The following is a 457,201-nucleotide window of genomic DNA, read 5'->3' as shown; positions in this document are numbered from 1 at the left end:
CGCCTGCACGGTCTTCCCAACGAATGGCCGCGGGGATTGTCTCCCGGGCATCCGAAAATGCCCGGGAGAACAACAGCTACGAGATCCGGTCGATGATGAGCCGTTGCGCCGGCCGTGAGCCTTCCGGCGCGATGAGCACGGCACCTTCCAGGGCTTCCTTTGCCCTTTCGAACTTTTCCGGAGTGTCGGTCAGGAGGGTCATGAGTGGCTCCCCTGCGCGGACCAAGGCACCTGGTTTGGCGTGCATCCGTACCCCCGCACCGGCCTGGACGATGTCTTCCTTCCGCGCACGACCGGCGCCGAGGCGCCACGCGGCCACGCCCACGGACAACGCATCGAGCTCCACCAGGACTCCGTCTGCCGGAGCCGCGATGACCTCGGATTCCTTCGCAACGGGCAGGGCGGCGCGCGGATCCCCGCCCTGGGCTTCAATCATCCGGTTCCAGACGTCCATAGCGCGGCCGTCCTTCAGGGCGGCCGCGGGGTCGGCATCGGGCACTCCGGCGCAGGCGAGCATTTCTTCGGCGAGCCTGACGGTCAGTTCCACGACGTCTTCCGGACCGCCGCCCGCAAGCACCTCCACCGATTCCTCCACCTCGATGGCGTTGCCCGCAGTCAAGCCCAGCGGGGTGCCCATGTTGGTCAGGAGGGCCACGGTGTTGACGCCCGCGTCCTTGCCTAGGGCCACCATGGTTTCGGCCAGCTCGCGGGCACGGGCTTCGTCCTTCATGAACGCCCCGGACCCGACCTTCACATCGAGCACGAGGGAGCCCGTGCCTTCGGCGATCTTCTTGCTCATGATGGACGACGCAATCAAGGGAATGGCTTCCACTGTGCCCGTCACGTCGCGCAAGGCGTAGAGCTTCTTGTCCGCCGGAGCCAAGCCCGTGCCGGCGGCGCAGATGACCGCACCCACGTCCTGCAGCTGGGCAAGGATTTCCTCGTTGCTCAGGTTCGCCCGCCACCCGGGAATGGCTTCGAGCTTGTCAAGCGTGCCGCCCGTGTGGCCCAGTCCCCTGCCGGAAAGCTGGGGAACGGCCACCCCGAAGACTGCGACCAACGGCGCCAGCGGAAGCGTGATCTTGTCCCCGACACCCCCGGTGGAGTGTTTGTCGGTGGTGGCCTTCACGCCGCCGTCGGGACGCCGAAGGCTGGAGAAGTCCATCCGCTCGCCCGAGGCGATCATCGCCTCGGTCCAGCGGGAGATCTCGGCACGATCCATCCCGTTGAGCAGGATGGCCATGTTCAGGGCCGCCATCTGCTCGTCGGCGATGACGCCACGGGTGTAGGCATCGATGGTCCAGTCAATCTGCTCCGGGCTCAGTGTGCCCTTGTCCCGCTTGATGCTGATGATCTGGACGGCATCAAACGCTTCAGTCTGTGTCACAGGTTCTCCTCCAGGTTGTCGGGACCGAATGCATCCGGCAGCACTTGGTCCATGGTCTTGATGCCCTGCGTGGTCATGAGTTGCATGCCGGGTGCCCGGAATTCATAGAGCAATTGCCTGCAACGGCCACACGGCATGAGGACATTGCCCTTCGCGTCGACGCAATAGAACGCCCGCAACCTGCCGCCGCCACCCATGTGGAGGTCTCCCACGAGGGCACACTCGGCGCACAGGGTGAGTCCGTAGCTGGCGTTCTCCACGTTGCAGCCGCTCACGATCCGTCCGTCCTCGGTGAGGGCAGCGGCCCCCACCGGGAACTTCGAATAGGGAGCGTACGCCTTCCCCATGGCGGCGACCGCGGCGGCCTCGAGGACCGCCCAGTCCACTTCGGTATCCGCCACGGTCAGCCCTTGACGTACGGTATGCCGCTTGCCGCCGGCGGTCGGGACCTGCCCACCAGTCCAGCGACGGCGAAGACCGTGAGGGCGTAAGGCAGCATGGCCATGAACTGGCTCGGCACGGGCGATCCGATGATGGTGATGACGCTCTGGAGGTTGTCCGCGAAGCCGAACAGCAACGCAGCCAAGAAGGCGCCGATCGGGTTCCAGCGCCCGAAGATCAGCGCCGCCAGGGCGATGTACCCGCGGCCACCCGACATGTCCTTGCTGAAGGCATCCACGGATACGAGCGTGAAGAACGAGCCGCCAATGCCCGCGATCGCACCACCCATGAGCACGTTCCAGAAACGGGTCCGGTTGACGTTGATGCCCACGGTGTCGGCCGCCTGCGGGTGCTCCCCGACGGCCCTCACGCGCAGTCCCCACTTGGTGTGGAAGAGGCCGAGGTAAACCACGATCACGGCGATGTACATCAAATAGCCCACGAGGGACTGGTGGAACAGGATGGGGCCGATGATGGGGATATCGGACAGGAAGGGAATGTCCACGGGAGGCAAGCGCCCCGGCTTGTTGAGCCCATCCGGGTCAGCCGTCAGCAGCGTGGAAAAGAGGAAGCTCGTCAGGCCACTGATGAGGACGTTGAGCACGACGCCGACGATGATCTGGTTGACGAGGTACTTGATGCTGACCACGGCCAGGACCAAGGAAACAAGCGCCCCGGCTACGGCAGCCGCGACCAGCCCGGCGTAGACATTGTGCGTCACCGTGGCAACAACGGCCGCGGAAAACGCTCCCAGCAGGAGCTGCCCTTCGATGGCGATGTTGACCACGCCGACGCGTTCGCACAGGACGCCGGACAGGGATCCGAAGACCAGCGGCACGGCCAGGGTGACGGATCCTGCGATCAGTCCGGCGAGCGAGATGGACGGCTCATCGCCGTTTCCGCCAGCCACGATCCAGACCATGAACCCGATGAGGAACACTGCGGCAAACGTACCGCCTACCCAGCGGGGGGTGGCCTTCTTCGCCTGTGTCAGGTACACCGTGTAGCCGGCCAGGCCCAGGAGAATCACCGAGGCGATCCAGCCGATGGCCGCGGAAGGAAGCGTGATCTTGGAAACCTTCGCCACTCCCAGCGCGGCGAGTCCAAGGACCACCACGGCGGCGACGGTGGATGGCGGCAACCAACCCGGAACTGAAGCCGAGCCCGAGGCGCGGCCTGAACGACGGCGGGCGAACCACATATATCCGAGGCCGACCGAAAGCAGCAGCGCCAGGATGAACGTGACCAACGCGGCAACACTGGAGGCTGCTTCATTGGCCGCCTCGGCAATGCCGAAGCCCGCCGACTTCGAATCGGACATGAACCCGAACAGCACGGTGCCCAGGATTGCGAGCAGGGACAGTCCGATTCCGGCCTTCCAGCTCACCAGCTCCGTGGCACCCGTCTTCCCCGGGCGCGCAGGGGCGTTACCGGCGGGTGTGCCACCGCCGGACTGAGTTGTTGTGGTGCTCATGCTGTTGCAGCTCCGCTCTCGATTTTTCCGGAGGGCATGGTTCCGGAGCCGGGGCCGCCAGTGGCCTTCTTCTTTTTCCGCGGGTTCAGTCCGAAGATCGCGCGCACCAGCGGCGGTGCCGCGATGAACAGGACGATCAGGGACTGGATGACCAAGACAATGTCGATGGGGGTCTGGGTCTCAGCCTGCATCGCGACGCCTCCCGCACGGAAGGCGCCGAACAGGAGCCCCGCGAAGAAGGTTCCCCACGGCGTCGAACGGCCCAGCAACGCGACCGTGATGGCGTCGAATCCGATGGAAGCGGCGACGCCTCCGCTGAGGTATTTCTCCGTTCCGGATACCTGCGCAATGCCGGCCAGGCCCGCAAGCGCGCCCGCGATCGCCATCACGAGGATCACGGCGCGGGGAACGTTGATTCCGGCCGTGCGTGCCGCGCTCTGGTTGGCGCCCACGGCCCGGAATTCAAAGCCGAGCGTGGAACGCTTCAGGAGCCACCACACGAAAACCGTCGCGAGCACGGCCAGGAGGAAGCCTGCGTGGAGCCTGAACTGGGGCCCAAGCAACTCCGGAAACAGTGCCGACTGGTCCAGGAAGGGCGAGATCGGGTTGGTTGAACCCTTTCGCTGGAAGGCCGGAGTTGTGAGGAGGAACAGGAGCAGGAAGTTGGCGATGTAGTTCAGCATGATGGTCACGATGACCTCATGCGCCCCGGTCCGGGCTTTGAGGAGGCCGACGACGCCGCCCCACACCGCGCCGCCGACGAATCCGGCAACGATGACGAGCAGCAGGTGAACCAGGAAAGGCAAATGCCAGGTGAATCCCACGTAGGCGCCGAACAGTGCGCCAAAAATGATCTGGCCTTGCGCGCCGATGTTGAACAGTCCCGCACGGAAGGCCAAGGCCACGCCGAGTCCTGCCAGGATCAGGGGCGTTGAGACCGTCAGGGTTTCAGTGATCGGGTACAGCTGGGCTGCGGTGTCGGCACCGGCCCAGTTGAAGATCGACCCCTGGACGAGCGCCACGTAGGGCCTGAAGACTTCGGTGAGCATGTCCCCCGGCCGCGCGAAGAAATAGCCCGCCGTTTCGGCCACTTTGGGGTTGGTCACGGCCATCAGGATTCCGCCGAGCACAATCGCGAGGACCACGGACAACACCGAGACCATGGCGTTTCCGGTCACGATCTGCCGGAAGACCGAACCACCGGCGGCGTGCGGGATCTGCCCGCCCTGGCTGGTGGCCGGAATGACCGACGGCGCCATGGCACCGTCGGCCGTGTCAAGCGCGAGATCCAGGACGACCTCGTCGTCCAATGTCTCCGGGCGCTCCGGCTCGACGTCGTTTTCCTGTCGAGGGGCGTTGGACTCAGACATGTGTTCCTCCCTCGAGGGTCTTGTGTGCAGTCAGTTCTGCCTCATGTTCCGGAACGCCTGCCATCATCAAGCCCAGCACATCGCGCGAGGTGCCGGCGGGAACGATCCCGACGAGCTTTCCCCGGTAGAGAACGGCGATCCGGTCAGCGAGTTCGAGTACTTCGTCGAGTTCCGTGGAAACGATCATCACGGGAGTTCCGTTGTCCCGTTCGGCGATGACCCGTTTGTGCACGAATTCGATGGAGCCGACGTCGAGGCCCCGGGTGGGTTGCGATGCGATGAAGAGCCTCAAGGGCCTGGACAGCTCCCTGGCCAGAACCACCTTTTGCTGGTTGCCGCCGGAGAGCGTGCCCACGGCGACGTCGATCGACGGCGTCCGGACATCGAACTCTTCGACCTTCTTCTCCGCGTGGGAAGCAATCAATGCCGGCTTCATGCCGATGCCTTGGGCAAACGGAGGCTTGTCGTAAAGGTCCAGGACCATGTTCTCGGAAATGGAGAACGTTCCCACCAGTCCGTCGATCTTGCGGTCCTCGGGGACAAACCCGACGCCGGCGGAAAGGACCTGCTTGACGCTCTTGCCGAGCAGTTCGACGCCGTCCAGGACGATGGACCCGGTGACGTGCGGCTGGACGCCGAGGATGGCTTCCGTGAGCTCCGTCTGGCCGTTGCCTTGGACACCGGCGATGGCCAGCACTTCACCCTTGGCGATGTCGAAACTCAGGCCGTCCACGACGTGCTGGCCATTGTGGTCGACAACGGTCAGGTCGCGGACCTTGAACGTCGCCTCGCCCGGTTGGGCAGGCTTCTTTTCCAGGGTCAGGCTGACTGCCCGGCCCACCATCGCCGAGGCGAGTTCGGTCGGGGAGGCGGAGGGGTCAGCCGAGCCCACCACTTTCCCTCGCCGGATCACCGTGATGATGTCCGAAATTTCCTTGACCTCACGCAGCTTGTGCGAAATGAAGACAATTGATTTTCCGGCGGCCTTGAGCTGCCGGATGATGTCCAGAAGCTCATCGGTTTCCTGCGGAGTCAGAACCGCGGTCGGTTCATCGAGAATCAGGACTTCGGCGTCGCGCACCAGCGCCTTGATGATCTCGACCCGCTGCTGCACGCCCACGGGCAGGTCTTCCACGAGGGCATCGGGATCGACGTGGAATCCGTACTGCTTGGAAATCTCGGAGATCTTGCGGCGGGTTTCATCCAGGTTCAGGAAGCCGGCTGCCTTGGTGGCTTCGTTTCCCAACGCGACATTCTCGGCCACGGTGAACACCGGAATCAGCATGAAGTGCTGGTGGACCATTCCAATCCCGGCCGCCATGGCATCGCCGGGGCCCTTGAAGACCACCGGCTTGCCGTCAACCAGGATTTCGCCCTCGCTGGGATCGTAGAGTCCGTAAAGGACATTCATCAGGGTGGATTTACCGGCACCGTTTTCGCCCAGGAGGCAATGGACTTGGCCGGGTTCAACCACCAGATCGATGTGGTCATTGGCTACGAGGGATCCGAAGCGCTTCGTGATCCCTTTCAGTTCGAGTTTCAAAACTCCAACCCATCTATAAAGGATGGCTCCTCGTCATCACCGTGCTCCCAGCATAGTGCTCGGCCACGGGGTGTCGAAGAGCAAATTGAGGGCAACGCAGAACGCGCTGCCCTTCCGCCAAAACTCGGCTGAAGGGCAGCGCGACGCGGTTTAGCCCGGATTATTACTTGGGGCTGGACTTCGATTCGACCTTGACAGCGCCGGAGATGATGTCCTTCTTCAACTGGTCAAGATCGCTTTTCATGTCAGCCGGAACTGCGGAGTCGAGATCATGGAACGGGGCGAGTGCCACGCCTCCATTATCGAGCGTGCCGACGTACGGGCTGGGATCGAACTTGCCGTCCTTGTCGGACTTGATGACGGTTTCGACGGCAGTCGCCATGGTCTTCTGGACCGAGGTCAGGATGACCGACTTGTAGGCGGGCGCGGTCAGGTAGCCGTCCGAGTCGACCCAGATCAGCTTTGCGTCCGTGCCCTTTGCCTTGGCATCAAGGATCGCGCTTCCGGCGCCCGCTCCCACCGGACCGGCGACGGGAAGGATGACGTCTGCGCCCTGGTCCAGGAATCCCTGGGTAAGGACCTTGCCCTTGTCGACCTGCTTGAAGTCGCCGACGAAGGTTCCGTCCTGCTTGTCCTTGTCCCAGCCGAGCAGCTGGACGGACTTGCCCTTCTTCTGGTTGTAGTACTTCACGCCGTCGGAGAATCCGTCCATGAAGATGCTGACGGTGGGGATGTTGAGGCCACCGAACGTGGCAACCTTGCCCGTCTTGGAGGTGCCGGCGGCGAGGTACCCGGCGAGGAAAGCGGCCTGGGCCGTGTCATAGACAATCGGCTTGACGTTCTTCGGGAAGGTGGGGTCCGAGTAGTCGATGATGGCGAAGTGGCTGTTCGGGTTCGCCGTCGCGATGTTCTTCGTGGCATCGCCCAGGAGGAAGCCGACCGTGACCGTCAGCTTGCACCCTTGCTGGACCATGGAACGGAGGTTGGGGTCGTAGTCCGTGTCAGCCTTGGACTGGACGTGCTTCTCCTGGATGTTCAGGTCCTTGGCCGCAGCCTGAAGGCCTTCGTAGCCCGACTGGTTGAACGACTTGTCATCGAAGCCGCCCGAGTCGGACACCATGCATGCGGTGTAGTCCGACTTGGTGGCGCTGCCCGAGCTTGACGCAGACGGTGCGCTACCGCAGCCTGCCAGCAAAAGTGCAGCGGCGCCCGCAGTTGCGACGCCTGCAAATGAACCGCGCTTTAGGGTGGCACGCAGTGATTGCTTCAATTTTCCTCCAGGAAGAAAGTTATTGATGCTACGACAGTCGGTCAATGAGTGTCCGTTTCGAAAACTCGAGTCTGAAATTCTGTTTTCACTGATGCTTCGCAGCACTGCGCCTGGGGCGCACTGATGGCTCAACTTTAGTGGGATTGAACACACCCGGCTAACACAAAAGCCCAACAACCCGAAGATTGTTGGGCTTTTGTTACCAAGCAGTAGTGGAACTCCCAGCCAACGGTCCTAGGATGCCCGCTCACCAAGGCGTACGAGCATCTTGCCTGTGTTGGCTCCGTCCAGGAGGTCGATGAAAGCCTGTGGCGCGTTTTCCAGTCCGTCAATGATCGTCTCGTCGTAGCGGACCGTCCCGTCGGCCAGCCATCCGGCCATCTTCCCGCCGAACTCCGCCGCGTGCTGGCGCTGGCCGCTGACGAGGAAGCCGCGAAGGGTCAATTGCTTCCCGATGGCCACGGCCAGGTTCCGCGGGCCCGGCGTGGGCTCGGTGGAGTTGTACTGCGAAATGGCGCCGCACATTGCGACACGTCCACCCACAGTGAGGACTGCGAGGGCGGCCTCCAAGTGTTCGCCGCCTACGTTGTCAAAATAGACATCGATGCCCCGCTCCCCCGCGGCCTCACGAAGCTGCTCCACCACGGGACCATCGTGATAGTCGAAGGCCGCATCGAAGCCGAGTTCCAGCAGGCGCGCCACCTTCTCCGGAGAGCCGGCGCTGCCGATCACCTTGGAGGCGCCCATCGCCTTGGCGACCTGGCCGACAATCGAACCTACCGCGCCTGCGGCACCGGAAACGAAGACGACGTCACCGGCCTTGAACTCGGCCACCTTAAGCAGCCCGGCATACGCCGTCAGGCCCGTCATGCCAAGCGCTCCGAGGAACGCCGACGTCGGCGCCAGGCCGCCCGGAACCGGCATCGCGCTTGCCGCATCCACAACGGAATATTCGCGCCAGCCGAGCTGGTGCACGACGACGTCGCCCACCTTGAGCGCCTCGGAACGGGACGCGATCACCTCACCCACCGCACCGCCGTCGAGCGCTGCGTCGAGCTGGAAAGGCGCCGAATAGGACTTCGCGTCATTCATTCGGCCGCGCATGTAGGGATCGACGGACATGAACTCGTTGCGTACCAGGATCTGGCCGTCCTGAAGCTCCGGCAGATCGGACTCGGCCAAGCGGAAGTCCGCGGTGGCCGGGCGTCCCTGCGGACGGGACGCCAGCTGGATTTCGCGGGTGCGTGTGGGAAGTGCGGCGCTCATGCAGCCACCTCCACGAGCTTGATGTCGACGGCGATGTTCCCGCGGGTCGCGTTGGAGTAGGGGCAGATCTGGTGGGCCTTGGCCACGAGCTGCTCGGCGGTTTCCCGGTCGAGCGCGGGCAGTGCGATCTCGAGTTCGGCGGCGAGTCCGTAGCCTTCACGATCTTCCAGGGCACCGAAGTGGATCTTGGCGGCGACGGCGGAATCGCTGAGATCCACGCGGGCCTTCCGTCCTACCAACCGCAGCGCAGAGTGGAAGCATGCGGCGTATCCGGCGGCGAAGAGCTGCTCGGGGTTGGTGCCCTGGCCGTTCCCGCCCAGTTCCACCGGGCTGGCGAGTGTCACGTCCAGCTTGCCGTCATTGGTGCGTGCGCTGCCTTCGCGGCCTTCACCGGAGGCAAGCGCCTCCGCTATGTACAAAGTCTTCACTGTGGTTCCTTTTCCTTCGATGGGATGGATGATCAGATGGCTGACTGGAGGGCGGCGGTAAGCCGGCCCAGGGTGTCGTGAAGCTGCGCAAGCTCGGCAGCGCTCAGGCCTGCGGCGTCGGCGAGCCGTTGCGGTACCGCCCCGGCCCGTGCGCTGAGGGCCCGCCCGGCATCGCTCAAGTGGATCTCGACGCGACGCTCGTCCTCGGTTGAACGCAGGCGCTCCACGAGGCCCAGGGCTTCAAGCCTCTTGAGGAGCGGCGACAAGGTGCCCGAATCGAGTCCCAGCTCGATACCCAGTTCGCGGACGCTTCGGGGCTCGTTCTCCCAGAGCACCAGCATCACGAGGTACTGCGGATACGTCAGTCCAAGCTCGTCCAGCACCGGGCGGTAGACGGCCGTAGCCGCCTTCGAGGCGGAATAGAGCGCGAAACAGACCTGGCGGTCGAGGCGGGGAGCTTCACTCATGGGAATAACGATAGCCCACAATTAAATTGTGCACAACTCAATTGGCCCAACGACGCCCGCTCACAAACAAGCCCCACCCCACAAACGCCCGCTCACAAACAAGCCCCGACGGCGGGATCCTCCCGCAGATGAGCTGAGCGGGCGTCGGCCTGAACGGCGGCAAAGGTGAGCGGGCGTCCGCCGTTTTAGAGATCCCGGATGGTTCGCAACGCAGCGGCGGCCAGGACTTGGATCGCGAAGCCGAGGGCACGCTCGTCCACGATGAAGTCGCCTCGGTGGAGATCGTATTCTTCGCCACCGGGCGTGTGGGTTCCGAGCCGCATCATGGCACCCGGCAGGTCGGCGAGGAACCAGGCAAAGTCCTCACCGCCCATGGACTGCGGCGTCAGGACGACGGCGTGCTCGCCGAGTTCCGCACGGGCCGCGGCCTCGATGATGGCAGTCTCGTGTTCCGAGTTGACCACGGGAGGGACGCCGCGCGTGTGCTCAAGGTGTACGTCCACTCCGTACGGCGCAGCGACTTGCTGGACGACGTCGTCGAGCAGTTCCCCGGCGCTATGCCAGGCGTCACGGTCCAGGCAGCGCATGGTGCCTGCCATATAGCCGCTGGCGGGGATGGCGTTGGGCGCGGAACCTGCCGTGATCTGCCCCCACACCACCGACACACCGCTGCGTACGTCCACGCGCCGGGACAGGACAGCCGGGACGTTGACGGCGATCTGGGCCAGCGCGAAGACCAGGTCTTCAGTCAGATGCGGACGGGATGTATGGCCGCCGCGTCCGGTCAGTTCGATTTTGATGGTGTCCGAGGCGGAGGTGATGGCGCCGATGCGGGTACCGATCTTGCCGACGTTGATGCGCGGATCGCAGTGCAGTGCCAGAATCCGCGGGACACCCTGGAGCACGCCTTGCTCGATGCAGGACAACGCCCCGCCCGGCATGGTTTCCTCGGCCGGCTGGAAGATGATGCGGACCGTGCCGCCCAAGGGGGATTCCTGGTGCATGGCGTGCAGCACCAAAGCGATGCCGAGCATGCTGGTGGTGTGGACGTCATGCCCGCACGCGTGGGTGACGCCGTGGTTCTTCGATGCGAACGGAAGCCCGGTCTCTTCGATGATGGGGAGAGCGTCGATATCTCCGCGCAGGGCCGTGGCGATGGGCCCCTCGCCGACGTCGACCGTCAGCCCGGAGCCCTCCAGCCGACGGGGCTCAAGGCCTGCCGCCTCGAGCCGTTCAACCAGCTTGTCCGTGGTACGAAATTCCTTGAAGGAAAGTTCGGGGTGCGCATGCAGGTCCCTCCGGAATTCGATGAGTTCCGGCAAGAGATCATCAAGCCACGGTTTCACCACGGGGGTCGGCTCGGTTTCGGTAGTGAAATTGCGCACCTCACAACTCTAGCCATCCGCACCCTCCGAATAGCGAAAGGGGTCTCTTGGTTACGGCCTGCGCCACCGGAGTGCGCTAGAGAACGTCGGTGTCCCCGCTGGCCTTGAGCGCGTCCACCGCTCCCTTGACCCGCTGGGCATGCTCCTTCGTGGTGACAAGCAACGCGTCCGGCGTATCAACGATCACGACGTCCTTGATGCCGATCAGCGCAATCACACGCTTCGTATCGGAAACAACCACGCCGCTGGCGTTCTCGGTGAAGACACGGGCGCCTTCACCGAGGACCGTCACCTCATCGACGTCGCCGGCATTGTTGAGGCGACCGATCGCGGCGAAGTCTCCGACGTCGTCCCAGCGGAAGGTACCGGGCACGACTGCGACATCGCCCGCCGCCGCGGCGGGTTCGGCCACGGCGTAGTCAATGGCGATCTTCGGCAGTGTCGGCCAGACCCGGGCGGTCACTTCATCGCGGTCCGGGGTGTCCCAAGCGTCCGCAATTTCCTGCAGTCCGGCAAACAGTACCGGCTGGTTGGCTTCGAGGTGCTTGAGCATGAGTGCAACGGGAGCGACGAACATGCCGGCGTTCCAGACATAGTCGCCGGTCTCGAGGTACTTCTTGGCAATGTCTTCGCTCGGCTTCTCGACGAATTCGACCACCGCATGCGCGTTCGGCGCATTGTCGATATTGAGCAAGTCGCCGGTACGGATATAGCCGAATCCGGTTGACGGGTGCGTCGGCTTGATGCCGATGGTGACGATTTTTCCAGCGGCGGCAGTGTGGATGGCCTCGCGGACGGTTTCCCGGAAGAGATCGTCAGGGCTGATGACGTGGTCGGCGGCGAAGGAACCCATGATGGTGTCCGGGTCACGGCGGTGCAGGATGGCGGCGGCGAGTCCGATGGCCGCCCCCGAGTCCTTAGGCTCGCTTTCGAGGACCAGCTCGTCCTCGCCCACTTCGGGAAGCTGGCGGCAAACAGCAATGCGGTGCGCCACGCCCGTCACTACCAGCACGCGGTTGCCGGCCAACGGTTCGAGGCGGTCGTACGTTGCCCGCAGCAGCGTGCTCCCCGAACCCGTGAGGTCGTGCAGGAATTTGGGCGCGGCAGCGCGCGAAAGCGGCCACAGGCGCGTGCCCACTCCACCGGCCGGAATAACCGCGTGGAAGTGGCGCAATGGCGATTCGAGGCTTGCAGCGTTTTCTATACTCACCGCAACACCTTATCCGACACGCACGCAAGTCCCACTTTGTGGTCTTCGTCTCACCCTCGCCGCGGAAAGGCCGGAATTCAGGCGAACACCCGCACTCTCGTTACAACAAGGGGCACCTAAATTGAATAAGCTGTGAGCGAAGCCTAGATTTAGGCTGAGCTACGAGTGCTCTCGCGGCTGGCGTTCCCCCCGCATGGATCCCGTGCAAGCGCCGCTGTGTTGCAGGAAGGTTTATTCAGTGCCGACAAAACCAGCTGGCACCTTGTACCGCGGCCGTGAAGGCATGTGGTCCTGGGTTGGACACCGCATTACCGGTGTTGTGATCTTTTTCTTCTTGTTGGTCCATGTGCTGGACACCTCATTGGTGCGTGTGTCCCCGGAGGCCTACACGGCCGTTATCGGCGCCTACAAGAACCCCCTCATGGCCCTGGGCGAGACGGGCCTCGTCGCAGCGATCGTATTCCACGCCTTCAATGGCCTGCGCGTGATCGCCATTGACTTCTGGAAGAAGGGCGCCAAGTACCAGCGCCAGATGCTGTGGACCGTCCTGGTCTTGTGGCTGGTCGTTTTCGGCGCCTTCGCCATCCGCCACTTGTCCCTCGCACTGGGAGGCCACTAAGCCATGAGCACTGACATTCAAAGCCCGCGCAGCGGAAAAGTGAGCGGCGGGAAGATTGCTCCGCAGTACCGTCGCGGCGCCGGTTCCAAGGGTAACTTCGAGATGTTCGCTTGGCTGTTCATGCGGCTCTCCGGCGTCGTGCTCGTGGTTCTGATCTTCGGCCACCTCTTCGTGAACCTCATGGTGGGCGAGGGCATCCACGGCATCGACTTCGGCTTCGTGGCCGGCAAGTGGGCCGACCCGTTCTGGCAGTTCTGGGACCTGGCCATGCTGTGGCTCGCCATGCTGCACGGCACCAACGGCGTCCGCACCATCATCAACGACTACGCCGAGAAAGACGCCACCCGCCTCTGGCTCAAGGTGGTCCTTTACGCGGCTACAGTCGTCATCGTGGTTCTTGGCACACTGGTGATCTTCACGTTCAACCCGTGCCCTGTCGCCAACGGCGTTCAGCTGCCGGGCGGGTTTTGCCCGGCGCCGTAGCTGCTCCGCTGCACCACCGGCTCGTCCGGCTGTGCACAACACGCGCGGAGCAGGCTCCGCCGACCATCTGACTTAGAGAGAAAGAGCATCTGGTATGCAGGTCCATAAGTACGACGTCGTTATTGTCGGTGCCGGCGGCGCCGGCATGCGCGCCGCGATCGAATCCGGTCAGCGCGCACGCACCGCAGTACTGACCAAGCTCTACCCCACCCGTTCCCACACCGGCGCGGCCCAGGGCGGCATGTGTGCAGCCCTCGCCAACGTCGAAGAGGACAACTGGGAGTGGCACACATTCGACACCATCAAGGGCGGCGACTACCTGGTTGACCAGGATGCAGCCGAAGTCATGGCGAAGGAAGCCATCGACGCCGTGCTGGACCTGGAAAAGATGGGCCTTCCGTTCAACCGCACGCCCGAAGGCCGCATTGACCAGCGCCGTTTCGGTGGCCACACCCGTGACCACGGCAAGGCTCCCGTCCGCCGCGCCTGCTACGCAGCAGACCGCACGGGCCACATGATCCTGCAGACCCTGTACCAAAACTGCGTCAAGCACAATGTTGAGTTCTACAACGAGTACTACGTCCTGGACCTGCTGACCGTCGAGGAAGACGCAGTCCGCGAAGACGGAACGCCGTACAAGCAGAAGCGTGTTGCCGGCGTCGTGTCCTACGACCTCGCCTCCGGCGAATTGCACGTCTTCCAGGCGAAGTCCGTGGTGTTCGCCTCCGGCGGCGCGGGCAAGGTCTTCAAGACCACCTCCAACGCCCACACCCTGACCGGTGACGGCATGGGCATCGCCTTCCGCCGCGGAATCCCGCTCGAGGACATGGAGTTCTTCCAGTTCCACCCGACCGGTCTAGCCGGCTTGGGCATCCTCCTCTCGGAAGCTGCCCGCGGCGAGGGCGCGATCCTTCGCAACTCGGAGGGTGAGCGCTTCATGGAACGCTACGCACCCACCATCAAGGACCTCGCGCCCCGTGACATCGTGGCCCGGTCCATGGCCAACGAAGTCCGTGAGGGACGCGGCTGTGGCCCGAACAAGGACTACGTCCTCCTGGACCTGACCCACCTGGAGCCGGCGCACATTGACGCCAAGCTTCCGGACATCACCGAGTTCGCGCGTACTTACCTCGGCGTCGAGCCCTACACGGAACCCGTTCCCGTGTTCCCGACGGCGCACTACGCCATGGGCGGCATCCCCACCAACATCACCACCGAGGTCCTGCAGGACAACGACACCATCGTGCCGGGCCTGTACGCGGCCGGCGAAGTTGCTTGTGTTTCCGTGCACGGCTCCAACCGATTGGGGACCAACTCGCTGCTGGACATCAACGTCTTCGGCAAGCGAGCGGGCATCGCCGCAGCCGAATACGCCAAGACGGCGGAGTTCGTGGAGCTCCCGGAAGACCCGGAGGCCTACACGCTGGATCTGCTGAACCACGTCCGCACGGCAGATGGTGGCGAAAGGGTTGCCGCGATCCGCAAGGAACTGCAGGACACCATGGATGCCAACATGCAGGTCTTCCGTACCGCGGATACCCTGAACCAGGTGCTCACGGACATCGCGTCCCTCGAAGAGCGCTACCAGCGCATCAGCGTCCAGGACAAGGGAAAGCGCTTCAACCTTGACTTGCTCGAAGCAGTGGAGCTGGGCTTCCTGCTGGAACTGGCCAAGGTCATGACAGTTGCTGCCCTGCACCGCGAAGAGTCTCGCGGAGGCCACTTCCGGGAGGACTTCCCGGAGCGCGACGACGAAAAATTCATGAAGCACTCCATGGCGTATAAGGATGAGCACGCCCCAGCGGACGGATCTGCGGAAGCAATCGCGGGCATCCGACTCGGCACCAAGCCTGTTGTCTTTACGCGCTACGAGCCGATGGTGAGGAAATACTAAGATGTCTGCCGAACTTGCTGAGCCAGCATCCAAGATCGAGCTGCCCGCGCACATTGGTGGAGGCGGGGAAATTCCCACCTTCAACATCACCCTGCGAGTGCGACGCTACAACCCCGAGGTCTCGGAAGAGCCCGTATGGGAAGACCACCAGCTGACGATGTACGGCACCGACCGCGTGCTGGACGCCCTGCACAAGATCAAGTGGGAGATCGATGGCTCGCTGTCCTTCCGCCGTTCCTGCGCACACGGCGTGTGTGGCTCCGACGCCATGCGCATCAACGGCCGCAACCGCCTCGCGTGCAAGACCCTGCTGAAGGACCTGGACACCTCCAAGCCCATCACCGTTGAACCGATCAAGGGCCTCCCGGTGGAGAAGGACCTGATCGTGGACATGGAGCCGTTCTTCCAGTCCTTCCGCGAAGTGATGCCGTTCCTGATCAACAAGGGCCACGAGCCCACCAAGGAACGACTGCAGTCGGTCGAGGACCGTGAACGGTTCGACGACACCACCAAGTGCATCCTGTGCGCTGCGTGCACCTCGTCCTGCCCGGTGTTCTGGACTGACGGCCAGTACTTCGGCCCGGCCGCGATTGTGAACGCGCACCGTTTCATCTTCGACTCCCGTGACGATGCCGGTGACATGCGCTTGGAGATCCTCAACGACAAGGAAGGCGTGTGGCGTTGCCGCACCACCTTCAACTGCTCAGAGGCTTGCCCGCGTGGCATCCAGGTGACCCAGGCGATCGCCGAGGTCAAGCAGGCTATCCTGGCACGCAAGATCTAGTTTCCGAAGTTAGAGTACGACGACGGTGTCCCCCATGGCGGGGTACGCCGTCGTCGTTCTTTAAGAGTCGCCCGCGAAAGCCGGGCAAGCCGCACAACGAAAGGCGGACAGGTGTCCAAATCCATGAAGATCAGCTTCGAAGGCAGCACCGGAGATCTCCTGGCAGGTATCGTGGATGTTCCCGAGGGCCCGGTCCGGGGCTGGGGCGTGTTCTCCCATGGGTTGACCCTCGGCAAGGACAGCCCCTCTGCTTCGCGTATCTGCAAGGGCTTGGCGGACCTTGGGGTCGGCATGCTTCGCTTCGACAACCTCGGGCTGGGCGACTCTGCGGGCGAATGGTCCGCCGGATCGTTCAGCGTGAAAGTGGCGGACACTATCCGCGCGGCGGAGTTCATGCGTGCGGATGACAAGGAAATCTCCCTGCTGGTAGGCCACTCTTTCGGCGGGGCGGCTGTCCTGGCGGCGGCTCTAGGTCTTCCCGAGGTTCGGGCTGTTGCCACTGTGGGCGCTCCCTTCGAGCCCAAGCACGTGGAGCACATGTTCGACGCCGAAGTAAGCACGATCCTCAGTGAAGGCAGCGCAGAAGTCAATCTGGGCGGCAGGCGGATGGAGGTTCGCCGCCACTTTGTGGAGGACGTGGAGCAGGCCGACCTCAGGGACTGCATCCGCACTTTGCACCGGCCCCTCATGGTCCTGCACTCCCCCACGGACAATACCGTGGGCATCGACAACGCCAGCGAGATCTTCCAAACGGCGCGGCACCCGCGGAGCTTCGTTTCGCTCGAAGGCAGCGACCACCTGTTGACCGGCAAGGGACAGGCCGCCCGGGTTGCCCGGATCATCTCAGCGTGGGCCGGTCAATACCTCGGCGACTAACGCGAGCCCCAGCCCAACTGACTAGCAGTTGTTGTCGTTAAGAGGGCTCATAACGACAACAACTGCTAGTCAGTTGGGCCTCTGCTAGCCTTCAGGCGCCCTTGCGTGGGAACGTGCGCGGCGAAGGGTGCCGCGATCCGAGGGCAGGCCTGGGGTGCTCGCTGGCACCTGTATCCGCTTCCCTGACGGCCGCCCACGCTGCGGAGAGCAAATAGACCTGACTGACCAGATTGAACCAGATGAGAAGCCCGATGATGATGGCGAATGAGGCCAGAATGGGGTTCCGTCCGGCGTTCGCCAGCAGTTCCGTGCTGAAGATCTGGAGGATGGTGGTTCCGATGCCGGCAAGCACCGTTCCTTCCACGAACGCCTGGCGGCGAAGTTTCAGGCGGCCCGCGAAACGGAACATGATGACCGCCGTCGCCCAGTTGAGGACCAGCGGAACGGCCGTGCGAACGAGCCAAGTGACAGGGCCGGCCACTGCGTCAGCCATTCCGAGCCGGTCGATGATCCATCCGGCCGCCGTCCCGAACACAAGCGAAACACCGGCACTGACCACCAGGGCCGCGCCAAGCAGCAGGAGGGTACCGGCGTCGCGCGCCTTCATCAGCAGCGGGTTCTCCTGCAAGGGGTCCAGCCCGATGACTCCGCGAAGTCCCTCCCGGATTCCGGCGATCCAGCCGAGTGCGGTAAATACGGTGACGACGGCGGCTATGGCGGCAGTCCAGCCAAGGCCCGTGGGATTCAAGAGATCATGCGGATCCACCAGGCCGTTGCCGCCTCTGGTTTTCAAAAGTCCCGGGGCCGCCGTGGCGACGCTGGAGACAATTGAATCAACCAGTTGGGGCTGTCCGTTGAGGACCAAGCCGGTCACGGCGAAACCCGTTGCCAGCAAGCCCGTCACGGAGAAGAACATGGTGAAGCCAATGCCGGCGCTCAAGAGCGGACCATGGCGCAGGTTGTAGAGATTGAAGGCGCGCATGGGCCGGAAGTTGCCCAGCCGCGCGAGGGCAAGGTTGATGAACGCCGGTATCGTGGCGCCCCGATTGCCCGAGCGCCGGGCTTTGCCCCATTCGACCTGCCGGTGAATGAGCTGCAGCTTCAGCTGCGCGCCTTCAGTCGGCAGAGGTGGCCTCTCGGCCTGCTGCCGGTCGTTGTGCTGTGCGTTTCCGTGATTGATCTGCGTCGCCGCCAAAGTCGAGCTCTTCCCGTAGCTGCCAGATGCCATTGTCATCGTGCTCGTAAAGTCCCATGCTAACCACCGGGAAGGTGGCGGTGTAGTTCTTGAGCACCGTTTCGGCCTCGTCCAGGCTTTCCGGGGCGACATCGTGGGCCACCGTCACGTGCGGGTGGTACGGGAAAGGAAGATCGCGTTCCAGCGGCCCTGTCTGCAGCTGTTCGTGAAGGCCCACGCACTCCTCGAAACCGTCTTCCACCTTCAGGAACACCACTGGTGAGACCGGCCGGAAGGAGCCTGTGCCGGAAATCGTGATCTTGAAGGGTGCCTGGCGGCGGGCTACATCGCGAACATGCTCGCGGGTGGCCTCCCAGTCCTGGGCGGGCGTAGTGGTGACGAGGGTGATGTGGGCCGGAATGACCTCTGCCATGGGATCACCGAAGGAAGCACGCCATTGCTGGAGTTCCTGGGCGACCTCCCTGGGGAAGCCCAGGATGACTCCTACGCACAGGCTGTCCCCGCAGGCGCTGGCAGACTGCCGCGTAGCCTCGTCCCGGCGGGCATCAGTGGCCTGGCCGGCTCCCCTTGAACGGGAGCCGACCTGGACGCTGAGCTTGCCAGCTGCGCACATGGCTTTAGCGGATTCCTTGTGCTCCGCCGTAAGGCAGGAAGCCCACCTTGGCGTAGACGTCGGCGAGGGTGGCCGAGGCGATTTCGCGCGCTTTGTCCGCTCCGTGGGCCAGGAGCCGGTCGAGCTCGGCCGGATCGGCCAGCAACTCGTTGGCGCGGTCCCGGATCGGCCCAAGGTGGGCCGCAACGAGTTCCGCGAGGTCGACCTTCAGGTGGCCGTACATCTTGCCTTCGTAGTCCGCTACGATCTTCTCCACCGGCTGGCCGCTGATGGACGAGTAGATGCTCAGCAGGTTGGACACCCCGGGCTTGGCTTCGCGGTCGAAGCGGATTTCCGTCTCGGTGTCCGTGACTGCCGACTTGATGCGCTTGGCCGTGATCTTCGGGTCATCGAGCAGGTTGATCAGGCCGGCCGGCGACTCCGCGGACTTGGACATCTTGGCCGTCGGGTTCTGGAGATCGTAGATCTTGGCCGTTTCCTTCTGGATGAAGGCCTGCGGCACCTGGAACGTCTCGCCGTAGCGGCTGTTGAAACGCTGGGCGAGGTCGCGGCTGAGCTCAATGTGCTGCCGCTGGTCTTCGCCTACGGGCACCCCGTGTGGCTGGTACAACAGGATGTCGGCGGCCTGCAGGATCGGGTACGTAAAGAGCCCGACGCTTGCATGGTCCGAACCGTGCTGAAGCGACTTGTCCTTGAACTGGATCATGCGCGAGGCCTCGCCGAAGCCTGTGATGCAGCCGAGGACCCACGCCAGCTGGGCGTGTTCAGGAACCTGCGACTGGACGAACAGCGTGCACTTGTTCACGTCGACGCCGCCGGCGATGTACTGCGCGGCGGTAACGCGCGTACGGCGGGCCAGCTCAGCCGGATCCTGAGGCACCGTGATGGCATGCAGGTCCGGGATGAAGAAGATGGCGTCGTATTCGTCCTGCATGCGGACCCAGTTGACCAGGGCACCGAGGTAGTTGCCCAGGTGGAGGGAATCAGCGGAGGGCTGCATGCCGGACAGCACGCGGTGCTTGGCCCCGGCGGCCAGTTTGGTTGATGTTGCCTTGGCTGCGGCTGCAGCGGGTTCAGTCGTGGTGGAACTGGTCATGAGGAAACTTTCGAAAGCTTAGAGCTGGTAGTCGACTACCAGCGGTGCGTGGTCGGAGAAACGGGTGTCCCACGACGGCGCCCGGTCAACGACGGCCGAAAGTGCGGCTGCCGCGAGTCCGGGAGTGGCCATGTGGTAGTCGATGCGCCAGCCAGTGTCAGTGTCAAAGGCCTTACCGCGCTGGGACCACCAGGTGTAGGGGCCTTCGACATTTCCTGCCAGGCCCCTGTGGACATCCCTCCATCCGATCTCGTCGCCGAAGAAGCGGTCGAAGTACGCGCGCTCCTCAGGAAGGAAACCGGCACGCTTGGTGTTGCCCTTCCAATTCTTGATGTCGAGTTCGGTGTGGCCCACGTTGAGGTCGCCGACCACCAGGGCGTGCTCGCTGTGCTTGGCAAGTTCCGGAAGCCTTGTGGTCATGACGTCCAGGAAGCGGTACTTGTCCACCTGCTTGGGCGTGTCCGCTTCCCCGGAGTGCACATAAGCGCTGACGACCGTCAGCGTAGTGTCCTTGCCGCCGCGGTCCCGCACGACGTAGTCCGCTTCGACCCAGCGTCCAGTCGTGGCGAAGTAGTCGTCGCCGATACCGACGCGGGTGGCAACGGGTTCCTGCCGGGAGGCAATAGCGACGCCGGCGCGGCCCTTCGCCTCGGCTTCGGCGTGGAGGATGTACCAGCCTTCGCCGATGAGCTGGTTGACCACCTCGTCAGGCGCGCGGACTTCCTGCAGACACAGGATGTCGACGTCGCGGGGTTCCAGCCACTCCGCCATGCCCTTCTTGTAGGCGGCGCGAATGCCGTTGACGTTGACCGTTGCGATGCGAAGGAAGTCCTTCTTCAATGCCGAGCTCACCCCGCCTACTCTAGTCGATGATGGTGCCCGAAACGGGCTCGTCGCCGCCGCTGGAGGTCTTGATCATGTCCCGGGCATTGCTTGATGTAATGGCGATGGTTTCCAAGGCGCGGTTGATGGTGTCCTGATCGGCGGCGTCGCCCTTGGCGCGTTCGTCCTCCACCACGCGTACCTGCACCTGGACGATCTTGAAAGAGTGGTCCAGTTTGAGGTCCCGCATTTCGTCCGCTTCGTTCCGTTCCGAGACCACCCGGGTGCCACCGTGATCGGCGCTCGACGACGACGGCGCCCGGCCGGTTGCCGCGTTGAAGGCGTTCTGGGCTTCGGTGAGTTTTTCACCGGCCCGCCGGGCGGCCTTCTGGATGCTGAAGACCACGAAAGCGGCGAGCGCGAGCCAGCCGAAGGAGATAACGGCAACGATCCAGCCGACGACGTCGTTGTGGTTGGCGGCGAAGATGACGGCCACCAGGAAGGCGATGAGCACCACCGTCATGCCCAGTCCACCGATGCGGAAGCCTTTGAAGGGGCTCCGGGCGGAAGCGGACGAGGGAACAGATGACGGGGAGTCGCCGAGGGATCGCATGCACCCATTGTCGCAAACTCCGGGCGACGAACCCCTCGCTTCCACCCCCGGCGAACAGCCCGCGCCGCTATTTCAGGAAGAGCTTGCGCAACCTTCCGGTCGTGAGGGTGATGCCGAGCGCGATCATCACGAGGTAGTAGGCGATATGGACTGCCGTTGCCGGGCTGAAGGAACCAATGCTGATCTGCCGCAGGAGTTCCACGCCGTGCCACAGGGGCATCGCCTGGATGAGCCACTGGATGTATTGCGGGTAGACGGTCAGCGGGTAGAAGGTGGCGCTGAAAAGGAACATGGGCAGCATGAAGAAGTTGATCCAGTCCATCTGTTGGAAAGTCTTCATGAAGCTGGTGATGCCCATGCCGAAACTCGCAAAGCCGAAAGCGATCAGCACCGAGGCCGGAATGACGAGGATGGCCCATGGCGTGGTGATGAGTGCCATGACGGCCATGACGGCGGTGAACCCCGTGGCATACAGGAGTCCGCGCAGCAGGGCCAGGAAGATCTCCCCGATGGCTACGTCCAATGGTCCGAGCGAGGTGTAGAGCATTCCCTGGTACAGCTTGGCGAAGTTCATCTTGAAGAACACGTTCCACGTGGAGTCGTAGACGGCTCCGTTCATGGCGGACACGGCCAGGAGCGCGGGCGCGATATAGGCCGCATAGCTGATTTCCTGGCCTCCCGGGCCCGCCACAGTACCCACGATGGGGCCGAGTCCCACGCCCATGGAGACCAAGTAAAGCACCGGCTCGAAGAACCCGGACACCAGGATCAACCAGGTGCTGCTTTTCGCGGCCATGAGGCCCCGGGACACCACGGCAAGCGCGTTGCGGGAGTACAGCGGACCGAAGGTGCGTTCACGGGCAGCGTCAGTGGCACTGTGGCCGCCGGTCAGTACGCTCATGCGCCCATCCTCCTGGCGAACTGTCGTCGTGTCAGCGTCCAACCCGCAGCGGCAGCTCCCACGAGGAACAGGACGTGGACCAGCGTCAACAAGGGATTCTCCTCGAGTCCATAAGTGAAGACGCGGCCCAGCTGCGTGCCGTGCCACACCGGGGAAATCCAACCGATCCAGCGCACTCCCAGTGGCAGCGAATCCAGCGGGAAGAACGTGCCCGAAAACAGGAACAGCGGCACCACGATGAATCGCTGCACCAGCGCGAACTGGCCGGAGTCCTTGGTGATGGTCGAGGCATAGGCCATGAGCGGCAGCCCGAAGGACAGCCCGGCCACCGTGGCAACTATCGCCGACACCCAGCCCCACGGACTCGGCGACGCACCAAACATGGCCACGATGGCGAAGTACACCACCGATTGCACCAGGAACTTCAAGGCGCTGGCCATGATGTGGCCCGCGGCGATCTGCTGCGGCACCAGCGGGGAGGCATGCGGGCCGTAGAACACGCGGCGCCATTTGAAGCCGTCCATGATCGGGTAGGAAAAGTCCCCCGACGCCGTCATGACCGCGGATGAGACCAACAGCGCCGGCGCGATGAAGGTCAAGTAGTTCACGCCACCAAACACCGCCCCGCTGTTCGCATCCACGAGGCTCGCGAGCCCGATGCCCATCGCGAACAGGTAGGCGACCGGCTGCCCCACGCTGTACAGGAACACCGACCAGCCGTAGCCACGCATCACTCGCAGGACCTGCTCGGCGTAGACGAAGGATCCCCAGCGCTTCGCCCGGCTGGCCGAGACAGCCGGGGAGTGGGCGCTAATCAACGAGGCTCCGTCCGGTCAGCCGGAGGAAGACGTCCTCCAGCGAAGAACGCCGCACCAGTGAGGTCAAGGGTCGGAGCCGGCGTGCGGAGACTTGTTCGAGCACCGCTTCGCCGTCGTTCGCGTAGATGAGCACCCGGTCCGGTAGCGTCTCGACGCGTTCGCCGATGCCCGCGAGTTCGACGCCGATGGAGGAGTTGCGTTCCGAACCGAAGCGGAGTTCCAGCACCTCGCGCGTGGAATGCTCCCGGATCAGGCTCGCCGGCGAACCTTCGGCCATGATCCGGCCCTTGTCCACCACAATCAGCCGGTCGCAAAGTTGTTCGGCCTCGTCCATGTAGTGCGTGGTGAGGATCAGCGTGACACCTTGTTCCTTGAGCCTGAACAGCCGGTCCCAGAGGATGTGGCGGGCCTGCGGGTCCAGTCCCGTGGTGGGCTCGTCCAGGAGCAGGATCTTCGGCTCGTTGATCAGCGAGCGGGCAATCGTGAGGCGCCGTTTCATGCCGCCGGAGAGGGCATCGACCCTGGACTTGGCCTTGTCCGTCAGCTGGGCGAACTCGAGCAGTTCATCTGCCTTGGGGCGCAGGTAGCTCAAGGGCAGGCCGAAGTAGCGGCCATAGACAATCAGGTTTTCGCGGACCTTCAGTTCCTCGTCCAGGTTGTCCTGTTGCGGTACCACTCCGAGGTGCGCACGGACTTCCGGCCCATGGGTTTCCGGGTCCAGGCCCATGATGCTGAGCTTCCCGGACGTGCGCTGGGAGACCCCGCCGATCATTTTCATGGTGGTCGATTTGCCGGCGCCGTTGGGGCCAAGCAGGCCGAAGGACTCCCCTGCCGGGACCTCGAACGAGATACCGTCGACGGCGGTGAGCTCGCCGTAGCTCTTGGTGAGGTTTTCGGCTGTGATGACTGCGGCTGGGTTCATCTGGAAGCTGGCTGACGTGGAGAAAGAGCGGGTGGCTTCATTGTGCACCCCAGCAGACTAGTAGAGCCAAGGAATGCGTGAAAGAGGTATTCCGCAATTTTCTGGATTAACCTGCTGGACCCTGCGCGACATTCTGCTGGATCACACCGCACCTCAGGCCCTGGAACCGGGTGATTCCAAGGCCTGATGGTTCATCCAGGCGAGTGATCCAGCAGAGTCCGCCGGTTCCTCATTTCGTGGGATGTGCCCGCAGCACTTCCAGGCGTTGGCGGTACTCCGTCTCGTCGATTTCCCCGCGTGCGTAGCGCTCCCTCAGCACGCTTTCGGCGCCCTGGGTTGCTGCCCAGTAGTGGTTACGGCGCCACATCCGGCGCCCGAAGAAGATGAAGAATCCAATCACGAGGATCCAAAACAGCGGGATCAGGAGGAAAAACGGCCAGAAGACGAATCCGCCCCCGGGTCCATGGACGACGTCGGCGGGCAGCTGGGCGGCCGCGACGCCGAGGGTGGTGCTCAGTGATGTCAACATGTCCAGTCCAAACTCTCAACAGGCCGTATCTCGGCTCTGGTTCCAGTCTGGTTTTCGGCCCATCGAATCGCGTCGGCCACCGGGAGTCACTTGCGGCCTGCCGCCTACTCCCCCGGGAGACTGCGTGCCCTGGCTAGCTGCTCCAGCCGGGCCGGACCAGGCCGGATTCGTACGCCAGCACCACCAATTGCGCACGGTCCCGGACCAGCAGTTTGGTCATGATCCGTGAAACGTGCGTCTTCGCCGTCAGTGGGGTGATGAAGAGCCGCTCGGCGATCTCTGCGTTGTTCAGGCCCTCCCCTACCAATGCAAGGACTTCCCGCTCGCGCTCAGTGATTTGGTCGAGGGGCACGGTCTTCGACGCCGCTTTGCTGTGCAGGGCGAGCTCGGCCATGATGCGGCGTGTCACGGACGGCGAAAGGAGGGCGTCGCCGTCGTGCACTACCCGCACGGCGCGGATCAGTTCCTCCGGTTCGGTGTCCTTGACGAGGAAGCCTGCGGCACCCGCGCGCACGGCTTCGGCGATGTATTCGTCCAGCTCGAACGTGGTGAGGATGATGATGCGGGTGTGCGCGAGGCCGGGGTTGGCCAGGATGTCCCTGGTGGCGGCCAGTCCGTCACCGTCGGGCATGCGGATGTCCATGAGGACGACGTCGGGCGCCTCGCGCTCGGCCAGCCTGACGGCATCCCGGCCGGTACCGGCTTCGGCCACCACTTCCATGTCCGGTTCGGCGTCCAGGAGGGCCCGGAATCCGGCCCGGATCAGGTTCTGGTCGTCGACGAGCAGCAAACGGATCATGCCTGGTGTCCTTGCACGGGGTTCAACGGGAGATTCGCTTCCACGCGCAACCCGGGCTCCAGCGACGTGAGGCCGAGAATGCCGCCGAGGGCCTCGACGCGCTCGCGCATGCCCCTCAATCCGTTCCCCGCCGGCGCTCCCCGGAGGCCTGCGCCGTCGTCGTCGATCCTGACGGTCAGCGCGTTCCCTGCCACGTCCAGATGCACGACGGCGGACGCCGCGCCTGAGTGCCTGCGGACGTTGCTCAGCCCTTCCTGGACGATCCGGTAGGCAGCTTCCTGCTGTGCAGCACCTACTCTGTCCCCGTCTAGGGAGTTCTCGAACCGCACCTCCAGCCCGCCGCGCCGCGCGTCTTCCACGAGTTCCAGGATCCGTCCCAGATTCGGCGGTGCCGCGGGACTGAGCGGGGCGTCGTCGCGCAGCACCCCGAGGAGTTGACGGACCTCGGCCAGGGATTCCTTGCTCGCGGCCTTGATGGCTTCCAGCGCCGGGCGGAGCTTCTCGGGATCGTTCGTGCCCAGGTGGAGCGCCACGGAGGCCTGGACGTTGATCATCGACAGGGAGTGAGCCACCACGTCGTGGATGTCACGGGCGAGGGTGAGGCGGTATTCGTCCCGTTCGGCCTGTTTCGCGGCCTCCCGCCGTCGCCGGTATTCGGCCATCCGTTCGCCCCGCCGTCGGAAGCCTTCACCGATCAGGACGAGGATCGCCGCCCAGGCAACGCCGGCGGAGGCCCGGACAAGCCCTGTCTCATCCCCGGCGAGGACAGCCGTCAGAACGACGGCCGCGGCCGAAATCCCGGCCCCAAGCCACGCCAGCCAGCGCAACCCCGCGGCGGCGGTCAGGATGATCGAGAGCGCCAGGGACAGCGCGATGGGACCCCAGGCATAACCAAGGAGGAGGTAGATGGCCGTGGCCGCCAGGGTGGTCGGCAGCATGACGGCGGGCCTGCGGGTCCGGAAAGCCAGGGCCGCGGGGCCCGCCAGCAACAGCAGGAACGCGAGCGGGTCCAAGGGGCGGGGGCCGGCTTGGTGGCTCGCCGAGAAGACGGTCCCGAGGACCTGGATCAGGGCCGCCGCGATCACGATGAAACTCGTGGGAGGGCCCTGGAATCGCCGCTGCATGCTCCGAGCCTAGCCGCGGACGGCGCCCGCGTCGTCGGGTTAACGGCGTAGGGCGCCTACTCCTGCGGGAGTAGGCGCCCTACGCGCTGGTGGGAAGCAATATCAGGCGACGCCGGAGACGCTTCCCGCTGCCAATTGGCGTTCCGCTGCTTCGACCACGTTGGTCATGAGCAGCGCCACGGTCATGGGACCCACGCCGCCGGGGTTCGGCGAAATCCAGCCGGCCACCTCGGCAACGGCGGGATCGATGTCGCCGTGGACCTTGCTCTTGCCCGTCTCGGGGTCGGTTTCACGGGTGACGCCGACGTCGAGCACGGCCGCGCCCGGCTTCACGTCCCCAGGCTTGACGATGTGCTTGGCACCCGCCGCGCCCACAATCACGTCTGCCTGCCGCAGCAACTCCGGGAGGTTCTTGGTGCCGGTGTGCGTCAGGGTCACGGTGGCGTTCACGGCCCGCCGGGTGAGCAGCAGGCCGATCGAGCGGCCGATCGTGACGCCACGGCCGACCACCACAACGTGCTTGCCGGCGAGGCTGTAGCCGTTGCGCTCCAGGAGCTCGATGACACCGCGGGGCGTGCACGGCAGCGGCGAGGTGATCTCTCCGTTGACGTTGAGCACCAGCCGGCCCAGGTTGGTCGGGTGCAGGCCGTCTGCATCCTTGGCGGGGTCGATCCGCTCGAGGATGGCGTCGGTGTCCAGGTGCTTGGGCAGCGGCAGCTGCACAATATAGCCGTGACAGGCGGGGTCCGCATTGAGTTCGTCGATGAGGGCCTCAACCTGGGCCTGGGTGGCGTCCGCCGGAAGCTCTCGCTGGATCGAGTTCATCCCGATCTCCACAGACTGCTTGTGCTTCATGGACACGTAAAGCTGCGAGGCAGGGTCAGCACCAATGAGCACAGTGGCAATGCCCGGAGTGATGCCGTGGGCCCTCAGCGCGGCGACACGCTCGGTCAGCTCAGACTTGATGGCGGCGGCAGCGGCCTTGCCGTCAAGGATCTTCGCGGTCTGCGTCATGGAAGGGTTCACCACTGCTCGTGCTGCGGGTACAGCGGGAAGTCGGCGGCGAGCTTGTCGACGCGGGCTTGGAGGGCTTCAACATCGGTGGCGGAGCCGGCCTTCAGCGCGGAAGCGATGATCTCGGCAACCTCGGTGAATTCGGTGGCACCGAAGCCGCGGGTAGCCAGGGCCGGGGTACCGATGCGCAGGCCGGAGGTGACCATCGGCGGACGGGGGTCGAACGGAACGGCGTTGCGGTTGACGGTGATGCCCACCGAGTGCAGGAGGTCTTCGGCCTGCTGGCCGTCCAGCTGCGAGTTGCGCAGGTCCACGAGGACCAAGTGCACGTCGGTTCCTCCGGTCAACACGGAAACGCCGGCTTCGGCGACGTCGGCCTGGTTGAGGCGATCGGCGATGATCTTGGCACCTTCGAGGACGCGCTCCTGGCGCTCCTTGAATTCCTCGCCGGCAGCGATCTTGAAGGCAACAGCCTTCGCGGCGATCACGTGCATGAGCGGGCCGCCCTGCTGGCCCGGGAACACGTTGGAGTTGAGCTTCTTCGCCCATTCCTGCTTGGCGAGGATCACGCCGGAGCGGGGGCCGGAGAGCGTCTTGTGCACCGTGGAGGTAACGACGTCGGAGTGCGGCACCGGGCTCGGGTGCAGCCCTGCTGCGACGAGGCCCGCGAAATGGGCCATGTCCGTCCAGAGGAGCGCACCGACCTCGTCGGCGATGGAACGGAAGGCAGCGAAGTCGAGGTGGCGCGGGTAAGCGGACCAGCCGGCGATGATGACCTGGGGCTTCTCGGCAATGGCCTGTTCGCGGAGCTTGTCCATGTCCACGCGGAAGGTGTCTTCTTCAACCTGGTAGGCAGCTACGTTGTAGAGCTTTCCGGAGAAGTTGAGCTTCATGCCGTGGGTCAGGTGGCCGCCGTGGGCGAGCGAAAGGCCGAGGATCTTGTCGCCGGGAGTGATCATGGCCGACAGGGCTGCTGCGTTGGCCTGCGCGCCGGAGTGCGGCTGCACGTTGGCATACTCTGCGCCGAAGAGGGCCTTCACGCGGTCGATGGCCAGCTGCTCGGCGATGTCCACGTATTCGCAGCCACCGTAGTAGCGGCGGCCCGGGTAGCCTTCAGCGTACTTGTTGGTCAGGACGGAACCCTGGGCCTCCATGACGGCGCGGGGCGCAAAGTTCTCGGAAGCGATCATTTCCAGGGTGCCGCGCTGGCGGCCGAGTTCCTGTTCCAGAACCGCGGCGATCTCGGGGTCGAGCTCGGCGAGCGGCTGGTTGCTGATGGTCGCGGAGGTGATGGTGGAGGTGGTCACGAAGATCTCCTGGATAGGCAACGGGTATTTCTACAGGTCAGGCTACCGGCTGGGTTTTTTCCATGCCTTTGATTACGGGGCGTGGCAGAGCGACGGTAAAACGTGACCCTCGGCCCAGGCGTACGATCCGTGGTCTTCATCAGTGCCGCTCCCTGGTGGTACACCACCCAACGCCAGTCGCGACGACTTAAACAGTACAACAGGTGCGCAACGGTAGGCTTGATCGTGTGACTGAATCCACCCTGCCTACGTCTTTTGTTGTAACCCTGTCCTGCCCGGACCGGCCCGGAATTGTGCACGCCGTTGCAGGCGCCTTGTTGGAGGCAGGCTGCAACATCGCCGATTCCCAGCAATACGGCAGCCCCAGCACGGGAAACTTTTTCATGCGGGTGGAAGCCACCACGTCCTCGACCGAGGCCGAGCTGAGTTCGGCGCTGGCCCCGGTGGCCCAAGCATTCGGCATGAAGTGGCAGATCAACCCGGTGGGCCAGAAAGTCCGTACCCTGATCCTGGGTTCGAAGGACGCACACTGCCTCAACGACCTGCTCTTCCAGCAACGCACCGGAACCCTCCCCATCGAGGTACCGGCCATCGTGTCGAACCACCGGGACCTCGAAGGCCTGGCGGAGTTCTACGGGATCCCCTTCCACCACATCCCGGTCACCCCGGACACCAAACCCCGGGCCGAGGCGAAGCTGCTCGAACTCATCCACGAGCACGGCATCGAGCTGACCGTCCTGGCGCGGTACATGCAGGTCCTCTCCAACGAGCTCTGCACCGAGCTCAACGGCAAGGCCATCAACATCCATCACTCCTTCCTGCCGTCCTTCAAGGGCGCCAAGCCCTACCACCAGGCGCATGCCCGGGGAGTGAAGATCATCGGCGCAACTGCGCATTACGTCACGGCGGACCTCGACGAGGGTCCGATCATCGAGCAGGAAGTCATCCGGGTGGACCACGCCCGCACGGCCGAGCAATTCGTGCAGATGGGCCGCGACGTCGAAGGCCGCACGCTCGCCCAGGCCGTGCAGTGGCACGCCGAACACCGCGTCCTGCTCGACGGCACCCGCACGGTGGTGTTCAACTAACACTCTCCCCACCCAACTGACTCGCAGTTAATGTCGTTTTGACGCCTCATAACGACACCTACTGCGAGCTGATATGTGTTCTACGCTGGGACCATGGACGGGACCGGGCCTATGACCCCGCATCGGACGGAATGCCGCGATTGGTTCATTCGCCTGCTCAAGGACGAACACCGGCACTCTCTGTTCGAACTTGGCTGCGGCACAGGCGTCGAAGGTTTGGATTTCGTGCGGGCGGGACTGCATTACACGGGCGTTGACCTGTCCGAGGAGAGCATCCAGGCCGCCCGCGCCAAAGGGCTCGACGCCAGCGTTGCCAGCGGCCGGTCCCTGCCGTTCGCCGATGCCACTTTCCCGGCTGTGTGGACCATGGGCACCCTCCTGCACGTCCCCAACGCGGTAATCCACGACGTCGTCCGTGAACTCGTGCGGGTCAGCGCGGCTGGTGCGCCAATCGCCGTCGGGCTCTGGTCCGGTGACGATGAAGAAGTCCTCAACCCCGAGGACCACGACGAGCCGCGGCGGTTCCTCAGCCGGCGGAGCGACGACGCCGTGCGACGCATCTTTGGTGCAAACGGCGACGTCGAGCACTTCGAGACCTGGCCCGAGGGCACGGGAGCCGAGTCCGGACCTGGTGCGGGCCAGAGGACGCAGCACTACCAGTTCCTCGTCCTCCGGACTCCTTCCGGCCCACCCAACTGACTCGCATTTGTTGTCGTTTTCAGGGCTCATAACGACAACAAATGCGACCCAGTTGGGATGGGTGGACCGGACGCCGTCATCTAGGCTTGCCACATGGCTCCCATTTATACGTTTGCCGGGGATACCCCGGCCATCCATGACACTGCCTTCGTGGCACCCACGGCTTCGATCATCGGCAAGGCCACCCTCGGCGCGGACTCGAGCGCCTTCTATGGCGTGTCGGTCCGTGCCGACACCGCCGCCATCAGCGTCGGCGCCGGCTCGAACCTCCAGGACAATGTGGTCCTGCACGCCGACCCGGGTTTCCCCTGCACCGTCGGCGAGCGCGTCAGCGTCGGCCACAGCGCCGTCGTCCACGGATGCACCGTGGAGGACGACTGCCTCATCGGCATGAGCGCCACCATCCTGAACGGCGCCGTCATCGGTACCGGCTCGCTGGTGGCCGCCGGCGCCGTCGTGCTTGAGGGAACCGTCATCCCGCCCCGCTCCTTGGTTGCCGGAGTGCCCGCCAAAGTGCGCCGCGAACTGAGCGAAGAAGAGCTCGACGGCGTGAAGCACAACGCGGCGCACTACCGGGAGCTGGCGGCGGCGCACCGCGGGATGCACGCACAGGGCTAGTCCAGGCTGATTGGCCCCAGCTCGTCCAACACGTCGCCGGGACCGGGGTTGCCTGCCACGGACGAACCGCCGAGGTGGTTCACCACGCCCCACACCGCGTTCAGTCCCGTGGTGACGGCGCCTTCGGCCCAGCCTGCGGTGAACGAGACGTCGTCGCCCGCCAGGAAGATGCCCCGCTGGCTTTCCGGCAGCTTGTCCTGCTTGAAGTGCGTGAACAAGCGCTGCTGGTAGCGGTAATGGCCGGGCAGGTTGGCCTTGAAGGCGCCCATGAAGTTGGGGTCGGCTTCCCAGGAAACGGTGATGGGCTGGCCAATGATGTGGCTCGCAATGTCCACACCCGGGTAGATCTGCTCAAGCGAGTGCAGCATGAGCTTGACGCGTTCTTCGGCGCTGAGCGAGAGCCACTTCAGGGCGTCGTCGTTCCACGTGTAGGACAGGAGGATGACGGCAGGCTTGTCCGGACCGTCGTCGAGCAGGTACGTTGCCCGGTTGAGCCGGTCGGTCAACGTCATGGACAACACCTCGCGGCCCGTTTCGGGGTCGATGTCCTTCCAGAACGGCCGGTCCACCATAACGAAGGTCTTGGACGACTGCATGTAGTGCGAGCGCTCGATCGCTGTCCATAATTCCGCGGGGAACAACGCTTCCTGGGTGTGGATGCGCGTGGACAGCAGCCAGGACTGGCACGTGGTCACAACGGCGGGGTACCCGGTTTCGCGGCCCCAACGTTCGCGCACCATGAGGTCGCCGTTCTCTCCTCGTTCGATGCGGTCCACGGCTCCGCGTGGGGAGCCGGAATGCAGCGAGGCGAGCGAGGTGCCCTCGGGCCAGTGGGCCATGCCCGACGGCGCGTGGTGCCAGAGTGCCTCGGGGAGCCGTTGCGCTCCACCGGTGATGAGGCGGTGCTGGTCATCGGCGTCGGTGTAGACGACGCGCAGGATCTCAAGGATTGAGTTGGGGAAGTCCGTGTCCCAGCCGCCTGTGCCGAAACCTACCTGGCCGAACGCCTCGCGGTGCGCGAATCCGGCCTCCTTGAAGGACGTGCTCGCGGCGATGAAGCCGTAGAAGGTCTGTTCGTCGAGGAGCGGGAGCAGCTCATTCCATAGCTCCTTGATTCGCGTGGTGTCGCGGGCCCGGATCGCCTCCTGCATTTCCTGGAACGCGGCGCCGTCATTCACGGCTGCCTTCCAGGCTGCGGCAACCTCGTGGAAGAACTCCGGAAGGTCAGCGGAGGTGGCGGCGTAATGCTTCTGTCCTGCCAGCTCGATCACGGTGCTCGATGTTGCGGGAGCGAGCGGGTTGGGGAATTCCTGGGTGTCCAGGCCGAGGAGATCCACGTAGTGATAGAACGCCTTTCCGGACACCGGGAAGCGCATGCCGCCGAGGTCTGCCACCACGCCGGGGGCGGAGGGGAAGCTCGCGGTGCGCAACCGTCCGCCGATCTGGTCGGCTTCATAGACAACAGGGCGCAGCCCGAGCTTCATGAGCTCGTAGGCCGTGACCAGTCCCGACAAGCCGGCACCGATCACCGCGACCTCCGTGCCGTACAGCTCCGGCGGAACAACCGCCAGGCCGTCGGGGTGGGCCAGGTAGTGGTCGTAGCTGAACGGAAAGTCCGGGTTCAGCATCGTGATGGGAGCGTCGGCCGGCGTTGCTTGGGGAATTCCGGTGTCACCGCGGGGCGTGGGTTCCGTGGGCAATTCGGTGGCGATGGTCATGAAAGTTCTGCCTTCACAGTTTCCGGGTCGGCGACCCTTGCGGATAGTTCACGGTATTCCTCTTCGCTGAGCGCCGCTACCTTGGAGTTCCGGCGTCCGTAGCCGAAGTAGAGGGCAATGCCTACCAGCATCCAGCCACCGAACACCACCCAGGTGTCAGCACCCAGGTTGGCCATGAGGTAGGCGCACATCAGCGTGCCGAGGACGGGGGTGATTGGGTAGAGCGGGACGCGGAAGCTGCGCGTGAGCTCCGGGCGGTTGCGACGCAGGTAGATGACGGCGACGTTGACGAGCGCGAACGCGAAGAGGGTGCCGATGCTGGTGGCGTCGGCCAGCGCACCGAGCGGGACGAGTCCCGCGGTGAGTGCGACGGCGGTGCCCACGATGAGCGTTCCAGCCACCGGGGTGCCGGTGCGCGGGGAGATCCGGCCGAAGACCTCCGGGACCAGTCCGTCGCGGGACATGGAGAGCAGGATGCGGGTCTGGCCGTAGAGCACGGTCAGAACGATGCTGGCGATGGCGAGCACGGCTCCGATGGAGAAGACGAGCGCGATCCAGGGCTGGTGGGTGGTTTCCTCGAGGATCTGGACGAGTGCTGCCTCGGTGCCGCCGAACCATTCCCAGGGACGGGCGCCGATGGCGGCCACGGCTACCAGGACGTAGATGCTGGTCACGATCACCATGGAGAGCAGGATGGCCCGGGGCAGGTCACGCTTGGGGTTGCGTGCCTCTTCGCCAGCGGTGGAGGCTGCGTCGAAGCCGATGTAGGAGAAGAATACCCGGGAGGCGGCGGCAGAGACGCCTGCGGCACCCATGGGCATGAGGGGTTCGAAGTTGCCGGCGTTGAATGCGGTGAAGGCAACGGCACAGAAGAACAACAGGATGACGATCTTGATGGTCACGATCGCGGTGTTGATCCAGGCGCTTTCCTTGGCCCCGCGCACCAGCAGGATCATCGCGAGGACGACGATCAGCATGGCCGGTATGTTGACCACTCCGCCGCTGCCCGGTGGTTGCGACATCGCATCCGGCAGGACTTGCCCGAACGCGGAGAGGGTTTCGTTCACGTATTGCCCCGCACCGACGGCGACGGCTGCGACGGAGACCGCGTATTCGAGGACGAGGCACCAACCACAGATCCAGGCCATGCCCTCGCCCATCGTGGCGTAGGAGTAGGAGTAGCTGGATCCGGCAACGGGCACGAGGCCCGCCATCTCCGCGTAGGACACGGCTGAGAACAAGGCGGCAAGGCCTGCCACCACGAAGGAGATCCAGACTGCGGGCCCGGCCAGCGGCACGGATTCACCCAGGATCACCAGGATGCCGGTGCCGAGGGTCGCGCCGACACTGATCATCGTGAGCTGGAGGACGCCGAAGCTGCGGACCAACGGCGTACCGCTCTTGCTGCTTCCGGCCTCGCTGACCATCTGCCCGATCGGCTTGCGGCGCAGCAGCTGCGAACCGAGCCCCGGGCGGAGGGCGGCGTGGCCGGCGTCCGTATTCGTGGCGTGCGTTGGCTTCGTCTGGGTGGAGGTAGGCACAGTCACCGTTGACGTCCCTTCAGAGTAGTTGGCGGATTCCCCTGACAACCGTAAGCCTGTGAGCCAGCTCTCACGGCGGTGCAAAATGACCTATAGTGATCAACCATGAGACGTATTGCACAATCAGAAACGACGCCGGAAGCGGCGCTCTCCGGGCAGGTCAGCGTTGATCTGTCTGCGATTTCAGACAACATCAACGCCCTCAAAGAGCGCACTGCCGCGCCGCATTTCATGGCCGTCGTCAAGGGGAACGGCTACGGTCACGGCCTCGTGGAGGTGGCCCGCACGGCGGTGGCGGCAGGAGCTGATTGGTTGGGAACCGCCCAATTGAGCGAAGCGATCACCTTGCGCAAGGCGGGCATCACGGTGCCGGTCCTGTCCTGGCTATATCTGGCATCCCAGACCAGCGCGACCATCCGGGAAGCACTGGAGTACGACGTCGACGTTTCTCTTGGGAGCGTCGCTCAACTTGAGGTCCTGGCCGGGATCGCGAGGCAATTGGGCCGCCCCGCCGTCGTGCACCTGGAACTGGACAGCGGCCTCAGCCGCGGCGGCGCTCGCAAGGAAGACTGGTCCGAACTCGTGGCCCAGGCTCGCAAGTCCGAAGAGGACGGCACGGTTCTGGTTCGCGGCATCTGGACCCACCTGGCCTGGGCCGACGTTCCCGCCCATCCGGGAAACGCTGCAGCCGTGGCGGAGTTCGAAGACGCCGTTGACGAAGCCCGCGCCGCCGGACTGGACCCGCAGCTGCGGCACGTGTCGAGCTCGGCAAACATCCTGGACCGGCCCGAATTCCATTTCGACATGGTCCGCGCTGGACTGGCGATCTACGGCTTGGCCCCCGCCGACCACCTGGATCCCGCCGACTTCGGGCTGCGCCCCGCTTTGAGCGTGACGGCGCCGCTCGTCATGGTCAAGAAGGTCCCGGCGGGGACCGGCGTCAGCTACGAACATCAGGCCATCACGCACGAGCCGCGTTATCTCGGCCTCATCCCCCTCGGTTACGCCGACGGCATCCCCAAGGGCGTCAGCGGCCGGAGCCTGGTCCAGATCGCCGGACGGAAAGTCCCCGTGATCGGCAAGGTATGCATGGACCAGTTCATGGTGGACCTCGGCCCGGATGCTTCCGGGATCGAGGTCGGTGACACGGCGGTCCTGTTCGGCGATCCGGCCGGAGGGGCTGCGAGCGCCGACGATTGGGGCGCCGCCATCGGAAGCCACGGTGACGAGATCATCAACCGGATCGCACCGCGACTCCCGCGTGTGTATGAGTCCAGCGCCTACGAGTGCCCCGATTACCAGGAGGCAGCGAGCGATGCCTCCTGAGCCAAGCCCCAGCCGCCTGAGTTTCGTCACGCTTGAACAGTTCCTGAAGCAGCTGCCGCCCGAGTTGGAGATACTCCACGACGGCGGCAGCGGCGGGGAGCTGCTGCGCTGGGTCGAACCCAGCGAACTGGACGATCCCACACCCTACCTGCCGGACGGGGAGTTCCTGCTGACTGCGGGACTCCCCTTCCTGGGGGACGGCGGGTCCACCGACAATGTCGACGCGTACGTGAAGCGGCTGGTGGGGGCCAAGGTGGCGGCGCTGGGGTTCGGGATCAGGCCGTATTTCGACGCCGTCCCGGCCGAGCTGCTCAAGGCGTGCCGGCGGCATAAGCTCACTTTGATCGAGATCCCGGAGTCCATCCCGTTCGCCGCGATCGGCCTTGAGTTCTCCCAGCTCCTGGAGTCCGATAACGCGAAGGTCTTCCGCCAGCTCGCGGACACCAACCGGCAACTCATGCGGGCGGTCCTCTCCCCCAGACCGGAACACGAGCTGCTTGCCGCGTTGGTCCAGAAAGTACCCGTCTGGGCACTTCTCGTCGGAGCGGACGGGCGGGTGCGTGCGCGTGCCCACGCTGCCGGCGGCAGCACCGGCGTCGAGCATTCATTGCTGGAGCCCATGCTCGAACGGCTCCTTTCCGGCAGCGGCCCGCGGGTAGAGGTGGACGGCTTTGAGCAGCCGGGATCGGAGATGGTTTTCGGCCATCCGCTCCGGAGCACCAAGGACGCCAATCTGGGCGCCCTGATCCTGGGCTCGGACGCCGCGCTGACTCCCGCCCAGAACAGCGTGGTGCAGTCCGTCGTGGGGTTGCTGGAGTTGCTCGTCCGCCAACGGACCAGCGGCTCGCTGGCACCGAGCCAATTGGCGACGGCGTTGCTTTTGCACCCTGAAACCCTTGCCACCGGCGGGACCCGGCACGTCAACGGGCTCAAGGACCTCCTCGCCCAGAGCTTGTCCTCTACGCGATCCGCTCCCCTGCGCGTAATCCAAGGCATCAAGGTGGACTCGCCTGAGTGGCCTGCCGGCGACAGCCCGGTGCGTGAGCTACTGCAGTGGCGGCGCCTTTTCGACACCAAACTGGTGGAAATCACCGATTACGGATTCGCTGCCATCACTCGTTTGAAGGTGGACGACGCGCTCCTGGCGGACGTCGAAAAGCTCGGCTGGCGTCTCGTCATCGGAGAGCCGACGGAACTGACCGGCCTCGCCGCAGCGCACCAACGCGTAACGTCGCTGCGTTCCCGGGTCCAGTCCAGCGGACGGAGCGCCCGCGTCGACGAGGTGACCTGGTCCGTTACGGGACTCCTGGGACGCGAGGCCGGGTCCATGCTTGCCGCGAGGCTTCTCGAGCCGGTGCTTGCCTTGGAGGCCGATCGGCGCGATCCCCTCTTAGCGGTGCTCCGGGGCTGGCTGAGCGAAAACGGCAGCTGGGACGCCTCCGCCAAGCTGCTGGGGCTGCACCGCAACAGCGTGCGCCGCCAGATCGGACTGCTCGCCGAACTGCTCGACACCGACCTGAACCTTGCCCAGGTGCGGGCGGAGCTTTGGATCGCGCTTCAGTACACGGACGGCTTGGTGGGCGGAGGGGACGCCTAGTCTTCGCGACTTCCTGGCTGTCTCCGTGCCGTGCTGCTCAAAACACGTAGACAGGACTGCAGGCACACTGAGAAACGTCGATTTTGCACGTATTTTGCCCCGTTCCACCACTTAATTTCGCCGTTTGACCACTGAGACGCGGTTTTCGCGGCCTACCATTCGGGTGCCGGCTACACGGGATCCGCCAGTAGCTCAAATCGAAATGGAGGAACGAAATGCTCACGACGACCGCATTGAACGCAAGCAGCACGATTGCATCTGCACGAACCAAGATTGACGAAATGATTGTTCGCTACGACGGCTGGTTTCTAGTCGTTCTCGCCGTCCTGATGGTGCTTGCTTTTGCATTGCTCGCAGCGATGGCCATCTGGTGCCTGACGCAGGGCCGAGGCCGCTTCACCGGCAACTGGAGTTGGAGCCAATGGGGTGTCTCTGTGTTCGTTGAATGCAGGTAGCTCGCTACAAGCCAGCCGTCGTGGTGGCACTGACAACGTGCCACCACGACCAGAGCATCGGAATCAAGCCTCATGACTCTCAGTGTTGCCAACGTCAACTACGCCTACAACCCCAGAACCCAAGTGCTTCACGATGTCTCGTTCACGATCGCAGAGGACCGGGTCATGGGCCTCATTGGTCCCAACGGGTCTGGAAAGTCCACGCTGATAAAGGTCATCCTGGATCTGCTCCAACTTCAAAGCGGCCGCGTCTGCATCGGGTCTGACAGTAGTCAGAGCCGCAGCGCCAAGATGTCGTCGATCTACTTGTCGAGCAATGATTACCTCCCTGAGTTCCTTACAGGGGAGGAATACGTGCGTTTCATGCACGGGCTGTATGGAGAACCCATGGATCACGCGGCACTGAGGACGCAATTCGCCAGGTACTCCATGCGCGACAGGCACCGCGACTTGATCGAAGACTACTCACACGGCATGAGGAAGAAGCTGCAACTCATCGCCGCGTTCATGCTCCGGCGAAGGTTTACCGTAATCGATGAGACCCTCAATGGCGTCGACATCGATGCGATCAACCTCTTCGAGCGCGATATCCGGAATCTTGCTAAAGAAGGCCGCTCAGTTCTGCTGTGCAGCCATGACTTCACCATGTTGGAGCACGTCGCTGACGAGTTGGCACTCCTCGTCCAAGGGGCCCTGGTGGTTCAGGCTCCGGTCCGGAAAATTATCCAAGATCACGGCACGATAGCTGACCTTGCCAACGAGTTCATTCAGGCAATGGAGCCATCTTAGATGCGCATCAAGAGCGTAGTTCTGCTGTTTCGATTGTTCTGGCTCTTCATCGTGAGACGCGTCTTGGGGCGAGGTCTGTTGGCAAGCCCGGCCGCTCGGCTTTCAGCCGGTATCCTGCTCGTTGCCGCGTTCGCCGGCTTCAACGTGTTGAGCTACGTGGTCATCCGCCAGTATCTCGGTGGTACCGGCCTGCTTGAGCCCGTTCTTCAAGTCGCCAACGCATCGGTCGGATTCTGGGTACTTATCGCCTACACACTAATTCGGGTGCTGTTCATGAAGGCAGATGAGCTTCTGAAGCTCTCCTTTAATCTGCCGGTGACCAATAAGGAAAGGACGATGGCATTTGCGCTCTTTGAGTCGTCCCTCGTTCTCCTGATGACCGTGTTCGTTTTCGGTGCATTTTCCATTTCAACCGTGCTGATCGAGGGAACTGATTACATTCCGAGGGTTCTGGTGTCCATCTGGTTCCCCGCTATTTCAACCTACCTACTCCTGAGCCTCGGCTACTACCTCCTTGAACGTGCTCTACAGGCTCTCAGGATTGCCCGACTTCGCGGCCTGGTAGTCCCGATGGTGCTGGCTCTCGGGCTGGTCGTGGCCTTTCCTCAAACCAACGAGCAGAGTAGCAAAATCGCCGAAAGCTACGTATTCGGGCGTGAATACAATGCACCGGTATTGCTCTACGCGAAGCTGCAGGGAGACGTCGGGATCTGGTTTTCCATTTTAGTGCTGCTTGCGACATCAGCAGCAATTATTCCAGCAATAGTGGCGATCGCGCCCAGGAACTACGTTCCGATGCGTCGCTTCTTCGCATTTCTGCCTTCACGCTTGGCAGGGAGCAAGTTCGGCGTTTACCTTCTGGTCTTGTTTCGAAGTTTCGAAACAATGGTGGCCGTTTCATTTATCACCATCTATTCGGTCTTCGCCTGGCTCGAGCATCTGGAGTTGCCACCCTACGCCCTTGCTCTCATAACGTTTCAGGGAGTCTACGCATTTTCAAACTCGGAGCCTCTCCGACGCATGGTCACCTATCCGGGCCGCACCGTTGCGAACTACTTGCGCCTCGTGGGCTCGCAAGGCATCCTCCTGACGGTTGCGGGCATCCCAGTCATCACGATTTCCGTGGCCCAGGGAGTTTCCTTTGAAGCCTGTCTGCCAGTGCTCGGATTCTGCTTGAGCAACATACTCATATCAACCCTGGTTGGCATCGCTTTCCCTCCCGAGAAGGGAAACCCATTCACCGTCATCATCGGAGTCCTGCTGACGGTGATAGTCGTCATGATTGTGGCGCTTGGTTTGAACGTCTTCAACTTTGATCCAATTATCAGTGCGGCAATTTTTGCCGCCCTTAACATACTGGTCGTCTTTTACAGCATCTTGGGTATGCGAAGAATGGAGAGGATTGCGCGCCATGAAGTGGCTGCTTAGATTCATCGCCGGGCTGACAGTCTCTTTTGTTGTCACCATGATCGTCGTTGTCACGAGTTTCATCACCACGATGTTCTCGGCGTCAGAAATAGGAGTCAGGAAGTATGGCCTGTTCGGCGCGCTCTTCTTCGAGCCTCATGAACAGCCCGACGGGGCGACCGCATTGGAAATCGGGGTGTCGAACAGCGCGCCCATCGCTTTGGTCTTCGCGGCATGCTTGGTTTTCTATGTTGCCGTTGCTGCAGTCCTGGAACGACTGAAGCTCCACAAGAAGCGACTTCTACGAGCAGACCAGGGTTGACCGTTCGCACGATCACACTCCCGGATGCGACCGTCGGCCTGATAGCCAAGCAACTCATATGGTCATGCAGATGGCCATTCGCCGCCGTCGTTCTCAGCTTCATTGCGTGCACCTTCCTGGCCGCCGTGACGACTGACCCAATCCTTTTCCAGGCCGGCCTGTGGCTCCTTGTGCATGCACTTTTCCTGCTGGGCGGTTTTCTGGTGCATGAGTGGTCCCATGTTGCGGGCATGAGGCTGTTTCGCGGGGTTTCAGACATCGTGATATCTGCCGGAGTCCTTCGCTTTTCCGTCATTCCCGTCGGGCGTCTCTACGGGTGGCAGATCGCAATCGTGGCGACACTAGGTCCGAGTGCATCCTGCTTGGTCGGGGCGCTGATTGCCCTGCTCGCACCCGGCTCATTCCTGCAGTACTGGTTCCTGTTGCATGCAGTCTTCCTTCTGCCATTCTTTGGCGACGGACGCGGCCTCATTCTCGGAATCCGTGTGTGGGCTCGGCCGGTTGGCTTACGAGCGCCCGGGATCAACTGCTGAGCCACGGTTCCGTCCCATGCATTCAGACCCTCAACCTTGTGGAGCGGAGTCTTCCCACTCGCGGTACAGCTGCGGGCGGCGTTCCTTCAGGTACGGCACCTGTTCACGGGCCGACGTGACGCTTTCCGTGGAGATCTCGGCGAACAGCAATGCCGCACCATCCCCGGCGGCAGCGAGCAATGAACCGTCCGGACCGGCCACCACGCTTCCGCCAAGGAAGTCACAGCCGTCCTCGTGGCCGCTATGGTTCGCGTAGGCCACGTTGAGTTGGCTCTCCAGCGCCCGGGCCCGGATCAGGACCTGCGGCACGGCGTCGAAGCCCGCGGACAGTGCGGTGGGAACCAGCAGAAGCTCAGCGCCCCGCATGGCCGCAGCGCGGACAGTTTCGGGAAACTCGACGTCGTAGCAAATCAGCAGCGACGTCTTGACCCCGTTGAAGTCCACGACGCCGGGAGCTGCTTGGGCGGCGGCGAACGCCTTTCGCTCCTCCTCGCCGAAGAGGTGCACCTTGTCGTAGTCCAGGAGCACGGCTCCGCGCGCGTCCAGAAGGGTGGCGGAGATATGCCAGCTGCCGTCGGCAGCTGGTGCCGGCAGGCTGTAGACCAGTCCGATTCCGTGCGTGCGGGCGATGTCCGCCAGACGCCCTCGGATGCCCGGGATAACCGCTGGATCGAGCTCCGCGTGGAGCCTCAGCGGCGCATACCCGACTGGGAAGAGCTCGGGCGTCAGCAACAACGAGGCCCCGGCCGCGGCAGCACGCTGTGCCGCCGCATCGACTGTCTTCAGATTGGCGTCGACGTCCAGGACAACAGCGTTGGCCTGCAGAACGGACAGCAGCATCATTACCACCTCGATAGCACCTTGCATCCCCGTCGGGCGTTCTTGGGAGACATGACCGGGATTACTCGTGATTCCAGCCTAGCCAGCCGCAGGCCGGTCCCACAGGACAAATGGACCTGCGGGCTACCCTGCGGGGATGGTTCGTACAAATCCGCGGCATAGTTCATGATGCCGACGCAAGTTCACCCCATTGCGTTAACTTCTTGACTGCAACTGTGATTTGAGGCACGCTTCATGTCATGCCTGCAACATCCAGCTCGACGAAGAGCCACCGCAAAAACCCCGGCTCGCAATCAGCGCTGCGCCACTTGAACCAGCAACGGCTCATCGAATGCCTGCTGAGCGGCCCTTCCACACAAGCCGAGCTGGCCAGGCAGACCGGCTTATCCACGGCAACAGTGTCCAACATCGTCAAGATCATGCAGGACGCCGGCCTCGTCTCCACCGAACCGATCACCAGCTCCGGACGCCGGGCACTGAACGTCAGGCTCAACAGCAACGGCGCGGTCGCCGTCGGGATCGATTTCGGCCGGCGCCACCTGCGGGTAGTCCTGGCCTCCCTGGGCTATCACATCATCGTCGAGGAAACGGTCACCCTCCCCCTTGGCCATCATGCCGAACAGGGGATCAGCGCCGCCGTCGCCCTCCTCGACAAACTACTGCTCGAAAGCGGAGTGGACCGCAGCGCGGTGGTTGGCGCGGGCGCTGGCATAGCCGGCCCCATCGACCGCCGTTCCGGGACTGTGGCACAAGGTGCCATCCTGCCCGAATGGGTGGGGATCCAGATTCTCGAACGGCTGGAGGAAGCCCTCGATCTTCCCGTATACGTTGACAACGACGCCAATCTCGGCGCGCTCTCCGAGGTCACGTGGGGGCCACACAGCGGGATCGGCAACCTCATGTTCCTCAAGATCGGTTCCGGCATCGGAGCGGGCCTCATCATCAATGGCGCACCGTACTACGGGGCGGTGGGAATCACGGGAGAGATCGGCCATGCGACCATCCACGAATACGGTGCAATCTGCCGCTGCGGCAACCGGGGCTGCCTGGAAACGATGGCTTCCACCTCCACCATGATCGAGCTGCTCGGAAAGGGCTCGGGGCTGCACCTCGAACCCGAGGACATTGTCCGCAACGCTATGGCGAGGGATCCGGCGACCCTTCGCGTGGTGGACGACGCGGGACTCGCGGTGGGACGCGCGTTGGGCAATGTGGCGAATCTCATAAACCCGGAAGTCATCGTGGTGGGAGGCCCTTTGGCCGGCCTCGGCGACATCCTCCTGGACCCGATCCGGCGCGGCCTCGTGCGCCATGCGGTGCCCGTTATCGGCGAGACCACGCACCTGGCGATGTCTTCGCTGGGCGCCCGGGCGGAGGCCCTCGGGGCGGCCGCCTTGGTGTTCCAGCACGCCGGAATCAAGCAGTCCTGAACATTTCGTTATCACGCTGTTACCGCCGTCTTGCGTTCAAGTCTTGACGACAAGCGGTGTGATCCAGTTTACTTTCTCATCAGATAGGCTCGCCATCCCCGAGCCGACAACGACGTCAAACATTGGAGGCGCGAGGGTATGTCGAACCCCATAACGCACCAGGATCCGGTTCTCCTCGAGATGCGGTCCATCACCAAGGAATTCCCCGGCGTGAAGGCGCTCTCGGACGTTAGCCTCCGGGTCAAGGTGGGCGAAATCCACGCGATCTGCGGCGAGAACGGCGCAGGAAAGTCCACGTTGATGAAGGTGCTCTCCGGGGTTTACCCCTACGGCAGCTACGACGGCGACATCGTGTACCAGGCGGAAGTCCAGCAGTTCAAGGACATCCGGGCCAGCGAACATGCGGGAATCGTGATCATCCACCAGGAACTGGCGCTGATCCCCGAGCTGTCCATCATGGAAAACATCTTCCTCGGCAACGAACCCGTCCGTCGCGGCATCATCGACTGGGCAGAGGCGCGCAAGCGGTCCATCGAATTGCTCGCACGGGTCGGCCTGCGCGAGGACCCGGACACCCCCATCAAGGAAATCGGTGTCGGCAAGCAGCAATTGGTGGAAATCGCCAAGGCCCTGAACAAGTCCGTCAAGCTGCTCATCCTCGACGAGCCCACGGCCGCCCTCAACGAATCGGACTCCCAGCACTTGCTGGACCTGATCCTCGGCCTCAAGGGCCGGGGCATCACATCCATCATCATTTCCCACAAGCTCAATGAGATCGAGCAGATCGCGGACGAAATCACCATCATCCGCGATGGCAAGTCCATCGAGACGCTCAACGTGGTGGAAGACGGCGTGGACGAGGACCGGATCATCAAGGGCATGGTCGGGCGGACGCTCGAGTCCCGCTTCCCGGACCACACGCCGAAGATCGGTGAGGTGTTCTTCGAAGTCAAAGACTGGAACGTCGGGCATCCGCAGATCCAGGACCGCCTGGTCTGCAAGAACTCCAATTTCCACGTGCGCCGCGGCGAAATCGTCGGCTTTGCCGGCCTGATGGGCGCCGGCCGCACCGAGCTTGCCCGGTCCGTCTTCGGCCACTCCTACGGCCGGTTTATCTCCGGGCAGGTGTACAAAGACGGCAAGCCGATCACCATGCGCAGCGTCCGCCAGGCGATCGACGCCGGTCTCGGCTACGTCACGGAAGACCGCAAGAGCCTGGGACTGAACCTCCTGGACGACATCAAGACCACCACGGTGTCTGCCAACCTGAAGAAGATCAGCCGGGGAATCGTTGTGGACACCAACAAGGAATTCATGGTGGCCGAGCAATACCGGAAGTCCCTGCGCACCAAGACGCCGTCCGTGGAGGAAGGCGTCTCGAAGCTCTCGGGCGGAAACCAGCAAAAGGTTGTTCTCGCCAAATGGATGTTCACCGATCCGGACCTTCTCATCCTGGATGAACCCACGCGTGGAATCGACGTGGGGGCCAAGTACGAGATCTACGGAATCATCCAGCAGCTGGCCAACCAAGGGAAGGGCGTGATTGTGATTTCCTCCGAGCTTCCCGAACTGCTGGGCCTCTCCGACCGCATCTACACCATCTTCGAGGGCTCCATCACTGGCGTACTCAACAAGGACGAAGCCAGCCAGGAGAGCCTCATGAAGCTCATGACATCCAGCCGCAAAGCCGCCTGATCCCGGTCATCCCCAGAACCACACGGACACAAGGACCCAAAACAATGAACGCGCTCAAGAAGCTATTCGGTGGCAACACCCGCCAATTCGGCATGATCTTCGCCCTGGTTGCACTCGTCATCTTCTTCCAGATCTTCACCTCGGGCCGCACCCTCACCCCGGGCAACGTCATCAACCTCTTCAACGGCAACTCCTACATCCTGATCCTGGCCATCGGCATGGTCCTGGTCATCATCGCGGGGCACATCGACCTTTCAGTAGGTTCGGTGGCCGCCTTCGTCGGTATCTCGGTGGCCTTGGCCATCAGGGACTGGCATCTGAGCTGGTATGTGGCAGTCCTGTTCGGGCTCCTGCTCGGCGCCTTGATCGGGGCCTGGCAAGGATTCTGGACTGCATACGTCGGCATCCCGGCCTTCATCGTGACCCTCGCGGGCATGCTGTTGTTCCGCGGATTCAACCAGTTCGTCGGCAAGTCCAACACTGTTCCGGTGCCCGAAGACTTCCAGTACCTGGGCTCCGGCTACCTGCCCGAGGTCGGGCCGAAAACCGGGTATAACAACCTGACGCTCCTGCTCGGCCTGATCGCCGTCGCCTTCGTGATTTTCAGTGCGATTCGTTCCCGCCGCACCGCCCAGGCACTGGGCGCCGAGGTACAAGAAGGCTGGGTGATGATCACCAAGCTCGTCCTGGTGAGCGCCGCCATCCTCTACGCGACCTACCTCTTCGCCACGGGCCGCCCCGGCACCTCGTTCCCCATCCCCGGCCTCATCCTGGCCGTCCTGGTCCTGATCTACGGTTTCATTTCCGCCAAGACGGTCATCGGCCGCCACATCTACGCAGTCGGCGGCAACCGCCACGCGGCCGAGCTTTCCGGAGTCCAGTCCAAGAAGGTCAACTTCATGGTCATGATGAACATGTCCATCCTTGCCGGCCTCGCCGGCATGATCTTCGTGGGCCGCTCCACCGCTTCGGGTCCGTTCGACGGCGTCGGCTGGGAACTGGATGCGATCGCGGCCGTCTTCATCGGCGGCGCCGCGGTCACCGGCGGCGTGGGAACCGTGATCGGTTCGATCGTCGGTGGCCTCGTGATGGCTGTGCTCAACAACGGCCTGCAACTCCTCGGCGTCGGCGCAGACCTCACCCAGATCATCAAGGGCCTCGTGCTGCTCGCAGCGGTCGCCTTCGATGTCTACAACAAGACCCAGGGGAAGAAATCGATCATCGGAATGATGATGAAGAACTTCGGCCGGAGCAGCGAAAACGCTCCGGACGAGACCTCCTCAACCAGGGAAGCCATCTCCAAGGAAGCCTGACCGGCTTCGGGACGACTTGTTCCATCCACAACAAAGAAAGCGAACCAAGATATGCGAATGTTTGGTAAAGCAGGAAAGGCAGCAGCGGTTGCTGCGATCGCGGCACTGGCGCTGACGGCCTGCGGCCGTGCGGACAGCGGCAGCTCCGGCGGTTCATCAAGCGGCAGCGAGGCATTCCCCAAGGGATCCTCGATCGGCGTCGCGCTCCCCCAGAAGACCAGTGAAAACTGGGTCCTCGCAGAGAAGCTCTTCAACGACGGGCTCACGAGCGCAGGGTACAAGCCGGACGTGCAGTTCGCCAACGGTGGCGTTTCGGAGCAGCAGAACCAGATCAGCGCCATGATCACCAAGGGTGACAAGCTCATCATCGTCGGTGCCATCGACGGCGCCCAGCTGGGTACGCAGCTCAAGCAGGCCAAGGACGCCGGCGCAACGGTCATTGCATACGACCGCCTGCTCCTGAACACCTCCAACGTGGACTACTACGTGGCCTACGACAACTTCAAGGTCGGCGTGCTGCAGGGCCAGGCCCTGCTGGACGGACTCAAGGCCAAGAAGCCGAACGGCCCGTACAACGTCGAGCTGTTTGCAGGTTCCCCGGATGACGCCAACGCGAAGGTCTTCTTCGACGGCGCCATGAGCATCCTGCAGCCGAAGATCGATGACGGAACCCTCAAGGTGGTTTCCGGACAGAAGTCGTTCGAGCAGGCAGTCACCCAGGGCTGGAAGGCAGAGAACGCCCAGAAGCGCATGGACACCCTCCTCGCGGGCACCTACACCAGCGCTTCGCTGGACGGCGTACTGTCCCCGAACGACACCCTGGCCCGCGCCATCATCACCTCGGTCAAGGCGGCTGGCAAGCCGATTCCGGTCGTGACCGGCCAGGACTCCGAAGTTGAGTCGGTCAAGTCCATCCTTGCCGGTGAGCAGTACTCCACCATCAACAAGGACACCCGCAAGCTCGTTGAGCACGCCATCACCATGGTCAACGACATCCAGTCCGGGAAGACCCCGGAAATCAACGACACCAAGTCCTACAACAACGGTGTCAAGACCGTACCGGCATACCTGCTGCCGCCGGTCATCGTGACCCTGGCCAACGTGAAGACGGCCTACGTGGACGATCCGATCCTCGGCCCGATCACGAAGTAGTACCTGTTATCCAGGCACCAACAACGGCGGCCATCCCCACTCACGGGGGTGGCCGCCGTCGTCGTGTCCGGCTCCATCCGCCGTCGCGCATCGCTTCACAGGCCCCGCATAGGAACAGCAGCACAACCGCACAGCCGCGGTGAGCACTGTTAGGTGAGCAGGCGCGCCGCTGGGGCGGGCCGGGTCCCTAAGGAGAATCGTGAGCGTCCTCGCCCGGAGTGTAGGCAATGCCTTCCGCAACAAGATAAGAACCGCGGCCGTCGTGGCAGTGCTGGCCGTCGCGATCGGGCTGGCGCTGGCTATGCTCGTGGCCAACCAGGCCGTTGGCGGCAAAGTCCAGGAGCTCAACGCCTCCGTGGGGACGGTCCTGACAGTCAACCCCGCCGGCGCGCAGGGCTTCGACGGCGGCGGCGAGCCGCTCACCACGGCCCAGACCGCGACGGCGGCTGCCGTACCGAACGTCGTCTCCGTGGTGGGCACCAAGGCATTGCGGCTCGAGACCGCAACCGCGGCATCCACCTCAACCACCGGCACGACCACGCAGCAGGCCGGACCGGGTGGAGGCGGTCCCGGCGGGGGCACGAGCGTCACCACGAACCTCCAGGCAGCCATCGACGCCGGAACACTCGGCACCCGAAACAACGCCAGCAGCAGCACCGGGTCGGGCAGCACAGGCACGGGAAACACCGGAACCGCGCCGGCGTTCTCCCTGCCCATCACGGCTACCGGTATCGGCGCCGAGGTGGACACCTCCGGCAAGGCCCTGAACATCACGAGCGGGACCGGCCTGGGCGACTACACCGTGGCAAGCACCAAGGCCCTCGTCGGAACCACGCTCGCGACCAAGAACAACCTGAAGGCCGGCTCAACGTTCACCATCGCCGGTAGGACGTTCACCGTGGCCGGCATCTTCGACGCAGGAACCACATTCGGCAACAATGCCGTGTACACGACACTCGCCGAGGCGCAGGCCCTCGCGGCGACTCCGGGCGAGCTCTCCAGCATGGTGGTCACCGTCAACAGCATGGACAACGTCGACGCAGCCAAGACCGCCCTTCAAAACGCCCTGGGCACCAGCAAGGCCGACGTCACCCAGGGGCAGCGAAACCTCCAAACCGCCGTCAGTTCACTGGACAGCGTCAAGAACATTTCACTCGTGGCCTTCATCGCGGCACTGGGCACGGCCGGCCTGATCATCTTGCTCATCATGGTCATGCTGGTCCGGGAGCGCCGCCGTGAGATCGGAGTCTTGAAGGCCATCGGCGCACGCAACCGGACCATCGGCTTGCAGTTCGTGCTCGAAGCCCTCGTCCTCGTCGCGCTCGGCAGCGTCGTCGGCGCGGCCATTGCTTCCTTCGCCAGCGGCGGCATCGCATCGGCTTTGATCAGTTCCAACAGCTCGACGTCGACTGCGAGCCAGCGCGGCCCCGGCGGCGGCGGCTTCGGCGGACCAGGCGGGAACCCCTTCGGTGGAGCCTCCCAGCTGCTGACCTCCGTGACGGCGAGCGCCTCCCCCGGCGTCATTGCAGCCGGCGTCGCCGCAGTGTTCGGCGTCGCCGTCGTGGGTGCCTTGGTACCAGCGCTGCTCACAGCCCGCATCCGTCCCATCGAAGTCCTCCGAGGAGAATAGCCATGATTGAAGTCAAAGACCTGGTCCGCCAGTTCAAGTCCGGCGACCGCACCATCAAGCCCGTCAACGGTGTGAGCTTCGAGCTCGAAAAAGGCACCCTCGCCTCGATCGTGGGGAAGAGCGGCAGCGGCAAGAGCACCCTGCTCTCCCTGCTCGGTGCCCTCGACAAGCCCACCAGCGGGGACGTCGTCGTGGATGGCGTAAGCCTGGCCGGGCTGCCTGCCGGCAAACTCACCGAATACCGGCGCCGGGACATCGGCTTCGTTTTCCAGCAGTTCAACCTCATCCCCAATCTCTCGGCAGTGGACAATGTGATGCTGCCGATGGAGTTCGCGGGAATGCGGAAGACCGCCCGCTTGGAGCGGGCGCGGTCCCTCCTGGAGCAAGTGCAGCTGGATCCGGAGAAACAGTCCCGGCGGATCAACAGGCTCTCGGGCGGCGAGCAGCAACGGGTTGCGATTGCCCGGGCGCTGGCCAACAAGCCCAAGCTCATCCTGGCCGACGAGCCCACCGGCAACCTGGACGAGCAGACCGGTGAGCACATCATCGAATTGCTGAGTTCGCTGAGCCGGGACCACAACACCACCATTCTGGTGGTCACGCACGACCGGAGCCTGGCGCAGAAGACCGAACGCCGCTTCAGGCTTCAGCAAGGCAAATTGAGCGAGGAAACGGTGCGCCCACGAGTGGCTGCGGGGACCTGACCGGCTCCTCGGACAACCGCAGCGGACGGGAGGACCGGGAACCGCATGGTTCCCGGTCCTCCCGTCTTGAGCGTGAGCTGTATAACGCCTGCGGCGGAGTGAGAGGATAGGCCGCATGAGTCTGCATATCGCCAAGCCGTGGTTGTTCAGCCAGCCGAACCAGGATCCCCGCGCGGCCACCGGCAAGGCCCTCAACTGGGGCATCATCGCCACAGGAGGGATCGCCAAGACCGTGAGCGGCGACCTCGCCCAACTCGAGGACGCAAAGTTGTATGCCGTGAGCTCTCGGCGCCAGGAATCCGCGGATGCCTTTGCCGCCACGCATGGGGTCACGAAGTCCTACGGGGACGACGGCGGTGTGCCCGGCTACCAGCGGCTGCTCGCCGATGACGCCGTCGATGTGGTCTATGTGGCCACTCCGCACGCCCAACATTTCGAGATCGTCAGGGACGCCCTCAACGCGGGCAAGCACGTTCTGTGCGAGAAATCCATAACCATCAATGGCCGTGAGGCTGCGGAGCTCGTGGCTTTGGCCCGGGAACGGAAATTGTTCCTGATGGAGGCCGTCTGGAGTCGGTTCCTGCCCAGCATGCAGAGGGCGTTCGCCATTGCCGCGTCGGGCGAACTGGGCGACATCAAGTGGGTCAGCGCCGACCTTGGTTTCCCCGCCCCCTATGACCCCGCCGCCCGCATCTGGGCACCGGCGGACGGTGGCGGAGCCCTCCTGGACCTCACGGTGTACGCCCTGCTGTGGCCCTTGGGCACCCTCGGTTTCCCGCAGTCCGTCAGCGCGATCGGCACTTTGACCGAAGACGGCGTCGACTCCCAGAATGCGCTCACGCTGGCTTACGACGACGGCGCCGTCGCCCAGCTGACGTCTTCATTGCTGGCCCACGGGCCGCGCTCGGCGTCCGTAGCAGGCTCCAAGGGCTTCCTTCAGACGCAAGGATCCATCAACAATCCGCGCGAGCTTCTGATTCGGACCGGCTGGGACGAACCGCGGGTCGAACGCTTTGACGCGGTCGGGATCGGCTACACCTACGAGCTCCGTGAGGTGACCCGCTGTGTCCAGCAGGGACTGACGGAAAGTCCCGTGATGCCCTTGGACGATTCGCTGAACACCATGCGTCTGTTCGACGGGGTCCGCTCCCAGTTGGGAATCCGGTACGCCAGCGACGCCCGCTGAGCTTGTTGACGAATCCTTACGTCCAACGTCTGGACTAGTTAACTAGTGAGGCCTAGGATGGGAGCGATCGTCGATCCAAGCTGACGCTGGGGGGTGTCGAGATGGAAGCTGAGCAAAGTAAGTCGCGCGTTCTTCACGTTCTCCGCTCCGTCATGCTCGCCGGCGCCGGCGCCGTCGTTTGGATCGCCCTCTCTTCCACGGCGGCAAACGCTGATTCCGGAAGCACGAACAACCACACCCTTCTAGGCGGAGCGGGCTCCACAGTTTCCAACGCCGTGCACGACGCTGGAAGGGGGCTTCCCGGAGTCGTCGGCGATGCCGTTCCGGTAAGTGTCGCGTCCATGCCGGCGCGGGCTGTGGAGCCCGTTCCAGTGCCCGCAGTCCAGCTACCAGCGGTCCAGGTGCCCGAAGTTGTTCTGAACGAGCTTCCGCAGCTGGCTCGGAACGTCGACCAGCTTGTGGCAAGCACTCCCGTGATCAGCGCCGTCGTGCCTCAGGGGACCGTTGGTGCCGTGACTGCAGGCGTTATATCGCCTGCGGCCAGCGCGGTTGACCGCGCTGGTTCCTTGCTTGACCACGTCGTCGCCCCTGTCGTGGGAGCGGTCGGATCCACGGTGGAGACGCTTCCGGGTGGCGGTCTTCCGGTTGTTGTCCCCGCGAACCCCATCATGGCCCCTCCCCTCCACTTCCCCGATGGCGTCGTAATGGGCGATGCTCTTGCGGGCGGTCCCACTGTTCTTGATCCCGTTGCCGAGACCCCCTCAACGCTCGCCCAGAATGCCGCGGCTTCGTTGCCCGGTCTCGCAGGCCACGGCGGTCCGCTGGGCCTGAACCGGGGACCTTCGAAGGCAACGGTCAGGGCTAGCGGTTCCGACCATCCGCCCGCGCCCTCACCAGGCGGGACGTTCCCGCCCGGTACACCGGGCGGCAGCGATACTGCTAGCGGATCTGCAGTCCTTTCCGGCAATCCTTCGGGGGCTGCAGCTGCATGGCTCGAAGGCACAAAGATGTCTTGCCCCTTGGCCGGGACACTCGTGTCCACGGCTTCTGCCGGCAGAGTTCCGGCTCCGGTGTCGTTTGACCCCGGTTCTTCCCCTGATTAGTTCCGAGCTCTGCCGCCTCCCCGGACAGGCGTTCCGGGCCGCGGCAAACGGCCGATCCGGGCGTTCCCGCAGTTTCCTGCGGACCGATGCGCCTTTGGGAACTAATCATTCAGGAGAAAAACACAATGCACAGCATGATTCGCAAGGGGCTGCTTGGCACCCTCTTTGCCGGCGGGTTGATAGCCCTCGGCGCAACTGCCGCGAACGCGGCAGACGCCACGACAAGCGCGCAAGGCAGTGCCTCGGGCACTCAAGTCGTTGCACCGGTATCCATTCCGGTGAACCTCGGGTCGACGTCGCTCTCGATACTTTCGGGCGCCGCGACTACTACCCCTGTTCCCGCCCAGGCTCCGGCCCCGGCGACCAATTCCGGCGGAGCAGCCGTCCCGTCCGGAACCCAGGTGGTGGCTCCGATATCGGTCCCTGTTAATATCGGAGCCACCTCACTGGCAGTTCTGAGCAATTCCGGCCCTGGAACAGCCTCCGGCACCCAGGCGACGATTCCCGTCAGCGCGCCGGTCACTGCACCGGTCACTGTGGGCGACACCTCCATCAACGTCCTCAGCACGACGCCGACAGGCACCACCGGCGCCGCGGCACCCACAACCGGTCTGGCCACCGTCGGTGACACCTCGGTCAACGTCCTCAGCACCACGCCGACAGGCACCACCGGAAACACCGGCGCCACGGCACCGGGCACCGGACTGGCCACCGTGGGTGACACCTCCGTCAACGTCCTCAGCACCACGCCGACAGGCACCACGCCGACAGGCACCACGCCGACAGGCACCACCGGAAACACCGGCGCCACGGCACCGGGCACCGGACTGGCCACCGTCGGTGACACCTCCGTCAACGTCCTCAGCACGACGCCGACCGGCACCGCTGGAAGGACCGGAACCACCGGCGCCACGGCACCCGGCACCGGACTCGCCACCGTCGGCGACACCTCCGTCAACGTCCTCAGCACGCCGACCGGCACCACCGGAGGGACCGGAACCACCGGAGCCACGGTACCGGGCACCGGACTCGCCACCGTGGGTGATACCTCCGTCAACGTCCTCAGCACGCCGACCGGCACCACCGGAGGGACCGGAAACACCGGCGCCACAGCACCGGGCACCGGACTCGCCACCGTGGGTGATACCTCGCTGAACCTGCTCGGTTCCGTACCTACAGGTACCGGCATCATCTCGGGCACGGGACTCACAGCAGCTTTGGACCTCCCGCTGACGAGCGGCACGGTTTCGGTTGGCCTAGGGCTGCCGACCGGCGTCGTCAACCGTTCGGCAGTGACACCGCCCGTGGTCAACCCGCCGACGGTCACCCCGGGGGTTGTCGACCCGCCGTTCGTGAACGCGCCGAGCGATGCCCAAGGCTTCGTTGCTCCTGCCGCCTCGGTTCCTTCGACCGGGACTGAAGTGCAGGCCGGCGCTGCCTCAGCTACTGCAGCGATTGCGGTTGGCGCTGAAACGGCTGTTCTCGCTAGCACTGGCTTCAATGGCTTGTGGTTGCTGTTCGGGGCGGCTCTGCTGCTCCTTGGACTCATCGTGATGGTGGGCAGCCGGAAGATCCGGGCAGCCATTCCCGCATAGTCACCGGCTCGGGCTGCGCCACCTCACCGGATGGGGCCCGTTCCCGGCTCCTCCGCAGGGCTAACCGCCCCGCGGAGGAGCTTATGCGTGGCACCCCAAGGAAATCCGGACCGTACGGTGCGTTACGCCGTCGAGTCATGAATCAGGACCGCCGCCGGGGCATAGACCGGGGGAAACAGCTCGGACGCATCGCGACGCCGGTAGTCGCGTTCGCCGTAGGCGTGCACCATCTGTCCGAAAACCCGCTGCCCCTCGGCGCGTAGCTCGCCCAGGTCGATGCCTGGGAGCGAGCCGTCCACAACCACTGGGCGGCCGGCGACGTAGGTGTCGGTGACGTTGCGTGCCGAGCCGTTGAGGATCAGCGTGCGCAGTGGATCTTCCACCACCCCGTCGCGGAAGTCACCCAGTGAGGCGACCATGATGTCCGCTTGGGCGCCCGGACACAGGCGCCCCAGGTCGTCGCGGCCTAACGCCCTGGCGCCGCCCAGCGTGGCAGCATCAAAGAACCCAGACACCGCGCCGGCGGCCCGGCGGCCCTCTGCGATACGGGCCAGGTGCGTGCCGACGTCGATGCCCTTGACCAGGTCCGGCGGGAACGAATCCGTTCCCAGGCACATGTTGACCCCGGCGGCTGCGAACGCGTCAAAGGACTTGAGCATGCCTGAGTAATGGAACGACGTCAGGGGGCAGTGGATGATGCTGACGCCATGCCGGGCCAACACATCCAAGGGCCCTCCCCCTGCGCTGGACGACGGGTCCGTGCCGTCGATGACAACTCCATGCGGGATGAGGAGCCGGGTCTCCAACAAGCCGGAATCCGCAAGCTGCTCCAGGACGGTGCGCGGTGGCGTTCGTCCTCGCCAAGTACGTGCCGGCCGTGCCGTCCAGCGTATGGGTCCTTGCCCTCGCCACCTTGGCGACGGCTCCGATCCTTCCTTTCAGCGGCATGATCGTCTCCTTCACCCACAACCTTGACCCGCTCTACGTGGGCCTCGGCTCGATCGCCCTGCTCGGCATGAACGTTGGACGCGACATCAACGCGCTGAAGACACTCAACTGGCGCACGGTCATTGTGGCGACAATCACGTTCTCCGCAAGTTTCATAGCGGCCGCGGCGCTTGCTCAATTCGTCATCCATGTTTGAGCGCTGACGCCGAGCGACATACCGAGTCAGATGAACGCCGGAAGGACATCAGAACACCTGGGGCTTGCTAAGATCTAAAGGCTCAACCGGTCGCCCCGGAGAGCCTCCCATCAACTGGCCCGGAAACGGACGTGCCCCCACGCGCCCGGTACCGGTCCTTGCCCGACCCCAGGAGATCCCCGCTCTCATGACCGCATTGGCCGAACCTGACTATTTCGACGTCCACGACGAGGATTACCGCACCGAACTGGACTCGCGCTACGAGGAAGGTTTCGGGCGCGGCCCCGAGCTCGACGACGACTACGGAAACGGCTACGACGAGCTCGACAAGCTCTTCGATGGCTTGTTCGACGACGAGGATGACTTCGATGCACCGGCCAAGGCCGAAAAGAAGACCCCGGCCAAGAAAGATGCTCCAAAGGCCACTTCCCTAAAGGCGGCCACGCCGAAGAAGGCGTCGTCGACGTCGTTGCCCAAGGCCAGTCCGGTCATTACCCGCAGGGTGGTACCCGCGGCCGCTCCCGCCGTCGAACCGGCCGCCGTCGTCGAGCCGGGCCTTGTTGTCGAGACGCCGACTGTCGCCGCCGTCGAACCAGCCGCCGTCGAACCAGCCGCCGTCGAGCCGGCAAGCTCCGAAGCGGCTCCCGCGGAACAATCCGTGACGCCCGGGGTTCCGGACAGCCCCTTCTTCGCCCCGCACATCGCCGCGGTCAACCAGCATGTGGAATTCCTCCGCAAGCTCCGCCCGGGCTTCGAGGTCCCCTATGTGGATCCGATGCATTCAGTGGAGGATTGCCGGATTGTCACCCTGTTTTCCAACACGAGCGAGGCCTCCCCACGGGGGGTTGTCTGGGCCGGCGACGACGCCGCTGCCACACGCCTGCTGGGCCTGCAGTTCCAGCTCGGCCTGCGTCCCGAATGGATGATGCCGTGGAACACCCACCCGTGGTTCACTCCCGGCGAGGCGAACGGAAAGCTGACTCCCGAGCAGGTCGCAGCAGGCCTCAAGCCGCTCATCGCTTTCCTCAAACTCGTTCCGCGCGCCTCGGCGATCGTTGCCCATGGAACAGAAGCCAACCGCCTGGCGCAGATGCTTCTCAAGACGGACAACCAGCTGATCTGGCGCCGCGGCTTGAAGGTCTACAAGGCCCGCTCGCTGCACGGTCGCGCTTTCGCCGGTTCCAAGGAACGCCAGACTGAATGGCTGATCGAAATGGGCCGCTCCTACGCGGACGCCATGGCCCGGGCGGGTCTCCAGACGGGTCGGCGCTAAGGGCGCCTAGCGCCGTGGCTTTCGGGCCGGCTTCCCGGCAAACAGTTTCCGGTCCACCGAAAGCGCCCCGGAGCCGATGAAGGCAAACGCCAACGCCAACGCGATATACAGAATCAGCAGCTCGGCGTTGATTCCGGGACTATCGCTCAGCAGCGGCTTGCCTGATTCGGTGACAAACCAGATCCCGGCGTACATGAGCGCTGCCAGGAAGCCAGCCACCCTGGTCAGGGCGCCGAGCACCAAAAGTGCACCCAGCCCGGTTTCACCCCAGATGACCAGCCAGGACATCAGTTCCGCTTTTTGGACACCCATCGCGGCGATGGTTGCCTCGAACGCAGGCTGCCCGGCCAGGAGCTTCTGGACTCCATGCAGCAGCAGAAGGCCGCCGAACACGATCCTCAAAAACGCGATGCCGCGCGAGGACGATGTCTGCGAAGGAAGGAGGAGTTTCACCCGGTCCAATCTTCCATGCGGATGGCGCAGCTCAAAAACGGGCGCTCCGTCCACGGCAGAATGGAAACTGCGGTGGGCCTCGCTGGGAGGCCCGGACGGGATGGGTGAAGCCGGTATGGATGTTGACGTCGTCGTAGTCGGCGGAGGCGCAATGGGATCTGCTGCGGCCAGGCAGCTCGCACTCAGGGGGCGATCGGTGGTTCTCCTAGAGCAGTTTGAAGAGGGGCACCATGTGGGCGCTTCCCACGGTGCAACGCGCAACTTCAACACGGCCTACGCGGAGGACGCCTATCTCGCCCTGGTCAGCGAGGCCAGGGACCTCTGGGACGGGCTCGCAGAGGAGACCGAAATGCAACTGTTGGATCTTGTGGGTCTGGCCAACCACGGAAATATTGCCCGGCTCCGGGAAGTTCGCACCGCGCACGCACAGCGGGGCATCGCAAGCCACTTCATCTCCGCAAAGGAGGCGTCAGACCGCTGGCAGGGCATGGTCTTCCGAAGCGATGTTCTGTTTGTGCCGGACTCGGGCCGGGTCCGTGCGGCCGAGGCCCTCAGGGCGCTGCGCGCATCAGCTGAGGCGCACGGTGCTCGCTTCACGTATTCCACACCGGTTCGCGACATCCGTGTCCTCCGCGACGATTGCGCCGTCGTCGTGACTGATTCGCTGGAGATCACCGCGCGCCGGGTTGTCATCACGGCGGGCGCCTGGACCAGCAAGCTTGTCGGGACGCAGGTGCCCCTCCCCCGCCTGGTAGTCACCCAGGAGCAACCTGCCCATTTCACGCCCATCGATGATTCCCAGTCCTGGCCGAGTTTCAACCACGCACCGGACCCCGGTGATCCCCGCGACGACTATTGGTACAGCCCCGTCTATGGGATGCTCACACCGGACGAAGGGGTCAAGGCGGGGTGGCATGGCGTAGGACCGGTCACCGATCCTGATGCCCGCACGTTCCAACCCGAGCCGGTCCAGCTGGAGGCCCTCCGCCGCTACGCTCGTGAATGGCTGCCAGGGGTCGACGCCGAATCGGCGGTTCCCATCAGCTGCACCTACACGAGCACGGCCAACGAAGACTTCGTGCTCGACCGTTTTGGACCGCTGGTGGTCGGGGCCGGGTTCTCCGGGCACGGATTCAAGTTCACCCCGGCAATTGGCCGCGTACTTGCCGATCTTGTCGACGGGATAGACGCGCCGCGCCGCTTCCGCCGCGCTTAAACGCAACTGACTCGCAGTTGTTGTCGTTCTGAGCTCTCAAAACGACAACAACTGCGAGTCAGTTGGGTGGGGCGGGCGCCTAGTTCAGCGTCGCGACAACCTCGTTGAGCTTTGCGGAGGGACGCATCACGGCCTCTGCCTTGGCGGCGTCGGGGCGGTAGTAGCCGCCGATGTCGGCAGGCGAACCCTGGACTGCGAGCAGCTCGGCGATGATGGTGTCCTCATTGGACGTCAGGGCCCCGGCGACGGCGGAGAACGCCGCTGCGAGCTCGGCGTCGTCGCTCTGCTGGGCCAGTTCCTGCGCCCAGTACTTCGCGAGGTAGTAGTGGCTGCCTCGGTTGTCGAGTTCGCCCACCTTGCGCTTCGGGGACTTGTTATCCAGGAGGAACGTGCCCGTGGCGCGGTCGAGTGTGTCGGCGAGGACCTGGGCCCGCGCGTTCCCGGTGGTAGTGGCGAGGTGCTCGAAGCTAACTGCCAATGCGAGGAACTCACCCAGGCTGTCCCAGCGCAGGTGGTTTTCCTGCAGGAGCTGCTGGACGTGCTTCGGAGCCGATCCGCCGGCACCGGTCTCGAAGAGGCCGCCGCCATTGATCAGCGGGACCACGGAGAGCATCTTGGCGCTGGTGCCGAGTTCCAGGATCGGGAACAGGTCGGTGAGGTAGTCACGCAGCACGTTTCCGGTCACCGAGATGGTGTCTTCGCCCTTGCGGATCCGCTCGAGCGTGAACGCGGTGGCCTTCTCCGGGGACATGATTTCGATCTGAAGGCCCTCGGTGTCGTGGTCCTTCAGGTATTCCTTGACCTTGCCGATCAGCTGGGCGTCGTGGGCGCGGGTTTCGTCGAGCCAGAAGACAGCCGGCATCTTGGAAGCGCGGGCGCGGGTCACAGCGAGCTTGACCCAGTCGCGGATCGGCACGTCCTTGGTCTGGCAGGCGCGCCAGATGTCACCCGGGGAGACCTGGTGTTCGATCAGCACGGTTCCAGAGGAATCCACAACCTGCATGGTTCCCGCGTACTCAACTTCGAAGGTCTTATTGTGGCTGCCGTATTCTTCGGCGGCTTGTGCCATCAGGCCGACGTTCGGAACCGTACCCATGGTGGTGGGATCGAAGGCGCCGTGGGCACGGCAGTCATCGATGACCACTTGGTAGACATCCGCGTAACAGCTGTCCGGGATGACGGCGAGGGTGTCGTGCTCCTTGCCGTCCGGTCCCCACATGTGGCCGGAGCTGCGGATCATTGCCGGCATCGAGGCGTCAACGATGATGTCGCTGGGAACGTGGAGGTTGGTGATGCCCTTGTCGGAGTCGACCATGGCCAGTGCCGGGCCGTCTTCCAGGCCCTTCTTGATGGCCGCCTTGATGCCTTCGCGAACGTCCTCGGGGAGTTCTTCGAGGCCGTTGAGGATGGAAGCCAGGCCGTTGTTGGCACTCAGTCCGGCAGCAGCGATCTGCTTGCCGTAGGTGTTGAAAAGCTCCGAGAAGTACGCCTTGACGACGTGGCCGAAGATGATCGGGTCGGAGACCTTCATCATGGTGGCCTTCAGGTGTGCCGAGAACAGCACGCCCTCTTCCTTGGCACGAACCACCTGGGCGGCCAGGAACTCGTCCAAGGCGGCCGCGCGCAGCACGGTGCCGTCCACTACTTCACCGGCGAGCACGGGGAAAGCCGGCTTGAGGACCTTGACGGTGCCGTCCTCGCGGACAATCTGGATCTTGACGGTGTCATCTGCGGGGATGACCACGGACTTCTCGTTGGAGCGGAAATCGTCCGCCGTCATGTGCGCGACGTTGGTCTTGGAGTCCGCGCTCCAGGCACCCATGGAATGCGGGTTCTGGCGGGCGTAGTTCTTCACCGACAGGGGCGCGCGGCGGTCCGAGTTGCCTTCACGCAGGACCGGGTTCACGGCCGAGCCCTTGATCTTGTCGTAGCGCGATCGGATGTCCGTCTCTTCGTCAGAGGAGGGGTTGTCCGGGTAGTCCGGAAGCGCGTAGCCCTGCCCTTGGAGCTCGGCAATGGCTGCCTTCAGCTGCGGGACGGAGGCGCTGATGTTGGGGAGCTTGATGATGTTCGCTTCGGGTTTCTTTGCCAGTTCACCCAGTTCGGCGAGTGCGTCACTGATCCGCTGCTCTTCAGTCAGGTAGTCACCGAAGACGGCGATGATTCGGCCGGCCAGCGAAATGTCGCGGGTTTCGACCTCCACGCCGGCCGTTGAGGCGAAAGCTTCCACAATCGGCAGGAACGAGTATGTCGCCAGCATCGGCGCTTCGTCAGTGTGGGTATAGATAATCTTTGCCATTGGCGGGGCATCTCCCTGAAAGTCTGCAGATTTCAACATCTCTAACTTACCTGAGGGGGCCGGATTGGCGCGTACCGGGACGGATTCTTGGGACCTTTACCACGTCATACCTCGCCGAACCTTATGTACCTCAGCGACAAATCGGAGTAGGTTCATTGGGTCAAACTGTGGCCGACGTCACGTGGCCGCCAAACGATTGGCAGGACAATCATGACAAAGAAATCACTCCCCATCACTGGTCTCCTGAGCCTCCTTACCTCCGCCGTTTTGACCCTCTGTGCCGCTGGAGGGGCGGCAGCCGCAACGCCTTTCAATGCGGTTTCGAGCTTCGCAGCGCCTGGGACGCAGCAGCTCGTCAGTCTGGCGACAACAAACACCGACCCCACCGGGTACTGGACTCCCGAACGGATGCAAGCAGCAATCCCCGGCGACGTCCTCGCAGGCAAGGCCCTCGCAAGAGCGGGCGCATCGAGCACCGCCGCTGCCGCAGTCGAAACCGGGCCGCCCGTGAAAATCGCGAGCGCCAAGGGCAGCAACGGGAGCCTGCATCAAGACGAAGACCCCATTGACCACGTCGGCAAGGTCTTCTTCACCATGGGTGCCTTCGCATATGTCTGCTCCGGCAACGTCGTCGTGTCGGATAACGACAGCACGGTGGCGACCGCTGGCCACTGTGTCAACGAGGGTCCGGGAGCATTCGTGAAGAACTTCATCTTCGTACCGGCCTATCTCAACGGCAAGGCTCCATTCGGCATCTGGCCGGCCAAAGCCCTGTACACGACACCCCAGTGGCGCACCACGGGCGACATCCGCTATGACACAGGCTTCGCGGTCACTGCCACCGTCAACGGCAAACACCTGGCCGACGTCGTTGGGGCGTCGGGCGTGGAGTTCAACCAGGACCGGGGACTCAGCTATGAAGCCTTCGGCTACCCTGCTGCTCCGCCGTTCGACGGCCAATCGTTGAAGAGCTGTTCCGGCGACGCAACCAAGGATCCCATCAACCCCCAGTTCAAGGCACAGGGCATTCCCTGCGATATGACCGGTGGCTCATCGGGCGGACCTTGGATGGTCGACTCCGAACGGGATTCCTACCAAAACTCCATTACGAGCTACGGTTACCCCGGCGGCCCGGCCGTGATCTACGGTCCTTACTGGGGCTCCGTTATCCGGGATGCCTACGAGCTGGCGTCCGGATCCTAGGCCTTCCGGCCTCCCGGAAATAGGGCAGAATTCGCTTCTTGTCAAAACGAAAGTCAAATCTCACAATCCCTTTACATCCTTGTCACGACTTGGGTAGTTTCGGTTCCGTCAGTCCACGCGGCCACCACAAAACCGGCCGCCTCTCCCCCGATATCTAGGACAACTGTGACGAGAACCAAGACCCTGGCCACAAGCCTGCTCAGCCTGACTGCCGCCGCCCTGCTTTCGCTGGGCGCCGGCAGCGGAGCTTCTGCGGCTCCGTCCACAAGCCACGGCGCCGATGCGTCGACCGTCAGCAGCAATCCGGCGTCGGACGGCAACACTGCTGACTATTGGACTCCTGAGCGGATGAAGAACGCCGTCTCCGGCGACGTCCTGGCGACCAAGGCTCTCACGCGGGCACAAGCCGCACTCGGACTTGCCGACCTCCCGGTTTCTCCCGATCAGGTTTTTCCGGGCCTGGGGAGCGCCCTGACCACCATCGAAGGGCAGCAAGCCGCCAGCCCGGCAACGCCGTCCCCGGCCGTGGACCGCAAAGCCAATGGCGGTGAAGCTCCCGTCCCGCACATCGGGAAGGTGTTCTTCACTCTCGGCGGCGTGAATTATGTCTGCTCCGGAAACTCCATCACCTCGGCCAACCGGAGCACAGTGTCCACGGCCGGCCACTGCCTCAACGAAGGCCCCGGGGCGTTCGCGAGCAACTTCACGTTTGTTCCTGCCTACCAGAACGGCGCGGCGCCCTACGGAAAGTGGACGGCCAAGGCGCTGTACACCACCAGCCAGTGGTCCTCGAGTGGAGCCATGCAGTACGACACCGGATTCGCCGTCATGAACCCCCTCAATGGCCAAAAGCTCGCTGACGTCGTGGGTGCCTCAGGAGTCCAGTTCAATGCCGCCCGCGGACTCGCATACAAGTCGTTCGGTTACCCCGCGGCGGCTCCCTTCACCGGAGAGTCACTCATGAGCTGCTCCGGCACGGCCGTCAACGATCCCTACAACCCCCAGTACAACACTCAGGGAATCCCGTGCAACATGACGGGCGGTTCCTCCGGCGGCCCATGGTTCACGGGAACCAGCTCCGCCGGATACCAGAACTCGGTGAACAGCTACGGCTACGGCAGCAACTCCACCAACATGTACGGCCCGTACTGGGGCTCAGTCATCCAAGGCACCTACCAGACGGCGTCCACCGCCCCGTAACCTCCCCGGCACCCCAACCCCACCCGAGCGCAGGGGACATGCCCCCCGTTCGCTCCCAGGACTGGACATATTGCGAATATGCCCAGTCCTGACCACTAAAAATGGACATGTCCATCCGGGAAGGGAGGACATGTCCATTTTTTGGTAGAACGAGTGGAACGAGCGGAGAGGGCGGATCAGGTGGAGCACCCGGACCCAGGGAATGGACCTAGTGGAAGAAGTGCCTTGCCCCGGTGAAGTACATCGTGATGCCGGCGGCGTTGGCTGCGGCAATCACTTCCTCGTCGCGCACTGAGCCACCAGGCTGGACGACGGCGCGGACACCGGCGTCGATCAGGATCTGCAGGCCATCGGCGAACGGGAAGAACGCGTCGGAAGCGGCCACGGCGCCGCGGGCACGCTCGGGAGCGCTGCTCGTCCCGACGTTGGAGGCACCGCCGGCACCATCGACGTCGGACTCTACCTGGACACCCAGGGTGTTGGCGCGCTCAACGGCCAGTTTGCACGAGTCCAGGCGGTTGACCTGGCCCATGCCGATGCCCACTGCGGCTCCGTTGTTGGCGAGGAGGATCGCGTTGGACTTGGCGGCCCGGCAAGCGGTCCAAGCGAACGCGAGGTCGGCCAGCGTGGCGTCGTCGGCGGCTTGGCCGGCGGCGAGGGTCCAGTTGGCGGGGTTGTCGCCGTCGGCATCCACCTTGTCGGCTTGCTGGACGAGGACGCCGCCCGAGACCTGGCGGATCTCCGTCGGGTAGCGGCCGTAACCGTCCGGCAGGGCCAGCAGGCGGATGTTCTTCTTCTTGGACAGGATTTCAACGGCTTCCGGCTCGAAGCCCGGGGCGATGACAACCTCCGTGAAGATCCCGGCAACGGTCTGCGCCATGCCCGCCGTGACAATGCTGTTTGCCGCGATGACGCCGCCGAAAGCGGACACCGGATCGCAAGCGTGGGCCTTGGCGTGGGCGTCGGCGATGGGGTCGGCCGCATCGACGGAACCAACGGCCACGCCGCACGGGTTGGCGTGCTTGATGATGGCGACGGCCGGCTCGGAGAAGTCGAACGCAGCACGGAGGGCCGCGTCGGCGTCGACGAAGTTGTTGTAGCTCATGGCCTTGCCGTGCAGCTGGTCAGCCTGGGCGATGCCGGCGGGCGCGGCCTTGTCCACGTAGAGGGCAGCCTGCTGGTGCGGGTTTTCGCCGTAGCGCAGCACCTCGGAGCGTTCCAGGGCGAGGCCGGCGTACGCGGGCCAATCGATGATGCCGTCTCCGTCTTCGTCGAGGAACTGGCTGGCAGTCCAGGTGGCGACGGCGGTGTCGTAGGTCGCGGTGTGAGCGAAGGCCTTCGCGGCCAGGCGGCGGCGCGTCTTCAAGTCGAAGCCACCAGCGGCTGCAGCTTCCACCACGGCGCCGTAGAAGTTCGGGTCCACAACGATCGCGACGGCGGCATGGTTCTTGGCGGCCGAACGCACCATGGCGGGGCCTCCGATGTCGATCTGCTCGACGACGTCGTCCTGCGCGGCGCCGGAGCGGACGGTCTCCACGAAGGGGTAGAGGTTGACCACGACGAGGTCGAAGGGCTCGATCTCCATCTTGGCCAGCGTTTCCATGTGCGCGGGAACACGGCGGTCGGCCAGGATGCCGCCGTGCACGCGGGGGTGCAGGGTCTTGACCCGGCCGTCGAGCATCTCCGGGGAACCGGTGACTTCTTCGACTTCCTTGACCGGAATACCGGCTGCGGCGATCTTCTTCGCGGTGGAACCGGTGGAGACGATGGCGACTCCTGCTGCATGCAGGCCCTTCGCGAGTTCCTCCAGTCCCGTCTTGTCGTAAACCGAGATCAGTGCACGGCGGATGGGAACACGGTCAAGCTGCGTCAAGCTCACAAAAGTCTCCGTCTTATATCGCGGGATTCCGCGGTTGCTGGGGATACGGACGAGTTTATCGTGTTGTGGCTCCTCTTCGTCGTTCGAGACGTGGCGGCGCCCGCAACATATGGTTGGGCCATGGAATCCGCGGATGTGATTTTGGTGGCCGACGTCGGCAAGAGCCGATGCAGGATCGAGCTTAGGCAGGGCGACGAGGTGTTGGGCTCGGCGGACCAGCACGGCTTCCCCGGCCTGGGCATGGACAACGGCGCCCGGCTCGCCTTCCAACTGCTCGCGGACACTGCAGGCATGCTGCCGCGAGGGCTTCCGGCAGCATTCCCTGAAGGTTCCTTGTGTGGAATCGGCGCGGCCGTTGCCGGGGTTGAGGCTTCGGCGGAGAACTCCCACGAACTCGCCGTCCTCCTTTCCGAGAGCTTCAAGGTCCCGGCCGCGGTTCTCTCGGATGCCACCGCGGCGCAACTCGGCGCCTTGGACGGCGCACCGGGAACGGTGCTGATTGTGGGCACGGGTGCGGTTGCCTTCCGCTTCGACGACGCCGGGACCCTCCACCGCGCCGACGGTTGGGGACCGCTGTTGGGTGATCGCGGAAGCGGCCGGTGGATCGGCCAGCAGGGTCTCCAGGCCGCACTTCAAGCGCACGACGGCGGCCCTGCCACGTCGTTGCTCGGTGCAGCTGCCGGGCTGATCGGCTCGCCCGCGCAGCTTCCGGCATGGCTCGCCGAATCCGGCAACCCGGCCCGGACGATGGCGCGTTTCGCCCCCGCGGTGCTGGACGAAATGGAGGCGGGAGACGCCGTCGCACGCGGCATTGTGGATGAAGCCTGCCGACTCCTCACGAACACCGTGACCCTTGCCTCAGGCGACACCAAGCAGGTGGCACTCGTTGGCGGCGTCGTGAAATCGGAGTTCTTCGCCCGGCTCTTGCACAACGCCCTCGCTTCGGCTGGGATTGAGGTGGTTGCGGCACTCGGCGATGGCATGGACGGGGCCGCCCTCGCAGCGAACCGCCGCGGGCTCCTCCAGGAAAGGTACATTCACCGTGACGGAACAGCCTGACGCAACAGCTCCTCCCGGCTCCCCGGACCCGCTCGAGGAACTCCGTTCCGAGCTCGCGGGCCTCCAAACCGAAGCGGCATCGCCCGCGCTCAGTGAATTGGACACCATGGGCACGGCCGAGCTCGTCGCCGCCATGAACGGGCAAAACCGCGGCGTCCCGGCCGCCGTCGAGCAAGCCAGCGGGCAGATCGCCGCAGTGGTCGACGCCGTTGCGGAACGCCTCGCCCGCGGAGGCCGGCTGCTCTACGTCGGCGCCGGAACGGCCGGACGGCTCGGGGTATTGGACGCGAGCGAATGCCCGCCCACCTTCGGCACTCCCCCGGGCCTCGTCGTCGGGATCATCGCTGGCGGCACCCAGGCCATCCAGAAACCGGTGGAGTACGCCGAGGACAACGCCACGGCCGGGGCCCGGGACCTGCACGACATCAGCGTGACCGAGGCGGACGCCGTCGTCGGAATATCAGCTTCGGGACGCACGCCGTACGTGATCGGCGCCCTCGAGGAGGCCCGCAGCCGCGGCGCCTTCACGGCATCGCTCGCCTGCAACCACGACTCACCGATCAGCAAACTCGCGGACGTGGCGATCGACGTTGTCGTCGGTCCCGAGTTCGTTGCCGGTTCCACGCGGCTTAAGGCGGGGACCGCCCAAAAGCTCGTCCTCAACATGATCAGCACGCTCGCCATGGTCAAGCTCGGGAAGACCTACGGAAACCTCATGGTCGATCTGCGTGCCACCAACAACAAACTCCTCGCCAGGTCCCAACGGACCATCCAACACGCCACCGGCGTGGACGCTGAGACGGCGATTCGCGCGCTGGATTCGGTGGGTGGATCGGTCAAGGCGGCCATCCTGGTGGTGCTCACGGGGATCGATCCGGCGCAGGCGAAGAGCGCTTTGGATGAGGCCGGCGGCTTCCTGCGGAAGGCGATCCAGAAGCACGGATAGAGTTTCCCCAGAAGGGGAAATGAATACTTATACGACCGTCCCGAGCGGCGAACAAGTTGTCCAGGAGCTGCCGTGGAGGTGGAAGGTCCAGGGCAGGATCTTCCTGATCGGCGGCCTCGGCAACATGTTCGATGCTTGGGACGTCACCCTCAACGGCATCCTTGTTCCGCTGCTTTCCAAGCGTTGGTCCCTCCAACCCGCCCACGCCGGATGGATCGGCACCGCCAGCCTGATCGGCATGGCTTTGGGTGCCTTCGCCTGGGGCACCATCGCGGACACGATCGGCCGGAAGCGGGCCTTCACCGCGACCCTTCTGGTGCTCTCCATCTTCACGGTGCTGGGCGTCCTCGCCCCGGACATCGTCTGGTTCTGCGTCTTCCGCTTCGTGGCCGGTTTCGGACTGGGCGGATGCATTCCGGTGGCAGCTCGAGCTCGACTGATCCCCCCTGCCCGCCCACCCAACTAGTGGTCTGTCTCAGTTTTGCTTGATGGTTTCGAGTGCGACGCGGCCACGGGCTACTTTTTTGAGGATTGAGTCTGCGGTCGCGGTCCAAACCAGTGGTTTGGGTTCGGTGTTGTGAGCGGCGAGGTACTCTTCGATCTTGTTGATCAGGTCCGGGACGGAATGGAAGGCTCCGCGGCGCAGGGCCTTGTCCGTCAATTCCCGGAACCATCGCTCGACGAGGTTCAGCCACGAGGACGAGGTCGGAGTGAAATGCAGCTGGAACCGGGGATTTTTCGCCAGCCAGGCTTTCACGTCCGGGTGTTTATGCGTGGCGTAGTTGTCCAGGATCAGATGGACATCCAGGCCCTGCGGGACTTCCTTGTTGATGGTCTTGAGGAACACCAGGAATTCCTCGTGGCGGTGTTTGGGCAGGCAGGACCCGATGACTTTCCCGGTCGCCACGTCCAGGGCCGCGAACAACGTGGTGGTGCCGTGGCGCTTGTAGTCATGGGTCATCGTTTCCGCCCTGCCCTTCGTCATCGGCAGCGACGGCTGGGTACGGTCCAGCGCCTGGATCGAGGACTTTTCATCCATGCACAGCACGATCGCTTTTTCCGGCGGGTTCAAATACAGCCCGACCACGTCGATGAGTTTTTCCTCAAACTTCGGATCGTTTGAGAGCTTGAACGAGTCCACCAGATGCGGCTTCAGGCCACGGGCGGCCCAGATCCGCTGCACTTGCGCCGGGGACACCCCGACCTTCGCGGCCATCGTCCGCACCGACCAATGAGTCTGCCCTTCCGGCTTGGAATTGCGCGTCAGGTCAACGATCTCATCGATCTTTGCCTGCGGAATGACCGGCTTACGGCCCCGCCCCGGACGAACCTCACCCAAATGGGTGAGACCATCTTCGGCGAAGCGGGCACGCCAAGAACGCACCGTCGCCGGGCTCACACCAACAATCCCCGCGATCCACTCACTCGCCAGCCCCTCCGCGGCCATCAACAAAACCTGCGCCCGCTGCACCTCACGGTAGGACGCCGTCTGCGACTTGGAAAGCCTCTCAAGAAGCACACGCTGGGCATCAGAAACCACCAAAGCAGGAGCACGATTCGACATGCACCAATATTAACAGCCCACCTCTAGCTATTTTGGAGACACACCACTAGCTCGCATTAGATGTCGTTTTCGAGCCTCAAAACGACACCTACTGCGAGTTAGCGGATGAGCGCCGCTGGTGCGCCGTGGGCCGGGAAAGTATGCGTCTGGCTCACCAAGACTCTGGCTCTCTCCGGGCGGCTCGGTGATCATGGAGGTGTTCGTCTCGGTGAACGCCGACCCAACTTGGTGCCTTGAGTCCGTGAGTTAGCGTGGCGTGGAGGACTTCCACGGGAACCGTGGATTGTTGCTTTGAAGCACGGGTATTAGATTCCTGAATATTTTCCCTGTCCTCCCCGAGACGGACACAGTAGATGGCCGTCTGAGGGTGTTGGAGGGAAGTCGTTATGGACATTGTTCACGAGCGGGCCGCGGGGTTGGATATCTCCAAACGCGACGCGAAAGTCTGCGTGCGGGTCCCGGGCCCGCGGGCCGGGACCTACACATCAACGGTTACGACCTGGGCCGCGAACACGCATCAGATCCTGGAGCTGCGTGAGTTCCTGGAACGCGAACATGTGAGCACGGTGGTGATGGAAGCGACCAGTGATTACTGGAAGCCCTTCTACTACCTGATGGAGGAGACGCTGCCGGTGATGCTCGTCAACGCCAAGGCGGCCCGGAACATCCCCGGCCGCAAGACGGACGTCTCCGACGCGGCCTGGCTGGCGCAGTTGGCCGCTTTCGGGTTGTTGCGGGCCTCGTTCGTGCCGCCGGAACCGATCCGTGAGCTCAGGGACCTGACCCGGGCCCGTGCGATCGCCACCCGCGACCGGGCCCGGGAGATCCAGCGGCTGGAGAAGTTCCTGGAGAGTTCCGGGATCAAGCTCTCCTCGGTGGTCTCGGATCTGACAGGGGTCTCCTCCCGGAACATCCTCGAGGCCCTCATCAACGGAGAACGCAACCCAGAGGTGCTGGCCGGGATGGCCCGGGGCATGCTGCGCTCGAAGATCCCGGCCCTCGTCGACGCGCTCACCGGCCGGTTCAAACCCCACCACGCGTTCATGGCCCGCCTGCACCTGGACCAGATCGACACCCACACCCGGGTCATCGAGGCCCTCACGGCACGGATCGAGGAGGCGATGGAACCCTTTCGCGACGCCAGGGAAGCCCTGGCCGCCATCCCCGGAGTCTCCCGCAGGGTCGCCGAGGTGATCATCGCCGAAACCGGAGCGGACATGGCCGTGTTCGAAACCCCCGCCCGGCTCGTGTCTTGGGCCGGCGTCTGTCCCGGCGCGAACGAATCCGCCGGACGGATCAAATCCGCGCACATCCTGCCCGGGAACAAATACCTCAAGGGAGCCCTCGGCATCGCGGCTATGGCGGCCGCACGGTCCAAGAACACCTACCTCGCCGCGAGATACCACCGCATCACGGCCCGAAGCGGACGCAACAAAGCCCTCGTCGCCGTCGAGCATTCCATCCTCACCGCGGCCTGGCACATGCTCGCCAACGGCGAGTGCTACAACGAGCCCGGAGCTGACCACTTCACCCGCATCAACCCGACCCGCGCCAAGAACAACGCCATCAAGCAGCTCAACAGCCTCGGCTACGACGTCACGATCACTCCGGTCACCGCAGCCTGATCCACCCCTACTTTTGTATTAGTTGGGCCAAACGGAGGACTCAGGCGTGCTTTCCCGCCGCGAGCTCTGCGAGCGTCCGGACCAGGAGCCGCCGCTCCACAACCTTGATGCGCTCGTGCAAGGTATCTTCGGTGTCGTCCGGGGCGATGTCGACGGCTTCCTGGGCGATGATCGGGCCGGTGTCCACGCCAGCGTCGGCCCAGTGCACGGTGCAGCCAGTCACCTTCACGCCATAAGCCATGGCATCGCGGACACCGTGGGCACCCGGGAAGGCCGGAAGCAGTGCGGGGTGCGTGTTGAGGTACTTGCCGCCGAAGGCATCGATGAATTCCGGACTCACAATCCGCATGAACCCGGAGGAAACCACCACGTCCGGATCGTACGAGGCAACGGCCTTGGTCAGCGCGGCGTTCCAATCCGCCCGGTCCGCGTAGTCCTTGAAGTCCACCACGAAGGTGTCCAGTCCGGCTTCGGCGGAACGTTCCACGCCGTAGGTACCGGGCCGGTCAGCTCCCACGGCTGCGATCTCAACGTCCAGCTCGCCCGCCTTCACGGCGTCGATAACTGCTTGGAGGTTGGAACCGGTGCCGGAGACGAGGACAACAATGCGCATTGCACTAGCTTATGGCTGGCTCGCGTAGGCTGGAAAACATGAATTCCGGCGTTGGACCCACCCCGCAGCACCAGCCACAGAGCGAGGCTGCCAAATCAGCGCTTGCCGTTACCCGGACGCTGTTCAGGACTTTCCTGCTGACGGTGCTCGGCGCCATCTTCGTCTACATCCTGAACATCAGCTACGTCTGGCTCAGTGGCATCCTCACCGTCGTCGCGGGAGTGCTCGGAGTGGTGGTCCTTGTGCGCACCATCAAGTTCAAGCAACCGCGCATCGTCTTGTTCGGCACCATTTCCGGGCTGGTTGTCACGGCCATCATGTGCCTGCTGGTGCTCACCGCCGTCGTCTTCTTCCAGCAGATCCGCACCCTGGAGGACTGCGCACGAGGCGCGCTGACTCTCCACGCCCAGACCTCGTGCCAGCTCGATTTCCAGAACTCCATTCCCTCCGGATTGCGCTAGCCGGGCACAAGCCGAGGTGAGGCGGGCGCCTTAGCGGCGGTCGCCGTCGTACACGGCATCATCGAGATCCGCTTCGCGGAGCTTCTGCCGCCTCTCGAGCCAAGGCCCCACCCAATAACCGATCACGACGCCGATCCCCACCTCCGCGGCGATCCAGACTGCCGTCCACCGCGGGTCCGGTCCGATCTCGGTGAGGCGCCCGATCCCTGCGGAGCCGCGCGCCAGCCAGGCGAGGCCCCCCGCCAAAGCCCCGGCCACAGCCCCGACGAGCGCGCCGAGGAACAGCGTGGAAACAGGAGCCGTGAACCAGCGCGCCTTGATCTTGATGGAGAGCCATTCGTCGAAGTGGTTCTCCCCCGCACGCAGGAACCACCAGCCGGCCAGCAGACCCGCGATCACCGGAACGGCAAGGGCCGCGGCACCGAAGTCGAGTTGCCCAGTGGGCAGCGCGCCGAAGACGGGAATGGCGGGCAAGGGCCCGACGGCGGTGCCAAGCGGGCCGACGTGCGATCCAACACCGAGGGAGAACCCGGCCCCGGAGGACCAAGCCAAAGCGAAAACCGCCAGATTGGGCAGGTAGCCGAGCTGGGCGATGGTCAGGACGCCTCCGCCGAGGGCACCGGCTTTCAGGCCTTCGTAAACGGCGATGATGTCCGTCCAGTGCATGACAAGGTCGACTGCGAGCAACATCGCCGCGAGCGTCATGGCGGCCATGATCGCGACGAATCCGGCCTTGATGGCGGAACCAAAGTAGGACCCGGCCCAACGTGAATGTTGGCTAGTGCGTGCGAGCCAATCGACGGCGTCGACGCCAATGAGCCTGCTCCAGGAGCCGGACTCGCGGCGGGCGCCCACCACCATGCCCAGGCCGAACGGGATAAGCGGAAGCAAGGCAGCGAACCAGATGTTGATGACGATGTCCTGCGTGCGGCACACGAATCCGGTGGCCGCGCCGAACGCCCCATAAACAAGCAAGGCTCCGAAGAATGCCTGCCACAGTTGGTCCGTGTAGGAGGCCCTGGCCAGCCTGCGGCCGGCGCGCCAGGCCAGCAGGAACGGGACCAGAGTCAGTCCGAGCGGGATAAGGGACAGCATGCCGGAACCCGGTAGGCTCGCGGTTCCCATGTTGACTGTGGCCAGTTGCAGCGGCACGCCGTGGACAAGCAGCCACGTTTGGCCAGCCAAGCGCGCCAGGAAATCGATGGTGTGGTTCTGGAATCCGTCAGTAGCCCAGACGCCGATCAGCGGCAAGACCACCACGAGCGCGGAGATAATGGCGGCCTGGGCCGACTCAAGGGCACCCTGCAGCCACAAGGGCATGGGCAGGCCATGGTTACCGGTCTGATCAGCGCGCAGTTTCATCGTGTTCTATCGTGCCACGGCGCGCCCCGCTCACCCGGCAGGCGCCCGGACGCCCCGCCAATCCTCCAACGCCCGCTCACCTATGGGGCCCTCCGGGCCAACGCCCGCTCACCTCCGCCGGGCCGCCGTCGTACATGTGAGCGAGCGTCCAGGAAAAACCGCACATAAGTGAGCGAGCGTCGGGGGCGGCGGGCCGGGGCGGCGTCGTCGGGGCCGTCGGGGCCCGGGCCGATCCGAGCGCTTTTTGCATATGCCAGACGTAAAATTGGATTGTTCGCAATAGGTGGATGGAGGGCGTAATGACTACCGCAACCCCCCATGCACACGGTGTTCACTTCGGACGGACGGACATCCAGAACATCGGCATGGGTGTAGGTATTCTGATGGCGCTGGTGGGCCTTCTCGGATTCATTCCGGGCATCACCATGCGGTACGGGGAATTGCAGTTCTTCGGGCCGGATTCGCGCGCAATGCTCTTGGGCGTGTTCCAAGTGTCGTTGCTGCTCAACATTGTGCAGTTGCTCATCGGTGGAACCAGCTGGGCGATGTCCCGCTCGGGCGGCCATAGCGCACGCAATACCCTGATGAGCTTCGGTGCCTTGTACATCGTGCTCAGTGTGTATGGACTGAGCGTCGGGGTTGATTCGGCGGCCAATTTCCTGTCGCTGAACACGCTCGACAACTGGACGTTCATGGTCTTGGGCATCCTGATGGTCGCCGCCGGCTGGATGTTTTCACGTCACCTGGCTGACGACGCAAAGTAGCCCTATTCAAAGCCCGGATTAAGTGAGCCCGGGATTATAGGAGCCGCCAATGGGTAGGATCTACAACCAAATCTGAATAGTCATACAAGCGGTTGGTGCAGTTCCTGCGGTGAAGAAGCCGGGGGCTGTGCCAACCTTCTTTGTGCCCGAAGCCGTCAGATCCACTTGGGTGCCGCCGGCGCCGGCCCGGCGCCCGCGGCCACCCTGCCGCTCCCGCGTCCGGTGGCCCATTGCACGACGCCGGCAAGAGGCCCGGCGACCACGACGGCGGCGTCCGGATCGCCGAAGGTGCGGTCCGTGCCACTGACCTTGATCAACAACCCGGCGTCGGACCCGCGGGCCGCCCAGGCCGAGGTGATGTCGGCCAGCAGCCGTTCCAAGACAGCCGCCGGGATGTCAGCAAACGATGCTCCGTTGTCGAGGTCCACGGCATGCACCCAGACTTCGCGGGTGCGCATCCAGACCGTTTCCGACGCCGGGACTTCCCTGCCCTGGATGGTCCGGACTGTGTGGTGCCAGGCGTCGTCGGGCAGGTCGCGCCATTCCACGCTCAGGTGAACGGCGGAGTGGTCAAAGAGGTTACGCAACGCGATGGGAGACAGCGTGGCACCGAAGTTGATCTCCTCATCCCGCACCGCAACGGAGGGATACATCGGAGTCTCCACGCCGGTCGAGGCCCACTCCACCAAGCGCGCAATCGCCCGGGCGTTGTAGCCCACGTGTGCTACAACGTGACGGCGCGTCCAGCCGGGAAGCAGCGAACCGCCGTCGAGCTCGGCATCGCTGAGTTCATTGAGCTTGCGGGCGAAGAACGCGGTCCCGCGCCGGGCCTGCAGGAGTTGTTCCTGCAGGCCCGGATCGGTGGTGAGGTCTTGGCGGGCGACCATCAGGCTTCCTTGACCACGCGGTTGTTCAGCTGGCCCAGGCCCTCGATGGTGGTGACCAGGAGCTGGCCTTCCTGGAGGTAGCGCTTGGGGTCCTGGGCGTGGCCCACACCGCCGGGGGTGCCGGTCGCGATGACGTCGCCAGGGTTCAGGGTGATGATGGTGGAGATGTAGGACACCAGGAATTCGGGGGTGAACACCAGGTCCCCGGTGGGGGTCTGCTGCTGGATCTCCCCGTCAACGGCCGAGGTCATCAAAGGCCCGGCTGTGAACTCGTCCTTGGTGACCAGGGCCGGCCCGAAGGGCGTCGATTTCTCCCAGGTCTTGCCCTGCAGCCACTGGATGGTGCGGAACTGGTAGTCGCGCATGCTGATGTCGTTCAGCACCGAGTACCCGGCGATGTGGTCGGCCGCGTCGGCTTCGCTGATGCGCCGGCCTTTCTTGCCGATCACGACGGCGAGCTCGGCCTCCCAGTCAACGGTGTCCGACTCCTGCGGCAGCGCCAGATCGTCGTTGGGACCAATCAGCGATTCCTGGTACTTCGCGAACAACGTGGGGTACTCGGGGATTTCCCGGCCCATCTCTTTGATGTGGTTGCGGTAGTTGTGCCCGACGCAGATGATTTTCCCCGGTGAGGGCACGACGGCGGCGAGGTCGGCGCCGTCGTACGCGTGCGTTGCGCCGTTGGCCGCCTCCGCGATGGCCGCCCAGGCGGGGTCCTGCAGGAGGGCGCCCACGTCGGAGAACCCGTCGATCTCGGTCAGGGTGTCGCCGTCCTGGCGGACCGCCGTCGTCGTTCCGGCGGAAGTGCGGAGGGTGAGGAGTCTCATTTGTTGCGTCCTTCGATGTACGTGCGGTTGAAGTTCAGTCGTTCGAAAATGGGGGCATCGCTGAAGCGGAACAGATCAAACGACGTTTCGGCCTGCAGGGACCATTCCTGCCAGGACGGCACAACAAAGAGGTCGCCCTTCTCCAGGACCTTCGATTCCCCGTTCAACACCACGGTGCCGGTGCCTTCGAAGACCTGCCACACGCTGGAGCCGACTTCGCGCATGGCCTGGGTGGAGGCCCCGGCGCGCAAGCGGTGGAACTCGGCCCGGATGGTGGGCATCACGTCCCCGCCCGTGGTCGGGTTGGTGTAGCGCACGGCGGCATGGCCCTGGGAGACGGTGGCGGGGTGGCCTTCGTCTTCAAGGAGCAATTGCTCGCGGAGGGCCGCATCGGTGTGTTCCCAGCGGTATGCCGCGATGGGTGAGTTGGTGGTGTCATCCAGCCCGGAGAGCGGGCGCAGGCCCGGGTGGGCCCAGAGCCGCTCGGAACGGGAGATGTCCGGGGTGGCCTCGTCCGTGACGCGCTCGGTGCCGAACTCGAAGAACCCGGCGTCGGCGTAATGCACGAACGGGATGTCGAGCCCGTCGATCCAGGCCATCGGCTGATCAGTGTCGTTGTGGTGGCCATGGAAGTTCCAGCCCGGCGTGAGCAGGAAGTCACCCCGGCGCATCGCCACCGGATCCCCGTTCACCACGGTCCACACGCCTTCGCCCTCGACGACGAAGCGGAAGGCGTTCTGCGAATGGCGGTGCTCCGGGGCAGTCTCGTGCGCACCCAGATACTGGATCGCAGCCCACAGGGTCGGCGTCGCATACGGGGTGCCGGCCAGGCCCGGGTTCGCCAACGCGATGGCCCGGCGTTCCCCGCCACGGCCCACGGGAACCAAGTCCCCGGCGCGGGCGGCCAAGGGGTACAGATCGTTCCAGCGCCACACGTGCGGCACGGCTTTCGGGGACGGCACCATCGGCATCAGGTCCGCGATCTCGGTCCAGAGCGGAATCAGGTTCCCGGCCTCGAAATCCTTATACAGCTGCTCCAGCTGGGCAGCTTCTTCGGGAGTCGGCTCAGGAACCGCATGCGCGGCCGCGACCGATTCATGTGTTGTGCTATCGGCGCTGATGGACACAGGGGCCTCCTCGATGGGTGCGGGACAGTTTTGGCGTACTCCTGACCCTAGGGAGGCCCCCAAGTGATCTCCAGCATATTCTGCTAGCCAGAATCACCTGTCCCACCTTGCTCACGGACTGACCCAACTGACTCGCATTTGTTGTCGTTATGGGCCCTCAAAACGACACCTATTGCGAGCTAGTTGGGTGGGTTATGGCTGGGACTCGGCGGGATTGGCGGCGATGTCGATCTCCAATTGGCGCCGGGTTTCCCGCATGATGCCAACAAGACCAGCATCGAAGAGCCTGCGGAACCGCGCCACGGGAGTCGCGACGCTGAGGGCACCAACTGCAACGCCGCGCCCGTTGTGCAGGGCCACACCCAGGGCGCTGATCCCTTCCTCCGTGCCTTCGAAATTCGCGGCGAATCCGTTGCTCCGGATCGTCTCAAGCTCGCGCAGGAAAGCCGGATATTCGGCGTCGGGAATGTTGTCCCCGCCGATCTCCGCATTATGGCTGCGGAACAACTGCTCAATCATGGCGGGCTCCAGCTCCGCCAACAGCGCCTTGCCTCCCGAGGCCTTGTTCGCGGGCAGCACGGTCCCCTGCCGGTCGCCCACCCGCAGGGCGTTCGTCCCCTCCACCGTCGCCAGGAACCGCACCTTGGTACCCACGCGGACCATGAGGTTGACGGTCTCGTTAATCCGGCCGCTCAGGAGTTCCATGTGCGGTTGCGCCACGGTGCGCAGCAATCGGCTCCAACTCAGTCCCGCCGGACCCACTCCCATGGCCGGCCCGGGCACATAACGGCGGTTCTCGTCCTGGACCGCGAACCCCCGGTAGACCAACATCGCCAACAGCCGGTGGGCTGTAGAAGGTGCAACACCCAGCTCCGCCGCGGCGTCCTTGAGGCGTAGGCTGCCGCCGTCGCGCAGGAGCTGAAGGAGGTGCAGGGCGTTGTCCACGGCTTCAATGGAATAGGCCGGTTTCTTGCGGGCTGGAAGATTCTGCACGACAGAATTCTATTGGGCCACACAAGCAACGGCCACACAGTGGTGGGATGAATCACACCCCATCCGCTGCAGCGCCGGAGCGGACCCAAGACGGCGTTCACCACTCTCCCGGAGCATCAGCCCGGTTCAGCAAGCGTTCCGCCGCTGCCGCGCTGGTCTGCTGGCTGCTCGTGGTATTCGATGGCTACGACCTCATCGTTTACGGAACCGTGCAGTCCTCCCTCATCACCGACACAGGCTGGGGGCTCACCAAAGCCACGGCCGGCACGGTCGGTTCGATGGCGTTCCTCGGCATGATGATCGGAGCCATCTTCGCCGGCAGGATGTCGGACAGCTGGGGGCGGCGACGAACCATCATCGCCTGCGCCGCACTGTTTTCGCTCTTCACCATCCTGTGCGCGTTCTCCCCGAACGCCTTCGTCTTCGGCGGCCTGCGCTTGCTGGCCGGCATTGGCCTGGGCGGACTTGTTCCCTCTGCAAATGCCTTGGTCGCGGAACTGGTTCCCGCCAAGTGGCGGTCCACGATCGCCACACTGATGATGTCCGGAGTGCCGATCGGCGGCTCGATCGCCGCGGTGGCCGGCATTCCGCTGATTCCCGCCTTCGGCTGGCCGGTCATGTTCCTCGTGGCCGCCGTTGCCCTGCTCGTGGTGGTTCCGCTCGGCATCCGCTTCCTCCCGGAGACGCTCCTGGAGGCTCGCCCTGCCGCCAAGAACGCGAATCAAACAGGCGGCTTCAAGTCCCTCCTCCGCGCCCCGTACCTCGGTATGAGTCTCCTGTTCGCGATCTCCACCCTCGTGACGCTCTTTGCTTGGTACGGCCTGGGCACGTGGCTGCCGAACCTGATGCAACTGGCCGGCTACAACCTCGGATCAGCCCTGACGTTCGCCCTGGCACTCAACCTCGGTGCCGTCGTCGGCTCGGTGGCCACCGCTTGGGCAGGAACGCGCTTCGGTCCCATCCCGACGGCGATCGCGGCAGCCGCCGTCGCCGCCGTCGCGCTGGCCGTGCTCGTGGCGGGTCCGCCCGTGGGGCTTGTCTACCTTATGTTGGTGCTGGCCGGGGTGGGCACCCACGGAACCCAGTGCCTGATCATCGCGGCGGTGGCCAGCCATTACCCTGCGCATTTGCGCGGCACAGCGCTCGGCTGGGCCCTCGGCGTCGGCCGCATCGGCGCGGTCGCCGCGCCCCAAGTAGGCGGACTGCTGCTCGCGGCCGGGCTCGGCGTCAACTCGAACTTCCTGGCATTTGCCGGGGCCGCCGCCGTCGCGGCCATCCTGCTCGGCATCATCGGCACGAAACTCAAAACCGCGAAGATCAAAACCGCCAAAACCCAATCCAAAAACACCACCTCCGTAGGAGTCAGCAATGTCTAATCGCAACCCGTCCACTGAAGTCCTCGTCGTCGGCGGAGGGATGGCCGGCCTCGCCGGCGCCCTTGCCCTCCGCGCGAACGGCGCCGAGGTCACCTTGGTTGAGCGGGCCCCCGAATTCGGCGAGGTCGGCGCGGGACTGCAGATGGCACCCAACGCCTCCCGCGTCCTGAAGCGCTGGGGCCTTCTCGAGAAGGCGCTCGAGATCGGCGTCCGGCCCAAACACTTGGTGTTCCGCGACGCCCTGAGCGGTGAGGAACTCACCCGGCAGACCCTCGGAGGCGAGTTCGAAGAGCGTTACGGCGCCCCGTACGTGGTGATCCACCGCAGCGACCTGCACCGGATCCTGTTGGAAGCCTGCCAGGACGCCGGTGTCCGCTTGGTGAACGACGTCGTCGTCGAGAAAGTCGAGACCGTGAACGGCCGCGGGATGGCTCACACGTCGACTGGCGACGTTTACGAGGCCGACGTCGTGATCGGCGCCGACGGCCTCAAGTCCACGCTCCGCCCCTCCGTCGCGCAGGACGGGCCGGTGTCGTCGTCGTACGTCGCCTATCGCGGAACCGTCCCCATCACCGCTGAGACCCCGGCGACGGATCTTGAAGACGTCGTCGTCTACCTTGGACCGGACTGCCACCTCGTGCAATACTCGCTGCGCAAAGGCGAACTGCTCAACACTGTGGCCGTCTTCAAGTCGCCCTCGTTCGAGCGCGGCGAGGAGCAATACGGAGGCCTCGACGAACTCGAGGCGGCTTATAAGGACTGCATCCCGGCAGTACAGCGAGCGCTGCAGAACCTGGCGACCGGCATCCGCTGGCCCATGTACGATCGGGATCCGATCGAGAACTGGATCGACGGCCGCCTGGTTCTGATGGGCGATGCCGCGCATCCCATGCTCCAGTACTTGGCCCAAGGCGCGTGCCAAGCCCTTGAAGACGCCGCGGTCCTCCAAGACTCCACCGTCGGTTCCGTGTTCACCGACGACGGCGTGGACACCGGTGCGTGGGATCGCGCCATCAGCGATTTCAACTCAGCCCGCGCGGCACGCACGGCCCGCGTCCAGCGCACCGCGCGCGTCTGGGGAGAGTCCTGGCATGTGTCCGGCGTCGCGCGCGTCTTGCGGAACCTGCTGTTCAAGAGCCGCAAGGACGGCGACTTCCAGTACAGCGATTGGCTCTACGGCCAAGAAGGCGACGGCGTTCCGGCGGTCCCTACGGAAGGCACGGCGAGGACTGATGCGCTGGCGGGAACGCACGCCTAGGAGCATCCGTTATGTCAATTGTAGCTAAGCAAATTGCTGGACTCCTGGAGCAGACCGAAGCAGACTGACTACACGAGCCACTTGGGTGCTTGCCGTTGAAAGGACAGTCATGTTCGACCTCGTTGCTTATCTCCCCGTTCTTGTCACCGTCGTGGGGGTAGTTGTCGCCGTTGCCGTCATTAGGCTTCTCATTAAATTGATGTGGAAGGTGGCTGAACCAAACGAGGCACTCATCATTTCCGGCCTGACTCGGGGAAGCTTGGACACCAGGGACGGAATGGATTTCAAAATCGTCACCGGGAAAGGCGCCTTGGTGGTTCCCGGGCTCCAAACAGTGAGGACTTTGTCCCTGACGCTGAATGAAACAGAACTCCAGGTGAACTGCGTGACCTCGCAAGGTATCCAGGTGATCGTGGAGGGCGTGGTTATTTACAAAATCGGGGACGCCGCACCTTTCATCGCGAATGCGGCGAGGAGGTTTCTCGGCCAGCAGCCCAAAATGCAAAGCCAGGTCTACAACGTTTTTGAGGGGCATTTGCGCTCGATCATCGGCAGCATGACCATGGAAGAAATCATCCGCGAGCGCGACAAACTTGCATCCTTGGTCCGCAGCGCCAGCGGCATAGAAATGGAAAAGCTTGGCTTGGTGGTTGATTCCCTCCAAATAAAGGATCTCCAGGACCCGACGGGTTACATCCAAAACCTGGCCAAACCGCACATTGCGCAGGTCAAAATGGAGGCGCGCATTGCCGAAGCCACCCGGAACCGCGAGGCCGCGGAGAGGGAAGCCGAGGCAGCTGCCCAGATCGCGGACGCCCAAAGCATCTCGGCGATCAAGCAATCAGCGGCCCAGGCCAATGCCGAAACGGCCCGGGCCAACGCCGCGCAGGCAGGCCCGTTGGCTGATGCCACCGCGCGCCAGCAAGTGGTGGTCCAGGAAACCGAAGTCGCCAAGCTGGAGGCCGACCGCGAAGAGCAGAAGCTTCAGACGTCCATCAGGAAGCCTGCCGATGCCAAGGCGTATGCCCAGCGGACCGAGGCGGAAGCGCAAAAGGCTGCCGACATCAGCGCGTCCGAGGCGCGGGCACGGCGCACGGAACTCGAGGCCCAGGCGAACGCCCGCAGGGTGGAAGTCGAAGCTCAAGCCAATGCCACGGCCGCGGCCGCCATTGCGGGAGCCACCAAGATCACCGGTGAAGCCGAAGCTGCCGCCACCCGGGCCCGGGGCGACGCCGCAGCCTCGGCCATCAAGGCCAAGTCCTTGGCGGAAGCGGACGGCATCAAAGCCCGTGCCGAGGCGCTCGGAACCAACCAAGAGGCAGTTATTTCCCAGCAGCTTGCGGAGAACATGCCCGCCATCGTGGCTGCCGCGGCCGAACCGTTTGCCCACGTGGGGCAGATGACGGTCCTCAACGGTGGCGAGGGCCTCAACAGTATGGTGGGCGGGATCCTCTCCCAGGTGGGCAACTACCTTCCGTCGATCACAGCTGCCCTCAAGAACGGCAAGGAAGCGCCCAAGCGGCCCACCAAAACCCCTGATGCATAGGGACACCGATGCACAAAGAGGTTGATCGGAGCCTGACCGGCAAAATCGGCAGGGTCACGGGTCGAATCGGGCCGGGCACCGTGGGAGAAGTGATGCTGCCGTTCCACGGCGGCACGAGCGCCTTCCACGCGCACCCCTTCGACAAAAACAGTGTCTTCAACGTGGGTGACGAGGTGCTTGTCATCTATTACGAGCCCCCCGGGACGGTATTCGTTGACGAGCTGCCGGATGTTCTGAAGACGGCGCGATAACGCGGCCGGCCCGGCCGCCAGATAGAACAACTGAGGGCGGCTAAGCAGCCGCCCTCAGTTGTCTCAGTGAATCTCTGTTGCTCAGCCCAACGGCGGAGCTCCCACGGAGTCGTACATCGCGTAGTCGTCGGTGGTGACCGATCCGTTGCTGAACAAGCTCAACCCGAAACTGATGGCAGTGGCCCCGGCGGGGAGCGCCGGCGTCGTGAAGCTTGCCTGGGTGTACGTGCTGGCGGCAGCCAGCCACGGTCCGGAAGTCCAATACACCCAGTTGTTGGAGGCGTCACGGTAATACAAAGCGAACTGTGTGACGGCTGTGGAGGTGTACCAGACCCGCACCGAGTAGGTGTGGCCAGCGACGGCCGCGGGTGGGCAGGTGCTGGTGTCCATGGTGGGCAACAGTTTCGCGTCACCGCTCGAGTATCCCGTGATGGTGAGTTTCTCCGCCTTAGTACCGGTGTGCGCGGTAGCTACCGTGCTGAATGTGGCGGTGTTGGTGCCGTATCCGCCGGCCTGCCAGCACTGCGGGAACGAACCCGACCCGGCCGTTTCAAGGCTGGGGTTTTGTACCAGGTTGCCGCCGGCCGGTGGTGGCGGCGGAGGCGGTGGCGGCGTCCCGACGTCGAACATCTCGTAGTCATCCGTGGTCAGGGTGCCGTTGCTGAACAGATTCAGCCCGAAGCTGATGCCGCTGGCCCCGGTGGGCAGCGGAGGCGTTGTCCACGTGGCCTTCTGATAGCTCGTAGCCGCCGAGAACCAAGGACTCGATGTCCAGTACTTCCACGTGCCGAGGCCGGTCCGATAGTAGAGCTCGAACTGGGTATTCGTGGTCGATTTATACCAGGCACCTATCGAATAGGAGTTCCCCGGTGTGGCCGTTGGTGAGCAACCTCCCAGGTCGAGGGTGGGTAGCAGCTTCGCGTCGCCGTCGACATAGTTGGTCACCACGAGTTGTTCGGCGACCTTTCCCGTGTGTCCCGGCTTGACGGTGGAGAACGTTGGAGTGTTCGTTCCATAGCCTCCGGCTGCCCAGCACTGGGGTACGCCGCCTACGAGGGTTTCAAGGCTTGGGTTCTTGATGAGGTTTCCGGTGCCCTCAGGCGGAGCAGGCGGTCCCGAGACGAGCGGCTTGACGGTTCCGCCGATCACTTGCGCCACCGTCTTGACCATGGTGGTTGCAGGGCGGGACTTGAGCCACGTGGCGAACTGGTTGAACAGGGTCGGGGTGACGTTCAGCGGATCGGTGCTGGTCGCTGAAATGTGGTGGAAGGTGAGCTGGACCCACCCGCCTGCCGGCTCCGCCTGGGTGACGGACTTTTGCAGGTCGGCCAGGGTCCAGGTGTTGTCAACCTCGTCGGGAGCAGCGGTGTCGTATGCGTTCACCGGCGGGATGCTCTCCGCGAGCGGGCAACCGGCGCAACTGAACCGCGTCTTGATGTCGCCAAGACCGCGGGCGCTGTTCAACCCGCAATTCTTCACAATGGTTTCGATCGATGCGTTCTCGGCAGCGAAGGGATAGGCGAAGTCAGTGATCGTGAATCCAAGGTTGCTGAGGTTCACCCTGTCGTTGCAGATCTGGCGGGTTGCCTCATCCGACGTCACGGTGGTCAGGTCCGGGTGTGTGACTGTGTGGCCGGCAATCTCATTGCCGTTCGCCACAAGGCCCTGCATGTCGCTTGTTGTCAGGTAATTGGGGTTGTTGATGAATCCTGACGGCGTGAAGAAAGTACCCACCAAGCCCAGGCTCTGCATGGTCTGCGCGGCGGTGAGCTGATCGGCATTTGCATCATCAAAAGTCAGGGTGACGATGGTGGGGTTGGCAGCTTGGGCTGCAGGTGCGGTGACGCCGGTGAAAGCGAGTACAACTACAACGGTGGATAACCAGGTAAACCATCTACCGGGGATCGTCCTCTTGAACGTCCGGTTCTGGTCAACTTGGTTAGTACGATGGAGGATTTTCATAGGGTCTGGCTCGATTCTAGACAACGGCCTGGCCGGACATACGGGCGGCGCGGGGCGAAAACACCCTGCGCTGTTCAGCGCATGAGGGCGCGCCGCCCAGTCAGCGCCCTCCTGCCGAAATACCCCGGTGCCCGGGACAAGCCCCAGTCATGGCCACGAGGTTCACTACGGTGTCACCGTAAGGCGGGCCGATACGGGGGAATAAGAGTAACTTCTACCCGTCTTCCAGCCCGGTAGTTACCCAGATTGGCGAAATCTCCGGCCGCGCGGATCCTCCACTCGGGAAATCAACGTCAATTTGTTAACCAAACCTTCCCCCTACCGTCACGCCCATTCCCCCGCGTCGCCAACCTCCGCGCACACCGTGGAGGGGTGAGGATCGCTATCGTTGCCGAATCATTCCTGCCGCTCATGAACGGGGTCACGCACTCCATCCTGCGGGTGCTGGAGCATCTGCAAGAGCGAGGCGACGAAGTGATGGTGATTGCGCCGTCGACGTCGGACACTGCCGTCTCCGACGTCGTGAACGGCGCTTTCGTCCACCGCCTCCCCTCCGTGCCCTTGGCCGGATACACAAATGTGCGGGTGGCGTTGGGCGGTGTGAGCCGGGTCAAGAGAATCCTTGCCGACTACGCGCCCGACGTTGTCCACCTCGCCTCACCTTTCGTGCTCGGATGGCGGGCCGTGCAGGCCGCGCACCAGCTCGGCATCCCCACGGTTGCGATTTATCAAACCGAGGTGCCGAGCTACGCCGCCCGGTATGGCCTCCCCATGCTGGAGAACTGGGCATGGAACCGGGTGGACAACATCCATCTTCGGGCGGACCGGACGTTGGTCCCGTCCACGTTCGCGCTCAACCAGTTGCGCGGCCGCGGGATCCTAAGGGTGGGCATGTGGCGGCGCGGTGTGGATACCGCGCGGTTCTCCCCCACCAAGCGCTCGACGGCGTGGCGCGCCTCCGTAGCGCCCCACGGCGAGCGCATCATCGGCTATGTCGGCAGGCTCGCGGTGGAGAAGCAGGTGGAGGACCTTGCCGTTCTCGCGGATCTGCCGGGAACCCGGCTTGTGATTGTGGGCGACGGTCCGCAACGCGCCGCCCTCGAAGCAGCACTGCCAAACGCTTTCTTCACCGGGTTCCTGGGCGGCGAGGAATTGGCCCAAGTAGTGGCCGGCCTTGACCTCTTCGTTCATCCTGGCGAGTTCGAAACCTTCTGCCAGACGATCCAGGAGGCCATGGCCTCCGGCGTTCCCGTCGTGGCCACCGGCCGCGGCGGTCCCCTCGACCTCGTGGAAAACTCGCGCACCGGCTGGCTTTACGAGCCGGGAGACCTCGCGCAGTTGCGGGCCTACGTTCAGGACCTGGTGGGCGACGACGCCAAGCGCCGCGCGTTCGGAACGGCGGCACTCGCTTCGGTCCAAGGACGAACATGGCCGGTGCTGAGCGCGCAACTTGTCCAGCATTACGAGGCAGTGATCGCCGGCGAAGCGCTCGTGGAGCCTGCCGCCGCGCCAAGCCCGGTTCAGCCGGCCGGGCTGCACGCGGCCGGGCTCAAACCGGCCGAGCCTGCCACCATTTCCGTGACTTCCAGCAAAGGACTCCCAGCATGAAAATCTCCGTTGTAGGCTGCGGCTACCTCGGCGCGGTGCACGCCGCCACGCTCGCATCGATGGGCCACACCGTGGTGGGCATCGACGTCGACGCCCAGAAGGTCGCCCACCTGAACAAGGGCTTCGCGCCCTTCCACGAACCCGGCCTCGACGAACTTCTCCGGGACGGCTTCGCCACCCAACGCCTCACATTCTCCACCGACTTCGCCGATGCCGCTGACGCCCAGACGCACTTCCTCTGCGTGGGCACCCCGCAGTCCAAGACCTCGGATACCGCGGACCTCTCCTACGTGATCGCCGCCACGAAGAGCCTCCTCCCGCATCTGGCGAGGGGCGCCGCCGTCGTCGGCAAATCCACCGTTCCCGTGGGAACAGTGGACATGCTCCGCGGCATCCTTGCCCGCAGGCCGGATGTCCTGCTCGGCTGGAATCCCGAGTTCCTGCGCCAAGGCACGGCGGTCAAGGATTCCTTGGTACCGGACCGTTTGGTGTACGGCGTGCCGGGCGGCAAGGACTCCGCCGCCGGCGCCCCGGTCACGGCTGCGCTGGACGCCGTCTACGAACCGCTGATTTCAGCCGGGATACCGCGGTTGGTCTGCAACTTCGCGACGGCCGAGCTCATCAAGTCCGCCTCCAATGCATACCTCGCCACGAAGCTCAGCTTCATCAACGCCATCGCCGAACTGTGCGACGCCTCAGGGGCCGACGTCACGGAGCTCAGTGAGGCGATGGGCCTGGATCCACGCATCGGCAACCGGTACCTGCACGCCGGCCTGGGTTTCGGTGGCGGCTGCTTGCCGAAGGACATCCGCTCGTTCCGCGCTCAGGCACAAGCGCTGTCCGTGCCCTCCCTCGATGAGTGGATGGGTGTGGTCGATTCCATCAATCTGGGCCAACGCGCCCGCGCCGTGGAGGTCGCCCGCGAGATGTGCAAGGGCTTTCTGTCCGGACGGACCGTCACCGTGTTGGGCGCGGCCTTCAAGCCGGACACCGACGACATCCGTGACTCCCCCTCCCTCGACGTCGCACTCCAACTGGCCGCGGCGGGCGCCCACGTTACCGTGACCGATCCCAAGGCCATCAACAACGCGTGGATGCGCTACCCGCAGCTCCGCTTCGAAGCGTCCACGACCCGCGCGCTCGACGGCGCCGAGTTGGTGCTGCTGCTCACCGAATGGGACGAATACCGTGCCCTCTCACCCGCCGTCGTCGGCTCGCTCGTACGACGCCGGATGGTACTGGACGCGCGGAACGTCCTGGATGCTCGAGCATGGCAGGCGCAAGGCTGGACGGTTCGCGGGCTCGGAACCGGCTCCAGCGTTGAGCCTTCGGTGCCGATTGCTGAAATCAAGCCTGCTGTCCTTCCCGTCGAACCGCTCAACACACGGCCCTTCATTGTCGGTTCGCCGGCCAAGGCACCCTCGACGCGACGCTGAGCCTTCTTCGCCGGGGTTGGCTGCCGCGGCCGGTCGGGGCAGGCGAGAGGGCCGCGAACGGCTCTCAGTGTTTTAGCCCCGCGAACACGTAGACGAGCCCTCCCGCACACGGAGATCGGGCTTGTTCACACTGAGAAACGGCCTTTGGCACACGGATTTTTCCGTTTTTTACACGTAGACGCCAATTTCACCGAGAGAATCTGAACCGTGGAAGGCCTTCCTTTTTGGAGGGGCACCACTCTTCAGGGCCAGCGAAACCGTTGGCCGTTCTACTCGAGAAATGGGGTTGTAGTGGAATCAACAATGACGAAAAGGACCGGCCTTCAGGCTGCGGCCGCGGCGGCACTGGCTGTGGTTGGCATCTTCGGCGCGAGCTTGGCCGTTTCGTGGATCGCGGGGTCCCTTGGCATTTCTGCCGCGGCGGCGTCCCAGATCATGCACGCCATCGAGGTCGGAGGCTGGGCACTCGTTGTCATCGGCACAATATTCGGGGCAGGAATCACGGGTGCCTTGATCGCCACGGCTCGAACCATCCTTTTCCGCATCGGTCGGGCGCAAGCGGTCGCCTAAATCGATGCTTGCTAAGACAGCACGCGTGCTTGGGGGCATCCCAGGATGGCTGCTCCCAAGCACGGGCCTGGCCATGGCTGCCATAGCCTTCTTCGGCTACTCAGCAGTGGACCTGTCCTGGATCCGGGACGCCAGGGACATGGGCGGAAGCCCCCTCTACGGCAAGGACTTCCTCCAGATCCTTGGGCGGAACGTCGGCGCGGCCTTGGTGCTGTATTCGGGGGTCGCGACCCTCGGGCTGACGACGCTTCTCGGGGCCGGAATCCTGGCGCTGTATATCGGGGCGACAGTGTCCCTCGGGGTGCATTCCGTCGGCAGTGCCGGCCTGGTTGCCGACGTCATATGGTACGTCCCGTTCGAATTCTTCGGCCTGGTGATGGCGGCGACCGCTGGATTCCAGCCCGCCGCGGGCCTGGCCCACCGGCTGCTGATGAAGAACGAGCCCCCAACCCTGAGATCGTTCATCGACGACATGGCCCGGTCCCTCGGCACTTTGCTGATTGCCTTGGCCCTCATCATCCTCGGTGCCGCCATTGAGGCCATCGTGATTCAGCTCAAGTCCTGAGGAGGATTTCATGACCAGCACGGAAGCCGGCCGAGAGTCCGAAACCGTCATCAGCGTCGCGAGGGTCGGAAAGTTGCGGCCCGAGCCGTCATCAGCAAGGGGATGGGTCTCCACGTCCCGGGGTCTATGGATCGCGAGCTACATTCTGCTGATGGTTTTGGTGGCCCTGAGGCTTCCCCTGACCAGAAAGTACCTCAACGCGAACGTTCCGGCGGACGTGCGCTCGGAAATCGGCGACGATCGCTTGCTAAGCCTCTCCATGACGGTCGGCACCGTCATGTTCTTCCTGCTCTACGCCGTAATCATCGCTTTGTATTTCTCCCTTGCCGCGTTCCTGGACAAACGCGTAATCCCCGGAAAGTCGGTACTCGCGGGCCGCGTCAATATCGGTGCCTTCTTTGTGATCGCCATTTTCGCCACGATCCCCGTGAATCTGTTCAGCGTGCTGTTCGGCGTCATCCAACCGCGTGATGTCCCGGGATTCTGGGCCTATTTCCCTTCAACGGCCCTCGTTGCCTTGGCGCTCTTCTACCGGCATTGGCGCGGGTTTTCCACAGGCAGGAAGATCCTCGTTGTGCTCTCAGCCATCGGTCTGTCAACAATAGTTGCCATCGGCTGACCTTCTTCAACTACCTCCCACGGACAGAAATCCTCAATGAATACTCAGCTTTACAGCCTTCTTCTACGAATCGTGGGCCTCATGGTCGCTGCATTCTCCGGCATTTCCCTCGGCCTCGTGTGGGCTTCTCCTTCCCCGGAAGGCCTCAACAATATCGATCCGCTCGCCGTGAAGAACGGGGCAGTCGCAATACTTCTCGTCTTCGGAGTGGGGGCACCCTTGATTGCGGCCTTTAGCCCGGCCGGGAAATGGCTACCGCTCAAGGCGGCTGTTTTCGCCGTCGCCGGTTTTGCCAACGCGGCGGCCCTCAGCCCGCTCATCGTTGTCCCGTTCCAGGGAACGACGTCGGCAATCGCCGTCGTTTGTGCGCTCGGACTAGCGGTCCTCACCATTGTGGCCTTCATGGACTCTGTCCAGAAGAAGAGTCCGAGGAGCAAGTTCTAGGTGCTGATGAGGACCACGGTCTCTCCCGTCGCAGATGCCGGCCGGACGTCGAACGCCAGGGTCCGTGCCGCATCGGTCCGCCGGTCCGATTACAGGATCCTGCGGGACTTCCGGGCGTTCGAAATCGTCAACGCGATGCGTTTGCCGCTCACCCTGGATGGCTTCAGGGCCCTCGCGGTCTTCGGATCGACAGCACTGGCCGTGCTCGCAACTATGGTGTTCGCTTCCACGATGTCTGTTCTCCGCGACGGCCCGCTCCGCCACGACACGGCCGCCGTGCTCAATTGGGGATTCCTCGGGATCCTCTACTCCGCTGTGGCGACGGTTCTCAGCGAGGTGATTTCGAGCCGACGGCTCGCAGTTTCCGGCACTCCACACCTGGAACTCTTCCGGGCGATGGAGCTTCCCCTCCCGCAGGTTGTTGTGAGATACGGCTTGCTCCCGGCACTTCGCCGCACAGGCCTCCTTTGGTATTCGGCTGTGGCATTCCTCCTTGTCTTTTTAGAGGAAACGTCGAGCTACCTCAACGTCGTGCTGGCTTCGGTCTCCGTCCTGGTTTTCGCCTCCTCTGCAGGTGCCTACTGCGTCCTCCATTTCGCTTCAACACCTGCACGACGGATAGGCCTCCATTGGCTGTATTGCCTCTTGGCTCTCATCCTCGGGCTCTTGCCCGGGGCTGTCACCGGGTTCCTCTTGCCTCAGCTCTCCCGGTTCAGCGGCCTCGCCAAGGACCCTTCGCCCTTCCTTCCAGCGTTGTGCTTGCTGGCGGCCGCTGCGTCCGGGACATTGATCCTCCTCAGCATCCGCGCATGGCGCCGCCTCAGCTATCACAGGATTTCCTTCAGTACAGAGCGACGCGGCAAGCAAAGACCGCTGACGAAGTTCGTGGTGTTCGTCGTCACGGATCTGTTGGGCAGCAAACAAGGCTCTGTGATCAGCACCATCGTCCTCGCCTGGATCGCCGTCGTTGGCATCCTCCTGGGCGCCAGGGGGATCCTTCCCGTCCACTCGGCTCTCGGTTCCGGGGAACTGCACAAATCCTTGATCGGTGTTGCCGTGCTCTTGAGCTTGGGAGTTACGGAACCGATGCTGAATCGGATCGGGCCCACCGCGAAGCTGTACCACTACCGCTTTGCCTGGGAGAACGGCTACTCCGCCAACGCGATCGTTGTCCGGCTTGTCGGGATCTACGTTATGGCGGGGGCCGCCGCCGGTGGATTTGTTTTCCTGGGGGCACTTCTCGCCTTGGACATTCCGGTTCCCGGTGCTGTTCTCGCGGGCGTGATCGTCGCCGCCTCCGGAGTCGTCGCCGAATCGCTCTCCCGGCCGCCGGCCGCCACCGACGGCACCAAAGCCAATGATGTGATGGACGCCCTTTTCACGCTCCTCCTCATCTCTCCTTGTTCGCTCATCCTTGTTGTCAGCCCTGAGTTCAGCACCGTGCTGTTGTCGGGCTATTCCATCCTCTTGATCCTGGGAGCCGCCGTATGCCTACGCCAACGTCTTTTGAGACTTCGATCGAGATTGACTCTGTAACCGTCGGCTACCGGCAGGGCTTACCTATCCTTGAGGGACTCAGCCTCAGCATGAGCGGGCCAGGACTCTACCGGGTGGCGGGCAGCAATGGCAGCGGAAAGTCGACCTTCCTTGAGCTCATCAGCGGCTTCCTCCAGCCTTGGGCCGGAAGCGTTCGCCTGTGCGGTATCGACGCTGGCTCTCCCGACGCGCGACACGTACGGAGCGTCTGCCGCACGACGCCGGCCCTCTACCCCTCCATGACTGTTCGCGATCATCTGGCTCTTGCGGCCCGCAGCCGCCAGGTCGGCCCGGAGGCCGGACTCGCCCGACTGGCCAAATATGGACTGCAGGACTGGGCTGAACAGCCCGTCTCCATGCTGTCGACGGGCAACATCCGGAAGCTCTGGTTGCTCATGTGCACCGTTGCCGATACCCCTGTGGTCGCCATCGATGAACCTTTCAATGGCATGGACCTCCAGGGCATCGAGGCCCTGATTTGCGAGCTCGGCGAATGGGCACAGCACAAGGTGGTGGTCCTCATCTCCCACACGGTTCCGGACCAACTGACCGTTAGCCATTCCTTCGTCTTCAAGCCGGAAGGAGCAACGCTGTAGTCAGGAAACCACCATGTCGGCTCACTCGGAGGGCCGTTTCTCCCGGAACGGAGACGAATCCCGGACAAGGTCAAAAAGCGCGGTGCGGGACGGGCTTCCCGTCTTGCGCAACGCGTTGGAGATGTGGCTTTCCACGGTCCGGATACTGATTCCGAGATGCTCGGCGATCTCGGGGTTCGAGCGATGACCGGCCAGGGCGGCTATCTCAATTTCCCGAACGGTCAGGGGCGAGTAGCTCCCCGAACTAAACGCGATGGGCTCATCCTCCGAGGGAAAACGTGTCGCGAACATGGAGTACGCCCGGTCCATAGCGGCCGCCCCGACGGTATTGTCCACGAAGGCATACCGCTTGAAAGCACCGCGGAGCAGCATCCTTACCTGGTAGAAATCGGCGTCGGGCTCATAGTGTTCGAGCAGCACGCCCAGCATTTGATGGTCGTCCTCCACCACCGCGGCAGCAATTGCCACAAGCTGATCATGGGACGTGGAGGGGGCATACTCCTTCAAGGTCTGCCGAAGGATTTCGAGAACCAATCGGCCAGGGAGCAGGCACGTGAAGAACAGCGCGGAATAGATCGCCTCCAGCACATAGCCACGTTCGAGCTGCCGTTGGATGAGTTTCGCGGCTTTGGCGTCGAATACAGCGGGGATGAGGGGCCGCGCGGCGACCAGTTCGTAGACTCCTCGTGCGGTCCCGGGGAGTGGTCCGATGTCTTCAGCTTCGCGCCGTGCCTGGGTGGCCAGGGTTGCTGCTGGCAGGATCGCCGACGTCGCGGTCCTCAGTCCAGCGAGCCTCAGCATGGCGTCGTGAAGGGAAGCCACGAGGAAGCCTGGCCGCCCCATGGCAAAGATGCTGCTCATGAGGTACTCGGCATCGTCGAAATAGCCGCGGTACATGAGGGCTTGGGCAGCAACATAGGTAGTGGAAACCATCCCGAATTGGTCCAGGTTGCGGCGGGCTTCTGAGCGCTGGTCGAGGGCAAAGACAATCGATTCATCAATCCGACCCGAGCTGAAAAGGGCCATGCCGCGGATGAACGCTTCGGCTCCTGGAATGCCCCTTAACCCGTTGGAGGTGTCGATGGCTTTGAGCGCGGCGGAAGGGTTGAAGCGATAGAGTTCCAGAATCCCTCGGATGCTGGAAATGACACCGCTTTCAGGGTGGCGATCGTGCAGCTGCGCGAAGGTTTCGTCGAGATTCTCCGGCATTCGCTCATAGGAAGCCCTGAGGAAAAGTTCCGCCGCTTCGGCTTCGGCGGACCATTCGGGTCGTTCCTTACCGAAGCTCCTGAGTGCGCCGGCTGCAGAATCCAGTCCTTTGCCTTTATGGATCGCCCAAAGTGCTTTGGTGAATGCCAGGAACAGGAGTTCGCACGACTCTCCGCCCGGGGTCAAGGTCTGGGCAAGTACACGCTCAATTCTCGAAGCGTCGATCGGCGAGCCCCAGTAGACGCTCAGAAGCGCCACCGCGTTCGATACCGATCTGTTGGCATCCCACAGCTCGTAGCGTTGGCGCTCCAGGACGGAGATTTGCTCGTGAAAGTGGCGCGCCGTGGCTGCGTCGTCGGAGCTACGTTCAAGGCGCAGCGCGGCCAGGACCCTCACCAGCGAATCAGCTGAGTTGCCGTCAACGAGGGATTCCTGCGGCAATCCACTGAGGGCTCGCGTGATTCGGCTCTTCAAGACCCGCCTACTTGTGAGCACCCTTTGACCACGGAAATAGTCGGCAAGGATCGGTGGTGTGATCGAAGCGCTGACATTGGTGTGGACATCCTCCATGACTGAAATGAGGCCGCGCTGCTCAAGCCTGTCGAGAACGTCTGAATGGACCACTTGTTGCAGCACATCGAGAGGCGCCGTCCCGGCGATGGCCATGGCCTGAAGGCCCGTGAGTTCATCGGATTCAAGTCCTTCGAGGAGGGATTGCACCGTGCCATGGAGGTGCTCATTCCACAGGGAGTCGCCTTTCATGTGCCACTGCCCGTGGCGGAGGACAATCGAGTCACTGAGCGCGGCAGTTTCCGCGATGCGAACCACAAGCCGCGGGTTCCCAGCCGATTTCGTCAGGATGCGGGCGGTGGTGTCAGCGTCCGCCGGAGCTCCCAGGACGTCGGTGATGAGCTCGTTCACCTGCTCGTAGCGGAGCGGATTCAGATGGACCCTGGCTTCGGGGCCGGGGCTGAGCACGGCCGGCTGTGCCATCGAGTAGATGGATGGCTCACTCATGGTGACGATCATGGGCCGTTTCGTCCGACGGCGGACGGCATCCAGAACCGCTATTGTCTCCGCGTCGACGAACTCTAGGTCATCGACGACAAGCACGCGCTCTCCCGGCCGTGAGAGCCGGCTTGCCAGGGTGTCAGCCACACCCAGAACTCCGAACTGACCTATTCGAATATCCAGGCTCAGGCTATGAATTCCACCAAATGGTATTCCGCGGTGTGAGCGGAGTCCCGAAATGGAATAAACCGTTGCTCCGGTCTTTTCCAGGTCAGCAATTGCTTTTTGCACCACGCTTGTACGGCCGCTGCCAGGCGCACCGACAATTCGAACCATCATTCCGCGAGCAACGTAGTCCAGCGTTCGCCGGACTTCTTGATCGAACACTCGCGATCCAACTTTCTCTGCTGCGCTGATCCAACGCTCTCCGGGCCAAAGGTGGTGCAAGGTCCAGACGATTCAACTGTTCCTGCCAACAGCCGGGGCGTTGGCAGGCGGACTTCCCATGCATTCCCGTGAAATCCCCCCCGGTGCGCCGACGAACCTCGCTCCAAGGGCAACCGTAGATTGCGAAACAGCCATCTCAGTGGTGTTTTGGCGAAACTCAGTGTGCCCGGGGATGCGTCTACGTGTGCCGACGTGGGGTTTTACTTCCCATCTACGTGTGCCCCAGTGAAATCTCAGTGTTCCGCCGGCGTCGAAGGGGGTGTGGTTTGGCAGGGGTTTCTCCATGGCTCTCCTGGTGGCGGTCTCATGTTTTTGACGCTACGGGGGTTTCGTGGCCGCCTCCAGACCGAACCTCGCGCATGTGGATATTTATTCGAATCTATCTTTTCATGATCGAACAAATATTCTAATTTGAGCCGTGCAATCTGATCTCGAGGGCCTCGTCAAGAGGCCTTCTTCTCTATGTGGACAACTTCTTCTTTTCCCGCATTTCAGAAGCTAGGATCTGCTGACATTCGCGTCGAAATAAGAATCATGGGGCAATAAATGAATACTCGCGCGCCTGAAAACAACGGGGAAATAGAGCACGCGTCGCACCGCTTCTTGAAATCTCGCAAGTCTATTTTCAAAGTCCTTACCGTCGTCGCGACCACCGCCGCGGCGCTCTCCCTTGCCGCCTGCGGCGGAGCTAGCCCAACAATTTCGCAGGCCGGCGCCACCCAATCGGCTTCGGCTTCGGGTTCGGCGACTCCCACCCCAACACCAACGCCGACGCCGACCGCGCCGAAAACCGCGTCCTGCGTGACGGAGAACGCGACTGAGAGCTATCCACCCAAGCAATTCATCTGCACAAAGTCCGACGCGGGAGTCCTGCTTTGGATGGAAAGCTCAGAGTCCAAGAGGGTAACGGATGCGCGCGCGGCAGCAGCCGCGGCGGCTGCGAAGGCTACGGCAGACAAGGCCGCAGCCGATAAGGCGGCGGCTGATGCCGCAGCAGCCCAGGCAGCGTCAGCTCAGGCTGCGGCCCAGGCGAAGGCTGCGGCCCAGGCGAAGGCTGCCGCCCAGGCGAAGGCTGCCGCCCAGGCGAAGGCTGCCGCCGATGCTGCTGCAGCGAAGGCACAACAAGACCAAGCCCAGGCCAGGCAGGTACAGCCGGTCGCGCCGCCGTCGTCCGTTTACTACGCGAACTGTACGGCCGCCCGGGCAGCCGGCGCCGCACCGATCTATCGGGGGCAGCCAGGCTACAGGCCCGCATTGGACAGGGATGGCGACGGGATAGCCTGCGAATAAGGGTTACACAGGACACACCCCAGGGACATCGCCGGATTCTGCTGGATCACACTGCTACAGCAAAAGCTGGGCGACACGCCAAATCCCTGTCGCTACCCGAATTCAGGTGTCGACAGGGATCTGGCGCATCCCCGGGTAATTTGCGCGTCGAAAGAAACCCCACGCAACCCAAAAAAGAGGGCACAAAAAAGCAGGACCGGTCATTGACCGGTCCTGCTTTTTGAAATCCGAAGCTTAGAGAGCCTGGATGTTTACTGCCTGGGGACCCTTGGGGCCCTGCTCGACATCGAAGGAAACCTTCTGGTTCTCTTCGAGGGAGCGGTAGCCGCCCGAGTTAATTGCAGAGTAGTGAGCGAAAACGTCCTGGCTGCCATCTTCCGGGGAGATGAAGCCGAAGCCCTTTTCGGAGTTGAACCACTTGACGATACCTGTAGCCATTTTTTCAGTTTCCTTACTGAAGGTGGAGGTTGTCCCGACTGTCGGGCCTCCGGTGTGGGGTGTTCTCCACCGTTACTTCAGAAGGTCGCGGTTGATGAACCGCGGGAACTGCCTGAACTACCAAATGCCAAACACAACAACAGCTACAAGCATACAGGCCTTTGGGCGGATGGCTACTATTTGTCAAAATCCTTCATCTGCCGCGCGCCGCACTTCACGCCGGGGTCGCTGTCCTCTCCCCTGGAATATAGCTCGCCTCCCCCTCCCCTGGAGCCTCAAGCGGCGTAGAGTTCCGCCATGGAACCGATTCGGGTCATCCTTCTTCCCGGAAGCGTTCTTCCGGCCCAACCCGCGTACGGGGCGCTGATCGACGCGCTGGGTCCCGACGTCGACGCCGTCGCGAAGGACCTTGAACTGTACGACGGCGATGAGCCGCCGCCTGGCTGGAGCCTGGACACGGAAATCGAGGGTGTCCTGCGCGAAGCCGACGCCCGCGGCTGGGAGACATTCCACTTGCTCGGCTATTCCGGTGGCGGGGCTGCGTCTTTGGCGTTCACCGCCAATCATCCACAGAGACTGCGCAGTCTCACACTCCTGGAGCCTGCGTGGGCGGGAAGCTGGGACTGGAGCCCGGGGCACACCCAGCTCTGGAAGGAGTATGAGGCGCTGGAATTACTGCCGCCTGATCAGTTCATGGCCGCTTTCATGAGGCTGGGCGTGAAGCCCGACGTCGTCCTTCCGCCACCGCCCGAGGGCGGACCGCCGCCGTGGATGGCCAAGCGGCCGGCGGGGATCAGGGCATTCCTGCGGGACTTCAAGATTTACGATCTGGACCGGGAACGGCTTGCGGCGTTCGCTCGGCCGGTGTTCTTCGTCCTCGGCGGCCTCAGCAACCCGGACGACTACGGCGAGGTCGCCGAGCGTTTGTCGACGGTCTTCCCTGACTTCCGCCTCGAAGTGTTCCCCGATCGCCATCACTTCGATCCCCCGCACCGGATCGAACCCGAGCGGCTCGGCGCGTTGCTGCGCGAGCATTGGGAACGCGCGGATCGGGCTGTGTAGGGCGCCGTGTCGGTTCCCATCAAAACATCAGGTTCCCGGATATAGACTCATCGCAACGGCGCCCTGCCATGGGGCCGCTTGGCCACCCTGAGGGGGATGCGGCTCGATGAGTGAAGTGAATGTGCCGGCACAACGGCCGGTTTTGGACATCAGCGACTTGTACGTCGCGTACGGTGCGCGGACCGTCGTCGACGGTGTGAGTTTTCAGATTCACCGGGGTGAGATCTTCGGCCTGCTGGGCCCGAACGGTGCGGGGAAGACGAGCACACTCAGCGCCATCGAAGGGCTGGTTACGCCGAAATCCGGGCGGCTGCTGGTGGACGGAATCGACGTTCAAGAAGAGCCGCTGGACGCGAAAGCGCGGCTCGGGGTGCAACTGCAGTCCTCTAGTTTCCAGGCCGAATTGACTATTCAACAGATCGCGAAGCTCTACGGCGGCCTTTACGGGGTAAAACTCTCGCGCAAGCAAATCGGGATGAGCATGCGTTCCATAGGGCTTGAAGAAGAACTGGGCAAAAGGTTCAAACAGTTGTCGGGTGGGCAGCAGCAGCGGCTTGCACTGTTCATTGCTACGATTCACAACCCCCTCCTGCTCTTGCTGGACGAACCCACCGCCGGGCTGGACCCCCAGTCACGCCGTGGACTATGGCGTCGCATCGAGGAACTCCGTGGCGAAGGCAACAGCATTCTTCTGACCACGCACTCGATGGAGGAGGCTCAGGCGGTGTGTGACCGGGTCGCGATCATCGATCACGGGGTACTGCTCACCATCGGCAAGCCGTCGGAGCTGATCGACAAACACAGGGACGATCCGCGGGTGCTTTCGGTCGCCCACGGCGCACCGACCTTGGAAGACGTGTTCATCGGACTGACTGGAAGTGAGATCCGTGACTAACACCGGCGTCGCCACTGTCCGCCCACCTCGCGGCCTCGCCATGGGTTCGTTGCTTCGTGCGGACTCCATTGTGATGCTCAACAGTAAGACTTCACTTGTTTTGAGCGCCCTGCTGCCGGTCGTCATCCTTGTGGTCACAAGCTTTGGCAAATCACAATCTCGGCTCGGAGGGTCAAACCTCCTCATCGGATTGGCGTTGACCCTTGGCCTACTCACCTCGTGCCTGCTCGGATTCACCTTGGCTCTGGCCCACGACCGTGAGATCGGTGTGCTGCAAAGGCTCCGCGTCACCCCGGCGCCCAACTGGATGATCATGACGAGCCGCCTTGTCGTCCAAATAGCCACGAACCTGCTCGCCTCCATCATTGTCGTCATCGTCGGCGCCATCGTTCACGGGCTCACGCTCAACATCGGCCAATACCTCTTGGTCATCATCATTGCGGTCCTCGGAGCGGCAATGTTCCTGGCCATCGGACAAGCCCTGGTCGGCTTGGTTCAGTCCACCAACGCCGTCAGCGCGATCGGCCGGTTGCTCATGATCTTCCTGTTGCTCCTCGGCCTCCTCGGAGGAAGCGGCATCCTCGGGGACGCGATGCAAACCATCGCGGACTGGTCCCCGGTCGGAGCCCTCCTGGCACTCTTCTCGGACGTCCTGAACCAGTCTGCCTGGAGCGGTCAGGACACCTATTCGCTCTTGGCCTGCGTGGGATACGTCGTCGTGTTCGCCTTCATCGGAATCCGCTGGTTCCGATGGAACTCGCGGTAGCGCGCGGCTACCCGCGACATCCCTCCCAGCTCACGCTGACGCCGGCTCCCACGCAAACCCGTCCGGGTCGGTGAACGGGCCGGCGCCGCCGTAGCCCCGTGATTTCGACTTTAAGCCGAGGCCCCACCGACCGCTTCTCCGATCCTGACCGATGTGTCGTCAGTCCAGGCAGAGGCACAAAGGATGACCGGCCGGGTCAAGAAACACCCGGAATGTCGTTCCCGGCTGATTCTCGTGCTTGGTCGCGCCGAGCTCGAGCACAGCTGCCTCAGCGGCGTCGAGGTCGTCCACCACGACGTCGAGGTGCATCTGCTGCGGAACGTCCTGGCCGGGCCATTGTGGCGGCGTGAAGGAGTCGACTTTCTGGAAGGCCAGCGAATCGCCGTAATCGGCGCGGATGGACCACCAGTCGTCGTCGTTCCGCTCGACTTTCCACTCGAGCAGAGCGCTGTAGAACTCAGCCAGGGCCTTGGGGTCGGGACAGTCGAGTACCACGACCGGGAAGCGTGCGATAGCCATGGCCAACACTCTAGGACCGATTTCGGAGGATCGCATCAACTTTCGTTCGCGGAATATACCCGGAATTACCGATACCGCGTGGCGAGCTCGGGGCTCTGCGCCCCGAAAGCGGCGAGGTCTGCGTGGAAGACGGCGTCGAGAAGGCCGACGTCCTCCACGCCCGGTGCGCAGACGGTTTCGCCTAGTTCCAGGCCGCGCAAGCTTGCCGTGACGACGTCGGCGGCGCTCATCCGCGGCATCCTGCTCAAGTCCATCCCTTGGCGCTCGTGGAACTCGGTGGCCACCACTCCCGGGCACACGACTTGCACCGTGATTCCGGTGCCCTCCAGTTCCGCGCTGAGGGTCTGGGACATCGCGACGAGGTACGCCAGGCTGCCGCCGTAGACGACGCGGCGGGGCATCTGGGCGTGCGGGGCCGGGCCGCCGAAGGCGATCATGCCGGACACGTTGATGATGGTTCCCCCGCCGCGTTCCTGCATGCCCGGGATTGCCGCCCGGCTCAGCATGGTGGGCGCGAGAACCTTGACGTTGACGAGTTCCGTGGCCTTGTCGGCGGGAAGTTCGGCGAAAGGCATGTAGTGCGCGACGCCGGCGTTGTTCACGAGCATTGTTACCGGCTCGGTTGCGCAGATCCCGGCAACCGTGTCGATACCCGCCGGCGTTGACAGGTCGGCGACGACGGTCCGGACCGTAGTCTGAGGGTGCGAATCGGCGAACTGTTCCAAGCGTTCCTGCCGTCGGCCCACGATCACCAGGTCGTAACCGTCGGCGGCCAGGCGTTCGGCGAATGCCTGGCCGATTCCAGAGCTGGCGCCCGTGATAAGTGCTAGCTTGCTCACTGTGGTTCCTCCTGTTGGCGGCAATGACGACCGTTCAACGCAACCACGGAGCTGACGTGCTGTCCACCTCCCGCACGCGAAGAGCCGGGCGACGGCGCGATGCTGCGCTGGCATCCGGAAGCAGCCAACGACGGCGAACTCACCCTCACGGACCACCTCCCCGAACGCTTGGCAACAGTCGAGGCCGCCTTCGGTCAGCGCCTGGACCAGCGCCGATCAACCGGGCCGGTCAGCCTGGCCGCCGGAGAACATCACCTCGGTGCCATGGACCACTGGGGGACAAACTGGACCTTGGCTTCGTGGACATTCCCGTGCTTGAGCCGTGGATGCGGATCACGTTGCGGGGCGTGTGGCAGGGCGGCGAAGAGATGGTTGCAGTAATCCCCCCGTCATCGTGCATTTGATCGTGTGGGTCTTACGTACATGGCGTGGGCCAGCAACTGCGCGGCCCGGGCCGCGGGGTTACCGCGGCACGGTGATCGACCGGCATACGGGCGCAGACTAGGCGGACCCAAGCAGAAGATTTACGGCAGCGAATTCCTCAGATGTGAACAGATCCTTGTTCTCGGACAGCAGGTCGGCGGGTGTGCGACCTGTGTGGTCTCGAGCGCTGCGATCGGCGCCGCCCTGGCAGAGGGCTTCGATAGCTGAGACATTCCCGCGGACAATCGCTTCGTGTAGCGGTGTGGCCCCACCGTCACCGGCGGCGTTTACATCCGAACCGGCCGAGAGAAGAACCTCAACCGCCATGCCACCAGCCCCAACGGCATAGTGCAAGGCAGTCCGTCCGGTGTTGTCGCGCCTCGCTACATCAGCACCGGCCGAGAGGAGAAGCTGTGTCAGACCGAGCCTGGAAGCGTCGTAGTAGGGCTCAGGCTCGTCGACTGACTCCATCAAGGGCGTCACATCGGCAGCTGTGTCAGAACCGTAATTGTCAACAGGGGCACCGGCGTCCAGCAGTTCGCGGACAAGGGCGACGTTGTCGCTCCACACGGCGAACCCCAAGGTGCGTGGGGTGCTCGGCTTCGAGGGCATGTTCTAAGCATCCACCAAGAGTCGCTGCTCGTTCGGAGGTGCGCCCCAATCCCTGCAGACAGATCTTGTTCAGAGCGTCGGGCGCGTCCGGTAAAGGGATCCTTTAGCGGACACGGACAACGCAAATCCCCGCTGCTCTCTAAAGTGCAATGATGACTGCATGCCAGAGCAGAGTTGTGTACCGGGAGATGAATGGGCGGCATGACGCGGGCCGAGCTCCAGCAGCTGCTCGCCCGTGAGCGAGTCCGCCCCGATGCTTACAGCCTGAACGGTGAGGTAATCGACGAGCGCCTGTGCCTCCTGACTGAGCCCGGAGGATGGGTGGTCTTCTATTCTGAGCGTGGCGGACGAACGGCGCCGCGACACTTTGAAACCGAAGTGGAAGCCTGCGACTTCATGGCGATACGGTTGCTGGCCGACTCGGGTAATCGTCTCCGTGAGAACAACCCGAGGGCTGATTAGCTCCCATGGCCCTCGATGAGGGGTGTCCGAAAGCCGATCCACATCCGGGCAGCCGGGCGACACTGTGCTGGCCGATCTGAGTGGTGATCTAGCGCCTATAACTGCAGCGAGAACCCATCGACAGGAGTAAGTAATGCACGACAAGCGCGGCATTGACGCAGCCATCCATGACCTGTCCGTTGCGCACATGGCAGAAGAAGGACTCCTGAACTGGTTCCAGTCGGAATGGCTCATGGATCCGCGCCCGCTGGCGGCCGATGTATGGGTGTTCTCGCCAGATTTCCAACGGATACTCGTTGTTCAGCATCGCTGGCGCGGCCTCGTACCTCCCGGTGGACGAGTGGAACAAGGCGAGACGCCGCGCGAGGGCGCAATTCGCGAACTTGCGGAAGAGACCGGCGCTAAATTCCTTATTTCCGACCGCCCGGCTTTCGCCGCTGCCCGCTCATACCGGTCAGACTGGACAGCGACGCTGAACTTGTCCTATTGGACGATCGCCGACCCCACAACGGAGCTCTTACCGGAGGTTGGCCAACCCGCACGCTGGGTCGACGTTCGCTCTGACTGGCGAACCTTTCACAAACCGGATGCGACTGTGATAGCCCGGTTTGCAGAACAACAGAGCGCCTACTGACGGCTACTGCTGCTTGCCGCAGTGAGTGGAGGCATTGGCACGCTTAGCCGTCCACTCGACGGCCAATCCACAGACAGTGGACATTAGGTGACCGACGGCCCAGTTCCGGTTTGTTTTACTTGGGAGCATGGAACCATCAGATGACAACGGCCGTGCCCTGCAAGCTGACGGGCTTGTCAATGCCCGCGATCTCGGTGGACTCAGGCGCGCGGACGGCACCTTCACACCGCGTGGCGTGTTTTTCCGAAGCGAAAACGTCGACTGGCTCGCCCCGGAGGGATGGCAACACCTATACGATGCCGGGATCCGCACCATCGTCGACCTTCGCCAACAGCGCGAGCGTGACATGGACACCCAGGAGCGCCCCGACTGGCTCACAACCGTCCACGTCGATCTCGACGGCCTTGAGAACACCGAGTTCTGGGCCGACTACTGGGACAACGGACTGGTAGGCACCGCACTCTATTTCCTGCCTCACCTCACGACCATGCCCGAACGAGCAGGCGCCGCACTGTCCTCGATCGTCAACGCTCCGCCAGGCGGCGTCCTTTTCCACTGCATGGGAGGCAGGGACAGGACCGGGATCATGGCCATGCTTCTGCTCTCGGCCGTCAGCGTCCAGGATGAAGCCATCGTCGATGACTACCTTGAAACCGTACGCTTGGGCGATCTACGGGCCGCCAGCAGCAACCGGAACAATATCGAACCCCTGCTCAACGACCTCTGCAAACGCCACGGCACCACCACGGAGGGAGCTTTCCGCGCTGCGTTGGACGGCTTCGACCTGGACGGTTTCATCGAAGCAGCACGGCTTAGTCACGAGGACCGGGCCGCACTTGCTAGCTGGCGCGGTAACGTCGACAACCGAAGCGCAACGGCCAATGGAAGCTGCGAGTAACTGCCCCCGAAGTCACATTCACAAGGGAGATGATTTCCTGGTCTGTTCGGTGGAGGATCCTTATGCGGACGTTGCTAGCTCTGGCAGATCAGGGGAGGCCTTCGAAGTACTGTGCCACATCGTAGTTGCCGATTAATCGGGCCAGTCCCACGGGTGTCTGCCCTGTCCCGTTCGAATGCATTGGATCTGCACCGCGTGAACGCAGCAGTTCGATCATCTCGGGTCGCCCGCGCGAGTTGAACACGGCGACGAACAGCGGTGTGTTGCCGAAGGAATTGATTGCGTCGACCGTCGCGCCAAGGACGAGCAGTGCGGCCGCCGCGTCCATGGCGTGCTCTTGGGACGCAAGGTGAAGCGGGGTGAATCCCTGGCTGTCGGACGAATCGGGCGACTCGCCTTCGGCGATCAGTCGCTTCACCTCGGCGGCATTATTGGTGAGTGCTGCGTAATGGAGCGGAGACCGACCTGCGGCGTCCATGGATACCTCGATTCTTGGTACAAGGGGACGCTGCACCATAACTGATCGCTTAACGGACTTGAGCTACGCCCGATGAGGGATCCCCACCGGACTATCGTCGGGGGGGTGTCCCTATGTTTTTTGTCAAGCATTGGGACGGGTTTTTCTTCGAGATGGTGGCGGATCGTTTTTGGGGCAGGGATGAATGGCCGGCGGGGGTTGCCCCGCCGGCTGATGCCTCTGGCCTCTCAGGCTGTCGCGGGCCTCGGCGCGTCGTAGAGCGTGCCGTCCCGGAGCATCGCGAAGAGGACGTCGCAGCGGCGCCGGGCGAGGGCGATTAGGGCCTGGTTGTGGCGTTTGCCCTCGGCGCGCTTCCGGTCGTAGTACGCCCGTGACAGCGGGTCCTTCAACGCCGCGAATGAGGAGAGGAAGAAGGCCCGTTTGAGGCTTTTGTTGCCCTTCTTGGACGGGTGGTCGCCGCGGATCGAGGTTCCCGACCGCCAGGTCACTGGGGCGAGTCCGGCGTAGGAGGCGAGGTGTCCGGCGGACTTGAATTCCTTGCCCGCAATCTCGGTGAGGATGCGCGCTTCCGTCCTGACCCCGACCGCCGGCATGGAGGTCAGGACGGTGTGAAGAGGGTGGGCCTCCACAAGTGCTTCGACCTGGGTGAGGATCTCGTCTCGGGCGGTGCGCAGCTGCTTGAGCATCGCCGCCAGTTGGGGCAGGACGATGCCTGCGGCGTTGGTGCCGGCGACCACGACGGTCTGCTCTCCCAACGCGGTGAAGACGTCCGCCGCCCAGCCTTTCCCGGCCCGCGGCGCATGGCGGGACAGGAGGGTGGTGACCCGGTTCTGGCCGGCTTTGCGCAGCGTCTCCGGCGTCGGGTATTTGATCAGCAGTTCGGCCATGGCAGGGTGGTCCAGGTGCTTGCCGATGACTCGTTCCAGGGCAGGGTGGACCTGGGTCAGGAGCCCGCGGATCCGGTTGGAGGTGGCCGTGGCCTGCTTGGCCAGATCGTCATCAAAACCGCACAGCATCGACAGCTCCGCGGCCTGCTCGTCGGCGACCACGATGGAGCGTAGGGTGTGCGGCAGGGACCGGGCGGCTTCGGCAATTATTGCTGCGTCTCGGGCGTCCGTTTTGGCCTCGCCTGGGTGCAGGTCCGCGATGCGCCGCATGGCCAGACCGGGCAGGTAGCCGACCATGATGCCTTCCGCCTGAGCCACAGCGACGGGCAGGGCGCCGATGGTGGAGGGCTGGTCAACGACCAACAATACGCGTCCGTTGCCGGCGACGGAGCGGATGATGGCTTGCAGTTTTGCCTCGTCCTGGGGCAGCGCCCGGTCGAGGATCTTCTTGCCCTGGCGGTCGATGCCGACCGCGTGGTGATGGCTCTTGCCGACGTCAACACCGATGAAGATGTCGACGAGTTCATGGTCTTTGATCAACGCAAACCTCCCAGAATTCGTGTCCGTCAAATCTGTGTTGGCATGTCCTGCGGCGGCAAGGCTCGGCATCCACGTTACGGCTGACCTACGCGGTGTTTCATTGCGCTGGTCCGGTCCCCATTAGCGATCCCCTGGCGCCTATCGAATCCCGGTGACAACACCCCCCGGATCATTGATGACTGGGGTGGTTGGGTCCCCGGGTAGGAGTCCAGTGTTTGTGTGAGTTTCGTGTCCGAGAATGGACGCAGGAGGAATTTCACGAATCATGGCACGCAGACACACCCCCGAGCAGGTCATCGCGAAGGTCCGGCAGGGCCAGAAGATGCTCAATGACGGACGCCCGATGGTCGAGGTCATCAAGGAGCTCCAGGTCACCGAGGCGACCTGGTACCGGTGGCTGAAGGAGTACGGTTCCGAGAAGAACGCCGAGGCCTCCAGGCGGACCAGAGAGCTGGAGAAGGAGAACGCCCGGCTCAAGCGGTTGCTGGCGGAGAAGGAACTGGCCATCGACATTCTCAATGAGGTGGCGAAGGGAAAATTCTGAGCCCCGAACCGCGCCGCCGTGCCGTGCGCATGGCGGTGGAGAAGTTCGGGGCGTCCGAACGCTTCGCCTGCGCGCTTCTGGGCCAGAACCGGTCCGCGTTCCGCAAGAAGAAACCCGACATGGGATTCGAGGAGGCGCAGCTGCGTGCGGACCTGAGGGCCGTGGCCGTGAAGCATCCCGCGTGGGGCTGGCGGAAGGCCCGCTGGCATCTGCTGGCCCAGCCGGCATGGGCTGGTGTGGCACTGAACAAGAAGCGGGTGCGCCGGCTCTGGCGTGACGAAGGGCTCACGTGCAAACCCAGGGCGAGGAAGAAGAGGCGCACCGGCCCCGGCGCCGGGGAACAGAAGCGTCTCACGGCCCAGTACCCGATGCACGTGGTCAGCTTCGATTTCCAGTCCGACGTGACCTCCTGCGGCCGACACATCCGGTTCTTCAATGTCATCGACGAATACACGCGCACGGCGCTGGCAGTCATTCCGCGCCGGTCCTTCAAGGCCGCCGACGTCATCGCGGTGCTGGAGGACATCATCGCCGAAACCGGCACCGCCCCGACGTACGTCCGCTGCGACAACGGGCCGGAATTCACCGCCGCAGCGCTGGTCGGCTGGTGCAACACCGCCGGGGTCGATACCGCGTTCATCGACCCCGGATCACCGTGGCAGAACGGCTTTATCGAGTCGTTCAACGCCCAGTTCAGAAGGGAACAACTCACCGGAGAAATCATGGACACCATGGCCGAGGCAAGGTATTTGGCCGAGGAATGGAAAGCTATCTACAATCATGAACGGCCCCACGGATCCCTGGATGGCATGACGCCGAATCGGTACTGGGAGAACTGGACGCAAGAAAACCAATTAGCTATCGCATAGACGCTGGACTGCTAACGGGGACCCAACCAGGGGGACTTAATCATGCCGGGACCGACAGGCCAACAACCCCAATTCTTACTCGTTAAGGGCTGCTAAAAAGGTAACGGGGGGCACAGACCCTGGAGACGCTGGTCGGACTGAGACAAAGTGCCTCTCAGGGCGCCGGAAGTCTGCGATCGGCTGCTACATATCCGCGGTGTCTTCCCACAGGCAGTCTGTGAGGCCGTGGTTGGCTCCGAGTACCTCGCCGAGAGCCCCCAAGTCTCGGACGCGTTCCGGAGGGAGCGCGATTTCGAATTCAAAGATTTGCGTGCAGAGGGTTTCGAATGCCACGAGCCGTTCGCCGGCGTCGATCAGTAATTGGATGTTGGCTATGTCGGTGTCAGGGAGGCCGACGGCTGCGTCCATTGCTCTGTGGAGCCGGACTGCAATCTCTTCTGGCGGCGGATTCGTCATGCGATGCGGAACCTCGAGGTCGTCCATGCCCTCTAGTTAACAGCCTAGGGGTGTCGTCCGGTAGGCGATCCCCTATCGAACGCAAGTAGGCTCGTTCATCTCTGGAATCCATATAGGTACACGCTCGCTAAAACTCAATCAGGTCATCGACGGCGGCGTGTAGCCAGCTGTTGAAGTCTGGGAATTCGCCCCTGGCTTCCCACCCCGGCGCCGCCCAGTCATGTACCAAACCCACTTTCCTTGTGTCCAGGTCGAAGCAGAAGCAGTCATCGTTGTCTTGACGTTTTGCGAACAGCACCAAATGACGCGTTGGGTAGCGCTTGCGTATCCCGTTTTGGAGGTCGCGCAAATGATCGCCTGTGAGTATCCACCACGGCTCCAGTTCGAAAAGTTCCAATTCCACCAGCCGAAGGAGCCCGCGGGGATAAGAGAACCCTTCTGGCAGTTCTTCAGCTGTGAAAAGCAGTTCACTCATTGGTCCTCCGTGGGAAAGCGACATCGGCCTGCACAAACATTAACCCTCGTGCACCAGACCGCTTCAGCCAAAAAGGGGCGCACAATCACCGAACCAACGGCGTCCGCAAGCCGGTGGCCCAACGGACGTCCCAAGCGTCCGGTCAAGGATCCCTCACCGTGCACATGGATACAACCAGTGGAGACGACAGGCCAGGTGAGGGACCCTCAAACGGAACGCACGCATGCGTTACATTCCGCTTTGCTTGCCGGCAATGCAATCGAGATGCTCAGCCTCTTGACCGCGCACCTACCTTCAACGGGCCTCGGCGCATGGCGCCTCCATATGTTCGGCATTGCAGCGGCTGTAGCCCCTATGGCGGTGATGAGTGGATGCGCGACGCCGGTAGGGCTGACAATCGATGCCTCGACAAGTCCGGCATCCACCCCCGTCTCAAGTGTCCCTTTCGCCCTCTTCGCTCATTGCGGTATCTATGAGGCACGGGTGCAGGACGCGTCTCGCTTTCCTTACAGCAAAGCCGCGGGCGACGCTGACGCATTCGGGAAGGATCGTCCTGCGGGCCGGTGTGTGAAAATTTTGGCATGCCCTCTCCGCAGTCACTGAGCGAAGCCGATCGGCGTATCGCCGCAGCGTGGGCGGCGAACTGCGCCGAGCGGGTTCTGGTCCTGTTCGAGACGGAGGCGCCGGGCGACGGCCGACCACGTGATGCCATCGCTCGTACGCGGGCGTTTGCTCGCGGTGAACTTGACGCCGCAGGTGAGATTCGCCGGCGTTTCGTCGCTGGCCGGGCCGCGCACGCGGTGAGCTCTCCTGCGGCCGTGGCCGCCGCCCGTGCTGCTGGACAATCTTCTGGCGTCGCTCACATGGGCGCGCACGCTCTCGGCGCAGCCGCTTACGCCGCGCAAGCGGCCGGGCTGGCCGCCCTGGATCAGTCCACGGCCATCTCCGACGAGATCTCCTGGCAACTCGAGCACATGAATGCTCAAGTACGGGCCGTGCTTCAGCAATTACCGCCAGTTGGTGAGGATTCCGCTGGTCCGCTCGGTCCCGGACTTCTCGCGTCGGGACTTCTTGGGTCAATCATTCGGAAGATTCAGGCCGGTATCGTCAGTAGCTCGCCACATGAGGGTGTCACGTGAGGGACCCCCAGCGTGCGGCTGTGCGGGGGGCGTCTATTCGTGCACGAGGGGTGCTGCGAGTCCGGCGAGCAGGATGCTGATGCCTTGGTCCAGTTCGGCGGCGCCGTCGTAGTCGGCGAGGACCGGGCCGAGGGCGCGGAGGCGGGGGAATTCCTTCGCGGGCAGGCGGTGCAGGCCGAGGCGGAGCAGTGCTTCGTTTTCCTCCGGGTCCACGATGAATTCCTGCAGTTCATTGAGGATGTGGCCGTACAGGAAGCCGTAGTACGCCCGGTAGACGTGCAGTGCGTCGCCTGGGGTGAAGCCGGCGTCGATCAGTAACGAGAGGATTTGCTCGAGCGGGCGCAGCGTGCCCAGCGGGCGCAGGCCCAGGGGTGTCGAGAGCGGGCGGGTGACGAGCAATGGCACGACGTTCGGGTGCCGCAGCGCCAGCAGGCGCAGGTCGTGGGCTATCTGGCGCAGCTGTGCCTGCCAGTCGGGGTTGTCCGGGGAGATGGGAAGCTCTTTCAGGACCCGCTCCGTCACTCCGTCCAGGAGCGCGGCACGGTTGGCGGCGTACCGGTAGAGGCTCATCGGATCCCGGCCTAGTTCCTGGCCCAGGCGGCGCATGGTGAGTGCATCGAGTCCTTCCGCGTCCACCAGTGCCAGGGCGGTGGACAGGACGAGGTCCCGGCTCAGCCTGGGTTTCTGCCCGGCGGGATTCTCGCCGGCACCTGCAGCGGAAGAATTGGCCGGAGACTCTGGGGGAGGCATGGGGGTTCCGTCCTGATCTGATCGTTTCATCGCGGCTCTTGCCGGGAAAATAAGCTTGCTTACTTTGTAGTCTACGCGTAAAGTCTACATTGTAGTGAAGTTCGACAGCAGATTAAACGAGGCGGACTTCAACGCACCGCCGCTGGCCGTGCGCTCCATTTCCCAAGTCCGTGACTGCGCACCACGCACAGACCGCCCGAACCGCAGAATTCCACAGAACCGGGCGACCACTCCCCTGCTAATACGACATGGCAGCACGCAACCTACCCGCAAAGGGACCCCATGGCTAAGACGGCTGACATCCAGTTCGACCAATTCCTTGAAGAATCCACCATCACCACCTATGACAAGTCGGACTCCGCTCTCGGGCGGGACTGCTTTTACGGCCTGTACACGAGCTGGTGCTTGCTCCAGCAATCCTTGCCGCTGCCGGAAAACGTATTTTGGGCAGCGCTGAAAGCCAAAGGCATCCATCCAGCCGGCAACGGGCTGGCCATGACAGGCCCAGCGGCGGCCGACTACATTCTGGCAAGCTACCCGGGTCTGGCCTGAACCGTTGAGCACCATCTCAAGCACTTACATCCCCCGGGACGCCAACCAGCCCCGCGGCACCCAACCCTGGTGCGCGACATGCGACACCGATCTGCACCTCGTCGTGGACTCCATCGCCATCATGGACAACCGCAAAGAAACCCTCGCCGTTGCCGTCACCTGCACCCGATGCGGCGGAGCCCGCGTGCTGTCCACCACCGCGGGCCTCGTCGCCCCCGTATTGGCCCGCTCCCCCGATAAGGATGACGTCCTTCACCTGGGCGCCGAGTACATCCACTGCGGGGAACCCATGTCCCCGAGCAACCCGGACCTGAGAACGCCGCTAACACCGCTCTCGACCCAACCGCTCCAAACGGACCTCCTCGGCGCCTACCTCCGCACCCGGGTCCTTCGGTGCCGGTGCGGCTTCCAAATGGAAAAACCGCACTAACCACCCCCACACACAGCTCATTAGTAAGTATGCTTACCAATGAGGTCCCTGGCCGCCGGCCAGGGCACTCACACAAACAAGGAGACTCACATGTTGCTTTGGATAGCCATCATCATCGCCATTCTCTGGCTTCTCGGTTTTATCGGCGGCATCGGCGGTGGACTCATTCACATCCTTCTGGTTGTCGCCGTGATCGTCCTGATTTTCCACTTCATCAGCGGCAGGTCACGCGTTTAGCGGCGCACCCCCCGCCAACCGAGGCGAGTCGTAATACGCGAACTCCACAGTCCTCCGGCATGTTTACCGGAGGACTGTGAAAGCTTGACCAAATTTCTGACTGAGGCCGGGTTCGCTCCCGCGACCGCTACCGCTTTCCAGTCCGCGCCCCCGAGCTCAAACGCCAAGGTAACCGGAATCTTTCTTCAATTCCCCCTTCGGGGCTCCGTCTTCCTGCGGTCCAGGAAAGTAAGGGTTACCGCATGAAACAACATGCCGACGGCGATGCCCCCCTCGGGGGCCGATACCGCCTGATCGAGCGCATCGGGTCCGGAGCGATGGCCATCGTATATCGGGCCACCGATGTCTTTCTTGGGCGCGACGTAGCAGTCAAAATCATCAAGAAACCAGCCCGCAACGGCGTGGCGGCGGCCATCGATGACGACGAAGTGAAGGTCCTTGTCCGCATGAACCACCACGGACTGGTCACTCTCCTTGATGCAGGCGTTGATAGCAACGGGCCCGGTGAGCCACGTGTCTATCTGGTGATGGAGCTCATCGAGGGCCCGGACTTGAAGCAGCATCTGGCCCGGGGTGTACTTGGGCCGCGCCACACGGCACAGATCGGACACGATGTGGCTGACGCTTTGGCCTATATCCATGGCAACGGTGTGGTGCACCGGGACGTCAAACCGGGCAACATCATGATCTTTGACTACCACCAGGACGCTGCGCGGATACGCGCGAAGCTCACCGATTTCGGCATAGCCCTAATGTCCGAATCGCCGAGGGACACGGACGGCGGAGTCCTGGGGACCGCGGCCTACCTCAGCCCCGAACAAGCCCGGGCCGAGCCCGTTACTTCCGCCAGCGATGTCTACTCCCTAGGGCTCGTCCTGCTTGAGAGCCTTACCGGACAGGTCGCCTTTCCCGGCGATCCGATCCAGAGCGCCGTTGCCCGGCTGATCCGGGATCCACACATCCCTGAAGACATGGATCAGGACTGGAAGACACTCCTGACCGCCATGACTGCCGCCGATCCGCTGGAACGACCCACAGCACGCGAAGCATCCAAGGCACTGTTCGATCAGGTCTCGGCAGGCCGGGCCAGGCACAAAGTGGCCCCCTCCATCATTCCCGACGACGAAATCGCACGTATGGCCGCCGTGCACCAATACCGGATATTGGACACCCCGCCCGACGGCGCCTTCGACAGAATCACCGCCCTGGCAGCCCGGCTATTCAACGTACCGATAGCAATCGTCAGCATCGTCGACCATGACCGAATCTGGTTCAAGTCCCACCATGGCATCACGGCCGAGGAAATTCCCAGGGACCCGGGCCTGTGCGCCTCAGCCATCCTGCAGGGCGACGTCTGGGTCGTGGAGAACGCTCCCGAAGACCCCCGGACACTCACGAATCCCCTCGTCGCCGGGGACTTCGGCCTCGGATTCTACGCCGGGGCTCCACTGAAGACTCGTGAGGGATACAACCTCGGAACCATGTGCATACTCGACACGGTCCCGCGAACAATGTCCGCGACTGACATGGCGACCCTGCAGGACCTGGCGGGGCTTGTTATCAGCGAGTTGGAACTTCGGCTCGAGAGCCGCGAACTGGCACAGTCATCCGCTGATTCATAGTTCGTCTTTGGCGCCGGCCGGTGCGTGCGCGTCCTACGCCTCGAAGTGCGTCTCGATGCTGTTCCCGGACAGTTGCTCGATCAGTTCGGTGGCCACGTCCCGAAGTTTGCGGTTGCGGTTGCTGGAGACCTTGGTAAGGATCGCCATCGCCTCCGACTGCGAGCATCTGTTTTGCGCCATGATGACACCGCAGGCCACGTCGATGGCGGTCCTGCTTTGCATGGCTGATTCCAGGTTCTGTGCCCGGTGATGGGCGGAGTCGATGCGCACGGAAAGATGGAGTATGTTGCGTGCAGCGGCGGCGAAGCCCACGGCCTTGTCGAAGACATCCGGGGTGAATGCGCCTGGCTTGGAGGCGAAAAAGTTCAGCGCGGCGCTGGCCTCCTCACTGATTTCCATGGGAATCCCCAACGAGCTGTGAACACCTATCTCGGCGAATTTCTTGGTGAGCGCCGGCCAGCGCAGATCTGTCGAATCGTCCTCGATGATCACTGGCGACATCTCCCGGAGTGCCGCGATGCAGGGGCCGTCACCGATAGCCTGCTCAAACCGGTCAATCTCGACGGCGCGTGAGCTGCTGCCCGCAGCGGTAAGGGGCCGGCGTCTGACTTTGACGGTGATGGCGCATTCGATCTCATCGTCGGAGGCTTCGGAAATCGAAGCTGCAGCGAGCTTGGTGAGTCCGGTGAGGAATTCAGAGACATTCTCTGAGCCCGCCAGCACAGACTGAAGGTCCAGAATGCCTTGAAGAAGGCCTGCGGCTTCGTTTTCCGGTGAACTCGACATCCCCCTATCCTACTTTCCTTGTTTCACAAGGGGCACGGTGCCGCGACGCTGGCAGCCCGCATCCCGCCGTCGTATGCTGCATGCAGTCCTAGGCTTTCGATCCCCTAACCCGGAGCAGACACATGCAGATGCCCAAGCCGTCCGACGCCGACAAAGACCGCTTCCGCGCGGTGGTGCCGGAAAACCCTGACGTCGTCGTCAAGCCGATGTTCGGCAACCTCGGCGCCTTCGTGAACGGCAATATGTTCGCCGGCCTGTTCGGCCCGATGATCGGCGTCAAGCTTTCCGACGACGACCGCGAGGTTCTGGAGGCCAGCCACCAAACGCTTCCCTTCGGCCCGGAAGGCCGCGCCATGGGCGGCTACGTCGGCCTCCCCGAAGCTTTTGCCGGCGACGACGAACAAACGGCGGAGTGGGTCGAGAAGGCGTTCGCCTACGTTGCGACCCTCCCGCCGAAAGCCGCGAAACCGCGTTCGGCGAAGAAGTAACTGCCCCACCACCGGCCCGGCACCAAACTCAGGGAAGTCCTCCTTGGCGGCGTCCGCGGGAAAGCTTGAGTGGCCCGGGATGCTCGGTAGCAGGGCTACCGTTGAGCGGTTGATGATGTCCCGATTCCCGTCGCCGCTCGAGTTCGCCGGTCACGAGGTCCAGCAGCGCCTGGGCTGGTTCGGAGAGCCGCCGAGTTGCGGACGGATGGGCTATTTCATCACAGTGAAGAAGCACCAGGCGGATGCGTTCCAATTCGCGCGAAGGCACGGATGGCCACCGCCTAAACAGTTGCTGAACCGCGCTTTGCCTGGGGAGGTAGCCCCGCCAGGGTTCGCTCGAGGTCTCCTGCGACCAAACTGCTCCCCGGCGCGCAGCGCGAACATCGAGGTGGCCGGCCCTTTGACCATGAAGATGGGGGTGACTGGGTTGAATGGCTGCCATGACTGACCTCCTCGTCTTGTATCGAGAAAGCCGGCTGCTTGACTTATTCCAGCATATAAAAAGTGACTTACGTCATGTCAACGAATTTGACTTTATTTCGGCCGGCAGCAGGCCTGGCGAACGAGGGCACCTGGGGCTTCGTGTCCAAAGGTCGCACGAGGGCGTAGTGTCGAATTAGGAGATTTCGGGATGGGTCGTTCGGGTCCGGGGATTGAATATCAGGGCTGTGCAGCGCGAGGGCGGGTACGGCTACAGGTCCGGGTTGGGGTTCTCCGGGCACCCTTGGAATCGAGGCCGCATGGCCAGCAACGACGCAGTACCCACTACGGAACAATTGCAGGACCTCCTGCTTGAAAGTCCGGGCTTCACCGAATTTCTCCTGGGCGTGGCCACCATCTCAGCGTCCTTGTTGGATGGCCGGGAATCTCTCTTGTGCGCCATCACCGTCGAGCGGGACGCCGGCCCCTCAACGGTGGCCAGCAGCACCGCTGCGGCGCAGCGCTTGGACGAGAAGCAATACGCGTTCGACGACGGCCCTTGCCTCACTGCCTTGCGTCACCAACATCGCGTGCTGATCGACGATCTGCAGGCCGACGACCGCTGGGGGCATTACGCCCTCCAAGTGGCGGGCGAAGGTATTAGGTCGGTCCTGGCGTTACCGATCCAGGCGGACTCTTCGTCCCGCGCGGCTTTGAATTGCTACGCCTATGCGCCAGGTACTTTTACCCAGGCCATAGTCTCCCGCGTGCAGGAGCATGCCGACAATATTTCGAAGACGCTGAGGCTGGCCCTGAGGCTCCATGTCCCCGAGCCTTACCCGGAGCACTTGCGATCTGCACTGCAATCGCGATCAGTGGTGGACGCGGCACTGTCCTTGATCATGCTCCAGAACCGTTGTGGACGGGACCGCGCCATGGAGCTGCTTCAGCTCGCTGCGCGGAACAGCAGCCGGCGTCTTCATGACATCGCCACCGACATCCTCAACGCATCAGTCCGGCGGGACTGGACTTCCCCCGGTGTACCCCGTGAATCATCGTGAGGGACCGGGCATGGGACTTCCCGAGTGGGCGTCTGCGCAACGGAGAATCGCCGCCAAGTGGTATCTCGAAGGCGTTGGCAATGCAGGAATTGGGCACCGACAAGATGGCAGACTCATGACCAACCCAGAGCCGCGGCCGACCCGCAATGCCTTGGATGGACTGGCCGCTCACCCGAACCAGGACCTTGGCATTACCCTCCAGGAACTTGTCTTGGAAAGCGTCGACCTTGACGATTTTCTTGAAAACTTGGCAACCTTGGCAGCGATTACCCTCTCTTCTTCCTCGAACGCCGTTTCATGCGGTGTCACCGTCATCACGAAGAAGAAGGGCATCACCAGCGCCAGCAGCGATGAAAGAGTGGGCGCGCTCGATGAACTGCAGATTGATTTCGGCGACGGGCCTGGCCTCACGGCCCTTCGGCACAATTCATTAGTTCTGGTAGTCGATAGCCGCCACGAAAGCCGTTGGAGCGACTACATGGAGGCTGTTTGGCGGAACGGTATTGGATCCATCTTGGCAGTCCCCCTTGACCTGGCCGGTGAGGCAGACGCCGTCGTGAACCTCTACTCGACCACTCCGCACGGGTTTTCCGGACCGGACATCACGGCGGCAGATGAATTCGGCAGGAGGGCAGCAAAGTCCGTGCGCCTGGCTTTGAGGATCTCGCAGTTGCGTAGCGCCCGGGACGACCTGACGGCGGCGATACAGTCCCGCTCGACGATCGACACCGCCGTCGGAATTGTCATGGCGCAGAACCGATGCGGTCGCGACGCGGCCTTCAAGGTCCTGACCCGGGCGTCGAACAGTCGAAATGTCAAACTCCGTGAAATAGCCGCGAACGTCATTGCCTCCGTTTCGGGTGAGGCGGACCCGGCACCCTACTTCGACGAATAGCCAAAGGGTGCGGAATGGTGCGGACTAAGCTAGGAACAGCGCACTAACTGCCGTCATGGATTCTCTTTCACAGGAGCGCTTGCGGCTCGATGCACTCGACCTAGATGAATGAGGACTATGGCGCGGAAACTACCGCTGGATGAACTGTCAACCGTTATCGCGCGAATCCAGGGCCTGCTGCTGACGGAAGAGAAGGTGGACCGCGCCGTGCGGTTGCTTGCCCGTGCCATCAAGGACTCCGTGTCCGGGGCAACTGGTGCAGGAGTTTCCATTCTGGATTCGAGGGGCAGGCGGACCAGCAGCGCGTCCACGGACGAAGTTGTCACCCGTGGAGATGCCCTCCAATATGACTTGGGCCAGGGTCCGTGCCTGACAGCCTGGGCCATGGAGGAAACGGTGACTGTCCGGGACGTCGTAACGGATCCGCGCTGGCCGGACTGGACTGACGTCGTGAGGGACATGCCCATCCGTTCCGTGGTCAGCACTCCTTTGATCGCCGAGCAAGAATGCATTGGCGCATTGAAGATCTACTCGGACCGCGCCGACGCTTTCGGCGACGAAGCCGCCCGGGTGCTGGAACTATTCGCCGCGCCAGCTGCCACGCTCCTCGCGAATATCCAGGCCAGCGAAGCACCACACCGCATCAGTGAAGCCTTGGCAGAGTCCCTCCATAGCCGCGACCTCGTCAACCGGGCCTGCGGCATCTTGATGCAGCGCCACTCTTTGACCGTTGACATGGCCCTTGCGGAACTGATGCGCCGGGCCCGGCGGCAGAACAGCACGCTGGGCCAGATCAGTGCCGATATCGTCGCCGGGATTCCGGCAGCCCTGGAATAAGGCCGGCCCCATGGGCTTCGATCCGCACGAACCACAACAGCAGCGCATGTTGGCCGCTGCCCTGAAGTCAGCCCGCGTCAACGTCGGCGAACTCTGGCTCAAGTACTTCAGCCTGGGCGGCGAAGTTGGCGAATACGAGGTGGAAGCCTACCTCCAAGGCCTCCTTTCCCTGCCCGTCCTCCAGCGCGACCTCCTGGCCATGGCCGCCAACGAACTCATCGACAAATTCCCCCAAGGCCACGCGCCCTACTCCGACGAGCTCGGTAGCCCGGATGGCGAGTCCCCCAGGAAGGAACCCGGATCCGGATCGCAGCAGCGGCCGGAGTCTGAGGACTAGGCGCGGCTTGCGTCGCTGGTTGAGGTGCACGACGGCTGCAGGCACCTGTGCGGTGGCATTCGCCTCCTGCGTGGTTCAGTCGCGGAGCACGACGCCCGGGGAGCGCAAGGATTCGAGTGCAATACCGTTAGGTGTGCTTCATGGTCGGAGGTCTCGCTGACGCTCGCAATAATACTCTTGGGTATGGCCATCATTTCCATCAGCCCTGTTCGCGAGTTGCTTGGCTCACTGTGGATCGGATACCCGGCAATAGTATTTGCATTTAGCTTTCTTGGCGCCTCGACAATTCACCGTCACCGGTCGGGAAAAGCCGGCCAAAGCCGCTACCTTTGGGGCTGCCGTTAGCGCAACTCCTGAATCATTAGCTGCTTTCTCGTAATTAGAGATGGTTGAGTGGCTTTTTCACGCCCTCGTACGGCGCGGAATTCGGTGGCGAAGCGCGCACTCTGGCGTTGGAGACCAGCTGTTCGGGAGCCCAGTCACACTGAAGCACGCGGCCCCGGTGACCGGCAGCTACACGGAGGCTTCATTGGGAAGTTGAAAGGGACGACGGCGTGCTCCGCCACACGGTGAGGCCTGCACCGATGAACACGGAGATGGCCGCCTTCGAACACTGAGATTGGCCTTTTTCACACTGATTTTTGGCCAAATGACACTGAGATTCAGCACATCGCACACGGAGAGGCCCTCGCGCGGGCTTATTTTGCTGTTGATGAAATCTCTAACTCTCTCCGCGGCCACAATGCTCCTGATCGTTGCCACCATTTCATTCATCAACAATCAGGCCGCTTGGGTGCTATCTCTGGCGGCGGCGGGGGCGAGTCCTGCGACGCGGTTCGACTACAGGAAGCAAGCAAAGTGACCGCCGAGAACGAGAGTGTGATCCATTGCGAAGCCCATGGTTCGGCAACGACACATTTGTCGCTCGCTCCGGCCCACGTGACAACCTCGAATGCGTCATCACTTATCACCGATGATTATCCCCAGTCCTCGTCGGAAGAGTTGATGCCAAGGCTCGACATCAATTTCCAGTAAGACCAATTACTGTAGCTTCTAAAGAAAGACAGTGAACGTGAAAGAAGTAAATTGTTCTATCATTCGAAGAAACCAGAGCAGCACGAGTCGGCGAAGGATTACTTTTGTTGCTTTGGCTATGGGACTTCTGCTTATCGGAATCACTCCGATGGCCGTCGCGGGTCCACTGGGCGATACAGTGGAAGGGTCAGGTAGCTCGAACAATCTCACTTCCACGGACGAAGCCAGAATCCGGGCATCTTTCAATGAATTCGACGTAAGCTCAGCTCAGCAGGAAAAGTTGATCAAGAAGTTACGGGCCGGGCAGCCTCTCGACGCGTTTACAGGTGTCGCACCTGTCCTTATCGAGGATCGGTCAACTCGCACCAAAGCGATGATTATCGAGCGGTTTGCTGATGGTTCGTTCAAGGCACAGAGCGTGGAAAGGCCCGTGGAAGCGGCCTCCGCATCTGTCACGCTTAGCGCCGTAATTACGAACTGCAACTACGCGGGCGGTAGCGGCTATGCCGTTTACAGCGGGTGCAGCATTGCGGCTAACTGGAGCGGAATAATCAACGTTGCGTTTGTTGCCACGTATCAACATGTCAACGGCGGGCCCAGCAGCATCCTCTCCGTCGGAAACTCCACTCAGAATTGCGCGGGCGTGAGTTGCTCGTCCCCAACAGTGTGGATTGGCCGAGGAACTTCCATCGGAACCACACCGGCATGGGCCCAAGCGCAATCCAGGGTCCAGGCACCATGGGGATCATGGGAAGTATGGGTACAGCTTCAGGTGCGCCCATACACGGCAACAGTGTCACAATCATAGTCATGGCCCTATCCATGATGCTGAACTCAACTGACCCGGTTAACCCAGAGGTCAGCTCGTGGGCTACCCCTGTTTTTGGCATCGTCTATGTGGTGTTGGTTGTCGCCGCGCTTGCAGCGCTTATCGCCTCAAAGGGGATTCCCGCTCCAGTCAAAGTGGCCGTTGGCGTCGCGATCTTCGTATTGCCGTTTGTAGGCTCAGTTGCCTGGATTATCTACTCACAAGTGCGGCACAGAGGGCTCGGAAGGACGTACAAAGGATCGTAGATGCCTTGTTTGAGCGGTAAGTGCAAGTAAGACCTTAGACCTGCCGCTCGTCTTCCTCAATCGTCAAGCGGGGCGTTCATAGCGTTCAAGGTTGTCATACGCTTTTGGTCGACTCCGCTGGGTGGAATGACGAGAGGGATTCACCGCTCCAGGCCAGCTGGGTTCTATCGCTGGCGGGGTGGGGGGCAGCACCCGCAACTTGGGTTGCCCTCAGGAAAGCAACCGAAGTGATTTCGCGCACGAGGAGCCGTGAAATGATCACTGCAGAACAAGCCCGCCGCGTGATGCTCCACGGTTGGAGCGGCTTGCTGACGCTCGCAATAATCCTCCTGGGCGCGGCCATGATTTTCATTAGCCCCCTTCGCGAGTTGCTTAGACCGCTGTGGACCGGATACCCGGCGATAGCGTTTGGGTACATCTTCCTTGGTGTCCCGACGATTCACCGTTACCGGTTAAGAAAAGCCGGTGAAGGCTGCTCTCTAGGGCTATCGGTAGCGCAGAGCCAGAGTCATTGGCTGGCTATTCCCAACCCCATGCTGGCCAGGAGGATCGCGCCGATCTCGGTCGAATTCGTGGCATCGCCCAGGAACAGGGAAAGCCGATCGTGATGGTGAGCATTAAGACGGGTCAGCGAACCGCCGGTCCGATCCCAACGCTTCCCTTCGGCCGGCCAGGCCAGGGCGGCACCGTCAGGACGCTTTTGGTACTTAGGAGTCGGACGTCGGCGGGGAGGATGGCGGCGTCCCACGACCGCCAGACACATTCGGCGCTGTCCAACTGAACGGTCAGCTCGCCGGGACGCTCAGCGGATTGGCGACGCGGAACTGCCCACGTTCGATCAGCCAGGTGATGGACTCCAGGACGGCTTGTTCGGGCTCGTACCGGGGAGCGTAGCCCAACAGGGACGTGGCCTTCTCGATCGTGAAGCAGTGGCTGCGGTAGAGGTGGCCCCAGCTCGACTCTGCGTACTCCGGTGTGGTCGATTCGCGGAAGTGTTCCCACGTGACCGTCTCCAACGTTGCGGACTGGCCGAACCAAGCGGCGGCGATGTCGGCGTATCCGCGGACGGTGAGCGCAGTGGGGGCGACGATGTTGAAGTCCTCGCCGGCTGCCGCGTCGCGATTCTGGATGGCTTTCTCGAACGCCTGCGCGACGTCGTCCGCGTGAACGTGGTGCATCAGTTCGGCGCCGCTTCCGGGGACTTGCAGCGGCCGGCCGGCAGAGAGGGTGTACCAGACGGCGGGGTCGAGGTTCCCGAGCGGACCGATCGGGTGCCAACCGGGCCCGACGATATGGCCAGGGTGCACGGACGTGGTGACCAGGCCGCCGTCGTCGGTCTCCTCTTTCAGCATCCGCGCGATCCGGTCCTTCTGGATTCCGTACTCCCCGAACGGGGCGGCCGCCGACCTGGAGCCCTCGGCGATCGGCAGCTTGAGGCTCTGGCCGTACCGCCACACCGAGCCGCAATGCAGCAGGTGCCCGGCCTCCCCCCGGAGCCGGTTGACGAGCAAGCTCGCCGATTCGAACGTGAAGCAGACCAGATCGACGACGACGTCGGCCTGCAGTGCGGCGACCATGTCACCGAACGTGCCGTCCCGGTCCTCTTGCTGCCGGTCGGCGATGACCTGACGCACCTGCTGCCACTCGGGCGCGTCGCCATAGCTTTTGTGGGTGCCACGGCTGATGTTGATGACTTCATGGCCGGCGCGAACCAGCCGGGGGACGAGGAAGGATCCGATGTGACCGCTGCCGCCGATGACGATGACCTTCATTGCTCTCCAGTGCTTCGTGATGATTTAGCTGTGAGTGTTTGGTTCTGGGCGGGTGTTTGGTTCCGGTTGGGATGACCGGACGACGGCGGCGCTAGCCGTTGGGCGGCGACCTGATCGTTGGTGGCGGCCCAGCTGGCGAGGAGTGCGAACTTCTCCGCAGATTCGCTACACTCCTCGACGCTATAGATCCCGATCCACAACCCCTTCTCCCCCGGCATCTCAAACACGTCGTAGGTAACGTCAACGACCCCCACCACGGGGTGCCTGAACAGCTTCCGGCCGGTGCGGTGCTCGTGCACGTCTCGCTCAGCCCAGTTCGAACGGAACTCGGGGCTGCGGGTGGAGAGCTCCCCGATCAGGGCGGTCAGCTCGGCGTTCAGCGGATCGCGTCCTGCTTCCATGCGGAGCATTGCTGCTGTCATCTGCCTGGCCAGCGGCCAGTCCACGTAATAGTCCTTCGCCCGGGGGTCCAGGAAGATAAACCTCGCGAGGTTGGGACTGTCGGATTCGAACTGCGGCGAGTACAGCGCCCGCCCCATGAGGTTCGAGGCGACGAGGTCATGTTGGCGGTTCCACACCACGGCCGGAACACTCATGCTGTCCAAAATCCGTTGCACCGATTCGCGCACTACCGGCTTCTTCTGCGCGGTCCTGGCGGCGGTGGGCGCCGTGGCGGTGCGTGCGAGTCCAAAAAGATATTCCCGTTCGAGCTCGTTGAGCTGCAAGGCATTGGCGAGGGCATTCAGTACATGCTCTGACACCCCGCGGAGGTTCCCCCGCTCCAGGCGGGTGTAGTAATCGAGGCTAACCCCTGCAAGCATGGCCACCTCTGAGCGTCGGAGGCCGGGTACGCGGCGCTGCCCGCCGAAGTCCTGCAGATCGGTCTGGGCCGGCGTGATGTTGGCACGGCGGGACATCAGAAACGCCCGCACTTCATCTTTCGAACTCATACCTTCCACGGTAGGGCTTGGACCGGCGACAGTGGGAGGCCCTGCCAGGGCCCCTTTTGAGCCTGGGTGAGGGGTACCAAGGGGGCCTCTCAGTGTGCGCTTGGATACCGATACCGTGAATTCGCCCCTCCCCCATCCCCGGCACGCCTCGGGCGTTGCCTTCTGTGTTCCCCTAGAAAGTGGTGCCTCAAAGCATGTCATCAACGGATCTCAAAGCGGCCGGGTTGAAAAGCACTGGGCGTTCACGCGGTGGACTGCCGCCGGTGGTGTTCGTTCTCACCGCCGGGACATTCCTGATGCAGACAACCGAGTTCTTCATCGCCGGTCTGCTGCCCGAACTCGCCAGCGACCTCCGGGTCAGCGTTCCGCACGCGGGCCTCCTCATCACCATCTTCGCGGTCGGGATGATCATCGGATCGCCGACGATGATCATCCTGACCCTGCGCCTCCAGCGCCGGCTCACCCTGATGCTCTCGCTTCTGCTGTTCGCGGCCGGTCATGTCCTGGTCGCCGTCAGCCCAAGCTTCGAAGTCATCTTCGCGGCCCGTTTTGTCACAGCCTGTGCCACGGGCGCCTTCTGGTCCGTCGCCGTCGTGGTGGCGACCCGAGCGGCAGGCCCCGCGGCCGGATCGCGCGCGCTCGGCGTCGTCATGGGTGGAGGAAGCCTGGCGACGGTGGTTGGCGTCCCGCTCGGGGCGTTCGCGGGGCAGACCGCCGGCTGGCGGGCTCCTTTCTGGGCCTTGGCCATCCTCGCGGCCGCTGCCGCGGTGTTTATCGTCCGCTTCGTCCGGCACGAAGAGCCCGCCGGGGCGACGCCGTCCCTGAGCTCGGAGTTCGCGGCGCTCCGGTCCGGTCGATTGTGGCTGGCCCTGGCCTCCTGTGCCTTGATCATGGGAGGCGTCCTGGCGACCTACAGCTATATCGCGCCCTTGCTGACGGACCGTGCCGGCGTCCCGGCTGCGATGCTGCCGTGGGTGCTGTGCTGCTTCGGCGTGGGCGCGCTCCTCGGCAATTACACGGGAGGCAGGCTCGGAGACCACCGGCCGTACGCCACCACCATCACGGCTGCCGTCGCGGCCACGGTTTTCCTGCTCGCGTTGTGCGTGTTTTCGGAGCAGGCCCTGCCGGTCGTCATACTGATCACCCTGGCAGGCTTTGCGGGGTTCGTGGTGAATCCCGTGGCGTTCGCGCTTGCGGTCAAGTTCGCCGGGAAGGCCCCGACGCTTGCGTCCGCGCTGACCACAGCCTCGTTCAACTTCGGCATTGCCGCCGGCTCGTGGGCGGCAGGCCTCGCCCTCAGCTCCGCGGCCGCGGAGACCGGGCCACCGGCAGTCGGAGCGGCGATCACGTCTTTGACCATCGTTTCGCTCGGGGTGCTGGCGGCCAGCCAGCGCCGAGCATCGCGGTCGAGCGGGAACCCTGGCGAGGAGCCGACCGAGGAAACCCGCGAGTGCGTTGGCTCGTCGCTGTAATCCTGGAGCCGTTCAGAAGGTGGACGTGTGGACCTCGATGAGGCCGCTCGCTGCAATTTCCCGGAGTTTGTAGATCCCACGGACTACGGCGTCCTTGTCGTGGAAGGGGCCGGACACCGCGAGCTCCGTGCCGAACTCGTCAACCAGCCTGACCCTGCAGCTGCCTCCGTTGTCAGTGAACACTTCAAAATGTCCGGCCATCAGAGCGAACCTCCCCAATGGTGCGCCGGAAGACGTTGGGGCCGTCCGCGAACTCCGGAACCGGGGCTGTGGCTGAGTACTGGATGTTTTCCCGGTTCGTTGCGCCGCTCCAGTTCGGCCGTCACGAGATCCAGCAGCGCCTGGGCTGGTTCGGACAGGTGGCGGGTTGCGGCCGGATGGCCTAGTTCATCGCAGTGCAGAAGCACTCGGCGGATGCGTTCCAATTCGCGGGTGGGCACAAGCGGCCATCTCCGAAACAGTTCTTGGACCGCACTTTGCCTGGAGAGGGAACCACCCGGACCATGAAGGTGGGTCGGTGTGGGGCGGATCGGTGCCATGGCTGACTCCTCGGACGACGTCGGGGAAGCCAGCTGCTTGACTAAATCCAGCATATAGAAAGTGAGATGCGTCACGCCAATGAATTCCGCTAGATGACGCCGCTCTAGATTACGCCGCTCTGAGGGGGTGTCCCTATGTTTTTGTCAAGCATTGGGACGGGTTTTTCTTCGAGATGGTGGCGGATCGTTTTTGGGGCAGGGATGAATGGCCGGCGGGGGTTTGCCCGGCCGGCTGATGCCTCTGGCCTCTCAGGCTGTCGCGGGGCTCGGCGCGTCGTAGAGCGTGCCGTCCCGGAGCATCGCGAAGAGGACGTCGCAGCGGCGCCGGGCGAGGGCGATTAGCGCCTGGTTGTGGCGTTTGCCCTCGGCGCGCTTCCGGTCGTAGTACGCCCGTGACAGCGGGTCCTTCAACGCCGCGAATGAGGAGAGGAAGAAGGCCCGTTTGAGGCTTTTGTTGCCCTTCTTGGACGGGTGGTCGCCGCGGATCGAGGTTCCCGACCGCCAGGTCACTGGGGCGAGTCCGGCGTAGGAGGCGAGGTGTCCGGCGGACTTGAATTCCTTGCCCGCAATCTCGGTGAGGATGCGCGCTTCCGTCCTGACCCCGACCGCCGGCATGGAGGTCAGGACGGTGTGAAGAGGGTGGGCCTCCACAAGTGCTTCGACCTGGGTGAGGATCTCGTCTCGGGCGGTGCGCAGCTGCTTGAGCATGGCCGCCAGTTGGGGCAGGACGATGCCTGCGGCGTTGGTGCCGGCGACCACGACGGTCTGCTCTCCCAACGCGGTGAAGACGTCCGCCGCCCAGCCTTTCCCGGCCCGCGGCGCATGGCGGGACAGGAGGGTGGTGACCCGGTTCTGGCCGGCTTTGCGCAGCGTCTCCGGCGTCGGGTATTTGATCAGCAGTTCGGCCATGGCAGGGTGGTCCAGGTGCTTGCCGATGACTCGTTCCAGGGCAGGGTGGACCTGGGTCAGGAGCCCGCGGATCCGGTTGGAGGTGGCCGTGGCCTGCTTGGCCAGATCGTCATCAAAACCGCACAGCATCGACAGCTCCGCGGCCTGCTCGTCGGCGACCACGATGGAGCGTAGGGTGTGCGGCAGGGACCGGGCGGCTTCGGCAATTATTGCTGCGTCTCGGGCGTCCGTTTTGGCCTCGCCTGGGTGTAGGTCCGCGATGCGCCGCATGGCCAGACCGGGCAGGTAGCCGACCATGATGCCTTCCGCCTGAGCCACAGCGACGGGCAGGGCGCCGATGGTGGAGGGCTGGTCAACGACCAACAATACGCGTCCGTTGCCGGCGACGGAGCGGATGATGGCTTGCAGTTTTGCCTCGTCCTGGGGCAGCGCCCGGTCGAGGATCTTCTTGCCCTGGCGGTCGATGCCGACCGCGTGGTGATGGCTCTTGCCGACGTCAACACCGATGAAGATGTCGACGAGTTCATGGTCTTTGATCAACGCAAACCTCCCAGAATTCGTGTCCGTCAAATCTGTGTTGGCATGTCCTGCGGCGGCAAGGCTCGGCATCCACGTTACGGCTGACCTACGCGGTGTTTCATTGCGCTGGTCCGGTCCCCATTAGCGGCTCTTCACGGTTCGTGGGGAAATAGATCCCTGGGATGAGCGTCATGCCGCCGTCCGGGCGGCACTTCTCAAGAGAATAACTGATTTGTAGTTGGCGGGGTTGCGATAGCCACGGGCGGTGCGCTTGATATTTTTTATGGCGGTGTTGTTGGCCTCTACCTTGCCTGTGGTGGCGCCGGTAATGATCAAGACCTCGATCTCTTTCCACCACCTGCAGACGGTGCGGTAGAGCCTGTTCGTCTCCGGCCGTGCCGCCTTCTTCACCAGTTCCTCAAGGTCGTTCTTCGCCGCCGTGGCGTCCTCCAGGGAGCCGGTGCGCAGCAAGACCCGCAGCTGTTCCTTGACCTTCCAGACCGCCTGCAGGGTGCCGGTCGGATCGTCGGCGGCGAACACTTCCTCCAGCCGGTGGGCTGCCTTCTGGGTGAGGGTGTCGCCGGCGCGCAGGAGAAGCATCCGGTGCGCCCAGGCCTTGTCCACGGCCCTTCCCCGGCGGCCCTTGACCTGTTGGGAGAGGTTCTGCCGTGTCTCGGTGACGGCCTGGTTGGCCAGGGAGACCAGGTGGAAGTGATCCACGGCGACCGCGGTCCGGGGAAGCCACATCCGCAGCGCCTTGCGGAAGGCCGCGGAAGGGTCGATCGCGACGACCTGCACGGCCAGACGCCATGCCAGGGGCCGGGCGAAGAGCCATTCCCCGACGCCCTTGTGGTCCCGGCCGTCCACGACGCCCAGGACCTGGCCGGTGTCCAGGTCCACGATGGTTGTCATCCACGGCTCGAACCGCGTCCAGGCCTTGGATTCGGGGTCCTGGAAATAGCGCACGGACCGGAAACGGTGCTCATCGATGCCCAGCATTCTCGGGCTCAGCCGGTCCACATCAGGAAGGGTCAGGAAGCAGGCTTCGTTGAGCGCGACACGGACCATCCACCAGGACACCGCGAACGCGGCGGCAGTCTCCGAAACGGCCCGACCCGAACGGATGACCGCCTCCACGAGCTGGTCCCGGAGCCGGCCGGTGGAGCGGGCACGCCGCGGCACCTGGGGCGTGGATTCAAAGAACGAGAGCCGCTCGCACGCGGGTTCCTCGCAGTACCAGCGGTACTTGGACCAGAGGACCTCCACGGGTCCGGCGACGGGAATGTCCCGGATCCGCTGGAAGCGGCGTTCCTTCCGCCGTGACGCAACCACCCCGCACGTGGGGCAGCCCGGTGGCTGGTCGGTTTCGACAATGACTCTGCGGCCGCCATCGGGGCTCAGGCTGGTGGAGATGACGCGGTAGCCGGGCAGGTTGAAGATGCTGGTGGCAGCGTCAGCTGCGACCCCGGTAGGCTCGTTCAAGGCTCGTGGTCCTGTTCCAGGTTGAATGCTTAGACACACTCATCCCAGCAGGGCCACGGGCCCCCTTGTCTTCAACGACACGAACTCATTTCCCCACCAACCACGAAGAGCCCCATTAGCGATCCCCTGGCGCCTATCGAATCCCGGTGACAACACCCCCCGGATCATTGATGACTGGGGGACTTAATCATGCCGGGACCGACAGGCCAACAACCCCAATTCTTACTCGTTAAGGGCTGCTAAAAAGGTAACGAGGGGAGGGAGCAGATCGCCGCCCGCATCGTGCGCGCGTCTCGCGCCGCAGGACGGGAGGCCGTAAAGGTTCGTCCGGTTAAAAATCGCAGTGACGCTTCGCGCTTTCAAACCGACCCTCACGCGCTCCTGAAAGCCTTGTAGGCGTGCTCAAGCAAGTCCTGGTTGGGGTACTCACGACGGTCTTGCGGCAGCTCCATGAGACTCTGACCGTGCCTGGCTTGGATCCCATAGGTCAACATCGGGCCATCGACTTCCGCCAAAATGTCGTCTCGAATTTCCACAATAAAATCAGGACGAATGCCCAGAATGTGCGCATCAAAAGCAGCATGGTGAATCTTGCACAGCGCCATACCGTTTACCACGGAAGCTATACCCAGTTCTGCCGAATCCGGAACGATATGGGCTGCGTCGAGCAATTCCCGGTGAGCCAACGCGCACACCGCGCATCTGGTTCTGTAGGCGCGAAGTATGGTCGAGCGAAATACAGGTTGATGCAAACGTCGTTTGGTTTCCACGGTGAGATAACGACGGAGGTGCTCCTCTATCGGGCTTTCCTTGCTGACGAGGCCTCGGCCAACGTTTGGATCAATGACAAATTGCTTGAGTTCAGGCTCTTCCCAAAGAAGATAAACAGGGAAGACTGGTTGAAAAACGGCAGGCCCCATCCCAACACCGAAGAACCAGATAAGAGGCAATTGCTGCTCCATGGCGCTCCGAAGCGCGCGATTGTCCGGGTGCTCCGAGTTATCTCCACGCCATGCATAACGAAGGAGCCCGTCCTCCCCCATTTCATCGTTGTATGGGCGTTCCCTACCGGGTGCCCTGTAAACGGTTTGGATCGAAAGTGCCGCCCCAAGATCCCGTGGCTTCCAAATCCCCGTCTGCGTGGCCTGAAGTCTTCTTGGCTCCCCATCCAGAGTGAAGTCCTGGATGTCCTCTCGGGTGAGCCATTCCTCGCCATCATTGGTGCGTACCGTCAGCCATGCCATCGCCTCGCGCCGCAACCTCGCGTCAAAATTCTCGGTACCGGTTCCCCTAATTGCGGCCACCTGCCCAGGATAGCCTATGAACCCATTACTGAGGCCGCTGCCGAAGCCCGCAAGCCGAACAACAGTGTTTGCAACCGACCCACTGCGGCGCGCTGACACTGACTTAGCCGAGAACTGGCCGGCGGGAAGGAGTGCCCCTCGGGGCAACTGGCGCTTGCGTGGCTGCTGGCACAGGGCGGACACATCGTCCCGATCCCACCGGCACCAAGAAGCGCGAATGCCTCGGAGAGAGGACCTGGGTGCCCACCCCGCCGGACTCTCTGGAGAAGACTTCAAATGGCCGAGCGAACTCGCCCCGGAAGGGTCAACCGCCAGAGCGCGGTATCTCAACATGTCCGGCATCAACACGTCGGTCCGGACGCTGCTTCTCGCCACCGCCAACTCCCTCTTAGCCCGCTACCCAGGCGCAGCCTCCGCACCCAGCACCACGTTCACCGGCTCCTCGCCAGCCAGCAACGACGAAATCTGCTTCTCGATCAGCCGGACCATCCGGGGGAACATCGCCGAGCTTGCCCCGCCAACATGGGGCGTGATCAGCACACCGGGGGCCGTCCATAAAGGATGGTCGGCCGGCAATGGCTCCGGGTCCGTCACATCCAAAGCAGCGCGTAACCGTCCCGAAGACGTCTCCCGAAGCAAGGCGTTAGTGTCCACCACAGGACCCCGCGCCACGTTCACCAACAACGCTCCGTCCGGCATAGCCGCGAGGAACCGGGCATCAACCAGCCCACGGGTTTGCTCGGACAGAGGTACGCTGACCACCACGATCTCGTTCAACGGCAATTGTTCGTACAGTGAATCGATGCCGTAGATCCGGCCATGTTCATCGTCCCGTTCGCGGCTTGCCATCCGCATCACCAGCGTTTCGAACGGCAACAGCCTGGCTCCAATGGCCTTCCCCACTCCCCCGTAGCCGACCAAAAGAACCTTGCGGTCCGCCAAACTCGGGCGCTGACCGTTGGCCCATGTTCCGGACGCCTGGTTATGCACAAAGTCCGGAATCCCGCGCTGGCTGGCGATCATCATCCCCAAGGCGAGTTCCGCCGTCGACGTCTCATGGACTCCTGCCGCGTTCGCGAAAGCGCAACCCGACGGCAAGACGTCGGCGACGCCGTCGTACCCTATCGACTGGCTTTGCACGAGTCGGACCGTCAACGCCATCCAGCGCCGTGAGCGCGTCTGGACGCCCCATGTAGGGCGGCACCAGCAGGTCGAAGGCGTCCGCCGGCGCTGGGCCAATCAGGTCCCACACCACGAACTCGACGTCGGCGGAAGGTTCCATGGCGTCCAGGAGTTTCTGATCGGGCAGGCACACCCTCAGTCGGGCCGTCATTGCGCCACCATCAGAATGACGTTCGCAGCACGCAGCGCGCTTTCGCTCATTTCCTTTTCCTGCTTCCCTTGGCGGTCGATTTAGCCGGACGGCACGTCGTGTTCCAACACCAATTTACTTTCCGCTGCGGTCCGGCGGCCCGTTCCCGCCCCCACGTTGTCCCTCTTCCCCCAACCTGCCTATAGTGGCCCTACCCGCACCCCTCTCTGAGCACCGTCCTGCCGTCCAGCACGTTCTGCCACCTACAAGGAGAGAACCCCATGGAAAACCGCACGCTTGGTTCACTGACCGTTTCTGCCCTCGGCCTCGGCTGCATGGGCATGAGTGAGTTCTACGGCGAAGGGGACGACCGCGAATCCCTCGCCACCATCAGCGCCTTCCTCGACGCCGGCGGCAGCCTGTTGGATACCGCCGACATGTATGGGCCGTTCACCAACGAAAAGCTGGTGGGCAAGGCCATCGCCGGCCGTCGTGAGGACGTCGTGCTGGCCACGAAGTTCGGGAACGAACGGCGCGAGGATGGCTCCTGGGTGGGCATCAACGGCAGGCCCGAATACGTCCGGTCCGCCTGCGACGCAAGCCTGCAACGCCTCGGCGTCGACCACATCGACCTGTACTACCAGCACCGGGTGGACAAGACAGTCCCCATCGAAGAAACGGTGGGCGCCATGGCCGAACTGGTCCAGGCCGGGAAGGTCAGGCACCTGGGACTCTCCGAGGCCGCGCCGGACACGATTCGCCGCGCCCACGCGGTACATCCCATCACCGCATTGCAGACCGAGTACTCCCTCTGGGAACGGGAGCCGGAAACGAAAGTCTTTCCCGTCCTGGCAGAGCTGGGCATCGGATTCGTTCCCTACAGTCCGCTCGGCCGCGGTTTCCTGACCGGGCAGATCCGCAGCGAGGCCGACTTCGCCGAGAACGACTTCCGCCGGCACTCCCCGAGGTTCCAAGGCGAGAACTTCAAGCGCAACCTGGAACTCGTGGACCGGGTGAAAGAACTCGCCGACGAGAAGCAATGCACCCCGGGGCAGCTGGCCCTCGCGTGGCTGCTGGCTCAGGGCGAGCACATCGTCCCGATCCCCGGCACCAAGAAGCGCGAACGCCTGGCCGAGAACCTGGGGGCCACCGCCGTCGAACTCTCCGAACAGGACCTGAAGCGCCTCGACGAACTGGCCCCGGCAGGGTCCACCGCCGGCGCGCGCTACCCCAACATGGCCAGCATCGACGTCTAGGCATTGGCAAGCGAGGGCGGCCACCCCGAGCGTCTCACTAGAAACAAGACAATCGGCCTGCGTTGGTTACCACGCAGGCCGATTGTTTTGGGGCTAGCTCTTGAAGGAAGAGCTTAGCCGTCATCGCCGGCAGGCGTCGTGGTAGCGGTGTAGCCCTCGAGCTTGAGCGCCGCCTGGGCGTATTCGTTGGTGAAGGTGCCACCGACCGGAATCTTCGCATGATGCAGTCCGGGACGAACTGACCCTCGTCCGTGTTCAGCGCGGAGACGCAGCTGTGGTTCTAGACAAAGCTGTGGGCAGCTTGAACCCAAAGAATAAGCCGATTTGCTGCTATCTGAGGGTTGACTCTCAGATGCTGGAGGTCTAGCCTAAAAAAACCGTTCACCCGGTTTTCATTTGCATCTGTTCGATGGGGAATAGCTATGCGACTAGCAAGGAAATTTGTTCTGGCTCTAGCGGTGGTCCTGGCCTTGTTTGCCATAGCACCGCCATCTCAAGCGTCTACTTCTGTGTCCACTCCGGCACCATCACTGAACCAACCAAGCCCCGCGGGCGACCAAGCGAGTCCGGATGGATTGTGGTGGCCGGAAGTAGATGTGTACGTTGGCTGCGGCGGAAGCTCGTTTTCATACAGTGGCGGAGCCTGGGACCTCCAGGCGGGCGCGTGGTACGAGACGTGGTGGTCAATAAGTTTCCCGGACGGCTCAGGTACGTTCGACCTCCGCCCACGCCAGACGCTCCAAGCGAGCAGGACCGGATTTCTAACGACGTCGACCTTCTACGCCTCAAACCACGGCGCAGGTCGATATGTTGCCACGATGTATCTCAAGAAGGATGGAAATACTGTCGGTCAACACGCAACAGAATGCTACAAGTGAGACACTGGCCCCATGACGAGCTATGAAGTTAGGGCTGGCGACAGCAGCACCATCGGGCCTCTTCAACTGAAGAGCATCTGGCGTGAGCACGAGTTCAGAAACTTCGACCTCATGGTCATACTGCAAGTGTCCGGGTGCGAGCACATAGCCGAGCGAGTGATCAGCGGTGATCCGGTATCATCCGAGGAAAAGTCGGTTCTCGAAATAGCGAATGATTTGGCCAAGCAAAAGGGCTACCTTCCCCTGTTTGACATGACCGATGGCAACGCACGTATCTCCGAGAATGCCGGACCGGAGCTGGCAAAATTCTTCAAATCCAACGAATGGCTAACGAGAAATCGAAGGAGTACGCGGCGGCTCTAACTCCGCGCATCCGCAAGTAAAGAAACAAAAAAAATCGGCCTGCGTGGATTACCACGCAGGCCGATTGTTTAGGAGCTAGTAGAGATTAGCCGTCGTTGCCGGCGGGGGTGGTGGTAGCGGTGTAGCCCTCAAGCTTGAGTGCGGCCTGGGCGTACTTCTGGGTGAAGGTGTCGGGGATGTTGACCTTGGAGGTGTCAACGCCGATGGTCTTCTCTTCGTCGAAGATGGTCTTCGGGCCGCCGGCGGGCATGATGCCGTCCGGGAGGAACTGGCCCTTGTCCTGGTTCAGCGCTGCGACGTACTGGTCCTTGGAGATGGTGCTGTTCTGGACGAAGGTCTGGGGCAGCTTGTCGGCGATGTCCTGGGCGGAGTGGGTGCTGATCCAGTGCATCGTGTCGACGAGGGCGTTGACAACCTTCTGGGCTGCGTCTTCGTGGGTCTTGACCCAGTCCGACTGGGCGAGGAGGCCAGCCGACGGCAAGGTGCCGCCAAGTGCTGCGGTGGCTCCCTCAGTGGTGGCGAGGTCAATCGCGGAAGTGGCGAGGTTCTTGCTCTCGAGGGCACCGACCGTGGGCTGGGTGGTCATGACGCAGTCAGCGGAGCCGCGCTGGATGGCCGCGATGGCGGTTGATCCGGCGCCGACGGCGATCGTGTGGTAGTCAGTCTTGGCGAGGCCGGCCTTCGCGGCGATGAACTGGGTGAGCTCATCGGTTCCCGAGCCGAGGTCGGTAACGCCGACGGTCTTGCCCTTGAGGTCCGCACCCGTCTTCACGTTCGCCTTGGGGCTGCACATGATGCGTTCGCCCGGTGCGCTCGAGAGCTGTACGAGGTTGATGACGTTCTTGCCCTTGGACTGGAAGTCGACGGTGTGGACGTACCAGGCACCGGCCATGTCCACCTGCCCCGATGCCATCGCGTCTTCGGCGCCAACGCCACCCTGCTGCTCGGTAGAGAGCTCCACCTTCACGCCGTACTTCTGGTAGTAGCCAAGCTGCTCTGCGAGCTGGTACGGCAGGTAGATCTGCTTGTCGATGCCGCCAACCATCATCTTCACGGTGGGCATCGAGGCGGCGTCCGCGGAAGCACCGCCGCTCGCAGTGCTGCTGCTGCTTGCGGAGCTGGTGCCGCAAGCAGCGAGGCTCAGTGCGATCACTCCGGCAGCGCCGACGGCGTAGATCTTGTTCTTCATCATGGTTGTGCTTTTCCTTCTATTGTGAGGATTCGAGCGTTGGGTAAGTGGGGTGCAAGACGGCGAGCGTCAGATCGCCTGGGCTTCGGAACGGTTTGGTGGCCGCCACTTGAGCAGGGTGTGCTCTAGCAGGGCGATGAGGTATTCCGCGCCGAGCGTGATGACTGCGATGATCACCATGCAAGCGAAGACCGTGTTGGGATCGAAGGTCCCCTGTGCCTGGCTGATGATCAGGCCGATTCCCTGCTGGGCACCGAGCACTTCAGCAACAAGCGCACCGATGATCGCGAAGCCGAATGCCGTGTGCAAGCTCGCGATGATCCAGGTCATAGCCGAGGGAATGGTCACGTGGATCGCTACCTGAAGCGGCGATGCACCCAGGACTCGGACGTTTCCGACGAGGTTCTGGTCCACTTCACGAACGCCCTGGAAGGCGTTGAAGAAGACGACGAAGAAGACCAGGACCGCTGCGAGCAGCACCTTCGGGAAGACGCCGAGGCCGAACGCCACGATGAAGATCGAGCCGAGCACGATTCTGGGGATGGAGTTCACGATCCGGATATACGGGCCGACAACTTCCGACAGGTACTTGTTCGAGCCCAAAAGGATCCCGAGCACGACGCCGACGAGCGTGCCGAGCAAGAAGCCGTAAATCGCTTCCTGCATGGTGACCCAGAGGTTTTCCCAAATGGTGCCGAATGCCGTGCCCTCGGTGAAGAGCTTGACCAGGCTGTTCCAGATTTCGGTCGGCTGGCCGAAGAAGAACTTGTCCACCCAGCCCTCCGTGGTGAACCACTGCCAGCCACCGATCACAACGAACGCGAGAATGGCACGGCCGGCCCAAACCCACGTGGTGCGACGGTTCATGGCACGCCGGGCGGAAACCTTGAGCTCACTCGCTTGTGCTTTCTCTTGCTCTTGCACGGGAGCACCTCTACTGATTGTGGTTGTCATGCTGCTACACCCGCCGATTGCTTGTAAGCGCGGGTGACTTCGTCCTTCAAGGACTCCCAGATCTGGCCCTGCAGCTCCAGGAATCGCTCCTCGTGCCGGATCTTCTGGACATCTCCACGCGGCCGGGGCAGATCGATGTCGAAGACATCCTTGATGGTGCCCGGGCTGCTGGTCATGATGACCACCTTGTCGGCGAGCGCCACGGCTTCGTCGAGGTCGTGCGTGATGAACAGGACAGAGGGGCGCAGTTCTTCCCAGAGCGCCAGCAGCTCGTTCTGCATGATGGCCTTGGTCTGCACGTCGAGGGCGCCGAACGGCTCATCCATCAAGAGGATCCGCGGGTTGTTGATCAGCGCCGCCGCCATGGCGACGCGCTTGCGCATGCCGCCGGACAACTGGTGCGGATAACGGTCCTCGAAGCCGGCCAGGCCCACGCGGCGCAGCCAGTCCCTTGCGAGCAAGGTGGCTTCCTTCTTCGGCGTCCCGAGCAGGACCGGGCCGATCAAAACGTTTCCGAGAACGGTCTTCCACGGGAAGAGCGCGTCTGCTTGGAACATGTAACTGACGCCATTGGTGATGCCGTCAACCAGCTGGTCGTGGACCCGCACCGAGCCGGCGCTCGGCCGTTCCAGGCCGGAGACCTGGGCCAGGGTGGTCGACTTGCCGCAGCCCGTCGGTCCGACGATCGCGCAGAACTGGCCGGGTTCGACCCTCAACGTCACATCGCGGATGGCAGTGAATGTCTCGTTCTTGGGAGTGAGGTAACGCTTGGTCAACCCGACGATGTCGATGCCCGCGGCGTCCTCAGTCCTCTCGGGGGCCCCGGGCGGCCGGTTGGGGTGGATAGCATTCATAACGCTAAGACCTCTCTGTCTTTGGAATCCCTTCATTGGGATTTCCTTGAATTCGTGATGTGGATCACGGCAACTGTGTCAAGCTTAGGAAGGGAGCATCCGGGCCAGAAGTCTTCAGTAAGTTGTGCGCCTTAGCCGCAAAAATGCACGTTTTGTGCGTTTTCTGCCGTCGCTTCAACTACCGGAACGCCCGTACCGGCGCGGACATGGAAAGGAGTCCAAACCTTGATTAGGACATTGGTCGTCGACGACGATTTCCGGGTCGCCGGAATCCACGCTGCCCGCGTGGCCAGAGTTGATGGTTTCGAATGTGTCGGTCAGGTGTACAGCGCCGCAGCCGCGCGGGAGGCGATAGCGCGCCTCAACCCGGACTTGCTCTTGCTGGATGTACACCTGCCGGACGAGGACGGGATCTCGATGCTGCGGTCCCTGCAGGCGGCCGGAACCGACGTCGACTGCATCGTCATTACCGCGGCCCAGGACCTGGCCACCGTCAAGTCAGCGATGACCAGCGGCGCGGTCTATTACATGGTCAAGCCGTTCAGCTTTGACCGGCTCCGCACGCAATTGGAGGCGTACCGGAGCTGGCGGCAGGAGCTGGATTCCGCTTCAACTGCCGATCAAGCCACCATTGATAGCCTCTACAACGCGCGCTCCGCCGGGGTCAGGCCCGCGGCTCCGGCGCCGCGCCTGCAGCCCACCATGCAGAAAGCGCTCGACGCCGTCCGCGCCGCCGGGGGTCCCGTCAGCGCCGCTGAAATCGCCGGACAGCTTGGGGTCAGCCGCCCGACGGCGCAGCGTTACCTCAGCGTCCTGGAACAAAAAGGCCTTCTCGTCTTGGACCTCACGTATGGCGGCACCGGCCGGCCGCTCAACTCCTACACGGTGAGTTGAGCGGCCGGCCGGCTACCTCTTGCCTACTCGGCCGCTGACTACTCGGCTGCGGCGGGCTCGGCCTGCTTCACGAGGGCAGCCTCGAGGTTGATCTTCACCTTGTCGCTCACCAGGAAACCGCCGGTCTCGAGCGCTGCGTTCCACGTCAGTCCGAAGTCCTTCCGGCTGATCTCGGTTTCGGCGGAGAACCCGGCGCGGGTCGCGCCGAAAGGATCAACCGCGACGCCGGTGAACTCAACTTCCAGCTCCACCGGCTTGGTAATCCCGCGGATGGTGAGGTCGCCCGTCAGAGTGTAGTCATCGCCGTCGCCCTCTACGCTGGTGGCCCGGAAGGTCATCTCCGGGAACTTCTCGACGTCGAAAAAGTCGGCGCCGCGGACGTGGGCGTCACGGTTGGCATCGCCGGAGTCGAAGCTCGCGGTCTTGACCGTTGCGTGGAGCGAAGCGTCGGCCAACGACTCGCGGACGCGGGCCTCGGCGCTCGCGTCAGTGAAGCGTCCGCGGACTTTGCTGATGCCGGCGTGCCGGACGCTAAAGCCGATCTCGCTGTGAGCCATGTCGAGCAGCCAGATGCCGGAAGTCAAACCTTTGGGAAGAGTCATGGTGGATCTCCTGTTTCGCAAGAATGTCGCTTGGATCGATCCCTTCCACCCTTGTTGAGCCCGAACTTGAAGTCAAGGACTCCAGCTCCCTATCTAGCCGACAAGGTCGAGGTCCGGTCTGGTCCCGGCCTGATCAGTGGTGAGCGGGTGGCGTCGACCACCTCGTTGCGCTGCGGCGCCGGCGAGGACCACCAGCGTGATGCCGACAAACTGGATGAGCGAGGGCTGCTGGTGGAGCACGAGCAGTCCGAGGAGAACGCCGAAGGCGGGTTCGAGCGCCATCAGGGTGCCGAAGGCGGCTGAAGTCATCCGGCGCAACGCGAGCAACTCCAAGATGAAAGGCAACACGGGCATCAGGACAGCCACTGCGACTGCGGTAGCGAGGACACCGAAGGTGAGCTGTCCAGCGGCTTGCGGGATACCTACCACCGCTGCCGTGAGGGCAGCCACGGGAACCGTGAGCGAAAGTGTCCCGATGCCAGTGAAACGATCGCCAACGCGTTGGGTGAGCAGAATGTAGGCCGCCCACCCGCCGGCGGCGAGGCAGGCGAACCCGATACCCGCCAGGTCGACTTGCCCTTGCCAGGGGTCGGTGAGCTGGACGACTCCCACCAGTGCGAGCGCAGGCCAGAGAAGGGCCCTCGCGTTGTGACTGCGCACGGAGGCGACGGTCAAGGGGCCAAGGAACTCGATCGCGACGGCGGTGCCGAGCGGGATGCGCTCGATCGCGGCGAGGAAGGCAATGGTCATCAGCCCCGTGGCGACACCCAGTGCCAGGAGCACCGGCACATCGCGACGGCGTACCGCACGCAGCGGAGGCCGGGCCACTGCCAGGAAGATGAGCGCTCCCACGCTGAGCCTCAGCCAAGCGGTGCCGGCCGCACCCACCACAGGGATCAGGTCTACCGAAAGGGCGGACCCCAGCTGTACCGAGAACATCGCGGCAACGGCCAGCCCCCATGGTGGCACTGCGGCGCCGCGGATTGCGCGTTTACTCATGCCGGTGTCCGGACCCTACGCCGGGTTCGAAGACGGCCAGGGAAAACCTCGCCGGCTCCGTGCCCGGATTGGCATAGGAATGCGCCACGTTGCCCGGGAAGCTGACAGCGTCACCGGTATCGAGGGTGATCGCTTGCCCTGCGACCTCGACCACCACTGTGCCTTCCTGAACCTGCAAAAGTTCCTTGGTACCCGGTGTGTGGGCCTCGCTTACGTGACTGTCACGCGGGCTCAAAGTCCAATCCCACAGTTCAACCACGTCCGGCGATTCTGTGCCGGCCACCAGCACCCCTTGGCCACCGGAAGCACTGCTCCACAATGCCGCTCCTTCACCGCGGCGGGTAACCTTTACCGGTTTGGGCTGGGGCGATTCGACCAAGGCCGGCAGCCCGACTCCGAGCGCGTCGCTGATCCTCAGCAGGGTTCCAACGCTTGGATTCGCGGCGCCCTGCTCGACGTTGACCACCATTCGGCGGCTTACACCTGCAGCATCCGCCAACTGATCAAGGGTCCAGCCCCGCGACTGCCGCTCCTGCCTGACCCGGGCGCCGATTGCGGATGCCAGGGCAGTTGTACTCTCATCCATAAGTGCATCATACTGCACTTATAGTGCACTGCGAATTGTCCACTTCTTACCGGTGAAGCGCCGTCCGATTCCACTTTTCACAATCCCTTAGATGCTGATGGGCGAGAATAGCGATCCTGGTTGCAGGTCTAGTTCCGTTTGTGGGTCTTGGTGTGGCGGGGTGAGGTTGAGGACGCAGTCTTCGAAGCGGCGGATGGTCCTTTTGATTTAGGGCGAGATCGTGGCTAGGTCTTCGGGGTCGATGGTGTGGCCTTCGGCGGCGAGCTCGTTGGCGGCGGCGGTGATATCGCAGGCGGTGGAGTAGATGACGATGTTGGCCAGCAGTTCGTTGAACCTGACGATCTTTTCTTGCTGGTCGGGGTCGTCATGACTGCTCATTTCGTTGCCGGAGGCCAGCCCAGTGTAGATTTACGGGTTTCTGTATTTGATGAAAGCTGCTAGGGAGCTGTTTCGTCATTCACTCTTGTCTGGACGATTGGAGATCGATCGCCGTCTTAGGTAAATGATCGCAATCGCTGTCAGGATCGGGAGGCTGAACATCGCCCCGAATGACCTTGGCCCAGGCACGCTCCCGTCGAACCATGGCATCAGGATCGACAGGAAGTTCCACGACCGTGACGACCAATCTATCCCCGTTGGAGTAATGGCTTCGCTGACAAAAACCGCCGGGAAGAAGACCACCACCGGAATAATGCCCACCGTGTAAGGCCCCAACGACGGCGGCTGACGGTGTCGCGCTCTGCAGTCACCCCATCATTCCTCTCAACTGACACGCCTCCCATGAATGTTGCATTCGCTCTTTAATACAACTGGCGGCCATGGACGCCTGCCGTGGCTTCCCGTCCAGGATGTCTCTCTCGATTCCGCTCGGGCGCGGGAGACGATCTCTTTGAACCGGGCTGGTTCCAGGTATGGTTCGCCGGGCTTCCTGATCACTCGTCCCACGTATGGGTCTCGTTGCTCAAGATCTATGTGGTTACTTGGACTGGTCGTGTACCCCGCCTCGACTTCTGCGCTGTCCTTGTTGAATGCAGCCATGATCAGGTACAGCAGCGGTCCAATCGTGATCATTATCAATATGATCAGCGAGGTCATCACCCGTTGGACCCACAAATTCAAAAAACTGAGGACGGCCCCTGTGAGAGGGAGGGGAGGAAAATCTTCGTGTATTTCGTTCTGGTATTTGCCAACCAGTATGCCGAGGGGCCGTCCAGAAGTGTCCCCGGGTCTTCGTGATTCACCAATCTAGGATACCCAGTGGCGTCCCAGGCCAGAATTGTCGACACGTGGTCAAATTCTTTTGGATTTCTTTCCAGCTCTTACCGCCCCCTTGCGCTGCGAATGCCTGGTCTGTGCAGGTGTCGAAGCTGGTGACGCATCCAGTGACTGACGAGAAATCAGTCGGCCCAGATATGTATGAATTGTAGGAATTCGAGGGGGAAGCGCACCCTGTACCACCATCATCCTCCGAGATCTGTGTAGCGGACAGCCCAAGAGGGTCCATCTTGTTCAGCGGATCGCTATTCGCATAGCTGTAGATGGCCTTGGTAAGGGCTGCGAGCGAGTCTGCATTGAGAAATTGGGCTGTTTGCGGGTCGTAGTACCGGTTCCTGACAGACGGGATGTCAGGAAACCTTGACAAGGGCGATGCGCGTTCCGTGAGGCTGCGCAATGGCCGAAGTTTGTATATTTGTAAATGCGTATATTCGAATACTACGAACTTGCGAAGTCCGTAAGTACGCTTGTTTCTGAACCTGTAAGTTCAATCAGGTTAGCTGCGGACCCCTTGGGTGGCCGGTTGAGCAACACAACGAAGAAGCCCTTCCCGGTCATTGACCCGGGGAGGGCTTCTTTGCGGGGCTCTGCCGAGTTGGCCCCCACGTCTTGGACAAGAAGACCCGGGGAACGGTCAACTATGCGTCGTGCCTTGACTCATTGTCTAGTTTCTTTCGGCTTCTGCGCAGCGCTGCCACCGTAATCCAGGCAACGGCGCTGATGAATGCAATCGCCATGACAACGAGGAGAATAACGGTCATCCAGTTCGGTTCTCGCATGTTCCTATCCTAGTCATTACGGTGAAGTGTCCCACCGTGAGCTGTTCTGGACGTAAAAGGTCAACGACGCCGTTGTGGAGTACCAACCCATGTTCACGAGAGCGCTTGCGCGTGCGCGGGCTGCGCCGGAGCAGTTCTGCACTCCTTGGAGGACTTCCTGGGTGATTCCGCCCACAGATCCGACACCGCTGTACCAGGCTCCGTAGATGTTGTAGATCGCTCCGGCAAAGCTGGGCGCGCAGCTGCTGCCGAGGCGGCCGTCAGACTCGAAGGCCATAGTGAACGAGAACTGATCAGTGCGGACCTGGCAGTGCCTGAACTCGAACGTTCCGACACCGGTGTAGTCGGCACAGTTGGAGATGGACATGGGCGTTACCTCAGCCTTGGATCCCCCTGACCTGTGCTCGGTGGGGTTCTGGAAGGTAGTCAGCGAGACGGATCCGTCCCCGAACTCCTTCCTGACCTCCGTCTTATCCGGCTGCTTCTTGGTCTTGGTGCTGACGGGAGATGCACCTGTCATGGATTCGGGCACGACTCCCTTCTCCAGATTGGCAATCAGGCGGTCCCTGACTGGTGGAGCAATCCCTAGCCGCTCACTCGATTCCATCACAAAGGCGCGGTCGGAGCCGCTCAAAGTGTGGCCGTCAGCGGCTTGAGCCGGCGGCGCTAATACCATTGCCGTTGCCGCCAGGGCAGCGGCAACTAAGGCAGATCTGAATTTCATATTTCCCCCCAGTTGAGAAATGACCCGCCGTTTTTAGCGGGCTTGACGTGAAGCCTAGGTGATCGTCGAGGGTTACTCAACCGTTTTTATAAAGCATATTTTGTGGATCCTCGGTAGTGATTCATCCGCCATGGCAGCCACGCTGGGAGGCGCGGAACAACTAAGATGGGGTGTTTCACTAATTCACAAGCCTCCCCTTGACTGGCGGGCACCCTCAGTCGAGAGTGACACTTGTGAGGCGTGATGCCGTTCGGGAGTATCTAGCGAGTGCCCTGTGGGCGATGCCCACCTGCGCCGTCGTCGTCGCAATCATCGCGGGTGCGGGGCTCTCCGCGGTTCAGCTCGACGCCACGTCGCCCCTCGCAGTCCTCCTCTTCCAAGGGACCTCCGACGACGCGCGTAACCTGCTCATCGGGATCGCGAGCACCATGGTGACCGTCATCGCCGTCGTGCTCGGCCTCACCGTCGTGGCACTGCAGCTCGCGTCGACGCAGTTCAGCCCGCGGTTGCTGCGGAACTTCCTGCGCGACATCCCCAACCAGGTAACGCTCAGCGCGTTCGTGGCCACGTTCGCGTACAGCACCGCTGGTCTCTACACGGTGGGCATCGCCGCCGGACAGCGCACCCAGGACTACCCTCGCCTCGCGGTGAGCGGGGCACTCCTGCTGCTGTTCGTGAGCATGGTGATGCTCGTCTTTTTCGCCCACCATCTGTCCCATTCGATCCAGGTGGATCAAGTCATGAAGGGTGTCGAGAAGGCCACGCTCAAGGTGATCGAGCGGTCCTTTGTTCCCGGGGATCCCGGAATCCGCATGCCAAACCCGCCGCCCGGCGCCACGGCCCTGCTGGTACCGCAGTCGGGATATGTCCAAGCGTTCCACGTCGAGGCGTTCGTGGAGGCGCTCGCGAGCCGGGGCCTTGCTGCCCGGATGGTGCCCATGATCGGCCGGCACGTCGTCGCGGGTTCCCCGCTCGCCTGGGTGTGGGAGAGCAAAGGCGAGGGCGCACGTCCTCCCGCCCTCGACGGCGGCGCTGAACTGCGCCGTGCGCTCGCCCAGAGCGTGCGGATCGGTTACGAACGGACCCTCGAGCAGGACGTCGCCTTCGGGATCCGGCAACTCGCCGACGTCGCGTCCAAAGCGCTGTCGCCCGCGATCAACGATCCCTACACTGCGAACCAAGCGGTGGACCATCTCGGCTCGATCCTCGCGGCCCTCTCCATCCGGCAGCACGGGCCGCAGGCCGTGGTGGACGCGCAAGGCACCGTAAGACTTTACGTACCGGCCCGCGATTTCGCCTATCTCGTGGATCTGGCCCTCGGACAGGTGCGACGCTACGGCGCGAACGAGCCTCGCGTCGTCAGGGCCCTGTTGCGCGCGTGCCGTGAGCTCGTGTGGTTCGGCGACGCGGCCCACCACGCCGTCGTGCGTCAGTACGTCGAGACCCTCATGAGCGATGTGACCCGGCTCGTGGCCCAGCCAGCCGATCGCGACCCCCTCCTCGCGGAGGGCGCGGCGCTGCTGGAAGCCTTCGACGACGCCGACGGCGCGAGCGGCGCCGGCAGCTAGGGTTTGCCTGCCTGCGTCATTCGACTTCTGCTTCGGCGGCCACGTTGCGGATGCCGCGGGGGCGTCCTGCTTTAGTCCAGGCCCGGTAAAGGAGGCCTGCGACGGCGAGGCTGACGAGGGGAAACCCGCGGGAAAGATTGGCAACGAGAGTGAAGGCCACAGCGAGGGCTTGAGCTGCCGACCAGACTTCCCGGCTCACCTCCGAATGCCTCCCGCCCGCTTCTCGGAGCGCTGGCGGGTGACTCTATTGCGGAATCGATACTGGGGAACGGCGCCGATCTGCTGCATGAGGCTGAGGGTGTCAGTTGATCCCCAGTGCTCAGCAACTTTGCCGTCCTCGACGCGGATGATGTCGGTCCCGCCGAACTCGACGCTATTGCCTGATGCTGGAACGCCGGCCATGTCACCGCGGTGGGTACCCGTCATCACAACGTGGCACGCCTCGAAGGTTCCGTCCGTCAGCCACGGCTGTAATGTCTTGACCTTGATGTCCGGGAACGCTGTCCGGATGGCCGAGACGAAGAACCGAACGCCGTCCTTCCCAGGCGGTTGTCCGGGAAGTGCCTCTTCGTGGTCCACCAGGTTGTCCATCGCGAGCTCATCAATCAGATCCAGGTTTCCACCCTCGATGATTTCCTTGTAAAAACGCCCGATCAGTCCATTGTCATCAGTCATTTCCGACTCCTGTATGAGTGAGACCGTCCCATTTTTCCCCCGTACTTACATCCCGACGCCGGGCGCCATCCCGGGCGCAACGGCGATCGCCACGGCGATCACGGCCAGCGCGACGGCGACCAATCGGTTGGCGATCCGCCTCCACGGGAGCATCTTCTCCAAGGCAATGAACGCCCCCACCACAGCCATCCAGCCGACGCTCATCACGCCGAGTGCGAAGAGCGCCACCATGAGCGCCCAGCAGCAGGCGACGCACCATGCGCCGTGTTCGAGTCCAAGGCGCAGTGCACCAAAGGTCCCGTAGCGGATTCGGCGCAGGATGAAGTCCATCGGCGTCCGGCATTTCATCAGGGAGACGTTCTTGGCCGGCGTGAGCTGGTACAGGGCCGCCACAAAAATCACTGCGGCTGCAAGGTAGCGACCGCCCGGATCGGAGGAAAACAACCCCGGAACGAGGGCCGCGACCATCGCGTACAGCGTATAGGCGGCGAGGCCGAAGATCGTCCACGAGATCAGGTAGCCGGCCACGAATATGGCCGTGGAACCCGCAGGTGCATAGCGCCCGGTCTCGCGGCGGTGCTGGGTGATCCTGGCGTAAGCGACCACCATGGGCGCCACGGACGGAAACATCATCGCCGCAAGCATCACCACCCAGGTGGTGAGGAAGAAACCGAGCGGCCCGGGATCCGTCCAACGCCCCATGTCCATCCCGGACGTTTGTGCGGCAGAAACGATCCAGCTGACTGCCGCGAGGACGAGCAGAACCGCGACAAGACCGGCCTCGCGTGGATCCATCCTGAACGCTGTGGCGCGCATGGCTCTCATGACATTTCCCAAGACATTGAGGACTCTCCTCGCTAGCACCATCGACTAGCGGAGCTCCCCCAAAGGCAGCGCCGAAATCACTCATTTTGAGACCCACGAACCTCGTAAGGCCGACGATATTCCGGCCTCATGAGGGTGTCAATATGCTCTGCTTGCCGGAGCGCAAGCCTCCCGGCGACGCACTTCAGTTCCCCGTGGCCGGGACTACGTCCCCGTTTCGAGGCGGACCGGGCAACCGGCATGCCGTTGGACGCCTCCGTCGCAGGCAGTCAACGCGCGGCTCTGGGGAGCAGCATCGCAGAGACCACGCCGACAGTGCTTGTCCAACGCACAGCAACCCCAAAGCTACAGCGCCCTCACGAACGATCGAACAAGGAGGTCGTCGGAACTGTAGCTGCCTGCCCACGATGCGAAACTTTCGTTGATCGCCAGCATGTACAGGCTAACGCGGAATGTACCTTCGTGAGTGCCGTTGAGTCCGGACGAAATATGGGGATAGAAGTCCTTATGCTCTTCAAAGCTGGCAAAGATTCCTTCCAGAAGCGCCTTGCGGTCGGGACTAAGGAACCACTCCGACGGCTCATCGGGCTTCGACTCTGCGTATTTTGGGTCCGCTTCCTCCCACGAGTCGAGCCATTCCGCAGGGGCATCGAGTGCAGCTTCAACTTCGATGCTCATCCCCCTTAAAGTGCCACGAATTGTGTGCCACGAGCCCAGTTCACGAGTTTCAAGGCCCGTGACCCTGATTCTGACTGTTGTTGTGTCCATTTGAGCTTGCTCGTGCAGACCGATACGCGGTTCATCCGGGTGCATTCTCGGCCGTACATAGGCATGTCCGTCGGCCCCCATGAACAGCCGACCGCGCGCTTCGACCAAGCTTCCGTCTTGGACAGGAAGTAATAACTGGCGTCTGCTTGGTGCACTATTTCCAGCCATAGGATGTACTGACCTTTCATCTGACGCGGGGCACAGGTTGCACTGCTGCCGCGAGAGGCGAGGTGCGGCTCCTTAGCGCGAAGAACGTCCCTATAGTTGCGATTGAAATAAGCAGCAACGACTCTCGAAGGAGTATGCCCAGGGGTGCGAGCATGATAGGGCCGTTCTGCAGCATGTGTTCACCCAGATCCGTTCCATGGATCAGCAGAACGAGCGCGGCAGCTGCTACGAAGATCCGCGTGCGCGTCCGTCCCAGGAACCAGAGCACGATAAGGGCCGGGATCAGATAGACCCAGTGATGCACCCAACTTACAGGTGAGACAAGATTGGCAGTCATTCCGACAGTCAGAACCGCCGCCAGCGTCTGTCCCGCGCGGAAGATCTCCGCAGCAGCCAACAAGCCGAGAAGGGCCACAACGATAACGATGACCTGGGAGGGCGAGACCGCCCAATGCCCGATCGCTCCGGCCGCCCCCTGTATGGAGTTGTTGCCCGCGCTGGCGAACTGGGTGCCGAGATCAACCTTCGAGCTGAGCTGCCACACGTTTGAGAACCAATAGGTGACTGACATGGCGGGAAACATGATCCCGCCAATAATGACCGTCCCGACGAAACCGACAGTGGCGGAGACCGCCATATGCCATTGTCTTGTCATCAAGAGATAAGGAATGAAGATGGCCGGGGTCAGCTTGATACCGGCAGCGACCCCGATCAACACCCCTTTCGGAACGAACCGGGACCACCTTCTATTGGTGTGACGACAGAAATCCGCGAGACAGAGTCCAGCGAGGAACAAGTTGATCTGACCCCACACCAAGTGCTGGGCGACGATGGTGGTACAACAGCCCAGCAAAAGAAGCGCGAGCCATATCGTCCGGCGCCTGGGCAAAGACTGCGGCAGGCAAACACCAATGATGAACGCCAAAATTGCTACGCAGCCCGTGGTCCACAGCATGAAGGACACCTGGGAAGGAAACAAACTCGTGACAGATAGGAGCGCAGCTGCAAACGGCGTGTAAACGAAAGGCAGACCCTCGGCCGGCAAAAGTTCCCCAAAAATGTTGCGGGAATAGATGTCTCCCCCGGGCCAAGACGCTACCGAAGCGTACCGATAAACCAAGAAGTCCACCGGAGGGTAGACGCCGAGATTGAGCAGATACAGGCTGGCAAAGATGATCCCCAGCGCCGGGACAATTGTCATTAATGGCCACATCCGAACAACGCCGCTCAAAATTTCGGCTAACGTGAAAGGACGTTTCCGGTAGGACTTAGCCACGTAGTCAAGTGCCCGCCGGACTTTCTCTTCGAACACTTCCCAGCTCCTCACGCAGACACCCCAGCTTTGAAATGTGAGCCTGGCTGCCTTCCAAGTCTGAGGAGAGCGCCCCAGAGCCCTAGCCTGACAATCTATCCAACGCTACGGTCGAAAATCATCACTGGGTGTCCATTGCACTGAAATTGAGTGGGCATCGCACCGAAAATGAGTGGTCAAGCTGGGTCGGAGTAGGTATAGGGGTCTATCGAGCCGCAGCGGGTTTCGGAGCGGCGCGATGGGACCTATCCCACGGCCCCCGGCTTCCGCCAAGCCAGCGCCAGCACAAACACCACCGCGCTCAGGCCCAGCATCACGAGCACCATGAGCCCCCAGTTTGCCTGGTTGACCCCGGGCCCGTACAGCACACCAATGAGCACCGTCGCAGTGATGGCCCCGAGGTATCGGCACGTCTGGAAAATCCCGGCTGCCACTCCCCTGTCCTCAGGCCGCGCGGACACATACAAACCTTGGTTCGACGCCGTGCTGACCACGCCATACGGAATACCCATCAGCGCCGTGAGTATGAGCACCAGCGGGGGCCAGAAGGACAGCGTCAGCACCCCGAGCGCACCGGAAGCCACCGCCAAAAGCACGACGCCAGCGATCATCACGGACCGTACGCCGAACCGCTCAATGAACCGCACCGTCACCGGCGTCACGAAAACCGACATGGCAGCAAGGGGCAGCATCAGCAGGCCGACCACGCCGGCGTCGTACCTTCCGGCCTGCTGCAGCAACTGCGGAAGCCCGAAGAAGGCAAAATAGTAGACCGCACTGAACACCGCGAAACCCAAGTACAACAGCAACAGCGGCCGGTTCCGGCCGAGCAGCCGCAAGTCCAGGAACGGCGGACTGAACCGGAACTCGCGCCATGCGAACAGCCCCGCCAAGACAACAGCGACGGCGACGAACCACCAGCGATAAGCCGGCATGACGTTGAGCAGCGCCATCATCGCGAGCGTCAGGGAGGCGATGAACGCCAGGATGCCCGGAATGTCGGAATCGCGCAGGAGGGCGGAGAGCTTGCCGCTTTCGCGTCCGACGTCGGGCGGCGCCACCCGCCGCACCACGATCAGGGCCAGAAGCGAGATCGGCACGTTGATCGCGAACAGCGCCTGCCAGCCGACAAGGCTCACCAAGAGACCGCCGACGACGGGCCCCACCGCTGCTGCCGAGGTGTTCGCCATCTGGATCCGGCCCAGGGGCCGGGTGGAGCTGATGTTCGCCTGCCGGCTGAGCGTCGAGACCATCACGACGGCGCACGGGTACGCCGTCGCGGTCCCCACCGCCATGAGCGCGCGCGCCACGCAGACCAGTGCGAAGTTCGGCGAGAACGGCGCCAGAAGGCAGGAAATGGCAACCACCGCCATGCCGAAGGTGAACAACCTCCGCGGACCGAAACGGTCCGCGAGCCGGCCCATGAGCGGCTGGCCAGCCGCGGAGGCGAGGTAGAAGGACGTGATCACCCAGGTGACCGTGGCGACGTCGAGCGCAAAGTCCTGGCGCAGAACCACGAGCGCAACCGCGATCATCGATGAGTTAAGCGGATTCAGCGCCGTCCCGAGACTCAATGCAGCGATCGCTAGGCCGGGGCGGGGTTTGTTGCTCACGTCCCTAAGTCTGGTCCATCGTTGCCTCAGGTCACGAAACGACGCGTCACGAACGGCGGCACGCCTCTGGGGCGGTTGTCGGATCCAGGTTTCACAGGAGCACAACAGGTTGCCTCTGTATCGTCCTGCGGATGCGTGCAAAACCGAAACCCACCACGGTCACGGATGATGTGCGGGGCAGTCGACCCACCACGAAACGGGCGAAGCCGGAGACTCTGGCCATCTTCGCCGTTTTCGCCCTCTACGCGGCCTTCCTCCTGAAGCTGCTTCTCTTCTCTCGTTCACCGGGTTCGGAGAGATCGATCAATCTCCTCCCGTTCGCAAGCATCGCGCAATACGCGTTCAGCCACTCTCCCGGGACCGCGAGAGTGGCGTTCGCCAACGTCGCCGGGAACATCCTGATCTTCATCCCGCTCGGAGTCTACGCATCGTGGCTCCGACCTCGGGCGGCCGCATGGCTGACCATGCTCAAGGTCGCCTCGGTCAGCGTCGCCGTGGAGATCATCCAGGGCGTGTTTGCGGTTGGAGCATCGGACATCGACGATGTGATTCTGAACTGCGTCGGAGGACTCATCGGAATTCTCGCATTCCGGCTGCTCTCCGCGATCCTGCGCGGGCGATCCCGGGAACGGACCGCGATGGCCGTGTTTTCGCTGCTTTCGATGCCCGTCTGGGTCTACTTCTTGTTCATCATCCGACTACACATGTGAACACATCCCGTCAGCTCTGCGGTATGGACAGAACCGGCTTGCGCTTGCCGTTGGCGTCTTCAGTCAGCGTCGGGACCGGGGGCGCCGGCGGGGCTACTACCGGCGCGGGTGCTGGCGGTGGCGGCGGCGCGGGTGGAATGCAGGAGTAGTTGTAGTCGAAGTCCGTGGTGAATTGGGTGAGCGCAACCACGCCCCCGGCCGTCAGCGGAGGGGCCGAGCAGAGTTCGGCGGCGGACTCGGGTGACGTTGCTCCGGCAAGCCAGCTCTTAAGCCCGTTCAGATTGCTGTTGGGGCGAAGCTGACCAGCGATGACCCCGAACTGGTACGACGTTGAGTAGATGCCCACCGCAACGCCAATGCTTTGCAGGTAGGCGGCCATGCCTTCAAGATCGGCGGCGTTGGCCACAGTGTCCCAGGACCAGGCATTCCCGGTCTCCACGTCCAGCCACCACATGTGCTTGGCGGGGTCGGGTACACCGAACCGGTTGACGTCGTCGGAGGCCATTCCGTAACCGTAGATGTAGGCACAGGCCGCCGAAGCGGTCCCGTCGCAGTTTCCATACGGGTTAGGACCCGTCAGGGTGACGTCCCTGTTGGATGCCGGCCACCACCCGCCAGATCCTGCGGGATTGGCGGTGTTGACGTACAGAGCGGCCGCCGCTTGGCTCGTCCCGCCCGCCGAACCGCTGGCCCAGCCCAGCTGTTCGGCGAAACAGGGATTCACGGTGCCCGGCCGGCCGCCGTTCACTCCGACGATCGCGAACGCCTGGCCGGAAGGCAGTCCGCCCCCGCATTGGGGCCAGGAAATGTCGTTGCCCAACGCGGCGGCCGGGTTCGGAGACGCCATCGGTGCGGCATTCGCGGCGGAGGATGGGATGGCTATCCAAGCAAACAAGAGGCAAGCGACGGCCATGAGTTTTGCAGTTTTCATGATGTGCGTCCTTGGCATGGTTCAGGGCCCTGCCGGGGCTGGTACTGCCGCACATTGCGTTCCAAAAAGCAATGGCAGTGAGCCATCTTCGGCTCACTACGGATCCTACGGACCGGCTTCCAGACAGCCTTGAGTGATCCCTACTCGACTTAGTTAATGGATTTGCGAGTGTGGCCGGGATTGCACCCGGAGAATGGGGCTCAGCCCTCTGAACCGCGTCAGGAAGCAATCAGTCCGTCAGCGACTACCGCGAGCATCGATGCTGCTGCATCGGCCGGAAGTTCGCTGTTGTCCACTACCGCGGCCACGCCACCGACGAGCCGGCTGATCTGCATCGCGTCGACTCCGGGGCGCAAGGCCGAGTCCAACGCCTCGATCACGCGCTGATTGGCCCCCAGGTAGGTCTGGCACTTTGCCGCGAATGGCGAACCGGGGTCGCCCAACGCGGCAGTAATCCGCGCGGCGGCACCCTTGTGCTCTGTCAGCATCGACGCATAGTCGGTCAGCCAATTCAGCAACCGCTCCCGCGCAGGGGCGTCGAGCGTCAGGGCCCGTTCGACGGCGGTGTTGACCTTCTCTGCCCACGCTTCCAGGACCGCGTCGTACAACGACTCTTTGGTAGGGAAGTGCCGGTAGAGCGTACCGGGTCCCACCTCGGCCGTTTTGGCAACTTCATCCATCGAAACGGCTTCGTAGCCTTTGACCCGGAAGAGCGCACGTGCAACCTCCACGATCCGGTCGCGGTTGCGTTGGGCGTCAGCGCGCACAGAAACACCTTTCGATACACCATTGCAAATCGGAGAGTGTCTCCGTATAGTTCTAAGCGGAGCATCTCTCCTCTTAGTGTACGTCAGCCCCCTCGGCTAGAACAGGACACCTCCCATGACACCCACAATCGCCACACGCGCCCCAGCCGGGATCGTTACATCCGGCCGTCGCGCCGGCAGCATTGGCCTCTGGCTGGTCATGCTGGCCCAACTCATGCTTGTCCTCGACGCGACTGTCGTGAACGTCGCGCTCCCCCACATCGCCACCGACCTCCACTTCGACCGGGCCGAGCTCAGCTGGGTCCTGAACGGCTACGCCGTCGCTTTCGGCGGCCTCCTGCTGCTCGGCGGACGGATCGGAGACGTCGTCGGCCGCCGTCGCACCTTCCTGGTGGGCGTCGCGGCCTTCACGCTCTTCTCACTACTCGGCGGCCTGGCCACCTCGCCGCTCCTTCTCGTCATCGCACGCGCGCTTCAGGGCCTCGGCGCCGCATTCGCCGCTCCGAGCGTGCTCGCACTCATCACCACAAGCGCAAAGGACGACGGCGCGCGGAACCGGGCGCTCGCCCTGTTCTCCGCCATTGCCTCCATGGGTGGCGCGCTCGGGCTCATCCTCGGCGGTCTTCTCACCGACACCACCAGCTGGCGGTGGACCCTCTTCATCAACGTGCCGATCGGCGTCGTGGTCCTCATTGCGGTACCGCGCCTCGTCGCGGAAACCCCCCGGCGCCCCGGGCGCTTCGACATCCTCGGAGCGGTCACCGCGACGGGCGGCGCCGTCGCCATCGTGTGGGGCCTCATCCAAGCGGGCGACGTCGGCTGGTCGAGTCCGCGGACGATCGGCGGCCTGGTTGTCGGGGCCGCGCTGATCGCCATTCTTGCCGTCACCGAACGGAGGGTGGCCCACCCGCTGCTCCGACCGCAACTGCTGCGCAGTCCCAGCCGAGTGGCCGCGCTGGCAGCGATGGCGGCCACCTACGGCGGGATGCTGGCGATGTTCTTCCTCATGGTCCAGTACCTCGAAGACGATCTGCACCTCACGCCGATGGTGACGGGGCTGGCGTTCCTGCCGATGCCGCTGAGCATCTTCGCGATGTCGCGGATCGTCCCGCGGCTCCTCGAGCGCTTCGGAGCCGTCAGTCTGGTCATCTTCGGCACGGCCCTTCGCGTCGTCGCTTTCTTGCCGCTCACGCAACTCAACGCTGACACCCCGTTCGCCATTGTTTTGCTCGCGCTTCTGGGCACCGGAATCTCCGCCGGAATGACGTTCATGCCGCTCACGACGCTCGCGCTGCGAAACGTCGAACCCGAGCACGCAGGTTCCGCATCGGGACTCTTCCAGACAATGCAGCAGTTGGGCGGCGCCGTCGGGCTGGCCATCGTCGCTTCGATCTACGCGGCATTCGCTGTCCCCGGCGATTTCCTGACCGGCGGGCGGGCCGGGTTCTGGTCGGCAACCGTCCTTTCCGCACTCGCGCTGGCAGCCGTCCTGGGGTTGGTCTTCAAACCCCGGAACGCCGCATGAGGAGTGCTCTCACAGGCCGCCTAAGCCCCTGGCATAGGCGGCCTGTCCCGCGTGCTGAAGGCAATCGGCAATCGTGCTGACCAACCGCACGCCGAGAGTGACAGGCGGGTCCCAACGGGTGTCGACGACGCGATCAAGGTCCTCATCGCCAAGGGTTTTCACGAACGCCACCGTCTGCCGATGGACGGCGTCGTAGTATTCGAGCAACAGCGCCGGCGGCGCCTGAACTGCGTCGACTTTATCGCTCGAGTGGCCGTAGCCGGTGTCGCGTTCGGGCAGTGGCAGCTTGAAGCGGGCGGCAAACTCCTGCGAGGTCCACGCCTGTTCGACGCCGGCGGCCGACGCGACTTGGACGTCCTCCACCCGGCTGAGGTGCCAAATCAACCAGGCTATAGAGTTCCCGGTGCCGCCGGGCCGCCGGGCCAGGGACTCGCCGTCGACCCCTTCAAGCGTGGCGGCCACTATGTCACGGATCCGGGCAAAAGCATCCAGCAGCAGTTCGTTGGATTTCATCGCGTCCTTTCACTGTGTTCTTCGCCGGGATCCCACGAAGTCCAAGGCCTCGCGTGCCAGGGCCAGCCAGGACTCCTCATCGTCGGAAGTGACGGTGAGCCATTCCCTCATCGCACGGCCCTTTCCGGCGTCAAACGGTGCGCCAGCTCCGGTTCCGATCAACGTCTCGACCCGCTGGTGCGGCAGCTTCACAACGAGCCTGCCTCCGGAGAGCATCGCAAAAATCGAGCCGTGGACCTTGAGAGCATTCGAACCGAATCCGCGTTGCCCCGGTTCTCCCGGCACGCCGACGTCCGGACTGGCCCTGAATTCATCAACCAGCACGTTGAATCGCTCCTCAGGCAGCATGGGAACATCTTCCCGCCCAAGACCTCGTGGAACAACCAGTTCCGATCCGCCGGTTGTTCGGGATCAGGCATTCGGCGGATCAAGCATCGGTGGATCTGCATCGGCGGATCTGCAGGCATAAACTACAAGCAGAACCTCTTCCGACTGCGGGGAGCTCACATGGACACTGAATTCGCCGATGTCATCGGTCATGATGTCACCACGATCACTTGTCTCTGCGGAAACACCGTCAGCAAAGAGGGATTGATTCAGGCCAACTCACAGGGCGTTCCTGTTTACGCCGGAAATGACTCGCCGGTACCCGCCGGACTTGCCGCGTGGCCCGACGACGAGGACCTCTACACCCTGTGTCCGGCATGCGGCCGCGTCTATCACGACACCATCATTGAAGCGACAGGGACCGCGCCCGTTTCGTTCCAAGTCGATGTCACGGCAGGGCCGGTCGCGGAGGCGATCCGGGTTCATTGGGACCTCAACAGCTAGTACTTGGGGCGTGTTTTCCTTGTTTTCGCTTTTCTCGTCGGCGGGTGGCAGCGTGGGGGCTTAATTGTCAGTGCCTCGTGACAGGGTTTAGTCATGGAAGGCACCGGTCACCTCACCGCCCCTCGGGCGGCCGCGCCCGACGGCGGGATCCCGTCGCCGGGGCGCGTGGCCCGCCGCCTGAAGCCTGTCGCCGCCCGCCATGCCCGGCTCCAATACGCAGCTCAGTTCGCAGCCCGGCTTCAAAGCCCTGGCCGGTTTCAACACGCTGCGCAGCACCAAAGCCTGGCCCGGTTCCAAAGCCCTGCGCAGCACCAAAACCCGGTCCGGCTACAAGACCCTGCGCAGTTCGAAAGCCCTGCGCAGTTCGAAAGCCCTGCGCAGCACCCAAACCCGGTCCGGTTCCAAAGCACGGCGGCCGGCGGGCCGCTGCCCGCGGGCGGTCTTGATCAGGCGGTGGCGGTGATGGATGCGCTGCGCTCAACCGCTCCCGCCGACACCCGCCTGTTCGGTTTCCCTGAAGCCGCGGATTTCGCCGGCCGGGTCGAGGAGATCGCCCGGTCGGTGGAGTTCCTGCAGATCCTCGCGGCCCAGGCCGTGGAACGGACACGGCGCGAAGCCCAGGCCGCACGGCACACCTGCCCGGCTCCGGGGTGGAGGACCGGCTGGACCGAACCCACCACAAGCGGCACGGCAGACACGGCCGACGCGGCCGATGCGGCGACTGACGCCGACACGGCAACCGCGGCAGGTGCGCCGGGGTCCGTGGCCGGCCTCGCCGAAGCCGCCGACCCGGTCCATGACGGGTACCGGAACGCCGCCGAATTCCTGCGCGCCAGGCTGCGGATCGGCATCAGCGAAGCACGGCGCCGGCTCACCCTGGCCGAAAGCGTGCTCCCGCAGACAGGAATCACCGGACAAGACCTCCCCGCACGCCACCCGGTCCTCGCCGCGGCCCTGTCCGCCGCGGCCGTGCCGTCCCGCTCGGCCACCCTCATCAGCATCGCCCTGGACCAGGTACGCCACCACGCCGACCCGGACACCATCGGGCAGATGGAACACTCCCTGACCCGGACCGCCCTGGAAAGCGATCCCGACTTCGTGCACCGGATGGCCAAACGCTGGGTCGACGCCATCGACCAGGACGGAACCGAACCCAGCGAGGAAGAACTGCGCCACCGCCAAGGAGCATTCATCCGCACACCCCGCCACGGCCTGCACCACCTGGAAATCTTCGCCACCGCCGAACAAATCGAAACCCTCGCCACCGCCATGAACACCGCCGCCAACCCCCGCCTCCAACACCACACCGGCACCGGCACCGGCACCGGCGGCGAGGGAGCACAGGGCCCGGATTCAGGGGACACCGGCACGGGCGGCGACAGCAACAGCGAAGGCGCGCACCCCGGCCTGGACCGCCGCTCCCGCCCGCAGAAACTCCTCGACGGACTCGTCGGCGCCTGCAGTATCGCCCTGGCCACCGGCGAACTGCCGGCCAACGGCGGCCTCCGCCCCCAGGTCATGGTCACCATCGACTACCAAGACCTGCTCAACCGCCTCCAACACCACACCCCCACCCCAAACCCCGGCACCACAAACCCCGGCGCAGCAAACGCCCGGCCCGGCACCGGGGCCGCCACGTTCCACGGCCCGATCCACCCCACGGCCATCCGCAAAATCGCCTGCGACGCGGACATCATCCCCGTCCTGCTCGGCAGCGAGGGCCGCGTCCTGGACATCGGCCGGACCACCAGGATCTTCCCGCCCCACATCCGCAAAGCCATCATCGCCCGCGACCGAGGCTGCGCCTTCCCCGACTGCACCATCCCCGCACCCTGGTGCGAAGCCCACCACATCACCTACTGGACCAACGAAGGCACCACCTCAACCGACAACGGCACCCTGCTCTGCAGCCACCACCACCACGTCATCCACAAAGAACACTGGACCATCACCACCGAAACCGGCGTGCCATGGTTCACACCCCCACCCCACCTCGACCCCCGCCAAACACCCCGACGCAACCACCACTTCAGACCCACCCGCACATAAAGCCACCCCGGACATGAAACGCCCATCGGGACAAGGCCGCCCGAATTCGTTGACATGTGACTAAATGGTCACCTATCCTGAATCCATGGACGCCGTCTTCAAGGCACTCTCCGACCCCACCCGCAGGGATCTGCTCGACGAGCTCTTCCGCGAGGACGGGCAGACGCTCAGCGCGCTTGAAGCACGGTTCGACATGACCCGTTTCGGGATCATGAAGCACCTCAAGATCCTTGAGGAAGCCGGGCTGGTGGTGACCCGCCGTCGTGGTCGCGAAAAGCTCCATTACCTGAATCCGGTACCCATCAGGCTCGTCCACGACCGCTGGGTGAGCAAATATGCAGAACCATGGGCCGCTGCGTTGAGCGACCTCAAAACCAGATTGGAAAGTCCCGTGGAAAAAATCTTCGAAATCTACATCAAGACCACTCCGGAACGGCTTTGGGAAGCCATCACGGACAGCGACACCCGCAGCAAGTACCAGTTTGGCAACACCCACACTGCGGACTGGACGCCGGGCGGGCACTACGAGATGCACAATCCGAAGGCCAACGGAATGGTCCTCGGCGAAGGCGAGAACGTGGAGGTCGATCCCCCGCGCAGGCTCGTCCAGACCATGCGCGCGCTCTGGGGGGAAGACGTCAAAGCCGAAGGCACATCACGCGTCACCTGGGAGATCGAACCGGTGGGCGACTCCTGCCACCTGACCGTCACCCACAGCGATCTTCGCGAAGGCGGCAACGACCAGATCTACGGCGGTTGGCCGATGATCCTCTCCGGCCTCAAGACCTGGCTGGAGACCGGCGAAGTCCTGACGACTCCCGGTTCATTGATGTATTCGTGAGGCTCGACGGCGGGGCGAACCGCGGCCGTTAGCTCCTGGCGGCGGGAGCGAGGGCCGCGTTGAGGTACTCCAAGTGCGCCAGGGTCGGTGCAGTCGTGTTTGCCGCGTATTCCGGGTGCTTGGTGAGGAATTTCTTGATGAAAGGGCACACCGGCACGATCCCGACTCCCTCGCCCACGGTTTCCTTCAGGGCCACGTCGGCGAGCCTGCCCGCGAGGCCTTGTCCGCTGAACTCGTCGTTGATCACGGTGTGGTAGAAGATCCGCTGCGGGGACCCGGCGTCGTCGTACGCCTTGTACGCGGCCTTGCCGATCACGTGGCCATCAACCAGTACTTCAAAGCGCTCGCGGTCAACGTTGTGGCGGAAAGTGGCATCGGTCATCGCTAGCTCCTCGGTTAGGTCCTGTCGACCTACCCTAACCTTGGAGTCCGGACGCTTTGTTCCCGGTGCGACCTTGTCGACACACGCTGTGCAGCCATCAAAGGATCCCGGCACCGAGGACTCCTAGATTCCTGATTGGTTTGCTCTTTCCAACAATCCGGCATTGGTCCGGGACCACAAGTTGTTCTGAGCGTCCCGGAAGACCAGGCGCGTTACGCGCCAGTTCTCCTTACGGGTGATTGGCCGGGTGAACCCGGCCAGAGCGCCTGTGTGATCGGCCAAGGCCCAACCACTGCGGTCCTTGGGCGACTCCACAAAGTACTCCCCGGGCGATGACGCCGCGCGGACAAACATGCGTCAGGTAATCCAACTCCACGCTTCCCCAAGCCCGCGTTTGGACTTGGAGAAAGCGTGAAAGAAGGACTAGGCCGTGACGATGTCGCGTGTGGCGTGGTCGTACGTGAAGGTGACCTTGCCGCCGTCGTGCTTCAGCTCGTGGTTGGCGCCGTCACGCACGCCGAACGCGCCGTAGTTCTCGTCCCACGAGCGGTTCAGCGCGATCTTGTACGTATAGAAACCGGCAGGCAGCGTAGCGGCGAGGGTCCAGACCTTACGACGGGCATTGAACTTCATTTGCGCCTCGTCGTACTGCGGAGCCCAGTCCTCCGGCGCCCCGAGAATCGTGTTGAAGTCGCCGGCGATCGCGACGGCGGAGGGCTGCTCGAGCTTCTCGACGGCGGCGGCCGCTTTGGGTGCGGCAGCTTTCTTGGGTGCTGCCTTGGCGGCCGGAGCCTTCGTCGCGGCGGCTTCGACGGCAGGCGCCTTGTCCACTGCGGGAACCTTCTTGGCCGCGGGCTTCCTGGCGGGAGCCTTCTTGACGGGGGCCGTCGGAAGCGGAGTATCTGCCGGAACAGGCGTACCCTCAGCCAACGCGCTGGCGAACTCGTCCGGCTTGGCGAAAGCGACCGTGGCACGCAGGCCGTCGTCGGTGATGGTCCAGCCCGAACGGCCCTTGACCAGCCAGCCGGCCTTGACCAGCTTCGCGGTCTCCGTCGTCAGGTTCTTGTGGCCGCGCGGAATGCCTCCGCTGAGCAGTTCACTCTCGCGGGCGTCCAGCGGAACGCGGACAATCGCTTCAGCCAGGATCTCGCCGGCGTTCAACGACTGCTCGGACCACGTTCCCTCTGCCAAGACATCCAGGACGGTCTTGAGGCGGACACTGCTTTTTTCGACGGTGGACTTGGCCACTGGGTCTCCTTCAACGGCGGACATTCCTTCAGCAGTCTGCCAATGTTCTGTAAATTCTGGCGACTGTTCTTGGTAAACACCGTGTGTCGTGACCCACTATTACGCCCAAAAGTCGGCAAGTGATGGAAGGCTCTCGGGTACCGGTCGGTAGCTAGGGCTTGGGGTACCCTCTTGCCCCCTACTCCCCCGCGGCCTTCTCCCACTCGGCAACCTCGGCCAACAAATAGGCCTTTCGGGCCTCGTCAGCGAAGGACGAACGCACCGAGTTTGCGGCCAGAATTGCCCGCTCGCCGACAGTCAAGCCGTGCACGGCGACGAGCTGCTCGAAGTTGTCGTCCACGTACCCGCCAAAGTACGCAGGATCGTCCGAGTTCACGCTGACATTCAGCCCGGCTGCCAACATCGCAGGCAAAGGGTGGTCGGCCAAGGTGTCCACGGCGCGCAACCGGACGTTGGACAAGGGGCACACCGTCAGCGGGATTTGCTCCGACACCAACCGTTGCACCAGGGCCGGATCTTCCATGCAGCGGATGCCGTGGTCGATCCGCTCCGCACCAAGCAGATCGAGGGCCTCGTACACATAGGATGCGGGGCCTTCCTCGCCGGCATGCGCGATCCGTCGCAGTCCGGCCTCCGCCGCGCGGCGGTAGAGCCGTTCGAACTTCGACGGCGGATTGCCCACCTCGGCCGAGTCCAGGCCGATGCCGGCAATGGGCGCCTTCATGGCGAGCAGCTGGTCCAAAACCTCCAGCGCGGATTCCTCGGACATATCCCTCAGGAACGCGGCAATCAGGAGCGTCGAGACGCCGAACTCCTCCACCGACGTCGCGAGTGCGGACGCCACACCGTTGACGCACGTCTCCAGTGCCACTCCGCGAGAGATGTGCGCCTGCGGGTCCATCATGACCTCGACGTGCCGCACGCCGCCGGCCGCGGCGCGTGCCAAATATGCCCTGGTCATGTCCGCAAAGTCCTGCTCGGTGCGCAACACCGCCATGTTGGCGTAGTACAGATCAAGGAATGACTGCAGATCCGTGAACTCGTACCGCGCGCGCAGCTCGTCCAAATCCGCGTACGGAAGCTCGATCCCGTTCCGTTCAGCGAGCGCGAAAATCAGCTCGGGCTGAAGCGTCCCCTCGATGTGTAGGTGCAGCTCGGCAACCGGAGGTGCCGCCGTCGTCGTCGATTCGCCAAAAGTTTCCACCCGACAAGACTAGGACGAATACTCACCGCACCCCATTTGAACGCCCTCGCAAAGTGGGTTCAGGGCAGGTAGCGATTGATTCTGCGCAGGAGCGACCCGAAGACCGGATGGTGCTGCAATCGACGGACCATCACCGCGTTCCGAGCGCGGTCAACCGACCCCAGGCCGGACGATCTTGGCCGCGGGATACTCCGAACCGCAACACCAGCACGCGAAACCGCCTTGCACTTCATCATCGAATTCCGAAGGGGCTTCCATGGGACAAGTATTACTGCAAACCCCACTCTTCAGGGGCCCGATAACACAGGCGAGGGGAAGGCCACACCGTGTCAACTTGGATCTATGCCGTTCGGCCCCCAAACTGAAAGGATGCAGACCTTCCTCCCGTTCCCCGATTTCAAGCAAAGTGCTGCCGTCTTGGACACCGCAAGGCTTGGCAAGCAGCGTGTCGAAGCACTGCAGATCCTTCGCGCACTGGTGATCCCCGAGTTCGGCCGGCCCTCCCACCCCGCTATCCGCATGTGGATGGGCTACGTTCCCGCCCTTACTCTTTACGGCCTGGCCATGGTGGATGAATGGGTCGCCCGAGGCAACCCGGACAACACCCGCGCCAGCATCACCGAGTTCGCGCCCCAGGCGGCCCACCCGGACTACGCCTCCAAGATTCCGATGCCGCCGTGGCTGGGCGACGCCGATTTCCACCTGAGCCACCGCTCCAAGCTGCTCCAAAAGGAGCCCCGCTTCTACGCCGAACTCTTCCCGGACACTCCGAACGACCTTGAGTACCTCTGGCCCGAGCCTAGTCACGAGTTCATCCCCGAAGACCCCTACGACGACTTCATCTGGGTGCTTCGCGCCCCGGTGGGCGACGTCGAACCCGAAAAGATCGACAAGGTGGGGATGCCGGCAGCAGGCAAGGCCAAGGCTGCCAACAGCGACGGCGACGGTTACCAGTTCGTGTACGCATCGGAAACGTCCCGCCGCCCGGGCAAGACCGCCCGCAAGGCTCCGAAGCAACTGGTGAAGAAGCCCACCCGCAACCGCCAACGCCAGGACGAGGCCTTCCGCACGCTCCCCGGCAACACGTCCGTCCTCGTCCCCATCGAGGGTGGAGCCAAGTTTGCCTTGGGCAAGGTCCTCGGCCGGCCGATCACCCTGGAAGACGGCCGTTTCGGACGCAACTTCGAGGTCACCAAGATCATCGACCGTGCGGACTTCGACTACCCGGCCTTGTTGCAGGATCCCCGGGCGTTCTTCCCGATTCCGGCACCGTAACCCGGGCCAAGGGGACTGATGGATTTCCAGCAAATCATCGAGGCTGTCGGCCGGTACATGGACTTTGCGGGTGTCGCCGTGATGGTTGTCGGTGCCATCGCGTCGGTCCCGCTTGCCCTGCGCGGTTACAAGCCCAAACGCCTACCGGCAAGCTCGGCGCCGCTTTCGGTGTACCGCTCCTACAGGCAGCTCCTGGGACGCTCCATCCTGCTTGGCCTCGAATTCCTGGTGGCCGCGGACATCATCCGTACTGTCGCAGTCACCCCCACCTTTGAGAGCGTGGGGGTCCTGGCGGTCATCGTGCTGATCCGGACGTTCTTGAGCTTCTCCATCGAGCTTGAGATCACCGGGCGGTGGCCGTGGCAGAAGGCTCCCGCCCCAGGCTCGGGAGCCCATCCGACATCACCGGCTTCGTGACACACGAGTCGCACGCTCGCCCCCACTGCGCCGATCGCCGTCGTTTTCGTCATTGCGTCTACTTATTCTGCCGACGGACGAGCGCCCGGATAACCAAGATCTCATAGGCCACCAAGGCAACAACCCAAATGTAGTCATACCAGCGGGCGTCGAATCGAACGAGCAACGCCAGCAGACCAAGGGCTGCAACCAACTGGGTCGTGACGATGGCCAACCAAGGCGTGGTCTTCACCTTAGCCACAGGAAATGATCACCCCTCCTGCCGAGAAAAGGACACCCGCACCGTAGGCGGCCCAGCCGATTGCTCCTATCGGTCCCATAAGAGACACGATTACACCAAACCCTGCATACGCACATCCTATTGACACCGGTCCGCCAGGTGCCTTTTTATTTACGAGGACGGCTTCACCCGAAAAGTCGTATCGCCCTTCAAGGCGGATTTTTAGTGCCGCTTGCGTCTCCGAAAATTAAGGACTTTCAAGGAGCAAAGCTAGACGGTTGCTATCACCGTCAAACGCCTCAGAAATTGCGGTTTGAATCTGTTCAGGTGTTTGCAACTGCGACGTTGTTGCGGCGGGCGGTGGCGCTGGAACAGTTACGGCCGTTGCGCCATTAATCCCACCGAGCAACAGAGCTGCACTTGTAACGACAACCGAAATGACGCTTCGTACTTTCTTCCCAATGCCCATTTCTCTCCCCTTTGAGTTGTAGCAAGTGGGCGACCATCATAAGTTGCATTTGTTAGAGGAAAGTTGCGACTAGGTGCTGCTAGTGCAGAATTGAGTGTCGTTTGGCGGAAAAATGAGTGTTCTTGCTTGGGACGAATGAGTATTTTCATCGAAGATGCCCGCTGGGCCCTTTGGTGAATACTCTGGTTCCCGAGGAGTGCCAGCCCAGGCCATCCCTAACGCAACTGACTCGCAGTTAACGTCGTTTTCAGGGCTCAAAACGACACCTGCTGCGAGCTAGTTGGGCCCGGGATTCATCGATGTCTTCGGTCTTCCCCGGCGTTGGAACGCCTCATCCCACTGTGCCCAGTCTTCCGGCCGCACCGACGGACGTCCGAGAAGGTAGCCCTGCCCGGCGGTCATGCCGAGCTCGGCCACCGCGCTGAGCTCGGCTTCGGTTTCGATCCCTTCGGCGACGAGGGATGCCCCGATTTCCTTGGCGAACCCGACCATGGCAGCCCCCAACGCGCGCTGGCCTTGGTCGGTGTCGATGCCGGCGATGATGTCCCTGTCCAGTTTGATCACGTCCGGCTTAAGCAGCAAGACGTGGCGCATGGACGCAAACCCGGATCCAGCGTCATCAACGGCGATCCTCAATCCACGGCCTCGCAACGATGCAAGCGCAGCCGCGAGGGGACCGTAATCAACCACATGTTGGCGTTCTGTCACCTCGAGCACTATCCGCCCCATCGGGATTCCGGCATTCGCAAAAATGTCGGGCAACCGTGGGTCAAGACATGCCCGTGGTGAGAGATTCACGGAAACCGACAACGAGGGTGGCAGCCCGGTCGCGGCGCGCAGCGCGGTTTCGAGGGCAAGAATCTCAAGCTCAACATCGAGTCCCACTGCCGCAGCTTCGACGAACCACACCTCGGGAGAAATGCCCTGCGGACTCAAGAACCGGGTCAACGCTTCAGCCCCGAGGACTGCATCTGTTTCCAAGGATCGGATCGGTTGGAAGGCTGTGAGCAAGGTGCGGCTGGCCAGGATCGCTTCAATGCGGCTCCTGATCTCGCCGGTAGCCAGCGCGTCAAGTGTCAGGGGATCAAGGGCCCTGCTGGTTCCCTCAAAACCGTTCGGCTGTCCAGCGGCGTCGCGAAGCGCCCTTCCGGAAACCTCGACCACAACCCTGCTGCCGTCTTTGTGACGGCACACGGCGTGTAGTCCGGACCACCCGGCGGCGTTCTGGGTGGACGTTTTTGCTTGCAGTGCATTCGCCAGATCGTCGGGGTCGATAACCAGGCGGAAATGCCTTCCCAGGAGCTCGGAGGGCTCGTATCCGATCAAATCCACGCCCGCCGGGCTGGAGAAGGTGAAGCGCCCGTCATGTCCTATGGCCCACAACCACTCCCGGCTGGTGCTCAGCACCGTATCCATCAAGCGGCTGGTCTTTGACGCTTGGTCCCGCTCCCGCCGCTGGTGCCGCACCAAGGAAAATGACGCGAAAACCACAACCGGCACCACGAGCAAGGAAAACCCATCCGAAATCCAGACAGGCCATCCCCATGTTTCCCACGGATCATCGCCGGAGACGTAGGGCAGCCCCACCGCCAAGACAACACCCAACTCCATGGCGATGATGACAAACAGCCACAATCCGGGCCTGAAAGTCCGCGTCTTCGTTCCCAGCCTGCCCATTCCGAACATGGCTCCCCCCTGGCACAAGCTAAGGCTGCTTCTCTTCCACATCATGCCACTCACGGTCCGGGAACCAATAGCATTCCTGTCGAAATCGTCAGGCGTCGGGGGCCGGGTTGTAGGTTTTCGGGTTACTTCCCCAACCCGGCCCGGCGGAGTGCTTCGGCCATGGCCGTGTTGACCGGCGCTTGGGGAGCCGCCTTCGCGGGAACAGCCTTGCGAGCAGGCGCACCCTTAGCAGGAACTGCCTTCGCGCCCTGTCCAGGCTGCGGCGCCGCCGGACGCCGTTCGCCTCGCTCAGCACCGCGCGGACCTCGGTCACGCCCGCCGCCCCGCGAACCGGACCCGCCCGCGGTGCCGGGTTCGTCGTCGAGCCTCAAGGTCAATGAAATCCGTTTCCGCTCCGGATCCGCTTCCAGGACCTTCACGCGCACGACCTGTCCGGATTTCACGATCTCGCGGGGATCTGACACGAACTTGTTGGCTAGCGCGGACACGTGGACCAGGCCGTCCTGGTGCACTCCGACATCCACGAACGCCCCGAACGCCGCCACATTGGTGACGGTGCCTTCCAGGATCATGCCGGGCTTGAGGTCTGAAATCTTCTCGATGCCCTCGGAGAACGTTGCTGCGGCGAATGCCGGGCGGGGGTCGCGGCCCGGCTTTTCGAGCTCAGACATGATGTCGCGCACGGTGGGCAGGCCGAACGTCCCATCCACGAACGCCTGCGGATCGAGCGATGACACCGCAGCCCCATGCGCAGCAGCCACGATCTTTCGGGCCACCGAATACGCTTCCGGGTGCACGCTGGACGCGTCGAGCGGTTCCGCTCCCCCGGTGATGCGCAGGAAGCCCGCGCACTGCTCAAAGGCCTTGGCACCCAGCCGCGGCACCTTTTTGAGGTCGGCCCGCTTGGCGAACGGGCCGTTTTCGTTCCGGTACGCCACAATGTTCTCGCTCAGGAGCGGCCCGACGCCGGCGACGCGGGCCAAAAGCGCTGGCGACGCCGTGTTCACGTCCACGCCCACGGCATTGACACAGTCTTCGACGACGGCGTCCAGCGAGCGGTCGAGCTTCGCGGCCGTGACATCGTGCTGGTACTGCCCCACACCGATCGATTTCGGTTCGATCTTCACCAATTCGGCCAGCGGATCCTGCAAACGCCGGGCAATCGACACGGCTCCGCGCAACGACACATCCATGCCCGGCAGTTCTGCGGCCGCGAGCGCGGACGCCGAATATACGGACGCACCCGCCTCGGACACCACGAGCTTCTGCAACGTGGGGCCGCCGGAGGCTGCCAGCGACTTGATGAGCTGAACGGCGAGCTTGTCCGTTTCGCGCGACGCCGTACCGTTGCCGATCGCGACGAGCTCGACGGTGTGCTGCCGCGCCAAACGCTCCAGCGTCACCAAGGCCTCGTCCCATTTCTTGGCCGGGGCGTGCGGATAGACGGTATCGGTAGCGACGACTTTGCCGGTGCCATCGACGACGGCCACCTTCACGCCCGTCCGCAGTCCCGGGTCCAGACCCAGCGTGGCGCGGTTTCCGGCGGGAGCCGCAAGAAGAACATCGCGCAGGTTGGCGGCGAAAACGCGGACGGCTTCATCCTCGGCCTGGGCGAACATGCGGCTGCGCAGATCGTTGCTCAGGCGGTCCAAAATCCGCGAGCGCCAGGCGATTTGTGCGGTCTGGACAAGCCACGCATCGGCGGGCCGGCCCCGCTCGGCGACCCCGAGGCACTTGGCCACAGCGTTCTCGTAGCGGCCGCGCGCGGCGGCCAGGGCGTCGTCGTCGGCTGGTTCTGCCTCGGCGAGATCGAGCTCCAGGACGCCGTCGTTCTCGCCGCGCAAGAGCGCGAGCACGCGGTGGCCCGGCATGCCGGAAGGCACTTGGGAGAACTCGAAGTAGTCCTTGAACTTCTGCCCCTCGGCTTCCTGGCCCTTCTTCACGCGCGACACCATCCGCCCCTGCGTCCACAGCCGCTCGCGCAGCGTTTCGGCGAGATCGGGGTCCTGGGAGACCCGTTCCACGAGGATCGAGCGCGCGCCGGCGAGCGCCGCGGAGGCATCGTCGATGGAGTGCTCGGCGTTAACGTACTGCGCGGCCTCGCGCTCGGGCTCGAGCTGCGGGTTCGCGAGAAGCGCCTCGGCGAGCGGTTCGAGGCCGGCTTCGCGGGCGATCTGCGCTTTGGTGCGGCGCTTGGACTTGAAGGGAAGGTAGATGTCTTCCAGCCGGGACTTGGTATCGGCGCCGACGACGGCGGCCTCCAGTTCCGGGGTCAGCTTGCCTTGCGCGGCAATCGCCTCGAGAACGGTTCGACGGCGGTCCTCCAGGTCCCGCAGGTACCGGAGCCGTTCCTCGAGTTCACGCAACTGGGTGTCATCGAGAGTCCCGGTGACTTCCTTGCGGTAGCGGGCGATGAACGGGACGGTGGATCCGGCGTCGAGCAATTCAACCGCGGCCTTGACCTGCCAGGACTTCACGCCGAGCTCTTGGGCGATCAGTGCGTGGATGGCGGCGTCTGCTGACTGGGGCTGGGGAAGAAGGGTCACCATGACATTTTGCCTCACGGAGTTTGCCCTGGCTAAAGACGGAGCCGAGTGCTGCACATGGGGAAGCGCCACGGCCGGAGGCCGTGACGCTTGATGGGTGCGAAAGTTGGGGTTAGCCCAGTTGCGCCATGGGGGTCTTGGCGGAGATGTGCTCCACCAATTCGCCTACGCGCTCCTCGGTGTAGTTCCGGGCGATGTCGCCCTGGCTGATGATGCCCACCAACTTGTGGTCGGTGATGACCGGAAGGCGCCGGACCTGGTGCTTTTCCATCAGGTCGATTGCTGCATCGATGCTGGCATCGGCATCGATCCAGATCGGCGTGCCCTGGGCGAGATCTGCCGCGGTCAGGCGGTCAGCATCCAATCCCTCAGCAACGCACTTGACCACAATGTCGCGGTCAGTGATGAATCCTTTGAGTCTTCCATCGTTGCCGCAGATCGGCAGGGAACCGACGTCCAGATCGCGCATCAGGACAGCCGCGTCACGCAGCGACTGCTCTTCCTTGACGCACTGGGCATTGGTGGTCATGAATTCGCGCACAACACTCATGAGTCCTCCTTGATCGATTGGGTATCGACGCGGACCCCCGGCACCGACGCCGATGCTGCCAGCCTACGCTTGGGGTTTGGCCATGGCCAGATGCTGTTCGCTCTGCCTGATTACTTGTTGCTCCCGCCCGATTTACTCGGCGATGTCTTCGGCCCACAGTTCCGGATTCTCTTCCTGGAAGGTGCGCATCATGTCAACGCACCGCTGGTCATCGAGGACCACAACCTCCACGCCCCGCGACCGCAGCAACTCGAATTCGCCGTCGAACGTGCGGGCCTCCCCCACCACGACGCGCGGGATCTTGAACTGGATGATGGTGCCCGTGCACATGGCACACGGCGCGAGGGTCGTATAGAGGGTGGTGTCCCGGTAGCTCTTCTGCCGGCCGGCTGCGCGGAGGGCCGACATTTCCCCGTGTGCGATGGGATCGCCGTTCTGGACGCGTTCGTTGTGCCCGCTCGCGATCACCACCCCACCACGGGCGAGCGCGGCGCCGATGGGAATGCCACCTTCGCCCAGGCTCTTTTGGGCCGCCTGGTACGCGGCTTCGAAGGCGGGATCGTGGGAGGTTGGGGCGTCAGACGGGTTCATTCGGAGCCTGCTTTCCGGAGGTGGGAATCTTCCGCTACTTGTTCTATAACTTATATAATAAAGAGGGAGGTGGGAGCGATGATCCTCAACGTGGACCTGGCCAGCGACGTGCCGATCTACCAGCAGCTTCGGGACCAGATCGTAGAGGCGATCGCGGACGGCGTGCTGGCCGAGGGCAGTTCGTTGCCCGCCACCAGGGCGCTCGCTGCGGACTTCGGGATCAACTTCCACACCGTCAACAAAGCCTATGACCTCTTGCGCCAGCAGGGCCTGATCCAGCTCAACCGTAAGACGGGCGGGGTGGTGACCACGACGGTTGCGGACCCGCTGTTCAGCGCGGACTGGACGGCGAGGGCACGGACCCTGCTCGCCGAAGCCGTCGCCCGGGGACTTTCGCCCGAGGAAGTTCTCGAGTCCTGCCGCTCGATTCTCGATTCATTTGGAACCACGCAGCCGGAGGAAACACCATGACCGTTGCCATTGTCCTGAGCGCCGCGTTGACGGCACTGGTGCTCGCCATCGCGCTGGTCCTGCCAGCGATCAACAGCCCGACCGTGCCCTTCGGGGTCCGGGTACCGGCCCAACGTGCCGACGACCCGACAGTGGTCAGGCAGACCCGCGTCTACCGTTGGCGGGTTCTCCTGAGCGGGATCGTGGCCATCGGGGTCTGCCTTGCCATTTACGGAATGACCGGCGAAACGCTGCTCCTGCCGCTGTCGGTGCTGGTGCTCGTGGGCTTCTGGTACGGCTGCTTCTTCCTGGCCAACCACGAGATCCGGGCCGCAAAGGCCGCCGGGGGTTGGTATGAGGGAGTGCGCCAAGGCATCGCGGTGGATACCGAACTGCGGACCGATCCACCGCGTTTTCCCTGGCTCTGGCTGGCGCCGGCGTTGATCGTCACCATCGCTACTGTAGTGATCGGCGTGATCAGCTACCCATCGATGCCCGATGTGCTCGCGGTGCACTACGGTGCGAAAGGCATACCCAACCGATTGGCCGCCAAATCGATCGGCACCGCCTTTTCACTGGTCTTCGTGCAGATCGGCGTGACAGCGCTGCTCGTGGGCATAGCCGCGGCGATCCTCTTCCGCAGCCGGCCCGACATCGACCCGGCTCACCCGGCAGGCTCCGCACACTGGCACCGCCGGTACATGCTGCTGGGCGCCAGGGCACTGCTCGGATTGCTCGCGATGATCGACCTCGCGATGCTGGGATCGTCGTTGCTGATGTGGACAGGCACAGTCACGCCTTGGGCGCCGCTGGTGGTCGTCCTCCCGATCCTGGCCGCCGTCGCGGTAGCCGTGGTTGTCTTCGCCCGGAACAACCGCGCTCGGGACGAAGGCGAGGAGGACACCGGCCTGACCCACCGCGAGGACGACAAATACTGGCGGAGCGGCTTGTTCTACGTCAACCGCGAAGACCACGCTCTCATGGTTCCGCGGCGCTTCGGCCTGGGATGGACCCTCAATTTCGGCAATCCCAAGGCGGCCATGCTCCTTGCCGGCGTGGTGGCGCTCATCGGCCTGGTGATCACCCTCCGCTTCGCCGGCTGACCCCGCTTTGCACTGGCACTCACGCCGGGGCTGCCTTACTGTCGGACCGCACTGATAGCTTGGCTTCATCAGCTCAACGGTCTGGGGGCACGGTGTTTTTTCTCGATTCGGTAGATGCAGGGCAAGCGCAGGATTTGGTGTTTTCCGCCAGCGACCTCGTGACGGCCTTTACCTGCGAGTACCAGTTGCTGCGCACGTTGGACGAGAAACTGGGCCTCGCGCAGAAGCCGGCCTTCGCCGTCGACGAAATGCTGGAGCGCACCGCCGCGCTCGGCGACGTCCATGAGCACAGGGTGCTGGACCGTTTCGTGGCCGAGTTCGGCACCTGGGATCCGTTGGCACGTAAGGGCGTGTTCGACGTCGTTCCCGCCGAAGCGATGGACCGCGCCACCCTGCAAGCCAAGCATGCGGAGTCGATCGAGGCGCTGCGATCCGGCGCGGATGTGGTCTTCCAGGCCGCGTTCTTCGACGGACAGTTTCATGGACGCTCCGATTTCCTCGTCAAGCAGCCGGATGGCAGCTATGCGGTGTACGACACCAAGCTCGCCCGCCACGCCAAGGTCACCGCGCTGCTACAACTCGCTGCGTATGGCGATCAGCTACTCAAGGCCGGAATCACCCCGGCCCCGGATCTGACCCTTGTCCTCGGGGCTACGATTCAGCGGGACGCTGCTGGTTCGGACGGCCGGGGCGGCTTCGACTACGTGCACAGCAACCACCGGCTCGCCGATGTCCTGCCGGTATTCCGTGAGCGCCGGGACCGCTTCCTCGCTTTGACGGACACGCACCGATCCGGCTTGGAGCCTGTCCAATGGGGCGCGACCGGAGTCACCGCGTGCGGCCGCTGCGACTACTGCAAAGAACAGGTAGGCCTCCACCGGGACCTGCTGATGGTGGCGGGCATGAGGATCACGCGGCGCAAGAAGCTCATGGGAAACGGCATCTGCACCATCGACGCCCTTGCCGACATGCCCGACGCCCCGGATTCCGCCACGCGGCGCCTGCAGGAACAAGCCCGACTCCAAACCGGAACAGCCACCCCCGATGGCACCGTCAGGTACACGGACAAGACCGGCGAGGCAAAGAGCATCAGTTATTCCGTGCTGGAGTCCAATTCCTTGGCCCGGCTCCCCCGCCCCGACGCGGGAGACATCTTCTTCGACTTCGAGGGAGACCCCTTGTGGCAGGACCCTGTCACCGGCCGTTGGGGACTCGAGTACTTGTTCGGCGTCGTCGAAAATCCGACGGAGCCGGGCGGATCTCCCGTGTTCAAGCCGTTCTGGGCACATTCCCGGGCTGAGGAACGGCAGGCGTTCATCGAGTTCCTCGACTACGTGGAGGAACGCCGCATGAAGTACCCGGACATGCGGATCTACCACTACGCCGCCTACGAGAAAACCGCGTTGCGCAACCTGTCTGTCATCCACACCGTCGGCGAAGCCGCCGTGGACAACCTTCTCCGCGAAGGCGTGCTCGTGGACCTCTACGACACCGTCCGGCACAGCATCCGCATCTCCGCCGATTCGTACAGCATCAAGAAACTCGAACCCCTGTACATGGGCGAGCATTTGCGTTCGGGTGACGTGACCGACGCCGGTGCCTCCGTGGTTGCCTACTCCAACTACTGCACCGCCCGGGACGCGGACCACGAAGATGAAGCGGCAACGATCCTGGCGGGTATTTCCGACTACAACGAATACGACTGCCTTTCCACGCTGGAACTGCGCAATTGGCTGCTGGGCTTGGCAGCGGAGCGCTCCATTGAACCCGGTCTTCCAGCCACTTTGGGACCCAAATTGCCCGCGGAGACCCAGCCGGAAAAGTACGAGGCCGCACCCGAGGAAACAGCCCTCCTCGACTACCTGGCGGACTTCCCGGAGGACTCCCTTCGCTCCGATGACAACCGGGCGGTGGCGATGGTGGCGGCCGCGGTCGGCTTTCACCGGCGTGAGGACAAGCAATTCTGGTGGGGACACTTCGACCGCTTGGACCGGCCAGTCTCGGAGTGGGAGGACACGAGGGACTGCTTCATCGTGGAAGGCGGCGAAGTGCTGGAGGACTGGGCCAAGCCGACTCCGCGCAGCAATCCGGCCCGGAAGGTGCGGCTGTTCGGGCACGCCGCGGACGGTTCCGGTTTCGCGCCCGGCAAGAAGTACTTCCGGATGTACGGGCCTCCGCTCCCCGATGCCTTCCTTGGCAAGAACGAAAGCGCCCTCGGGAGATCGGGAATGTCCGGCACGGAGGTCATCGAGGTTGGTGATTCCGACGACCTTGATGAAGGCAGCTCACTCTCGGGGGCAGACGACGGCGCCTCCGATGTCGTGGCCATTTCAGAGCGACTGCCCAAGAGTGCCGAGGAATACGCGCAGCTTCCCATGGCCTTGACGCCCGACGCTCCGGTCAACACAGACGGGCAACGGAAGGCCCTCAGCGAACTGGCCATCAAGGTGCGTTCCCATCTGCCGTCGTGGCCCAAGGACCCAGCGTTGGACTTGTTGCGACGAATCCCGCCTCGGCTGGCCACTCTTGCGGAACTGCCCGCCGTCGGGACCGGCGACGACGCATACGTGGACGCCATCACGGCCGCTGTGTCGGATCTGGACCAGTCATATCTTGCCGTTCAAGGTCCGCCGGGGACGGGTAAGACATACGTCGGCTCGCGCGTCATCGCGCGACTGGTGCGTGCGGGCTGGAAAGTTGGGGTTGTTGCACAGTCCCATGCCGTCGTCGAGAACATGCTCCACGCCGCAGTCAAGGCCGGGGTGGACCCTGCACTCATCGCCAAGGAAATGAAGCACGACGACCCCGTTCCCTGGGACCAGCAAGCCAAGGACGACATCGAGCGGTTGCTTGCCGCGCCCGGAGGCTGCTTGATCGGCGGCACGGCCTGGACCATGACGGGCCGGACCGTTCCTGCGGGTTCCCTGGACTTGCTCGTCATCGACGAAGCCGGTCAGTTCTCGCTCGCCAACACCCTCGCCGTCAGCAGGGCAACGAAGAGACTGCTGCTCCTCGGCGACCCCCAGCAGTTGCCCCAAGTCACCCAGGGCAAGCACCCCGAACCGGTGGATGAGTCTGCGCTCGGCTGGCTGGCCCACGGCATGCACACGCTCCCCGCGGAGCTCGGCTACTTCCTGGCGACGTCGTGGCGCATGCACCCGGATTTGTGCGCTGCAGTGTCAGAGCTGTCCTACGATAATCGGCTGCATTCAGCACCGGCCGCTTCCAGGCGGCGGCTCTCCGGAGTCCGGGCCGGCGTCGAGTGCGTCTACGTCCAGCACCACGGCAACTCCACGCAGTCTCCGGAAGAGGCCGCGGAAGTAGTCCGGCAAGTCCGGGCGCACCTTGGCTTGGCTTGGCTCGACCCGCGCGAATCATCCGGCGAGCGGCCCCTGGCCGAAAAGGACACTCTCGTGGTGGCGGCCTATAACGCCCAGGTCCAGCTCATTCAGCACGAACTAAGGGAGGCCGGTCTACGCGGCGTACGGGTCGGGACCGTGGACAAGTTCCAGGGCCAGGAAGCCCCCGTGGTGATCGTGTCCATGGCTGCGTCCGCTGCCGCCGAGGTACCGCGCGGCATGGAGTTCCTGCTCTCACGCAACCGGATCAATGTGGCGGTGTCGCGCGGTCAGTGGCGCGCCGTCGTCGTGCGCTCACCCGAGCTGACAAACTACCTGCCGACCAGGCCGGAAGGGCTGGAACAGCTGGGTGGTTTTGTGGGCCTGTGCCAGCGCAGCAGCCCAACTGACTCGCACTTAATGTCGTTATGAGGGCTGAAAACGACAACAACTGCGAGTCAGTTGGGTGATGCCTGCCGCTCAGCTGCCTCGGCCCTACCCGGAAGTTCCTTGTACTCATACTTGCCGCCGCGCAGGGCCGAGGCGAAGGCGGCCACCAGGCACGCGGCGATGGCAAAGGCGAACGCGACGGCCAACCCTTCGGCGAACGGGCCTGAAATCAGGCTCGGGAAGAAGGAGCGGCCCGTCAGGAAGGCCGCGTCTTTGGCCGGGAGGGCGTTCAGCACTTTCGGTCCGAGCAGTGTTTGGACCGGGTTGTAGCCCAGCAAAGAGGAGAACAACACAGACACCGGCGGCAATTGGGCGACTTTGGCGGCGTCCGCGGCAGCCACCCCGTGCGCCATCAAGCCTGAGGTCAGCGTCTGCGGCAGCGTCCGGGCCAGCCCGGTGATCATGAGCGAAAAGAAGATGCCGATGGAGAGCACCATGGCCGAGTTTTGGAATGTGGTGCTCATGCCCGCACCCACGCCGCGGCGGTTGGGCGGCAGCGCGTTCATGATGCCGGCCCGGTTGGGTGCGGCGAACAGTCCCATGCCCAAGCCGTTGACCAACAACGCCAGCGAGAACGGCAAATAACCGAAGTTCACCGGCAGCACCAGCAGCCACAGGAAGCTGGCCGCTGCCACCACCATGCCCAAGGTGGCCAGGAGCCTGGCCCCGTGGCGGTCTGAGAGCCAGCCGGATACGGGTCCCGCGATCAGGAACCCCGCAGTGAGGGGCAGCATGTAGATCCCGGCCCAGAGCGGCGTGATTTCGAAGCTGTAACCGTGCTGGGGAAGCCAGATCCCTTGCAACCAGATGATCAGGATGAACATCAGGCCGCCCCTGCCGATGCCGGACATCAGGGAGGCCAGGTTTCCAGCGGTGAAGGCACGGATACGGAACAGTGCCAGATGGAACATGGGCTCCTCTATCCTCATCTCGACCCAGCAGAACACTGCCAGCACCGCGGCTCCTCCTATCAGCGCCGTGAGCACCCATGGGTTGGTCCAGCCCATGGTGTTGCCGCCGTACGGTTGGATGCCGTAGGTGATGCCTACCAACACTGCGATCAGACCCACCGCAAACGTCGCGTTGCCCCACCAGTCCAGTTTGGCCGGCTGCCTGATCCCGGTGTCGTGCAGGCTCAGGTAGGCCCAGACGGTGCCCGCCAACCCCACCGGCACGGAGACAAGAAACACGAGCCTCCAGTCCAGCGGACCCAGGAGCCCGCCGATGATGAGGCCCAGGAAGGAGCCTGCGATGCCGGCAACCTGGTTCAGGCCCAATGCCAGTCCGCGCTGATTGACCTCGAAGACGTCGGTGATGATGGCTGTGGAATTGGCCATCAGCATCGCGCCGCCGATGCCCTGGAGGACACGCATGATGATCAGCCAGAGGACGCCCGAGGTGCCGGAAAGCCACGTGAGGGACAGCAGCACCGAGAACACGGTGAAGATGGCGAAGCCGGCGTTGTACATTTTCACCCTGCCGTACATATCGCCCAGCCGCCCAAAGGTAACGACCAACACCGCTGTGACCACCATGTAGCCCATGACCAGCCACAACAGCATGCTCGTGTTGCCGGGGGCCAGTGGATCGACGTGGATGCCACGGAAAATGTCAGGCAGGGCGATCAGCATGATGGAGGAATTGATGGTCGCCATCAGCACACCCAACGTGGCGTTGACCAGTACGGTCCATTTGTAGTGCGGGCTGGCAATCGCTTGCGCGATACGGGCCTGTCGGCCGCCCCTGACAAACTGGGTCTTCGTTGCCATGACAACCACCCCTTCCCCGGCCGGGGCCGCTTCGGGATTGTTACTTCACTAAAAACCCTAAACCCGAATTCGGCACTGGGAACCGCCCAAGGGCGACTACTTTGTTTCTCCCTGGGCGTCGGGTGCCGGCGGGCGGTGGCCGAGAAGGGTTAAACCGCGACGGCGGCACCTTTCGCAGGTGCCGCCGTCGGGGTCTCGGGTGTCCTAGTTGGCGTAGAACGGGTAGTCGGTGTACCCCTTGGCGCCTTCGCCGTAGAACGTGGACGGATCCGGTTCGTTCAGCGGGAGGCCTTCACGCCACCTGCGCGCAAGGTCCGGGTTGGCGATAGCTGGGCGGCCAACGACCACGGCGTCGGCGTGACCGTCGGCCACGAGTGCCAAGGCTTCATCCCGCGTGGTCACTACGCCGAACCCGGTGTTCACAAGGAACGTGCCGTTGAAGCGCTCGCGCAGGTCCTGGACGAGCTCACCCTTGGGATCATGGTGAAGGATGCTGAGGTAGGCGAGGTTGAGCGAAGCAATGGTGTCGACCAGGACTTCATAGGTGGCGCGGACATCGGCGGGGTCGGTCTCGGCAATCCCCTGGACCGAGTGCTCCGGGGAAATCCGGATGCCGACCCTGTTGGCGCCCAGCGCTTCCACCACCGCGTTGACGGTCTCGATCACGAAGCGTGCACGGTTTTCCGGGGAGCCGCCATAGCTGTCAGTGCGGACATTGCTGTTGGGGGCCAGGAATTCATGCAGCAGGTAGCCATTCGCCGAGTGGAGCTCGACGCCGTCGAATCCTGCCTCGACGGCGTTCCGGGATGCTGTGACGATTTCCTGGATTACCGAGGGAAGTTCATCGGTGCTCAGTTCGCGGGGCACGGGGTACGGCTTCTTGCCGTTCGGGGTGCGGACTTCGCCGTCGATGGCCACGGCACTGGGTGCCACGATCTCGTGGCCGCCGGTGATGTCCGCGTGGGAAACGCGGCCTCCGTGCATGACCTGGGCGAAAATCCGGCCGCCCTCGGCATGGACGGCGTCGGTCACCTTTTTCCAGCCCGCGAGCTGTTCCTCCGTGACGAGCCCGGGCTGCCCGGGGTAGGACTGGCCTGCGGGCGTCGGGTAGGTGCCCTCGCTAACGATCAGCCCGAGGGAAGCACGCTGCCGGTAGTGTTCCACAACCAGCGGGCCGGGAACACCCTCGGCGCCCGAACGGAGGCGGGTCAGCGGCGCCATGACCAAGCGGTTGGGAAGTTCAATCTCGCCAAGAGTCAAAGGGGAAAACAACATGGGCAGTGCCTTTCAAACGGGAACAGGTCCACTGGCGGCAACTGCCACGCGCCTGCAACTATTCCTGTTGAGACTCGGATCACATCACGACGGCGGCACCCCGCCTTCCGCGGACGGGCACCGTGCCGGAGTCGAAGGCGTGTTTCCCAGCTGTCCTACGGAACGCCCGGGCAGCCCTCGCCTCGTGGGTTCACGATGCAATTGTCGGCGTAGTTGCGCGTTATCGACCGCCAGACACTCACCCTCTGCGACGGCGACGCAAACTGTCCGGTGCCTGGGATCCGCATGTTCGGGCCACCATTCACGGAGTACGTGCCGCGGAAGGTGGTGGTCACGGACACCTGAAAGTCACCGGTCTGTTGATACACGTGGCTTGTTCTCGTCTTTTGGCCCCATTCCGCCTCCGGAAGCGGGCCGCCAGCAAACGGTGTTGGCCCGAGACTGTTGCCGTCCCCGTAGCCATAGGTGTACTCCACGGGAGTTGCGACTATGTGGACTCGCTGGCCGAGGATCGTCACATCGAATTGCTGCTCGACGGCGTTCGCGAAGATGTTGGTTTCAGCGCCTTTGAGTGTGTGCGGGCTTGGCTGGGCGGCCAGGTCCGCCGCTTTGACGGGAAGGTTGCGGAAGTCGCTCTCAATTCTCGCCGCGATCCTGGGCAGGACGTCCTCTGGCTTTTGGTCGTACAGGCAAGATGGGCCGTTGTTTCCCGATTTCCAGTCAGTCCACGTGGGATTCGAAACCGCTTTAGGCGCGACCTTCCAGATCACCGGCGTTCCAGGCTTCTCACCGGGCTCGCGGGGCGGGCATCGCACCTGCCCGGGTAGGCACTTCTTGTCCAAGGCATTGTCGTCTACCTGGCATTGAAGCTCTGCTTTGTATTGGTTGGGGTCGTCGCTGACGTGGTTTAGAGGGGCACGGACGATTTCGCCGGATTGGGGGTCACGGATCCAATTCTCAGAACCCAGGCTCACACCGCTCTTCCTGAATCCAATGGTGATCGGCGGCTCTGTGCTCTCGGCATTCGCCGAGGCTGCGGAACCAACCCACGACAAGAAGACTAAGGAGCCTATCAACAGGTCACGTACAGTTCGCATCGCTATCGAATCAATCCGAGATCTGTGACCATCCAACCATCCGAATTGAATGTGGCCACTAGCTGGCTACCACTATTGGAAGCGTCAGTAGCTTCTTGGTAGAGCGTTCCATCCGCCTTGCGGATCTCGATTTGCTGCTGGATTACCTGAACCGTTGCCTGCCGAGATTCTGGTCCGGTTCCGGGCTTTCCGGCCACCACGGGTGTTTCGATACGTCCGCCAACGATCCACTTTCCGTCTGCCCAGGACTGACCAATCGATTCTTGAAGGCCATTACAAAAGACGCAGTTAGGACCAGTGGTCCGCTTGATGGCACTAGTGTCCCCAGTCTCATAGGCATACGAAAGCGCCTGAAACCAGTACCTAGCGAACGCCTCCACGCCTTCCTTGCTGTTCGTCTTCGCGGCCTCCGGCAACACGGGAACCGGCACGTTCTCGGCCTTCCCTTTGGCGTCCGCGGGTCTATAAACAGCCGTCGGGCTCGGAGAGGGCGTAGCCGTGGCACTGGCTGAAACAGAGACTGTCGGTGACGCAGACTGCGGCTGGGTGCTGTTCCCGCACGCAGTCAGCGTCAACACCGTTGCAAGGCTGCCAATAATGAAAGAGCGAGCAGAAACCGAGGTGCGTGGAGTCATGGTTTGCTATCCCCAAATAGTTTTCAAGACTAAACGTTTCCCAAAATGGTAGCTCACTTCCCTATCTTGGCGGGAAAGTTATCCACAGGCCCCGGTTCACTACCCCGCATCGCTTCACCAGCGAGGCGTGACACAACAAGCACAACGAGGACAAACCAAAGGCCCCGACGACGGGACCGCGGCCAGGCCGCCCATCCGTCGTCGAGGCCTATGGGACCTGTCGAACTCCCGCCTACCTTTGAGCCGGCAGGACCAACTCCCCCGACTTATCGGTCGACAAGGCGAGCGAAGAGATGAACTGCGGCTCGCCGTCGGGCCCGTCCTGGGCAGAGCGGACCATGTCCGGACGCTCGAACTCCAGGCCCGTCACGTGGCACAAAAGCTTGACATCGCTCGGGTTGCCGTCGGCGTCGAACATGGGCAGCTCGATACCGTCGTGGCCACGGCGCAGGTAATACTTTCCGCGAGTCAGGAGAGCCAGCACCGGCGGCAGCACGAGAGCCAGCCCGACGGCGAAAATCGGCGAGTATGGCTGGACAGCCGAACCGAAGGCACCGAAGAACACGGCAATCGACACAGTGGCCGAAACCAGCATCGAGATGAAGCCCACCGGGTTCACGGCGTAAAGCATGCCGCGGCGGAACTCCGGAACCTTCGGCGAAATCTTGAGCAAATATTTGTTGATGGCGATATCGGACGCCACCGTAACCACCCATGCCATGGCGCAATTCGCGTAGAAACCAAGAATGGTGTTCAGGAACTCGAACATATTCGCTTCCATCAGCACGAGCGCAATCACCAGGTTCACCACTACGAAAACCATCCGGCCCGGATAGCTCTTGGTGACACGCGTGAAGCTGTTGGTCCACGCGAGCGAACCGGAGTAGGCGTTGGTCACGTTGATCTTGATTTGCGAAATGACCACGAGCACCACGGCCAAGGTCATCGCCAGCCAGGCCGGCATCATTTCCTGGTACACGCCAAGGAATTGGTGCACCGGCTCGTTGGCACGCGCGGAGGCGGCCGGATCCAAGGTCGCGATCAGGTAAATGGCAATGAACATGCCCACGATCTGCTTGATCGCGCCGAAGATCACCCAGCCCGGACCGGCCAGGATCACGGCTCGCCACCACGCGGCCCTATTCTCCGCTGTCTTGGGCGGCATGAAGCGCAAGTAGTCAATCTGTTCCGCGATCTGCGCCATGAGCGACAGGCAGACACCCGCGGCCAGCATCACGGAGGCCAGGTTAGTGCCTTCAGCGCCGGATTTGCCCGTGAACGCGAAGAATTCCCCGATGCTGTCCGGGTGCGAAATCACCAAATACCCCACGGGAACCACCATGAGCAGGAGCCACAACGGGGTGGTCCACACCTGCAGCTTGGACAGGGCCTTCATCCCGTAAATCACCAAGGGAATGACAAGAAGCGTGGACGCCGCATAACCGAGCCACTGCGGAATCCCCAGCCCAAGTTCCAGCCCTTGCGCCATGATGGAACCCTCGAGCGCGAAGAAGATGAACGTGAACGTCGCGAAAATAACGTTGGTGACCACCGAGCCGTAATAGCCGAATCCGGAACCCCTCGTGATGAGGTCAAGATCAATGTTGTACCGGGCAGCGTAGTAAGCCAAAGGAAATCCGGTGGCGAAAATGACCACCGCCGCCACCACAATTCCGAGAATCGCATTAACGGTACCGTAAGAAATACCGATGTTCGCCCCGATGGAGAAATCAGCCAAATAGGCAATTCCGCCCAGGGCACTTGTTGCCACCACGCCCGCACCCCACTTGCGGTAGGACCGTGGCGCGAACCTGAGGGTGTAGTCCTCCAGGCTCTCCTTCGCTGCGCTCATCGCGTCGGCGTTGCCCGCCGCGCGGCTCCCGGCGCCTAGCGCCTCGGAAGGTTCGACGACGGCGGTTCCTCCTGGGGAGCCACCCGCCGTCGGTGGTTCAAGCACTTGTGTTGTCTTCGAATCGTCAGTCATCCCCGCAACTTTCCTCGTCTGGACATCGCCCTTGACGCTATCGGCGGCATGAAACGACCGAGTCTCCACGATGTTTCCGCGCTGTAACTTATCCAGCGAGTCGGCCGCCAAGATTGCAGCTCCGGGTTTGTGGACGTCCAACAAAATCACCTCCCCACAAGCCCGTTACCGTCATGAAGTAACGCACCATCCCCTGCAAGTAGCGGCCGAGGAGCATCATGACCACCCAGCCAAACCCAAGGCTTACGTCCACCTATCCGATTCTGGAAACAGCCCGCGAGCAAGTCCTCGCGGACGGCGAAGGCCTCAGCGAATCCCAGCTGCTCGAGATCCTGGAGCTCCCGGACGAGGCCATCCCTGAGGCCCTGCAGCTTGCCCACGAGGTCCGCTTGGAGCACTGCGGCGAGGACGTCGAAGTGGAGGGAATCATCTCCATCAAGACCGGAGGATGCCCTGAGGACTGTCATTTCTGCAGCCAATCGGGATTGTTCGACAGCCCGGTCCGGGGCGTCTGGCTCGACATCCCGGAGCTCGTGAAGGCCGCCAAGGAAACGGCTGCTACCGGGGCCACCGAGTTCTGCATCGTCGCAGCCGTCCGAGGCCCGGACATCAAGCTCATGAACCAGATCAAGTTCGCGATCGACCGCATCAACGCGGAAGTGGACATCAACATCGCCTGCTCGTTGGGCATGCTCACCCAGCGCCAAGTGGACCAGCTCGCCGAGTGGGGCGTCCACCGCTACAACCACAACCTCGAAACAGCACGCAGCTTCTTCCCCGAAGTCGTCACCACCCACACTTACGAGGAACGCCTCGAGACCTGCAACATGGTCAAGGCGGCCGGTATGGAGCTCTGCTGCGGTGCGCTGATCGGCATGGGCGAAACCACCGCCCAGCGAGCCGAACTCGCCAGCCAGCTAGCAGCCCTCGAACCCCACGAAGTCCCGCTGAACTTCCTCAATCCGCGCCCCGGGACTCCCCTCGAAAACCAAGGAATCATGGACGGCAAGGACGCCCTCCGCGCCATCGCGGCATTCCGCCTCGCCATGCCACGGACCGTGCTGCGTTACGCCGGCGGACGGGAAATGACCCTGGGCGATCTCGGCACGCGCGAAGGCCTCATGGGCGGTATCAACGCGGTGATCGTCGGCAACTACCTGACCACACTCGGCCGTCCCGCCGATGCGGACCTCAACCTCCTCGTCGAGCTGAACATGCCCATCAAGGAACTCCAGAAGTCGCTGTGAGCACCACCGTCACGGATAGTTACTGCGGTCTGTGCGGCGAGCGCCCGACGTCGGACGCTCACCAAAGCTGCCAGCAGCGCCTGGCGATGGAGCCCCCACGCTATTGCGCCCAATGCCGTCGCCGCATGAAAGTCCAGGTCACGCCGCTCGGCTGGACCGCGGAATGCTCGCGCCACGGCCGGGTCACGCCATGAGCGTCATCCAGCGTGACGTCATCCAGCGCGACAGGGCAAGCCTTTGGCATCCGTACGCTCCGGCGTCGGTGACGCTGCCGTTGTGGGAAGTCGAAGACGCCGACGGCGTGACGCTGCGGCTCCGCGACGAAAGCGGCCGACGCCATGAGGTGCTCGACGCCATGTCCTCCTGGTGGGCAGTCATCCACGGCTACCGGAACCCTGTCTTGGACACCGCGGCGAAGCGCCAACTCGAAACATTCAGCCATGTGATGTTCGGCGGCCTCACCCATGAACCCGCAGTCGAACTGGCCGAACGGCTGGTTGCCATGGCTCCTTCCGCGGCGGATCGGCCACGGTTGGAGCGGGTCTTCCTGGCGGATTCGGGCTCGGTGTCCGTCGAGGTGGCGCTCAAACTGGCGGTGCAGTTCCAAACGGCTTCGGGGTTCCCCAAGAGGCAACGGTTCCTCAGCATCCGCGGCGGCTACCACGGCGATACCTTCGCGGCGATGGGCGTCTGCGACCCCGTGGACGGCATGCATTCGGCGTTCCCCGGGCTGCTCGCTGCCAATGTTTTCGCTGCGCGGCCACCCGCCGTGGGCGCGCCACCAGGGGAAATCGCGGAATGGCAGGCGCACGTCGAGCAGCTGGCGGAGGAACACACCAACGAACTGGCCGCGATCATCGTGGAGCCGGTGCTTCAAGGCGCCGGCGGTATGTTCGTTTACGCCGCCCAATGCCTGCGCATCCTCCGCGACATCGCCGACCGGCACGGGATCCTCCTGATCCTCGACGAGATCGCCACGGGCTTCGGCCGCACAGGCGAGCTGTTCGCCGCGGAACACGCCGGGATCGTTCCGGACGTCATGTGCGTCGGCAAAGCCCTCACCGGTGGCTACGTCACGCTCGCCGCGACGCTCTGTACAGGCGAGGTTGCGGCCCGCGTCTCGAGCGGCGGTGCGGGTGCGCTGCTACACGGGCCCACGTTCATGGGCAATCCGCTCGCGTGTTCAGTGGCCAATGCGAGTTTGGGCATTCTCGACGACGGCACGTGGCGCAGGGATGTGGCCCGGATCGGCTCGGGCCTCGCGGCTGGCCTCGAAGCCGCCAATGCGCTCGACGCCGTCAAGGAGGTCCGCACGATCGGCGCCGTCGGCGTCCTCGAGTTGAACACGGACGTGGACGTCGCCGCCGTGACGAGTGCCGCCGTCGGGCGCGGAGTGTGGCTGCGGCCATTCCGGAACCTTGTTTACGCGATGCCGCCCTACATCAGTACCGCCGACGAGGTCCGGCGGATGGGCGAAGGCATGGTGGCGGCCGTGGCCGAGGTGCACGGCCCATGAGCAGGTCCATGACCGCGTGGTTGGAACAGCAGGCCGCGGTCCGCGAGCGCCGGGGCCTCGTCCGGACGCCCATGACGCGCCTCGGTGGGGACCCGGGAGTGGATCTGGCCAGCAACGACTATCTTGGCCTCGCGACGGATCCGAGGCTGGCAGAAGCTGCCCGGGAAGCGATCGGCCGTTGGGGTACCGGTGCCACGTCGTCTCGGCTGGTTGCCGGAACCACTGCGCTGCACCTGGAACTCGAGTCCGGGCTCGCGGACCTGACAGGCATGGAATCAGCGTTGGTCTTCTCGACCGGCTACTTGGCCAATCTGGGAGTCACGACGGCGCTCGGCGGACCCGGGACCCTCATCGTTGCCGACGAACATTGCCACGCTTCGCTCATTGACGGTTTCCGGCTGAGCCGTTCGAGGGTGGAAACGGTTCCGCACAACGATCTCGGCGCAACCGGGCACCAGCTGCGCACCCGCACTGAACCCCGGGCCTTGATCGCGGTCGAGTCCATCTACAGCGTCTTCGGGGACGCCGCCCCGCTCCCCCAGTTGCTGGCATTGGCCGAAGAGCACGACGCGACGCTCCTCGTGGATGAAGCCCACAGCCTCGGGGTGGCGGGCAACGGCGCGTTTCAGGGCCGCGGTTCGGTGGCCGGAACGGAACTTGCCGCCCACCCCAACGTGGTGCTGACCGCGACGCTTTCCAAGTCACTCGGTAGCCAAGGTGGAGCCGTCTTGGGCAGCGCGCTGCTCCGGGAACACCTCGTCAACAGGGCACGCAGCTTCATCTTCGACACAGGACTCGCGCCGTCGTCGGCTGCCGCTGCACTGGCCGCCGTCGGAATCATCCGTGCGGAACCTTGGCGCGCCGCGGCCGTTCACCGGAACGCTTCCAGCCTCACGGCGGGACTGATGCATTTTCTGCAGTGGAGGGGCACCGCCGTCGAACCCTTTCAACAGGCCGGTGCCGTGCAATCCATCCCCATGCGCTCCGCCGCTGCTGCCCAGGAGGCAAGCAAGGCCGCGCACAGGGCCGGGGTCCGCGTCGGCTGCTTCCGCCCGCCATCAGTTCCCGACGGCGTCTCCCGCCTCAGGCTGACGGCCCGCGCCACCCTGACGCCCCACGACATCGACTACGCGTGCGCGACGTTGCGCCGTATTTTGGAGGAAACGCCATGAGACTGCCACCAATAGTGCTGGTCACCGGGACAGACACCGGCGTCGGCAAAACGGTCACGACGGCGGCACTCGCGTCCGCCCTGCAGGCTGAGGGCCGGTCTGTGGCCGTGTACAAGCCGTGCCAGAGCGGAGCTGCTGTTGGCGACTCCGACTGCACCGAAATCGCCCGCTTGGCCGGACCGCTCACGGCTGAGGCCGGCGTCGTGCTTCAAGAACCCCTCGCCCCCGTGCCCGCAGCGGCGCTCGACAGAGTCGCTTTGCCGCCGCTGGCGGCACATGCCACGCGGGTCCGCGAACTCGCGAGCACCCATGACCACGTCCTCGTGGAGGGTTCCGGTGGACTTCTTGTGGAGCTAGACCACGACGGCGGCACGCTGGCGGATCTGGGCAGGCACCTTGGGCCGGATGCGGGCTTTGTTGTGGTTGCCCGTCCAGCCTTGGGAACCCTCAACCACACGGCACTCACCCTCGAAGCCCTGGAACGCAGGGACCTGGCCATCCGGGGCGTCGTTCTGGGGTCGTGGCCGGACGACCCGGGCGTGCTGGAACACGGCAACCGGGCGACACTTGGCGCGTCGCGGCCGCTCCTCGGAGTGATCCCGGAACGCGCCGCGGACCTTCCTCCGGTGACCTTCCGCGAAGCAAGCGCGCACTGGCTGAGCGGCGCCTGGTCATGAGTACCGCTTCTGCCAGCGCCCGGACATGTCCCTATATGGTGCTGCGGGACCCCGCGGCGGTGCGGGAGGTCCTGCACCGACCTGATGACTTCAGCCCGGCGAACGCCCTCATCGCTGTGACACCGTTGTCCGGACCGTCCTTGCGGGTCCTGCAGCGAGCCCGATTCGCATTGCCGCCCGTGCTGGCCAGCAACCATACCGATTCCCATGCCGGTATCCGGAAGGTGGTGGCCGGGTTCTTCACCCCCGCCACCGTAGGCGCTTTCGAGTCACGTATTCGCGGCATCGCGCGGGATGCGGCAGCGACGGCCGCCGGGCTTCTGAAGGCGGACGGGCGCGTGGATCTCGTCCATGCGGTGGCTGCGCACCCGCCGGCAATCGTGATGCTGGAGCTTTTGGGACTCCCGGTGCGGGATCTTGCGAAATTGAAGGCCTGGAGTTTGGACTCCCTGGAACTGTTCTGGGGTTGGCCGGATTCCGAGCGGCAACTGGAACTGGCCCACAGCGCCGCGGAGTTCTACGGCTGGCTCCGGGATCTCGTCCTCGAGGCCGTGGCCTTGCCCGGGCGGAATCTCTTCGGCTCCTTGGCGGAGCACGGTCTGAGCACTCCGGAAATCTGTTCCCTCGGGTACTTCTTGCTCATCGCGGGGCAGGAAACCACCACGCAGCTCATCAGCACGGCGCTATTCCGGCTTGCCGAGGGATCGGTCGGCTTTGCCTGGGACGACGCAGCTTCCGGCTCCACGGCCCGGGACCTCATCCGGCACGTCCTGGCCACGGAATCTTCCGTTCCAACGTGGCGCCGGATTGCCGCACGGGACACGATGTTCGACGGCGGGCACATACCGGCCGGTGCGGAAATCCTGCTGGAACTCACGGGCAACCACTCATTGTCGGAGCATGGCCCTACGTCCTACGGACTGGCCTTCGGCTCTGGCATCCACCGCTGCCTTGGTGCGAAACTCGCGGAGCTGGAGGCCGCCGTCGTCGTGCAGGAAACTGTGGCAGCGCTGCAAGGCGTTCGTTTGGCAGACCCGAACCCTGAGTGGCTACGCTTGCTGTCCTTCCAGGCACCGCGGACGGTCAGCGTCGGTTTTTGAGGAAATCCATAGCTTCGTTCACGGCGGGGGCATCGGGATGGATGCTCCGGGTTTCCGATCGCTGATTCCGGGTGCGAACCCAATCGCCGGGGTGCACTTTCGGCAAGATCTTCGCGATGGCCAGCACGCCATACATCAAAGTATTAATCGCTACGAAGGTCGCCAGAACGGCAAACCAATCGGAGTGCAGGATTCCTTCGGGAAGCAAGATTCCGGTAGGAATGGAAGCAAGAATAGCCATGATTACTGCGCCTTCGAGGTTTCGCCGCTTTGTGAATGGTTGAGGTGTTTCCAGGTGGCTTGCCGGTCAAGGGAAATGTCGATGATTCCCTTGACATAAATCACGTTGAGGAACATATCGAAGAACAATTCCGGAAAGAGCGTGGCTGCCAAAAGGCGTGCCCGCCAGCCACCCTTCCACACAGTGACAACCCGCTCGATCGAAAAGACGATCCCGATTCCCAGCCAGAACGGGAACCAGACCCAGTTATCCAGCGACAAAACCATCAAGAGGATCAGTAGCAGGTAGGCGCTGAGCGCAATCACCCCATATCCAATGCCGAATTGCTGCGCCCAGTATCGAAGCGTCTGGGGTGTTGCTCCGTAGGCCCCCAGGTTTTCCAAGGCACCCCGCTGCCAACGAAGCCGCTGAGCCCACAATGTGCGGAAATTCGGCATCAACTCGGTGACGACGGTGCACTGCATGGGGGAAATCATGAGGCCGCCGAGCGACTTCAAGGCAATCGTGAGCTCATTGTCCTCAGTCAAAGCTGCCGTATCGTAAACGTCTCCCTGAATTCCCGGAATCGACTCACCGCGACTCTGGGCAACAGTGCGCAGGGCCCGGGGGCGAAAGAGCGAGGCCGTGCCGGTCAGTACAAAAACGCGGCCACGCCGTCGTCCGATTTCACGGGAATACCGAATATATTCGTTGCGCTGGAACTGGCCGACAATTCCGTGCCCCTCCTCGCCGTAAAAGAGGCCACCCACGGCCATCAAGGCCCTGTCGTTGGTCATCCGCGAGACTGCGACCTCCAGGAAACCATCGTCAAGGCTGGTGTCCGCATCCATCACCATCACGACGTCGTTATCGCCTTGGCCAGGCAGCAGCCACTTCAGCGCTTGGTTGAGTGCGCCGGCCTTCTTTTTCGTATTGTTCACCGATTCGAACACCTCAACCCCGGCTTCGCGCGCAAGGGCTGCGGTTGCATCGGTGCAATTGTCTGCCACCACGATCACGCGTTCCGGACGATGCGATTGGGTCAAAAGGGAGGCAATGGTGGCCGGCAACGAAGCTTCTTCATTGTGTGCCGGAATCAAGACGGTCACCGTTACCGGACCGGCGTACATACCGCGGGTTTCCGCCATGACGATTTTTGGCGCCAGCGGCGTCCGGGGATTGGCGGATCGGCGGGACCTGTTGGCAATGCGCCGCTCCAGCAAAGCCACGCCAGCGGACAGCAGAAGTGCAAAGGCGATGGCCGTCAAAATGACGCGGGGTTGCGGCGCCACGGAATCGTAGAGGACGCTCCAGACGCCAAGGACAATGCCCTCGGCCCGCGACTCGACTGCAGAATTCCCGGTTGACGCAATAGCGAACCACAAGAGAGCCGCCGCACCGCCAACTGTTACCGCTATAACGATGCCTACTAAACGCTGAAATATCCCTCGACTCACCGGCGAATGCTATCAGTCGTTCACCGCGGGAAGAATTCACGTTCTCGCGGGAGCCTGAAGATCAATCGACCGAGGGTTTCGGATTTGGGCGCGATACGTGAGCGGGCGTTTCGGATTTGGGCGCGATACGTGAGCGGGCGTTTCAGGGGCGCTGCGTAGACTGAGGATATGGGCGAGAGCCGCGACCTGCTGACGCCTGAGCAACGCAGCCTGAACATGTCCAAGATCCGGGGCAAGAACACCAAGCCCGAGCTCTTGGTCCGTCGGCTCCTGCATGCCAAGGGTTACCGGTACCGGCTCCACGGCCGGGCCGCGGGCGGGAAGTTGCCCGGCAGCCCGGATCTCGTGTTTGCCGGCCGTCGCAAGGTGATTTTCGTGAACGGGTGCTTCTGGCACTTCCACGATTGCAAGGCAGGCCTGCACGCTCCGACGGCCAACGCGGACTTTTGGGAAGCCAAGCGCAACCGCACCCGGGAGCGCGACGCCGGGCAGCGCGAACTGCTGAGAGCCTCAGGATGGGAGGTTCTCACCGTGTGGGAATGCGAACTGCGGGACCGTTCGGCCTTGGAGAGTCAGCTCACGCAGTTCCTCGACGGCGGCCGAACAGGAAATAGCTCAGCGGCCCAAAGAAATTGATGAAGCTTGCGGCCCGCCATACGGCTTTGTTTCCCCTGATCTGGGCCGCGGGGGTCTTGGAAATGCTGCGTTGTGCCGCGATGAGCAACGCCATCTGTCCCGCACCCACCACAAGCACGCCTACCCGTTGCCCCGGAGTCATGTCCTTCCAGGACTTTTTCTTTTTCTTGCTGTGCATGGCGCCTCCATCTGCAGTGACTTGCCCTCTCAGGCTAGTCCGCCCGCCGCCTGGACGGAACACGCAGGCACCTCACCGTCGCGCCTGGCGCACCACTTCTCCCCAGGACTGCTGGGCCAGGTCCGTGACGGCGGCAAGGATCTCCACCGGCGGGCGGGACAGGTCCAGGGGGTACTCCACAATGTCGATGTCCGTGTTGAGGATCCGCCGCAGCTTCATCTCCCCCTTGCCCGCGTAGACCAGCCACGCCGTGGGCACTTGCAGGGCCGTGCAGTAGGCCAGGAGTTGGTAGTGGTCCGCGTTCAACGATGCCCCGGAATCGGTAGCCGAGGCGTATTTGGAGTCGTACACCACCACGGGCCTGCCACCCAGGAAATGCACGGCGTCGGGGCGCACTGTGAGCCGGTCCGAATCCCGCACAGCTTCGTTGAGCGTCGCGCCGTATTGAAGCCGCATTTCACCGGGATGTGCCCGCATGGCCGCCCGCAAAGCCACGCCCACGAATTCTTCAAACACAGTGGACATGTCCACCACAAACGAGGCGGTCTGCTGCTTCCCCGCCCCCGCTTCGGCCGAGGCATTGCGCAGGATGAGCTCGGCCAAGCGCAGGACCGGGTGGTATCGGAGGTTCATGCGGTTGGCCTGCCAAGTCGGGAGGGGCGCCCCGGACTGCAGCCGCGTGACGGCGTCGAGCTTTCCCTTGAGCTGCCGCAGGCGGCTCAGGACATCTTGCCGCACCCCGGGAACCTTGCCCATCCGCTCGAGGGCGGCCCGCAGGATGCGGTTTTCGGCGATGTCCTCGGTGAATTCGTCGTAGGAGACTTCAAGCGGAACCAGCATCCCGGGACGGCGCGAAATCTGGTCCGAGATCCGGATGCGGCCCTTGACCGTCCGGAGGGACTCGTCCACGGTGAGATACCCCTGCAGCGGACCGCGGCTGAGGGCGCGCTCCGACAACTGGGCGAGTGACTCGGCGAGGGCGCTCCACAGGTCCTTGTGCTCGACGGCGGCCACCGAATCCTCGCGGAATCCCTGGTCCCCGGCGTAGCTAAGCAAGAAAAGCAGCCGGTTCAGGCCGAGGCGGTCCTTGGGCCGCACCTCGAACTGTACGGTCGGCGTCCGCACGGACCCCACCTTGCCCACCGGCTCGATGCGGTAAAGGCCCATCCCCATGGGCGAGGCCTTCGCGAGCCCACTCGAGTTGAGGAGGGCGGCTGTGTCCGGATCAAGCTTGTCCACGATCCCGCCGGAGAGCTCGTCCATGACGATGTGCCGCACCGTGGAAGCTTTCGGGGACGTGCGGACCGCTGGCTTTCCGGTGCCTGGTGCGCGGGTAGGCCGCGGCGGCGCGGTCTTAGCGGACTGCAAGTCGACCCAACAACTGGTCCAGACCGAAGCGCTCCTCCAGCTGGGCCCGGTTCAATTGACCGTGGTAGTGCTCCTCAAGAAGCGGCATGAGTTCGTATTTCCAGATCCGGCGCAGCCCGGCAGGGTTCTGGGCCGCGTTCTTCATGAAGTAGGAGGGGCCGATCATCAAGTCCCGGTCCCAATCGTCGATGGAGTCGTTCAGGGCGTCCAGCAGGTCCGCGTTGAGGGTGTCCAGGCCGCGGGCCGTGAGGAACCGCCGGAGCGAACCGCGGATCGGTTCCACCTTGGGATGCAACTCGACAAACGCGAAGCGACGGCGGATCGCCGCGTCCATCATGGCGATGGAGCGGTCTGCCGTGTTCATGGTGCCGATGATGTAGAGGTTGTCCGGCAGGCTGAACGGTTCGTTGGGGCTGTACTGAAGGTAGATCCGGTCGTCGCGGTATTCCAGCAGGAAGTACAGCTCACCGAACACTTTCGCCAGGTTGGCGCGGTTCATCTCGTCGATGATGAGGAAGTACGGCTTGTTGGAGTTCCCGGGCTTCGCGGCCTCTTCGGCGAGGCGGCGGAGCGGCCCGGCGACGAGCTTGAACGACACCTGGCCGTCGTCGGTCTTGTCCGGCCGGTACCCCTCGAAGAAGTCCTCGTACGCGTAGGACGGGTGGAACTGGACCAGCTTGACGCGCTCATCGGTGCTGTCGCCAGCGAGTTCGGCCGCCAAATGCTTCGCGAGGTAGGTTTTTCCCGTTCCCGGAGGGCCGTAGAGCACCAGTTGGCGGTTCTCCTCAAGGAGTTCGGCGATCTCCTTGAGCGGCTCGAGCTCCATGTGGAGGGAAGCCGCGAACTCTTCGGTGAGGGGGCGGAACCCTTCAATGACGGGCTCGACGACGGCGTCCGGGGCGGCGGCTTCCTCGCCGTCGGACTCGGCTTCGGCGGGCAGGAGGGACTGCAGCGACTGGATGACCCTGGTGACGTCCACGACGATTCCCGACGTGGAGAGTTGGCGCTGGACGTGCCGCGGAGCCTCGGCGATCGGGTGGGTCTCGTCAAACCAACGCACTTTGCGGCGGAGCCGGCGGTTGTCCTCGTTGTGTTCCGGCTCGCCCAGGACCACGCCGATCCTGATGGCTCCGGAGTTCTGGAAAAGGGCGAGGTCGCCGGGCTTCATCACGGTCAGGAACGCGAAAACAGCGGTCTTGGTGTCCTCCCGCTCCACGTAGCCAAGGTGCTTGTAGTCCTCGTCCACGGCATGCTGCACCAGGCCAGCTGTCACGCCCGGGGTGAGTTCGCGGAGGTGCTCGACGTCGAGTGTCGCCTTTTCCTCGTCCCGCCACGCGGCGAGAAGCTCTGCAGAGTCTTGGTGCGTGCGCAGCAGCCACGCACGCCGGCCGGGATCTCCCACTTTGCGCCACTGGCTCACGAGCTGGCGGTCGTACCAATCGATGCGCTGGCCCGCCTGTTCGTCCAAGTACAGCCGGATGCGGTTGACGTCCGCGGTGATGTCGATTTCCGTTTCGCCGTGCGCGCCGCCAACGAGTGAGGCGAAAGCGTCCCGGATTTCGCGCCGCTCGACGTCGGCAACCACTGGTTCGAAGTAGCTGGGCCACGCCAGGTATTCGATGCTGCGCCGGATGGCCGGCTGGTCCTCGGGGGTCGCCGCGGCGAGTTCGTGGAATTTCAGCGGGTCTTTGAGGGCCTTGGTGATACTCGCGTTGGACTGGCCATCGATGTGGGCCACGAAGCGGCACAGCCAGGTCAGGTGGTCCCAGATGGTCCAGTTGAATTCCGCGGTCCGGTCACGGATGACGCCGTGATCGGTCATGCCCTTGTACAGCTCCTTGGGGAGCTGTAGCTCGGGATCGAGCCAGGACGCGGCTTCGGCCACGCGGGCGCGCTTGACCTTGAGCGATTTGACCTCGTGCGCGAGGGGCAAGGACTGCAGGAAGAGGAGTTCGACGGCGAGCAGCTTGGCCTCGCGTGATGCCCCTTCAAGGTTTTGGCGCAGGTTGGTCATCATGGGTGCCTTGGCATCTCCGACGCCGCGTTCCAAGCGCTCCAGGAGCTCGCTGGCGGCGTCCACTGTCCAAGTGCGGGTGCTGCCGTCGAGCGCCGAGGCTTTGCCTTGCAGCCCCGGGCCCAGCACGAACCACGCCGCATCTTCGATCTCCTTGGAGATACCGGGGGCACGGGTCAGTGGGGTTTTGGTGGAGGGAGTCACCATGCCAACTTACATGGTTTAACTTGGTGCTGGCATCAGCAAAGTCGGCACCCCCGCCACAGGCGCCCCGCCTCTTACGTTCTGCCACATGCGTCCCGCAACTTGCCTCCTGCCGCATGTGCCCCGAGCCTGTGCGCTCCGGAAGTTCAGTGCATTCCGAAGCGGTAATGGGCAGGCACCGGCTCCCCGGGGCACACTTCTTGCCACAGCTCGGCGATCCCGTCCTCGCCTTCCCGGATGTCCGGGATCTCGATGCCCTCGCGGAGCATCCCTGCAGCCTCCTGGCCGTTGCCGACGCCCCAGAGGGCGAGCGCCATCAGGAAACGGACGCGCCCGACGTCGGACATTCCGGCAGGTGCCTCGCTCGCCAAGGCGAGTGCTTGCGCGGGGTTCCCATGCCGGATGCTGAGGGTCATGGCTTCGCTGAGCAGGGGGAGGTTGGACGGCTCCAGCCGGCTCGCGACGGCCAGTTCAGCCAAGCCTTCGTCGACCTTGCCGGTGGCCAGCAGCGCGAGGGCGCGGCCCCGGTGGGCGAGGACCGTGGACCGTGGCGAGAGACCGTCGGAAATCAGCGCGGAACCGTATCCGGCGATCGCACCGTCGAGGTCCTGCCGGGCGTGCGTCATCGTGGCGAGGTGGAACTGCGCCTCCGCACCGCCATCCTTGGCCAACAGTTCTTCCCAATCGGCCCCAGCCACGAAGGTCTCAGCGCCCAGGAAACCAGCCCCATCCAGCAGGCTGTGCCACGGGCCTGTTTCCTCGGTGGCCTCAGGGGTTGCATCGTCGGCGAAGGGCGTGCCGCTTTCGTCCAGCCACGCGCGGCCTGAGTGTCGGCGTCGGGCGCTCTCCAAAGCACCCCAAGCGCTGCCGCGCACGAGCATCTTGTCCGGGTGCAGCGCATAGTTCCGCGCGGCTTCGGCGAGGGCCACTTCAAGCTCCGCGTCCGGGACGAGTTCTTCGAGCCGGGCACTGGCGTGGGTCACGGCCGCAGCCCAATCCTTGCCATGGGAGGTCGCCGGATCCAGCTTGGCGTTGCCGTAGGCCTCCACCCAGCTCCACTCGGCGCCGGCAGGCATGGCCAGGTGCTCGAACTGGGTCTGCGCCAGCCCGGCCTGGATTTCCGCGTAGGGGCCGGCACCGGGGCTGAGCCATTCCTGCCAGCGCTTCCCGCCGTCGCCCTGGCCCCACACGAACAACTTCTTCCCGCGCAGGAGGCTGGTCGACAGCATGGCCAGGCCGTCGCCGTCGTGGTCTACCGCGGTAATCCAGTGCCGGTGCCCGGGCTGGATGTCGAAGAAGAAGTCCGCCGCGTGCGGGCTGTTGACCAGCCAGGTGGCATCGAGGCCCTGGTGTTCCGTGGGCCGGACACGGGCGATGTCGGTGGTGTAATCGCTGCCGAAGGCCTCCGTGGCGGGCGCAATCACGCGAGTTTCCGCCGTCTCGGGAACGGCGGCATTGCTCCACCAGTACATGGGGACCTCGTGGTCATGGGGGTTCCTGATCCGGACCGCAGTCAGCAGCACGTCCGAGTCCTCCGGAAGCCACATGTCCACTTGGAAAACCACTTCGCGGAGGCGTTCGAACTCCCACATGCGCAGGACGTCGTGGCCCTCGGGGGTCTTGACGATCGCGGTGTGCACCGGATCGCATGTGGTGGGCGAGTGCCCGCGGGTGCCGATGTTCCATTCGAGGCCGCCGGCGAACCAGGCCTTGCGCAGGGCGATGTTGGCGAACTGCAGGGTCCCATGGGTGTGCAGGAGATGTTTGCCCGAGGCCGTGTCGAAGAGCTCCCACAGCCGGCCGCCCAAGGTGGGGAGGACAACGGCACGCAGTTTGCTGTTCTCGAGCACGACCGCTGGCACCTCATGGGCGGTCCGCTCGCGCGAGTAGCCGTCCTGCATCAGGTACGGGAACATGTTCGGCACCTGGCCGTAGCGGGCTGCAGCCTGCAGTTCCTGCGGGACCCCGTCGCCGATCCTGTACGGCTGGTCCAGTTCTGCCGCGACAACCGGCAACGGGCTATTGGGGCCCAACTCCGCCATGTTCAGGGTGATGGTGGAGAAGCTCAGGTTTTGCATCTTTGTGACTCCTGGAGGCTATTTTCGATCGCAATGCTTCACCTATCCTTGACCCAAGTCGCCGCCGTGTAAAGGGACCCACCCAACTGACTCGCACTTAATGTCGCTTTGGGCGCCCAGAACGACATTAACTGCTAGCTAGTTGGGGGCGTCAGCGGGAGGCGGCGCGGGCGGCCCTCACCAGGTCCCGGTTGGTGACCATGTACGCCGTCGGGTCTGAATCGCCGGGCGCACCGAAGGAATCCGCACGGTTCTTCCACGTGGAAACCGTGGCCTTGGCTGACAAATGGACCGCGCTTAGTCCCGCGGCATGCAATGCCGGGATATCGTCCAGGGCGAGTCCGCCGCCAGCCATGACCTCAAGCCGCCCCGCTGCCCGCCGGACCATCCGCTCGAGGGTCCCGATCCCGGCCCCCACGGTGGCGGCGCCCCCGGAGCTGAGCACCCGGTGGAATCCAAGCTCCACGAGCTGCTCGACGGCGTCCGCCGGGTCCGGAGTATGGTCGACGGCCCGGTGGAAGGTCAGTTGGGCGTCGGGGTTGGTCTCCAGGGCCGTGTGGGCAAGCTTTCGAGTGGCCTGGACGTCGATATCGCCGGCGGCTGTGAGGACTCCGATCACCACTCCGTGAGCCCCTTGGTTGAGCAGGAACCGGATCTCGCGGTCCATGGTGTCCACATCGGCGTCGGAGTACAGGAAATCTCCTGGCCGGCTGCGGATCAGCGGGTGGATCTCCAGCCGTCCGTCGGCAGCTTCCTGCGCGGCTTCCATCAGCCCTTGGCTCGGGGTCAGTCCCCCGAGCTCCAAGGCGCTGCAAAGTTCAATCCGGTCCGCGCCTTCTTCGGCGGCAACGGCAGCGCCCTGGGCGCCGACGGCGACGATCTCGAGTTTCATGGGGAAACTCTACGGCCACCGGGGCGCCCAGGGCGCTGCTGCAATGCTTCGCTAGGTCCGGTACGGCTCCAGCTGCTGCTTCTGTTCGGGAGTGAGCCTGCGGACGCGGCCCGTGGACTCGTCGACGAACGCCAGATGGGTACTGGCGTTGACGCAGTCCTGGCCGGTCACGGGATCCTTGATGACGTAGTGCACGTCAAAACTCGCCCCCTTCACGGCGCCGACCCAGATCTCAACTAGCGCCGGAATGTTCCGGTATTCCAAGGTCCGGACGTACCGGACCTTGTGCTCCACCACAAGGGTCATGACCCCGTCTTCAACCGAGTCGAAGACGGAGACCGGCGCTTCCACTCCGGGGAGTCCGGCACCGCGGGGCGGACCGAAAGCCGCGATGCGGGCCTCTTCGAGCATGCGCACGATCTGGACGTTGTTGATGTGCCCGTACGCGTCCATGTCTCCCCAACGCATCGGAACTTGGACCGTGATTCGCTGGCTCAGCTGTGCACCGCCGTCGAGTCATCCACCACGGCTTCCCCGGCATCCTCACCGGCAAACTGCGACATGTACAGGCGGTAGTACGCGCCCTGCGATGCGAGCAGTTGGTTGTGGTTGCCCTGCTCTACGATGCTGCCGTTTTCCATCACGAGGATGGTGTCGGCGTCGCGGATGGTGGACAAGCGGTGGGCGATGACGAAGCTGGTGCGATCCGTGCGGAGGGCAGCCATGGCCTTCTGCAACAGCAGCTCGGTACGCGTGTCAACGGAGCTCGTGGCCTCGTCCAGGATCAACAGCGAGGGATCGGAAACGAAGGCCCGCGCGATGGTGATGAGCTGTTTCTCGCCCGCGCTGACGTTGTTGCCTTCCTCGTCGATGATGGTCTGGTAGCCATCCGGCAAGGCACGCACGAAGCGGTCCACGTACGTGGCCTTCGCCGCCTCCATGATCTGTTCCTCGGTGGCGTCGAGGTTGCCGTACTTGATGTTGTCGTAGATGGTCCCGCCGAACAGCCAGGCATCCTGCAGCACCATTCCCACCTTGGAACGAAGCTCGGAACGGCTCAGCTCCTTGATGTCCACCCCGTCCAGGGTGATACGCCCCGAATTGAGTTCGTAGAACCGCATGACAAGGTTGACCAGGGTGGTCTTGCCCGCGCCTGTGGGTCCAACAATCGCCACGGTGTGTCCGGGCTCCGCACTGAGGGAGAGGTTCTCGATGAGCGGCTTGTCTGCGACGTAGCTGAAGGACACGTTCTCGAACTCGACGTGGCCGTCCGTGCGCGGGGGCAGGTGGCGGGCCGCGTTCTCCGGCTCTTCCTCATCGGCATCCAGGAACTCGAAAACGCGCTCAGCCGAAGCCACGCCGGACTGGAGCATGTTCGCCATGCCGGCAATCTGGCCGAGCGGCTGGGTGAATTCACGCGAGTACTGGATGAACGCCGTGGCGTCGCCCAGGCTCATGGAACCGGAGGCCACGCGCAAACCACCGACGACGGCGATGCCCACGTAGCTGAGGTAGGAGACGAAGTTCATCGCCGGGAAGATGATGCCGGAAACGAACTGCGCCCCGAACGAGGCCTTGTACAAGGCTTCGTTGCGTTCGTCGAAACGCTCCAGCATGTCCGCGTCGCGCCCGAAGACTTTGACGAGCTCGTGGCCCGAGAACGATTCCTCGATCTGGCCATTGAGGGAACCGGTGTTCTTCCACTGGGCAGCGAAGAGCTTCTGGCTGCGCGAGCCAATGACGCCGGCAAGGACGCCGGAGAGCGGCAGGGCAACCAGCGCGATGAGGGCGAGCTGCCAGGACACGATGAACATCATGATGGTGATGCCGAAGACTGTCAGCACCGAGCTGACCAGCTGCGCGAACGCCTGCTGCAGCCCTTGCTGGACGTTGTCGACGTCGTTCGTCACGCGGGAGAGGATGTCGCCGCGCTGGCGGGTGTCGAAGTAGTTCAGGGGCAAGCGGTTGAGCTTTGCCTGGACGTCATTGCGGAGCCGGTTGATGACCTTCATGACGATCTTGTTCAGGATGTAGCCCTGGGCCCACAGGAAGATGTTGGCCACGAAGTACATCAAGAGCACGATCGAGATCAGGAACGTGAGCTTGGAGAAGTTGATCCCGTTGGTGAGCTCCATCTTGGAGACCATGTCCGCGAAGTTGTTCTGGCCGGCCTGGCGGAGGCCCTCGGCGAAGGCCGCTTGGCTCACGCCGGGAGGCAATTGCTTGCCCATGACCCCGCCGAAGATGACGTCCATGGCGCTGCCGAGGATCTTCGGGGCGATGACGTTCAGGACCACCGAGACCACCACGAGGCCGATGACGAAGACGACTCCGGCGGCCTCCGGCTTGAGCAGCCCGAGGAGCCGCTTGGCCGACGGTCCAAACGCCTTGGCCTTCTTGGCCGGCAGGTTGCCGAACATTCCGCCGTCGGCTTCGCCCGGGGTGTATTCGGTTTCTTCGATGTCGTCATCGTCCACAGCGGTCACTGCACCGTCAGCGGCTGCGTCCTTCGCATCCGCGGCTTCGCGCGCGGCCTTCGCTGCTTCGGCTTTCGCGGCCCAACCGCGCTTTTGCTGATTCTGTTCGCTCATGCCACTTCCTCCGCGCTCAGCTGGGATTCGACGATCTCCTGGTACGTGGGTGAGGTTTCCAGGAGTTCTTCATGGGTGCCGCGGTCAACGATCCTGCCGTTGTCCAAGACCAGGATCTGGTCCGCGTCCGCGATTGTGGAGACGCGCTGGGCCACGATGATGACCGTGGCATCCTGCGTCTTTTCCTTCAGCGCCCGGCGAAGGCGGGCGTCCGTGGCAACATCCAAGGCCGAGAAGGAGTCATCGAAAAGGTAGACCTTGGGCTGCGTCACCAGGGCCCGTGCGATGCAGAGGCGTTGCCTCTGGCCCCCGGAAACGTTGGTGCCGCCCTGGGCCACCCGTCGGTTCAGGCCGGAGGACTTTTCCATGACGAAGTCCTTGGCCTGCGCGGTTTCCAGGGCATCCCAGAGTTCCTGGTCCGTGGCGTCGGTCTTGCCGAAGCGCAGGTTGTGCTCGATGGTTCCGGAGAACAAGTAGGGCTTCTGCGGCACCGTGGCCACGCGACTGGTGATTTCATCGCGGTCCAGGCTGGTGACCGGGACGCCGTCGAGCAAGACATCGCCGGACGCGACGTCGTACAGGCGCGGCAGCAGCGACACCAAGGTGGTCTTGCCTGCGCCGGTGGAGCCGATGATGGCGAGGGTCTGGCCTGGCTCCGCGGTGAAGGAGATGTTGCTCAACACGGGAGCTTCGGCACCGGGGTATTTGAAGGTGACATCGCGGAATTCGACGCGACCCTTCTTTTCCGCGGGCGCCACCGGCGCCTTCGGATCGTGGATGGAGGGTTCGACGTCGAGGACCTCGCCGATGCGGTCCGCGCACACCGATGCGCGCGGGATCATCATGGCCATGAAGGTACCCATCATGACGGCCATGAGGATCTGCAGCAGGTACTGCAGGAAGGCAGTCAAGGAACCCACCTGCATGTTGCCCGCATCCACCCGTTGGCCGCCGAACCACAGCACTGCCGCCGTGGAAAGGTGCAGGATCATGCCGATGGCCGGGAACATCAGCACAAACAGGTTGCCGATCTTGACCGAAACCAGGGTGAGGTCCTTGTTGGCGTCGCCGAAGCGCTTGGCCTCGTAGGGTTCACGAACGAACGCCCGGACCACGCGGATGCCGATGATCTGTTCGCGCAGGACGCCGTTGATGGCGTCGATCTTCATCTGCATGGAGCGGAAGAGCGGCATGAGCCTCACCACGAGGTAGCCAACCACGGCCACCAGCAGGGGCACGGAGACCCACACGAGCCAGGAGAGGCTGAGGTCCTCGCGCAAGGCCATGATGATGCCGCCAACACACATGATGGGCGTGGAAACCATGAAGTTCAGGCCCATCAGCATGAGCATCTGGACTTGCTGGACGTCGTTGGTGCCGCGGGTGATCAACGTGGGTGCGCCGAAGCTGTTGACGTCCTTGGCAGAGAAGCTGCTGACCTTGCGGAAGACGTCCCTGCGCAAGTCGCGTCCCATGGCCATGGCCACGCGGGATCCGAAGTAGACCCCCGCGATGGCCGCGATGACCTGGCCGAGCGCGACCACGAGCATCAGGGCACCGGTTTGCCAGATGTAGTTGGTGTCCCCCCGGGAAACCCCCTCATCGATGATTTTTGCGTTGAGGCTTGGAAGATAGAGTGTGGCGATCGTAGACGCCAGCTGGAAGATGATGACGGCCAGTATCTGCGGCAAATACGGCTTGGAGTAGCGCCGTATCAGGGTGACAAGCATGCCCACGGATCCTTAGTGAGAGAGTGCGCGAATGATGACTGTGCGAATGACTAAATACTGCAAATGACTAAATACTGCGAATAACTCAATGCATGGATAGCAGCAGGCGCTGACAGAATTAGTCCCTCAACTCTACGAAATCCGTTGCCTCAACGAAATATCGGTAGCCGAATATCATCCTTGCGACGTAGCTGAGCCGCTGCAGCGTCCAAACTCGCTGCAGCGGCTCCGGCCACGCGTCCCGCAGGCGGTTGCCTGCCAGGCTCCCCTAGCCGGCGTGCCGCCCGGTCTCCCCTGCCCGCGAGGCGTCGCCCGCGAGGAGCAGCAAGGCTGCCCTTTCCTGGCGGCGGCGCTCACGCTTGAGTTCCTTGCGCAGCGCGGCCAACTCCTCGGCGATCCGCGACTGCTCGACGGCGGTGGCCTGCTGTTCGTGCACGCGTGCCTGGAGTTCGCGTTGTGCCCTGCTCAGCTGAAGCTGTTGCTCGGCCAGCAAGCGTTGGGTGCGGGCGAGCTGGTCCTGGACTTCGCGCAGGCCGGCGGCGGGGTCCGGCCGTTCCTGGGTGAGGATGCGGGCAAACTCAAGGTCAAGCTCATCGTGCTCCTTCTCGGCCGCCGCCCGGGCGCGGCTGGCACCCAAGGGGGTGCCGCCGTCGTCGGCTGCTTGGGCAAATCCGGCGGATTCGATGACCGGCAATGCAGAGGTGTCCAGCGTCATGGCGGCCTCGCCGGAAGCGTTTGCCAGCAATTCCTTCTCCGGCGAAGCGTCCACGGTCTTCCGCAGCGGAACTTCCTTGATGAACAGCACCGCGAGGAAAGCGACCACGGCGATGACGGCGGAGATCATGAAGATCTGGGCTGTCGCGTCGCCGTAGGCGGCACGCATGATGTCGCGGATCGGGGCGGGCAAGTCCGTCAGGTCCATGCTCGCATCGCCCGAGCCACCGCTCACCGGGATGTGGGCCGCGGCGAAGCCTTGGGTGGCAAGGTCCTTGACGTGCGTGGCCATGATGGCGCCGAGCACGGAAACACCGATCGCACCGCCGACGGAGCGGAAGAATGCCACGGACGCGCTGGCCGTTCCGATGTCCTGGGCGCGGACGGTGTTCTGGACCGCGAGGACCAGGTTCTGCATCAGCAAGCCAAGGCCAAGGCCGAAGATCGCGGTGTAGCAGCACGTGACCCACAGCGCCGTGGTGTGGTCGATGGTGCCGGTGAGGGCAAGGCCGCCGGCCAGGAGCACAGTACCCGCCAGGAGGAAGCGCTTCCATTTGCCGAAGCGGCTGATGAGCTGGCCGGAGACCACCGAGCCCAGGAGGTTGCCCGCAATCATCGGCAGCGTCAGGAGCCCTGCCTCGGTGGGCGTGGCACCACGGGCTACCTGGAAGTACTGGCCGAGGAAGGTGGAGGAGCTGAACATCGCGATACCAACGGCCACAGAGGCCAGGATCGCCAAAGCGGTGGTGCGCTGGGAGATGATCTTCAGCGGGATGATGGGCTGGGCCACCTTGGATTCGACCACCACGAGGAGGGCCAGCAGGAGCACGCCGCCACCTACCATGAGGGCGGACTGCCAGGAGATCCAGTCATAGTAGTCCGGGTTGCCGGCGAAGGAAACCCAGATGAGGAGCAGGCTCACGCCCGAGGTCAGCAGGACGGAACCGAGCCAGTCGATCTTGGCCGGGCGCTTGACGTGCTGGATCTTGAGGGTCACCTGGAGCAGGATGAGCGCGACGACGGCGAGTGGCACGCAGACGAAGAACGTCCAGCGCCAGCCGAGCGGGCTGTCAACGATGAAGCCACCGAGGAGCGGGCCGCCGGCGGTACCGACCGCCATGACGGCGCCCATGTAGCCCGAGTACTTGCCACGGTCCCGCGGCGGGATCATGGTGCCGATGATGGCCTGGGCCAAAGCGGTGAGGCCGCCCAAGGCGATGCCCTGGATGAAGCGGGCCGTCAGCAGGAAGGGAATGCTCTGGGAGAAACCGGCCATGACAGAGCCGGCCACGAAGATCACGATGCTCAGCTGGACCAGGAGCTTCTTGTCGAAGAGGTCGGCGAGCTTGCCCCAGATGGGCGTAGTGGCGGCGTTGGCCAGCAGCGCGGCCGTGATGACCCAGGCGAAGTCCGTTTGGGTGCCGTGGAGGTCGGACATGATGGTCGGCAGGGCGTTGGCCACGATCGTGCTGCTCAGGATGGCGGTAAAGAATGCCGCAAGGAGGCCCGTCAGGGCCTCCATGATCTGGCGGTGCGTCATGGGCGCGGATGACGCCGGCACCGCCGTCGAACGTTCTTGTATTCGGGTTGCCATTGCTGCTGCTCCTAAGCTGTGTGGTTCGAGTGGTGGGAGCCGGCCGCCGTTGCCCGGACTGAATAGTTGAGTGATGTGGTCAATTTCTCCAAGACCTGCCCTGCTTCCAAGGCGTCTTCCTCGCTCCATTCCGCGAGGTAGGCCCGCAGGTTGAGGCTGCGCTGTTCTTCGAAGTCCCGGACCTTCTCAATCCCGGATTCCGAAAGGGCCACCAATTGCGCGCGGCCGTCGGCGGGATCGGGGCGGCGGACCACCAGGCCGAGTTCCTCGAGTTCGGCGATGTGCCTGCTGAGGACCGGGGGGCTGACGCCGAGGCGGGAGGCTAGCTTCGTGGCCCGGGACTCCCCCTCGCCGATGAAGCGCATGACACCCTGCAGCGCGAATCCGACGTCGGCATCTTTCGCGATGTTCGAGGTCACGATGCAACGCAGCACCCGCTGGAGATCGAAGATCTGATGGACGAGTTCGGTTGCTGTGCTGGATGCGACAGCCATGGAAGACACCTCACTTTTGTTTGCCTAAAGCAACTATACGCCAAAATGATTGCTTTGGGAAACTAATGATGTGTGACGCGCGTTAACCACCAAGCGCGAGCCGGCAGCAGATGCCCCCGTCTTTCGACAAAGGGGTCATCAACTGCCAGCTCGCGCTGGGGTTTGAGGCGGGTTTGAGTCAGTCGCCCAAGTGCGTGGGGCCGAACATCTTCAGGAGGGTTTCAACCACGACGACGTTGGGACCGTCCGCGGCGAAGCCTTCCCGGAGCGCGTCCCCGACATCCTCCGGGGCCACTCTGCGGGCAGGGACACCGAAGGCCTCGGCGAGCTTGACGAAGTCGGGACGGGCGAGCTCTGTGGCCGTGGCCTTGCCGAAGGCGCCCACCATGTATTCGCGCAGGATGCCGTAGCCGCCGTCGTCGACAATCAGCCAGGTGACCGGGACGTTGTGCTGCTTGGCGGTGGCCAGCTCGGAGATCGAGTACATGGAGGATCCGTCGCCGGACACAGCCAGCACCCGGCCGGGCTTGCCCACGGTTTCCAGCCCCACGGCACCGCCGATCGCGGCCGGGAAGCCGTAGCCGAGGCCGCCCGCGCCCTGGGCCGAGTGGAACTGGCCCTCGCGGGAATCCCAGCAGCTCCATCCCCAGTAGGCCGAGATGGTCATGTCCCAGAAGGTCTGCATGTCAGCCGGAACCGCTTCGCGGATGTCGGCCATGAACTTCAGTTCCTTGCCGAGGTCCTGCTCTTCAAGTCGCGCCCTGACCTTGGCCAGGGACTCCTTGACAAGAGCCTCGGGCGTAGCGCCGCGCCAGTCCGGTGCCGTCGCAGCCGGAGGCAACGCCTCGTCGAGCGCGGAAAGCGCCTGGCCGGCGTCGGCGCGGATGCCCAGGCCAGGCCGGTTGGACTCGAGGACCCGGGGTTCGGCGTCGATCTGGATGATGCGGCCGCGCGGCTCGAAGGTGAAGTAGTTGGACGTTACCTCACCCAGGGAGGAACCGATGACGATCAGCACGTCGGCGTCCTCGAGGACATCCGTCATGTGGCGGTCTTCGATCCAGGACTGCAAGGACAGCTCGTGGGTCCACGGGAACGCCCCGTTGCCACCGGGAGTGCAGATGACCGGGGCACGGAGTTTCTCGGCGATCGACAGGAGCGACTTCTCGGCCCGGCCACGGCGGGTGCCGCCGCCGGCGATGATCGCCGGCCGCTCCGCCGTCGAGAGCCATTTGACGGCTTCGCGGATCAGCTCCACGCGCGGCGGGTTGTCGGCCGCTTCGGCAAGGGCATCCTCCACGGGCGGGACCATGATCGGATCCAGGAGCACGTTCTGCGGAATCTCGATCCACACGGGCCCTTGCGGGGAGGAGATGGCCTCGGTCCAGGCGTCCTGGATGGCCGAAGGAATCCCGGACGCGTGCTGGATGAGGCGCTGGCTCTTGGTGACGTTCGCGGCCGAGGCCTTCTGGTCATCGAGCTGGTGGAGCATGCCCTTCCGGCGCGCACCCAGACCGTCCAAGGGGATCTGGCTCGCCACGACCACCATCGGCACGCCGGTCGCATACGCTTCCTGCAAGCCGGCCAAGGATGTCAGAGCCCCCGGGCCCGTGGACAGGAACAGGACCCCGACCTCACCCGTGGCACGGGAATATCCGTCAGCGGCGAAGGCCGAGTTGTTCTCCACCCGGGAGGACACGAAGTGCAGATTGCCGCGGCCCATCGCGTCGAACAATCCCAAGGCGTGCTGGCCCGGGATCCCGAAGACCGTCTTCGCGCCGAGCGCCTCGAGGGTCTCGACGACGAGGTCCCCGCCGTTGCGCTGGTCCGTCACTTCGTGACCGCCGGAGCGAAGCCGGCCGGGCGCCGGGATTCCTGGCCCAGGGCCTGGGCGGCATAGCCGTTGAGCGCGCCGTGGCGGTTGCCTTCGACGGCGTTGTCGGCCATGAGGGTGACGAGCTCGTAGGCAACGTGGCTGGCTGCGACGCCGGTGATCTCGGCGTGGTCATAGGCCGGGGCGACCTCAACGATGTCTGCGCCAACGAGGTTCATGCCACGGAATCCGCGGATGATTTCGAGAAGCTCGCGGCTGGTGATGCCGCCGGCTTCAGGCGTGCCTGTGCCCGGAGCGTGGGCCGGATCGAGGACGTCGATGTCCACCGAAATGTACAGCGGGCGGTTGCCGATGCGGTCCCGGATCTTGGCCACGGTTTCCAGGACGCCCTGGTAGTAGACGTCCGCCGAGGTGACGATGCCGAAGCCGAAGCGGTGGTCGTCGTCGAGGTCTTTCTTGCCGTAAAGCGGGCCGCGGGTGCCGACGTGGCTGATGGCCTCGGTGTCCAGGATGCCCTCTTCGACGGCGCGGCGGAACGGGGTGCCGTGCGTGTACTCGGCGCCGAAGTAGGTGTCCCAGGTGTCCAGGTGGGCATCGAAGTGCAGCATGGCAACGGGTTCGCCCGCCCGTTCGGCGGCGGCCCGGAGCAGCGGCAGGGCGATCGTGTGGTCGCCGCCAAGCGTGACGAGCTTGCTTCCATTGGCGGTCAGGTCCAGTGCATTCTGCTGGATGGTCTCGATGGCCTCGTTGATGTTGAACGGGTTCACCGCCATGTCGCCAGCGTCGGCGACCTGGATGTTCTCGAAGGGGCTGACATCCCAGGCCGGGTTGTACGGACGCAGCAAGCGGCTGGCCTCACGCACATGGTTGGCACCGAAGCGGGCGCCGGGGCGGTAGGAAACACCGGAGTCGAAGGGAACGCCGACCACCGTGACATCGGCCTTGGATACCTGGTCCAAGCGGGGCAGTCGGGCATAGGTGGCAGCACCGGCATAGCGCGGGATTCGGGCCGAATCAATGGGACCAAGGTTGCCGTTGGCCTCAATACGAAGCTCTTCCAAAATGCGCCACTCCTTTGTGAATAGGTGGATCGGACAGTGACTGTGACACCAATCATACACTCAAAGTTGCCTTATATGCATCACTTGTTTACGAGCAGAACGGACCCTTCGTTCGACCACAACAAGACCGGGCCGGACTCCCCCGGAGCCCGGCCCAGCTTGTCACCTCATGTCCCCGCCCGGGCTACTTGCTCCCGAAAGGCGTCACTTGGAAGTCTCCGAATGACACTTGATGGCCTTCCGAATCGAGCACGACGAGGCTGTCCATGCCGTTTTTCACGTCGTTGGGCAGGACGAAGGACAGCGTGTTTTGCTGCGACGGGAAGAACCAGCCCAGACGGTAGCTGCGCTTGTTCAGGTAGACGTAGTACCACTGGCCGTACTCCACGTTGTGGACCGTCACGGTCTGGCCGCCGCGGTATTTGTCCGTACCGAGCCCCAAGTCCAGCGGCGGATGGGCACCGATCAACTCCTGGGAAGCCAAGGCAGGTTCCGAACCGGGCATGGCAGGCTTGACCTTCAGGGCGACGGCTTGCCTGTCCAGCTGAAGCGATGCAAGCTTGGCGCCGTTGTTCGCACTGACAGGGATGGTCGTGGCCGGGAGCTGCTTGGCAGCAATGTCGGCCTCGGTCAGTGTGTAGGTGGAGGTGAGGTTGACCGACTCACCCACGGCCAGGGTCGGCTTGGACAATCCAAGGGCCGCAGCCGAAAGGTCCGTCAAGGCCACATTGCCCGTGTTCGTGACGGTGTAGGCGAAGGTCACTGTGTCGCCCGGACCGGCAAACCCGTCCCCGTCCACATCGTTGAACGTGGACACCACCGATCCGCTCAACTGGGGATTGCGGACCAGCAGGTCCACCTCGTCACCCGTGACGGTGTAATTCTGGGTGGCGGCGCCGGCTCCCGTTACCTGCCAGACAGTGATCGGGACAAAGAATCCCTGCGCCGCTTCGTCCGCCGTCACGGTGTGCTGCGGGGTTCCGCAGAGGTAATTGCCCCACACACCGAGGGCACTGAACCGGCAGTTGCCCGAACCCGGCGGCAGGAACGGCTGGAAGTTGCCGGACTGGGGGACAACGGATTCAGTGACGTTGCCCGTGCTGTACACCCGGAACTTGTAGGGCACTGGGCTGCCCGCCGTGTACGGGTGGCTTGCCAGGTCCCTTCCGGCGTCGTTGCGGGCACCGAAAATGTAGGCGCCCACCACGTTGCCTGCAGAACCACCCGCAACGGTCACTGATACCGGCGCTGTCATCGAGGCCCCGCCGACGTTCAACCTGGCCGTCAGGGGTACCGCGCCTGCTTTGGCGTACGACGGCGCCGCGACAGTCAGCTGCACAGTCGCCGAGGCGCCCGGATCGAGGGAGGCGAGGTCCGCCGTCGTCGACGTCCAATCCTGCAACGCGTCGAGGCTGACGGTCGACGCGGGAAGCGGCGAGCTGTCGTTGTTGGTGACGGTCACGCTGAGCTGCGCACTGCCGCCGTTCGTGACGGTGACCGCACCCGGGACAACGACGGCGGCAACCGGGCTCAGCCAGGCGGTGTCGAATTTCCCGAAGGTGATGGTGTTGTTGTCACCTTCGTACAGGACGCCGAAAGTACCGTCCGACAGGGCGCTCAGGGTGGAGTAGGACATGCTTCCGGCCTTGAAGACGCGCGAGGAGCCCCACGTCTTGCCGTCGTCGGCGGAGTAGCGGACCGTGCCGTCTACGCGCGCGCCACCGGCGGTGGGTGTGGGCGAGTTGGAGAACAGCAGCTTCTTGGCGTCCGCCGATCCCGCTGCGGCATCCGGATACATCCGGGTGATGGAACCGTTGTTCCGCGGATCCGGGAGCTGCGTCTCCGCAACAGGCGTGGTGTAGGTGACTCCGCCGTCGGAGGAATACGCCACTTTGCGGAAGTGCGGATTGGCGCCGGTGCTGTCCCTCGAGTTCAACATGACGCGGCCGTCGGAGAGTTCCACCGTCTTGTTCTCGTCCATGCCGGTTCCGGTGGGCGTGCCCATGTTCCAGGACTTGCCATGGTCATCGGAATAGACGCTGTAGGCCTGGATCTGGCGGTTCCCATCGGGCTGGACGATGGTTCCGGCAAACTGCTGGATGAGCCTTCCGGCATGCGCTCCGTACTTGAGCTGAATACCCTCACCCGACGAGGCGAACATGCTGACCACTCCGCCGACGTTGGGAACGCCGTTGATGGTGCTCCCGTTCGGCTTGACGGTGGCGGTGATGAGCGGACCCGCAAACCCGGCGTAGGCCGAACCCGCCGGATAGCTGGACGGAACGGGCAGGGTCGGCTGGTTGCCGGGGTCCGTGGACCATGTGAGTCCGCGGTCGGTGGAAACGGACACTTGGGAGCTGATCACATTGGGGTCGGAATCGTCATTGCCGAGCACGCTGCCCGCGAATCCCTGGTTCTTGGAGTAGACGTGGAAGTTGAATACCGCCCCGGTGACCTTATCCACGACGTAGCTGGGATCGCTGAAACCGTATTTCTGGACGCCTGCTGAACTTAACTGTCCCCGCGCGATGAAGGTAGGACTGCCCCACGTCTTTCCGCCGTCGGTGCTGCGCCGCTGGACGATGGAGTTGGGCGAAGGAGAATCGCCCCCATCGGGACGGCCGTCGTAGGAAGCCAGGAGAACGCCGTCGCCCAAATCCGCGAGCGCGACGATCCTGTAGTACTTGCCCAGGACGGGGTCGATGGCGTTGTCGCCGTTCGAAGCGAGGACCTGCTCGGCGTAGCTTCCCGGAGGGTTGGAGGGGACGTTGGGACTCGGGAACGGATCCAACGCAGCGTAAGCGGGCACAACGGTTGACGTCATGAGAGCTGCGGCAGCCGCCATGGAGACGGCGAGCCTGCTCCACGGCAGCCGCCCCCTGGCCCTGTCACTGAGTAGCGGGTTATTCATGCGTAGCCCTTTCGTATTGTTTTCACATCCAACATAGGACGTTCTATATGCTACGTGATGCTGCTCACATGCCAAATGATGTGAATGTGTCCACCTGGAAGTGACCCCCCTCACAGGCGGCGTAAAGATTCCATAAAGACGGGCATCCCCTCCCTGCCCCGCCCGTACGCTCCATCTGGAGCAGCTTCCAGGCTGCGCGAAAGGACCATGTGACAACGCTGACCAGGCCGCCTGCCGAACCCTCTGACCGGCGCAGACCCGCGGGAGACATCAAGCAGGGGCAATTCAAGCGTTGGCTGCTTGACGGAATGCCTGAAACATCGGGAAAGCGCCAGGGTCCACACGGCAAACCGGACGAGGACCACACGCCCCAGTCCTGGTGGAAAGTCATGTGCCTCACCGGCGTCGACTACTTCTCCACGCTCGGCTACCAGCCCGCGATTGCCGCGCTCGCGGCCGGCATCGTCTCGCCGCTGGCCACGATCGTCCTGGTCGCCGTCACCTTGCTCGGCGCCCTGCCGGTCTACCGCCGGGTCGCTTCCGAAAGCGCGCGTGGCGAAGGCTCCATCGCGATGCTCGAGCGGCTCCTCCCCCGCTGGGGCGGCAAACTCTTCGTGCTCGCCTTGCTGGGATTCGCCGCGACGGACTTCATGATCACCATGACCCTCTCCGCCGCCGACGCGAGCGCCCACGCCATCGAAAACCCCTTTGCCCCGGAATGGCTCCACGGGCAGGAAATCACCATCACCCTGGCGCTCATCGCCGGGCTGGGCGTGGTGTTCCTCCGGGGATTCAAGGAAGCCATCAACGTCGCCGTCGTTCTGGTGGGCATCTACCTGGTGCTGAACGCCGTCGTCGTCGCGGTCGGCTTGGTGCACGTAGTGACCGAGGCACATGTGGTGACCGACTGGTGGGCCGCACTGAACCAACAGCACGGCAACCCGTTGATCATGGTGGGCATCGCGCTCCTGGTTTTCCCGAAGCTTGCGCTCGGCCTCTCAGGATTCGAAACCGGCGTCGCGGTCATGCCACAGATCAAGGGCAGCCCCAGCGACACGGAGGAAAATCCGGCGGGCCGCATCCGCGGCACCCACAAACTGCTCACGACGGCGGCGCTCATCATGAGTGCCTTCCTGGTGGCTTCCAGCTTCATCACCACATTCCTGATTCCGGCCGCCGAATTCCAGCCGGGAGGGAAGGCAGACGGACGAGCCCTCGCCTTCCTTGCGCACCAATTCCTGGGCGACGGCTTCGGCACGGTCTATGACATCAGCACCATCGCCATCCTGTGGTTTGCCGGCGCTTCTGCCATGGCCGGCTTGCTGAACCTCGTGCCGCGCTACCTGCCGCGCTTCGGCATGGCCCCGGCGTGGACCAAAGCGGTCCGCCCACTGGTCCTGGTCTTCACGGCCGTTGGATTCATCATCACCTTGGTCTTCGAGGCGAACGTGGAGGCCCAAGGCGGCGCGTACGCCACCGGCGTCCTGGTGCTCATGACTTCGGCCTCGATAGCGGTCACCCTGTCCGCACGCCGGAAAAAAGAGAGGGGCAAGACCATCGCTTTCGGGGTGGTGGCTGTGGTCTTCGCCTACACCACAGTGGCCAATGTCGTGGAACGCCCGGACGGCATCAGGATCGCGGCACTGTTCATCCTGGGCATTGTCCTGGTCAGCTTCGCGTCGCGGGTACGCCGGTCCTTCGAACTGAGGGCTACCCACATCAAGATGGACCAGATGGCCCTCGAGTTCACGGCCTCCAACGAGGAAGGCCCCATCCGGATCATCGCGCACGAGCCCAAGCGGCTGAGCGCAGACCGGTACCAGCTGAAGCTGCAGCACGCCCAGCAGGCCAACCACTTGCCGGTGGACAGCGACGCGATTTTCATCGAGATCATCGTCGATGACAGCTCCGACTTCGAGCAGGAACTCCTCGTCCAGGGCATACGCCGTCACGGTTTCAAGATCCTCGAGATCCACAGCAACAACGTGCCCAACACGCTGGCCGCAGTGCTCCTCCACATCCGCGACGTGACGGGACTGATGCCGCACATCTATTTCCGCTGGACCGAAGGCAACCCCATCGCCAACCTGAGCAAGTTCCTCTTCTTCGGCGAGGGCGAGATCGCACCGGTGACCCGCGAAGTGCTCCGCGAAGCCGAACCGGACATCACGCGCAGGCCGTGGGTCCACGTGGGCTGAACATGGCAGCGTCGGTGCCGCTCCTCTGGGAGCGGCACCGACGCGTGGAACGGCACCAATACGGTCCTTCTAGCTGATCGCGGAGGCGCCGCGCTCCCCTGTCCGGACGCGCACCGCCTGGGAAACCTCGACGGTCCAGATCTTGCCGTCCCCGAACTGGCCTGTACTGGCGCCGGAGATGATGGCCTCCACTATTCCGTCCACCAGCTCGTCCGTGGCCAGGACCTCCACCCGGATCTTGGGCAGGAGATCGGAATTGTATTCCGCGCCCCGGTACACCTCGGTGTAGCCCCGTTGTTGCCCATATCCGTTCGCCTGGCTGACGGTCATCCCGTTGACTCCAAAGCGTTCCAAGGCTTCCCGGACCTCGTCGATCCGCTCCGGCCTCACGATGGCCGTAACCAGTTTCACGTCGACGCCTTGCTGCGCATCCGATCTGTTTTCCCGTTGGAATTGGCTTCTGGTTCACCGCTGGAACCCAACGGGGTTTTGCCGTTCTGTGGCTCTCCGGGATTGAAGGATCCGCCGACCATGGCCAGCTCGTAGGCGGTTTCCGCGTGCTCCGTGATGTCGATGCCCGCCAGCTCTTCGTGTTCCTTGACGCGCATGCCCACTGTCTTGTGGATGGCCAGCCCGATGAGCGTCGTCATGATGGCCGTCCACGCGGTGACGACGAGTGCAGTCAATATCTGGGGCCAGAATTGGCTCAATCCGCCGCCGTAGAATAGCCCGCCTTCAGTCTTCGCGGAAGGTACAGCGAAGAATCCGAGGGACAGCGTCCCCCACAGGCCGCCGACAAAGTGGACGGCGACGACGTCCAAGGAGTCGTCCAGGCCGATCTTGAACTTCAGCCCGATAGCCAGCGCGCAGACGGCACCGGCGATGATTCCGATGACGATCGCGCCTATGGGATCCACGAATCCACACGCCGGGGTGACTGCTACCAAGCCCGCGACGGCGCCGGATGCGGCACCGAGGGACGTCGCGTGGCCGTCGCGGAGCCTTTCGACGAGCAGCCAGCCGAGGAGCGCGGCGCTCGTGGCCAGGAGGGTGTTCGTCCAAGCGAGAGCGGCGATCCCATCGGCGGCCAGTTCCGAACCGGCGTTGAATCCGAACCAGCCGAACCACAGCAGGCCCGCCCCGAGCATCACGAAGGGGAGGTTGTGCGGCCGGATGTTGGGGTCTTTCATGAATCCGAGCCGTTTGCCGAGCACCACCGCAAGCATCAGCCCGGCCATGCCGGCATTCATGTGGACCACCGTGCCACCGGCAAAGTCGAGCGCCGAGATCTTGCTGCCGATGATCCCGGTGGATCCGAAGAGGCCGCCACCCCACACCCAGTGGGCAATCGGCGCGTAGACGATGGTGACCCACAGGCCGGCAAACAGCAGCCATGGTCCAAACCTGACACGTTCGGCCACCGCGCCACTGATCAGCGCGACCGTGATGATGGCGAACGTCGCTTGGAATCCTATGAAGACCATGTCCGGCAGCCCGGGGGCTTTTCCGCCGATAACGCCGGCCAGGCCACTGAGTCCGAAGTTCGCGAAGGGGTCTCCGATGAAGCCGCCCATCGTATCCGGGCCGAACGCGAGTCCGTAGCCCCACAGGGCCCAGACCACCGCGACCACGCCGATGGCGCCGAAGCTCATCATCATGATGTTGAGGACGGATTTCATCCTGACGAGCCCGCCGTAGAAGAACGCCAAACCTGGCGTCATGAGAAGGACGAGGGCGGAAGCTGCAAGCATCCAGGCTGTTGCGCCGGGATCGAGGGTCTGGGGGTTCACATCCAGCCCTACGCTGAAGAATACTGGGTTCATTTCGGGAGCCTTCCTGCATATACGGCGCTCCATGGCGCCCGCACGGCGAGACCATTTTTAAAACGAACAGGTCCTGGTACCCCACGGGATACCGACCTTGACGAGTTGCCTTGACTCGAAGGTACAGTCGCCCTGTTTCAGCATTCGGCACGGATCATTTCAGGCACGTAACACCCAAGGCCCTAGCGTTAAATCCTGAAGTCAGTCACGTTTCAGGCGTGTTACACACCGCGTGTCGCAACGCCGCGTATCGCAAAGCCTCGTGTCGCAAGCCGCCGGCGTCAGCGGCTGGCTGCCGGCACCAGGATCCAGAGCACCTCAACGGGCTCGTCCGTGGGGTTGACCCAGGTGTGGGGTTCGCGGCCCGGGAAGGACAGCGTGTCTCCCTCTTCGAGCTCGTACTCCTCGTTGGTGAGGATCAAGGTGATGCGGCCCTTGACGACGTGCAGGACGTCGACATCGCAATCGACGGCGTAAAGCTCGGCCTCTCCCCGGCCCCGGGGCTCGATCGAGGCCTGCAGGATCTGCAATCGCCGTTCGGAGCGCGCCGTCAGGAGACGCTCCACGATGCCCTGGCCGCCGAGCGAAATCCGTGGTCCGTCGTCGCGCCGGGTCAGATGCGTCTCCGGTGCGGCGAAAAGGTCTCCGATGGACACCGAAAGAACCTGGCAAAGCGTCACGAGGGAAGCGACCGACGGCGATGTCAGGTCACGCTCCACACGGCTCAGGAACCCTTTGGTCAGGCCGGTGGCGTCGGCAACCTGCTCGATGGTGAGCCGCTGCGATTGGCGGGCGGCACGGATTCTGGAACCGATGGCAACAGGGACGTTGCTCGGTTCAACGGGGAGAGCCTTCATTCACGAACCTTTCAGGCCGTTTATGCGGCCCTGTCATTGCAGCAATAGTAGCCGGATCGCCGGCGTGGCAGGGCCTTTGGCTAGCTGGAGGAGTGCCGATGCGTCCGCTGGGCGAGACGGCATCTTGACTGTTACTCGCATCACTACGTATCCTCATAGGCAACAAGTGTTGTTTGTGAGGCATACATCACAGACTACTCTCCCCAATCACCAGCGCAGAGACCTTCCGCAACCCCGCACGAAACCCCGCGGACCGGCGTCGGAATCCCCCAGAGCTCTGCGCATCACTTTCAGGAGCCAACCGTGGACTCTTCGTTCATCAATATTGCGATCGTGGTGGTGTATTTGCTCGCCATGCTGGCCTTCGGCTGGTGGGGCAAGTCGCGCACCAAGAACAACAGCGACTTCCTGGTGGCAGGGCGCCGCCTCGGTCCGATGCTCTACACCGGTACCATGGCCGCCGTCGTCCTCGGTGGCGCATCGACGGTTGGCGGCGTCGGCCTCGGCTACAAGTTCGGCGTTTCCGGCATGTGGCTGGTGGTCGCGATCGGTTCGGGTGTCCTCCTCCTGAGCCTGCTGTTCGCCGGCACCATCCAGCGGTTGAAGATCTACACGGTTTCCCAGATGCTGAGCCTGCGTTACGGCCAGCGTGCCACGCAGACCTCCGGCATCGTCATGCTGGCCTACACCCTCATGCTGTGCGCCACGTCCACGGGCGCCTACGCCACCATCTTCGTTGTCCTCTTCGGCTGGGAGCGCTGGCTCGCCATCGCCGTCGGCGGCGCCATCGTCCTGGTCTACTCCACCATCGGCGGCATGTGGTCCATCACCCTCGCCGACCAGGTGCAGTTCATCATCAAGACCGTGGGCATCTTCTTCCTCATGCTCCCGTTCGTCCTCAACGCGGCAGGCGGTTTCGAAGGCATCCGTGCCCGTGTTGACGCCAGCTTCTTCCAGTTGGACGGCATCGGGGCTCAGACCATCATCACGTACTTCGTGGTCTACACCCTTGGCCTGCTGATCGGCCAGGACATCTGGCAGCGCGTCTTCACCGCCAAGACCCCCAAGGTGGCCCGATGGGGCGGCGCCACCGCCGGCATCTACTGCGTCCTGTACGGCGTGGCCGGCGCCCTGATCGGCCTGGCTGCCCGGGTGGCCCTGCCGAACATCGATGTCAAGGCCCTTGGCAAGGACGTCGTCTACGCCGAGGTAGCCACGCACATCCTGCCGATCGGCATCGGCGGCCTTGTCATGGCCGCAGCAGTCGCCGCCATGATGTCCACAGCGTCCGGAGCCCTCATCGCCGCGGCCACCGTTGCCCGCGCCGACGTGGTCCCGTTCGTGGCCAGCTGGTTCGGCAAGACGATCAACACCAACGACACCGAAAATCCCGAGCATGACGTCAAGGCCAACCGCTACTGGGTCCTTGGCCTGGGCATCGTTGCAGTGTTGATCTCCATGGCGGCGCAAGACGTCGTGGTGGCCCTGACCATCGCCTACGACATCCTGGTAGGTGGCCTGCTGGTTGCCATCCTGGGCGGCTTGGTCTGGAAGCGCGGCACGGGTATTGCCGCAGCCTGGTCCATGGCAGTCGGGTCTGTACTGACCCTTGCCTTGCTGATCGCCTACGCCACGGGAATCATCCCCAGCGAAGACGGCGTCTACGCAAACGATCCGATCTACTGGGGCCTCGGCGCCTCGTTCGCCGTCTATTTCGTGGTCTCCCTCCTCACGCCGCCCACCGAGCCGGCCGTCCGCGAAGCCTGGGAACGCCGCGTTGCCGGAACGGCCGCGGAGGAACTCCCGCTGGAGGCCCACCCGGTGGCCACCCACTAGGTTTCACAAAACCAGGTACGACGGCGGCGCCGCGCTTTCTCCTTCGAGAGGTGCGGCGCCGCCGTCGCATGTACAGTAGGAACAGCTTCAAGAGATGTGGCGCCAAGCTCCGACTTGCCACACGCCAACCCCATGTTCACGGGTGGTTCGGATGAAGAAGCGGCCCGGTTCGGACCAGAGACAACCGAACGGGCAAGAGCAACTCCATAGGAGAAGGCCATGCCTTTCGAAAACGGCGCCACCGCCACAGCCGACCGCACTATCCAGTCCAGCGCCCTCTTCTTGCCCCGCCCCCGTCGGGTGGACGAGTTCGTCCGGGTGATTCCCGGCGTCGACCTCTCCCAAGGCTCCATCACGTTCGTGGTGGACGGAAACCTGGAACGCTATTGGCATCATGAGCCGCGGCTCATCACCGAAGCACTCTCAAAAGCGGTTCAGCCCGCCCGCTGGTTCCCGGCCACACGGAAACTTACGCTCACGGTTGCGGCAACCGGGCACCGTGCGGGCGTGCAGAAGCACTTCATCCTGAGCGCGTTCTAGCAAGCGCTTTTTAGCGGCCAAGTTCAGCGAGTCGGCGCTATTCGATCTCTTCGGCCTCTCGGTGTTCCTCGGCGTCGAGCGGGACCACCCGTTCGTCGTCGTCCAGGACCTCGGATTCTTCCTCCCAGTCCTCGTCCACCTCCAGGTCTTCGCTGTAGTCATAGGCGGGATCGGCCTCGACCGTGGGACGGTCCGGGTGGCGGGCGTGGGTCTCGGTGCTGTCCATGGTGCAACCTCCGTTCGACGTGCCGCTGAGCCCATCGCACAGGCACGTGAGGCAGCCGATCCAACGCCACCCCGCCAATTCGTGGACCCTGTCCATCCATCCCAGCACTGCCCCCTGCGGCGGTCAAGGCCTCCGGCGAGCCTCCCGGTTTTTGAGGCGCGCCTAAAAAGTCCAGTGAGGATTGCCAGCCGAAAAACCGCGGAAATTGGCGATAAAGTGGAGCTGCAATGAGGCGATGAAGCCCGCCCCAGCAACCCAGGAGTCCCGGTGCACCCCCGCACAAAACCCTCGCATTCAGACAACTCGCATCCAGACAATCCGCAGGACTCAAGCAGTCCCTCCCAAGACGCAGCAGCCCCCAAGACTCCCCCGTCGTCGTCGGACATCAAGCGCTGGCGGCAGTACTTGGCCGACGAACGTGCCGAAGCCGCCGTGTACCGCCAACTGGCTCAGCGACGCGACGGCGAGGAGCGCGATATCCTTTTGGCCCTCGCAGAGGCCGAGGGCCGCCATGAGGCACACTGGCTCAAGCTCCTCGGCCAACACGCCGGCATGCCGAAGGCGGCCTCCGTTCGGAGCCAAATGCTCGGCTTCCTGGCCCGGAATTTCGGATCGGTGTTCGTGCTGGCCCTCGCCCAACGGGCTGAAGGACGCTCGCCGTACGCGAAGGATCCGGCAGCAACCCGCGCCATGGCGGCTGACGAACAGATCCACGAAGAAGTAGTCCGCGGCCTGGCGACCCGCGGCCGCAACAGGTTGTCCGGTACCTTCCGCGCTGCCGTCTTCGGCGCCAACGATGGCCTGGTCAGCAACCTTTCCCTCGTGATGGGCATGGCGGCCACCGGAGTTCCCGCAACCGTGGTCCTGTTCAGCGGCATCGCCGGACTGCTGGCGGGCGCACTGTCCATGGGAGCGGGCGAGTATGTCTCTGTCCGCTCCCAGCTCGAGCTCCTCAAGGCCACCCGCCCCACCCAGGCCACGCTGACCGCAGCCCCGGCCCTGGACATCGAGCACAATGAGCTGGTGCTGGTGTACCTAGCCAGGGGCATGTCCCGCGAATCCGCCGAACACCGGGCCGCCGAGCGCATGGGCCTCTACAGCTGCGACTGCGATCCAAGCCTTTCGCTCCACCCCGAAGTGGAAGAAACCGTCAATGAGCACGAGGCCGTTGGCTCCGCATGGGGCGCCGCGATCTCGAGCTTCTGCTTCTTCGCTTCGGGCGCCATCGTGCCCATCCTGCCGTTCATCTTCGGCATGACGGGCTTCTCGGCACTTGCCGTGGCCGGTACGCTGGTGGGCATCGCGCTTCTGTCGACGGGCGCCGTCGTCGGCTTGCTGTCCGGAACCTCGCCGCTGACCCGTGGTCTCCGGCAGCTCGCCATCGGACTCGGTGCGGCTGCGGCCACGTATGGGCTGGGCCTCGTCTTCGGCGCTGTCATCGGTTAGCAGCGCCGGCCCGCCAGGGCGGCGGGATCAAGGATTTGGGGGAGACTTGCATTCAAACTACGGGTACGACGGCGGCCCGCGGCCCAAGCGCGCCAGTACCGCGCTGGCGCTGTTCCGAAACTTGATGGTGGTGGCGGCGGTTGCTGCCGTGGCCGTGCTTGTCAGTGGCTTCCTTCGCGGCGATCCCGGCTTCACAGGGCTCCTTCCCAAGCTGGCTCCTTCTGTCCAGGCCACGGCAAGCAGCCCCGGGCCGGCGGCCTCCGGGCAGGGGCCACAAAAAGCCGCCCGGGCGCCGGATACCCCGCCCCCTGGCCTGGAAGAAGCCGGGCACCCGCTCGGCTCCCCTGCAAAACCTGCCGTGGCCAGCAGTTCCTACAAGTTTCTGGCCACCAACGCCGACGGCACGCCCGTGGGTTACTCCCCGTGCCGGCCATTGCACTATGTGGTCAACGCAGCCCTTGCCCCGGCGGGATCCGAGGGGCTCATCGCCGACGCGATCGCCAAGATCGCTGCCGCCACGGGCCTGACTTTCGTTGACGACGGCACCAGCAAGGAAATCCCCTCCGAGAAGCGCAAGCCATACCAGCCCGCGCTCTACGGAGATCGTTGGGCTCCCCTGCTGATTTCCTGGACCACTCCCGAGGCGGCTCCGGCGTTGACTGGATCCGTCATCGGCACCGGCGGCAGCACCATGTACAGCTTCGGCACGGGACCCAAGAGCTACGTCACGGGAAGCCTCGACCTGGACGCCCCGCAAATCACGGAACTACTTGATGTCCCCGGCGGCGCCCATTACGTCTCCGCGGTGATCCAACACGAACTGGGCCATGTGGTGGGGCTTGACCACGTCGATGATCCAATCCAGCTCATGTACCCGGAGATCGGCGCCCCGGATGGCCTAGCGGCCGGAGACCTGAACGGACTCTACAAACTCCACACCGCCCCGTGCCGGACGGACTTGTGACCCCGGCCCACCCTTGCGGGACATGCCCCCTGTTCAGCCTCAGCAGTGGACATAGCACTACTATGTCCACTGCTCGAGGCCAGCGCTGAGCATGCTCAACGGACTCTCGGCATTATGCCCACTGCTCGAAGCCAAGGCTGCGCATGCCCAACGGACTCTCGGCATTATGCCCACTGCTTGTGGCCACGGCTGCGCATGCTCCAGGTGTCCAATGCTCCCACCCAAGGCTGAGCCTGCTCCGGACCTGAGCCGCGGGCGACATGCTCACCCTTCAGAGCCGCCCCCTCGCGGGACATGCCCCCTGTTCAGCTCGAGCAGTGGACATGGAACTGCTATGTCCACTGTTCGAAGCAAAGGCGGAGCATGCTCAACAGCCTCCAGAGGTTATGTCCACTGTTCGAGGCCAAGGCAGAGCATGCTCAACAGCTGAGCTATCTCGGGATGGCTTCCAGCAGCCGCGCGGGCTTGAAGCTGGCTCCTGCGCCCGGGTATGAGGGCACCTCAATGCGGGCGTGGCGGTGGATCTCGTTGACGGTGGTCTTGGTGTGTTCAGCGATCCGTTCCAAAGTGGTCACCCACATCCCGTCCATGGCCTTGACCCGTTCGATCAGCTGCTCCAAAGCAACGGCTTTGGATGGTCGACCGGAGATGAACGGGTGGTTGGTCAGGACGAAGCAACTGCCTTGGGCGTGGTGGGCTTCGGCTTCCAGGGTCCACATTTCGAGTACCTTGGCCGGGCTCTCGATGACTCCGCTTCCGGTCACTCCCGGGTAGAACGCGTACTGTTCCCAATCGTCCAAAGCCCAGTCCACCGGGATCTCCACGATGTCCCGTGAATCAGTGTCCCGCGAGTCACCCGAGTCCGTGGCAACCGCCATGCGGTAGGGCGCATCGCCGTCGAGCAGGCTTGAATCGTAGAGGAACCCACGGTCCGCGAGGAGCGCCGGCGAATGCCAGTTCAGTTCCCACCACGGCGCCCTGTAGCCGACCGGCCTGACCCCGGCTACCTTCGCGAGGGCTTCGAGCCCGCGGTCCAGGTAGTTGGCCTCGGTGGCGGCGTCGATTCCCTGCATCGGTTCGTGAAGGTAGCCGTGGTGGGCCACTTCATGGCCGCCGTCGACGATCCGCCGCACCACGTCCGGGTAGCTTTCCGCAGTGAACCCCGGGATGAAAAAGGTTCCCTGGATCTCTTGGCGCTCGAGGATCTTCAAGAGTCGCGGAACGGCGACCCTCGGACCGTAGGACTGGTGGCTCATGAGGGACATGCGCCGGGTGCTCGTGGGGTCGTGCGCTATGGTGCAGGATTCGGCGTCGACATCGAACGTGAACGATGCCGCGGCCTTGAAGTTATCCGGCCAAGCGATCGGGTGTGCCCCGTCAGGAAAAGCATTGGTGGTCATCGGGCGTCCTTTCAGTCGTTGACCAGATTGGCGACGGCGTCTTCCGCAAGGGGCTGCGCCGACCCATCGGCGGAAGGCACTGCGGCAGCGGGAGAAACTGCGGCTTCGGATGGCAGCGGAAGGTACCGGGCATGAACCCGTGGGCCGAGAGCGCCGTAGACAGCCGCGGCGACAAGTCCGCCTGCCAGCCAGGACAAGTCGATCCCGCCCATGGCGGTGGCGATCGGGCCCTGCATGATCGGCAAGACGCCGTACATGAACAGCCACGTGGCAAAGATGCCCACCAGAAGCGCGGTGATCCCGGCCCAGTTGAATGCCGGGAGCCGCCGGGTACCCACGGGGTCGAAGAGCCGGTCGACACCCACGGGGCTGCGCTTGTCCACCCAGAAGTAGTGCACCAGCATGATCCCTCCCCATGCGGCCACCCACGCCACGAGCCCGCCGAGCCAGGTGCTCAGGGTCGAGGCAAAGTCCGACTGCAGGATGAAGAATACGACGCCGACCAGGGCCAGGAGCCCGACGAAGACGTTCAAGGAACGGCGCTTGGCCTTGATGTCCAGTGCCTGGGCAGCCACCGAAAAGGTGTAGATGTTCAGGATGTTCGTCGCGATGGGACCGTGCAGTACCAAGAAGAGCACCGGGATCGCCAGGACGCCGAAGTTGTCGACGATGAGGTGGCCGGGATCGGCCGTGCCGCTCTTCGTTGCCAGGCTGGCGCCCAGGATGCCGAGCCACACCACGGGCAGGAATTGGCCGAAGACGGAGGCCAGGTAGACCTTGTGCCTGGGGACGGACTTGCTGACGAAGCGTGAATAGTCCGCCGCGTAGGTGAACCAGGTGATCCCCCAGCCGATGCCGATCACTGTCATCACGGTAGTCATGGCCGCGATGCGTGCGCCGCCTTCAAGGACAGCACCGGGAGGGCCTGCGTAGCCCCAATCGATGTTCATGCCGAACCACGCCACGGCGGACATGGCGATCAGCACCACGATGGTGGGCGGGACGGTCCACTTCTCGAAAGCCGCAATGGCTTTGTAGCCGAACCAGGCGATAGTGACCTGGGCGGACATGATCAGGAAGGCCACCAGGATCTTGGGTCCCACGTTGGGCTGCTCCGGATCGACCATGCCGAGCTTGCCGAGGAGTGCCATCACCAGGTCCAGGATGATCCAGGTGTTGACGGCGCACCAACCGATTCCCAGGAGGGCTTGGATGGCGCTCGGGAGGTAGTTGCCGCGGCGGCCGAAGACTGCCCGGGCAAGGACCATGCCGGTGGCACCGGTCCGCTGCCCCAAGAGGACAAAGAGACCGAAGAGCGCCATGCCGATCAGGTTTCCCACCACCAGGACGGTGACGGTGTCGGCAAAGCCCAGTCCAAGCTGGACGCCGAGGGCCCCGAGGACCCAGTTGATCGGGGCAAGGTTTGCGCCTGCCCAGATCCAGAATTGGCCCGCTACGCTGCGGGTACGCGCTGATTCGGGGATGGACTGCAGGTTCTGCTCGACGTCGGTCTGCGCCGTTGCAGCCCCAGGCGTCGCAGTGGATAAGTTCTCGTGCATTGGGGGATCCTCCGTGTAGGAAAGGGACTCCTTCAATGTATGTGCCCCAGATCACAGCAACAAGATACGATGTGTACGATAGATTCCGAAAATTAGTTACGGAGTGTCATGTCCCTGCTTCTTGCCGACGCCTTCGAACACGAGAGCCTGAAGGCGGCTGAACCGGTCCTGAGGACGGATGTGCCCGATGCCCTGTCCCGGCAGCTCCGCTGGGTCCATTCGAGCGAAGTGCTGGACATCGCTCCCCTGCTGCGGGGCGGGGAGCTGCTCCTGAGCGGCGGGCAGGCCCTCGCCACTGCCTCGGACGAGCGTCGCGTGGACTATGTCCGCCAACTCGCCGCCCGCGGCATCGCCGCTCTGGCCATCGAGACGGGTCCCGAGCTGCCCGCTATTCCGGACTCAATGCTCGACGCCGGCCAGGCGACCGGGCTGCCCATCATCGAGTTGTGCAAGGTGGCCCCGTTCGTCGGGATCATGCAAGCCATCAACTCGCTGCTGGTCAGCGAATCGGTCGCGCAATTGCAGTTCGGCGATGAAACGAGCCATGCCATGGCGGCGGAACTGGCACACGGAGGCGGACTGGATCAGCTCCTCGCCGTGCTGGCCGGCCGGACAGGTGCCGGCGCGAGGCTCGTCTCGCCGTCGGGCATCACTTTGGGAAGCGCGACGGCGGCCGCGCAGCCCGAATCCGGGATCGTCACCACTGTCGATGTGCCCGTCCGCGGCGTGCTGGCCGCCCGCCTGGAGTTGGAAGTGCCCGACGACGGCGACGCCAACCTCGCGCGGGTAGCGGGCGAACGCTGCGTCGACATCCTCGGCTTGGCCCTGCTGCAACGGATGCCGCCCGGACTCAGGGAACTTGCCGGCATCGAGCTCATGCGGGCCATCAGTTCGGGAACCCAGTCATGGCGACTGCAGCAGCTGGGGCCGGCCTCGGGGTTTCCGGCCAGCGGCTCGGCAGCCGCCGTCGTGGTGCGTTCCTCAGCGGCGGGTCAGCTTCGGACCCAGCTCGACGCCATCCTGCAGCACGCGGTTCCGCAAAGCGCGAGCTATGCGGACAATGCCGAATTGATCGCCCTGGCCGCACTCCCCCACGCCACGGCCGTGGCCGCGCGCATCGCGCTGCTCCACGCGCTTGAGGCCTTGGAGGTCCCCGACGGCTCGATCATCGCGGTGGGTCCGCTGGCGCAGGGAATCGGCGAGGCATCCTGGTCGCTGGCAGAGGCGCGCCGGACGCTTGAGCTCATCCCGGTCGCGGGAACCGGCCCGGGATCCGGAGCCGCGAACGGCGTTGTCGACGCCGAGGACTTCGCGGTCGAGCGTTTGGCGGAAGGAAGCCTCGACGCGGCAACCCGCGAGGGATTCGTGCGGCGGCAGCTCGGCGCCGTCGTCGAGCACGACGAGCAGCGGCGTTCGGAGCTGGTTCGGACCCTGGCGGTATGGCTGGATACGGGATGCAACACGGCCCAGGCCGCACGTGAACTGCACCTGGAAAGGCAATCGATGCACCACCGGCTCCAACGGATTTTCGAGCTGTGCGGCGGCGACCCGCGGGGAACCGGCCGGCTGGCCGCCCTTCACTTGGCAACCCGCCTGGCCCGGCTCTAGTCCGCTTACTCCTACTGGGTTCCCAGGTACCACGCTGTCTGCCAGCGGTAAAGGAACGCGGCCATGGCATCACGGTTGACCGCACTCAACGGCCGGAACGTGCCGTCGCCGTAACCTGTGCTGACCTTGGCCGCGGCGAGCCAGGTGATCTCCTTGTAGAAGGACGAGAGGGGGGTGATGTCACTGAACGGCGACGTCGCCGGGGCATTCCAGCTGGGCGCTCCGCTGAACCGGTAGAGGAAGGCCGCCATGGCATCCCGGCTGATGTTGTCACCAGGGTGGAAGCTTCGTTGGCCGTTTTTGGAGTCCACCCACCCTGTGGTGATGCCGTAGTTCGCCAGCCAGGTCACTTCCTTGTAGAAGGGTGAATTGGGTGTCATGTCCACGAATGGCGAGTTTGCGGGCGGAGTCCAGAAAGGCGAGCCGGCCTGACGGTAGAGGAAGGCCGCCATGGCGTCCCGGTGAACGGCGAGGGTCGCCCCGTAGCTTCCGTCGCCGTAGCCCGTGGTGATGCCTTGGCTCGCGAGCCACTGGATCTCGCGGTAGAACCCGCTGTTGAGGGGGGCGTCGGAGAAACGCTGGGTGCATTGCGGAGACCCCAAAGCAACCCGGGCCAGGGCGTACCGCGCAGCATCGATCGCGCCATCTGCGACGCCCATGACGAAATATTCCGGGTGCGTGGAACACACCTGGGGAATGGAGCCAGTAGGCACCGTCGCGATCGCCTTGCTTCCGTCGGCGCTGTAGTTCACCTGGGCATTAATACTGGTTCCGGGAGAGCCTGACTTCCAGAAGTACCCGTAAGGGAAGGCGTTCGTCCAGGTCTTGTCCGGGCCCGAGGTGAAATACCCCGGCACGCTGCGGAAAATCAGCTTGTCCGTATAGGAAGCCAGCGAGGTGGTGGAGTCCTTCTGGATGAAGAAGGTCAGCGGCAGGGCCTGCGGGAGGCCAAGGTCCATCGAAACGGTCGATGACCCTGCCGGCCCTCCGGCCGTCAGGCCGCTCTGGACGAAAATCTCGCCGTTTCCCGGCGCGATGGGCGTCCCCAGGACCGCTACGACAAACCCGGAATAGGCCTGGGCCGGGACCGAGGTGTTGGCACAGTTCCCCGTGGCGTCATGACAATACTGCATGGACCCCGGTGTCAGGCCCGCCAAGCCCTGCGGGATCGGGATAGACACGTGGAGGGTTGAGGAATCGGCCACGGCGGTGCCGGAAAGAAGCGGCGTTGCCGTGTTGTCCTCAGTGTTGTACACCCGGTACTGGAGTGTGCTGTTCACGCTCTTGCCGAGCACAGCGGAAACGTCCGGCGGGAGTTTCATGTCAAGGCTCGTCGCCGACGACGGAATCTGCACCGGCGGGTTATTGGCATAGATCTGCGCCCACGCAGGCGTTGGATCGATGGTGATGACTGGATCAACGGCATGGGCAGGGACAGCTGCTCCTGCGACTGCTGTGACGGCAAAAAAGCAAGCGGCTATTATGCCGCCTTGTCGACGGACCACGAATGTACGCGCCTTTCAAAATGGCGAGTACCTCGCCCCCCAATGTTTTGCCGGCTGACCGGCAAGTGCAACCATATGCGAGGAAGGCCCGGCCCGCAACGGGTCGGGCCGCCACGCCTTACTTCAGCACCACCGTCCTGTTTCCCTGCAGGATCACCCGGCCTTCGCAATGCCAGCGAACGGCGTTACTGAGTGCTTTGCACTCGGTATCGCGACCTGCCGCCACCAGGTCATCCGGACCAAAAGTGTGGTCCACTTCCACCACTTGCTGGGCGATGATCGGCCCCTCGTCCAACTCGCCGTTGACGTAGTGCGCGGTGGCACCCACGGTCTTGACGCCTCGCGCGTAGGCCTGGTGGTACGGCTTGGCACCTTTGAAGCTGGGCAGGAACGAATGGTGGATGTTGATGGCACGTCCGTCCAGCTTCCGCGCGAGATCGTCGCTGAGGACCTGCATGTAGCGGGCCAGGACCACCAGTTCGACGTCCAGACGGTCGATGAGGTCCAGGAGTTGTCCCTCGGCCGCCGCCTTGGTGTCCGCCGTAACGGGCACATGGAAGAAGGGGATGCCGTGCCACTCGACCGTACGCCTGTGGTCCGGATGGTTGGAGACTACCCCGACAATCTCGACGGGCAGTTCCCCGGTCCGGGCCCGGAACAGAAGGTCATTAAGGCAATGCTCGAACTTCGAAACCATGATCAGCACCCGCCGCTTGGCCCCTTGGCGTTGCAGTTCCCAGCGCATGCCGAACTTCTCGGCAACGGGCGCGAAGGCTTCCCGCAGCGAGTCGATCGTCGACTCGTCGCCTTCCGATGCGAAGTGGACCCGCATGAAGAAGTGGCGATCCAGCTGGGAGTCGAATTGCTTGTTCTCGATGATGTCGCAGCCGTGTTCCAGGAGGAAGCCGGAGACGGCATGCACGATTCCCCGGGTCTCCGGGCAGTCGAGCGTCAGGACATGCTCAACGGTGGTAGCCGGCAGCGCCGAAGTAACGGGTTCATTCTGTGTGACAGTCATGGCTAGCACTCCACTACGTTGACGGCGAGGCCTCCGCGGGAGGTCTCCTTGTACTTGCTTTTCATGTCCGCTCCTGTCTCTCGCATGGTTTTGATGGCTTTATCAAGGGACACTTTGTGGCTGCCGTCGCCGTGCAGGGCTAGGCGGGCGGCGTTGATGGCCTTCACGCTGGCGATGGCGTTGCGTTCGATGCACGGGATCTGCACCAGCCCGCCGACGGGATCGCAGGTGAGGCCGAGGTTGTGTTCGATGCCCACTTCAGCGGCGTTCTCCACTTGCTCGGGAGTGCCTCCGAGGACCTCGCACAAACCGGCGGCGGCCATCGAACAGGCGGAGCCCACTTCACCCTGGCAACCGACTTCGGCACCGGAAATGGACGCGTTGATCTTGAACAGGATCCCGACGGCAGCCGCCGCGAGCAGGAAGCGGACCACGCCGTCGTCGTCGGCTCCCTGCACGAATTTCGTGTAGTAGTGCAGCACCGCCGGCACAATGCCGGCTGCCCCGTTCGTGGGTGCCGTGACGATGCGGCCGCCTGCGGCGTTTTCTTCGTTCACGGCCAGCGCGAACAGGTTGACCCATTCCATGGCCCGGAGCGGGTCGCTCACGGCGGTGTCCGCAGTGAGGGTCTTGAACAACGACGGCGCCCGCCGCTTCACGTTCAAGCCTCCCGGCAGGATCCCTTCCGCGGCGCAGCCGTTGTCCACGCATTCGCGCATGACGGCCCAGATCTGCAGCAGCCGCTCGCGTAGTTCGGCTTCGCTGCGCCACACGAGCTCGTTGGCGAGCATGACATCGGAAATGGACATGTCCTCCCGTGCACAGATAGCCAGGAGCTCGTCCGCGGTAGTGAAGGGGTGGGGCAACTCAGTGCTGTCGGCGACCACTTTGTCGCTTCCCGAGGCGTCGCCGTCCACGACGAAGCCGCCCCCAATTGAATAGAAGCTTCGTTCGCGAAGCACTTCCCCGGCGTGGTCGAGTGCCCGGAACGTCATGCCGTTGGGGTGGGCAGGGAGGGACTTGCGTCGGTGCAGGACCACGTCTTCGTCCCAATTGAAGTCCACGCGGTGATGTCCGGCTATCCGCAATTCGGCGTCGAGGGCGGCCGCGGCAACCTGGTCGTCGGCAGTAGACGTGTCTACGGTTTCCGGCGATTGGCCCTGCAGTCCCAGCACTACGGCCTTATCGGAGCCGTGGCCGCGGCCGGTGGCGCCCAGCGAGCCGAAAAGCTCTGCCTGGACGCGCACCGTTGCCGCGAGTTGCCCGGAGGATTCCAGGCCATCGGTGAACCGCTTTGCCGCCCGCATCGGGCCGACCGTGTGCGAAGACGACGGCCCGATGCCAATGGAAAACAGGTCAAGCACACTCAGTGCCATCAGGGGACCTCGGGAGAGGCGAATTCCCTCATGCCATCGAGCAGCCAGCGGCCCAGGAAGTCGGCGAAGGAAGCCCGTGGGAAGATCCGGAAACTGGTCTCGCCGGTCTTCAACAGCATCGCGGGGATGTTGCCGATTTCCGTGGCCAGGGCCGTCCCGGTGCGGAAAGCCCGGGGATGCAAGTCCAGCGAGCACCCCTTTTCAAGGACGTCCCGGGCACGGACTCCGGAGAGTTCGAAGGTGGTGCGGTTGGCGGACAAGTCCACCACTTGGCCCGGGTCCTCGCCGAGTGCCTCCACTAGTGCCCTGACAAGGTCTCCGCCCAGGGAATCGTGGGCCGATTCCGGTGCGACCACCAGGAATTCGTCCGGCCCAAGCCACAAAGTAGTGGCCCTTTCGTTCCCGCTGATCTCCCCGCAGGCGGCCGGCAAGCCGCCGGTCACGGACGCGAGCCGGGCTCCGGCGTCGGACTCCCTGGCAACCCGGACCCCCACCATGGTCTGGAACGGGATCTCCTTCAAAGCGACGGTTCCGGAAACGGAGCCGGTTTCGAAGCTCGGAGCGAGGTGCGACGCCGGGCTACGGCGGGCCGCACGGAGCGCCTCGGGGTTTACGGGGGTTGCTGTTTCAGCCATCTTTACGGGTCCCTTCAGCGTCGAAAAGTACGGTTTCTCCCACAACGACATCCAGCAACTGGTCGCCGACAGAGGCCGCGAGGGTCTCGCCGATCCGGTTGCGGCCGTTGGTGATCAATGCCAGGCCGAAGGACCGGCCCAAAGCGGCACTGTGGTAGCTCGAGGTCACGAAGCCCTGCATCGGCACCGGGCCGTATGCCGGGTTGACCGGAATTCCCTTTTCCACGAGCTGGGTGCCTTCCGGGAGACGGAACGAACCGTCCGCCGGGAGGACGCTGACCAAGTGCTTGCGGTCGGTGCGGACCGCGTCCTCGCGGCTGTACGAACGTTTGCCGATGAAGTCCTTGGCCTTGGAGACGATCCATTCCATCCCGGCATCCTGCGGGGTGACAGTGCCATCGGTGTCCTGCCCGACGATCGGGTAGCCCTTCTCGGCACGCAGCACGTGCATGGTCTCGGTGCCGTAGGGGGTGATGTTGAACTCGGCACCTGCGGCGGCGACGGATTCCCAGGTGTCGAGCCCGTACCAGGACGGAACGTTGATTTCGTAAGCCAACTCGCCGGAGAAGGAAATCCGGCAAATCCGTGCCTGGACTCCCGAGGCCAGCGTGGTCTCGCGGAACGTCATGAACGGGAACGCTTCGGCGTCCAACCCGCCGTCGGCCGCCAGTTGCGGGGCGACCTTGGCGATCACCGCACGGGATTTGGGCCCGACGACGGCAATCGTCGTCCACTGTTCAGTCACCGATGTGCACACCACGTCGAGCTCCGGCCACTCGGTCTGGTGCCACTCCTCGAGCCAGTCGAGGACCTTGGCGGCACCGCCGGTGGTGGTGGTCATGAAGTAGCGGCCCTCGTCGAGGCGCAGGGTCACGCCGTCGTCGAAGATCATGCCGTCCGGGGTGCACATGACCCCGTAGCGGGCGGAACCGGGGGCAAGCTTCTTGAACGCGTTGGTGTAGATGCGGTTCAGGAATTCACCGGCCTCCTTGCCGCGGATCTCGATCTTGCCGAGGGTGGTGGCGTCCATGAAGCCCACGGATTCGCGGACTGCGGCGCATTCGCGGAGCACGGCGGCGTCCATGTCTTCGCCCGCTTGCGGGTAGTACCACGGGCGCTTCCACTGGCCGACGTCCTCGAAGAGCGCTCCCTGGGCAACATGCCAGGGGTGGATGGAGGTGACGCGGGCGGGATCGAACAGCTCGCCGCGCTGGCGTCCCGCCAAGGCCGCGAAGGCGACCGGCGTGAACGGTGCCCGGTAGGTCGTGGTTCCGATGTCACCGATGCCGCGGGATGCTTCGCCGGCCTGCTTGAGTGCCGCGGCGATCACGCCGATGGCGTTGACGCCGGACGTCTTGCCTTGGTCGTTGGCGGTGCTGATGGAGGTGTACCGCTTGATGTGTTCCACCGAGCGCATGCCGGCCCCGGTGGAACGGAGCACGTCGGCCACAGACTGGTCGCGCTGGAAGTCGACGAAGTGGTGGTGCCACTCCCCCGCGTTTCCGCTCTGCCCCGGCACCAGCCACAACTGGCGGGTGGGGGCGGAGGCAACCGGCGCCTTGATCTCGGCGGGCATCGTCTCGGAGCTGAACCCCGCGGCGATGGCGGCCGCGGCGCCCGCGGATACGCCTTCGCCCAGGCAGTCCGCGAGCCCGTAGCTTCCGCGTCCGGCGCCGATCACGTGTTGGTCCTTGACGACGGAGCTCGGCACGAAGCCGGCCAGGTCATCGTCCCAACGCACCTTGCCCTGGCGCTGGCTGTGGAGGTGGACTACGGGACTCCAGCCACCGGAAACCGCCAGCAGATCGCAAGCGAGCCGTTCGACGCCCGAGGTGACTTCGCCGTCGTCGTTGAGGCTGCGGATGGTGACGCCGTCGATCCGGCCGTCCTCCGCCGCGGCGGAGGTATCTGCGACGGCGCTGCCGACGAGGACGCGGATGCCGCTCTCGACGGCGGCCGCGGCCTTGTCGCTGAGCTTCGGCCGGGCGTCGACGACGGCGGCAACCTTGACGCCAGCGGCGAGCAGATCCGCAGCAAGCAAGTAGGCCGAATCGTTGGTGGTGCCTATGACGACCCGCCGCCCGGCGGCGACTGCGTAGCGGTTGAGGTAGCTGCGGACCGCCGAGGCCAGCATGATGCCGGGCCGGTCGTTGTTCTCGAAGACGAGCGGACGCTCGTGCGCGCCGGGGGCCAGGACCACCTGCTTGGCACGGATGTGCCAAATACGCTGCCGGGAGACGCCGTCCGCGGCCGGGCTGCCGAGGTGGTCCGTACGGTTCTGTGCCGCGATCACATAGTTCGCGTCATAGGAGCCGAACGCCGTGGTGCGGTTGAGGACGGTGCATTCGGCGGCGGAAACGAGTTCGGCCTCGACGTCGGCGATCCATTCCAGGGCCTGCTTGCCTTCGATCACCTCGGCGAGTTCCGGGGCGGTGGAGCCGGAAAGCTGCGAGCCGCCGAGTTCGGGCTGGTCATCGATCAGGATGACCCGGGCGCCGGTCCGGACCGCTTCGCGGGCCGCCGCGAGGCCGGAAACGCCGCCGCCGACCACCAGGACGTCGGTGTGGACGTATTTCTTGTCGTACTCGGCGCGGTCCTCGTTGGGATCGAGCTTGCCGAGGCCGTTAAGGAACTCAACGTTGAGCCCGTCCACGAGGGAGACGGTGGTCGCGGGAAGCATCGACTCGGCGACATGGCCCGGGAAGCGGGCAGCCACCTTGACCAAGGCGTTGGATTCTTCCACGCCGGCGGACATGATGCCCCGGGCCCGGTCCTCGTAGAGCGAGTTGCCTGCGTTGATGCGGCCGTTGGCCAGCAGTGCGGAGGCAACGGTGTCTCCCGGGTGGCCGGTGAATTCCTGGCCATCCACGGTAAAACGCCAGGAGATGCTGCGGTCGATGCGGCCGCCGGTGGCGAGGCGGGCGTTCTGCGGGGTCACTTCGTTGCTCCTTCCGGAGTGGTGGCGGCTGGGTTGTTCACGACGGGGCGTTCCAGGTCAGGGCGCGGTTCGCCCATTCTGTAGATCGCCTGGATGTCGTAACTGACGGTGTCGCGGAGCATGTTGAACCATTGGCGGCAACCGGTGCTGTGCACCCAGCGTTCTGCGAAAGCGCCTTTCGTGTTGTCGCGGTAGAACAAATACTCGGCCCACTGGCGGTCGGTCAGAGCGTCCGGGTTTTCCGGATAGGCGACGTGGGCCTGGCCGCCGTAGTGGAATTCTGTTTCGTCTCGTGGCCCGCAATTGGGGCAGCTGATAAGCAGCATGGTTGGTCTCCTAAAGGGCTGCGGCTAGTGGGCGACGGCGGCGGCGCCGTGTTCGTCGATCAGGGCACCGGTCTCGAAGCGCTCCAGCGAAAAAGGCTTGTTGAGCTCGTGCGGGGTACCCGTGGCGATGGTGTGGGCGAAGGTCAGGCCGGCAGCCGGAGTGCCCTTGAAGCCACCGGTTCCCCAGCCGCAATTGACGAACATGTTCTCCACCGGCGAGAGTCCGACGATCGGCGAGGCGTCCATGGTGGTATCCACGATTCCACCCCAGGTCCGGAGCACGTGGGCCCGGGCGAAGATGGGGAAGAGTTCGACGGCGGCAGCCATCTGGTGCTCGATCACATGGAAGGAGCCGCGCTGGCCGTAGCCGTTGTAGGAGTCGACGCCGGCGCCCATGACCAGTTCGCCCTTGTGTGCCTGGGAAACATAGACATGCACGTGGTTGGACATGACCACTGTGGGGTGGACGGGTTCGTGCAGCTCCGACACCAACGCCTGGAGGGGGTGGGATTGGATCGGGAGGCGGAACCCGGCCATTTCGGCGAGGACGGAACTGTGGCCGGCCGCGGCGAGTCCAACCTTTTCGGTGTGGATGGTTCCCTGGTTGGTCTTGACCCCCACCACGCGGTTGCCATCCTTCAGGAAGCCCGTTACTTCGCAGTTCTGGATGATGTCCACGCCGAGCTCGTCGCACTTGCGGGCGAAGGCCCAGGCGACGTGGTCGTGCTTCGCGATGCCCGCCCGGGGCTGGTACGTGGCGCCCATCACCGGATAGCGGATGTTGTCGCTGATGTTCAGGATGGGGCAGAGTTCCTTGACTTGCTGCGGGTCCAGCCATTCGGCGTCGACCCCGTTGAGCTTGTTCGCACCGACACGGCGGACGCTTTCGCGGACGTCGCCCAAGGTGTGGGCGAGGTTCATGACGCCGCGCTGGCTGAAGAGGAAATCGTACTCAAGTTCCTCGGGCAGGATCTCCCAGAGCTTGAGGGCGTGCTCGTAGATGGCGGCGCTCTCGTCCCACAGGTAATTGGAACGGATGATGGTGGTGTTGCGGGCCATGTTGCCGCCGGCCAGCCAGCCCTTCTCCAGGACGGCGATGTTGGTCATGCCGTGGTTCTTGGCCAGGAAGTACGCGGTGGCGAGGCCGTGGCCGCCACCGCCCACGATCACTGCGTCGTAGGAAGCCTTGGGCTCCGGGTTGCGCCACAGGAAATCCGGGTGTTCGGGAAGTTGGTCTGCGCTCACTGGGCTGCTCCAATCATTTCTGCCTCACGTTCGGTGGCAGCGGCGTCGTTGCTGCCGGTCCGGGAAAGGTGGGGGTATAGCGGGAATTGTTCGGCGAGCGCGGTCACCCTCGCGCGGAGTTCGACGGCGGTGTGGTCACCCAGGGTGCCGCTTGTTGCGGCGGTGATCAGCGCCGTCGCGATGATGTCCGCGACCTCGGCGAATTCCTTGGCGCCGAAGCCGCGGGCGGCGAGTGCCGGGGTGCCGATCCGGAGGCCCGAGGAAACCATCGGCGGCCGGGGGTCGAACGGGACGGCGTTGCGGTTCACGGTGATGCCGATGCGGTGCAAGGTGTCCTCGGCCTGCTGGCCGTCCAGTTCCGAGTGGCGCAGGTCAACCAGGACGAGGTGGACGTCGGTGCCTCCGTTGACCACCGAGATCCCTGCCGCGGCGACGTCGTCCTTCAGGAGCCGTTCGGCAAGGAGCTTGGCGCCTTCCAATACCCGCACCTGGCGTTCCTGGAACTCGGGCTCGGCCGCCATCTTGAACGCGACAGCCTTGGCCGCGATCACGTGTTCCAGCGGACCGCCCTGCTGGCCGGGGAAAACTGCGCTGTTGATCTTGCGTGCGTATTGTTCCTTCGACAGGATCACTCCGCCGCGGGGACCGCCGAGGGTCTTGTGGGTGGTGGTGGTCACGACGTCGGCATACGGCACGGGATTGGGGTGCAGTCCGGCCGCGACGAGTCCGGCAAAGTGGGCCATGTCCACCATGAGGTAGGCGCCCACGAGGTCGGCGATTCGGCGGAATTCGGCGAAATCCAAGTGGCGCGAGTACGCGGACCAGCCGGCCACGATCAGCTTGGGGCGGTGTTCCAGGGCCAGGGCTTCCACTTCCGCCATATCCACCCGGAGATCGGATTCGCTGACGTGGTACGGGATGACGTTGTACAGCTTGCCCGAGAAGTTGATACGCATGCCGTGGGTCAGGTGGCCACCGTGTGCGAGATCCAGGCCCATGATGGTGTCCCCCGGCTCGAGGAGCGCGAACATGGCTGCGGCATTGGCCTGGGCGCCGGAGTGCGGCTGGACATTTGCGGCTTCGGCGCCGAAGAGGGCCTTGACGCGGTCGATAGCCAGTTGCTCGATGACGTCCACGTGCTCGCAGCCACCGTAATAGCGCTTGCCCGGGTAGCCTTCCGCGTACTTGTTGGTCAGGACCGAGCCCTGTGCCTGCATGACGGCTGCAGGGGCGAAGTTTTCGGAGGCGATCATTTCCAGCGTGGATTGCTGGCGGATGAGTTCCTGGGCGATCGCCTGTTCAACCTCCGGGTCCGCCAGGGCGAGCGGGCGGATCAGCGGTTCAACCATCATGTTCTCCTTTTGAGATACTTATATTTACTGACTAATCAGCAACTGATATATTAGAACTGTTGCCATAGTATGTTGAAGATCACACAACCGTCAACAGCCCGGCAGCAACTGATCCGCCAGACTTGGAATTGTGACAACGGGAGAGGACACATGAGCACTGCACTGGAGGCACTGGACACAGGCACGCAAGGAACGTCCTTGGCGGAAAACGCCTACCTGCTCCTGCGCGACCGGCTCATCATGCTGGACATCAAACCCGGAGACCCCATCAACGACGGTCAGATTGCAGCCGAACTCGGCATCGGACGGACCCCGGTGCGCGAGGCCATCAAGCGGCTCGAAAGCGACCACCTCGTGGTGTCGTATCCCCGCCGCGGAACCTTCGCCACGGGCGTCGACATCACCCAACTCGCCGACGTCTCCGAAATCCGGGAGCTGCTTGAGCCCCTGGCCTCACGGCGGGCCGCCCGCATGGCCAGCCCTAAGCTGCGGGAAGAACTGCGCGAGGTCGCCGCAGCCATCAGCGGCTTGGAAGCACACGACGCCGGCCAGCAGGAACTCATGCGCTACGACATCCAGGTGCACCGGCTCATCTACAAGGCCGCGGCCAATCCGCACCTCGAGGACGTGCTGATCCGCTACGACAACCTCGCAACCCGCATTTGGTGCCACATGCTGGACAAGATGCCATCCGTGACTGGCCACGTCGCGGAACACGCCGAGTTGCTCACCGCCATCGCCGACGGCGACGAGGAGCGGGCGGCGGCGCTCGCCTTGCATCACGTGGTGAGTTTCGAACAGACGATCCGCAAGGTGCTCTAGGCCCGCGGGAAACCGCTGCCGCTAGCCGTTCCTCTTCCAGTGTTTGGGCCACTTCACGTTCAGCAGCAGCAAGCCCAGCAGAAGTCCATCAACCGTCATTACTCCGGCCATGAAGTAAGCCCAACCGATGATCATGGCTGGCTCGCCATCACTCGGCGGCCCGAGGTGCGGGGGTGCATCAGAACTCGCATACCAATCTCCTGACCCGGATCCCCCCAGTCACTCGATAGTCCATCAAGTGTGGCACGGCGGGGCCCAAGAAGGAACGGCTTAGGCGATCGCGGCGTCAGCCGGGGGTGAGGACGCAGAACTCGTTGCCCTCCGTGTCGGCGAGGCACACCCATGGCACATCGCCTTGGCCGACGTCGGCGTCCGTGGCGCCCAGTTCCCGCAGCCGGGCCACCTCTGCCGCTTGATCATCGCCGCGGTACGGCCTCAGGTCGAGATGGACACGGCCGGACACGGCATCCGCGGCGGCTGTCCGGACGAACTCCAGGTACGGCCCGACACCCTTCGCCGAGCGCAGCCTCGCAAAATCGTCGGTCACTTCGTGCAGGGTCCAGTCCATCGCGCCGTTCCAGAACCGGGCCATGGCCCGCGGATCCGCGCAATTGACCACCACTGCGGCGATCGGCCCGGTGTCCCCGTAGATCGGCCGAGGCTCCAGCACACAGAACAGGTTGCCCTCCGGGTCGGCCAGGACCGTCCAAGGCACATCGCCCTGACCGATGTCTCCGGGGGTCGCACCTAGCTTCACCAGCCGCGCCACCAGCTCCGACTGATGGGTCGCAGAGGTGGTGGCGAGATCGAGGTGCGCGCGGTACCTTACATTTTCGGGGTCCGGGACGGTGACGACATCGACGCACACGGCTGTGGGGTCCGGCCCGGCGAAGCCCACTGGTTCAACATTGCTCATGCCGGGTCCTTCGCTGGAAACTTCCCAGCCGAGGGCCTCCGCCCAAAACCGCCCGAGGACCGCGTCATCGCGTGCCTTGAAATTCACCTGAACAAGTCGCAGTGCCATATCGACCGATCCTATAACCAGCTATCCATGATGACCGGCACGGCTGGCAACATCCCAGGACACGCAGCCAGGAGAGGCTGCCCATTTGACCGCGTTTGAGACGATGAACCACATGGACGCTGATGCAAGCATTGCCAACGACCCCGATACCGATCCCGCCGCCGGGCAGCACGCAGGTGTGCAGTCCGTGGACCGGGCCATCACTGTGCTTGAGATCATCGCCCGCAACGGAGATGCCGGCGTGAGTGAGATCGCGGAGGAAATGGGCGTCCACAAGTCGACGGCGTCGCGACTGCTGAGCGCCCTGGACGCCCGTGGCATGGTCCAGCAGAATCACGAGCGCGGAAAATACCAACTCGGTTTCAACATCCTGCGTTTGGCCAGCGCCATTCCGGCCCGCCTCAGCTTGGTCAGGGAGGCCCGCGAAGATCTCGAAGCCCTGGCGGAGAAGTTCGCTGAGACTGCCAACCTGGCCGTGCTGCGGTCGAATTTCGCGGTCAATGTGGACCAGGCCATTGGCCCCAACACGCTTGGCACCCAGGACTGGATCGGCGGGCTCACCCCGCTCCACGCCACGTCCAGCGGCAAGGTCATGCTTGCCGCCCTGCCGCCTGCCACCCGGGACCGAGTTCTCAGGGAAGCCGGCCAGGCGCGATACACGCCACAGACCATCACAGACCGCGACGCGCTGGAGCAGCAAATGCCGGTCATTGCGGAGGCCGGATACGCCGCCACGTATGAAGAACTCGAGCGCGGACTCAACGCCGTCGCCGTTCCGATCCGCAACCACAGCGGCACCGTGATCGGAGCCATCAGCCTTTCCGGCCCGGCTTTCCGTTTCGAGCCGGAAAAAATACCCGGCCTGCTCGATGCGCTCAAGCAGGCCGGGTATTCAATCAGCGTCAAGATGGGTTACACCGCAGCCAGCGGCGCGTAGAAACCGCCGAACCCGGCGATCCCGCGCCGCCTAAGCGAGGTTTTCCTTCTCCGCTTTGACGGTGGTGTCCCCGCCATGGCCGGTCCGGACCACGGTTTCCGCCGGAAGCGTCAGGAGGCGCTCCCTGATCGAGGCCAGGATGGTCGGGTGGTCGCTGTGGGACCTGCCGGTGGCTCCCGGGCCGCCGTTGAAGAGGGTGTCGCCCGTGAAGACGGTGCCTTCGCTTTCCAGGTAGAAGCACGTGGAACCCGGCGAATGGCCCGGCGTGTGGATGGCTTGCAGGGCCGTGCCCGCCACCTCGAAGACGTCACCGTCCGCAATGTGACGGTCCGGGCCGGCGTCCGGATACACCTGCTCCCACAGAACCATGTCCGCGGGGTGCAGGTGGATCGGGGCGTTCACGGCGTTCGCCACGTCGAGCGCCGCTCCGATGTGGTCGTTGTGCGCATGGGTGAGCAGGATGGCCCGCACCTTCCGGCCACGGACCTGGTCGATGATTGCCGACGCATCGTGCGGACAGTCGATGATGACGCATTCATCGTCGTTGCCGACGATCCAAACGTTGTTGTCCACGTCCCATGTGCCGCCGTCGAGCGAAAACGTGCCCGAGGTGACGAGGTTTTCGATGGTGACGCTCATGCGATTTCCACGACCGAGCGGAGCACTTTGCCTTCGTGCATCTTGGCGAACGCTTCTTCCACCTGGTCGATGGTGATCCGTTCGGACACGAACGCGTCCAGGTCGAGGTTGCCTTGCTTGTAGTGCGCCACGAGCATCGGGAAATCGCGGGAAGGCAGGCAGTCCCCGTACCAGGAGGACTTCAGCGAACCGCCGCGGCCAAAGACATCCGGCAGGGGCAGTTCGAGCAACATGCCCGGCGTCGGGACGCCGACCAGTACCACGCGGCCGGCAAGGTCGCGCGCGTAGAAGGCCTGCTTGTAGGTCTCCGGGCGTCCGACGGCGTCGATCACCACGTCGGCACCGTTCCCGCCGGTCAGCGCCCGGATAGCCTCGATGGGGTCTTCCTGTCTGGAGTTGACACCGTGCGTGGCTCCCAGGGACTTGGCCATCTCGATTTTGTTGGCGTCGATGTCCACGGCGATGATCGTCGTGGCGCCGGCGAGCCTTGCCCCGGCGATGGCAGCGATGCCGACGCCGCCGCAGCCGATGACGGCCACGGACTCGCCCCGCTTGACCTCCCCGGTGTTGATGGCGGCGCCGATTCCTGCCATCACACCGCAGCCGAGCAGCCCGACGGCGGCGGGATCGACGTCGTCGTCCACTTTGGTGCACTGCCCGGCGGCCACGAGGGTCTTCTCTGCGAAGGCGCCGATCCCCAAGGCCGGTGTAAGTTCAGTGCCGTCCTCCAGGGTCATCTTCTGGGTGGCATTGTGCGTCTTGAAGCAGTACTGCGGCTGGCCCTTGGCGCAGGCCCGGCATTCCCCGCACACGGCACGCCAGTTCAGAATCACGCGGTCCCCCGGCGCTACTTCGGTGACGTCCGGCCCTACGGCGCTGACTACACCCGTGGCCTCGTGGCCGAGCAGGATGGGGAAATCATCGGTAATGCCGCCCTGCTTGTAGTGCAGGTCGGTGTGGCACACGCCGCAGGTGAGGATGTCCACCAGCGCTTCGCCCGGACCGGGCTCCGGCACCAGGATGGTCTCCAGGGAGACCGGAGCGTTCTTTTCCTTGGCGATGACCGCCCTTACTTTGTAAACCATTGGCTGTGTTCCTTTTCCTAGGTTCCGGTAGCTCGTTACATCGACGGACATTCCTCAGGCTAGCTGTCGGCAGGGACGTCAGCGATCTTGCTGGTGACCCAGCTGTGGAACGCCTCAATGTGGTGCTCGCTCGGTACCAGGACGCCACCCTTGGCGTAGATCTTGGAACCCATGGCTGGCTGGCAGCGTTCGCAGGCGTCGAAGTCCTGCTCGTTGACCCGGTGGAAGAGCTCCACCGAAGCGCTCACGTCCTTGCCGGATTCCACCACGCTGGGCAGGTACAGCCAATCGCATTCGACGATCGTGTGATCGGCGGCCAGCGGGAACATGCGGTGGATGATGACATGGTCCGGAACCAGGTTGACGAAGACATTCGGCTTGATGGTCACTGCGTAGTACCGGCGGTCCTGTTCATCGCCCACTCCCGGGATTCGGTCCAGGCCCTCGGAACCGTCAATCGTGAAGCCCTTGATGTCGTCGCCGAACTCGGCGCCGTGGCCCACAAAATACTGCGCCGCCAGGCCATCGGCGAACTCGGGCAGGACTTCGGTGAGTTCGGGGTGGATCGTGGCGCAGTGGTAGCACTCCATGAAGTTTTCGATGATGAGCTTCCAGTTGGCCTTGACGTCATACTTGATGCGCCGGCCAAGGCTCAGGTTCGCGATGTCGTAGTCGTCAACAGCACGCAGGTCACCGAGGCGCTCCTCGATCGCACCCATGACGTCTTCCTCGAACGACGGTGGTTCATCCGCAAGGCAGACCCAGACGTAGCCCATGTACTCGCGGACGTGGACCTTGACCAGTCCGTATTCGTTGCGGTCGATATCCGGCATCTTGGTGAGGTTGGGGGCCGCGATGAGCTTTCCCTCGAGATCGTAGGTCCAGGCGTGGTACGGGCACTGGAACGAGCGGTTGGCTTCACCGGACTCCTCCATGCACAGCTTCACGCCACGGTGCCGGCAGATGTTGTAGAACGCGCGGATTTCCCCTTTGCGGGTTCGGTTGATGAGCACGCTCTCGCGGCCGATCTGCACCGTTTTGAACGAACCGGCCTTTTCCAGGTCCGCGGTCCGCACTGCACAGAACCACATTTGTTCAAAGATGTGCTCTTGCTCGGCGCGGAAGATGTCTTCACTGACATACGTGTGGCCGGGGAGAGTGGGGATCAGGCTGGGGGAAACAACTTCAGTGGTCATTCCGACTCCTATTCAGTGATGAAGCAGTGGGGCTTGGGATGTTCATGGGGTTGTCAGGACGGGCGGGGCGTTGCGGGCGTTGAGTTGCCGGCGCCAACGGGTGAACAGGCGCGGCTGGTTCACACCCAGAACGCCCACCGCTTCCCCGCCCCGGTAGTACACGGCAAGGAAGCTGTGGTCCTCGAGCTGCCCCGCCTCGATCTCGACACGCTCTGCGTCCTGCGCATGGCCGGCGAACTGGAGCGTCACTCCGTATTGGTCAGACCAGAAGTACGGCAAGTTGAGCGGAAGAGGCGCGGCTGAGTGATCCAAGAGTCCGGCCACGGCCAGGGCGGCACGTTCCTGGGCGCCGCTCCAATGCTCCACCCGTTGGTGCCGCCCGCTGCGTGGGTCGAACCAGGCCGCGCAGTCTCCCACGGCAACCACGCCGGGAACGTTGGTCCGTCCCATCGGATCGCATGTGACCCCGTCGTCGAGCTCCACGCCCGAACCGGACAGCCACCCGACGTTGGGCACCGCACCGATACCAAGGAGTACGACATCGGCGGAACGGTACTGTCCATCGCTCAGCCGGACGCCGGTCACATTTCCTTCGTAGCTGTAATACGAGTCGATTCCCGTGTCACAAACCAGCTCCACACCATTCATCCCATGGAGTGTGGCCATGACGGCAGCCATCTCCGGACCGAGCGGAGCGCTCAGAGGCACTTTGCTCTTGCAGATGACAGTTACGTCCATTCCCAGGCCCTTGGCTGTTGACGCGACTTCCGCGCCGATAAAGCCGGCGCCTACAACCAGCAGGCGGCCGCCCGCAACGAGCTCCGGGGCCAGATCCTGTGCGTCTTGGAGAGTCCGCAAGGTAAAGACATTGGCTAGGCCCGCGAGTTCGGGCAGCGTGCGGGCTGAGGCTCCCGTGGCAATCACGACGCCGTCAGCCACCACGGCGCGTCCGTCGCCTAGCGTGATGGTCCTGGTGGCGGCGTCAAAGCTTCGCGCCGGCGAGCCCAGCAGCCATTCGGCCTGGAGCGGGTCATCTGAATCCGCCTCCCCGGCTTCCAACATGACGTGCTTGATACCGATTTTTCCTGCCAGGAACTCCTTGGACAGGGGCGGGCGGTCATAGGGCCGCTGCTGCTCATCGCCAATGATGAGCAGCCGGCCGGAAAAGCCCTGCGCCCGGGCAGCGCGGGCGGCGGAAAGACCCGCCAATGATGCGCCCACGATCGCCAATGTCTCCATGGCTTCCTCCTCGCCGAGCCGTTCGAAAATTTTATTGCGCCATACGCAACACACTTCATTATGCGAAACAGCGTGACCGACTTCACATCGCATGTCAAGGAATCTGCGCAGGAAATTCAACCCCTTGACAAGCCTATGTGAGGTCGATCACTCTGTTGCGTATTGTGATCAGCGTTGATCATGAGACAACCGCCCCACAGGTTTCGACCAGCCCGGTGAAAGAAGGTTCGTGAGATGCACAGTGCTTGCCCGCTTAGCTCGTTGGCTCCGGGGGACGCGATTCGACTCGAAACGTCTCCGCCCATTGCCGTGTTTCACACCGAAGAGGGCGAACTCTTTGCCCTCGACGACACCTGCACCCACCAAGACGCCTCGCTCGCCGACGGCTGGGTGGAGGACTGCTGGGTAGAGTGCCCTCTCCATGCTTCAAAGTTCAACCTGCGCACGGGAGCCGCCGACGCGCCTCCCGCAAAATTGCCCATCAGGGTCCACGAAGTCCTGGTGGTGGATGGCCAGATCATGGTCAAAGAATCCGAGGACGCCCCGAACCTTCCACCTGGGTTGACCATCGACGGCCACGTCTAGGGTCCGGCGAGCCCCAAACTTCCACACCTCTTAATTCAGGAGCTTCCCGCATGTCCACATCACCCCGTGTCGTCATCATCGGAGCCGGCATCGTCGGCGCCAATCTTGCGGATGAACTGTCCACCCGCGGCTGGACCAACATCACAGTTGTCGAGCAGGGCCCGTTGGCGTTGGCGGGCGGCTCAACCTCGCACGCCCCCGGCCTCGTGTTCCAGACCAATGCTTCCAAGGCCATGACCCAATTCGCGTCCTACACCGTGGACAAGCTGCTCTCGCTCAGCGAATCCGGCGTCTCCTGCTTCAACCAGGTGGGCGGCCTTGAGGTGGCCACCACTCCGGAGCGTCTGGAGGACCTCAAACGCAAGCTGGGCTACGCGGCGTCGTGGGGTGTGGAAGGCCGGCTCATCGATCCGGACGAGTGCGCCAAGCACTACCCGCTGCTCGACCAGGAAAAGGTGCTCGGCGGACTCTATGTCCCCTCCGACGGTTTGGCTTCCGCGGCCCGCGCCGTTGGCCTGCTCATCGCCAAGGCGAGCGCCGCAGGGGTCACGTTCCGCGGTTCCACTCCCGTGACCGGCATTGAACAGGCCGGAGGCAAGGTCACCGGCGTCGAAACGCCCGACGGCGTGATCCCGGCAGACATCGTGGTTTCCTGCGCCGGGTTCTGGGGTCCCAGGATCGGCGCCATGGTGGGCATGTCCGTGCCGCTCCTCCCGCTCGCCCACCAGTACGTCAAGACCACCTCCGTGCCCGAGCTCGTGGGCCGGAACGATGCCTCACGGCTGATTGACCCCGCCAACGGCGCATGGATGCCCATCCTTCGCCACCAGGACAAGGACCTCTACTACCGCGAGCACGGGGATCGGATGGGCATCGGCTCCTACGCCCACAGGCCCATGCCCGTGGACCTCCGGGAACTGCCCGAGGTTACTGCGGCTGACATGTCCGAGCACCGGATGCCGTCCCGCCTGCCGTTCACCGAAGAAGACTTCCTGCCGTGCTGGGAAGACTCCAAGGAACTCCTTCCTGCCCTCGCGGGTGCCCGGATTGCCGATGGCTTCAACGGGATCTTCTCGTTCACCCCCGACGGTGGTCCACTCGTCGGCGAGTCTAAGGACGTTGACGGATTCTTCGTGGCCGAGGCCGTCTGGGTGACGCACTCCGCCGGCGTGGCCCGAGCCCTGGCCGAGCGCCTCATCGAGGGCCAGTCCCGCATCCCGCTCCACGAATGCGAGGTCTCCCGCTTCGAAGAAATCCAGACCGCGGAGAGCTACGTCAGCGAAACCTCCCAGCAGAACTTCGTGGAGATCTACGACGTCCTGCACCCGCTGCAACCGAGGGTCTCTCCGCGCGAGCTGCGCTTGAGCCCGTTCAATGCCCGGCAGAAGGAGCTCGGGGCGTTTTTCCTCGAAGCCCACGGCTGGGAGCGCCCGCACTGGTTCGAGGCCAACCGCGGTTTGCTCGAAGTGCTCCCGGAAGAATGGCGTGCGCCTGACCGCGACTCATGGGCCGCCATGTTCCACTCCCCTATTTCCGCCGCCGAAGCGTGGAAGACGCGGACCGCCGTCGCGCTCTATGACATGACGCCGCTCAAGCGGCTGGAGGTTTCCGGGCCGGGCGCCGTCACCCTCTTGCAGCGCCTCAGCGCCGGGAAGGTCGACAAGAAGCCGGGTGCGGTGACGTACTGCCTGCTCCTCAACGACGACGGCGGCATCCGCAGCGACATTACGGTTGCCCGGCTGGATGAGACCACGTTCCAGGTGGGCGCGAACGGCAACATCGACTTCGACTACTTCACCACCGAAGCCCGTAAGCAGACCGCCGAGGACGTCAGCCAGTGGGTCCAGATCCGCGATATCACCGGTTCCACGTGTTGCGTAGGGCTCTGGGGGCCGCTCGCCCGCGACGTCATCGCCAAGGTGAGCGACGACGATTTCAGCAACGACGGACTGAAGTACTTCCGCACCAAGAAGGTCCGGATCGGCGGGATTCCTGTCACAGCGATGCGGCTGTCCTACGTAGGCGAATTGGGCTGGGAGCTGTACACGACGGCGGAAAACGGCCAAAGGCTCTGGGACCTGCTGTTCGCGGCGGGCCAGGAGCAGGGCATCATCGCGGCTGGCCGCGGCGCGTTCAACAGCCTGCGCCTGGAGAAGGGCTACCGGCTGTGGGGTACCGACATGACCCCGGAGCACGAACCCTACCAATCGGGACTTGGCTTCTCCGTGAGCAAGGACAAGGAAGGATACATCGGCGCCGAGGCCCTCAAAGCCCGCCGCGAACTGCCCGTCAACCGCCGCCTGCGCTGCTTGACGGTCGACGACGGCACGTCCGTGGTGTTGGGCAAGGAACCCGTTTACTACCGCGGCGAACCGTCCGGATACGTCACGAGCGCCGCCTACGGCTACACGGTCCGGAAGCCCATCGCCTACGCTTGGCTGCCCGCAGAAGCGGGCGAGGGTGACGCCGTCGAGATCGAATACTTCGGCAAGCGGATCCCGGCCACCATCTCCGCCGATCCCCTCGTGGATCCGACCATGGAAAAACTGCGGGGCTAACGCCCTCCTGGCTACCGGACACAAGCAATGGGGATCACTTCAAAGGAGTTCAACTAATGGCCAACGAAAAGTTCGACTACGTCATTGTGGGTGGGGGCAGCGCCGGATCGGTGCTGGCGGACAGGCTCAGCGCAGACCGCACCAAGACCGTCCTGGTCCTGGAGGCCGGCCGGAGCGACTACCCCTGGGACCTGTTCATCCAGATGCCGGCAGCGCTCACGTTCCCCAGCGGGAACAGGTTCTACGACTGGCGCTACCAATCCGACCCCGAGCCGCACATGCACGGACGCCGGATCGCCCACACCCGCGGCAAGGTGCTGGGGGGATCCAGCTCCATCAACGGCATGATCTTCCAGCGCGGCAACCCGTTGGACTACGAACGCTGGGGAGCCGACGCCGGGATGGAGACCTGGGATTTCGCTCACTGCCTCCCCTACTTCAACCGCATGGAGACCGCCCTCGCCGCGGATCCCGACGATGAACTGCGGGGACACAACGGACCGCTCGTCCTTGAACGCGGCCCTGCGCGCAATCCCCTCTTCCAGGCTTTCTTCCGCGCCGCCCAAGAAGCCGGATTCGCACGGACCAGCGATGTCAACGGGTACCGGCAGGAGGGCTTCGGTCCCTTCGACCGCAATGTGCACAAGGGCCAGCGGCTCTCCGCGTCGCGCGCCTACTTGCGGCCGCACCTGGACCGGCCCAACCTCACGGTAAGGACACGGGCCCTCGTCTCGAAAATCAACTTCGACGGCATTGGAACGTCCGAGGTCAGGGCCACGGGCGTCAGCTACCGACGCAACGGCAAGCAGCACAGCGTGGACGCCCAGGAAGTCGTCCTGTGCGGAGGAGCCATCAACACCCCGCAGCTGCTGCAGTTGTCCGGCGTCGGGGACGCCACGCACCTCAAATCGCTCGGGATCAGGCCCGTGGTTGACCTCCCCGGTGTGGGCGAAAACCTGCAGGACCATCTGGAGGTCTACATCCAGCATGCCTGCACCCAGCCGGTGTCCATGCAGCCAAGCCTGAGCCTGTGGCGTTATCCGTGGATCGGCCTGCAGTGGCTGTTCGGGCGCAAGGGGCCCGCGGCCACCAACCACTTCGAAGGGGGCGGCTTTGTGCGCTCCAACGAGGACGTCGCCTACCCGAACCTGATGTTCCACTTCCTGCCGGTGGCCGTCCGCTACGACGGCCAGAAGGCCGACGCCAAGCATGGCTACCAAGTGCACATCGGGCCCATGTATTCCGACGCCCGTGGCAGCCTGAAGATCACCTCCACGGATCCAACCGTCCACCCGTCCATGAAGTTCAACTACCTTTCCACGGACCAGGACCGGCGCGAGTGGGTCGAAGCCATCCGGATTTCCCGGAACATCCTGGAGCAGTCCGCCATGGCGCCATTCAATGGCGGTGAGCTCTCCCCCGGTCCAGCAGTCCAGACCGACGAGGAAATCCTCGACTGGGTAGCCCGCGACGCAGAAACCGCCTTGCACCCTTCCTGCACAGCCAAGATGGGCCCGGCCACCGATCCCATGGCGGTGGTAGACCCGCTCAGCATGAGGGTGCATGGCATCTCGGGGCTGCGGGTGGCTGACGCTTCGGCAATGCCGTACGTGACCAACGGCAACATCTATGCGCCGGTCATGATGCTGGCCGAGAAAGCCGCGGACTTGATTCAGGGCCGCGAACCCCTCGCGCCGATCGCCGCCGAGTTCTACCGGCACGGCGCGGTTCCGGGGGCGGACGGGCCGGTTCCCGACAGTCTGGAAAGCCTGGAAAGCCAGCCCGAGGCCACTTCGGCAAGGAACTAAGGAGCGGCATGAACAGCCCACAACTTTCACAGATCCAAACAACAGTGCGCGGCAGCTATGTCGACGGCGCTTGGCAGCAGTCCAGCGGAAGCACCCGGAGCATCAGCTGCCCGGCGGACGGCACGCACGTTGCCGACGTCGCGGAGTGCACCGCGGCCGATGCCGAGGCCGCCGTGGCGAGCGCCCGGAAAGCGTTCGACGACGGCCTCTGGCCGGGCATGCCCGAGCTGGAACGCGGCGCGATCCTGCTCCGCGTAGCCGGCCTGCTGCAGCGGGACAAAGCCGGCTACGCCGCGGCCGAAGCCCTCGACACCGGCAAACGGCTGGTCGAAGCCGAATACGACATCGACGACGTCATAGCCTGCTTCCGCTACTACGGCAGCGTGGCAGGCACGGACGCGGGCCGTGTGGTCGATACCGGCCGGCCCGGCGCCATCAGCCGGGTCGTCCATGCACCCGTAGGAGTCTGCGGGCTCATCACGCCGTGGAACTACCCGCTCCTGCAGGCTTCGTGGAAGGTTGCACCTGCGCTCTTGGCCGGCAACACATTTGTCCTCAAGCCCAGTGAGCTGACACCCTCCACGTCCATCCTGCTCATGGACACCCTGCGGGAAGCAGGGGTGCCAGACGGTGTCGCGAACCTCGTGACCGGAACGGGAACTGAAGTGGGGGCGGTACTTAGCTCGGATCCCCGGGTCGATCTGGTCTCGTTCACGGGCGGGCTTGAAACCGGCAAGCGGATCATGGTGGCGGCAGCGCAGACGGTCAAGCGAGTGGCCCTCGAGCTCGGCGGCAAGAACCCGAACATCGTGTTCGCCGACGCCGACCGGGAAGCCGCCATCGACAACGCCTTGACGGCCGTCTTCCTGAATTCCGGCCAGGTCTGCTCGGCAGGGGCCAGGCTCATCGTCGAAGAGTCCATCCACGAGGAATTCGTAGCCGAAGTGGTGCGCCGTGCCCGCCGGATCCGGCTGGGCGGGCCCTTCGACCAGGAAGCCCAGACAGGCCCGCTGATCTCCACCGCCCACCGGGACAAGGTCCACGCCTATGTGCAGGCCGGGCTTGCGGAAGGCGCCCGGCTGCTGTGCGGCGGCTTCATTCCGGACAGCCCGGAGTTGGCCGGTGGCAGCTTCTACCCGCCCACCGTGCTGGACGGGTGCAGCACCTCGATGCGCGTGGTCCAAGAGGAATCCTTTGGCCCCGTCATGACGGTGGAAGCATTCACCACCGAGGAAGAGGCCGTCCGGCTGGCCAACGACACCGTCTACGGACTGGCCGGCGCCGTGTGGACGGCAGACGCATCGAAAGCCCAGCGGGTCTCCGAAGCGTTGCGCCACGGGACGGTCTGGATCAACGACTACCACCCGTACGTTCCGCAGGCCGAATGGGGCGGCTTCGGACAGTCCGGCAATGGCCGTGAATTGGGGCTCGCGGGCTTGGCCGAATACCGAGAAACGAAGCACATCTGGCAAAACATCAGCCCCGGGCCCAGCCATTGGTTCGAGCCGTCACAGGCAGGAGTACAGCAATGAGCAGTCCTGACATATCAGTGCGCAACCTCTGGAAGGTCTTCGGCCCCGGAGGTGAAAAGATCCCCAAGGATCCCGGGCTCTCGGCTTTGAGCTCGGCCGAATTGCTTGAACGCACAGGGTGCAATGCCGCAGTGCGCGACATGAACTTCGACGTCGCGAAGGGCGAAGTGTTCGTCGTCATGGGCCTGTCCGGATCAGGAAAGTCCACCCTGATCCGGTGCCTCACCCGGCTCATCGAACCGACGTCGGGGAGCGTCCTGGTGGACGGCAAGGACGTGATGCAAGCGGGAACCGGCGAGCTTCGGGAGCTGCGTCGGCGAAAAATGTCCATGGTCTTCCAGCATTTCGGCCTCCTGCCGCACCGCACCGTGCTGGACAACGTGTCCTACGGGCTGCAGATCCGTGGCGCCGCCAAGAACGAGCGCTATGCCAGGTCCCGCGAAATCATCGAGCTCGTAGGCCTCAAAGGTTACGAGCAGCATTTCCCCGATCAACTCTCCGGCGGAATGCAACAGCGCGTCGGACTTGGCCGCGCCTTGGCAGGCGATCCGGACACTATCCTCTTCGACGAACCGTTCTCCGCCTTGGACCCGCTCATCCGGCGCGATATGCAGGCGGAGGTCATCCGGCTGCACAAAGAAATGGGAAAGACGATGGTTTTCGTCACCCACGACCTTTCCGAAGCGCTCAAACTCGGGGACCGCATCCTGATCATGCGGAACGGGGAGACGGTCCAATGCGGCACAGGCGACGATCTCGTCGGATCGCCTGCGGACAAATACATCGCCGACTTCGTCTCCGAGGTGCCTCGCGCGGATGTCCTGACACTCAAGTGGATCACCGATCCCGTAGCACTAGGCACTCCCGGGGATGCTCCGGTCCTGAGCGCAGGCACGATCATCCGCGACGCCATTCCCACCGTCATGAACTCATCGTGCCCTGTCCTGGTGGAAGACTCCGGCAAGATCACCGGCCAGATCGACCGCGACAGCATCTTGTCGGTCATCCGCAGCACGGAAGTTGCGGCGTGATGTCCACACTCGTCCGCGATCGCGCCCCGGTTCAGACCGGCCTCGTTTCCGTCCGCGCACCGCGCAAGCGGTTAAGCCGCCGCACCCTGCTTCTGGGCGGGGCCGGCGTCGTCTGGCTCGTCGGATTCCTGTTCCTCCACGGCACGGCGACCCTCACGCTGCCGGCTTCGGAGCTCACCGACCTCCACCGCTCCCTCAACCAATTCAATGCCTGGGTGGCCTCAAACCGGGCCGACAATCCCGTCTTCCAGTACGTTTTCACACCCCTCCGGGCCGCCGTCGACGCCGTCGCAAACCTGTTCATCGGCGTTTTCGCCGCCAGCACCACCGGGCTTCGGCTGCCGGAAATCGGCTGGCTGGGAACCGTCGCGCTGCTCAGCTGGATCGCCTTGGCGGTGGGCAACGCCCGCGTGGCCCTGCTGACAGCAGCCGCCTTCGTCTTCTTCGGCCTTCAGGGGCTGTTTACGGAAGCGGCTTACACCTTCGCCCTCGTCCTCACAGCCGTGCTCTTCACCTTGGCTCTCGGCATCCCCCTCGGAGTCCTCGCAGGAGTCTACGGCCGGGTTGCCAAAGTAATCACCCCCGTCCTCGACTTCATGCAGACCCTTCCCACCTTCGTTTACCTGGCACCGCTGGCCCTCATCTTCCTGATCGGACCCGCCTCCGCCGTGATCGCCACCGTGATCTACGCAGCACCGCCCGTCATCCGACTGACGGCGCATGGCATCCGATGCATCCCGGAAAACACCCGCGAAGCCTCCGACTCCTTGGGAACCACCGGTTGGCAGCGGCTCGTCACCCTGCAGCTCCCGCTCGCTCGGCGCACCATCGTCATGGGGATCAACCAAAGCACCATGGCCGCGCTGTCCATGGTGACCATCGCGGCGCTGATCGCTGCCCCCGGGCTGGGACAGGTGGTTATCCGCGCCCTGCAGTCGCTCGACGTCGGCACGGCGGTCAATGCCGGACTGTCGATCGTCCTGCTGGCCATTGTGCTGGACCGCGTGACCACGGCCGCAAGCCGCCGGGCCGAACCCGGAGCAAACCGCAGACGCCGGATATCGCGGCGAATGAGGTACATTCTGCTGGCCGTCAGTTTTCTTGTGGTGCTCGTCACGGTCCAGTTGTCCCGGACGATGCTCTGGGCCGCTGCCTTCCCGAAGGATCTCAACATTGGACCGGCCTTTGTCAGCGGAGTGAGCTCCGCGAGCGAATGGCTCCAGACCAACCTCTACCTCTTTACGGTGTCCTTCCGTGAGGCAGTCACGAACGGGATCCTCAACCCGTTCCAGTCACTCCTGACAGAGACGCCTTTCTACCTCCTGGTTGCCGTGATCGTCGTGGCGGCGTTTGCCCTCGGCGGCTGGAAGTTGGCAGCGGTCACGGCAACGTGCTTGGCCGTGATCATTTACCTGGGCCTGTGGAGCGATGCCATGGTCACCCTGGCAGGAACCCTCGTTGCCACCGCAGTGGTCATGGTCCTGGGCGTCATCTTCGGCGTGGCCATGGGCAGGTCCGACAAAGTGGACCAGCTCATGCGGCCCATGCTCGACGCCGGACAGACCATGCCGGCTTTCGTCTACCTCGTTCCGTTCCTGGGCCTCTTCGGCGCCACACGGTTCACCGCCATCATTGCCGGCATCATCTACGCGGCGCCGGTGGCCATCAAGATCACGGCCGACGGCATCGCCGCAATTTCGCCCACCGTCATGGAAGCTGCCGTGTCCAGCGGCTCAACTCCCTGGCAGGTCATCACGAAGGTCCAGCTGCCCATGGCTCGGCAATCCCTGGCCCTCGCGGCCAACCAGGGCCTGATCTACGTCCTCGCCATGGTGGTAGTCGGAGCGCTGGTCGGAGCGGGCGGCCTTGGGTACGACGTCGTTGCCGGCTTTGTCCAGAGTTCGCTGTTCGGCAAGGGCCTCGCCGCAGGCCTGGCCATCGTTTTCCTCGGCATCCTGTTGGATCGCATGACCCAGGCTGCCGCAGCCAACCCCGTCCGAAAAGTCCCTTCGGCAAAATCACCCGCCCACTAACGGGCACAGTCTCACGCACTCCCCCAACACACTGCCCCACCCAAGGAGATCCAACCATGAGTAAAGCTGGACTGCTGTTGAAACGAACAATTCCCACGCTCGCCGGAACCGTCGCTGCCGCCCTGTTGCTAGCCGGCTGCGGCGGCGCAACAGTCAATCAGGCGGCCGCAGCCGGTGCTTCGGGCACCCCCTGCGGAACCGTCAACGTGGCCCTCAACGCATGGGTGGGCTACACGGCAAATGCGGCTGTTTACAGCTACATAGCCCAAAACAAACTCGGTTGCACTGTAGTCCAGAAGGACCTGTCGGAACAGATTTCCTGGCAGGGCTTCGGCTCGGGTGAAGTCGACGTCATCCTTGAGAACTGGGGTCACGAGGACCTCGCAAAGCAGTACATCACCGACCAGAAGGTTGCGGTGGATGCTGGTCCCACGGGCAACGAAGGGCATATCGGCTGGTACGTACCACCATGGATGGTCCAGAAATACCCGGACATCCTGGACAGCAAGAACCTGAACAAATACGCGTCCCTGTTTGCCACGTCCGAGTCGGGCGGCAAAGGCCAGGTACTGGATGGCGACCCGGCGTTCGTCACCAACGATGAAGCCCTCGTCAAGAATCTAGGCCTCGACTACAAAGTGGTCTTCTCCGGTTCGGAAGCAGCATTGATCCAGTCGTTCCGTACGGCGGAGAAGAACAAGACGCCGCTGCTGGGGTACTTCTACGAGCCTCAATGGTTCCTTTCCGAGGTCCCCCTCAAGAAGGTCAGCCTGCCCGCCTACACTCCGGGCTGCGATGCCGACGCCGAGAAGGTGGCCTGCGACTACCCCGACTACAAGTTGAACAAAGTGATGGCCAAGAAGTTTGCGGACAGCGGTTCTCCCGCCGCGAAACTGCTCAAGGCCTTCTCATGGACCAACGCGGACCAGAACTCCGTCGCAACGGACATCCAGGGCGGCATGAAGCCCGATGCCGCTGCCAAGAAATGGGTGGATGCCCACCCGGATGTGGTGGCTGCCTGGCTCAAATAGTCCTTTCACGCTTGCTTTGAAGCTCCCCGGATCCCTGGATCCGGGGAGCTTCTTTTTTGCATTCCGGACCGAGATTCCACCCAAAGAAAGCAACCATGTTGCAGTGAGTGCGCCACCCTCCCCAACCAGCTCGCACTTGTTGTCGTTTTGAGCGTCCATGACGACATCTATTGCGAGACAGTTGGATAGTTACCGGAAGCCCTTGACGGTGATGCACGACACATCTATTCTGGTGCAACAGCGTTGCGTTGAATGCAACCCCAAAGTTCTTGGTGGATTCATGAAAAACGAAACATCCTCCGTCGCAGCAATCCCGGGAAGCGCTCATGCCGGATCCAAAGGCGGATCCGGCCTTCCCGATGCGACAGCCGCCCCGGGCGGCACACCAAAGCCAGCCGACAGCCACACAGTCAGTAAAGACACCCGACGCCGAGTCATCACTGCCAGCTTCATCGGCAACTTCGTCGAGTGGTTCGACTACGCCGTCTACGGCTACCTTGCCGGGATTATCTCGACCGTCTTCTTCCCCGCATCGGACCGGCAGACAGCCCTGCTCGCCACGTTCGGCGTCTTCGCCGTCTCGTTCTTCGTCCGTCCACTGGGCGGATTCATCTGGGGCCACATCGGTGACCGCCTCGGACGCAAACAGGCACTCTCCCTGTCGATCGTGCTCATGTCCGTGGCAACGTTCTGCATCGCACTGATCCCCGGCTACAACACCATCGGCGTCATGGCGCCGGTCCTCCTGCTGCTCGTCCGCGTTGTTCAAGGCTTCTCGGCAGCAGGCGAATACGCGGGTGCCTCAGCCTTCCTGGTGGAATACGCACCGGCCAATCGACGCGGACTCTATGCCGCCGTCGTACCCGCCAGTACAGCGGCAGGCCTGCTGCTCGGATCCCTGCTGGCGGCGCTGCTCAGTTCGGTGCTGAGCGCCGACCAGCTCGGCGAGTGGGGCTGGCGCCTGCCCTTCCTCCTGGCAGCCCCGATGGGCCTGATTGGCCGCTACATCCGCACCAAACTCGAGGACACCCCGGCATTCCGCGAAATGGCCGCGAAGGACACCGCGGTCAAGGCTCCGGCCTTCGCCATGTTCAAGACGTACCGCAAGCAGCTGATCATTGCGACGGGCGCCGTGCTGCTCAACGCCGTCGGGTTCTACGTGATCCTCAGCTATATGCCCACGTACCTTTCCGAGGAGCTTCACTTCGGCGCAGCCGAATCGTTCCTGGCCACGACGATTGCCCTCCTCAGCTATATCGGATTCATTTTCCTGACCGGGATCGCATCGGACAGGTTCGGCCGCAAGCGCATGCTCATCACCGCTTCCGTGCTGTTCGTGGTGCTAACCGTTCCGGCGTTCATGCTCCTCGATACCGGCAATTTCCTGGTCATCGTCCTGGTGCAGATCCTGCTGGGCGCGATGCTTACACTCAACGACGGCACGCTGCCCAGCTTCCTCGCCGAGCTCTTCCCCACGAGGGTCCGCTACAGCGGCTTCGCCGTCAGCTTCAATCTCTCCAACGCCCTGTTCGGCGGCACCGCCCCGTTCATGGCAACACTCCTCATCGGCCTGACCCACAACCAACTGGCCCCCGGCTGGTACCTCGTGGCAGCCTCCGTCATTTCCCTCATCGCGGTCCTCTTCGCTGTGGAAACCTCCAAGAAGCCCCTGCAGCAGGACTGAAAACAACCCACCCATTGAAAGGAACACCACCCATGACCATCACCGAGAATGAAGCCGTCAGCGACGTCACCAAGCTTGAGCGCCTCAAGGTCCTCAACAACGGAGAGAAGGTCTGCCTGACCTTCTCTGACGCAGAGTTTGAGCGACGCCTTGCGGGCCTTCGCCGGATCATGGCAGAGAAGGAACTGGACGCCGTTGTCCTGACCAGCTACCACTCCATCAAGTACTACTCCGATTTCCTGTTCACCTACTTCGGCCGCTCCTACGCCATGGTGGTCACGGCCGACGACACCGTCACGGTCACCGCCAACATCGACGCCGGCATGCCGTGGCGCCGCAGCTACGGGGACAACCTGGTCTACACGGACTGGCGCCGGGACAACTACATCTTCGGCATCCAGGAAGTGCTGCGCACCCGCGGGATCAACGTCCGGCGCCTGGGTGTCGAGGACGACTCCCTTCCCCTGGACAACCGCAACAAGATCCAGGCCGCCTTCCCCGGAGCGACCCTTGTGGACGTCGCCCAGGCCGCGATGCGCCAGCGCATGATCAAGTCCGCCGAGGAAATCGAGGTCATCAAGCACGGCGCCCGGATCGGCGACCTCGGCGGCAAAGCGATCCGCAATGCCATCACTGCCGGCATCACCGAGTACGAGGTGGCGTTGATCGGCACCGAGGCCATGGTGCACGAGATCGCCCGCACGTTCCCGGACTCAGAAATCCGCGATACCTGGGTGTGGTTCCAGTCCGGCATCAACACGGACGGCGCCCACAACTGGGCAACCACCCGCAAGATCCAGGAACACGACATCCTGTCGCTGAACTGCTTCCCCATGACCTCGGGCTACTACACGGCCCTGGAAAGGACTCTGTTTTACGGCGAACCCGATGCACGCTCCCTGGAGCTGTGGAACATCAACGTGGACGTGCACAAGCGCGGACTGGAACTCATCAAGCCCGGGGCGGTCTGCAAGGACATCGCCGCGGAGCTCAACGAGATCTATGTTTCGCATGGACTGCTCGCCAACCGCACCTTTGGCTACGGACACTCCTTCGGCGTCCTCTCGCACTACTACGGCCGCGAAGCCGGACTGGAACTGCGCGAAGACATCGACACCGTTCTGGAACCGGGAATGGTGGTCTCCATGGAACCGATGATCACCGTCCTCGATGGCCAGCCGGGTGCCGGCGGGTACCGGGAGCACGACATCCTGGTGGTCGGCGAAGACGGTGCCGAGAACATCACCAAGTTCCCCTTCGGCCCGGAATACAACATCATCGGCGCCTGACCCCCACCCCCATGGACATGCCCAGCCTTGCGCCCGAGCAGTGGACATATGACTCATATGCTCATTGCTCTTGGCCAAGGCTGGGCATGTCCCCATTAAAAGAGCCATATAGTGACCATCATGACCTCAGCAGAACGGCGCGCAGAACCGCGTGCAACCACGAGTGAAACCCCGGCCAACGGCGATTCCAGAGGCGCTTCGGTACTTGAGAACGCCATTGCCGTGCTGCGCAGCTTCACCGCCGAGGAACCCCTCCTGGGTGTCACCGAGATCGCCGGCAGGATCGGCTTGCACAAGAGCACGGTGTCCCGGATCCTCGCGACCTTCGAACAGGAACACTTGGTGGAGCGCGACCCCGAGTCCCGCCGCTTCCGGTTGGGCCTGGGGATGATCGCCCTTGCCGGGCCGCTCCTCGCCGAGCTGGAAGAGCGCCGGGTGGCCTATCCCGTGTTGCGCGAGCTGAGCGAACGGACAGGCGAGACGAGCGCCCTCATGGTGTGGAACGGGAGCGAATCCATGTGCGTGGAGCAAATCGCCAGCCGTCACCAGGTCAAGCACCTCGCACCGTTGGGTGCCCGTTACAACGAGGCGCTCAGCTCATCGGTGCAGGTCTTTCTTGCCGCCGAAGACGCCGACCGCGTCCGCAAGCTCCTCCGCAGCGGCTCCATCAGATTGCCCGGTCTCGACGAGGAGTCCCTCGAGGCCTACCTGATCCGGCTCAAGGAGTCTGTGACCCGGGGATGGGCCTTCAATTTCGGCGAAACGTCGATCGAAGAAGTCGGTGTTGCTTCGCCTGTCTTTGACCACCGCGGAGACATCGTGGCCTCCGTCCTCATACCTGCGCCGAAGTTCCGGGTCTCGCAGGACACCCTCGCCAGCCTCGGCGAGGCATGCCAAGACGCAGCACGCAAAGTCACCATTCGACTGGGCGGGCGGCCCCCACACTAACCCGGCATCCCCACACTAGCCCGGCATCCCCGCATCGCACCGGACATGCCCCGCTCTGAAGTCACGCAATGGACATGTCCACCAACCGGCCAAGGGACATGCCCAGCCCTAGGGCTCAGCAGCGGGCATAATGCTTTCGCCGATAGGGACATGTCCAGCCCTGAAGTCCAAAGACGGGCATATTCGCAATATGCCCAATGTTCCAGGCCAGGGCTGGACATGTCCCTAAGTGCGGGGTCGGGACGCCAAGCCAGGGCTGGACATGTCCCTAAGTGCCGGGGCGGGACGGCGAGCCAAGGCTGGGCATGTCCCGTGTGAGGCGCCTAGCCCGCGACGACGGCGAGTGCTTCCTCGACGCTGTCCACCAGGAAGATCCGGCCCTCCATCACTTTCCCGGCGGCAAGGCTCTGCAACATGGGCCACGCTGGATACTTGCGCTCCCAATGGTCGCGACCTACGAGCACCATGGGCGTGACGGTTTCCGGGGCGCCGTAGAAGTTCTCGCACGCATCCTGGAAGATTTCCTGCACGGTGCCGGCGGAGCCCGGAAGGAAGACGATCCCGCCGTTGCATAGCTCCAGCAGGATCGCCTCCCGCACGGAGTTGGCGAAGTACTTGGCGATGTGTGTGGCGAAGAGGTTGGGCGGCTCGTGCCCGTAAAACCAGGTGGGGATGCCCAGCGACGTCGTTCCGCTCGGATGTTGCCCGACGACGGCGGCCGCCGCCCGCGCCCACGCCGTCACCGAGGGGCGGAAACCCGGCACCGCCGCGAGCGATTGCAGCGCGACGGTGAAGTCGGCGTCGGGCAGGCCGCTCAAGTAGGCGCCCAAATTGGCGGCTTCCATGGCACCCGGTCCTCCCCCCGTGGCTACCGTGAAGCCCGACAGAGCCAGGAGCCGACCCAGCCGCGCGGCGTCGTAAAAGTCCGTGGTTCCGCGTTGTGCGGCGTGCCCGCCCATGACTCCCACGACCTTGGTCCCCGCGAAATCCCCGTTGCCCAGGAGCTCGTCCAGCGCATCCCCGATCGCGTGGTCGTGCAGCGCGGCGGCGAGGGTGGCATCCAGGCTGGTCCGCTGCCCCGGCATGATGCTCCAGTGATAGACCTGCGCGTCCAGGGTTGCTTCGTACTCCGTGGAGTCAATGTCCTCGTACAGTTCGGCGGCGCTATAGAGGCTGCCCCGGTACGGGTTGAAGGGCACTCCGCGGAGTTTCGGAAAGATGAGGGCGCCGCGGCTGCGCAGGGAGTCCTCCACGCCGTCGTCGAAGGTACAGCCCAGGAAGATGGCGCCTTGCGGATCCAGCCTCTCGAGGTCCGCTCGTCGGCCCCGCAGGTCCAGCGACTGGGCGTGCCATCCGTGCATCGTTGCGGCACCCGAGCTCAGCAGTTTGTCGAAATGGGCCACGCTCTCAATGTCGAGCGTGCGGGGACTGGGAGTCAGGGCGCGAGACGGATTCATGGCATCAGCGTAAGCCCGCGGTTCCCGTTGCGCAGGAGTCGACCGGCCAGTGCATCATGGAGGATGCAGACTTCCGAACAGCAAAGAAGCTTAAGGCCCCGGATCGGCATTCCTGTCCGCCTCAGCAGTTCCGAAAGCGCGGATGCCCGCGTGGTCGAGGCGAATGAACTCTTCGACTTCATCGTCGAACTAATGCGCGACGCCGGTGCGGAGCCTGTGCTGCTGGACGCTTCCTTCACCGACGAAGCAGGTCCGCTGGCCGCCGAACTCCGATCCCTCAACGGGGTCCTGCTGCCCGGCGGTGGGGACCTGGATCCGCGACTCTACGGGGAAGAAGCGACCGACGCCTGCTATGACGTGAACCCCGACCAGGATCGCCTGGACTTGGCGGTCGCCCGTGGATCGCTCGACGCCGGTTTGCCCACCCTTGGCATCTGCCGCGGCCATCAGCTCCTCAACGTTGTCTATGGCGGGACGCTGATCCAGGACATGTACCCGTCTGCGGTGGAACACAACGGCGTGACCACGGCGGACGGTGGGCTCAGCGCCTGGGCGTGGCACGACGTCGAACTTTCACCGGATTCCAAGGTGGCCGGGCTCTATGGCTCGCGCGACTCGGTGCGGATCGCTTCGGGACATCACCAGGCCGTGGCACGGGTAGGCGATGGCCTGGTGGTGACGGCGGTCGCAGAGGACGGGACAGTGGAGGCCCTCGAGGATCCGCAGCGCTGGGTGGCATCCGTGCAATGGCATCCCGAGGCCTCGCAGCTGCCTGAGGAGGAACGGCTCGCCCCGTTCAAGGCTTTCGTGGAGGTCTGCAGGACGCTGCGTCCGGTGGGGTGACCGAGCGGGCCGCCTCCGCCGGCGGCAAGCAAAGTACTAGTTCCCGTGAACCTGACCGCTCCGGAATTCGTCTCATCAATGTGGCAAGCACATTCGCGCCACCGGACACGAGGAGCGGGGAACCAATCATGAGGAACAACCCCAAGGCCATGATGGTCATCGTTGGAGCGGCCGCCCTGATCGCCGTGGGCGGTTGCGGGGCATCCGGAACTGGTTACCAGGGCGCATCGTCAAGCCCGCCTTCTGCCGCCTCCTCGACTGCTCCGCCTTCCGGGACCTCCCCATCGCTCACCATTACCATCAAGGACTTCGGCTACCAAGGACCCGTGTCGGTCAGCCCGGGGGCCAAAATCACCGTGAAGGACGAGGACGCCCAGGCCCACACGGTCACCTCGGACGATGGAAAGTCGTTCGACGCTGCCATCGATGGCGGGGGCGGGACAGCGCAGTTCACGGCGCCCACCACACCGGGCAGCTACCCTTACCACTGCGCCTATCACTCGAACATGCACGGAACGCTGGTCGTAAAGTGAGCACCCGTGAAGCGGCCCGCCGCAAGCCGATGAACCGCAGGCCGAGGGACATCCTGCTGCGACTGCTTATAGCGGCAGCCCTGGGCATCGACGCTGTAGTGCACCTCGATCTGGCCTCCGGCTACCAATTGGGTGCGCCTGGTGGAATCGGGGAAGGCAACCTGTTTCGGATCGAGGCCGCTGTTGCAATCCTCGTCGGCCTGTATGTCCTGATCCGCGGCAACCGGCCGGCCTACGCGGCCGCGGTGGTAGTTGCTGGAAGCGCCTTCATAGCCGTCCTCCTCTACCGATATGTCGACATACCGGCCATCGGTCCGCTCCCGTCCATGTACGAGCCCGTATGGTTTTTCGAGAAGACCCTCAGCGCGGCCGCCGAGGGACTGGGCGCGGTGCTTGCCGCCGTCGGCTACGTCCGTCAACGCAGCAGCGCCCGACTCCGCCGCTGAAAGCGCCCGACGCCGGATGGCACCGGACGCAGAAAGGCCCACCCGCGGCTGAGGCAATTGATGCCTCGTCCTGATGTCTGGACATGTCCCTACAAAACCTGTGACAAGGCACGATAAACGCACCTCAGGCACCCTTGACCCGCGCAATGCTCCTGCTATCATCAGTAAAGCAGTATGTCCTATCAAGCGAACATGAGCGGACATGCTTGCAACTTCCGGGACAGTCCCGGAATGCGAGGGAGCATGCAATGGCGAATCAACTTGGCCTCACTATCGACCGTTCTTCCCCTGTGCCTTTGTACCATCAGGTGGTCCAGGGCATCGAGGCCGCCATCCACAGCGGAGTGTTGGAGCCCGGAAGCCGTTTGGACAACGAGATTGACCTCGCCGCCCAGCTGAACCTGTCCCGGCCCACGATGCGCAAGGCGATGGACGAGCTTGTCCGTTCGGGCCTGTTGGTCCGCAAGCGCGGCGTCGGCACGCAGGTGGTGTCGAGCCAGGTCCGCCGGCCCCTGGAACTCTCCAGCCTGTACGACGACCTGACCAACAACGGCAAGAAGCCCACAACGCAGGTCCTCAGCTTCTCGCACATGGAAGCCGACGCAGCCACGCTGACCGCACTCCAGCTTCCGGCCGGTTCCAAGGTCTACCACTTCACCCGCCTGCGCAAAGTGGGCGGTAAGCCGCTGGCGCTCATGGAGAACTGGGTCCGCGACGACATAACCTCCATGGACGAATCCATGCTCCAGGCAGAAGGCCTCTACGCCATCCTCCGCCGCGGCGGGGTCAACTTCCGCCTCGCCTCGCAGCGGATCGGCGCCATGATCGCCAACGACTACCAGGCGCCGCTCTTGGAGGCGGAGGTCGGCTCGGCTTTGGTCACCATGGAGCGCACAGCCGTCGACGACACCGGACGCATGGTCGAGACCGGCCACCACGTCTATCGGGCCGATTCCTACAGCTTTGAAATGACACTCGTACAGCGCTAACGCAAGGACATAACTTCATGGCCAACTGGGTCTATCCACTGGGAACCGCCAACGACGGCGATTGGGACATCTCTCTCGGAACCTCCGATTCCGCGTTGGCCGTGGACGGTTGGGCCCACACCGGGCTTAAGGTCGCCACGCTCGTCGCGGGCGCCGCCGTCGAGCTTCCCGCCGCAGCAGAAGAACGGATCGTTGTGCCGCTCAACGGCGCCTTCACAGTGACGGTCGACGACGTCGACTACCCCCTTGCGGGGCGGGCGTCGGTTTTCCACGGCCCCAGCGATGTCCTGTATTCCGGCACGAACGCCGCTGTCACCATCAGCTCGCCCGACGGCGGCCGCGTCGCCGTCGCGACCGCCCCGGCCAACGCGTCATACCCCACTAGGCTGGTGACCGCCGCGGAGACCCCCGTTGAGCTGCGCGGAGCAGGCAACTGTTCGCGCCAGGTCCATAACTTCGGTACTCCCGCCGCCCTCGAGGCCGACCGTTTCATCGTCTGCGAAGTGCTCACGCCCGCGGGCAACTGGTCTTCCTATCCCCCGCATAAGCATGACGAGGAAAAGGACGGCGAAACGCAGCTTGAGGAGATCTACTACTTCGAGACCCGCGTGGCCGACCCCTCCGGTGCTCCTGCTGACGCCGACGCGATCGGCTACCAGCGCGTCTACGCCTCCGATGAGCGCCCGATCGACGTTGCCGCGGAGGTTCGGACCGGCGACGTCGTTCTTGTTCCCTATGGCTGGCACGGCCCCGCCATGGCCGCTCCCGGCTACGACTTGTACTACCTGAACGTCATGGCCGGCCCGGGGCCCGTGCGCGAATGGCTCATCAGCGACGACCCCCACCACGGGTGGGTACGGCAGAGCTGGGACGGACAGGACATCGACCCCCGCTTGCCGTTCGGCGCCTAAGGAGTTCCCACACCCAACTGACTAGCAGTTGTTGTCGTTCTGGGCCTCCAAAACGACAACAACTGCGAGTCAGTTGGGGCCTGGAACCGCCTAACTGGCCTAGGCCGTCACGAGTGCCACTCTGACCGGGACCCCGCTCGCGAGCGACTCCTGCGCCGCATCCGCCACCCGGGAAGCCGCGACGGCGTCCTCCGGAGTGCACGGGTTCTCCCGTTGGCCCAGGACCAGTTCAACGAAGGCTGCCATTTCAGAACGATAGGCCTGGTCGAAGCGTTCGGCGAAGGTCTTGTGAGGTTCTCCGGACGGGAACGCTACGCCGGTCTCGGCTGATTCCATGGCTGTCTGCTCGTCCAGGCCAACCATGAGGGAATGCTTCGAGCCTTGGATTTCGAGTCGGACGTCGTGTCCAGCCCCGTTGTAACGCGTTGCCGACACGGTGCCAACGGTCCCGTCGTCGAACGTGATCAGAGCCAAGGCGGTGTCCACATCGCCCACTTCGCCGATGGCGGGATCGCCATTGTTGGAACCCTTGGCATAGACCTCCACGATTTCGCGGCCGGTCAACCAGCGCAGGATGTCGAAGTCGTGGACCGAGCAATCACGGAACAGCCCGCCGGACGTCGCCAGGAACTCCACGGGCGGCGGAGCCATATCGCAGGTCACGGCGCGCAGCGAGTGGATCCACCCGAGTTCTCCGGCTTGGTAGGCGCGCTTGGCCTCGAGGTATCCGGCATCGAAGCGACGTTGGTGGCCGATCTGCACCACACCATCGTTGGCACGGATATGCTCCAGGACAGGCAGCGACTCGGCCACATTCATGGCCACGGGCTTCTCGCAGAACACCGGAATACCGGCGTCCACTCCCGCGCGGATCAGTTCCGGGTGGGTGCCCGTTCCGGTCGCGATGACCAGCCCATCCGCTCCGGACGCGATCAAGGCCTCTACGGAGGGCAGGAATTGCGCGCCGAGCCCCGCCGCGATCCGACGGGCATGTTCTTCGGCCACATCCGTGAGCCGCAAGTGCACCTTGATGCCCTGCGCATTCAGTTCCCCGTTGAGGGCTGCAATGTTGTTGGCGTGCATCACGCCGATCCGCCCTACTCCAACCAGCCCGAGAACGACGTCCTTCATAGTGCTACCTCCGTTGAAAAAGCTGAGCTGTCCAGGGACTCTTCGGCCTCAACCGTGAACGCCCGGCGGAACGCCTCAAGCGCCGCCATGTCGTCGCCTCTGGCCCATGCCTCCATGCCGACGGTGCCTTCGTAGCCCGCAGCCGCGAGCGCACGGGCAACAGCCGGATAGTTGATCTCGCCGGTCCCGGGCTCGCAACGGCCCGGGACGTCCGCCACCTGGATCTCGCCGATATGCGGCAGGGCGGTGCGGACCAGCTCAATGAGGTTCCCCTCCCCCAATTGTGCGTGGTACAGGTCCAGCATCATCTTCACATGGGGGTGTCCGGCCGCCTCCACGAGCGTGAGGGTGTCCTTGGCCCGCGCCAGCGGAATTCCGGGGTGGTCCAGCACGGTGTTGAGGTTTTCGAGGCAGAACGTCAGTCCGTGCTTTTCCCCGAGCGCGCCAAGGCGCTCCAAGGTCCGGACACCCGTGATCCACATGCTGCCGTTGGACCGGTAGACGGGACGGGCTGCTTTGCCGTCGATGAGCTGGGCCGAGTGCACCACCATGCGGCTGACGCCGAGTTCCAAGGCGGTCGGAATCAGCGTTTTGGCGGTCCTCACCACATCGTCGGCGGTTTCGGCGTCAACCAGGCTCCCCGAGGTGTATCCGGTCATGGAGGAAAAGACCGCGCCGCTCGACCTGAGTGCTGCAATGTCCTTGTTCCTCGAGTCCCAGAGTTCGACGTCGAATCCCGCCTCGTGGATCCGGCGTACCCGTTCGGTGAACGGCAGCTCCGTAAAGACCATTTCGGCGCACACGGCGAGCCGCATCAGACACCGGCCTTGTTGCTCGAGACGGTAGGTACCTCCACGGGTCCGCCGCGCTGGACCGATTCGATGCACGCCAGCGCCATCGCCAAGGCGCGCCGCGCGTCAGCAGCTCCTGGGGTGAGGGTGAAGGCGCCCGACGGCGGCTGCGTGCCATCGCGGCGCGCGCGGACTGCCGCCGTGAAGTCCACGAGTTCGTCAGTGTAGGCATCGCGGAACAGTTCCACGTTGAGCCTCGGGGTTTCGGCCGAAAGGCCCTCTGCCGTGTATCTCAGGGCAGCCGTTTCAGTGGGCCGTCCTGCCTGGACCATGCCCTTGGAGCCGAAGACTTCGCCCCGGACGTCGTAGCCGTAAAGAGCGCTGAAGTTGGCTTCCGCCACTGCCAAGGCTCCATTGCTGTAGCGGACAGTGACCACGGCGGTGTCCAGGAATCCCTGGTCACGCAAGCCCGGTTCCACCAAAGCATCCGCGACGGCGTAGACCTCCACCGGCTCGGCGCCTTCGTTGAACCAGTTCAGCGTGTCGAAATCGTGGATGAGGGTTTCCAGGAAGATCGTCCAGGCCGGAATCCTGGCTGCGTGTCCGATGCTCCCGGTGCCTGGATCCCTCGTCAACGAGCGCAAGAGCTGCGGCTCCCCCACAATCCCTTCGGCCAGGTCCTTCTTGGCGGCCTGGAAGTCAGTGGCGTAGCGGCGGTTGAAGCCGATCTGGAAATGTACCCCTGCCGTTTCGACGGCGAGGAGCGCGGCGTCGAGCTCTTCGAGGCTCTGCCCCGCGGGCTTTTCGCAGAACACGTGTTTGCCCGCGGCCGCGGCCTGGGCGATCAGGGAAGCATGGAAGCGCGCCGGGCTGGCAATGATCACAGCATCGATCTCCGGATCGGCCATGATGTCGGCTGCGTCTGCGGTGACTTTCGCCGTACCAAGCTGGGCAGCCACGGACGCGGCGGAGTCCACGTTGGGATCGGCGACGGCGGCAAGGACCGCGCCGGGAACCCTGCGGGCTATGCTTTCGCCGTGGAACGCTCCCATCCAGCCGGAGCCTATGAGGCCAAGCCGCACAGGCGTGGGAAGTTCGGCTGAATGCTGTTCGATGTAGGCCATGGGCCGGTCCTTTCGATAGTCAGTACAACAATTGCTCAGGCGGGCGCGTTGCCTTCGCCCGGGAATTCAATGCCTATTTGGCGGCGGATTTCATCGGCGACGTCCATCGTCCGGATGGAGGAGGCCAGGGGCCGTTGTCGGGTTTCCGTGTCACCGGCGGCGATGGCGCGGGCCACCGCGGCGGCTTCGTAGTGCAAGCCTTCCAAATGGCCGCCCGCCGCTTCGTTGTAGCGAAGCCGTGTGCCGTCCGGAAACCGGACCTCGAAACCGCCGGGCATGTTGAAAGGGCCATCGATCGTCAACGTGGCCTCGGAGCCAACGATCGTGGCCATTGTGGGGGTGAAATTATGCAGGTGCGTATTCATCACGGCCTGGCTTCCGCCCGGGAATTGCAGGATGGCGGAGAGCTGGGCGTTGACACCGGATTCGTGGGGCTGTCCGAAAGCGCTCAATCGTTCGGGCGCCCCCAGGACCTCGATGATGAGGGCCAGCGGGTAGGTGCCCAGGTCCAGCAGGGGCCCACCAGCCAGTGCGGGATCGAAGATGCGGTGGCTGCGTTCGAAGTGCTCGCCGTATTCTGCAAGGACCGTTGTCACGGTGCCCAGCGTCCCGCCGTCGAGCACTTGCCGGATCACGTCGAACTTCGGAAGGAAGAAGCTCCACATGGCCTCGGCGGCGAAGACGCCGGCTGCCCTTGCCCGCGCGGCGATATCGCGCGCCTGCACAGCGTTCAGGCCGATCGGCTTCTCGATGAGGACGTGTTTGCCCGCGTCGATGGCGAGTGCTGCAGCCGCGTGGTGGAAGTTGTGTGGAGTGCACACGTAAACGATGTCTATGTCCGGAGCCGTAGCCAGCTCTTCGTAGCTTCCATAAGCGGCGGGTAGGCCGAAAGCGTCCGCGAACGTCTTGGACCGCTCCAAGGAACGGGAGCCGACGGCGGCAATCACTTGCGTTGAATAGGCCTGCACCGACTCGGTGAAGCGTTCGGCAATCCACCCCGGGCCCATGATCCCCCAACGCAGCGCTGGCGCGTCACGGGAATCCGGCACACGGGCCACCGGAAGACCGGACTCCGGAAGGCCGGATGAAACCATCAGTAGGCCACCTTCGTGTAGGCCCCGTCGCTGTGGAGCGAACGGATCATGGCTTGTGCGAGCTGCGACGCGCGCAGCCCGTCCTCACCCGTGGCGAGGGGCGCAGGCTCCCCCTTTTCTAGGGCTGAAATCCAGGCCTGGAGTTGCAGGCGGTAAGCGTCGGCGAAGCGTGGACGCCAATCGGCGGGGATTTCGGTACTGCGCCTCCCCTCGTGCCGGACATCGAGGGCGGCTGGTTCGGGCAGTGCCGTGGTGCCGAACTCAGACACGACCTCGCACCGGGTGGTGTAGCCATACTGCGCGTTGAGGAAAAGTTCGAGCGTGGCCAGGGTGCCGTCGGCCGCGCGCAGGAGCATGAAGGCGGGATCCCGCAGGTCACCGGTGCTGCGCCGGGAACTCCGCCCCGACTGCCAGGACACCTCGGTGATGGGCGAATCCAGCAGCCAAGGGATGATGTCGAGCTCGTGGATGGCCGAGTTGGTGATGGCGGACTCCGAGCTCGCGCCGGGTCCCGCGGAGGCGGTCCGGCTGGTGCAGTGGACCTGCAAAGGCTCGCCGTGCGTGCGTGCCCGGGTCGCTTCGCGCAGCGCCACATAACCGGGATCGAAGCGCCTCATGAAGCCCATCGACAGCAGCCGGGCACCCGTTGCGGCCAGGAGGTCGGCTTCTGCCTCCACGACTTCATGGCTTTCCAGGAGCGTGGGGGCCAACGGCTTTTCGCACAGTACTGGGGTCATTGCCTCAAAGCACTCCAGCACGAGTCCCGCATGGGTTGAGTCATGGGAAGCGACGACGACGGCGTCAACGTCGCTGGAGTAGATCAGTTCGGAAGGATCCGTGGTGATGCGCGCGGATGGCGGCGCTGCGGCTGCCGCACGTCCGGCGTCGAGGTCTGCCACGAAGGTGACTTCGGCACCGCTGATGGTGGTGGAGAGGTTCCTGATGTGGTCTGCGCCCATAACGCCGGCGCCGATAACGCCTACCCGGATTGGCATGTTGTCTTCCCGTCTACTTACGTTGTTCCCGTTCCCGCTGTGGCATGGCGAGCGGGGGCCCATCCGCTCCATCTGGCGGACCCCCGTCTCCATCCGTGCTGCCTCCGCGCTAGGCGTGCCGCGGGCTGCCTTCCCTTGAGGAGTCGGCAACGTCGGTGACTTCTGTTACCCCGGCGACTTCGGCTTGGACTTCCTTGAGGGCTTGGGTGTGTCCGCCGAGTTGTTCGAGTTCGTGGGCGAGTTCTGCCAGTTCCGCGCCGCCGGCCATCTGGGCGGTGAGTTCGTCCAGGGTGATGTCTTTTTTGTCGTAGTAGCCGATGGACTTGCCGCGTTTGAGCAGCAGGAACCGGTCCCCGACGGGGAAGGCGTGGTGCGGGTTGTGCGTGATGAAAATGACGCCCAGGCCCCGGTCGCGGGCCTGCAGGATGTAGCGGAGCACGACGCCGGACTGCTTCACGCCCAGCGCCGCGGTGGGTTCGTCCAGGATCAGCACCTTCGCCCCGAAATACACGGCGCGGGCGATCGCGACGCATTGGCGTTCACCGCCGGAGAGCTGGCCGATGGGCTGTTCCACATCGCGCAGGTCGATGCCCATCTCGGCCAGTTCCTTCAGGGTGATGTCCTTCATTTTCTGCACGTCCATGGACTTGAACGGCCCGAACCCGGTGGTCAGTTCCGAGCCGAGGAAGAAGTTCCGCCAGATCGGCATCAACGGCACCACGGCCAGGTCCTGGTACACGGTCGCGATCCCGGCGTCCAGGGCGTCCCGGGGCGAGTTGAACTTCCGCTCTTCCCCCATGATCTTCAACACCCCGGCGTCGTGCTGGTGCAGGCCGGCGATGATCTTGATCAGCGTGGACTTGCCGGCACCGTTGTCCCCCAGCACGCAGGTGACGCGGCCGTTGTCCACGGCCATCGTCACCTCGCGCAGGGCGATGATGTTCCCGTAGTGCTTGCCCACCGCGTCCAGGGAGAGCAGGTGCACGGGGGTGTGGGTCAGCGGGTCCTTCTCCTCGCGCAGCAGGGTCTGCTGGTCGATCTGTTTGGCATTCATGTTCTTGCGCCCTTCTACTTCAGCTCTGCGCGGCGTTTGACGATGAGGTTCACGATGGTGGCCAGCAGCAGCATCAGGCCCAGGAAGAACTTGAACCAGTCCGGGTTCCACTGCGCGTACACGATGCCCTTGTTCGCCATCCCGAAGATGAACGCACCGATCGCACCGCCCACCGCGGACCCGTACCCGCCGGTGAGCAGGCAGCCGCCGATGACCGCGGCGATGATGTACAGGAACTCGTTGCCCACACCCTCACCGGACTGCACCGCGTCGAACGCGAAGAGGTTGTGCATGCCCAGGATCCAGCCGCAGAACCCGACCGCCATGAACAACCCGATCTTCGTCTTCGTCACCGGCACACCCACGGCGCGGGCCGCGTTCGCGTCCCCGCCCACAGCGAAGATCCAGTTGCCCACCTTCGTGCGCAGCAGCACCCAGGACGCGACCGCGACCAGGAAGATCCAGAAGAACACCGTGATCTTCACCTCGACCCCGCCGATGCTGATCGAGGACGCGAACACCGCATGGGCCGAATCGAAACCATCCAGCTTCGAAATCGACGGCGAGGACACCGACCCCCCGATCAGGCGCGTCAACGCCAGGTTCAGGCCCGTGAGCATCAGGAACGTCGCCAGCGTCACGATGAACGACGGCAGCTTCGTCTTGACCAGGATCCACCCATTGATGAAACCGATGCCGAGCGAGACGACGAGGGCCAGCAGGACACCCACCCATGCGTTCAGGGAAAAGTTCCAGCTGAAAAGCGACGCGGTCAGGGCCGAGGAGATCACGGCGACACCGGTGGAAAGGTCGAATTCGCCGCCGATCATCAACAACGACACCCCCACCGCCATGATCCCGATCGTCGAGGAACCATAAAGGATCGTCGCCAAAGCATTCGGCTGGGTAAACGTCCCGGACACCGAAGCAAAGAAAATGAAGAGGACAACCGCCCCCACGAGGGCACCGACCTCAGGCCTGCCCAAAAACTTCTGGATCGGGCTACGCCTTCCGATCCGCTCATCGCCGGGGGCCGAGGCCGGTGCCGGCGGCAGGGTTGCTGTGTTTGCCATAGGAAGAAACTCCTTGTTGGTCAGGCCGCGCGGCGGTCGCCCGCCGCGCGGCCGGAATCCTGGATCTAGCGGACGCCCTGCTGGGCGAATTTGAGGACGTCGGAAGCGTTCGACTTGTCAACGATGGTGGGACCGGTAAGAACGGGCTGGCCCCCACCGAGCTTGAAGCCTCCGCGCTTGGCCTGCCACAGGGAGTCAACGGACATGTAGCCCTGGAGCCACGGCTGCTGGTCCACGGTGAAGAGCACCGAGCCATCCACGATCTTCTGGGCGAGGTCGGCGTTCAGGTCGAAGCTGGCCACCTTTGCGGAGCTGTTGGCGTCTGTGACCGACTTGAGGAGCGTGAGGGTGATCGGGGCGCCTAGGCCTACAATCACGTCCGCGTCCTTGGCTGCCTGGAGTTTCGCGGTCGCTGTGGACTGGACAGATGTCATGTCCTGGCCGTTGACGTACAGGACCTCGGTTCCCGGGACCTTCGCCTTCACGCCGGCACACCGTGCCTCAAGGCCGACGTGGCCCTGCTGTTGAATCACGCAGATCGGGTGCTTGAAGCCCTGCGACGCGAGCTTGGTTCCCACGGCCTCGCCGGCCAGCTTTTCGTTCGAGCCGAAGTGCGTAAATGCCCCGAGCTGGGCCGAGACGTCCTCGCCCGCATTGAGGCTTACTACCGGAATACCGGCGTCTTCGGCCTTCTTGAGGACGTCCTTGAGTGCATCAGGAGTGGCGAGGGTGACGGCGATGCCGTCGACCTTCTGGTCGATGGCCTGCTGTACCAGCTGGGCCTGGCGGCCGGCTTCGGGGTCGCTGGTGTAGAGGAGGTCAACGTTGTCCTTCGCGGACGCTTCCTCGGCGCCCTTGCGCACGATATCCCAGAACGTGTCGCCTGCTGCGGCGTGGGTGATGAGGGCTACTTTCATCCGGGGAGTGCTGACGGCTTGTCCGCCTCCCGCGGCGTTGGCGGTGTCGGCCGGCTTTCCGCCTTGGCTGGAACAAGCACTGAGAGCCATCATCGGAACGACGGCCGCCACAAGTGCCGCCTTCCGCCAGGAAAACTTCTTCACGATTTATCTCCTTTGATAGGGGTTGCGGCCCTGCCACTCTGCAGGAGCTCAAAGCCCTCTACACAGATCATGGTGACTGGCCTCACATATGTCAATACTTTGTCCTGACATTAGGATGTTTTTACGTGAAGGACTGGATTGATGACGAATCAGAGTGCGGCCCGGGCCGTCGTCGAGCGGACAACCAGGACGGGATCAATCAAGGTGCGCTCGGGCGCGATAGCGGGGTTTTCAATCCTGGCCAACAGCCTGCGCGCAGCGCCAATGCCGACGAGGTCGCTTCGGTTGTCGACGGAAGTGATGTCCAGGTACCTCGATTTGGCCAGGGGGGAATTGTCATAGCCGATCACCGAAATATCTCCGGGCACGCGAAGGCCCCGGGCCTTGAGGACGGCAAAGGCGCCCACGGCCATGGTGTCGTTGGCCGCGAAGATCGCGGTGGTGTCAGGATGGTGGTCCAGGAGCCAGGAGGCTGCCGCATAGCCATCTTCCTCCGAAGTGCCCCGGGATTCGGCGATCAGGAGTTCGACGCCGGCCGCCTGGATCTGCCGCCGGAACCCGGCGCGCCGATGGGCTGACGCGCCGTCGGACCCTGAGAGATGACCGATGCGTTGGTGGCCCAGCTCCAGCAAATGACTCGCGGCCAGGCCGCCCCCGCCGTCGTCGTCGTTGGTGATGAGGTCGGCACCGCTCGGCACCCCCAAGCGCCACCCGGCCACCACCGTGGGTACCCACGTCCGGGCCAGCATGGGCTCGCTCGGTTCCGCCGCGATCACCAGCGCGTCAACGTGCATGGCGAGGAGGCCGTCCGCGGCTTCTTTGATGCGGTTCTCGCCCGGCCGGGAGTCGGCCAGCAGGACGTGGTAACCAAGCTCCGAAAGAACCGACTCCAGGCCCCTCAGCAGATCCACGAACCAGAGGTTCCGGTAGTCGTCGATCACCAGGCCGATGCTCTTGGTGCGGTTGCTCGCCAGGGTGGTCGCGGCCCGGCTGGGCCGGTAGCCCAACTCAGATATCGCTGCCTGGACAGCTTCCCGGCGCTTGTCGCTGACCCTCGCCGGCCCTTGCAGGACCAAGGACACCAACGACGGCGAGACGCCGGCTAGCTTGGCAACGTCGTAGATGGTCGGGCGGCGGGTTTTTGGACTGCTGGAACTCATGGCTCGGAAACCTTTCTCCTTTGGTGTCAAGGGTATTAGCAAGACATTGACAGGACATACTCACATGATTAGGCTGTGAGTTCAGTGCTAAATTGTAGCGCTCCAAAATGCCAAAAGGGGTGTTCGGCACCCGGGCTGAATTTCGAAGGAGAAATCAATGGCTGAGAGCCTAGGGGTCGCCGTCATCGGCGCAGGAATGGCCGGCAAGGCACACGCGGCGGCCTACCGCACGGCGTCTGCCCTTTACAGCCCCGCGCTTCCGCCGGTGCGCCTCGTATCGATCGGCGACGTGAACGCGGAGTTCGGCTCCCTCGCTGCCCGGCGATTCGGCTACGAACGCAATGACACCTCGTGGCAGGCGATCGCGGAAGCGGACGATATCGACGTCGTGAGCGTCGTCATTGCGAATTCCCTCCACCGCGAGGTGGTCGAAGGACTGCTGGCCGCCGGCAAGCACGTCCTCTGCGAGAAGCCGCTGAGCGACTCGCTCGAGGACGCCCGCGCCATGGCGGAAGCAGCCCGCAACGCTTCCAGCATCGCGCGTATCGGCTTCACGTTCCGCCGCACACCGGGCATCGCCTATATCCGCGACTTGATCCGCACCGGTGTCCTCGGCAAGGTGCTGCACTTCAGCGGCCGCTACTGGACGGACTACGGCTTCAGCCCGTCCGCTCCCATGAGTTGGCGCTACAAAGGCGGCCCCGGCTCCGGCGCGTTGGCCGACGTCGGAAGCCACCTCACGTACATCTCCGAGTTCCTGTGCGGCGACATCACGTCCATCAGCGGCGGTCGTCTGAGCACCGTCATCGACAAGCGCCCCGTGCCCCTGGGCGCCGTCATGGGCCACGACCACGCCGCCGTGAGCGACACCTTTGAAGCCGTGGAGAACGACGACTACGCTGCCTTCAACGCAGCATTCGAGAATGGCGCAGGCAGCTTCGAAGTCTCCCGCGTTGCCGCCGGCCACGCCAACAGCCTCAACTTCGAAGTGTTCTGCGAGAACGGTGCGGCAAAGTTCGACCAGCGCCGCCCCTCCGAAATCCAGCTCTTCCTCAACGATGGCTCGGGCAACGAGAACGGCTACCGCCAGGTCATCCTCGGACCAGGCCACCCGTACATCGCCGGCGGCCTCGCCATGGACGCCCCCGAAGTCGGTTTCGGCCAAAACGACGCCTTCGGCTACCAGGCCCGGGCGTTTCTCGAAGAGGTCGCCGGCCTTCCCGAGGCCGATTCCCTCCCCCGCTGCGCCACGTTCGACGAAGGCGTCCGCAACATGGAACTGCTCGGCGCCGTCACCGAATCCGCACTCAACAATGGAAAGACCATCACGCTATGAAACTCGGCGTCTACAACGCGATCCTGCACGACCGCCCACTTCCCGAAGCCTTGAAAGTCATCGCTGATTTGGGCCTGACGGGCATCGAAGTCAACACGGGCGGGTTCCTCCCCGCCGTGCACGTCCCCACCTTCGACGACATCCTGGTCTCGGATGCCGCCCGCGACGACTACCTCGCGATCTTCGAGGGAACCGGCGTCGCGATCGCAGGACTGAACTGCAACGGCAATCCCCTGCACCCCAAGCGCGAAATCGGCGAGAAGCATGCCGAGGACGTCCGCCGCTCCATCCGGCTCGCGGAGCGCCTCGGCCAGGACCGGGTGGTGACCATGTCCGGCCTTCCCGGGGGCGAACCGGGAGCCACCACAGTGAACTGGGTCGTCAACGCCTGGAACTCGGCGGCCTTGGACGTGCTGGATTACCAGTGGGATATCGCGGCGAAGTTCTGGCGCGAGACCGACCGCCTGGCAGCAGACCACGGCGTCAAGGTGGCCCTTGAACTCCACCCGCAGAACATCGTGTTCAACACCGCCGATGTGCACAAGCTCATCGAGCTCACGGGAGCCACCCACGTTGGCGTCGAACTCGATGCTTCGCACCTGTTCTGGCAGCAAATGGATCCGGTAGCCGTGGTCCGGGAACTCGGGCCTTTGGTCTTCCAGGCAGCCGCGAAGGACGTCCGCGTCAACACCGCGAATGCCGCCCTCTACGGGGTTCTCGACAACAGCTTCCGCCGGCTCTCCCCGGAAGAGAACCGCACGAACCTCGGCGGCGACGAATGGGCCAATGAGTGGCCTAGGAATTCCGCGTGGGACTTCGTGGCGCTCGGGCGCGGGCACGACACTGCCTACTGGACCGAGTTCCTGCGCGCCCTGCATGAGGTGGACCCGAACATGCTCGTCAACATCGAGCACGAAGACACCTCGCTCGGCCGGATCGAAGGACTCGAGGTCGCCGCCAAGGTCCTTCGTGACGCCGACGCAGCGCTCTCCGCATCGCTGAACGTGACGGCCTAGCCACTTCACCCGAACCACAGAGGAGGGCCTCATCCGAAAAAAGTCGGATGGGGCCCTCCTTCGTTGGCCCGCAGGGCTCTCTCTTCCCACCCTTGATACACTGAATGATGAATCCATCAAATAGTCAAGCAAGGCTCGTGATGGCGGGCCGGGAGGCAGACATGGAAGAGTTCGCGGATTTCCGGGCACCGCTGTACGAGGTGAAGGCCAATCTGTTCAAGGGGCTGGCCCACCCGGTCAGGATCCGGGTACTGGAGCTGCTGTCGGCGGCGCCCGAAGTATCCGTGACAGACCTTCTGGCCGCAACGGGCCTGGAGGCATCGCACCTGTCCCAGCACCTGTCGGTGCTGCGCCGATATCAGCTCGTCAAGGGAGAGCGACGGGCGCTGCAGATGTTCTACACCCTCGCGTACCCCCAGGTCGCGGAGCTCCTCGCCGTCGCCAGACTGCTGCTCAACGACATGCTGCACACCACCCGGGCGCAGCTTGAGACCTCAGTAGCGACTGCACCCGCGGCAGCCGCAGCGGCCAGCACCCGGTGAAGGCCCTGCTCGCTGTCCGGGCCTTGCTGCCCGGACGGCAGGACTACACGTTGTTGCCGCGCACCTGGAAAGGAGACCTGGTTGCCGGAGTCACGGTCGGCATTGTCGCGCTGCCGCTGGCTCTCGCGTTTGGTGTCAGCTCCGGCGCGGGTGCGGCCAGCGGACTGATCACCGCCGTGATCGCCGGGGTTATCGCGGCCGTCTTCGGTGGTTCCAATATCCAAGTCTCCGGACCCACCGGCGCCATGGTCGTGGTTCTGGGCCCGGTCATCGCCGCCCATGGGCTCGGGGCACTGGCCGCAGTCTCGGTCCTTGCCGGGGTGATAGTGGTGGCCGCCGGGCTGCTCAAGCTCGGGCGGGTCGTGACGCTCCTGCCCTGGCCGGTGATCGAGGGCTTCACCGTCGGAATCGCGGTAATCATCTTCCTGCAGCAGGTCCCTGCCGCATTCGGCGCCAAGCCCGGGCCCAGCAGCAACGCCGCCATCTCGGCCATCCAGGCCATCAGCACCGTATCCCCAGCCTCGGTTCTTGCCCCGGTTGCCGTCGTAGCCCTGGTGGCGCTGATCATGGTTGCCTCGCCGCGGATCCACCCCCGGATCCCGGGCTCGCTCATCGCGATCATCATCGCCACTGTGGCCGCGCAGTTGCTCGATCTGCCCGTGACCCGGATCGGCGCCCTGCCCGGTTCCCTTCCGGCCCCGATGATGCCATCCCTGGACCTGGCGACGATCACCGCGCTGGCCGCCTCCGCGGGCACGATCGCGGCCCTGGCCGCGATCGAGTCGCTGCTCTCGGCACGGGTCGGGGCGTCGATCTCCGATACCGGCCCCTACGACGCGGACCGTGAACTCCTGGGCCAGGGCCTGGCCTCGGTCGCGTCCGGATTCTTCGGCGGCATGCCGGCCACAGGTGCCATCGCCCGCACCGCGGTGAACATTCGCTCGGGCGGCCGGACACGCCTCGCCGCCATCACCCACGCGCTCGTCCTGCTGGCCGTCGTGTACCTGGCCACCGGCCCGGTTTCCCGCATTCCCCTAGCCGCCCTGGCCGGGGTGCTCATGGTCACCGCGACACGCATGGTCTCCCTCAAGACGTTGCGCAGCGTGATCGGATCAACCCGCGCCGACACGGTCGTGTTCTTCGTCACCGCACTGATCACCGTGTCCTTCGACCTGATCGAGGCCGTGGAAATCGGGATCGCAGTTGCCGCCTTCTTCGCCTTGCGTGCCTTGGTCCGGTCCAGCGGGGTGCACCGTGAGGAAATCCCCGGCCCGGTCCGCGAAGGGGACGAGCACATCGCCGTGTTCCGCCTCGACGGGGCGCTGTTCTTCGCCGCCGCCGAGCGCGTCCTGGAGCGGGTCAGCGCCATCCGGAATGTCGACGTCGTGATCATCCGCATGTCACAACTGCAGATCCTGGACGCTACCGGGGCCAGAACAATCACCGACATCGTCCAGGCTCTGGAACGCCGTGGAATCACCGTGCTGATCAAAGGGATCCAGGAACGCCACCTTCGACTCGTCACCCAAGTGGGGGTCCTGGACTCCCTTCGCCACCACAAACACCTCTTCACCGAACTAACCCCCGCCGTGGAGCACGCCCGAAGCCACGTCGCCCGCGCCGCCAGCGCACGCACCGCCCGCAACCCCGGCAAGAAACCGCAACCGGTCCAGACGCAGGCGACCCTACAGGCGCCAACTTTGAAAGAAGACTAATGCCGTCACTGAATGAAGCCAGCGCCCACATCCGGGCCGCCCACCTGCTCGTGCGGTCCGCCGAGGAATGGGACGCGCTCTCCGAAGATTTGCTTCGGAGCTACGATCCCAATGACAACGACAAGGCCGAGATGCTCCGAGAATCCTTCGTTGCCGCTTGGAGGATGGTCATCCGCAACCTGCTCATCGATCCCCTGAACGCCATTGACATCACTGTCACCCCGGCCGTTCACCCCTGGGGCATCGCCACCCTGGAAACCGCCGGACGCGCCTGCGAACCGCTCTTGTGCTCCCCGGAAGGACTCCCCGCATTTCCCAAGACAAGCGACATTCACGGCAGGCCGCGGCTGCTTAGCTTCGAGGAAGTGATGGCCGGCTACAGCACCTGCCTGGCATCCCTGCTTCGGTAGCCGGGACAACAAAGGGAGGCGGCGAAAAATCGCCGCCTCCCTTTGTTGGCCGCCCTACTGGACCTTGGCGATGTACTTGCCCATCGTTTCCAGCTGGTAGCGGGACACCTCGTTGGCGTTGTCGTCCTCGGCGAAGACGCTGGACACCATGACGGTGTTGTCCTTGTCCAGGAAGCCGATTTCCTTAAGTTCGCCGAAGAACTCATCCCAGTTGACGTCGCCGTCGCCGATCTTGAGGTGTTGATGCACGCGCACGGCGTTTCCGGGCGGGTTGGTAATGTAGCGCAGTCCGTGCGAGGCATGGTGGTCCATGGTGTCGGACACGTGGACCAAACGCAGCTTGTCCCCCGCGGCCCGCATGATGTCGAGCGGCTTGTTGCCCATGTGGAACGTGTGGGAGGCAACATAGACCATGCCGATGTTGGGCGAGTTGACGCCCCGGATGACCCGCAGCGCGGCGAGTCCGTCCTCGACGAAGTCATCCGGGTGCGGGTCGATGAGGATGTCCAGGCTTTCGCGCTCGATGATCGGAAGCAGCTCTTCCATCGAGCGGTAGAACGCCCTTTCGGACTCCTCGGCCTTTTCCGGCCGGCCGCTGAATTCGGTGTTCATCGTCTGCACGCCGAGATCTACCGTGATCTGGATGGCACGCTTCCAGTAGCGGACCGCTGCCTCGCGGGCGTCTTCGTCGGGTCCGGACCAGCGCAGCACGGGAAGCACCGAGGCGATCTCTACGTCGGCGTCCTTGCAAGCCTTTTTCAGCTGGCCGACCAATTCGTCGTCGGCCTTGGGGTGGTTGAAAAACGGGATAAAGTCCGCATGCGGGGTCAGCTGGAGGTATTTGTAACCGAGATCGGCAGCAAGCCGCGGAAACTCCAGGAGGCCGTGGCTGTGGTGGAACGGGGTGGGATCGAGGGCAATCTTCATGGCGATTCCTACTTGTACAGCTCGGGCTTGGTGTTGAGTTGTACCGCCACCTTTTCGCCCGACTTCTGGGCCTCGACGCCGGCTTCGCAGCAAGCAGCCGTGGCGTAGCCGTCCCAGGCGGTGGGGCCGCCGATTTCGCCGCGGCGGGCGGCATCAACCCAGGCCTGGACCTCGACGTCGTATGCGGCACCGAAGCGCTCTTCGAAGCCGGGCGTGACCTTGCCGCCCCAGCGGCCGGCGCTGCGGACGTAAGGACCGCCGTCGCCGCCGATGCTCACGATGCCGTCCTCGAAGGACGCCTGGGTGGCGACTTCGTAGCCGAACTTCGCGTTCACGTAGATCTCGACGTCGGCCAGCACGCCGGACTCGGTCTCGATCAGGACGTGCTGCGGGTCGTGCTGGCCGTTCGGGGCGTTGCGCGTCGCCTTGCCCAGGCGGACCTGCACGGAGGTGATCTCCTCGCCGGTGAAGAAGCGGATGGCGTCGAATTCGTGGACCACCGAGTCATTGATGAGCATCTCGTTGGTGAAGCCCGCAGGGGTGTCCGGGTTGCGGTGCTGGTGGTGCAGCATGAGCAGCTCGCCGAGTTCACGATCGCGGATCACGGAACCCAGGGCGGCGTATTCGGCGTCGAAGCGGCGCATGAAGCCCACCTGGATGCGCTTGTGGCCGAGCGCCGTTTCCGCCTGGACAACCTTCCAGGCGCTCTCGGCGTCCGGGGTGAGCGGCTTCTCGCAGAGAATCGGGAAGTCCTTCTCCAGTGCCTTGTACAGGATTTCCTCGTGCAGGAAGCCCGGGGTGGCGATCAGCACTGCGTTGACGTCCCCGTTGTTGAGGGCCTCATCGGCGCTGGCGAGGGCGACGGCGCCGTCGATCCCTGCGATGGCGGCCTGCGCACGGGCGAGGTCGACGTCGACGACGGCGGCCACTTCGGCGCCGTGGATGCGGGTGCTAAGCCGCTTGATGTGGTCGGCGCCCATGCGGCCTGCGCCGATGACGGCCACGCGGAGAATGTCAGTCATTGTTTCTGTCCTTAGGTGTTGGCGCCTGAAAGGCAGCGTTAGTTAACAGTCGTGCGGGAGCCGCACGAGAGCAGGTAGTTCCGGGTGCGCTTGGCGATAGGCATCGGGACGTCGAAGGCCACGGGATACATGTCCTGTTCCACAATGCCAAAGATCGGGCGGTTAAGTCCTTCAACCGCTTCGATGACGGCGCGAAGATCCGGCAGCCCGTTCGGCGGTTCGGTCATGACTCCGGCCAGGTTGGCTGCCGCCCAGGTCATGTTTTCCTCGTTGACCTTTCGCAGGATATCCGGGTTGATCTGCTTCAGGTGCAGGTAGCCGATCCGGTCCGGGTAATTCTTGATGAGTTCCAGGCTGGAGGCTCCGCAGTATTCCGCGTGCCCGGTGTCCAGGCACAGGTTCAGATACTGGGGATCGGTCTCGGCGAGCAGGTGCTCGATATCCGCTTGGGCGCCGACGTGGGAATCTGCGTGGGAGTGGAATTGCTGCTTGAGGCCGAAGTCTTCCAGCAGCACCTTGCCCATGCGGTTGTGGCCGGCGAACAGATCATTCCACTGTTCCTGCGACAGTTCCCCGCTCTCCACGGCCTCGCCGGTGACGTCGTCGCGCCACATCGCGGGAATGACCACGATGTGTTCGCCGCCCATGGCGGCGGTCAGTTCGGCGACCTTGCGTGCCGGTTCCCAGGCTTCCTCATACTGTGCGCCACCGCGGTGGAAGGCCGTGAAGACCGTTCCCGCGGTGACCTTGAGGTCGCGCTGCTTGAGTTCCTCGGCGAGGCGGGCGGGGTCGTTCGGCAAGTAGCCGTAGGGGCCTAGTTCAATCCATTTGTAGCCGGACTCGGCCACCTCATCCAGGAAACGCTCCCACGGGGTCTGCTTGGGGTCATCCGCGAACCAGACACCCCAGGAGTCCGGGGCCGTGCCGATGATGAGTTTGTTCTCTGTCATTGCTCAATCCTTAACGTTGACTGCTCCCCACCGGGGGCCCGGCCCAACTGACTCGCATTTGTTGTCGTTATGAGGGCCCAAAACGACAACTACTGCGAGTCAGTTGGGCCAGAGGAGACTAGTTGGAGGGGAAGTTGTAGGAGGCGCCGGAGGCGTGGGTGGGTTCGGGCCAGCGGGAGGTGATGACCTTGCCGCGGGTGTAGAAGGACACGCCTTCGGGTCCGTAGATGTGTTTGTCGCCGAAGAGCGAGGCTTTCCAGCCGCCGAAGGAGTGGTAGGCCACCGGGACCGGCAGGGGGACGTTGATGCCTACCATGCCCACGGTGACGGAGCGCTGGAACTTCCGGGCGTTGGCGCCGGAGGAGGTGAAGATGGCGGTGCCGTTGCCGTAGGGGTTGGAGTTGATGAGCTTGATGCCTTCCTCCAGGTCCTCGACGCGGACGACGACGAGGACGGGTCCGAAGATTTCCTCGGTGTAGGCGGTCATTTCGGCCGTGACGTGGTCGATCACGGTGGGGCCGACCCAGAAGCCTTCTTCGTGGCCGGGGACCACGAGGTCGCGGCCGTCAACGACCATGGCCGCCCCGGCGGTTTCGGCTTCGGTGACGATCCGCACGATGCGTTCCTTGGAGGCCGGGGTGATGACCGGGCCCATTTCGGCGTCGGGCTCGGTGCCGTTCTTGACCTTCACGGCCAGGGCTCGCTCCTCGACCTTCTTGACCAGCAGCTCCGCGGCATCGCCGACGGCGACCGCGACGGAGATGGCCATGCAGCGTTCGCCGGCGGAACCGAACGCGGCCGCGGCCAGGTGGTCGGCGGCGTTGTCCAGGTCGGCGTCGGGCATGATGATCGCGTGGTTCTTCGCCCCGCCCAGGGCCTGGACCCGCTTGCCGTGTTTGGTGGCGGTTTCGTGGACGTACTGGGCGATCGGGGTGGAGCCGACGAAGGAGATGCCGTCCACGTCCGGGTGCGTCAGGAGCCCGTCGACCGTTTCCTTGTCGCCGTGCAGGACCTGGAACACGCCGTCGGGCAGCCCTGCCTGCTTCCACAGCTTCGCGAGGAGCATCGAGGCGGAAGGGTCCCGTTCGGAAGGCTTGAGGATGAAGGCGTTGCCCGTGGCGATCGCCATCGGTGCCATCCAGAGCGGAACCATGACGGGGAAGTTGAACGGGGTAATGCCGGCGACGACGCCGAGCGGCTCCCGGAAGGAGAACACGTCGATGCCGGTGGAGACCTGGTCCGAATAGTCGCCCTTGAGCAGCTGCGGGATGCCGCAGGCGAACTCGATGACTTCCAGGCCGCGGCCGATTTCGCCCTTGGCGTCGGAGATGACCTTGCCGTGTTCGGCGGTGATCAGGGCCGCGAGTTCGTCCACGTGCGCGGCGACGAGTTCGCGGAACTTGAACAGCACAGCGGTGCGCTTGGCCAGGGAGAAATCGCCCCACTTTTCCGCAGCAGCCTTCGCTGCGGCGACCGTGGCGTCCAGATCGGCCCGGTTCGCGAGCCGCAGCTCCGCTGAGGCTGCGCCGGTGGCCGGGTTGTAGACCGGCTGGCTGCGGTCGCCGGCGCCGGCGGTTTCTACACCGTTGATGAAATGTTGGATGGTGGTCAGGGTGGTCGTCGTCGACATGTGCGGACTTCCTTGTCTGTGGCTTGAAGCGAGCTTGAAGGGGTCTAGCCGAGCAGCTTGCGCTGGCGGTTCTTGTGGTCGGTGTAGGTCCGGTAGGCGTGCTGGGTGGATTCGAGTTCGGAGACCTGCGAGACGGGAACGTCCCACCAGGATTCGGAGCTCGGGGCGTCCAGCAGGGGGTCCGATTCGACGTGGATGACGATCGGTCCGGTCTCTTCGGGCGCCGACTTCGCGTCGCGGATGGCTTGTTCGAGTTCGGCGATGACTTTCTCCCCCGGTTCGATCCGGATGACTTTCGCGCCGAGGGACTCGGCGTTGAGGGCCAGGTCGATGGGCAGGTTCTCGCCGGCGTCGAAGGAGTGCTGTTCCTTGTCCAGGACCCGGTACTGGGTGCCGAAGCGCTGCGAGCCCAGGGACTCGGAGAGCGAACCGATGGAGGCGTAGCCGTGGTTCTGGATGAGGACGACGATCAGTTTGATGCGTTCGGCGACGGCGGTGACCAGTTCGGTGTGCATCATCAGGTAGGAGCCGTCCCCCACCATGACAACCACGTCCCGTACTATTGCATCCTTGCCGCCCGCGGCGGCCTCGGCCAACGCGGCGCGCTTGACGCCCAGGCCGCCGGGGATTTCGTAGCCCATGCAGGAGTAGGCATATTCCACGTGGTAGCCGAACGCGTCACGGACGCGCCACATCTTGTGCAGGTCTCCGGGCAGGGAACCGGCGGCGCAGATGACAACGTCCTGCTCGTCCATGGCCCGGTTGGTGGCGCCGATGATCTCGTTCTGGGCCGGCAGCGGCGTGTGGCGGGTGTCGAAGGCCTCGTCCACGATGGCGTCCCAGCGCTTCTTCTCGGCCGCGATCTTCTGCTCGAGGTCCGCGCCGACACGGTATCCGCCGAGCGCCTGGTTCAGCTTGATCAGGGCCTTGCGGGCGTCGGCGACGATCGGCAGCACGGTTCCGTGCTTGTACGCATCGATGGGGGCCATGTTGATGTTGATGAACTTCACGTCGGGGTTCTGGAACGCGGTCCGCGAGGCGGTGGTGAAGTCCTCGTAGCGCGTGCCGATGCCGATGATCAGGTCAGCCTCGGCAGCGATGGCGTTCGCCGCCGTCGTGCCCGTGGAGCCGATGGCTCCGAGCGAGAACTTGTGGTCCCAGGGCAGGACGCCGACGCCGGCCTGGGTGTTGCCCACCGGGATGCCGGTCAGTTCGGCGAACTTGGCGAGTTCCTCGTTGGCGAAGGCGTAGAGGACGCCGCCGCCGGCGATGATGAGCGGGCGCTTCGCGGCGCGGATCGCTTCGGCGGCGCGGCGGATGTCCTCGTCGTCGGCTTCGGGGCGGCGGATCCGCCACTCACGCTCGGCCAGGAACTCCTCGGGCACGTCGAAGGCCTCGGCCTGGACGTCCTGCGGGAGGGAGATGGTGACGGCGCCGGTCTCCGCCGGGTCCGTGAGGACGCGCAGGCCGTGGTGGAACGCGGAGAACAACTGCTCCGGACGGGACACCCGGTCGAAGAACTTCGAGAGCGGACGGAACGCGTCGTTGACCGTGATGTCGTAGGCGTAGGGCAGCTCAAGCTGCTGCAGCACCGGGTCCGCCGCGCGGGTGGCGAAGGTATCGCTCGGCAGCAGCAGCACCGGCAACCGGTTCGTGGTGGCCAGCGCCGCGCCGGTCAACAGGTTCGAGGAACCCGGGCCGATCGAGGTGCTGATCGCGAAGGTCTGGCGGCGGCGGGTGTGCCGGGCATAGCCGACAGCCTGGTGCGCCTGCGCCTGCTCGTTACGGCCCTGGTAGTACGGCATGATCGCCGGATCGAGCTGCTGGTACTGCTTGAGGGCCTGGCCCACACCGGCGACATTGCCGTGCCCGAAGATCCCGAAGGTGCCCGGGATCAGTCGCTCCCTGTACTCACTCCCGCCGACGGTGTCCACCGTGTACTGCCTGGACAGGAACTCGACAACCGCCTGGGCGACCGTCATTCTGCGCGTTGACATTACTCTTACTCCGATACTTTCGCAGGTGTCTTCAGCAGCTCGGTCGTCTTCAAGAGCGAGGCGGCGGTGGCCACGGCCCCGGCAACGTCTCCGTCGGCCGGATACAAGAGGGTGCGCCCCACAGTCAATCCCTGGACTCCGGGCAGGGCAAGCGCTGCCTGCCAGCTGGCAAAGACCTCGTCCTGCCCCGCATCCGGATCCCCGCCCAACAGGACAGTGGGCAGCGTGGTGGCCGCCATGACGCGTTCCATCTCAGCCACGACCGGCAGTTTCATCCAGGTGTAGGCGCTCGTGGAACCGAGGCCCTCGGCAATCGCGACCGACTTGATCACGGCGTCCGGGGAAAGGTCGTTGCGGACCTTGCCGTTCGCCTCGCGGACGGACAGGAACGGCTCCACCATCGCGATCAGCTTGCGCGCAGCGAGCGAGTCCACTGCCTTGGCGGTGGCCTCCAGGATCGACGCCGTGTCCGGGTCCCCGAGGCAGATCCGGGTGAGCATTTTGCCGCCGTCGGCGCCGAGGGCGTCAAGGGCCGCCGCGGTGTGGCCCGTGAAACGGTCATCGATTTCGTTGACCAGCCCGGCGAGGCCGCCGCGGTTCATCGAACCGAAGACGAGCTTTCCCTCCAACGCACCGAGCAGCAGCAGGTCATCCATGATGTCCGGGCTCGCGAGCACACCGTCGACGGCGGGGTTCGCCAAGGCGATCTGCAGCCGGTCGAGCAGGGTCCGGCGGTCTGCCATGGCTGTCGGGTCGATGCCGACGCTCAGGGCGCCGCGGGCCGGGTGGTCGGCCGCGACGATGAAGTTCTGGGTCCCGTACTTGAGTCCCGGGTGGCGGCGACGGGCGGCGGCGGCGCGGGCAACGGCGTCGGGATCTTCAAGCCGGATGGCACTGAGGTGCTCGTACCGGCGGGGGTCGTCATTGAAGCTCAACGTGTTGCTCCTTCGGAAACGGCTGCGGCGGTGCCGGCGGGTGTCAGGCGGCCGCGTTCAGCGAGCAGCGAAGTGACCTCGTCCGGCGTCGGCATGGCATCTGCGCACGAGAGGCGGGAGGCGACGATCGCGCCGGCGGCGTTCGCGTAGTCCAGGACCTGGGCCAAAGGCCAGCCGGAGAGCAGTCCGTGGCAGAACGCGCCGCCGAAGGAATCGCCCGCGCCCAGTCCGTTGACGGTCTCCACCGGAACCGGCGCGGAAACGACGCGTTCAGTGCGGGTCTTGGCCATCACGCCTTCGGGGCCGAGCTTGACGACGGCGATTTCGACGCCGGCGGCCAGGAGCCGGTCCGCCTGTTCGTCCGGGGTTCCCTCACCCACGGCGACCGCACATTCCTTGTCATTGCCGATGGCCACCGTGACGTGCGGCAGGATCTTGGCAACTTCAGCGCGGGCCTCGTCCTCGGAAGCCCAGAACATCGGCCGGTAGTCCAGGTCCAGGATGGTGTACTGGCCCTCCTTGAGTCCCGTGCGCGGACGTGCCTCGTGGGCTGCGAGGTGGGCTGAGCGGCTGGGCTCCTGGCAAAGCCCGGTCACGGTGGACCAGAAGATCCCGGCGTCCTTGATCGCGTCGAGATCCAGTTCCTCGGCCTTGATCTGAAGGTCCGGCGCCGTCGGGAAACGGCCGTAAAAGTAAAGTGGGAAGTCGTGCGGGGGCTGGATCGCGCAGAACGTGGCCGGGGTCTGCAGCCCCGGCACCGGGGTGACGAATCCGTCGTCGACCTTGAACTTGCGCAACTCGCGGTGCAGGTAGACGCCGAAGGGGTCATCGCCCGTACGCGTAATCACGCCGGAACGGCGGCCGTGGCGGGCTGCGGCAACAGCCACGTTGGAGGGCGAGCCGCCTAGATACTTGCCGAAGGACTGCACGTCCTCCAGTCCCACACCGATGTCGTTCGGGTAGATATCAACGCTGATGCGCCCGATGGTGAGCAGTTCGTGGGTCACGGTGATCGCGGACCTTTCTGTAGTGAACTCTTCTTGCGGGACGGTGAGAGCTCCGGTGCTTTTGCCGGCCCGCAGTGAGCGGGGCCACAACCACTACTTTGCACCAGAATTCATGTCCTGTCAAAGGTTTGTACTGACATATTTACAACGAAACGTAATGGCCGAAGTTACGCGGTGATATGGGTTTGAATCCGCTCCAAAACGCTGAGTTACCGGGCAGGAACGGCAAGTTCGCCGGTGACATACTGGGCCCGGCCGAAGCCGAAGGACCAGTCATCGGCGGTGTTTTCGACGTACCCCAGGAAGACATCCTCGCCGGCGACGCCGATCTCACTGAGTTGCGCGGCAATGGCGGCGAACAGGGACTGTTTGGCTTCGCGACTTCGACCACCCTGGGTGAAGATCTGGATCATGACCACGCCGGAACTTCGCTCGAAGCCGAGCCCGGCGTCCTGCGCAACGATCTGGCCTGAGGGATGCTCGGTGATGATGTGGAAGTAGTCGCGCTCGGGAATGCCGTACTCGGCGAGGATGGCATCGTGGATTCGCCTGCTGAGGTCGCCGAGCTGCTGCGGCGTTCGGCCTTCGTTGACGTCAATGCGGACAAGGGGCATCTGCTCTCCTTCGATTAGTTTGTCCTGACATACTAACAAAGTAGATGATCGCGCCACAAGCCCTCGGCACCCTGATGCGCCGCCATCAGCAACGCCCGCTCACATATATGGCTAAAAGCCGAGACGCCCGCTCACATAAATCGCCTTAACCGCAAACGCCCGCTCACATCATGTGAGCGGGCGTCGGCCCAAAACCCTTCAGATGTGAGCGGGCGTCGGTGACGGGCCGCCCGGGCTTTCAACAGTTAAACCACGACGGCGCCCGTCACCTTCGCGTGGAAGGTGACGGGCGCCGTCGTGCTTCAGTCGCGCGGAAATCTCGCGCGGAGTTGTGCTAGAGGGTTGCGAAGACCTCGCGGAGGAGCTTGGCGGTCTCGGACGGAGTCTTGCCGACCTTCACGCCTGCTGCTTCGAGAGCTTCCTTCTTGGCCTGTGCCGTACCCGCGGAGCCGGAGACGATGGCGCCTGCGTGGCCCATGGTCTTGCCCTCGGGAGCGGTGAAGCCTGCAACATAGCCGACAACCGGCTTCGTCACGTTGGCCTTGATGAAGTCGGCTGCGCGCTCTTCGGCGTCGCCACCGATTTCGCCGATCATGACGATTGCCTTGGTCTCCGGGTCAGCCTCGAACGCAGCCAGGGCGTCGATGTGCGTGGTACCGATGACGGGGTCGCCACCGATGCCGATCGCGGTGGAGAAACCGAGGTCGCGCAGCTCGTACATCATCTGGTAGGTCAAGGTACCGGACTTGGAGACCAAGCCGATGGGGCCCTTGCCCGTGATGTTTGCCGGGGTGATGCCAACCAGGGCTTCGCCCGGAGTGATGATGCCGGGGCAGTTCGGGCCGATGATGCGGGTGATCTGCTTGCCGTCAGCATCAACCGTGGCCTGGGCAAGTGCCCAGAATTCGGCCGAATCCTGAACCGGCACGCCTTCGGTGATGACGACAACCAGGCCGATGCCTGCTTCGATGGCTTCAACGACGGCGGCCTTGGTGAATGCCGGCGGGACGAAGACGATCGAGACGTCGGCGCCGGTTTCGGCGATGGCTTCCTTGACGGTGCCGAAGACAGTGATTTCCTTGTCCCCGTGCAGCACCGTGGTGCCGGCCTTGCGGGCGTTGACGCCACCGACGATGTTGGTGCCGGCCTTGAGCATCAGGGCGGTGTGCTTGGTGCCTTCGCCGCCGGTGATGCCCTGGACGATGACCTTGGAGTCCTTGTTGAGGTAGATAGACATAGTCTTGCGTCCCTTACTTCGCTGCGTTGGCGAGCTCGGCGGCCTTGTCGGCGCCCTCGTCCATGGTGGCTGCCAGGGTAACCAGCGGGTGGTTGGCCTCGGCCAGGATGCGGCGGCCCTCTTCGACGTTGTTGCCATCGAGGCGGACGACCAGCGGCTTGTTGGCGTTGGAGCCAAGCTCGGCCAGTGCACCGACGATGCCCTTTGCCACAGCGTCACACGCGGTGATGCCACCGAAGACGTTCACGAAAACGCTCTTGACCTGCTCGTCGCCGAGGATGACGTCCAGGCCGGCGGCCATGACCTCAGCGGAGGCTCCACCGCCGATGTCCAGGAAGTTGGCCGGCTTGACGTTGCCGTGGTTTTCTCCTGCGTAAGCAACCACGTCCAGGGTGGACATCACAAGACCGGCGCCGTTGCCGATGATGCCAACCGAGCCGTCAAGCTTCACGTAGTTCAGGTCCTGCGCCTTGGCCTTGGCCTCGAGCGGGTCAGCCGCGTCCTTGTCCTCAAGCTCACCGTGGTGGACGTGGCGGAAGCCGGCGTTCTCGTCCAGCGAGACCTTGCCGTCAAGGGCAACGATGTCGCCAGCGCCGGTCTTGACCAAGGGGTTGACCTCAACGAGGGTTGCGTCTTCCTTCTTGAAGACGTCCCAGAGCTTCAGGATGACGGAAGCAACCTTGGCGCGCAGTTCCTCGGAGAAACCGGCAGCGGCAACGATTTCGTCAGCCTTGGCCTGGTCGATTCCGACTGCGGGATCGATGGCTACCTTGGCGAGGGCCTCGGGGCGCTCCACGGCAAGCTGCTCGATTTCCATGCCGCCTTCTACCGAGCACATGGCCAGGTAGTTGCGGTTGGCCCGGTCCAGCAGGACGGAGAAGTAGTATTCCTCAGCAATGTCGGCGCCCTGGGCGATCATGACCTTGTTGACGGTGTGGCCCTTGATGTCCATGCCGAGGATGTTGGTGGCGTGCTCAAGCGCTTCGTCAGCGGACTTTGCGACCTTGACACCGCCGGCCTTGCCACGGCCACCGACCTTTACCTGCGCCTTGACGACGGTCACGCCGCCGATGTTCTCGGCAGCAGCCTTTGCTTCTTCAGGAGTGTGCGCCACGATGCCGGCGAGCACGGGTACACCGTGCGCTTCGAACATATCGCGCGCCTGATATTCAAACAGGTCCACGGTTTAGTGTCCTTCTACGTCGAAGTAGTTTCTGTACAGCCGGAAACCACGGTGACCGCGAAAACCGGCTGCGGATAGGTGCGCATCGAACGGCCGACAAGCAGCCGGTCACATTGCGCAAGTTCCTCTCGAACTTTAGCCCCCCGGGGAGGCCAGCCGGTTCTACAGTACCTGTTAAGTGAGTAAGCACACAGTTCTATGGACCGTAGAAAAACCGCTATATGACGCGGTTTTCCGGCGCTCCGGACGCCGCCATGCCAGGACGACAGGACGCCGGAGCCGTTAGGAATCCAGTTTGGTCAGCGGCGCGTAACGCAACAGCAGCCGTTTCTCGCCGACGTCGAACTTCACCTTCGCCACGGTCTTGTCGCCGGCGCCTTCGACGCCGATCACGGTGCCGTTCCCGAAGCTCGTGTGGTTCACCTTGTCCCCGACGGCGACGGCGACCACTTCCTTCTGCGGCTGGACACGATTGCGTACGACGGCGGCAGGCACGTCGGCGTTGAAGCCCGCCGTCGCACTGGCGGCAGCCCCGCGCGAGGTGCCGGCACCCCAGAAGGATCCGCCGTAACGCCCGGAACCGATCGGGGCGTTGCCCCAGCCGCTCACTTGGCGGGAGGTACCTTCGCGTTTCCACTCCACCAGACCGGTGGGGATCTCCTCAAGGAATTGGCTGGCGGGGTTGTATTGGCTCTGGCCCCACATGCTGCGGACTTCCGAGCGGGTGACATAGAGGCGCTTCCGTGCCCGGGTGAGGCCCACATAGGCCAGGCGACGCTCTTCTGCCAGCTCCTTGGGATCGGTTGCGGACCGCTGATGCGGGAACAGCCCGTGTTCCATGCCGGTCAGGAAAACTACCGGGAACTCCAGGCCCTTGGCCGTGTGGAGGGTCATGAGCGTGACGACGCCCATCCGCTTGGCTTCTGCCACGGCGGCGGCTGCGTCCTCGGAGGATCCTTCCGGAGCGTCCGGGATCTGGTCCGCGTCGGCTACGAGGGAAACCTGCTCCAGGAATTCACCCAACGAACCTTCAGGGTTGTCGCGCTCGTATTCCCGGACCACCGCCACCAGTTCGGCGAGGTTTTCCACGCGGGACTCGTCTTGCGGATCGGTGCTGGCACGGAGCCCTGCAAGGTACCCCGTCTGTTCCAGAACCGCTTCCAACGCTGCCGCAGCCCCGGAACCCGAGGCCACTTCGGCCAGGTCATCCAGGAGTTTCACGAATCCCAAGACGGCGTTCACGGAACGGGTGGCCATGCCGGGAGCCTGGTCCGCCTTGCGTGCCGCAGTCATGAACGACATCCGTTCGCGTTCGGCAAGCGCCGCCACGGCTCCTTCGGCGCGATCGCCGATTCCCCGCTTGGGTTCGTTGAGGACGCGACGCAAATTGACGTCGTCGTCCGGGTTCACCAGGACGCGAAGGTACGCGAGGGCGTCCTTGATTTCCTTGCGCTCGTAGAAGCGGGTGCCGCCCACCACTTTGTACGGCAGGCCGACCCGGACCAGCACGTCTTCAATGGAGCGGGACTGGGCGTTGGTCCGGTAGAAAATGGCGACGTCGCCGGGACGCAGGCCTTCCTCGTCCTGGAGCCGGTCGATTTCCTTGGCGATGAACTGGGCTTCGTCGTGCTCGTTCTCCCCCACGTAGCCGATGATCTTTTCGCCGTCACCCTCGGCCGTCCAGAGCTTCTTGTCCGGGCGGTTGGGGTTGCGCGAAATAACGGAGTTCGCCGCGCTCAGGATGTTCTGGGTGGAGCGGTAGTTCTGCTCCAACTTGATGGTGCGTGCTTCCGGGTAATCCTTCTCGAATTCGACGATGTTGCGGATATCCGCACCGCGGAAGGCATAAATGGATTGGTCGGAGTCGCCGACGACGGTCAGCTCGCTCGCGTGGGGACCCTCGCCGACGATTTCGCGGACCAATGCGTACTGGGCGTGGTTGGTGTCCTGGTATTCGTCAACGAGGACGTGACGGAAACGACGGCGGTAGGACTCTGCGAGCGCGGGGAAGGCCCGGAACATGTAGACGGTCTGTGCGATGAGGTCGTCGAAGTCCATGGCGTTGGCCTGGCGCAGGCGCTGGGTGTAGCCCTTGAAGACCTCGGACACGGCCTGCTCGAAGGGTTCGTTGTAGTTGGCGCTCGACGCGAACGCGTCGTCGTCGATGAGCTCGTTCTTGAGGGCCGAGATCTTGTGCTGGATCGCTTTGGGCGCGAACTTCTTGGGATCAAGGTCCAGGTTCTTCGCGACGAGCGTGATGAGCCGCAGGGAGTCTGCGGAGTCGTAGATGGAGAAGTTGGAGTTCAGCCCCACGTTGGCGGCTTCGCGGCGCAGGATACGCACGCAGGAGGAGTGGAATGTTGAAATCCACATGGACTTGGCGCGGGCACCCACGAGGGCTTCGATGCGTTCCCGCATTTCCGCGGCCGCCTTGTTGGTGAAGGTGATCGCCAGGATCTCACCGTGGTGGGCCCTCCTGGTGGCGATCAGGTACGCAATGCGATTGGACAGCACGCGGGTCTTGCCCGAACCTGCGCCAGCCACGATCAGCAAAGGGCTGCCCGCGTGCTTGACGGCTTCCTCTTGCTGCGGATTCAAGCCTTGGAGCAATGCGTCCGCGGACGGCAAGCCCGAATGGCCCCGCTCCTCGGCACCGCCGGGCGTCCCTCCCCAGGACGCACCAGACGCACCCCCGGGCACGGAACCGCCGGATGCAGAACCCCCTCCGGGCGCAGAGCCGCCGGGTGCAGAGCCGCTTCCGGCGCGCGAAAGCACGGCCGGAGCGGCCTTGGTGGCAGCTGTGCTTGCAGCTTTGAAGGGGCCATCCGCGTACGGGTCAAACAACATATCCATGGTGTTTACAGTCTAGGCGGTGGCCCTGACACTCATTGTCCGGATGCCGCCCAGGATCGGTTCCCCCACGGGACATGCCCCCTCTTCGCCCGAACGAGTGGACATAACACCGCTATGTCCACTCCCCGGACCAAGAAAGGCGCATGCTCAGGCGAATTGCGGCACCGAGGTGAGGGCCGCGCGCAACTCGCGGACCGCCGTCGGGCCTCCCGCGATGAACCAGTCCAGGCCGTTGACGCGCACGACGTCGGTGTCCCCGCCGGCCGCGCGGACGATCGCTTTGCCGGGGAGCCAGTCCCACTCGGGGCAGCTGTGCTGGAACCAGCAGCCCAGTTCGCCGTCGGCAACCCGACCGAGATCGCAGGACCCGGAGCCGAACATGCGCAGTGAAGCGGTGGACACCGCTGCGGCGTGCCACGGCATGGCGGCGCGGGGATCGGCGAGCCAGGTGGGGTGGATGTAGGTCGCGGCGCCGAGTTCGCTGAGGGCAGCTCCGGATGGTCCCGTGACCGGTTCGTCGTTGAGGGTCGCGGGGTGGCCTTCGCCGCCTGTCCAGAGCTTGTCGAGCTCCGGTTGATAGATGGCCCCGAGGATGACGTCGGCGTCCGGGGCACCACCATGCGATGCCGTGCCCTCGTGCTTCAAGGCGATCGCCGAGCACCAATACGTCGAGCCGTGCAGGAAATTGTAGGTGCCGTCCACGGGATCGATCACCCACGTGCGGCCGCTGCTCCCTGCCACCGAGCTTCCTTCTTCACCCAGGATGCCGTCGTGCGGGCGGCAACGGCGCAGTTGCTCAAGGACATAGGCCTCGGCTGCATGGTCCGCGGCCGTCACCACGTCCGAAACCGAGGTCTTCCGTTCCCCCTGCAAGCCGCCCATCCGCATCAGCAGGGCAAGCTGCCCGGCTTCCCGGACCAGGGCTGCAGCGAGTTCGTAGTCGTCGAGCGAAGGATCAAGTTCTGTGGCGGAGTGCCTGCCAGTGGTCATGGGTCCAGCTTATGTGGCGGGATAATGAATGACATGGCCAAGACCCCAGCCCAACGCATCAAGAAGCACGGTGCCAATGCCGCCGTGCCCCAGCACCACTTGCCGTCGGTGATCAATCCCACCGCCCAGCAGGGCCCTGAGAAGGCGCAGAACAACGGCCGCCTCATCGTGATCGCCGGGGTCGTGGCCAGCCTGTTCCTGTTCTGGTATGTGCACCTCCTGACCCTGAACCAGATGACCCAGTTATCCGGCGGCATGGCCATGCCCGATTCACTTGTCGGCGGGTTCTCCACCGACTATGTCCATCAATTGCATGGCGCCATGACCGACGACGCCCGCGGACAGCTCAGCTACATCCACAAGACCGCCGGAACGCTGTTTCCGCTGATCTTCGGTTTCACCTGGCTTCTGCTCATTGGCACCAATGTGGCCGCGAAGGCGATGCGGTGGGCCCTGTGGGCTGCTCCCCTGCTGTTCGCGGTGGTCCGCTTGTGCGGCAACGTGGCGGTCGACGCCGCGCTGGGGACCGCAACGCCCGACGCCGGCCAGGTGGCGTTGGCTTCCACCCTCACCGTTGTGGGCTGGGTACTATTCCTGCTAAGCCTTTTGGCTGGCGTCGCGGCTGTATTCCTGGGGAGGCGGCGTTCCAAGAGCGCCTGACAGGCCGGCCCGTCGAGGCTACTCCTGATCCGAGCCGCTCCCCGGCGCGAGCATCTCCCTGGCTTGGAGAGCACGCTGGTGGGCGCCTGCCTTGTCGAAGCGGTCAGCGGCTTCGACCAGGCTTTCCTTGGCCGCCTGCTTGCTCCCGGTATCGGCTTGGGCACGCGCCATCAAGAGGAATATTTCGCCCGCGATCTGCGAAGGCAGCTGATCTGCGCTGCCGCTGATTTCGCCCAGCAGCTCAAGCGCCGCTCCGGCGTCTCCTGCCAGGTAGTTCCAATGCGCGCGGTTGAGGCGAAGCAGGAGAATTTCCTCTTCGCTCCCCCCGACAACATCCGTGGCAAGTTCGGCACGTTCGATGCACCGCAAGGTGGCGGCGTCAGCCACGTCCGCCGCCAGCCTCATCGCCGCCGATGCCTTGTTGAACTTGGCCCAGACGTCCAGGTTCCGTGACGGGGAAAAAGTCTCCGCGGCGAGTTCATGGTAATGGAGGCCCTCAGCGACCTTGTCGCAGAGGAATGCCACATTGCCGATGACCCAGTACGCCTTGCCGGCCAGTTGGTCATCCATCTCATCGGAGATTCTTTCCGAGAGCGAAAGGCACTCCTCCCAAGCCTCCTCAAGCTTTCCGGATTCGCCATACGTCGCGATCAGAGCCTGCCGTGCATGGACGTCGATTTCCATGTCTGCGTCATCATCGACCAAGCCCACAGCCGACGCCGCGGCCGCCGTCGCCATCTCCAGAAGTCCTTCACTCCGCAGGGAGTTCGCCATCAAAATGAGTGCCCTGGCCCTGTGCTGGGGTGAGGCTGCAGCCAACGATGCCTCGGAAAGGGATCTCGCCAAGGCAGTGCACTCGGCGAAATCACCGGCGTCGAGAAGGTTCTCGGCTTGCAGGAAGGTCATGTTCCACCAGCCCGTGGAATCGCCCTCGTCGCGGGCAATATCGGCGGCCGAACGCGCGCCGTCGGCAGCCTTGGTGAAATCATGGCTGGCGCGGTGCTCCCTCGCCTCAAGCTCCACCGCAGCGTACGCCGGCGCAACCTTTTTTTCTCGCATAGCTCCATTATGTCCCTGAGACACTTCGTCGAGACGCGGAAGGGCAATTAGCACGATTTTGGAAGATGCCGACCAAGCATTGATGACACGGCGTGTCGTTACTCTTATAATGAGCGTGCTTCACTTTGTTCACTTCAGTCGCATCAGTCACAAAAACTATCAGGAGCTTTCGCATGAAAAGAACTTTCGCCGCCCTCCTCGCGGCAGCAGCAATCTTGCTCGCGGGCATTACCGGCTCGGCAGCGGTGTCCGCCAGCGGCCAGGGCCCGTCGCAGGATTCCTCCGTAGCCATTGGCTGGTGGCCCAACGCCGCCACCCAGGGTGCGGCACAGGCAATCGGCTGGTGGCCCAACGCCGCTACCCAGGGTGCGGCACAGGCAATCGGCTGGTGGCCCAACGCCACCACCCAGGTGTCACCCCAGGCAATCGGCTGGTGGCCCAACTCCACTCCGTCCAACTAGTTCCACCTGAAAGGCACCGGACCTTGGGTCCGGTGCCTTTCTGTTGCCGTTCTTCCGTCGCGGGAGTAAGTGCGTTCAGGCGCCCCGCAGCAGTTCCGCAAACTTTTCCGCTGCCATGGGCCGGCCAAAGTAATAGCCCTGGCCACTGGCGCAGCCCAGGCGGGCAAGCTCAGCCGCTTGTTCTGCAGTTTCGATGCCCTCGGCAACGGCCTGCATTCCGCACGCATGAATGAGTTGGAGAACGGCCGCCACAAAGTTCCGTTCCTTCTCGTCCTTGCCCAGGTCCTGGATGAGGGAGCGGTCGATCTTGACCACGTTGACGGGAAGGCTGCGCAGGTAGCTGATCGACGAATAGCCCGTGCCGAAGTCGTCGATTTCCAAGCGGATGCCCAGACGCCGGAGGCCGGTCAGCGAGTATCTGTCGATGTCGCTGCCGTTCACCGCCATTGACTCCGTCAGCTCGATGACCAGCTTGGATGCTTCCACTCCGGTTTCGGCGAGCACTTCCCGGACGTGCTCGATCAATTCCAGGCTTTGAAGTTCCGTTGTTGAAATATTGACCCGCATGCTGAAGTCTTCGGCCACCCCCGGGCCGTCCTGCCATTCGCGCAGTTGCTGCATTGCCCGCCGAAGGACCCAATACCCGAGGTCGAGGATGATTCCGGTTTCCTCGGCCAGCGGGATGAAGGCATCCGGCATCAACAATCCCCTTTCGGGGTGGTTCCATCGCACCAGCGCCTCAGCGCCTTCAATCCTGCCCGAGGCCAACTCGACAACAGGCTGGAAATGGAGGACCAGCTGATCTGTGCGGATGGCTTCACGCAGTTCCGAGATCATGAGTCCTTGGAGCCGGCGCGCGTACAACAAAGCCGGCTCGAAAACCCTGACGCTGCTCCCTTGCTCTGCCTTTGCCGCGTACATGGCTGTATCGGCTTCCATGACGAGGTCGTCCACGGACTGTCCGGGTTCCGCGACCCGGAGCCCGATGCTGGTGCCGCAGATGATCCGGACTTCGCCGATGTCGATGCTCTCACCGACGGCCCGGAGGATCCGCTTGGCGACGCCCCGTGCATGCGCGGCATTGGATTTTGGCAGCATGACGGCAAATTCGTCGCCGCCGAGCCTGGCCACCATGTCAGTGTCGCGGACCGCTGAGATCAGGCGCCTTGCAGTGACCTTCAAGACGGTGTCCCCTGCGCCGTGGCCCAAGGTGTCGTTGATCCCCTTGAATGAGTTCAAGTCCAAAACGAGCAACGCCGGCGGGAGCTCACCCCTCTCGGACTCAACGAGTTCATGGTTCAGCGCCCTTTCGAGTGCCGTGCGGTTGGCCAATTGAGTCAGCGGATCAGTGAGCGCCATCCTTTCGAGTTCGATCTGGGCCTCGCGCAGCATGGCAGTCCGGCTTTCGACCCGTTCCTCGAGCTCCTGGTAGATGGCTTGAAGATCGTCGGCCATGAGGTTGATCCCGGTAATGACGGCAGCCACTTCGTCCCGCGGGCCGGAGACCGGGATCCTCGTGCTGAGGTCGCCGTCGGCAATCCGCACCACCCCTTCAACAAGGGCAAGGAGTCGCGGGTCCTGGGGCTCATGGTTCACGGTGGTGCTCTCTCAACCAGTCACGGGCCTCCGCCTCTGAGGTGAAGAACTGTCCCGGGAGGGAGCCTGGCTTCGCGCGAAGGAGAAAATGTGCAATCACACGGTCCACAGGACTCTCCCCTAAGAGGGCACAGGCTGAAACAGCCACGGAATTCGTGTACGTCAGGCGCGCGTCGTCGGTGACGGACAGTACTCCGGTCACTCTGAGTAGCAGCGGAAGCCTCCGGCCGTCCGCAAACATGCGAACGGCCGCCGCGGCCGCCCGGGCTTCCGGCGAGCGGACGACCGAGTTCGGCGGCAGGGTGACCTCGACAATCCCGTCCGCCGCCAAGTCGACGGTGATCTGATCGGCGAGGGCCGTCACGACTTCGGCTGAAGGCTCCGAAGCGTCATCGGGAAGCGTGCAATCCCGGGCGGGCAGTGTCCGGGCGCTCATCGTCGTGCGGCCTGCCGCCGTCGGGCGATCGGCCCGTGAGCGTTCCAAAGGGCACGACCCGAAAGGCCGGATCCTGCCCCTATGGGGAAAATAACGCCTGCGTGTCCCGGACCACGCCGAACAAGCTGATGAGTCATGGGTCCTATGTTCTGCCGTATCGGTCAATCTAGTCTGCGCCAAAACTGCGTGGAACCCTCAGCCCGGCGCCTTTCCGGTGAGTGCACTCATGATAATGCAAAGACCACCCACTCGCTGACATGAGGCTACCCGCGAAAACTCAGCGTTTTGCAAGCCGCGCCGTTCGCCGTACGTCCCGGACCCTTTGCGCCACCACCAGCCCTGCGGCGGAAAATCCGATCGTGACCGGATAGCCCATCAGGCGTTCCAAGGTTCCGGGTTCGGGGACATCCATCCGCGTCAGCCCACCGACCACGAGGGCGCCCAGGGTCAGCGTTCCGCATACCAGGATGAACCAGCTCATGGGAGTATGCGGCAGCCAGAGCACTCCGAGGAGCACCAGGGCGAATGCACCTCCGATGAAGAACATGAGGGCGCCCACGAAGTGGAAGGGAGACCCCAGGTCCTCCGGCACAAAACCAACAACCACGGTCCCCAGCCCGGAGATCCCCGTCAAGACACGGACCGCGACGGCGGTGGGCCACGCTTTGCGGTAGCCGGCGCCTTGCAGGATCCGCACGCCGGGACGGGCCGCGATGCACAGGAGCGCGGAACTAAGCAGCAACGCCCCGAAGAGCAACGCCAGGCCCTGCACCACGAAGGAGGCATTCATGAGCAAGTGAAGGGGCGAACAGACGTCGCGGTGTTCGTAGATCCCGCATTTGAGCGCGCCAAGATCGCTGATGAAACCGGTCCGGCGATCGTAGGGCTCGGGGCCGCGCCAGGCTTCTATCACCGCCGATTCGGCCACGAAATACTGCACCACGCTCAAATGGGCCCAGCCTCCGATGTTGGAGCGGATGGTCCCCAGGTCCGGGAGGTGGTCGCCGGATGCGGCCGGCACCGTCATCTGCTCTCTCATGCGGGCCAGCCTAGCCTCAGCCCGCCCCTCTGCCGCGCCGCCCCTGTTGCCCGCGGCGGTGTTCGGGGGGCGCCCCGGCAGCTTGTATGCTTGTATGCGTGCCCGGCCAGCGGCTCCCCGGAGCTTCCAGCACGTGCACAGGCCCTCGTAGCTCAGTGGATAGAGCACGGCTCTCCTAAAGCCGGTGTCGTTGGTTCGATTCCAATCGAGGGCACTTGAAAGACCAGCTGCGCGAATCGTCTCCGACGCAAGACCTGCGGGCCTACCTGCTGGGCAGCTGGACCGTGGAACGGTCCCTGTGGGACCGCGCGAGCGGCGCCCGAGGCACGTTCACCGGCGTCGTGCGCTATTCAGGAACCCCCGACGGCGGCCTCGCCCTTCGCGAAGACGGCACCATGACCTGGGCCACCCACACGGGTCCGGCCTTCCGCGAATACCTCCTGCGGCCCGGCGACTCCCCCGCCGCCATGGACGTCTATTTCCCGGACGGGAAGCCCTTCCACCGCATGAGCTTCCGAGACCACGCCAACGAGGACAGCCACTGGTGCGATCCCGATGACTACAAGGTCAATTACCTCTGGGGCGGACTGGACGCTTTCAGCTACGCCTGGGACGTCCAGGGACCGGCCAAGGACTTGCTGCTGGAATCCCGGCTAAGGAGAGAGCAATGACCCGCAACCGCCCAGCAAAGGACCTGATTGTGGTCAGCGCGGTCTGCGTCTACGACGACGCCGGACGGCTGCTGACGGTGCGCAAGCGCGGCACGGACAAGTTCATGCACCCGGGAGGCAAGCCCGAACCAGGTGAAACAGCGGCGGAGGCGGCATCCCGCGAGCTGGCCGAGGAAGTCGGAATCGACGTCGATCCGGCCGGGCTGGAGCCCTTGGGGAGCTGGCTCGCTGCCGCTGCGAACGAGGCCGCCACCGACATCGAAGCCACCGTCTTCACGGCACCGGGAACGTGGGAAGCCCATCCTTCGGCCGAGATCGCAGAGATCCGCTGGTTGGATCTCTCTGCCGAACTTCCGGACGATTTGGCTCCCCTCCTGACCGACCACGTGCTGCCCTTGCTCGCCCAAAGATGAAGAACCAGTAGAGCTTTCAGGCGACTGGTGGCAAAGTTTGGTTTAACCTAATACAGCCCCGCATTGTCAGATCCAGCTGGGGGATCGCATGCAATATCTTGATGAGCGCCGCGACGCTCCGGCCATCGGCATGAGCGGCTACGGGTTGCGAAAGCCCACCCTGCTGTGGGCGGTCATTGCCGCCGGTGCCGCAGTTGCCGTCCTGGCGATGGTTCTCGGAATCAACCACGGGACGTCCGCGGCCCAGTCCGCCGGGGATCTCGCCATCCTGGCGGCGGTGCTGCTCGCCACGGTCAGTTGCGCCCGCGCGGCCCGACGCAAAGACGAAAGCTCCCGCGCATGGTGGGTCATGGCGCTGGCCACGCTGATCTGGACCATCGGTCAATCAATCTGGACCTTCTACGGGCTGACGCTTGACCACAACTATCCCTACCCATCCGCAGCAGATGCCGCATTCGTCGGCTATTCGATCCCGGCCGCGATCGGCCTCTACTTGTTCCCGCGTCCCAGGGTTTCCCGTGTTGCTTTCCTGCGCGGACTCCTTGATGCGGCAGTGATCGCCTCCGCGGTGCTGTTCATCAGCTGGGCCACCGTCCTCGGTTCCATGTACAAGGCCGAGGGGCCGGACCCCCTCGTCCACCTCACCGGCCTTGCCTATCCCGTTGCCGATATCGTGATGGTTTCCCTTGTCCTCATGCTCACCATGCGGACGGCACCCGGCGAGCGCCTCAGGTGGGCCTGCCTGGGTGGCGGCCTCCTGGTCCTGGCGATCACTGACAGCACCTACGTGGACCAGACTTCCGACGGAGTCACTGGGCTCACCGGAACACCCTTGGCAGCAGGGTGGATCGCGGCGTTCCTGCTGATAGCCGTTGCCCCTTTGGTCCCTTACGCCCCGCGTCCCAGGACGGACCGGCGCCTTTACACCCTGGCCCTGGAACTCCTCCCCTATGTCCCCGTTTTCGGTGCCGTCATGGTGGCGCCCATACGCGTCGGGCGCCCCGGCGACCCCTTCCTCCAGACCGTAGGACTTACCGTGCTGGCCCTCGCCGTCACGCGCCAGATCCTCATGATCCTGGAGAACATCAACCTGACCCGGGATCTCGAATCGAAGGTTGCCCAGCGGACGGCGGAGCTTGAAGGCCTCGGCGCGATCGTCAACTCCTCGGCGGACGCCATCGTGGGAAAGACCCTTGACGGTGTCATCACCAGCTGGAACCCCGGCGCGGAACGGATCTACGGGTACAGCGCCGCAGAGGCAATAGGCAGGAATGTTTCCTTCGTCATTCCGGATGAGCTTCAGGATGAGGAGAACCAGCTCATGGCGGCCATCAGGGCCGGCGGCGAAACCCACAGCTACGAAACAACACGGCTCCGCATCGACGGTTCCCCCGTTCCGGTCTCGATCACCATGTCCCCGATCCGCGGCACCGGCGGCATCCGCGGAGTCGCCACGATCGCCCAGGACATCACCGAACGAAGGATCGCCCAGGCCGAGTTGGTGACTGCCAGGGAAGCCGCCGAGGAAGCCAGCCGCTTGAAGTCGGAGTTCCTCGCGACGATGAGCCATGAGATCCGCACGCCGATGAATGGCGTGATCGGGTTGACCGGCTTATTGCTGGACACCCCCTTGGAAGAAGCCCAGCGCCAATATGCCGAGGGCGTCAAGGGGGCGGGCGAAGCCCTGCTCACCCTGATCAATGACATTCTGGACTTCTCGAAACTCGAAGCCGGCAAGGTCGATCTTGACCCTGTGCCCTTCAATCCACGCACCTTGGTGGAGGAACTCGCGGTCCTCCTTGCCGAGCCCGCACAAGCCAAAGGCCTTGAGCTGATTGCCTACTGCCGCCCGGAGGTTCCGGCGATGCTGGTGGGCGACGTCGGCCGCATCCGGCAGATCCTGCTCAACCTGGCCTCAAACGCCGTGAAGTTCACCCCCTCGGGGGAAGTCGTCATCAGCGTGAAGGTCGTGGAGCAGGAATCCACGAACGTGCGGGTGCGCTTCGAAGTCCGGGACACCGGGATCGGGATCGAGGCGGCAGACCATCTCAGGCTCTTCGAGTCGTTCTCGCAGGCCGACGCCTCCACCACCCGGCGATACGGTGGAACCGGCCTGGGGCTGGCGATCTCACGGAGGCTCACCGAAGTGATGGACGGCGAGATCGGGGTCGACAGTTCCTTGGGCAACGGAAGCACCTTCTGGGCCACCCTTCCCTTGGCGGTGAGCGGGCCCGCCGCAGTTCCGCCGTCGGTCTCGCCCGAGCAGCTCACGGGACTGCGGGTCCTGGTGGTGGACGACAACTCGACCAACAGGCTGGTGCTCACAGCGCAATTGGCGGGCTGGCGGATGAATCCTGAGGCTGTCGGCGACGCCCAACAGGGCCTGGACCGCTGCCGTGAAGAAGCCGCCGCCGGACGTCGCTTCGACATTGCGGTGCTGGACATGTGCATGCCGGACATGAACGGCTTGGAACTGGCCCACAAGCTGAGCACCGACGTCGCGCTGGAATCGACGCGGATCATCATGCTGACGTCCACCATGAATGTGGACAAAGCCGAACTTGTGGCCGCCGGGGTCCGGGAATGGCTGACGAAACCCGTCCGCAGCTCCGAATTCTACGACCGGCTCATGCGTCTTGTAGCGGCCCGCCCACTCGCGGCTCCCGCGGTTTCTCCGGCGATCCCTGTAACCATCAGCCAGCCTTCGCACGGCCTGATTCTGGTCGTCGAGGACAACGAGGTCAACCAGCTCGTGGCCCGCAGCATGGTTGCGAAGCTCGGGTACGAGGCCGACGTCGTTGCCGACGGCAGCCAAGCAGTCGCCGCCACCGCGGCCAAGGAGTATGCCGCAGTCCTGATGGATTGCCATATGCCCGTCATGGACGGATTCGAGGCCACCAAGGCTATCCGGGCACGCAACGATGGCCGCAGGCGGCTCCCCGTCATTGCCATGACCGCAGGGGCCCTGGATGAGGATCGTGAGCGCTGCCTCGCGGCCGGCATGGACGACTATCTGACCAAACCGGTGGACGTGGACACCTTGGACCAGGTTCTCTCGCGATGGATCCCGGAAAGTTCCGAGGAAGATGCCGGACCTGCCCTCGACCCCGCAAGGCTGGAAACGTTGCGTGACCTCGGCCCGGCAGACGGATTGGGGTTGCTGCCCGCCGCGGCCCAGGCCTTCAGGCAAGACATTCAACCGAGCCTGCAAGCACTCCGCCAGGCTTTGGACAACGGAAGCGGACAAGCTTTCAGACAGGTGGTCCACAAATTGAAAGGCGCCGCAGCCAACATCGGAGCCGCCCGCGCCGCCCGGATGTGCGAGGAATTGGAACGCAGCTCATCAAGCGGCAAGCCTGTCGATCCGGCGCTCATAGCCGGCCTTGAGGCCGAACTTGCCCTCGTTGACAAAGCCTTGGACCACGCCCTGTCGGTGGCCTCGTGAAGGTCCTGGTGGCGGACGACGACTTCGGTTCGCGCCTCGTGGCGAAGGCCGCGGTGGAGCAGTCCGGCCATGAATGCATCGTGGCAGCGGATGGCAGCTCCGCCTGGGAACTGTACCGGCAACACCGGCCGCAAGTCGTCGTGACTGACCTGATGATGCCCGGGCTCAACGGACTGGAGCTCTGCCGCGCCATCCGGAGCGCGGAAGAAGACTCCTACACCTATCTTGTCCTTGTCACGTCGAAGGATGCCCGCGAGGACGTCGTCGCGGGCATGCACGCCGGTGCTGATGATTACGTGGCCAAGCCGCTTGACCCGTTCGCTTTGCACACCCGGCTGCTGGTGGCGCAACGGGTGACTTCGCTGCACACGGACCTTGCCCGCTACCGTGCCGCGCTCGCGGAGCAAGCGCGGACCGATCCCCTGACGAAGCTCCATAACCGGCTGAAGCTCTCGGAGGACCTGGAACGGCTGCATGACAGAAGCGCCCGCTACGGGACGGACTACAGCCTGGCGATCTGCGACGTGGACAATTTCAAGAGATACAACGATCTCTATGGCCACCAGGCCGGCGACCTCGCCTTGCAGTCGGTAGCGGCCTCCCTTGCCGCCCAAGGGCGCGAAAGCGATGGAATCTACCGGTTCGGCGGGGAGGAATTCCTCTTCCTGCTGCCCGGCCAGACGGCATCCGGCGCAGAGGCAAGGCTCGCCCGCGCACTGGAGGCAGTGCGGGACCTGGGGATTGCCCACTCAGGAAACCCTTCGGGCACCCTCACCTTGAGCGCCGGTCTCTCGGCCTTCGTGCCCGACCACCGGGTCAGCAGCGAACGGCTCCTCAAGGAAGCCGATATGGCCTTGTACACCGCCAAGTCCGCCGGCCGGAACCGCGTGGAGGTCGCGCCCGAAGTCCGTCAACACACCAGGAGCTGACTCTAAGGGCCGGCGCCGGCGCCGCGCCTAAAGCTCCGGAACAGCTTCCTGGGCCACGGCCGTCGCCTCGGCGAACTGCGTGTTGTACAGCTCTGCGTATCGGCCGTCCCCGGCGAGGAGCTCTGCATGCGAGCCGCGCTCGATGATCGATCCGTCCTCCACGACGAGGATGACGTCGGCCGCCCGGATGGTGGAGAGCCGGTGGGCGATCACGACGGCGGTGCGTCCCTCAAGTGCCTCGCCCAAAGCCGCTTGGACGGCCGCTTCACTGGTGGAGTCCAGGGCTGCTGTGGCTTCGTCCAGAATGACGACCTTCGGTTGGGCGATGAGGAGCCGGGCAATGGTGAGCCGCTGGCGTTCCCCGCCGGAAAGCCGGTAACCGCGCTCCCCCACCACGGTCTCCAGGCCGTCCGGCAAGGAGCGGACCATGGCTTCGAGCCGGGCGCGCCGGAGCACGTCCCACATTTCCTCGTCCGTCGCTCCCGGCCGGGCCAGGCGCAAGTTGGAGGCGATGCTTTCGTGGAACAGGTGGCCGTCCTGGGTGACCATGCCCAGGGTCGCCCTGAGGGAATCGAACGTTACGTCCCGGATGTCCAGGCCGGTACCCCACCCGTGCCCGCCCAGGCGCACGGCGCCGGAGTCGACGTCGTACAGGCGGGACAGCAGTTGCGCCACGGTGGACTTGCCCGCGCCGGAGGACCCCACGAGCGCCACGGTCTGCCCGGGCTCCACGCGGAAGCTGATACCGTGCAGGACCTCCTCGCCGCCGCGCGTGTCGAGCGTCGCCACTTCCTCGAGGGAGGCGAGGGAAACCTTTTCCGCGGACGGGTAGCCGAAGCGGACGTCGTCGAACTCCACCGCGACAGGTCCCGAAGGCACCGCGACGGCGTCGGGCTTCTCCTGGATGAGCGGCTTGAGGTCCAGGATCTCGAAGACCCGCTCGAAGCTGACCAACGCGCTCATCACCTCGACGTGGGCGCTCGACAGCGCGGTGAGCGGCGCATAGAGCCGGGTGAGCAGCAGCGCCAGCACGACGACGTCGCCCGCGGCCAGCTGCCCGCTCAGCGCAAGCCAACCGCCCAGTCCATAAACGAGTGCGAGGGCAAGTGCGGAAACGAGGGTCAGCGCGGTGATGAACGTGAACTGCAACATGGCGGTGCGGACGCCGATGTCCCGCACGCGGCCGGCCCGCAGGGCGAACTCGGCGGATTCTTCGTCCGGGCGGCCGAAGAGTTTGACGAGCGTGGCTCCTGGTGCGGAGAAACGCTCCGTCATCTGGGTTCCCATGGCCGCGTTGTGGGACGCGGCCTCACGGCGGAGGTCGGCCAGCTTGGAGCCCATGCGGCGTGCGGGGATCAGGAAGATGGGGAGCAGCACCATCGCCAGGACGGTGACCAGCCAGGAGGTGTTGAGCATGACCACGAGTGTCAGGATCAAGGACACGACGTTGCTGACCACCCCGGAGAGCGTGCCCGCGAAGGCCGACTGGGCTCCGATGACGTCGTTGTTGAGCCGGCTGACGAGGGCGCCGGTCCGGGTCCGTGTGAAGAAAGCGATGGGCATGCGCTGCACGTGGTCGAACACCTGCGTCCGGAGATCAACGATCACGCCTTCGCCGATCACGGAAGACAGCCACCGGGTCAGCAGTCCCACTCCGGCGTCGGCGACGGCCACGGCAGCGATGAGCGCGGCCAGCCCGATCACGACGTCCACGCCTGCTTTGGCGATGAGCGCATTCACCACCTTGCCGGCCAGCACCGGAGTGGCAACCGCAAGGAATGCGCCGGCGATGGAGGCCAGGACGAAGGCAATCAGCTTGTTGCGGTACGGTTTCGCGAAAGCGAGCACGCGCTTGATGGTTTCCCGCGAAAACGGCTGGGAGCCGCTCTTGGCGCGGGTGATGTTGTAGAGCGAGCGCCAGGCGACGCCATCCATGCTCATGGCTTGTGATTCCCCATTCCGGAAGTGTGGTGCAGTTCGGTCACGGTGCCGTTGTCAAGGTGCCAGCGGGAATCGAGCCGGACGTTTTCGAGCAGGCGGCGGTCGTGCGTGACCAGCAGGAGCGCGCCGTCGTAGCCGTCGAGGGCTTCCTCAAGCTGCTCGATCGCCGGCAGGTCGAGGTGGTTGGTGGGTTCGTCCAGGACCAGCAGGTTGACGCCGCGGGCCTGCAGCAGCGCGAGCGCCGCGCGGGTGCGTTCGCCCGGGGACAAGGAATCCACGGTCCGGGAAGTGTGGTCCGCCTTGAGGCCGAACTTGGCCAGGAGGGTGCGGACATCCGCCGAGTTCCATTCGATCAGGACGGACTCGACGGCGTCTGCCAGGGTGAGGTGCCCCGCCAGCAGTCCACGGGCTTGGTCGATCTCGCCGATCGCCACGGACGCACCCATGGAAGCGTCTCCGGCGTCGGGCTCCTGGAGTCCCAGCAGCAGCCGCAGGAGGGTGGATTTTCCTGCTCCGTTGGGTCCGGTGATGCCAATTCGTTCGCCGGCGTTGAGCTGGAGATTGACCGGTCCGAGCGTGAAATCGCCCTGGTGGGCCACGACGTCGCGCAAGGTCGCCACGACGGAACTGGAGCGCGGAGCCTGGCCGATGCTGAACTGCAGCTGCCATTCCTTGCGCGGCTCTTCCACCTCGTCGAGCCGGGCGATGCGCGACTCCATCTGCCGGACTTTCTGTGCCTGCTTTTCCGACGACTCGACGCTCGCCGCCCTGCGGATCTTGTCGTTGTCCGGGCTCTTCTTCATGGCGTTGCGGACACCCTGCGAGCTCCACTCGCGCTGCGTCCGGGCCCGGGATACGAGATCAGCCTTGGTGTTGGCGAATTCCTCGTAGCGTTCCCGGGCGTGCCGCTTTGCCACAGCCCGCTCTTCGAGGAAGGAATCGTAGCCGCCGTCGTAGACCGCCACGCTGCTCTGGGCCAGGTCCAGCTCCAGCACCTTGGTGATGCAGCGCGCCAGGAACTCACGGTCGTGCGAGACGAGCACCGCGCCGCCGCGAAGGCCCTGGACGAACGATTCAAGCCGGGCGAGTCCGTCGAGGTCCAGGTCATTGGTGGGTTCGTCGAGGAGCACGACGTCGAAGCGGCTCAGCAGGAGCGCGGCGAGGGCAACGCGGGCGGCCTGCCCTCCGGAAAGGCCGGTCATGAGCGCGTCCGGACCCGATTCGAGGCCAAGCTCCGCCAACACCGCGGGAATCCGGTCCTCCAGGTCCGCGGCACCCGATGCCATCCAGCGGTCGAAAGCCAAGGAGTATGCGTCGTCGGCGTCAGGGGTCCCGGCCGCGAGTCCCTCGGCGCCGGCTTCCATCTCGGCCGTTGCTTGGGCGCAACCAGTGCGGCGGGCAATGTAGGCCGCGACGGTTTCGCCGGGGGTGCGTTCGTGTTCCTGGGGCAGCCAGCCGACAAAGGCGTCGCTGGGAGCGAGGCTGACCGTGCCCTCCTGGGGGCGGTCGGCTCCCGCAAGGATCCGCAGCAGGGTGGATTTCCCGGCGCCGTTGGCGCCGACGACACCCACGACATCTCCTGGCGCGACTGTGAGGGAGAGCTTCGAGAACAAGGTGCGGTGACCGTGGCCGCCGGAAAGCTCTTTGGCGACAAGCGTTGCAGTCATTGGTCTATCCTCTCACTGCTCCGCTCCTGAGCGGAAAGACCGGCCACGTGGGGCAACCGTTTGAAAACCCTGCCGTGCGAAAAAGCCCGGGGCATGGAAGAACCCGCCGGTCCGTACTTGGGGGGTGTGCGGACCAGCGGGTTCGAGAATCAAGCATAATTCAATGTGCGCTCATCGTAAAATCGACCTCACGCGAGCTGGCAGGAGCCGCCTGCCGGATGCCGCACGCCGGTCCTCGCCTATCAGAAAGTGGTTAATGTCCCTCCCTTCCAAGGCGTTCCAGCGCTGGCTGCACGGTATCGCCCCGGACACCAGCACGGCTGATGTGTGCCGCTTTTCGGGAGTGAAACGCACGACGTTGGCCCAGCAATTGGTCCGCGGCAAGGTGGCCGAGAGTTCGCTCGTGAGCATCAGCCGGGCCTTCGACATGAATCCCTTCGACGCGTTGGCGCAATTCGAGGCCTACGCGGCGCTTCGCGGGACCCCGGTTCCCCCTACTGACGCGGAACTCGTCAGCCAGGTCTCCACCATGGACCTGCTGCGGGCAGTCGTGGAGCGCTCCGGCCCCCGGGACGGCGTCGCGTCTTTGGTCTTGGCAGAGACTCCGCACGCGAGTTCGGTCAGGAACTGGGTGGACGCGATTGACGACGGCGAGCTGCGCCACCGCGTGAGCGAGGCCAGCGGGATTGCGCCGCAGAACTTCTCCGCGCACCTGACGGCCAACAGGCTGCCCCCTGAACTGGCCTTGGCAACGTCGCGAGCCGCCGGCGTCGGACCGGCCGGAGGCCTCGTGGCCAGCGGCCTCGTCACCGAGGCCGAGGCAGGATGGCCCCCCGGGGCGCGGCGCGCCGCCCTGGACAGGATGACCGAGGGCGAACTGGCACTGTTGGCCGGAGAGCGCCTGCAGGCGCTGGGCAAGGCCCTGCGCCGCCATGAACACGAGCTCGACCACAACAACAGAATCTGGGAAAACTTGGGATGATCACCGTATTGGCGTGGGCCACGCTCCTCGTTTGCGTCACCTTGACGGCCATTCGCATTCCGAGCGCCGTGCGGGGTGAAAACCGGATGATGTTCGTCCTGTTCGCCCTGATTTCCCTCGACATCCTCCTCAGCATCGAGGGTCCGTACATGCTGTTTGACGGATGGCTGGGCAACTTCAACCTCTGCAACCTGCTGCTCCGGTTCCTGCTCTACGGAACGTTCCTGCTGATGGGCATCAAGGTTGCCCGGGCGTTTGGCTCACCCGGCGGTGAACGTGCCATCCGCGGGCCGATCGGTTTGGCCGTCTTGGGTGGTACCGCGGTCCTGACTGCCGCCTTCTTCTTCTCGACGGACACCTCGGGCTCCAGCGTGGGCCTGGACGCGCTGACGTGGGGGCCGTCACTCGAGGTCTACGCGGCTTTGGGACGGTTTTACCCGGGCTACGTCGCCGTATGCCTTCTCCCGGGCATGTGGCGGTCCGTTCGAAACCCGGGTCCCGTCCTGCTCCGCGCCGCGTCTGCGACCCTGCTCCTGGGCCTCGGATTGCTCATCGTTTCCCAAGTGTTTCCGCTCATCCCGCTTTCGAACACGTGGCTGCGCCCGCTCATCAATTACTCGGCCGCTTTGGCGGCTGCGCTTGGCTTGGGAGGTATCTGGTTGTCCAAGACCGTTGCCAGCCGGACTCGCCGCGCGGTAACGTAAAAAACATACCGCGTAACCTCTTTCATAAATCCATTATATCGTGGCATAATTATGAATGTGTGAAGGCGACGCAGCCTGACCTTTGAATCAATGAACGGGTTTCCAAGGTTCGTGGCGCGTGCGGAAGCACTTTTGGGGGGATGAGTGGTGGCGGGCTGTTGGGGACCGCCCCCACTCAGCCTATTTAAGCGTCCTTGTGTGTAGGCCCGGGGCAAGCTGGTACGGTCCCGTGACTAAGATGGCTTTCATGAAGAGCTTGTCCAATCGCCGCATAGCCCTGTCCGCAACCCTTGCCGCCGTCGCGCTGGCACTGTCCGCTTGCGGCGGCGGCTCCTCGCCGTCGTCGACGTCGGGTGGAGACACCTCGCTCTCCGACGTCAAGTCCAAAGGCGAGATCGTCATCGCCACCGAAGGCACGTACCGGCCGTTCAGCTTCCACGACAACGGAGCCGGCCCCCTCACAGGCTTCGACGTCGAAATCGCCCAGGCCGTGGCCGGCAAGCTCGGCGTCAAGGCAACCTTCCAGGAAACCCAGTTCGATGGCATCTTCGCGGGACTTGATGCCAAGCGCTTCGACGCTATTGCCAACCAGATCTCCATCAACCCTGAGCGCACGGCCAAGTATGACTTCTCGGTGCCGTACACGATCTCCAACGGCGTCGTGGTGACCAAGTCCGACAACAACTCCATCAACAGCTTCGCCGACCTCAAAGGCAAGACCACCGCCCAGTCGCTGACCAGCAACTTCTACAAGATGGCAGTCGACGCCGGCGCCAACGTCCAGTCCGTCGAAGGTTGGGCGCAAGCCGCCACCTTGGTCCGCCAGGGCCGCGTCGACGCAACGGTCAACGACAAGCTGACCTATCTCGATTACGCCAAGAGCACCCCGGACTCCGGCTTGAAGATCGCGGCGGAGACCACCGACAAGACGCAAAGCGCCATGGTCTTCCGCAAGGGATCCACCGAACTCAAGGCCGCAGTGGACAAAGCCCTCGCGGACCTTCGCACAGACGGAACCCTGGCAAAGATCTCCCAGAAGTACTTCGGCGCAGACGTTACCAAGTAGCCGGCGGCCAAACAGATGACCTTCAACTGGGACCTCGTCTGGAGTTCCTTCGGGCCGATCGTCGGCGGCGCCGTCACGGGTACCATCCCCCTGACACTGGCCTCGTTCGCCCTGGGCCTGGCCTTGGCCCTGCTCGTTGCGCTCTTGCGGCTGAGCCCCAACAAGCTGCTCTCCGGCGTCGCGCGCTTCTACGTTTCCGTGATCCGCGGGACGCCTTTGTTGGTGCAATTGTTCGTGATCTTCTACGGCCTCCCGAGCATTGGCGTGAAGCTGGAGCCGTGGCCTAGTGCCATCATCGCGTTTTCGCTCAATGTGGGCGGTTACGCGGCCGAGGTCATCCGCGCCGCGATCCTGTCCGTGCCCAAGGGCCAATGGGAGGCCGGGCACACCATCGGAATGTCGCGGCCGGAAACGCTTGTGCGGATCATCCTGCCGCAAGCGGCCAGGGTTTCGGTGCCTCCGCTGTCCAACACCTTCATTTCCCTCGTGAAGGACACCTCGCTGGCTTCACTCATCCTGGTCACCGAGCTTTTCCGCAACGCCCAGCAAATTGCCGCGTTCAGCCAGGAATTCATGATCCTGTATCTCGAATCGGCCTTGGTCTATTGGGTCATTTGCCTCGTCCTCTCCACGGGCCAGTCCGCCCTGGAGCGTAGATTGGACCGTTATGTCGCCCACTGAGCCCAGCAACGCCTCCCAGGGAAACTCCGGGCTGGTCTTGTCCGCGCGGGACCTCACCAAAGCCTTCGGCAGCAACGAGGTGCTGCGCGGCATCGACATCGAAGTCCGCCGCGGACAGGTGGTTGCCTTGATCGGGCCTTCCGGTTCGGGAAAGACGACTGTCCTGCGCTCGCTCAACGGCCTCGAAGTGCCCGACGCCGGCACAGTCACCTTCGGGGACGCCGACGCCGGTACGGTACGGGGGTCGGGCGCGGGACTGACGCTCGATTTCGCGGGAACCGTGGGCAAGCGGGAGATCGCCGCCCTCCGGGACCGCAGCGCCATGGTGTTCCAGCACTACAACCTGTTCCCGCACATGACGGTCCTCAAGAACATCATCGAGGGACCGCTGCAGGTCCAGAAGCGCCCCCGCGCGGAAGTTGTTGCCGAAGCCGAGCGGCTCCTGGCCCGGGTGGGCCTCGCTGACAAGCGCGACGCTTACCCCTTCGAACTGTCAGGCGGCCAGCAGCAACGCGTGGGAATCGTGCGGGCCTTGGCCCTCAAGCCCCAATTGCTGCTCTTCGACGAGCCCACCTCGGCCCTGGACCCGGAACTCGTGGGTGAGGTGCTGGGTGTCATCAAGGAACTGGCCGACGAAGGCTGGACCATGGTGATCGTGACGCACGAGCTCGCCTTTGCCCGCCAGGTTGCCGATGAAGTCATCTTCATGGACGGCGGCGTGGTGGTGGAACGCGGTCCTGCCGCGGAGGTCCTCCGGGAACCGCGCGAGGAACGCACCAAGCAATTCGTCAAGCGTCTCCAGCACGACGTCTGACCCAACTAGCTCGCATTTGTTGTCGTTTTGGGCCTCCAGAACGACATTAACTGCGAGTTAGTTGGGCCAGGGTCGCCCGCTCATTGGTGCAGACGGTAGACGGTGCTCCCTCCGACTGTCGTAGCCGGGAACGTTGCTTCGACCCACTGCGTGATGGCCGAGGATGTGCCGTTCCCGGCTGCCCGTCCGAGGCCACGTGCCTCGGTTCCACTATCGCTGCGGGCCGCCGGGCCCTGTCCGGGATTTTCAGGATCCGAGGCACCTGCCTTGCCGGGCGCGCCTTGGCCGCCCGGACCGCCAAAGGGACTGCCCGGAACGAAGTAGGAAATTTGTCCTGCGGCAACCATTTGCCTGAACTGGTCCAGGGTCGGAAATGGATCGGAACCGCTGAAACCGCCAATGGCCATCACCGAAGTATCGGAACCGAGCTCAAGCGCTGCGGCACTGTTCGCGCCAACGGTGGCAGCAGACCACTTCGTCTTCGTCGTCTGCAGAAGGGTGTTCAGCGCGGAATTCCCGAGGGGTTCGGTGAATCCTTCTGCCGCGGCCTGGGGGTTGGCGGCATCGGAACCACGGAAGCGGTCGAATGCCCCGTTACGGGAGGCGGAACCGGCCGGGCTGGTGAGCCCTGCGAGCCCCATCGCTTGGTTGTTCGCTCCTGAGCCCGGTCCCGCGGAAGGCGAGCCTCCGGTATGGCCGGTGGCCGCAGTGGCTACAGTCCATGCGCCCGCGCCGAGGCCTGTTGACAAGAGCGCCAGGATCGCCGCCGCTGCACTGGCTTTCCCAAGCCGGATCGGACCAGCCGCGATCAAGGCTGCGCTCAGGATGCCTGCAGCGAGAACTGTCCATCGGAGCCACGGGAGCCACCCCGGGTCGCTGGAAAGCAGCACGAAGGACCATATCGACGTCAGCAGGACAGCCGACACCAGCACGGCCCGGGACGCAGGCTGGGACCGGTGTTTCCAGAGTTGGACCCCGACGATGCCGAGCAACGCGGCGACGGCAGGGGCAAGTTCGACCGTGTAGTAGGCGTGGATGGTGCCACTCATGAAGGAAAAGACAGCGGCGGTGATGACCAGCCATGTGCCCCACAAGACCAAGGAGGCACGGATCGCATCGGTCCTCGCGGCCCGGCGCGTGAACCACAGTCCGGCTACCAGGAGGAGGAACGCGGCGGGCAGGAGCCACGCCACTTCAGCGCTGAACTCGCCGCCGAACAAGCGGAGGACACCGGGAGGGCCGCCGAACGAGAATCCAGCCCCACCTCCGCCGCCGCCAGGCACAGCACCGGCGCCACCGGAATAGCGGGCAAAGTCCGGTGCCGCGCCTCCCCCGGGGGTCGCGCTGCCCCGGCCTAGGATCCGGCTCAGCCCGTTATAGCCGAAGACAAGTTCCCACAGGGAATTTCCTTGCGACCCCGCCATGTATGGCCGTACGGATACCGGAGTGAGTTGGAAAACAAGCGCGTACGCGCCGGAGACGAGCGTGATGCCTCCCGCGGCGCCGAGCAAGTGCAGAAGCCTCTTCTGGAGCGGAACCGGGGCGGCCAACAGGTAGGCAAGTCCGAGCGCCGGGACGGTCATCAGCCCTTCAAGCATCTTGCTGAGGAAGGCCATGCCCACAAACGTTCCTGCCCAGAAAAGCAACGCCGGGCTGGCCTTCTGGGTGGCGTTCACAGTCATCCAGGCCGCAACCATGAGGCAGAAGACCATCATGGCATCGGGGTTGTTGAAACGGAACATGAGTGCGGCCACTGGAGTCGCGGCGAGGGCAGCTCCTGCGACAAGGCCTGCGGCCGGTCCCGCCGCCCGTTTGACGGCCAAGTAGAGCATCCCGACGGAAGCGATCCCCATCGCTGCCTGGGGCAGCAGCATGGTGAAGGAATTGAACCCGAAGACGCGGCCCAGCAGGGCGGGTATCCAGAAAGCTGCCGGCGGCTTATCGACCGTAATGGCGTTCGATGGGTCCAGGGATGCGAACAGCAATGCCGTCCAGTTCTTTGTCCCCGACTGGATGGCCGCAGCGTAGAAGGAATTGGCGTATCCGGAATTCGTCAGATTCCACACGTAGACCAGCGCGGCAACCAGGAGCAGTGCCGCGGCCGAGGGCCTGACCCACCGCGGTTGATTTTCGCCGTACGCCAGGCGCTCCCATCGATTGGCAAAAGCGGCCTCTCGGGGAGCGGCGGCTTTCTGGTCCCGGGTGGGGGTGGTGACAGTCATGGATTTGGAGCTCATTGTGTCTTTCACTTGAAATGGAGCGTTTGTGGGCTTCCGCACGCCTAGGGCTGGCGCGGTTGCTTGAAGACCCAGACCCTGAACAGGATGAACTTCAGCAGGGTCGCCAGGAGGTTGGCGCCGACGACGCCCGCTACTTCGACCGCCCTGGGGGGCTCACCGCCGGAGGCCAGCCAGAACAGGACCCCGGAAGTCAGCGCCAGGCCAAGGGCGAAGACCACAAGGCCCTGGAACTGGTGCCGTACAGCTCCCGTCGCTCCGGACACCCCGAAGGTCAGCCGCCTGTTGGCCGCGGTGTTTGCAACCGCCGTGATGAGCATTGCCACGAAATTCGCGGTCTGCGCATCGGCGAACGTACGCATGAAGACGAACAGGGCGAGATAGGCCAACGTCGAGACGACACCCACGACGCCGAAACGGAGCATTTGCCCCAGGAGCGCGCCGTTGCCTTTGTCCGGGGCCTTGCGGCCAAGGGCGGTGCGCAGCTCGGCGACCGGTATCCGCCCCGTCATCATGTCCCGCCCGATCCGCACGATCCCTTTCAAGTCATCGATCGAGGTCCGCACGATGTCAACCGACGAGTGCGGGTCATCTGTCCAGTCGACCGGCACCTCGGCCACCCTGAGACCGGCCCGATCGGCGATGACCAGCAATTCGGTGTCGAAAAACCAGGCATCGTCGACGGTGCACGGCAGGAGGGCGCGCGCGATGTCAGAACGGATGGCTTTGAAGCCGCATTGGGCGTCCGAGAAGCGTGCGCCCAGTGAGCCGCGGAGGATGAGGTTGTAGCTTCGGGAGATGAACTCCCGTTTGGCTCCTCGAACGACACGCGAGTTTCGGTTCAGGCGGGTTCCGACCGCCAAATCCGAGTGCCCCGACAAGAGCGGCGCAATGAGTGGACCGAGGGCTGCAAGATCCGTGGACAAATCAACATCCATGTAGGCGACCACCGCCGCCTCGGACGCGAGCCATACGGTCCGAAGCGCCCGCCCGCGCCCCTTCCGGTCCAGGTGCTCGACGCGCACTTCACTGAACTCGGTACTGAGGCGGCGTGCGATCTCCAGGGTCGAGTCTGTGCTGGCATTGTCCGCGATGGTGATCGTGAACAGGTGCGGGAAGCTGTCCTTGAGATAGGAATGCAGGCGACGGACCGCCGGTTCGAGGGCCGCTTCTTCGTTGTAGACCGGTATCGCGACGTCAAGAATCACCCTGCCGTCGGACGTGCTGATCGGAGCCCGTTCGGGCCGGATCGCAGGGATGCGGCGGGCGGTGGACTCCGTCGCTTGCTCTTGTCCCCCGGGCTGCTGCCGTTCCGTTTGTTCGGCAGGCAGCCGTCCGGAGTCGGTCGTCATGGCATTGGACATTGTCCCAAGGTACGCAACGAAGGTTGGGGCTTCCCTGAAGGAGCCTGTGCGTCCGCCGTAAACCGGCCCGGCCCACCGGCCGCGCCGTCGCCACTAACTGAACCGCAAGGTCACCAACTGGAACGGGCGCAGTGCAAGTTCGGCGGCACCCACGCCAGGCTTCACCCCTGGAGCCTCAACCGGGCGCTCCAAGAGGTCAACGGATTGCACCTTGGCGGATTCGAAGTTGGCCGTGATGAGGCCAGTGGAACGCTCCCCCAGTGATTCGTAAAGCCGTACGATCACGTCTCCGGAGCCGTCCTCGGCAAGCTTGACGGCCTCGATGACCAGCGCTTGGTTGAACACCGTGAAGAGCGGTTCCACAGGGTTCGCGCCCGTCAGCAGCCTTGGCTTGAGGTTTGTCCGGTACCCCTCTTCCACGGCGTCGCCGATGCTGGCGCCGGGCCGGATGCTCAGATCCAGGACGTGCACACCGAGGTCGGACTGGGGGTCCGGGAACTTGGGCGCCCGCAGCAGTGATACGCGGACATTGGTGGTGGTTCCGCCGTCGTCGCGGATGGTCCGGGTGACGTCGTGCCCGTAGCTCGATGCGTTGGAAAGCGCGACACCGTAACCCGGCTCCGCCACGTGGATCCAGCGGTGGGCGCAGAATTCGAACTTGGCAGCCTCCCAGGACGTGTTGGTGTGCGTGGCCCGGAATACGTGCCCGAACTGGGTCTCCGAGGCGGAACGATCAGCGCGGACATCCAGCGGGAAACCGATCTTCAGCAGTTTCTCGTGTTCCTGCCAGTCCACCGTGGTGGAAATACCGAGGGATTCCGCGCCGGCCTCAAGTGAAATGCGCTGCGTGATCGTGGAGGAGCCCACCGTCCGCTCCACCACGACGACGGCGTCCCAGCCTGCGCTTTCCAGCGTCACCGATCGCGCGTCGACTACCGAGACGACGTTCCGGCGGTAGAACTCGTCAATGTCCCAGGCATCCCATTCGTTGGGCGTGTCCCGATGGAGCTCAAGGTGGTTTCCGAACATCCCGGGCGCAATGGCTTCCCGGCCCGTTGCGTAATCCGACAGGGAGGTCAGCAATCCGTTGGCGTCCAGCACCGCGCGGATGATTCCGTTGTCCAAAACATACCCGCCGGCGCGTTCCGTGACATTGACTGGATGATCCGAGTGGACCGGCTCGGCAGCGGCGAGCGAGGGTACGCCGCTGCGTTCGTGCGGCGCTGCATTGAGCAGGAACATGGTGTCTCCCTCGCCCAGCAGGGCGGACGCAGCACCCGCAATGATGCCTTCGAGTTCCCGGGCGATTGCGGCGTAGTTCCGCTCCGCATCCTGGTGGACCCACGCGATGGAACTGCCCGGCAGGATGTCGTGGAACTGCTGGAGCAGCACCAGCCGCCACAACCGCTTGAGGTCCGCCGCGGGATAGGTGAACGAACCTGCAGTCCGTACTGCCGCCGTCGAGCACCAAAGCTCGGCCTCGCGCAGCAGGTGTTCCGAGCGGCGATTGCCTTGTTTCGTATTGGCCTGGCTCGTGTAGGTGCCCCTGTGCAGCTCGAGGTACATCTCGCCTACCCAGACCGGGAGGTTGCGGTACTCAGCCTCGGCCTGCTTGAAGAACTCCTCGGCGGTTCCCATGCGCACCCTTGGCGAGCCTTCCAGATCCGCTGTCCTGTGGGCTGCGGCAACCATTTCGCGTGTGGGTCCGCCGCCGCCGTCGCCGTAACCGAACGGGACCAGCGAGATGGTGCCGCGGCCGTGCTCCCGGTAGTTGCGCTGGGCGTGTGCGAGTTCGCGGCCGTGGAGCTCGGAGTTGTAGGTGTCCACGGGCGGGAAGTGGGTGAATAGCCGCGTGCCGTCGATGCCCTCCCAATTGAAGGTGTGGTGCGGCATTTTGTTGACCTGGTTCCAGGAGATCTTCTGGGTCAGGAACCACCGGGACCCAGCGGCTTTGACGATCTGCGGGAGGGCACCGGAATATCCGAAGGAGTCAGGCAGCCACGCTTCCTGGCAGTCGATGCCGAACTCCTCCAGGAAGAAGCTTTTGCCCTCCACGAATTGGCGCGCCATCGCCTCGCCGCCGGGCATGTTGGTGTCCGATTCCACCCACATGCCGCCGACCGGCACGAATTGCCCGGCCTTGACCTTTTCCCGGATCCGGATGAACAGCTCCGGGTAGAACTCTTTCATCCATGCCAATTGCTGCGCAGAGGAGCAGGAGAAGACGAAATCGGGGTTCTCATCCATGAGCGCGACGACGTTGGAGAATGTGCGGGCGCATTTGCGGATGGTTTCACGGACCGGCCACAGCCAGGCCGAGTCAATGTGGGCGTGGCCAGTGGCCAGAAGTTCGTGGGCCGAGGCGTAGGCGGGCCGGCTCAAGACCTCGGCGAGGGCTTCCCTGCCGGCGGCTGCCGTCCCGGCAACATCGTCCGGGTCCATGACGTCGAGCATGCGCTCGAAGGCGCGGAGGATCTCATGCCGCCTGGGCAGTTCGAAGGGCAACTCGTGCATCAGCCCGCTGAGGGTCCAGATGTCCTGGTGGAGTTCCCACACCACCTCGTTGAGTTCGGCTATGGCTATGCGTCCGAGCCGGTAGCGGGGTTCGTCTCCGGAAGTGGTTTTGTCCCCCAAGGGAGTTGCTGCGAAGCTCCACCCCTGGCTGAGGTCCGGGTTGGCGGCGGCTTCCACGTAGAAGTCCACCGAGAGGCCGCCACCGAGCAGCTTCAGCGGGACGTGCTGGTTGCGCGGGGAGATGGCCTTGATGATGGTGCCGTCCGGCCGCCAGGCGATGCCTTCGCACTGGAATCCAGGAGCGTCGATGCTGAACCCGAGATCGACGACGATCTCCACCGCGGTGCCATCCGCGACTCCCCAGCCCTCCGGGACCTCGCCCCGAAGCCGCAACCATTTGGTGCTCCAGGCCTTGCCCCACGCAGCACCGTGTTCCTGGGGTTCAAAGACCTGGCGGACTGCTTCCGACACCGTCACCGGCTCTCCCGGGGCATCCCAGCTGCTCATTTCAAGAGGCAGTGCCCTGCCATAGATGGCGGGCGCTATCCGCTCCCGGACAAAACGTTCGAGCCGCTTCTCGGTGATCCGGCGGTCGTCGTGCAATTGAGGTCCCCTTTGCAGTGGGCTCGGTTGATTGCTTCCTTACCGTTATGAGCAGCCTGAATCGGCAGGGTCATTGTTCGGAAGAAACAGATTCCATTCGATGGATAAAATCTACGTTGTTCCGGAACAATAGCCAAGTGATTGGCGGTCAACCCCGCACATCCGAAGATGCGGCCGGAACACCCACCCGGTCACTGCCTGCATAGACGTTCAGGCTGGTCCCCCGGCTGAATCCCACCAGGGTCAGGCCGGTCTCCTGCGCGAGCTCCACCGCGAGGCTGGAGGGTGCGCTGACGGCGGCCAGAACCGGAATCCCTGCGAGCGCCGCCTTCTGGACCAGTTCGAAGGATGCCCGCCCGGAGACTTGCAGGACGGTGCCGCTCAAGGGCAACAGTCCTTCGCGGAGTGCCCAGCCCACCACCTTGTCCACCGCATTGTGCCTGCCCACGTCTTCCCGCAGGCACAGCAGCTCGGCGGCACCGTCGTCGTGGATCCGGAAGAGTCCGGCGGCATGCACTCCCCCGGTCTTGTCGAAGACCGCTTGTGCTTCGCGGAGACGGTCAGGCAGCGACGCCAGAACCTCGACCGGAATGCTCAGGGAGTCGCCGGCGGGGCTGAAGTGTGAGGATTTGCGCACTGCCTCGATGGAGTCGGTGCCGCAGATCCCGCACGAGCTGGAGGTGTAGACGTTGCGGCCGGTCTCCGGAAGGACGACGTCGGGACGCAACTGCGCCTCCACGACGTTGAAGGTCTGCACGCCGTTCTCGTCCTCGCCGGCGCAGAAACGCAGGGAAATGAGCTGGGCCGGGTCCCAGATGACGCCCTCGGAGACCAGGAAGCCCGCCACGAGGTCAAAGTCGTCGCCAGGGGTCCGCATGGTCACCGAGAAGGACAGGTGCCCCAGGCGCACCTCGAGCGGTTCCTCGACAGCCAGGAAGTCCTCGCGGTACCGGACCGGGTGCTCCAGCGCCTGGGCGGAGCCATCCAGGACATATTTGTGCACCTTGCGGCGCTGGGTTACCCGTCCCATCTCAGATACCCACCGTCCCGGCAGAATCCCGGTTTCCGGCGGCATCCCCATGCTTGACGAACCGCACTGTCATGGCCTTGTAGCCCGGCGTGTTGGATTCACGGGCAACGAGCTCCCGGTGGACCAGGGCGTTGGCCTCCGGGAAGTACGCCGCCGCGCAACCCTTGGCAGTGGGGTAGGCAACCAGCCGGAATTTGTCCGCCCGGCGTTCCGTTCCGCCGAAAGTGGAGATGACGTCCACCATGTCCCTGTCCACGAAGCCGAGCTCGCTGAGATCCTCCTCGTGGACAAGGATGACCCGGCGGCCTTCGGAAATTCCCCGGTAGCGGTCGTCGAGCCCGTAGAACGTGGTGTTGTACTGGTCGTGGCTGCGGACTGTCTGCAGGATCAGGTGGCCGGCCGGGGCTTCCAGGTACTCCAGCGGACTCACGGTGAAGCGTGCCTTGCCGATGTCCGTGGCGAACGTGCGGGTGTCGCGTGGCGGATTGGGCAGCACGAAACCGTTCTTGGTCCGCACCCTTGCGTTGAAGTCCTCGAAGCCGGGGATCACCCTGGAGATGTGGTCCCGGATGACGTCGTAGTCCTCGGCCATGGCACGCCAATCCACAGGGTGTCCATCCCCGAGCACTGCCTGGGCCATGCGTGCGACGATGACGGGTTCGCTGAGCAGGTGCTCCGAGACCGGGGTCAACCGGCCCTGGGTGGAATGGATGACGGACATGGAGTCTTCCACGGAGAGGATCTGCCGCCCGCCCGGGTGTTTGTCGTCCGTGTCCGTTCGGCCCAGGGTAGGCAGGATCAGGGAGGTCTTGCCGTGCACCACGTGGGCACGGTTGGGTTTGGTGGAGATGTGCACCGTCAGCCCGGCCCTTTTGAGCCCTTCTTCCAGCGCGACGGTGTCCGAGCCCGCCGCGGCGAAGTTGCCGCCCATGGAAACGAACACGTCCACATCACCCTTCTCCAGGGCGTGTTGGGTTTCCACGGAGTCGTATCCGTGCGCCCGCGGCATGGTGAATCCAAACTCTTTGTCCAAGGCTGCCAGGAAGCGCTCGGAAGGCTTCTCCCAGATGCCCATGGTGCGGTCGCCCTGCACGTTGGAGTGGCCGCGGACGGGGCAGGCTCCGGCACCCCGCTTGCCGAAGTTTCCCTGCAGGAGCAGCAGGTTGATGATTTCCCGCAAGGTGTCCACCGAGTGGGGCTGCTGGGTCAGGCCCAGCGCCCAGCAAATGATGGTGCCTTTTGAGGCGGCCAGCATGCCGGCCACCTTGGTGATTTCGATGCGGCTCAGGCCCGTGGCGCGTTCGGTCTCGACCCAGTCCAGCGCAGCCCGGGCTTCGGCGTAGGCCTCGAAGCCGTCGGTCTGGGCCTCGACGAAGGCGCGGTCCACCACTGTTCCCGGCTGCCGCTTCTCCTCCTCGAGCAGGAGATGGCCCAGCGCCTGGAACAAGGCAAGGTCGCCACCGACCTTGATCTGCAGGAATTCATCGGCGATGTCCGTGCCGCCTCCCACGACGCCGTTGAGCGACTGGGGATCCTTGAAATTGAGGAGCCCGGCTTCCGGCAATGGATTGACGGCGACAACCTTGCCGCCGTTGTTCTTGCAATCACGCAAGGCGGAGAGCATGCGCGGATGGTTGGTGCCCGGGTTCTGGCCCACAACGAGCACCAGTTGGGCTTCGTGGATGTCTTCCAGGGAGACCGTGCCCTTGCCGATGCCGATGGTCGGGTTGAGGGCGCTCCCGGAAGACTCGTGGCACATGTTCGAGCAGTCGGGCAGGTTGTTGGTGCCCAGGCTGCGTGCGAACAGCTGGTACATGAACGCGGTCTCGTTGGCCGTCCGCCCCGAGGTGTAAAAAACGCAGCGCTCCGGCGTCGTGGCATTCACGTGCTCGCCGATCAGGGCGAAAGCATCCGTCCAGCTGATCGGCGAATAGTGTGTGTCGCCGGGGCGGATCACCACTGGCTCGGCAATGCGGCCTTGGCTGCCGAGCCAGTATTCGGTCTTGTCCTCAAGCTCGGCCAGGGAGTGCCGGGCCCAGAATTCCGCGTCGACCACGCGCGTGGTGCTCTCCTCGGCGATTGCCTTGGCCCCGTTTTCACAGAACTCGGCGGGGCTGCGTTTGCCGGTGATGGACTCCGGCCAGGCGCAGCCGGGACAGTCAAAGCCGTCCCGTTGGTTGACGCGGAGCATTGACTTGACGGTCCGGCTGACGCCCGCTTGGGCCCAACCGCGTTCCAATGCAACGGTGACTGCCTTGACGCCCGCGGCGGAGCGCTTGGGTGGGTGGATCTGGAGGTCATCTTCGTTGATGTCCTGCTCGGGAGCATGCCTGTTCATGTCCCCATCATTGCAAGGCATGACTCTCTAATCCACCCGCGTCCATTCGGCGTCGGAATCTCTCAGCCCGTCAGGGCGCTCCAGTCGACCGGCCCGGACGGCACCTTGCGGGCAGACCGGGAGGGAGACTTCTTGGCCTTGTCCTCCGTGGGCTTTGGCCGGGGAAGGGGCGGCCCCCACGGCAACGGAAAAGCGGGCACCGCCTCTCCCAGTTGCACGCCGTGCGGTGGCACCACCATGACTCCGTCGGCGCTGGCGAGGCCGCGCATCATCCCGGGGCCCGCATGCTGGGCCGGCGAGGCCAAGCCGTACACGAACCTGAAGGGAAGCAAGCGCGTGCGCCCCGGGTCGGCGTCGAGCATGGCACCGCAAGGAACCTCGCCGACCTCCGGCAGCGCCCTGTGCCCCAGCCCCGCGAGGAGCGGTGCACCGATCGTGAAGAGGACCATCATGGCCGCGAGCGGATTCCCGGGGAGACCCAGCACAAAGCGACCGTCCGGCAGTTCGGCCAGCACGCCGGGATGTCCCGGACGCATCGCAATTCCATCAATCAGCAAACGGCCGCCGAGCTCCGCAATGGCCCGCCGGAAGTGGTCCGTCCCCGAACGGCCAGTCCCACCGGTGGTGATGACGACGTCGGCGGGAGGCGCGTCGGGCGACAGCTCGCCTTCTTCAAGGCCCGCGAGCCACTCTTCATAGGAGTCGCCCACCTTGATTTGCTCGCCGCGGATCCCGCCAAGGAGCTCGACGACGGCGCCAAGCTGGGGACCGAAGGTATCCCTCACCCGGCCGGGGACCGGGACACCCGCGGTCACCACTTCGGAGCCGGTCAGGAGCATTTTCACGAGGGGCTTGCCGAGGACGTCCAGCTCGTCGCGCCCGGCCAGTGCGGCCAGGGCGAGGTGGGCAGGGTTCAAGACAACGCCCGATGTGATCAGCAGCTCGCCCGCCGCGGCTTCTTCTCCGGCGTTTCGGATGTGTTGGCCGTTGCGCGGTTCGCCCGGTTTCGCTTTTCCGCCGAGCGCGAGCAGCGGCAGGCCGTCTTCATCGGTGGTCAGGACCCCGCTCTCGCTGCGGAGCACTGCCTTGGCCCCCGGCGGGATCAAGCCACCGGTGACGATCGGGCTCGCTTGGTGCGGGGCCAGCCGATGGCCGGGTTCCGCGAGGATCCAGGGGCCGCTGCCGTTGACCGCCCAACCATCCATCGCCGAGGACGCATAGTGAGGCAGGTCCTGCAGGGCGTGCACATCGGCGGCCAGGGTCCTGCCGATGGCGTCCTTCAGGGCGACGGGAGCGGCGGGAATGGGCGTGGCACTGTCGAAGGCTAGTTGCCGCGCCTCGGCCCACAAGTGGTCGGCGTGCTGGACCTGCTCAACGTCCGGGGCCGGTTCGGTCACGGCGCCGAGCGGCTCGGCGCCTTCTTCGGGGGCTTCCGTCATCCGGCGTCGGTTCCGGGGTTCGTATAGTCCTTCGCGAGCGTGCGGGCCAGGCCCATCGCGGCATCCATCGACGCGGATTCGCTAGCCTGCCCGGACCCCGCTGCGAGTCCGGCTGCGAAGCCCGCGATGAAGGTGGTCAAAGGAGCCGCCGGCCGGACCACTGAATGGGCTGCAACCCCTGCCAGGGACAGGATCTCGTTGATGTCGATCTCGACGTTTTCGAGCTCATATGCTTGCAGCAGGCTCCTGCACCATTCCTCGAGCGTTTCTTCCTGGCTCTTCACGATCCGCCTCCACAGTCCTGTACAGCTGTTGTCACGGCAGGTCGCCGTCCACTCCGAGCGCCGCGGCATCGTCCCAGGTATCCACGTCGTCGGTGGACCCTTCGGGGACGGGCACGGCCAGCAGATCAAGCCTAGCAAGCAGCCGGAAGACCGCTGCGTTGGCCAGGCCCTCCTCTTCCGATACAGCCTGCACTTCCCGTTGCAAGGCAGATACCCGGTAGATCCCGAGCAGGGGCTGCTTCCGTCCATCGGAGGATATGGACAGGGCTCCTTCCGATTCCGCATGGGCGGAAACTTCCTGGAGCAGGACAGGAACAGCGGCGGCGGCCAGGGGCATGTCGCAGGCCATGACGAGCACCCAGGCTGCATGGCCTGGGGAGGGACTCTGGCCGTGCCGCGCTTCGGAATCCTGCCCTTCGCTGTCTTGCCCCTCCAGGGCGAGGAGCCCGGCGGCGATCGCGGCTGCCGGTCCGGCGAAGGGCGGGTCCTCCCGTGCGGTCAACGTGCCGTCCGGCAATGTGCCGGGATCCGGCCCGACGACGACGACTCTCCGGGCTCCGCGCGTGGCCGCCAGGGCACGCTGAAGGAGCGTTGCGCCGTCGTACCTCAGATGGGCTTTGGGCACGCCGCCGAGGCGGGAGGACTTGCCACCCGCCAATACCACCGCATCAAAGTCCACCCGCCCAGATTACCCGGGAAGCGGCTCAATTCCGGTTCAGGCCGCCGATTCAGGGAGGAGGAAGGGATCCCATGCGGGCGCAGGTTTCTCAAGCTCCTTGATCTGCCAGATAGTCCCGGTGGGCGCCGCGGGAGTGAACCTCAGTTTCCAGCCCATCTCGGCTGGAGTGTGGTCACTCTTGGCGTTGTTGCAGCGAAGGCACGCTGCCACCAGGTTTTCCCAGGAATCCGCGCCGCCCCTGGATTTGGGGTGGACGTGGTCAATGGTGTGGGCTGCTTTCCCGCAATAGGCGCAACGGTGGCCGTCGCGGCGCAGGACGCCGCGGCGTGTAACCGCCGTGATGGTGTTGTACCTTGGCCGGATGTAGCGATTGAGCAGAATCACGGACGGACGTCCGAGAATCTCCTGTGGCCCGACGACAGGCTCGTCGCCTTCGGCCACTACGCTCGCTTTCCCGGTGAGCACAAGGACCAGCGCCCGGCGGAAGGTTACTACCGCCAGCGGTTCATATCCAGCATTCAGAACGAGTGTGCGCATGCACGTACCTCTTCACGGCCGCACCCGTCAGGGGCGCGAGGGCCGGCTGCCCTCTGCATGTACGGGCTGTGGATCGACAACCTAAGAGTAAACACCCGGAGGCCAGATCAACGAATCCTAGCGTGAGTTCCAGGACGGTGTCGGTCAAAGTTCATGTGCCGGACACGTTTGCGCATGCTGGTTAAAACGGAACATCCCCGCCGGCGGACCGACGGGGATGTTCCAGTGAAAACTATGTAGCCGGAGCTAATTAGCCACCGACGCGGATGAAGACCGGGCCGGAACCGACGTTGACGCTGTACAGGGCGGTGGTGCCACCGTTCCAGCCGCCGTGGACTGCCATGCCGTTGCCGACGTAAACGGCGATGTGGGCCATGCCCATGCCACCGTTCTGGTAGTAGACGAGGTCACCCGGCTGCGCTTCAGCAGCGCTGACCGTGCGGCCGAGGGAGAGGTAGTCTGCCGGCCAACCGTGGAAGTGGATGCCAACGGCAGCCAAGGAGTTCGAAGCCAGGGCCGTGCAGTCCTGGGCAACGCCAAGCTGTGCGTAAGCTGCGGCAGCAATTGCCGCGCCCTGGCCGCTGGCAACCTTCGTTGCGGGAGAAACAGCAGCAGTCACGGAAAGCGTCGAGACGCCGGTAGCGGCACCCGTTGCAGCCTGCGGAGCAGGAGCAGCTTCCTGGGTAGCGACCGGAGCAGCAACAACCGGAGCAGCCTCGGTGGAAACCGTCGGGCGCTCGTACTTGATGGCGACGGAGGAGTCGGCCGAAATGCTGGCTTGGGCGACGGACTGGACTTCCAGGGCGGAAGTCGAAGTGGACTCGCGGGGGACGTTGGTTTCTGCAGCGTTGGCTGCGATACCGCTAGTAAGCACCAGACCGGAAGCAGCTGCGATAACCGCTGCCTGACGGCCTACGCCACCGGCGTTGCTGCCGACAGTCTTAGCGATAACGGCAAGCGAGTTGGTCTTGGTGACCGCGGCACGGTGGCGCGCGACAGTAGAGCGTGAAGACACGTTAAGAGGCCTCTCCCTATGCCCGCGAGGTAAGCTGTCGGATTCGGATGGGAGTCATCCGGCCACACTTCTCCCTCTCGGAAGTTGTGCGACTTAACCCCAAGGCCATCCGTGAAGATGACCAAAAGTGGGTCCCCCGCCTCTGCCAGACGATGTTTTGCGAACGGAACCTCGAGCAGTGGCAGAGCTAGGCAATCCACTCGAGTGCATCAACTCTCTAAAAGTTGATGCGTCTTAGACGGTACATGAGTTTTGGCTGAATGTCACATTCAGGTCACGGAGCGTGACAAGCATGCGAGAGGCTTCCATCGGATTGGCTACAGCCAGCCCAGGGGGTCGACGACGTCGCCGTTGACCATGACTTCAAAATGGAGGTGGCAGCCGGTGGAGGCGCCGGTAGTGCCGCTCAACGCGATGACGTCGCCGCGGCTGACAGTCTGGCCCACGTGGACGTTGAACGAAGACAAATGGTTGTACGTGGTTTCCAGGCCGTTGCCGTGGTCCACCACAATGCGGTTCCCGCCGCCATACGGATGCCAGCCGGCGAAGGTCACCTTGCCCGCCGCAGCGGCATGGACCTGGGTGCCGCACTGGGCCACGAAGTCCTGGCCCCGGTGGAATTCGCCTAGGCCGCCCGTGATGGGGTTCACGCGGTAACCGAACGGCGAGGCCGTGATCAGGGTATCCAGCGGCGCCCCGAGTGTGCCCTTGGAGGACGACGTCGTGATGGTGCCGACGGACTGCGCGCTCAGGAGCTGTTTGAGCCTGCTGTCCGGATCTGCCGTGGTGGAAACCGCAGCGCGGCTGAAATCGATCGTGGCGCTTGCCGCGGCCGGGATTTCAGGCTGGGTTCCCACTGCCAGGGCCGTCTGGTTCAACTCAGGGGTGGCCGTCATGGCGCCGGCGCCCGGCATGGCGATCGTGAGGATGAGGCCGGTAGCCGCAAGGGCCACGCCGGCCTTCTGCCCCGCTCCGCTCGCTGCGGCGAACTCGGCCATCTGCCGCAAAGGTCCCTTGCGGCGGCGGAGTTCGCGATGGGGATCGCGGGGCCGCTGGTGCTCGACGGCGCTTGCGCTCCGCAGCTCAGCAGCAGGACCGGACGCGCGCCTGCGGCCCCTGGTGTTCTGCGTGGTCAAGGTTTTCCTCTCTGGCAAGCCTGCGAAGTTAGCTGTCGGATTCGGGCCAGAGAGATCGTGGACCCGGTCCGCACGAAGGACGCGAAGCGCAGGGCTACTCCGAGGAGGACCCTGCGCAATGTGTGCTTCTGCTGCGGACTTCACCCCAAGGCCGTCTTTCGACGGCCGATGGTGGTTCCCCCGCTTCTGCCAGTGAATGGACTAATCCACCTGATCCACTGGCAGAACTCGGCTTCGGATCAGGTAACGCTTTGGTATCGGCGCCAGTACCCAACTATAGGGGATTAAGCCCCCGCGGTAATAATTTCGTTATCTTTGCCGCTCGCCTTGCCGGAGAGGCTAGGCGACCGTGACAAACACGTGCGAGGCAACCTCCGGCGGCAGCTCCAGGGCGCCGTCGATATTGGGCACGCGGACTGAGATGTACTCCCCCACCCGTTCCAGGGAAACCCTGGCACCGGGACGGATTCCGCCCTCGTCCAGCTGCACCAGGAGTTCCGGTTCCACCTGGATCGGTTCGGCCAATCGGCTGACGGTGACCCGGTTTTCAGGTGAGTATTCGTTCATCGCGTCAAGGAGGTTGACCACGCCGTCCGTAAACGCGTGGGACGCGGCTCCGCCCAATGCTTCGAGTCCCGGAATGGGGTTGCCGTAGGGCGATTCCGTGGGGTGGTCCAGGAGCTCGTAGAGCCGCCGCTCCACGCGCTCGCTCATGACGTGCTCCCAGCGGCACGCTTCATCGTGGACGTAGGCCCAGTCAAGCCCGATGACATCGGCGAGGAGCCGTTCCGCGAGCCGGTGCTTGCGCATGACTTCCGTGGCGCGTTTCCGGCCCGTTTCGGTCAGCTCAAGGTGCCGGTCGTTGGACACAATCACCAGGCCGTCGCGTTCCATCCGACCGATCGTCTGGGAAACAGTTGGGCCGGAGTGCCGCAAGCGTTCGGCGATGCGTGCGCGAAGAGCCACGATGTTCTCTTCTTCAAGCTCCAAAATGGTCCGAAGATACATCTCAGTGGTATCGATCAGATCCGTCATCCAGCTCAGCTCCTCGAGCGCAGTATCTTGCGTGTTTTCGCCAGCTCCAAGCTTAGCTTATTTGGAATTACTCCGGATAATTACGACGCCGGTCCAGCGCTCTTCCGCCGTCCCATCCGGAGCCGACCAAACAAATGCTTTCCACGTGGCGGACTATGACACCTCCGGTTCTGCCCCCGCCTGCGGCGTCGGGCAGAATTGGGAAGTCGAAGGAGGCAGCTTGCCACCTGCCACGACCCATCTAGGCCGCTACTTCACCATTGGAGCATCCCGTGAGCGACAACAGCATCACTATCCCCGCCGATTTGCTGCCCAAGGACGGCCGCTTCGGCGCCGGGCCCTCCAAGGTCCGCCCGGAGCAGATCGAGGCCCTGTCCGCCGCCTCGACCACGATCCTCGGCACCTCCCACCGCCAGGCACCGGTCAAGAACCTGGTGGGCTCCGTCCGCGAGGGACTGAGCCAGTTCTTCCGTGCGCCCGAGGGCTACGAGGTGATTCTCGGCGTCGGCGGCTCCACCGCGTTCTGGGATGTCGCCGGCTTCGGCCTGGTCGAGAAGAAAGCCCAGCACCTCTCCTTCGGTGAGTTCGGCTCCAAGTTCGCTGCGGCCACCAACAAGGCACCCTTCCTGGAAGCCTCGTCCATCATCACGTCCGAGCCGGGCACCCGGCCGGTTTCCGAGGCCGAAGCGGGCGTGGACGTGTACGCATGGCCGCAGAACGAAACCTCGACGGGTGTGGCCGCTCCGGTCAAGCGCGTTGAGGGCAGCGACGACGGCGCCCTGGTCCTGGTGGATGCGACGTCCGCGGCCGGCGGCCTGGATGTCGATGTTGCCGAGGCCGACGTCTACTACTTCGCTCCGCAAAAGAACTTCGCCTCCGACGGCGGCCTGTGGCTGGGCCTCTTCTCCCCCGCAGCCCTGGAGCGCGCCGCCCGCATCAAGGCAAGCGGCCGGTGGATCCCCGATTTCCTGGACCTTCAGACGGCCATCGACAACTCGAAGCTCAACCAGACCTACAACACGCCGTCCTTGTCCACCTTGGTGACCTTGGATGCCCAGGTGCAGTGGCTCAACAAGAATGGTGGCCTGGACTTCGCTTCGGGACGCACCGCGGACTCCGCAAACCGCATCTACACGTGGGCAGAGGCTTCCGAGTACGCCACCCCGTTCGTCGCGAAGGCAGAGGATCGCTCCAACGTCATCGCCACGATCGATTTCGATGATTCGATCGATGCCGCGGCCATCGCCAAGGTGCTGCGCGCCAACGGGATCGTGGACACGGAGCCGTACCGCAAGCTGGGCCGCAACCAGCTGCGCATCGCTACCTTCGTTGCCATCGAGCCGGACGACGTCTCTGCGTTGCTCGCCAGCATCGACTATGTGGTGGGCGAACTGAAGAAGTAAGCGCCGGCCGCGTTCCTGCGGTCAGGGCTTGTCGGCGTCGTCCGGGTGCGGATCCCGGGCGGCGCTGGCCTCTTTAACGGCGCTGTCCTTATTAAGAGCATCGCCCGCGCCCAAGGACTCAATGCGGAAGAACCGCAGCCCTCGGGCGGTTCGATCGAAACGGAGCCGCAGCTGGCGCGCGCGAATGATCCACACGATGCCGACGACGGCGGTGCCGGCGCCCGCGGCGGCGGCCACACCCACAGCCCATCGGGGTCCGGCGACGTTGGATACCCAGCCGACGAACGGTGCACCGATGGGCGTTCCACCCATGAAGATGGCCATGTAGAGCGCCATGACCCGGCCGCGCATGACAGGTTCAGTGGTGGATTGCACGTAGCCGTTGGCGCTGGTGATCATGGTCAGGGCAAACAAGCCGCAGGGAATCAGCGCCAAGGCAAACATGGTGTAATTCGGTGCCAGCGCCGCCAGTCCGCTCGCGAGGCCGAACCCGCCCGCCGCCGCGAAGATGAGGCGCATCCGTGGCCGGCCGCGCCGGGCGGCAAGGAGCGCCCCTGCGACGGAGCCGATCGCCATGACCGAGTTGAGGAGCCCGAAGGCGCCCGCGTCCATGCCGAATTCCGTGCCGACCATGGCCGCAATGAAGAGGACGAAGTTCAAGCCGAATGTGCCCATGATGAAAATCGCGACGAGGACAACCACAATGTCCGGTCGATTGCGGACGTAGCGAAGCCCCTCCCGGATGCGGCCTTTGCCTGCGGCTGCCCGGGGCTGGACGCGCAGGGAGGCTAGGGGAATGGCCCGGATCGCGCCAAGCATTGCGAGGAAGGTCACGGTGTTGATCATGAACACCCAGCCCGGGCCCACGGCCACTGTCAGGACGCCGGCCACGGCGGGACCGATCATGCGCGCAACGTTGAAGGATGCGCTGTTCAATGCAACGGCATTGGCAAGATAGTCGTCCTTGACCAGTTCCGAGACGAACGTCTGGCGGACCGGTGCGTCAAGTGCCGAGACGACGCCCAGCACCAGCGCGAACACATAGACATGCCACAACTGCGCCGCACCGCTCAGCACCAGCAGTCCCAAGCCAGTGCTCAGGACTGCCATCGCCGATTGCGTCATGACAAGGAGCCTGCGCCGGCTGTAGCGGTCGGCAAGCAGTCCGGCCCACGGAGCAAGGAAAAGCTGCGGGCCGAGTTGGAGGGCCAAGGTCACGCCCATGGCGCCGGCGTCGTGATTGCTCAGATGGGCGAAGACCAACCAATCCTGGGCAGTCCGCTGCATCCACGTGCCGACGTTGGAAATGAGGGCACCGATGAACCAGATGCGGTAGTTAGGGACACCCAGCGATTTGAAAGTGGACATCAGTTTCCACCTTCAAGGAATTCACTCGCCGGGTCCGCCAAAGGTTAGTCAGCCTCGATGTCGTCGACGTCGTCGTTCTCTGGTGCGTCACCGGAAGCGGCGGCCTGCGAACCGGAGGGCTCGCCGTCGTCGTCCACGTCAACGGCGACGACGGCCTCTTCCGCGAGTTCTTCGGCCGCGGTAGCCTCGTCCTCCGGACGGACGCGTTTTGCCCACGGCACCCATTCCGGCGCGAGGATGGAGTCCTCCGACGGCAACAGTCCAAGCTCGCTGACGGTGACAACCTTGGAGCGCGAGTTGCGGGTCACCACCGCGTACCACTGCCAACCGCCATAGCCTGCCAGCCGCGATTCGAACAGGTGGGTGACCACGCGTTCGCCTTCGGAGCGCGCTGCAATGTGCGGGCCGATTTCACCCGGCCGGGCTATGGTCTCCACCGCGTTGCGGGCAACATCGACGGCGGCGGCCAGGAAAGCGTCCGGCTTGCCGACGCGCCACACGGGGATGCCGGTGCGGGGTTTCGCCGTTGCCGGCTTCCGCTCAGCACCGGAACCAGGCGTTCCAGCCGTTCCAGCAGCGGCGCCAGTGCCGTTCTCTTCAGGACTGGCTTCAGCGGATTCCGATGTCATGGCAGCTTTAGGCTTCCAGCTCGTCGGCGACCTTGCGCAGGGCTGCGGCAATGGCCTTGCCCTTGGCGCCTTCAGGGTACTTGCCGGCGGACAACGTGCCGGAGAGGTTGTCCAGGACGGAAACGAGATCCTGGACTACCGGAGCAAGCTCGCGGGCGTTCATGCGCTTGGCCTTGGCGATGGATGGCAACTTGTCCAGCACGCGGAGGCCAAGGGCTTGCGCGCCCCGGCGACCATCGGCGACGCCGAACTCAACCCGGGTGCCCGCTTTGAGATCCGCTACGCCTTCGGGCAGCGCTGATTTGGGCAGAAACACTTCCTGGCCGTCCTCTGCCGCGAGGAATCCGAAGCCTTTGTCCTTGTCATACCACTTGACCTTGCCGGTGGGCACGTAATCAACCTTCTTCGTTCTGACTTGCGAGACACAGCCGGCGCGCCACCGCATCCGCAGGATGCTGCGGGAATAGGGGTAACTGCCTGGACCGTGTTGGTCTATTGCTTCAAGGTTATCCTGCCCGGCCGCGGAATCGCGCTTTGAGGCTCCAGCAGGCCGGTGCCGCCGCCATTTGTCCGCGACCGGACTGCACCCGGGCCGGAACCGGTGATGCGGCCCCGGACTGTTAGCGTTGCATGCATGATTCCCCACGACTTCCGCCGGCCGCTCACGATCGTTGCCGCCGTCGTCGCAGTCCTGTCCCTGGCGGCCGTCGCCGCCGTCATGGTGATCGCTTATGGCAACGGCGTGGCCCCGGTGTGGGTCACGTCCACCGCCCTGTACGGGCTGCCGCTCGCCTTCATTCTGATGGCCGCACTGGTGGTTGACTCCGTGTGGGCACGGCGCCGTCAATGAGCGGCCGGAAAGCCCGACGGCGGGCCCGCCTGGCGGTAACGTTGAACTGATGTCCCTTATTCGCGCGCTCAGCAAGGAACTGGAAGCGCGCAGCGACGATTCGCTGCGGGCCTTGTTTGCCGCGCGGCCGGACCTGATCTCCCCCATCGCACCGGATTTCGCCGCCCTCGCAGCGAGGGCAAGTGCCCGGGTCAGCGTGCAGCGCGCCCTGGAACGGCTGAACAAACCGGAGATGCAGGTGCTGGAGACGCTCCACCTATGCACCAACACGGACACCGGCCACAGCGCATCGGCGGCCGGATTGAAGAGGTGCATCAACGGAGCGACGCTTGCCGCGCTCGAACCGATCCTGAGCAAGCTCCAGGAGCTGGCCCTCATCCACCGGGCCGATCCGCCGGCCACGGTGCACAATCCAGGCAGGCAGCGTTTCTACTTGCCGGTGGGCAGCCTCAAGGACGTCATCGGCATCTACCCGGCGGGCTTGGGCCGCAGCTACACCGAGTTGGTCCGACTGCAGCCTGCCTTCGCGCAGCGGGTGGTGCACCTCGTTGCCGAGCTCCACCAGAGCGGCGCCCATATCCTGGCCGCCACGACGCCCATGGACGCGGCTTTGGCACTGCAACATTGGACATCGACCCCGGAGAACCTTCAGCACATCCTGTCCGAGGCACCTGTCCGGACACGTCCCCTTTTGAACAAGTTCGGCAGTTGGGCCATGGGCGCCGTTCCGCAGGCCCAGCGCAAGGCCTCCGTGCTCCATGAAGGCCGCGACGTCGGCCCCGTGGACTGGCTCCTGGCCCGTGGACTGCTTGTTCCCCTCGACGCGGGCCACGTTGAGCTTCCGCACAGCGTCGGCCTGTCCCTGCGCGGCGGCGCGATCGTGGACCACTTCACCTTGAAGCCTCCCGTGCCGGAGCTGGGCCAGACGAGTGCCGCCCTGCGCCGCAATGCCGCCATGGGTGCCATCGCCGAAGTGCTCCGGCTGGTGGGTGAACTCCTGTACGCGGTCCGCGAGCAGCCGGTGGTCACCCTGCGCAGCGGCGGTGTGGGCGTGCGCGAGCTCAAACGCCTCGCCGACAGCCTCCGCCTCGGTTTATCCGAGACCGCACTCATCCTCGAGCTCGGTGCCTTGTCCGGATTACTGCGCCTCGATGTGGACAGTTCCACGTGGGTGCAACCGCCATCGCTGGAATGGCTCACGCTCCCGCGCCAGGAACAGTGGCTGTGGCTGGTCAACGCCTGGCTTGCCAGCGAGCGCGCTCCTTCCCTCGTGGGCCAGACCCTTCCGGGGCCCGGCACCACGGCACCGCGAACGGGCTCCGCGGCAACCTCCATCAATGCCCTGTCCGCCGAGGCCCAGCGCCCTGACGCCCCGCTGGTCCGCAAACGGATCCTGGAGATCCTCGAAGAACTCACCCTCGAGGTGGAAGCACCGGACGGCAAGGCTCCTGTGCTCAACGCCGAAGCCGTCATGGAACGCGCCGAATGGGCCCAGCCTCGGATGTCGCGGCGGTTCAGTTCCCTTGTCCGCGGCATCCTGCACGAAGCCGAACTCCTGGGGCTCATGGGTTCCGGCGCCCTCACCCAGCTTGGTTCGGCGATCGCCACCGAACAGCCCGAACTGGCCCTCAGCATCCTCGGCGAACACCTCCCCGCCGCGGTGAACCATGTCCTCCTGCAAGCAGACCTGACCGCCGTCGCCCCCGGGTACCTGGCCCCCGAGCTGAGCGAAAAACTGCTTCTGATCGCCGACGCCGAAGGCCAGGGCCCGGCGACGATCTTCCGATTCTCCGGAGATTCGATCCGGCGCGCGTTGGACGCCGGCCAGGACGCCGAAACCATCCTCGGGTTCCTGCGCACCCACTCGGCCACCGATGTCCCCCAGCCGCTCCGGTACTTGATCAAGAACATCGCCTCGCGGCACGGCCGCCTGCGTGTCGCCAGCAGCCCCAGTTTCATCCAGAGCGACGACGAGGCAGCCATCGCCGAACTCGTTCACGAGCCGGGAGCCTCAAGCCTCGGACTTGTCCGGATCGCCCCCACGGTGCTGACCTCCACGGCGAGCCCGCGGGAGGTCGCGAGGGTGCTGCGCGAGCTGGGACTCTCGCCCGCCGTGCAGGAGGCGGAGACCGCCGTCGTGCGCTACAGGAGGACGACGGCGCTGGCCGGCGGGGCCCGCCCCGTGTACACCGCGCCCCGCACCGCACCGCCGGACGACGACGTCGACGCCCAGCTTTCGGTACTGAGGCAACATCATTCTGTCCACGGCGACGCGACCGGCGAGGCGGCAACGCAACTCGGACTCGAAACCCTGCAGAGGGCCATCCGGCTGAAGCAAGCGGTCACCATGAACGTGGTTGACGGCTCGGGGAATTCCAATACAGAAACAGTTGTTCCCGTATCGGTGTCGGGAGGGCGCGTCAGGGTGTTCGACGCGGCCAGGGACACCGAAAGAGTCTTGTCCATCCATCGCATCATCGATGTGGAGCCCGCGGGCGATCCGCGCAAGTGAGGAAGCAATAGTGAGCGACGGTCCGCTGATCGTACAGAGCGACAAAACCATCCTGCTGGAAGTCGACCACGAGCTCGCCACCGAGGCCCGCCATGCGATTGCGGCGTTCGCCGAACTGGAGCGGGCCCCCGAACACGTCCACAGCTACCGGCTCACCCCATTGGGCCTATGGAATGCGCGCGCGGCAGGACTGGACGCCGAAAAAGTCCTCGACACGCTCCTGCGCTACTCCCGGTTCCCGGTGCCGCACTCCTTGCTGATCGACATCGAAGAGACGATGTCGCGTTACGGCCGCTTGCGCCTGGAAAAGGATCCCCAGCACGGATTGGTCATGCGCACCACCGACTACCCCGTGCTCGAGGAAGTCATCCGGGCCAAGAAGATCGCACCGTTGCTGGGGCCGAGGATCGACGGCGAAACCGTGGTGGTGCATTCCTCCCAGCGGGGACAGCTCAAGCAATTGCTGCTCAAGCTCGGATGGCCGGCCGAGGACCTCGCCGGCTACGTGGATGGCACTCCGCACCTCATCGCCCTCAACGAGGACGGCTGGCACCTGCGGCCGTACCAGAAGCTGGCCACGGAGAACTTCTGGGCGGGCGGCAGCGGCGTCGTCGTGCTGCCCTGCGGTGCAGGCAAGACCTTGGTGGGGGCCGCAGCCATGGCTACCAGCTCCACCACCACGCTGATCCTGGTGACCAACACGGTCGCGGCCCGGCAATGGAAGGACGAGCTCCTCAGGCGGACGTCGCTGACGGAGGAGGAAATCGGCGAGTATTCGGGCGCGGTCAAGGAAGTCCGGCCCGTCACGATCGCCACCTACCAGGTCCTGACGACCAAGCGCGGCGGCCTCTACCCGCACCTGGAACTCGTGGACGGGCACGACTGGGGACTCATCATCTACGACGAGGTCCATCTCCTCCCTGCTCCGATCTTCCGGATGACCGCGGACCTGCAGGCCCGGCGGCGGCTTGGACTCACGGCGACGCTTGTGCGCGAGGACGGCCGCGAGGGCGAGGTCTTCAGCCTGATCGGCCCCAAGCGCTACGACGCCCCGTGGAAGGACATCGAAGCCCAGGGCTACATTGCGCCGGCGGACTGCGTGGAGGTCCGGGTGGACCTGCCCCGGGACGAGCGCGTGGCCTACGCGATGGCGGAGGACGCGGACAAGTACCGGCTCTGCGCGACGTCGGAGACCAAGACGCACTTGGTGGAGCAGCTGGTGGCCTTGCACCAAGGCGAGCAACTGCTGGTGATCGGCCAGTACATCGACCAGTTGGATGAGATCGGCGAGCGTTTGGACGCCCCCGTGATCAAGGGCGATACCACGGTGAAGGTGCGGCAGAAACTGTTCGATGCCTTCCGCGCCGGTGACATCAAGACCCTCGTGGTGTCCAAAGTGGCCAACTTCTCGATCGATCTGCCCGAGGCATCCGTCGCGATCCAGGTATCTGGGTCTTTCGGTTCCCGCCAGGAAGAGGCCCAGCGGCTGGGGCGCTTGCTTCGTCCCAAGCAGGACGGCCGTGCGGCACGTTTCTACTCCTTGGTGGCCCGGGACACCCTCGACCAGGACTTTGCCGCCAAACGCCAGCGCTTCCTCGCCGAACAGGGCTACGCCTACCGGATCATGGACGCCAAGGACGTACCCGCCGCCTAGGGGCTTGGCCAACCCAAGCTAGGCAACCAGTTGTTGCGCGCGCTCCTGGCCTTGCGTTGCTCGCAGCACGACGGCGTCGACGACAGCCCACGAGTCCTCGTCCTTGAGCTGGGCAGCGGCGAAGCGTTCAGCGGCCGGGCGGTCGCTGAACGCTTCGTGCTCAACGCGTCCGGAGAGCGTGTCCAGGTAGCTGACATGGAATTCGACGTTGTGGGTTTCACCGCGTGATTCTTGTTTGTTTTCCATGGCTCCAGTGTGAAACGGGGGTCCGACAATTGAAGACTGTGCCCGCGGCGTGTTGGCTTTTGGCCGTTTTGTCAGGGCGCCCGCAGCACTTCCGCGGCGGTGCTGCGGACCGCCTCTGTCACGGCGTCCAGTATCCGCGAGGGTGTCCGCCACCGTTGCCAGTACAAGGGAACGTCCAACGGCCGCCCGGGCGCGAGTTCCACCAAGGATCCATCGGCTATGTCCCGGCCGCATTGCGGTTCAGGCAGCAATCCCCATCCGAGACCCAGGCGAATGGCTTCGGCAAACTCCTGGCTGGATGGAACATAGTGGCGCGGCCCGGCCGGTTCCATTCCACGCCCCGCACCGCCAAGGAGTTCCAGGAAGCGGTGCTGGTATTCATCCTTGCGGTCGAAGTCCACGGCGGGAGCTGCGCGCAGCGAGGCGGCATCGACGCCGTCGGGAAGCCACCTCGCCTTGAACTCCGGGGTGGTGACGGCGCGGTACCGCATGCTCCCCAGCGGCTCCACGCGGCAGCCCTGCACCGGTTCGGGCGTCGCGGTCACGGCTGCCATCACCGTTCCTGCACGCAGCATGGACGTGGAATGCTGTTCGTCATCCCGGTGAAGGTCGAAGACCGCATTCAATTCCGCAGGAACTTTCGTCAGGGCTTTGAGGAACCAGACAGACAGGGAATCCGCGTTGACCACGATCGGCACCGACACCATGGGCGATTCGCCGGGCAACCCCAGTTCAAGTTCGGCGTCGGCCTCCAATTGGGCGAGTTGCCGCGCCAGCCTGAGCACGACGTGCCCCGATTCCGTGGCCTGGACCGGATTGCTGCGCTGAAGCAATACCCTTCCGGATGATTGTTCCAGCGCTTTGAGGCGCTGGGAGACCGCCGACGGCGTGATGTTCAGCGAGCGGGCGGCGGCGTCAAGCGTGCCTTCCGTGAGCACGGCGGCGAAGGTGTGCAACTGTTCAGAGGAGAATCTGGCCATAAGATGATCTTACGATGCCTAAGAATATTTAGCTGGACTAATGTTGACGGCGAAACTTAGCCTCGAAACATGAACTCCCCCGACGTCTTCCACGCTGCCGGCCTGGGCCTTGGCACCGGCCTGGCCCTCATTGTTGCCATTGGCGCCCAAAATGCCTTCGTCCTCCGGCAAGGAATCCGCGGCGAACATATCGGAGCGATCGTTGCCGTGTGCGCCATCTCCGATGCCGTGCTCATCGCGGCCGGGGTATTCGGCACGGGCGCCCTGCTCACCGCGGCACCTGCCGCCGTCGTCGTTCTCCGCTATGTCGGCGCGGCGTTCCTGGTCACGTACGGCGTGATGGCGGCACGGCGGATCCTCAAGCCGCAAGCGCTCGTCTCCGCGGACCCCGGGCCTTCGGGCGCCGGCCGAAGCGGACTGGCTGCAGCGCTGGCAACCGTCCTGGCACTCACATGGCTTAATCCCCACGTCTACCTGGACACTGTATTGCTCCTGGGATCGGTGGCGAATGCCCAAGGGCCCGGCCTGCGGTGGTGGTTCGGCGCCGGAGCCATGCTGGGCAGCATTCTGTGGTTTTGTTCGCTCGGGTTCGGCGCGAAAATGTTGCGCGGCTTCTTTGCGCGCCCGGCGTCCTGGCGGATTCTCGACGGCGGGATTGCCGTCACGATGGTGGGTCTCGGCGTCGGGCTTGCCTTCGGAAGTTAGCCGGGGATGCAGCCTCGACACGCGGATAATTCTCACAACAAGCATCCAGTCAACTCCCAGAAACTGGGAGCATCATGAATGGTATGAAAAAGAACGGCCCCGAAGCCAAGCTGCTCGTCGTCGACGACGAACCCAACATCCGTGAGCTGCTCTCCACCTCGCTGCGCTTTGCTGGCTTTGAGGTCGTTGCGGCGTCGAACGGCCGCGAGGCACTCGCTGCCGCCGATCTTCACGCCCCGGACCTCGCGGTCCTGGACGTCATGCTCCCCGACATGGACGGGTTCACTGTCACCCGCCGCCTTCGGGCCGCCGGAAAGCACTTCCCTGTCCTGTTCCTGACTGCCAAGGACGACACGGAAGACAAGGTCACCGGCCTGACCGTGGGCGGCGACGACTACGTCACCAAGCCTTTCAGCCTGGATGAAGTGGTGGCCCGGATCCGCGCCGTGCTCCGCCGCACGCAGCCGATGGAAGACGACGACGCCGTCATCCGCGTTGATGACTTGGAGCTCGACGACGACGCGCACGAGGTTCGCCGCGGCGGTACCATCATCGAGCTCTCGCCTACCGAGTTCAAGCTGCTGCGCTACCTCATGCTGAACCCGAACCGGGTGCTTTCCAAGGCGCAGATCCTGGACCACGTCTGGGAGTACGACTTCAACGGCGACGCCTCGATCGTGGAGTCCTACATTTCCTACCTCCGGCGCAAGGTGGACATCGACCCGGATGCCACTGCCCTGATCCAGACCAAGCGCGGCGTCGGTTACGTACTGCGGACGGCCGAGAAGCGCTGACCTTGTTCAACCGTTGGAAGTCGGCCTCCCTCAGGTCGCAGCTGGTCGCCATCATCATGGGGCTGCTGCTCCTTGCCCTGGCCGCCACAGGCGCGGGGACGCTGACGCTCGTCAAGAGCTACCTCCAAGGGCAGGTGGATGACAAGCTCAAGGCTGCCGTGCAGACCGCCCAGCAGCAGCAGTCCTTTGCCAACCTGTCCGAGGCGAGCCCTGCCGTTCCCACCGACTATTCCCTGACGCTCTACGTCCAGGGCCAGCCACCGTATCCGTTCGGCGGCAGCAAGACCGATCGTCCGAACATCGCCAGCATCAGCCCGGTTGAAGCCAAGGATCGCAACTACGCGCCCTTCCAGGTTGGTGGCACTACCGGCGCCAATTGGCGCGTGGTGGCGGTCAACGTCGTGGACAACCGTACCGGGCAAAACGCAGTGGTGATCATCGGGCTGCCCCTGTCTCCCGTGGACAAAGTCATGGAACACGCCACCCTGGTGGTGGTCGGCGTCGGACTGTTGACCCTGGTGCTCGCGTTCTTCATCGCCACGTGGACCGTTGCGCGTTCGTTCCGCCCCCTCTCGCGCGTTGAAAAGACTGCTGCCGCCATTGCCGCCGGCGATCTCTCGCGCCGCGTGGACATCGAGAATCCGGTCACCGAGGTCGGCCGCCTGGGTGCCTCCCTCAATGCCATGCTCGCGCATATCGAGTCGTCCTTCGCGGCGCGTGCCGCCTCCGAGGCCAGGATGCGGCGATTCGCCGCTGATGCTTCCCACGAGTTGCGCACCCCCTTGGTCACCATCCGCGGTTTCTCCGAGCTTTACCGCCACGGCGCCCTTTCCACACCGGAAGACGTGGGCACCGCCATGGGCAGGATCGAGAGCGAAGCCAAGCGCATGGGATCCATGGTGGAAGACCTCCTGTTGCTTGCCCGGCTGGACGAACAAAGGCCCTTGCAGCTCAAGCCGGTGGACTTGCAGCTCCTCGCGAACGACGCCGTCGTGGACTCCCTTGCAACGTCCGGCAAGCGGAAGATTACGCTGACGGGGCTCGACGGCGGCCCGGCCGCGCCTGCCCCGGTCCAGGGTGACGAGGCCAAGCTTCGGCAAGTCCTGGGAAACCTGGTGGGCAATGCCCTGCGCTATACGCCCGAAGGAACGCCGATCGAGCTCGCCGTCGGTGTCCGCAACAGTCCGAGCGGTCCACTCTCCGTTCTCGAGGTACGGGACCACGGCAGCGGCATTCCGGCCGAGGAATTGCCCCGGATTTTCGAACGCTTCTACAGGGCTGACACTTCGCGCACGCGGGAGACCGGCGGCAGCGGCCTCGGTCTCGCGATTGTCTCTGCCATTGTGGGATCCCACGGCGGTACCGTCAGGGTCGACGAGACCGACGGCGGCGGGGCCACCTTGGTTGTCAGCCTCCCCTTCCAGGACGACATCTCGGAGATGCCTGAAGACGCGGGCATCGCGGAGGCGGAGATCTCGGACTAAGGCCCGGGCGGGTTGGCCCAGCGAGTTGTCCACATAGGGAGATACGGCTCTGTCCGGGCTATGGGACCGCTTCTAGGCTCGTTGTGTGGACCACACGCCAGCCGCACCTGCGGACCCCGTTAGTTGAAAGGCGACGCCCCATGAGCGTTATCTCCGTCGATACCGAACTGCTCCAGCTCAAATCCGCCAACGTCAAGGCCACCGTGGATCGCGTCGGTGCCGACGTCCAAGCGATGAAACGTGGGCTGGACGAGCTCCAAGCCACGTGGAAGGGATCAGCGGCCAACAATTTCCAGGCCCTCGTCTCCGAGTGGACGTTGACCCAGAACAAAGTGGAGGCTTCGCTGGCATCCATCAACCTGGCACTGTCTTCCGCCGCGGCAAGCTATCTCCAGACCGAACAAGGCAACACCCAGCGGTTCAGCTACTGAGCGCTGAGGCTGCGGGTCCCGGCGGGCGGCCATTCCGCCTTCCCGCCGGGGTGCAGCCTGCATTTGCGCCCTTACTTCTCCGGCGTCGACTGGTGGAAGCGCAACCGCCAGCGGCCGTCGTCGAGCAACCAGATGGAACTCCGCAAGGCCGAGCCGGTTCGTCCGTAACTTCTGTAGTTGAGCAGCATGGTGTTGCTGGAGAGGCGCTCCGCGGAAATGACCTCGATCTCAGCGGTTTCGCCCGGATTTCCCTCCAACGCCATCATGAGTTCGTCCCGGGACCAGACAAGTCCGGAGCTGCCAATCTCGGTAAAGTCGGGGTGGAGCAGTATCCCCGTACGTCCAAGGTCTCCCCTGACGTCGGGCCTCAGGAGCTCCTTCTCAAGAAGAATGACCGTTTCCTCGTCTGAGCGCCCGCCGTCCTGGCCAAGGACCGCTTGTTCGTCGTCACCGGCGAAGAGGGTGGGCTCGATGAACGCCTCCTGCTCCGCGAACGCCACCGTCGCGTTGAGCAAAGGCGACCCGTCCGAAAGGTCTTGGCCGCCGAACAACGTCAGGTCTTCATCCGGCGCATCGGCGTCGTCATGATCGTCGTCGAAAAGCGACGGCGCCTCCACAGGCATCGTGCGGGCTGACTGCATACGAGCTGGTGGCGTGCCCGCTGATGATGTGCGGGCCAAAGACCCTGCAGCTTCGGCTCCGGGATAACCGGGTCCGCCGGGAGCGGCTATACCTTGCTGGTATGCGGTGGCCACCGCGCGGGCGCGATCGTCGGCAGCCTCGTTGAGGTCGTGGCCTGCGTGGCCCTTGACCCACTCGAACGTGTACTTGCGGCCGACAATGGCTTGGTCGATGTCCTTGAGGAGATCGACGTTCAAGACGGGCTTCCCGTCCGCTTTGCGCCAGCCCTTGCGCTTCCACCCTGGCATCCACTTGGTGATGCAATTGATGACGTACTGGCTGTCGCACAGAATCTTCAGCTCTTCGTCGGGAACGTGTGCCGTTGACCGGAAGAGGTCCAGCACCGCCATGAGCTCGCCCTGGTTGTTGGTTCCGTGCGGCCACCCCCCGGCCCTCCAGCAAGAGTCGTTCACGTACCAGGCCCAACCGGCAGGCCCGGGATTGCCGAGGGCAGAACCGTCGGCGGCAGCAATAATCGTCATGCTTTCCATCCTGCCAGACCACCCCGACACTCCCGGACCGCAAAGGTGAGGGGGCGTTCCGCCAAAACCCGACATGCGTGAGCGGGCGTGGTGGTTAAACGGCGACGACGGCCCCCACCTGAGGCGGGAACCGTCGTCGTGCGTGTGGCTGGTGAGCTACAGCGGGGGCTTAGAAGCCGCCCATGCCGCCCATGTCGTCGCCGCCACCCATGGCCGGAGCGTTCTTCTCCGGCTTGTCGGCAACAACGGCCTCGGTGGTCAGGAACAGACCAGCGATGGAGGCTGCGTTCTGGAGAGCCGAGCGGGTGACCTTTACGGGGTCGTTGACGCCGGCAGCCAGCAGGTCCTCGTAAACGCCGGTTGCGGCGTTCAGGCCGTGGCCCGACGGCAGGCCGCGGACCTTGTCGATGACAACGCCCGGCTCGAGGCCGGCGTTGTGGGCGATCTGCTTGAGCGGAGCGTCGATGGCAACGCGGACGATGTTGGCGCCCGTTGCTTCGTCGCCTTCGAGCTGCAGGTTGGCGAATGCCTTGGCACCGGCCTGGATGAGGGCAACGCCACCACCGGCGACGATGCCTTCTTCAACGGCAGCCTTCGCGTTGCGGACTGCGTCCTCAATGCGGTGCTTGCGCTCCTTGAGCTCTACCTCGGTTGCGGCACCGGCCTTGATGACTGCAACGCCGCCGGCCAGCTTGGCCAGGCGCTCCTGCAGCTTCTCACGGTCGTAGTCGGAATCGGAGTTCTCGATCTCGGCACGGATCTGTGCCACGCGGCCGGCGATGGCGTCGGCGTCGCCGGCACCTTCGACGATGGTGGTCTCGTCCTTGGTGACAACAACCTTGCGGGCGTTGCCGAGCAGTTCGAGGGTTGCGTTCTCGAGGCTGAGGCCGACCTCCGAAGAGATGACCTGGCCGCCGGTGAGGATCGCGATGTCGGCGAGCTGTGCCTTACGGCGGTCACCGAAGCCCGGAGCCTTGACGGCAACGGACTTGAAGGTGCCACGGATCTTGTTGACGATCAGGGTGGCCAGGGCCTCGCCCTCGATGTCTTCGGCGATGATCAGCAGCGGCTTGTTGGACTGCATGACCTTCTCCAGGACCGCAACGAGTTCCTTCACGTTGGAGATCTTGGAGTTGACGATCAGGATGTACGGGTCTTCGAGGACCGTTTCCTGGCGCTCTGCGTCGGTGACGAAGTAAGCGGAGATGTAACCCTTGTCGAAGCGCATGCCCTCGGTGAGTTCAAGCTCCAGGCCGAAGGTGTTGGACTCCTCGACCGTGATGACGCCTTCCTTGCCGACCTTGTCCAGGGCTTCAGCAATGAGGTTACCGATTTCGGTGTCGCCGGCAGAGATGGAAGCCGTGGCTGCGATCTCTTCCTTGGTCTCGATCTCCTTGGCCGAGGCCAGCAGTTCGCGGATGACGGCTTCAACAGCCTTCTCGATGCCGCGCTTGAGGGACAGCGGGTCGGCGCCGGCAGCTACGTTGCGCAGGCCTTCCTTGACGAGGGCCTGGGCCAGGACGGTGGCGGTGGTGGTGCCGTCGCCAGCGACGTCGTCAGTCTTCTTGGCAACTTCCTTGACCAGCTCGGCGCCGATCTTCTCGTAGGGATCGTCCAGCTCGATCTCCTTGGCGATGGAAACACCATCGTTGGTGATCGTGGGGGCGCCCCACTTCTTTTCGAGGACGACGTTGCGTCCACGCGGGCCGAGGGTGACCTTGACGGCGTCGGCGAGGATGTTCAGACCCCGCTCGAGACCGCGGCGTGCCTCTTCATCAAATGCAATGATCTTGGCCATAACGGCGGTAGTCCTTTCGGGACAGTCGTTAAGAAGGTGCCTTCACTGCGGTGCCCGCGACGGACGATCCTTCGCGTTCGGCCTCTGTACGCCGCGCGCTCGGGATCTCACCCCAGCAAGGTTTTCTTTGTTCCCCCAAACACCGCCAGTGTTTCCAGACGGCCGGAGCCGTGAAGAATTAGCAGTCAGTGCTTGAGAGTGCTAATCAATAATTAGCACTCACCCGAGGAGAGTGCAAGCAGCAAGCGAGGGAAACTGCTCGCCACGCCAGGGGAATTCGCTACGGGCACAAGCCGATCACGGAGTCCGCGAGGCGGTCTCCTTGCCACTCACCCGCGCAGTGTTGTCTGCACCGTAGGTGAAGACCATGTAATTGGACGATGTAACGTCGCCATTGGCGTCGAACCCGATGGTGCCGGACTCGCCGTCGTAATCCGGAAGCTTGGCCCCCTTCAGCACCTCGAGGCAGTCCTTGTATGACGTACAGGACGTGCGTTCCTTCGTTGCCGCATCACCCGACGTCGGACGTGTCCCGCCGGACACGGTGGTGAGCCAGGCTGCGATCGAACCGCCGGCGTCGTCGCCCGCCGCCGCGGCCGCGAGCGCCGCGAGGGTGACGGCGTCGTACGTTTCGGCCGCGTACGTTGTGTCCTTGAGTTTGGGGTCGATGCCGGTCAGGTCCGCCTGGAACTCCGCACTCGGGAAGACGCCTGGAAGAATTCCCCGCGCGCCGTCGAGGCCACCGGCTCCCAGCGCGGTTCCGTATTGGCGGATGGCACCGTCGCTCAAGATCAGGTTCTTGCCGCTCAACCCCGCGTTCAAGAGCTCGGCCAGGGCGCCTTGGGCGCCATCACGGGCAACCACGACGACGGCGTCAGGAGTGCCGGACTTGATGCCCGCCGCGGCGGGAGCTGCTTTGCCGGCCGCGAATTCCGTGTTGGTCACTGCCTCCATTCCGAGGCTGCGGGCAGCGTCCATGACCGCTCCGGAAACACGAGTGCCGTAGTCCCCGGATTCGTGGAGGACGGAAATCCTCTTGGCGCCGCCGTCGTGGGCAAGCTTCGCCAAGACGCTCCCCTGTGCGGCATCAGCGGCCGAGGTGCGGAAGTAGAAACCGCCGTTCTTGTAGCTGCTCAGCCCCGACGCCGTGTTGGCCGGCGAGATGAGCGGAATCCGGGCAGGAGCCAGCACATCGATGGCGGCGGGTGCATGGCTCGAATCCGTCGGCCCCACAACGACGTCGGCGTGGGCCGAAAGCAAAGCCTTGGCTTGCGTGGCTGTATCGGCCGTGAAGGCCGCCGCGCTGGCCCCTTGGCTGGCGCTGATGCCTTCGCCGGCCGCGGATTCCGGGAGCAACTCGACCGGGCGGTTCTTGTAGCCGCCGGAGTCGTTGATCTGCTTGACGGCCAATTTGGCCGCTGCCAGCTCGGACTCGTTGAGGAAGGCGGAACTACCCGTATTGTCCAGAATCACGCCGACGCGCAGGACGCCGTCGCCGCTCGGAGTGACGGAGCTGAGCCTGGCGTTGCCAACGGGGGCGGAACACCCGGCCAGTCCAACGGCCAAGGCTGCAAAACCTGCAAGGAGAGGTGCTGCCAACGATACCCGGGACCGGCGCACCCCAAGAGGCAGGGACAGCCCTGTTGCCGCAACACCCACTAGATAAGCCGCACGCTTTCTGCCTGGGGGCCCTTCTGGCCCTCGCCCAATTCGAAGTCGACCCTTTGTCCTTCTTCGAGCGCACGGAAGCCATCCATCTGGATGGCGGACCAATGCACAAAGATATCGTCACCGGATTCATCCACGGTGATGAATCCGTAGCCCTTTTCGGCATTGAACCATTTGACGGTTCCCAAAGCCATGATCCCCACACTTTCAACTAGCTGTGGCCGGCTTCCGGGATCTCCGGGCCAGCTCACAACTACTGTAACCACAGTCACGTTGCCGTAGCGCAACCTTGGGTGCGGGTAGCCGCAATGTTATTGAGGCGTAACCGAGTTCCTACTTGTAACCGGGGCCCAGAATGACAACTACGGGCTGCTGGAACTCGGCGCTGTCCACCAGGTTGGAGATACCCAGCAATTTGCCGAGCGCTTCGGCGTTGCCCTTCTGGGCCGCGCCTTTGTAGAAGACCGACGACGTCTGCTGGGGCATGCCGCCCCAGTTGGCGACGGTGGACAACGGCCATCCCCCGCCTTGCACCATGCCGGCCACACGGGCAGCCAGTCCACCGGTGGTGGTGCCGTTGTAGACCGCGACTACCGCGGTCTTGTCCAAGGGCGCCGTGGTGGGGGTCGGCGTGCTGGAGGGAGTATCGCTCGGGCTTGGTTGCCCGGATGCCTGCACAGAGCTACTTGGAGACGGCATGCTGCTCGCAGAGGGCGACGCCGCGGCACTTGGCTTCGAGGCGCCCGCCGTGGCGACGGCTTGCGGCGTCGTCGATGAGGTGAATCCCAGCTTCGGAAGGACGAGGAACGCCACGAGGCCGACAGCCAGCGCAATGCCGCCCAGGAGCAGCACCGGCCACAAGGCTGCGCGGGAAGCGGACGCGACGAGCCTGTGGACACCTTGGCGCGATGAGCTCTGCGGGACACGGTCGAATTCATCCCGGGCAAATTTGGTCATGGTGAAGCCTTGTCCTTGCTGCTTGCTTGCTGGGGTATCAGCGGATGCTTTATGCGTCGGAACCGAGACGGCGCGCTGTGCGGGCCCTCTGACGTGACATACGTAGTCTACGCAATCTCTTGACCAGCATGGGATCGTGCGCCAGTGCTTCCTCGGTGTCGATGAGGGCGTTGAGGAGCTGGTAATAGTGGGTCGCGGACAGATCGAAGAGTTCCCGGACGGCCTGTTCCTTGGCCCCGGCGTACTTCCACCACTGCCTCTCCAGGGCGAGCATCTGCTGTTCACGCTCGCCGAGCGGCGAATCGCTGCGGAGTCCGGCGGACAGGTCTTCGAGCACCAATCCAGTTGCTTCGGACGCCATGGGTTCCCGTGCGGGTTCTGCCACGACACACTCCTTCGACGCATTGACTGAAAAATGTCCCCCACCCATGATACCGGGCGAATAACACGGATGTCATTTGCCCCGCCGCGGGAGGAACTCCCGAGGGCCCGCTTTCCCCAGATGCCCCACGACAGGGAGAATGGCTGGGTGGCAGGCGAAGAAGCGTTATTTGAGCTTGAATCCGAGGACCGCTCCGCCGGGTTCGAAGCACTCCCGGGGATGGCCTTGGAGGACCTGATGGCGCCGGACTGGGCCGACGCGCTCTCCGGCGTCGAGGACGAGTTGCGCTCGGCGCTGGCCTTCGTGGCGGGCGAGGCCAGCCGCGGAACCCAGGTACTGCCTGCCGCGTCGAACATCCTTCGCGCATTCCGGCAGCCACTGGCCGACGTCAAAGTGCTGATCCTCGGCCAGGACCCCTACCCGACGCCGGGACACGCCGTCGGGCTCGCTTTCGCGGTTTCCGGACAAACCCGGCCCATCCCCCGCAGCCTTTCGAACATCTACCGGGAGATGGAGTCCGACCTCGGGCTCCCGCAGCGGGTGCACGGAGATCTTTCGGCCTGGACGGACCAAGGGGTACTTCTCCTGAACAGGGTGCTGAGCGTCGCTGCCGGTGCGGCCGGCTCGCACCGGGGCAAAGGCTGGGAGGCCATCACGACGGCGGCGGTCACCGCCGTCGCCCGCCGCACCAATGCTGCCGGGCTGCAGAGTCCGCTGGTCGCGATCCTGTGGGGCAAGGACGCTGAAGCCGTCCAGCCCCTCCTTGAAGGCGCCCCCGTGATCTCCTCCGCGCACCCCAGCCCGCTCTCCGCGTCGCGGGGCTTCTTCGGTTCGCGCCCGTTCAGCCGGGCCAACGAGCTGCTCCGCAGGCAAGGCGCGGATCCCGTCATCTGGGAACTTCCACCACTGCCTTAGCTTAGGCTTGCCTACATGACATCTTTGCCTGCGACGTCGTCTGCATCCCGGAATACCCGCCCCCAAGTGAACCTGACTGTCCTGCGCACGGAACAGCTTTCGCCCCACATGGTGCGCATCATTGCGGGTGGACCCGGTTTTGCCGGCTACGCGAACAACGGCTTCGTGGACCGGTATGTGAAGATCGTCTTCCCGCAGCCCGGCGTCGACTACGAGCTGCCTCTGGATCTCTGGGCCATCCGCGAGACCATGCCGCGCGAACAGTGGCCTTACACCCGCACCTACACCGTCCGCTGGGTGGACCAGGCCGCGCAGGAATTGGCCATTGATTTTGTGGTCCACGGCGACGAGGGCCTTGCGGGTCCGTGGGCCCTGGCGGCCCAGCCGGGCGACACGCTTGTTTTCACAGGACCCGGCGGCGCCTACAACCCGGCACCCGACGCCGACTGGTACCTTTTCGCGGGCGACGACGCCGCGCTCCCGGCGATCGCCGCAGCAATCGAATCCCTGCCGGCCGACGCCAAGGGCCTGGCTTTCCTCGAAGTCGATAGCGACGCCGACATCCTTGCCATAGCGGCCCCCGACGGCGTGGAGCTGCGTTGGCTCCTTCGCTCCGGAGTCCCGGCCGGATCCAGCTCGATCCTGCTTGATGCCTTGGGCGAAGCGGAGTGGCTGCCCGGCCGCGTCGACGTGTTTGCGCATGGTGAACGCGGTTACATGAAGGGACTGCGGGACATCTTCTTCAAGCAGCGTGGGCTCGAGCGTTCCCAGGTATCGCTCTCTGGATACTGGGCCCAGGGGCGCGTCGAGGACGATTTCCAGGCAGAGAAGAAACTCCCGATCGGGCAGATCTAGGGCGCAGCTTAGCGCCTGCGGACGCGGCGTCGCTCGTTGCTGGCAAGGCCCTTTGTCAGCGGACGGGCAAGGTTGTCGCCCAGGACAATTCCCGCGGCCACGCCCAGCACGATTGCCCCGGCGTTGAGCATGCCGCCCGAACCGAGCAAGACGTCCGCTTCCTGCACGGTCAACACATACATGGAACGGAATATCTTCAGGCCGGGGAGCAAGATGAGGGCGGCCGGGACGGCCACCACCAACTGCGGGGCCCCCAGCCTGAGGGCGACCATGCGGGCGAGCAGACCGATGACGACGGCGGAAATCGCCGGCGAGAGCCGGTCTCCAAAGCCGAGGTTTGAAGCCCCCCACAAGACGAAGTAACCCACCAAGCCCACTGCCGCCGTCGGGAGCAGAAGCTTGAGGAGGGTCTGTTCGGTGATGCCGATGGCAATCACCCCGATGGCGATCAGGATGGCCTGGCCCCACAATGGATACGCTTCGGGGAATGTTTGCGTGACGTCGATCGCGACGCTGCCGATGAGGTCACCCACAACCACTGCGACGGCGATCCCCGCAACGATCGCGCCGAAGGTCAGGATGGTGGACAGGAAACGTCCGGCCGCAGTCACGGGGAATCCGTTGATGGCATCTTGCACCGAGGAGACGAGCCGGCCCGTTGGCAACAGCAAGAGGATGCCACCTGCCACGACGATCGACGGCGGGATGTCCGCCCCGGCCCAGTGGAGCATGAGCGCGATGAACGTGACCAGGAAGGAGCCAGCGGCTGTCACGAAGAAGTCAGGCGTGCGCCACTTGCCCAATTGGCGGGCCACGAGGTTGACGAGCATGTTGGAGACGAAAGCCAGGGCGGACGCTCCCAGTCCCCCGCCGAGGACCCCGACGAAGACAGCGGCGAAGACGCCGAATGCCATGGTGACCATCCACCGCGGGAAGGGCTTGCTGCTGCGGATGATGTCATCCAGCCGCCGCACGGCCTCGGCCCTGCCCACCCCGCCGGCCACGATGTCCGTGACGAGTTGGTGCACCTGGGCCAAACCTGCGTAGTTGTTGGTCCAGGAACGAACGACGCGGAGCAGGGTCAGAGGGGTCTGCTCCTTGGGTGCGTAGTTGATCTGGACTGACTGGTTGGTGATGTCCACTTCGATGTTCTTCAACCCGAGCGCGGCCGTGACTGCGATGATGCTGGTCTCGACTTCGAGGGCCCCGGCTCCGTACCGAAACATGGATTCTGCCATGTGCAGCGCGAAGTCGATGGTCTTGCGGGCCGAAGCGTCAACGCCGCCCACATGGATGATGGGGTTGGCGTAGGGACTGCCTGCCAGTCGATCGACGATGCTCATAGGGGCGGTGGGTGGGTTCTCGCCCTGCACGAGCCTGCGAAGCATGCGCTTTGCGTTGACATTCTGGCGCACCTGGGATGGCTTCAGCGGCTGCGTCTTGGGCAGGCCGTCGGTGTTGGGCCTGTTGTCGGGGCGGTCAGTCAAGCGGGTGTTCCTCCAAAGGGCGTGGTTCCTCCAAATACGATGGCATGCACATGCGGGTAGCCGGGGTGGCGTTGAGATCCTGGTGGAACTGCTGGCCTAGTAGAACTGTTGACCAGTGCGGCGGGTGTAGACCTGCCGCGCTATACGCTCCCCGGCCGCGGTCCAGAGCTTGTACTTCAGCGGGCTGATGACTTGGTCGTAGCAGCCGACAAAGTCGGTGACGGCCTTGCTGAAGCTGGTCTTGAACAAGCCAAGCCCGTGGAACGGATGCGAAGTGTCTTTGAGCCGGTCAGCGGGAGGAGTGCCGCAGAAATCGTACTCCGTGCAACCCAGTTCCTTGACCTGGTTGATGGCGGTCCACTGAACCAGGTGCGAATCGCCGTACTGCGCGCGCTTCTGCAGCGATCCGCCGTCCTTGTAGGTGCCCTTCCGGCCATAGTTGATGACGAAGGCTCCGACCGAGGGGACACCGTTTTCAAAGACAAACAAGAGCCTGCCCTGGCCACGTTCGATGAAGTTGGTCCAGAACTGGCGATAGTACCCGAATTCGCGGACCCGCACTTGGGACTTCGCCTCGACGGTGTTGGTCATCAGCGCATACATGGAGCGGAAGTTCTCTTCCGTGGGTTCCATGGTGTGGACTTCAACCCCTTCGCGGATGGCCCGGCGGACGGCGTTGCGGCCGCGGGAATGCAGGTTGCGCAGTAGCTGGTTCTCCTCGGGAGAGATGTCCAGCAGGGCTGTGGAGTCGTTCGGCTGCAGGTTGGGGGTCTTGACCACTCCGGTGGCTTCGATCGCGTCCCGGGCTTCGCTGCTGAGGACGATGTCCGGCTCGATTTTCACTGCGAAGACGCCGAGCTTGTCCCGCTTCACGAATTCGCGGTTGGCTTTGATGATCCCTGGAATGTCCTCGACGCCGGCAACATCGGGGCCCTTGATGAGGTACCAGAGCTTGCCGAGCAGCGGGAACGACTTCTCCAGGACCAGGTTGTAGCTGCTGTAGTCCTCGGTCTCGTAGACGAGATGCAGGGGCTTCCAGCCGAAGTGTTGCTTCAAGTCCGCGAAGGCCTCGGATTGGAGGAGGTTGCCGCCGTTGGGGTTGGCTGTGACGTGTTTGTCCCAGTGTTCGATTTCCTCGGCGGTGGCAAAGCGTGCGGTAAATTCTCGCAAGGGGGCCGTGTCCAATCAGTTGCGTTCGTGAGGCAGCAGGCACCGGTGTGCGGCGCAGGCGTTCAGCTCCAAGTCTATCGGCCACCACGGAGGGCTAGGGAATGGCCGGCTTCAACGCCTGGCCGTGGATGGCAGATCCGGGCCTCACAGCCGGGGCAAAGGTTCTCCAAAGTCCACAACTAATCCGGCGGCGGAGAGTAGTCATAACAACACCTGAACCAGGAGGATCCGATGATCGTCTACCGCCCCATTCCGCCGCTCTCCGCCGGCCGCAGCAACAGCTTGTGGTCGGTATTCGCCGCTATGGCATCCGCGGCACTGCTGGGCCCGGCCTGGCCGTCCGGTACCCGCCGCGTCGACCATCAGGAAGCGGTCGTCAGCACTCCACGACGTTGACGGCGAGGCCGCCCATGGCGGTTTCCTTGTATTTGGAGGACATGTCCTTGCCGGTTTCGCGCATGGTCACGATGACCTCGTCCAGGGAAACGCGGTGGGTGCCGTCCCCCCAGAGCGCCATCTTCGCGGCGTTGATGGCCTTCGCCGCGGCGATCGCGTTGCGTTCGATGCACGGAATCTGCACGAGTCCGCCGATCGGGTCGCAGGTGAGGCCCAGGTTGTGTTCCATCGCGATCTCGGCCGCGTTCTCCACCTGTCCCGGGGAGCCGCCCATGACTTCGGCCAAGCCGGCGGCGGCCATCGAGGAAGCGGAGCCGACCTCGCCCTGGCAGCCCACTTCGGCGCCGGAGATCGAGGCCTGCTCCTTGTAGAGCACTCCGACGGCGCCCGCGGCAAGCAGGAACTTCACCACGACGTCGTCGCGGTCCTGTTGTGTGGCCTTGTCCATTCCGGGGGCGAAATGCAGGGCGTAGTACAGCACGGCGGGGATGATGCCGGCGGCGCCGTTCGTGGGCGCGGTGACAACGCGGCCGCCCGAGGCGTTTTCCTCGTTCACGGCCAGGGCGATCAGGTTCACCCATTCCTGCCAGTACTTCGGATCCCGGTAGTCAGGGTCCTGGTCTTTTGTTTCCTTCAAGAGCCGCTCGTGCCAGTCGGGGGCCCGACGGCGGACCTTCAGCCCGCCGGGCAGCACGCCTTCGCGCTTGAGGCTGGTTTCGACGCAGCCCTCCATGACGGACCAGATGTGGAGCAGGCCTTCGCGGATTTCCTCTTCGGTCCGGGAAGCCCGTTCGTTGATGAACATGATGTCCGAAATGCCGAGTCCCTTGGAGGAGCAGCGTCCCATCAGCTCGGCGGCAGTGCGGAAGGGCAGCGGAAGTTCCTTCTTGGACTCCTCCAGTTCCTTCTGGGCTGCGTCCTCTTCGCCTTCGCGGACAATGAAGCCACCGCCCACGGAGAAGAACGTCGCCTCGTGCAGGACCTCGCCGTCGGCATCGGACACGGAGAACTTCATACCGTTCGTATGCCGGGGAAGGACCGTGAGGGGGTGCAGGATCATGTCCGCTTCCCCATACGGCAGGGATACCCCGGATTCGGGCTCGACGGCGCCGCCAAGGTTCAGCTGGCCGGTCTCCGCGATCGAAGCAAGCCGTTCCTCCACTTCCTCGGGGAGGATCTGCTCGGGGTGGTAGCCCTCCAAGCCCAGCAGCACCGCGGTCATGGTGCCGTGCCCCCGGCCCGTAGCAGCCAGGGAACCATACAGGTCAACGCGCAGGGACGTCACCCGGTCCAGCTTTCCCGAAGCCTTCAGCTCGCCCGCAAAGACCGCAGCAGCCCGCATCGGCCCCACGGTATGCGAACTCGAAGGACCAATCCCAATAGAGAAAAGATCGAAGACGCCAACAGCCATGTCGGTTTCCTTAGTTAGTTGTGGTCGGGGACGGTGGGGAGGTGAGCAGCGCGGCCCCTTCGGGACCGACATCCGGCAGCGGGCGTCCCCGCCGTCCCCCTAACCTCGCAAGCTCGGTCAGGGAACCCGGACGGCGTGGGCCCATTCGGTCGCGGAAACGTCCGCCCAGCGGGCGTCTTCGCGACCGAGCCCGCAGAGGATGCCGGCCCCGACGGGCTGTTGGTTCCGACAGGTTCGCCGGAACCAACAGCCAAAAGAGAACCTCAGCTGAGGTTCGCGACGCCGGGGTAGAGCGGGTGCGCGGCGGCGAGTGCCTCCACGCGGTGACGCAGGCCGGAGAGGTCGGCGTCGGCGTCGGCGATCAGTGCTTCGGCGATGATGTCCGCAACTTCGCGGAACGCCGCTTCACCGAAGCCGCGGGTTGCCAGTGCCGGGGTGCCGATCCGCAGGCCGGAGGTCACCATCGGCGGGCGCGGGTCGAACGGAACCGCGTTGCGGTTGACGGTGATGTCGATCGCGGCGAGGCGGTCCTCGGCTTCCTGGCCGTTGAGTTCGCAGTTGCGCAGGTCCACGAGCACCAGGTGCACGTCGGTGCCGCCGGAGATCACGTTGATGCCCTTGGCTGTGACGTCGGGCTGGACGAGTCGCTCGGCCAGGATCCGGGCACCGGCCAACACGCGTTCCTGGCGTTCCTTGAACTCTTCCGACCCGGCGATCTTGAAGGCCACGGCCTTGCCGGCGATCACGTGCTCCAACGGTCCGCCCTGCTGGCCCGGGAAGACCGCGGAGTTGATCTTCTTGGCGATGTCGGCGTCGTTGGAGAGGATGATGCCGCCGCGCGGACCGGCGAGGGTCTTGTGCGTCGTGGACGTCGTGACGTGCGCGTGCGGGACCGGGGACGGGTGCAGCCCGGCGGCCACCAGGCCGGCGAAGTGCGCCATGTCCACCATGAGGTACGCGCCCACGAGGTCGGCGATCCGGCGGAACTCGGCGAAGTCCAGCTGGCGCGCGTAGGCGGACCATCCGGCCACGATCAGTGCCGGCTTGTGCTCGAGCGCCAGGCGCTCCACTTCGGCCATGTCGATCCGGTGGTCCTCTTCGCGGACCTGGTAGGGGATGACGTTGTACAGGCGTCCGGAGAAGTTGATCCGCATGCCGTGGGTCAAGTGCCCGCCGTGCGCCAGGTTCAGGCCCATGATGGTGTCGCCCGGCTTGATGAGGGCGTGCATCACCGAGGCGTTGGCCTGGGCGCCGGAGTGCGGCTGCACGTTCGCGTACTCTGCACCGAACAGGGCCTTCACCCGGTCGATAGCCAACTGCTCGATGACATCCACGTGCTCGCAACCACCGTAGTAGCGCTTGCCCGGGTAACCCTCGGCATACTTGTTGGTCAGCACCGAACCCTGCGCCTGCATGACAGCCACGGCGGTGTGGTTCTCCGAGGCAATCATTTCCAGGCCCGAACGCTGACGGTTCAGCTCGTCGTCGATCTTCGCCGCGATCTCCGGATCCAGCTCGGACAACACCGTATCCAGGCTCGGCGAAACAACCTGCTCGAACGCAATGTTCTCGGTGCGCGCGGTTCCGCTCGCGGCGCTCACAGCTCGCCACCGTTCTTGGAAGCGTATTCCTCTGCGGAAAGCAGCGGACCGTCGGACTCGGCGGCCACCTTGAAGAGCCAGCCCGCACCGTACGGATCGTTGTTGATCAGTGCGGGATCGTCGACGACGGCGGGGTTGACTTCCGTGACCTCGCCCGTGACCGGGGAGTACAGGTCCGAAACGGACTTCGTGGACTCCACCTCGCCGCAGGTCTGCCCCGCAGTCACAGCGGAACCGACCTCGGGCAAGTCAACGTACACGATGTCGCCGAGGGCATCGGTGGCCACGGCGGAGATGCCAACAGACACAAGATTGCCGGCTTCGCGGGCAACCCATTCGTGCTCGTCGGAGTACTGGAGTTCAGGTGCAACTTTTGCCATGTTTTTTCCTTTGCGTTGGTCTAAGAAAACAGTTGTGGTCGGGTTGGGTGGCGGATAACGGAATTCCTCGGCGTGCTCGCTCGTTCCTCGCTTGGACGCACGCTGCCGGAATCCCGTCACCCGTTATTCGTCAGTTCAGTTTTCGGGGCCAACCGTACCGGAAAAGAACGCTGGCCCTTTCGGTTTTAGTCGGTGATCCGTGGTTCCCGCGAGCCCAAGCTGCGGCAGGTGGCCTATCATCCAGCACCTTTGGCTTTCGAAAATGAGCCAAAGGCGCCGGATTGAAGCTGAACCCGAGGTGAGCTGCACTGCCCCATCGGGTGCCGGCATCCGGCAGCATGCGTCTAAGGGAGCGACACGTCCGCTCAGCGGGCGTCTTCGCGACCGAGCATGCAGAGGATGTCGGACCCGACGGGCTAACGCAACCACGGTCACCCAACCCGCCGGGACAGCATCCGAAACTTACTTGACTCGCTTGTAGAAAGGCAGTGCGACAACTTCGAACGGCTCGGCCTTGCCGCGCAGGTCGACGTCAAGGGCCGTGCCGGGTTCGGTGTGTTCGACGTCGACATAGGCCAACGCGACGGGGTAGCCGAGGGTGGGGCTGGGCTGGCCGGAGGTGACTTCGCCGACCACGACGCCGTCCTTGAGGACCGGGTAGTGGCTGCGGCCGGCGCGGCGGCCGAGGCCCTTGAGACCGACCAGCTTGCGGCCGCTGGTGGAACCGGCGCCCTCAGCCTTGAGGGCTTCCAGGGCAGCACGGCCCACGAAGTCGCTTTCCTTGGCGAGGGAGACAACGGGGCCCAGGCCTGCCGAGAAGGGGTTGCCTTCGCGGGAGAGTTCGTTGCCGTAGAGCGGCATGCCCGCTTCCAGGCGCAGGGAGTCACGGGAGGCCAGTCCGGCGGGGATCAGCTCGCCGTCCTGGGCAACTGCTGCGATTGCTTGCCAGAGGGCGGCAGCGGCATCATTGTCCACGAAGATTTCGAAGCCGTCCTCGCCGGTGTAGCCGGTGCGGGCGAGCAGCAGTTCCGTCGTGTTCCCGGCGAAGGTGAAGGGCACCTCGACGGCGGCGTAGTACTTGAGCCCGGTGACGAGGGAGTGCTGTGCGGCAGGGACGAGGCGGAGGAGGATTTCTTCCGCTTTGGGGCCCTGGACGGCGATCAGCGAGGTTGCCGCGGAGACGTCCTCCACCACGACGTCGAAGTTGGCTGCCCGCTGTGCCAAAGCCTCGGCAACAACCTTGGCGTTGCCCGCGTTCGGGACCACCAGGAAGGTGGAGTCGCCGCGGCGGTAGGTGATGAGGTCGTCGATGATGCCGCCGTCTTCCTGGCAGATCAGCGAGTACTTGGCCTTGCCGATCGACATGGCGGAGATCTTGCCCACGAGGGCGTAGTCCAGGAAAGCCGCGGCTTCGGGGCCGGTGACCCAGACTTCGCCCATATGGGAAAGGTCGAACAGGCCCGCGGACTCGCGAACGGCGTGGTGCTCGGCCAGTTCGGAGGAGTACTTCAGGGGCATCTGCCAGCCACCGAAATCGGTGAAGGAAGCGCCGAGCTTCTTGTGCTCTTCGTAGAGCGCAGTGTAGTTCTCAGTCATCGTGAGGAGTCCTTTAGTTCTCGAAGGCTTCGATCGGAGGGCAGGAGCAGACCAGGTTGCGGTCGCCTGCGGCGCCGTCGATGCGGCCAACGGGCGGGAAGTACTTGTCCTGCTTGAGGTGATGGACCGGGAAGACGGCCTGCTCGCGGGAGTACTCGCGGTTCCAGTCGGAGGAGACGACGGCGGCCGCCGTGTGCGGTGCGTGGCGCAGCGGGCTACTCTCCACCGTGAAGTCGCCGTGGGCGACCTGGTCGATTTCCTTGCGGATGGTGATCATGGCTTCGATGAAGCGGTCGATCTCCCCGAGGTCCTCGGATTCGGTGGGCTCCACCATCAGCGTGCCCGCGACCGGGAACGCCAGGGTGGGTGCGTGGAAACCGTAGTCGATGAGGCGCTTGGCCACGTCCTCGGCGGTGACGCCGGTCTTGGCGGTCAGTTCGCGCAGGTCCAGGATGCACTCGTGGGCCACGAGTCCGCCTTCGCCGGTGTAGAGGACGGGGAAGTACTCGTTCAGGCGGGAGGCGATGTAGTTCGCGGCAAGCAGCGCGGACTTCGTGGCCTCGGTGAGGCCTTCGCCGCCCATGAGCTTCACGTAGGCCCAGGAAATCGGCAGGACGCCGGCGGAGCCGAAGCGTGAAGCCGAGATGGGCACGTCGTTGCCTTCGGTCCAGGCCGCGGCATTGCCGGGCATGAAGGGGGCCAGGTGCGCCTTGGCCGCGACCGGGCCCACGCCGGGTCCTCCGCCGCCGTGCGGGATGCAGAAGGTCTTGTGCAGGTTCAGGTGGGACACGTCGCCGCCGAACTTGCCCGGCTGGGCCAGGCCGACCAGGGCGTTGAGGTTGGCGCCGTCGATGTACACCTGGCCGCCGGCTGCGTGCACGGAGTCGCAGACCTCGCGCACGTCCGCGTCGTACACGCCGTGCGTGGAGGGGTAGGTGATCATGATGGCCGAGAGGACGTCCTTGTTGGCGTCGATCTTGGCTTGCAGGTCCGCGTGGTCGATGGTGCCATCGGCAGCGGTGGCCACCACCACCACCTTCATGCCGGCCAGCACGGCCGAGGCTGCGTTGGTGCCGTGGGCCGAGGCCGGGATGAGGCAGACGTTGCGCTGGGCCTCGCCGCGGGAGTGGTGGTAGCCGCGGATCGCCAGCAGGCCAGCGAGCTCGCCCTGGGAACCGGCGTTGGGCTGGATGGAGACCTGGTCGTACCCGGTGATCTCGCTCAGCTGGGATTCCAGGTCCGTGATGAGTTCACGCCAGCCCGTGGTCTGGGAATCCGGGGCGAAGGGGTGGATCGAGGCGAATTCAGGCCAGGAGATCGCTTCCATCTCGGCAGTGGCGTTCAGCTTCATCGTGCACGAACCCAGCGGGATCATGGTGCGGTCCAGCGCCAGGTCCCGGTCCGAGAGCTTGCGGATGTAGCGCAGCAACTGGGTTTCGGAACGGTGCGTGTTGAACACCGGGTGCTGCAGGTAGTCCGAAGACCGCTCGACCGCGGCCTCCAGGACGAAGCCCTCATTGGCTTCGGTGAGTGAAGCACCAAACGCATCAAGGACACCGCCGACAACCGCCGTCGTTGTGGTCTCGTCAACCGAGACGCCCACAGTGTCGGCGTCGATGCCGCGCAGGTTGATGCCCTTGGCCTCCGCGGCTGCGACGATCCCGGCAGCCTTGCCCGGGACGCGGACGGTGACGGTGTCGAAGAAGCTGCCGTGCAGGACCTCAAGGCCCGCGGCCTTCAAGGAAGCAGCCAGGGTGCGGGCGTGGTGGTGGGCGGTCTCGGCGATCGCCTTCAGGCCCTCGGGGCCGTGGTACACGGCGTACATCGAGGAGACGATGGCCAGCAGTGCCTGCGCGGTGCAGATGTTGGACGTGGCCTTCTCGCGGCGGATGTGCTGCTCACGGGTCTGCAGCGCCAGGCGGTAGGCGGGAGTGCCGGCGTCGTCCTTGGAAACGCCCACCAAGCGGCCCGGCATCGAGCGCTCCAGGCCCTTCTGGACGGCCATGTACGCGGCGTGCGGGCCGCCGAAGAACAACGGCACGCCGAAGCGCTGGGTGGAGCCGACGGCGATGTCGGCGCCCTGCTCGCCCGGAGGCGTGATCAAGGTCAGGGCCAGCAGGTCCGCAGCAACCGTGACCAGGGCGCCGCGTTCCTTGGCGGCGGCGATCACGCCCGAGTGGTCGAACACCCGGCCGGAAGCGCCCGGCTGCTGCAGCACGATGCCGTTGATCTCGCCCTCGGGCAGGCCCTGGGACAGGTCAGCGATCTCCACCTCGAAGCCCAGCGCCTCGGCGCGGCCCTTCACGATGGCGATGGTCTGCGGGAGGCAGTCGGCATCCAGCACCGTCTTGCCGTCGTGGGCCGTCTTGTTCTTGTTCGCCCGGCGCATCATCAGGACCGCCTCGGCCACGGCCGTGGCTTCATCAAGGAGGGAAGCGTTGGCGATGGGCAGGCCCACCAGATCCTGGACCATGGTCTGGAAATTCAGCAGCGCCTCGAGGCGGCCCTGGGAAATCTCCGGCTGGTACGGGGTGTACGCCGTGTACCAGGCCGGGGATTCGAGGATGTTGCGGCGGATCACCGGCGGAGTGACCGTGTCGTAATAGCCCTGGCCGATCATCTGCACGGCCGTCTTGTTCTTGGAAGCCAGCCTGCGCAGCTCAGCCAGGACCTCGACCTCGCTCAGGGCGTCCTGGAGCGTCAGCGCGACGTCCTGGCGGATGTCTTTGGGAACCGCGGTGTCCACAAGCGAATCGACACTGTCGTAACCAACAGACTTGAGCATGATGTCAATGTCGGCCTGGCGGCGGGCGCCGATATGCCGGTCAACGAACGCGGTGGAGGTTGAACTAACCGTCACGAAGGAACTCCATTTATAAGGCGGCGCAAGGTACGCCACAGCTAATCGGATTCCTCCCCGCTCTGTATTGGACCTGAGAGTTTCCGCGAAACGTGCTTATGGCACTGTCCGCTTGCACCGTCGGTGAGCGCGCGTCAGCGTGCTGCTTTCCAGAGTTGCCTTGCCGCGGCGGTGCGTGGGCCTGAGAGATTCCTGGGGAGGATTTGCTCCTACGGCGCCTGCATCACATGCCTGCAGGACTCTCCCGCCGCAGATCAAAGGCGTATTCAATTGTGTGAATCGACTGTGGTTGCCGGTGACGGCTGCCACAACTACCAATTGTCCTATGGACTGCCCGCGTCCGCAAATAGGGTTACCTAGCAGCCCGACTTTCCCAACTGACTGGCACTTGTTGTCGTTTTGGAGCCTCAAAACGACACCTAATGCGAGTCAGTTGGGTGGCCACTCAGGTACGGAGGCGTTCGACGGCGGCCAGCAGCGCACCGACGTCGGCGCTCCTCGCGCTGGCCTTGACTTCCGTATCACCGGCGCCGCCTTCGAGCATTGCGTTGAAGTAGAGTCCATCGCCCATATACCGGACGGCTTTGGCCATTTCAGGCCCGACTTCCTCGGCCAGCACATCGAGCCATTGTTGCTGGATTCCCGCGAAGCGCCTGCGGGTTTCTTCATGGGCTACTTCCGCGAGGCGCGTGGCTGCCACAAACACGCGGTCCAAGGGCGTGTCGGCCCAGAGCGAGGACTTGATGAAGAACGCGGCAGCACCTTCCGGAGCTGCCTTCATCGCCTCGATGTCCAGCGCGGCCAGCCCGTCCATGCGCTCGAGCAAGGAGCTGATCATGGCTTCCTTGTTGGGGAAATGGTAGAGCAAACCGCCCTTGGAGACGCCTGCGCGCTTGGCGACGGCGTCCAGGGTGGCAGCCCGCTCCCCCACCTCGATCAGCAGGGCTTCAAAAGCATCCAGGACAGCGTCCCGGGCAATAGGTTTTCGCGGCATGGTGTCCATCATCCCTTAGTTCGATGCGGCAGTTCGATGCGGCAAATTGAAACTATACCGTCCAGACGGTACAGTTATATTCATGTTCACCCCGTCCTCAACCCAGCACCCCCGTACCCCTTCGATCCACATCGCCCCGTGGCGCGACTGGGCTGCCCTGGCACTCCTGATGTTCCCCGTGCTGCTGGTGGCTGTGGACAATACGGCGCTGACATTTGCCCTGCCGCAAATCGCCCGGTCGCTGGAAGTCGGTGGCGTGCAGCTGCTATGGGTGGTGGATGCCTATCCGTTGGTGCTCGCGGCACTGTTGGTGTCCATGGGAAACCTGGGTGACCGGATCGGCCGCCGTCGCTTGCTGCTGATCGGCAGCACGGGCTTCGCGGCCGTTTCCGCGGCCACGGCCTTCGCCCCATCGGTTGAATGGCTCATTGCAGGACGTGCCAGCATGGGCATCTTCGGAGCCATGCTCATGCCGTCCACACTGTCGTTGATCCGCAACATCTTCCCGGACCCGAACCGCCGCCGGCTCGCGGTTGCCGTGTGGGCCGCGGGATTCTCCGGCGGAGCCGCGCTCGGTCCGATCTTTGGCGGTTGGCTCGTGGAGCATTTCTGGTGGGGAACCGTGTTCCTGGTCGCCGTGCCGCTGTTGCTTCCCCTGCTCGCGTTCGGTCCGTCCTTGATTCCCGAGTCGAAGGACCGCAACCCGGGCAAGCCCGACGTTCCCAGCGTGGTGCTGTCCATCCTGACCATGGCCCCGATGGTTTACGGCATCAAGGAGGCCGCCGTGCACGGGTTCGGCCCGGGTCCCGCGGCCTTCATGGTGTTCGGCCTGGCTATGGGAATTGTCTTCGTCCGGAGGCAGGGCTCGTTGGCATCGCCCATGTTGGACGTTCAGCTTTTCCGGAACAAGGTCTTCAGCACGGCCATTACGGCCAACGTCCTGTCCCTGTTCTCCATGACGGGATTCATCTACTTCTTCGCCCAGCACTTGCAACTGGTGGAGGGCCAATCCCCCATGCAGGCAGGGATCGCGATGGTTCCCGCCCTACTTGCCACGATTGTGGCAGGACTGGTGGTGGTCCCCTTGCTCAAGCGGATCCGCCCTGGCCTGGTGGTGGCATCGGGATTGGCGCTGAGCGCGGTGGGATACCTCGTGGCCGCCCTGGGAAACCACAGCCAGGGGCCGGGGTACCTTTTGACGGCGCTCCTGCTGCTGGCCATCGGGGTTGGCTCGGCGGAGACCATCTCCAACGACCTGATCCTCGGCGCGGTTCCTGCCGACAAGGCAGGCGCGGCATCGGCGATCTCGGAAACGGGCTACGAACTCGGATCACTGCTGGGCACAGCCGTGCTCGGCTCCATCCTGACAGCCTCCTACCAACACCATTTGCTGCTTCCGGTCGAACTGTCGGCCCACGCCGCAGAACGCTCGCGGGAGACGCTCGCCGGCGCCATGGACACCGCATCTACCCTGCCCCAGCCATTGGGCGACTCCCTGAGCACCGCGGCGCGTGCGGCCTTTGAATCGGGGGTCCACATCACGGCAGCGATCGGGCTGGTTCTGATGGCGGGGGCGGCAGTCCTCTCCGCCGTCGTGCTCCGCCGCGTGCCGACCGCCAAGTAGGCGGAGTCTAGACTGCCTGGTTCAAGGCTGCATCCGGAGCGCTGAAGCTGCGGGTGATTCCGCCCAGGGTGGCGGTGGCGAGGGTCGAGAGGTAGTCGTGCCGGCGTCGGGCGGTAATGCGCGATTGGGGCTCGAAGGATTGCCCGGGATCGTCCGCGTAATGCGCGGACAGCCCGTCGCGCATGAGCCGGATGCCCTCCGCGCGCTGCTGGGAGACCGCGGCGTGGGTGGAGCCGAGTTCCTCGGCGAGTTCCTTCACGGTCCGCCCCGCGAAGTAGATCTCCTCGACGACGTACCGCATCTTCTCCGGCAAGGCCTCGACGGCGGCCCGAAGGTACTTCAGGCGCTCATCGGCCAGGACCGAATGCTCCGGGGAGATCGTCTCCGCCGCGACCGTGTCAACCACCACGTCATCCAGCGGCGACAGCGTCCGCGCGGCATCGGCCAGGGCCGCTTCCACCACGCTGCGTTCAACGCCCAGCGCCGAAGCGGTCTCGGCCACCGACGGGGTGCGGCCAAGGACCCCGGAGAGCGTTTCCTGGACCAACATGGTTTCCTTGATGCGTTTGCGCGCCGAGCGGGTGGCCCAATCGCTGGCCCGCATCTCGTCCGCGAACGCCCCGACGATCCGGCGGCGCGCAAACGCGCCGAAAGGGACTCCGAGGTCCGGATCGAAGGAATCGGCAGACGTAATCAACGCCACGGACCCCACCGACGCGAAATCGTCGCGTGACAAATGAGAAGCTCTCGCGCAGAGCTCCGACACCAAATAGCCAACGAGCGGTAAGTGCTGCAGCACCAGCTCGTTGCGTTCATCGCGATTCAAAATTAGTCCCCCCATGAGACCCGTTTATTGAGTTGCAAAAGCCTGGTTCCAGGGGCTTCATGGGCCAGCTGCTGAGACGGTACAGCGTGCCGAAGATTACATGGACCAGACATGTATTCAGTGAACATACCATCTGAAAAATAACAATGCGTGTACGCTCATGAAAAAGATACAAATCGGGCCTCGGAAAACACGTTTTCGCAGGCCGAACCGGGGAATGGGGAACCGTGGGGGCGGACGAGCTATCAGCGATGCTGTGGCGTGAGCGGAGACAGCTGGAACTGCTGTTGTACCGGCTCGAAACACAGTTGCTGCACGTCCGGGCAGGCAATTGGCATTGGCTGAAATTCACTGCCGCCGACGTGGAAAAGGTCCTGGAAAACCTCCGGTTCGACACGCTTGCCCGGAACATCGAGTCGTCTGCACTGGCCATTGAGTGGCGCCTATCGGCCAACGCAACGCTGCCCATGATTGCCTCAGTGGCACCGTCCGGAATCTGGCCGGAACTGCTTCAGGAACACCACCATGGCCTGGTCCGTCTGCTCAAGCAGGTCGAATCAACCGCGGCCGCCAATGTCGAAGCCCTCCGGATGGGGCCACAGGGCGCCGGGAACCAGGTGCTTGGCCCAGTACAGCCGGGCGACAGCGTGGCGCCGGGAGTGCCGGAGGCGTTCGCGCACTCCGACACCGTGGATGACGTGACACTCCTTGCGGAAAGCGCCAACATCGAGCGGGCCCTGGCCGTGACGAGGGATTGCTCGCTGCCACTCCTCGCAGAGTTCCTGGGCTTGGCTTAAGACCCAGCCTCTTCCTTGGGGGGCTTCCGCACGGGCGGACGCAGCCCGGCAACGAGTTCCTCGGCGTCGGGGCCGGCCTGGGCAGCAGCGAGGTTGGCCGCGGCGATCGCCTCAACCACTTCGCGACGTTGGATGGACACCCCGCGGGGCGCCTCGATCCCGATGCGCACGCCGTCGCCGCGGCCCTCCATGACGGTGATGACGATGTCCCCACCAATCATGATCTGTTCGCCCGGCTTGCGTGTCAGTACCAGCATGCTCTCAATCTACCTTTCCGAGCACCGCAACGCGGGCGGGCTTGCCGTCCACCCACCCGATGGGTAGGCCGAGTCCGTTGACCGTCTCGGGACTTCCGGTCTCCGACGCGCCGAAAACGGCAAGCGCGTCGACACGGACGCGCTCGGCGGCCAGGGCTGCGGAGAGCGCCCGCACCCAGGATGCCGTGTCTTCAGCCTTCCGCCCGGCGTCGACAACCAGCCACAACTGGTCTGCCGCGAGGGTGGCGATGTCCGCCGCACGCGTCACGGCTTCGCCTTGCCTGCCGAGCCCGTAGGCGACCAGCACGGTTTGGTCGGTGACGACCGCTTGGGCACGGGCCGCCGTCGCGCCCTGGCGCCCCGTCACATGGAGGTGCCCGAAAGCGGTCAGGGCTCCGGCCGTCCGGACGTCGAAGCCGCCCCCAGCGATGGACAATTCCAGTGCTGTCCCCAAGGCGTCGTCGCCGAGGCCAAGCAGGATGACGAGGTTGCCGCTGCCGGCCAATGGCACCGGCACGGCGGCCGGAGGGGCCGCTGGAACGGCGTGCCCGACGACGGCGTGCGGCAACGCGGTCAGCGCGCCTTGCGTTGGTGCTCCGGACGCCGGCGCCCGGAATTCGTTCCCCAGTTGCTCCAATATCCCGGCGAAATCCGGGGAAGCAGTAGAGACGACTGCCTCCGGCCGGTGCATGTCCATCTCGACCGCGTCGGCCTGCTCCAGGAGCGCGGCGATCGCGGGCCCCTGCAACGCGTGCGCCTCCCAACTGACTCGCAGTTGTTGTCGTTCTGGGCCCTCAGAACGACAACTATTGCCAGCTAGTTGGGATGGAACCTCGATGGTGGCCTCGTAGCGATTGGCTGCGAAGAGTCCGGCGATCCCCGGGTTGGTGACTTTCTCGGCTGAGACGATCCGCGCGCCAGGCCCGTATTGCTGCTCGGCCTTCACCCGGATGTCGTCCAGGGATGTGCCCTTAAGCTTGTATTGCTTCGGCATTGCGCACCACCCCCACGGTCTCGATCTGGATGTTCGCGGACGTTACTTCACGGTAGGACAACACGGGAACGCCGCCGTCGGGAGCTGCCACGAGGCGCCGGACCGCCGGCCGCAGCGCCGGAGCGCACACCAGAACGGCCTGCCGTCCGGCATTCGCCGCGGTCTCCACCGAAGCCTGCACGGAGGCCAGGACGGCGTCCAGTCGAGCCTGGCTCATGACAATCTGGGTACCGCCTTCGGCCGGGCGCATGTCTTCGAGCATGGACTGTTCCAGGAGCGGATCGATCATGATCACATTGAGCATCGCGCCGTCCAGGAACTTGGCTGCGAGCGCGGGACCGAGGGATTGCCGGGCGGTTTCGATCAAGGCCTCGGGCTCGGTGGAAACCTTGGCGCGCAAGGCAAGGGCCTCGTAAATGCGGGGAAGATCGTTGATGGGGACCTGTTCTTCGAGAAGGCCCTGCAGCACGCGCTGCACCTCGGCGAGGGACATCAGCCCGGGAATGAGTTCCTCGACGGCGGCCGGGCTCTGCTTGCGCACGCCTTCCGTCAGCACCCGGACGTCTTCGCGGGTGAGGAGCCTCGCGGCGTTGGCGGAAACAATCGATGACAAGTGGGTCACCAGCACGGACACCCGGTCGATCACGGTTGCCCCGGTCATTTCCGCACTGTGGCGCATCTCGGTCGGAATCCATTTTCCGGCCAGCCCGAAGACCGGTTCCACCGTGGAGGCACCGGGCAGAGCGTCAAGGTAATCGCCGAGGGCAAGCAACTTGCCCGACGGCGCCGTGCCGCGTCCGGCTTCCACTCCGGCGATGCGGATGGCATAGGTGGCCGGTGGCAGCTCGACGTTGTCCCGCGTGCGGACGGGCGGAATCACGATCCCCAACTCCATGGCGATCTTGTGGCGGAGGGAGCGGACGCGGGCCAGGAGGTCGTCCGAGGCACCGGAAACCATGTCAACAAGGTCCGGAGCCAGCAGGATCTCGACGGGGTGGATGCGCATGTCCTGCATGAGCCGCTCGTTGGGATCTTCCTCGGAGCTCAGGGTGGCTGCTTCCTGCGCGTCCTCCGCCTCGCTCTGCTTTTTTTGCCGGGCCGCCAGGCGCCTGGAACCGAACAACAGGAAGGTGCCCACCAGCAGGAAGGGAATGATGGGCATGCCGGGGATGAGCGCCATGGCGACGGCGGCCAGTCCCGCGATGAGCAAGGCGTTGGGCGACTGCATGAGCTGCGAGGAGGCCGTCCGGCCCATGTCCTCCTCGGCATTCGACCGGGTGACGATCATGCCCGTGGACACGGCCATGAGGAGGGCCGGGATCTGTGTGACGAGACCGTCGCCCATAGTCAGCAGGCCATAGGAGTTCAGCGCATCGCCCACGTTCATGCCGCGCTGCAGCACGCCGATGGCAATGCCGCCAACGAAGTTGATGATGATAATGATGATGCCGGCGATCGCATCGCCCTTGACGAACTTCGAGGCACCGTCCATGGCGCCGTAGAAGTCGGCCTCGGCGGAAACCTCGGCGCGGCGCTTGCGGGCCTGGACATCGGTGATGAGGCCGGCGTTGAGGTCCGCGTCGATGGCCATCTGCTTGCCGGGCATGGCGTCCAGGGTGAACCTTGCCCCCACTTCGGCGACGCGTTCGGCACCCTTGGTGACCACCACGAATTGGATGACCACCAGGATGAGGAACACCACGGCGCCGATGATCATGGAGCCGCCCACGGTGACCTTGCCGAAAGCGTCGATCACTTGGCCGGCGAACCCTTGTCCCAGCACCAGCCGGGTGGACGCCACGTTGAGCCCCAACCGGAACAGCGTGGCCACGAGCAGCAAGGACGGGAAGACGGAAAAGTCCAGGGGCTTCTTGACGAACATGCTGGTGAGCAGGACCAGGAGGGCCAGCATGATGTTGCAGACGATCAGGAAGTCCAGCAGCGGCGCGGGCACGGGAACCACCAGGAGCAGCACGATGCCCACGATTCCCACCGGCACGGTGAGCCTGGCGAATCTGTTGTTCATTGCGGTGTCCTGTCCGGGATGGTGTGGTTGTTGGGTGCGGTTCGGGGGCTCCGGTCAATGCGGTGGCCAATACGCGGGCTCATGCCGGGGCTCCGGCCATGGTTCCAGCCGCTCCCGGCACACGATGGATTCCGCGTGCCGCTCCCCTCGCCTTGAGCGACATGACAAACGCCAGGACTCCCGCCACGGCGCGGTACAGCTCCACAGGGATTTCCTGGCCCAGTTCGCACGCCGAATGCAGTGCCCTGGCCAGCGGAATGTCTTGGACCATCGGGACCGACTTCGCCTCCGCTTCTTCCCTGATCCGGGCAGCGATCACACCGGCCCCCTTGGCCACCACGCGCGGTGCCGCCTTGCCGGCGTCGTACTTCAGCGCCACGGCGACGTGCGTCGGGTTGACGATCACGACGTCGGCGTCTGCGATCGCGCCGATCATGCGGTTCCGGCTCATGCTCAATTGCCGCGAGCGGCGCTGGGACTTGATGAGCGGATCGCCGTCGCTGTTTTTGTTTTCGTCCTTGATTTCCTTTTTGGACATGCGCGTCTTCTTGCGGTTGCGGCGCATGACCACGAAGATGTCCGCGGCGGCCAGGACCAGGCCCGCCAGCACCGCGAACTGGATCAACGAACCAATGCCTCCGGTCGCTGCCGCAAGGATGCCGGACACCGGCAGTCCCCCGGCGGTGAGCAGCACCGGGACGAGCCCCTGCACCACCGTGTAGAGGACAAGCCCGACGACGGCGGTCTTCAGGAGCGCTTTCAGGCCGCCCCACAGGGCCTGCGCGCCGAAGACCCGCTTGAGGCCGCTGACAAGGTTGAAGTGCTCAAATTCAACGCGGAATTTCTTGAAGTGGATGCCGCCCTGGACGGCGGATCCGGCCACCACGATCACCATGACCACCACGAACAAAGGCCCCAGCACCTGGGCCAAGGAGCCGAACCCGGCTTCGAGCGCCGCCACCGCTTTGGCCGGTTCGGGGTTCGCGATCACGGCGCGGACGGTGAACAGTTGGTCCGCGGCAACGTTGGAGGCACGCTCGATGGTGGAGGGGATCATGGCCGCCGCGGAGCCGACGGCGAGCCAGGCGGTGAGGTCCTGCGAGCGGGAAAGCTGCCCTTTGGACCGGACCTCCCGCATCCGTTTGTCGGTGGCTTGCTCGGTTTTCTCCTGTGAATCCGACATCAGCCCACCCCCATCAGGGTGTTCGCCGCCTGCTCGGCGAGCATGGCAACGAGCCGGGGCAGCGCCAGGAACAGGAATCCTGCGAGCCCGAGGGTGATGAACACCTTGAGCGGGAAGCCCAGGGCGAAGGCATTCAGGGCGGGCGCAACACGGGTGAGGAGCCCGAGCCCGATGTCGGCGAGTACCAGCACCACCAACAAGGGCCCGGCGATTTGAACCGCGGCAAGGAACATCCCCGTGACAGCCGAAATCATCGCTTGGACAGGCTGTGCCATGTCCAGTCCACCGGCCAGCGGCAACGCCGTGAAACTGCCGGTCAGGCCGCCGATCACCAGCTGGTAGCCGTCCGAAGCGAAAAGGAGTGCCAGTGCGGCCATCTGCATGAGCCGGGTGAATTGGGCGCCGTTGATCATCATCTGGGGATCGAAGCCCTGGGCCATCTGGAAGCCGCTGAAGAGGTCAATCAGGCTGCCGGCCGATTGGATGGCCGCGAAGACGAGCAGGACGAGGAAGCCGAGGACCACGCCGGTCACGAGTTCAAGCACCACGGCCGTGATGAAGCCCGCGGTGTCCTTGGAGGTGTAGCCAACGGAGAGGCGTTGGGAGACGGCCAGCCCTAAACCGATGCCGAGCATCCCTTTGATGCGCAGTGGAATTGCCTGGTGCGAGAAGGGAGGGGCCACCACCAGGAAGGCCGTCATCCGGACGGAGGCCAACAACAGGACCTCAAGCCAGGACTGGTTGAAGGGAAGATCCACTTCACGCTCCGCCGATCAGCCCGGGTATCCGGGCAAAGAGCTCGTTCGTGAAGGAAACAGCCTCGGTGATCATCCAGTGCCCGCACACCACCAAGGCCACGGCCACGGCGACTGCCTTGGGCACGAAGGAGAGGGTGGCTTCCTGGAGCTGGGTGATGGACTGCAGGAGGGAAATGGCGAGGCCCACCACCAGCGCGGTGACCAAGGCGGGTGCGGCCAGCTTGGCCGCAAGAATCAGGGCCTGGAGGCAAATGTCCAGGACTGCGTTGGTATCCATCAGCCGCTCGAATAACTCTGGATCAGCGCGGTGATCACCAGTCCCCAGCCGTCCACCAGGATGAACAACAGGATCTTGAAGGGAAGGGAGATCATGACCGGCGGGAGCATCATCATGCCCATGGACATCAGGGCGGCCGAGACCACCAGGTCGATCACCAGGAACGGGATGAAAATGACGAAGCCGATGATGAATGCCGCCCGGAGTTCGGAGATCATGAACGCGGGGATGAGGGTCTGCAAAGGAACCGATTGCGGGTTGGCCGGGTTATCCAGCTTGGCGGCCCGGGTCATGAGGGCAATGTCTTCCTGCCGGGTGTGGGCCACCATGAAGTGCTGGAGTGGCGCGGATCCGGCCGAAACGGCTCCGTTGAAATCCAGCGTGCCGTTCAGGTAGGGCTGGATGCCGACGTTGTTGATCTCCGAAATCACGGGCCACATCACGAACAGGGAAAGGAAGAGCGCCAGCCCGGCCAGCACTTGGTTGGGCGGGATGGACGGGAGGGACAAGGCGTTGCGGGTCATGGCCAGCACCACGAAGATCTTGGTGAACGAGGTCATCATGAGCAGCAGGGCAGGAGCTACGGAGAGCAGCGTGATCCCGATCAGCGTCACTACCGCGGTGGATGGCTTTCCGTCCAGCCCATTGATGTTGATGCTGACGTTGCCGTTGGATGGTTGGGCAGGTGCCGTGGGAGCTGCGGGCGCCGTGGGTGGCGTGGGGCTGACCGGTGCCGCATGTCCACTTGCCGTGCCCAGCCACAGGAACAGGGCCGTCAGCACGAGGACACAGAGCACCGCTGGCAGCGTCCTGCGCACAGCCAGCAACTTCCTGCCGGTGCGGTGGGCATCGGCAGGCCCCAGAGTCGCGATCAATTCCGGCGTCCCCTGATGGCCTCGGCGGCCTGCCGCCAAGTGGAACCGGCAAGGATGGATCCGTGCATGGGCTGTGCTTTGTCGAGCCCGCTGCGCCGGTGGATCTCGCTGCGGCGGGTGTGTCCGGCAGCTTGGAGTCCACTGCCTTGGGATGACGTTTGGGGCCCGTTGTCCGGAAGCGACGTTCCTCCGGCGTCACGGAAGATATCGGCGAAGCTCTCGGGTGCCGTCGCGACTTCAGGAAGTTCCACGGGGACGTCACCACTGTGCAGGACGTTGATGGCGTGTTCGGTGACGCCCAAAAGGAATCGCTTGTCACCGGCGTCGACCACCACAACGGAGGCCTTTTGGCCGACAGTCTGCCGGCTGACCACCGTCAGGGTGGTGTTGGCCCGGCGTCGTCCCTTGGCCTTTCCTTTGAGCAGGCGGCGCTGCAGGACCCATATGAGCCCGAGCACCGCACCCAGGGCCACGAGCACGCGCAGCCCGAGGATGACGGAATCCATCTAGTAGATTCCCTCGGCGACGTCCAGGATGCGGGTGATGCGCACTGCGTAGTCCTGGTCCACGACGACGACCTCACCGTGCGCGATCAGGCGCCCGTTGAGGAGGACATCGGCGGGCGCACCGGCCGAGCGGTCCAGTTCGATCACCTTGCCCGGTTCCAGGGCGAGGGCGTCGCGCACGGACATGCGGGTGCGGCCGATTTCCACGGTGAGGGCCATTTCGACGTTGCTGATCAATCCGAGGCGGGACGAAACCGCCGCGGGTTGAATGCTTCGCGCGGCGGCAGCGTCCTGCACGGTCCCGTGTTCGCGGACCCGGACGGCGAACCAGCCAAACGCCTGCCCGCCGTCCATCGCTTGCCGCTGGCGCAGTTCAAAAACAGCGGTCTCGGGGTCGGACAGCAGCCCGGCGGCGTCTTCCTCGCGCAACTCCCCCAGCACGCCGGCGTCGAACGCGTCGGCCGCGTGTTCCATCGCGGGACGCAGGACGTCGATGGCCGACACGACGGCGGAGTGCCCTTGCTGGGTGCCGCCGGCAGCGGCCAGGAAGGAACGGTCCGTGAGGATGAGCGCGAAGTCCGCCGTCACGGCGCCCACGAACGTGGCGGTGACCGCGAGCGGTGCGTATGCCGCTGCGGCGTGGGGCGGGACAATGCCGGCGACGTGCAGCGTGGCAGGAGCCGGCAGCTGCGTGGCCAAACGCTCGGCCGCGGACTCGTGCAGGGTCAGGGTGATGCTCATCGCTGGTTCTCCTCGATTGTGACGATGACGGCGGCTGCACGGGAGCCGTTGCGGGCAGGTGCCGCGGTGGCCAGGCGGGTGCCATTGATGGCGACGTCGAACGGCCGGTTCTCCAGGTGTGGCAGCTGAATGACGTCCCCGACGGCGAGGCCCAGGATCTGCGCCGGCGTCACCGGAGTGGGGCTCAACTGGATGGCTATGTCTACCGGTACCTGGGTGACCTGGGCGCGGACCAGCGCCTCGGCGTCGCGGCTGTGGACGGTGGGGTTCACGTCGCCGAGCCCGGAAAGGAGGACGTCGGCGGGAATCGCGAGACTGGCCGCAGCAAGGCTTTCGCCCACCTTCACGGTGAATGAGGCCACGATCATGAGTTCCGCCGGAGCCGCGGCTTGGGCGAACTGGGAGTTGTACTGGATGACGTCCATGCGCACCGGGGTGGTCAGCAGGGCACCAAGCGAATAGCTCAGGTCCTCCAGCCCGTCTTCCACCATGCGGCTGATGAGGGCCTGCTCGATCTGGGTGAACTTGCGGTCCGGGACTGCCGTTTCGCTGGCCCCGCCCAGCATGCGGGTGACCCAGGACAAGGCCGCGGTGGCGGGAAACTGCATGACCAGCCGCGACTCGCTGCCGTCGATGCGGCACAGCACCATCGAGGTGACGGAAGGGAGGGACGCGGCGTATTCGTCGTAGCTCTGCATGATGAGCTGTTCAAGGGTCGCGGTGGACTTCACGCGGACCTTGGCCGTGAGCTGTGTTCCCCACTGGCGGGCGAACGTCTCGAACGCGACTTCCAGGACGCGGCTGTGCTGGCGAGGCAAGGTGGTGGGCCTGCGGAAGTCATAGACGTCCACGGTGCGCTGCCGTACCGCCGATTGATCTTCCTGTTCACTCACGGTTGCCACTATCGGCAAGGAAAGTGCAGGCGTAAGTGACGAGTTTTCGGGCGGCTGGTGGGTGTGGCCCGGGGCCGCACCCACCAGCGCGGGCGCAGCCTATGCGGCCGGGGCCTGGGAAATCCTCACCATGTTGCCCGAAGGATCGCGGAAGGCGCAGTCGCGGGGACCCCATGGCTGGTCGATTGGCTCCTGCATGACCTCAGCGCCGGAAGCCCTGACCTTCTCGAAGAGCGTGTCGACGTCGTCGGAACGGAAGACGATCGGCCCCAGGACGCCCTTGGTGAGCAGCTCCTGGAGGGAGTCGCCGTCGGCCTTGGACCGGCCCGCGTGCGGTTCGGAAAGCACGATTTCAACACCCGGCTGGTCCGTGCTGCCGAGCGTCACCCAACGGAATCCGCCTTGTGCCACGTCGTTGAGCACCTCGAGGCCGAGGGCATCCCGATAGAAGGTGAGTGCTTCGTCGGGATCGTTGACAGTGATGTGTGAGTACTGCAGTGAAATAGTCATGGCAACGACGCTAGTCCGCTGCGCCCGCACGCGCTTCTCGAATCCTGCTCGCTTCCCGCGGGAGGCTACGGAGTCCCGAAGCCGGCGTCGCCGAGAACCTTCTTGCCTTCGCTTCCCGTCACCAATGCGATGAATGCCGCGGCCAGGTCCTTGTTCTTGCTGGTGCCCACGGTGCCGATCGGGTACGTGTTGACGGCCTTGTCCGCCTCGGGGAAGGTGATGCCCTTGACTTTGTCCCCGGCGCCCTTGACGTCGGTGACGTAGACGAGTCCGGCGTCGGCCTCGCCGGAGGCCACCTTGCCCAGGACGTCAGTCACGGATGACTCTTCACTGACGGGCTTCAAGGTTGTACCGGTGGCCTTTTCGATGGTTTGCGCCGCGGAGCCGCACGGCACTTGGCTGGCGCAAACGACTACCTTGACGCCCGGCTTGGCCAGATCCGCGAAGGAACTGATCGACGCCGGGTTCGACGGCGGGACGGCGATGGTCAGGACGTTGGTGGCGAAGTTCTTGGCCGTTCCGTCGAGCAGCTTGGCGTCGGAGAGCTTGGCCATGTTCTTGGTGTCGGCCGAGGCAAAGACATCCGCCGGAGCGCCTTGGGTGATCTGCGTGACGAGATCAGATGACCCCGCGAAACTCAGCGCCACTTTGGTACCCGGGTTCGCTGCCTCGAATTCGCTCGCCAGCTTGGTGAATGTTGCCTTCAGCGAGGCAGCCGCGTAGACCGTCACCGTGCCCGAAAGCCTAGGCGTCGCGCTGGCGCTGTCGGATCCGCTGCTGACGGTGCTGGCGGGACTTCCTGAACCGCAGCCGGCCAGGCTGGCCGCGAGGGCGCCGGCAACGAGCAATGCGGCGAAGGGCTTGCGGGTGATCCTCATATGGCGCTCTTTCCTTGGGGTGTTTCGATCATGACTGTGGTGGCCTTGACCACGGCTGTGGCGACCGAGCCGAGTTCGAGTCCGAGCTCCCGGACGGCCTCGCTGCTCATGAGGGATACGACACGGAAGGGACCGCATTGCAGTTCCACTTGTGCCATGACCGTGTCGGCCGTGATGCCGGTGACCAGTCCGACGAAGCGGTTGCGTGCAGAGCGGCCCACCCTGGTGGGATCCTCGGGCAGCTGCGCCTGGTCCCGCGCGAGGTGGGCAAGTTCCAGCCCGTCCACGGCCAGCCGCCCGGAATCATCCTTGACCGGGGTCAGGATGCCGTTCTCGGTCCAGCGCCGGACGGTATCGTCACTGACGCCCAGGAAACGAGCTGCTTCAGATACTCGAATATTTGGCATGGCATCAGAATAATCCTCAAATGCGGTAATGACGGCATATATCTTCCGCAAATCAAATGTGACCGTTTTCCCGCGGTGATCCCGCGGTGATGCTGTCCCGCCCGGCAAGCGTCCAGGACGCAGCAGAGGTCCCGCCCTGTCAGGACGGAACCTCTGGCGTATATCGGCCGGCTACGGCGTATCAAGCAGTCAGTCGGCGGCAACCGCAAGCGCTTCGCGGCTCTTGCTGGCTTCGTTCCGGCTGGGCCGCGTGCGTATCTTCGCCACGCACGCGGGCATGGCGGCCACGGCCAGGTGTTCGCGGGCGCGGTACGTGCTGGGCGGCACCCCCACAAGTTCGGTGAACCGCGAGCTGAAAGAGCCAAGTGACGTACAACCGACCTCCATGCACGCGTCGGTCACGCTCATTCCGCCGCGCAGCAGTGCCATCGCGCGCTCGATGCGGCGGGTCATCAGGTAGTTGTAAGGGGTCTCGCCATAAGCGGCCCGGAACTGCCGGGAGAAGTGTGCCGGTGACATGAACGCATGGCTGGCCATGGTGGGTACGTCGAGGGGTTTGGCGTACTCGCGGTCGATCAGGTCACGGGCCTTTCGCAAGTACGTGAGCCGGGCGATGTCTTCCGGGGTCATGCCACGAGCGTACCTCGGCACGCCGACCACTTCCATGGTGCGCGACGCCGCTCGGTCACCGACCGCTCATGGCACACGGCCGCTACTGGCCACCGGCCCTCGCCTTGAGCGCCTCGGGGATCAGTGCGCGGACCACTTCGGGCTTGTCCGAGAGGACGACGACGTCGACCCTGCGGTTGAGTTCCATGAGCGCCTCGGTGGAATCGTCGTTGACCTGCCGGGCGGATCCGTACGCGACTGCGCCGATGTGCCCTGCCGAAATGCCCCCGTGGTCGACGAGGTACCTGAGGACGTTGACGGAACGCGCGGACGAAAGCTCCCACGTGGAGGGGTACGAGGTGACCCCGTTGGCTGCATGGCCTTCCACCATGATTTCGAGGGCCGCCTTGGCCATGGTCGGGGCAATCATGCCAAGAACCTGGCTCGCGCGGGGCGTGAGGTCCGGCCGGTCGGGTTCGAAGAAGGTCTGCGATCCTACGAGTTTCACGGTGAGCCCGCGTTCGTTGATCTGGAACTGCACATTGGCGCCCAGCCCCGCGGCGTCGAGCTTGGACTTCATGTCGTCGCGCAAAGCGGTGAGCCGGGCCGCTTCCTTCAGCGCGAGGTCCAAGTTGGAGAATCCCTGGGCGTCGGCGCTGGTGTATTCCGGCGGAACGACGGTCCCGGTGGCGGTGTCCACCTTCTGGCTGACCACCGTGCCGAATCCCGTGGCCAGCGAGTTGCGGAGCTTGTCGAATTTGGCCTGGTCCACGGTGGACATTGCGAAGAGCACGATGAACATGCACATGAGCACGGTGACCATGTCCATGTAGGACGCCATCCAGCGTTCGTCGACGTGCTCTTCGGCGGGAGGTGAGCCGCGGCGGCGTCGGGACCTCATGCGGCCTTGGACGAAGCGAATTTGCCGGGGCGCGTTTCGTCGTCGTCGCCCTTGCTTGCTGTTTTCGCGTTGCCGAGCCGGTCCGGGGGAACCATGGCGCGGAGCCGTTCGGCGAGGAGGAGGGGCTGGGTCCCGTTCTGCACCGCCAGCATGCCCTCCATCAGGAGGGTCATGCGTTCGATTTCCAGCTCGGAAAGTCGCTTGAGCCTCGAGCTGAAAGGCAGCCAGATGAAGTTCGCCGACAACAAACCCCACAGGGTTGCCACGAAAGCGGAGGCGATCATCGGCCCCAGATGATCGGGCGAGGAAAGGTTCTCAAGGACGTGGGTCAGCGATACCACGGTGCCGATAATGCCGATGGTCGGCGCGTAGCCCCCCAGGCTGGCGAAGAATTTGGCGGAGACGTGGTCGCTGCGCATCTTGGAGTCGATCTCGTCTTCCATGAGGATGCGCAGCTCTTCGGCATCCGTGCCGTCGGCGATGTTCTGCAGTGCACGGGCCAGAAAGGGATCTTTCTCCTCCGTGGCCGCCTCTTCGAGGGAGAGGAGACCCTCGCTGCGCGCCTTCTCGGCGAAGCCGATCAGTTGGTCGATGCTGTCCTGGGGCTTGTCCGTCTTTCCCTTGAACGCCTTGGGGAGGTCCTTGAACGCCCGGACGGTATCGCGGAACGTGTTCCCGGCCAGTCCCACGGCCAAGGTGGCCCCGAAAACCAGGACCATGGGCGCGGGAAGCAGGAGGGCCATGAGGTTGGCGTCTTCGAGGGTCACCATGGCGACCACCGAACCGAAGGCCAGGAACAGGCCGATTATTGTCGAGGGATCCATGGCTTACCTTCCGTCCGTGTCCGGGGTGCGCACGAGGCTCAGCGGATAGCCCGTCACGATGGGGAGATCCTGTGCCCGCCGAAGAATATAGGCCCGGTAGTTCGCAATCAGGTCCACGACCTCCGAGAGGCTTTCCCGCACGACATACGTGGCGCCGTCGAGCGTCACCAGATGGGTGTCCGGGCTTTCGTGGATCCGTTCAATGATGTCCGGATTCACGGCAAAGCGGGTGCCGTTCAGGCGGGTGACAACGATCATGGGCCGTTTCTGCTTTAGGTAGGGAGGCGCTGTGAGGAGGGCGGTTCAGTCCCTACTGTCGGCCGGAGGGAGCCTCCCGTTAGGCAGTGTCAGCGCAACGTCGCTGGGCGCACGCGTACCGGGGCGAGGATTCCGATGATCATGACGGCGGTCACCGAACCTGCCGCCATGATCGCCGCGAGCACCACTATTTGGAAGCGACCGGCCTCAAAGGGAGAAACGCCACCGAAGATGGCCCCGACAAAGGCCCCGGGCAGGGTGACAAGTCCTGTCGTCTTGGTTTGATCGGTTGACGGGATCAGAGCCGAATAGACCGTCCGCCGGGCAAGATCAAGGGTGGCCTGCCTCGGGGTGGCGCCGAGCGCAAGCCACCCCTCAACTTCCTCCCAGTGCTCGTAAACGGATTCCTTGAAGCGCCGGCCGGCCAGGACTGCGATGGTCATGCCGTTGCCGATGACGATCCCGCCAATCGCGAGCGCGTAGCGGGGAGTGAACGCGATGGCTCCCGTCGCGAAAATGACGGCGAGGGTTATTCCGATGCCCGTGGCCATTGAGCCGCTGACAAGGCCCAAATGCGGCAGGCTCCAGCCAATGCGTCGCGTGGCACTTATCGCGGCTACCGCAAACATCACCAGAAGTGCGACGGCCACCCATAGCGGGCTGGTGATCACACCCCCCAAAACAAAGCTGATCGCGGCGAGCTGTATGGCCCCGCGGAGGATGGCTAGTGCAGGCGCGAAAGGGTGCGGGGTCCGGAACACCAAGAGCAGTGCCAACGTGGCCGCCATCAGGATGCCGACGCCGAGGAAGGTCGGCAGGAATTCGGCGAGACCGGGCATGGAGCCAGCTTATCGACTGCCGCAAGGGCACCCGCCCAAGGGGCACATCCACCATCCGCGCATTAGGGCACGTAAATCTTGCGTAATACGTGTGATTCCGGTCACGATGGGGCTTTCTGGATGGAAATTTAGGTATGGCTAACCTAAAGTTTCAAGCTGTGAGCCCGCTTTTACTTCCCCCGGGCTCCCTTGGATTTGCTCGCAGAAAGAAGCCCTCATGAAGATTCGCGCTAACGCGCTGGCCGGCATCGCACTCGCCGCCACTGCAGCCCTCAGCCTGGCCGCGTGCGGCAACGGCACCGCCTCCTCCGCAGCCCCCGAGTCTGCTGCCGCCGACGCTGCTACTTCCACTAAAGTGGCTGGCGAAATCACCGTCTACAACGCCCAGCACGACACGCTGACCAAGGAATGGGTGGACGCGTTCACCAAGCAGACCGGCGTCAAGGTCACGCTCCGCCAGGGTTCCGACTCCGAGCTCTCGAACCAGATCATCCAGGAAGGCGCGGCATCCCCGGCCGACGTCTTCCTCACGGAGAACTCCCCCGCCATGGCCCAGGTTGAGAACGCCGGCCTCTTCGCGGACATCGACAAGGCCACCGTGGACCAGGTCCCGGCCGCATACCGCCCGTCCACCAACAAGTGGACCGGCATCGCGGCCCGCTCCACCGTCCTGGTGTACGACAAGACCAAGATCAGCGACGACAAGCTGCCCAAGTCCATGCTGGACCTGGCCAAGCCGGAGTGGAAGGGCCGGTGGGCCGCTTCGCCGTCCGGGGCTGACTTCCAGGCCATCGTTGCAGCCCTCCTCGAACAAAAGGGCGAGGCAGCCACGACTGAGTGGCTCAAGGGCATGAAGGACAACTTCAAGGCCTACAAGGGCAACAGCACAGCCATGAAGGCAGTCAATGCCGGCGAAGTCGACGCCGCATTGATCTACCACTACTACTACTATGGCGACCAGGCCAAGACCGGCGAGAACTCCAACAAGGTCACCCCGTACTTCTTCAAGAACCAGGATCCGGGCGCATTCCTGTCCGTCTCCGGCGGCGGCGTGCTGAAATCCTCCAAGAACTCGGCGGCTGCCCAGGCCTTCATCAAGTTCGTCACCGGCAAGCAAGGCCAGGAAGTCCTCAAGAACGGCACCTCCTACGAATACGCGATCGCTTCCAACGTGGACTCGAACGCTAAACTCGTTCCCATCAAGGATCTGCAGGCTCCCACCGTCGATCCGGCCAAATTGAACTCCGCAAAGGTCACCGACCTGATGACCAAGGCAGGACTGCTGTAATTCCGTGACCACTGATCTATCGGCTCGCATCTCTCCGGACATCCCGGAAGCTTCGGCGAGCACGACGACGGCGGGCAGGGGCAAGCGCCCCCGCCCGCCTTTCGGCGTTTCCGCAATATCCCTCCTGGCGGTGCTGATCGCACTGTTTTCGCTCATCCCGCTGGGGTACGTCGCTTACATGACGGCCGCGACCGGGTGGGACACCGCCGTCGCGCTCATCGTCCGGCCGCGCGTCGGCGAGTTGCTCCTCAACACCGTCATGCTGGTGGTCTTCACGGTGCCCATATGCCTGGTGTTGGGGGTTGGCGGAGCGTGGCTCGTGGAGCGGACCAGGCTGCGCGGGCATCGCTGGTGGGCCGTTGCCTTGGCAGCCCCGCTGGCCATCCCGGCGTTCGTCAACAGCTATGCGTGGGTGACCGCCGTTCCCTCCCTGGAGGGCATCTGGTCCGGCGTGCTCATCGCCACGCTGTCCTATTTCCCCCTCGTCTACATTCCAGCCGCGGCGACCCTGGGGCGTCTCGACCCCGCGATTGAGCAGTCGGCGGCGTCCCTTGGCTTGGGTCCGTGGGCCATCTTCTTCCGGGTGGTGCTGCCACAACTGCGGATCGCCATGACGGGTGGCGCACTCCTGGTGTCGCTGCACCTGCTGGCCGAATACGGTGCGTTCGCGATGATCCGCTTCGACACCTTCACCACCGCGATCATGACCCAGTTCCAGTCCACGTTCAACGGCACGGCCGGGAACATGTTGGCAAGCGTCCTGGTGTTCTTCTGCCTCATCCTGCTCCTCGCGGAGGTCAGGAGCAGGGGAACCGCACGCTACGCACGCGTCGGTTCCGGCGCCCAGGCCAAGCCGACCAAACTGCCCCTGGGCCTCTACGAACTTCCCTCACAGCTCGGCCTGCTTGCCCTTACGGTGTTGGCCTTCGGATTGCCGATTTTCTTCGTCCTGCGCTGGGTGATAGCTGGAGGCGCCCAGGTCTGGTCGGCCGACGAGTTCCTTCCGGCGCTGCTCCAGACCCTCGCATACGGCACCGTGGGCGCCGCGGCGACAATCGTCGTCGGCTTCCCCATGGCCTATCTGGCCGTGCGGCACCCGAGCTGGTTCACCAAGATGCTGGAACTGTCCAACTACGTCACCAGCTCCCTGCCCGGCATCGTGGTGGGCCTCGCCTTCGTCACGGTGAGCATCCGCATGGTGCCTGGGATCTACCAGACCTCCGGGGTCCTGATTGCCGCCTACGTTCTGTTGTTCCTCCCGCGGGCGCTGGTCAATATCCGCACCGGACTGGCCCAAGCCCCCAAGGAACTCGACGAAGCCGCGCAATCGCTCGGCAAGGCTCCTCTGGTGTCCTTCCTGAAAGTGACGCTCCGCCTCACGGCTCCAGCCGCCGCCGGCGGTGCCGCGCTGGTGTTCCTCGCCATCGTGAACGAACTGACGGCAACGCTGCTGCTGTCCCCCAACGGCACGCATACCCTCGCCACGGAATTCTGGAGCAAGAGCAGCGAGATCGACTATGCGGGCGCGGCACCCTATGCCCTGCTCATGATCTTGTTGTCTGCCCCCATGACGTACCTGCTTTTCCAACAGTCCAAGAAAGTAGCCGGACAGTGACTGAACAATCCCCCTCAAGGCTTCCGTCACCGCGTGTGGCGGCCTCTGTGGCTCCCACTACCAACACGCATCTGGACATCGCCGAGGTCACCAAGAACTTCGGCTCCCAGGCTGTGCTGAAGGGCGTGAACCTCTCCGTGGCCAAGGGCGGAACAACTGCCATCGTCGGACCCTCCGGTTCCGGCAAGACCACCCTGTTGCGCCTGATCGCCGGATTCGAGCACCCGGACACCGGTTCCATCAGCCTCGGTGGAAACAAGGTAGCCGGCGACGGTATTTGGGTACCTGCCCACAAGCGGCACGTCGGCTATGTTGCCCAGGACGGCGCGCTCTTCCCGCACCTGACGGTGGGGCAGAACATCGCGTTCGGACTGGACAGGTCAGCGCTCGACGGCGGCCGCCGCGCCGTCAAGACGCGCGTCCAGGAACTGCTCGACATGGTTTCCCTCGATGCGGACATGGCGAAAAGGCGGCCCCACCAGCTCTCGGGAGGCCAGCAGCAGCGGGTGGCTCTCGCCCGCGCCTTGGCCCGCGAACCGCAATTGATGCTGCTCGACGAACCGTTCTCCGCGCTCGACGCCGGCCTCCGCGTGGCCACCCGGCGTGCCGTGGCCAAGGTCCTGAACGAAGCCGGGGTCACCACCATCCTGGTGACCCACGATCAAGCCGAGGCCCTTTCCTTCGCGGACCAGGTGGCGATCATGCGCGGCGGAAAGCTGGCGCAGATCGGCAATCCGTTCGTTGTGTACACGCGTCCCGCCGACCGGGCCACGGCCGAATTCCTCGGTGATGCGGTCATCCTGGACGCCTGGATGGAAGGCTCCCTCGCCACGTGTTCCCTGGGTGGCATCCCCGTACGCCGTCCCCCCGCGCAGGGCCTGGTGCAATTGATGCTCCGTCCGGAACAGATCCGGATTGCTCCGGATGGTCCCATCCGCGGCGTCGTGGTCGATACCGACTACTTCGGCCCGGAGACCACCGTGCGGATCAAGCTCGCTCCCCGCGTTCCCGCCGAAGGTGCCGCCCGGACCTACCCAGGAGGCGGAGAGGTCATCACCATCCGCCACTGGAACGCGTCCATCACCAGGCCAGGCACGGAACTGAGCCTCCGCGTTGTAGGCGAAGGCGTGGCCTTCCCGATGGAGGACTAGGAAGACAGCACGACGCCGATGGCGCGCCGCCGAGCGCCGTGCTAGCATCGTGGCGATCGTGATCAATCGGCAGGAGGTGAGTCCCATGAACGCAGTATCCGCAATGGGTGCTCCCCTGCAGTCCACGATCTCGCGACCGAAATAGTCGCCACTGGGAGCGCCAAACAGGCAATTCGCGAAAGGCGACTCCCATGAACACAACTTCTTCCATACCTTTGCACTCCCGCGAGCGCGCGCTGGTCCTCGGTGGCGGTGGATCGACAGGCAATGCCTGGCTGATCGGCGTCCTCGCTGGCCTCTTCGAGGCCGGGCTGGATGTGACCGATGCCGATCTGACCATCGGCACGTCGGCCGGATCGACGGCCGCGGCCCAGGTTGCAGGCGCAAGCCCGACTGAACTGTTCGCCAACATCCTTGACGCCGTCCCCCTGCAACGGCCCGCGCCGGTCGGGTCCGGAGCCGGACGCGCATCAGCCAGGCCGGTGGCGAACCACCTTGATCGGATCAACAAGATCATCGCCGATGCCCAGGACGTGGCTGACATGCGTCGGCGACTGGGCGCGGCGGCGCTCGAGATGGATGCGGCGTCGGACGGCGCCTGGTCAACTCAATGGCGCAACACGGTCGCCACGCGGCTGCCCAGCCAGCACTGGCCTGAACGGGCGGTGCTCATCACCGCGGTCGATGCGCGAACCGGTGAGCCGGTCGCATTCGACCGCCATAGTGGGATCGATTTGGTGGACGCAATCGCAGCCAGCTGTTCCAGTGGCCTGCCTTACAAGATTGGAGACAACCTCTACCTCGACGGCGGTTACCGATCCAACGCCGAGAATGCCGATCTGGCAGCCGGATACGAGCGCGTCCTGGTGCTCTCGCCCTTCGGTGGCAGATCACTGCAACCGTTCGAGTGGCGCACGCATCTAGCAACGCAGGTCGACGAACTCCGGGCACGCGGAAGCCGGGTCGAAACGATCTTCCCGGACAGCAACTCCGAGCACATGTTCGGTGCGAATGCCATGGATCTGTCGCTGCGTCCGCCCGCCGCCAAGGCGGGTTACGAGCAAGGCAAAACCCTTGCCGGGCAGCTCACCGTGTTCTGGAGCTGAGCGCCTTGGGTTGCTGACCCGGGAGAGGCATAGCCTTATGGCATGACCGCAAGCTACAGATACGACGTGGAGATCCTGCATCTCCTCGTGTCATCCGGCCACGCCTACTTCGGCCGGGCACGTGATGGTGCCGCCGAGGTGCCCACCACGGATGCCGGGCAGGTCGACGTCGTCAGCGGAAAGGGCATCGTCGGTGACCGGTTCTTCGGCAAGGCCGCGCACATGGATGCCGCAGTCACCCTGATAGCCATCGAGTCGCTCGAAGCGATGGCTGCTGAGCTGGGGGTCGCACCTTTTGATCCGCTCCTCACCCGCCGCAATGTAGTCCTCAGGGGAGCCCACTTGGCTCCCCTGCTGGGCGAGGAGTTCGCGTTGGAATCCGGCGGCAGCGTCGCGCGGTTCCGGGGCGGGCGGCCTGCCCATCCCTGCGCTTGGATGGACCAAGTCCTGGCTCCGGGCGCGCACGCCGCCATGCGCGGGCGCGGCGGCGTGCGCTGCCAACCACTTTCGGATGGCATCCTGCGTCGTGGCCCAGCCGTGTTAATTAGCCCTGTGCCGCTTGATCCCGACAAGGCCGGTACGGCCACGCTCCTCCGGGCTTCACGGCTTCCCTAGCTCAGTTCCTGCCGGGGTTCCGCATCGGAGGCAGCGATCGAGGCGTTGGCCTGATCAGCCAATGAACGCTGCCGACGACTCGCCAGGAGGAATGGCACTGCGATCAACTCGATGACCCCGCTGATCGCCAACGAGGCGGGGTAGCCGTACACATCGGCCGCCCGGCCGAGCAGCGGCTGCACCACCACTCCCCCGCTTGATCCCATGAGTGAGTCGAAGCTCAGCACTGTTGCCCGCTGCTTCGACGGGATCATGTCGTTCACGTAGGCCTGCCGCACCGGTGTGGCCGCCGAGGCGACCATGGCCCAGAACGTCAACAGCGCCAAAGCGACCAAGAAGACACCCGTGGACCCGAGCACCACCAGAATCGATGCGCTGGCCACTCCGCTCAGAATCAACACTGTGGTGCGTTTACGAACCAGGCGCCGGATGCGCGGTGCAATCCACCCGCCCAGTACCTGTGCTCCTGCCACGATGGCCGCAGCCAGGCCCGCAACGGAGTATGCGTGCGGGTCTCCGAAGAGCTGAAGCAGGTACGGCTGCAGGGCATAGAACACGTAGATCCCGACGCCGGCGCTGAACGGGGCTGCCAGCATCACGTAGCGTACGGGAGGATTTTTCAAACCGTTCTCGATCGAGGCGTCGACGACGGCGCGGCTCGCCTTGAGCGGATGGGCAGAATGCTCCGGGGTGAATCCGACGTCGCGCATGAGAAAGAAGGCCACGACGAACATAGCGAGGAGCACCCCGACGCGAATCAGGAACGGCACTCCGAGATTGGTGGCCTGCGCGATCACCCCGCCAGCCACCGAGCCCGCAAGCATGGCAGCACCTGACACCATCTGCCCGCGCCCGAGCACCGTCTCCAGGCCGCCCTCATATCCGGTGAAGCGCAACGCGTCCACGAGCCAAGCCTCCACCGCACCCGAGAAGAAGGTGAAGCCCAGGCCGAGCAGCAGCGACACCACGGCACACCACCAGAACGGCGCCAAAAACTGCCACAGCAGATAGTAAAGGTAGGTGGAACCGGCCAGCGTCACGGTGCCCAGGAGGAACGAAACGCGGCGTCCCCAACCGTCGGCCACCACTCCGGTGGGCACTTCGAACACCACCATTCCTGCCGTGAAGAAGGCGTTCGCCGCGAAGGCCTCGAGGTTGCTGAGCCCCGCATCCAGCAGGAAGAGGGTGTTGATCCCCCAGATGAACGAGGCCGCAAGGGTATTGCCAAGGGTCAACGTGAGAAAGATGCTTTGGATCTTTCGGGCGGCAGGGGTCATCGGGGCGACGTCCCCGCCTTGACGAGGGGCAACCACGTGGCCATTCTCGTCCGCTTCGGCAGCGCGCGCCAGAGCCCGAGGAGGCTGGTCCGCTAGCCGGGCGATACCGCGCCCCATAGGTGCGCCCTGACGGCGGCCCCGCAAGGTCCGTTCTCGAAAAATTCCGTCGAATTCCGGGATTTTCGGCGGGCAGACGATCTTCGAGCTAATAATGTCGTAGGTCCCTGAGAGGCTTTTCTTATGGAGCGGACTCGGGGAACGCAGCTGATGGGATCCGGCGCGCCAGCGGGCTGCGCGGGTCCGGATGCTGCCGTGCCGGGCGTCTGCGTGCGGGAGCTGATCGATGCCGTGAGATCGCTTCGGCCAGCCGCTGCCTTTGAACTTGTGGGCGGCACCGGACCGGACCGCGCCGAACTTATCGACCAGCTGCGTGCCCTGGAGGACTTGAAGTCCGCGGCAGCGGCCGCACAGGCCAGGATCGCCGTCGCGTTCGATGCCGTCCAGCGCAGCGCCGACGCCGCGGCCGGTGTCCCGGCCAACGAACACGGACGCGGCGTCGCAGCCCAGGTGGCTTTGGCCCGGCGGGAATCCCCCGCCAAAGGATCCCGGCTCCTCGGACTCGCGAAAGCGCTGGTCACCGAAATGCCACGCACCCTCGCCGCCCTCGACAGCGGGCAGTTGAACGAATGGCGCGCCACCCTGCTCGTGAAGGAAACAGCCTGCCTGTCCGCCGAAGACCGCTGCGCCGTGGACGACGAACTCGCCCCCGACACCGGCACCTTCGACGGCGCCGGAGACAAAGCCATCCTCGCCGCCGCCCGGGCCGCGGCCTACCGGCGGGACCCCCGCACCGTCACCCAACGCGCCAGCCACGCCGCCACCGAACGCCACGTCAGCCTCCGCCCGGCACCGGACACCATGACCTACCTGACCGCCCTGCTTCCCGTCGCCCACGGCGTGGCCGTGCACGCGGCCCTGTCCCGGCACGCCGACACCCTCCGCAACGCCGGAGAGGACACCCGCACCCGGGGACAGATCATGGCCGACACCCTCGTCGAACGCACCACCGGCACCCCCGCAGGAATCAGCGGCGTCGAAATCCAGCTCGTCATGACCGACCGCACCCTCTTCCAAAGCGACGCCGAACCAGCCCGGCTCCCCGGCTACGGCATCGTCCCCGCCCGCTGGGCCAAGTCACTCCTCAACGGCAGCAGCGGCCATGGAACGTCCGCTCCAGGTCAGACCGAGGACGGCCAAGCAGGTCCCGGCCACAATCACGATTTGAAGCTCTGGCTCCGGCGCCTCTACACCGCACCCGCAACCGGGGAACTGGTCGGCGTCGACTCCCGCGCCCGACTGTACCCGCCCGGGCTGCGGCGCTTCATCCAGGCCCGCGACGACACCTGCCGCACCCCCTACTGCGACGCACCCATCAGACACATCGACCACATCATCCCCTGGCACCACGGCGGCACCACCAGCCTGGCCAACGGGGCAGGACTCTGCGAAGCCTGCAACCACACCAAAGAACTCCCCGGCTGGACAGCACAAACCCGGACAGCAACAACACGCCCCGGGACACGGCACGTCCTCGACATCCGCACCCCCACCGGACACCACTACCGATCAACAGCGCCGCCCCTGCCAGGAAACGGGATACAAGGCACAGACCCGCCCTATACCGCCGCTTCAGATTCCAGGCGCCACCGACGCAAGCTACGGCACCACGCCAAAGCGCTCAAATACGGCCAACCCGCCAAACCGCAGGCCGCGTGAGTAAACTATGCCGGGCCCGGCGCCGTGTCTTTCGGAGAGGCGTCCTTCGCAGCCGTATCTTTCCCAGCAAGCGGCAGCGTGATCTTCATGACCGTTCCCTGTGGCCCGCTGCGTTCAACCTCCACAGCACCGCGGGCTGCCGTGATGATTTCACGGACCAACGCCAAGCCGATTCCGAAGCTGCGCTGCCCAGGTGCGGCCTCAGGACTGTGTGTCCTCACGAAGCGGTCAAAGATGCGGGTCTGGTCCACTCCCTTGATCCCGGCCCCGGAATCCGCGACCGTGACCACCGCACGGTTGCCGAGTACCGCCGTCGTAATTCCTACTTCGCCGCCGGCAGGGGTGTGCGCCAGCGCGTTGTCGGCCAGGGCAAGGAGGGCGCGGCGGAAGCCATTGCCGTCTATGAGCGCGAAAGGGCGGTCCTTTTCCGTCAGGATGACGCGGACGTTTTTCTCCCCCGCGAGTTGTTGCAGGCTTTCGACGACGGCACGCGCCACCTTGGCGAGATCGCTCGGCTCTGCGGGGGCATCCGCGGGCGAGCCTGTCGCCGCGACAAGCAATTCGTTGACGATGCCGGTGAGGGTCGCGGTGTCATTGCGGATGCGAGCGAGTGCTTCCCCGGTTTTGGAGTCCGCGGGGGCATCGCGCTGGGCGAGCTGGACGCGTGCGTCGAGGATGGCGAGGGGTGTGCGCAATTCGTGGCTGGCGTCCTGCACGAACCTTCGTTGCAAGGCCAACGCTTCTCCCAGGGGCCTGATGGCACTCCGAGCGCTGAGCCAGCCGATGGCCCCGGCAAGAAGGATCCCCGCAATCCCGGCAACGATCATGGCCTTCAGGAGGTCCTTGGTGTCCAGATACGCGTAGACGGAGTTGGATTCGCCTGGTCCAGGCAGGGATGGATGCTGTGCTTGGTTGAAGAGGTAGATCGCCGCGGCCGCCAGCAGGCAAAGAACCAAAACCGCACACGCCGCGCTGATACGCACCGCGATCTTGAGCGACGCTTTGCGGAGCGTCGCCTGGTCCGGGTTCTCACTCATGGGAATGGTCCTCAATCATGGGGCTCGCCGATCTGGTATCCGAGGCCGTGGACCGTCCGGACCACCGATTTGGAGATCTTGCGGCGCAAGTGGTGGACGTAGGTGTCGATCACGCCGGGCTGGTCCGTGGGGTGGAACAAGGTGTTGATGAGGTCTTCACGGGTGAAGACACGTTCGGGTTCGCCCGCCAAGGTTTCGAGGAGCCCGGCTTCCTTCGCCGTCAGCGTGACGACAGAACCGTACACGGAGCGCATGGAGCGTGCACCGGCGTCGAGCTCCCAATCCCCTATTTCCAGGGTCTGGGGCGGCTGGGCGTACGTCCTGGTGAGGGCACGCAAGCGCGCGGCAAGTTCCATGGCATCGAACGGCTTGGTCATGTAGTCGTTCGCACCCGCGTCGAGGCCCCGGATCTTCTCATCGGTGGCACCGAGCGCCGTCAGGATGAGGATCGGGGTGGCAATCCCTTTGGCACGAATGGCCTTGATCAGTGCGATGCCGTCCATGACCGGCAGCCCCCGGTCGATGACCATCGCATCCCAACCCTGGGTCAACGCGAGGTGGAGCCCATCGCCCCCATTCACAGCCAAGTGGACAGCGAAGTCCGGCTCCAGGAGTTCGCTGATAAGCGGCCCCAGAGCGGCGTCGTCTTCGACCAGGAGGAGGCACGGCCGCTCAGCTGTTGTCATGCTGTCTATTGTTCCCCGGCGTGCCCGTTTGCGGCCCCCACTTTGACCTTGCGTCGCTTTTTGAGGAACTCGACTCCCCACGGAAGGACTGAGATCAGGACCATGATGACGGCGATCGCATCAATGTTCTTGGCAACGAACTCGTAGTGTCCCAGCCAGGAGCCCAGGAGTGTCACGGAGGTCGCCCAAATGACGGCACCGGCGATGTTCCATAGGGTGAAGGATTTGTAGTTGTAGCGGGCGATGCCTGCACTCAGCGGCGCGAAAGTCCGCACAATGGGGACAAAGCGGGCCAAGACGATCGCCGGGCCGCCACGGCGTTTGAAGAAATCTTCGGCCGTGTCCAGGTGGGCGGTCTTCAGCACGCGTGCGTCGTCCTTGAACCAGCGCCGTCCGAACTTGCGCCCGAGCATGTAGCCGATCTGGTCTCCGGCGATGGCGGCGGCCGATACGACGGCGATCAATACCGGCAATTCAAGCTGCAATTGCTGGTGAAGCAAGCCGGTAGTGAAGAGCAACGAGTCACCGGGCAGGAAGGGGAACAGGAGACCGGACTCGATGAAAACGATCAGCGCCACGACGCCCAGCGCCGCGGGGCCCATGCCCTGGAGGAGGGTGGTGGGATCGAGGAACGCGGGCATGGCGGAAAGTACGTGCATGGGGTCCTCCTCAGGATCCGTGTGCGTTGGTTGCGGTGGCTTCCGACGCGGTTGCCTCCGGGCGGGCTTCAGAACCCGCACCAAACGGCAACCGCGCGAAAACGCGCGGTGAGTACCGGTTCCAAAGCCCGGCCAAGACGATCACTGCGGCGCTGGTGGCCAGGAATGACGCCACAACATCGCTGGGGTAATGGACTCCGATGTAGATCCGGGACCACGCCACTACCACTGCCAGCACGGCACCGGCCCAAGCGGTGATGACTCCCCACCGGGTTCCCCGGACCAGGAAGTACAGGGCGAAGGCGAGCGCTACGGCAAAGGCGGTATGGCCGCTGGGAAAGCTGTTGGAACCCGTCTCCGGAGCCAGGGGGTCGAAAAGAAGCGCGGGGTTGGGCCGGTGGCGGGCAACGATCAGTTTGAATGCCTCGCTGGCAACCCAGCCCGAACATGCGAAGAGCACAAACATGACCGCACGCACGAAGGACTTGCGGACCAGGAGAAGGTAAAAGCCGATCACCAGGACAATGCAAGCTCCCGCTGCGGGGGCGAAAAGGAAATTCAGTGCCATGGCCACGGTGGTCAGTGCACCCACGTGATGGCGGCTGAGTTCCTGGTCCACACCGAATTCACTGGTGGTCAGGCCCGCAACAGACTGAACGCTGAAGCCAATGGCCAGTACTGCCGCGGCCAGGACAATGCCCCACAGAAGCCAGTACCTGGGCTGGGGAAGCAGCGGCACACTGTGACGGACGACGGCGGAAGGGCGGCCTTCCGTGGAAGTGTTGTGCTTGGGGTGTGATCGCATGGTGTCTCCGGTTCGGGGGTGACGGCCGTGGTGCGGCCTGCTTCCACTCTGGCGCCCAGCACTTAAGAAGCTCTTAAGAACTCCTTGTCACCGCCTTTCCCCTTGACCCGCACGTGGCTGGGCCGCAGAGTTTAGGAACCGACTGTCCGCCACATCGAAGGGTCTGGAATGTCCGAATTTGCGATCTCGAAAGACGGTACCCGCATCGGCTACGACCAACACGGCGAGGGGCCTGCCGTGATTCTGGTCGGCGGCGCGATGCAATTCAGGGGCTTCGACGCCAACACGGTGGAAATGGCCAAACTCCTGGCCGCCAAGGGATTCACGGTGCTGAACTACGACCGGCGCGGCCGAGGGGAAAGCGCCGAGGCTCCGTCATTCACCCTGAAGGACAACATCGACGATCTCGCCACGCTCATCGACATTGCGGGCGGCCAGGCCGCGCTCTTCGGGAGTTCTTCAGGCGGCTCTATTTCCCTGGCCGCCGCGGCAGCAGGCCTGCCCGTCACGAAGCTCGCGCTCTGGGAGACTCCGCTGAGCGAAGAACTCGGCACCGGCGGGGCTGAATTCTTCGCCGGGCTCCAGGAACGGGTCGCCTCCGGCGACAAGGCCGGCACCATCGAGTACTACATGAAGGACATGCCGCCGGAGTGGCTGGCCGGCGCCAAGAACAGTCCAGGATGGCCCATCATGATCGAATTGGGCCCAAGCCTTTTGGCCGACGCCGAATCCCTCGCGTGGTCCCAGTCCGCACCTCGCGCTGAATTGTGGTCCGGCATCACCCAGCCCACTCTCGCGATCGTCGGCGAGCAAACCATTCCGATCATGCCGAAAGCGGCCGACTCCATCGTGGCCAACATCCCCAGCGCCCGAAAGGCCACCATTCCAGGCGCCAACCACGGCTGGGAACCTAGCGTCATGGCCGACGCCTTGGCCGAGTTCCTCGCCGAGTAATACTGCAACCGCTTCCACCATGGAACTGGCCGCGGTCGCCGTCGAGCTCTACACGCTGGTTCCCTCGGCCTTCACGGCAGCCCGCACGGCGCGGGCCAAGGAAGCCAAGTCCGCGGGGGACGCCGGACTGGCGAAACACATCGCCCACTTGCCCAAGCCCTCGACCGCGGCGTGGGCGGTGAACATGCTCGTCCGGCACGGCACCAAGGAATTCGCGGGGGTGTTGGAGCTGGGGGCATCGCTCGGGGAGGCACAGGAGCAGCAGGATCACGACCGTCTCCGCACGCTCGGCCAACAGCGCCCGCGCGTCCTGGGTGCCGCCGTCGAGCAGGCCCGGACAGTGGCGGAAGGCCTCGGCGTCAAGGTCAGTGGCGCTGCCGCCATGGAGATCGAGGCAACCTTGAGGGCCGCCATGACCGATCCCGGCGCCGCCGCGGCGCTCCGCAGCGGGCAGCTTGTGCGTTCGCTCGCCACGAATGGATTGGAACCCGTGGATCTCTCGGGCGCGGTGGCGATTGCGGGCGCGCTTCCCGTGGTGGGCCCGGGCAAAGAAGAGCCCGACGACGGCGGGCGGCAACGCGAGAGGGCAGACTCACAGCGGGCTCGCGCCGACTCGGAGCGCGAACGCGAGAAGGCGCAAACCGCACTCGCGGAAGCACAGCGCAGCGCGGACAAGGCCGACCTGGAACTCGCCCAGGCCGAGCGCGAAAAGTCGGAGGCCGTGCGCCGGAGCGAACAACTCGCCGTCGACGTCAAAGCCGCCAAGGACAAGCTGGCCGCATTGCAACAGGAGCTTGCCGAGACGGAGTGGGCGATCACCCTGGCCGAGCGGAACCGCAAGCTGGCCGCCCGGCTAGCCGAGCGGGAGCGTCGGGCCGCGGAGACGGCGCGGGCCCGGCTGGCGGGGTTGTCATAGCGGGTCGAACGTCCGGTATACCGGACAATCCGAGGCGTATTCTGGGACGATGTACAGTCACTCCGTGCGGCCCAAGGCGCCGGCCGCGGCCCAGGTGCTGGCGGTTCTTAGATACGTCGCCGGCCAGGCCGGCCCGGTCAGCGCATCAATCATTGCGCGCGATGTTGGCCTGCCTCGGTCCACCACGTATCAACTCATTGCCTCATTGATCGACGACGGCTTCCTGGTCCACCTTCCCGAGGAGCGGAAGTATGCCTTGGGGGTGACCGCCCATGAGTTGGGGACCGGGTACTCGCGGCAGGCTCCCATTCAGCGGATCGCCCGGTTCCCCCTGTCCCGGCTCGTCGCCCGGACCCGCCGGACTGCACACCTTGCCGTGATGCACGGGCGGGACGTCGTCTACGTGATCGAGGAGCGGGCCCCGCGGCAAAGCCCGCTGGTCACCGACACGGGAGTGCGCCTTCCCGCCCATCTCACGGCGAGCGGCCGGGCGATGATGGCCCAAATGGACCCCGCCCAGGTGGCCGCGCTTTTCCCGGGACCGGAGGCCTTCGCGGAGCGCCACAGCAACGGCCCGCAATCCTTGCCAGCGCTTCAGGATCTCTTGGCGCGGGCACGGTCGCTCGGATACGCCTGGGAGCAGGACGAGGTTACGGCGGGATTTTCCTCAGTGGCCGTCGCCGTCCTCGACCGGCAACGCTATCCCGTGGCCAGCGTGACATTGACGGTGTCGAACCGGGCATTCCCCGGTGGGAGCACGAGGCACAGGGCAAAGGACGCCGAGACGCCAGAGGAACGGGCGGTCCGCATCGAAGACGTCGCCAGGGAGTGGATTCCGGAAGTGACCCGGTGCGCCAGGGAGATCTCCCGCAGGCTGGGCACCCAAGCCTGATCCCGACGTCGTTCCCTCCTTGGCGTCGGGACGCCCGCTCACCTATACGGCCAAAAGAAAGGACGCCCGCTCACCTCTAGTGAGCGAGCGTCCGCCGAAAACACCCCAAAAGTGAGCGAGCGTCGGAGGGGGCAGAGACTAAACCGACGCGGCGTTCGGCACGGAACCGGCTAGCGGAGCTTCTGCCTCCGAGGCGGGTTCCGTCGGGTAGACCATCTCGGCCGGAGCGTTGGAGTTCCTCTTGGCCAGCGGGTAGAACACGATTGCCGTGACCACGAGGCCTACGAGCCAGGAGATGTCCGCCCCGCCCAGAAGGTCCGTCATCGGTCCGGTGTAGAGGGTCTGCGCCAGGAACGGGATCTGGACGACGATACCGATCGCGTAGCTGAGCAGCGCAGTCTTGTTCCAGCGCCCGTAGCGCCCGTTCAGGTCATACAGGGCCGGAATGTCCACCTTCTCCTTGGAAACCAGGTAGTAGTCCACCAGATTAATGGAGCTCCACGGGATGAAGACCATCAGCAGGAGCAGGACGAAGTTCTTGAAGTTGGCGATGAAATCCGGGGAAGCAAGGACGGCGATGAGCACCGAGAGCCCGATAAAGCCGATCACGTAGGCAAACCGGGTCCATGAAGCTACTGCGGACTTGCGGGTGAACGCCGTCACCGAGGTGAGCATGGTCATGTAGCCGCCGTAAGCGTTCAGCGTGTTGACGGTAAGTTTTCCGGTCACGATCACCAGGTAGATGACCACCGCGATCAGTCCGCCGCCACTCAGGTTCCCGAGGAAAGCGACCTGGCCGTCCAGGAACCGTGCGCCCTTGGGCAATGCGAGGGCGGCGAAGAGCGCTCCCAGGGTCATGGACCACTGGGACCCAATCACGGTGCCGAGGTACGCCGACATGAAGGTCTTGCGTGCCGGGGTTTTGGACGGCAGGTACCGGGAGTAGTCGGCCACGTACGGGCCGTAGGTGAGCTGCCATCCGGCGCCAAGCGAGATGGCGAGCAGGAAGGTGGGGAACTCGAAACCGCCGGCACCCAGGAGTGCGCCGACGTCCTGGCTGGTCAACAACCTGATGCCCAGGTAGGTGAAGCCGAGGACACCCACGACGGTCGCAATGCGGCCCAACATGTGGATGTACTTGTAGCCCAGGGTCGCCACGACGATGGTCAGCACCCCGAAGATGACCATGCCCACCGCCGGGGTGTCCGTGTGGAGGATGAGGCCAATTGCTTGTCCTGAGAGGACCGTTCCGGTCGCCGCGAAGCCGAGGTACATCACGACCACGAGCACCAAGGGAATCACCGCCCCGAAGATCCCGAACTGCGCACGGCTGGAAATCATCTGCGGCAAGCCGAGCTTCGGCCCCTGGGCCGCATGGAGCGCCATGACCGCGCCACCCAAGAGGTTTCCGACCAGGAGGCCGATGATCGCCCACAGCGCATCGGCGCCAAACAGTACGGCCAAGGCGCCGTCGACAATGGCCGTGATCTGCATGTTCGCCCCGAACCAGAGCGTGAACTGCTGGCCCGGCGAACCATGGCGTTCATTTTCCGGGACAAAGTCGATGGAACGACGCTCAACGCGTGGCCCGCCTGATCCCGTTTTTCCTGTGGCCTGCATGCCTAATCCTCACTTTGACAACCGAAGTCCGATGTCCCCAACTGAGAATCAATCAGAGCACGCCAAGTGATACCGATCACGGAAAGGCGTCCAGGATTAGTCCGAGATCCCGGACGATAAGGCAAGAGCCGTCGTTTACCCCATTTTGCGGCCATCGCCGCCGGCCAGGCCCATGAACATCGTCTTGTGCAACACGTCCACGTGCCGCCGCGATACCTCCACGGCCGCGCGATCGTCGCCATCCCGCAGGGCGTTCACGAGCGCTATGTGGTCACGGTTGGATTCGTGGAGGAACTCGATCGGGTACGGGATGAAGTAGGCATAGAGTTCCGCCAACGCCTCGTTGTAGACGTCGACCGCCGCTCCAAGGCCCGACGACGCCGCGACCAGCCTGTGAAACCGCTCGTCGGCCTGGTGGTATTCGGACCAATTGCTTGACCCGGCCATTTCCTGGGTAAGCCGTTCCAGCTCGTCAAGTTGGGCCGCCGTGGCATTGACTGCGGCGAAGTGGGTGACCGCGCATTCGAACAGCAGCCGGCGGTCCACCAACCGGTTCACGGCAAGGGATTCCGCGGGCGAAGCAGCGAGCTGCTCAAGCACCTTCTGCGGCGGCTCATCAGCGACAAAGGTTCCGCCGCCGCGCCCTCGACGGCGGACAACGACGCCCTGGTCAGCCAGACTGGCCAGGGCCCTCCGCGCGGTGATCGGACTGACCGACAGGCCCAGCGCGACGTCTTGCTGGTCGGGCAGCCTCTCCCCCGGCTGAAGCAGCCCCAAGGAGATGGCCATTCCGATCCGCAACCGTACGGCGTCGATGGCGCTCCGGCGGTCGATACCGAGCAAAGGGGCAGCATCGATGGGAGAGTCGCCGGTGGCGTCCTCGAGCTGACGGGTCATATCCGCTACTTTACGTGGCAAAATCCACCTTCCTTTTATTTGATCATTATGATCTAATATGAGGCGAGTCACAACGACAACGTGGAGAAACCAGTGCAACGCATCCTTCCCCTCATCGCCGCCCAAGCGGCACCCCGACTGATCGGCGAGCCGATCCAGGCCTTCGCGGACGAGGTCGCGGCCGCCGTCGCGATCCAACCGGAAAGCAAGCTCGTGGTCTTCCCGGAACTGCACCTTTTCGGGGATTCCAACCCGGACCTGCAGCGCACGGAAATGCTGCAGGACGCGGCCGAGCCGCTTGACGGTCCCCGCGTCAGCGAGCTACGGCAGCTCGCCGCGGACCTGGGGATCTGGCTGGTTCCGGGCAGCGTCTGCGAGCGCGGACCCGAGGGGCAATTGTTCAACACCCAGTTGGTCCTTTCCCCGGAAGGCGGCCTTGCCGGGTACTACCGCAAGATCTTCCCTTGGCGCCCCTTCGAACCCTACGACCCCGGCGACCGGTTCACGACCGTCGACCTGGAAGGGATCGGCCGGGTGGGCCTGAACATTTGCTACGACGCCTGGTTCCCCGAGGTGACCCGCCAGCTGGCGTGGATGGGCGCCGAAGTCATCCTCAACGTCGTCAAAACCACGACGCCGGACCGCAAGCAGGAACTCGTCCTCGCCAAGGCAAACGCGATTGTGAACCAGGTCTTCATGGTCAGCGTCAATTGCGCGGGCCCCACCGGCAAGGGCCTCAGCCTGATCGTCGACCCCGAGGGAAACACGATAGCCGAGGCCGACGACGACGCCCCCACCCTTCTCGCCGCGGAACTGGACCTCTCCGCCGTCGAGCATGTCCGCACGCACGGGACCGAAAACCTCAACCGTCCCTGGTCCCAATTCCGCCCCGGCGAGCCGCCCATTGACCTGCCCGTCTACCAAGGCCGCATCGACCCGACCACGTGGACCCCGCGGTCCTCCAACTCCTAAGGAACCACCGGTGACAACACAACCGAGCCTCACGCGCGCCCTGAAACTGCCCTCGCTGGTCCTGTTCGGCCTCGCTTACCTGACCCCGCTCATCGTGCTGGCGATCTTCGGGGTGATCGCCGAAACCACCGGCGGAGCATCCCCGTCGGCGTATCTGGTGGCCATGGTCGCCATGCTCTTCACCGCGCAGAGCTACGGCCGCATGGCGGTTGCCTATCCGGTGGCCGGCTCCGCGTACACCTATATCAGGCGCTCCATCGATTCCCGGATCGGCTTCCTGGCCGGTTGGGCCGTCCTGCTGGACTACCTGTTCCTGCCGATGGTCATCTGGCTCATCGGGGGCTCCTACCTCACGGCGCAGTTCCCGGATATTCCCATCGGGGTCTGGATTGTCGCGTTCATCGCAATCACCACGCTGCTCAACGTGGTTGGCGTCAAGGTGGCTGACAAGGCCAACTACCTCCTGATGGCATTTCAGCTTCTGGTGATAGTCCTTTTCGTGGCCTTGTCGGTTGGAACCTTGGTCTCGACCTCCGGCGCGAGCGCCCTGGTCAGCACCGCTCCGTTCTTCAACGACACGTCGAGCTTCGACAAGATCACGGCCGGCGCCGCCATCGCCGCGTACTCGTTCCTCGGCTTCGACGCCGTGTCCACCCTCACCGAGGAGACCATCGAGCCAAAGAAGACCGTGCCGAAGGCGATCATGCTCGTGGCACTCATCGGCGGCGCGATCTTCGTGGTCGTGTCCTACACGACCCAGCTGATCCATCCCGGCGGGGTGTTCGACGATTCGGCGTCGGCGGCGTCTGACATTGCCCTGAAGATCGGCGGGCAGTTCTTCGGCGCCGTTTTCCTGGCGGGCCTCGTGGTGTCCCAGTTTGCCTCCGGACTCGCGGCACAGGCCAGCGCCTCACGACTGCTCTACGCCATGGGCCGGGACTCCGTCCTGCCGAAGAAGATCTTCGGAGCGCTGAACAAGTCCTTCCACACGCCGGTATTCAACCTCGTCATCACCGGCGCCGTGGGACTCATCGCCATGTTCCTGGATGTCGCCACCTCGACCTCGTTCATCAACTTCGGCGCCTTCACCGCCTTCACCCTCGTCAACGTCTCGGTCATTGCCTACTACCTGCGCCAACGTCGCTCGGGGCACCGGCTCAGCGTATTGTTCTACGTGGTCATGCCGGCGGTGGGAGCCATCATCGACGGGTTCCTGCTCTCCCAGCTCGATTCGAATGCCATCACGCTGGGCCTGATCTGGCTCTGCGTCGGCGTCGTGGTGCTGGGCATCATCACCAAGGGGTTCCGGAAGGCGCCGCCGGAGATGGTGATGGAGGAAAAAGAACCCGCCCTTGTGTGAGGACTGGCCACAGTGTTTCCCGGGTCACAGCACATAGGGAGAAATGAGGAGTACGTGCGCATCACCCTAGCCCAGATCGATTCCGGCACGGACGTCAGCCGTAACCTCGACCTCATCGCGGATTACTGCGCACGGGCAGCCGACGAGGGCTCTGAACTCGTGGTGTTCCCGGAGTACTCGACGTACGAGAAAAGCCGGGTGGACCGGAGCTTCGTGGACATGGCCGAACCCCTTGACGGCCCGGTGGCCGCACGACTCTGCGCGACGGCGGCACGTAACGGGATCGCCGTCGTCGCCGGCCTCCTGGAAGCGTCCGGTGAGCCCGAAGCGTCCGGTGAGCCGGACCGGGCGTTCAACACCTTGGTGGCGATCGGTCCGGACGGTTCCCGCCTTGCCAGCTACCGGAAGATCCATCTATTCGACTGCCAAGGCTTCCGCGAATCGGACTACATCAAACCGGCGCAGGAGCCCGTGCCCGTCACTTTTTCCTGCGGCGGCATGACCTTCGGATTGATGACCTGCTACGACCTCCGCTTCCCCGAGTTGGCGCGCATCCTCGCCGACGCCGGCGCCGAGGTGCTCCTCGTCTGTTCCTCTTGGGTTCCCGGCACGGCCAAGACCGAGCAATGGGCAACCCTGGCCAAAGCCCGGGCCATCGAGAACGGGGTGTACGTGGCGGCAGTCTCCCAGACTCCTCCGGTGTCCATCGGCTACAGCATGCTCATTGATCCCCTGGGCACTGTCCTGCATGGCCTCGGCACGGAGCCGGCCTTCGCGACGCTTGACCTTTCACCGGATGCCGTCCAAGCAGCGCGGGACCAGTTCCCTACGTGGCGGCACCACCGGCTCCCCTAGTAATCCCGCGACCTCTTCTAGGCCGCCCCACTCTGTGCTAAACCAAAGTCAAGATGCACGATGCTCCGAAGGAGAAACGCGATGAGCACTACAACGGACAAAGGATCAGGCCGAGGGCTGGAGGTCCGCTCGATCGACTATGTTCCCTTGGACGAGCGGCACGGCAAGGTCTCCCACATCGGACCGCTGTGGTTCGTCAGCAACGCCCAGATCGCCACCTTGGCGGTGGGATTGATCAGCATTACCACCGGCGGCAACCTGATCTGGTCCCTGCTCGCGATCGCCATCGGCGTGCTTGTGGGCACGCTGTTCATGGCGGCGCACTCTTCGCAGGGCCCGCAGCTCGGCTTGCCGCAGATGATCCAGTCCCGGCCTCAATTCGGGTATATCGGCGCCCTGCTGGTGTGGCTCTTTGCCTATCTTCAGTACGCTGGCTTCAACATCTTCAACACCATCCTGGCCGGCCAAGCCATCTCGGAATCGGTGAACTTCGGATCCCAAAACCTCTGGTTCTGGGTGGTCACCATTCTCGCCGTCGTCATCGCATTGTTCGGCTACGACCTCATCCATGCCTTTGAGCGATACCTCACGTACTTGACCATTGTCATGCTGGCGCTGCTCACCATTGCAGCCGTCAAACTGGTCATGCCTGCCGGCGCATACAACCTGGCTGACTTCCACTTGGTGCCGTTCCTTGGCCAGCTGGGTGTCGCCGCCGGCTACCAGATCTCCTGGGCCATCTACGTCTCGGACTACTCCCGCTACCTTCCGCCGGCCAGCGGACGGGGCACCTTCCGGTGGACGTTCTGGGGCAGCGCACTCGGCGGTATCTGGGTGATGTTCCTGGGCGCGTACATCGGTGCTGCGGCCGGGGAGAACTTCGAAACCATCGGCTCGATCAAATCCACCGCCGACCAGCTCTTCGGCGGCTTCGGTGGAATCGCCTTGTTCGTCGCCGCCCTGGGCCTGCTGTCCGTGACGGCTTTGAACATGTACGGCGGTTCGCTGACCCTGATTTCGTCCATCGACAGCGTGCGCCAGATCCGGCCGACGCTGAGGATCCGGATCATCACGATCTCCATCACCGCCCTGATTTCCGTGGTCCTGGCGAACCTTGCTTCGGCCGACTTCCTCGCCAACTTCAACGACTTCCTGCTGTTGGTGCTCTACTTCTTCATCCCGTGGACTGCCGTCAACCTGACCGACTACTTCATTGTCCGCAAGGGCCACTATGCCATCGCGGAGATCTTCAAGCCTGACGGGATCTACGGACGCTGGGGCTGGCCTGGCATCATCTCCTACCTGGTCGGCTTTGTGGTGATGATCCCCTTCTTCTCTGCCGGCAAGCTCTTCGTCGGATTCATAGCCCACGCCCTCGACGGCGCCGATATCTCGCTGTTCATCGGACTCCCCGTCTCTGCCGGGCTGTACTGGCTGATGACGCGGCGCATCGACGTCGACGCAGAGACCCGCCTGGCCAAGGCAGAAGCGGAGGAGGTAGAGGCAGCAGCGCACGAACACCTGCTGCCGTAACGCGGTCCGACAGACTCAGGCCGTTGCGATCTCAGGCAGTTGCGATGACCGTCGACCTCGCCAAAACGTTGCCGGACTTGTCCAAGGCCTCGACGGCGGCCCTCGGCGCGGCGGCCACCGCCGTCGAGGTTTCAAAGCCGCGACGCGGAACCGTCACTGCTTCGGACAGCGGCCCGGAGCCGGCTCCGGTCAGGAACCTCCACTTGGCGACCTCGGTTGCGCCATTCCAGCTCGTGTAGAGCTGCATCGTGGACCCGTTGCCCGGAACCGCGGCCAAGTCGGGGACGGTGTCCGGCCGGCCCGTCCACGGCGAGCGGTAGGTGCGGTAGGAGGCGTCACCCAGTCCGGTCGCCTCGAACACCGCTTTCCCATCGGGAGTGAATTCGGTGGCGGCCGGATCTGCGCCCCAGCCGACCAGGACATGCCCGTTATCCAGGAACTGCAGGTTCCCTTCGGCGTCGCCCCGGTGGCCGCCCCGGCTGAACTCCTGCTTCACGACGGCGGTGCGCGCCTTTTCGTCGACGGCGAGGAGCAGCCCGCGCGACGTTCCGGTGGTGCCCTGGTTGTAGTGGTTGTCGAACATGCTGATGATGCCGTTGGGCCGGCGCCGAACATCATGTTGCCAAGCGAAGACCGATTCAGGGGTCATCGAGAAGTCGCTGCGCTTCCCGCCCAGACGCCAACGGATCTTCCCGTCGGAACGGCCGATCAAATAGGCGGTGTGCGTGTGGCGGGACGAAACCAGGAGTGCGTCCCCGCTCTCGTCCACGGAATTGAGATGGAACGGATCGAACGCTTTCGTGGCATCGGAGCCGTCGGCCTTGGGGTTGTCGGACGGCCGCAAATAGGACTCAGTCAGGTCGATATGGTCCGAGGCGGTCCAATCGAAGAGGACCTTGCCGGAACGGATGGCGACTTCCTGCACATGGCAATCAAACATGTAGCCCTGCGCTGGACCGCCCACTGATGTCAGGTCATGCTGGACGGTCGGGTAGGAGATCATCAATGCCGTCCCGGCGGGGGTGATGGTGAACTCGTGCAGATCCGCTTGCAGCCCGTTGCCTGTGTTGACCTCGGCCACGGTGCGATAGTGGACGTCCTTGACGACGCCCTTCCCCGCGCCGTGTCCGCCGGTTCCGATTCCCGTCCAATAAGTCAGTACCGGCTGGCCTTCGAGGGCTTGCACGCGAAGGTCCGTCACGCCGGAGCCGGTCGGTTCCATCCATATCGGTTCCCCATGGTTGTCCATGATCAGCCCGTTCGAGCCATGGCCCATCGGTCCCACGAACAGCAGGCCCGCGCCGGTGGGTCCGGTGGCCCAGCTGGCAACGCGGGCAGCGGTCAAAGCGGTTGAGACGAAGCTACGGATCGCCGGAGGGGAAGCCGTGCTGCCCGCCGACGGCGTCGGTGACGCTGCCGGCGTCGGTGTCGCCGCGCTGACCGGGGCCGTACCGCCGGGCAACACGCCCATCCTCGCGATGCCGAGTCCGGCGACTATTCCCGCGCCTGCCATCCCCGCCCCGGTGAGGAATCCACGCCGGCTGACCCTGAAGCGGGACCCGCGGTTTTCCCGCAAATCTGCCCGATCGCCACTCCCAGACTCCGTGTTCTGCTCCATTCCCTCAGGATAGAACTGGAATACAGCACGGGAACCGGACAGAAGCTGCAAGTTTGCTGTAAGAGCGCGGAGCGGGACCTCGATGTGTGGCGGGGTCTGTCACGGCGTCACACGGAGCAGGTTTTTGTTCCCTCTCATCCACCGCGAGCCCCGGACTCCGGGGTTTCAGCGCAGCCGCATTGCCAAAAAGTTGCCTCACGTGACGCGGGTGGAGGCGGACTATTGGCTGATGTGGGCGTGCGCGGCTTGGTAGTCCTGGTCGCTGACGGGTTCAAGCCACGTGGCGCTCATTCCGTTGTCGTGCTCCACCAAGGCCACGTGGCACATCATGTTGTCACGTGTTCCGCCGTGCCAGTGTTCCTCGCCGGGCGGGGTGTGGACCGTGTCCCCCGCACGCATGAGGATCACGCCGCCGTCGCGCGTAGCGACGAAACCGACGCCGTCGGTGCAATGCAGGGTCTGGCCAAAGGGGTGGGAATGCCAGTTGGTGCGGGCGCCGGGGGTGAAGCGGACCATCGCCGCCACGAGACGCGACGGCGCCTCGCCGTTGTGGAGGGGGTTGAGATAGACGTCTCCCGTGAACCTCTCCGTCGGGGCTTTGGCCGTGCCTGCTGAAACGGGTACTGCAAGTGCCGGTAACCCAACGGCGCACCTCCGCACCGCCGTGGCGCATGGGACCGTGGAGGTGGATGTGACATGGGTGACAATAGTGACGTTTGGTGCGAAGCTTGTCACGCGAGTTGACTATTCTGTCAACTCGGGTCTCATTTGATCCTCAGGGAGAATTCGTGAAGAAGATTCTTAGCGTTTCCGGGGCGTTGTTGCTGTTGCTGGGTGCGGTCTCAGCAACAGCGCCGGCGGCAGTTGCCCAACCATCTCCGTCCGCCAATTGGCATGCGGAGAAGGCCTGCGCCGATGTCCCAGCCGGCTCTGCCTCGTGTTTTGCGCTCAAGTACGTCGATGATTCAACGACCGCGGGCCAAGCGCACGGAGGACAAGCCAAGCCTGCTTCGAGCACGCCACCCGCCACCGGCAAGACCCCTGCGGATATACAGAGCGCTTACAACATCACCGGCCTCCAGTCCGGCGGCCGAACGGTCGCCGTCGTGGATGCCTACGGCTATCCGAACCTTGAACGCGATCTCGGCGTTTACCGCTCACAGTTCGGCCTTCCGGCATGCACGGTCAGCAACGGCTGCCTCACGATCATGGACCAAAACGGCGGGAACAAGCTCCCCAGGTTCAATTCCGGGTGGGCTGACGAGACCTCCCTCGACGTCGACGCCATCTCGGCAGCGTGCCCGGACTGCAAAATCCTGGTGGTACAGGCGACAACAGCCGGCCTCACCGATCTTGGTACAGCCGTATCGACGGCCGCCAAGCAGCCAGGCGTCGCGGCGATCTCCAACAGCTACGGTGGCGGGGATTCGGCGGACTCCAGCTACGGTGCGTACTACAACCACCCGGGCATCGCCGTGACAGCGTCAACCGGTGACAACGGGTACACCGGCTCGTCCTACCCTGCTTCCTCGAGCTACGTCACCGCGGTGGGAGGCACCTCGTTGGTCAAGAACTCCAGTTCACGCGGGTGGGGCGAATCTGCCTGGTCCGGCTCTGGATCGGGATGCTCAAGTGTCAACGCCGCGTTGCCGGCGGCTGCCACCTTCGGCACCGGCTGCAGCAAGCGCGCCTCAGCGGACGTCTCCGCCGTCGCAGATCCGCAGACCGGCTTGGCAGTGTACGCACCGAGCAGCAGCACCACCTCGTCATGGGCCCAGTACGGAGGCACTAGCCTCTCCTCGCCCCTGATCGCGGCCATGTATGCGCTTTCCGGGAACACCGGCAGCTCCTCGGCACTGGCCAACTCCCTCCCCTACACAAACTCGGGGCACTTCAATGACGTCGCCTCGGGTTCGACGGGCACTTGCTCCACGAGCCAGTGGTGCCTCTCCGGCACCGGATGGGACGGGCCCACAGGCGTCGGCACTCCGAACGGGGTCGCCGGACTCTAGATATGCGGTAATCGCCCGAAGGGTGGCCGGCGTCCAAGGGTGCCGGCCACCTTGCTTTTAAAGGGCAGCATCACTAGTGCTTAAGGTTTGTCAACTCCTGGAGAACCTCATCCGAGGTGGTGATGATGCGGGCGTTGGCCTGGAAGCCGCGCTGGGCCACGATCAGGTTGGTGAATTCCTGGGAGAGGTCCACGTTGGACATTTCCAGGGCCCCGGCAGTCAGGGTACCGAGTCCCGCGGCGCCCGGGGCACCCAACTGGGCCGCGCCCGAGTTGGCGGTAGCCACGTAAGTCGAGCTACCGGCCTTTTCAAGGCCGCCGGGGTTGGTGAAGCGGGCAAGGGCCACCTGTGCCAACACCTGCTTGGCACCATTGCTGAACGAGCCGATGAGTGAGCCGTCGCCGCCCAGGGTGAAGGACTCCAGCTTCCCTGCCTCGGATCCGTTCTGGCTGCCGACCGTGAGCGTGCTCATGGAGGCAAAGCCGGTCACGGTGGACATGTCCACCGTGATGCCGCCGACGGTCATGGCACCGCCCGAGGTCAGCGCACCGTTCGCGAACGTGAGGGTCGTGTTGCCTGCGGCGCCGTTGGCGTCCGCCCCGGCCACATCCCAACCGCCCGCAGAGCGGCTGAACGTAAGCGTCAAGCTGCGGGAGGCGCCGTCGGCGTCGTAGACCTTGACTTGGCGCTCCACGCTGGTCCCCACGGCCGCGTCGGACGGCAGGTTTCCGTCCAGCGAGGCCTTGGTGGTGGCGACCGCCGCCGACGTGGTGTTGGGCGAGAGGGCGATGGGGCCGATAGGACCCCCCTGGTTCACGACGCCGTTGGCGGCGGACCAGCCCTGCAGGATGCCGCCGTCGGGACTCACGAGCCGGCCGGCCGCGTCCATGTCGAAGGCGCCGGCGCGAGTGTAGAGCTGCTGGCCGGCCTTGCTGGTGATGAAGAACCCGTCGCCGGAGATCATCATGTCGGTGGCGCGCCCGGTGCTCTGCGATGAGCCCTGGCTGAAGTTGGTGCTGATTCCCGCCACGCGCACGCCCAGGCCGATCTGGGCGGGGTTGGTGCCACCGGTTTCAGTCTGCGGGGCCCCGGCGCCCTGCGTCATCTGGGAAAGCGTGTCCTGGAACTGGGTGGAGGAAGCCTTGAAGCCGGCGGTGTTCACGTTGGCGATGTTGTTTCCCGTGACGTCCAGCATGGCTTGGTGGGCACGGAGGCCGGAAATTCCGGAGTACAGCGAACGAAGCATGGTGTTGCCTTTCTTCGGGTGGTTCGGGGAGTCTTATGGAGCGTCAGGCGGTGGGCGACGGAGCCGGTGTGGGCGACGTTGCGGCCGTCATCCCGCTGATGGAATCGAGCGGAACGTTCATTCCCCCGACCGCCACGGTGGGGGTTCCGGCAGCGAAGGAAACCGAGCTCGCGACGCCGGAGCCCTTCGTCCCGTCCGGGAGATCGTAGCTGACGTTGTGGCCGATGATCTGTGCCGCAGCGCTGCGCATCTGGAGCGAAAAGCTCTCCTTGGCGTCGGCGGTGAGTTCCGTCATTTTTTCCATCATGGACAGCTGGACGGTCTGGCTCATCATCTGGTTGGTATCCATGGGTGAGCTCGGATCCTGGTTCTTCAGTTGTGTCACCAGCAGGGACATGAACATGTTCGAGTCCATGGACTGCGCGGGCGCGGGCGCGGCGGTTCCGGCTGCGGTGGTTCCAGGCTGGACTCCGCTGCTTGCCGCGATGGCTTGGATGGTCACTATTGGCTCTCCTTCATCAGACAAGAATGTCCAGGCTGCTGGTACTGCTTCGGGGAGGTACGACGGCGGTCCGCGGCAGGCGAACCGGCTCGCCGTCGCTGCCGCGCGGGAAGGCGGGGCTATCGGCCGGGCGTCGGTCCCGGGGGTCCGAGCCTCCCGCGCCGGCATCGGCCGGAGCGTTGTGTTCGGACAGGTCGAGGCTGGCGCCGAAGCCTGATTCGCCGAGTCCGCGCCGCAGTTCCGGCAGGACGCTGCGCACTGCCTCGCGGCCTGCTTCTCCGGGGGCGAACAATTCGATCCGCACCCCTGAACCGTCGATATGGGCCCGGACCGTCAGCGGGCCGAGGTCTTCCGGGGACAGCTTCAAGGTCATGACATGGGCGCCGGGCGCCGCCGAGGCCAGGGAGAACAACGGCCCGGACACTTGTGGCACCAGTTTCGCCGGGTCTGCCTGGGGCGTGAGTGGTGCCATGCCTGCGGGGGCCGCCGAAGGAGCTTCCTGGAGCGGCGACGCTGGCTGCACCACTACCGGTATCCCAGCCGGAATCCCCGCAGGAAGCGCGAGTGCCGGGGCAGCGGGATTGTCCTGCCCGAGGATCCGCTGTGGCTCCTGCTGCGTCGCAGGTTTCCCGGCGGGAAGTGCGACAGCGGTGGCGGACTCGCCTGCCGGGGCCGCGGTCGCGTTGACCCCGGGTTCGGGGCCGGCGGGCAACGGTTTGGTGGGCAGCGCGGTTCCGGGGAGAGGGCTCGCGGGCAACGGGCTCGTCGGTGGAGTGCCGGCAGGCTGCAGACTGGCCGGCAATGGGCTGGCCGGGATCTGACGTGAGCTTTGACCAGGCTTTCCGACCAGCACTGCCGGCACAGAGGGAGCAGGGACCAAAAGAGGAGGGACCACAGGCCCTTGGGCCGAAGTACCGGGGGCGTTCGAAGGCGCCGGGTTTGCCGTCAGCGCCGCCTGGATGCTGCCCGTATCCACCCCTACGGCAAGGCCTGCCGTGGCCAGCGTGCCTGCAACCACTCTGGCCGGCGCCGTACCGTCAACCACGCCGACTTTGACCGGCACAGCGCCGCCCGAGCTGCCCGCCTGCGGAGCAGCGGTCCCGGCTGCGGGACCGCCGGCTGCGGCCGCGCCCGCAACAGCACCTGCCGCAACAGCGGCAACAGCACCCGCAACGACACCTGCCGCATCCACAGCACCCGCCGCATCCACCGTGTCCTTGGGGACCTTCGTCCCCTCCGGCTTGGCGGCTCGGGCGAGCGGCACGGTACCGTCGGCTGCGGGCTTCCCCTGCGCGCCGCCGTCGGGCGCTTGCTGCGCGGTCCCATCGGAGGTCTTCGCATCCGACGCCAGCACGCTGTTCATCACTGACTCGAAACCGGCGGAGGCGCCAAGCTGCGGCACCAGTGGAGAGCCCGGAACAGCCGGACGCGGGGAGGCCGCAACGGCGGGAGGCAACTGCATCACGAGCCTCCCGCCGGGACTATGCGGCGGATCGCGGTCAAGTTGGACTGCTGTTCCCACGCATCGCGGATCTGGATGGTCTGGCCGGGGACGGGAGCGTCGATCGCTTTGCCGTTGCCAAGGTAGATGGAGATGTGTTCGCCGCCGAAACTGACCAGGAGGTCGCCGGGCTTGGCCTGGGCCAAGGACGCCACCGGCGTGCCTTGGCGCATTTGATCGCTGACGACGCGCGGCAGATTGACGCCGAGATCCTTGAAGACGCGCTGCACGAAGCCCGAGCAATCCATGCCAACGGCCGGGTCCGTGCCGCCCCACACGTAGGGCACGCCCACGTATTTCTTGGCGTCAGCCACTACGGCATCGCCGGTGACACCGCCGGCGGCCGTGCCGGTTCCGACCCCCGAAAGCACTCCGAGGCCCGCAATGCCGGAGAGCGCGGCATTGCCGGGGAGGGCTGCAACGCCGGAGAGGCCCGCAGTTCCCGCGAGACCCGCGGTGCCGTCGAGGCCCGCGGTGCCGTCGAGGCCCAAGGAAGAAGCGAACTGGCTGACGTCCGGCGTCGTCGATCCCCCGACGGCGGTGCTCAGCGCTTGCGCGAAGGACGCCGCGTCCGTCGAAGAGGCCGTACCCGCGGAAGGGTCGGCCGTCGCGGAAGTTGCTTGCGGGCTGATGCCTTGGCTAAGTTGCTGCAACACCGATTGGATGCTTTGGATGCGCCCGATGGCCTCCGCCATGCTCATGAGGTGGCCTTCCGGTGCCACGCGGAGGACGCGATCTCGTCCAGCACGCTTTGTTCGGCGTGCAGCGCGTAAGCCTCGAAAGCGGCGCCGTGACGTGTTTCGAGCTTCTCCAGTCCCACGGCCCGGCGCTTTGCCTCGGTGTATTCGGCACGGGCCTCGGCGGCTTCAGCTTCCGCGCTGGCGGCCAAGGCGTCAAGCTCAGCCAACATGCTTTGCGCGGACGCGCGGGAGGCCGCGATGGCCAGGAGCGACGCGGAGCTTCCGGGATCTCCGGCGGATTCGGCCAGCTCTTCCCGGGCGGTAGCGCGCCGGGATCGCAAGGACGCGGTCCGGGAGTTGGCGCGCGCCAGGCCGCTGGCAGCGGCATCCTGCTGGGTCTGGCGCAGGCGCAACAGCCCGGCCAGGGAGAATTGACGGTTCACGCGGCTCCTTCGAGGCTTGCGGAGAGGCGGAAGAGTTCCGGCCACGACTCGCTGTACGGGGTGGAATCGTCCATGCTTTGCTGCAGGAACCCGTTGATGGCGGCTTCATGGTCCAGCGCCGCGTCAACCAAGGGATTGCTGCCACGGTGGTAGGCCCCAACGTCGATCAGGTCCTGCGCGCTGCGCCGCGCGGCGAGGACCCTGCGCAGGGAGGCCGCGAGCGCAGTGCGATCAGCGGAGTTGACCTTGGAAGCCACGCGGGACACCGATCCAAGGACGTCCACCGAGGGGAAGTGCCCCGTGACGGCGAGCTTCCGGTCCAGGACCACGTGTCCGTCGAGAATCGAGCGGGCGGCGTCGGCGATCGGTTCGTTGTGGTCGTCGCCGTCCACCAGCACCGTGTAGATACCAGTCACGGATCCGGTTTCGGCGGTGCCGGCGCGTTCCAGGAGCCGCGCCAGCACGGAAAAGGTCGACGGCGGGTAGCCGCGGGTGGCGGGAGGTTCTCCGGCGGAGAGGCCGATTTCGCGCTGGGCCATGGCCACACGGGTCAGCGAATCCATCATGAGCACCACGTCCCGGCCGGCCTCGCGGAAGGATTCGGCAATCCGGGTGGCCGTGACGGCGGCGCGCAAGCGCATCAGGGCAGGTTCATCGGACGTTGCAATAACCACCACTGAACGGGCCAGGCCTTCGGGACCGAGGTCATCTTCCAGGAACTCCCGCACTTCGCGCCCGCGCTCCCCCACCAAGGCAATCACGGAGACTTCGGCGTCGGTGCCGCGGGCGATCATGGACAGCAGCGAGGACTTGCCGACGCCCGAGCCTGCGAACAGCCCCATGCGCTGACCGCGGCCAAGAGTGGCCATGGTGTCCAGGACACGGACGCCCGTCTGGAGCGGGGTGTCCACCCGGGCGCGGTGCATCGCGGACGGGGCTTCGTTGTCCAGGGGGACCATGGGACTCGCGGGCAATGGGCCCTTGCCGTCGATCGGACGCCCGAGCCCATCCAATACCCGCCCGAAAAGGCCGCGGCCGGTAGGGACCAGGATCGGAGCGCCTTTGGAACGGGCCGGGTCTCCCGCGGCCACTCCGGTCAACCGTCCCAGCGGCATGCAGCGCACGGCGCCACTGACTGAGGCGACCACTTCGGCGTCGAGTCCTGGGGCCTCACCGATGGTGACCAGATCTCCCACCGCGCAGTCCAACCCGGAGACCTCCAGGCCGAGGCCGAGCACGGACGTCACAGTGCCCACCCGCTGCGGTGCCGCGGCGGCGAGGGCTGCGCGGAAACGGCCTGCGTGCGGCCGGTATGCGGTAAGGCTCATGCGTCGTTCCCCAACAGGGCTGCTTTGGCCCTGTCCACCGCGGTACCGAGCCGGGCGTCGAGCCAGCCCTGCGGATACTCCGCGATCGCATCGCCGCGGTCCAGTGCGGGATCGGCCTTGAGTTCGACGCCGGCCACGCTCCCGACGTCGACGGCGGTCAGCGCGGCGAGGTCCTCCGGGTGGAGCCGGACAGTGGTCACTGTTTGCACGTCGGAAGCCGTTGCCAGGGCCCGGGCCAAAGCGGCGCGGGCGGTGTTCGCGCCGTCGTTGAGCTCGTAGCCCAGGATGGCTTCGGCGAGTTCCATCGCACCGGCTGCCAAGACGTCCTGTGCTTCCTCCAGCACGGCGCCGCGGCGCTGCCGGGACTCGGCGGCCGCCGCTTCGAGCGCACGGACAGCGTGCCCCACGGCCAGGCGCCCGGCGTCGAGCATTGCGCGGTGTTCGGCTTGAAGCTGTTCCCGGAGACCCAGCTGTTCGGCGGCCGCTGCCCGGATTCCGGCCGCGTAGCCTGCCGCGTGTCCCTGGGTGTACCCCCGGTCCTCCTTGCGTGAGCTCGTGGCCGGCTGGATGTCCGGGAAGACCACCCTCCGGAGTCCGGCCTCAGTAGACATAGTCGTCTTCTTCGCCGCGCCGGACCACGATGGCGCCTTCGGCCTCAAGCTCACGGATGGAACGGACAATCTCTGCCCGCGCCTCTTCAACCTGGGAGGCGCGCACAGGCCCGGCGGAAGCCATCTCGGCTTCGAGGATTTCGAGGTTGCGCCCGGAAACGTTGGTGCGCACTGCCTCGAGCACCGCGGCGGGCGCACCCTTCATGGCGACGGCGAGCACTTCGGCATTAACGCCGCGCAGGATCTGCTGGATGTCGCGGCGTTCCAACTTCACGATGTCCACGAACGTCAGCATCCGGGCGCGCACTTCCGTGGCCAGCTCCGGATCGAGGGTTTCCAGGCCTTCCAACACGGAGCGCTCGGTGTTGATGTCGGATCGGTTGATGATGTCGACGAGGGGTTGGATGCCGCCCACAATCTCACTCGACTTCCTTTGCGACATGACGGCTCCGGCGCGAACCTTGAGGGTCTCGGCCACGATGCCTACGGCTTCCGGCGAAGCCATCCCCATGGTGGCGATGCAACGGGCCACCTCACTCCGTTGCACGTCGCCCAGGCCGGCCATGACGGCGGATGCCTTGCCTGGCCGCAAATGCGCCAGGATCAAGGCAATGGTCTGCGGCATTTCGCCGTCGATGAGGGCCAGGAGCTGGCCGGGATCCATCATTTCCAGGAATTCGAAGGACTTCCCGGCCATCGTGGATGCGAGACGGTCCATGAAACCGGCGGCTTTGTCCGCACCGAAGGACGCTTCCAGGAGCCCGACGGCGAATTCCTGGCCGCCGCGGGCCGTGCGGCGCCCGCTGACCGCAAGGTCGTGGAATTCTGTCAGGACATGGTCCGCCACGGCTGACGAGACGCGGCGCAAGCGCACGATCTCGCCCGCGATGTCCTCGGCCTCGGACTCTGAGAACTGGGTCATGAGGGAGGCTGCGCTGGCCGGGCTCATCTGCATCAGCACCACGGCCACCTTCTGGGCGCCGGTCAAGCCGCCGACGTCCAACTCCCCGGCCCTCATACCGGCTGCCTTTCATCCATGAGTCCCCGCAGGTAATCGGCGGTCCGTGCCGGGTTCTCGGCAACCATGGCCTCAATCTGCGCCCGCCGCCGTTCGCCGTCGAGAGCTTCGGCTCCGGACATCGGCAACGCCGGAACCGGATGCACAGGCGGCAGTTCGATCGCCGACGTGGCGGGGGGCCCTTCGAGCGCCGGAGCGGACACCGCTGGGGGCAGCATCTCGTAGTCCATCCGCTCGCCAAGGTCGACGGGCTCGCGGCGCTGGCGGCGGCGCAGGAGGATCAGCACCAGCACAATCAGCGCGACCACGGCCAGCAGGACGCTTCCGGCCAGGATGAGGGTATTCATCAAATCCGACTGTTGCTTGGCATCGGCTTGCGCTTTTGCCGCGCCCAGCGCCTGTGTCGCTGCGTCTGCAGCGGAAGTGCTGAAGGGCAGCACCTCAACCGTGACCACGTCGCCGCGGGTGGGATCGACGCCGGCCGCGGAAGTGACGAGCGCCTTGACGGAGTTGACGTTGAGTCCGGCCGCCGCGGCCTGGTTGATGGCGACGGAGATCGTCTGGCGTTTGAGGGCGCCTTGCGGAATGGTGCGGTCCTCCGTGACCTTGTTGACGGCGTTGTTCTTGGTGGTGTCGCTGGAGTCGAAGGTCCCGTTGCCGTTGGTGCCGCCCGGCACGGCAATGTTGTCCGGGCCCAGGACACCGGAGGCGCCGCCGCCGGTTCCCGTGTACTTCTCGGTCTTGGTGCTCTCGCTGAGCGGAGCGGCATCCTTGGCGGTGGAGAAGGTCTCGCTGCGCTGCTGCGCGGACTCTGCAGTCACGTCGGCCGCGACCGCGACGGTGGCGTTGCCGGGGCCGACTACCCGGTCCAGGACGGCCTTCACCGAATCGGAGGTGCGTTGCTGGTAGTCGGCGGCTTGCTTGGACGAGGACCCTGTGGCTCCCCCACCCACAGTGGAGAGGACGTTGCCTTGGGAGTCCACCACGGTCACGTTCGTTGGCTTCAGGTTTTCGATCGCCGCCGAGGTCAAGTGCACGATTGCCTGGACCTTATCTGCGGACAGGGTGATACCCGGCTGCGTTTCCACGAACACGGATGCCGTGGCGTCGGGAGTCGTAGCGGTGAACACCGTTTTTGCCGGAAGGGCGAGCTGAACGGCGGCGGTCTTGACGCCGTCCATGGCCTGGATGGTGGTGGCGAGTTCGCCCTCAAGCGCGCGCTTGTACGTCACGGTCTGCTGGAATTCGGAGGAGGTCACTCCGAGCTTGTCCAGCAGCGAATAGCCGGTGGCCGCGGCCGCCGGCAGGCCCGCCGCGGCCGCTTTCAGCCGTTCGTCGTTGACCTTGTCGTCGGGGACAAGGATGGTGGAACCGCCGTTGCTGAGCTCGTACGGGACGTTGTCCTTGCGCAGCTGCTCCACGATGCTGTTGGCGTCCGTGTCCTTCAAGCCCGAGAACAGCGGCGAGTAGGACGGCTTCCCCAACCATGCTGACAGGGCCACTCCGCCGAGCACCAGGACGGCGATGCCGATGATGGCGATGGTGCGCTGCCCGGCGGTGAAGCCCTTGAATCCATCGCCTATCTTGCGGAAGAAAGCGGCAATCTGTGGGGGCATCAGGCCTGCATCCTCATGATCTCGTTGAACGCGTCAACGCCCTTGTTCCGTACCGTGGAGACAAGCTCCATGGTGATCTGGGCGCGCGTGGCGGCGATCGTCGCTTTGTGGATGTCGTCGAGGTTGCCCGTCACCGCAGATACCGCCAGCTGGTTCGACGTCGATTGCAGTGACTGGAGGTTGTCCACGGCACCGGTCAGCGCCGTCGCAAAGCCGTTGCCGCCCGCCGCCCCGGTGGTTCCGCTGACGCTGTCTGTGCTGCCCAGGTAGCCGGTGCCGGTGACGCCCTGCACGGAAAGACCCCCGCTGCCCTGAATTGCGCCGATCGGGTCCAAAGCCATCAGGATTTTCCTATCTCGAGCGCTGCTTGGTAAGTCTCACGGGCACGGTCGACAACTTGCGCGTTGGCCTGGTAGCCGCGTTGCGCCACAATCAGCGCACCCATTTGTTCGGAGAGGTCGATGTCCGGGTAACGCACGTACCCCTGGGCGTCGGCAAGGGGATGGTCCGGTTGGTACACCAGCCTGCCGGTGGCACTGCCCTGGGGGGTGCTCTTGACGTACACACCGTTTCCATCGCTGCCTTCGGCGGCTTCGACGTAGCGGGCTTGGAAGGCCTTGCCGCTGGTGCGGGACACGTCGTTGATGTTCGCGAGGTTGTCCGAGACGGCATCGAGCCACTTGCGGTGGACAGTCAGGGCGGAGCCGGCAATGCCGATCGCGTCGAAAGTCATCAGCTGGTCCTCAGGGCCGTGCGGATCGCGGTGAATTCGTCTCCGACGGCCCGGGCCGCGAACTGGTAGCGCAGGACGGTGTCCACGTTGGAGAGGGTTTCCGTGTCCAGGTTCACGTTGTTGCCGTTGAGCTGGGTGGGTTCCTGCGACGTAGACACCGTGGGTGCAGCGTAACCATTACCGGCGCTCACCGAGGCCGCGAGCGCGTCTTCGAACTGCACCCTTTTGGCGTGGTAGTTCGGGGTATTGATGTTCGCGATGTTGTTGGCGATGGTGTTCTGGCGCAAGGAGAGCCCATCCAGGGCGCTGCCAAGCGCAACAGAAGTCACTGAGTCGAACACGTCGGCCTGCCTTCGCGAATAGATATGAAGAGGCCGATCCGTGGCCGTGCATCGAGCAATCCCTGCTCAACTTCCACCATCGGCACGCGCCGAGGATCCGTTAGTCGATTCAGGGATAGTTTTCGGTACTTTTCTTCAGCCTTGGACGTCGAGGATCAACGGACGCGAGGCATCGCGGCTTCCAGGGACTGTGCTGAGTGCGTCCAGGTGGGCAAGGGCGTCGTTCCGGATTTTGCCGAGGATGTTCACGGATTCCAGCTGCGCGTCAAGGAGCCTCCGTGCCCTGTCCACCAGAGCCGGCGGAAGGGGCCCGGCCTCGGCAGGGGGATTCCAGGGCACCGGCTCTCCCCCGGAGACCGCGACGGCGATATCGGCTTCCAGCCGGTCCAGGATGTCGGACCATTCCCGCATCGGGTCAGCCGACACCGAGGGTCCCGATCGTGCTGGCGGTCGCGCCCTGGGCAGGAAGCTGCGAAGAGGCGTCATGCCAGCCTTGCCGCAGCGGTTCCAGCAGCGCGATACATTCCTTGGTCCGGTTGACGTCGCGGTAGATGTTGGCCCCGATCAAGGCTTCCATCGAGTACTGGTAGATGCTCAGCAGTCCGGGGGCGCCATCCCAAGCGTCGGTCTTCAAGGTGGAGGACAACTCCGTGACGATCGCCTGGGCATGCAGGAGGTTTTCCCTGGCGACGCCCCAATCGGCGTTCTCCTGGGCGAATTGGGCGCGGCCCAGGTCCAGCAGGAGGCGGTCGTACAGCATGGTGAGGAGCCTGGCCGGTGGGGCCGAGAGGATCGCGTCGGTGTTGTACTTGCTGAGCTGGCTGGCTCGAAGTGCTGTGGCTGTCACGGTCTAGTTTCCTGACGACGAGGAGGATGAGGACGAGCTGGACAGGGCGGAGATCTGGCCGGTGAGCCACGATGCCTGGGACTTCAGGCCACCGAGCAGGACCTCCATGTTGGTGTAGACAGCCTTGAGGGAGGCGCGGCGGTCCGCGAGCCTGACATCCCAATCGGCGATCTGGGAGGTCAGATCCGTCACTTCGGACTGCTGCCCCTTGATCAGCTGCGGTATGGAGCCGCTCACCGGGTCCGAGGCGTTCGTCGCGGCCGAGGCGACCCTCGTGGCGATCTGCGACAAGGCGGACTGGGTTCCGGCCGGGTCGGCCGCCATCGCCGAGGCGAACTTGCCGCTGTCGAAGGTGAAGGTGCCGTCCTTTTCGATGACGATGCCGTATTCGGAGGGCGATTTGCCGTTCACCGGGGCCACCACCGCTTCGGTAACGGCGTCGCTGATACCCCGCACGGAGCTGTTTCCGGTGAAGATACCGCCCTGGGCGCTGGCGACACCGGCGGCGCTCGTGGTCGTGCTCACCGCGCTGCTGGTCGCGATGTAGCCCAAAAGATCGTTCACCGATGAGACCAGGTCGCTGGCCTTCTTTGTGATGCCGGCGGTGTCGCTTGCGACAGTGACGGTGACCGGTGAGGAGCTCACGGCCGTTGCGGTCACCGAAACCCCGGGAAGGATCTCGCTGAACGTGTTGTTGGACGAAGTGATGGTCTGCTGCGCTGCGGTTCCGGCATACAGGACAGCCTGGGCATCCGCAGCCGGTTTGACGATGGCGGCAGTGGGCGCGGCAAACAGGTCCGTTGCAGTCCCTGCGGTGACATCGGCGGCAGTGCCCTGATAGGCCTGGAAGTCGCCCGCTGCGCCGCTCGTGCTGGAGGTCAGTTGCAGGCGATAAGTGCCGTTGCCGGCCGGGACCTTCACCGCGGTCGCTCCCCCGGCGGCGGCATTAACGGCCTTGACCACATCGTCAAGGCTCGTGGAAGCGGGGGTGATTTCGGTGGCCTTGCCGCTCTTGTCAACCAGCGTGAGGTGTGCCGGGTTGCCGGACGCATCGGTGGGCCACGTGGTGAGGGCTTCGGTGACACCGACTTTCGTGGACGCCAACTGGGTCACCGTCACATCGATCGAGCCCGTGGTCGCCGTGGTGGACGCGGTGGCCGTGACGGCCGGGTTGTTCGTGGTGGCCGTGAACAGATTGGTCGCGCCCGGCGCTGAGATGGACGTGGCAAGGGAGTTCAACACTGTCACGCGGGTGTTGAGGCTGTTGAGCGCGTTGATCATCGACTGGTCGGAGGTGACCTTGGCCTGCAGCTGCTGCTGGGGCAGTGCTTCCACGGCCATCTGCGCGTCGATCATCGAGGTGGTGTTCAGGCCGCTGGCGAGGCCGTCAATCGATGTTCCCACTCGGGGGTTCCTTCCAAAGTTATGCTGCTGCGCTAACGGCCAATGGCGGCCAGTCGGGTACAGGACCCGAGCTGACCGCCACCGGCGATGGATCCGCTAGGCGGTCCGGTTCTAGCCGAGGAGCTTGAGGACACCCTGGCCGGACTGGTTGGCCTGTGCCAGCATGGCCGTACCGGCCTGCTGCAGGATGTTGGCCTTGGTGAACTTGACCATTTCCTGGGCCATGTCGACGTCGGTGATGTGGGACTGTGCGGCCTGCAGGTTCTCACCGGAGACGTTCAGGGTGTTGATCGCGTGCTGCAGGCGGTTCTGGGTGGCACCCAGACCTGCCTGCTGGGTGGTGATGTTCTTGATCGCCGTGTCGATCTTGGCGATCGTCGCCTGAGCGTTTGCGCTAGCTGTACCGTCGCCAGCCACCGTGTCGGTGACGTTGAAGTCGGTGGCCCCGGCTGCGCCGGACAGGTTGCCGACCGCCGTGGCTACGTCGCCGACCTTGATGTCGATCTTGTCGTTGCCGGTGCTGCCGGTGCCGACCTGGATGCTCAGGGTGCCGGTGGCGGAAACGCCGGTGCCGGTGTTGCCCTTGAGCAGGTCGATGCCGTTGAAGTTCGTACCCTTGGTCAGGCGGTCGAGTTCCTGGCCGAGGGAGTCGCCTTCGGTCTTGATGGCTGCACGCGCATTGGCGTTGTTCGTGTCAGACGAGCCCTGGACGGCAAGGTCGCGCATGCGCTGCAGGATCGAGGTGACTTCGCCGAGTGCGCCTTCCGTGGTCTGGATGACCGAGATGCCGTCCTGGGCGTTGCGGGCTGCAACGGCAGAACCGGAAACCTGGGACTTGAGGCCTTCGGAGATGGTCAGGCCGGCAGCGTCGTCAGCTGCACTGTTGATGCGCAGGCCGCTGGAAAGCTTCTGCATCGAGCTGGCCACGTCGTTCTGGGTGTTGCTGAGGTTGCGGTAGGCGTTGTTCGCCATCAGGTTTGTGTTGATTGCCATGCCCATGGTGTTTCCTCCGTGATTGGGTCTGCTGGTACTCCAGGCCGTCCGTGGCCTGTCACTTCTGGTTATCGGAACAACGTTCCTTTTGGTTAGCAAAAATCCGCAGGGAAATTTTGCGGCAGCCCACAAAATCCGCAGGGCGCCGCTTGACTGGACAAAGCAGACAAATCATGTATGAACAACGCCTAACGCGTGGGCGACTGCAGCCGATAGTTGTCATTGGCGCGGCGAAGGCACAGGGGAAAGTGCCTTCTCGCGGCAATGCACCCGAAAAACCAACCCGGAACTGGAGTTGACCCGACATGGCCATCCATGAACTGTCGGCCCTGCTGTGGCGGGAACGTGAGCTATTGGACCTGCTGACGTTCAAGCTGGAGGAAGAGCAGCTGCTCCTCACAGCGGGCAAATCCCGATGGTTGCCGCATGGCACGCGGGAAGTCGAGCAAGTACTGGAACATTTGTCCAAGGCAGGCCTTGCCAGGGCGGTGGAAGTGGCTGCCGTGGCAGAGGAATGGGGCCTGCCAGCGGAGTCCTCGCTGGGCACGCTTGCCTCGTCCGCGCCGGAAGCGGCCTGGGCCGACGTCTTGTCCTCGCACCTGAATGCGATGCAGCAGCAGACCGCCACCATCAAGCAGTTGCGTGATTCAAACGAGCAGTTCCTCCGCGCTGCCGTCCGTTCCACCCAGGAAACCATGGCGGATCTGAAGCCGGCCGCCGGGACCTACGACTCCCATGGCCGGACAGGGGTCCAAGGCAGGACCCCGGACTCAACCCCGTCCCGTCTTTTCGACCAGCAATTCTGACCGGAACTCATCAAACACGGACGGCTAAGCAAAGGCCGGACCACCCGAGGTCCGGATCACCCAAAGGACAAAGCAGTGAGCACATTCGGCGGACTCAATACGGCCTACTTGGGCCTCACCGCAGCGCAGCAGGCGATCAACGTGGCGGGGCAGAACATCGCCAACGCCGGCACGGACGGCTACACAAGGCAACGCATCGAACAATCGGCCCTCAGCGCGCCGGTCCGGACGGGCCTTGTCGCGGCCGGGGTCCAGCCGGGCCAAGGCGTATCCGTCGATGGAATCGCCCGTCTGGGCAATAGCTTCCTCGACGCCGGCGTCCGTTCCACGGCTGCCCAGGCCGGCTACGCCGGATACCGTTCCACCGAGCTCCAGCAGCTCGAAGGCTCGCTGAACGAGCCGGGGCCTTCCGGGATATCCACGGCGCTGCAGACTTTCTGGTCCTCCTGGCAAGGCATCTCCAACAACCCGGGAGAAGCCGCGCCCGCCGGCATGCTGCTTCAGGCAGGTACAACCCTCGCCAATGCTGTTTCGAACGGTTACAAGGCCGTGGACGCGCAGTGGACCCGCGTCCACGGAGAAGCCCAAAGCACCGTCTCTACCCTGAACGACGCCGCCGCCCGCGTGGCCAACTTCAACGCGACCATCCGCTCTGTGACGGCCTCGGGAGGCTCCGCCAACGAACTTATTGATGCCCGCAACCAGGTGACCGAGACCATCTCGTCCTTGGCCGGAGGCACTGTCCGGGACAACGCCGACGGCACGGTGGACGTTTTCGTCGGAGGGAACGCCATCGTCTCCGGCACCTCGCACCGCGACCTCGCGCTGGCAGGCCAGACAAGCATGGGCGCGCCCGGCGCGCCAGTCCAGTTGGAGTGGGCGGACCGCCCCGGTGTCGCGGTACCGCTCGACGGCGGAAAGCTCGCCGGTGCGGTCTCCCTCCTCGCCCCGGCCGCTCCGGGAGGTGCCGGCGGGGCCATCGCCGAAGCCGCCGCGTCCTACAACGCCTTCGCCACCAAACTGATGAACGACGTCAATGCCGTGCACCGTACCGGACAGTCCACCACTGGTGCCACCAACCTCGACTTCTTCGCCACCAACCCCGGCGCTCCGGCTGCGTTGTCCCTCAGCGTCGTCCCGACGAGCGCCGCAGGAATCGCCACCGGCAGCCCCGGCTCCGGCGCCCTCGACGGCAGCATCGCGGACGCCGTGGCCCAAATCGGCACCGGGCAGGGCTCCCCCGACGTTCTATGGTCCGGAATTGTCACAGGAATCGGCACAACGTCGCGTTCGGCACAGCAGCACCAGCAGCTCGCCGACGCGGCGAGCGCTGCCGCCGTCGGGCAGCGTTCCTCAGGAGCCTCCGTAAGCCTCGACGAGGAGAACATCAGCCTCCTCACCAACCAACACGCCTACCAGGCGGCCGCCCGGGCATTGACTGCGGTGGACGAGACCCTCGACGTCCTGATCAACCACACCGGATTGGTGGGAAGGTAAGCCATGCTCAACAGAGTCACCACTCAGACGATGGCCGCCGCCGCGCAGCTGAATCTCCAGGCGGGTTCGGCCAAGCTCGCAGCCCTGCAGGACAAGGCCACCAACCTTACCAACATCACCCGGCCCTCCGACGACCCAACGGGCTTGGCGAATTCCTTTGCCGTGCGGGGACAGATCAGCGCCGCCGGACAGTATTCGAACAACATCAACGACGGCAATGGTTGGCTGACAACCGCCGATTCGGCCCTCGGCCAGGCCACCAACATCCTCAATCAGGTCCGTGACCTCACAGTGCAGGCTGGCAACGGTTCCCTGAACAGCACCGCCAAGGAGGCGATCGCCGTCGAAATCGAAGGACTCAACAACGACCTCCTCGCGCAGGCGAACACGCAGTACCTTGGCCGCAATGTCTTCGCGGGAAGTTCCGATTCGGCCGGCGCCTTCAGCAATGCCACGCCACCCGTCTTCAATGGAACGCCGGGCAGTACGGTGCAGCGGCGCGTCGATGCGAACCAGACGGTGCGCGTAGACGCCGACGGCGGTGCGATCTTCGGGAGCGGCGCCACCTCGGTCTTCGCCTTGGTGAGCAACGTCGTCGCCGACATCCGCTCCGGTGCCGACGTCGGGAGCCGCTTGACCGCCCTCAGCGACAGCATCAAAACTGTCATCAGCGGACGGGCAGACGTCGGAGTGCGGCAGACGAAGCTGATGAGCGCGCAGAACTCCGTGGACGGGCTGAAGGCCTCGCTTGAGGTCCAACGCTCCGGCATTGAAGACGCAGACATAGGAAAGGCGGTCATGGACTTGAAGCTGCAGGAAACCAACTACCAGGTTGCCCTCGCTGTCACTGCCAAGACGTTGCAGCCCACGCTCATGGATTTCCTGAAATGAGCACGGCACAGGCTTCCCGCGAATTGAGCTTCACGGCGCCCATGCCGGGGCTCGAAGCCTCTGCCGGCTTCGCCTTGCGGGGAATCGACGGCGCCCCCGGGCTCTACGCTATGGAATCGGCCAGTCCGCGCATCCGGATGTTCCTGGCCGAGGCCGCCGTCTATCTTCCGGACTACGCGCCAGCCATCCCCCGCACGACATTGGAAGACCTCGGGCTGGACCGGGCCGAGCTGGCAACCACCCTGGTAGTGGTCAACCCGACTCCCGAAAAGACAACGGTCAATCTCGCGGCCCCCATCGTACTCAACCCGGAAACCGGACGCTGCACGCAACTGCTCCTCGACAGCAAGGAATACCCTCTCCGGGCCGAGCTGAGCGCCTAAGCAAACGCGCGCTCACCTTTAGGCCCCTCCCGGCAGACGCCCGCTCAGATGATCTGAGCGGGCGTCTGCGCTTTTGACCGCATATCCGAGCGAGCGTCGCCGGTTTTTACTGCATATGTGAGCGAGCGTCCTGTCTTGCGCTGCGGGATCGTCGCCCGACCCATCGGCCCTCCACAACGCCCGCTCACCTTTGGGCCATTTCCGGCGAACGCGAGCTCACCTTTGGGCCATTTCCGGCAAACGCCAGCTCAGATGATCCACTCCCACACCAAAATTGTTTCGGCAAACCACTTGCGCCCAGGCTTCCGCGCGTTCATACTAAATGAACGTCATTCATTTAGTGACTCCCGTCTCACCGGAAAACAGCCATCATGATCCACACCACCAACCCGGGCGCCCCAACCTCTCCCGCCCACCATCAGCTTCGATGACCCCACAGACGGCTTTCACTGCATCACCCAGCAACAATCTTCGGCCCATCTAGAAAGAGCCAGGCACATGACTCAAATAACCCGCCCAAGCGCCAGGAAAACCGTGGAGGCCCACGATCCCGCCGGCACCGAACACGGCATCAGCGGCAAAGGACTCAAGACGGGGCAGCTGGGGCTCCTCGCCGTCGTCGTCCTCGGTATTTCCTCCGTGGCACCCGCCTACAGCCTGACCAGCTCACTCGGCCCGGCGGTCAACGCGGTGGGCCTTCAGCTGCCTGCGATCTTCATCGTCGCCTTCATCCCGATGATCCTCGTGGCGTTCGCCTACCGGGAGCTCAACGCGGACTCCCCGGACAGCGGCACCACCTTCACGTGGGCCACCAAGGCATTCGGCCCGTTCATCGGCTGGATGGGCGGTTGGGGGCTGCTCGCGGCGAACATCATCGTCCTGTCCAACTTGGCAGGCGTCGCGGTGGACTTCTTCTACCTCTTCCTCGCCCAGGTGTTCGGCAATCCCGATCTTGCCGACCTCACCTCCAACAAAGCCTTGAACATCGCCACGTGCCTGGCTTTCGTCGCGCTGGCTGTCTGGGTCAGCTACCGGGGCCTGCATGCCACCAAACTGGTGCAGTACGCCATGGTGGGATTCCAGGTTGTGGTGTTGGGCGTCTTCGTCGTCATGGCACTCACCCACGCTTCCTCCGGTGACACCCCCACGGCCATTGCTTTCAGCTGGGACTGGTTCGACCCCACGAAGATCAGCAGCTTTGAGCAATTCGCTGCCGGCATGTCCCTGGCGGTCTTCGTCTACTGGGGCTGGGACGTCTGCTTGACGGTCAATGAAGAGACCAAAGGCGGCAAAGGCACTGCCGGCAAAGCGGGCACCACGACGGCGATCGCCGTGCTGGGACTCTACGTCGCCGTGATCGTCGCGACCATGATGGTGGCAGGCGTCGGTGGAGACGGCATCGGGCTCAACAACCCGGACAACCAGTCCAACATCTTCGCCGCACTCGCTTCACCGGTGATGGGCCCCCTGGCCATCCTCATGTCCTTGGCCGTACTCGCAGGCACAGCGTCGTCCCTGCAGTCCACCATGGCCTCACCGGCCCGAAGCCTTCTCGCCATGGGTCACTACGGCGCCCTCCCGCACAAGTTCTCCACCGTGAGCAAGCGCTTCGGTTCCCCCGGATTCGCAACCATCATGGCCGGGGCTATCTCCGGCGGGTTCTACGCCATCATGAAGGTGGTCAGCGAGAACGTCCTCAACGACACCATCCTGGCTTTGGGCTTGATGATCTGCTTCTACTACGGAATGACCGCCTTTGCCTGCGCTTGGTACTTCCGGCACAGCGTGTTCAGCAGCGTCCGCAACTTCTTCATGCGCCTGCTCTTCCCGGTGGTCGGCGGCGTCGTGCTGACCCTCGTCTTCATCCAGACTGCAGTGGACAGCTGGTCCCCGTCGTTCGGCAGCGGTTCCGAGATCTTCGGCGTCGGCCTCGTTTTCATCATCGGCGTGGGCATCCTGGTCCTCGGAGCGGTGGTCATGGTGATCATGGCCCGCGTCCGGCCCGGCTTCTTCCGCGGCGAAACCCTCCGCAAGGACACTCCGGCCCTCGTGGTTCCGGAGTAACCCTCCAGCGCGCCAGAAGCCCTGTTCCGGAATCACCCGGGGCAGGGCTTCTCTTGTGGTTGCTTCACCACATGTGCGCGACGTCGATCACCAGGCGCGATCCCGTTCCCGGACCGGCCAGAGTGACGACCCTGAACGGGAGGCGGGCGCGAAGACCCAGGCCAAGGCTGGTGTATCCCTCGAAGCTGCCCGCGAAGGCCAGCTGACGGAAGGTCCTGTAGCTTGAGACGTTCGTCAGTTCGTTCTTGTCGGCCGGGGTGTACGTGGCATTGCCGCCGGCGGAGTACGCCGGTGCGTTGACTGTGATTTGCAGGAACGCATTGCCTCTCAGGTCAACGGGAAGTCCCGAGCCGTCCTGCAGTACCTGTGGAACGTAACGGATCGAGTAGCCGGCAACGGCGCCGTTCAGGTCGATCACCAGGCGGTCAAAGCATGGTTGCGGGCCCGTCCTGACATTGACCACTTGTGCCTGGGCCAGCGCCGGGTTGGACTTCGCCAGCGATCCCCACACAATCCCGCAATACGGAGCGGCGGACGCTGGTCCCGGAGCCACGAGGCCGAGCCCGACGGCCACTAACACTGTTCCCAACCACGCGTGAAACCTTCTCACCGGGACCCACTCCCCTTAGATACTTGAGAGATCCGATACCTCAAAGCGTAGGAGTGTCCGGGACCTTTCGGTGGCTTCGTTTCCGCTTCGGCCCCCAACCGTTAGTGGAGATCGCGAAGGGTCACGGGGACGTGATGACGCAGCCTGGATTCTGCGTCTTTCCCGGGCTTTGGCGCTGTTTCGCGCCCCCGTTCGTTATCCCGGATAACGACGCCGGATGGGTTACTGCTGAGGGGTCGCGAGGTGCGGGCACGATCTGCCAAAAGTCTGCTGGGCGTGACATGCAAAAGCCCCACCCGGCTGGTGTGGTGTTGCTGGATTCCAGTCGTGCGGGGCTGCTTTGCGTGCGGGGTTTAGCCTTCGCACTCGCGGCAGTACTTGAGGCCGTTCTTTTCCAGCGCGATCTGCGACCGGTGACGGACCAGGAAGCACGATGAACACGTAAATTCATCGGACTGCTCCGGGACAACGATGACGGTCAGTTCTTCACCGGACAGATCGGCGCCCGGAAGGTCGATGCCTTCGGCTGTGTCGTTCTCGTCGATGTCGATCACAGCAGTCTGGGCACCGGAGCCGCGCGATGCCTGAAGGGCCTCGAGCGATTCGGCGGGAGACTCTTCTTCGGTCTTGCGTGGGGCGTCGTAATCGGTAGCCATTGTTGTGGTTCACTTTCGTTGCTGCATAGTGCCATTTCAGGCACCTCAGTGAAGCAGTTTAGGGCATAGTACACGCCATCAACGAATAGTGTGTCCAACGAGACATTTGGCCACGTAAAAACCCCGGAATCCCGGGGTTTTCGCTACTCCCCAGCCCGCATTTTCCTGGCCTGAGCGTCCGCGATGGCCACACCGCTGAGGGCCGGGAGCCAGCCGTAGCGGGTGGTTTCGGTAGCTCCGGAGGCCCCCAGCTCGGCGGCGTCGTAGAAGTAGGCAGCTTCGATCCAGGCGCTCACCTTGGACATGATGGAGACGATCATGCGGCCAAACTACCGAGGCCGCATTCAGGACCCGTTTCCGCCCTGTCACAGCCGTGTTAAATGATCCTGTAGCTCAGTATCCGCGTGCCGCCGTCGTCGTGGCCGTCATCCGGAGCAGCGTGAATCAGCAGTCCGGATTCATCCGAGGTGACGGTGACAGGGTTGCGGGTGATGACGTGACCCGCGCCGCTGAACACGCTGATGGGCACGTCCCGACTGACTCTTCTCCGAACCGGTTCCACCAGCGCCAGTCCTCCGAGTTCAAGGACACCGCCATCGGCCTCCGGCAAGAGGGAAATACCGCTGCACAGCAGGAGTCCCGGGCCCAGGAGTTGGGCATCCTGGTAGTCGACGAAGTGCCCGGGGTTCTCCCACTGATCCAGCAGCCGCCCGTCCGTGTCCCAGGTGTAGAGCTGCCGGGAACCCCAGCTTCCGCCGAACACCAGGTCCAGTCCGGGATCGCGGAGGATCCAACCGATGTGGTCGTCCACACGGAACCGCTCGCTGACCTCGAAGGTGTCCGGATCGATCGTATAGACGATGCTTCTGCTCGCGGCCCGGTACTCGGCGACGGAAACCCACACGTGGTCGCCGTCGAAATCGATACCACCGGGGTGATACGCGGCGTCCTCTCCCACGGGAATATCGCGCAGCAGCCCGCCGTCCGGTCCGAGGACGAACACGTGCCCGCTCCCCCGTCCGGGAGTGCGCAGTGCGGGATCCGCCGCGGGGCGCGGCGCATCGAGGATCTCAACGGAGGACAAGAACGTCAGTCCCCTGGCGAACGCCATGCCCTGCGGGTGGTGGGTCGGAAAATCGAGGCGGATCTCCCCGAGCGGTTCGAAGCGGCTCCGCCGGTCGACCGCGGAGAGGAGCTCAGTCTCCCGCATCGGCATGCGCCTGCCTCCACAATTCGTAAAGCTCGGCTGCGTATTCCGGACGGGCGGCAAGGACCCCGCCCTGTTCCGGGAACGTGTCCATCTCGCCTTCGGAGTTGAGCACGACGCCTCCAGCCTCCTGAACAATAAGCGTCGCCGCCAGGTGGTCGATCGGGCTGAAACTCCCGATGATCGCCCCCGCGCCGCGCCCGGCGGCTACGCCCACCACCGTCATGGTCGCCGAACCCATGATCCGCATGATGCAGTGCCGCTCGCCCAGCTCCGCGAGCAGTTCCAGCATCCCGGGCCACGGCAGGTGTCCCGCGAGTTCGGTCGCCACCACGGTTCCGGCCAGGGCCGCCGTCGAACTCCCCCCGGGAGCCAGTGCTAGCGGTATTCCGTTGAGCCAGGCGCCGTGACCCGCCCACCCCTCGAAAATCTCGCCTCGCCAGGGATCAACGACGACGGCGACAGCTGGCTTGCGGTCCACAGCCAAGGCAAGCGAGAAGGCCGTCCACGGAATCCGGTTTACGTAATTGGTCGTCCCGTCGACCGGGTCAAGGTACCAACATGGTGCGCCGGGCACCGCGACTCCACCCATTTCCTCGCCAACCACTGTGTGGCCGGGAAGGCGGGCGGCAATCACTTCGCGGACGTGGCGCTCGACGGCGACATCGACTTCCGTGACCAGGTCGGCAGGGTGCGCCTTGGTCGAGACCTGGCCGCGATCGGCGTCGCGCATGTACCCGACGACCCATTCGGCCAGCTCCAACGCGACTTTCCGGGACTCAAGAACTTCATCTCCGGCGAGTCCCCCGGGAGCCCGGGCCGAATCCCACACCTGCGGGTCTTCGGCGATGGCGCTTTGCAACAGGTCCAGCTGGTTGCTCGTGATCGAATCCACGCCGAGTCCCAAGGCCCAGCGCATTGTTTCGAGATCATCAATGGTCCAGCACGCAACTTTGGCCCCCGCGGCGTGGATCTGTTCCACCATGTCCTTGCTGAGGACCACGTGCTCGGAATTGACGAACTCGGGATTCAGCTCGGCGAGCAGCTCGTCCGGCGGGGCCGTCCTCTTGCTCCAGGGCAGCCAAATCCGGGCGTCCTGGTCGAGGGCACGGATGATCCGCATTCCGTCCAGGTTCCCGCACCAGGCCACTTCGATGCCGCTTTCGCGCACGACGGCGGCAGCCGCCCCTGCGGGGCCGGGCTCGTCCATGTCGATGAGCAAGGTTGACCGGCGGCCGCGGAAAAGCTCTATGGCTTCGGAAAGCAGGGGAATCCGCTCCTCGCCGGCGCCCAGTTGCCTGATGCGGTCATAGTCGACGTCTGCAGCGTCGGCGTCGAGGCTCCAGATCCTGAGCAGGGAGGCATCGTGGAGCAGGATCACCTGCCCGTCCTTCGTGACCCGGACGTCCACCTCCACCAGGTCCGCACCCGCGTCGACGGCAGAGGCGATGGCGGGCAGCGTGTTCTCCAGATGTTTGCTGGAGTCGCCGCGATGGGCCGTGGCGCGGGTCCTTGTGGTGTCAATGGTGTTGCTCACAGTGAGGCACCTGCCTCTGCTACCAGGCGTCCGTCCCGGAAGGTCATGGCCTTGCGGATGCCGGCATAGAGCTGTTGGCCTGGCCGCATGGGCTCGCCGCTGACAAAGCTGCGGAGCTGGGCGTCGGCCCTGCGCACGTACACTTCCTGGAAGTGTCCGCGCGGGACAACCCTTTCGACCGTCGCCGGAACCGCACCCGCGAAGGGCGCGTCCGCCAGGATGACGTCCTCGGGTCGGATCCCGAGAATGTCCGGGCCCGTGGCAATAAGTCCGTTGTTGAGCGAGCCTTCGATGCGGTTCATGCTGCCGATGAACGTGGCCACAAACTCGGTTTCCGGGCGGGCATAGAGGGCTTCCGGTGTGCTGTATTGCTCGATCCGGCCAGCATTCATGACGGCGATGCGGTCGGACATGGACATCGCTTCTTCCTGGTCATGGGTGACGATGACCGTGGTGATGCCCAGTTCCTGCTGGATCTTGCGGATGTCTTCACGCACTTTGACCCGCAGTTTCGCGTCCAGGTTGCTCAAGGGTTCGTCCAGGAGCAAGAGCTTCGGCTCCTGAACGAGTGCCCGGGCCAAAGCCACGCGTTGCTGCTCGCCGCCGGAAATGCGGGCGGGCTTGGAATCCCTGTGATGCAAAAGGCTGACCAGCTCCAGGACGGCTTCCACCCTGTCCTTGATCTCCGCCTTGGACATTTTGCGGAGCTTCAGCGGGAAGCCGACGTTTTTGGCCACGGTCATGTGGGGCCACAGCGCGTAGTTTTGGAACACCATCGCGCTGGGGCGGTTCTCCGCGCCGAGGTGCGATACCTCTTGGCCTTCCACCTCGATGGAGCCGGAGTCCGGTTCCAGGAAGCCGGCGATCATGCGCAGCGTGGTCGTCTTGCCGCAGCCGGAGGGCCCCAGCAAGGACACCAGTTCGCCCTCCTTGACCGAGAGATCGAGGTTGTCGATGATGGTGCGGCCGCCGAGGACCTTGTGGAGGCCGCGGATGGCCAGGCCACCGCCCGACGCCGGTGTGCCCGGCTTTGTGGGGCTGGCGGGCAGTTCGGTCAATGGTTCATGGATTGTCATGGGTAGGTTCTCTGTCTGACATTGAGCGCGGGGCGCTATTTGATCTGGAAGCCTTCGGCGAGCTGGCCGCCGAGGATGTGCTTGTGCGCCGCGAGCATGAGGGCCACGGAGGGGATGGCCAGCAGGATCGAGAACACGGCGGCCACTTGGGTGGGGTAGTTCAGCACCAGGCTGTACATCTGGGTCGGCATGGTCATGAACGCCGGGGCACCCACCAAGTACGTTCCTTGCGCTTCGTCGAAGGACGCCAGGAAGGACATCACGGCCGCGACGATAATCCCGGGCAGTGCCATGGGGAGAGTCACTGAGGCGAACACGCGCAATGTGGAGGCTCCGGCGTCGCGGGCTGCTTCCTCAAGGTTCCGCGGCACGGCAGCGAACGCTGCAGCCGGGATCCACGTCATGAAGACCACTGTGCCCAGCACGTGCACCACGAGGATTCCCAGCACCGTGTTCATCAGGTTCAAGGCGTAGAAGAGCGCCGCAAGGGTAACGAACAAGCCCATCTTGGGAAAGGCGTTGGTCGCGAAAAGGCTGATCAGGAAGAAGCGTCGGCCGGGAAAATCGAAGCGGGCGAAGGCGTAGGCGGCGGGCAAGCAGATGATCGCGGACACGAGCACCGTCAGCGGGGCGAAGAACAACGAGTTCTGCACCGCGATGCCGAGCGCGCCGTCGTTGACCACCACCTGCCACCAGCGCAGCGTCCAGTCGTCGGGAAGGAGGTTGGGGAAGGTCCAGTTGCCCGCGAAGGCGCGGACGCCCAGCCAGAGCAGGGGGCCGAGGATGAACACGACCATAAGGACCACGAACAGGCCCACGACGGCACCGCGCACAATCGAGCCCAGCGTGAGCGGCCGGCGGGTGCGTGAGGCAGTAGTGACAGCCATCAGGCTTTCCCCTGTTCCTTGGCCGAGCGGAAGTTTGCCCACACGTAGAGCGCGGCGATTCCGGAAGCGATCAGGAAGACAGTGAAGGCCATGACCGCGGACTGCTGGGGCTGGTTGAAGGCAGAGAAGTAGTTGGACATGTCCACTCCGAGCATGTTCGGTGAATTGGGCCCGGTGAAGTACGGCACCGTGAACGAGCCAACAATTCCAATGGCCGTAAACGTCGTCGCGATGATGATGGGAACTGCCGCCATGGGAACGATCACCGAGACGATCGTGCGCAAGGAGCCGGCACCGGCGTCGCGGGCTGCTTCGATCATGGCGTTCGGCACGGACTGCAGTCCGGAGGAGACCATGAGCACGGCGAACGGAAGCGACGTCCAGACCGAGCCGATGATGACCGTGACCATGGTGAAAGCCCATACCGGGAAGTCAAGCCCGAACAGGGCAAAAACGCTCCGCAGGAAACCCGTGCCGGAGTAGAAGGTCAGGATCGCCCACGAGGCGATGACCACCGGGATGAACAGCGGCACGATCGCCAGTCCGGAGAGGAGCCGGGCCATTCGACCGCCCTTGAGCTTGAGGTAGAGCCCAATGCCGAGGGCCAGGAAGATGACCGTTGCCGTGCTGGCCAGCGTCACGATGACCGTGACCAGAAGGTCTCCGAGGAAACGCTTGTTGGTGAACATCTCCTGGTATGCCGCCAGCGTTCCCCACCATGAGTCCGCCTCGTGCACGTTCTGGCCAATGGTGGCAATGGTGTGGTTCAACCCACCGGTGAGGCCGATGCTGAAGCCGAAGGCAAGCACGATCGGGAAGCCGACGAAGATCGCGATCAGCAGGATCGGCGGCAGGGCCATGAAGAATCCGACGGCGCGCTGGCCCAGGCGCTTAGGGCGCGTGGTACGGGCCGGCGGAACTGTTTGTTCCAGTTCCGCCGGCTTGTGAAGCGTGGTTGTCACTGGCCGGGAACCTTCTGGTCCCAGAGGTTGTTCAGGTCTTTGCCCATCTGGTCGAAGTAGCCCTTGCGCAGGTTGTTGGTGTCTGCGTCCTTGAACTTGTCCTTCACGTCAGCCGGCAGTTTGTCCAGGCTGATGGCCGGGAAACCGGACATGTCCTTGATGATCATGGTCTGCGCGTCCGGAGAGAGGACGAAGTTGGCAAGCTTCAGTGCCGCTTCCTGGCGGGGCGAGGACTTGGGAATGCCGAGGTAGGCGGCACCGCCGGTGAAGGACGGGTTGCTGATCTGCGTGGCCTTCACGGTGGACGGGATCTGGCCATTGGTCAGGCCGGTGATGAACTGGTCGGACCACACCGGGGCCATGGAGATCTGTCCCTTGGCGAGCAGGTCAAGGGTCTGCTGGTTGCCGTTGGGGTAGACACCGCTCTGGAAGACGGATGAGTTGAGGTCCTTCAACGTCGCGAAGCCCTGGTCCCAGTACTTCTCGAGGTCCTTCTCGTAGCCCACCGTCATCTTGGCGCGGGCGTCGGCGGGAACGAACTTGTCCAGGACCGTGGCAACGAATGCGCCACCGGACCCTCCCGACTTGGGCGAGTTGTAGGTGAACTTGCCCGGGTTTGCCTTGATCCAGGCGAGCAGATCGTCGAGGGTCTTCGGCGGAGTGGCAACTGTCTTGGTGTCATATGCGAGGAGCACCGCGGAGCCGCGGTACGGGATGCCACCGGTGCCGCCGGCCTTGATGACATCCTGCGGTACATCGTTCAGTGCCGGAATCGTCTGCGAGCTCACGGAGGTCAGCAGATTGGCCGCAGAGGCCTTGGAGACAAAGCCGCCGTCCACGAGGTCGAAATCAGGTTCCTTGTTCTGCTCCGTGGCGCTGGTCAGTTTCGCCAGGGTCTGGGCATCGTGCTCGCCGTGCAGATCGAGGGTGACCTTCACGTTGTAGCCGGGGTTGGCCTTCTCGAAGGCGGGAACGAGGCTCTTTTCCCACAAGTTCTGGACGTTCGTGTCCCCGCTGATGAACACGGTGATCGTCTTGTCCGGAGATGCGCTGGCGCCATTGTTCTGCGCCGAAGCAGTACTGCTTTGCGCGCAGCCGGTCACAGCGGTGGCTGCAACGACGGCGACGGCGGCCGCTGCTAGAAAGCGGTTGGTCATGGGTGTTCCTTCATCTTGTCTCGAAAAGTCCCCCAAGTGCAGGAACTACCTTCCAAGGGCAAGGTGAAGGAGCGGGTCTTCCCCCATGAATCCGTGGTGAACCGCAGACAGAATTAACGCAAATATGTCAGGACATACGAACAACCATAAGAAGCCGGAAATCCCTACTTTTCGGCACGCTTCCACTTGATGGTCAGGAACGTGACGAGGACGGCTATCGCCGCAGCGAGGGCCAGGCTGACGGGGCCGGTGCCCCAGTCGAGTCCCCCTCGGTCAGGGGAAACAGCGGTCCAGTCAGAGAAGGACGCCCCCAAGGGACGGGTCAGGATGTACGCGAACCAGAAGGCGGGGATCGCCGCCAGCAGGCGACGCCAGTGGGCCAGCGCCGGGATGGCGATGACAACCGCGAACATGATGCCCGAGGCAAGGTAGCCCAGGCCCAGCGAGTAGGCGGTCAGGTCTCCGGTCGCCGTTCCGAGCGCGAACGTGGTCAGCACCGCAGCCCAGTAGAAAAGCTCCCGACGCCGGGTGGTGATGCTGTGGATGGAGAGGGTCTTCTCGCTCCGGTGCCAAAGCAGGAAGACGACAGCGAGCGCCACGGTGAAGAAGAGGGTCGACGCCAGATAGGGGACGCCAAGTCCGACGTGGACTGCGTCGGCAGCCATGGTCCCGAACACGCTGACCATCGCGACGGCGGTCCAATACACCCAGGGGATGTACCGGCGGACGCGGAACTGCAGGACCAGCGAAATCGCCAATGCCGCGAACCCGAGGCCCAGGGCGATCTCGGGTTCGAATCGGTGCACCAGGAAATCGGACGTCGTTTCGCCCATCCCGGTAGTGAGGATCTTCACGACCCAGAACAAGACGGTGACCTCGGGTACTTTCGAGGCGGAGGCTCGTGAGACGGCGTTTTGCAGTTGATCGCCAACAGCTACGGTGTCCTTGGCCCGCGGGCTAGCGGTGACTTCTTCGGGCATCATGGCCCCCATTGTTCACGGCCTTCCCGAGCGTTTCCCGAATGTGACGCATGTGGCCACGCCTTGACACGGTGACGAAGCCCCAAGCCACCCGGCCCCATTCGCGGGATAATGGAGCCATGGCCGATCAGGATCAGGATCCTTGGGATGAGTTCGACAGGCTCAAGCCCGCAGGACACGATCGCGTCCAAGGCTATCCCGGAGGAGAACCCTTGGGCTTTGGCTTCCGCACGGGCGTGCGGAGCGCACGAGTGGCCCTGGGTTTCGCCGTCTACGCGCTGGTCCTTGGCACCGTGCTTGTCCTCGTCGGGATCATCGACTTCATCGGCACGGGCGAGGTGCTCTGGCTGGCGTTGATGGTGCTTATCGAGGCCGTCTTCATCTATGGCTTCATCCAGTTGGCGCACCAGGCGCGCAACCGGCGTTCGACGTAGAGCACTCTGCTCCGAAGAACTACAGTCCTTCCGCGATCTGCTTGATAGTGGACAGGCGGCGGTCCCATTCGGCGCCGATGCGGTCGAGGTTGCGTGCCGTTTCGCTCAGTTGCGAGCCGAGCACCCTGTAGCGCAGTTCGCGGCCCACGCGCAGCGATTCAACGAGCCCGGCCTCCTGCAGCACGGCGAGGTGCTTGGCGATGGCTTGTCGCGTTACCGGGAGCCGCCCGGCGAGGGCCGACGCCGATGCGTCGCCTTCGCCGAGGGCAGCCAGAATGCTCCACCTCGTCTCGTCTCCGAGCGCGGCGAATACTGGAACCAGGGTGCTCGTGGTCACGACCCACCCTCGACATAAGCGGCCAGTTCGTCCAACTCCGAGTCCCAGCCTTGGCGGTGGCTCTCCATGTTGAAGGCCGGATCGCTCGTCGTGTCGAAGCCGGTCTCGACGACGGTGAGTTGCGTTCCGCCGTCGAGCACTTCAAGCGTGAAGCGGAACACGGTCGAGTGGTCAGGGTCGACCTCGGCCGGCCGGGTGCCGCGCGCGTCGTCGTTGCTCCAGCGGTAGGCGATCGTTCGCGGCGGGTCGAGTTCCTCGATCAGCACCGGGAAGGCGCCGTATCCCTCGAAAGAAAAGACACCGCGGCCTCCAACGGCCACCTCGTCAAGGACGGCGGTTTGTCCGAACCAGCGCGCAATGTGCTCGGCTTCGGTGATCGCAGCCCACACCTTCTCGATGGGTGCCGCGATGGTGATGGTGCGCCTCACGGTGAATTCGCCGGCGTCGACGACGGAGGCCTGGTTTGCAGTCATAGTCATGATTCTGGTCCTTTCTTTCAGTTACTGCAACTAAAGGGTTGCAGTAACTGAAAGAAAGAGCAACCCTTAGGTTGCAGATCGAGGCTTACTGGGGTCGCCAAGGGCGGATCTCCTGCGGCGTCCCGCGGCCACGATGAAGACCGCGACGGCGATTGCCACTATCGCGGCGCCGCCGCCGATTGCGGTGATGATGCTCCAGGGGCTGAGAGTCCCGACGCCCGATGGCGTTCCGGGGACGGCGGGTTTCGAGGCTGTGGAGGTTGTTGCGCCCGGGGCAACCGCGGCGTAACGGGACACCGAGCCGTCACCGATACCGCTGCCCGGGCTTGTCACGATGAGCGTCCCGTCCGGGGCCACCGCCAGATGCCCGGAGTTCTTCTCAGTTGGGATGGCGGATCCCACAGCTGTTGCGCCCGGCGGGATGACTGACAACACGCGGTCTTGGACCGTGGTCACAAAGACGGTACCGTCCTGGCCGACGACTGCCTCTTGGGGTCCTCCCGGGACGAAGATACGGTATGCGACCGTGTCAGCGCCCGGTTTGATGACCGCGAGCTGATTGGAACTGATGTTGGTGACATAAATTGTTCCGTCAGGGCCCGCGGCGATCCCGTGGGGATTCTCTGTGCTTCCTGACGTCGCGCTGACCTGAATGGTCCGGGAGACGGCGCTCGCTCCGGAAGGAATGACCGAGACAGTCCCCGCGATTTGGTTTGCTACGAACGCGGTGCCGTCCCTCGTGACCGCGACCTCCACCGGTCCTTCTCCGACAGGTACCGTCCGGTCCACGGTCGATCCGTTCGGCGCGATGACCGACACGGTGTGCTCCAACGAGTTCGGAACATAGATCGTCCCGTCAGGTCCGGCGGCGATCAGATGGCTCCCGCTGGAAACCGGAATTCGTCGCGCGACACCGGTCGCGCCGGCAGGAATGACGCCCACGTCGTACTGATTGCTGGCGCTGTCTCGTTCAGCGACGTACAGGGTGCTGTCCGGGGCCATTGCCAGGCCTGACGTGAACCCTCCCGTGCTGATGGTCCGGGATGGCCGGACCGCTCCGGGAGGTATCACGCTGATGCCGCCGGCCGCTCCGTAGTTGCCGACATACGCAGTGCCGTCAGGACCGACCACCACGCCAACGGGCACCCCGCCCACGTCAAGAACGTCCGAAGGTGCCGCCATCGCAGGCACAGCGCCCAGATAGGCGAACGCGGTCGCGGCCACGACGGCCAGGCTCCAAATTTTCACTTTCTCCCCCAAGAATCCCCAACGGCGCTCGACGCCGACCCAGCGGAGCGAGCTCCGCGTCTGCAGCATATCCCGCCGCCGCCCTCAACCCTTGCGCGGCAAGTACGTGTTCACCGGCCGCCCGGTCGATCCGTAGGCCAAATGCAGGTCAACGAGTCCTTTGCGTTCGAGTTCACTGAGATAGCGCTGCGCCGTAGGGCGGCTGATTCCGACGCTGCCCGCGATCTCCGAGGCACCCAAGGGTTCCGTGGAATGAACAACCATGTCGAGGACTTTTTGCATCGTGGGTGGCAGCCGCCGGGTCGCTTTGGAGGGCGGAGCCGTCCGGCGCAGGCTGAACAGCTGGTCAACGGTCGCCTGGTCGGCCACCGTCCGGGATTCCGCCTCCTGCCGCCAACGCCGATATGCTTCGAGCTGGGTCTGCAGCTGCTCGAAGCCAAACGGCTTGACGAGGTAGTACACCGCTCCCCCGCGCATGGCGGCCCGTACGGTCTCAAGGTCGCGCGCGGCGGTGATCATGACGGCGTCGAGTTTTTCCCCGGCCCCCTGAAGGGACCGCAACAGGCTGATTCCGTCTTCATCGGGGAGGTAGACATCGAGGAGAAGAAGGTCCGGTTTGAGCCGCTGCACGGCTTCCCTGGCCTCTGCCGCGGTGTGGGCCTCGCCGACGCATTCGTATCCCTCGATTTTGGCCACGCGGCTTGCGTGGATGCGGGCTACGCGGAAGTCGTCGTCGACCACCAAGGTACGGATCATTCGATTGATTGTCCTGTCATGACCGGGGTTTCGGATTCCATGTGGGGTTCCGGCAACCAGATTTCAAAGCGTCCCCCGGGGCCCGGGAAAACATCCATGGTGCCTCCTGCACGGTGAACGATCCTGCTCACCAGCGCAAGGCCTATCCCGCGTCGCATTCCCGGCCGCGGTTCCTTGGTGGTGAACCCGTCGGCGGTGATCGTGCCCACCAATTCTGCGGGGACACCGGGCCCATTGTCGGTCACGCAAATGAAAATGCCCGAGGAATCGTCCAACTGGATGCTCACCTCACGGGGCGTGGGCTGCTCGGCGAGGATCTCGACAGCGTTGTCGAGGAGGTTCCCCACGATCGTCAGCAGCGCTTGCGTTTCGAGGAACGGTTGGCGCAGCTGCGAGTCGTCAGTGACCGATATCGTGACGTCCTGCTCAGCAGCCACGGTGATTTTCGCGAGCAGCAAAGCCGCGAGCTCCGGCGGCTCGATCCGCGAGCGCAGGCCTTCGCCCAGCGAGCGCGAGGTGTCCGAAATCCGCGAGACGAAATTCCGCGCCTGGTCCACATCTCCGAGTTCCAGGAGTCCGTCCACCACGTGGAGACGGTTCGCGTACTCGTGCTCCTGGGCGCGCAGGGCCTCCATGAGGCCTTCGACAGAGCGAAGGTCTCGCACCAGCCCCTCAACCTCGGTGCGGTCGCGCAGGGTGACCACCGAGCCTATGCTCCTTCCGGCCAAGGCAACGGACATCCGGTTCACCACCAGCAGGGCGTCCTCGGTGATGACGATCTGGTCGGTTCCGCTGATCTGTCCGGTCAACAGGGAACGCAGCCTCCCGGCCGGCAGCAGATCCTCGATCTTCTCCCCCAGCACGTTTTCTTCCAAGTGGAGCAGGGAGCGCGCTTCGGAGTTGATGACGGTGACCCGGCCGTCGTCGTCGAACCCGATCATCGCTTCGCGGATGCCGTGCAGCAAGGCTTCGCGCTCCTGCAACAGGGACGCGATCTCCACCGGTTCGAGATCGAAGGTGACCCTCTTGATCCTGCGCGCCAGCAGGGCAGAACCCATGGCGCTGATCACGAGCACAACGGCTGAATAGCCGGCAATCAGCAACACCTGTTTGGTGAGCTCGCTGCTTTCGGTGGTCTCCAGGATTCCCACTGAAACCTGCCCGACGACGGTCCCGTCTGCCGCGCGCACCGGCGCCTTGGCGTTGACTGAGTCGCCGAGGCTGCCTTTGTCGATGCCGACATGGGTCTGCCCGTCGAGGACTGCGACGGGTTCTTCCAAGGTCTGCCCGATGAGGTTTGGATTCGGGTGGGAGTACCGGACACCTTTCCGGTCGGTGACCACGACGTAGTCCGGCTGTGCCTGGGACTGGACCTTGCTCGCGATCGCCTGAATCGAGTGCGTGGGATCTCCGTTCCCCAGGGACGTCACGATTTCCGGCATCTGCGCCACCGTCGTGGCGATCCCCAGCGCCCGGAGCCGGTATTGGTCCTCGAGGGTCTGGTTGCTGATCTGGGTGTAGAGAAGCGCGCCCAACGTGACTGTCACAAAGAGGATGCAGAGCAACCACACGAGGATCTGGGAGGCAAGGGGCCGCGCCTTCCAGCGCGCGCCGAAAAATCGCAAGCCACGCAACTCTGGGTGCACCGCCAACCTCTTCCTACTCTCCTAGTAGCTTATGTGACAAAGTTCACGGCTACTACGGATCAGTGCAGGACCGGCACACGGGCGTGCCACGAAGTGTGTTTCTCGTAGACGTGCGCGATGCCCAAGAGATCTGCCTCCGCGAATTCCCGGCCCAGGAAATGCATCCCGACCGGCTGTCCTCCGGCAAATCCGCAGGGGATGCTCAATCCGGGCATCCCTGTGAGGTTGGCCGGCGAGAGCATCATGAGTGCGCTGGAGAGGGAATCCTTCCCCGTTGAGCCGGTCAGCGAATGGGACATGTCCGCTTCGATCGGCGCGATGGACGGCAGCGTCGGGGAAACCAAGGCCTGGACCCCTGCGTTGTCCATGGCAGTCCGCAGGGAGGCCCGAAGATACGAGCGCACCTGATGCGCGAACTGGACGTCCTCGCGCGGCACCAAGGCACCGGTTTCGATCATGATGCGGGTTCCGCGAAGATACTTGTCAGCGCTCCCGGCCAGCAGTTCGCGATGGTGCTCGACCGATTCGGACAACGAAATCGCCAAGCTCGCGGGCAGGGCCATCTTCAGTTCGGGGAGGGACACCTCAACTACCTCCACTCCGAGTCCTTGCAAAACAACCAAAGCCTGTTCAAGGACCGCATCCACTTCCGGAGTGACCTCCCACTCGGCCCAGGCGCCACGATCCACCGCCACGCGGGTCAGGGCCGGCATCGCCTGTGGGAGCACCATCTCCGGCAGCCGGGCCGCGTTCTCCGGCCCCACCATGCCACGGAGCATGGCCGCACAATCCGCCGCGCTTCGAGCGATGGGACCGATGTGGTCGAGAGTATGGCTGACGTTGAGCACGCCTGAACCGTCCACCAGTCCGGCCGTGGCTTTGAGGCCCACCAGCCCATTCACCGAAGCCGGATTCCGCACCGATCCGCCGGTATCCGTGCCCAGGGCGCCCGGCGCACTCCCGACGGCCACGGCCACACCCGAACCGATGCTGGACCCGCCGGCGTAGCGCTCCGCCCCCCAGGGATTTTTCGACGGCGGGGTTCCCTGTCCGAAGGCGAACTCATGGGTCACCGTCTTGCCCAGGATCACCGCCCCGTTCCGCCGCAGGTGCCGGACCACGCCGGCGTCGTCGGACGCAACGCGGCCCTTGAGCGCCGACGAGCCGCCTTCAGCAGGCATCCCCCGCACATCGATGACGTCCTTCACACCCAGCGGAATCCCGTGGAGCAATCCGAGGAACCCGCCGCGCGCCGCGCTATTGTCCGCGGAGCGCGCCGCGTTTCGAGCGCCGTCCCGGTCGACGTAGGCCCAGGCATGCACTGCATCTTCCGTGGCTTCAAGCCGTCCGATGACGGATTCGACGAGTTCGGCCGCCGAGAGCTCGCCGCGGCGCAGGAACCCTGACGCCTCGGCGATTCCCAATTCCCATGCTTCAGTCATTCGCTCCACCTTCCGGGGCTTCCTGCAAACGTCCGGGGTCGAAATCGGCCCTCAACGCGGCCATGCCGCGCTGAAAGTCATTGAATGAGCGTTCGACGGCGGCGGCGTCCTCTTGCTGGATCGCCTCGCCGACCAGCTCGATGAGCCGCGCGGACTGCTCCGGAGTCAGCTGCCCGCTCACCGGCGCGCCGCCGGAGTCAGGCGACCGTCCCGCACCACGCAGACGCCACCGACGAAGACGAAGCGTACGTCCCGGAAGTCCGCAGCGCTGGCGATGACGACGTCGGCATCGCGCCCGGGCTCAATCCGCCCACCGTTCGGCGCAATCCCCGGAATCAACCCGGCCACTGCCGACGTCGCCATGGCCACCGCTCCGGCCAAGTTTCGGTAACCGCGCTCGGCCACATCCTGCACGGCCGAGATCAGCTCGTCGTGATGGCCCTCGTGGCCGTAGTCGGTGGCGAGGACCTCGACGAGTCCGGGCTCCTGGAGCAAGACATCCCAGTGCTCCCGCGTGGTCACGGTCTGTTTACGGTGCAGGAGGTCGAAAACGGAAACTTCGGCATACCAGCCACGGTCCCTGCCTAGCTTGGCCAGCGCGAGGGCTTCCGCCGGAGTGTGCGAGGGGTGGTTGGCGTGGGAAGCGATGACACTCGCCGCCGCCCCAGACGTCTTGGGGCCGCCTGACGTGATCCCGGGTGCCCCATCCATCAGTTCGCGCATGACCCGAGCTGTCGCGGCTGCACTGTGCAGGATCACCGGCACGCCATATTGCGCCGCGGCCTGGACGCCTTCCCGGATGCCGTTGAGTGCCGGTTCGATGGAAGGCAACACGGAATCCGCGATGATGTTCCGCAATTCGACGAGCTCGATCTGACCCTCCAAGCCGGCTTCGGCGGCCGCGACGCGGAGTTCGGCCATGTCGCATGCGTCCGGGTCGATGAACCGGCCAAGCACGGCTTCCTTCATGCGCCGGGCCTGCGCCGAGTGCACGCGAACCCCGCTCGCACTTTCAATGGCGCGAGGGATGTAGCTCAGGTCCTGCCCTCCCCCGCCGAGGGTCTGACCGCCGCCGAGCTCACCGATCGCAATCGCGCCATCGTCGAGCATCTTCTCCACAGTGCTGTGGCCGGACTGCGCAGGCAGCCCCCTGCCGTCGGCCATACGGGCGGCCCGCTCGGCTTCGGGCAAGTAGGTCGTCGCTCCCCGGACGTGGACAGCATGGCGCCGGTCCGCCTCCCGGACATGGTCCATGGTGCAAAAGCCGCAAAGGTTCAACACCGTGGTGGTTCCCGCAAGAAGGTGGCGGTCAAGATTCGCCAGCCACTCGTCGTCGGGCAGCGCGGGGGCACCGCTGGGCATGAGCGGGCCCGGAGTCACCCCGTGGACGTGGCTATTGATGAGACCGGGCATCACGACGCATCCGCTCGCATCGATGACCTCGCCGTCGAAGGCGTGATCGAGGTCCCAACGCTCAAGAACGTCGGCGACGCGCCCGTCACGCAGGATGACCGCTCCTGATTCGACCACCGTCTTGCCTGTACCTGGCACGACGGTGCCACCGAGGATGAGCGTAGACATTCGACTCCCTATCGATTACGTTCATAATATCGAAGTATCTTCACTATAACCACAGAGTGCAAGTACCAGGGTATAAGGACAGAGGAGATTCCACAGTGCCACTCCCCACCACCGCTCGGGATTTCGTAGGCTACGGCGAACATCCACCGGAGTTCAGCTGGCCTGGCGGTGCGCGCGTCGCCGTGTCCGTGGTCATCAATGTCGAAGACGGAGCCGAGCGCAGCATCGCCCGCGGAGGACCTGCAGACGATCTTGGCGCCCACTGGATCAAGCACCCCGCCCACCCTACGGTCCGGAACCTCACGCTGGAATCGGCTTTCGAATACGGATCCAGGGCAGGCATTTGGCGGGTGTTGCGCATTTTGAGGCACCACGACGCAAGAGCAACCGCTTTCTGCTGCGCCACGGCACTCGAGCAAAACCCGCAGATCGCGGCTGCGCTCGTCAGGGATGGCCATGAAATTGCCGACCACGGCTACAACTGGGACACGCACGCCGGGCTCGCTCCCGAGGAGGAGCGCGCGCTCATTGCCGCGTCCCGCGACTCGATCTCCAAGAGCACCAGCGTTCCGCCCACGAGCTGGTACTCCCGAGACGGACTCAACCCGGGCACGCGGGACACTCTCGCCGCCGCTGGATTCACGTATGAGTCCAATTGCTTCAACGATGACTTGCCGCATTTTGGAACCGGGATGGACAACGCGGGGAAGGACGGAGCCGGGTTGCCGGTGTTGCCCTACGCCGGTGACACCAACGACTCGGGCCTCTTCAGGCAGTTCCCCACGGCCACCGATTTCGCCCGCCAATTGTGCGGCACGCTGGACATGATGCTCACTGACGGCAGGCCCGGCCCGTCCGTCATGAACGTGGGCCTCCACCCGCGCCTTATTGGCCGGCCTGCCTACGCAGCCGCCCTGGACACGTTCCTGTCCCATGCGGGCAGCAGCCCGGCGTGGATTGCAACCCGATCGCAGATCGTCCAGGCCTGGCTGCTCACAACGAGCCCTAGGCGCTAGCGAGCAGCGCGCCCCATCCCGTGATCCGGCGCGCAGTTCCGGCCAGCCGGAGGAGATGCCACAGGGTCGCTGTTGCGCTGTCGACGACGGGCACTCCGAATTCGGATTCGAAGCCGGCCGCCAGATAGGCCGAGCGAAGGTTCGTCCCAATACAGACGACGGCATCGACGTCGGAGCCAAACGCGGGCCTCATCAGCGCGCCGATTTCCGCGCCGGACAATCTCGAGATTTCCGGGTTGGACATTGACGTCATGGGCACCGAGGAGCGGACTACTTCGAGGCCGCTGGCGGCGTACTCACGTTCAATAAGCGCCATGATGCTCGCGGGGCCGGGAAAAACGACGGCGACCCGTCCGGCGTCGAGCGCGTCGAGTGCGGCCACAAGAGCCAAGGATGCGGTGGTGGCCGGCGCACCGGTGGCCGCCGTCAATGATTTGGCGAGTGCCCGGTCCCCTTCGAGGCCGGTCCAGGAACCCGACGTTCCGTGGAACGCGATGGCATCCAGCTCCGCATCGCTGAGCAGTGACGGCGCATCGCCGAGAACCTTCGCATCGATGCGGTCATCGAGGTCTGCCGGGAGCCGGAAACGGCTGTAGTGGACCCCGACGTCCGGCGATCCGGCCAGGATATCGGAAGTCAGCGACTCCGCGTTGGAGTTCGACGACGGCACAAGCATCCCCAAGCGGGAAGAGGGGCCGGGCGGGCGGTTCGTCAATGGGACTTACCCAGCGACGGCGGCGTCGAGATCGCCACCATGACTGCCGCGGTGTCCGTGTGGTTGCTCCACCAATGCGGCAGGGTTGCGTCATAGGTCAGGCTGTCGCCCTCGCCTAAGGTGAATTCCTGCCCGCCGACGCTCGCCACGAGCGTGCCGGTCTGGACAACAACACATTCCTCACCCTCGTGCGAGTGCGGAACCTCTGCGCCGTCGAAATGCGCAGGGATAGTCATGTTGATGACGCCAAGCTTCCGGTCTGCATCGGGCACGATCAGTTCCATAACGATCCCTTGGGAAGGAATCTCAATGCGGCGGCGATCGGCTCGGCGCACCAGCATGTGGTTCTGCGTCTCGCTGGGGTCGGTGAACATGCTCGCCAGCGGCACCCCGAGGGAATTGGCCAGGCGAAGGAGCGTGGCGAATGACGGATTACCGATACCGCGCTCGATCTGGCTAATCAGGCCGGCGCTCACACCGGCCCGGTCGGCCAACTCTTCCACCGTGAATCGCCCGGCACGCTGCTCCTTGAGCATGGCGCCCAAGTGGGTGATCCACAGGTTGCGGTGCAGAGTGTCATCGTCGTCGACTTTAACAACTTCCGTGCTTCCCAATACAGCTCCTCAGTGTTTCAGCACTCATCAGTATATCGAAGAATCGTCAACTAAACGAAGAATCCTGGCAGGATCCTCCGGCGTCGAGCCCGTCTTCATCGTCACAGCATGCCAGCATCGGTGTCGCTGCAGAAGAACCACGCGGCTCATTTTCGGGACTAACACCTCGTCACGCGCGTCTCGGGAGCGACGGCATCAGCCAGCTGCGCGATCCTCGAGGCAAGCTCCCGCTCCCAATACACCGCGGCCCGATCGGCGCCCCGGGCATGGACATCACCGGCACTGGCAATGTCGGCCGCGGGAAGGCCCACGCTTTGGCCGGCAGCCCCGAGGATATCGACGACGCGCTGGACGGATTCTTCGAGGGGGACCGCCCCCGGCCTCCCTTGTTTCAGCAATTCGCCGGCAAGGTCCGTGGGACCCACCCAGCCGCCGTCGAAACACTCCAAAGCCACGAAATCCTCGACGGCATCGACGGACTCCGTTGTCTCAAAAAGCACCGTGAGCCGGGGCTCCAGCGAATAGTCCGCACCAAACGCCGAGGCGAAGGAAGCCTGTTTCGGCCTGGACCCGTGAGGACCGAACCTCGTCGCCCGGTGAGCCCGTTCAAGTTCTTTCGGATGCCGCACCCTGGGCAGGACAATCTCGTCCACGCCGGTGTTGGCGAACGCCACCAGGGTCATGTCATCAAGGTCAGGGACACGGACAGCGACCCGGGTATTGGCGCCGGACAGCCGCTGCACCGCATCCGCGCATTGCTGCAGCGTCAACGTTGTCTGCTCTGCGTCGAGGACCACGAAATCCAGGTTTCGGTAGGCAACCACGGACAACAGCGTGGGAGTCGGCTCGGCCGTAATGAGTCCGACCTGGCGGACCAGCGATGGCGCCGCCATCACTCGTCCGCCACGAACTGCCAGTCGGCGGGCTTGCTGACGCCGACAACCATGTTCACGTCGTCGTCGCCGTCGTTGGTAATGCCATGGGTGGTGCCTCGGGGAATGTAGATGCCATCGCCAGGCTTGGCCCGGTACTCGGCATCGCCCAGATGGACGAGGGGCTCGCCCGAAATGACCACGTAGAATTCCGAGGCATCGGGGTGGTGATGGCACAAGTGATGTTGCCCGGGGAGGATCCTGCCCCAACTGACGCACAGATCGTCGGAGCCGCTCAGGTCACGCGAGATGAGCGTGGAGACGAGGCCTTGGTCCCTTTGTCCGCGAAGTCCCGTTTTCTCCAGCGCCGTGAAGCCTTGTTCATCCACGTTGTGGACCAGGCGTGAAATATCCGTGGCCATCGGAGTCCTTTCTCGCGGCATTGACGTCTTCACGCGCGGCCTTCGTACGCTGCTTCGAGCTGGCCGGCGGCAGGCGGGTTGGCGATCCACCATCGGGCAATTTCCTCCCTTGTGGCAAACCAGACATCGTTCCGAGCACGGGCATACTCCAGGAAGCGCCTGACCCCCAAGGCGACGCTCGGCCGCCCGCCGATGCGCAAGTGCACTCCCACAGACATCATCCTGGGCACGGTTTCCCCTTCGATCAGAAGGCAGTCGAGGCTGTCCTTCAGTACGTTGAAGAAATCATCCGCGGTTCCGAGGCTTCCCGGGCCCCAAAACCTCGCATCATTCGTGTCGCCCGAGTAAGGGACAACGAGGTGGCGGGATTCCCCGGCGGAGACGAAGTACGGCAGGTCGTCCGCATAGGAATTCGAGTCATAGAGAAAGCCCTCGTCCTTGAGGATCGCGCGGGTGTTCTCCGTGATTCCCTCGCGGACGTACCAACCCACGGGCCGGACACCCGAGACTCCCTCTATCGCCTCCACGCAGGCACGGATTTCGGCGAGTTCTTCGGCCGGAGTCATCCCGACGGTTCCGCGCCATTTATAGCCGTGCGCGCAGATCTCGTGTCCATCGCGGACGATCGCCTGGGCGGCCTCGGGATTTCGTTCCAGGGCTGCGCCGCACGCCATGAATGTCGCGGGGACGTTGTAGTCACGGAGCAAAGCCAAAAAGCGCCAGATACCCACCCTGCTGCCGTACTCGAAGAAGGATTCCTTCATCAAGCTCCGCCGGCCCGGATCCGAAGACCAGCCACCGAAAATCGTGACGTCCTCATCGTTTTCATCACCGGCTTCTATGGAGCTCTCCGCGCCTTCCTCGTAGTTGATGACCATGGAGATGGCCACCTTGGCACCATTCGGCCACGTCACGACCGGGGGGTTTTCCCCGTATCCAATGAGGTCTCGCATTGACTCACTCCTTGCCGTTCGTCGCTACCAATCGAAGCGTCGAGTTTCTTGAATTCATTATATTGAATCAAATTTCACTATACAATCAGTGGCCTTCCGCATAGACCTTTCTGTGCGCGGCCAGTGACGTCCTGAGCATTCCGTCGACGTCGTCGATCACGTTGCCGTGAGCCGGGCCGATCAGTTTCGTGGGAAGCGTGTCCAGTACCGCTTCGATCGCCTCGAAGGCATCGCTGACGTCCACGAACTTCGTCCAGTAAAGAGCCCGGCCCGTGCCATACGCCGCTTGGTCCACGGTGGGAGGTACAGGCATCTCGCCCGACAACAAGCGGCATTGGCCCGGAAGATGGACCGGTTCGTCGTCCTCCTCTGCGTCCACGTCTCCGCCTAGAGCGGGGACATCGTGGATAAAGGAGAAGCCGTCCGAAACGAACATCATCCGGGCGCCGTCGTCGTGGCCCCAAAGGGTGTTCTCCAGGTCCCGGATGAAAGCCGGGAGGAAGCGGAACTCACGGTCTCCGAGATCGATCCGGCTGCCAGCCGCCTGTGTCCGGAACCTGGAGCGGTATTCCGGGAAATGCAGGTGATAATCGCGGACGTCACCCACCACGAGCGCCTCGGGATACCTGTCAAGCAGGGCAGGAAGGTTCCCGGCGTGCGGGATCTCGGGATGGGTCGGGAAGACATAATCCAAGGGCCGTCCATCGAGAACCAATTCCAGCTGGGCAAGAAGGAGGGTCCGGTGAGCCGGATCCCCAGTGTCCACCAAGAGCGTCGCTTTGGAACCCACCACCAGGTAGGAGGACACATGGTAGTGGACCTCCTGCCCCTGGGCGTTGGCCGAAAGGCACCCACCCAGCCAGTAGGTTCCGTCGGCAAGCCATCGGAGATCGACCGCATCGTTCTTCACTGGATCCCCATCTCCTCGATTGCCCACGCAAGCTCCGAAGCTTGCTCAAGGCACACGTCCGCGCCAACAAAGGGAGCCCCGTAGCCGGGGCCGACGGCGCGGACTTCGCGGTCCCGGAAGATGTCCCTGATATTCCTGGCGATGGGCCCGGTATCCGCCCCGGTGAGCCAGCGGAATTTCCGGAGTCCCTCGCGGGTCTCCAGCTCGGCGCTCCCGCCGTGGGTAAACGCATCCGAGGTCAGGAGCCCGCCGGATTCCGGATCGAAGACCCAGAGCGTCGGCAGGAGCCTGAGCAGCGGTGAGATGAGTTCGACGACGACTCCGTCCAGCACTTCTACACGCCTCGATGTCCCAGGATCCACGGCAATCCGCTTGGATTCGGCCTTCGAACGGGGCACCGTGATGCCGCCGGTGTACCAGACCGAGCCAACCGCGAAGTGCTCCTCGATCGCCGGGATGTTGAGGCAACATTCCATTTCGGTCCGGGTGAGGACAATGGATAACGGCTCTCCGGGTGAGAGCAGCCGGTCAAGCTGTTCGATGATCTCCTCTTGGTGAAGGCGAATCCCGGTGTCCACCAGCACCGAACCGGACGGCCCCCTGAGCAGGTAGCTGTTCACCGCCTGCGTACGCCGAACGCCGGGCGGGCACCAGCTCACGCGCTCGTCCAGTTCGATGTCTCCGCCGACCCGGTGGATCCGGCCGCTCAGTAAACCGCGCATTGTCACTCCTTCCCCTGGATCCGGATGGTTCAGGAGGTGCTGGCTGTCTCCCAGACAGCAATTGCTTCATCGAGGGTGCAGACGTCGTGCCGGGCCCGCATGACGGTCAACGCGGCGTCGTGCACCACCGTGTCGTAGGCTCCCACCGCGTCCTCGAGCAGCACAGCGTAGAAGTCGTTGTGCACGGCGTCGCGCAGGGTTGCTTCCACGCAGCCACCGGTGGAAACGCCTACGAGCGCCACCGATTCAATCGCTTGACTGCGCAGCAGCAAGGCAAGTTCGGTGGCGATGAAGGCGCTCGGGCGTCGCTTGGTGATCACGACTTCCCCGTCTTCGGGCATGCAGGGTCCGCAGAATTCCGTCGCGGGGTCGCCTTTGGCACTGAGCTTGCCGAGGTCTATGGGGCGTCCGTTCGCCGCGGTATAGAGTGCACGCAGCCAAGCGGCCGGGGAGCTCGCGCCGTCGGGAAGGTTCTCGACGCGAATGTGGAAAACCGGTACCCCATTGGCACGTGCCGCGGTAATGGCCCGCCCGCATTTTTCGACAACGGACGGCATCATGCTCATGTCATGCCCGGAGTCCCCGATTGCGCCTCCGTGCGAAACAGCTCCTACCTGCATGTCGATGACAACCAGGGCCGTGGTGGCGGGATCGAGCAGTTCCTCGAGGGTGTCGCGGACGGTTTTGCCGCAGATTTCAATCATGGCTTTCTTCCTTCAGGGGATCTGGGGTCAAAGCGGATCCGGGGTCGGGTGAGTCCTGGCCGGCGGTCGCCCGCCGGCCAGAACCAGGTGTTTCTTGGGGTTGCTACTTGCCCAGACCGGCGAAATACACCTGGTCGTTGGTGAGCGGGACCGCGCCCGTCAAGGTGTCCTGCTTGACGATCAGGTTGCGGACCTCCACCAGGGAAAGGATCGGAGCGCCTTGGTCCACCAGTCCGGCCATCTTCTTGAGCAGGGCTGCCCGCTGGTCCGTATTGGTGCTCGGGGTGGCGGCCAGCTGAGTCCGGGTGGCGTCGAATTCAGGATTGGACCATCCGGTGCTGTTGCTCGGAGCTCCCGTGGAGTAGAACGCGTAGGTGTAGAACGCGGGATCGGCAATGACGATCGGCTCTGAGTACAGGACTGCCTGGAAGCGGCCGTCAATGAGCGCCGAGGAGAAGTCGGTCGGGCTCGCCACGTTCAACAGCTGCACCGTGATGCCCACCTTAGCCAACATCGATTGGATGAGGACGGCTGAACTCTTCGCGACGGGGCCCGGGCGGCTTACGCTGTAGCTGAGCGTCAGCGGGAAACCGTTCGCGTACTGGGTCTGAGCGAGCAGCTTCTTGGCCCCGTCGGGGTCGTATTTGTAGGTGGGCGAATCCTTCACCGTGGGAAAGATCGAGCCCGCGGGGTCCGCGAGGCCGGCGTAGGCGCCCTTGGCCAAGGCAGCACGGTCGATCGCCATGGAAACTGCCTGGCGAACCTTCTCATCAGCCAGCGGACCGGTCTTCGTGTTGAACATCATCGTGTCGCGGGTCTGGCTGGTGCACTTAAGGACACTGACTCCACTGACGCCCGTCATGGAGCTGTATTGGTCATATTCGAAGCCGTTGGCAATCTGGGCCTCGCCCATCTTCACCAATTGGGTCCGGGTAGCGGTGTCGGGAACAGCCTTGACCACAACCCTCTTCACCGAGCCCCGGTCGCCGCCCCAGTTCGGGTCAGCGGTCACCGTCAGGGACGTACCGGGAGTAAACTCCTCGAGCTTCCACCCGCTGTAGTCGGCCAGGTTTTTCGAGAGCCACTTGTTGGCCGTGGGGTCATCCGGGGTGACGTGAAGTTTCGCTTCCTTGCTGTCGTGGATGTAGAAGAGATTGTTCTGAAGTGACTCGAGCGTGTATGACGTCATGCCCAAGGTGTTGAGTTCCACAGTGCGGTCATCGATCACGGTGACGAGGTTGTCCACGTTGAATCCGCTGCTCTTGAGCGTCCCCTTCATGACGGGCTGCCGGACCATGCCGATCGCCAGGCTCCATTTCACGTCTTCGGCCGAGAGTGTGTTTCCAAATTGGCTCGTCAGCTTCCGTAGCTTGACGATGACACCCTTGCCGTCCGGTGCTGGTGCGGCGCTCTCGGCGAGCCGACCGGTGACCGCGGTAGACGGCGTCGAGCATGATTGGTCATCCGTCGCGCCGGATTTGTACTCCAGCAACTGGGAACCGAGGCCACTGAGCACCACGTGCGATGCACTGCCGCCCCAAGGGGCGGGGGTGAGGCTGTCCGGGAGGGCGCCGACTGCGATGACGACCGACTCCGGCTTGGCCACCGCCGCGGTGGGAGTGGCTCCCCCGCATCCGGTGAGCGACACAGCTGCCGCGGCTGCGACCCAGCCGAGCAATAAACGCGAATTCTTCATAAGCCTGGTTCCAATTTCTGTACAGAGGGAAAGGACGTTTTACGAGTAGTGCGCTGCTGATGTGGGCAGTGGATTAGTAACGGTAGGCGTGCTTGTGGCCGGCCCGGATGATGGGCGCCACCTCCGGAATATTGGTGATCACGTTGCCGTGGGTGGGCGCTACGATCTTGACCCCAAGGTCGTCCATCAGCTTGCCGACACGGTCGTAAACCTGGTCGGCGTCATTGGCGAATCTGGCCCAGTACAACGCGCTGCCGGTAAAGAAGGCCGCGTTCTCGACCGCGATGGGTGCCGAGAGTTCATCTGTTGTCAGGCCACATTCGCCGGGGAGGTGCACCGGATCCTCATCATCGAGTTCCGGGCGGTGCATGTAGCAAAAGCCGTCGGCCGTGAAGAGCACGCCCGACTTCGGGACGAAGCCCCATTGGGTATTCGGCAGGTCCCTGATCATGGCCTCAACGATCACGAACTCGTATCCGCCGCCGAGATCTACCTTGTCCCCGGGAACCCGGGCGTGAAGGTTGGGCACGATCTGCGGGTAGAAGAGGTGGTAGTCCCGGATGTCGCCGACAACCATGATGTCGGGGTACTTCTCGACGAGGCGGGGAAGGTTTCCCGTGTGCGGAAGCTCCGGATGGGTCGGGAACACGTAGGTCAGCGGCTTGTCCCCCAGCAAACCGTCGAGGGTTTCCGAAATGATGTTCCAGCTGGAGGGGTTGCCCGTGTCAATGAGGATCGACGACTCGGTCCCCTGCGCGAGGTACGTGGAGGTGTGCCCGTGGATTACGCGGTCCTGGAGGTGGAACGGCAGGCAGGAACTCATCCAGGTGACGCCGTCGGCTACCTCACGCGGAAGGTCGCGGCTCATAGTTTCTACTAGTTCTTCCATGGGAATCCTCCTAAGCCTTTTCCGGTGCCAATGCGGCGAGCATGAAATCGAGGTGCCGGCGGACGAGTTCACGCCCGCGGATGACGCAACCGCGGGAAGGGGCGATCGTCTCGGGGTCCAGGGTCTCGAACTTGTCGGCGAGCCATTCCCGGAGCGGCTCGCATGTGGCCCGCGGGATCCACTCATATTTCGCGTAGAGGTGCTCGGCGACTTGCTCGGCGGTGGTGGTGTCTTGGGTGATCGAGCCAATGATGCGGGAACCGTCCGGACTCGCCATGGTGCCATGGGTGAAGGTGTCTGAGGTGAAGATTGTTCCGGTATTCGCGTCCCAACCCCAGAAGGTCGGGAGGAGCCGCAGGAGGGGCGATTCGATGGTCAAGCGACGTCCCGGCGCCACCTCGATCTCCGGAGTGCGGGCCATGGAATCTCCGCCCTCCCCCTTCTGGTCGATCTGCTGCCGACGGCCCCTGAGTGCGAGCCGGCTGAGGTCATCGAAGGCATCGAAGGGGTTGATGGCACCGCCGGTGAAGAGCCGCTCGATGTCGAATTTTCCGGCAATGGGTTCCAGGTTCGAAACGCAGTCCATCTCGCTCCGCGTGAAGAACATGGAGAGCCGGCCGTCGTCGTCGAGCAACTCCACCAGGTCATCGAGGATTTCCTGGCTGTGGACTGCGAGCCCGGTGTCGACCAGCAACCGGCCGGAGCCCTCGCTGAGGAGATAGCAATTCGACGGCTGGAAGCCGGTTGCTCCGGCCGGTACCCAGCTCACGCGGCCGTCAAGCGGAATGGTTCCACCGAGGGCGGTAACTTTATCTTCATGAACTTTAGTGAACATATCTTCAATCTATTGAAGTCGGGAGATGTCTGTCAAGACTTCTCGGGAGGTGGCTAAGCGATTACTAGGAGATGGCTGCCGGTGTTTCGGCCAAGCGCTTCTGACGGCGTCCGGCCACGGCTTTGCTGCGAGTGCGGGGATCCAGAAGGGTGATCAAGGCATCGAGAAGGACGTAGCCAAGCAAGCTTGTGGATCCCATGATGAGGACGAAGCCTTGAATGACGGGCACGTCGCCTTTGAGCACACCGTCGAGTGACCAACCGCCCACTCCAGGCCAGGAAAAAACACTTTCGACAATGGCCGCCCCACTAAGAGACGCGGCGAAAAGAAGTACCAAGTAAGTCATGAGTGACCCGCGGATGTCGCTGAGGGCATATCGGAAGACCTGGGCAGGACGCAGTCCGCAGGCCCTCGCGAACTCGATTTGAGGTGATTGGAGCACCTGCAAGAGCCCTGAGCGCACTGTCTTTCCGAACGGGGCGGCGAAGAACAAGCCCATCGTCACGATGGGAAGGACGGCGCGGCCAAGTATGGACGAAAATGTTCCCCACTGGCCGGCAATTATCGCGTCGACAGGGATTGATCCTGTGACGTGCGGCGGAGTGATTTGCGTACTTGAGAGCATCCCGATCGGCGCGGGCGCGATCCGCAGCTGTTGATAGAAAACAAACAACAACACGAGCGCCAGCACGAATTCCGGCATGGCCATAAGGATGGATATCCAGAAGGTGAAGGCCTTGTCGGCAAAGCGCCGGTAGCGATAGGCCGCGAACGTTCCACTCGCCATGCCGATGATCAGGGCCAGGACGAGTCCCGGGACCAAATAGACCAAGGTATTGGGGAGCCGGGTCAGGATTTCACTGGATACCGAACTGCCCGTGAAGAGGGAATGGCCAAGGTCGCCGCTCAGGGTCCTGGACATATAGCCGAGATAGCGGTCCCAGAAGGGCAGGTCCAGTCCAAGTTCCGCGTGGATGCGTGCGACGTCTGCCGGAGTTGCGTATTCACCCAAAAGGGCCACCGCCGGGTCTCCGGGAAGAAGGGATACGAGGCCAAAACTGAGGGTGATGAGGCCACACAGCAGTAAGGCCGCAAGCAGGAGCCTTGAAATGATGTAGCGGATCATGAAGTCTGTCCCTGGGAATTCGTAGTGCCAACGGCGGCGGAATAGGGAACCACAGGCAACGCGGCGGAAATGAGCGATTGCGTGTAGGGGTGCTGCGGGGCGATCAAGACGTCCCGGGTGGGGCCGACTTCGACGATTTTCCCGCGATGCATGACAGCCACCGTGGAACAGAAATGCCGCACGGTTTCGATGTCATGCGAAATGAATACATAGGTGAGGCCCCGGGAAGCCCTGAGTCGCGCGAGGGTACGCAGGATCGAGGCCCGGATGGTCAGGTCCAGCGAGGACGTTGGCTCGTCAAGGACCACCAGACTGGGATTCGTGACCAAGGCGCGTGCGATTCCTACGCGCTGTTGCTGCCCTCCGCTCAGGTTCGCCGGGCGCCGGTCCATGAAATCGGCCGAGAGTCCGACTTCTTCCAAGGTCGCCAGGACCCGCAAGCGCCGCTCGGCACGATCGCCCATCCGGGCGACAATGAGCGGCTCCTCGACGATTTGCCGGATCGTCAGGCGCGGATTCAATGAGGCGAAGGGTTCCTGGAAGACGATCTGCCAATGGCGCCGCTTCCGGCGGAGTTCGCCCCGGCCGAGGGCCAACACGTCCTGCCCCTCGATGACGACCGATCCGGAATCCGGTTCGGTCAGTCTCAGGATGAGTCGGCCAAGCGTCGACTTGCCGGAACCACTTTCGCCGATGATGCCGAGCGTCTCGCCGGCTTCCACGGACAGGGTAATTCCATCCACGGCACGGGCTTCTCCATGGGGAGTGCGGAAAATTTTCGTAAGTTCCACGAGTTCAAGGAGCGGCATCTCACGACCTCCGGGCTTCGGACAATTGGGCCTCCGAGGGGTCCGGCGTTTCCGGTTCGGCCGAGTCCGGGCCACCGGCGCTCTCCGGAACGTATTGCATCTCGTCTTCGGGGCGCACCACGGAGTTGAGCAGGGAGATCGTGTAAGGATGCTGCGGACGGACGAAAACGTCGTCAACGAGTCCTTGTTCCACGATGTTTCCTCGATACATGACAAGGACGCGGTTGCAGTAGGAGGCCACCACCCCGAGGTCATGGGTCACGATCAGCATCGAGCGGCCGCTCCCGACCGTCAGGCGGCGAAGGGTATCCAGGACCTGGCGCTGGACGGTGAGGTCGAGCGCCGTCGTCGGCTCGTCGGCGATCACGAGCTGCGGGTTGAGGTAGAGGGCCATGGCGATGACGACGCGCTGCGCCATGCCGCCGCTCAGTTCGTGCGCGTAGCCGCGCATGACGCGTTCCGGATCGCGGACGCCGGTCGATTCCAACAGCTGCAATGCGCGGCTGCGCTCGGAGGCATCCACCTTCACTCCGTGCGCCTTGGCGATATGGGCAAACTGCTTTTCGATGCGGGTCACCGGGTTGAGGGCGCTGAACGGATTCTGGGCGATGAATCCGATCTCCTTGCCCCTGATTCGACGCATTTCCCTTTCGGGCAGGTCCAGCAGGCTGCGTCCGGAGAAGTCAATGTTGCCCGCAGACACCTTGCCCGGCGGCATCAACAGCTTCGTGATGGAACGGACCACAGTCGATTTGCCAGAGCCGGATTCGCCGACGATCCCGACAATCTCGTTGTCCTGCACCTCAAAGGAAACGCCATGCAACGCCCGGACCACACCCCGGGGAGTATGGAACTCGGCTTCGAGTTCCCGGACTTGGAGGGTCTTGTTCATCGGGTGTGCTCCACTCGTTCCATCTTGTCCTCAATGGCACCGGCGATGATGTTGAGCGAGCCGATGACCAGGAGGAGGGCCAGCGCCGGAAAGGCGACTGCCCACCACTGACCCCGGATGAGCATGCTCACGCCGTCTTCGATCATCGCGCCCCAACTTGGCTGGGGCGGCTTGACCCCGACGCCGAGGAAGTTCAAGGCGGCAATCGTGCTCAGGGCGCCGGCCGTGGTCAGCGTGGCCTGCACGAGGATCACACCGTAGGCGTTCCTGAAGATGTGGTTGAAGGCAACGCGGATGGGCGAGCACCCGATGGCCACCGCTGCCTCTACGTACCGTGACGAGCGGAGCGAAATCGCCGCAGCGCGGGACAAGCGGACAAAGCGCGGAGCCGCAACAAGGGCGATGGCGAGGATGACGTCGGTGGCTCCGCCGCCCATGAGCTGGATGGACACCACGGCAATCACGATGATGGGGAGGGCTGCGAAGGCGTCGACTACGCGCATTATCGCCTCGCCCGCCACGCCGGTAGTAGCGAAGAGGCCCAATGGAACGCCGATGACAAGGGTAATGGCCGTCGCCGCCAGCGAAATGGGAAGGTCGAGCCTCGCCGATTCAATCGTCCGGGAGAACACATCCATGCCGTTGCCGTCCGTGCCGAACCAATGAACGGAGTTGGGAGCCAGGGCCATGGATTCCACGTCCGGTTGCAGCGGGTTTTGGGGAAGGTGCAGAAAAATCGCCGCAAGCGGGAGCGCCACAATGATCCCCGCGGCGACGACGGCGAGGACCATCCCTGATCGCTTGTACGCCCAGGCCCTGCCTTGCTTGGCCCAGCTCGACGCACGTCCGCCCAGGGACGTCACCGGAGTCCGGGACTCGGCTGTCGTAGTTTCACTCAATTGGCACTCGATCCGGTTGACGGGTGTAGGTGAAGGCCTTCTTTTGACTGGCGCATCCAGGGCTCCAGCCACTCGACATCATGCCGAGAATTTGCATATCGAAGTTTCATCACTTTATTGAAGTCTTTGATTGTGTGTCAATGGTCACTGTTGACAGGATCATCAAGCGTCTTCATTATGGTGACAACGCCAACAGTAAGATGAAGACGGATGGCAAACTTGGTGTGAAGCCGAGCCACTGATCTGTTTTCCGAACACGTTTTGGAGACAACAATGACCAATCTGAGCGAATCCGCAACTGTGACCGACACCAAGGAACCCGCCTTCGAGCCCAGCGTTCGCTACCTGCTCCGTGACGGCGAACTGGTGGAATACGCAGATGCCAAGCTCCATGTCCTGAGCACCACGTTGAAGTACGGCGTCGGCGTCTTCGAAGGGTTCCGCGCCTATTGGAGTGATGAGGACCAGCAGCTCTACGCCTTCCGGGTGGCCGACCACATGCGCCGCTTGATTGACTCGATGCGGGTAGTGGAAATCGACGGGCCGCGCGACATTGGCGTCTTGGGTGAACAATTGCTCGGTCTGGTGCGTGCGAACGGGCTGCGCGGGAACCTCCACATGCGCGCACAAGTATTCGTCGACTCGAGCGATGGCAAGCCGGAGGACACCGGTCCCGTTAGCGTCTTCATGGCGGCCATCCCCATGGGCAACTATTTCGGGGCCAGCGGACTGGATGTTCAGATCAGCAGTTGGGCCCGTTTGTCCGATCGCTCCATGCCGCCCCGGGTCAAATCGATCGCCAATTACCAAAACGGACGCCTTGCCATGCTGGAGGCCCGGCGCAACGGGTACGACGCAGCCCTTCTGTTGACCGAGGACGGCCACGTTGCCGAAGGTGCCGGCTACAACGTGTTCATGGTCCGCCAAGGCCGGTTGTGCACTCCCCCGGCAACGGACAGCATCCTGGAGGGGATCACCCGGGACAGCGTCCTGCATCTGGCACGCAACGTCCTCGGCGTCGAGGTCGACATCCGGGCGATCGACCGGACGGAACTCTACTCGGCCGACGAAATCTTCGTGTGCGGCAGCGCCGCCGAAATCAACCATGTCTCGTCCGTGGACCGCACGCCGATCGGCGACGGTAGTGCCGGCGAACTCACCCGGAAACTGCAGCACGCCTACCGGCAGGCCGTCGTCGGACGCGCAGCCGCCGATCAAAAGTGGGCACAGCCCGTCTACCCCACCGCATAGCTTCATCCACCGCCTCAAACGAAAGGGGCACCATGCTGAACATGCTCCACGCAAGCCATGAATCGGCGGCGGGATCCTTTGACCGCGACGCCGCCCCCGTGATTGAAGTCGGCCAGGGCGAGCAGTTCTCCCTCGGGGCCAGGAGCCTGCTGACCGGCGGCCTTTTCGAGAGCACCGGGGAGTACGAGAAATTGTCCATCCCCGTGACCGGGCCGGTCGCGGTGCGAGGCGTCAACCCCGGGGACACGCTCCGCATTGACGTCCACGAGATCCGGATAGCGGACCGGGGTGCCATGGTCACGCTTCCCGGGCGCGGCGGTTTCACCGGCGGACTGGGGCGGTCCGGCCGGGTTGTCGACATTGCGGACGGGAGTGTCCGGTTCGACGACGACATCCGGATTCCCATCCGCCCGATGATCGGCAAGATCGGTGTTGCACCTGCGGAGGATAATCCCAACTCCAGCACCGTCGGATCGCACGGCGGCAACATGGACTGCAAGGACGTCACCGCCGGTTCCGCCGTGATCCTGCCCGTGCAGAGCGCCAACGCTTTGCTCTATGCCGGCGACCTTCATGCGGTACAGGGCGACGGCGAGTGCTCCCTTACCGCCGTCGAGGTCGAGGGCAGCGTTGTCCTCTCCTGCCACGTCTTGCCCGGGGTCGCCGTCAAACGGCCGGTGGTCTTGTCCGGGGGTTCCGTCATCACGATCGGCGACGGGGAGACGCTCGACGACGCCGCGCGGCTGGCGCTCGACGACATGCTCGAACTCCTGCAGGCGGACCGGAAGTGGACGCGTGAGAAGACAGCGATGCTGATGAGCGCAGCCGCAGATGTTTCCGTGTCCCAGCTCGTCAATGCACGCGCCTCGGTCAAAGTCTCCCTCGCCGCCAGCTACTTCACGTCCGCTCCGTTTTCCCTGAACGCTCACCACTCCTGAACCGTTACCAACTTTGAAAGGCGCGACCCCCTGATGCTTGATCTCGTTCTCTCCAACGGCCTGGTCGTTACCCCGTCCGGCGCCAAAACCCTGGACATCGGCATTGCGGGGGGAAAGATTGTGTCCCTCCGCGAGACCGGCCTCGGCCCCACCGAGGTAGGAATACGTACAGTCGATCTCCGGGGCCAATTGGTTGTCCCCGGCGGCGTGGATCCGCATGTCCACACCAACTCCGTCCTCCCGACGGCGGCCGAAAGTGGAATCAAGTGTTTTGGCCCCGACCGGGTGAGCGAAGGTGCCATCTACGGCGGCACCACCACCCTGGTGGACTTCGCGCACTGGCAGCCCGGCGATGAGCTCTCGGAGTCCTTCGCCCGCAAATCGGCGGAGTGGGCCGGGTCGAGCTACACCGATTACGCCCTGCACGGCACGTTCAAGGAGCCGGAAATTCCGTTCGAAGTACTTGAACAGATTCCCGACGCCGTCGCGGCCGGCCATGGAAGCTACAAGGTCTGGATGACCAACACCACCCCGACGCGCCCCAAGCAGAAGACGGACCTCGGCAATATGTGGGGACTCATGCAACAAACCGCCCAGGCCGGGGCGATGCTGGCGGTGCACGCCGAGGACGACGACATCGTCATGTACGCCTACAAGCAATTGCAGCGCGAAGGCAGGATCGGGCTGGAGAACATGCACCACGCCCATAACAACCTCTCGGAAAAGTTGTCCTTCCAGCGGGTCATCACGCTCGCCGAGCACGTCGGAGCGCCCATCTACCTCATGCACGTCAGCGCCCGCGAGGGCGTGGACGCCATCCGCGAGGCACGCGGCCGGGGTCAGGCGGTCTACGGCGAGATCCTCCCGCACTACGCGTACTTCACGGCCGAGGACTACAAACAGAAGAACGGCGCGATCTATCACACCTACCCGTCGTTGAAATCGGAGACCGACCGCGATTCCATGTGGGAATCGCTGCTCGAGGGCTCGCTCAGCACCCTGGCGACAGACGGAGTGTGCACCGACCTCGAAGTGAAGACCCGCGGCAAGACCATTCTTGACGCCACCGGCGGCCATGCCGGCGTCGAGATGCGCATGGCTGTCGCGTACACCGAAGGGGTGGCCAAACGCGGGCTTGATCTGAACCGCTTTGTTGACATCACCTCCGCCAACGCGGCGAAGATCCTCGGACTGTACCCGCAGAAGGGCGTGATCGCGGTGGGCAGTGATGCCGACTTGGCGGTCCTGGACACCACAGTGAAGCGGGCCATCCACGCCGAAGACCTGCACGAGGCCGACTACACGCCGTGGGACGGTTACGAAGTGGCGGCTTGGCCCAGCATGACGGTCCTCCGAGGGCAGGTCATGGTTGAAAACCGGGAACTGAAGGCGGAAGCCGGCGGCTCGCTGCTCAAGCAGCATGTCTCGAGCGACGTCCGGAACCGGCCGGCCTGCTGACATCCAGCGCCCGGCGGCGGCAGCTCACCCGAGCGCCCGACGGCGGCGGCCCGCCGTCGTCGGGAACTCACCTCCGAGAGAGGTACTGGCAGGGACTCCCTGCCGTGCCGAGCTATCCCTAGTGTTGACGGCAAAGCTGGATCTTGCTTCACGACGCAGGGATTCACAACTCGGAGGGACGAACGATGGAAAAGCGCACCTTGGGCACCCATGGCTTGGAGGTCTCCGCCGTCGGGCTGGGCTGCATGAGCATGACCGGTGGGTACAGCGACAAGCCGGACCGGCAGGAAATGATCTCGCTGATCCGCGCCGCAGTGGATCGGGGCGTGACCTTCTTCGACACTGCCGAAATTTATGGCCCGTACGCCAACGAAGAGCTCGTCGGCGAAGCCCTCGCCCCGTACAAGGGCCAAGTAGTTATCGCTACCAAGTTCGGTTGGGACATCGATGCCGCCGAACGCAAGCCGAGCGGGCGCGTGAGCAGCCGCCCCGAGGTCATCAAGGACGTCGTGGACGGTTCATTGCGCCGTCTCGGCGTCGACGCGATCGACCTTTACTACCAGCACCGGGTGGATCCCGACGTTCCCATCGAAGACGTCGCGGGTGCGGTCAAGGAGCTGATCGAGGCCGGCAAGGTGAAGCACTTCGGTATGTCCGAAGCGTCTGCGGGAACAATCCGCCGGGCGCATGCCGTCCAGCCCGTCAGCGCCGTCCAAAGCGAATACTCCCTCTGGTGGCGCCGGCCCGAGGAGGAAGTGCTGGCCGCGTGCGAGGAACTGGGCATTGGTTTTGTCCCCTATAGCCCTCTCGGCAAGGGCTTCCTGACCGGAACCATTACCGCGGACACCAGCTTCGATGCGGGCAACGACATCCGCAGCACCATCCCCCGGTTCGCGCCGGAAGCGCTGCAGCACAATGCCGCCGTCGTCGAACTGCTTGCGAACATCGCGGAACGCAAGGGGGCCACGCCCGGCCAGATCGCCTTGGCCTGGCTCCTGGCCCAGAAGCCCTGGATCGTCCCGATTCCCGGCACCCGAAAACTGCACCGCCTGGAGGAAAACATCGGTGCCGCCGCCGTCGAACTGTCCGCTGCGGAACTGGGCGAGATCGAGGACGCTGCCTCCAAGATCCAGGTGCAGGGCGGCCGCTACAGCGACGCGGCAGAACGGATGACCAACCTTTAGGTGTTCGCGCGGTGCCACGCTCCCGGATCCTGTGAGCCAGGCGGAATTGTCACAGTTCAGGCACAGCACAGGTAAAGAGGCGCCAAAGTGTGGGGTTCGAGGATGGGATACAGCTTCGAACCCCTCGGAGTTGAACCTCTAAGGAGCAACATCGTGAACAAAGTCCGGAAAATCGCAGTGGGCGCCGCACTCATTGGCGCGGTCGCAGGCGGCGGAGCCCTCACCGCCATGGCCCTGCCCGCGAACGCAGCAACCACCGACACGTCGACCGCCAGCCCGTCCGCGCCCGCCACGAACGGCGGCAACCACGGAAACGAAACGGACCTGACGGGTGACACCGCCACCAAGGTGAAGGCCGCTGTCCTGGCCGCCAACTCCGGCGCCACGGTGGAGAACATGACCACCGAAGACGACGGCAGCGCCGCCTACGAAGCCCACATCACCAAGTCCGACGGCACGCACGCCACCGTCAAACTCGACGCCAGCTTCAAGGTCACCGCAACCGAAACCGGCGGCCCGGGCGGCGGGAAGGGCGGCCACGGCAACCACGGAAACGAAACCGACCTCACGGGTGACACCGCCACCAAGGTGAAGACCGCTGTCCTGGCCGCCAACTCCGGCGCCACGGTGGAGAACATGACCACCGAAGACGACGGCAGCGCCGCCTACGAAGCCCACATCACCAAGTCCGACGGCACGCATGCCACCGTCAAACTCGACGCCAGCTTCAAGGTCACCGCCACCGAAACCGGCGGCCCCGGCCACTAACCCCAAACCGACCGAGGACTGTGGGCGGATACGGTACCCTGCCGCATCCGCCCACTTGTTCGTTCCCGCTCCGGCCGCGCAGCCCGGGTCCGCTCGCCGGCGTCGATCTCCGACTGAGCGCGGTGAGGGTAGGACCGCCAGTCCTAGGAAAAGCAGGGAGCGGCTCAGCTGCTGACATCGTCTTCCGGAGCGTTTAGCGTCTTTAACAGAACCTTGAACGACGGCGGTTCCGCCTTTGAGTATTCGGGTTTCTTCCAGCCGCTAACTGATTCACCAGTTCAGGGCTCCGCGCTTAGATGAGAAGAAGATGACAATGGAATTTTCGTTGATGATGGCTTGCGCAGTCATCAGCATCGTGAACAACGACAGCCGCAGTGCTTTGCCTGGGGCGCCTGTTGTGCCGGCACGCCCGGCCGGACGCCTGAGGCTGACCCGGCTGCGGGGTTGGATCGCGACCGCTTTACACCGTGCCGCATGGTGCATCGAGCCCCGGGTGCAGCCTGTCTTGGAGACGTGCCGGTGAGGTGCGCGGAAGGGTGTCCGAATGTCAGGCAGAGTCCTGCGGTCCGAACGTTAGCGCGTTCCACTCCCGGATCTCGCTGGGAACCGCAAGTCCTTCAAGAACGAAGGGATCGCCTGCAATGAACTCCTCCGCCCTTTCCCTGCTGGTGAAGATGCCCATCGAACCGTTCACGGCGGGATTGTCGAAGGTCCCGATACCGATCAGGCCGCCCTCAGCGGCGAAGGCCTGAAAGTATGCGGCGTGACGGGGGTAGACGGCTTGGAGCCCCGGAAACGCCGAAGGATCCGAGCTGTAGAAAACGACGAATTGCATTGTTTGCCTTAGCTGTTGGATTCGGTGCTGTCGAGTTCGGCGAGGGTCTGGCCCAGGCGCGGGAGCACGTGGTTGCGCCATCCGCCGCTCATGATGCGGTGCGATGCCACGTGCGTCGGTTCGCTGGGATCGAAGCCGTCGTGGACGAGGGACAGGCGAGTGCCCGTGTCCTCAGCGGCAATTGACCAGGTCACTGTGCTGTCGAGGTTGTTTCCGGAGTGTGCGTCCCGCCATGAAATCCGCAGCACCTTCTCCGTTTCCACGTCAAGGACTTCGCTGGCCACCAAGCCGCTGAAACCCACTGCCGGAACGGGAATCCCGCGCATGTGGAACTTGTGCCCCACGATCGCCTGGAAGTCATTTTCCATCAACCAGCGGGCGATCAGCTCCGGTTCCGTCAGGGCCCGCCAAATCGTGGCAGGCGCGTGCGGCAGGAATTCTTCGACCTCGATGGTTGTCAGTTGTTCACTCATCAGTTGTCCTCTATCTTGTTCGTGACCATGCTAAATTCCGCGGGAGCCATCGGCCGGGCGATCAAATAACCCTGCGCAGTGTCGCAGCCCAGGTCCCGCAGAATGTTCAATTGCTCCTGGCGTTCCACTCCTTCGGCGGTGACCCGGACCCCCATGGCGTTGACCGTTTGAATCAGCCCTCGGACAATGATCGCAGTGTGCGGATCGCTATCTATGTCCCTGATGAACGCTTTGTCGATTTTCAGCGTAGTCAGCGGAAGGACCCGAAGCATGGCCAAGGACGAATAGGCGCTCCCGTAATCGTCCAAGGCGACGCCAAGGCCCATATCCATCAGTTCACGCAGCTGCGATGCCACCGAGGGGACGTCCACTATCGCTGTCCCCTCGGTGATCTCGATTTCCAGCATTCGGGCAGGAATTCCGTGCCGGTTCACGGCTGCCTGGATCTCGGACGGAAGCGTCCCGCCCGCGAACTGGACCGGGGAGACGTTCACGGCGATGTTCCGTGGTGTGCCCGCGTCAATCCAGGAGCGGGACTGGGCGCAGGCCTCGTCCAGTACCCAAGCCCCGATCCTATGGATATCCCCGGTGTGTTCTGCGAGCGGGATGAACTCATCCGGAGCGATCGGACCGATCTCCGGATCGTTCCAACGCAAGAGCGCTTCGACGCCGGCGTCCTCCCCGGTCGCAAGATCCAGGACTGGCTGGTAGTGGAGAGTCAGGGCCGAATCCTCAACGGCAGAGGAAAGCCGACGCCGGATGTGCGCCTGGCGCGCGAATGGAGCCGGTTCCTGGCACGGGCCGATGCGGCCGATGCGCCGCTTGCCCTCTTGCTTGGCCCGGAGCATCGCACCGTCGGCGTGCCGGAGCAGGACTTCGGGACCGGCGAGCATGTCCTCCGCGATGATGTCGACTCCGAGCGCCAGGCCGATGGTCGCACTGATATGCAGTTCGCACCCATCGAGCAGGAAAGACCCTTCGAGGCTGTCCAGGATGCGGGTCGCGACCGCAAAAGCGGCGTCCTCGTCGACGTCGGCGAGGAGGACAGCGAACTCGTCGCCGCCCAGGCGCATCAGGGATCCGCGGCTTCCGACGCTGCGTGCCAGGCGCCGGGCGAACTCGGTGAGCGCGGCGTCACCGGTGCGGTGGCCGTAGGTGTCGTTGACGGACTTGAAGTCGTCAAGGTCGATGAACAGCATGCCGACGCCGGGCAGTCCCGCGCTAGCACCGATGTCAGGGCAATGCTCTTCGAGCATCCTCCGGTTGGGCAACCCTGTCAGCGGGTCGTGAAGCGAGGCGTGGCGGAACTGCGCGGAAACGGCGGCGAAGATGTCCGATACCGTGACAATCCGGGGGCCCGTGGCGCTCAGAACCAACAGATCCTGGTACCGCTCGTACTCCGGCCGCTCCAGGACGGCTTGCGCGGCGGACTGCAGGTCAAGCTCGGCAGCCATGGACGAGCCCGCTGCAGGCAAGAGTTCCGAAGCCGTCCGTCTCGTATTCAGTGCCCGCCCGTAACCGAGCCGGCCGGTCAGCTTGAACTCCAGGTGGTCCCGGGTGAGCAGACCGAACGATTCTCCCTGTTCCACCACGACTGCCCTCAATCCGCGGTCATTCCGGAACATGGCGTCAATCTCCGTGGCCGACACGGTAGATGGCACAACGAGGGCCGCCACCCCCAGGTCCCCTAAACAGGACGGGAGCGGACGCAAGAGGGAAGGTACGGGGCTACCGCCTTTCGAACACACGATCTTCTTCTTACCACCCGGACATGAACCTGCTTGACGGACTCTTGTTTAACGACAGTCAGCGATATATCGTTAAGTATCGCAGAACAAACTGCGGCCCTCCGGGGCACCTGCACAACACCGAAAGGACGATGCCGTTATGAAAGGCATTCACGACAACAAGCACACAGATTGCGGTCCGGACATGGAACGCTTCGGACGCGGCCGGAGCCGTCGCGGACCCCACGGTCACGGAGGATTCGGACCCGGCCGCGGGTTTGGGCCGGGGCGCGGTTTCGGACCGGGATTCGGGCCGGGGATTGGACCAGGCTTTGGTCCCGGCGGCCCGCGCCGGGCCAATAAGGGCGACGTTCGTTTCGCGATCCTCTCCCTGCTGGCCGAAGCGCCATCCAATGGATATGGCCTCATCAAGACAATTGCCGAGAAGACATCCGGATCGTGGCGCCCCAGCCCGGGTTCGGTCTATCCGACGCTGCAGCAGCTCGTTGACGAGGAGCTCATTGCACCCGTCGGCGAAGGCCGGCGGACAGAGTTCACACTGACCGATGCCGGTAAGGCATATGTAGCGGAGCATTCCGAGGAGCTGGAAAATGCGTGGAACACCGATCCGGAGGGATCAGGACCCGCGTTTCACCAGAGCGTCGCAAAGCTCATGGGGGTCATCCACCAATTCCGCTTCGCCGCAACAGACGAGCAGCGCACGGCGGCCATGGAAAAGATCGACGAAGCCCGGCGAGCGCTCTACCACATCCTCGCCGACTAGCACCGATTGGGCTGCCAGGATGGCAGATCACGGCAGTGTCCGGACTGCGGACTGCCGTCAGATGCCCTCTCGGCGCCCAGCCGCGGTGGATGTGACGCCGTGCCGTGTCCAGGACCAGACCTGCGGGCCGGCAGTCAGGCTCCCGGAGAAGTATCCGATATTGAGGCAACTCGGACTGCTTCCCGCGGTCCACCGTTGAAAGATTGCCGTGTAGCGGGCCTCGCTTCCTTCGACGTGGATTTGAAGATTGTGAAAAACATGGACACTTCGAAGGTGGACAGGCGGCGCCAGAACCCGGTAGAGCTCCTTGAGGTCAGCTGGCGCATCGGACGGAAAGGCGCCGTTGAGCGAGGTTGGAGTCCCCCCGAGGAGCTCCAAAAATGCGTCCTCGTCTCCTCCATCGAGTGCGGCGCAGAACGACGCAAGGCAGTTCTCGACGTGGTGTCGGACCGTCGCTTCGTGATGTGCACCCAACTCCATGCCGTACATCCGGCCGCGCGCGGGAGGCGCGAAAATGCCGAGGTCCGTCGAAACGGGACTTGACTGGGCGGCCTTGCGGACCGGATGCGCCGACAGGCCGCTTACGCTCGTGTGCATCGTACGGCGAGACCCACGGGCCGGGCCATCATGCCTTCACCTGGAGGTCGCGAACCGGCAGGGCCAGTCCGTGGTCGAAGGCAAACAGCGGTACGCCGGTGTCTCCGGGAACGTCCGGTCGCGACGTCCTGACACCGTCCATGGAAGCGGGGATCTCGAAGGGAAGCCTCCCCCGGGCCGGGATGACGCCGGTGATTGCATCAACGAATGCCTTGTCCGAGACTCCGAAGGTGCCGGTCAGGGCGGCTGCGATGTCGACGAGGGGGGTCAGGATCGCGGGGCGGTCCAGCGCGACATCGATGATCAGGGGGACCTTTTGGGCGAGTGTGCGCAGGCGGTGGATGAGTCCTGGGGGAAATTCCAGCGATCCGGCATGGAACCACGCTTCGAGGAAAAGATCATCGCGATGATCCCAGGGAGCGTGGAGCCGGACGATGGCCACATCGGCTGATTCTGGATCAGTGACAGGGGTGGCGAATCCCTCCAGACTGGCAGGGTTCATCCCTTCCAGATAGATGTTCAGTCCCGGGCGCATGGGGAGGGACTGGCCGTTCCCGGTGGATTGATTGGTCAGGATTGTCACCGACTGGGCCTGTGCGTTGTGCCCTTCCTGCTGGAACCGCGGGTTCCCGACTGTTTCGGCGGCGGCATCCTCGTCCACGTAGGGGTTGTCGAAGAGTCCCAATCGGAACTTCACCAGCAAGAGCCTTCGGACCGACTCGTCGAGACGCCCTTCATCGACGAGCCCTTCCCGGACAAGATCGATGAGCAGCCCGGTGCATTCCTCCCCGCCGAACTGGTCGACGCCGGCGTTGAGGATCTTGAGCATGCGTTGCGGTGCCGTGAGGTGCTCCACGCCCCAGGCACGCGCGGGCAGTACCTGATCCCCCACGATGTTGTCGTTGACGAGTTCCCAGTCGCTGAGGACCACGCCGTCGTAGCCGAGCTTTTCCCTGAGGAGGCCCGTGATGATTTGCTTGTTGTATCCGAAGCCCACTTCTTCGACGGGTTCGCCGTCGATTTCGAGGCCCACCGGCATGCCGTAATAGGGCATGATCGCGCTGGTGTTGTGGGCGATCGCGGTCTTGAACGGTTCCAGGTGTTCCCCGAAACGGCCGCCGGTGTATGTCTGTTCGCGGCCGTAGGGGAAGTGAGCGTCCTCGCCGTCTTTCTGCGGTCCTCCGCCGGGAAAGTGCTTGGTGGTGCATGCAACAGAGTCCGCGGAAAGTTTTCCGCCTTGGAGCCCTTCGA

The 457,201-nt window shown here is 64.1% G+C and carries 431 protein-coding genes, 1 tRNA gene, 2 pseudogenes and 4 riboswitches (2 of these 438 cut by a window edge); of the genes and pseudogenes, 167 read left to right on the top strand and 267 right to left on the bottom strand.

Translation table 11 applies throughout. The annotated features are described in order from the left end of the window. The 12 genes from OIT41_RS05655 to OIT41_RS05600 form a co-directional block, all read right to left on the bottom strand. Positions 1-9 carry the 5' portion of a DedA family protein gene (locus OIT41_RS05655; protein ID WP_264637541.1) on the bottom strand. It extends 642 nt beyond the left edge of the window, so 9 of the gene's 651 nt are visible here — the first part of the coding sequence; the start codon lies at positions 7-9; its stop codon lies off the left edge, out of view. Positions 10-76: 67 nt separating this feature from the next. Continuing rightward, positions 77-1,387, bottom strand: coding sequence for a thymidine phosphorylase (locus OIT41_RS05650; protein WP_264637540.1), 1,311 nt, complete (start codon positions 1,385-1,387; stop codon positions 77-79). Next, on the bottom strand, positions 1,384-1,734 hold the full coding sequence (locus tag OIT41_RS05645; RefSeq protein ID WP_242598809.1) for a cytidine deaminase: 351 nt from the start codon (positions 1,732-1,734) through the stop codon (positions 1,384-1,386). The genes OIT41_RS05650 and OIT41_RS05645 overlap by 4 nt, the downstream gene beginning before the upstream one ends. Positions 1,735-1,790: 56 nt before the next feature. Next, on the bottom strand, positions 1,791-3,029 hold the full coding sequence (locus OIT41_RS05640; RefSeq protein WP_370873915.1) for an ABC transporter permease: 1,239 nt from the start codon (positions 3,027-3,029) through the stop codon (positions 1,791-1,793). A 269-nt stretch (positions 3,030-3,298) separates the two neighbouring features. Next, positions 3,299-4,672: an ABC transporter permease gene (locus OIT41_RS05635; RefSeq protein ID WP_413542308.1), complete on the bottom strand. Its 1,374-nt coding sequence runs from the start codon at positions 4,670-4,672 to the stop codon at positions 3,299-3,301. Next, the gene (locus tag OIT41_RS05630; RefSeq protein ID WP_241709467.1) at positions 4,665-6,215 is read right to left on the bottom strand and encodes an ABC transporter ATP-binding protein; all 1,551 of its coding nucleotides are present in this window, start codon (positions 6,213-6,215) and stop codon (positions 4,665-4,667) included. The genes OIT41_RS05635 and OIT41_RS05630 overlap by 8 nt, the downstream gene beginning before the upstream one ends. Before the next feature lie 163 nt (positions 6,216-6,378). Then, positions 6,379-7,485, bottom strand: a complete 1,107-nt coding sequence (locus tag OIT41_RS05625; protein ID WP_171983400.1) for a BMP family lipoprotein — start codon at positions 7,483-7,485, stop codon at positions 6,379-6,381. 234 nt (positions 7,486-7,719) lie between these two features. Continuing rightward, the gene (locus OIT41_RS05620) at positions 7,720-8,751 is read right to left on the bottom strand and encodes an NADP-dependent oxidoreductase (protein WP_264637539.1); all 1,032 of its coding nucleotides are present in this window, start codon (positions 8,749-8,751) and stop codon (positions 7,720-7,722) included. Continuing rightward, complete coding sequence (locus OIT41_RS05615; protein ID WP_078105983.1) at positions 8,748-9,179, bottom strand: organic hydroperoxide resistance protein; 432 nt, start codon at positions 9,177-9,179, stop codon at positions 8,748-8,750. Before OIT41_RS05615 ends, OIT41_RS05620 begins: the two co-directional genes overlap by 4 nt. A gap of 32 nt (positions 9,180-9,211) precedes the next feature. Then, positions 9,212-9,646: a MarR family winged helix-turn-helix transcriptional regulator gene (locus OIT41_RS05610; RefSeq protein ID WP_241709465.1), complete on the bottom strand. Its 435-nt coding sequence runs from the start codon at positions 9,644-9,646 to the stop codon at positions 9,212-9,214. A 185-nt stretch (positions 9,647-9,831) separates the two neighbouring features. After that, a complete protein-coding gene (locus tag OIT41_RS05605; RefSeq protein WP_078105985.1) occupies positions 9,832-11,031 on the bottom strand; it encodes an amidohydrolase in 1,200 nt (399 codons plus the stop codon). Between the two features lie 76 nt (positions 11,032-11,107). Continuing rightward, a complete protein-coding gene (locus tag OIT41_RS05600) occupies positions 11,108-12,241 on the bottom strand; it encodes a mannose-1-phosphate guanylyltransferase (RefSeq protein ID WP_078105986.1) in 1,134 nt (377 codons plus the stop codon). Positions 12,242-12,524: 283 nt separating this feature from the next. Here OIT41_RS05600 and sdhC point away from each other — a divergent pair, with 283 nt between their 5' ends. The 5 genes from sdhC (at position 12,525) to OIT41_RS05575 (ending at position 16,897) form a co-directional block, all read left to right on the top strand. Beyond that, entirely contained in the window at positions 12,525-12,860 is a 336-nt protein-coding gene (sdhC, locus tag OIT41_RS05595; protein ID WP_319801849.1) for a succinate dehydrogenase, cytochrome b556 subunit, read from the top strand. 3 nt (positions 12,861-12,863) lie between these two features. Continuing rightward, positions 12,864-13,343: a succinate dehydrogenase hydrophobic membrane anchor subunit gene (locus tag OIT41_RS05590; RefSeq protein WP_078105988.1), complete on the top strand. Its 480-nt coding sequence runs from the start codon at positions 12,864-12,866 to the stop codon at positions 13,341-13,343. A 94-nt stretch (positions 13,344-13,437) separates the two neighbouring features. Next, on the top strand, positions 13,438-15,237 hold the full coding sequence (sdhA, locus tag OIT41_RS05585) for a succinate dehydrogenase flavoprotein subunit (RefSeq protein WP_264637538.1): 1,800 nt from the start codon (positions 13,438-13,440) through the stop codon (positions 15,235-15,237). A 1-nt stretch (position 15,238) separates the two neighbouring features. Next, positions 15,239-16,021, top strand: coding sequence for a succinate dehydrogenase iron-sulfur subunit (locus tag OIT41_RS05580; protein ID WP_078105990.1), 783 nt, complete (start codon positions 15,239-15,241; stop codon positions 16,019-16,021). A gap of 111 nt (positions 16,022-16,132) precedes the next feature. Beyond that, a complete protein-coding gene (locus tag OIT41_RS05575) occupies positions 16,133-16,897 on the top strand; it encodes an alpha/beta hydrolase family protein (RefSeq protein ID WP_078105991.1) in 765 nt (254 codons plus the stop codon). Positions 16,898-16,988: 91 nt separating this feature from the next. On the opposite strand, the gene OIT41_RS05570 is transcribed toward OIT41_RS05575, so the two are convergent. The 13 genes from OIT41_RS05570 to glyA (OIT41_RS05510) form a co-directional block, all read right to left on the bottom strand. After that, the gene (locus tag OIT41_RS05570; protein ID WP_413542307.1) at positions 16,989-18,125 is read right to left on the bottom strand and encodes a YihY/virulence factor BrkB family protein; all 1,137 of its coding nucleotides are present in this window, start codon (positions 18,123-18,125) and stop codon (positions 16,989-16,991) included. Then, positions 18,013-18,705 carry a 2'-5' RNA ligase family protein gene (locus tag OIT41_RS05565; protein WP_264637537.1) on the bottom strand — a complete coding sequence of 231 codons (693 nt, stop codon included), beginning with the start codon at positions 18,703-18,705 and terminating at the stop codon, positions 18,013-18,015. The genes OIT41_RS05570 and OIT41_RS05565 overlap by 113 nt, the downstream gene beginning before the upstream one ends. A 4-nt stretch (positions 18,706-18,709) precedes the next feature. Continuing rightward, on the bottom strand, positions 18,710-19,801 hold the full coding sequence (trpS, locus tag OIT41_RS05560) for a tryptophan--tRNA ligase (protein WP_241709461.1): 1,092 nt from the start codon (positions 19,799-19,801) through the stop codon (positions 18,710-18,712). A gap of 18 nt (positions 19,802-19,819) precedes the next feature. Next, complete coding sequence (locus OIT41_RS05555; RefSeq protein ID WP_078105994.1) at positions 19,820-20,653, bottom strand: exodeoxyribonuclease III; 834 nt, start codon at positions 20,651-20,653, stop codon at positions 19,820-19,822. Between the two features lie 10 nt (positions 20,654-20,663). Then, on the bottom strand, positions 20,664-21,236 hold the full coding sequence (locus OIT41_RS05550) for a hypothetical protein (protein WP_264637536.1): 573 nt from the start codon (positions 21,234-21,236) through the stop codon (positions 20,664-20,666). A 67-nt stretch (positions 21,237-21,303) separates the two neighbouring features. Beyond that, positions 21,304-22,137, bottom strand: a complete 834-nt coding sequence (locus tag OIT41_RS05545; RefSeq protein ID WP_264637535.1) for an ABC transporter permease — start codon at positions 22,135-22,137, stop codon at positions 21,304-21,306. Continuing rightward, positions 22,134-22,955 carry an ABC transporter permease gene (locus OIT41_RS05540; protein WP_264637534.1) on the bottom strand — a complete coding sequence of 274 codons (822 nt, stop codon included), beginning with the start codon at positions 22,953-22,955 and terminating at the stop codon, positions 22,134-22,136. Before OIT41_RS05540 ends, OIT41_RS05545 begins: the two co-directional genes overlap by 4 nt. Next, a complete protein-coding gene (locus OIT41_RS05535; protein ID WP_264637931.1) occupies positions 22,948-23,877 on the bottom strand; it encodes an ABC transporter ATP-binding protein in 930 nt (309 codons plus the stop codon). Before OIT41_RS05535 ends, OIT41_RS05540 begins: the two co-directional genes overlap by 8 nt. Positions 23,878-24,106: 229 nt before the next feature. Continuing rightward, complete coding sequence (locus tag OIT41_RS05530; protein WP_078105997.1) at positions 24,107-24,406, bottom strand: SHOCT domain-containing protein; 300 nt, start codon at positions 24,404-24,406, stop codon at positions 24,107-24,109. A gap of 133 nt (positions 24,407-24,539) precedes the next feature. After that, a complete protein-coding gene (locus tag OIT41_RS05525) occupies positions 24,540-25,205 on the bottom strand; it encodes a response regulator (RefSeq protein ID WP_264637533.1) in 666 nt (221 codons plus the stop codon). Continuing rightward, positions 25,202-26,329, bottom strand: a complete 1,128-nt coding sequence (locus tag OIT41_RS05520; RefSeq protein WP_241709457.1) for a sensor histidine kinase — start codon at positions 26,327-26,329, stop codon at positions 25,202-25,204. The genes OIT41_RS05525 and OIT41_RS05520 overlap by 4 nt, the downstream gene beginning before the upstream one ends. A gap of 102 nt (positions 26,330-26,431) precedes the next feature. Then, positions 26,432-27,343, bottom strand: coding sequence for a bifunctional methylenetetrahydrofolate dehydrogenase/methenyltetrahydrofolate cyclohydrolase (locus OIT41_RS05515; RefSeq protein WP_241709456.1), 912 nt, complete (start codon positions 27,341-27,343; stop codon positions 26,432-26,434). 8 nt (positions 27,344-27,351) lie between these two features. Continuing rightward, positions 27,352-28,650 (bottom strand): serine hydroxymethyltransferase, encoded by a 1,299-nt coding sequence (gene glyA / locus OIT41_RS05510; RefSeq protein WP_078106001.1) that lies wholly within the window; start codon positions 28,648-28,650, stop codon positions 27,352-27,354. A 227-nt stretch (positions 28,651-28,877) separates the two neighbouring features. On the opposite strand from glyA (OIT41_RS05510), the gene purU (OIT41_RS05505) reads away from it, so the two are divergent. The 3 genes from purU (OIT41_RS05505) (at position 28,878) to OIT41_RS05495 (ending at position 31,055) form a co-directional block, all read left to right on the top strand. After that, the gene (gene purU / locus OIT41_RS05505; protein ID WP_078106002.1) at positions 28,878-29,738 is read left to right on the top strand and encodes a formyltetrahydrofolate deformylase; all 861 of its coding nucleotides are present in this window, start codon (positions 28,878-28,880) and stop codon (positions 29,736-29,738) included. Between the two features lie 111 nt (positions 29,739-29,849). Then, on the top strand, positions 29,850-30,437 hold the full coding sequence (locus tag OIT41_RS05500; RefSeq protein ID WP_264637532.1) for a class I SAM-dependent methyltransferase: 588 nt from the start codon (positions 29,850-29,852) through the stop codon (positions 30,435-30,437). Positions 30,438-30,530: 93 nt separating this feature from the next. Then, positions 30,531-31,055 (top strand): gamma carbonic anhydrase family protein, encoded by a 525-nt coding sequence (locus OIT41_RS05495; protein WP_078106004.1) that lies wholly within the window; start codon positions 30,531-30,533, stop codon positions 31,053-31,055. On the opposite strand, the gene OIT41_RS05490 is transcribed toward OIT41_RS05495, so the two are convergent. Together OIT41_RS05490 and OIT41_RS05485 are read right to left on the bottom strand one after the other, a co-directional pair. Next, complete coding sequence (locus OIT41_RS05490; RefSeq protein ID WP_264637531.1) at positions 31,052-32,773, bottom strand: flavin monoamine oxidase family protein; 1,722 nt, start codon at positions 32,771-32,773, stop codon at positions 31,052-31,054. The two genes, OIT41_RS05495 and OIT41_RS05490, sit on opposite strands and share 4 nt — an antisense overlap. Then, positions 32,770-34,200, bottom strand: coding sequence for an amino acid permease (locus OIT41_RS05485; protein ID WP_171983404.1), 1,431 nt, complete (start codon positions 34,198-34,200; stop codon positions 32,770-32,772). Before OIT41_RS05485 ends, OIT41_RS05490 begins: the two co-directional genes overlap by 4 nt. A 219-nt stretch (positions 34,201-34,419) precedes the next feature. Between OIT41_RS05485 and alr the strand changes: the two genes are divergently transcribed. From alr to OIT41_RS05455, 6 genes are all read left to right on the top strand, one after another. Next, a complete protein-coding gene (alr, locus tag OIT41_RS05480) occupies positions 34,420-35,640 on the top strand; it encodes an alanine racemase (protein WP_264637530.1) in 1,221 nt (406 codons plus the stop codon). Beyond that, positions 35,630-37,237, top strand: coding sequence for a PucR family transcriptional regulator (locus tag OIT41_RS05475; protein WP_264637529.1), 1,608 nt, complete (start codon positions 35,630-35,632; stop codon positions 37,235-37,237). The genes alr and OIT41_RS05475 overlap by 11 nt, the downstream gene beginning before the upstream one ends. A gap of 215 nt (positions 37,238-37,452) precedes the next feature. Next, positions 37,453-37,692 (top strand): hypothetical protein, encoded by a 240-nt coding sequence (locus OIT41_RS05470; RefSeq protein ID WP_241710480.1) that lies wholly within the window; start codon positions 37,453-37,455, stop codon positions 37,690-37,692. 72 nt (positions 37,693-37,764) lie between these two features. Beyond that, positions 37,765-38,481, top strand: coding sequence for an ATP-binding cassette domain-containing protein (locus tag OIT41_RS05465; protein ID WP_241710479.1), 717 nt, complete (start codon positions 37,765-37,767; stop codon positions 38,479-38,481). Next, entirely contained in the window at positions 38,482-39,909 is a 1,428-nt protein-coding gene (locus OIT41_RS05460; RefSeq protein ID WP_241710478.1) for a hypothetical protein, read from the top strand. After that, on the top strand, positions 39,893-40,210 hold the full coding sequence (locus OIT41_RS05455) for a hypothetical protein (protein ID WP_241710477.1): 318 nt from the start codon (positions 39,893-39,895) through the stop codon (positions 40,208-40,210). The genes OIT41_RS05460 and OIT41_RS05455 overlap by 17 nt, the downstream gene beginning before the upstream one ends. A gap of 62 nt (positions 40,211-40,272) precedes the next feature. Here the strand turns inward: OIT41_RS05455 and OIT41_RS05450 are convergent, their stop codons facing one another. Together OIT41_RS05450 and OIT41_RS05445 are read right to left on the bottom strand one after the other, a co-directional pair. Beyond that, complete coding sequence (locus OIT41_RS05450; protein ID WP_264637528.1) at positions 40,273-40,419, bottom strand: hypothetical protein; 147 nt, start codon at positions 40,417-40,419, stop codon at positions 40,273-40,275. Positions 40,420-40,773: 354 nt separating this feature from the next. After that, entirely contained in the window at positions 40,774-41,583 is an 810-nt protein-coding gene (locus OIT41_RS05445; RefSeq protein WP_372489703.1) for a nitrilase-related carbon-nitrogen hydrolase, read from the bottom strand. Between the two features lie 239 nt (positions 41,584-41,822). Here OIT41_RS05445 and OIT41_RS05440 point away from each other — a divergent pair, with 239 nt between their 5' ends. From OIT41_RS05440 to OIT41_RS05400, 9 genes are all read left to right on the top strand, one after another. Next, positions 41,823-43,013 carry an ROK family transcriptional regulator gene (locus OIT41_RS05440; protein WP_241710475.1) on the top strand — a complete coding sequence of 397 codons (1,191 nt, stop codon included), beginning with the start codon at positions 41,823-41,825 and terminating at the stop codon, positions 43,011-43,013. 138 nt (positions 43,014-43,151) lie between these two features. Next, positions 43,152-44,708 (top strand): multiple monosaccharide ABC transporter ATP-binding protein, encoded by a 1,557-nt coding sequence (gene mmsA, locus OIT41_RS05435; RefSeq protein ID WP_241710474.1) that lies wholly within the window; start codon positions 43,152-43,154, stop codon positions 44,706-44,708. A 44-nt stretch (positions 44,709-44,752) separates the two neighbouring features. Next, on the top strand, positions 44,753-46,021 hold the full coding sequence (mmsB, locus tag OIT41_RS05430; protein ID WP_241710473.1) for a multiple monosaccharide ABC transporter permease: 1,269 nt from the start codon (positions 44,753-44,755) through the stop codon (positions 46,019-46,021). A 51-nt stretch (positions 46,022-46,072) separates the two neighbouring features. Then, on the top strand, positions 46,073-47,173 hold the full coding sequence (locus OIT41_RS05425; RefSeq protein ID WP_078106011.1) for a sugar-binding protein: 1,101 nt from the start codon (positions 46,073-46,075) through the stop codon (positions 47,171-47,173). Between the two features lie 199 nt (positions 47,174-47,372). Next, positions 47,373-48,803 carry an ABC transporter permease gene (locus OIT41_RS05420; protein WP_241710472.1) on the top strand — a complete coding sequence of 477 codons (1,431 nt, stop codon included), beginning with the start codon at positions 47,373-47,375 and terminating at the stop codon, positions 48,801-48,803. A gap of 2 nt (positions 48,804-48,805) precedes the next feature. Beyond that, positions 48,806-49,507, top strand: coding sequence for an ABC transporter ATP-binding protein (locus tag OIT41_RS05415; protein ID WP_241710471.1), 702 nt, complete (start codon positions 48,806-48,808; stop codon positions 49,505-49,507). A 115-nt stretch (positions 49,508-49,622) separates the two neighbouring features. Further along, entirely contained in the window at positions 49,623-50,693 is a 1,071-nt protein-coding gene (locus OIT41_RS05410; RefSeq protein WP_241710470.1) for a Gfo/Idh/MocA family protein, read from the top strand. 101 nt (positions 50,694-50,794) lie between these two features. Beyond that, a complete protein-coding gene (locus tag OIT41_RS05405; RefSeq protein ID WP_241710469.1) occupies positions 50,795-51,796 on the top strand; it encodes a hypothetical protein in 1,002 nt (333 codons plus the stop codon). A gap of 125 nt (positions 51,797-51,921) precedes the next feature. Next, positions 51,922-53,391, top strand: a complete 1,470-nt coding sequence (locus OIT41_RS05400; protein ID WP_241710468.1) for a hypothetical protein — start codon at positions 51,922-51,924, stop codon at positions 53,389-53,391. A 122-nt stretch (positions 53,392-53,513) separates the two neighbouring features. Here the strand turns inward: OIT41_RS05400 and OIT41_RS05395 are convergent, their stop codons facing one another. Beyond that, on the bottom strand, positions 53,514-54,200 hold the full coding sequence (locus tag OIT41_RS05395) for an amidohydrolase family protein (protein WP_241710467.1): 687 nt from the start codon (positions 54,198-54,200) through the stop codon (positions 53,514-53,516). Positions 54,201-54,235: 35 nt separating this feature from the next. Here OIT41_RS05395 and OIT41_RS05390 point away from each other — a divergent pair, with 35 nt between their 5' ends. Next, entirely contained in the window at positions 54,236-54,535 is a 300-nt protein-coding gene (locus tag OIT41_RS05390) for a hypothetical protein (protein ID WP_241710466.1), read from the top strand. 775 nt (positions 54,536-55,310) lie between these two features. Continuing rightward, positions 55,311-55,808, top strand: coding sequence for a uracil-DNA glycosylase (locus tag OIT41_RS05385; protein ID WP_241710486.1), 498 nt, complete (start codon positions 55,311-55,313; stop codon positions 55,806-55,808). A 6-nt stretch (positions 55,809-55,814) separates the two neighbouring features. Here OIT41_RS05385 and OIT41_RS05380 read toward each other — a convergent pair whose 3' ends face one another. Next, the gene (locus OIT41_RS05380) at positions 55,815-56,261 is read right to left on the bottom strand and encodes a DoxX family protein (protein WP_241710465.1); all 447 of its coding nucleotides are present in this window, start codon (positions 56,259-56,261) and stop codon (positions 55,815-55,817) included. A gap of 115 nt (positions 56,262-56,376) precedes the next feature. Between OIT41_RS05380 and OIT41_RS05375 the strand changes: the two genes are divergently transcribed. Further along, the gene (locus OIT41_RS05375; protein ID WP_241710485.1) at positions 56,377-57,477 is read left to right on the top strand and encodes an FAD-dependent oxidoreductase; all 1,101 of its coding nucleotides are present in this window, start codon (positions 56,377-56,379) and stop codon (positions 57,475-57,477) included. Between the two features lie 79 nt (positions 57,478-57,556). Here OIT41_RS05375 and OIT41_RS05370 read toward each other — a convergent pair whose 3' ends face one another. Beyond that, entirely contained in the window at positions 57,557-59,776 is a 2,220-nt protein-coding gene (locus OIT41_RS05370; protein ID WP_241710464.1) for an NADP-dependent isocitrate dehydrogenase, read from the bottom strand. Between the two features lie 210 nt (positions 59,777-59,986). Here OIT41_RS05370 and OIT41_RS05365 point away from each other — a divergent pair, with 210 nt between their 5' ends. Both OIT41_RS05365 and OIT41_RS05360 read left to right on the top strand, forming a co-directional pair. Beyond that, positions 59,987-60,979 (top strand): trypsin-like serine peptidase, encoded by a 993-nt coding sequence (locus tag OIT41_RS05365; RefSeq protein ID WP_241710463.1) that lies wholly within the window; start codon positions 59,987-59,989, stop codon positions 60,977-60,979. A 165-nt stretch (positions 60,980-61,144) separates the two neighbouring features. Next, positions 61,145-62,179 (top strand): trypsin-like serine peptidase, encoded by a 1,035-nt coding sequence (locus OIT41_RS05360; RefSeq protein ID WP_241710462.1) that lies wholly within the window; start codon positions 61,145-61,147, stop codon positions 62,177-62,179. A gap of 208 nt (positions 62,180-62,387) precedes the next feature. Here the strand turns inward: OIT41_RS05360 and purH are convergent, their stop codons facing one another. After that, positions 62,388-64,058 carry a bifunctional phosphoribosylaminoimidazolecarboxamide formyltransferase/IMP cyclohydrolase gene (gene purH / locus OIT41_RS05355; RefSeq protein WP_241710461.1) on the bottom strand — a complete coding sequence of 557 codons (1,671 nt, stop codon included), beginning with the start codon at positions 64,056-64,058 and terminating at the stop codon, positions 62,388-62,390. Positions 64,059-64,178: 120 nt separating this feature from the next. Here purH and OIT41_RS05350 point away from each other — a divergent pair, with 120 nt between their 5' ends. The 3 genes and pseudogenes from OIT41_RS05350 to OIT41_RS05340 form a co-directional block, all read left to right on the top strand. Continuing rightward, positions 64,179-65,117: an N-acetylglucosamine kinase gene (locus OIT41_RS05350; protein ID WP_241710460.1), complete on the top strand. Its 939-nt coding sequence runs from the start codon at positions 64,179-64,181 to the stop codon at positions 65,115-65,117. Beyond that, positions 65,101-66,063, top strand: coding sequence for an N-acetylmuramic acid 6-phosphate etherase (murQ, locus tag OIT41_RS05345; protein WP_241710459.1), 963 nt, complete (start codon positions 65,101-65,103; stop codon positions 66,061-66,063). The genes OIT41_RS05350 and murQ overlap by 17 nt, the downstream gene beginning before the upstream one ends. A 19-nt stretch (positions 66,064-66,082) precedes the next feature. Then, positions 66,083-66,484, top strand: a pseudogene (locus OIT41_RS05340) (MFS transporter); the annotation flags it as partial. Between the two features lie 54 nt (positions 66,485-66,538). Here OIT41_RS05340 and OIT41_RS05335 read toward each other — a convergent pair. Further along, positions 66,539-67,627, bottom strand: coding sequence for an IS630 family transposase (locus OIT41_RS05335; protein ID WP_241711099.1), 1,089 nt, complete (start codon positions 67,625-67,627; stop codon positions 66,539-66,541). A gap of 386 nt (positions 67,628-68,013) precedes the next feature. On the opposite strand from OIT41_RS05335, the gene OIT41_RS05330 reads away from it, so the two are divergent. Then, the gene (locus OIT41_RS05330) at positions 68,014-69,252 is read left to right on the top strand and encodes an IS110 family transposase (protein WP_264637527.1); all 1,239 of its coding nucleotides are present in this window, start codon (positions 68,014-68,016) and stop codon (positions 69,250-69,252) included. Positions 69,253-69,292: 40 nt separating this feature from the next. On the opposite strand, the gene purN is transcribed toward OIT41_RS05330, so the two are convergent. Beyond that, positions 69,293-69,865, bottom strand: coding sequence for a phosphoribosylglycinamide formyltransferase (gene purN, locus OIT41_RS05325; RefSeq protein ID WP_078106033.1), 573 nt, complete (start codon positions 69,863-69,865; stop codon positions 69,293-69,295). A 38-nt stretch (positions 69,866-69,903) separates the two neighbouring features. On the opposite strand from purN, the gene OIT41_RS05320 reads away from it, so the two are divergent. After that, positions 69,904-70,326, top strand: coding sequence for a hypothetical protein (locus OIT41_RS05320; protein ID WP_241710934.1), 423 nt, complete (start codon positions 69,904-69,906; stop codon positions 70,324-70,326). A 30-nt stretch (positions 70,327-70,356) separates the two neighbouring features. Here OIT41_RS05320 and OIT41_RS05315 read toward each other — a convergent pair whose 3' ends face one another. Continuing rightward, positions 70,357-71,688, bottom strand: coding sequence for a DUF6350 family protein (locus OIT41_RS05315; protein ID WP_241710932.1), 1,332 nt, complete (start codon positions 71,686-71,688; stop codon positions 70,357-70,359). 299 nt (positions 71,689-71,987) lie between these two features. Between OIT41_RS05315 and OIT41_RS05310 the strand changes: the two genes are divergently transcribed. Continuing rightward, positions 71,988-72,452, top strand: coding sequence for a DUF4383 domain-containing protein (locus OIT41_RS05310; protein ID WP_241710930.1), 465 nt, complete (start codon positions 71,988-71,990; stop codon positions 72,450-72,452). 155 nt (positions 72,453-72,607) lie between these two features. Here the strand turns inward: OIT41_RS05310 and OIT41_RS05305 are convergent, their stop codons facing one another. From OIT41_RS05305 to OIT41_RS05290, 4 genes are all read right to left on the bottom strand, one after another. Continuing rightward, complete coding sequence (locus tag OIT41_RS05305) at positions 72,608-73,339, bottom strand: maleylpyruvate isomerase family mycothiol-dependent enzyme (protein WP_264637526.1); 732 nt, start codon at positions 73,337-73,339, stop codon at positions 72,608-72,610. Further along, positions 73,339-74,166 carry a fumarylacetoacetate hydrolase family protein gene (locus OIT41_RS05300; protein ID WP_264637525.1) on the bottom strand — a complete coding sequence of 276 codons (828 nt, stop codon included), beginning with the start codon at positions 74,164-74,166 and terminating at the stop codon, positions 73,339-73,341. Before OIT41_RS05300 ends, OIT41_RS05305 begins: the two co-directional genes overlap by 1 nt. After that, positions 74,163-75,293, bottom strand: a complete 1,131-nt coding sequence (locus OIT41_RS05295; protein ID WP_264637524.1) for a cupin domain-containing protein — start codon at positions 75,291-75,293, stop codon at positions 74,163-74,165. Before OIT41_RS05295 ends, OIT41_RS05300 begins: the two co-directional genes overlap by 4 nt. Before the next feature lie 192 nt (positions 75,294-75,485). Then, a complete protein-coding gene (locus tag OIT41_RS05290) occupies positions 75,486-76,286 on the bottom strand; it encodes an IclR family transcriptional regulator (protein ID WP_078106040.1) in 801 nt (266 codons plus the stop codon). 47 nt (positions 76,287-76,333) lie between these two features. On the opposite strand from OIT41_RS05290, the gene OIT41_RS05285 reads away from it, so the two are divergent. The 4 genes from OIT41_RS05285 (at position 76,334) to OIT41_RS05270 (ending at position 80,717) form a co-directional block, all read left to right on the top strand. Further along, positions 76,334-77,662, top strand: coding sequence for an MFS transporter (locus OIT41_RS05285; RefSeq protein WP_241710457.1), 1,329 nt, complete (start codon positions 76,334-76,336; stop codon positions 77,660-77,662). Next, positions 77,655-78,920, top strand: coding sequence for an FAD-dependent oxidoreductase (locus tag OIT41_RS05280; protein ID WP_264637523.1), 1,266 nt, complete (start codon positions 77,655-77,657; stop codon positions 78,918-78,920). Before OIT41_RS05285 ends, OIT41_RS05280 begins: the two co-directional genes overlap by 8 nt. A gap of 109 nt (positions 78,921-79,029) precedes the next feature. Continuing rightward, complete coding sequence (locus OIT41_RS05275; RefSeq protein WP_241710455.1) at positions 79,030-80,466, top strand: flotillin family protein; 1,437 nt, start codon at positions 79,030-79,032, stop codon at positions 80,464-80,466. 8 nt (positions 80,467-80,474) lie between these two features. Then, positions 80,475-80,717, top strand: coding sequence for a hypothetical protein (locus tag OIT41_RS05270; protein WP_078106044.1), 243 nt, complete (start codon positions 80,475-80,477; stop codon positions 80,715-80,717). A gap of 81 nt (positions 80,718-80,798) precedes the next feature. On the opposite strand, the gene OIT41_RS05265 is transcribed toward OIT41_RS05270, so the two are convergent. Continuing rightward, positions 80,799-82,679 carry a polysaccharide deacetylase family protein gene (locus OIT41_RS05265; RefSeq protein WP_241710454.1) on the bottom strand — a complete coding sequence of 627 codons (1,881 nt, stop codon included), beginning with the start codon at positions 82,677-82,679 and terminating at the stop codon, positions 80,799-80,801. A 372-nt stretch (positions 82,680-83,051) separates the two neighbouring features. Between OIT41_RS05265 and OIT41_RS05260 the strand changes: the two genes are divergently transcribed. The 8 genes from OIT41_RS05260 to OIT41_RS05225 all read left to right on the top strand — a co-directional run bounded on the left by OIT41_RS05260 (position 83,052) and on the right by OIT41_RS05225 (position 90,053). Then, a complete protein-coding gene (locus OIT41_RS05260; protein WP_264637522.1) occupies positions 83,052-84,287 on the top strand; it encodes a glycosyltransferase family 4 protein in 1,236 nt (411 codons plus the stop codon). Then, complete coding sequence (locus OIT41_RS05255) at positions 84,284-85,723, top strand: UDP-glucose dehydrogenase family protein (RefSeq protein WP_264637521.1); 1,440 nt, start codon at positions 84,284-84,286, stop codon at positions 85,721-85,723. Before OIT41_RS05260 ends, OIT41_RS05255 begins: the two co-directional genes overlap by 4 nt. A 303-nt stretch (positions 85,724-86,026) precedes the next feature. Then, complete coding sequence (locus OIT41_RS05250; protein ID WP_078106048.1) at positions 86,027-86,293, top strand: uberolysin/carnocyclin family circular bacteriocin; 267 nt, start codon at positions 86,027-86,029, stop codon at positions 86,291-86,293. A 73-nt stretch (positions 86,294-86,366) separates the two neighbouring features. After that, positions 86,367-86,858: a hypothetical protein gene (locus OIT41_RS05245; protein WP_264637520.1), complete on the top strand. Its 492-nt coding sequence runs from the start codon at positions 86,367-86,369 to the stop codon at positions 86,856-86,858. A gap of 10 nt (positions 86,859-86,868) precedes the next feature. Beyond that, entirely contained in the window at positions 86,869-87,477 is a 609-nt protein-coding gene (locus OIT41_RS05240; protein WP_264637519.1) for a hypothetical protein, read from the top strand. 36 nt (positions 87,478-87,513) lie between these two features. Continuing rightward, positions 87,514-87,921 (top strand): hypothetical protein, encoded by a 408-nt coding sequence (locus OIT41_RS05235; protein ID WP_241710449.1) that lies wholly within the window; start codon positions 87,514-87,516, stop codon positions 87,919-87,921. Further along, the gene (locus tag OIT41_RS05230; protein ID WP_241710448.1) at positions 87,922-89,457 is read left to right on the top strand and encodes a hypothetical protein; all 1,536 of its coding nucleotides are present in this window, start codon (positions 87,922-87,924) and stop codon (positions 89,455-89,457) included. 50 nt (positions 89,458-89,507) lie between these two features. Then, a complete protein-coding gene (locus tag OIT41_RS05225; protein ID WP_264637518.1) occupies positions 89,508-90,053 on the top strand; it encodes an ATP-binding cassette domain-containing protein in 546 nt (181 codons plus the stop codon). Between the two features lie 21 nt (positions 90,054-90,074). Here the strand turns inward: OIT41_RS05225 and OIT41_RS05220 are convergent, their stop codons facing one another. After that, complete coding sequence (locus OIT41_RS05220; RefSeq protein WP_264637517.1) at positions 90,075-92,420, bottom strand: helix-turn-helix transcriptional regulator; 2,346 nt, start codon at positions 92,418-92,420, stop codon at positions 90,075-90,077. A gap of 903 nt (positions 92,421-93,323) precedes the next feature. On the opposite strand from OIT41_RS05220, the gene OIT41_RS05215 reads away from it, so the two are divergent. Next, positions 93,324-94,010 (top strand): excalibur calcium-binding domain-containing protein, encoded by a 687-nt coding sequence (locus OIT41_RS05215; RefSeq protein ID WP_264637516.1) that lies wholly within the window; start codon positions 93,324-93,326, stop codon positions 94,008-94,010. A gap of 234 nt (positions 94,011-94,244) precedes the next feature. On the opposite strand, the gene OIT41_RS05210 is transcribed toward OIT41_RS05215, so the two are convergent. Continuing rightward, positions 94,245-94,448, bottom strand: a complete 204-nt coding sequence (locus OIT41_RS05210; protein ID WP_028266315.1) for a cold-shock protein — start codon at positions 94,446-94,448, stop codon at positions 94,245-94,247. A gap of 297 nt (positions 94,449-94,745) precedes the next feature. Between OIT41_RS05210 and OIT41_RS05205 the strand changes: the two genes are divergently transcribed. The 3 genes from OIT41_RS05205 (at position 94,746) to OIT41_RS05195 (ending at position 97,171) form a co-directional block, all read left to right on the top strand. Then, a complete protein-coding gene (locus tag OIT41_RS05205) occupies positions 94,746-95,510 on the top strand; it encodes an alpha/beta fold hydrolase (RefSeq protein WP_264637515.1) in 765 nt (254 codons plus the stop codon). A gap of 106 nt (positions 95,511-95,616) precedes the next feature. Further along, complete coding sequence (locus OIT41_RS05200) at positions 95,617-96,405, top strand: ABC transporter ATP-binding protein (protein ID WP_264637514.1); 789 nt, start codon at positions 95,617-95,619, stop codon at positions 96,403-96,405. Next, positions 96,398-97,171 (top strand): ABC transporter permease, encoded by a 774-nt coding sequence (locus tag OIT41_RS05195; protein WP_264637513.1) that lies wholly within the window; start codon positions 96,398-96,400, stop codon positions 97,169-97,171. Before OIT41_RS05200 ends, OIT41_RS05195 begins: the two co-directional genes overlap by 8 nt. 159 nt (positions 97,172-97,330) lie before the next feature. Here OIT41_RS05195 and OIT41_RS05190 read toward each other — a convergent pair whose 3' ends face one another. Together OIT41_RS05190 and OIT41_RS05185 are read right to left on the bottom strand one after the other, a co-directional pair. Then, positions 97,331-97,690, bottom strand: a complete 360-nt coding sequence (locus OIT41_RS05190) for a VOC family protein (RefSeq protein ID WP_241710441.1) — start codon at positions 97,688-97,690, stop codon at positions 97,331-97,333. Positions 97,691-97,755: 65 nt separating this feature from the next. Further along, a complete protein-coding gene (locus OIT41_RS05185; protein WP_264637512.1) occupies positions 97,756-98,529 on the bottom strand; it encodes an SDR family NAD(P)-dependent oxidoreductase in 774 nt (257 codons plus the stop codon). Positions 98,530-98,628: 99 nt separating this feature from the next. Here OIT41_RS05185 and OIT41_RS05180 point away from each other — a divergent pair, with 99 nt between their 5' ends. Continuing rightward, positions 98,629-98,910, top strand: coding sequence for a hypothetical protein (locus OIT41_RS05180; RefSeq protein ID WP_264637511.1), 282 nt, complete (start codon positions 98,629-98,631; stop codon positions 98,908-98,910). Between the two features lie 120 nt (positions 98,911-99,030). On the opposite strand, the gene OIT41_RS05175 is transcribed toward OIT41_RS05180, so the two are convergent. Continuing rightward, positions 99,031-99,564, bottom strand: a complete 534-nt coding sequence (locus OIT41_RS05175; protein WP_264637510.1) for an ankyrin repeat domain-containing protein — start codon at positions 99,562-99,564, stop codon at positions 99,031-99,033. A gap of 595 nt (positions 99,565-100,159) precedes the next feature. Between OIT41_RS05175 and OIT41_RS05170 the strand changes: the two genes are divergently transcribed. Both OIT41_RS05170 and OIT41_RS05165 read left to right on the top strand, forming a co-directional pair. Then, entirely contained in the window at positions 100,160-100,660 is a 501-nt protein-coding gene (locus OIT41_RS05170) for an NUDIX domain-containing protein (protein ID WP_319801842.1), read from the top strand. Positions 100,661-100,787: 127 nt separating this feature from the next. Continuing rightward, positions 100,788-101,558 carry a tyrosine-protein phosphatase gene (locus OIT41_RS05165; RefSeq protein ID WP_264637509.1) on the top strand — a complete coding sequence of 257 codons (771 nt, stop codon included), beginning with the start codon at positions 100,788-100,790 and terminating at the stop codon, positions 101,556-101,558. An 88-nt stretch (positions 101,559-101,646) separates the two neighbouring features. Here the strand turns inward: OIT41_RS05165 and OIT41_RS05160 are convergent, their stop codons facing one another. Then, positions 101,647-102,036, bottom strand: a complete 390-nt coding sequence (locus OIT41_RS05160) for an ankyrin repeat domain-containing protein (protein ID WP_264637508.1) — start codon at positions 102,034-102,036, stop codon at positions 101,647-101,649. Between the two features lie 227 nt (positions 102,037-102,263). Further along, entirely contained in the window at positions 102,264-103,463 is a 1,200-nt protein-coding gene (locus OIT41_RS05155) for an IS110 family transposase (RefSeq protein WP_264637507.1), read from the bottom strand. Positions 103,464-103,728: 265 nt separating this feature from the next. Here OIT41_RS05155 and OIT41_RS05150 point away from each other — a divergent pair. Then, a protein-coding gene (locus OIT41_RS05150) for an IS3 family transposase (RefSeq protein WP_241711096.1) occupies positions 103,729-104,876 on the top strand; the annotation gives its coding sequence in 2 pieces (ribosomal slippage) (positions 103,729-104,002 and positions 104,002-104,876; 1,149 coding nt in all). 183 nt (positions 104,877-105,059) lie between these two features. Here OIT41_RS05150 and OIT41_RS05145 read toward each other — a convergent pair. Next, a complete protein-coding gene (locus tag OIT41_RS05145) occupies positions 105,060-105,359 on the bottom strand; it encodes a MafI family immunity protein (protein ID WP_264637506.1) in 300 nt (99 codons plus the stop codon). A 100-nt stretch (positions 105,360-105,459) separates the two neighbouring features. Beyond that, positions 105,460-105,807, bottom strand: a complete 348-nt coding sequence (locus OIT41_RS05140) for a hypothetical protein (protein ID WP_264637505.1) — start codon at positions 105,805-105,807, stop codon at positions 105,460-105,462. A 581-nt stretch (positions 105,808-106,388) separates the two neighbouring features. Between OIT41_RS05140 and OIT41_RS20930 the strand changes: the two genes are divergently transcribed. Continuing rightward, positions 106,389-106,946, top strand: a complete 558-nt coding sequence (locus tag OIT41_RS20930) for a putative immunity protein (RefSeq protein WP_264637504.1) — start codon at positions 106,389-106,391, stop codon at positions 106,944-106,946. A gap of 33 nt (positions 106,947-106,979) precedes the next feature. On the opposite strand, the gene OIT41_RS05130 is transcribed toward OIT41_RS20930, so the two are convergent. Further along, positions 106,980-107,696, bottom strand: coding sequence for a TetR/AcrR family transcriptional regulator C-terminal domain-containing protein (locus OIT41_RS05130; protein WP_264637503.1), 717 nt, complete (start codon positions 107,694-107,696; stop codon positions 106,980-106,982). A 282-nt stretch (positions 107,697-107,978) separates the two neighbouring features. Between OIT41_RS05130 and OIT41_RS05125 the strand changes: the two genes are divergently transcribed. The 4 genes from OIT41_RS05125 to OIT41_RS05110 all read left to right on the top strand — a co-directional run bounded on the left by OIT41_RS05125 (position 107,979) and on the right by OIT41_RS05110 (position 110,537). Continuing rightward, the gene (locus OIT41_RS05125; protein WP_241711013.1) at positions 107,979-108,248 is read left to right on the top strand and encodes a hypothetical protein; all 270 of its coding nucleotides are present in this window, start codon (positions 107,979-107,981) and stop codon (positions 108,246-108,248) included. Positions 108,249-108,252: 4 nt separating this feature from the next. Then, the gene (locus OIT41_RS05120; protein WP_264637502.1) at positions 108,253-108,678 is read left to right on the top strand and encodes a hypothetical protein; all 426 of its coding nucleotides are present in this window, start codon (positions 108,253-108,255) and stop codon (positions 108,676-108,678) included. Positions 108,679-108,768: 90 nt separating this feature from the next. Further along, the gene (locus tag OIT41_RS05115; RefSeq protein ID WP_139359552.1) at positions 108,769-108,915 is read left to right on the top strand and encodes a lmo0937 family membrane protein; all 147 of its coding nucleotides are present in this window, start codon (positions 108,769-108,771) and stop codon (positions 108,913-108,915) included. A 242-nt stretch (positions 108,916-109,157) separates the two neighbouring features. Then, complete coding sequence (locus tag OIT41_RS05110; RefSeq protein ID WP_264637501.1) at positions 109,158-110,537, top strand: GAF domain-containing serine/threonine-protein kinase; 1,380 nt, start codon at positions 109,158-109,160, stop codon at positions 110,535-110,537. A gap of 33 nt (positions 110,538-110,570) precedes the next feature. On the opposite strand, the gene OIT41_RS05105 is transcribed toward OIT41_RS05110, so the two are convergent. Next, positions 110,571-111,323, bottom strand: coding sequence for a GAF and ANTAR domain-containing protein (locus OIT41_RS05105; protein ID WP_241711018.1), 753 nt, complete (start codon positions 111,321-111,323; stop codon positions 110,571-110,573). A 122-nt stretch (positions 111,324-111,445) separates the two neighbouring features. On the opposite strand from OIT41_RS05105, the gene OIT41_RS05100 reads away from it, so the two are divergent. The 6 genes from OIT41_RS05100 to OIT41_RS05075 all read left to right on the top strand — a co-directional run bounded on the left by OIT41_RS05100 (position 111,446) and on the right by OIT41_RS05075 (position 118,078). Next, complete coding sequence (locus OIT41_RS05100) at positions 111,446-111,811, top strand: TfoX/Sxy family protein (protein ID WP_264637500.1); 366 nt, start codon at positions 111,446-111,448, stop codon at positions 111,809-111,811. Positions 111,812-112,551: 740 nt separating this feature from the next. Next, the gene (locus tag OIT41_RS05095) at positions 112,552-113,292 is read left to right on the top strand and encodes a GAF and ANTAR domain-containing protein (RefSeq protein WP_264637499.1); all 741 of its coding nucleotides are present in this window, start codon (positions 112,552-112,554) and stop codon (positions 113,290-113,292) included. A 115-nt stretch (positions 113,293-113,407) separates the two neighbouring features. Next, a complete protein-coding gene (locus tag OIT41_RS05090) occupies positions 113,408-114,187 on the top strand; it encodes a GAF and ANTAR domain-containing protein (RefSeq protein ID WP_264637498.1) in 780 nt (259 codons plus the stop codon). Between the two features lie 117 nt (positions 114,188-114,304). Continuing rightward, positions 114,305-115,024: a GAF and ANTAR domain-containing protein gene (locus OIT41_RS05085; RefSeq protein ID WP_264637497.1), complete on the top strand. Its 720-nt coding sequence runs from the start codon at positions 114,305-114,307 to the stop codon at positions 115,022-115,024. Between the two features lie 10 nt (positions 115,025-115,034). Continuing rightward, the gene (locus OIT41_RS05080; RefSeq protein WP_241710076.1) at positions 115,035-115,361 is read left to right on the top strand and encodes a hypothetical protein; all 327 of its coding nucleotides are present in this window, start codon (positions 115,035-115,037) and stop codon (positions 115,359-115,361) included. A gap of 2,363 nt (positions 115,362-117,724) precedes the next feature. Continuing rightward, a complete protein-coding gene (locus OIT41_RS05075; protein WP_264637496.1) occupies positions 117,725-118,078 on the top strand; it encodes a hypothetical protein in 354 nt (117 codons plus the stop codon). Positions 118,079-118,255: 177 nt separating this feature from the next. Here the strand turns inward: OIT41_RS05075 and OIT41_RS05070 are convergent, their stop codons facing one another. Together OIT41_RS05070 and OIT41_RS05065 are read right to left on the bottom strand one after the other, a co-directional pair. Next, positions 118,256-119,242: an NAD-dependent epimerase/dehydratase family protein gene (locus OIT41_RS05070; RefSeq protein ID WP_264637495.1), complete on the bottom strand. Its 987-nt coding sequence runs from the start codon at positions 119,240-119,242 to the stop codon at positions 118,256-118,258. Next, complete coding sequence (locus tag OIT41_RS05065) at positions 119,239-120,192, bottom strand: helix-turn-helix transcriptional regulator (protein ID WP_264637494.1); 954 nt, start codon at positions 120,190-120,192, stop codon at positions 119,239-119,241. Before OIT41_RS05065 ends, OIT41_RS05070 begins: the two co-directional genes overlap by 4 nt. A 194-nt stretch (positions 120,193-120,386) precedes the next feature. Here OIT41_RS05065 and OIT41_RS05060 point away from each other — a divergent pair, with 194 nt between their 5' ends. Beyond that, the gene (locus tag OIT41_RS05060; protein ID WP_264637493.1) at positions 120,387-121,664 is read left to right on the top strand and encodes an MFS transporter; all 1,278 of its coding nucleotides are present in this window, start codon (positions 120,387-120,389) and stop codon (positions 121,662-121,664) included. 12 nt (positions 121,665-121,676) lie between these two features. Here OIT41_RS05060 and OIT41_RS05055 read toward each other — a convergent pair whose 3' ends face one another. The 6 genes and pseudogenes from OIT41_RS05055 to OIT41_RS05030 all read right to left on the bottom strand — a co-directional run bounded on the left by OIT41_RS05055 (position 121,677) and on the right by OIT41_RS05030 (position 127,750). Then, a complete protein-coding gene (locus tag OIT41_RS05055) occupies positions 121,677-121,865 on the bottom strand; it encodes a YegP family protein (RefSeq protein WP_264637492.1) in 189 nt (62 codons plus the stop codon). Then, on the bottom strand, positions 121,865-122,203 hold the full coding sequence (locus OIT41_RS05050; RefSeq protein WP_264637491.1) for a hypothetical protein: 339 nt from the start codon (positions 122,201-122,203) through the stop codon (positions 121,865-121,867). Before OIT41_RS05050 ends, OIT41_RS05055 begins: the two co-directional genes overlap by 1 nt. Before the next feature lie 249 nt (positions 122,204-122,452). Continuing rightward, a complete protein-coding gene (locus tag OIT41_RS05045) occupies positions 122,453-123,721 on the bottom strand; it encodes an IS110 family transposase (RefSeq protein ID WP_413542300.1) in 1,269 nt (422 codons plus the stop codon). A 99-nt stretch (positions 123,722-123,820) separates the two neighbouring features. After that, positions 123,821-125,113 (bottom strand): ISL3 family transposase, encoded by a 1,293-nt coding sequence (locus OIT41_RS05040; RefSeq protein WP_264637166.1) that lies wholly within the window; start codon positions 125,111-125,113, stop codon positions 123,821-123,823. Positions 125,114-125,484: 371 nt separating this feature from the next. Then, positions 125,485-126,417 (bottom strand): HNH endonuclease, encoded by a 933-nt coding sequence (locus OIT41_RS05035; protein WP_264637490.1) that lies wholly within the window; start codon positions 126,415-126,417, stop codon positions 125,485-125,487. Positions 126,418-126,813: 396 nt separating this feature from the next. Continuing rightward, positions 126,814-127,750 (bottom strand): annotated as a pseudogene (locus OIT41_RS05030) (2-hydroxyacid dehydrogenase). 260 nt (positions 127,751-128,010) lie between these two features. Between OIT41_RS05030 and OIT41_RS05025 the strand changes: the two are divergent. Together OIT41_RS05025 and OIT41_RS05020 are read left to right on the top strand one after the other, a co-directional pair. After that, positions 128,011-128,985 carry an aldo/keto reductase gene (locus OIT41_RS05025; protein WP_264637489.1) on the top strand — a complete coding sequence of 325 codons (975 nt, stop codon included), beginning with the start codon at positions 128,011-128,013 and terminating at the stop codon, positions 128,983-128,985. An 890-nt stretch (positions 128,986-129,875) separates the two neighbouring features. After that, a complete protein-coding gene (locus tag OIT41_RS05020; protein ID WP_241710755.1) occupies positions 129,876-130,226 on the top strand; it encodes a hypothetical protein in 351 nt (116 codons plus the stop codon). Between the two features lie 85 nt (positions 130,227-130,311). Here the strand turns inward: OIT41_RS05020 and OIT41_RS05015 are convergent, their stop codons facing one another. The 3 genes from OIT41_RS05015 to OIT41_RS05005 form a co-directional block, all read right to left on the bottom strand. Beyond that, positions 130,312-131,418 (bottom strand): ABC transporter substrate-binding protein, encoded by a 1,107-nt coding sequence (locus OIT41_RS05015; RefSeq protein WP_264637488.1) that lies wholly within the window; start codon positions 131,416-131,418, stop codon positions 130,312-130,314. A gap of 66 nt (positions 131,419-131,484) precedes the next feature. Then, on the bottom strand, positions 131,485-132,339 hold the full coding sequence (locus OIT41_RS05010) for an ABC transporter permease (RefSeq protein WP_216353788.1): 855 nt from the start codon (positions 132,337-132,339) through the stop codon (positions 131,485-131,487). Positions 132,340-132,365: 26 nt separating this feature from the next. Further along, positions 132,366-133,223, bottom strand: a complete 858-nt coding sequence (locus OIT41_RS05005) for an ABC transporter ATP-binding protein (protein WP_078106100.1) — start codon at positions 133,221-133,223, stop codon at positions 132,366-132,368. A gap of 225 nt (positions 133,224-133,448) precedes the next feature. On the opposite strand from OIT41_RS05005, the gene OIT41_RS05000 reads away from it, so the two are divergent. After that, complete coding sequence (locus OIT41_RS05000; RefSeq protein WP_264637487.1) at positions 133,449-134,117, top strand: response regulator; 669 nt, start codon at positions 133,449-133,451, stop codon at positions 134,115-134,117. 38 nt (positions 134,118-134,155) lie between these two features. On the opposite strand, the gene OIT41_RS04995 is transcribed toward OIT41_RS05000, so the two are convergent. The 6 genes from OIT41_RS04995 to OIT41_RS04975 all read right to left on the bottom strand — a co-directional run bounded on the left by OIT41_RS04995 (position 134,156) and on the right by OIT41_RS04975 (position 138,878). Then, positions 134,156-134,719: a YceI family protein gene (locus tag OIT41_RS04995; RefSeq protein ID WP_078106102.1), complete on the bottom strand. Its 564-nt coding sequence runs from the start codon at positions 134,717-134,719 to the stop codon at positions 134,156-134,158. A gap of 93 nt (positions 134,720-134,812) precedes the next feature. Beyond that, on the bottom strand, positions 134,813-135,718 hold the full coding sequence (locus OIT41_RS04990) for an EamA family transporter (protein ID WP_078106103.1): 906 nt from the start codon (positions 135,716-135,718) through the stop codon (positions 134,813-134,815). Then, positions 135,711-136,304: a helix-turn-helix domain-containing protein gene (locus OIT41_RS04985; protein WP_078106104.1), complete on the bottom strand. Its 594-nt coding sequence runs from the start codon at positions 136,302-136,304 to the stop codon at positions 135,711-135,713. The genes OIT41_RS04990 and OIT41_RS04985 overlap by 8 nt, the downstream gene beginning before the upstream one ends. A 207-nt stretch (positions 136,305-136,511) precedes the next feature. Beyond that, entirely contained in the window at positions 136,512-136,682 is a 171-nt protein-coding gene (locus OIT41_RS04980) for a Tn3 family transposase (protein ID WP_216353789.1), read from the bottom strand. Positions 136,683-137,541: 859 nt separating this feature from the next. Further along, positions 137,542-137,946 (bottom strand): RHS repeat-associated core domain-containing protein, encoded by a 405-nt coding sequence (locus OIT41_RS20925; RefSeq protein ID WP_350309758.1) that lies wholly within the window; start codon positions 137,944-137,946, stop codon positions 137,542-137,544. Between the two features lie 428 nt (positions 137,947-138,374). Continuing rightward, the gene (locus OIT41_RS04975; RefSeq protein ID WP_139359562.1) at positions 138,375-138,878 is read right to left on the bottom strand and encodes a hypothetical protein; all 504 of its coding nucleotides are present in this window, start codon (positions 138,876-138,878) and stop codon (positions 138,375-138,377) included. Positions 138,879-139,315: 437 nt separating this feature from the next. Here OIT41_RS04975 and OIT41_RS04970 point away from each other — a divergent pair, with 437 nt between their 5' ends. Next, entirely contained in the window at positions 139,316-140,650 is a 1,335-nt protein-coding gene (locus OIT41_RS04970; RefSeq protein ID WP_264637486.1) for a DUF2254 domain-containing protein, read from the top strand. A gap of 16 nt (positions 140,651-140,666) precedes the next feature. Here OIT41_RS04970 and OIT41_RS04965 read toward each other — a convergent pair whose 3' ends face one another. The 6 genes from OIT41_RS04965 to OIT41_RS04940 all read right to left on the bottom strand — a co-directional run bounded on the left by OIT41_RS04965 (position 140,667) and on the right by OIT41_RS04940 (position 146,011). Beyond that, entirely contained in the window at positions 140,667-140,849 is a 183-nt protein-coding gene (locus tag OIT41_RS04965; protein ID WP_264637485.1) for a hypothetical protein, read from the bottom strand. Beyond that, positions 140,846-141,325, bottom strand: a complete 480-nt coding sequence (locus OIT41_RS04960) for an ester cyclase (RefSeq protein ID WP_264637484.1) — start codon at positions 141,323-141,325, stop codon at positions 140,846-140,848. The genes OIT41_RS04965 and OIT41_RS04960 overlap by 4 nt, the downstream gene beginning before the upstream one ends. 45 nt (positions 141,326-141,370) lie before the next feature. Continuing rightward, on the bottom strand, positions 141,371-142,150 hold the full coding sequence (locus OIT41_RS04955; protein WP_264637483.1) for a DUF2182 domain-containing protein: 780 nt from the start codon (positions 142,148-142,150) through the stop codon (positions 141,371-141,373). A 345-nt stretch (positions 142,151-142,495) separates the two neighbouring features. Next, positions 142,496-142,828, bottom strand: coding sequence for a hypothetical protein (locus OIT41_RS04950; RefSeq protein ID WP_264637482.1), 333 nt, complete (start codon positions 142,826-142,828; stop codon positions 142,496-142,498). A 274-nt stretch (positions 142,829-143,102) separates the two neighbouring features. Then, on the bottom strand, positions 143,103-144,398 hold the full coding sequence (locus OIT41_RS04945) for a glycosyltransferase 87 family protein (RefSeq protein WP_264637481.1): 1,296 nt from the start codon (positions 144,396-144,398) through the stop codon (positions 143,103-143,105). Positions 144,399-144,643: 245 nt separating this feature from the next. Next, positions 144,644-146,011: an MFS transporter gene (locus OIT41_RS04940; RefSeq protein WP_241710745.1), complete on the bottom strand. Its 1,368-nt coding sequence runs from the start codon at positions 146,009-146,011 to the stop codon at positions 144,644-144,646. A gap of 131 nt (positions 146,012-146,142) precedes the next feature. Here OIT41_RS04940 and OIT41_RS04935 point away from each other — a divergent pair, with 131 nt between their 5' ends. After that, positions 146,143-146,721: a VanZ family protein gene (locus tag OIT41_RS04935; RefSeq protein WP_264637480.1), complete on the top strand. Its 579-nt coding sequence runs from the start codon at positions 146,143-146,145 to the stop codon at positions 146,719-146,721. A gap of 10 nt (positions 146,722-146,731) precedes the next feature. Here OIT41_RS04935 and OIT41_RS04930 read toward each other — a convergent pair whose 3' ends face one another. Together OIT41_RS04930 and OIT41_RS04925 are read right to left on the bottom strand one after the other, a co-directional pair. Continuing rightward, entirely contained in the window at positions 146,732-147,652 is a 921-nt protein-coding gene (locus OIT41_RS04930) for a hypothetical protein (protein ID WP_241710743.1), read from the bottom strand. A gap of 218 nt (positions 147,653-147,870) precedes the next feature. After that, positions 147,871-148,419: a TetR/AcrR family transcriptional regulator gene (locus OIT41_RS04925; RefSeq protein ID WP_241710742.1), complete on the bottom strand. Its 549-nt coding sequence runs from the start codon at positions 148,417-148,419 to the stop codon at positions 147,871-147,873. A 115-nt stretch (positions 148,420-148,534) separates the two neighbouring features. Here OIT41_RS04925 and OIT41_RS04920 point away from each other — a divergent pair, with 115 nt between their 5' ends. Next, positions 148,535-149,944, top strand: a complete 1,410-nt coding sequence (locus OIT41_RS04920) for an MFS transporter (RefSeq protein ID WP_078106117.1) — start codon at positions 148,535-148,537, stop codon at positions 149,942-149,944. 9 nt (positions 149,945-149,953) lie between these two features. On the opposite strand, the gene OIT41_RS04915 is transcribed toward OIT41_RS04920, so the two are convergent. Together OIT41_RS04915 and OIT41_RS04910 are read right to left on the bottom strand one after the other, a co-directional pair. Then, a complete protein-coding gene (locus OIT41_RS04915; protein ID WP_241710741.1) occupies positions 149,954-150,457 on the bottom strand; it encodes a mycothiol transferase in 504 nt (167 codons plus the stop codon). Between the two features lie 9 nt (positions 150,458-150,466). Then, positions 150,467-150,805 carry a TfoX/Sxy family protein gene (locus OIT41_RS04910; protein WP_241710740.1) on the bottom strand — a complete coding sequence of 113 codons (339 nt, stop codon included), beginning with the start codon at positions 150,803-150,805 and terminating at the stop codon, positions 150,467-150,469. Positions 150,806-150,964: 159 nt separating this feature from the next. Between OIT41_RS04910 and OIT41_RS04905 the strand changes: the two genes are divergently transcribed. The 4 genes from OIT41_RS04905 (at position 150,965) to OIT41_RS04890 (ending at position 154,178) form a co-directional block, all read left to right on the top strand. Continuing rightward, positions 150,965-151,288 (top strand): hypothetical protein, encoded by a 324-nt coding sequence (locus OIT41_RS04905; protein WP_264637479.1) that lies wholly within the window; start codon positions 150,965-150,967, stop codon positions 151,286-151,288. A gap of 199 nt (positions 151,289-151,487) precedes the next feature. Further along, the gene (locus OIT41_RS04900; protein WP_264637478.1) at positions 151,488-151,751 is read left to right on the top strand and encodes a hypothetical protein; all 264 of its coding nucleotides are present in this window, start codon (positions 151,488-151,490) and stop codon (positions 151,749-151,751) included. Then, positions 151,751-153,337: an HNH endonuclease signature motif containing protein gene (locus OIT41_RS04895; RefSeq protein WP_264637477.1), complete on the top strand. Its 1,587-nt coding sequence runs from the start codon at positions 151,751-151,753 to the stop codon at positions 153,335-153,337. Before OIT41_RS04900 ends, OIT41_RS04895 begins: the two co-directional genes overlap by 1 nt. A gap of 85 nt (positions 153,338-153,422) precedes the next feature. Further along, a complete protein-coding gene (locus OIT41_RS04890; protein ID WP_078106162.1) occupies positions 153,423-154,178 on the top strand; it encodes an ArsR/SmtB family transcription factor in 756 nt (251 codons plus the stop codon). A 28-nt stretch (positions 154,179-154,206) separates the two neighbouring features. Here the strand turns inward: OIT41_RS04890 and OIT41_RS04885 are convergent, their stop codons facing one another. The 3 genes from OIT41_RS04885 to OIT41_RS04875 all read right to left on the bottom strand — a co-directional run bounded on the left by OIT41_RS04885 (position 154,207) and on the right by OIT41_RS04875 (position 157,012). Continuing rightward, positions 154,207-154,560, bottom strand: a complete 354-nt coding sequence (locus tag OIT41_RS04885) for a GNAT family N-acetyltransferase (RefSeq protein ID WP_241710205.1) — start codon at positions 154,558-154,560, stop codon at positions 154,207-154,209. A gap of 423 nt (positions 154,561-154,983) precedes the next feature. Next, positions 154,984-155,808 (bottom strand): glycosidase, encoded by an 825-nt coding sequence (locus OIT41_RS04880; RefSeq protein ID WP_264637476.1) that lies wholly within the window; start codon positions 155,806-155,808, stop codon positions 154,984-154,986. Between the two features lie 178 nt (positions 155,809-155,986). Continuing rightward, positions 155,987-157,012 carry an adenosine deaminase gene (locus tag OIT41_RS04875; RefSeq protein ID WP_241710203.1) on the bottom strand — a complete coding sequence of 342 codons (1,026 nt, stop codon included), beginning with the start codon at positions 157,010-157,012 and terminating at the stop codon, positions 155,987-155,989. Positions 157,013-157,381: 369 nt separating this feature from the next. Here OIT41_RS04875 and OIT41_RS04870 point away from each other — a divergent pair, with 369 nt between their 5' ends. Both OIT41_RS04870 and OIT41_RS04865 read left to right on the top strand, forming a co-directional pair. Next, entirely contained in the window at positions 157,382-158,287 is a 906-nt protein-coding gene (locus tag OIT41_RS04870; RefSeq protein WP_241710202.1) for an MSMEG_6728 family protein, read from the top strand. Between the two features lie 18 nt (positions 158,288-158,305). Beyond that, positions 158,306-158,704 carry a DUF1622 domain-containing protein gene (locus OIT41_RS04865; protein WP_264637475.1) on the top strand — a complete coding sequence of 133 codons (399 nt, stop codon included), beginning with the start codon at positions 158,306-158,308 and terminating at the stop codon, positions 158,702-158,704. A gap of 58 nt (positions 158,705-158,762) precedes the next feature. Here the strand turns inward: OIT41_RS04865 and OIT41_RS04860 are convergent, their stop codons facing one another. The 5 genes from OIT41_RS04860 to OIT41_RS04840 all read right to left on the bottom strand — a co-directional run bounded on the left by OIT41_RS04860 (position 158,763) and on the right by OIT41_RS04840 (position 164,766). Further along, positions 158,763-158,945, bottom strand: a complete 183-nt coding sequence (locus OIT41_RS04860) for a hypothetical protein (RefSeq protein WP_264637474.1) — start codon at positions 158,943-158,945, stop codon at positions 158,763-158,765. Between the two features lie 724 nt (positions 158,946-159,669). Continuing rightward, the gene (locus OIT41_RS04855) at positions 159,670-161,079 is read right to left on the bottom strand and encodes an EAL domain-containing protein (RefSeq protein WP_241710199.1); all 1,410 of its coding nucleotides are present in this window, start codon (positions 161,077-161,079) and stop codon (positions 159,670-159,672) included. A gap of 122 nt (positions 161,080-161,201) precedes the next feature. After that, the gene (locus tag OIT41_RS04850; RefSeq protein ID WP_241710198.1) at positions 161,202-163,628 is read right to left on the bottom strand and encodes a Tex family protein; all 2,427 of its coding nucleotides are present in this window, start codon (positions 163,626-163,628) and stop codon (positions 161,202-161,204) included. A 109-nt stretch (positions 163,629-163,737) separates the two neighbouring features. After that, positions 163,738-164,175, bottom strand: coding sequence for a CBS domain-containing protein (locus tag OIT41_RS04845; RefSeq protein WP_078106135.1), 438 nt, complete (start codon positions 164,173-164,175; stop codon positions 163,738-163,740). 132 nt (positions 164,176-164,307) lie between these two features. Continuing rightward, on the bottom strand, positions 164,308-164,766 hold the full coding sequence (locus OIT41_RS04840) for a nucleoside deaminase (protein WP_078106136.1): 459 nt from the start codon (positions 164,764-164,766) through the stop codon (positions 164,308-164,310). A gap of 78 nt (positions 164,767-164,844) precedes the next feature. Between OIT41_RS04840 and OIT41_RS04835 the strand changes: the two genes are divergently transcribed. From OIT41_RS04835 to OIT41_RS04825, 3 genes are all read left to right on the top strand, one after another. Further along, entirely contained in the window at positions 164,845-165,237 is a 393-nt protein-coding gene (locus tag OIT41_RS04835; protein WP_241710197.1) for a GntR family transcriptional regulator, read from the top strand. Then, entirely contained in the window at positions 165,234-166,319 is a 1,086-nt protein-coding gene (locus OIT41_RS04830; protein WP_264637473.1) for a DUF1648 domain-containing protein, read from the top strand. The genes OIT41_RS04835 and OIT41_RS04830 overlap by 4 nt, the downstream gene beginning before the upstream one ends. Positions 166,320-166,411: 92 nt before the next feature. Beyond that, entirely contained in the window at positions 166,412-170,089 is a 3,678-nt protein-coding gene (locus OIT41_RS04825; protein WP_241710195.1) for a TM0106 family RecB-like putative nuclease, read from the top strand. Between the two features lie 26 nt (positions 170,090-170,115). Here OIT41_RS04825 and OIT41_RS04820 read toward each other — a convergent pair whose 3' ends face one another. From OIT41_RS04820 to OIT41_RS04800, 5 genes are all read right to left on the bottom strand, one after another. Then, on the bottom strand, positions 170,116-171,876 hold the full coding sequence (locus OIT41_RS04820; RefSeq protein WP_241710194.1) for an MFS transporter: 1,761 nt from the start codon (positions 171,874-171,876) through the stop codon (positions 170,116-170,118). Between the two features lie 204 nt (positions 171,877-172,080). Continuing rightward, on the bottom strand, positions 172,081-173,151 hold the full coding sequence (locus tag OIT41_RS04815) for an alkene reductase (RefSeq protein ID WP_241710193.1): 1,071 nt from the start codon (positions 173,149-173,151) through the stop codon (positions 172,081-172,083). 155 nt (positions 173,152-173,306) lie between these two features. Continuing rightward, positions 173,307-174,125: a hypothetical protein gene (locus OIT41_RS04810; protein ID WP_241710192.1), complete on the bottom strand. Its 819-nt coding sequence runs from the start codon at positions 174,123-174,125 to the stop codon at positions 173,307-173,309. Positions 174,126-174,250: 125 nt separating this feature from the next. Further along, entirely contained in the window at positions 174,251-174,679 is a 429-nt protein-coding gene (locus OIT41_RS04805) for a DUF6318 family protein (protein WP_264637472.1), read from the bottom strand. Positions 174,680-175,115: 436 nt separating this feature from the next. After that, a complete protein-coding gene (locus tag OIT41_RS04800) occupies positions 175,116-176,867 on the bottom strand; it encodes a purine-cytosine permease family protein (RefSeq protein ID WP_264637471.1) in 1,752 nt (583 codons plus the stop codon). A 218-nt stretch (positions 176,868-177,085) separates the two neighbouring features. Here OIT41_RS04800 and bioB point away from each other — a divergent pair, with 218 nt between their 5' ends. The 5 genes from bioB to OIT41_RS04775 all read left to right on the top strand — a co-directional run bounded on the left by bioB (position 177,086) and on the right by OIT41_RS04775 (position 182,579). After that, positions 177,086-178,114: a biotin synthase BioB gene (bioB, locus tag OIT41_RS04795; RefSeq protein WP_241710189.1), complete on the top strand. Its 1,029-nt coding sequence runs from the start codon at positions 177,086-177,088 to the stop codon at positions 178,112-178,114. A 190-nt stretch (positions 178,115-178,304) separates the two neighbouring features. Beyond that, positions 178,305-179,630, top strand: coding sequence for an adenosylmethionine--8-amino-7-oxononanoate transaminase (locus OIT41_RS04790; protein ID WP_241710188.1), 1,326 nt, complete (start codon positions 178,305-178,307; stop codon positions 179,628-179,630). A gap of 8 nt (positions 179,631-179,638) precedes the next feature. Beyond that, a complete protein-coding gene (locus OIT41_RS04785; RefSeq protein ID WP_372489693.1) occupies positions 179,639-180,802 on the top strand; it encodes an 8-amino-7-oxononanoate synthase in 1,164 nt (387 codons plus the stop codon). Then, entirely contained in the window at positions 180,799-181,479 is a 681-nt protein-coding gene (gene bioD / locus OIT41_RS04780) for a dethiobiotin synthase (protein ID WP_241710186.1), read from the top strand. The genes OIT41_RS04785 and bioD overlap by 4 nt, the downstream gene beginning before the upstream one ends. Next, complete coding sequence (locus OIT41_RS04775) at positions 181,476-182,579, top strand: cytochrome P450 (RefSeq protein ID WP_241710185.1); 1,104 nt, start codon at positions 181,476-181,478, stop codon at positions 182,577-182,579. The genes bioD and OIT41_RS04775 overlap by 4 nt, the downstream gene beginning before the upstream one ends. Here the strand turns inward: OIT41_RS04775 and OIT41_RS04770 are convergent. Further along, a complete protein-coding gene (locus tag OIT41_RS04770; protein WP_241710184.1) occupies positions 182,563-182,820 on the bottom strand; it encodes a hypothetical protein in 258 nt (85 codons plus the stop codon). The genes OIT41_RS04775 and OIT41_RS04770 overlap by 17 nt on opposite strands. Before the next feature lie 2 nt (positions 182,821-182,822). Continuing rightward, entirely contained in the window at positions 182,823-184,091 is a 1,269-nt protein-coding gene (locus OIT41_RS04765) for a glycosyltransferase family 2 protein (protein WP_264637470.1), read from the bottom strand. 333 nt (positions 184,092-184,424) lie between these two features. Here OIT41_RS04765 and OIT41_RS04760 point away from each other — a divergent pair, with 333 nt between their 5' ends. Then, a complete protein-coding gene (locus OIT41_RS04760) occupies positions 184,425-184,892 on the top strand; it encodes a very short patch repair endonuclease (protein WP_078106150.1) in 468 nt (155 codons plus the stop codon). Here the strand turns inward: OIT41_RS04760 and OIT41_RS04755 are convergent. The 13 genes from OIT41_RS04755 to OIT41_RS04695 form a co-directional block, all read right to left on the bottom strand. Beyond that, positions 184,834-185,070 (bottom strand): PLDc N-terminal domain-containing protein, encoded by a 237-nt coding sequence (locus tag OIT41_RS04755; protein ID WP_241710182.1) that lies wholly within the window; start codon positions 185,068-185,070, stop codon positions 184,834-184,836. The two genes, OIT41_RS04760 and OIT41_RS04755, sit on opposite strands and share 59 nt — an antisense overlap. A gap of 72 nt (positions 185,071-185,142) precedes the next feature. Then, complete coding sequence (locus OIT41_RS04750; protein ID WP_241710207.1) at positions 185,143-186,333, bottom strand: McrC family protein; 1,191 nt, start codon at positions 186,331-186,333, stop codon at positions 185,143-185,145. 91 nt (positions 186,334-186,424) lie between these two features. Further along, entirely contained in the window at positions 186,425-188,659 is a 2,235-nt protein-coding gene (locus OIT41_RS04745) for an McrB family protein (protein WP_241710181.1), read from the bottom strand. Between the two features lie 143 nt (positions 188,660-188,802). Further along, entirely contained in the window at positions 188,803-190,734 is a 1,932-nt protein-coding gene (locus OIT41_RS04740) for a DUF5107 domain-containing protein (protein ID WP_241710180.1), read from the bottom strand. Positions 190,735-190,885: 151 nt separating this feature from the next. Next, positions 190,886-191,626, bottom strand: a complete 741-nt coding sequence (locus OIT41_RS04735; RefSeq protein WP_241710179.1) for a copper homeostasis protein CutC — start codon at positions 191,624-191,626, stop codon at positions 190,886-190,888. A 51-nt stretch (positions 191,627-191,677) separates the two neighbouring features. Further along, positions 191,678-192,094, bottom strand: a complete 417-nt coding sequence (locus OIT41_RS04730) for an acyl-CoA thioesterase (protein ID WP_241710178.1) — start codon at positions 192,092-192,094, stop codon at positions 191,678-191,680. Positions 192,095-192,120: 26 nt separating this feature from the next. Next, positions 192,121-194,217: an ABC transporter ATP-binding protein gene (locus OIT41_RS04725; protein WP_274619745.1), complete on the bottom strand. Its 2,097-nt coding sequence runs from the start codon at positions 194,215-194,217 to the stop codon at positions 192,121-192,123. Next, positions 194,214-195,947, bottom strand: coding sequence for an ABC transporter ATP-binding protein (locus tag OIT41_RS04720; protein ID WP_241710177.1), 1,734 nt, complete (start codon positions 195,945-195,947; stop codon positions 194,214-194,216). Before OIT41_RS04720 ends, OIT41_RS04725 begins: the two co-directional genes overlap by 4 nt. A gap of 268 nt (positions 195,948-196,215) precedes the next feature. Further along, on the bottom strand, positions 196,216-198,255 hold the full coding sequence (locus OIT41_RS04715) for an MDR family MFS transporter (RefSeq protein WP_241710176.1): 2,040 nt from the start codon (positions 198,253-198,255) through the stop codon (positions 196,216-196,218). Between the two features lie 11 nt (positions 198,256-198,266). After that, positions 198,267-198,749: a MarR family winged helix-turn-helix transcriptional regulator gene (locus OIT41_RS04710; protein ID WP_241710175.1), complete on the bottom strand. Its 483-nt coding sequence runs from the start codon at positions 198,747-198,749 to the stop codon at positions 198,267-198,269. Between the two features lie 178 nt (positions 198,750-198,927). Beyond that, on the bottom strand, positions 198,928-200,580 hold the full coding sequence (locus OIT41_RS04705; protein ID WP_171983411.1) for a thiamine pyrophosphate-binding protein: 1,653 nt from the start codon (positions 200,578-200,580) through the stop codon (positions 198,928-198,930). Beyond that, complete coding sequence (gene speB, locus OIT41_RS04700) at positions 200,577-201,641, bottom strand: agmatinase (protein ID WP_078106159.1); 1,065 nt, start codon at positions 201,639-201,641, stop codon at positions 200,577-200,579. Before speB ends, OIT41_RS04705 begins: the two co-directional genes overlap by 4 nt. 184 nt (positions 201,642-201,825) lie before the next feature. Beyond that, complete coding sequence (locus OIT41_RS04695) at positions 201,826-204,552, bottom strand: exo-alpha-sialidase (RefSeq protein ID WP_241710174.1); 2,727 nt, start codon at positions 204,550-204,552, stop codon at positions 201,826-201,828. 209 nt (positions 204,553-204,761) lie between these two features. Between OIT41_RS04695 and OIT41_RS04690 the strand changes: the two genes are divergently transcribed. Next, on the top strand, positions 204,762-206,750 hold the full coding sequence (locus OIT41_RS04690) for an amino acid transporter (RefSeq protein WP_241710173.1): 1,989 nt from the start codon (positions 204,762-204,764) through the stop codon (positions 206,748-206,750). 69 nt (positions 206,751-206,819) lie between these two features. Here the strand turns inward: OIT41_RS04690 and OIT41_RS04685 are convergent, their stop codons facing one another. The 3 genes from OIT41_RS04685 to OIT41_RS04675 form a co-directional block, all read right to left on the bottom strand. After that, complete coding sequence (locus OIT41_RS04685) at positions 206,820-207,161, bottom strand: P-II family nitrogen regulator (protein ID WP_078106169.1); 342 nt, start codon at positions 207,159-207,161, stop codon at positions 206,820-206,822. Continuing rightward, positions 207,158-208,573 carry an ammonium transporter gene (locus OIT41_RS04680; RefSeq protein ID WP_241708238.1) on the bottom strand — a complete coding sequence of 472 codons (1,416 nt, stop codon included), beginning with the start codon at positions 208,571-208,573 and terminating at the stop codon, positions 207,158-207,160. Before OIT41_RS04680 ends, OIT41_RS04685 begins: the two co-directional genes overlap by 4 nt. 281 nt (positions 208,574-208,854) lie before the next feature. Further along, complete coding sequence (locus OIT41_RS04675; protein WP_241708237.1) at positions 208,855-209,430, bottom strand: helix-turn-helix domain-containing protein; 576 nt, start codon at positions 209,428-209,430, stop codon at positions 208,855-208,857. 303 nt (positions 209,431-209,733) lie between these two features. Between OIT41_RS04675 and OIT41_RS04670 the strand changes: the two genes are divergently transcribed. Beyond that, a complete protein-coding gene (locus tag OIT41_RS04670; protein ID WP_241708236.1) occupies positions 209,734-211,266 on the top strand; it encodes a sodium:solute symporter in 1,533 nt (510 codons plus the stop codon). Between the two features lie 85 nt (positions 211,267-211,351). Continuing rightward, a riboswitch (SAM riboswitch) is annotated at positions 211,352-211,471 on the top strand. A 14-nt stretch (positions 211,472-211,485) separates the two neighbouring features. Then, on the top strand, positions 211,486-211,806 hold the full coding sequence (locus tag OIT41_RS04665; RefSeq protein WP_241708235.1) for a hypothetical protein: 321 nt from the start codon (positions 211,486-211,488) through the stop codon (positions 211,804-211,806). 37 nt (positions 211,807-211,843) lie between these two features. Here the strand turns inward: OIT41_RS04665 and OIT41_RS04660 are convergent, their stop codons facing one another. Next, on the bottom strand, positions 211,844-212,032 hold the full coding sequence (locus OIT41_RS04660) for a hypothetical protein (RefSeq protein ID WP_078106185.1): 189 nt from the start codon (positions 212,030-212,032) through the stop codon (positions 211,844-211,846). A 267-nt stretch (positions 212,033-212,299) separates the two neighbouring features. On the opposite strand from OIT41_RS04660, the gene OIT41_RS04655 reads away from it, so the two are divergent. Together OIT41_RS04655 and OIT41_RS04650 are read left to right on the top strand one after the other, a co-directional pair. Continuing rightward, the gene (locus OIT41_RS04655; RefSeq protein WP_241708234.1) at positions 212,300-213,478 is read left to right on the top strand and encodes a VIT1/CCC1 transporter family protein; all 1,179 of its coding nucleotides are present in this window, start codon (positions 212,300-212,302) and stop codon (positions 213,476-213,478) included. Between the two features lie 103 nt (positions 213,479-213,581). Further along, positions 213,582-214,442 carry a matrixin family metalloprotease gene (locus OIT41_RS04650; protein WP_413542321.1) on the top strand — a complete coding sequence of 287 codons (861 nt, stop codon included), beginning with the start codon at positions 213,582-213,584 and terminating at the stop codon, positions 214,440-214,442. A 431-nt stretch (positions 214,443-214,873) separates the two neighbouring features. On the opposite strand, the gene OIT41_RS04645 is transcribed toward OIT41_RS04650, so the two are convergent. Both OIT41_RS04645 and OIT41_RS04640 read right to left on the bottom strand, forming a co-directional pair. Further along, a complete protein-coding gene (locus tag OIT41_RS04645) occupies positions 214,874-215,842 on the bottom strand; it encodes a polysaccharide deacetylase family protein (protein WP_241708233.1) in 969 nt (322 codons plus the stop codon). 11 nt (positions 215,843-215,853) lie between these two features. Further along, on the bottom strand, positions 215,854-217,401 hold the full coding sequence (locus OIT41_RS04640) for a purine-cytosine permease family protein (RefSeq protein ID WP_241708232.1): 1,548 nt from the start codon (positions 217,399-217,401) through the stop codon (positions 215,854-215,856). A gap of 108 nt (positions 217,402-217,509) precedes the next feature. Between OIT41_RS04640 and OIT41_RS04635 the strand changes: the two genes are divergently transcribed. Then, entirely contained in the window at positions 217,510-219,009 is a 1,500-nt protein-coding gene (locus OIT41_RS04635; protein ID WP_241708231.1) for a PucR family transcriptional regulator, read from the top strand. Positions 219,010-219,020: 11 nt separating this feature from the next. Here OIT41_RS04635 and OIT41_RS04630 read toward each other — a convergent pair whose 3' ends face one another. From OIT41_RS04630 to glyA (OIT41_RS04595), 8 genes are all read right to left on the bottom strand, one after another. Next, entirely contained in the window at positions 219,021-220,514 is a 1,494-nt protein-coding gene (locus OIT41_RS04630) for an S-layer homology domain-containing protein (RefSeq protein WP_241708230.1), read from the bottom strand. A gap of 118 nt (positions 220,515-220,632) precedes the next feature. Beyond that, on the bottom strand, positions 220,633-221,532 hold the full coding sequence (gene purU / locus OIT41_RS04625; RefSeq protein ID WP_078106191.1) for a formyltetrahydrofolate deformylase: 900 nt from the start codon (positions 221,530-221,532) through the stop codon (positions 220,633-220,635). Between the two features lie 2 nt (positions 221,533-221,534). Continuing rightward, complete coding sequence (locus tag OIT41_RS04620) at positions 221,535-222,908, bottom strand: L-serine ammonia-lyase (RefSeq protein WP_241708229.1); 1,374 nt, start codon at positions 222,906-222,908, stop codon at positions 221,535-221,537. Next, the gene (locus OIT41_RS04615; RefSeq protein WP_241708228.1) at positions 222,908-223,543 is read right to left on the bottom strand and encodes a sarcosine oxidase subunit gamma; all 636 of its coding nucleotides are present in this window, start codon (positions 223,541-223,543) and stop codon (positions 222,908-222,910) included. Before OIT41_RS04615 ends, OIT41_RS04620 begins: the two co-directional genes overlap by 1 nt. Continuing rightward, the gene (locus OIT41_RS04610; RefSeq protein ID WP_241708227.1) at positions 223,536-226,481 is read right to left on the bottom strand and encodes an FAD-dependent oxidoreductase; all 2,946 of its coding nucleotides are present in this window, start codon (positions 226,479-226,481) and stop codon (positions 223,536-223,538) included. The genes OIT41_RS04615 and OIT41_RS04610 overlap by 8 nt, the downstream gene beginning before the upstream one ends. Next, positions 226,478-226,807, bottom strand: coding sequence for a sarcosine oxidase subunit delta (locus OIT41_RS04605; RefSeq protein WP_372489641.1), 330 nt, complete (start codon positions 226,805-226,807; stop codon positions 226,478-226,480). The genes OIT41_RS04610 and OIT41_RS04605 overlap by 4 nt, the downstream gene beginning before the upstream one ends. A 24-nt stretch (positions 226,808-226,831) precedes the next feature. Next, a complete protein-coding gene (locus tag OIT41_RS04600) occupies positions 226,832-228,052 on the bottom strand; it encodes a sarcosine oxidase subunit beta family protein (protein WP_078106196.1) in 1,221 nt (406 codons plus the stop codon). Next, a complete protein-coding gene (gene glyA / locus OIT41_RS04595; RefSeq protein WP_241708242.1) occupies positions 228,049-229,401 on the bottom strand; it encodes a serine hydroxymethyltransferase in 1,353 nt (450 codons plus the stop codon). The genes OIT41_RS04600 and glyA (OIT41_RS04595) overlap by 4 nt, the downstream gene beginning before the upstream one ends. Before the next feature lie 153 nt (positions 229,402-229,554). Here glyA (OIT41_RS04595) and OIT41_RS04590 point away from each other — a divergent pair, with 153 nt between their 5' ends. Next, positions 229,555-230,226 (top strand): GntR family transcriptional regulator, encoded by a 672-nt coding sequence (locus OIT41_RS04590; RefSeq protein ID WP_078106198.1) that lies wholly within the window; start codon positions 229,555-229,557, stop codon positions 230,224-230,226. 286 nt (positions 230,227-230,512) lie between these two features. Here the strand turns inward: OIT41_RS04590 and OIT41_RS04585 are convergent, their stop codons facing one another. Continuing rightward, entirely contained in the window at positions 230,513-231,250 is a 738-nt protein-coding gene (locus tag OIT41_RS04585; protein ID WP_241708226.1) for a VOC family protein, read from the bottom strand. A gap of 112 nt (positions 231,251-231,362) precedes the next feature. Here OIT41_RS04585 and OIT41_RS04580 point away from each other — a divergent pair, with 112 nt between their 5' ends. Continuing rightward, positions 231,363-232,187, top strand: a complete 825-nt coding sequence (locus tag OIT41_RS04580; protein ID WP_241708225.1) for an IclR family transcriptional regulator — start codon at positions 231,363-231,365, stop codon at positions 232,185-232,187. 30 nt (positions 232,188-232,217) lie between these two features. On the opposite strand, the gene OIT41_RS04575 is transcribed toward OIT41_RS04580, so the two are convergent. The 4 genes from OIT41_RS04575 to OIT41_RS04560 are packed head-to-tail and all read right to left on the bottom strand — an operon-like array spanning position 232,218 to position 236,346. Then, positions 232,218-232,826 (bottom strand): MBL fold metallo-hydrolase, encoded by a 609-nt coding sequence (locus OIT41_RS04575; protein ID WP_241708224.1) that lies wholly within the window; start codon positions 232,824-232,826, stop codon positions 232,218-232,220. After that, on the bottom strand, positions 232,823-233,911 hold the full coding sequence (locus OIT41_RS04570; RefSeq protein ID WP_241708223.1) for an S-(hydroxymethyl)mycothiol dehydrogenase: 1,089 nt from the start codon (positions 233,909-233,911) through the stop codon (positions 232,823-232,825). Before OIT41_RS04570 ends, OIT41_RS04575 begins: the two co-directional genes overlap by 4 nt. 59 nt (positions 233,912-233,970) lie before the next feature. After that, positions 233,971-235,107 carry an aromatic ring-hydroxylating oxygenase subunit alpha gene (locus tag OIT41_RS04565; protein WP_241708222.1) on the bottom strand — a complete coding sequence of 379 codons (1,137 nt, stop codon included), beginning with the start codon at positions 235,105-235,107 and terminating at the stop codon, positions 233,971-233,973. Between the two features lie 42 nt (positions 235,108-235,149). After that, on the bottom strand, positions 235,150-236,346 hold the full coding sequence (locus OIT41_RS04560; protein ID WP_241708221.1) for an NAD(P)/FAD-dependent oxidoreductase: 1,197 nt from the start codon (positions 236,344-236,346) through the stop codon (positions 235,150-235,152). A 234-nt stretch (positions 236,347-236,580) separates the two neighbouring features. On the opposite strand from OIT41_RS04560, the gene OIT41_RS04555 reads away from it, so the two are divergent. The 10 genes from OIT41_RS04555 to OIT41_RS04510 all read left to right on the top strand — a co-directional run bounded on the left by OIT41_RS04555 (position 236,581) and on the right by OIT41_RS04510 (position 250,845). Further along, positions 236,581-236,931 (top strand): bifunctional 3-phenylpropionate/cinnamic acid dioxygenase ferredoxin subunit, encoded by a 351-nt coding sequence (locus OIT41_RS04555; RefSeq protein ID WP_241708220.1) that lies wholly within the window; start codon positions 236,581-236,583, stop codon positions 236,929-236,931. 50 nt (positions 236,932-236,981) lie between these two features. After that, a complete protein-coding gene (locus OIT41_RS04550; RefSeq protein ID WP_241708219.1) occupies positions 236,982-239,489 on the top strand; it encodes a GcvT family protein in 2,508 nt (835 codons plus the stop codon). Positions 239,490-239,545: 56 nt separating this feature from the next. Continuing rightward, entirely contained in the window at positions 239,546-241,297 is a 1,752-nt protein-coding gene (betA, locus tag OIT41_RS04545; RefSeq protein WP_264637469.1) for a choline dehydrogenase, read from the top strand. Between the two features lie 8 nt (positions 241,298-241,305). Further along, the gene (locus tag OIT41_RS04540; protein ID WP_241708217.1) at positions 241,306-242,829 is read left to right on the top strand and encodes an aldehyde dehydrogenase family protein; all 1,524 of its coding nucleotides are present in this window, start codon (positions 241,306-241,308) and stop codon (positions 242,827-242,829) included. Further along, positions 242,826-243,860 (top strand): quaternary amine ABC transporter ATP-binding protein, encoded by a 1,035-nt coding sequence (locus OIT41_RS04535; RefSeq protein ID WP_078106208.1) that lies wholly within the window; start codon positions 242,826-242,828, stop codon positions 243,858-243,860. The genes OIT41_RS04540 and OIT41_RS04535 overlap by 4 nt, the downstream gene beginning before the upstream one ends. After that, positions 243,860-245,893 carry an ABC transporter permease gene (locus OIT41_RS04530; RefSeq protein WP_241708216.1) on the top strand — a complete coding sequence of 678 codons (2,034 nt, stop codon included), beginning with the start codon at positions 243,860-243,862 and terminating at the stop codon, positions 245,891-245,893. The genes OIT41_RS04535 and OIT41_RS04530 overlap by 1 nt, the downstream gene beginning before the upstream one ends. A 56-nt stretch (positions 245,894-245,949) precedes the next feature. Beyond that, positions 245,950-246,924 carry an ABC transporter substrate-binding protein gene (locus tag OIT41_RS04525; RefSeq protein ID WP_078106210.1) on the top strand — a complete coding sequence of 325 codons (975 nt, stop codon included), beginning with the start codon at positions 245,950-245,952 and terminating at the stop codon, positions 246,922-246,924. Positions 246,925-247,204: 280 nt separating this feature from the next. Further along, on the top strand, positions 247,205-248,608 hold the full coding sequence (locus OIT41_RS04520; RefSeq protein WP_241708215.1) for an MFS transporter: 1,404 nt from the start codon (positions 247,205-247,207) through the stop codon (positions 248,606-248,608). Between the two features lie 32 nt (positions 248,609-248,640). Beyond that, positions 248,641-249,897 (top strand): aminopeptidase P family protein, encoded by a 1,257-nt coding sequence (locus OIT41_RS04515; protein ID WP_264637468.1) that lies wholly within the window; start codon positions 248,641-248,643, stop codon positions 249,895-249,897. Positions 249,898-250,017: 120 nt separating this feature from the next. Then, on the top strand, positions 250,018-250,845 hold the full coding sequence (locus OIT41_RS04510; protein ID WP_241708213.1) for an IclR family transcriptional regulator: 828 nt from the start codon (positions 250,018-250,020) through the stop codon (positions 250,843-250,845). 323 nt (positions 250,846-251,168) lie between these two features. Here the strand turns inward: OIT41_RS04510 and OIT41_RS04505 are convergent, their stop codons facing one another. Then, the gene (locus OIT41_RS04505; protein ID WP_241708212.1) at positions 251,169-252,302 is read right to left on the bottom strand and encodes an LOG family protein; all 1,134 of its coding nucleotides are present in this window, start codon (positions 252,300-252,302) and stop codon (positions 251,169-251,171) included. 63 nt (positions 252,303-252,365) lie between these two features. Here OIT41_RS04505 and OIT41_RS04500 point away from each other — a divergent pair, with 63 nt between their 5' ends. From OIT41_RS04500 to iolB, 5 genes are all read left to right on the top strand, one after another. After that, positions 252,366-253,145: a gamma-glutamyl-gamma-aminobutyrate hydrolase family protein gene (locus OIT41_RS04500; RefSeq protein WP_241708211.1), complete on the top strand. Its 780-nt coding sequence runs from the start codon at positions 252,366-252,368 to the stop codon at positions 253,143-253,145. 128 nt (positions 253,146-253,273) lie between these two features. Beyond that, positions 253,274-253,678 carry a cupredoxin domain-containing protein gene (locus OIT41_RS04495; protein WP_241708210.1) on the top strand — a complete coding sequence of 135 codons (405 nt, stop codon included), beginning with the start codon at positions 253,274-253,276 and terminating at the stop codon, positions 253,676-253,678. After that, complete coding sequence (locus tag OIT41_RS04490) at positions 253,675-254,124, top strand: hypothetical protein (RefSeq protein ID WP_241708209.1); 450 nt, start codon at positions 253,675-253,677, stop codon at positions 254,122-254,124. Before OIT41_RS04495 ends, OIT41_RS04490 begins: the two co-directional genes overlap by 4 nt. Positions 254,125-254,372: 248 nt before the next feature. Further along, a complete protein-coding gene (locus tag OIT41_RS04485; RefSeq protein WP_078106216.1) occupies positions 254,373-255,113 on the top strand; it encodes a GntR family transcriptional regulator in 741 nt (246 codons plus the stop codon). Positions 255,114-255,130: 17 nt separating this feature from the next. Further along, positions 255,131-256,024: a 5-deoxy-glucuronate isomerase gene (gene iolB / locus OIT41_RS04480; protein WP_241708208.1), complete on the top strand. Its 894-nt coding sequence runs from the start codon at positions 255,131-255,133 to the stop codon at positions 256,022-256,024. Between the two features lie 99 nt (positions 256,025-256,123). Here the strand turns inward: iolB and OIT41_RS04475 are convergent, their stop codons facing one another. From OIT41_RS04475 to OIT41_RS04435, 9 genes are all read right to left on the bottom strand, one after another. Continuing rightward, positions 256,124-257,155, bottom strand: a complete 1,032-nt coding sequence (locus OIT41_RS04475; RefSeq protein ID WP_264637467.1) for a Gfo/Idh/MocA family oxidoreductase — start codon at positions 257,153-257,155, stop codon at positions 256,124-256,126. Continuing rightward, positions 257,152-257,970, bottom strand: coding sequence for a TIM barrel protein (locus OIT41_RS04470; RefSeq protein WP_241708206.1), 819 nt, complete (start codon positions 257,968-257,970; stop codon positions 257,152-257,154). Before OIT41_RS04470 ends, OIT41_RS04475 begins: the two co-directional genes overlap by 4 nt. Continuing rightward, the gene (locus OIT41_RS04465) at positions 257,970-259,070 is read right to left on the bottom strand and encodes a Gfo/Idh/MocA family oxidoreductase (RefSeq protein WP_241708205.1); all 1,101 of its coding nucleotides are present in this window, start codon (positions 259,068-259,070) and stop codon (positions 257,970-257,972) included. The genes OIT41_RS04470 and OIT41_RS04465 overlap by 1 nt, the downstream gene beginning before the upstream one ends. A gap of 35 nt (positions 259,071-259,105) precedes the next feature. Beyond that, positions 259,106-260,164: a Gfo/Idh/MocA family protein gene (locus OIT41_RS04460; RefSeq protein WP_241708204.1), complete on the bottom strand. Its 1,059-nt coding sequence runs from the start codon at positions 260,162-260,164 to the stop codon at positions 259,106-259,108. Continuing rightward, positions 260,164-261,159 (bottom strand): Gfo/Idh/MocA family oxidoreductase, encoded by a 996-nt coding sequence (locus OIT41_RS04455; protein WP_241708203.1) that lies wholly within the window; start codon positions 261,157-261,159, stop codon positions 260,164-260,166. The genes OIT41_RS04460 and OIT41_RS04455 overlap by 1 nt, the downstream gene beginning before the upstream one ends. Before the next feature lie 109 nt (positions 261,160-261,268). Next, positions 261,269-262,213 carry an ATP-binding cassette domain-containing protein gene (locus OIT41_RS04450; RefSeq protein WP_241708202.1) on the bottom strand — a complete coding sequence of 315 codons (945 nt, stop codon included), beginning with the start codon at positions 262,211-262,213 and terminating at the stop codon, positions 261,269-261,271. Positions 262,214-262,227: 14 nt separating this feature from the next. Next, positions 262,228-263,286 (bottom strand): ABC transporter permease, encoded by a 1,059-nt coding sequence (locus OIT41_RS04445; RefSeq protein ID WP_241708201.1) that lies wholly within the window; start codon positions 263,284-263,286, stop codon positions 262,228-262,230. Between the two features lie 65 nt (positions 263,287-263,351). Then, positions 263,352-264,347, bottom strand: coding sequence for a substrate-binding domain-containing protein (locus OIT41_RS04440; RefSeq protein ID WP_241708200.1), 996 nt, complete (start codon positions 264,345-264,347; stop codon positions 263,352-263,354). 149 nt (positions 264,348-264,496) lie between these two features. Beyond that, entirely contained in the window at positions 264,497-265,507 is a 1,011-nt protein-coding gene (locus tag OIT41_RS04435) for a LacI family DNA-binding transcriptional regulator (RefSeq protein ID WP_241708199.1), read from the bottom strand. Positions 265,508-265,664: 157 nt separating this feature from the next. Between OIT41_RS04435 and OIT41_RS04430 the strand changes: the two genes are divergently transcribed. The 5 genes from OIT41_RS04430 (at position 265,665) to OIT41_RS04410 (ending at position 270,526) form a co-directional block, all read left to right on the top strand. Next, positions 265,665-266,843, top strand: a complete 1,179-nt coding sequence (locus tag OIT41_RS04430) for a Gfo/Idh/MocA family protein (RefSeq protein WP_241708198.1) — start codon at positions 265,665-265,667, stop codon at positions 266,841-266,843. Beyond that, positions 266,840-267,859, top strand: a complete 1,020-nt coding sequence (locus OIT41_RS04425; RefSeq protein ID WP_241708197.1) for a sugar phosphate isomerase/epimerase family protein — start codon at positions 266,840-266,842, stop codon at positions 267,857-267,859. The genes OIT41_RS04430 and OIT41_RS04425 overlap by 4 nt, the downstream gene beginning before the upstream one ends. A 161-nt stretch (positions 267,860-268,020) precedes the next feature. Further along, the gene (locus OIT41_RS04420) at positions 268,021-268,401 is read left to right on the top strand and encodes an ArsR/SmtB family transcription factor (RefSeq protein WP_241708196.1); all 381 of its coding nucleotides are present in this window, start codon (positions 268,021-268,023) and stop codon (positions 268,399-268,401) included. Then, positions 268,398-270,116 carry a SulP family inorganic anion transporter gene (locus tag OIT41_RS04415; RefSeq protein WP_264637466.1) on the top strand — a complete coding sequence of 573 codons (1,719 nt, stop codon included), beginning with the start codon at positions 268,398-268,400 and terminating at the stop codon, positions 270,114-270,116. Before OIT41_RS04420 ends, OIT41_RS04415 begins: the two co-directional genes overlap by 4 nt. Next, positions 270,116-270,526: a hypothetical protein gene (locus tag OIT41_RS04410; RefSeq protein WP_241708194.1), complete on the top strand. Its 411-nt coding sequence runs from the start codon at positions 270,116-270,118 to the stop codon at positions 270,524-270,526. The genes OIT41_RS04415 and OIT41_RS04410 overlap by 1 nt, the downstream gene beginning before the upstream one ends. A 54-nt stretch (positions 270,527-270,580) precedes the next feature. Here the strand turns inward: OIT41_RS04410 and OIT41_RS04405 are convergent, their stop codons facing one another. From OIT41_RS04405 to OIT41_RS04350, 12 genes are all read right to left on the bottom strand, one after another. Further along, positions 270,581-271,453 carry a sugar phosphate isomerase/epimerase family protein gene (locus OIT41_RS04405; RefSeq protein ID WP_241708193.1) on the bottom strand — a complete coding sequence of 291 codons (873 nt, stop codon included), beginning with the start codon at positions 271,451-271,453 and terminating at the stop codon, positions 270,581-270,583. 8 nt (positions 271,454-271,461) lie between these two features. Beyond that, on the bottom strand, positions 271,462-272,475 hold the full coding sequence (locus tag OIT41_RS04400) for a Gfo/Idh/MocA family protein (RefSeq protein WP_241708192.1): 1,014 nt from the start codon (positions 272,473-272,475) through the stop codon (positions 271,462-271,464). A gap of 38 nt (positions 272,476-272,513) precedes the next feature. Further along, positions 272,514-273,425, bottom strand: a complete 912-nt coding sequence (locus OIT41_RS04395; protein WP_241708191.1) for a sugar phosphate isomerase/epimerase family protein — start codon at positions 273,423-273,425, stop codon at positions 272,514-272,516. Between the two features lie 118 nt (positions 273,426-273,543). After that, positions 273,544-275,055: a CoA-acylating methylmalonate-semialdehyde dehydrogenase gene (locus OIT41_RS04390; RefSeq protein WP_241708190.1), complete on the bottom strand. Its 1,512-nt coding sequence runs from the start codon at positions 275,053-275,055 to the stop codon at positions 273,544-273,546. A 44-nt stretch (positions 275,056-275,099) separates the two neighbouring features. Further along, positions 275,100-277,037: a 3D-(3,5/4)-trihydroxycyclohexane-1,2-dione acylhydrolase (decyclizing) gene (gene iolD, locus OIT41_RS04385; protein WP_241708241.1), complete on the bottom strand. Its 1,938-nt coding sequence runs from the start codon at positions 277,035-277,037 to the stop codon at positions 275,100-275,102. Positions 277,038-277,057: 20 nt separating this feature from the next. Beyond that, positions 277,058-277,987 (bottom strand): deoxyribose-phosphate aldolase, encoded by a 930-nt coding sequence (locus OIT41_RS04380; protein ID WP_241708189.1) that lies wholly within the window; start codon positions 277,985-277,987, stop codon positions 277,058-277,060. After that, entirely contained in the window at positions 277,984-278,994 is a 1,011-nt protein-coding gene (iolC, locus tag OIT41_RS04375) for a 5-dehydro-2-deoxygluconokinase (RefSeq protein WP_078106294.1), read from the bottom strand. The genes OIT41_RS04380 and iolC overlap by 4 nt, the downstream gene beginning before the upstream one ends. 209 nt (positions 278,995-279,203) lie before the next feature. Next, the gene (locus OIT41_RS04370; protein WP_241708188.1) at positions 279,204-279,608 is read right to left on the bottom strand and encodes a tautomerase family protein; all 405 of its coding nucleotides are present in this window, start codon (positions 279,606-279,608) and stop codon (positions 279,204-279,206) included. Between the two features lie 334 nt (positions 279,609-279,942). Further along, positions 279,943-280,845 (bottom strand): succinate--CoA ligase subunit alpha, encoded by a 903-nt coding sequence (gene sucD, locus OIT41_RS04365; protein ID WP_241708187.1) that lies wholly within the window; start codon positions 280,843-280,845, stop codon positions 279,943-279,945. Between the two features lie 13 nt (positions 280,846-280,858). Next, entirely contained in the window at positions 280,859-282,028 is a 1,170-nt protein-coding gene (gene sucC / locus OIT41_RS04360) for an ADP-forming succinate--CoA ligase subunit beta (RefSeq protein WP_078106244.1), read from the bottom strand. A 282-nt stretch (positions 282,029-282,310) separates the two neighbouring features. Next, positions 282,311-284,881 carry a DNA helicase PcrA gene (gene pcrA, locus OIT41_RS04355; protein WP_241708186.1) on the bottom strand — a complete coding sequence of 857 codons (2,571 nt, stop codon included), beginning with the start codon at positions 284,879-284,881 and terminating at the stop codon, positions 282,311-282,313. Positions 284,882-285,028: 147 nt separating this feature from the next. Beyond that, positions 285,029-285,871 carry an inositol monophosphatase family protein gene (locus tag OIT41_RS04350; protein ID WP_241708185.1) on the bottom strand — a complete coding sequence of 281 codons (843 nt, stop codon included), beginning with the start codon at positions 285,869-285,871 and terminating at the stop codon, positions 285,029-285,031. Positions 285,872-285,904: 33 nt separating this feature from the next. On the opposite strand from OIT41_RS04350, the gene OIT41_RS04345 reads away from it, so the two are divergent. Next, on the top strand, positions 285,905-286,531 hold the full coding sequence (locus OIT41_RS04345) for a hypothetical protein (RefSeq protein ID WP_241708184.1): 627 nt from the start codon (positions 285,905-285,907) through the stop codon (positions 286,529-286,531). Between the two features lie 18 nt (positions 286,532-286,549). Here OIT41_RS04345 and OIT41_RS04340 read toward each other — a convergent pair whose 3' ends face one another. Beyond that, positions 286,550-287,590, bottom strand: a complete 1,041-nt coding sequence (locus tag OIT41_RS04340) for a hypothetical protein (RefSeq protein WP_241708183.1) — start codon at positions 287,588-287,590, stop codon at positions 286,550-286,552. Between the two features lie 173 nt (positions 287,591-287,763). Here OIT41_RS04340 and OIT41_RS04335 point away from each other — a divergent pair, with 173 nt between their 5' ends. Next, a complete protein-coding gene (locus OIT41_RS04335) occupies positions 287,764-288,051 on the top strand; it encodes a hypothetical protein (protein WP_241708182.1) in 288 nt (95 codons plus the stop codon). Between the two features lie 75 nt (positions 288,052-288,126). On the opposite strand, the gene OIT41_RS04330 is transcribed toward OIT41_RS04335, so the two are convergent. From OIT41_RS04330 to OIT41_RS04320, 3 genes are all read right to left on the bottom strand, one after another. After that, on the bottom strand, positions 288,127-289,647 hold the full coding sequence (locus OIT41_RS04330; protein ID WP_241708181.1) for a putative bifunctional diguanylate cyclase/phosphodiesterase: 1,521 nt from the start codon (positions 289,645-289,647) through the stop codon (positions 288,127-288,129). Continuing rightward, positions 289,637-290,083, bottom strand: coding sequence for an STAS/SEC14 domain-containing protein (locus OIT41_RS04325; protein ID WP_241708180.1), 447 nt, complete (start codon positions 290,081-290,083; stop codon positions 289,637-289,639). Before OIT41_RS04325 ends, OIT41_RS04330 begins: the two co-directional genes overlap by 11 nt. Positions 290,084-290,360: 277 nt before the next feature. Next, on the bottom strand, positions 290,361-291,122 hold the full coding sequence (locus tag OIT41_RS04320) for a DUF998 domain-containing protein (RefSeq protein ID WP_241708179.1): 762 nt from the start codon (positions 291,120-291,122) through the stop codon (positions 290,361-290,363). A gap of 141 nt (positions 291,123-291,263) precedes the next feature. Here OIT41_RS04320 and OIT41_RS04315 point away from each other — a divergent pair. The 5 genes from OIT41_RS04315 to OIT41_RS04295 all read left to right on the top strand — a co-directional run bounded on the left by OIT41_RS04315 (position 291,264) and on the right by OIT41_RS04295 (position 296,580). Then, positions 291,264-291,336 (top strand) — tRNA-Arg (locus OIT41_RS04315). Position 291,337: 1 nt separating this feature from the next. Next, the gene (locus OIT41_RS04310) at positions 291,338-291,793 is read left to right on the top strand and encodes a DUF6314 family protein (RefSeq protein ID WP_308196780.1); all 456 of its coding nucleotides are present in this window, start codon (positions 291,338-291,340) and stop codon (positions 291,791-291,793) included. Continuing rightward, on the top strand, positions 291,790-292,206 hold the full coding sequence (locus OIT41_RS04305) for an NUDIX hydrolase (protein ID WP_241708178.1): 417 nt from the start codon (positions 291,790-291,792) through the stop codon (positions 292,204-292,206). The genes OIT41_RS04310 and OIT41_RS04305 overlap by 4 nt, the downstream gene beginning before the upstream one ends. An 88-nt stretch (positions 292,207-292,294) precedes the next feature. After that, positions 292,295-295,651, top strand: a complete 3,357-nt coding sequence (locus OIT41_RS04300) for a response regulator (protein WP_241708177.1) — start codon at positions 292,295-292,297, stop codon at positions 295,649-295,651. Beyond that, the gene (locus tag OIT41_RS04295) at positions 295,648-296,580 is read left to right on the top strand and encodes a diguanylate cyclase (protein ID WP_241708176.1); all 933 of its coding nucleotides are present in this window, start codon (positions 295,648-295,650) and stop codon (positions 296,578-296,580) included. The genes OIT41_RS04300 and OIT41_RS04295 overlap by 4 nt, the downstream gene beginning before the upstream one ends. Positions 296,581-296,607: 27 nt before the next feature. Here the strand turns inward: OIT41_RS04295 and OIT41_RS04290 are convergent, their stop codons facing one another. Both OIT41_RS04290 and OIT41_RS04285 read right to left on the bottom strand, forming a co-directional pair. After that, positions 296,608-298,521, bottom strand: coding sequence for an ABC transporter ATP-binding protein (locus OIT41_RS04290; RefSeq protein WP_241708175.1), 1,914 nt, complete (start codon positions 298,519-298,521; stop codon positions 296,608-296,610). Continuing rightward, positions 298,518-300,188, bottom strand: coding sequence for an ABC-F family ATP-binding cassette domain-containing protein (locus OIT41_RS04285; protein WP_241708174.1), 1,671 nt, complete (start codon positions 300,186-300,188; stop codon positions 298,518-298,520). The genes OIT41_RS04290 and OIT41_RS04285 overlap by 4 nt, the downstream gene beginning before the upstream one ends. Before the next feature lie 256 nt (positions 300,189-300,444). Between OIT41_RS04285 and OIT41_RS04280 the strand changes: the two genes are divergently transcribed. From OIT41_RS04280 to OIT41_RS04260, 5 genes are all read left to right on the top strand, one after another. After that, positions 300,445-301,170 (top strand): hypothetical protein, encoded by a 726-nt coding sequence (locus tag OIT41_RS04280; RefSeq protein WP_078106258.1) that lies wholly within the window; start codon positions 300,445-300,447, stop codon positions 301,168-301,170. After that, positions 301,167-301,874 (top strand): hypothetical protein, encoded by a 708-nt coding sequence (locus OIT41_RS04275; RefSeq protein ID WP_241708173.1) that lies wholly within the window; start codon positions 301,167-301,169, stop codon positions 301,872-301,874. The genes OIT41_RS04280 and OIT41_RS04275 overlap by 4 nt, the downstream gene beginning before the upstream one ends. A 247-nt stretch (positions 301,875-302,121) precedes the next feature. Next, the gene (locus OIT41_RS04270; RefSeq protein WP_241708172.1) at positions 302,122-302,940 is read left to right on the top strand and encodes an amino acid ABC transporter substrate-binding protein; all 819 of its coding nucleotides are present in this window, start codon (positions 302,122-302,124) and stop codon (positions 302,938-302,940) included. Positions 302,941-302,955: 15 nt separating this feature from the next. After that, positions 302,956-303,621: an amino acid ABC transporter permease gene (locus OIT41_RS04265; RefSeq protein ID WP_241708171.1), complete on the top strand. Its 666-nt coding sequence runs from the start codon at positions 302,956-302,958 to the stop codon at positions 303,619-303,621. Beyond that, complete coding sequence (locus tag OIT41_RS04260; protein ID WP_241708170.1) at positions 303,608-304,435, top strand: amino acid ABC transporter ATP-binding protein; 828 nt, start codon at positions 303,608-303,610, stop codon at positions 304,433-304,435. Before OIT41_RS04265 ends, OIT41_RS04260 begins: the two co-directional genes overlap by 14 nt. Before the next feature lie 80 nt (positions 304,436-304,515). Here OIT41_RS04260 and OIT41_RS04255 read toward each other — a convergent pair whose 3' ends face one another. The 12 genes from OIT41_RS04255 to OIT41_RS04200 form a co-directional block, all read right to left on the bottom strand. Next, positions 304,516-306,657: a glycosyltransferase family 39 protein gene (locus OIT41_RS04255; RefSeq protein WP_264637465.1), complete on the bottom strand. Its 2,142-nt coding sequence runs from the start codon at positions 306,655-306,657 to the stop codon at positions 304,516-304,518. 59 nt (positions 306,658-306,716) lie between these two features. Then, positions 306,717-308,036: a bifunctional glycosyltransferase family 2/GtrA family protein gene (locus OIT41_RS04250; protein ID WP_264637464.1), complete on the bottom strand. Its 1,320-nt coding sequence runs from the start codon at positions 308,034-308,036 to the stop codon at positions 306,717-306,719. Positions 308,037-308,129: 93 nt separating this feature from the next. Then, positions 308,130-311,153 carry an alpha-mannosidase gene (locus OIT41_RS04245; protein WP_241708167.1) on the bottom strand — a complete coding sequence of 1,008 codons (3,024 nt, stop codon included), beginning with the start codon at positions 311,151-311,153 and terminating at the stop codon, positions 308,130-308,132. A 148-nt stretch (positions 311,154-311,301) separates the two neighbouring features. After that, positions 311,302-312,183: a formate dehydrogenase accessory sulfurtransferase FdhD gene (gene fdhD, locus OIT41_RS04240; RefSeq protein WP_241708166.1), complete on the bottom strand. Its 882-nt coding sequence runs from the start codon at positions 312,181-312,183 to the stop codon at positions 311,302-311,304. Between the two features lies 1 nt (position 312,184). Next, positions 312,185-314,521 (bottom strand): FdhF/YdeP family oxidoreductase, encoded by a 2,337-nt coding sequence (locus tag OIT41_RS04235; protein WP_241708165.1) that lies wholly within the window; start codon positions 314,519-314,521, stop codon positions 312,185-312,187. Positions 314,522-314,583: 62 nt separating this feature from the next. Beyond that, on the bottom strand, positions 314,584-315,960 hold the full coding sequence (locus tag OIT41_RS04230; protein WP_241708164.1) for a molybdopterin molybdotransferase MoeA: 1,377 nt from the start codon (positions 315,958-315,960) through the stop codon (positions 314,584-314,586). Next, the gene (locus tag OIT41_RS04225) at positions 315,957-316,244 is read right to left on the bottom strand and encodes a DUF6457 domain-containing protein (RefSeq protein WP_171983416.1); all 288 of its coding nucleotides are present in this window, start codon (positions 316,242-316,244) and stop codon (positions 315,957-315,959) included. The genes OIT41_RS04230 and OIT41_RS04225 overlap by 4 nt, the downstream gene beginning before the upstream one ends. Before the next feature lie 31 nt (positions 316,245-316,275). Next, entirely contained in the window at positions 316,276-316,923 is a 648-nt protein-coding gene (locus tag OIT41_RS04220) for a molybdenum cofactor guanylyltransferase (protein ID WP_241708163.1), read from the bottom strand. Between the two features lie 36 nt (positions 316,924-316,959). Beyond that, complete coding sequence (locus OIT41_RS04215) at positions 316,960-317,460, bottom strand: HNH endonuclease (protein WP_028266173.1); 501 nt, start codon at positions 317,458-317,460, stop codon at positions 316,960-316,962. Between the two features lie 250 nt (positions 317,461-317,710). After that, positions 317,711-318,475 (bottom strand): NlpC/P60 family protein, encoded by a 765-nt coding sequence (locus tag OIT41_RS04210; RefSeq protein WP_241708162.1) that lies wholly within the window; start codon positions 318,473-318,475, stop codon positions 317,711-317,713. 5 nt (positions 318,476-318,480) lie between these two features. Then, a riboswitch (cyclic di-AMP (ydaO/yuaA leader) is annotated at positions 318,481-318,663 on the bottom strand. Between the two features lie 129 nt (positions 318,664-318,792). Further along, complete coding sequence (locus OIT41_RS04205) at positions 318,793-319,611, bottom strand: M23 family metallopeptidase (protein ID WP_241708161.1); 819 nt, start codon at positions 319,609-319,611, stop codon at positions 318,793-318,795. A gap of 2 nt (positions 319,612-319,613) precedes the next feature. Then, a riboswitch (cyclic di-AMP (ydaO/yuaA leader) is annotated at positions 319,614-319,824 on the bottom strand. 126 nt (positions 319,825-319,950) lie between these two features. Beyond that, a complete protein-coding gene (locus tag OIT41_RS04200) occupies positions 319,951-320,646 on the bottom strand; it encodes a metal-dependent transcriptional regulator (protein ID WP_078106270.1) in 696 nt (231 codons plus the stop codon). 272 nt (positions 320,647-320,918) lie between these two features. Here OIT41_RS04200 and serC point away from each other — a divergent pair, with 272 nt between their 5' ends. Beyond that, on the top strand, positions 320,919-322,049 hold the full coding sequence (gene serC, locus OIT41_RS04195) for a phosphoserine transaminase (RefSeq protein WP_241708160.1): 1,131 nt from the start codon (positions 320,919-320,921) through the stop codon (positions 322,047-322,049). A 21-nt stretch (positions 322,050-322,070) separates the two neighbouring features. Here the strand turns inward: serC and OIT41_RS04190 are convergent, their stop codons facing one another. Genes OIT41_RS04190 through OIT41_RS04180 form a run of 3 tightly spaced genes read right to left on the bottom strand, consistent with a single transcriptional unit; the run spans position 322,071 to position 324,437 of the window. Further along, entirely contained in the window at positions 322,071-323,417 is a 1,347-nt protein-coding gene (locus OIT41_RS04190) for an MFS transporter (RefSeq protein WP_241708159.1), read from the bottom strand. A 44-nt stretch (positions 323,418-323,461) separates the two neighbouring features. Further along, entirely contained in the window at positions 323,462-324,046 is a 585-nt protein-coding gene (locus OIT41_RS04185; RefSeq protein ID WP_241708158.1) for a DUF3027 domain-containing protein, read from the bottom strand. Positions 324,047-324,053: 7 nt separating this feature from the next. Further along, positions 324,054-324,437 carry a cold-shock protein gene (locus OIT41_RS04180; protein WP_078106274.1) on the bottom strand — a complete coding sequence of 128 codons (384 nt, stop codon included), beginning with the start codon at positions 324,435-324,437 and terminating at the stop codon, positions 324,054-324,056. A gap of 243 nt (positions 324,438-324,680) precedes the next feature. On the opposite strand from OIT41_RS04180, the gene OIT41_RS04175 reads away from it, so the two are divergent. Genes OIT41_RS04175 through OIT41_RS04165 form a run of 3 tightly spaced genes read left to right on the top strand, consistent with a single transcriptional unit; the run spans position 324,681 to position 329,062 of the window. Further along, positions 324,681-324,896: a hypothetical protein gene (locus OIT41_RS04175; protein ID WP_241708157.1), complete on the top strand. Its 216-nt coding sequence runs from the start codon at positions 324,681-324,683 to the stop codon at positions 324,894-324,896. A 49-nt stretch (positions 324,897-324,945) separates the two neighbouring features. Continuing rightward, on the top strand, positions 324,946-327,408 hold the full coding sequence (locus OIT41_RS04170; protein ID WP_264637463.1) for a helicase-associated domain-containing protein: 2,463 nt from the start codon (positions 324,946-324,948) through the stop codon (positions 327,406-327,408). A gap of 10 nt (positions 327,409-327,418) precedes the next feature. Further along, on the top strand, positions 327,419-329,062 hold the full coding sequence (locus tag OIT41_RS04165) for a DNA repair helicase XPB (RefSeq protein WP_241708155.1): 1,644 nt from the start codon (positions 327,419-327,421) through the stop codon (positions 329,060-329,062). 18 nt (positions 329,063-329,080) lie between these two features. On the opposite strand, the gene OIT41_RS04160 is transcribed toward OIT41_RS04165, so the two are convergent. Both OIT41_RS04160 and OIT41_RS04155 read right to left on the bottom strand, forming a co-directional pair. Beyond that, positions 329,081-329,308, bottom strand: coding sequence for a hypothetical protein (locus OIT41_RS04160; RefSeq protein WP_078106277.1), 228 nt, complete (start codon positions 329,306-329,308; stop codon positions 329,081-329,083). 71 nt (positions 329,309-329,379) lie between these two features. Next, positions 329,380-330,288, bottom strand: a complete 909-nt coding sequence (locus OIT41_RS04155) for a LysR family transcriptional regulator ArgP (RefSeq protein WP_241708154.1) — start codon at positions 330,286-330,288, stop codon at positions 329,380-329,382. Between the two features lie 69 nt (positions 330,289-330,357). Between OIT41_RS04155 and OIT41_RS04150 the strand changes: the two genes are divergently transcribed. The 4 genes from OIT41_RS04150 to OIT41_RS04135 all read left to right on the top strand — a co-directional run bounded on the left by OIT41_RS04150 (position 330,358) and on the right by OIT41_RS04135 (position 333,702). Continuing rightward, the gene (locus tag OIT41_RS04150; protein WP_264637462.1) at positions 330,358-330,993 is read left to right on the top strand and encodes a LysE/ArgO family amino acid transporter; all 636 of its coding nucleotides are present in this window, start codon (positions 330,358-330,360) and stop codon (positions 330,991-330,993) included. An 83-nt stretch (positions 330,994-331,076) separates the two neighbouring features. Then, positions 331,077-331,787 (top strand): response regulator transcription factor, encoded by a 711-nt coding sequence (locus OIT41_RS04145; RefSeq protein WP_059388206.1) that lies wholly within the window; start codon positions 331,077-331,079, stop codon positions 331,785-331,787. A gap of 2 nt (positions 331,788-331,789) precedes the next feature. After that, positions 331,790-333,271: a sensor histidine kinase gene (locus tag OIT41_RS04140; protein WP_241708153.1), complete on the top strand. Its 1,482-nt coding sequence runs from the start codon at positions 331,790-331,792 to the stop codon at positions 333,269-333,271. Between the two features lie 140 nt (positions 333,272-333,411). Continuing rightward, positions 333,412-333,702, top strand: coding sequence for a WXG100 family type VII secretion target (locus tag OIT41_RS04135; protein WP_241708152.1), 291 nt, complete (start codon positions 333,412-333,414; stop codon positions 333,700-333,702). 71 nt (positions 333,703-333,773) lie between these two features. Here OIT41_RS04135 and OIT41_RS04130 read toward each other — a convergent pair whose 3' ends face one another. The 6 genes from OIT41_RS04130 to OIT41_RS04105 form a co-directional block, all read right to left on the bottom strand. After that, entirely contained in the window at positions 333,774-334,865 is a 1,092-nt protein-coding gene (locus tag OIT41_RS04130; RefSeq protein ID WP_241708151.1) for a ribonuclease HI family protein, read from the bottom strand. Between the two features lie 169 nt (positions 334,866-335,034). After that, the gene (gene groL / locus OIT41_RS04125) at positions 335,035-336,663 is read right to left on the bottom strand and encodes a chaperonin GroEL (protein ID WP_078106281.1); all 1,629 of its coding nucleotides are present in this window, start codon (positions 336,661-336,663) and stop codon (positions 335,035-335,037) included. 297 nt (positions 336,664-336,960) lie between these two features. Beyond that, a complete protein-coding gene (locus OIT41_RS04120) occupies positions 336,961-338,229 on the bottom strand; it encodes an ABC transporter substrate-binding protein (protein ID WP_241708150.1) in 1,269 nt (422 codons plus the stop codon). Positions 338,230-338,321: 92 nt separating this feature from the next. Beyond that, positions 338,322-338,525 carry a cold-shock protein gene (locus OIT41_RS04115; RefSeq protein ID WP_059388209.1) on the bottom strand — a complete coding sequence of 68 codons (204 nt, stop codon included), beginning with the start codon at positions 338,523-338,525 and terminating at the stop codon, positions 338,322-338,324. Positions 338,526-338,664: 139 nt separating this feature from the next. Next, positions 338,665-339,288: a LytR C-terminal domain-containing protein gene (locus tag OIT41_RS04110; protein WP_241708149.1), complete on the bottom strand. Its 624-nt coding sequence runs from the start codon at positions 339,286-339,288 to the stop codon at positions 338,665-338,667. A 49-nt stretch (positions 339,289-339,337) separates the two neighbouring features. Continuing rightward, positions 339,338-339,673: a DUF3263 domain-containing protein gene (locus tag OIT41_RS04105; protein WP_059388211.1), complete on the bottom strand. Its 336-nt coding sequence runs from the start codon at positions 339,671-339,673 to the stop codon at positions 339,338-339,340. Positions 339,674-339,790: 117 nt separating this feature from the next. On the opposite strand from OIT41_RS04105, the gene OIT41_RS04100 reads away from it, so the two are divergent. Both OIT41_RS04100 and OIT41_RS04095 read left to right on the top strand, forming a co-directional pair. Further along, positions 339,791-340,585, top strand: coding sequence for a uracil-DNA glycosylase (locus tag OIT41_RS04100; protein ID WP_242598640.1), 795 nt, complete (start codon positions 339,791-339,793; stop codon positions 340,583-340,585). 15 nt (positions 340,586-340,600) lie between these two features. Further along, the gene (locus OIT41_RS04095; RefSeq protein WP_241708147.1) at positions 340,601-341,440 is read left to right on the top strand and encodes a siderophore-interacting protein; all 840 of its coding nucleotides are present in this window, start codon (positions 340,601-340,603) and stop codon (positions 341,438-341,440) included. Between the two features lie 8 nt (positions 341,441-341,448). Here OIT41_RS04095 and OIT41_RS04090 read toward each other — a convergent pair whose 3' ends face one another. Together OIT41_RS04090 and OIT41_RS04085 are read right to left on the bottom strand one after the other, a co-directional pair. After that, the gene (locus OIT41_RS04090) at positions 341,449-342,927 is read right to left on the bottom strand and encodes a threonine/serine ThrE exporter family protein (protein WP_241708146.1); all 1,479 of its coding nucleotides are present in this window, start codon (positions 342,925-342,927) and stop codon (positions 341,449-341,451) included. Between the two features lie 96 nt (positions 342,928-343,023). Further along, positions 343,024-344,097: a lipid II:glycine glycyltransferase FemX gene (locus OIT41_RS04085; protein ID WP_241708145.1), complete on the bottom strand. Its 1,074-nt coding sequence runs from the start codon at positions 344,095-344,097 to the stop codon at positions 343,024-343,026. A gap of 231 nt (positions 344,098-344,328) precedes the next feature. Between OIT41_RS04085 and OIT41_RS04080 the strand changes: the two genes are divergently transcribed. After that, positions 344,329-344,493, top strand: a complete 165-nt coding sequence (locus tag OIT41_RS04080; RefSeq protein WP_171983419.1) for a hypothetical protein — start codon at positions 344,329-344,331, stop codon at positions 344,491-344,493. Here the strand turns inward: OIT41_RS04080 and OIT41_RS04075 are convergent. From OIT41_RS04075 to OIT41_RS04050, 6 genes are all read right to left on the bottom strand, one after another. Beyond that, complete coding sequence (locus tag OIT41_RS04075) at positions 344,474-345,904, bottom strand: L-serine ammonia-lyase (protein ID WP_241708144.1); 1,431 nt, start codon at positions 345,902-345,904, stop codon at positions 344,474-344,476. The genes OIT41_RS04080 and OIT41_RS04075 overlap by 20 nt on opposite strands. Positions 345,905-346,167: 263 nt before the next feature. Further along, positions 346,168-347,505: a serine hydroxymethyltransferase gene (glyA, locus tag OIT41_RS04070; protein WP_308196779.1), complete on the bottom strand. Its 1,338-nt coding sequence runs from the start codon at positions 347,503-347,505 to the stop codon at positions 346,168-346,170. Next, a complete protein-coding gene (gene gcvH / locus OIT41_RS04065; RefSeq protein WP_241708143.1) occupies positions 347,502-347,885 on the bottom strand; it encodes a glycine cleavage system protein GcvH in 384 nt (127 codons plus the stop codon). The genes glyA (OIT41_RS04070) and gcvH overlap by 4 nt, the downstream gene beginning before the upstream one ends. Before the next feature lie 462 nt (positions 347,886-348,347). Continuing rightward, the gene (gene gcvT / locus OIT41_RS04060; RefSeq protein WP_241708142.1) at positions 348,348-349,481 is read right to left on the bottom strand and encodes a glycine cleavage system aminomethyltransferase GcvT; all 1,134 of its coding nucleotides are present in this window, start codon (positions 349,479-349,481) and stop codon (positions 348,348-348,350) included. 13 nt (positions 349,482-349,494) lie between these two features. Then, entirely contained in the window at positions 349,495-352,341 is a 2,847-nt protein-coding gene (gcvP, locus tag OIT41_RS04055; protein ID WP_241708141.1) for an aminomethyl-transferring glycine dehydrogenase, read from the bottom strand. Between the two features lie 159 nt (positions 352,342-352,500). Next, positions 352,501-352,598: riboswitch (glycine riboswitch) on the bottom strand. 188 nt (positions 352,599-352,786) lie between these two features. After that, complete coding sequence (locus OIT41_RS04050; protein ID WP_078106300.1) at positions 352,787-353,335, bottom strand: TetR/AcrR family transcriptional regulator; 549 nt, start codon at positions 353,333-353,335, stop codon at positions 352,787-352,789. 82 nt (positions 353,336-353,417) lie between these two features. Between OIT41_RS04050 and OIT41_RS04045 the strand changes: the two genes are divergently transcribed. Continuing rightward, positions 353,418-354,959, top strand: coding sequence for an MFS transporter (locus OIT41_RS04045; RefSeq protein WP_241708140.1), 1,542 nt, complete (start codon positions 353,418-353,420; stop codon positions 354,957-354,959). A gap of 7 nt (positions 354,960-354,966) precedes the next feature. Here OIT41_RS04045 and OIT41_RS04040 read toward each other — a convergent pair whose 3' ends face one another. After that, entirely contained in the window at positions 354,967-355,800 is an 834-nt protein-coding gene (locus OIT41_RS04040) for a sigma-70 family RNA polymerase sigma factor (RefSeq protein ID WP_264637461.1), read from the bottom strand. Positions 355,801-356,012: 212 nt separating this feature from the next. Between OIT41_RS04040 and OIT41_RS04035 the strand changes: the two genes are divergently transcribed. After that, positions 356,013-356,582, top strand: coding sequence for a hypothetical protein (locus OIT41_RS04035; protein ID WP_241708131.1), 570 nt, complete (start codon positions 356,013-356,015; stop codon positions 356,580-356,582). Here the strand turns inward: OIT41_RS04035 and OIT41_RS04030 are convergent. From OIT41_RS04030 to OIT41_RS03945, 18 genes are all read right to left on the bottom strand, one after another. After that, a complete protein-coding gene (locus OIT41_RS04030; RefSeq protein ID WP_078106302.1) occupies positions 356,579-356,839 on the bottom strand; it encodes a carbon storage regulator in 261 nt (86 codons plus the stop codon). The two genes, OIT41_RS04035 and OIT41_RS04030, sit on opposite strands and share 4 nt — an antisense overlap. A 4-nt stretch (positions 356,840-356,843) precedes the next feature. Further along, positions 356,844-357,833: a hypothetical protein gene (locus OIT41_RS04025; protein WP_241708130.1), complete on the bottom strand. Its 990-nt coding sequence runs from the start codon at positions 357,831-357,833 to the stop codon at positions 356,844-356,846. After that, the gene (locus OIT41_RS04020; RefSeq protein ID WP_241708129.1) at positions 357,811-359,859 is read right to left on the bottom strand and encodes a flagellar biosynthesis protein FlhA; all 2,049 of its coding nucleotides are present in this window, start codon (positions 359,857-359,859) and stop codon (positions 357,811-357,813) included. The genes OIT41_RS04025 and OIT41_RS04020 overlap by 23 nt, the downstream gene beginning before the upstream one ends. Positions 359,860-359,938: 79 nt before the next feature. Then, entirely contained in the window at positions 359,939-361,042 is a 1,104-nt protein-coding gene (locus OIT41_RS04015) for a flagellar biosynthesis protein FlhB (RefSeq protein ID WP_241708128.1), read from the bottom strand. Beyond that, the gene (locus tag OIT41_RS04010; protein ID WP_241708127.1) at positions 361,042-361,800 is read right to left on the bottom strand and encodes a flagellar biosynthetic protein FliR; all 759 of its coding nucleotides are present in this window, start codon (positions 361,798-361,800) and stop codon (positions 361,042-361,044) included. The genes OIT41_RS04015 and OIT41_RS04010 overlap by 1 nt, the downstream gene beginning before the upstream one ends. 1 nt (position 361,801) lies before the next feature. Beyond that, complete coding sequence (fliQ, locus tag OIT41_RS04005; RefSeq protein WP_078106307.1) at positions 361,802-362,077, bottom strand: flagellar biosynthesis protein FliQ; 276 nt, start codon at positions 362,075-362,077, stop codon at positions 361,802-361,804. Further along, positions 362,077-362,904, bottom strand: a complete 828-nt coding sequence (fliP, locus tag OIT41_RS04000) for a flagellar type III secretion system pore protein FliP (RefSeq protein ID WP_372489638.1) — start codon at positions 362,902-362,904, stop codon at positions 362,077-362,079. Before fliP ends, fliQ begins: the two co-directional genes overlap by 1 nt. 44 nt (positions 362,905-362,948) lie before the next feature. Next, the gene (gene fliO, locus OIT41_RS03995) at positions 362,949-363,458 is read right to left on the bottom strand and encodes a flagellar biosynthetic protein FliO (RefSeq protein ID WP_078106308.1); all 510 of its coding nucleotides are present in this window, start codon (positions 363,456-363,458) and stop codon (positions 362,949-362,951) included. Beyond that, entirely contained in the window at positions 363,459-364,199 is a 741-nt protein-coding gene (fliN, locus tag OIT41_RS03990) for a flagellar motor switch protein FliN (protein WP_241708126.1), read from the bottom strand. After that, on the bottom strand, positions 364,196-365,092 hold the full coding sequence (locus tag OIT41_RS03985) for a flagellar motor switch protein FliM (RefSeq protein ID WP_078106310.1): 897 nt from the start codon (positions 365,090-365,092) through the stop codon (positions 364,196-364,198). Before OIT41_RS03985 ends, fliN begins: the two co-directional genes overlap by 4 nt. A gap of 99 nt (positions 365,093-365,191) precedes the next feature. After that, entirely contained in the window at positions 365,192-365,602 is a 411-nt protein-coding gene (locus OIT41_RS03980; RefSeq protein ID WP_078106415.1) for a VOC family protein, read from the bottom strand. Positions 365,603-365,667: 65 nt separating this feature from the next. Next, positions 365,668-366,480: a molybdate ABC transporter substrate-binding protein gene (gene modA / locus OIT41_RS03975; protein ID WP_241708125.1), complete on the bottom strand. Its 813-nt coding sequence runs from the start codon at positions 366,478-366,480 to the stop codon at positions 365,668-365,670. Next, entirely contained in the window at positions 366,477-366,887 is a 411-nt protein-coding gene (locus tag OIT41_RS03970; protein WP_264637460.1) for a TOBE domain-containing protein, read from the bottom strand. Before OIT41_RS03970 ends, modA begins: the two co-directional genes overlap by 4 nt. A 189-nt stretch (positions 366,888-367,076) precedes the next feature. Beyond that, entirely contained in the window at positions 367,077-367,517 is a 441-nt protein-coding gene (locus tag OIT41_RS03965; RefSeq protein WP_241708123.1) for a helix-turn-helix transcriptional regulator, read from the bottom strand. An 82-nt stretch (positions 367,518-367,599) separates the two neighbouring features. After that, positions 367,600-368,397: a flagellar motor protein MotB gene (locus tag OIT41_RS03960; protein ID WP_078106314.1), complete on the bottom strand. Its 798-nt coding sequence runs from the start codon at positions 368,395-368,397 to the stop codon at positions 367,600-367,602. After that, positions 368,394-369,221, bottom strand: coding sequence for a motility protein A (locus OIT41_RS03955; protein WP_241708122.1), 828 nt, complete (start codon positions 369,219-369,221; stop codon positions 368,394-368,396). The genes OIT41_RS03960 and OIT41_RS03955 overlap by 4 nt, the downstream gene beginning before the upstream one ends. A gap of 3 nt (positions 369,222-369,224) precedes the next feature. After that, positions 369,225-369,479 carry a flagellar FlbD family protein gene (locus OIT41_RS03950; RefSeq protein WP_241708121.1) on the bottom strand — a complete coding sequence of 85 codons (255 nt, stop codon included), beginning with the start codon at positions 369,477-369,479 and terminating at the stop codon, positions 369,225-369,227. 89 nt (positions 369,480-369,568) lie between these two features. Then, the gene (locus OIT41_RS03945) at positions 369,569-370,318 is read right to left on the bottom strand and encodes an ABC transporter permease (protein ID WP_264637459.1); all 750 of its coding nucleotides are present in this window, start codon (positions 370,316-370,318) and stop codon (positions 369,569-369,571) included. Between the two features lie 217 nt (positions 370,319-370,535). Between OIT41_RS03945 and OIT41_RS03940 the strand changes: the two genes are divergently transcribed. From OIT41_RS03940 to OIT41_RS03920, 5 genes are all read left to right on the top strand, one after another. Then, positions 370,536-371,606 (top strand): iron ABC transporter substrate-binding protein, encoded by a 1,071-nt coding sequence (locus OIT41_RS03940; RefSeq protein WP_264637458.1) that lies wholly within the window; start codon positions 370,536-370,538, stop codon positions 371,604-371,606. 4 nt (positions 371,607-371,610) lie between these two features. Then, positions 371,611-373,221, top strand: a complete 1,611-nt coding sequence (locus OIT41_RS03935; RefSeq protein ID WP_241708118.1) for an ABC transporter permease — start codon at positions 371,611-371,613, stop codon at positions 373,219-373,221. A gap of 47 nt (positions 373,222-373,268) precedes the next feature. After that, positions 373,269-374,372 carry an ABC transporter ATP-binding protein gene (locus OIT41_RS03930; RefSeq protein WP_241708117.1) on the top strand — a complete coding sequence of 368 codons (1,104 nt, stop codon included), beginning with the start codon at positions 373,269-373,271 and terminating at the stop codon, positions 374,370-374,372. A 191-nt stretch (positions 374,373-374,563) separates the two neighbouring features. After that, positions 374,564-375,478, top strand: a complete 915-nt coding sequence (locus OIT41_RS03925; protein WP_264637457.1) for a patatin-like phospholipase family protein — start codon at positions 374,564-374,566, stop codon at positions 375,476-375,478. A gap of 42 nt (positions 375,479-375,520) precedes the next feature. Then, positions 375,521-376,093 carry an MOSC domain-containing protein gene (locus tag OIT41_RS03920; protein WP_264637456.1) on the top strand — a complete coding sequence of 191 codons (573 nt, stop codon included), beginning with the start codon at positions 375,521-375,523 and terminating at the stop codon, positions 376,091-376,093. On the opposite strand, the gene OIT41_RS03915 is transcribed toward OIT41_RS03920, so the two are convergent. Beyond that, positions 376,090-377,370, bottom strand: a complete 1,281-nt coding sequence (locus OIT41_RS03915) for an MFS transporter (RefSeq protein WP_264637928.1) — start codon at positions 377,368-377,370, stop codon at positions 376,090-376,092. The two genes, OIT41_RS03920 and OIT41_RS03915, sit on opposite strands and share 4 nt — an antisense overlap. 240 nt (positions 377,371-377,610) lie before the next feature. On the opposite strand from OIT41_RS03915, the gene OIT41_RS03910 reads away from it, so the two are divergent. Beyond that, positions 377,611-379,146 (top strand): HNH endonuclease, encoded by a 1,536-nt coding sequence (locus OIT41_RS03910; RefSeq protein WP_264637455.1) that lies wholly within the window; start codon positions 377,611-377,613, stop codon positions 379,144-379,146. Between the two features lie 5 nt (positions 379,147-379,151). Here OIT41_RS03910 and OIT41_RS03905 read toward each other — a convergent pair whose 3' ends face one another. From OIT41_RS03905 to OIT41_RS03890, 4 genes are read right to left on the bottom strand one after another with little or no spacing between them, the layout of a single operon-like run. After that, positions 379,152-380,183, bottom strand: coding sequence for a sensor histidine kinase (locus tag OIT41_RS03905; protein WP_264637454.1), 1,032 nt, complete (start codon positions 380,181-380,183; stop codon positions 379,152-379,154). An 11-nt stretch (positions 380,184-380,194) separates the two neighbouring features. Beyond that, on the bottom strand, positions 380,195-380,869 hold the full coding sequence (locus OIT41_RS03900) for a response regulator transcription factor (RefSeq protein ID WP_264637453.1): 675 nt from the start codon (positions 380,867-380,869) through the stop codon (positions 380,195-380,197). A 5-nt stretch (positions 380,870-380,874) separates the two neighbouring features. Beyond that, entirely contained in the window at positions 380,875-381,528 is a 654-nt protein-coding gene (locus OIT41_RS03895) for a DedA family protein (RefSeq protein WP_078106327.1), read from the bottom strand. 10 nt (positions 381,529-381,538) lie between these two features. Next, a complete protein-coding gene (locus OIT41_RS03890; RefSeq protein WP_241708111.1) occupies positions 381,539-382,333 on the bottom strand; it encodes a phosphatase PAP2 family protein in 795 nt (264 codons plus the stop codon). Positions 382,334-382,501: 168 nt separating this feature from the next. On the opposite strand from OIT41_RS03890, the gene OIT41_RS03885 reads away from it, so the two are divergent. From OIT41_RS03885 to OIT41_RS03875, 3 genes are read left to right on the top strand one after another with little or no spacing between them, the layout of a single operon-like run. After that, positions 382,502-383,287 carry an alpha/beta fold hydrolase gene (locus OIT41_RS03885; protein ID WP_241708110.1) on the top strand — a complete coding sequence of 262 codons (786 nt, stop codon included), beginning with the start codon at positions 382,502-382,504 and terminating at the stop codon, positions 383,285-383,287. 19 nt (positions 383,288-383,306) lie between these two features. Beyond that, a complete protein-coding gene (locus OIT41_RS03880) occupies positions 383,307-384,203 on the top strand; it encodes a hypothetical protein (protein ID WP_264637452.1) in 897 nt (298 codons plus the stop codon). 49 nt (positions 384,204-384,252) lie between these two features. Beyond that, positions 384,253-385,095: an IclR family transcriptional regulator gene (locus OIT41_RS03875; protein ID WP_078106331.1), complete on the top strand. Its 843-nt coding sequence runs from the start codon at positions 384,253-384,255 to the stop codon at positions 385,093-385,095. A gap of 138 nt (positions 385,096-385,233) precedes the next feature. Here the strand turns inward: OIT41_RS03875 and OIT41_RS03870 are convergent, their stop codons facing one another. Both OIT41_RS03870 and OIT41_RS03865 read right to left on the bottom strand, forming a co-directional pair. Next, positions 385,234-386,715: a purine-cytosine permease family protein gene (locus OIT41_RS03870; RefSeq protein ID WP_264637451.1), complete on the bottom strand. Its 1,482-nt coding sequence runs from the start codon at positions 386,713-386,715 to the stop codon at positions 385,234-385,236. A gap of 135 nt (positions 386,716-386,850) precedes the next feature. Next, positions 386,851-387,612, bottom strand: a complete 762-nt coding sequence (locus OIT41_RS03865) for a FadR/GntR family transcriptional regulator (RefSeq protein ID WP_264637450.1) — start codon at positions 387,610-387,612, stop codon at positions 386,851-386,853. Between the two features lie 81 nt (positions 387,613-387,693). Here OIT41_RS03865 and OIT41_RS03860 point away from each other — a divergent pair, with 81 nt between their 5' ends. From OIT41_RS03860 to OIT41_RS03845, 4 genes are all read left to right on the top strand, one after another. Next, entirely contained in the window at positions 387,694-388,584 is an 891-nt protein-coding gene (locus tag OIT41_RS03860; RefSeq protein ID WP_264637449.1) for a carbon-nitrogen hydrolase family protein, read from the top strand. 10 nt (positions 388,585-388,594) lie between these two features. Then, entirely contained in the window at positions 388,595-389,944 is a 1,350-nt protein-coding gene (locus OIT41_RS03855; RefSeq protein WP_139359579.1) for an APC family permease, read from the top strand. A gap of 54 nt (positions 389,945-389,998) precedes the next feature. After that, positions 389,999-390,799, top strand: a complete 801-nt coding sequence (locus tag OIT41_RS03850; protein ID WP_264637448.1) for a carbon-nitrogen hydrolase family protein — start codon at positions 389,999-390,001, stop codon at positions 390,797-390,799. 81 nt (positions 390,800-390,880) lie between these two features. Continuing rightward, a complete protein-coding gene (locus tag OIT41_RS03845) occupies positions 390,881-392,332 on the top strand; it encodes a purine-cytosine permease family protein (RefSeq protein ID WP_241708104.1) in 1,452 nt (483 codons plus the stop codon). A gap of 31 nt (positions 392,333-392,363) precedes the next feature. Here OIT41_RS03845 and OIT41_RS03840 read toward each other — a convergent pair whose 3' ends face one another. Continuing rightward, on the bottom strand, positions 392,364-393,950 hold the full coding sequence (locus OIT41_RS03840) for an arylsulfotransferase family protein (RefSeq protein ID WP_264637447.1): 1,587 nt from the start codon (positions 393,948-393,950) through the stop codon (positions 392,364-392,366). A gap of 219 nt (positions 393,951-394,169) precedes the next feature. After that, complete coding sequence (locus tag OIT41_RS03835) at positions 394,170-394,685, bottom strand: cupin domain-containing protein (RefSeq protein WP_308196778.1); 516 nt, start codon at positions 394,683-394,685, stop codon at positions 394,170-394,172. A gap of 53 nt (positions 394,686-394,738) precedes the next feature. Between OIT41_RS03835 and OIT41_RS03830 the strand changes: the two genes are divergently transcribed. Next, complete coding sequence (locus OIT41_RS03830) at positions 394,739-395,962, top strand: hypothetical protein (RefSeq protein WP_241708102.1); 1,224 nt, start codon at positions 394,739-394,741, stop codon at positions 395,960-395,962. A gap of 73 nt (positions 395,963-396,035) precedes the next feature. On the opposite strand, the gene OIT41_RS03825 is transcribed toward OIT41_RS03830, so the two are convergent. From OIT41_RS03825 to OIT41_RS03750, 16 genes are all read right to left on the bottom strand, one after another. Continuing rightward, positions 396,036-397,208, bottom strand: a complete 1,173-nt coding sequence (locus tag OIT41_RS03825) for a flagellar hook protein FlgE (RefSeq protein ID WP_078106339.1) — start codon at positions 397,206-397,208, stop codon at positions 396,036-396,038. A gap of 43 nt (positions 397,209-397,251) precedes the next feature. After that, entirely contained in the window at positions 397,252-397,710 is a 459-nt protein-coding gene (locus OIT41_RS03820; RefSeq protein WP_264637446.1) for a flagellar hook assembly protein FlgD, read from the bottom strand. 16 nt (positions 397,711-397,726) lie between these two features. Further along, a complete protein-coding gene (locus OIT41_RS03815; protein ID WP_264637445.1) occupies positions 397,727-399,172 on the bottom strand; it encodes a flagellar hook-length control protein FliK in 1,446 nt (481 codons plus the stop codon). Next, on the bottom strand, positions 399,172-399,912 hold the full coding sequence (locus OIT41_RS20850; protein WP_319801840.1) for a C40 family peptidase: 741 nt from the start codon (positions 399,910-399,912) through the stop codon (positions 399,172-399,174). Before OIT41_RS20850 ends, OIT41_RS03815 begins: the two co-directional genes overlap by 1 nt. Further along, positions 399,909-400,334: a flagellar FliJ family protein gene (locus OIT41_RS03805; RefSeq protein WP_078106343.1), complete on the bottom strand. Its 426-nt coding sequence runs from the start codon at positions 400,332-400,334 to the stop codon at positions 399,909-399,911. Before OIT41_RS03805 ends, OIT41_RS20850 begins: the two co-directional genes overlap by 4 nt. Further along, entirely contained in the window at positions 400,331-401,662 is a 1,332-nt protein-coding gene (locus OIT41_RS03800) for a FliI/YscN family ATPase (RefSeq protein WP_264637444.1), read from the bottom strand. The genes OIT41_RS03805 and OIT41_RS03800 overlap by 4 nt, the downstream gene beginning before the upstream one ends. Next, positions 401,659-402,273, bottom strand: a complete 615-nt coding sequence (locus OIT41_RS03795; protein WP_264637443.1) for a flagellar assembly protein FliH — start codon at positions 402,271-402,273, stop codon at positions 401,659-401,661. The genes OIT41_RS03800 and OIT41_RS03795 overlap by 4 nt, the downstream gene beginning before the upstream one ends. Beyond that, positions 402,263-403,291, bottom strand: coding sequence for a flagellar motor switch protein FliG (fliG, locus tag OIT41_RS03790; protein WP_241708096.1), 1,029 nt, complete (start codon positions 403,289-403,291; stop codon positions 402,263-402,265). The genes OIT41_RS03795 and fliG overlap by 11 nt, the downstream gene beginning before the upstream one ends. Then, complete coding sequence (gene fliF / locus OIT41_RS03785; RefSeq protein ID WP_241708095.1) at positions 403,288-404,907, bottom strand: flagellar basal-body MS-ring/collar protein FliF; 1,620 nt, start codon at positions 404,905-404,907, stop codon at positions 403,288-403,290. The genes fliG and fliF overlap by 4 nt, the downstream gene beginning before the upstream one ends. Beyond that, a complete protein-coding gene (gene fliE / locus OIT41_RS03780) occupies positions 404,907-405,248 on the bottom strand; it encodes a flagellar hook-basal body complex protein FliE (RefSeq protein ID WP_241708094.1) in 342 nt (113 codons plus the stop codon). The genes fliF and fliE overlap by 1 nt, the downstream gene beginning before the upstream one ends. Continuing rightward, positions 405,248-405,640, bottom strand: coding sequence for a flagellar basal body rod protein FlgC (locus OIT41_RS03775; protein WP_241708093.1), 393 nt, complete (start codon positions 405,638-405,640; stop codon positions 405,248-405,250). Before OIT41_RS03775 ends, fliE begins: the two co-directional genes overlap by 1 nt. Beyond that, positions 405,640-405,981: a flagellar basal body rod protein FlgB gene (locus tag OIT41_RS03770; protein WP_078106350.1), complete on the bottom strand. Its 342-nt coding sequence runs from the start codon at positions 405,979-405,981 to the stop codon at positions 405,640-405,642. Before OIT41_RS03770 ends, OIT41_RS03775 begins: the two co-directional genes overlap by 1 nt. Positions 405,982-406,116: 135 nt before the next feature. Further along, positions 406,117-406,392, bottom strand: a complete 276-nt coding sequence (locus OIT41_RS03765; protein WP_241708092.1) for a hypothetical protein — start codon at positions 406,390-406,392, stop codon at positions 406,117-406,119. Positions 406,393-406,396: 4 nt separating this feature from the next. After that, on the bottom strand, positions 406,397-406,828 hold the full coding sequence (gene fliS, locus OIT41_RS03760; protein ID WP_241708091.1) for a flagellar export chaperone FliS: 432 nt from the start codon (positions 406,826-406,828) through the stop codon (positions 406,397-406,399). 3 nt (positions 406,829-406,831) lie between these two features. Continuing rightward, the gene (fliD, locus tag OIT41_RS03755) at positions 406,832-408,232 is read right to left on the bottom strand and encodes a flagellar filament capping protein FliD (protein WP_241708090.1); all 1,401 of its coding nucleotides are present in this window, start codon (positions 408,230-408,232) and stop codon (positions 406,832-406,834) included. A gap of 111 nt (positions 408,233-408,343) precedes the next feature. After that, complete coding sequence (locus OIT41_RS03750; RefSeq protein WP_241708089.1) at positions 408,344-409,231, bottom strand: flagellin; 888 nt, start codon at positions 409,229-409,231, stop codon at positions 408,344-408,346. 299 nt (positions 409,232-409,530) lie between these two features. Between OIT41_RS03750 and OIT41_RS03745 the strand changes: the two genes are divergently transcribed. The 5 genes from OIT41_RS03745 (at position 409,531) to OIT41_RS03725 (ending at position 414,866) form a co-directional block, all read left to right on the top strand. Then, positions 409,531-410,031 carry a flagellar protein FlgN gene (locus tag OIT41_RS03745; RefSeq protein ID WP_241708088.1) on the top strand — a complete coding sequence of 167 codons (501 nt, stop codon included), beginning with the start codon at positions 409,531-409,533 and terminating at the stop codon, positions 410,029-410,031. 75 nt (positions 410,032-410,106) lie between these two features. Continuing rightward, complete coding sequence (gene flgK, locus OIT41_RS03740; RefSeq protein WP_241708087.1) at positions 410,107-411,528, top strand: flagellar hook-associated protein FlgK; 1,422 nt, start codon at positions 410,107-410,109, stop codon at positions 411,526-411,528. A 3-nt stretch (positions 411,529-411,531) separates the two neighbouring features. Then, positions 411,532-412,419, top strand: coding sequence for a flagellin (locus OIT41_RS03735; RefSeq protein WP_241708086.1), 888 nt, complete (start codon positions 411,532-411,534; stop codon positions 412,417-412,419). Then, a complete protein-coding gene (gene fliW, locus OIT41_RS03730) occupies positions 412,416-412,802 on the top strand; it encodes a flagellar assembly protein FliW (protein WP_241708085.1) in 387 nt (128 codons plus the stop codon). The genes OIT41_RS03735 and fliW overlap by 4 nt, the downstream gene beginning before the upstream one ends. A gap of 498 nt (positions 412,803-413,300) precedes the next feature. Continuing rightward, positions 413,301-414,866: an APC family permease gene (locus OIT41_RS03725; RefSeq protein WP_241708084.1), complete on the top strand. Its 1,566-nt coding sequence runs from the start codon at positions 413,301-413,303 to the stop codon at positions 414,864-414,866. Positions 414,867-414,930: 64 nt separating this feature from the next. Here OIT41_RS03725 and OIT41_RS03720 read toward each other — a convergent pair whose 3' ends face one another. The 10 genes from OIT41_RS03720 to OIT41_RS03675 all read right to left on the bottom strand — a co-directional run bounded on the left by OIT41_RS03720 (position 414,931) and on the right by OIT41_RS03675 (position 423,941). Next, positions 414,931-415,476 carry a hypothetical protein gene (locus OIT41_RS03720; protein ID WP_241708083.1) on the bottom strand — a complete coding sequence of 182 codons (546 nt, stop codon included), beginning with the start codon at positions 415,474-415,476 and terminating at the stop codon, positions 414,931-414,933. A 353-nt stretch (positions 415,477-415,829) separates the two neighbouring features. After that, positions 415,830-416,132, bottom strand: a complete 303-nt coding sequence (locus OIT41_RS03715) for a DUF4193 domain-containing protein (RefSeq protein WP_078106360.1) — start codon at positions 416,130-416,132, stop codon at positions 415,830-415,832. A 143-nt stretch (positions 416,133-416,275) separates the two neighbouring features. Further along, positions 416,276-416,452 carry a hypothetical protein gene (locus tag OIT41_RS03710; protein ID WP_171983423.1) on the bottom strand — a complete coding sequence of 59 codons (177 nt, stop codon included), beginning with the start codon at positions 416,450-416,452 and terminating at the stop codon, positions 416,276-416,278. Positions 416,453-416,508: 56 nt separating this feature from the next. Continuing rightward, on the bottom strand, positions 416,509-417,342 hold the full coding sequence (locus OIT41_RS03705; RefSeq protein WP_264637442.1) for a DUF6454 family protein: 834 nt from the start codon (positions 417,340-417,342) through the stop codon (positions 416,509-416,511). Beyond that, positions 417,329-418,876 carry an inositol monophosphatase family protein gene (locus tag OIT41_RS03700; RefSeq protein ID WP_241708081.1) on the bottom strand — a complete coding sequence of 516 codons (1,548 nt, stop codon included), beginning with the start codon at positions 418,874-418,876 and terminating at the stop codon, positions 417,329-417,331. Before OIT41_RS03700 ends, OIT41_RS03705 begins: the two co-directional genes overlap by 14 nt. Then, complete coding sequence (locus tag OIT41_RS03695; RefSeq protein ID WP_241708080.1) at positions 418,873-419,952, bottom strand: ABC transporter ATP-binding protein; 1,080 nt, start codon at positions 419,950-419,952, stop codon at positions 418,873-418,875. The genes OIT41_RS03700 and OIT41_RS03695 overlap by 4 nt, the downstream gene beginning before the upstream one ends. A 35-nt stretch (positions 419,953-419,987) precedes the next feature. After that, positions 419,988-420,839, bottom strand: a complete 852-nt coding sequence (locus tag OIT41_RS03690) for an ABC transporter permease (protein ID WP_241708079.1) — start codon at positions 420,837-420,839, stop codon at positions 419,988-419,990. Continuing rightward, positions 420,839-421,801: an ABC transporter permease gene (locus OIT41_RS03685; protein WP_241708078.1), complete on the bottom strand. Its 963-nt coding sequence runs from the start codon at positions 421,799-421,801 to the stop codon at positions 420,839-420,841. The genes OIT41_RS03690 and OIT41_RS03685 overlap by 1 nt, the downstream gene beginning before the upstream one ends. Further along, positions 421,798-422,958 carry an extracellular solute-binding protein gene (locus OIT41_RS03680; protein WP_241708077.1) on the bottom strand — a complete coding sequence of 387 codons (1,161 nt, stop codon included), beginning with the start codon at positions 422,956-422,958 and terminating at the stop codon, positions 421,798-421,800. The genes OIT41_RS03685 and OIT41_RS03680 overlap by 4 nt, the downstream gene beginning before the upstream one ends. Positions 422,959-423,122: 164 nt before the next feature. Further along, positions 423,123-423,941, bottom strand: coding sequence for a hypothetical protein (locus tag OIT41_RS03675; protein WP_241708076.1), 819 nt, complete (start codon positions 423,939-423,941; stop codon positions 423,123-423,125). Positions 423,942-424,057: 116 nt separating this feature from the next. Here OIT41_RS03675 and OIT41_RS03670 point away from each other — a divergent pair, with 116 nt between their 5' ends. Further along, positions 424,058-424,372 carry a hypothetical protein gene (locus tag OIT41_RS03670; RefSeq protein WP_241708075.1) on the top strand — a complete coding sequence of 105 codons (315 nt, stop codon included), beginning with the start codon at positions 424,058-424,060 and terminating at the stop codon, positions 424,370-424,372. 19 nt (positions 424,373-424,391) lie between these two features. Here the strand turns inward: OIT41_RS03670 and OIT41_RS03665 are convergent, their stop codons facing one another. The 8 genes from OIT41_RS03665 to OIT41_RS03630 all read right to left on the bottom strand — a co-directional run bounded on the left by OIT41_RS03665 (position 424,392) and on the right by OIT41_RS03630 (position 431,861). Further along, positions 424,392-424,709 (bottom strand): ArsR/SmtB family transcription factor, encoded by a 318-nt coding sequence (locus tag OIT41_RS03665; protein ID WP_241708074.1) that lies wholly within the window; start codon positions 424,707-424,709, stop codon positions 424,392-424,394. After that, a complete protein-coding gene (locus tag OIT41_RS03660) occupies positions 424,706-425,188 on the bottom strand; it encodes an SRPBCC family protein (RefSeq protein ID WP_241708073.1) in 483 nt (160 codons plus the stop codon). The genes OIT41_RS03665 and OIT41_RS03660 overlap by 4 nt, the downstream gene beginning before the upstream one ends. A 66-nt stretch (positions 425,189-425,254) precedes the next feature. Beyond that, on the bottom strand, positions 425,255-426,436 hold the full coding sequence (locus OIT41_RS03655; protein WP_241708072.1) for a hypothetical protein: 1,182 nt from the start codon (positions 426,434-426,436) through the stop codon (positions 425,255-425,257). A gap of 84 nt (positions 426,437-426,520) precedes the next feature. Then, a complete protein-coding gene (locus tag OIT41_RS03650; protein ID WP_241708071.1) occupies positions 426,521-427,192 on the bottom strand; it encodes a response regulator in 672 nt (223 codons plus the stop codon). After that, entirely contained in the window at positions 427,189-428,817 is a 1,629-nt protein-coding gene (locus OIT41_RS03645; RefSeq protein WP_241708070.1) for a sensor histidine kinase, read from the bottom strand. Before OIT41_RS03645 ends, OIT41_RS03650 begins: the two co-directional genes overlap by 4 nt. 80 nt (positions 428,818-428,897) lie before the next feature. Then, positions 428,898-430,280, bottom strand: a complete 1,383-nt coding sequence (locus OIT41_RS03640; protein ID WP_241708069.1) for an amidase — start codon at positions 430,278-430,280, stop codon at positions 428,898-428,900. Then, positions 430,273-430,461 carry a hypothetical protein gene (locus tag OIT41_RS03635; RefSeq protein ID WP_241708068.1) on the bottom strand — a complete coding sequence of 63 codons (189 nt, stop codon included), beginning with the start codon at positions 430,459-430,461 and terminating at the stop codon, positions 430,273-430,275. The genes OIT41_RS03640 and OIT41_RS03635 overlap by 8 nt, the downstream gene beginning before the upstream one ends. Beyond that, entirely contained in the window at positions 430,458-431,861 is a 1,404-nt protein-coding gene (locus OIT41_RS03630; RefSeq protein ID WP_264637441.1) for an amidohydrolase family protein, read from the bottom strand. Before OIT41_RS03630 ends, OIT41_RS03635 begins: the two co-directional genes overlap by 4 nt. A gap of 95 nt (positions 431,862-431,956) precedes the next feature. Here OIT41_RS03630 and OIT41_RS03625 point away from each other — a divergent pair, with 95 nt between their 5' ends. Beyond that, a complete protein-coding gene (locus tag OIT41_RS03625; RefSeq protein WP_241708066.1) occupies positions 431,957-432,877 on the top strand; it encodes a polysaccharide deacetylase family protein in 921 nt (306 codons plus the stop codon). On the opposite strand, the gene OIT41_RS03620 is transcribed toward OIT41_RS03625, so the two are convergent. From OIT41_RS03620 to OIT41_RS03550, 15 genes are all read right to left on the bottom strand, one after another. Beyond that, positions 432,867-433,547, bottom strand: a complete 681-nt coding sequence (locus tag OIT41_RS03620) for an aspartate/glutamate racemase family protein (protein WP_241708065.1) — start codon at positions 433,545-433,547, stop codon at positions 432,867-432,869. The two genes, OIT41_RS03625 and OIT41_RS03620, sit on opposite strands and share 11 nt — an antisense overlap. Positions 433,548-433,588: 41 nt before the next feature. After that, positions 433,589-434,206 (bottom strand): helix-turn-helix domain-containing protein, encoded by a 618-nt coding sequence (locus OIT41_RS03615; RefSeq protein WP_241708064.1) that lies wholly within the window; start codon positions 434,204-434,206, stop codon positions 433,589-433,591. A 158-nt stretch (positions 434,207-434,364) separates the two neighbouring features. Next, a complete protein-coding gene (locus OIT41_RS03610; RefSeq protein ID WP_241708063.1) occupies positions 434,365-435,099 on the bottom strand; it encodes an aldolase/citrate lyase family protein in 735 nt (244 codons plus the stop codon). Then, a complete protein-coding gene (locus OIT41_RS03605; RefSeq protein ID WP_241708062.1) occupies positions 435,099-435,500 on the bottom strand; it encodes a cupin domain-containing protein in 402 nt (133 codons plus the stop codon). The genes OIT41_RS03610 and OIT41_RS03605 overlap by 1 nt, the downstream gene beginning before the upstream one ends. A gap of 29 nt (positions 435,501-435,529) precedes the next feature. Continuing rightward, positions 435,530-436,453, bottom strand: a complete 924-nt coding sequence (locus OIT41_RS03600; RefSeq protein WP_241708061.1) for a polysaccharide deacetylase family protein — start codon at positions 436,451-436,453, stop codon at positions 435,530-435,532. Positions 436,454-436,538: 85 nt separating this feature from the next. Continuing rightward, the gene (locus OIT41_RS03595) at positions 436,539-437,363 is read right to left on the bottom strand and encodes an MBL fold metallo-hydrolase (protein ID WP_241708060.1); all 825 of its coding nucleotides are present in this window, start codon (positions 437,361-437,363) and stop codon (positions 436,539-436,541) included. Further along, on the bottom strand, positions 437,360-438,085 hold the full coding sequence (locus OIT41_RS03590; RefSeq protein WP_241708059.1) for a hypothetical protein: 726 nt from the start codon (positions 438,083-438,085) through the stop codon (positions 437,360-437,362). Before OIT41_RS03590 ends, OIT41_RS03595 begins: the two co-directional genes overlap by 4 nt. Before the next feature lie 29 nt (positions 438,086-438,114). Next, complete coding sequence (locus tag OIT41_RS03585; protein ID WP_241708058.1) at positions 438,115-438,789, bottom strand: cysteine hydrolase family protein; 675 nt, start codon at positions 438,787-438,789, stop codon at positions 438,115-438,117. Positions 438,790-438,892: 103 nt separating this feature from the next. Continuing rightward, positions 438,893-440,485 carry an ABC transporter substrate-binding protein gene (locus OIT41_RS03580; protein WP_241708057.1) on the bottom strand — a complete coding sequence of 531 codons (1,593 nt, stop codon included), beginning with the start codon at positions 440,483-440,485 and terminating at the stop codon, positions 438,893-438,895. Positions 440,486-440,558: 73 nt separating this feature from the next. Next, positions 440,559-441,374, bottom strand: a complete 816-nt coding sequence (locus OIT41_RS03575; RefSeq protein ID WP_241708056.1) for an MBL fold metallo-hydrolase — start codon at positions 441,372-441,374, stop codon at positions 440,559-440,561. Positions 441,375-441,384: 10 nt separating this feature from the next. Next, on the bottom strand, positions 441,385-442,209 hold the full coding sequence (locus OIT41_RS03570) for a hypothetical protein (RefSeq protein ID WP_264637440.1): 825 nt from the start codon (positions 442,207-442,209) through the stop codon (positions 441,385-441,387). 64 nt (positions 442,210-442,273) lie between these two features. Continuing rightward, a complete protein-coding gene (locus OIT41_RS03565) occupies positions 442,274-443,335 on the bottom strand; it encodes an ABC transporter permease (protein WP_241708054.1) in 1,062 nt (353 codons plus the stop codon). Beyond that, entirely contained in the window at positions 443,332-444,078 is a 747-nt protein-coding gene (locus OIT41_RS03560; RefSeq protein WP_264637439.1) for an ATP-binding cassette domain-containing protein, read from the bottom strand. Before OIT41_RS03560 ends, OIT41_RS03565 begins: the two co-directional genes overlap by 4 nt. 67 nt (positions 444,079-444,145) lie before the next feature. Then, positions 444,146-445,036, bottom strand: coding sequence for an ABC transporter ATP-binding protein (locus OIT41_RS03555; RefSeq protein ID WP_241708052.1), 891 nt, complete (start codon positions 445,034-445,036; stop codon positions 444,146-444,148). Then, positions 445,033-445,935: an ABC transporter permease gene (locus OIT41_RS03550; RefSeq protein WP_264637438.1), complete on the bottom strand. Its 903-nt coding sequence runs from the start codon at positions 445,933-445,935 to the stop codon at positions 445,033-445,035. The genes OIT41_RS03555 and OIT41_RS03550 overlap by 4 nt, the downstream gene beginning before the upstream one ends. A 273-nt stretch (positions 445,936-446,208) precedes the next feature. On the opposite strand from OIT41_RS03550, the gene OIT41_RS03545 reads away from it, so the two are divergent. From OIT41_RS03545 to OIT41_RS03525, 5 genes are all read left to right on the top strand, one after another. Beyond that, complete coding sequence (locus tag OIT41_RS03545) at positions 446,209-447,186, top strand: branched-chain amino acid transaminase (RefSeq protein ID WP_241708050.1); 978 nt, start codon at positions 446,209-446,211, stop codon at positions 447,184-447,186. A 32-nt stretch (positions 447,187-447,218) separates the two neighbouring features. Then, on the top strand, positions 447,219-448,124 hold the full coding sequence (locus tag OIT41_RS03540; protein WP_241708049.1) for an acetamidase/formamidase family protein: 906 nt from the start codon (positions 447,219-447,221) through the stop codon (positions 448,122-448,124). A 33-nt stretch (positions 448,125-448,157) separates the two neighbouring features. Beyond that, positions 448,158-449,582: an amidohydrolase family protein gene (locus OIT41_RS03535; RefSeq protein WP_241708048.1), complete on the top strand. Its 1,425-nt coding sequence runs from the start codon at positions 448,158-448,160 to the stop codon at positions 449,580-449,582. 185 nt (positions 449,583-449,767) lie between these two features. Further along, positions 449,768-450,766: an aldo/keto reductase gene (locus tag OIT41_RS03530; protein ID WP_241708047.1), complete on the top strand. Its 999-nt coding sequence runs from the start codon at positions 449,768-449,770 to the stop codon at positions 450,764-450,766. Between the two features lie 153 nt (positions 450,767-450,919). Then, positions 450,920-451,534 (top strand): PepSY domain-containing protein, encoded by a 615-nt coding sequence (locus OIT41_RS03525; protein WP_241708046.1) that lies wholly within the window; start codon positions 450,920-450,922, stop codon positions 451,532-451,534. Between the two features lie 547 nt (positions 451,535-452,081). Here OIT41_RS03525 and OIT41_RS03520 read toward each other — a convergent pair. From OIT41_RS03520 to OIT41_RS03510, 3 genes are read right to left on the bottom strand one after another with little or no spacing between them, the layout of a single operon-like run. Then, positions 452,082-452,369 (bottom strand): YciI family protein, encoded by a 288-nt coding sequence (locus tag OIT41_RS03520; protein WP_241708045.1) that lies wholly within the window; start codon positions 452,367-452,369, stop codon positions 452,082-452,084. Positions 452,370-452,377: 8 nt separating this feature from the next. After that, positions 452,378-452,842: an SRPBCC family protein gene (locus OIT41_RS03515; protein WP_241708044.1), complete on the bottom strand. Its 465-nt coding sequence runs from the start codon at positions 452,840-452,842 to the stop codon at positions 452,378-452,380. Then, positions 452,842-454,467: a putative bifunctional diguanylate cyclase/phosphodiesterase gene (locus OIT41_RS03510; RefSeq protein ID WP_241708043.1), complete on the bottom strand. Its 1,626-nt coding sequence runs from the start codon at positions 454,465-454,467 to the stop codon at positions 452,842-452,844. Before OIT41_RS03510 ends, OIT41_RS03515 begins: the two co-directional genes overlap by 1 nt. Positions 454,468-454,729: 262 nt before the next feature. Here OIT41_RS03510 and OIT41_RS03505 point away from each other — a divergent pair, with 262 nt between their 5' ends. Further along, positions 454,730-455,353, top strand: coding sequence for a PadR family transcriptional regulator (locus OIT41_RS03505; protein ID WP_241708042.1), 624 nt, complete (start codon positions 454,730-454,732; stop codon positions 455,351-455,353). A 57-nt stretch (positions 455,354-455,410) separates the two neighbouring features. On the opposite strand, the gene OIT41_RS03500 is transcribed toward OIT41_RS03505, so the two are convergent. Together OIT41_RS03500 and OIT41_RS03495 are read right to left on the bottom strand one after the other, a co-directional pair. After that, on the bottom strand, positions 455,411-455,950 hold the full coding sequence (locus tag OIT41_RS03500; protein WP_241708041.1) for a hypothetical protein: 540 nt from the start codon (positions 455,948-455,950) through the stop codon (positions 455,411-455,413). Positions 455,951-455,978: 28 nt separating this feature from the next. Further along, positions 455,979-457,201, bottom strand: partial view of a glycoside hydrolase family 3 protein gene (locus OIT41_RS03495; protein ID WP_241708040.1) — the 3' portion only. Its footprint extends 658 nt past the window's final position; only the last 1,223 of its 1,881 coding nucleotides appear in the window; the start codon falls outside the window, past its right edge; the stop codon is at positions 455,979-455,981.

The sequence above is a fragment of the Arthrobacter sp. YA7-1 genome (genome assembly GCF_025960325.1).
Taxonomy (GTDB): Bacteria; Actinomycetota; Actinomycetes; order Actinomycetales; family Micrococcaceae; genus Arthrobacter; species Arthrobacter bambusae_A.
This window is presented reverse-complemented; position numbering and strand designations above follow the sequence as displayed.

Bases quoted from the DNA above. Each gene is read 5' to 3' on its own strand.
- OIT41_RS05645 (WP_242598809.1), bottom strand. From the start codon at position 1,734: ATGGGGAAGGCGTACGCTCCCTATTCGAAGTTCCCGGTGGGGGCCGCT.
- OIT41_RS05640 (WP_370873915.1), bottom strand. From the start codon at position 3,029: ATGTGGTTCGCCCGCCGTCGTTCAGGCCGCGCCTCGGGCTCGGCTTCA.
- OIT41_RS05635 (WP_413542308.1), bottom strand. From the start codon at position 4,672: ATGTCTGAGTCCAACGCCCCTCGACAGGAAAACGACGTCGAGCCGGAG.
- OIT41_RS05620 (WP_264637539.1), bottom strand. From the start codon at position 8,751: ATGAGCGCCGCACTTCCCACACGCACCCGCGAAATCCAGCTGGCGTCC.
- OIT41_RS05610 (WP_241709465.1), bottom strand. From the start codon at position 9,646: ATGAGTGAAGCTCCCCGCCTCGACCGCCAGGTCTGTTTCGCGCTCTAT.
- sdhC (WP_319801849.1), top strand. From the start codon at position 12,525: ATGTGGTCCTGGGTTGGACACCGCATTACCGGTGTTGTGATCTTTTTC.
- OIT41_RS05590 (WP_078105988.1), top strand. From the start codon at position 12,864: ATGAGCACTGACATTCAAAGCCCGCGCAGCGGAAAAGTGAGCGGCGGG.
- sdhA (WP_264637538.1), top strand. From the start codon at position 13,438: ATGCAGGTCCATAAGTACGACGTCGTTATTGTCGGTGCCGGCGGCGCC.
- OIT41_RS05580 (WP_078105990.1), top strand. From the start codon at position 15,239: ATGTCTGCCGAACTTGCTGAGCCAGCATCCAAGATCGAGCTGCCCGCG.
- OIT41_RS05570 (WP_413542307.1), bottom strand. From the start codon at position 18,125: ATGGCATCTGGCAGCTACGGGAAGAGCTCGACTTTGGCGGCGACGCAG.
- OIT41_RS05565 (WP_264637537.1), bottom strand. From the start codon at position 18,705: ATGTGCGCAGCTGGCAAGCTCAGCGTCCAGGTCGGCTCCCGTTCAAGG.
- trpS (WP_241709461.1), bottom strand. From the start codon at position 19,801: ATGACCAGTTCCACCACGACTGAACCCGCTGCAGCCGCAGCCAAGGCA.
- OIT41_RS05550 (WP_264637536.1), bottom strand. From the start codon at position 21,236: ATGCGATCCCTCGGCGACTCCCCGTCATCTGTTCCCTCGTCCGCTTCC.
- OIT41_RS05545 (WP_264637535.1), bottom strand. From the start codon at position 22,137: ATGAGCGTACTGACCGGCGGCCACAGTGCCACTGACGCTGCCCGTGAA.
- OIT41_RS05535 (WP_264637931.1), bottom strand. From the start codon at position 23,877: ATGAACCCAGCCGCAGTCATCACAGCCGAAAACCTCACCAAGAGCTAC.
- OIT41_RS05530 (WP_078105997.1), bottom strand. From the start codon at position 24,406: ATGTTGACATCACTGAGCACCACCCTCGGCGTCGCGGCCGCCCAGCTG.
- OIT41_RS05525 (WP_264637533.1), bottom strand. From the start codon at position 25,205: ATGATCCGTTTGCTGCTCGTCGACGACCAGAACCTGATCCGGGCCGGA.
- OIT41_RS05520 (WP_241709457.1), bottom strand. From the start codon at position 26,329: ATGCAGCGGCGATTCCAGGGCCCTCCCACGAGTTTCATCGTGATCGCG.
- OIT41_RS05515 (WP_241709456.1), bottom strand. From the start codon at position 27,343: ATGACGCAGACCGCGAAGATCCTTGACGGCAAGGCCGCTGCCGCCGCC.
- OIT41_RS05500 (WP_264637532.1), top strand. From the start codon at position 29,850: ATGACCCCGCATCGGACGGAATGCCGCGATTGGTTCATTCGCCTGCTC.
- OIT41_RS05495 (WP_078106004.1), top strand. From the start codon at position 30,531: ATGGCTCCCATTTATACGTTTGCCGGGGATACCCCGGCCATCCATGAC.
- OIT41_RS05490 (WP_264637531.1), bottom strand. From the start codon at position 32,773: ATGACCATCGCCACCGAATTGCCCACGGAACCCACGCCCCGCGGTGAC.
- OIT41_RS05485 (WP_171983404.1), bottom strand. From the start codon at position 34,200: ATGGTCAGCGAGGCCGGAAGCAGCAAGAGCGGTACGCCGTTGGTCCGC.
- alr (WP_264637530.1), top strand. From the start codon at position 34,420: ATGAGACGTATTGCACAATCAGAAACGACGCCGGAAGCGGCGCTCTCC.
- OIT41_RS05475 (WP_264637529.1), top strand. From the start codon at position 35,630: ATGCCTCCTGAGCCAAGCCCCAGCCGCCTGAGTTTCGTCACGCTTGAA.
- OIT41_RS05470 (WP_241710480.1), top strand. From the start codon at position 37,453: ATGCTCACGACGACCGCATTGAACGCAAGCAGCACGATTGCATCTGCA.
- OIT41_RS05465 (WP_241710479.1), top strand. From the start codon at position 37,765: ATGACTCTCAGTGTTGCCAACGTCAACTACGCCTACAACCCCAGAACC.
- OIT41_RS05460 (WP_241710478.1), top strand. From the start codon at position 38,482: ATGCGCATCAAGAGCGTAGTTCTGCTGTTTCGATTGTTCTGGCTCTTC.
- OIT41_RS05455 (WP_241710477.1), top strand. From the start codon at position 39,893: ATGAAGTGGCTGCTTAGATTCATCGCCGGGCTGACAGTCTCTTTTGTT.
- OIT41_RS05450 (WP_264637528.1), bottom strand. From the start codon at position 40,419: ATGCACCAGAAAACCGCCCAGCAGGAAAAGTGCATGCACAAGGAGCCA.
- OIT41_RS05445 (WP_372489703.1), bottom strand. From the start codon at position 41,583: ATGCTGCTGTCCGTTCTGCAGGCCAACGCTGTTGTCCTGGACGTCGAC.
- OIT41_RS05440 (WP_241710475.1), top strand. From the start codon at position 41,823: ATGCCTGCAACATCCAGCTCGACGAAGAGCCACCGCAAAAACCCCGGC.
- mmsA (WP_241710474.1), top strand. From the start codon at position 43,152: ATGTCGAACCCCATAACGCACCAGGATCCGGTTCTCCTCGAGATGCGG.
- mmsB (WP_241710473.1), top strand. From the start codon at position 44,753: ATGAACGCGCTCAAGAAGCTATTCGGTGGCAACACCCGCCAATTCGGC.
- OIT41_RS05425 (WP_078106011.1), top strand. From the start codon at position 46,073: ATGCGAATGTTTGGTAAAGCAGGAAAGGCAGCAGCGGTTGCTGCGATC.
- OIT41_RS05415 (WP_241710471.1), top strand. From the start codon at position 48,806: ATGATTGAAGTCAAAGACCTGGTCCGCCAGTTCAAGTCCGGCGACCGC.
- OIT41_RS05410 (WP_241710470.1), top strand. From the start codon at position 49,623: ATGAGTCTGCATATCGCCAAGCCGTGGTTGTTCAGCCAGCCGAACCAG.
- OIT41_RS05405 (WP_241710469.1), top strand. From the start codon at position 50,795: ATGGAAGCTGAGCAAAGTAAGTCGCGCGTTCTTCACGTTCTCCGCTCC.
- OIT41_RS05400 (WP_241710468.1), top strand. From the start codon at position 51,922: ATGCACAGCATGATTCGCAAGGGGCTGCTTGGCACCCTCTTTGCCGGC.
- OIT41_RS05385 (WP_241710486.1), top strand. From the start codon at position 55,311: ATGCATTCAGTGGAGGATTGCCGGATTGTCACCCTGTTTTCCAACACG.
- OIT41_RS05375 (WP_241710485.1), top strand. From the start codon at position 56,377: ATGGATGTTGACGTCGTCGTAGTCGGCGGAGGCGCAATGGGATCTGCT.
- OIT41_RS05370 (WP_241710464.1), bottom strand. From the start codon at position 59,776: ATGGCAAAGATTATCTATACCCACACTGACGAAGCGCCGATGCTGGCG.
- OIT41_RS05365 (WP_241710463.1), top strand. From the start codon at position 59,987: ATGACAAAGAAATCACTCCCCATCACTGGTCTCCTGAGCCTCCTTACC.
- OIT41_RS05350 (WP_241710460.1), top strand. From the start codon at position 64,179: ATGGAATCCGCGGATGTGATTTTGGTGGCCGACGTCGGCAAGAGCCGA.
- OIT41_RS05335 (WP_241711099.1), bottom strand. From the start codon at position 67,627: ATGTCGAATCGTGCTCCTGCTTTGGTGGTTTCTGATGCCCAGCGTGTG.
- OIT41_RS05330 (WP_264637527.1), top strand. From the start codon at position 68,014: ATGGACATTGTTCACGAGCGGGCCGCGGGGTTGGATATCTCCAAACGC.
- purN (WP_078106033.1), bottom strand. From the start codon at position 69,865: ATGCGCATTGTTGTCCTCGTCTCCGGCACCGGTTCCAACCTCCAAGCA.
- OIT41_RS05320 (WP_241710934.1), top strand. From the start codon at position 69,904: ATGAATTCCGGCGTTGGACCCACCCCGCAGCACCAGCCACAGAGCGAG.
- OIT41_RS05315 (WP_241710932.1), bottom strand. From the start codon at position 71,688: ATGAAACTGCGCGCTGATCAGACCGGTAACCATGGCCTGCCCATGCCC.
- OIT41_RS05310 (WP_241710930.1), top strand. From the start codon at position 71,988: ATGACTACCGCAACCCCCCATGCACACGGTGTTCACTTCGGACGGACG.
- OIT41_RS05305 (WP_264637526.1), bottom strand. From the start codon at position 73,339: ATGGTCGCCCGCCAAGACCTCACCACCGATCCGGGCCTGCAGGAACAA.
- OIT41_RS05300 (WP_264637525.1), bottom strand. From the start codon at position 74,166: ATGAGACTCCTCACCCTCCGCACTTCCGCCGGAACGACGACGGCGGTC.
- OIT41_RS05285 (WP_241710457.1), top strand. From the start codon at position 76,334: ATGAATCACACCCCATCCGCTGCAGCGCCGGAGCGGACCCAAGACGGC.
- OIT41_RS05280 (WP_264637523.1), top strand. From the start codon at position 77,655: ATGTCTAATCGCAACCCGTCCACTGAAGTCCTCGTCGTCGGCGGAGGG.
- OIT41_RS05275 (WP_241710455.1), top strand. From the start codon at position 79,030: ATGTTCGACCTCGTTGCTTATCTCCCCGTTCTTGTCACCGTCGTGGGG.
- OIT41_RS05270 (WP_078106044.1), top strand. From the start codon at position 80,475: ATGCACAAAGAGGTTGATCGGAGCCTGACCGGCAAAATCGGCAGGGTC.
- OIT41_RS05265 (WP_241710454.1), bottom strand. From the start codon at position 82,679: ATGAAAATCCTCCATCGTACTAACCAAGTTGACCAGAACCGGACGTTC.
- OIT41_RS05255 (WP_264637521.1), top strand. From the start codon at position 84,284: ATGAAAATCTCCGTTGTAGGCTGCGGCTACCTCGGCGCGGTGCACGCC.
- OIT41_RS05250 (WP_078106048.1), top strand. From the start codon at position 86,027: ATGACGAAAAGGACCGGCCTTCAGGCTGCGGCCGCGGCGGCACTGGCT.
- OIT41_RS05245 (WP_264637520.1), top strand. From the start codon at position 86,367: ATGGCTGCCATAGCCTTCTTCGGCTACTCAGCAGTGGACCTGTCCTGG.
- OIT41_RS05240 (WP_264637519.1), top strand. From the start codon at position 86,869: ATGACCAGCACGGAAGCCGGCCGAGAGTCCGAAACCGTCATCAGCGTC.
- OIT41_RS05235 (WP_241710449.1), top strand. From the start codon at position 87,514: ATGAATACTCAGCTTTACAGCCTTCTTCTACGAATCGTGGGCCTCATG.
- OIT41_RS05225 (WP_264637518.1), top strand. From the start codon at position 89,508: ATGAGCGGGCCAGGACTCTACCGGGTGGCGGGCAGCAATGGCAGCGGA.
- OIT41_RS05210 (WP_028266315.1), bottom strand. From the start codon at position 94,448: ATGGCTACAGGTATCGTCAAGTGGTTCAACTCCGAAAAGGGCTTCGGC.
- OIT41_RS05205 (WP_264637515.1), top strand. From the start codon at position 94,746: ATGGAACCGATTCGGGTCATCCTTCTTCCCGGAAGCGTTCTTCCGGCC.
- OIT41_RS05200 (WP_264637514.1), top strand. From the start codon at position 95,617: ATGAGTGAAGTGAATGTGCCGGCACAACGGCCGGTTTTGGACATCAGC.
- OIT41_RS05190 (WP_241710441.1), bottom strand. From the start codon at position 97,690: ATGGCTATCGCACGCTTCCCGGTCGTGGTACTCGACTGTCCCGACCCC.
- OIT41_RS05180 (WP_264637511.1), top strand. From the start codon at position 98,629: ATGCTGCGCTGGCATCCGGAAGCAGCCAACGACGGCGAACTCACCCTC.
- OIT41_RS05175 (WP_264637510.1), bottom strand. From the start codon at position 99,564: ATGCCCTCGAAGCCGAGCACCCCACGCACCTTGGGGTTCGCCGTGTGG.
- OIT41_RS05170 (WP_319801842.1), top strand. From the start codon at position 100,160: ATGCACGACAAGCGCGGCATTGACGCAGCCATCCATGACCTGTCCGTT.
- OIT41_RS05165 (WP_264637509.1), top strand. From the start codon at position 100,788: ATGGAACCATCAGATGACAACGGCCGTGCCCTGCAAGCTGACGGGCTT.
- OIT41_RS05160 (WP_264637508.1), bottom strand. From the start codon at position 102,036: ATGGACGCCGCAGGTCGGTCTCCGCTCCATTACGCAGCACTCACCAAT.
- OIT41_RS05145 (WP_264637506.1), bottom strand. From the start codon at position 105,359: ATGGACGACCTCGAGGTTCCGCATCGCATGACGAATCCGCCGCCAGAA.
- OIT41_RS05140 (WP_264637505.1), bottom strand. From the start codon at position 105,807: ATGAGTGAACTGCTTTTCACAGCTGAAGAACTGCCAGAAGGGTTCTCT.
- OIT41_RS20930 (WP_264637504.1), top strand. From the start codon at position 106,389: ATGCCCTCTCCGCAGTCACTGAGCGAAGCCGATCGGCGTATCGCCGCA.
- OIT41_RS05130 (WP_264637503.1), bottom strand. From the start codon at position 107,696: ATGCCTCCCCCAGAGTCTCCGGCCAATTCTTCCGCTGCAGGTGCCGGC.
- OIT41_RS05125 (WP_241711013.1), top strand. From the start codon at position 107,979: ATGGCTAAGACGGCTGACATCCAGTTCGACCAATTCCTTGAAGAATCC.
- OIT41_RS05115 (WP_139359552.1), top strand. From the start codon at position 108,769: ATGTTGCTTTGGATAGCCATCATCATCGCCATTCTCTGGCTTCTCGGT.
- OIT41_RS05110 (WP_264637501.1), top strand. From the start codon at position 109,158: ATGAAACAACATGCCGACGGCGATGCCCCCCTCGGGGGCCGATACCGC.
- OIT41_RS05105 (WP_241711018.1), bottom strand. From the start codon at position 111,323: ATGTCGAGTTCACCGGAAAACGAAGCCGCAGGCCTTCTTCAAGGCATT.
- OIT41_RS05100 (WP_264637500.1), top strand. From the start codon at position 111,446: ATGCAGATGCCCAAGCCGTCCGACGCCGACAAAGACCGCTTCCGCGCG.
- OIT41_RS05095 (WP_264637499.1), top strand. From the start codon at position 112,552: ATGGCCAGCAACGACGCAGTACCCACTACGGAACAATTGCAGGACCTC.
- OIT41_RS05090 (WP_264637498.1), top strand. From the start codon at position 113,408: ATGACCAACCCAGAGCCGCGGCCGACCCGCAATGCCTTGGATGGACTG.
- OIT41_RS05085 (WP_264637497.1), top strand. From the start codon at position 114,305: ATGGCGCGGAAACTACCGCTGGATGAACTGTCAACCGTTATCGCGCGA.
- OIT41_RS05080 (WP_241710076.1), top strand. From the start codon at position 115,035: ATGGGCTTCGATCCGCACGAACCACAACAGCAGCGCATGTTGGCCGCT.
- OIT41_RS05075 (WP_264637496.1), top strand. From the start codon at position 117,725: ATGATCACTGCAGAACAAGCCCGCCGCGTGATGCTCCACGGTTGGAGC.
- OIT41_RS05070 (WP_264637495.1), bottom strand. From the start codon at position 119,242: ATGAAGGTCATCGTCATCGGCGGCAGCGGTCACATCGGATCCTTCCTC.
- OIT41_RS05065 (WP_264637494.1), bottom strand. From the start codon at position 120,192: ATGAGTTCGAAAGATGAAGTGCGGGCGTTTCTGATGTCCCGCCGTGCC.
- OIT41_RS05060 (WP_264637493.1), top strand. From the start codon at position 120,387: ATGTCATCAACGGATCTCAAAGCGGCCGGGTTGAAAAGCACTGGGCGT.
- OIT41_RS05055 (WP_264637492.1), bottom strand. From the start codon at position 121,865: ATGGCCGGACATTTTGAAGTGTTCACTGACAACGGAGGCAGCTGCAGG.
- OIT41_RS05050 (WP_264637491.1), bottom strand. From the start codon at position 122,203: ATGGCACCGATCCGCCCCACACCGACCCACCTTCATGGTCCGGGTGGT.
- OIT41_RS05045 (WP_413542300.1), bottom strand. From the start codon at position 123,721: ATGCCGAGCCTTGCCGCCGCAGGACATGCCAACACAGATTTGACGGAC.
- OIT41_RS05025 (WP_264637489.1), top strand. From the start codon at position 128,011: ATGGAAAACCGCACGCTTGGTTCACTGACCGTTTCTGCCCTCGGCCTC.
- OIT41_RS05020 (WP_241710755.1), top strand. From the start codon at position 129,876: ATGACGAGCTATGAAGTTAGGGCTGGCGACAGCAGCACCATCGGGCCT.
- OIT41_RS05015 (WP_264637488.1), bottom strand. From the start codon at position 131,418: ATGATGAAGAACAAGATCTACGCCGTCGGCGCTGCCGGAGTGATCGCA.
- OIT41_RS05005 (WP_078106100.1), bottom strand. From the start codon at position 133,223: ATGAATGCTATCCACCCCAACCGGCCGCCCGGGGCCCCCGAGAGGACT.
- OIT41_RS04995 (WP_078106102.1), bottom strand. From the start codon at position 134,719: ATGACTCTTCCCAAAGGTTTGACTTCCGGCATCTGGCTGCTCGACATG.
- OIT41_RS04990 (WP_078106103.1), bottom strand. From the start codon at position 135,718: ATGAGTAAACGCGCAATCCGCGGCGCCGCAGTGCCACCATGGGGGCTG.
- OIT41_RS04985 (WP_078106104.1), bottom strand. From the start codon at position 136,304: ATGGATGAGAGTACAACTGCCCTGGCATCCGCAATCGGCGCCCGGGTC.
- OIT41_RS04980 (WP_216353789.1), bottom strand. From the start codon at position 136,682: ATGAGCAGTCATGACGACCCCGACCAGCAAGAAAAGATCGTCAGGTTC.
- OIT41_RS04975 (WP_139359562.1), bottom strand. From the start codon at position 138,878: ATGACAGGTGCATCTCCCGTCAGCACCAAGACCAAGAAGCAGCCGGAT.
- OIT41_RS04960 (WP_264637484.1), bottom strand. From the start codon at position 141,325: ATGACTGATGACAATGGACTGATCGGGCGTTTTTACAAGGAAATCATC.
- OIT41_RS04955 (WP_264637483.1), bottom strand. From the start codon at position 142,150: ATGAGAGCCATGCGCGCCACAGCGTTCAGGATGGATCCACGCGAGGCC.
- OIT41_RS04950 (WP_264637482.1), bottom strand. From the start codon at position 142,828: ATGAGCATCGAAGTTGAAGCTGCACTCGATGCCCCTGCGGAATGGCTC.
- OIT41_RS04935 (WP_264637480.1), top strand. From the start codon at position 146,143: ATGCGTGCAAAACCGAAACCCACCACGGTCACGGATGATGTGCGGGGC.
- OIT41_RS04930 (WP_241710743.1), bottom strand. From the start codon at position 147,652: ATGAAAACTGCAAAACTCATGGCCGTCGCTTGCCTCTTGTTTGCTTGG.
- OIT41_RS04920 (WP_078106117.1), top strand. From the start codon at position 148,535: ATGACACCCACAATCGCCACACGCGCCCCAGCCGGGATCGTTACATCC.
- OIT41_RS04915 (WP_241710741.1), bottom strand. From the start codon at position 150,457: ATGAAATCCAACGAACTGCTGCTGGATGCTTTTGCCCGGATCCGTGAC.
- OIT41_RS04910 (WP_241710740.1), bottom strand. From the start codon at position 150,805: ATGCTGCCTGAGGAGCGATTCAACGTGCTGGTTGATGAATTCAGGGCC.
- OIT41_RS04905 (WP_264637479.1), top strand. From the start codon at position 150,965: ATGGACACTGAATTCGCCGATGTCATCGGTCATGATGTCACCACGATC.
- OIT41_RS04900 (WP_264637478.1), top strand. From the start codon at position 151,488: ATGCCCGGCTCCAATACGCAGCTCAGTTCGCAGCCCGGCTTCAAAGCC.
- OIT41_RS04895 (WP_264637477.1), top strand. From the start codon at position 151,751: ATGGATGCGCTGCGCTCAACCGCTCCCGCCGACACCCGCCTGTTCGGT.
- OIT41_RS04890 (WP_078106162.1), top strand. From the start codon at position 153,423: ATGGACGCCGTCTTCAAGGCACTCTCCGACCCCACCCGCAGGGATCTG.
- OIT41_RS04885 (WP_241710205.1), bottom strand. From the start codon at position 154,560: ATGACCGATGCCACTTTCCGCCACAACGTTGACCGCGAGCGCTTTGAA.
- OIT41_RS04870 (WP_241710202.1), top strand. From the start codon at position 157,382: ATGCAGACCTTCCTCCCGTTCCCCGATTTCAAGCAAAGTGCTGCCGTC.
- OIT41_RS04865 (WP_264637475.1), top strand. From the start codon at position 158,306: ATGGATTTCCAGCAAATCATCGAGGCTGTCGGCCGGTACATGGACTTT.
- OIT41_RS04855 (WP_241710199.1), bottom strand. From the start codon at position 161,079: ATGTTCGGAATGGGCAGGCTGGGAACGAAGACGCGGACTTTCAGGCCC.
- OIT41_RS04850 (WP_241710198.1), bottom strand. From the start codon at position 163,628: ATGGTGACCCTTCTTCCCCAGCCCCAGTCAGCAGACGCCGCCATCCAC.
- OIT41_RS04845 (WP_078106135.1), bottom strand. From the start codon at position 164,175: ATGAGTGTTGTGCGCGAATTCATGACCACCAATGCCCAGTGCGTCAAG.
- OIT41_RS04840 (WP_078106136.1), bottom strand. From the start codon at position 164,766: ATGAACCCGTCTGACGCCCCAACCTCCCACGATCCCGCCTTCGAAGCC.
- OIT41_RS04835 (WP_241710197.1), top strand. From the start codon at position 164,845: ATGATCCTCAACGTGGACCTGGCCAGCGACGTGCCGATCTACCAGCAG.
- OIT41_RS04830 (WP_264637473.1), top strand. From the start codon at position 165,234: ATGACCGTTGCCATTGTCCTGAGCGCCGCGTTGACGGCACTGGTGCTC.
- OIT41_RS04820 (WP_241710194.1), bottom strand. From the start codon at position 171,876: ATGGCAACGAAGACCCAGTTTGTCAGGGGCGGCCGACAGGCCCGTATC.
- OIT41_RS04815 (WP_241710193.1), bottom strand. From the start codon at position 173,151: ATGTTGTTTTCCCCTTTGACTCTTGGCGAGATTGAACTTCCCAACCGC.
- OIT41_RS04800 (WP_264637471.1), bottom strand. From the start codon at position 176,867: ATGACTGACGATTCGAAGACAACACAAGTGCTTGAACCACCGACGGCG.
- bioB (WP_241710189.1), top strand. From the start codon at position 177,086: ATGACCACCCAGCCAAACCCAAGGCTTACGTCCACCTATCCGATTCTG.
- OIT41_RS04790 (WP_241710188.1), top strand. From the start codon at position 178,305: ATGAGCGTCATCCAGCGTGACGTCATCCAGCGCGACAGGGCAAGCCTT.
- OIT41_RS04785 (WP_372489693.1), top strand. From the start codon at position 179,639: ATGACCGCGTGGTTGGAACAGCAGGCCGCGGTCCGCGAGCGCCGGGGC.
- bioD (WP_241710186.1), top strand. From the start codon at position 180,799: ATGAGACTGCCACCAATAGTGCTGGTCACCGGGACAGACACCGGCGTC.
- OIT41_RS04775 (WP_241710185.1), top strand. From the start codon at position 181,476: ATGAGTACCGCTTCTGCCAGCGCCCGGACATGTCCCTATATGGTGCTG.
- OIT41_RS04770 (WP_241710184.1), bottom strand. From the start codon at position 182,820: ATGGCTATTCTTGCTTCCATTCCTACCGGAATCTTGCTTCCCGAAGGA.
- OIT41_RS04760 (WP_078106150.1), top strand. From the start codon at position 184,425: ATGGGCGAGAGCCGCGACCTGCTGACGCCTGAGCAACGCAGCCTGAAC.
- OIT41_RS04755 (WP_241710182.1), bottom strand. From the start codon at position 185,070: ATGCACAGCAAGAAAAAGAAAAAGTCCTGGAAGGACATGACTCCGGGG.
- OIT41_RS04750 (WP_241710207.1), bottom strand. From the start codon at position 186,333: ATGGACGAGCTCTCCGGCGGGATCGTGGACAAGCTTGATCCGGACACA.
- OIT41_RS04745 (WP_241710181.1), bottom strand. From the start codon at position 188,659: ATGGTGACTCCCTCCACCAAAACCCCACTGACCCGTGCCCCCGGTATC.
- OIT41_RS04740 (WP_241710180.1), bottom strand. From the start codon at position 190,734: ATGCAAAACCTGAGCTTCTCCACCATCACCCTGAACATGGCGGAGTTG.
- OIT41_RS04735 (WP_241710179.1), bottom strand. From the start codon at position 191,626: ATGAAACTCGAGATCGTCGCCGTCGGCGCCCAGGGCGCTGCCGTTGCC.
- OIT41_RS04730 (WP_241710178.1), bottom strand. From the start codon at position 192,094: ATGCGTTGGGGAGACATGGACGCGTACGGGCACATCAACAACGTCCAG.
- OIT41_RS04725 (WP_274619745.1), bottom strand. From the start codon at position 194,217: ATGAGCGAACAGAATCAGCAAAAGCGCGGTTGGGCCGCGAAAGCCGAA.
- OIT41_RS04720 (WP_241710177.1), bottom strand. From the start codon at position 195,947: ATGCTTGTCACCCTGATACGGCGCTACTCCAAGCCGTATTTGCCGCAG.
- OIT41_RS04715 (WP_241710176.1), bottom strand. From the start codon at position 198,255: ATGGCAACCCGAATACAAGAACGTTCGACGGCGGTGCCGGCGTCATCC.
- OIT41_RS04710 (WP_241710175.1), bottom strand. From the start codon at position 198,749: ATGGCTGTCGCATCCAGCACAGCAACCGAACTCGTCCATCAGATCTTC.
- OIT41_RS04695 (WP_241710174.1), bottom strand. From the start codon at position 204,552: ATGAATAACCCGCTACTCAGTGACAGGGCCAGGGGGCGGCTGCCGTGG.
- OIT41_RS04680 (WP_241708238.1), bottom strand. From the start codon at position 208,573: ATGAACCCAGTATTCTTCAGCGTAGGGCTGGATGTGAACCCCCAGACC.
- OIT41_RS04675 (WP_241708237.1), bottom strand. From the start codon at position 209,430: ATGAAGGCTCTCCCCGTTGAACCGAGCAACGTCCCTGTTGCCATCGGT.
- OIT41_RS04665 (WP_241708235.1), top strand. From the start codon at position 211,486: ATGCCTTTCGAAAACGGCGCCACCGCCACAGCCGACCGCACTATCCAG.
- OIT41_RS04660 (WP_078106185.1), bottom strand. From the start codon at position 212,032: ATGGACAGCACCGAGACCCACGCCCGCCACCCGGACCGTCCCACGGTC.
- OIT41_RS04645 (WP_241708233.1), bottom strand. From the start codon at position 215,842: ATGACCACCAATGCTTTTCCTGACGGGGCACACCCGATCGCTTGGCCG.
- OIT41_RS04640 (WP_241708232.1), bottom strand. From the start codon at position 217,401: ATGCACGAGAACTTATCCACTGCGACGCCTGGGGCTGCAACGGCGCAG.
- OIT41_RS04635 (WP_241708231.1), top strand. From the start codon at position 217,510: ATGTCCCTGCTTCTTGCCGACGCCTTCGAACACGAGAGCCTGAAGGCG.
- purU (WP_078106191.1), bottom strand. From the start codon at position 221,532: ATGACTGTCACACAGAATGAACCCGTTACTTCGGCGCTGCCGGCTACC.
- OIT41_RS04620 (WP_241708229.1), bottom strand. From the start codon at position 222,908: ATGGCACTGAGTGTGCTTGACCTGTTTTCCATTGGCATCGGGCCGTCG.
- OIT41_RS04615 (WP_241708228.1), bottom strand. From the start codon at position 223,543: ATGGCTGAAACAGCAACCCCCGTAAACCCCGAGGCGCTCCGTGCGGCC.
- OIT41_RS04605 (WP_372489641.1), bottom strand. From the start codon at position 226,807: ATGCTGCTTATCAGCTGCCCCAATTGCGGGCCACGAGACGAAACAGAA.
- glyA (WP_241708242.1), bottom strand. From the start codon at position 229,401: ATGGTTGAACCGCTGATCCGCCCGCTCGCCCTGGCGGACCCGGAGGTT.
- OIT41_RS04590 (WP_078106198.1), top strand. From the start codon at position 229,555: ATGAGCACTGCACTGGAGGCACTGGACACAGGCACGCAAGGAACGTCC.
- OIT41_RS04585 (WP_241708226.1), bottom strand. From the start codon at position 231,250: ATGGCACTGCGACTTGTTCAGGTGAATTTCAAGGCACGCGATGACGCG.
- OIT41_RS04580 (WP_241708225.1), top strand. From the start codon at position 231,363: ATGGACGCTGATGCAAGCATTGCCAACGACCCCGATACCGATCCCGCC.
- OIT41_RS04575 (WP_241708224.1), bottom strand. From the start codon at position 232,826: ATGAGCGTCACCATCGAAAACCTCGTCACCTCGGGCACGTTTTCGCTC.
- OIT41_RS04570 (WP_241708223.1), bottom strand. From the start codon at position 233,911: ATGGTTTACAAAGTAAGGGCGGTCATCGCCAAGGAAAAGAACGCTCCG.
- OIT41_RS04565 (WP_241708222.1), bottom strand. From the start codon at position 235,107: ATGACCACTGAAGTTGTTTCCCCCAGCCTGATCCCCACTCTCCCCGGC.
- OIT41_RS04560 (WP_241708221.1), bottom strand. From the start codon at position 236,346: ATGGAGACATTGGCGATCGTGGGCGCATCATTGGCGGGTCTTTCCGCC.
- OIT41_RS04555 (WP_241708220.1), top strand. From the start codon at position 236,581: ATGCACAGTGCTTGCCCGCTTAGCTCGTTGGCTCCGGGGGACGCGATT.
- OIT41_RS04550 (WP_241708219.1), top strand. From the start codon at position 236,982: ATGTCCACATCACCCCGTGTCGTCATCATCGGAGCCGGCATCGTCGGC.
- betA (WP_264637469.1), top strand. From the start codon at position 239,546: ATGGCCAACGAAAAGTTCGACTACGTCATTGTGGGTGGGGGCAGCGCC.
- OIT41_RS04540 (WP_241708217.1), top strand. From the start codon at position 241,306: ATGAACAGCCCACAACTTTCACAGATCCAAACAACAGTGCGCGGCAGC.
- OIT41_RS04535 (WP_078106208.1), top strand. From the start codon at position 242,826: ATGAGCAGTCCTGACATATCAGTGCGCAACCTCTGGAAGGTCTTCGGC.
- OIT41_RS04530 (WP_241708216.1), top strand. From the start codon at position 243,860: ATGTCCACACTCGTCCGCGATCGCGCCCCGGTTCAGACCGGCCTCGTT.
- OIT41_RS04525 (WP_078106210.1), top strand. From the start codon at position 245,950: ATGAGTAAAGCTGGACTGCTGTTGAAACGAACAATTCCCACGCTCGCC.
- OIT41_RS04520 (WP_241708215.1), top strand. From the start codon at position 247,205: ATGAAAAACGAAACATCCTCCGTCGCAGCAATCCCGGGAAGCGCTCAT.
- OIT41_RS04515 (WP_264637468.1), top strand. From the start codon at position 248,641: ATGACCATCACCGAGAATGAAGCCGTCAGCGACGTCACCAAGCTTGAG.
- OIT41_RS04510 (WP_241708213.1), top strand. From the start codon at position 250,018: ATGACCTCAGCAGAACGGCGCGCAGAACCGCGTGCAACCACGAGTGAA.
- OIT41_RS04505 (WP_241708212.1), bottom strand. From the start codon at position 252,302: ATGAATCCGTCTCGCGCCCTGACTCCCAGTCCCCGCACGCTCGACATT.
- OIT41_RS04500 (WP_241708211.1), top strand. From the start codon at position 252,366: ATGCAGACTTCCGAACAGCAAAGAAGCTTAAGGCCCCGGATCGGCATT.
- OIT41_RS04495 (WP_241708210.1), top strand. From the start codon at position 253,274: ATGAGGAACAACCCCAAGGCCATGATGGTCATCGTTGGAGCGGCCGCC.
- OIT41_RS04485 (WP_078106216.1), top strand. From the start codon at position 254,373: ATGGCGAATCAACTTGGCCTCACTATCGACCGTTCTTCCCCTGTGCCT.
- iolB (WP_241708208.1), top strand. From the start codon at position 255,131: ATGGCCAACTGGGTCTATCCACTGGGAACCGCCAACGACGGCGATTGG.
- OIT41_RS04475 (WP_264637467.1), bottom strand. From the start codon at position 257,155: ATGAAGGACGTCGTTCTCGGGCTGGTTGGAGTAGGGCGGATCGGCGTG.
- OIT41_RS04470 (WP_241708206.1), bottom strand. From the start codon at position 257,970: ATGCGGCTCGCCGTGTGCGCCGAAATGGTCTTTACGGAGCTGCCGTTC.
- OIT41_RS04465 (WP_241708205.1), bottom strand. From the start codon at position 259,070: ATGGCCTACATCGAACAGCATTCAGCCGAACTTCCCACGCCTGTGCGG.
- OIT41_RS04460 (WP_241708204.1), bottom strand. From the start codon at position 260,164: ATGGTTTCATCCGGCCTTCCGGAGTCCGGTCTTCCGGTGGCCCGTGTG.
- OIT41_RS04455 (WP_241708203.1), bottom strand. From the start codon at position 261,159: ATGCCAATCCGGGTAGGCGTTATCGGCGCCGGCGTTATGGGCGCAGAC.
- OIT41_RS04450 (WP_241708202.1), bottom strand. From the start codon at position 262,213: ATGAATGCCAAACAGATCGACCAGCAGACCCTGCTGCGCGAGGAGAAG.
- OIT41_RS04445 (WP_241708201.1), bottom strand. From the start codon at position 263,286: ATGGCAAACACAGCAACCCTGCCGCCGGCACCGGCCTCGGCCCCCGGC.
- OIT41_RS04435 (WP_241708199.1), bottom strand. From the start codon at position 265,507: ATGAGTTCCAGCAGTCCAAAAACCCGCCGCCCGACCATCTACGACGTT.
- OIT41_RS04430 (WP_241708198.1), top strand. From the start codon at position 265,665: ATGGCTGAGAGCCTAGGGGTCGCCGTCATCGGCGCAGGAATGGCCGGC.
- OIT41_RS04425 (WP_241708197.1), top strand. From the start codon at position 266,840: ATGAAACTCGGCGTCTACAACGCGATCCTGCACGACCGCCCACTTCCC.
- OIT41_RS04420 (WP_241708196.1), top strand. From the start codon at position 268,021: ATGGAAGAGTTCGCGGATTTCCGGGCACCGCTGTACGAGGTGAAGGCC.
- OIT41_RS04410 (WP_241708194.1), top strand. From the start codon at position 270,116: ATGCCGTCACTGAATGAAGCCAGCGCCCACATCCGGGCCGCCCACCTG.
- OIT41_RS04405 (WP_241708193.1), bottom strand. From the start codon at position 271,453: ATGAAGATTGCCCTCGATCCCACCCCGTTCCACCACAGCCACGGCCTC.
- OIT41_RS04400 (WP_241708192.1), bottom strand. From the start codon at position 272,475: ATGACTGACATTCTCCGCGTGGCCGTCATCGGCGCAGGCCGCATGGGC.
- OIT41_RS04395 (WP_241708191.1), bottom strand. From the start codon at position 273,425: ATGACAGAGAACAAACTCATCATCGGCACGGCCCCGGACTCCTGGGGT.
- OIT41_RS04390 (WP_241708190.1), bottom strand. From the start codon at position 275,055: ATGTCGACGACGACCACCCTGACCACCATCCAACATTTCATCAACGGT.
- iolD (WP_241708241.1), bottom strand. From the start codon at position 277,037: ATGACGGTCGCCCAGGCGGTTGTCGAGTTCCTGTCCAGGCAGTACACG.
- OIT41_RS04370 (WP_241708188.1), bottom strand. From the start codon at position 279,608: ATGCCCCTTGTCCGCATTGACGTCAACGAAGGCCGAACGCCGCAGCAG.
- sucD (WP_241708187.1), bottom strand. From the start codon at position 280,845: ATGTCTATCTACCTCAACAAGGACTCCAAGGTCATCGTCCAGGGCATC.
- pcrA (WP_241708186.1), bottom strand. From the start codon at position 284,881: ATGGATATGTTGTTTGACCCGTACGCGGATGGCCCCTTCAAAGCTGCA.
- OIT41_RS04350 (WP_241708185.1), bottom strand. From the start codon at position 285,871: ATGACCACTGGCAGGCACTCCGCCACAGAACTTGATCCTTCGCTCGAC.
- OIT41_RS04345 (WP_241708184.1), top strand. From the start codon at position 285,905: ATGGCCAAGACCCCAGCCCAACGCATCAAGAAGCACGGTGCCAATGCC.
- OIT41_RS04340 (WP_241708183.1), bottom strand. From the start codon at position 287,590: ATGCGAGAAAAAAAGGTTGCGCCGGCGTACGCTGCGGTGGAGCTTGAG.
- OIT41_RS04335 (WP_241708182.1), top strand. From the start codon at position 287,764: ATGAAAAGAACTTTCGCCGCCCTCCTCGCGGCAGCAGCAATCTTGCTC.
- OIT41_RS04325 (WP_241708180.1), bottom strand. From the start codon at position 290,083: ATGAGCGCCCGGACACTGCCCGCCCGGGATTGCACGCTTCCCGATGAC.
- OIT41_RS04320 (WP_241708179.1), bottom strand. From the start codon at position 291,122: ATGAGAGAGCAGATGACGGTGCCGGCCGCATCCGGCGACCACCTCCCG.
- OIT41_RS04305 (WP_241708178.1), top strand. From the start codon at position 291,790: ATGACCCGCAACCGCCCAGCAAAGGACCTGATTGTGGTCAGCGCGGTC.
- OIT41_RS04300 (WP_241708177.1), top strand. From the start codon at position 292,295: ATGCAATATCTTGATGAGCGCCGCGACGCTCCGGCCATCGGCATGAGC.
- OIT41_RS04290 (WP_241708175.1), bottom strand. From the start codon at position 298,521: ATGAGCATGGATGGCGTCGCCTGGCGCTCGCTCTACAACATCACCCGC.
- OIT41_RS04285 (WP_241708174.1), bottom strand. From the start codon at position 300,188: ATGACTGCAACGCTTGTCGCCAAAGAGCTTTCCGGCGGCCACGGTCAC.
- OIT41_RS04280 (WP_078106258.1), top strand. From the start codon at position 300,445: ATGTCCCTCCCTTCCAAGGCGTTCCAGCGCTGGCTGCACGGTATCGCC.
- OIT41_RS04275 (WP_241708173.1), top strand. From the start codon at position 301,167: ATGATCACCGTATTGGCGTGGGCCACGCTCCTCGTTTGCGTCACCTTG.
- OIT41_RS04270 (WP_241708172.1), top strand. From the start codon at position 302,122: ATGAAGAGCTTGTCCAATCGCCGCATAGCCCTGTCCGCAACCCTTGCC.
- OIT41_RS04265 (WP_241708171.1), top strand. From the start codon at position 302,956: ATGACCTTCAACTGGGACCTCGTCTGGAGTTCCTTCGGGCCGATCGTC.
- OIT41_RS04260 (WP_241708170.1), top strand. From the start codon at position 303,608: ATGTCGCCCACTGAGCCCAGCAACGCCTCCCAGGGAAACTCCGGGCTG.
- OIT41_RS04255 (WP_264637465.1), bottom strand. From the start codon at position 306,657: ATGACTGTCACCACCCCCACCCGGGACCAGAAAGCCGCCGCTCCCCGA.
- OIT41_RS04250 (WP_264637464.1), bottom strand. From the start codon at position 308,036: ATGTCCAATGCCATGACGACCGACTCCGGACGGCTGCCTGCCGAACAA.
- fdhD (WP_241708166.1), bottom strand. From the start codon at position 312,183: ATGGGACGGGTAACCCAGCGCCGCAAGGTGCACAAATATGTCCTGGAT.
- OIT41_RS04235 (WP_241708165.1), bottom strand. From the start codon at position 314,521: ATGAACAGGCATGCTCCCGAGCAGGACATCAACGAAGATGACCTCCAG.
- OIT41_RS04230 (WP_241708164.1), bottom strand. From the start codon at position 315,960: ATGACGGAAGCCCCCGAAGAAGGCGCCGAGCCGCTCGGCGCCGTGACC.
- OIT41_RS04215 (WP_028266173.1), bottom strand. From the start codon at position 317,460: ATGCGCACACTCGTTCTGAATGCTGGATATGAACCGCTGGCGGTAGTA.
- OIT41_RS04200 (WP_078106270.1), bottom strand. From the start codon at position 320,646: ATGACGGATCTGATCGATACCACTGAGATGTATCTTCGGACCATTTTG.
- OIT41_RS04190 (WP_241708159.1), bottom strand. From the start codon at position 323,417: ATGTCCACTTTCAAATCGCTGGGTGTCCCTAACTACCGCATCTGGTTC.
- OIT41_RS04185 (WP_241708158.1), bottom strand. From the start codon at position 324,046: ATGACATCGGAATCCGCTGAAGCCAGTCCTGAAGAGAACGGCACTGGC.
- OIT41_RS04175 (WP_241708157.1), top strand. From the start codon at position 324,681: ATGATTCCCCACGACTTCCGCCGGCCGCTCACGATCGTTGCCGCCGTC.
- OIT41_RS04170 (WP_264637463.1), top strand. From the start codon at position 324,946: ATGTCCCTTATTCGCGCGCTCAGCAAGGAACTGGAAGCGCGCAGCGAC.
- OIT41_RS04160 (WP_078106277.1), bottom strand. From the start codon at position 329,308: ATGGAAAACAAACAAGAATCACGCGGTGAAACCCACAACGTCGAATTC.
- OIT41_RS04155 (WP_241708154.1), bottom strand. From the start codon at position 330,288: ATGGCCAGATTCTCCTCTGAACAGTTGCACACCTTCGCCGCCGTGCTC.
- OIT41_RS04150 (WP_264637462.1), top strand. From the start codon at position 330,358: ATGAACTCCCCCGACGTCTTCCACGCTGCCGGCCTGGGCCTTGGCACC.
- OIT41_RS04145 (WP_059388206.1), top strand. From the start codon at position 331,077: ATGAAAAAGAACGGCCCCGAAGCCAAGCTGCTCGTCGTCGACGACGAA.
- OIT41_RS04135 (WP_241708152.1), top strand. From the start codon at position 333,412: ATGAGCGTTATCTCCGTCGATACCGAACTGCTCCAGCTCAAATCCGCC.
- OIT41_RS04130 (WP_241708151.1), bottom strand. From the start codon at position 334,865: ATGACGATTATTGCTGCCGCCGACGGTTCTGCCCTCGGCAATCCCGGG.
- groL (WP_078106281.1), bottom strand. From the start codon at position 336,663: ATGGCCAAGATCATTGCATTTGATGAAGAGGCACGCCGCGGTCTCGAG.
- OIT41_RS04115 (WP_059388209.1), bottom strand. From the start codon at position 338,525: ATGGCTTTGGGAACCGTCAAATGGTTCAATGCCGAAAAGGGCTACGGA.
- OIT41_RS04110 (WP_241708149.1), bottom strand. From the start codon at position 339,288: ATGACCAAATTTGCCCGGGATGAATTCGACCGTGTCCCGCAGAGCTCA.
- OIT41_RS04100 (WP_242598640.1), top strand. From the start codon at position 339,791: ATGCCCCACGACAGGGAGAATGGCTGGGTGGCAGGCGAAGAAGCGTTA.
- OIT41_RS04095 (WP_241708147.1), top strand. From the start codon at position 340,601: ATGACATCTTTGCCTGCGACGTCGTCTGCATCCCGGAATACCCGCCCC.
- OIT41_RS04080 (WP_171983419.1), top strand. From the start codon at position 344,329: ATGATCGTCTACCGCCCCATTCCGCCGCTCTCCGCCGGCCGCAGCAAC.
- OIT41_RS04075 (WP_241708144.1), bottom strand. From the start codon at position 345,904: ATGGCTGTTGGCGTCTTCGATCTTTTCTCTATTGGGATTGGTCCTTCG.
- gcvH (WP_241708143.1), bottom strand. From the start codon at position 347,885: ATGGCAAAAGTTGCACCTGAACTCCAGTACTCCGACGAGCACGAATGG.
- gcvT (WP_241708142.1), bottom strand. From the start codon at position 349,481: ATGACTGAGAACTACACTGCGCTCTACGAAGAGCACAAGAAGCTCGGC.
- OIT41_RS04050 (WP_078106300.1), bottom strand. From the start codon at position 353,335: ATGCCGCGAAAACCTATTGCCCGGGACGCTGTCCTGGATGCTTTTGAA.
- OIT41_RS04045 (WP_241708140.1), top strand. From the start codon at position 353,418: ATGTTCACCCCGTCCTCAACCCAGCACCCCCGTACCCCTTCGATCCAC.
- OIT41_RS04040 (WP_264637461.1), bottom strand. From the start codon at position 355,800: ATGGGGGGACTAATTTTGAATCGCGATGAACGCAACGAGCTGGTGCTG.
- OIT41_RS04030 (WP_078106302.1), bottom strand. From the start codon at position 356,839: ATGCTGGTACTGACACGCAAGCCGGGCGAACAGATCATGATTGGTGGG.
- OIT41_RS04025 (WP_241708130.1), bottom strand. From the start codon at position 357,833: ATGCCGAAGCAATACAAGCTTAAGGGCACATCCCTGGACGACATCCGG.
- OIT41_RS04020 (WP_241708129.1), bottom strand. From the start codon at position 359,859: ATGAACAACAGATTCGCCAGGCTCACCGTGCCGGTGGGAATCGTGGGC.
- OIT41_RS04015 (WP_241708128.1), bottom strand. From the start codon at position 361,042: ATGTCGGATTCACAGGAGAAAACCGAGCAAGCCACCGACAAACGGATG.
- fliQ (WP_078106307.1), bottom strand. From the start codon at position 362,077: ATGGATACCAACGCAGTCCTGGACATTTGCCTCCAGGCCCTGATTCTT.
- fliO (WP_078106308.1), bottom strand. From the start codon at position 363,458: ATGGATTCCGTCATCCTCGGGCTGCGCGTGCTCGTGGCCCTGGGTGCG.
- fliN (WP_241708126.1), bottom strand. From the start codon at position 364,199: ATGAGCATCACCCTGACCCTGCACGAGTCCGCGGCCGAGCGTTTGGCC.
- OIT41_RS03980 (WP_078106415.1), bottom strand. From the start codon at position 365,602: ATGACTATTTCACTGCAGTACTCACACATCACTGTCAACGATCCCGAC.
- modA (WP_241708125.1), bottom strand. From the start codon at position 366,480: ATGAGGATCACCCGCAAGCCCTTCGCCGCATTGCTCGTTGCCGGCGCC.
- OIT41_RS03970 (WP_264637460.1), bottom strand. From the start codon at position 366,887: ATGCCAAATATTCGAGTATCTGAAGCAGCTCGTTTCCTGGGCGTCAGT.
- OIT41_RS03965 (WP_241708123.1), bottom strand. From the start codon at position 367,517: ATGACCCCGGAAGACATCGCCCGGCTCACGTACTTGCGAAAGGCCCGT.
- OIT41_RS03960 (WP_078106314.1), bottom strand. From the start codon at position 368,397: ATGAGGTCCCGACGCCGCCGCGGCTCACCTCCCGCCGAAGAGCACGTC.
- OIT41_RS03955 (WP_241708122.1), bottom strand. From the start codon at position 369,221: ATGGATCCCTCGACAATAATCGGCCTGTTCCTGGCCTTCGGTTCGGTG.
- OIT41_RS03950 (WP_241708121.1), bottom strand. From the start codon at position 369,479: ATGATCGTTGTCACCCGCCTGAACGGCACCCGCTTTGCCGTGAATCCG.
- OIT41_RS03945 (WP_264637459.1), bottom strand. From the start codon at position 370,318: ATGCCCGGTCTCGCCGAATTCCTGCCGACCTTCCTCGGCGTCGGCATC.
- OIT41_RS03940 (WP_264637458.1), top strand. From the start codon at position 370,536: ATGAAGATTCGCGCTAACGCGCTGGCCGGCATCGCACTCGCCGCCACT.
- OIT41_RS03925 (WP_264637457.1), top strand. From the start codon at position 374,564: ATGAACACAACTTCTTCCATACCTTTGCACTCCCGCGAGCGCGCGCTG.
- OIT41_RS03920 (WP_264637456.1), top strand. From the start codon at position 375,521: ATGACCGCAAGCTACAGATACGACGTGGAGATCCTGCATCTCCTCGTG.
- OIT41_RS03915 (WP_264637928.1), bottom strand. From the start codon at position 377,370: ATGACCCCTGCCGCCCGAAAGATCCAAAGCATCTTTCTCACGTTGACC.
- OIT41_RS03910 (WP_264637455.1), top strand. From the start codon at position 377,611: ATGGAGCGGACTCGGGGAACGCAGCTGATGGGATCCGGCGCGCCAGCG.
- OIT41_RS03905 (WP_264637454.1), bottom strand. From the start codon at position 380,183: ATGAGTGAGAACCCGGACCAGGCGACGCTCCGCAAAGCGTCGCTCAAG.
- OIT41_RS03900 (WP_264637453.1), bottom strand. From the start codon at position 380,869: ATGACAACAGCTGAGCGGCCGTGCCTCCTCCTGGTCGAAGACGACGCC.
- OIT41_RS03895 (WP_078106327.1), bottom strand. From the start codon at position 381,528: ATGCACGTACTTTCCGCCATGCCCGCGTTCCTCGATCCCACCACCCTC.
- OIT41_RS03890 (WP_241708111.1), bottom strand. From the start codon at position 382,333: ATGCGATCACACCCCAAGCACAACACTTCCACGGAAGGCCGCCCTTCC.
- OIT41_RS03885 (WP_241708110.1), top strand. From the start codon at position 382,502: ATGTCCGAATTTGCGATCTCGAAAGACGGTACCCGCATCGGCTACGAC.
- OIT41_RS03880 (WP_264637452.1), top strand. From the start codon at position 383,307: ATGGAACTGGCCGCGGTCGCCGTCGAGCTCTACACGCTGGTTCCCTCG.
- OIT41_RS03875 (WP_078106331.1), top strand. From the start codon at position 384,253: ATGTACAGTCACTCCGTGCGGCCCAAGGCGCCGGCCGCGGCCCAGGTG.
- OIT41_RS03870 (WP_264637451.1), bottom strand. From the start codon at position 386,715: ATGCAGGCCACAGGAAAAACGGGATCAGGCGGGCCACGCGTTGAGCGT.
- OIT41_RS03865 (WP_264637450.1), bottom strand. From the start codon at position 387,612: ATGACCCGTCAGCTCGAGGACGCCACCGGCGACTCTCCCATCGATGCT.
- OIT41_RS03845 (WP_241708104.1), top strand. From the start codon at position 390,881: ATGAGCACTACAACGGACAAAGGATCAGGCCGAGGGCTGGAGGTCCGC.
- OIT41_RS03840 (WP_264637447.1), bottom strand. From the start codon at position 393,950: ATGGAGCAGAACACGGAGTCTGGGAGTGGCGATCGGGCAGATTTGCGG.
- OIT41_RS03825 (WP_078106339.1), bottom strand. From the start codon at position 397,208: ATGCTTCGTTCGCTGTACTCCGGAATTTCCGGCCTCCGTGCCCACCAA.
- OIT41_RS03815 (WP_264637445.1), bottom strand. From the start codon at position 399,172: ATGCAGTTGCCTCCCGCCGTTGCGGCCTCCCCGCGTCCGGCTGTTCCG.
- OIT41_RS20850 (WP_319801840.1), bottom strand. From the start codon at position 399,912: ATGAGCATGGCGGAGGCCATCGGGCGCATCCAAAGCATCCAATCGGTG.
- OIT41_RS03800 (WP_264637444.1), bottom strand. From the start codon at position 401,662: ATGAGCCTTACCGCATACCGGCCGCACGCAGGCCGTTTCCGCGCAGCC.
- OIT41_RS03795 (WP_264637443.1), bottom strand. From the start codon at position 402,273: ATGTCTACTGAGGCCGGACTCCGGAGGGTGGTCTTCCCGGACATCCAG.
- fliG (WP_241708096.1), bottom strand. From the start codon at position 403,291: ATGAGGGCCGGGGAGTTGGACGTCGGCGGCTTGACCGGCGCCCAGAAG.
- fliF (WP_241708095.1), bottom strand. From the start codon at position 404,907: ATGCCCCCACAGATTGCCGCTTTCTTCCGCAAGATAGGCGATGGATTC.
- fliE (WP_241708094.1), bottom strand. From the start codon at position 405,248: ATGGCTTTGGACCCGATCGGCGCAATTCAGGGCAGCGGGGGTCTTTCC.
- OIT41_RS03775 (WP_241708093.1), bottom strand. From the start codon at position 405,640: ATGACTTTCGACGCGATCGGCATTGCCGGCTCCGCCCTGACTGTCCAC.
- OIT41_RS03765 (WP_241708092.1), bottom strand. From the start codon at position 406,392: ATGCGGGAATGGTCCGACATCCTGGACCGGCTGGAAGCCGATATCGCC.
- OIT41_RS03750 (WP_241708089.1), bottom strand. From the start codon at position 409,231: ATGGGCATGGCAATCAACACAAACCTGATGGCGAACAACGCCTACCGC.
- OIT41_RS03745 (WP_241708088.1), top strand. From the start codon at position 409,531: ATGGCCATCCATGAACTGTCGGCCCTGCTGTGGCGGGAACGTGAGCTA.
- OIT41_RS03735 (WP_241708086.1), top strand. From the start codon at position 411,532: ATGCTCAACAGAGTCACCACTCAGACGATGGCCGCCGCCGCGCAGCTG.
- fliW (WP_241708085.1), top strand. From the start codon at position 412,416: ATGAGCACGGCACAGGCTTCCCGCGAATTGAGCTTCACGGCGCCCATG.
- OIT41_RS03725 (WP_241708084.1), top strand. From the start codon at position 413,301: ATGACTCAAATAACCCGCCCAAGCGCCAGGAAAACCGTGGAGGCCCAC.
- OIT41_RS03715 (WP_078106360.1), bottom strand. From the start codon at position 416,132: ATGGCTACCGATTACGACGCCCCACGCAAGACCGAAGAAGAGTCTCCC.
- OIT41_RS03710 (WP_171983423.1), bottom strand. From the start codon at position 416,452: ATGATCGTCTCCATCATGTCCAAGGTGAGCGCCTGGATCGAAGCTGCC.
- OIT41_RS03705 (WP_264637442.1), bottom strand. From the start codon at position 417,342: ATGCGGGAGACTGAGCTCCTCTCCGCGGTCGACCGGCGGAGCCGCTTC.
- OIT41_RS03695 (WP_241708080.1), bottom strand. From the start codon at position 419,952: ATGACAATCCATGAACCATTGACCGAACTGCCCGCCAGCCCCACAAAG.
- OIT41_RS03690 (WP_241708079.1), bottom strand. From the start codon at position 420,839: ATGGCTGTCACTACTGCCTCACGCACCCGCCGGCCGCTCACGCTGGGC.
- OIT41_RS03680 (WP_241708077.1), bottom strand. From the start codon at position 422,958: ATGACCAACCGCTTTCTAGCAGCGGCCGCCGTCGCCGTCGTTGCAGCC.
- OIT41_RS03675 (WP_241708076.1), bottom strand. From the start codon at position 423,941: ATGATGCCCGAAGAAGTCACCGCTAGCCCGCGGGCCAAGGACACCGTA.
- OIT41_RS03670 (WP_241708075.1), top strand. From the start codon at position 424,058: ATGGCCGATCAGGATCAGGATCCTTGGGATGAGTTCGACAGGCTCAAG.
- OIT41_RS03660 (WP_241708073.1), bottom strand. From the start codon at position 425,188: ATGACTATGACTGCAAACCAGGCCTCCGTCGTCGACGCCGGCGAATTC.
- OIT41_RS03650 (WP_241708071.1), bottom strand. From the start codon at position 427,192: ATGATCCGTACCTTGGTGGTCGACGACGACTTCCGCGTAGCCCGCATC.
- OIT41_RS03640 (WP_241708069.1), bottom strand. From the start codon at position 430,280: ATGACTGAAGCATGGGAATTGGGAATCGCCGAGGCGTCAGGGTTCCTG.
- OIT41_RS03630 (WP_264637441.1), bottom strand. From the start codon at position 431,861: ATGTCTACGCTCATCCTCGGTGGCACCGTCGTGCCAGGTACAGGCAAG.
- OIT41_RS03610 (WP_241708063.1), bottom strand. From the start codon at position 435,099: ATGGCGGCGCCATCGCTGGTCCGCCAGGTCGGACTCATTACGGCCGAG.
- OIT41_RS03605 (WP_241708062.1), bottom strand. From the start codon at position 435,500: ATGGCCACGGATATTTCACGCCTGGTCCACAACGTGGATGAACAAGGC.
- OIT41_RS03600 (WP_241708061.1), bottom strand. From the start codon at position 436,453: ATGCGAGACCTCATTGGATACGGGGAAAACCCCCCGGTCGTGACGTGG.
- OIT41_RS03590 (WP_241708059.1), bottom strand. From the start codon at position 438,085: ATGCGCGGTTTACTGAGCGGCCGGATCCACCGGGTCGGCGGAGACATC.
- OIT41_RS03585 (WP_241708058.1), bottom strand. From the start codon at position 438,789: ATGATTGAAATCTGCGGCAAAACCGTCCGCGACACCCTCGAGGAACTG.
- OIT41_RS03580 (WP_241708057.1), bottom strand. From the start codon at position 440,485: ATGAAGAATTCGCGTTTATTGCTCGGCTGGGTCGCAGCCGCGGCAGCT.
- OIT41_RS03575 (WP_241708056.1), bottom strand. From the start codon at position 441,374: ATGGAAGAACTAGTAGAAACTATGAGCCGCGACCTTCCGCGTGAGGTA.
- OIT41_RS03570 (WP_264637440.1), bottom strand. From the start codon at position 442,209: ATGTTCACTAAAGTTCATGAAGATAAAGTTACCGCCCTCGGTGGAACC.
- OIT41_RS03565 (WP_241708054.1), bottom strand. From the start codon at position 443,335: ATGATCCGCTACATCATTTCAAGGCTCCTGCTTGCGGCCTTACTGCTG.
- OIT41_RS03555 (WP_241708052.1), bottom strand. From the start codon at position 445,036: ATGAACAAGACCCTCCAAGTCCGGGAACTCGAAGCCGAGTTCCATACT.
- OIT41_RS03545 (WP_241708050.1), top strand. From the start codon at position 446,209: ATGACCAATCTGAGCGAATCCGCAACTGTGACCGACACCAAGGAACCC.
- OIT41_RS03540 (WP_241708049.1), top strand. From the start codon at position 447,219: ATGCTGAACATGCTCCACGCAAGCCATGAATCGGCGGCGGGATCCTTT.
- OIT41_RS03535 (WP_241708048.1), top strand. From the start codon at position 448,158: ATGCTTGATCTCGTTCTCTCCAACGGCCTGGTCGTTACCCCGTCCGGC.
- OIT41_RS03530 (WP_241708047.1), top strand. From the start codon at position 449,768: ATGGAAAAGCGCACCTTGGGCACCCATGGCTTGGAGGTCTCCGCCGTC.
- OIT41_RS03520 (WP_241708045.1), bottom strand. From the start codon at position 452,369: ATGCAATTCGTCGTTTTCTACAGCTCGGATCCTTCGGCGTTTCCGGGG.
- OIT41_RS03515 (WP_241708044.1), bottom strand. From the start codon at position 452,842: ATGAGTGAACAACTGACAACCATCGAGGTCGAAGAATTCCTGCCGCAC.
- OIT41_RS03510 (WP_241708043.1), bottom strand. From the start codon at position 454,467: ATGTTCCGGAATGACCGCGGATTGAGGGCAGTCGTGGTGGAACAGGGA.
- OIT41_RS03505 (WP_241708042.1), top strand. From the start codon at position 454,730: ATGAAAGGCATTCACGACAACAAGCACACAGATTGCGGTCCGGACATG.
- OIT41_RS03500 (WP_241708041.1), bottom strand. From the start codon at position 455,950: ATGCACACGAGCGTAAGCGGCCTGTCGGCGCATCCGGTCCGCAAGGCC.